This is a genomic window from Pseudonocardia cypriaca, assembly GCF_006717045.1.
Taxonomy (GTDB): Bacteria; Actinomycetota; Actinomycetes; order Mycobacteriales; family Pseudonocardiaceae; genus Pseudonocardia; species Pseudonocardia cypriaca.
The window spans coordinates 1,592,610-2,047,815 of record NZ_VFPH01000001.1 but is presented as its reverse complement, the minus strand read 5'-3'; the positions used below and the strand labels follow the sequence as shown (position 1 = coordinate 2,047,815).

Here is a 455,206-nt window from a genome sequence, read left to right as displayed (position 1 = left end):
CATCGGACGCCGGCCCGCCCGATCGCGCAGCCGGCGCGGCGATCAGCCGCGCAGCATCTCCGCCACGAGGAACGCGAGCTCCAGCGACTGCTGGGTGTTCAGGCGCGGGTCGCAGGCGGTCTCGTAGCGGCCGGAGAGGTCGGCGTCGGAGATCTCCTGGGCACCGCCGAGGCACTCGGTGACGTCCTCGCCGGTGACCTCGACGTGGATGCCGCCCGGGTGGGTGCCGAGCGCGCGGTGGACCTCGAAGAAGCCCTGCACCTCGTCGACGATCCGGTCGAAGTGGCGGGTCTTGTAGCCGGTGGTGGACTCGTGGGTGTTGCCGTGCATCGGGTCGCACTGCCAGATGACCTTGTGCCCGGACGCCTCGACCTTCTCCACGATCGCCGGCAGCACGTCCCGGACCCGCCCGTTGCCCATGCGGCTGACGAGCGTGAGGCGGCCCGGCGTGGCGTGCGGGTCGAGCCGTTCGACGTACTCGACGGCCAGCTCCGGCGTGGTGGTCGGGCCGATCTTCAGCCCGATCGGGTTGGAGAGCAGCTCTGCGAACGCGATGTGGGCGCCGTCGAGCTGGCGGGTGCGCTCCCCGATCCACAGGAAGTGCGCCGAGAGGTCGTACAGCCGCGGTTCCGGGCGGGTGACGTCCAGGCGCAGCAACGAGCGCTCGTAGTCGATGAGCAGCGCCTCGTGGCTGGCGTAGAACTCGACGCTGTGCAGGTTGTGGTCATCCACGCCGCACGCCTGCATGAAGTTGAGGGCGCGCTCGATCTCGGTGGCGATGTCCTCGAACCGCTCCCCGGCGGGAGAGGTGCGCACGAAGTCCTTGTTCCAGTCGTGCACCATCGTGAGGTCGGCCATGCCGGTGGCGGTGAGCGCCCGCACCAGGTTCATCGCCGCGCCCGCGTTGGCGTAGGCGCGCACCATGCGGGACGGGTCGGGCACCCGGGCCTCCGGGGTGGCCACGAGCGAGTTGACGATGTCACCGCGGTAGGACGGCAGGCCCAGCGCGTCGACGGGGGCGCTGCGCGGCTTGGCGTACTGACCCGCGATCCGGCCCACCTTGACCACGGGCAGCGAGGCGCCGTAGGTCAGCACGATCGCCATCTGCAGCAGCGTGCGGATGGTGGCCCGGATGTGCGGTTCGGTGTTGTCGACGAACGTCTCGGCGCAGTCGCCGCCCTGCAGGAGGAACGCCTCGCCCCTCGCAACGGCTGCGAGCCGCTCCCGCAGCCGGTCGACCTCCGGCGGCAGTGTGACCGGGGGCACACTCTCGAGCACGGTGCGGACGTGGGCGACGTGCTCGGCGTCTGGCCACTCGGGCTGCTGCGCGGCCGGGCGGGACAGCGCGTCGTCGAGACGGGCCCGCAGGTCAGGGGGCAGCGGAGGCAACTCGGGCAGCACCTCGACCGGTGCGTCGACCGTCCAGTTCACGAGGACCAAGAGTAGGACCTGCCGTGACCACCCGTTCGGCCGGATTCCATTCCGGCTCCCTGGGAACTCTCGTGCATGTCGACTCTATTGTGGATTGTCGCAGTGATCCTCGTCGTCGCAGGCGTGCTCTCGCTCCTGCGCGGGCAGATGCTCTGGGGAATCGTGCTCATCATCGTCGGGCTGCTCGTCGGCCCGGGCGGCGTGAGCATCTTCACGTAGACGATCCGGACCTGATCCAGCGTCAGCGGGCGGCCACCGCCGCCTCGATCGCCTCCCAGCGCCTGCGGTTGAGCCGCGCATCGGCAAGTGCGTCGTGCGCGTCGGCCGTGGGCGGTGGGAGCGGTGGCCGCCCCGCCTCCTCCCAGCGCTGCCGCAGCTCCCGCGTGAAGCGCGGCAGCGCTCGCGGCAGCGCCGGCATGGCGCCCCACAGCTGGCAGAGCGCCACGTGGTCGTACGCCGCGATCCAGGCCCACAGCTCCACGTCCCCCGGCGCCGCGGTGAGGAACTTCAGCAGGTCGGCGCGCAGCTGAGCGCGTGAGCACCACGCCGGATCCGCTGGTGAGGGCAGCTTCGGCAACACGTTGGCACGAACCCACGCCCCCGCCCGGCTCGGGTCGAACTCGGTGGACACCGCGTAGAACTCACGCCCGTCCTCCCCGACCACGCCGATCGACACCAGGTCGATGGTCGTCCCGTCCTCGATGAACTCGCAGTCGTAGAAGAACCGCACGTCGAGAGGTTAGTTGACGATGCTCATCACATGTGCGGCGCCGGCCCGTCCGGCGGTCTAGTCGTCCTTCTCGTCTTCCGGCTGCGCCTTGTCCGCGTCGGCCGGATCCTTGTCCGCGTCCCTCTCGTCGTCCGTCTCGGCGGCTTCCGCGTTGGCGGCGCCGGCCGCGGCGCCCGGAGCGGACGTCTTCGGCGCGGACTCGGCCGCAGGCTTCCCGCTCGTGGTGACGGTCCCGTTCACGGCCGCGCCTGTCGGACGAGGAGCCGCCGGCGCCGGTGTCCGGGTCGTCCGCGGTCGCTGGGTGGGCCGCGCCACCGGCTCCCGTACCGGCTCGGGCTGCGGCTCGACCTCGGGCTCGGGGTCCGGGGACGGCGCAGGCGCGACCGGCGCGGCCTGCGGAGCAGCCGCGGCGGACGTCGGCACCGGCTGCATCAGCCCGGTGAAGCTCTGGCGTTGGGCCGTGGGGCCCTGCAACCACGACGCCCACGTGCTGGTCGCCGTGATCACGACGACGGCGACGACGGCGAACACCGCCCACGGTGCCGCGCCCGCCCACCTGCCGGGCGGCTCGGGGGCGGGCCCGACCACGAGGCGTGGGAGCTCGGTGGTGGGACGGTCGTCCAGCACCGCGACGGCAACCGGGTTCTCCTCGACCTCGTCGAGGACCGGATCGGCCGGCTCGTCGTCGTCCACGGGGTCGGAACCGAGCAGGACGTCCTCGTGCTGCGCGCCGACGAGTGCGTCGTCGGCGCGCAGGGGGTCGTCCGGCTCCGCCACACCCGACCATCGCGCCACACCCGCACGGTATTACCCGCTCGTAGGGCGGGCTGACCTGGGGTGGTGCTAGCTCGCCCGGGTGCCCGGCACCCGGCTCGCTCCGCGACCGTCGTCGCCCTCGCCGTCGGTGGGGATCGGCGGCGTGGGGGTGGCGGCGGCGCCGGACTCCGCGGCCGCCGCCTTCTCCTTCACCGACGCCGCGTACAGGTCGACGTAGGTCTGACCGGTCAGCTCCATCAGGGCGTACATGATCTCGTCGGTCATCGAGCGCTCGATGAACCGGTCGCCCGCCATACCCGCGTACCGGGAGAAGTCCAGCGGGGGGCCGATCTTGATGCGGACCTTGCGCGGTCGCCACATCCGTGACCCGATGGGGTTGACCTTGTCGGTGCCGATCATCGCCACCGGGATCACCTTGACGTTCGCCTCGAGCGCCATCCGCGCCACGCCGGTCTTGCCCTTGTAGAGGCGACCGTCGGGCGATCGGGTGCCCTCGGGGTAGATGCCCAGCAGGTTGCCCTCGCGCAGCAGCCGGACGGCGGTGTCCATCGCCGCCTGCGCCGCCGACCCGCCGGAGCGGTCGATCGGCACCTGGCCCACGCCGGTGAAGAAGATCTTCTTGAACCAACCGACGAGGCCCGGCTGGGTGAAGTACTCGCGCTTGGCAAGGAACGTGATGCGCCGGGGCACGAGCAGCGGCAGGAAGAACGAGTCGGCGACGGCGAGGTGGTTGCTCGCCAGGATCGCCCCGCCCTGCGTGGGGACGTGCTCGACGCCTTCGATGGAGGGCCGGAAGAACAGCCGCAGCAGGGGGCCGAGGAGGACGTACTTGGACCACCAGTACAACACCTGGGCGTGCCCCCTCCAGCTCGACTGCGCCAGCCTACGGAGCGGCCGGAGCCGGCGACAACGGGCACCGGGGTATCGGCTCCGCAACTGGGGGCGAACTCTTCCCCTCCCCCGGTGCACTCGTGTCAGGATGGTGTTCCCGCTGCGCCGGCCCGCACCGAGGGAGGAGGCCGCGTGAACCGCGATCCCGACGAGCGCCCCCAGCCCGACGGCGCGGCGCCCGACGAGTTCGACGCGATCGTGGCGCTCTGGCGGAACGAGGGCGACGTGCCCCAGTGGCCCGCCGACCTGGGACCCGCCGACCTGGCGCCCGACGGCCTCCTGCCCGACGACGAGGCGCCCGACGCGACACCGAAGCCCGACGCCGCCCCCCGGGAGACCGCGCCCGCTCCGCCGGCCGCGCCGCCCCTGCCGCCGCGCTCCTACATCCCCCCGACGCTGCCCGAGGACGAGCACTTCATCCCCCCGGAGCCGCCCCCGCTGCCCCGCCTCGGCCCGCCGGCGTTGGTCGGGCTCACCCTGATCGCCATCGGACTGGTGCTGGTCGTGTCCCCCGGCTGGCTGGGTGTCTCCGAGATCTACGGCCTCCCGCTGGGCCTGGTGGGGCTCGCGGCCGGCCTGGGCTGGCTGGTGCTCCGCCTGTGGCCCGACCCGCCGGACCGCACCGACGACGGCGACGACGACGGCGCAGTGATCTGACTCCCGTTCCGACGAGCGGCGCGTTCGTCGGTACCTATCCGACGAACGCGCCGTTCGTCGGAACCATCAGCGGCGGTGCGCGACTTCCCGGGCCAGCTGTGCCGCGCCCACCACCGCGGCCGCCTCGCCCAGCTGCGCCGTGCGGATGCGGGCCAGCGGGCGGCGGCCCGCGCCGGTGACCGTGGTCGCGTAGTGCTCGCGCGCCTCGTCGAGGAAGAGCGGCGCCGACCCCGACACACCCCCGCCGATCACCACCAGCTCCGGGTCGAAGACGTCGGCCACCAGCGCGAGGCCCTCTCCGAGCCAGCGGGCGAGCTCGTCCATCGCGGCGACGGCCACCGGATCGCCATCGCGCGCGGCGGCGGCCACCCGCTGCCCGGTGACGCGGCCCGGGTCGCCCGCCACGAGCCTGCGCAGCAGCGGCGAGCCGCCGGGGTTGCGGGCGAGCAGCTCGACGGCGGTCGTGGCCAGTGCCGTGCCGCTGCAATAGCGCTCCCAGCAGCCGTTCTTCCCGCAGGGGCACGGCCGCCCGTCGGGCACGACGCGCAGGTGCCCCAGCTCGGGCGCCACCCCGAACGCACCCCGGTACAGCTCGCCGCCGATCAGGAGGGCCGAGCCGATGCCGGTGCCGAGCGCGACGAACACAACCGTGCCTGCCCCCGAAGCGGCCCCGAAGTGCCGCTCGGCCAGCGCGGCCGCGTTCGCGTCGTGCTCGACGACGACCGGCAGGCCGATCCGCTCGGCGATCCGGTCGGCGACCGGCGCGTCGCGCCAGGACAGGTGCGGCGCGAACCGGACGCCCCGCCGGTCGGGCGTGACGAACCCGGCGAGCGCGAGCCCGACCGCCGCGACCGGGTGCCGCGCCGCGAGCTCTCCGATCACGCCGGCGAGCGCGGCCTCCAGGGCGGCCTCGCTGCGCGGGGTGGGGGTGCGTGCGGTGTCGTGGACGTTGCCCTCCGCGTCGACGACCCCGGCCCGCACGCTCGTCCCGCCGACGTCGACGCCGATGGTCAGCACCGTCATGAGCATCGCCGATCGACCCGGATCCGCTGCACTCGACGCGCGGGCGGCGGGTCGGTCAGGTCCGTGGTCGCCGGAGCGGCGGCGCCCTCCTGCAGCGCCGTCCGCAACACGGCCACGAGCCCGGCGCCGTGCTCGGCCAGTCGGACGGCGAGCTCGGGGCGTTCGCCGCGCAGCGCGGCGATGACGGCGCAGACCGGGCACGAGGCGCAGGTCTCGGGCGCCTCGCTGGCCGGTTCGGCGCGGAGCCGCTCGAGCACCGGGTCGATCCGGTCGAGCGCGGCCAGCGCGAGCGTCCTGAGGTCCTCCCCGATCCCCTCGTGCCCGCCGCAATCATCCGGCGCGTTCACCGGAGCCAGACCGCGGGGTCGGGGACGAACGCGACGCACAGGTCGTCGCCCGCGACGTGGGCGCCGGTGACGGTGCAGCGCCGCAGCACCGGCGGCAGCGCGATCATCCGCCGCGTGCCACCGGTGGTGACGGCGAGGTCGTCGTCGAGCCGGACGAGGTCGACGGGGCCGGCTGCCACCCCGGGCAGGCGCAGGACGAGCTCGAACGCCGAGTCCAGCGACGTTCCGCTGCCCGCCGTGCGGTTGACCTGCAGCAGCGGGGCGGCCGGGGTGTCGGGAACGGCGGCGGGGTCGTCGGTGCCGTAGAGGCCGCGGGCGAGCTCGAGCAGCGCGGACATCCCGGTCGGTTCGGCGGCCGTGTGCTCCGCGACGCGCAGCGGTACCGGCAGCGCGGCGAGCTCGGCGACCACCGCGCTCTGCTCGGTGTACCGCTCACGGAGCCAGCGGCCCGCCGGCCCGCGCAGCGACGACGGCGCCTCGGGCATCATCCGGTTGGCGACGAGCGCGTCCACGCGCAGCCCGTGGAGCGCCAGCGCGGTGAGCGTGCGGCGGGTCTCCGCGGCCACCACCCGCTCCGGGGTGAGCACGAGCCGGATCGACGTCGTGTCGTGGTCGGCGAGCAGACTGCGCAACCCCTGCAGCTGCTCAGCGAGCGCGTCCAGTGCGCCGATCGCCCGGTCCCATGCCGGCTGCGCCTCGCGGCCGGCGGCGAGCCCGCTGATCAGGCCGCGGACGGCACGGCGGTGCGCCGGGAACAGCCGCTCCAGGTAGGTCGAGAGCGCCTCGGGCAGGCCGAGCAGCCGCAGGGTCTCCGCGGTGGGGCCGCAGTCAACCACCACGACCTCCCACAGCCCGCTCTCCGCGAGCCTGCGCACCTCACCGAGGGCGAGCAGGTCGTCGACGCCCGGCAGCACGGTGAGCTCGTCGGCCATCAGCTCGTCGACGCCCGCGCCTGCCAGCAGCGTGCCGAGGTGCCCCTGGAGCCGGGCCCACGCGCCGTCCAGCAGCGACCGCGTGTCGACGTGCGCGGCCGACAGGCCGGGATCGAGCTCGACGGGCTCTCCGCCGAGCTCGACGTCGAACGCGTCGCCGAGCGAGTGCGCGGGGTCGGTGGAGACCGCCAGCACCTTGCGGCCGGAGCGCGCGAGTAGGGCGGCGGTGGCCGCGGCGAGGGTGGTCTTGCCGACGCCTCCCTTGCCGGTGAACAGGACGACGCGCACGACGCGGAAGGGTAATCGCGCGAACAGGTCGGACCTGTCGGCGGGGCCGTCAGGAAGTGCTCTCGACCCGTCGCTTCAGCCCCTTGAGCGCGGTGTCGATGATCACCTTCTCCGCCTTGCGGCGCAGCATGCCGATCATCGGGATGTTCAGGTCCACGGCGAGCGAGTAGGTCACCGTGGTCTCCCCGGCCGTACCGGCCAGGGTGTAGGAGCCGTTCTGCGCCTTCTGGATCTGCCCCTTCACCAACGTCCAGCTCACCGAGCGGCCGTCGGGCGCCCAGTTGTAGTCGAGGGTGTAGGAGTCCTTGATCGGTCCGGCGTCCATCGTGAACCGGACCCGCTCGGCGCGCCCGTCGTCGCCGCTGCTCAGCACCTCGACGCTCTTCACCTGCTCGGCCCACTCCGGGTACGCGGGGAAGTCGGCGATCACGGCCATCACGTGCTCGGGCGGCGCGGCGATGGTGATCGAGGAGGTCGTAGCGTCGGCCATGGGGCGCACGTTACCGGGGTGGGCCCCCGTCACCAGCGGAGCACGTACGGAGTGCGGGTGGCGCGGAAATGCCCGACGTTGACGCACTCGGTGCGTCCCACGCGCACCCGCGGCGCGAGCGGCTGGTGGACGTGTCCGAAGAACGCCGCGCGCGGCCGGTCGCGGTGCACGACGTCCAGCAGCGCGGCGGACGACGCCTCGGCCCTCCGCGTGACCACGTCGAACGCGAGCTCGGGCACGGCGGGCGGCACGTGGCTGCACAGCACGTCGACCCGATCCAGGGCCTTCACGGCCGCGGTGAAGTCCGCCGCCCGCAGCAGGTGCGGCGTCCACGGACCCCCCTCGCGCGGCTCGACGCCCGGTGGCAGCGGGGCGCCGCCGACGAACCCGAACCGCAGGTCGCCGATCTCCACGACCCGGCCGTCCGCGAGCGTGAGCCCCGGGCGGGCGTAGCGCGGCCACAGCCGGGGCATGTCGACGTTGCCGGGGATCGCGTAGGTCGGAGCGGTGAGCGCACCGAACATCCGGTCGTACTGCTCCTGCACGGCGTCCTCCACCACGGCGGGCGCATCGGGGACCCGCGCCCACGCCTCCCGGACGAAACGGATCAGCTCGTCCCGTCCTCCCGAGGTGCGCAGGCGCCCGAACTCGGCGCTCACCTCGGGGCCGAGCACGCGCCCGAGGATGCCGCCCGCCGGGTCGCGGTAGTCGACGTAGTCCACGAGGTCGCCCAGCACCACGAGCGCATCGGCCCCGTCGCCGGCCCGCGAGAGCGCGTCGGAGGCGCCGTGCACGTCGGAAACCACGTGCACGCGCATGCGATCAACGCTACCTCGCTACCCGGCTATGGGCACGACGCACAGCCGGCCGTGTGATCACGGCTGCCGGGCCGCCAGCGGTGGTCGCGGGCATGATCCGGAGTATCGGTCGGCTACCGCTGTGGCCATGGGCAACCGATGCATGCGATCTTCGTGGGCAAGATCCGCTGTATCGGGCGTCCATGGTTGTCGGCGCAGCCATGGGCAACCGCCAGTTCGGATCATGGTCGCTCGGGCGGCGCGGTCCCTGCGGTTCTGGTTGGTCGCCGTCGGGTCGGCCTGGTCACAGAACCCGCCGGTGGGCGCGCCGTTCCCGGCTCGGGTCTCCCGGCGCCCGCCTTCGCTGTCAGCCTCTCGGGTGTTCCCCCGGTTCCCGTCGATCTCTTCGGCTGGTGGGGGTGGCTGGCTTGGGTCAACTACCGAATCCTGTGGTTGCGTGGACAGCCGTCCCCGGCTTGGGGGCACGGCGGTCGGGACGAGACCGCCGCGGCTGGGTGCCACGCAACCTGCTGTGGTCCCGACCCTCACACCCCAGCCCATCCGCGCACGGTCAGGCCGGACCAGTCCAGGGACGGGGCGTCTGCACTGATCACGCCCGGATGGCAGGGGTTGCTGGGTGGGAACGGGACCACAGCCGGTTGCGTGGCACCCACGCCAGGTGTTCGTCGGGACCGCCGTGCCCCCGCGTCGGGGACGGCCGCCAGCGCAACCACAGAACTCGGTAGTTGTCCCAACCCGGCCGCCCCCCGGAGGTGAGGGGCAAGGCGAACTGGATCGACCACACCAGCAGCCGGGGGCGGATAGGTGAGGCTGGGTGGCCCGAGCCGGGAACGGCGCGCCCACCGGAACGGTTCCCACGTGGACGGCACCACAACGGCACCGCGCCGCGTTCCGCGGAACGCCGCCGGCCACCGTGCACACCTTCCCGCCACGACACACACCGCCGGACATGTGCACCGACACCGCGTGATGTGCACGGCCACCCGGCGGGGTTCCGAGAGCACCGTCAGCGCCGCTGACGTCGTTCCGCCTAGTGCCCCGCCCTCGGCGGCTCGCCCGGCTCCCGGCCCGCCTCGAGCCGCTCCTTGCACGCGAACGCGATGGCCTTGGCCGCGCGCTGGCGCCTGCCGACCTCGACGGCGGCACGGCGCGGCGGCGCCGGCCGCGGCCGCCCGTCCGGGCCCTGCGGGTCGGCCCGCAGGTAGTAGTGCAGGAGGGTGCCGTCCAGCACCGGCTCGAGCCAGACCTCCATGCTGCCGACGAGCGCGCCGCGCACCGTCCACCGGATGCCCTGGACGCCGCGGTCGGTCATGACCTGCAGCTGGAGGTCCGGCCACAGCTGCGGCCACCGGGAGGGCGTGGCGAACTCGGCCGCCACGACGGCGGGCGGCACGGCGAGGAACGTCTCGTCCACCACATCCACCGACGGCACCGCGCCAGCGTAGTGAACAGGTCGTGCCGATCGCCCCTACCGCGAGGTAGGTTTCGGGAAACGGGAGCCAGTGCCGGCCAGGAGGTCACAGCGTGCGCGAGTACAGCGTTCCAGCCACGTTCCGCGTGGGTGACGAGGAGAACCTCCTCGATGCGGTGTACGCGAACGCCGACGAGCACGGTTCCGTGGTGGTGTACCGGCGCCCGGACGCGTCCGGCGAGTGGTCGGACGTCACCTGCGCGCAGTTCGCCGACGAGGTCGTGGCCGTGGCCCGTGGGCTGATCGCCGCGGGGGTGCGGCCCGGCGACCGCGTCGCGCTGCTCTCGCGCACCCGCTACGAGTGGGGCCTGATCGACTACGCGATCCTCGCCACGGGCGCGGCCACCGTGCCGATCTACGAGACGTCGTCGGCCGAGCAGATCGGCTGGATCCTGTCCGACTCCGAGGCGGTCGCCGCGATCGTCGAGTCGAGCAGGCACGCCGGGCTCGTCGAGAGCGTGCGGGCCGCCTGCCCCGGTGTGCGGCACGTCTGGCAGATCGAGCCGTCGGAGGGCACGCCGGGCGCCGTCGAGGCGCTCGTGGCGCTGGGCGCCGACACCCCGGCCGAGGAGGTGCGCGCCCGCAGCGCCGCCGTGCGCGCCGACGACCTCGCCACGCTGATCTACACCTCCGGCACCACGGGCCGCCCCAAGGGTTGCGAGCTGACCCACCGCAACCTCGTCAGCGAGGTCAAGAGCGCCGTGAGCCTGCTCCCGGAGCTACTGTCCGACCGCGGGTCGGTGCTGCTGTTCCTCCCGCTCGCGCACGTGTTCGGCAAGGTCATCCAGTGCGGCGCCCTCTACACGCGCACGGTGGTGGGGCACACGCCCGACGTGAAGCGGCTGCTGCCCGACCTCGCCTCGTTCCGGCCGACGTTCATCCTCTCCGCGCCGCGCGTGTTCGAGAAGGTCTTCAACAGCGCCCGCCAACGCGCCCACGACAGCGGCAAGGGCCGCATCTTCGACATGGCCGCCGACACCGCCGTCGCCTGGAGCCGCGCCCAGGACACCGGCGGACCGGGCCTCGCGCTGCGCCTGCGGCACGCGCTCTTCGACCGGCTGGTCTACAGCAAGCTGCGGGACGTCGTCGGTGGGAACGTGGTGGCCGCGGTGTCCGGTGCGGCGCCGCTCGGCGAGCGCCTCGGCCACTTCTTCCGCGGCGTCGGCCTCCCGGTTCTCGAGGGGTACGGCCTCACGGAGACCACGGCGGGCGTCACGCTCAACGCGCTCGGCGCCCAGCGCGTCGGCACGGTCGGGCGGCCGGTGCCCGGCCATTCCGTCCGGATCGCCGACGACGGCGAGGTGCTGGTCAAGGGCCCGATCGTCTTCCGCCGGTACTGGAAGAACGAGGCCGCCACCGCCGAGGCGCTCGAGGACGGCTGGTTCCACACCGGCGACATCGGCGAGCTCGACGACGCGGGCTTCCTGCGGATCACCGGCCGGAAGAAGGAGCTCATCGTGACGGCGGGGGGCAAGAACGTCGCCCCCGCCGTGCTGGAGGACCGGCTGCGCGCCCACCCGCTGATCAGCCAGTGCATGGTGGTCGGCGACGGACAGCCGTTCATCGGCGTGCTCGTCACGATCGACGCCGAGGCCCTCCCCGGCTGGCTCGACCGCGCGGGCAAGCCGGCGGACACCGCCATCGCCGATCTCGTCGACGACCCGGACCTGCGGGCCGAGATCGCCCAGGCGGTCGAGGACGCCAACCAGTCGGTCTCGCGGGCGGAGCAGATCCGCGAGTTCCGCATCCTGCCGGTGGACTTCACCGAGGCGGGGGGCGAGATGACCCCGACGATGAAGGTCAAGCGCGCGGTCGTGGCGAAGACGTTCGCCGCCGACATCGCGAGCATCTACAGCGGGGCGAAGGCCCCGGCCTGACGAACGACGCGGACCCCGCGGCTGCTCCGGGAAGCCGGTAGCAGCCGCGGGGTCCTGTGTCAGTGCGACGGTCCTCTGTGGACCGTTCGTCCAGGGGTCAGTAATAGTGCCTGCGGCCACCGACGGCCCGGCCGGCGCTGCCCAGCAGGAGCAGGACCACTCCGACGACGAGCAGGATGCCGCCGAGGTAGGTCAGCAGGGAGATCCCGAGCAGCCAGCCCAGGACCAAAAGGATCACGCCTAGAACGATCACCGGTTCCTCCTTGTTCCGGTCGCCCGGCCGACGATCTGGCCGGCCCACACGACCGAGGTGCCGCGGAGTACCCGGTTGCTGACCATGAATATGCGCGGTCGGGCGATCTAGTGGAGCTGGTGGGTGAGATCATCGACACGCACGGTGCGGCCGGTGCGTGCGAGGTGTTCCAGTAGCGGTACGGCCACCCGACGGGTGGTGCCGAGCGCCTGACGGGCCTCGCTGAGGGTGAACGCGGGGCCGACGTTGCGGAGCAGGGTCACCGCGCGGTCGGGCGCATCGGGCAGCAGCACCACGCCGTCGGCGATCGCCACCAGCTCGCCCGCCCGCACCAGCGCGGCCAGCTCGCGCGGGCCGAGGCCGAGCTCGGCGAGGCGGCCGGCGTCGGGGGCGCGGAAGGGTTCCACGACGAGGTCGGCGCGCAGCTTCTCCATCGCCGCGCGCACCTGCTGCGGCAGCCCGTGGGCCCGGCCGAGGTGGACGCGGCCGGCGCGCAGCTGCGGGTCCTCGGGGCCCGCGTTGGTGAGGACGGCGGTGACCAGCCCGGCTGTGGGCAGGTCCGCGGCCCGCCGGGCCGCCTCGATCGTGAGGCCGGGGTCGAGCGGCTCGGCGGCGTCGTGGGCGCGGACCGCTGCGGCGAGCGCGGAGACGGCCTCCGCCGCCCGGGCGGGTGCGACGAGCCAGCCGTCCGCCCGCAGCGCGGAGAGGGTGTCGACCTCGGCGCGGGGCACGCCCATCGCCACCAGGTCCGCGACCCGGACCAGACCCCGGCGGCGCAGCTCGCCCGCCGCGGTGCCGAACCCGGGCTCGGCGAGCTCCGCGGCCCGGCGGGCGGCCGCACCGCGGCGGCGCAGGGCGGGTGGGAGGACGTCGAGCACCTCGACGCCCGCGACGACGGCGCGGCGGCCCGGGTCGCGCAGCACCGCCCGATCCCCTATCCGCAGCGGCAGCGGGTGTTCGGGGCGCAGCCGGGCGTGGCCCTGACCGAGCGGGCGGACGTGCACCACGACGGCAGCCGAGCCGGCGTGCAGCATCACCTCACGCGGCAGCGGGCCGGGTTCCGCCCCGCGCACGCCGCGCAGCGCAACGTCGAGCTCGGCGGGCGCGAGCCAGGCGCCCGGGGTGAGCAGCGCCTCGCCACGGGCGACCGCCTCCCGCGGGACCCCGCGCAGGTTCACCGCGACGCGCGCCACCCCGCGCGCCTCCCCCACCGGCTCGCCGAGGCTCTGCAGCCCCCGTACGTGCACCCGGCGGCCGCCGAGCTCCAGCTCGTCGTCCACCCGGATCGTGCCGGCGCCCAGCGTCCCCGTGACGACGGTGCCGGCACCCCGGATGCTGAACGCCCGATCGATCCACAGCCGCACGTCGGCGTGCGGGTCGGGCTCCGGGACCGTCGCGACCAGGGCGTCCAGGGCGCTGCGCAGCGCGTCGATGCCCTCGCCGCGCGGTGCGCAGACCTCCACCACCTCGGGGACGCCGAGCGCGGAGCGGGCGATCTCGCCCAGCGCTTCCTCGCGGGCAGGCTCGGGATCCAGCAGGTCGCACCGGGTGATCACGAGCAGGCCGTGCTCCACGCCGAGCGCGTCCAGCGCGTCGAGGTGCTCGGCCGACTGCGGCATCCACCCCTCGTCGGCGGCGACCACGATCAGGGCCGCCGGAACCGGGCCGGCCCCGGCGAGCATCGTCGTCACGAACCGCTCGTGCCCGGGGACGTCCACGAAGGCGAGGTCGGTGCCCGAGGGCAGACGGGTCCAGGCGAACCCGAGGTCGATCGTGAGGCCGCGGCGCCGCTCCTCGGCCAGCCGGTCGGGCTCCATGCCGGTCAGGGCCCGCACCAGCGTCGACTTGCCGTGGTCGACGTGCCCGGCGGTCGCCACCACCCGGCTCGTCGCCATCCTGCTGGTCACGGTCCGGACCGGACCGCGCGGACGCATCCCGCGAGCGTCTCGTCGTCGGCCCGGCCCAGCGCGCGCAGGTCCAGCAGGCAGCGACCACCTTCGAGCCGCCCGAGCACGGCCGGGCTGCCGGCGCGCAGGGCCGCCGCGTAGGGCTCGGGCAGCGAGAGCGCGACGCTGGGCAGGACGACGCCGGGTGCGCCACCACCCCCGACCGTCGCGTGCGAGTCGACGACCTGCACGTCCAGCCCCGCGAGCCGGGCGGCGAGCGCATCCGCCCTGGCGCGCAGCTCGGCGACCGGCGCGTCGAGGGCGGCGCGCACCGGCGGCACCGGGCCGCGCAGCGTCGCCTCCAGCGCGGCGAGCGTCAGCTTGTCGACGCGCATCGCGCGGGCGAGCGGGAACCGGCGGACGCGCTCGACCAGGCCGGCATCACCGAGGATCAGCCCGGCCTGCGGGCCGCCGAGCAGCTTGTCCCCGGACGCCGTGACCAGCGCGGCGCCCGCGGCGAGCATGCCGGCGGCGTCCGGCTCGTCGGGCAGCAACGGGTGGGGGGCGAGCAGGCCCGACCCGATGTCGACGACCACCGGAACCCCGAGACCGGCCAGCTCCGCGGGCCCGACCGCGCTGGTGAACCCGGTGACGGTGAAGTTCGACGGGTGCACCTTCAGCACGAACGCGGTGTCCGGCCCGATCGCCCGCTCGTAGTCGGCGAGGTGGGTGCGGTTGGTGGTGCCGACCTCCCGCAGCCGCGCGCCGGTGGACTCGACCAGGTCCGGGATCCGGAACCCGTCCCCGATCTCGACGAGCTCGCCGCGGGACACGACGATCTCCCGGCCGGCGGCGAGCGTCGCGGCGACGAGCGCGAGCGCAGCAGCTCCGTTGTTGACGACGTGCGCGCCGCTCGCACCCGGGACGGCGGCGAGCAGCGCGTCGACCACCCCGGCGCCGCGCCGCCCGCGGGTGCCGGTGGCCAGGTCCAGCTCGACGTCGCAGGTCCCCGCGGCGACGGCGACGGCTTCGCGCGCGGCGGCGCCGAGCGGGGCCCGGCCGAGGTTGGTGTGCAGCAGCACGCCGGTGGCGTTGAGCACCGGTCGCAGCGTCGTGGCGGCGGGCGGCAACGCGCCCAGCACGGCGTCGACGATCTCGTCCGGCGGCAGGGCGCTGTCGCGGACCCGCTGCTGCGCGGCCGTCACGGCCTGCTTCACCAGCTGCCGGCCCAGCCGGACGGCCGCCGCGGCGACGCGGGGCTCGGCGAGCACCGCGTCGGTGCGGGGCACGCGGCGGCGCGGGTCGATGACCACGGGCCGAGCCTACGATCCAGCCATGGCGGACGCAGTGGCGCGGCAGGCGGACAGCGAACGGCTCACCCGGTTCAGCCACGGCGCGGGCTGCGGCTGCAAGATCGGCCCCGGCCGACTGGCCGAGATCCTCGCGACCGTCACCCCCGCCACCCATCCCGACCTCATCGTCGGCACGGAGACCGGCGACGACGCCGCAGTCTGGCGGCTCGACACCGACCGCGCGCTCGTCGCCACCACCGACTTCTTCACCCCGGTCGTCGACGACCCGCGCACGTGGGGCCGCATCGCCGCCACCAACGCCGTCTCCGACGTCTACGCGATGGGCGGGCGCCCGCTGTTCGCGCTGAACATCGTGGCCTGGCCGTCCGAGGTGCTGCCAGCGGAGATGCTCGGCGAGGTACTCGCGGGCGGGGCGGACGTGGGGCGCGAGTGCGGGTTCGCCGTGGTCGGCGGCCACTCGATCGACGATCCGGAGCCCAAGTACGGGCTGGCGGTCGTCGGCGAGGTGCACCCGGACCGGATCCTCACCAACGCGGGCCTGCGCCCGTGCGACGCGCTCGTGCTCACCAAGCCGCTCGGGGTCGGGATCGCGACCACGGCGGTGAAGGCCGGCACCGCGAGCGACGAGCTGCTCGACGCCGCCGTCGCCACGATGTGCACGCCGAACGCCACCGCGGCCGCCGCCGCGCTCGCCGCGGGCTCGAGCGGCTGCACCGACGTCACCGGCTTCGGGCTGCTCGGCCACCTGCGCAAGATGGCGGCGGCGTCCGGGGTGGACGCGGTCGTCGAGGTGGGCGCCGTGCCGCTCCTCCCCGGGGCGCGGGAGCAGGCGGAGGCCGGGATCGTGCCCGGCGGCACCCGGCGCAACCGCGACTGGGTCGCCGACGTGCTCGACCTCGCGCCCGGCGTCGGCGAGACCGACGTCGTGCTGCTCGCCGACGCCCAGACGTCCGGCGGGCTGCTGTTCGGCGCCGAGCCCGAGCGGGCCGCGGCGGCGGTGGCCGAGCTGCGGGAGCAGGGCCTCGACGCGGCTGTCATCGGGCGGGCGGTCGCCGGCCGGGGCCGGATCCGGCTCGATCCCTGACGGGGAGCTGGCGGAGGCGGACGGGAATCGAACCCGCCTGACCGAGATGCTCGGCCACGTCGGTTTTGAAGACCGCGGGGGCCACCAGGCACCCAGACGCCTCCCTGGCGGAGCAGCCTAGATGAGCTCGTCGTGCCGAGGAGCGTCGCCCGGTGGCCGCGCACTCGGCTGCAACGCCGGGCTCCCGGCCAGCAGGGCGCGCAGCCGGGCCACCCGGGCGGGCCAGGTCCACTCGTGCTCCATCCAGGCGCGCCCGGCGGCGCCCATCGCCCGCGCGCGGTCCGGATCGGCGAGGAGGCCGGCCACCGCGGACGCGACGGCCGCCACGTCCCGCCCGTCGACGACGTGGCCGGTGCGCCCCTCCTGGACCGTCTCCGGCGCCCCGCCCGACTCCCCCGCGACAACGGGCAGCCCGATGGCGGCCGCCTCCAGCAGCGCGATGCCGAGCCCCTCGACGTCGAGACCACCGCCGCGGGTGCGGCACGGCAGGGCGAACACGTCGCCGACCGCGTGGTGGGCCGGCAGCTCGGCCGCGTCCACGGCTCCCGCGAACACGACGTCGTCGGCCACGCCGCTCGCCCGGGCCAGCTGCCGCAGCCGGGCGGCGGCGGGACCGTCGCCGACGAGGAGCAGCCGCGCGCCGGGCACGCGCTCGCGCACCAGCGGCAGGGCCCGGATCAGCACGTCCTGCCCCTTGCGGGCCACCAGCCGGGACACGCACACCACGAGCGGCGCGTCGCCGATGCGGTAGCGCCTGCGCAGCTCCGCCCGCGCTGCCGGATCGGGCCGGAACCGGTCGGTGTCGATCCCCGCGGGCAGCACCTCGAGCGCCGCCCGCGGGCCGAACGCCGCCGCCACCCGGGACCGGGTGTAGCGGGAGATCGTGGTGAGCACGTCGGCGTCGGCACCGATGCGGCGCAGCGCCTGGCGCGCGCCCGGCAGCATCGACCAGCCCACCTCGTGGCCGTGCGTGCTCGCGACCACGCGCTGGACGCCCGCGCGCCTGCGCAGGTGCGGTCCGAGCAGCGCGAGCGGCGCGGCCGCCCCGAACCAGACGGTGGTGGCGCCGTGCTCGCGGGCCAGGGCCGCCGCACGGGCGGCCACCGCCGGTTCGGGGAGCATGAGCGACCTCCCGTGCCGGTGCACCGGCACGGGCGAGGCCGCGTCGAACCGTGCCGCGCCCGGCCACGCGGGCGCGTAGACGGCGAGCTCCCCCGGCGGCAGCCGGTCGGCGAAGGCCTGCAGGTACGTCTGGATGCCGCCGGTCCGGGGTGGGAAGTCGTTGGTCACGAGGAGCGTGCGCGCCACGGTGCGACGCTAGCCGCTCGGCAGGTGATCGGGCGGCGGCCGGTCACCCCGGCCGACCGCCGCCCGTTCCGGGGAGCGGACGAGTCCTTCGGCTACAGCCTGCGCGCGCCGGTGATCGGCCGGCTGGAGATGTCCGAGTACTTCACGACGTCACCGGTCTGCGGTGCGTTGATCATCATGTTGTTGCCGACGTAGATGCCCACGTGGCTCACCGGCTTGTAGAAGAACACGAGGTCGCCGGGCTGCAGCTGGTCGCGTGGCACCGGCGTGCCCACCCGCGCCTGCTGGCTGCTCCCGCGCGGAATCGTGATGCCCACCCGCTGGAACGCCCACGACGTGAGACCCGAGCAGTCGAACGAGCTGGGGCCCTCCGCACCGAACCGGTAGGGCTTGCCCAGCATCTTCATGGCCTCCTTGATGGCCTGGACCCCGACGCCGCTTCCGCTGATGGAGGTCGGCCCGGTCAGGGTGGGGCCGTTGCGGGCGCGCCGCTGCTGCGGGCTGAGCCGGTCGAGGAGGCGCTGGGCCTCGTCGATGCGCTTCTCGGCGTCGCGCTTGCGGTTCTGGACGTCGTCGGCGGCCTTGGCCGCCTCGTCGACGGCCGCCTGGGCACGCGCGACCGCCGCGTCGGCGTCGGCCTGCTTCTGCGCGGTGTCGCCGACCTTCGTCATCAGCTGGTCGAGCTTCTCGCGGTACTCGACGGCGAGGGTCTCGAGGGCCGACATCTGGTCGAGGAACTCCTGCGGGGAGCGGCTCCCGAGCAGCGCGTTGAGCTGGTCGAGGTTGCCGCTCTCGAACGTGGACAGCGCCACGCTGTCGACCTCGATGCGGAACCGCTCCTCGTCCTCGACGGCGGCCCGGACGGCATCCTTGGCCGGCTGGACCGCGGCCTGCAGCGTGGTGACCTCCTGCTGCCGGGCCGCGAGGGTGTCCTTGGCGGCGTGCCACTCCTCGGTGAGGGCCTCCGCCTCGCGGTTGACCTTCTCCAGCTGCTGGGCCGCTTCCTCCGCGTCGGGTGGGTCCTGCTGCGCGGCGGCGGGGGAAGCGCCGACCAACAGCGACAGGATCACGATCAGAACGATCGATCCGACGGACGAGGCCGACCGGCCGCGGCGGTGTATCCGACGCACGACCGGGAGCACGGACTTCCCAGAACCTGAAGAGGTGCGTCGACGCGGCTGCACGCGGACGGTTCTCCTCTCGCCATCCCGCGCTGACACCCGATCGGGGTAGGGGGAGCGCCGATCGGGGTATCGCGCGGTGACCTCGCGTTGCCACTCCCTGTCGAATGGCTGACGCACCGCAAGGTCTCGCGGAGATTACGGAGCAGCGAGAAGCCGGTTCAACCCGGGGGTCGCCCGGCGCGGCGCTCCGCGTGGCCTCACCCACATGCACGGAGCGGAGCGAAAGTGCGGTCTAAATGGAGATCTGCTCACCCTGCGTCACGGACGGCTCCCCCGTTGCTCGCATCCCGTGGCGTTCGGCGCGGTTCGGCGGCCACCAACCGCAACTTCGGCACCAGCCCTTGATCTGCCAGCACGGCGAGCGCCCTCCGCTCCGCTGCGTCGAGCTGCACGATCTGCGCGCCGGACGGCGCGTCCGACGGCGCTTCCGGCGTCGCCCCGGGGTCGTGATCGGCGGTGGCCGCAGGCGCCGGAGCACCCAGCAGCACTCCGATCACGCAGTCGCCACAGGCGGTGCCGCGCACCGCGCAGCCGTCACAGTCGATGATCATTTCTGCTCCCTCGACGGGCCGGACGGGCCTGTCGCCGTCCGATGCGCGTGACGTTAGGAGCGACCTCCGACAATTCCGCCGAGCCGCTAACCCCGCACGAGCCGGTTGAGCAGCACCGCCGACGGCACCGCGTGCGCCCCGCTGCTGCGGACCGACTGCACGACGGCGCGGTCGGACGTGGCAACCACGACCGGCCTGCCCTGCGGCTCGGCGGCCACGAGGTCGCGGATGACGTCGTCGGCGAGTACGCCGGGGTCGCTGAAAAGCACGCGCACGCCCCGGGAGCCGCGCGGCGGCGCCGTGATCACGCCTGCACCGTCGAACACGACGGTGATCTCCACCCCGGTGCGGGCGGCGAGGGCTCCGAGCTGCCCGACGAGCCGGGAGCGCTGGTCGGCGAGCGGGAGATCGGGGTAGCCGGTCTTGCTGACGTTGTACCCGTCGACGACGAGGTGCAGCGACGGCACGGTGAGCAGGGCGTCCAGCTCCGCGACCGTGCCGACGGCGCTGCCGCCCCGCGCGGCGCGCGCGCCCGCTACGAGATCGCCGGGGCGCGGCCCGCCGCCGCCGAGGGCCAGCTCGCGTCGCAGCCCGGTGAGCGCGCCGCCGAGGGTGTCGATGAGGAGCGCGAGGCGCACCTCGTCGGCCTTGCGCGCCTCCCGGGCCGCCTGCCGGGCAGCGGCCACCTCGGCCGCGGCGCGGTCGGCGCGCCTGCGTTCGGCCTCGGCGCGTTCCCGCTCGCGGTCGCGCTCGGCGACGGCGGCGGCGAGCTCGCGGTCGGCGGTACGGCGCAGCTCCTCCGCCTCCCGCTCGGCGGCGGCCTGCGCGTCGCGGGCCGCCCGCAGCTGGGCACCCTGTTCGGAGACGCGGCGGCGCAGCTGCTGGTACTCGTGGTCGCGCTGTTGCCCGGCCGTGCGGGCGTGGGCGCGGGCCTCGGTGAGCTCGCCGCGCAGCCGTTCCAGCTCCGTGGTGAGCTTGTCCACGCGGGAGAGCGCGGCGTCACGCTCCGCACGCAGCTCCCCCGCCTCCCCTCGGCGCGCGGCCACCGCGACGGCCTCACCCGCGTCCGGGTCGTCGTTCAGGAGCGCCGCGGCGGCGGCCATGAGCGGGTCGTCGGCCGCGGTGGTCAGCTCGCCGGGCCGCTGGTCCTCCCACCAGGCCACGACGGCCGTGCGGAACGCCGCCGACGCCTCGAGCTCGGCCGTGAGCGCGGCGCCGCCGAGCTTGGCCCGCTTGGCGGGGGTGAAGCGGGCCAGCCTGCGCAGCGGCACCGGAACGTCCGGGGCCGGCATCGAGCCGACGGCGGTGGCCGCCAGCTCGGCCAGCCGGGAGCGCAACGCCTCGGGCAACTTCGCCCAGTCGACCTGCCCGCCCGACTGCCCGGTCGACGGCGCGGTCGACGGCACCGCCCCACCCTGCTCGGGCGGGCCGGAGGCGCCGTCGGACCTGGACATCGCTCCAGGTTATCTGCGTTGGCGCCGGTTCACCCGTGACGCGGCGGTCCCAATCCGTACCGCCGGGCCGCGAAGAACTGTCGGAGCGTGGCGTTAGCGTCCGCGCCCGTGCCTCCCCGCTCCTCCCAGTTGACGTTCGACGAGCTCGGCACCCCGCTGCGCGAAGTCACGTTCGTCGTGCTCGACCTGGAGACCACGGGCGGGTCCGCGGGGAACGACTCGATCACCGAGATCGGCGCGGTGAAGGTGCGTGGTGGCGAGCGCATCGGTGAGCTCGCCACGCTCGTCGACCCGGGCACCGGCGTGCCGCCCGGCATCGTCGCGCTCACCGGCATCACCACCGCGATGATCACCGGCGCGCCGCGGCTGCCGGAGGTGCTGCCGTCCGTGCTGGAGTTCCTGCGCGGCGCGGTGCTGGTCGCCCACAACGCCCCGTTCGACTCCGGGTTCCTGCGCGCTGCGTGCGAGCGGCACGGCCAGCTCTGGCCCCGGCCGCCCGTGCTGTGCACGGCGCGGCTCGCCAGGGCCGTGCTGTCCCACGACGAGGCCCCGAGCGTCCGGCTGGGTGCACTCGCCGAGCTCTTCGGCACGGCCACGCGCCCCACCCACCGCGCGCTCGCCGACGCCCGCGCCACCGTCGAGGTCCTGCACCGCCTGCTGGAGCGCGTCGGCAACCTCGGCGTGCAGAGCCTGGAGGAGCTGCTCGCGCTCGCGAAGGAGTCGGCGCCCCACCGGCCCACCCAGCAGCAGCGGAAGAAGCGGGTGCTGGCCGAGGGGGTGCCGTCGGCGCCGGGGGTGTACCTGTTCCGGGGCCCGCGCGACGAGGTGCTGTACGTCGGCACCAGCGGCGACCTGCAGCGGCGCGTCCGCAGCTACTTCACCTCCGGCGAGCGGCGCAGGCGCGTGCGCGACATGGTGGCCATCGCCGAACGCGTCGACACCGTCGTCTGCGCCCACGCCCTGGAGGCCGCGGTGCGCGAGCTGCGGCTCATCGCGGCGCACCACCCGCGCTACAACCGCCGGTCCAAGCGCCCGCACCACACCTGGTGGGTCGTGCCCACGGCCGAGGCGTTCCCGCGGCTGTCGGTCGTCACCGGGCCCCGCGACGGCGCGCTCGGGCCGTTCGCGTCCCGGCGGGCGGCCGCCGCGGCCGTCGACACCGTGCTCGACGTCGTGCCGCTGCGCCCCTGCACCCAGCGCATCCCGGCGAAGGGCGCATCGGCCGCCCCGTGCGCGCTGCACGAGATGGGCCGCTGTGCCGCGCCGTGCGCGGGCCTGCAGACACCCGAGGAGTACGCGCCCGCCGTCCACGCGCTGGCCGACCTGGTCGAGGGCCGCGACGACGCACCCCTGCACACCGTGGCAGCCGAGATCGACGCGCTCGCCGCGAAGGAACGGTTCGAAACCGCGGCACGCAGGCGCGACCAGCTGGCGGCGCTGATCCTCGGCCTCGGGCGGTCGCAGCGGCTCGCCGCGCTCGCCTCGCTGCCGGAGGTGGTCGGCGCGCGGCCCGACGGCAGCCGGGGGTGGGAGATCGCCGTGGTGCGGTACGGGCGGCTCGCCGCCGCCGGGGTCGCCCGGCGGGGTGTCGCGCCGATGCCGGTGATCGACGCGCTGCGGCTCGGCGCCCAGATCGTCCTGCCCGGCCCCGGCCCGCTGCGCGGCGCGCCGGTCGAGGAGGTCCGCCTGCTGCACCGGTGGTTCACCACCGGGGGCACGCGCCTGGTCGCCAGCGAACCGGCGTGGACCGAACCCGCCCGCGGCGCAGGCGTGTGGCGGGCGTGGGCGGAGCGGGCCCGGCCGCTGGAGGTGGACTAGGCAGGGCCGTCCGAGGGCTGGTCGAGCTCGCTGAGGTGGGCGCCGATCGCCGAGGCGGTCACTCCGTCCTGGTAGGTGAGGTCGGCGTCGAGATCCGCGAGGCCGAGCTCCGTGAGGATGTCCAGGGCGTGCTCCCAGTGGCTGCGGGCATGCTCTCGTCGGCCCAGTGCACGGCAGGCGTGGGCGAGACCGTCGTGGGCGCAGACCTCCCCGAGGGCGTTGCCGTACGCCGTCGCGAGGTCGAGCGCCCGGCCGAAACGGGCCAGCGCCTGCTCTGCACGCCCGGCCGCGCAGGCGACCCGGCCGAGACCGTGCACGGCTTCGTACTCCCAGTACGGGTAGCCGACCTCCCGGGCGAGGTCGAGGACCTGCTGGTAGTACTCGCCGGCCTGGCGGTCGTGACCTTGCTGGTGGTAGGCACGCGCCATGCCGATCAGGCAGCCGAGCCTGCTGCGCTGGTCGCCGGCGGCCCGAGCGATGTGCAGCGCCTCGTCGAAGCAGGCGATGGCCAGGTCGAGCCGACCCTGCATCCCGTGCACGTGAGCGAGGCCGTGCAGCCCGAGCCATTCGCGGTCGCTGTCGCCGGTGGCGCGAGCGAGGGCGAGGCATCGCTCGAACTCGTCCATGGCCGGCCCACCGCGCCGCAGGTGGTACCAGCCGGCGTCGTACAGCGCGTCCATCTCGGCTCCGTGGTCCGAGGCGTGCCGAGCGATCTCGCGCGCGGCCGCGAAGTGCTCGGCGACGCGGTCGTGCGCTCCCTGCAGGTTCCGGATGTGGCCGAGGGTCGTCAACGCCCTCACCTCCCCGGCGTGATGGCCGGCGGCGCGCGCAGTGGCCACCGCGAGCTCCAAGAGCTCGACGGCTCGCTCCGGCCGGCCGCGGGACCACCAGTGGACCTGGCCGAGCAGGACCAGCGCGTCGGCTTCGCCGCGGCCGTCACCGGCGGCCCGGGCCGCGGCGAGCGCGTGCTCGTGCAGGGTCACGGCGTCGCCGCTGTGCCCCTGGTCGTTCAGGTGGCGCTGGAGGGTGGCGCCCAGGCGCAGGGCGTCGTCGGGCCGGCCGTGCTCGGCGGCGTGCTTCGCGACGGCGACCAGGTTCGGCAGCTCGCCGCTGAGCCATGCGGCAGCGCGGACCGCGTCGGCGAAGGAGGGGGTCGGTGTGCGTACCGGCGGCAGGCGCGGCCGCCGGTTCCGTTCGAGCGGGTAGGCGACGTCCATCGCCACCGCCGCCGTTCGCAGGTAGTGGTCGAGCAGCCGCGTGACCGCGGCCCGGCGGTCGGGCTCGGTGTCGTCGCGGAGCGCCGCCGCCCGCGCGTGGTCGCGCACGAGGTCGTGGAACCCGAACCGGCCCGGCGACGGCTCCTGCAGCAGGTGTGCGTCGACGAGCTGCTCGATCAGCCGGCCGGTGTCGTCCAGGTCGGTGTCGAGGAGGGCTGCGGCGGCGTACCGGTCGAGCTCCCCGCCGGGGTGCAGCGCCAGCAATCGGTACGCGCGCCGCAGCTGCGGGTCGAGGTCCCGGCAGGACGACTCCAGCGCGGCGGCCACACTGCGCGGGCCAGCCTCGATCTCGCCCAGGCGATGCCGCTGGTCGCGCAGCCGCTCCACGAGGTACTCGGCGGACCACGCGGGACGCGCGCGCAGACGGGCGGCGGCGATCCGCACCGCGAGCGGGAGCCGCCCGCACAGCTCGACGACCTCCGCCAGCGCCTCGGCGGACACCCCGGCCGTCCGGCCGTCCCCGGCGGCGTCGACGAACAGGGCGACGGCGTCGGGTTGCGGGAGCACGTCCAGCGACACGACCCGGGTCTGGTCCAGGCCGACCAGCCTGCGGCGGCTGGTCACCACCACCAGGCAACCGGCCGTCCCGGGCAGCAACGGCACCACCTGTGCCTCGCTCGCCGCGTTGTCCAGCAGGACCAGGACCTTCCGGCCGGCCATCCGGCTCCGGTACATGGCGGCGCGGTCGTCCAGCTCGTCCGGGATCTGATCACCCGGCACCCCGAGCGCCCGCAGCATCCGGTCCAGCGCGTCACCCGGCACGACCGGCGCCACGCCATCCGTGTAGCCGTGCAGGTCCAGGAACAGCTGCCCGTCCGGGAAGTGGCCCGCCATCCGGTGCGCGGCGTGCAACGCGAGCGCCGTCTTCCCGATACCGGCCATCCCGTCGATCGACGTGATCACCACCGTCGACACGTCGGGGATCCGCTCCAGGTCCGCCGACTCCGCCGTCCGTCCGGTGAACGCCGGAGGGGGCGCGGGGAGCTGCCGCGGCACCGCGCCCGGGGGCCGCGACGGGAACGCGGCGAACCGCGCGGGCGGGGTTCCCGCCTCGAGCACACCCGTGTTCCGCGCCGCACCGATCAGGGAGGCCCGTTCCGCCTCGGTCAGGCCGAGCGCGGCCGCGAGCCGCTCGAGCGAGGAGCTCCGCGGCCGGGCCGCGGCACCCGACTCCAGCCGCCGGATCGACCGGACGCTGATGCCGGATCGCTCGGCCAGCTGCTCCTGGGTCAACAGCGCACGCTCGCGCCATGCCCGCAGGCTCGCGCCGATGGCCACGATGGATCACCCCTCGGGGTGTCAGGCTACGGGCGCGGCCGGAACCACTAGTCTCGCGTTCAGTCCGAGACCCGAGGGAGCCGTCGTGATCACCGCGATCGTCCTGGTGCACACCGCCGCCGACCGCATCCCCGAGACGGCGCAGGCCATCGCCGACCTCGACGGGGTGGCCGAGGTCTACTCCTGCGCCGGCGACGTCGACCTGATCGCCGTCGTGAAGGTCGCCGAGCACGACCAGCTCGCCGACGTGATCGCGGGGCGCCTCAGCAAGATCGAGGGGGTGCGGCGCACCGACACCCACATCGCCTTCCGCTCCTACTCCCGCGCCGACACCGAGGCCGGCTTCTCCGTCGGCCTCGACTGAACCCGACTCGCACGCACCCAGACCGCGACTCGCGGGTCGTGGGGCACCCCACCTCCGCGAGTCGCGGTCTCAGTGCACGCGAGTCGCGGTCTGGATGTACGCGAGTCGCGGTCGGGGTGCACGCGAGTCGCGCTCTACGCCTTGCGCGCGGTCGAGACCTCGACCCACCGGGTCAGCAGGCGTTCGGCCGCGCCGGAGTCGATCGCAGCAGCGGCCCGTTCGAGCGCCACGGGGAAGGCGTCCGCCAGCTGCGCGGGCGGCCCGTCGAACGCCACCAGCGCGCCGGCGGCGTTGAGCAGCACCGCGTCGCGCACCGCCCCGGTGCGGCCGCCGACGAGCGCGCGGAAGACGTCGGCGTTGTCGGCGGGGCTACCGCCGCGCAGCGACTCCCGGGTGGCGGGGGCGAGGCCGAACGCGGCCGGGTCGAGGCTCTCCCGCCGCACCTGCCCGCCGGAGACCACCCAGACGGTGCTCGTGGTCGTGGTGGTGAGCTCGTCGAGGCCGTCGTCGCCGCGCACCACGAGCGCGGACGCCCCGCGCCCAGCGAGCACCTCGGCGATCACGGGGGCGAGCCGGGGATCGGCGCACCCGACGAGCGCTGCGGCCGGCTGGGCCGGGTTGGTGAGCGGCCCGAGCACGTTCATCGCCGTCGGAACGCCCAGCTCGCGCCGCGGGCCGGCCGTGTGCCGGAAGCTGGGGTGGAACACCGGGGCGAAGCAGAAGCCGATCCCGGCCTCGGCCACGCAGGCCACCACCGCTTCTGGCGCCAGGTCGATCGCGACGCCGAGCGCCTCGAGCACGTCCGCCGCCCCGCTGGACGACGACGCGGCCCGGTTGCCGTGCTTCACGACCGGCGCCCCGGCGGCCGCGACGACCACAGCGGTCATCGTGGAGATGTTGACGGTGTGGGCCTGGTCGCCGCCGGTGCCGACGACGTCGACGGCCGGGCCGGGCACGCTGATGCGCCGGGCGTGGCGCAGCATCGCCTCCGCGAGCCCGGCGATCTCGGCGGCCGTCTCGCCCTTGGCCCGCAGCGCGACGAGGAACCCGGCGAGCTGGGCCGGGGTGGCCTCGGCCGAGAGCACCCGGTCCATCACCCACGCCGTGTCGGCGGACCCCAGGTGCTCACCCCTGAGCAGCCGGCCGAGCAGCCCCGGCCAGCTGAGGCTGCTCTCAGCCACGGAGCGCGACGGACGCCGACCGCCGCAGCACGTCGGCCACCGTCTCGGCGGCGGTGAGCGGGTCGAGCGGGTGCACGAGCACCGCGTCGGCCTGGGACCAGGTGGCGAGCCAGCGGTCGTCGCGCCTGCGCACCGTGATGATGACCGGCGGGCAGTCGTCGATCTCGTCCTTCAGCTGGCGGGAGATGCCCATGCCGCCGGTGGGCTGGGCCTCTCCGTCGAGGATCAGGAGGTCGAACTCGCCTGCGTCGGCCCCCTGGAGCACCTCCGCGATGCCGCTCGCCTCGTGGAAGCGGACGCGGGGGAGGTCGGGCGCCGGGCGCCGGCCGATCGCCGTGGTGATGGCCTCCCGGACCTCCGGGCGGTGGCTGAATACCAGCACGGTCAGGGTCTCGTGCGCGACGGGGCTGCTCACACCGTGGAACTGTAGTGCGACGTGCTCGTCCGCCCCGTCCCGCCTGCCCCGGGGGTAAAGACGACAGGCTGTAGAAGATGGTTCATACTGCCCCGGTGACGACTGCGGCTCCCACCATCAGCGCGCGCATCCACTCGCTGAACCGCCCGAACCTGGTCAGCGTCGGCACCATCGTCTGGCTGTCCAGCGAGCTGATGTTCTTCGCCGGGCTGTTCGCGATCTACTTCACCGCCCGCGCGCAGAACCCGCCGGACCTGCCGTGGCCGCCCCACACGCACCTCGACGTCCCCTACGCGCTCGTGGTGACGATCGTTCTCGTCGCGTCGTCGTTCACCTGCCAGTTCGGGGTGTTCGCGGCGGAGCGCGGTGACGTGTACGGGCTGCGCCGCTGGTACCTGCTGACCTTGCTCATGGGCACGTTCTTCGTGCTCGGGCAGGCCAACGAGTACCGGACGCTGGTCGAGGAGGGCACGACGCTGTCCTCCGACGCGTACGGCACCGTCTTCTACCTGGCCACCGGCTTCCACGGCCTGCACGTCACCGGTGGGCTCGTCGCGTTCGTCTACCTGCTGATCCGCACCAAGCTCAGCAAGTTCACGCCGCAGCAGGCCACCGCCGCGATCGTCGTGTCCTACTACTGGCACTTCGTGGACGTCGTGTGGATCGGCCTGTTCACCGTCATCTACTTCATCCGCTGATACCCGACCGTTAGGGCTGGACGACGCCGACGATGACCACCACACCCCCTTCGAGGAAGCCCCGTGGGCCGCGCAGCCGGTTCCGCCGCCGCGTGGCGGGCGCGCTTGCGCTGGGGATCGGCCTGCTCACCGCGGGTGGCCTGTACGCCGCCTTCGCGCCTCAGCCGCAGGTGGCCACGGCGCAGGAAGGCGACGCCGCGCTGATCGCGCAGGGCGAGCAGCTGTACAACAACTCCTGCGTCACCTGCCACGGCTCCAACCTGCAGGGCGTGGAGGACCGCGGGCCGAGCCTCATCGGCGTCGGTGACGCGGCCGTCTACTTCCAGGTCTCGACCGGGCGCATGCCGCTGGCCCGCCAGGAGGCCCAGGCGCAGCGCAAGCCGCCGGTCGCCCAGTTCGACCCGAACAGCCCCGAGGGCCAGCACAACCTCGACGCGCTCGGCGCGTTCGTGCAGGCCAACGGCGGCGGGCCCACGCGGCCGAACGTCGAGGGCCTCGCCCTGCGCGGCGACGACCCGGCGCGGGGCGGGGAGCTGTTCCGCCTCAACTGCGCCTCCTGCCACAACTTCACCGGACGCGGTGGGGCCCTGTCCTCGGGGAAGTACGCGCCGACGCTCGACCCGGCCACCGAGATGGACATCTACACGGCGATGCTCACGGGCCCGCAGAACATGCCCAAGTTCTCCGACCGGCAGCTCGCGCCGGAGGAGAAGGAGGACATCATCGCCTACGTCACGTCGGTGACGAACGGGAACAACAACCCGGGCGGCAACCCGCTGGGCGGGATCGGGCCGGTCTCCGAGGGCCTGATCGCCTTCATCGTCGGCATCGCCGCAATGGTCGGCGTCGCAATGTGGCTGGGGGCCAAGTCATGACCACCTCGCACCAGCACCCACCTGCGCTCGGCACCGAGAACCCGCAGCCGCCGGTGCCGACGGCGTCCGAGGTCGAGGACATGTCCGTCGAGGAGCGCGCGCGGCTCGCCGGGATCCTGGACGACGTCGACGTCGTCCACAACCAGCGGAAGTGGCCGATCCCCGGCACGCGTGCCGAGAAGCGCGCCGAGCGGGCCGTCGCCCTGTGGTTCGTGATCTCCGCGGTGTCCGGCCTCGCGTTCCTCGCCGCGTTCCTGTTCTGGCCGTACGAGTACGTGGCGCCGGGCGAACCCGGCTACACGCTCTACACGCTCTACACCCCGATCGTCGGTTTCACGTTCGGGCTCGCGGTGCTCGCCCTCGGGATCGGCGTCATCGCCTACATCAAGAAGTTCTTCCCCGACGAGGTGTCGGTCCAGCAGCGTCACGACGGCGCATCCGACGACGTCGCCCGGCTCACCGTCACCGCGCAGCTGGTCAAGGCGGGTCAGGACACCAGCATCGCTCGGCGCAAGCTGATCATCCGGGCCGCCGGTGGCGCCGCGGGCGTGCTCGGCCTCGGGCTGGGCATCGCGGCCGTCGCGCCGCTGGTGCGCAACCCGTGGAAGGGCGGCGACAACGCCGCGCTGTGGGTCACCGGGTGGAAGCCGGTCAACGGCGAGACCGTCTACCTGCGCCGTGACACCGGCGACCCGCACGAGGTCTCGCTGGTCCGCCCCGAGGACCAGGCGCCCGGCTCCATGGAGACGGTGTTCCCGTTCCGCGAGGCCGACCGCGAGGACGAGGAGGCGCTGATCGCCGGGCTCCGCGGCTCGGACACCCCGGTCATGCTGATCCGCCTGCGGCCCGACCAGCAGGTCGTGCAGCGGGCCGGCCACGAGAACTTCCACTACGGCGACTACTACGCCTACTCCAAGATCTGCACCCACCTGGGCTGCCCGACCTCGCTGTACGAGTCGCAGACCAACCGGATCCTCTGCCCGTGCCACCAGACGCAGTTCCTGGCCACGGAATACGCGAGGCCGGTCTTCGGTCCGGGAACCAGGCCGCTCCCCCAGCTTCCGATTACAGTCAACGACGAGGGATACCTCGTCGCCACCGGCGACTTCGCCGAGCCCGTCGGCCCGGCCTTCTGGGAGCGGAGGTACAACCCGTGAGCGCCCTCACCACGCCGACAGGCTCGGGTGCCAACGCCAAGGTGGTCAGCGCCCTCGACGAGCTCGACCAGCGCTACCACCCGGCAGCGGGCATGCGGAAGCAGTTCAACAAGGTCTTCCCGACCCACTGGTCGTTCATGCTCGGTGAGGTCGCGCTCTACAGCTTCATCGTGCTGCTGCTGTCGGGCACCTACCTCGCGATCTTCTTCGACCCCTCCATGGAGGAGGTCACGTACGACGGCGTGTTCGAGAACCTGCGCGGCATCCACATGTCGCGGGCGTTCGAGAGCTCGCTGCAGATCTCCTTCGACGTCCGCGGCGGCCTGTTCATCCGGCAGGTGCACCACTGGGCGGCGCTGCTGTTCATGGCCGCGATGGTCGTGCACATGTTCCGCACCTTCTTCACCGGCGCCTTCCGCAAGCCGCGCGAGGCCAACTGGGTGATCGGCGTGCTGCTGCTGTTCCTCGGCTTCTTCGCCGGGTTCACCGGCTACTCGCTGCCCGACGACCTGCTGTCCGGCACCGGGCTGCGGATCGCCTCCGGCTTCACCCTCGCCGTGCCGGTGGTCGGCACCTGGACCCACTGGGCGCTGTTCGGCGGCGAGTTCCCCGGCACCGAGATCATCCCGCGCATCTACATCGCGCACGTGCTGCTCATCCCGGGCATCCTGCTCGCGCTGATCGCGGTGCACGTCGGGCTGGTCTGGTACCAGAAGCACACCCAGTTCCCCGGTCCGGGCCGCACGGAGGGCAACGTCGTCGGCGTCCGCATCCTCCCGGCGTTCGCGGCCAAGGGCGGCGCGTTCTTCGCGGTCACGGTGGGCGTGCTCGGGCTCATGGGCGGCCTCTTCCAGATCAACCCGATCTGGAACTTCGGGCCCTACAACCCGGCCCACATCTCGGCCGGTTCCCAGCCCGACTGGTACGTGCTGTTCACCGAGGGCATGCTGCGGATCTTCCCGCCGTGGGACATCTACCTCGGCGACTACAACGTCCCTCCGGCGTTCTGGGCGAGCCCGGCGTTCCTCCCGATGCTCTACGTCATCGCGGGCGCCTACCCCTGGATCGAGAAGCGGTTCACGAAGGACAACGCCCTGCACAACCTGCTGCAGCGCCCGCGGGACGTGCCGGTGCGCACGTCGCTGGGCGTCATGGGCATCTCCTTCTACACGGTGCTGGTCCTGTCGGGCAGCAACGACTTGATCGCCTACTTCTTCGACGTCTCGCTCAACGCCACCACCTGGGCGGGCCGCATCGGGGTGCTGGTGGTCCCGCCGATCGCGTACTGGGTGACCTACCGGATCTGCCTCGGGCTGCAGCGCTCCGACCGGGCGGTGCTCGAGCACGGCATCGAGACCGGCATCATCAAGCGGCTGCCGCACGGTGAGTTCATCGAGGTGCACCAGCCGCTGGGCGGTGTCGACGCACACGGCCACGCGATCCCGCTGGAGTACCAGGGCGCCCCGGTGCCCAAGCGGATGAACCAGCTCGGCATGGGTGGCTCGCCGGTCGCCGGCTCGCTGCTCACGCCGGACCCGGCCGAGGAGACCTTGGCCCTCGAGCGGGCCCGGCACGAGGAGGCCGAGGCCGAGGCCGCCGCCCGCAACGGGCACCGGCCCGGCGACGACGAGCGGGAGTCCCGCTCCGTCGAGCGCGAGGCGCTCGGCCAGCAGTAGGCAGTGACGACACGAAGGCCCCGCCGGTCCGCCCGGCGGGGCCTTCGTCGTTCCCGGGGCCGCTCGCACACCGACTTCTGCGCCGGCACACCGGTTGCAGTCGGTGTGCGAGCACCGCATTCGGTGTGTCGGTCAGCCGCCGGCGAGTATGACCGCGTGCTCGCGCGAGCGGGGTCGAACGGCCCGGGCCGCCGTGGCGGCCAGCAGCGCGAGGAAGAGCAGCAGGTAGGCGTCCGGCCAGAAGGAGATCAGGCCGGTGGCCGGGATGGGGCCGACCACCGGGCCGGGCAGCGCCGTCACCACCGCGACCGTCGCCGCGAGCACCCCCACCAGCCCCGCGGCCGCCCGCCGATCCCCCGCCACGGCGCGGGCGCCGAGCAGCACCGCGAGGGGCACGACCCACACGTAGTGGTGCGACCACGCGAACGGCGCCAGCGCGGCCGAGGCGAGCCCGCACAGCGTCAGCGCGAGCACCTCCTCCCCCGCGCGGTGGGCCCGCACCGCGAGCACGATCGTCAGGACCCCGAGCGCGGCGGCGAGTGCCAGCCAGGGCAGGCCCGCCGCGCCGAGGCGGGCGAGCAGGCCGTTCAGGGAGTGGTTGCTGGGGCCGTCGACGGCGGAGATCCGGTCGGCCGCCAGGAACGTGCCGTCGAACCAGAACGCGACCGAGTCGGCGGGCGCGAACAGGAACCCCAGCCCGGCCGCCGCCACGAACGTCCCGATGGCCGTGCCCGCCGCCCGCCACCGCCCGGTGGCCACCAGGTACACGACGAACAGCAGCGGCGTCAGCTTCACGGCCGCGGCCAGGCCGACGCCCACGCCCCGCAGCCGGCTCCCCGGTCTGCCGAGCAGGTCGCCGGCCACGAGGGCGAGCAGCACGATGTTGATCTGGCCGAGGTAGAGCGTGGTGCGGACCGGGTCGAGCGCCGTCGCGAGCACCGCGAGCAGCGCGACCACCGGCCAGCCCGCGCGGGGCACGGACCGGTGCACCACGTACCCGAGCAGCGCGATCCCCGCGCCGGTCCACAGCACCTTGAGCAGGCCGAGCGGCAGCAGCGCGAGCGGCGCGAACAGGACGGCGGCGAACGGCGGGTAGACGAACGGCAGGTCCAGCAGCACGCCACCCCGGTAGAGCGGGGCGCCTGCGAGCACGTGCTCGCCGCCTGCGCGGTAGACCTGCAGGTCGATCAGCAGCGCGTGCGCGTCGGGCCACAGCGCGAACACCAGGGCCTGCGCGGCCACCACCAGCGCGGCGACCCCCGCGAGTGCACGCACCCGCTACTCGGGCAGGTCGAACTCGCCCGCGTCCACACCCTTCACGAACGCATCCCACTCGGCGGCCGTGTACACGTGCGGCTCGCAGTCCGGGTCGTCGGCCCGGCGCAGCGCGGCACCCCCGTCGGGCAGCCGGGCGATCTCGACGGCATCGTCGCTGGTGCTGGTGCTGCTGCGCATCCAGACGACGTCCTCGGGCACGCGCGAAGTCATGGGCGGTCGAACTCCCCGTTCCGGACGGCTGTGATGAAGGTCCGCCAAGCACCGGCGGAGTGCAGGTGCGGGGGGCGCGCACGATCCTTGGTGTCGCGGACGGCCACGCCGGTGGAGGTCGGGGCGACCTCGACGCAGCTCGCGCCGTTCTCACCGCTGAAGCTGCTCGTGCGCCAGTCGAGGCGATCCAGATCCACGGAAGCCCCTTCCTCATTACAACTCACCGGCGAGCCGGCAGATCATGTCCCGGGACTCGCCAGGGGCCAGCGCAAGGGTGCGCAGCCGGTCAAACTTCAGTCTAGCCAGCGTGACATCGGGTTCTTTCCACAGGTTCGTGGCACCGAGCGCGTGTTCGACGTACGCCATGTCCGGCTCGCCGAGATGGCTGAAGCTCAGCACGAGAAAGCCGGACGCGAGTGCCGGGTGAACTCCCTGCCCGGAGGGCAACACCTGCAGGCTCACCAGTGGCCACTCACTTGCCGTCTTCAGATGCGCGAGCTGCGCTCGGTGCACCGCGCGGCCTCCGACCGGGTTTCGCAGTACGGCCGCGTCGATGATCGCCACGAGTTGGAGAGGATCGTCGTCCGACTGCAGCCGCTCCTGCCGGATCATGCGGACCGCCAGATCACGCTCCCGGTCCTCGGCGGACCGCGGCAGCGGCGAAGCCTCGTACAGCACACGGCTGTATTCGGCCACCTGCAACAGCCCTGGCACGAAGCCCGATGCATATTCCTGCACCTGGGTGGCCTCGGTCTCGAAGCCGACGTAGGAGTTGTCGCCCAGCCCGTACGCCCGGTACCACGCCGGTTTCGCCGCCTCCCGCGCCAGCTCGAGCAGCTCGGTCCACTGCACCCCACCGACGTCGAACAGGTCGAGCATGCTCTTGACCAGGTGCACGTCGGCCTTCTGCTGCCCGTTCTCGATGCGGCTGAGCCTGCTCATCGAGGTGTCCAGCAGCGGCGCGGCCGCCTCCAGCGTGAACCCGGCCTGTTCCCGCAGCTCCCGCAACCTGCGTGCCAGGATGCGCCGCCTGATCGACGCCCCGTTCCGCTTCGCCCCCATGCGCCCTCCGCGTCCGGCCGATGACCGATCGTGGCATCGGGAACGGCAGAGGTGGGATTTCCACCCCCCATGATCGTTCAAAGACGCGCCCTGTGCGACCGCCCGACTCACGCCGCGCGCACACCGGAATCACCCGCGGACGCCCGACTCGCCGCGTCAGGATGCGCGACTCGCCGGGCCGCGGGGCACCGACCTTGCGCTCGGTGTCCGGCCGGTCACCGAAGTCACCGGGTCGTGGTGATCATCCTGCCGAGCTCGGTATTGACCTCTCGTGCTCATGGGGACACGCTGGGTGCTCGAAGGGTGAGGCGATGCCGAGGAGAAGGGGCCGATCGAGTGTTCGTGGCTGAGGTCAACGGTCGCCCGGGCGACGGGTACGTCGCCGTGCGGGTGACCGGTGACGTCGACACGGGCACCCGCGCCGAGCTGACGGACGCGCTGGAGCGCGCCCTCGCGGTCGGCGCGCCGTCCGTCCTCGTCGATCTCACCGGCGTGGCGTTCTTCGCCGCGGCCGGCGTGCACTGCGTCGAGCGCGCGGTGGGTGCGCTCGAAGCCCGCGGTGGTGCGGCCCACGTCGTCTGCCCGCGTCCCGGGGCCGCGTGGCGGGTGGTGTCGCTGCTCGGGCTGCAACGGCAGTGGCTGGTGCACCAGGACCTCGAGACCGCCGTCGCGGGGTGCATGGCAGGTCAGTGACCGGTGGCGATCCCGCCGCCGTCGTGATCGACTGACCCGATGAAGGTCGATGCGATGCTGCGGGGCGCTGGGATCGCCGAGCTGGCCGCGGAGGCGCGGGAGCGGGAGGCCGCCGGGATCGACGGCCTGTGGAGCTACGAGGGCCCCCACGACCCGTTCCTGCCGCTGATGCCGGTGGCCGAGCACACCTCCCGGGTGGCGGTGGGCACGGCCATCGCCGTGGCGTTCGCGCGCAACCCGATGAGCACGGCCTACGTCGCGAACGACCTGCAGGTCCACTCGGAGGGCCGGTTCCTGCTCGGCCTGGGCAGCCAGGTCAAGCCGCACATCGAACGCCGCTTCGCGATGCCGTGGAGCCACCCGGCCCGCCGGATGCGCGAGTACGTGCAGGCGCTGCAGGCGATCTGGGCGGCGTGGAACACCGGCGAGCGGCTCGCGTTCCGCGGCGAGTTCTACTCCCACACGTTGATGACACCGTTCTTCTCCCCCGCACCCAACCCGTATGGACCGCCCCCGGTGTACCTGGCCGCCGTCGGCGACCAGATGACGCGCGTGGCGGGCGAGGTGTGCGACGGCCTGCTCCCCCACCCCTTCACCACCGAGCGCTACCTGCGGGAGCACACCCTCCCGGTGCTGGCGGAGGGGCTCGCGGCGAGCGGGCGCAGCCGGGCCGGGTTCGCGATCTCCCATTCCGGGTTCGTCGTCTCCGGGGCCACGGAGGAGCAGATGGCGGCGGCCGCCCGCGGGGTGCGCGAGCAGATCGCCTTCTACGGCAGCACACCCGCGTACCGCCCGGTCCTCGACATGCACGGGTGGGGCGAGCTGGGCGTCGAGCTCAACCGGCTATCCCGCAGCACCGACGCCGACCGCTGGCAGCGCATGGGCGAGCTGATCGACGACGAGGTGCTGGGCGCGTTCGCGGTGGTGGCGGAACCGGACCGGCTGGGCGCCGCGATCCTCGCCCGCTTCGGCGGCCTCGTCGACCGGTTCACCTTCTACGCCCCGTTCGAGCACGACGCCGCCCTCTTCGCGCCCGCCACGGAGGCGATGCAGCGGGCGTGACCAGCGGGCGGTGATCGGCCGGCGATGGCGCCTACCTGTCCTTGTCCTCTGCGCTGGGTCATCTGGGGACGGATGCCCGTGGATGTGCTCCCATCGGGTGGATCTGCTCCCGAGCGACTGCGCAGCAGCCGGCGGGACGCGGCACCTGGCGGAAACGCGGATCACCGACACTTCCGTACGTCATGGGTCGAACGTCGCAGATCGCCTCGGGCGACTAGGCCTGACGCGTTGCATCTCGGCGGCCCTTGTCCCCCTCTTCGAGTAGGAGACCGCGGACGTCCGCGGTCGTGGGGACCAGGCGGGTGATGGGACGGAAGCCCCGGACCGCTCCTCGGGGCGAAGCGGAAGGATCGAATAGCGGATCGGAGGGGCGATCCAGGATCCGGGGGACGGCGAAAATGGCCTTGGTCGAACACGTCGACGCACCTGCCTGCCCACAGGACACCGGTCCGCTACCAGGGCCGTATCGCGGAGGGCTTCCGGCCAGCGCGCGGGGAGAGCCGCAGGCCCGGGGTTTGGAGGCGTTGGGGATGGCAGGGGGCCCGCGAGAGGGGTCGGAGTACCGGGCCGACGACGATCCGCGTCCGGATCTGCGCAGGCTCGCCGCAGAGCTGGACGGGTTGCTCCGAACCGTGGGGGACGTCAGGGCTTCGCGCCTTCGGCAGCTAGCTGACGCTCGATCTGCTCGACGCGATCCCGCAGCTCCCGGATCTCCCGGCTCAGACCGTCCAGGGCCTGCAACACCGGATCCCTGACCTCGTCGTCGTGCGGCTCCGGCCGGTCACCACGCAGCACCTGGTGGAGGTAGCCGGCGGGCCACCCCAGCGCCTCCGACACCGCGGCGAGCGTCTGGGGTCGGCGGCGGCGCGGGTTGAGGTTGTGCTGCAGCTCCCGGATCGTCGTCAGCGACAACCGCGCGCGGGACGCGACGTCCATCTGCGTCATGCGGGTCTCGGCCATGCGGTTCCGGATCGCCTCTGCGACCGAGTTCCAGTCCTCGTCGCCCGCACGTTCCGCGTCGGTCACGCGCAGAGCCTAGGGCCAGAGTTGGCGTTGATCGACCCCGCTCCAGGCATCAGAAAATCGGCACCAATATTGTGTCAACTGGTGCTAGCCTGAAATCGAGGGAGGGGAACGATCATGGTCATGCTGGAACCCGTCGATCTACCCGCGCTCCCGCGCGTCACCGGGCCGCTTCCCGGGCCGCGCTCGGCGGAGCTGCTGATCAGGCAGGATCGGCGCGAGTCCAACGCTCGCGTCTACCCACGACACATCCCGATCGCGATCGACGAGGCATGGGGCAGCTTCGTCCGCGATCTCGACGGGAACGTCTTCATCGACTTCCTGACCGGAGCGGGCGTGCTCTCGCTCGGTCACAACCATCCGGAGCTCGTGCGCGTCGTGACCGAGCAGCTCGGCCGGTTCGCGCACGGGCTCGACCTGCCGACGCCGGCGAAGGACGCGTTCACCGAGGCGCAGCTGTCGATGCTGCCGCCGACGATGCGCGGTCGGACCCGCATGCACTTCTGCGGGCCGACCGGGGTCAACGCCGTCGACGCTGCGATCAAGCTGTGCAAGACCGCCACCGGGCGGTCCGATGTCGTGTCCTTCCAGGGTGGGTTCCACGGCACCACCCACCTCGGGATGGCGGTCACCGGCGTCGTCGCGAACAAGCAGCCGATCGGCAATGGTGTTCCGGGCGTGCACTTCTTCCCGTACTCCAACTGCACGGACTGCCCGATGGGGCTCACCCGCGACATCTGCGCCACGAACTGCATCGGCTTCCTCGAGCGGTCCCTCCGCGACCCCAACGCAGGGATCCCGCTCCCGGCGGCCGTGCTCCTCGAGCTGGTGCAGGGCGAGGGCGGGGTCGTCCCGGCCGACCATGATTTCGTCCACCGGCTGAGGACGTTGACCCGCAAGCTCGACATCCCACTCGTGGTCGACGAGGTGCAGACCGGGTGTGGCCGCACCGGCACCTGGTTCGCCTTCGAGCAGTACGGCATCGAGCCAGACGTGATCATCGCGTCCAAGGCGCTGAGCGGGATCGGCCAACCGATCGCGATCATCATGTACGACGAGCGGCTGGACACGTGGGCGCCGGGCGCCCACACCGGCACGTTCCGGGGCAACCAGCTGGCGTTCGCCGCCGGGGCGGAGACCGTGCGCATCGTGCGATGCGACGACGTGCTGGGCAACGTCCGGCGGCGGGCCGCGCAGATCCGCGCTCGCCTCGACGTGTTGCGCGATCATCCGTGGATACGTGACGTCCGCGGCCTCGGCCTGATGTGGGGGATCGAGCTAGCGGGTCCGCTGACCGGGCAGCCGGCCGGTGACCTGGCCGCCCGCGTGCAGGCGGAGGCGCTCGCCGAGGGCCTCATCGTGGAGCTCGGCGGGCGCGACGACTGCGTCGTGCGCATGTTGCCGCCGCTCAACGTGACGGCCGAGGTCGTCGACATGGCGTGCTCGATTCTCATCGCCGCGGTCGAGCGATGCTGCGCGGATTCGCGTGTCTGGTCGCTCGAGCAGAGTGCAGCGGCCGTCGGGGACTGGTGATGGGCGCGCAACCGCTCCTGGTGTGGAAGTTCGGCGGCATGTCCCTTTCCGATCTCACCCGACTGCGGGCGGCCGCCCAGCGCATGGTCGCCGCACGCCGGGCGGGACACCAGCTCGTGACCGTTCTGTCCGCGATGGGAAGTTCCACGGACGAGCTCAACGCGATGGCGTATTCCCTGTCGGCGCGCCCGCAGCTCCGTGAGCTCGACGCACTGCTGTCGGTGGGCGAGAACATCTCGTGCGCGCTCGCCGCGATCGCCGTGCAGGACGCGGGCGAGCGGGCGATCTCGCTGACCGGACCCCAGGCCGGGATCCTCACCGACGGCTCTCACGGCAATGCCCAGCTGTGGGACGTCCGTCCGAAGCGGGTCCTGGAAGAGCTGGACGCTGGTGCGATCGTGCTGGTCACCGGATACCAGGGACTCTCCCCGGAGGGGGACCTGACGACGCTCGGCCGGGGTGGATCCGACGCGAGCGCCGTCGCGATGGCGGCCGCCCTCGGGCTGCACGAATGCGAGATCTTCACCGACGTCCCGGCGGTGTTCTCGGCGGATCCGCGCGTCGTCCCGGACGCGCGTCGCCTGGCAGCGATCAGCCGCGACGAAATGCTCCAGCTGGCCGCCGCCGGTGCCGCGGTGCTGCAACCGCGCGCCGTCGAGCTGGCAGCCGCCCATGACATCGACATCCACGTGCGGTCGAGCTTCACGACCGAGACCGGGACGTGGATCCAGGAGGAGGCCGTGTTCGAGACATTCGAGATCACCGGCGTTGCCCACCGTGATCGGGAGGCGCTGTACACGGTGACCGGTGCGTCCCTGGCGATGATCACGCTGGCGCTTGCCCAGCGCGGTGCCGCCGTCGGCGCGATCGTCCGGGACGGTTCCGCCATCCACCTGACGGTGCCCGGAGTGGAGGAGCCCGCAGTCCTCGAGGCCGTGTCGACCGTCGGAGCGCGCATCGTTCTGCAGGACGAGCTGGGCTCGGTGAGCGTGGTCGGCTCGGGGATCGGCAGGCGGCCCGACGCCACGGCTCGTGCCCTGCTGGAACTCGAGGCCGTGGGCATCGAAACGCAGCTCGTCACGAGCACGCCGAGCCGCGTGACGTTCCACGTGGCGGGGGACGCGGTCCACCGCGCCGCCCGGCGTCTGCACACGGCGTTCGGCCTCCACCGGGCCGCCGGGGTCGAGCCCGGCCCGGATCGAGTCGCGCGATCGGTGTCATGAGGACAGGGCACCAGGCCCCGGCGGCGGACCTCGTCCTCGAGAACACGGAGTTCGGCCAGGACATCCGGTGGCGCCCCGGGGAACGTCTCGAGCAGCTGTTCGAGGAGCAGTGCGACCGGATGCGCGAGGCCGGTCTCGCCCACCACCTCGCGGTGGACGCCGAGGACGAGGTGCTGACGTACCAGCAGCTGGACGGGCGGGCCAACCGGCTGGCCAGGTACCTGCTGGACCTCGGTGTCGGCCCGGGCGGCCGCGTCGCGCTGCTCGTCGACCGCGCCGTCCAGGCCTATGTGGGAATGCTGGCGGTGTTGAAGGCCGGTGCGGCATACGTCCCGCTCGACGCCGGGTTCCCGCCGGACCGGTTGTCCTACATCGTGGCGGACGCCGGGGTGGGTGTGGTGTTGTCGGTCGAGCACCTGCGGCCCCACCTCGGTGCGGTCGGCGTGGAAGTCGTGTGCCTCGACGCGGTCGCGTCCGAGATCGAGGCGCACGACGACGGCCGTCTGCGTACCGACGAGCGCGGCGAGGCCGAGGATGCCGACGGGGACGACCTGGCGTACATCATCTACACCTCGGGATCCACGGGCCGACCCAAGGGCGTCGCGATCGAGCACGCGAGCATCTGCAACTTCGTCCGGGTCGCCGCGGATGTCTACGGCATCCGGCCGGACGACCGGATGTACCAGGGCCTGACGATCGCGTTCGACTTCTCCGTCGAGGAGATCTGGGTGCCCTGGATCGTGGGAGCGACGCTCGTGCCCAGGCCACCGGGCCCGAGCCTGCTGGGATCCGAGCTGCGGGACTTCCTCACCGCGCGGCGGGTCACCGCCATGTGCTGCGTGCCGACGCTGCTCGCCACGCTCGACGAGGACCTCCCCGACCTGCGGTTCCTGCTCGTCTCCGGGGAGGCGTGCCCGCACGACCTGATCGTGCGCTGGCACCGCGAGGGCAGGCGGTTCCTCAACGTCTACGGCCCGACCGAGGCGACGGTGACAGCGACGTGGACGGTCGCCCACCCGGACCGGGCCGTGACGATCGGGGGGCCGTTGCCCACCTACTCGATCGTGGTGCTGGACCCGGACGACCCGCGGCGGGCACTGCCGCCCGGTGACGTGGGGGAGATCGGTATCGCCGGGATCGGGTTGGCCAGGGGCTACGTGCGCCGCGACGACCTGACCGCGAAGGCGTTCGTCCCGGACTTCCTCGACATCACAGGCAACCCGTCCGGCCGGATCTACCGCACGGGCGATCTGGGACGGGTGAACGCAGACGGCGAGATCGAGTACCTGGGCCGGATCGACCTGCAGGTGAAGATCCGGGGCTACCGGATAGAGCTGACCGAGATCGAGTCCGTGATGCTGCAGGTGCCCGGCATCGCGCAGGCGGTGGTGGACACCTACGAGCCTGTGCCGGGCACGGTCGAGCTGGTGGGCTACTACAGCCTGCGCCACAACGTGAGCGAGCCGGCCCCCGAGGACATCTCCGCGCTGCTGCGGGACCGGCTTCCGCCCTACATGGTGCCGGCCTACCTGGAGCGCCTCCCCGTCATCCCGATGACGACGAGCGACAAGGCCGATCGCAAGCGGCTGCCGCCGCCGACGAGTCGCAGTGTCGCCGTGGGGCGGGCGTACCGCCCCCCGACGAGCGGCACCGAGGAGGTCCTGGCCGGGGTGCTCGCCCGGACCTTGGGGACGGATCGGGTGTCGGTCGACAGCCACTTCTTCGACGACCTGGGCGCGAACTCCCTGCTGATGGCGCGGTTCTCGGCCCGCGTCCGCAAGGAGACCGAGCTACAACCGCCGGCGATGAAGGACCTCTACCTGAACCCGACGGTCGCGAAGCTCGCGGCGGCACTGCCCGCCCAGCCCGTGCAGCCGGGTCAGGGAGATGCCGGGCCGGTGGACGATGACGTGCCGAGGACCGGAACCGTCCGCTACGTCCTGTTCGGTGTGGTCCAACTGCTGATCTTCCTGGGATCGGTCCACCTCGGGATGCTCGTCCTCGTGGCCGGGATCACCTGGGTCGCTGAGCCGGCGGCGCTCGGAGGCCGGCTGATCCGCTCCGCAGTGCTGGGGCTCGGTCTCCTCGTGCTCGCCTGCGTCGGGCCGATCCTGGTCAAGTGGTTGCTCGTCGGGCGGTGGAAGCGCCACGAGTTCCGCCTCTGGGGCCTGGCCCACCTGCGCTTCTGGTACGTCACGAGCCTGGTGCGGATCGACCCGCTGGTGCTGTTCGCAGGCTCCCCGCTCTACGTGCTGTACCTGCGGGCGCTCGGCGCCCACATCGGACGGGGGGTCGCGGTGTTCTCGCGGCGGGTGCCCACGTGCACCGATCTCCTCACCATCGGCGACGGCACGGTGATCCGCAAGGACACGTCGTTCACGTGCCATCGTGGCGAGGCCGGGCGGATCCGGACGGGGACGGTGAGCCTTGGCCGTGACGTGGTCGTCGGCGAGGCGAGCGTGCTCGACATCGAGACGGCACTGGGCGATGGTGCTCAGCTCGGGCACGCGTCCGCGCTGTACGCGCGGCAGGTGGTGCCCGCCGGCGAACGCTGGCACGGATCCCCGGCAGAGCCGACAGGTACGGACTTCCGGGCCATCGAGGCACGGCAGTGCGGCACGCTCCGCCGATTCCTCTACACGATGTGGCAGCTGGTTCTCCTGACGCTCGCCGTTTCGGTGCCGGTCGCCGTCCTGGTGCTCCTCCCCACGCTGGTGCCGCAACTGGCCGACGTGCTCGGGCACGGCCACCAGTCGATCGGCGACCCGACGCTCTACGCGGTCATCGGAGTCGTGACGATCGCGATCCTGCTCGGGGGTCTCGTGGTCGGCCTCGTCGCCGTGCTCACCGTCCCCCGGCTGCTCAACCTGTTCGTCCGGCCCGACGCGGTGCACCCGCTCTACGGTGTCCAGTTCTGGCTCTGCCAGATGATCACTCTGCTCACGAACACCGGGTTCACCAGGCTGCTGGGTGACAGCGCATACGTCACCCACTACCTCAGCGCCCTGGGCTACCACCTCGCGCCGGTCGAACAGACCGGGTCGAACTTCGGCCTCATCATGAAGCACGAGTCGCCGTACCTGAGCACCGTCGGAACCGGCTCGATGATCTCGGACGGGCTGTCGATCTCGAACATCGACTACACCAGCACGTCGTTCCGCGCGACGCGCGTCGTCATCGGGAAGCGGAGCTTCCTCGGCAACCACATCAGCTACCCGGCCGGTAGCCGGGCGGGGGACAACTGCCTGATCGCCACCAAGGCCATGGTGCCCGTCGACGGACCGACGCGGACCGGCGTCGGTCTCCTCGGCTCGCCGAGCTTCCAGATCCCGCGGTCGGTCCAGCGTGACGGCCGGTTCGACCATCTCACCCGGCCCGACGTGCTGCAGCGCCGTCTCGCGGCGAAGACCCGGCACAACACGGTGACGATCGCCTTGCACCTGTTCGTGCTCTGGCTCCTCACCGTCCCGTGGATCGCCGCCGCTCTGGCCGCCGCGGACCTGTTCTACCTGCTCGGGGCATCTGGGCTCACATGTGCGGTCCTCGTCGTGCTGGTGCTCGACACCGTCGTGCTCGTAGTGGCCGAGCGGGCGTCGACCGCGTTCCGGAGCCTCCAACCCCAGTTCTGCTCGATCTACCAGCCGTATTTCTGGAGCCATGAGCGATTCTGGAAGCTGACGACGACCAGCTTCTTCGACATGTACAACGGCACGCCCTTCAAGGGGACGATCTGGCGCCTGCTGGGTGTTCGGATCGGCCGCCGGGTGTTCGACGAGGGTTGCAGCATCCCGGAGAAGTCCCTGGTGACGGTGGGCGACGACTGCACGCTCAACGCCGGCAGCGCCCTGTGGGGCCATTCGCTCGAGGACGGGACGTTCAAGTCCGACCGCATCCGCGTCGGACGCGGGTGCACGCTCGGCGTCGCGGCGTTCGTCCACTACGGGGTGACCATGGGCGATGGCGCTGTGCTCGGCGCCGACGCGTTCCTGATGAAAGGCGAGGAGGTGGCTCCCGGAACCCGGTGGCGGGGCAATCCAGCTGCGGAAACCCGACGCCTGACCCCATCGCGCGCGTCCGCCGCTGACGGTGACGCGGCATGAGCAGCGGCCCGGCATGAACAGCCGTAGCGGCGATGGGCGGCCACCGATGCGCCTCGACGTGGTACGCGGGAGCGCCCACCGATGTGGCGTGGTGCACCTCCTCGCCGCTGCCGTCCTGTTCGCGGGCTGCACCTCGCCCAGGCCTGCGGGGCCGGACGCGTCGGCCCAGGTGCCAGCCGTCGCTGGGGCGTTCCGCTCGCAGCTCGTCGAGGAGGTGACCGGGACCGGTGCGCTCGTCCACCTCGAGGCGCTGCAGCGCATCGCTGACGCACACGACGGCAACCGGGCCACCCCCGGTCCGGGCTACGACGCGAGCGTCGACTACGTGGCGGGCGTGCTCCGCGACGCCGGGTTCGACGTCAGCACCCCGTCGTTCGTGCTCCACTCGGACGACGGTGAGCGGGCGACCGTCCGCAACGTGGTCGCCCAGACCCGCACCGGAGACCCGCAGCAGGTGGTGATGGCCGGAGCGCACCTGGACTCCGTCCCCGAGGGTCCAGGGATCAACGACAACGCCTCCGGGGTGGCCGCGCTGCTGGAGGCCGCGATCCGGATGGGCGGCTCGCCCCCGGTCCCCAACACGGTGCGCCTCGCGTTCTGGGCGGCGGAGGAGCGGAACCTCGACGGCTCCGTCGCCTACGTCGACTCGCTCCCCCGCAGCGATCACGGAGCGATCGCCCTGTACCTCAACCTGGACATGTTGGCCTCGCCGAACGCCGGCTACTTCGTGCAGGGAGGACACGGTGACGACGAGTCCGAAACCGGCCCGGAGGGCTCGGAGGTGGTCGGCCGGATGCTGGTCGAGGAACTGGCCGCCACCGGCGTCACCGCCGAGCTCGCGCGGTTCGAGAACGACGGATCGGACTACGAGGCGTTCATCGAGGAGGGGATCCCGACCGGTGGCGTCTACTCCGGTGACTCGGGCGTGAAGACGTCTCAGCAGGCCGAGCGCTGGGGTGGGCGGGCCGGCGCCGTTTTCGACCCCTGCTACCACACGGCCTGTGACCGTGCGGCAGGCATTCACCCCGGCGCGCTCGACAATTTCTCCGATGCGATCGCCGGCACGGTGGCGCGGTTCGCGGAGTCCACGGAGACGATCGCTCGTTGAACCCGCTTCGAAAGGGAGGGCCGGATGCCGAGGGACAGCGACCGCCACATCGAGCAAACCCGCCGGCGCGCCGGCCTCGAGTTGGTGCAGGGCGCCTCTGCCGCACCGCGTCAGAGCCCGCCGCGGGCCTGCTGCGACAGTCGGTCGCGGGCGTCGGCGGGGCCGGGGTGTGGCAGCACCTCCTCGCACTACAGCGGATCGCCGACGACAACGGCGGCGACCGCGCCTCCCCCGGACCGGATACGACGCGAGCGTGGACTACGCGGTCGCGGCCCTCCGAGCCGCGGGCTTCCGAGTGAGCACCCCCACCTACCCGCTGCCCGAACGACGACGCCGCCAACGCTCCTGCCGCAACGTGATCACCCAGACCCACACCGGCGACCCGAAACGGGTCATCATGATCGGTGCCCACCTGGACTCGGTCCGCAAGGGACCAGGAATCAACGACAACGCCTCCGGCGTCGGCGCCCTCCACGAAATCGCCACCCGGCTGAGCGGCGCACCCCCGATCCGCAACGCCGTCCGGTTCGCTCTCTGGGGCTCCGAGGAAGACGACCTGGAAGGCTCCACCCACTACGTCAACACACTCACCCGCGCCGACCGCGCCCACATCCTGCTCTACCTCAACCTCGACATGATCGCCTCACCGAACGCCGGCTACTTCGTGCCGGTCCTCGACATGCACGGGTGGGGCGAGCTGGGCGTCGAGCTCAACCGACTCTCCCGCAGCACCGACGCCGACCGCTGGCAGCGCATGGGCGAGCTGATCGACGACGAGGTGCTGGGGCGTTCGCGGTGGTGGCGGAACCGGACCGGCTGGGCGCCACGATCCTCGCCCGCTTCGGCGGCCTCGTCGACCGGTTCACCTTCTACGCCCCCTTCGAGCACGACGCCGCCCTGTTCGCTCCCGCTGCGGAGGCGCTGCAACGGGGGTGACGGGTTGAACGTGTTCCAGAACGGGAACAGGTTGCCAACTGACCTGCGGAAGGAACCGTCATGCTCGCTGTCGTCGCCGCTGTCCTCTTCGGACTCGCCCTCCTCTTCCAGCTCCTCGGGGTCTCCCTCGAGGTGATCGGGCCCTCGGTGCTCACGACCGCAGGCCTGCTGTGCGTCGCGCTGTACTTCGCCGGCGTCGGCTCGCGGTCGCTGAGCACCCGCCGCACCCGCCGCTGACCCCACCCGATCGCACTGGAAGGACCACCCGTGCTCGCTGTCGTCGCCTCCGTCCTGTTCGCACTCGCCCTGATCTTCGAGCTGGCCGGCATCAGCCTCTCGGTGATCACCGCCACCCTGCTCACCACCGCAGGCCTCCTGTGCCTGGCGCTCTACTTCGCGGGCATCGGCGCCCGCGAGGTGACCTACCGCCGCCGCAGCCACCGCTGACCGTCAAACCGCTTGACCCTGCCGCCACCCTGACCGGGTGGGGGCGGGGTTCAGGCGGTTGTGGGCGGCGTCCGCCGTATCGAACGTCGGCGACGGCGTGGCGCTCGCGGCGGGCCCGCTGCTGCTGGCGTCCCTGACGTCGGATCCCGCGCTCGTCGCGGGCGCGATGTTCGTGCAGCAGCTGCCGTGGCTGCTGTTCGCGCTCCCGGCGGGCGTCTACGTCGACCGGCTCGACCGGCGCCGGCTCGTCGTCGTGGTGAACCTGGTCCGGGCCGCGGTCATCGGCGGGCTCGCGACCGCGGTCGCGACCGGAGTTGCGTCGGTCGCCGTCGTGTACGCCGCGCTCTTCGTGGTCGGCGCGATGGAGACGCTCGCCGACAACGCGGGCACCGCGCTGCTGCCGGCCGTCGTGCCCGCCGACGACCTGCCGCGGGCGAACGCGCGGCTCATGGGGGTGCAGCTGGTCGGCAACCAGCTCCTCGCGCCGCCACTCGGCGCCGCGCTGTTCGTGGCCGCGGCCGCGCTGCCGTTCGGGGTGAACGCCGCCACGTTCCTGGTGGCAGCGGTGCTCGTGGCCACGCTGCGGGGCCGGTTCCGGCCGGAGCCGGCTGAGCCGCACGGCCCGGTGCGCCGTGACATCGCCACCGGGATGCGCACCCTGCTGGGACACCCGGTGCTGCGGATGCTCGCCGTGTGCCTGTGCCTGATGAACGTCACGCTCGTCGGGGCGTTCGCGATCCTCGTGCTCTACGCGCGGGAGCGGTTGGGCCTCACCGAGGTCGGGTTCGGGCTGCTGCTCGCGGCGAGTGCCGTCGGCGGGATCGCCGGCACGGCGGTGGCGGCGCGGTTGCAGGCCCGGTTCGGCACCGCGTTGCTGCTGCGCGTGGGTCTCGTGGTCGAGACCTGCACGCATCTGTCCCTCGCGCTCGCCCGGGCGCCGTGGGTCGCGCTGGCCACCATGGTCGTCTTCGGTGCGCACGCGAGCCTGTGGGGCATCCTCTCCCTGTCCTGGCGCCAGCGCGTGGTTCCCGACGAGCTGCGCGGGCGCGTCAACAGCGGCTACTTCCTGTTCTCCGTGGGCGGCGCCGCCCTCGGCGCCCTCGGCGGCGGGTTCGTGGCCCGCGGGCTGGGCATCACCGCACCGTTCTGGATCGCGTTCGGCGGCATGGTAGTGCTCACCGCGGTGGCGTGGCGACGCTTCACCCCTGCGCTGCTCGACGTCACCCCCGCCAGGTGAACTGCGGCTCGTAGCCGAGCACCCGACGCGCCTTGTCGATCGACAGCATCGTCTCGTGCTCGCCGAGCTCCTTCGTGACCTGCACGCCCGGGTAGACCTCGGCGGCGAGGTCGGCGCTGCGGCGCGACATCACGGTGTCGGCGTTGGCGATCACGAACACGTCCACCCCGGTGGCGTCGTGCTCCAGCGCGCGACGGACGGCCTGGGCGCCGTCCCGGCCGTCGATGTAGGCCCAGAGGTTCCACCGGCGCGCCTGCGGGTCGGCGTCGAAGCCGGGGAACCGCGCGTAGTCCTCGGGTTCCATCACGTTCGAGAACCGCAAGCCGATCATCTTCATGTCGGGCACCCACCGGCAGAAGTGCCCCGCCATCTCCTCCTCGAGGCTCTTCACCAGCGAGTACGTGCTCTCGGGCCGCACCGGGTACTGCTCGTCCACCGGGATGTAGGGCGGCGGCACGTCGAACGGCAGCCCGAGCACCGTCTCGCTGGACGCCCACACGACGTTGCGGATGCCGGCGGTGCGGGCGGCGGCGAACACGTTGTACGTCGCGGTGATGTTGTTCGAGAACGTCGCGGCGTTCGTGGTGAGGCCCGGCGCGGGGATCGCGGCGAGGTGCACGACCGCGTCGACGCCGTCGTGGCGGTCGTCGACGGCGGTGAGGGCCTCGAGGACCTGGCCGTGGTCGGTCAGGTCGACGCGCACCGACACCGCCGCCGCGGAGTTCGGGTCCGGCACCCGGTCGAGCGCCACGACCCGGTAGTCGTGCTCCTGGAGGTGGCGCACCACGTGGCGCCCGAGCTTTCCGCTGCTGCCGGTGACGGCGACGGTGGTCATGGCGCCTCTCTATCACACATCCTCAGTGCATCTGGAGCAGATTTACTCTGATACAGAGGTATATGGTGGACGTCATGGTCCCGTCATCCACGGCGCCCACCGCCGAGGCCGTCTCCGAGACGCTGATGCCCGCCGTCGGCACCCTTCGCCGGCTGCTGCGCAGGGTGGCCGGGCCGTTCGTCACGAGCGCGCCGGTCGAGGTGTCCACGTCGCAGCGCGAAGTGCTCGTCATGGTCGGCAAGCGCACGGGGAGATCCGTCGCCGAGATCGCCGACGAGCTGGGGCTCGCCCCCAACACCGTCTCGACGATCGTCACGCAGCTCGTCGGCGCCGGGCTGCTGGTGCGCGAGACCGACCCGCAGGACCGCAGGGTGGGGCGCCTCGCCCTCACCCCGGCCGCGCAGGAGGCGCTCGACTCCGCCCGGGCCCGACGGCGCGACGTGCTGCACGAGGCGCTCCACCGGCTCGGCCCGCGCCAGCTCGCCGACCTCGCCGCCGGCATCGACGCCCTGGAAGCGCTGGCCGAGGAGCTGCGGGCCCTGGAGCGTGCGAGATGAGCGCACTGGCGGTCGAGTGCACCGGGCTGGTGCACCGGTTCGGCGACACCGTGGCCGTCGACCGCCTCGACCTGACCATCCCGGCAGGCGAGGTGTTCGGCCTCCTCGGGCCGAACGGCGCCGGCAAGACCACCACGATCCGCGTGCTGAACACGCTGCTGCCGGTGCAGGAGGGCAGCGTTCGGGTGTTCGGGTTCGACGTCCGGCGTCAGGCGTTCGACGTCCGCCGGCACCTGGGCTACGTGCCGCAGCAGCTCTCGATCGAGGCCGCCCTCACCGGGCGGCAGAACGTCACGTGGTTCGCGCGGCTCTTCGACGTCCCGCGCGCCGAGCGGGCGGCCCGGGTGGACGAGGCCCTGGACGCCATGGACCTCCTCTCCGTGGCCGACCGCCGCGCCGGTACGTACTCGGGCGGCATGATCCGCCGCCTCGAACTGGCCCAGGCACTCGTCAACCGGCCTGCGCTGCTCGTGCTCGACGAGCCGACGGTCGGCCTCGACCCGATCGCACGGGCGAGCGTGTGGGAGCGGGTGCGCCAGATGCGCGTCGACCACGGCATGACCGTGCTCCTCACCACGCACTACATGGAGGAGGCCGACGAGCTGTGCGACACCGTCGCGCTCATGCACCACGGGCGGGTGCAGACCGTCGGCTCGCCGGCCGAGCTCCGCGCGGGGATCGGACCGGACGCCACGCTCGAGGACGTCTTCCGTCGCTACGCAGGCGCCGGCCTCGCCGACGATCACGGAGCCGCGAGGGTGAGGGATGTCCGTCGTAGCCGCACGACCGCCCGCAAGCTGGGCTGAGCCCGTCCGCCTGCTCGCCGTGCGCACCGGGGCGCTCGGCATCGTGGAGCTGCAGAAGCTGCGCAGCGACAACACCGAGCTGGTCACGCGCATGGTGCAGCCCGTGCTGTGGCTGCTGATCTTCGGACAGATCTTCAGCGGGATCCGGGCGATCCCCACCGGCGGCCTGTCCTACCTGGAGTTCCTGACACCGGGGATCCTCGCGCAGTCGGCGCTGTTCGTCGCGATCTTCTTCGGGATCCAGATCATCTGGGAGCGCGACGCCGGCATCCTCACCAAGGTCATGGTCACCCCCACTCCGCGGGCCGCGATCGTGATGGCCAAAGCGTTCGCGGCGGGGCTGCGGGGGCTCGCCCCGGTGGTCGTGCTCGTGCCCGTGGCGGCACTGCTCGGCGTCGGCATCACCCTCAACCCGCTGAAGCTGGTCGCCGCCGCCATCGCCCTCATGCTCAGCGCCGGCTTCTTCTCGTGCCTGTCCATGGCGATCGCCGGTGTCGCCCAGACCCGCGACCGCCTGATGGGCATCGGGCAGCTCATGACGATGCCGCTCTTCTTCGCGTCCAACGCGCTGTACCCGATCGACATCATGCCCACGTGGCTGCAGGTGATCAGCCAGGTCAACCCGCTGACCTACCTGGTGAACGCCCTGCGCGGGCTGCTCGTCGACGCCCCTGCCAACCTGTGGGCCGACTTCGCCGTGCTAGTCGGCGCCGCGGTGATCGGGATCGTGGGGGCGGCGGCACTGCTGGGCAAGCTGGTGCGCTAGCCGGCTTCGCCCCGCTGCTCGATCAGGTCGGCGATCCGCTCGAGGCCTGCCGCGGTCACGTCGAACTTGCCGCGCATCTCGATGAACCCGTTGTCGACCTTGCGGAACTCCTCGTCCATGCGGCGGAACCCGTCGTCGACCTTGCGCTCCAACGCCTCGAAGCGGCGGTCCACCGCGTCGAACCGTTCCCGCGTCTGCTCGCCGAGCGCGTTGATCGCCGAGCGGTTCGCGTCGACCTTCACCCCCAGGTCGGCGATGTCCCGGTCGCGGGCGGCGGCGAGGTGGCGGGCAGCGGCGGCGTCCTGGCGGGCGACCTGCGCCTCGGCCGCGACCTGGCCCATCCGGGCCTCCAGCGCGGCGACGCGGGACTCGAGATCGTCGGGAGCGGCCATGCCCCGGAGAGTACCGGCGCCCCCGCCGCCCCGGGCCGCTTCCGGAGGATCCCGCGCGACCCGACCCGGCGGGTCGGCGGAATCCGCGGTGCGACACGCGTTATGCTCGCCACATGCGTATCGCCCTCTCCTTCGCAGCGGCAGTACCGCCGCGCGTCGGCTGAGCCAGGCCACCGGCGCGCCCCGCTCCCCCACCCCTCCCCGAGGCCTGGCTCGGCACCCACCATCCGTGGAACCCGGAGCCGAACAATGACTGTTCTCGACCACTCCCGCCGCAACCCCTGGGCACCCCGCCTCCAGCGCCGTCACGAGATCGTGACCACCGGCGGCATGCAGGGCGTCCTCGACATCGGCACAGCCCTGTGCGCATGCGGATTCCCGGTGCGCGAGTTCGCCGTCGAGGTGCTCGACGGCGTCCCGTACAGCTCGGTCACCTGCACCGTCTCGCTCACCGCCGACGAGTGCGCCACATTCGCCGACCGCCTCGGCGCCGTGCCCACGGTCGTCTCCGTCGAGCCCTGCTGACCCGTCCTTGCTGGTGGAGGGCGCAAGGCTGCTCGCCGCCTGAGTTCAGGAAAGCCACGTTCAAGGCCTTGTAGGCCCTGAATGTGGCTTTCCTGAACCACTCCGCTCCCGATCAGCCCGTGGTCGCCCCGTGCGCCGCGTCCAGCATCTCGGCCAGCTCCGCGACCTTCACCCGCTCGGCGCCGCGCAGGCCGCCGCGGCGGACCTCCTCCGCGTCGAGCCGCAGCCAGGCCGTCCAGTCGACGGGGCGCAGCCCGTACGCCCTGAGCGTCGCTCGGAAGTCGGCCGAATCGGGGTGCGCGGGGTCGGGGAGGCCGGGCAGATCTTCCAGCAGCGCGGCCACGGTCTCCACGGCGTCGGACTTGTTGGTGCCGATCACGCCGGTCGGGCCGCGCTTGATCCAGCCGGTGACGTACGCGCCGGGCACCGGCTCGCCGTCGCGCACCACGCGGCCACCCACGTTGGGGACGGTGCCGGTGGCCGCGTCGAACGGCAGTCCGGGGATCGGCTCGGCGTCGTACCCGATCGCCCGCACCACCAGCCCGACGTCGAGCGTCTCCTGCTCACCGGTGCCGACGACGCGGCCGTCGACGATCGCGTTGCGCTCGACGACCACGCCCGTGACGCGACCGTCCGCCCCGACGATCCGCACCGGGGAGCGCAGGAACCGCAGGTGGATCCGCCTCGGTTTGCCGGTGGGCTCGCCGGCGGCCCACTCCCCCATCATCTCGAGCATCTGCCGGTGCCGCCGGTCCTCCGGCTCCTCGACCCCGGCGGCCAGCAGGCCGTCGTCGTGCACGAGCACGTCGGCGTTCGCGAGCTCGCCGATCTGGCGCAGTTCGGCGGGCGTGAACCGGATGTGCTGCGGCCCGCGCCGGATCAGCACGTGGATGTCTCGGACCGCGCTGGCACGCAGGACGTCGAGCACCGCGTCCGGGACGTCGGTCTCGGCCATCTCGTCGGCCGTCTTGGCCAGCACGCGGGCGACGTCGAGGGCCACGTTGCCGGCGCCGACGACGGCGGCCCCCGGGTGGTCGAGCAGGGGCTTCACCGTCGTGTGGTCGGGGTGGCCGCAGTACCAGCTGACGAACGCACCCGAGCCCATCGACCCGGCCAGGTCCTCACCGGGGACGCCGAGGGCGCGGTCGACGGAGCTGCCGGTGGCGTGGACGACGGCGTGGAAGTGCTGCCGCACGACGTCGAGAGGCACGCCGCCGTCGCCGACGCGTACACCACCCAGGAACTCGACGTCGGCCGGGTCGAACGGCTTCTGCAACACGCGGATGACCGACTTCATCTTCACGTGGTCGGGCGCCACGCCGTACCGGACGAGGCCGTACGGCGCCGGCAGCCGGTCGAGCACGTCGACGCCGACCGGCTCGCCGGAGGCCAGCAGCGCGGCGGCGGCGTACAGCCCGGACGGGCCCGCTCCGATCACCGCGACCCGGGCCTGTCGCTGCTGCATGTGGTCATCTCCTGTGGTGGTGGAGGTGTCAGTCGGGTGGAGGAGAACCGAGCGGCGCGAACCGCGGCGGGCGCCGCTCGACGAAGGAGGCCACCCCCTCTCGCAGCTCGGCCGATCCGACGAAGCGGTCGACGTGCCCGTAGGAGGCCTGCAGGGCCTCGTCGAACGTGGAGTCCTGCGCATCGAGGACCTGGCTCGCGATCACCGCCATCGCGCGCGGGCTGCAATGCAGCGCGAGGTCGCGCGCGTAGGCCTGTGCTGCTTCGAGCACCTCGTCGCGCGGGACGACGTGGCTGACGACGCCCAGCTCCCGCGCTTCGGCCGCGTCGAACGTGCGGCCCGAGAGCAGCAGGTCGAGCGCGCGCTCCTGCCCGACGAGGCGGGTCAGCGTCCAGGCGATGCCGTACTCGGCGACGAGCCCGCGGCGCGCGAACGACGTGGAGAACCGCGCCGTGTCGGCGGCGAAGCGGACGTGGCAGAACAGCGCCTGCACGAGCCCGACGCCCGCGCAGGCACCGTTGATGGCCGCGATCAGCGGCTTCGGGAAGCGGCGCGGGACGTCGACCGGGTGGTGCGGCAACCGGGCGTCCTCCTGCCCGAGCCCGCCGAGGCGCGAGATGTCGGCGCCGGGGCAGAACGTGCTGCCCGCGCCGGTGACGACCACCGCGCGCACCGCCTCGTCCGCCGCCGCCTCGGTGAGCCGGGCGTAGTAGGCCTCGTACATGTCGTCGGCCCAGCCGTTGCGCCGCTCGGGGCGGTTGAAGGTGAGGGTGAGGACGCCGTCGCTGTCGCGGGCGGCGAGCACGGCGTTCCCGGCGCCGTCGGTGCCCGCTTCCTCGGTCACACCCCGAGACTAGTCACCGGAGCAGGCCGCGGGGACCGTCGGACGTCGCGGATCAGTTGCCGGCGAGCGCGGTGCGCGCGGCGAACGTGCGACGGAAGTCGGCCGGCGACACCCCCACCACCTTGCGGAAGTGGTGGCGCAACAGCGCCCCACTGCCGAAACCGCTGCGCTGGGCCACCTCGTCGATGCTCATGTCGGTGTCCTCCAGGAGCCGCTGGGCCCGCAGCACCCGCTGGAGGGTGATCCACTTGTGCGGGGTGGTGCCGGTCTCCGCCACGAACCGGCGGGCGAAGCTGCGGTCCGACATCCGCGCGCGGATCGCGAGGTCGGACACCGTGTGCTCGACGTCGAGGTGCTCCACCACCCAGTCCAGCACCGGGGCCAGGCCGTCGGACCGGCAGACGGGGATCGGCTGCTCGATGTACTGGCGCTGCCCGCCTTCCCGCTGCGGCGGCACGACCATCCGCCGGGCGATCACGTTGACCGCGGCGCTGCCCACCTCGCGCCGCACCAGGTGCAGGCACGCGTCGATGCCCGCGGCCGTGCCCGCGCTCGTGATCAGGTTGCCGTCGTCGACGTACAGCACGTCCGGGTCGACCTTGGCGCGCGGGTAGCGCTCGCGCAGCTCGTCGGCGTGGTCCCAGTGGGTGGTGCACGGCCGGTCGTCGAGCAACCCGGCCGCGCCGAGCACGAACGACCCCGAGCACACGCTCATCATCGTGCTGCCCGCCGCCGCGGCCTCGCGCACCGCGTCGAGCACCTCGTCGGAGAACTCCCGGGACCGGGTGGCCGAGACCACCACGAGATCGGCATCCCGCAGCCCGTCGAGGCCCCGCGACGGCACGACTTGGGCACCGACGACGGTGGGTACCGCCCGGCCGGCCTCCTCACCGCACACCCGGAACTCGAAGGGCGGCACGCCGTCGTCGCTGCGATCGATGCCGAACACCTCGCAGACCGTGCCGAACTCGAAGACCGGCAGCGGCGGGATCACGAGCACAGCGACGGTGGAGAGCATGACCCCAAGCGTAGTGGCAGCATCTTTGCTGCGGTAGTCAGTTCTGCCACTAGTGGCAGGAAGTGGCTGCGCGGAAAATTACTGCCATGACAACAACGATCGTCGTCCTCCTCCTCGTGGCCACCGTCATCGCGCTGTCGATCGTGCGTCCGGGCCGGCCCGCTGAGTTCCCCGGCGCCTCCCAGGACCGCGACCAGGAACGCCTGCGTGCCGAGTTATCCGCCATCGCCGATCACTCGGCGTGGAACCCGGTGAGCCCGGCCGCCTCGGCCTCCACCTCCCGCGCCACCTCGGGCGTCAGAGGCTGGAACGGCTCGCACCGCACCTCGCCGTCGCTGTAGCGCCAGGTGCCGGCGACCTGCCCGTCGACCAGGAAAGTGGGCACCGACTGCGGGATGTTCCGCGCGAACACCCGTGGCCGGTACTCCTCCGGCAGGATCTGCGCGCGCCGGGCGTGCACGAGCAGGTTCGCGTCCCACTGCCCGAGGAACCGCACGGGGGCAGGCGTGTCGGCAGCCGGCAGCGGCGCATCCGGCACGTCCACCAGCTCGCCGCCCGTCTCGCTGCGGTACCGGCACAGCTGGATCCGGGGCTCCATCCGGGCCAGCACCGCTCGCGTCGCGGTGATGGTCCACCCGCAGAACGAGGCGATGTCGGCGGGCGAAGCGGGCCCGAAACCGCGCAGGTAGCGAGCGACGAGCAGCTCCGCCCCGGCCGCCTCGGTGGGCGCGGGCTCGGGCACCGCCACCGTGTGCTCGGCCAGGCCGTACACGTGGGCCCGGGGGGTGCCCCACGTGCCGGCCGGGGGAACGCGCACCAGGTCGACCCACAGCTGGACACCCGGCCAGACCAGCCGCGGATACCCGGCCGCCGCCAGGCGCTTCTGGATCTCGGCCTGCTTCAGCGGCCCGTCGGCGAGGTACCCGCGAACGGCGGCGGCGACGGCCGCCATGTCGGCGTCGCTCTTGTGCGCCCGGCGCCACCACTCCCGACGCGCCTGCCGCACCGCCTCGGTGATCGGCCAGTAGTCGGTGGCGGCGACCATGTGGATGGTGCAGCGCATCGCCCAGGCCTGCACGATGCGGCCGGCGAGCAGCGCGTCGGTGAGCCCCTGGCGGCGGAACCCCGCGAGCCGCGACCACAGCCCGATGTAGCCCGACGGCGCGTACTGCGTCTGCAGGCCCGCCACCTGCTCGACGGCCCGCTCGGGCGTCAGTGCGGCGCGCTCCAGGAGCAGCTGGCGGGCCAGGACGGCCCGGTTGAGCTCCCGGGTGGAGAGCACGCGTTCGACCATGCCGGCAGTCTGCCGGTCGGCTCCGACGATCCGATCATCGGCGCTGCTCGAGCAACCGGTCGACCAGCTCGCCCACGTGGCCGGGCGGGCCGTCCGCCTCAGCGGTGAGGGCGAGGTTCGCGGCCATCCGGTCCGGGTGCACGCCGAGCCCTTCCAGGGACGCCCGCAGCCGCGCGGCCGCGCCACCCGTGGCGCGCAGCAGCTCGGCGAGCGTCTGCCACTCCGCGTGCCAGGCCCCGGCTGCCCGCTGGTGCTCATGGTCGGCCGCGGCGAGCAGCACTGCGGCCAGACCGGGCGCACGACGCGCGGCCGCGCGGGCCGTGATCGCCGCGATGGGGTTGCGCTTGTGCGGCATGGACGACGAGTCGCCCGGCGCCGCCTCCGACACCTCGCCGAGCTCCGTGCCGGAGAGCAGCACCACGTCGGTTGCCGGCTTGGCGCAGGCGCCGGCGGCCACGGCCAGTGCTCCGGCGAGCTCCCCGATCCGGGTCCGCTCCGTGTGCCACGGCGCCGCGTCGGCGAGCCGCAGGGCGCGGGCGAGCGACGCGGCCACCGCCGGCCCGTGCGGGTGCAGCGCGGCGAGGGTGCCTGCCGCCCCTCCGAACTGCACCGGCAGCGCGCCGAACAACTCCCCCAGCCGCGCCCGGGCCCGGTCCAGCCCCGCGCACCACCCGGCCGCGACCAGGCCGAACGTCGTCGGCAACGCCTGCTGCCCTAGCGTGCGCGCGATCATCGGCGTGTCCCGGTGGCGCCGCGCGAGGTCGGCCGCCGCGTCTGCTGCACCCCGCAGGTCGTCGAGCACGACCTCCCCCGCCCAGCCGACGAGCAGCACGGCGGCCGTGTCCATCACGTCCTGGCTCGTGGCTCCCGGGTGCACCGAGCGCCCGGCCTCCCCCGCCGCCGAGCGCAGCATCCGCACCAGCGGGATCACCGGGTTGCCACCCTCGACCGCGGCCCGGCCCAGCGTGGCCGGGTCGATCCGCAAGGAGGCCGCGGCCGCCTCGATCCGGTCCGCGTCCGCGACGGGGACGACCCCGTGCTCCGCCGCGGCCCGCGACAGTGCCACCTCGACCGCGACCAGCGCAGCCACCCACGACGCGTCGTCGAGCCGGGCGGCCACCCGGTCGGCCCCGAACAGCGGGTCGAACAGCGCGCTCGTCATGACGCGGAACCGTACGACCCGGCGCTCCCGCACGTGCGCCCTGGTCCCGGCGAGCGCCCGCCCCGGGACCCGTCGGTCAGAACGTGGCGATCGGGTTGACCGGACTGCCGGACGTGCCGGCGAAGCGGACCGGCGCAACGGCGAGGTGGAAGTCCCACTGGCCGAGCTCGACGGCCGTCGCCGCGCACGCCTCCAGGTCGCAGTTGTCGAGCATCCACAGACCCATCGCGACGAGGCTCACGGCGTGAACGGGCATCAACACGTCGTCGTACCCCGACGGCTGGACGTCCTGGGGGGTGTCGGCGCCGATCAGCGCGGCCTCCCGTTCGTGCAGCCACGGCAGGCAGGACGCGTGCCAGCCGGCCTGTGTGAAGCCGTGCGCCACACCGGCCTCGTGCCGGACGCGGCCGTAGCCGGTCCGCAGCAGCACCGCATCGCCGGGCCGCACCCGCACGCCCTGGCGACGCTCGGCCTCCTCGAGGTCGTCGGGGAACACACCCTGCCCCGGTTCCAACCACGGCACATCGCGGACCCGCGCAACGTCCAGCAGGACACCGCGCGTGACGATGCCGTTCGCCGCCGCCGTGACGGCCGCCCACCCCGAACCCGTTGCGGGGTCGACCAGCGAGTGCGAGCGCCCGTTGTACATCGTGCCGTCCCAGAAGATGTGGCACGGCGAGTCGACGTGGGTGATGGTGTTGCCGTGGAACATGATGCCGAGCCGCTCGGACGAGTAACCCCAGCGCCGATCGTTGTGGAACCGCACCGGCATGTTCTCCGCGCCCGGCATCTCGGCGGCGCACGGGCACGCCGTCGTCGACCGCTCCATCTCCCCCGGCACGGCGATCTCCCACGCGCACGACACGCTCCAGCCGTGGCGCACGGCTCGCGCCGCAGCCAGCCGGACGTCGTCGCTGATGTGGTTCAGCGTGCCGAGCTCGTCGTCGTCGCCCCACCGACCCCAGTTCGACAGCGTGTCGAAGTACCCGAGCACGTCGTCCTGCGTGGGCATCGGTCGCCCTGCCGTCATCCCAGCACCGACCCCTCCGGTCACGCGGTTCGAGGCACGCTATAGCAGCGCTCACACACCGATTCCTGGGCTCACACACCGACTGCAGTCGGTGTGTGAGCCCAGTAGTCGGTGTGCGAGCTGACGGCAGACCCCGCGCTACAGCCGCGTCGGGGCGAACAGCGTGCGGTCGAGCGGGACGTCGGCGGGCAGCGGGCCGCCCGTCACGACCGCCGCCGCGAACGCCGCGAGCGCAGGGGCCGTCTCGATCCCCGACCCGCCCTGGCCAGCGCAGAACCAGAACCCCGGGTGGTCGGGCCACGCCCCGACCACCGGCAGCCGGTCGGGCACGAACGACCGCAGCCCGGCCCACGCCGTGCGCACCGAACGCAGTCCGAGTCCGGTGGCCTCCTCGACCCGCTCCAGGGCGGCGGCGACGTCCAGCTCGTCGGGGCGCACGTCGTGCGGCTTCACCGGGGTCTCGTCCGCGGGGCTGACCAGCAGCCCGTCGCCCTCCTGCTTGAAGTAGAAGCTCTCGCGCGGGCCGATGACCATCGGCAGCCTCGTTCCGTCCGGCCTACGCAGCCGCGACGGATCGGGCACGCGGGCCAGCGCGATCGTGCGCCGGTACGGGGTGAGCCCGATCCGCGGGACGCCCGCCCGCACCGCGACCTCGTCCGCCCACGCGCCGGCGGCGTCCACCACCTCGGCCGTGTCGATCACGTTCCCGTCCGGACCGGCCTGCACCTGCCAGCCGGAGCCGCTCCTCCGCACGCCGGTGACCGGAGCACCGGTCCGCACCTTCCCACCGCGGCGCAACAACCCTCGGATGTAGGCCTGGTGCAGCGCCTCGGCGTCGATGTCGGCCGCACCCTCCACCACCATGGCCGCCCGCACCACGCCCGGCCGCAGCACCGGGCACAAGCGGTACGCCTCGGCCGGGTCGACCGCGACCGGCGCCCCCGGCTCACCGGCCTGCTCGGCGAGGTCCGCGGCCAGCTCCGCCTCGCCCTCGGCGTCGGACGCGACGTGCAGCACCGCGCGGGGCGAGAGCAGCGGCGGCGCGTCCAGCTCGGCCTCGAGCTGCGCGAACCTGGCACCGCTGGCCGCGATCAGCGCTCGCAGCGGCGCGGCGCCGTGGCCGGGGACGTAGGTGGCGGCGGAGCGGGCCGTCGAGTGCCGGGCGAGCGCCGTCTCGGTCTCCACCAGGAGCACCGAGCGGCTCGCAGCGAGCTCGTAGGCGATCGAGGCACCGGCGATGCCGCCTCCGACGACGACGGTGTCGATGCTGGTCATCCACCCGACGCTACCGCCGGAAAACCCGTGGCGCGCCCCGTCGCGCACGCCTACCGTCCTTCTCATGCGCCTGTAGTGATGGCCGCCCCAAGCGCGGCACTCCCGGCCCGGGCCTCTGCCCCGGCCGCTCCCGTCCCAGCCACCCGGCCGGCCCTGGACCAGATCCGGCGCCGTCTCGGCTCTGCTGCGCCGGCCCCGTCATCCTGCAGGAGGCACCCCTTGCGTGATCCGTTGCTCCCGTCCCTGCTCGCCGCCGTCGACGACCCGCAGAACGGCGAGCCGAACCCCGCCGACGCCCCTACGGCGGCGGCCAACCGGGCGGCCCGCCGCGGCCGCGCGGGCAAGAACGGCCCGAGTGGAGCGGTCCACGCCGACTCCTCGGGACGCGCCCGCGCCGCGCAGGGCCGCCGGATCAACCCGGTGCGGCGCACTGGTTGATCCACACCGGTACCGCCGGTCCCGCGTCAACCATCGCCCGCGGACCGGCGGTGCCGAGCGGACGACCGAGCAGCACGAGCGCTGCACTGGTGAGGCACGCTCGACGTCCTGCTGCTCGGTCGTCCGCAGGATCCATTCGAGCCGACGCCGCTTGCGCATCGCCGACGGCGTCTAGCACTTCTCCGCCGCGTCACCCTCCATGATCGCCCGTTGCAGCGCCACGCCGATCTCCGGCGACGCCGCGTTCGTCAGCGCCTGCGCGATCTCCCGCAGCTGCGCCACCTGCTCGCGGGTGAGCACGTCGAAGACCAGCCGCCGCGCCTCCCGGACGTGGCCGGGCGCCGCAGCCACCAGCGCCGCCATGCCCTCCTCGGTGAGCACCAGCTCGGTGCAGCGCGACTCGCCGGTGATCACCCGCCGGCGCACCAGGCCCTGCTTCTCCAGCCGGCTCGCGGCGTGCGACAGCCGCGACAGCGTGCCGCCGGCCAGTTGGGCCAACTGGGACATCTGCAGAGCCCGGTTCGGTGGCGAGGACAGCTGCGACAGCATCGAGTACTCGAAGAAGTTCAGCCCCGAATCGCGCTTGAGCTGCGCGTCGACCGCCGGCGGAACGCTCATCAGCATGGCCACCAGCGACATCCAGGCGAGCCGCTCCTCATGGTCGAGCCACGGGGTGGGACTGGTCACAACCGATTATCCTACCCGGCGACTTGAACATTCAAGCTGAGGCTGAGAACCTGGCTTGAACGTTCAATGTCCAGCCGTCAGGAGATCACCACCGATGTCCGTCCTGCGTATCGACGCCAGCATCCAGGGTCCGCACTCGGCCAGCAGCGAGCTCGCCGACCTCGCCGAGGCCGAATGGTCCACCACCCGCCCCGGCACCACCTTCGTCCGCCGCCACCTGGGCGCCGACCCGCTGCCCGCCGACGCCTGGGCCGCCGCCATCCACGGCGGGTTCACCTCCGAGGAGCAGCGCACACCGTCCCAGCGGGACGCCATCGCCCTGACCCGCACGCTGGCCGACGAGCTGCGCGACGCCGAGGCCGCGATCTTCGCCCTGCCGCTCTACAACTGGGGCGTCTCCCAGCACGTCAAGACCTGGATCGACCTGACCATCGCCGGCGGGGAGCACGGCGAGCGGCTGCTCGACGGCAAGCCCGCGATCGTGCTCACCACCCGCGGCGGCGGCTACGGGCCCGGCACCCCCCGCGAGGGCTGGGACCACAACACCGCATTCCTGCGCCGCATCGTCGCCGACGTGTGGGGCGCCGAGCTCACACTGATCGAGCGCGAGCTCACCCTGGCCGGCGTCAACCCCGCCATGGACCCGTTCCTGGAGACCGCCGAGCTGATGAAAAAGTCCGCGCACGAGGCAGCCTCGCACGCAGGCCGTACCGCGGCCTCTTCCTAGAACGCGTGGGCGACGTCTCGCCCCGACCCGGCACCTGAGGTCCTACTGCTCGAGAGCCGGCCGATCGATGCGAACTCGTGGATGACCGAGATCGCCACTTCGACCCGATCGACGAACTCCACGAGTTCGACGGCAACCCCGAGCGCAACGAGGTTTCGACCGACGTGACGACAATCGGTGGTCACGGCCGTGGGCCTGAACAACATCTGGGTCGAGCACCTGCGGTCCATGGCGCGGCCGGCCGGCCGCGCGAATCGGTCAGCGCTGCCGATCGCCGGTGACGACGCGGCCGCGAAAGAGGCGGTCACCGAGCTCCTCGACAGCCTCGGCTTCGACGCCGTGGACGCCGGCCCCCTCGCGGAGAACTGGCGCACCCAGCGGGACACCCCCAACTACGTGGCTCCCTACGGTGCGTACCAGGCATCCGGGCCACTCCCTGGTACGCCGGCGAACGCCCGGGTCGTGCACGAGGCGCTCGCCGCGGCGAAGCCCACCGCGCCCTGAAGTCCTCCTCCGACTCCCAGCTGCGTGTGGCTGCGCGAAGGACGTCACTCGATGTGGGGGTCGAGGAACTCACGGGCGCCGCGCAGCTCGGTGCGTAAGCGCTGCTGGGTGATCCTGCACTCGAGCCGTACGTCCATCGGACCGGGCAAGTTGGCATCCGCTCGCCGGCCGGAGGGCAACGCGGCGGCGTCGAGACCGTCCCGGCGAGCGATCAGCACCCCCAGTTCGTAGCGGCTCACCGCGTCGGTTCCGGCGAGGTGGTGGATGCCGGCGTGGTCGGATGAAGCGAGTTCCAGAAGTGCTGCGGCCAGGTCGGCGACGTGGACGGGGCAGCGTATGTCGTCGGTGAACAGGAAACCCGTGGTCTGCCCGGCGGCCAGGGCGTGTACGCGCCGCTCGTGGACGGAGCCACCGCCGCCGATGATCAAGGAGGTGCGGGCGATCACCGCGTTCGGGCTGATGGCCGCGATCGCGGTCTCGGCGGCGGCCTTGGCAGCGCCGTAGGGCGTGGTCGGGTCAGGCCTCGACGACTCGCCGTAGCGGATCGCAGCACCGGAGAACACGGCATCACTGGAGACGTGAACGAGTCGCGCGGCCACCGAGGCCGCAGCGACCGCCACGTGCACCGCACCGTCAGCGGTGCTCGCCCAATCGGCCTGCCGGTACGCGGCGTTGATCACCCAGCTCGGCCTGATCGCAGCCACCAGGTCGGCAACCTGCACGCGGTCCCGGATGTCCACCGCGTACTCCGCAGCGCCGCCCACGCCGACCGGTCGCGTCAGGTACGTCGCGGCGACCTGGCACCCCGCCGCCGTCGCCTGCCGGGCGACCTCCTGGCCGAGGAGACCGCTGCCGCCGACGACGAGAACTGTCATTGCCGATCACGCTACAGCCGGCCGCCTCTCGATGATCGTCCGTCGCGACGCGCGCGCACCCCGCTGCACCCGACTCCAACTGCCCCTGTCCAGTGTTCGTCCAAGATCTGTGCAAGGATTGTGCATCCGCAGCCGTCGGTCTCGCGGTAGTGCAGTTCGAAGGACCGACACAGATACGGAAGGACGCATGATGCGCCGTCTGACCCTGGCCCTCGGCGGAGTACTCGCCGCCGCTGCCACGACCTTGGGGGTCTCCGCCCCCGCCACCGCACAGGAGACCGCCGCCGTGTACGTCGTGCACGGCATCCCGGACACGCCCGTCGACGTCTACGTCGACGGGGCGCGGCTCCTCGACGACTTCCAGCCGGGCTCCCCCGCGGGCCCGGTGGACGTGCCGAGCGGCCCCCACGACGTCGCCCTCTTCCCGGCCGACGCCGCCGACGGCTCGGGCCAGCCCCTGCTGTCGGCAACCCAGGAAGTGCCAGGGGGCGGCAACGTCACGCTGGTCGCCCACCTGACCGAGGCCGGACAGCCCACGGTCACGCCGTTCGTCAACGACGTCTCGCAGGTTCCCGCGGGACAGGCACGGCTCGTCGTCCGCCACACCGCGGCCGCGCCCGCCGTCGACGTGCTGGCCGGCGGTAGCCCGGTCATCAGCGGCCTGGCCAACCCCGGCGAGAAGGCCCTCCAGGTCCCGGCCGGCACGGTCTCCGCGGCGGTCGCGGCGGCCGGCACCACCGAGCCGGTCATCGGCCCGGCCGACCTCGAACTGAAGGAAGGCACCGCGACCTTCGTCCACGCCATCGGTTCCCTCGACGCCAAGAACCTGAGCCTGGTGGCGGTCACGGTCGACGGCCTGCACAACCCCACCGGCTGAGTCGTGAGTGCCCGTGCGGTGCCGATCGCGCCGATCACCCGACTCGGGCTGTCGCTCGCCGTGGCGGTGCCGCGGCCGGCCGGAGCGCGTAACAGCGCTCCGGCCGCCGTGGCGGCGCCACCCGCGCCAGGAACGACGCCGTCGTGACCGCCGAGCCCGTCCGCGGGCGACAGGATGGGGGCACTGCAGTGCAGTGCGAAGAGATGACGACCGACCTTCGGCTGGTAGCCGAGCCGCGTGCGGTCGTGCCGCTGCCGCGCGTCGGTGAACCCGACAGCTCGTCGGGCGACGAGCTGGCCCGCCGGTTCCGCCTCGGCGAGGGCGGCGCGCTCGAGGAGGCCTACGACCGCCACGCGCGGCTGGTGTACGCAATGGCACTGCGGTCGCTCGGTGCTCACCACGACGCCGAGGACGTCACGCAGCAGGTGTTCGTCCGGGCGTGGCGGGGGCGCGCGGGGCTCGACCCCCGCCGCGGTTCCCTCGGGGGTTGGCTGGTGGGGATCACGCGCCGCCAGATCGCCGACCGGTTCGCCGCCCGTGCCCGCGACCGCGATCTGGCCGATCGCGCCGGACGCGTCGCCGAGCCGCGGGTCGTGGGTGACCCGCCCGCCGACGTCGTCGATTCGGTGGTGGTCGCGCACGAGATCGAACGGCTGCCCAGCCAGCAGCGGGCCGTGGTGCGGTTGGCGTTCTTCGCCGATCTGACCCACCAGCAGATCTCCGAGGCGACGGGGCTGCCCCTCGGCACGGTGAAGAGTCATCTCCGGCGAGGGCTGGAGCGGCTGCGGCGACGGTGGGAGCTCGACGGTGTGGCGTCCTACCGCTGAGCGGTCGGCAGCCGGACCGCCCGGTGGAGCGCGAACAGACCCACCAGCGCGCCACGTCGACCACGCCGAACGTCCGTCACCTTCACCTGCCCCACCTCTGTCCGAGGTCTGTCCAGCCGATGCGACACAACTGGCGGTTACGTCAAATGTTCGTACAAGGTTTGTATAGTCTCCCCATGGTGGCCGGGGATGATCGAGCGCTCCTGCGCATCGGCGAGCTCGCGCGTCGGCTCGGGGTGAGCCAGGACGTCCTGCGCGCGTGGGAGCGTCGGTACGGCCTGCTCGAGCCGGTCCGCTCGTCAGGCGGGTTCCGCTTGTACACCGCAGCCGACGAGCAGCGGGTTCGCCGGATGCAGTCCCACCTCGCTCGCGGGCTGGCCGCCGCCGAGGCCGCCCGCGCCGCCCTGGCCGAGGACGATGGAACGGTCGGGGCGCCGGAGCCGCTGTGGGTCGAGCGCCCGGGGGGAACCGCGCCGGACCGGGCCCAGGCATCGGCTCCGGCGACCGACCGGGGGCTCGCGCCTCTGGCCGCGGATCTGCGTCGCGCACTCGACGCCTTCGACGAACCGGCCGCCGAGGCCGTGTTGGACCGCCTGTTCGCCGACTTCAGCGTGGAGACAGCTCTGCGGGAACTGCTCCTGCCGTACCTGCACGAGCTCGGTGCGCGGTGGGCGATGAACGAGATCGGCGTGGCCACGGAGCACTTCGCGAGCAACGTGCTCAGGGCGCGACTGGCGGGCCTCGCCCGCGGCTGGGGCCAGGGACGGGGGCCGTGTGCCGTGCTCGCCTGCCCGCCCGGCGAGCAGCACGACCTACCGCTCATGGCCTTCGGCATCGTCCTGCACCGGAACGGGTGGCGGATCGTCTACCTCGGCGCCGACACCCCCCTCGCGGATCTCGGCCGGACGGTCGAGGAGAAGCGACCCGAGATCGTGGTCCTCGCCGCCGTCGACGCCGACCGGTTCCAGCACTCGGTTCCGGACCTCGCTGCCCTCACGCGACACGCCTCGCTCCGGCTGGCCGGGGCAGGCGCCACCACGGCCGTGGCCGACGCCGTCGGCGCGACGGTGCTGGCCGAGGACCCGGTCACCGAGGCCCAACGGCTCACACCGCCCGTCTGAGCGGACCCCGCTGCCAGGAGGCGCGGTTTTGGCCCTCGAGCCGATGGGTAGCCGACTACGGAGCGCGACCATCAAGATCCGCACGTACGACGCAGTCGAAACGGAGGTTCGAGATGAGCGACCCGCAGCAGCAGGCGGGCCTGTCGGGGGAGGAACTGGAGGCTCAGGCCGCAACGGCGGTTCCCGACAAGGAGGTCGTCTCGATCCTCGACCTCAACGCGGACATCGACCTGGCGATCGACGCCGCCGCGCCGATCGACCTCGCGGTCGCCGCGAACGCGAACGTCGCCGCCCCGATCGACGCCGCCGTGGGCGCCAACGTGCTGTCCACCGGGTCGACCGCCCAGGCCCTCAGCGACCAGGGCGCCCTGATCACGCAGGGCATCGACGCCGACGCCACGGCGCACGCCGCCCAGGACAGCGCGATCGACCAGGGCAACGACGTGGTCGACGACGGTGCCGCGTCGGCCGGCACCGCCCCGGCGGGAACGGACACCGGGACGGACGGCAGCACCTCGCCGACAACGGACGGCACGGACGGCACGGACGGCACAGCCGGTGCGGTCGGCAGCACCGTCGGCAGCACCACGGATGCGGCGAGCGGGGCACTCGACGGTGACCTGCTGAACGTCGATGTCAACGTCGACGCCGACGCCGACGTGGCGGCACCGATCAACGGTGCCGTGGCCGCCAACGCCAACGTTGCCGCCCCGATCGACGCCGCGGTGGCGGCGAACATCGGGTCGGACAGCAGCGAGGCGGTCGCGGTCTCGCAGCAGGACGCGATCATCAACCAGTCCATCGAGGGTTCGGCCGAGGCGACCTCGGACCAGCAGTCCGGCATCGAGCAGTAGGTGCGGTGGCACGCATGACCGTGCTGCCCTCCACCCCGCCCGGGCCCGGCGACGTCCGGTCGCCCGGTCCCGAGATCCTCCGCCTCGCCGAGGGCGTGCAGCTCCTCGGCGAAGCGGTGGGATCCGGCTACCGCGAGCCACCCGCGCTGGTCCGCCGCGGCGACGGCCAGGTCATCCAGCTCACGCCGCTGCTCCACCTCGTCCTGTCCCACATCGACGGGACGCGGACCGTCGACGAGGTGGCGGCCCGGGTCAGCGAGGGCTACGGACGGACCGTCACCGCGGACAACGTCCGCACCCTGCTCGACGGGCGGCTGCGTCCGGCCGGCCTGCTGGTCCGGCCGGACGGGTCCCAGCCGGAGGTGCGCAAGTCCGATCCCCTGCTGGGCCTGCGGTTCCGGTACGCCGTCACCGATCCGGAGCGCACCCGGCGCCTGACCGACCCGTTCGCCCGCTTGTTCCACCCGCTCGTGGTCGCGGTGGTGCTCGCAGCGTTCCTCGGCATCTGCTGGTGGGTGCTGGTGGAGGAGGGCCTCGCCCACGCCACGTACCAGGCCTTCGAGAAGCCGGGCCTGCTGCTCCTCGTCTTCGCGGTCACCGTGCTCTCCGCCGGTTTCCACGAGTTCGGCCACGCGGCAGCGGCGCGCCGCGGCGGCGCGACGCCCGGGGCGATGGGCGCGGGCGTCTACCTCGTCTGGCCTGCGTTCTACACCGACGTGACCGACTCCTACCGGCTCGGCAAGGGCGGCCGCATCCGGACCGACCTGGGCGGTCTGTACTTCAACGCGATCGTCGCCGTCGCCGTCACCGGCGTCTGGTGGACGACCGGCTACCACGCGCTGCTGCTGGTCGTGGCCACGCAGATCCTGCAGATGGTCCGGCAGCTCCTCCCGCTGGTGCGGTTCGACGGCTACCACGTCCTGGCCGACCTCACCGGCGTGCCGGACCTGTTCCAGCGGATCGGACCGACGCTGCGCGGCCTGCTCCCCTGGCGGTGGCGCCACCCCGAGAGCAGGGTGCTGAAGCCGTGGGCGCGCACCGTCGTGGCGGCCTGGGTGCTGCTGGTCGTGCCCGTACTCGCGTTCTCCCTCTTCATCATCGTCATCACCCTCCCCCGGCTCCTCGGCACCGCATGGGCGAGCCTCGGGAAGCAGACGGCCCTGATCGACCGCGCCCGGTTGGACGGCGACGTGCTCGAGGTCGCGGCGAGGGTGCTGGCCGTGGTCGCACTCGCGTTCCCGGTCCTCGCGCTCGGCGTGGTGCTGGCCCGCCTGGTGCACCGCGTTCTCACGGCGACCTGGCGCCGGACCAGGGGGAAGCCGCTCCGGCGTGGGCTTGCGGGACTCGTCGCCGTCGCCGTCGTCGCCGGTTTGGCGTACGCCTGGTGGCCGCGCGCCGACGCATACCGGCCCGTGCAGCCCTACGAGGGCGGCACGCTGGTCCAGGCCGTGTCTGCGGCGACCTCCGGTCTGCCCCGCGCCGGCGCCCCGCCCGCCGGTCTCGTCGAGGGCCAGCACGGGCGGATGGTCAGCGCGTGGCCCGACGGCGGCGCACGGCCGACCCGCGAGGAACCCGCGCTCGCGCTGGTCCTCGTGCCGCGCGGGTACGACACGACCGCTGGCGGCTCCGGAGCGGCGGCAGGCGGCCCAGTAGCAGGCGGCCCGGTAGCAGGCGACGCGGTGGCAGGCGACGCGGTGGCAGGCGACGCGGTGGCAGGCGACGCCGTCGCCGACCCGGCAACGCCCGGCACGGGTACCGCCCCCGGCGACGGGGCGACCCCGCCCGCTCACCCGTGGGTGTTCCCGTTCGACCGGCCGCTGCAGCCCGACGAGGGGGACAACCAGGCGCTGGCCGCGAACACGACCGATGGCACGGTCGCCTACGACGTCGCGTTCGCGCTGGTGTGGGTGGAGGGCGACGTGCCGGCCCTGAACCGGAACGAGGCGTACGCGTTCGCCAGCTGCACGGGCTGCGCCGCGGTCGCCGTCGGGTTCCAGGTCGTGCTGGTCGTCGGGGAGAACCACGTCGCCGCCCCGCAGAACATCGCGGCGGCCGTCAACTACGACTGCGTCAACTGCCTCACCTACGCGCTCGCCGTCCAGCTGTTCGTCACCCTGGACGGGCCGCTCAGCGACGCCGCGATGGCCGAGCTGACCGCGCTGTGGGAGCAGATCGAGGCGTTCGGCGCGCAGATACCCGACGTCCCGCTGTCGGAGATCCAGTCCCGGCTCGACGGGTTCGAGAGGCAGATCCTGCAGGTCATCGAGAAGGACCAGGGCCCGCTCACGCCGCCAGCGCCGCAGCCGGGGCAGCCCGCTCCGGCGATCACCAGCGGCGCGGCCGAGCCCGCCGAGGACACCTCCGGCGGCGGCGCCGCGACGTCCGGCACGCCCGCCCCGTCGCCCGGCCCGGCGTCGCCGGGCGGGGCCTCCTCCGCACCGCCGACGCCGCTGGAGGACGCACCGTCGACCGGCGGTGGAACCGAGGCGGACACCGGCCGTGCGGGCACGGGCTCGGCGGAGCCGCCGCCCGCCGGGCCGACGCCCGCGCCGACGCCCGCGCCGGAGCCGACGTCCACGCCCGAGCCGGCGCCGGGGTGACCGGTGTCGCGGTGCCCCGGGTTCATCCGAGGTCGCGGTGGGCGATCACGTTCGTGATCCGCACCCGCGCGACCACGAAGCCGGCTGCCGCGAGCACGTGCGCGAACTCCTGCGGGTCCTCGGCAGGCGAGTACCGCCGCCCGATCGCCCCGCCCACGCGCAGCAGCTCGCCCGAGTCGTCCGAGAGCGTCGCCCGCCCTTCCAGCATCGTGAACCGGTACGGGTGCTCGTCATCGCTGACGCCGACGGCCACCTGACCGTCCCGCGCGATGCACCGGCCCTTCGCGCTGTCGGGCGAGACGGTGAAGAGCAGCTCGTCGCCCTCGAGGACGAAACAGACCGGGGTGACGTGCGGGCGCCCGGGCGGGCGGCAGATCGCCACGTGCCCGAGCCGGGCTCCCTCCGTCACGAACTCGCACCACTCGTCCTTCGTCATCACCGTCATCGCGGTGCCTCCTCCCCATCGGTGCTGCGGCGGCGGAGCGCCGGAGCGACAGCCATCTGGATGCAGAACAGGGCGGTTCCCGCCGCCGCGCACGTCGCCCAGAGCACGGTGGGTCCGCTGTGGTCGAGCAGCGCGGTGCCGAGCAACGGTGCGAGAACACTGCCGAGACCCCACGTCGCGGCGGCGGCACCCATGTAGCCACCGCGCAGGTCGGCGGGCGCGAGGTCGGCGAAGGTGGCTCCGAACACGACGGCCACGCCGATCTCCCCCGCCGTCCAGACGAGCATCGCCACGGCGTACCCGGCGCCCTGCAGCACGGCGCCGGGGAGCACGGCGAGAAGTCCGAAGCCGAGCCCGACGAGCAGCATCGAGACACCGAGCACAGTGCTCCGGTCGCGCCCGACGAGCAGCCGGACCGCGAACGGTTGGGCGGCGACGACGACCAGCCCGTTCCCGGCGATCAAGGCACCGTAGGTCGCCGGGCCCAGGCCTTCGGCGGCCATCACCAGCGGCAGCGTCGAGAACGCCTGGAGGAACAGCGCGGAGTGGCCGACCATGATCACCGCCATGGCGATCATCAGGTGGTCGCGCACGAGCACCGGTAGCAGCGCTCGCCTGGCCGCCGCCGGTGTGGGTCGACGGATCTCGGGCACGCGTCGCCAGACGATCAGCGCCGCGACGAGCGAGGCGAGGGCGTTCAGCCAGAACAGCGCCTGGTACCCGTTCTGCGCCAGGACACCCCCGGTCGCCGTGGAGACGGAGTAGCCGAGGTTGGCCGCCCAGAAGAGCAGTCCGAACGCGCGGATGCGCTCGTGCGGGTCGGGCAGGTCGGCGATGCTAGCCGAGCTCGCCGGGCGGAACAGCTCCGAGACCAGCCCCACCCCGAGCGCCGCCACCGAGATCGCGGCCAGTGTCTCCGCCGCGCCGAGGGCCACCAGCCCGAGCGCGGTGCCCACGAACCCGACGAGCATCGTGTCGCGCCTGCCGATCCGGTCGCTCAGCCAGCCGCCGAGCAGGTGCGATGCGAATGCGCCCGCGCCGAGGCCTGCGGCAACGGCACCGGCAGCCGCCGGCGTCATCTGCCGCTCCTGCGTCAGGTAGAGCAGGAGGAACGGCTGCACGAACCCGCCCGCCCGGCTCGCGAACTGGCAGCTCGCCAGCGCCCACACCAGGCTCGGCAGGTTCGACCGGGAGGGGATCGAGCGGGGAGGTGCACTGGTCGCCATGCAAGGGACGCTAGGGAGCCCGGTGCATCGTGAAAAGCGATAGTTCTCGATTGACTCGATCGGAGTTGCCGATTACCTTGGCCGCGCCACCAAGCTCAGCGCCCGGTGGAACCGTCGATCTGCTCGCGGAGGATGTCCGCGTGCCCGGCGTGCCGGCCGGTCTCCTCGATCATGTGCACCAGCACCCACCGCATCGACGGTGCCCGTCCCCGGCCCGGGGCTCGCGGCGCGGCGAGCGCCAGGTCGGGACAGGCCTCGACGACCTGGTTCGCGCGTTCGATGGCGGCCCGATAACCGGCGAGCACGCCGTCGACCGTCTCCTCAGGGGACGGCCGCATGGTGCGGGCCCAGTCGTCGGTCGGCTCGCCGAGGAAGTAGAAGCGCTCGACGTGCGTCAGGTGCTTGACCAGCCCCAGGAGGTTGGTGCCCGAGGGCACCCCGGCCGTCCGAACCTGCGGTTCCGGCACTCCTGCTGCCTTGTTCGCGATCGCGGTCCGCAGGTGGTCGAGGAATCCCAGCAGGGTGGCCTTCTCGTCCGCCGCGGTGCGCGGGGGCCCGGTGTCCTTGCGCGGCATCAGTCGCTCCGGGTCGCGGCGGTCCGCTGGACGACCAGGACGTTGTCGGTGACGGTCGCGGTCTCGCCTGCGGGTCCACTGGCTCGGCGTCGCGGCATGTCGGCGCGCCGGACGACCCACTGCTCGGCGTCGAGATCGAGGCCGGCGGCGATCTCCCCCGGTGTCGGGAAGTGCCTGTCGGGATCCTGGTTCCACGACCACGGCGCGGCGGAGCCGTGGTCCACCACCAGGAGCAGACCGCCGGGGCGCAGGGCCCGCGCCGCTGTGCGCAGTACCCGGCTGCGGGGGAACGGGAACGGGGTGTGGAGGTACTGCGCGGAGACGAGGTCGAACTCTCCGGCCGGGAAGCTGCGGGCGAGGTCGTGCTGCTCGGCCGTGACGCGGCTCCCGACGCCGAGCTCCCGGGCGAGCTCGCGCACCCGTTCCACGGCGGTGCCGGAGATGTCCACGGCGGTGACCTGCCAGCCGTGCCGGGCGAGCCACATGGTGTCGCCGCCGGCACCGCAGCCCAGATCGAGCGCTGCTCCTGGGGACAGCGGCTCGGCGGTCTCGACGAGCAGCGGGTTGGCGCGCCCGTCCCAGGCGCGCCGGGTGCCGTAGTGGCTCTCCCAGAACAGAGCGGCCTCGTCGTCGGTGGTCATCGGGCTTCTCCTTCCGCCAGGAACGCCAGCAGCTCGGCGGTGACGAACGCGGGGTTCTCCTCGGGTAGCCAGTGGCCTGCTCCGGGCACCTCGACGGCCCGGGTGATGCTGGCCATGCGCGGTTCGACGGTGGACCGGGTGAACGGGAGCAGGCCCTCGGCCGTCATGAGCAACGTCGGCACGGTGATCGGCGCGGCGGCCACGTTGTCGCGCTCGTCCTGCTCCAGCGTCCGGTACAGCTCGAACCCGCCGGTCAGGACCTGCGGACGGCGGTAGGTGCGGGCGTACTCGTCGATCTGCTGCGCGGTGAACGGGGACGTCGTGCCGGTTCCGCCGAAGCTCCTCCCGCCCCGGGCGACGTGGGCGAAGAACAACGCGAGGTACTCGCGCACGTCGTCGGCCACGATCGTCTCGGGGAACGCGTCCTGGTCGTGGAAGGCGAGGTGCCAGCTCAGCGTCCGGTACGTGGCGGCGCTGAGGGCGGGGCCCGGCAGGGGGTAGTCCAGGTGGGCGTACCTCATGACCTCGTGCGGGTACTGCGCGGCGTACTGGAACCCGACACCTGCGCCGAGGTCGTGCCCGACGAGGTTCACGGCCCGCAGGCCGAGCTCGTCGGCGAGCAGCCCGTGCACGAACCGGGCGAGGGTGGCCTTGTCGTAGCCGGGCGGCGCTCCCTCGCTGTCCCCGAGCCCCGGCAGGTCCAGCGCGTACACGGTGTACCGCTCGGCGAGCGCCGGCATGATCCCGCGCCACGCGTACCAGGACTGCGGCCATCCGTGCAGCAGGACGAGCGGCTCGCCGGTGCCTCCGGTGACGTAGTGCATCGTGACGCCGTCGACGTCGGCGGTCTCGTGCCGGAACAGGCGGTTGAACTCGCCGTCGTCGCGGGTTTCCGAGTCCGGCGCCGGGGCACCGCTGTCGGCGACCGGGGGGCTCGGCGCTCGCCCCTCCCCCGTCGTGCACGCCGTCGTCAGCGCGAGAGCGGCGAAGGCCGTCACCGCGCCGCGCGACCAACGGGATCGAACTGTCGTGACCATCGGGTGCCACCTCCGCGGCCAGGATCACGACCATCGTTCCGTTCTTGCAAGGAATGTTGCGGATCCGCATGATGAGCCCATGAGCGACACCGAAGGAGACGTCCTCGCGGGCGTCGGACCGCGCCTGCGCGCCCTGCGCCGGGCGCGGGGCACCACGTTGGCCGACCTGGCGGCCGAGACCGGGCTCACCGCGAGCACGCTGTCGCGCCTCGAGAACGGGAGGCTCCGCCCCACGCTGGAACAGCTGCTGCCGCTGGCCCGGGCGCACGGAGTCCCGCTCGACGAGCTGGTCGCGGCGCCGCCCACCGGCGACCCGCGGATCCACCTGCGTCCCGTACGACGGTTCGGCTTGACGATCGTGCCGCTGACGAGGCGAGCCGGCGGCGTCCAGGCCTACAAGGTGATCCATCCGCCCGCCGGCCGGGCGTCCACGACGGACCTGCAGACCCACGAGGGGTACGAGTGGTTCTACGTCCTCGACGGCCACGTCCGGTTCGTGCTCGGCGAGCAGGATCTCCGGCTCGGCCCCGGCGAGGCCGCGGAGTTCGACACCCGCGTGCCGCACTGGATCGGCAGCGCCGACAGCCGGCCTGCGGAGCTGCTCACGCTGTTCGGTCCCCAGGGAGAGCGGGCCCACCTGTCGCCGATCGAACGCTGAAGCCCCTGCCGGCTTGCGCGTCCGGCCACGGGTGAGCGCACAACCTTGCCGAATCGGCAAAGCATCGTGCTTTCAGCGCATGGGAAACCTACGGTGGTCCCATGACCCACGCAGCACACGACAGTCAAGCCGAGATCCTGGACCTCGACGCGGAGGTGCTCGCCGAGCACATCGCATCCATCGTCGCGTGGCTGCCCGTCGAGGCGAGTCCTCGGCAGATCGTGGATCTCGGCTGCGGGACCGGCGCCGGCACCCTCGCCCTGCTCAGGCACTTCCCCGAGGCGCACGTGACCGCCATCGACTCCTCGGTCGACCACCTGCAGCGGCTGCGCGAGAAGGCCCGTGAGGACGGGGTGGCCGACCGCGTGCACACCGTCCAGGCGGATCTCGACGAGGCGTGGCCGGACCTCGGCGAACCCGACCTGGTGTGGGCGTCGGCCTCCGTGCACCACATGGCCGACCCCGACCGGACGCTGCGCCGGGTCCACGACGCGCTCGCCCCCGGCGGGCTGTTCGCGGTCGTCGAGCTCGCCGACTTCCCGCGCTTCCTGCCCGACGACGCCCCGGAGGACCGGCCCGGCCTGGAGGAACGCTTCCGCGCCGCCACCCACCGGCAGCTCGCCGAGCACCTACCCCACCGCGGTGCCGACTGGGGCCCGAGGCTGACCGCCGCCGGTTTCACCATCGAGGGCGAACGGACGATCACCGTCCACGTCGAGCACTCCCGCTCCGATGCGGTCGGGCGCTACGCGCTCGCCGGCCTGCGGCGCATGCGCGCCGCCACCGCAGATGCGCTCCCGGTCGACGACCTCACGGCGCTGGACCGGCTGCTCGACGCCGACGGCCCCCACAGCATCCTGCGCCGGGACGATCTCGCGGTGCGCACCGAACGCTCCGTGTGGGCCGCGCGCCGCGGCTGATCGGCTCAACGCCCGCCCCGATCGCACGCCCGGTGGGCCGGCCGCACGGTGCCGCGGCCGGCCACCACCGCGACGACGACCTGGCAGGCAGCGGTGACGCACACCAGGACGATCGGTGCCTGCCAGCCCGAACCGACGGTGTGCAGCTGCCCGAAGACCACCGGTCCCACTGCGGCCAGCAGGTAGCCGATCGACTGCGCCATCGCCGACAACGCGCCGGCCGCGGTCGCGTCGTGGGCGCGCAGGCCGAGGAAGGCCAACGCGAGCACCAGGCAGGCTCCGCCGCCGAGGCCGAGGACGACGCTCCACAGCAGCGCCCATCCCGGCGCGACCAGCAGTCCGAGGTAGCCGGCGAGCAGGACCGCGGAGCTCGTCGCCGCCAGCGCGCGCTGGTCCCGTGCCCACCGCAGCGCGGCGGGCACCACGAGGCTGGTCAGCACCGCGACGGCCTGGAACAGGAACAGCAGCCAGCCCGCCGCGACCGCACTCGTCCCGCTGTCCTGCAGCACCTGCGGCAGCCACGTGACGACGACGTAGAAGCCGAGCGACTGCAGTCCCATGAACGCCGTGACCGCCCACGCCAACCCCGATCCCCACGGCAACCGGTGATTGCGGACGGCCGCCGGGGCGCGCCGCGGGCCCCGCACCTGTGGGAACCACAGCACGACGGCCACCAGCGCGAGCACGATCCAGCAACCCAACGCGGTGCGCCAACCACCGGGGGCGAGCCGGCTGATCGGCACCGCCACCCCGGATGCCACGGCGGCGACGCCTCCCATCACGGTGGCGTACGCGCTGGTCAGCATCCCCACCCTGGCCGGGAAGTCCCGTTTGATGAGGCTCGGCAGCAACACGTTGCCCACAGCGATCCCGGCGCCGATCAGCACGGTTCCCGCGAACAGGCCGCTCCCGGCCGGTACCCACCGGACCGCGATCCCGAGCGCCAACACCACGAGCGCCACCCCGAGGAGCCGCTCGGGTCCGCACCGCGCGGCAAGTCCCGGAACCATCGGGGACAGGACCGCGAACGCGAGCAACGGCAAGGCGTTCAGCAGGCCGGCCACGGCCGGAGCCAGCGCAAGATCGGCCTGCACGCGATCCAGCAACGGCCCGACGCCGGTCAGGCTCGCCCGCAGGTTCGCTGCCACCACCAGCAGTCCCCAGACCAGCAGTACCCGGCGGGAACGCCGCGTCGACCGCTCGGCAGCCGGCGACGAGCTCGTGTTCTCCACGCTCGCCACCATCGAGCTGCCCCGTGATGGCAACCAGGCCGTGCTCAGGCTGGCCCCCGCCCGGCCACGCTCGGCACTACGCGGTGGGCGGGCAGCGCCATACGCTCGCGGCGTGGGCAAGCCGCTGGGGGACTTCATCCGCGCCAAGCGCGACAGCATCCAGCCGGAGTCGCTGGGACTGCCCGACCGCGGCCGCCGCCGGTCACCGGGTCTCCGCCGCCTGGATCTCGCCGCCCGGGCCGGCATCAGCGTCGAGTACCTGACCCGGATCGAGCAGGGCCGGGACCGCAACCCGTCCAGAGCGGTCGTCAACGCGCTCGCCGACGCGCTCAGCCTGGCCCCCTCGGAGCGCAGTCACCTGCGCTACCTCGCGAAGATCACCGGTGACCAGTGCTCGGCCCAGATCCGGCCGGCACCCCCTCCCCGCCAGGTCCGGCCGGCCGTCCTGGGGACGCTCCGCCTCCTCGAACCGGGCATCGCCATCGTGACCAACCGCCTCGGCGACGTCCTCGCCCGCACCAGCGCCTACGAGTCGATCACCAGCGGGTCCGGACTGCTCGATGCCGACCCCCCGAACCTCACCCGCTTCGTCTTCACCGACCCCCGCGCCCGGACGTTCTTCGCCGACTGGGACGACATCGCCGACGAGCACGTCTTCGACCTGTGGCTCGCCCCGTCCGTCGAGAACTCCGAGTGGCTCACCGCCGAGCTCGGCCCCGTCGCCGGCCCCGAATTCACCCGCCGCCTCAACCGCCACGTGGTGCCGCGGCGCGGGCCGCTCCGGCTCAACCACCCGGCCGGCCACGAGCTCCGGCTGCTCCGCGAGACGTTCGAGCTGCCCGCGGACGCCCAACAACTCGTCGTCCTCCACCCCGCGGACGAACGGACGGCCCGAGCCGTCGACGAGCTCAACCGCCCGGCGCACGGCCGGCTCCGCTCCATCTCATGAGCCCGTGGAAGCCGGGACGGGCCCGCGGAACACCCTGGCTCAGCCGATGGCAGCGCCGAACCACCGGGGAATGTGGTCGAGCAGGTCCTGCTGATCGTCACCGGCCCACGCCACGTGGCCGTCCGGGCGCAGCAGCACGGCCGGCACGTCCAGTTCCTCGCTGACGTCGACGACGTGGTCGACCCGGTCCGCCCACCCCTCGACCGACAGCAGCCCGGTCCGGTCGAGCAGCAGCCCGCGCCCGCCGTGCATCAGCTCGTAGAGGCGGCCCTGCTCGAGGTTCAGGTCCCGCATCCGCCTGCCGAGCAGGTCGTGCCCATCGCCGAGGTCGTACCGGACCCCGATCGCGATGATCTTCTCGATCAGGTACCGGTTCACCTCCTCGAAGTCCATGAGCTCCGCCACCAACCGGCGGACGGACCGGGGCCCCGGCTCGGGGGACAGCAGCACCATCTGCGCACGGGTGTTGTCCAGCACGTCGCGGGCCACCGGGTGCCGTTCGGTGTGATAGCTGTCCAGCAGGCCCTCGGGCGCCCAACCGCGCACCTCGGCCGCCAGTTTCCAGCCGAGGTTGAACGCTTCGTGGATGCCGAGGTTGAGGCCCTGGCCGCCCCACGGCGGATGGACGTGTGCCGCGTCGCCGGCCAGCAGCACCCGGCCGACCCGGTAGCGCTCGGCCAGCCTCGTGGCGTCGCTGAACCGTGACAGCCAGCGCGGTGAGTGCACGCCGAAGTCGGTTCCGGCGAACATCCGCAGCTGTCGCTTGAAATCATCGAGGGTCGGTGGGACGGACCGGTCCTCAGCAACCCCGTCAGCCGGTACGACCGCGCGGTACACCCCTTCCCCGAAGGGCCCGATGCCGAACCGCATGTCGGTCTTGCGGACCTCGGCCACCACGGAGGCCACTTCCTCCGGTGGCACGCCCACCTCCATCTCGCCCAGCAGCATCTCGAGGCCGGCGGGTTCGCCGGGGAAGCCGACGCCGAGCAGCTTGCGCACAGTGCTGCGGCCTCCGTCGCAGCCGACGAGGTAACGCGACCGCAGCTGCGTGCCGTCGGCGAGCTCGGCGGTCACCCCGTGGTCGTCCTGGCTCAGCGCGACGAGTGCGCAGCCGCGCCGGACCTCCGCCCCGACGCCGACGGCGTGCTCGGCCAACAGGCGCTCGACGACGGGCTGCGGAATGCCGAGGACGTACCCGTGTGTGGTGTCCAACCTCTCGGGCGAGATTTTGGCGATGCCGGCGAAGAAACCGCCGAGCGGGTACGGCATGCCGAGTGCGAGGAATCGCTCCAGCAGGCCGCGCTGGTCCATCACCTCGATGCTGCGCGCGTGCATTCCGAGCGCACGGACCACCGTGGTCGGCTCCGTCTCCTTCTCCAGCACGAGCACGTGCACGCCGTGCAGCCGCAACTCGGCGGCCAGCACCAAGCCGGTGGGTCCGGCTCCGGCGATGATCACGTCAAACATGAACCGTCCATTCATTGGCGTCGCATTTCGGCCAGCACGAAATTGGTTGTTCTCGCTGCATTTGGTTTCGCCGGGCCATCCTGCGGCACCACCCGGGTCTTGCCGCAAGACCCCCGGTGCGCTATACGTTGAAAGAGGCAGGAGCCGACACTCGCGCCCGACGGTGGAGTCGACCGCCCTCCACGTGTCCGGTGCGCCGCCAGCACCCCGCTCGGGTGATCTCCACGGTCACCCGTTGCGATACCGTCACGAGGCCGCTACTGCTCGCGTACCTCTTCCGGAGGAACCTCCCGTGACCGACCAACCCGTGCCAGACATCCGCCCCGACGTTCCGCACGGGGCCCGGATCTGGAACTACTGGCTGGGCGGCAAGGACAACTACGCCGCCGACCGGGAGATCGCAGACGCCGTGAGCGCCGTGTTCCCGGAGATCGTGGACATGGCGTTCAAGTCCCGGCAGTTCCTGACGCGCGCGGTGCGCTTCCTCGCAGGTGAGGCGGGCATCCGCCAGTTCCTCGACATCGGCACGGGCCTGCCCACCATGCAGAACACGCACGAGGTGGCCCAGTCGGTCACGCCCGAAGCCAAGATCGTCTACGTGGACAACGACCCGCTCGTGCTCGCACACGCGCGCGCCCTGCTGGTCAACACCACTCCGGAGGGCGTCACCGAGTACATCAACGCCGACTACCACCAGCCGGAGCGCATCGTCGAGCAGGCGCGGGAGATCCTCGACTTCTCCCAGCCCATCGCCGTGCTGTTCATGGGGGTGTTCGGCTACGTCCCCGACTACGACGAGGCGCGCTCGATCATCTCCCGGGTGGTCGACGCGGTCCCGTCCGGGAGCTACCTGGCGCTGTGGGACGGCACCAGCACCAGCGAGGCCGTCGTCAGGGGCGCGCAGGCGCAGGGCGAGCTGGGGTCGCCGTACGCGCTGCGCACCGTCGACGAGATCCGCGGCTGGTTCGCCGGCACGGAGCTGGTCGAACCCGGCGTCGTGCCCGTCACCCTGTGGCGCCCGGCCGACGTCGAGGTCGGCCAGGCCGAGCACATCGACGCGTACTGCGGCGTCGGCCGCAAGCCCTGAGGAGAACCGCCCGCGTGACCGTCGTGTGGTGGGCGGCCCCGGTGGCGCCCGCGGACGCCCCGGGGCTGGTCGCCCTGCTCGACGGCCACGAGCGCGACCGGCTGCACCGCTTCCGCCGCCCCGCCGACCAGGCCCGCTACCTCGCGGCGCACGCCCTCGTGCGGCTGGTGCTCGCCGACGACGCCGGCCGGCCGGCGGACGCGCTGGTGTTCGACCGCACCTGCCGCTGCGGCGCGCAGCACGGGAAGCCGGTGCTGCCGGGCGGGCCCGGGTTCTCCCTCACTCACGCCGGCGATCTCGTCGGCGTCGCCGTGCACCCCGGCGGGGACGTCGGGCTCGACGTCGAGCAGGTCCGCGAGCTGTCCGACCTCCCGGGGATGGCCGCCCACGTCTGCTCGCCGCGGGAGTCCGCCGCCGACGCCGGCGCCTTCTTCACGCTATGGACGCGCAAGGAGGCGTTGCTCAAGGCGGTCGGCACCGGGCTCGCCACGCCGATGTCGGCGATCACGCTCGGCCCGGCGGGCGTGCTCGACTGGACCGGGGAGGACGCCCCGCGGGAACCGCTTTGGCTCGCCGACCTGCGCCCCGGGCCCGGGTACCACGCCGCCGTCGCGGGCACGGGCGCGCGGCCGGCGGTCGCCGAGCAGCGCGGCGACGACCTCCTCGCCGCTCAGGCGCGGTAGAGCTTCTCCGCGTACGACGGCCCGTAGTACGCCTCGAGCTCCTCGAGCGGGGCGTCCTTGCGGGTCAGGGCCTTCGCGATGCGCGCCGTCGAGGGGATCGCCTCGTGGTCCCACGTCTCGGGCTGCCACAGCTTCGACCGCATGAACGCCTTCGCGCAGTGGTAGAAGATCTCGTCGATCGCCACCTCGAGGGCGAGGATCGGCCGGTGCCCCTTCACCACCATCTCCTCGAAGTACGGGGCGTCGCGCAGGAGCCGGGCCCGGCCGTTGACCCGGAGGGTGTCACCGCGGCCCGGCACGAGGAAGATCAGCCCGACGTGCGGGTTCGCCAGGACGTTGCGGTAGCCGTCGACCCGCCGGTTGCCGGGTCGCTCCGCGATGGCGAGGGTCTGGTCGTCGATCACGTGGGCGAGCCGGCCCGCCGGGTCGCCCTTCGGCGAGACGTCGAGATTGCCCTCGGCGTCGCTCGTGCCGATCAGGCAGAGCGGGGAGTGCTCCAGCCACAGCCGGTCGATCGCGTCGAGCGAAGGGCGGACCTTCTCCGCCGCGGCCTTCATCGGGGGGCCGACGAGGGCTTCCAGCTCGGCGACGGTGCTGATCTCGGTGCTGACGATCTCTGGGCTGATCTCTGCGGTGGCCACGTCTACCGCACGCTACGGCCAGGACTGTCGGTCCGTCCAGGGACAATGGCGACGTGGCCGCGCGTTGGGTCCTCCACCTGGACATGGACGCGTTCTTCGCCGCCTCCGAGCAGCTCACCCGTCCCACGCTGCGCGACCGGCCGGTCCTGGTGGGTGGGCTGGGGCCGCGGGCCGTCGTGGCGGGCGCCAGCTACCAGGCGCGGGTGTTCGGGGCGCGGTCGGCCATGCCCATGGGACAGGCGCGCCGGCTCTGCCCGCACGCCGTGGTGCTGCCCGCGCGGTTCACGCTGTACAAGGAGCTGAGCTCGCGGGTGATGGGCGTCCTCGCCGACGCCTCCCCCGTCCTGGAGCCGGTCTCGATCGACGAGGCGTTCCTCGAGCCGCCTGCACTGGCCGGCGCCTCCGCGGCGGAGATGGAGAGGTTCTGCGCCCGGTTGCGGGCCGACGTCCGTGCCGCCACCGGCCTTCCGGCCTCGGTCGGCGCGGGGTCGGGCAAGCAGCTCGCGAAGATCGCCTCGGAGCTGGCGAAGCCCGACGGGCTGCGGGTCGTCGCGCCCGATGAGGAGCGGGAGGTGCTCGCGCCGCTGCCGGTGCGCTCGCTGTGGGGGGTGGGACCGGTGGCCGAGGCCGGGCTGCACAAGCTCGGCGTACGCACCATCGGCGAGCTCGCCGCGATGGACCTGCGCGAGATCCACGGCCTGCTCGGCACGGCGATCGGCACCGAGCTGCACCGGCTCGCCCGCGGCGTCGACGAGCGGCCGGTGGCGCCGCGTGGTGCTGCCAAGCAGGTCAGCGCCGAGACCACCTTCGACACCGATCTCACCGCGATGGCCGCCGTACACGAGGCCGTGGCCCGGATGGCCGAGGCCGCCCACCGCAGGCTCGTCGAGTCCGGCCGGGCGGCGCGCACCGTCACGGTGAAGGTGCGCAGCGCCGACTTCACCACGGCCAGCCGGTCGGAGACGACCGGCATCGCGAGCACCGATCTCGGCGCCCTCACCGCCGTCGCGCAGCGGCTCGCCCGCTCGGCGGTGCCCGAGGGCGGGGTGCGGCTGATCGGCGTGTCGCTCGCCGGTCTCACCGACGACCCGCCGCCCGCCCTGTTCGAGCCGCTCGCCCCGGTGTCCGATGCGCCCGTGCCGGCACCCGTCGAGGCGGGCGAGCCCATGCAGCCGGACGAGGAGCCCGCCGTCGAGCGCCCCTGGCGCCCGGGCGACGACGTCGCACACCCCGAGCACGGCCACGGATGGGTGCAGGGTGCCGGCCACGGCCGCGTCACGGTCAGGTTCGAGACGCGCACCACCGGCCCCGGCAAGGCACGCACGTTGAAGGCCGACGACCCGGACCTCACCCGGGCCGACCCGCTGGCCAGCCTGGCCTGACCGGGTACAAGCCAGGAACGAGCTTCAGATTATTCGAGATCCGTCTGATACGAGATTCGTACGATTTGGGTACGCTGTCGGCATGCCTCATGACGCGCAGAAGGCACAGAGCTACCGCCGCACGGTCAACCGGATCAACAAGGTCATCACCGGACTCCAGCGCATCGGTGTGGCGTTCGGGCCGATGGAGCTCCTCACCGTCACCGGGCGCCGCAGCGGACGCGCCCGCACCTTCCCGATCGCGGTGCTCCCGCTGACGGGCGGCCGCTACATCGTCCAGGCGTTCCCGAACGCCGCGTGGGTGGCCAATGTGCGGGCCGCGGACACGGTCACGTTGACCCGCGGCCGCCGAAGCTCGGTGGTGCGGCTGGTGGAGGTGCCTGTGGAGGAGCGTCGCCCACTGCTCCGCGAGGTCGTGGAGACCCAGCCGGACCACGTGGCCGAGCGCTACGTCACCAACGGACTGGCTGCCGCCCCCACCGCCGACGCGGTGGTCGCGGCCGCCGACCGCATCGCGGTGTTCCGCGTCGAGCCGGCCTGACGGACCCGAGCCGCGCCGCCGCGTTCCGAAGCACGACGCGGCGGCGCCGAGGCAGCCGCGCGACCTCAGCCCTCCGTCGCGAGCTCGTCGGTGGCGCGCCGGCCCGCGGCGGCGGTGCGCTCCAGGAAGTCGGCGATGACCCTCAGCTCGTCGGTGCTGTACTCCTCGAGGATCTCGCCCATCGCCGTCGTCATCCCGGACAGGAGCCCGAACAGCTCGGCGTTGCGGTCGCGCAACGCCCGCACGAGCACCGCGCGCCGGTTGGCGGGATCCCGCTCCCGGACCACCCATCCCCCGCGTTCGAGGCGGTCGAGCACACCGGTGACGGTGGCGGGGTGGAGCGCGGCGCGGCGCGCCAGGACGCTCGGGGTCAACGGTCCCTCGTTGTGGACGAGGTTCAGACACTCGAGGTCGGCGTCCTTCAGCTCCAGACGCCCGCCCACCCTGCGGTTGAGCAACGCCAGCTGCAGCGCCGTCTCGTTGAGCGACTGGCGCACCGATGCCTGCAGCGGTCCGCGCCGCAGCGGGGCACCATCCACCTCGGAAGATCCTGTTCTCATACGGTTCGACTCTCTGCGGGACCTGCAGCGGAGGTTAGTCGGCGCCCGGAACGGCCGGGACCTCGCCACCCCGCGGGAGCAGGCTCCGCGGGCGGTCAGCCCGCGCCGGCCACGCGCCGCGATCCGGTTCCATCCCCCGGTCCGACCGGGCGCATCACGAGCACGACGAGCACGAAGACGATCGAGGGGACGAGGAGCGCGATCACGATCACGAGTGCACCGGCCGGCACGGCCGGCGCGGACGCGGTCTCCCCCCACCGGCCGATCGCGATCGAGCTCGCGAGTGCAGCCAGGAGCGCGGTCTCGACCGTGGAGATCCCCTCGGCGGCCCGGACGTGGAAGCCGCTGGCCATGAGGGAGATGACGGCGATCCCGATCGCGGCGAGCGGGATCGTCCACTCGAAGGCGCCCACGATCGAGGGGAGCACCAGTGCGACGGCCCCCACCACCTCGGCCACGCCGATGAGGATCGTGAGGCCACGGGGGAAGTCCTCGAAGCCGACCCAGCGGTCGATGCCGCGGCCGGCCACCTTGGGCACTCCGGCGGCGAGGAAGAACAGTGCGAGGAGCCCCTGCGCCGCCCACAGCGCGATGTCGAGCACGATGACCTCCGGGTGTCGTTCCGAGCTCGCTCCATATGATACGAGATTCATACTATACGAGTTCAGAGCAGAATGGAGGGGTCGGTCGCTCGGCTCCGGCACCGTCCGCGTCGTCCGGCAGCGGCCACGGGCGTGGCTCAGGCCGGCGGGCGCCAGGGACGGGGCGGGAGCACCGGGAGGCCGCTCGGCGCGCACTGGCCACCCCGCTCGCCCGCGAGCCGGAAGATCAACCAGCCGATCAGGGCCGCGAGCAGGGAGCCCGTGAGGATCCCGATCTTCGCGTCGGTCACGAGCTCCTCGTCGTCGAGCGCCAGCTCCGTCACGAAGAGCGCCACGGTGAACCCGATCCCGGCCAGCCCGGCGCCACCGATCAGCTGCCCCCAGCGCAGGGTGTCGGGCACGCGGCCGAGGCCGGTGCGCAGCGCCACCCACGTGCCCGCCGTGACGCCGACGAGCTTCCCGACCGTGAGCCCGACGATGATGCCCCAGGTCAGGGGCGAGGTGAACGCCGCGGCGAGCGTCTCGCCGGTGATCACTACACCGGCGTTGGCCAGCACGAAGAGCGGCACGATCACGTAGCTGCTCCACGGCTGGATGCGCAGCTGCAGCCGCTCGTTGGGTGAGACCACCTCGGTGACGGCCGCCTGCGCCGCCAGCGCCCGCTCGGGACTGGGGTCGAGCATGAAGCTGCTGCCCAGCACCTGCGCCCGCATCACGTCGCGCAGTCGCGGGGCGTAGGCGTTGACGAGCAGGCCCATCGCGACCCCGACCACGCTCGGGTGGACCCCGGAGTTCAGCACGGCGAGCCACATCACCACGCCGATGAGCACGTAGATCGGGGTGCGCCAGAACGGCGCGAAGCGCAGCCCGAGCAGCGCCAGGAACAGCACGACCGACAGCACGAGCGCCGTGACCTGCACGTCGTCGGTGTAGAAGATGGCGATCGCGGCGACGGCCCCGATGTCGTCGACGATCGCGAGCGCGAGCAGGAACACGCGCAGCTGGTCGGGGCACCGCGGACCGACGAGCGCCAGCACGCCGATCACCACGGCCGTGTCGGTGGAGATCGCGATGCCCCACGCCCCCGCCGCCGGGCCACCCCCGTTGAACAGCAGGAACAGCAGCGCGGGCACGGTGAGCCCGCCGATGGCGGCGATCGTCGGGGCGGCCAGTGCCCGGATGCCGCGCAGCTCCCCGAGCACCATCTCCCGGGAGATCTCCAGCCCGACGCTGAAGAAGAACAGCACCATGAGCCCGTCGTTGACCCAGTGCCGCAGGTCGAGCGCCAGCTCCATGTCGCCGAAGGTCAGCGCGACGTGGGTGTGCCAGAACTCCTCGTAACCCGACCCGAGGTTCGCCCAGGCCAGCGCCAGCACCGCAGCCGTGAGGAGCAGCACGGCCGACCCGGACTCGGTGCGCAGGAAGTCGCGCGCGGCCCGGCTCAGGTCACCGCGCTCGGCTAAGGTTGTCACCGTCACCGGCGTGATCCTGCCATCGGCGACACCCAGCCCGATCAGTACGTCAGGGAGGCCACGATTCCTCTCCAACCCCGGATCGGCAGCTACGACCACCTCCAGGGCGTACTCGGCGCGGAGCTCTCGCTCGTCGAGTACGGCGACTTCGAGTGCCCGTACTGCCGGCGCGCATACCCGATCATCGAAGAGGTCCGCCAGCGGCTCGGCGACCGGCTCGTCTTCGTCTTCCGGCACTTCCCGCTCGCCGAGCTGCACCCGTACGCGCTGTCGGCGGCCGTCGCCGCGGAGGGTGCGGCGCTCAAGGGCCAGTTCTGGCCGATGCACGCCAAGCTCTACTCGGGCGACGAGCCCGCGCTGCGGCAGGAGGACCTGCGCCGCTACGCGGAGGAGATCGGCATCCCGCCGGAGAAGGTCACGTGGCCGGCCACCCGGTTCGTCGAGGACCGCGTCGAGGCCGACTTCAACTCGGGTGTCCGCAGCGGCGTACGGGGTACCCCCACCCTGTTCGTCAACGGCGAGATCTACCGCGGCTCGGTCACGGTCGAGCACCTCGTGGAGGCACTGGAGACCACAGCACCGGCGTCGGTGGGCCTCGCGCTCTGACCCGCCGGGAACAGACCACCCGGCGCGCCGCGTTCGCATGATCGCCGGCGGGAGAACGGGGGTCCACAATGCGGGGCGTGAAGCGATCGGGCCGGCTGGGTGTGGCCCCGCTGCTCCTCGCGGTGCTCGCGTTGCTCGCACTGGCCCGCTCGACCGTGATCATGGTCTACCTCGGTGTCACCTACTTCCGCGAGGTCGACCCGATCTCGGTGCCGCTGAGCTACTACGCCTTCGTCGAGGGCGGTGAGCAGCTGTTCTTCTCGGCGGCGGTGGCGCTCGCCGTCGGGACGCTCGCCGTGCTGGTCGGGATGGCCCGCTCGGGCGTGCGGATGGCCGGCCGGCCCACCGTCCTGCTCGCGGTGTGGGCGGTCTGCCTGGTGCTCGCCGCGGTCTTCCCCGCCGACGGCACGCCGGGGGTCATGACGTTCGGCGGCTGGGTGCACCAGTTCGCGGGTGCCGGCATCCTCGCCGTGCTGTCGTTCGCCGGGCTCGCGGCCGCGGCCCGGCTCGCCGAGAAGCAGGAGTGGGCGCCCGTCGTCTCCACGGTCCGCACGCTCTCGATCGCAGCCGCGGTGCTCGCCGCGGCGTACCTGGCCAGCCGGCTGGACGACGTGGTGCCCGGCATCTTCGGCCCGGTCGACGTCGGCGGCGTCCTCCAGCGGATGGTGCTCGCGTTCCACGTCGCCGTGGTGGCGGCGCTGGCGGTGCAGCTCGTCCGCGTGTCGTGGCCCGCGGTGTGGCGTCGCGCCACCGCCACCCCGCCGCCCGGGGCGCCCACGGTCGCCCCGCGCCCCTGACTCGCACCGAGACCGCGACTCGCGTGCATCCAGACCCCGACTCGCGGGAAGGGCACGCCTTCAGCTGGTCTTGTCGGTCACCCCGGCGGCGTCGAAGGTGGCGACGTCCTGCAACGCCTGGGCCGCGCTCTGGAGCACCGGGAGGGCGAGCAGGGCGCCGGTGCCCTCCCCGAGCCGCATGCCGAGGTCGAGCAGCGGGTCGAGGTGCAGGTGGGCGAGGGCGCGGGTGTGACCCGGCTCGGCGGAGCGGTGACCTGCCACCCAGTAGGCGCGCGCGTCCGGGGCGAACGCGGCCGCGGCGAGGGCGGCGGCGCCTGCGTTCACCCCGTCGAGCAGCACCGGCACGCGCAGGGCGGCGCCGGCGAGCGCGAACCCGGCCAGCGCAGCGTGCTCCAGGCCGCCGACGGCGGCCAGCACGCCGAGCGGGTCGGCCGGGTCGGGGCGGTGGCGGGCCAGGGCGGCGGCCACCACGGCCGTCTTGTGGGCGAGGGTCGCGTCGTCGACACCGGTGCCGCGGCCGGTCACCTCCCCCGGTTCGGCGCCGGTGAAGGCGCTGATCAGGGCCGCGGCCGCGGTGGTGTTGGCGATGCCCATGTCACCGGTGACGAGGCAGCGGTTGCCGGCCGTGACGAGGTCGCGGGCCGTCTCGATCCCCACCTCGACCGCGGCGCGGGCCTGCTCGCGGGTCAGGGCGGGACCGGTGGCCAGGTCGGCGGTGCCGTCGGCGATCCGCCGCGGGAGAAGACCGGGCGCCGGGTCCAGGGGCGCGGCCACTCCGACGTCGACCACGCAGACCTCGACGCCGAGCCGCCGCGCGAAGGCGTTCACCACCGCTCCCCCGGCCAGGAAGTTCGCGACCATCTGGGCCGTGACCTCCTGCGGCCACGGCGTCACGCCCTGGGCGTGCACCCCGTGGTCGGCGGCGAACACGGCCACCGCGGCCGGCTCGGGCACCGGCGGCGGGCAGGTTCCGGCGATCCCGGCGAGCGTGACGGCGAGGTCCTCCACCTTGCCGAGCGCCCCGCGCGGCTTCGTCATCCGGTCGAGGCGCTCGGCGGCAGCGGTGCGCGCCGCGGCGTCCGCCGGCCCGATCGCGGCGACGGTCTCGGCGAGCAGGTCCATCGGTTCCTCCCCGGGCAGGCCTCGGCGTCCGTAGGTGTCGTGGTGCACGGCCCAGCGCAGCGGGCGGCGGCGCGCCCAGCCCGCCGTGGCGAGCTCCGGCTCGTCCGGGAAGGCGTCGACGTGCCCGACGCACAGGTAGGCCACCAGGTCCAGGTGCGGCGGCAGGCCCAGCAGCGCGGCGAGGGCCCGCTCGTCGCCGAAGCTGACCCAGCCGACGCCGAGGCCCTCGGCGCGGGCGGCGAGCCAGAGGTTCTGCACTGCCCCGACCACCGAGTACTGCGCGGTGCGCGGCTGGGTGTGCCGGCCGAGGACGTGCCGGCCACCGCGGGTGGGGTCGCAGGTGACGGCGATGTTCAGCGGCGCGTCGAGGATCGCCTCGACCTTGACGTCGCGGAACGCCGCCGCCCGAGCCGCCGGGAGCGACGCGGCGTAGGCCTCCCGGGCCGCGGCGACGTGGGCGTGCACCCGCTCGCGGACGGCGCGGTCGCGCAGCACGAGGAAGTCCCACGGCTGGGAGAACCCCACCGACGGGGCCGCGTGCGCGGCCTCCAGCACCCGGGCGAGCACGGCGTCGTCGACAGGATCGCGCCGGAACCCGGAGCGCACGTCCCTGCGGGAGTGCACGGTTTCGTAGAAGGCGTTCCGACGAACGGCGCGTTGGTCGGAACCTGTCCGACGCCAACGCATGTCTGAGGTCTGCGCGTGCAGCGAAGCCAGCGCGGAGTCCTCAGTGGAACCACAGCGCCGTTCGTCGGAATCGGCACCCGTCACAGGGAGCCGCCTCGGCCCGTCCGCTTCGGGGGCACGATCAGCGTGGCCAGGTACGGGCCGCACTCCTGCGGGTCCAGGGCGGCCGCGGGGCGGATGTCCTCCTCGGGGAGGCCGAGGCCGGCGCCGTACACGGCCTCGTCGATCCGGCCCGTCTCGCGCAGGGCGGCGAGGGTCTCGGGCAGCATCCGGCCGAACTTGTACGCGGCCACCGCGTCGCCGCGCTCCAGCGCCTCCCGGAACCGCTCCGGCCCGGCCGTCATCGGGAACAGGGCGAGGGGCTCGCGGCCCTCCACCAGCGGGGTACCGGACCGCGCTGCGAGGTCCTGCATCGCCGTGATCCCGGGGACGAGCTGCACCTCGAGGTCGCCCAGCACGCCGCGGACGGACGCGGCGAGGTAGCTGAACGTCGAGTAGACGCACGGGTCGCCGATGGTCGCGAACACCGCGGTGCCGCCGGGGTGCGCGGCGAACCAGGCGGCGACCTGCGCGGCGGCGGCGTCCCATGCGCGCTCCCGGCGCTCGCCGTGCTCGCGGTCGTGCAGCGCGAAGACCACGCGCTCCACGCGCCACGCCTCGGCGTAGTAGAGGACGGTCTGCTCGGCGCGGCCCGTCTCCCCCGTGTCGGCGACGGGGACGAACACGACGTCGGCCTTGGCCAGGAGGTTGGCCGCCTTGACCGTGACGAGCTCGGGGTCGCCCGGGCCAACACCCACTCCGACCAGCGTGCTCATCGCTCGGCCTCGCTGCGCTCGGCCGGCGCTTCGCGCAGGCGCTGTGACACTGGTTCGCTCGCAAGCTCGCTCACTGCTCGCCCTCCAGATCACCTTCGAGGTCGAGGTAGGTCTGGCGGAGCCGGTCGAGCACCGCGTCGTCCGGCTTGGCCCACATGCCCCGGTCGGCCGCTTCGAGGAGGCGCTCGGTGATGCCGCGCAGCGCCCACGGGTTCGACTTCTCCATGAACGCCCGGTTGGTCTCGTCGAAGACGTAGCTCTCGGCGAGCTGCCCGTACATCCAGTCGTCGACCACGCCTGCGGTGGCGTCGTAGCCGAACAGGTAGTCGACGGTGGCGGCCAGCTCGAACGCGCCCTTGTAGCCGTGGCGCTGCATGGCCGCGATCCACTTCGGATTGACCACGCGGGCGCGGAACACCCGCTTGGTCTCCTCCGCGAGGGTGCGCGTCTTCACCGCCTGCGGCACCGCGGAGTCGCCGACGTACGCGGCGGGCGAGCGCCCGGTCAGCGCGCGCACCATCGCGACCATGCCGCCGTGGTACTGGAAGTAGTCGTCGGAGTCGACGATGTCGTGCTCGCGGGTGTCCTGGTTCTTCGCGGCAACGGCGATCCGCCGGAAGGACTGCTCCATGTCGGCCCGCGCCTCCCGCCCGTCGAGGCCGCGGCCGTAGGCGTAGCCGCCCCAGACCGCGTAGACCTCGGCGAGGTCTGCGTCGCTGCGCCAGTTGCGGGCGTCGATCAGCGGCAGCAGCCCGGCCCCGTACGCGCCCGGCTTGGAACCGAAGATCCGGGACGTGGCGCGGCGGCGGTCACCGTGCTGGGCGGTGTCCTCCTCGACGTGGGCCCGCAGGTAGTTCTGGTCGGCCGGTTCGTCCAGCTCGGCGACGGCGCGGATCGCGTCGTCGAGCAGGCCGATGACATGCGGGAACGCGTCGCGGAAGAAGCCCGAGATGCGGACGGTGACGTCGATGCGCGGGCGCCCCAGCTCCTCGAGCGGCACGACCTCGAAGCCGGTGACGCGGCGCGAGGCGTCGTCCCAGACCGGGCGGCAGCCGATGAGCGCGAGGATCTCCGCGAGGTCGTCACCCTGGGTGCGCATGGCGCTCGTGCCCCAGACGGTGAGGCCCACCGACTGCGGGTACGTGCCGGTGTCGGCGACGTGGCGCGCGACCAGCGAGTCGGCCAGCGCCGAACCGATCTCCCACGCCGACCGGGAGGGGATCGCCTTCGGGTCGACCGAGTAGAAGTTCCGCCCGGTCGGCAGCACGTTGACCAGCCCGCGGGTCGGCGAGCCGGACGGCCCGGCCGGGACGTACCCGCCGTCGAGGGCGTGGAGGACGGCCGTGACCTCGTCGGTGGTGCGATCCAGCCGGGGGACGACCTCGGCGCACCCGAACTCCAGCACCGCCACGACCGAGGGGATCTCCTCCCCCAGCAGCTCGGAGCACACGGCGGCCGGCTCGGCCCATCCGCGCTCCTGGAGGCGGAAGACGAGGGCCCGGGCGACACCCTCGAGCACGTCGACGAGATCGGCGTTGGTGACGGCAGGCCCCGGGGCGACGGCGAGCAGCTGCCCAATCCGACGAGCGGCGCGTTCGTCGGAACCTATCCGACGAACGCGCCGTTCGTCGGAATGGTCGAGTGCGTCGGGGCGCTCGCCGGGGGCTGCGAGGAGGGACTGCTCGTCCAGGCCCGCCCACGTCGCCAGGGCCGCGCGGAGGCCGGGGAGGGCCTGCTTCCCGCCCCACACCTGGCTGGCCCGCAGGATCGACAGCACCAGGTTGACCTGCGCCTCGTCGCGCGGCGGGCCGCCGAGGACGTGCAGGCCGTCGCGGATCTGGACGTCCTTGACCTCGCAGAGGTAGCCGTCGATGTGGAGGATGAAGTCGTCGAACGACTCCTCTCCTGGCGCGGCGTCGACGTGCAGGTCGTGGTGCAGCTGGGCCGCCGTCACGACCTCCCAGATCTGCGTGCGCAGGGCGGGGAGCTTCGCCGGGTCCATGGCCTGCACGGTGGCGTACTCGTCGAGGAGCTGTTCGAGCTTGGCCATCTCGCCGTAGGTGTCGGCTCGGGCCATGGGTGGGACGAGGTGGTCCACCACCACGGCGTGGCCGCGGCGCTTGGCCTGGGTGCCCTCGCCCGGGTCGTTGACGATGAACGGGTACACCAGCGGCAGCTCGCCGAGCACGGCGTCCGGGGCATCCTCGGCGGCCAGGCCGAGGCCCTTGCCGGGCAGCCATTCCAGGGTGCCGTGCTTGCCGAGGTGGATCACGGCGTCGGCGCCGAACTCGTGGTCGAGCCAGCGGTACGCGGCCAGGTAGTGGTGCGACGGCGGCAGGTCCGGGTCGTGGTAGATCGCCACCGGGTTCTCGCCGAACCCGCGCGGCGGCTGGATCATCAGCACGACGTTGCCGAACCGCAGCGAGGCCAGCACGATCTCGTCCCGGTCGACGTAGAGCGAGCCGGGCGGCTCGCCCCAGTGCTCCCGCATGCCGTCGGTGAGCGCGGCCGGGAGGGCGTCGAACCAGCGCCGGTAGTCGGAGAGCCGGACGCGCGCCGGTGCGGCGGCCAGCTGGTCCTCGGTGAGCCACTCGACGTCGTGCCCGCCTGCCGCGATCAGCGAATGGATCAGCTCGTCGGAGTCTTCCGGGAAGTCACCGACCGCGTAGCCGGCCTCCCGCAGGGCGCGCAGCAGCACGACGGCGGACGCGGGCGTGTCCAGCCCGACCGCGTTGCCCACGCGCGAGTGCTTGGTCGGGTACGACGAGAGCACCACCGCGAGCTTCCGGGAGGCGACCGGGGTGGCGTGCAGCCGGGCGTGCCGCACCGCGAGGCCGGCCAGCCGGGCGGCGCGCTCGGGGTCGGCGCGGTAGACCGGGATGTCGTCGCCGGGCTCGGTCTCCTTGAACGAGAACGGCACCGTGATCAGGCGACCGTCGAACTCCGGGATCGCGACCTGCATCGCGGCGTCCATCGGCGAGAGCGCGGCGTCCGACTCCGCCCACGTCGCGCGCGACGTCGTGAGGCACAGGCCCTGCAGGACCGGGACGTCGAGGGTGGCGAGCGCGCCCGCGTTCCACGAGTCCTCCTCGCCGCCTGCGCTCGCGTCGGCCGCGACGGTGCCGCCCGCCGCGAGCACCGTGGCGACCAGCGCGTCCGCCCGTCCGAGCAGCTCCATCAGCTCCGGCTGCGCCCCGCGCAGCGACCCGCAGAACACCGGCAGCGCGTTCGCGCCCCTGGCCTCGATCGCGTCGCACAGGACGTCGACGAACGCGGTGTTCCCGGACAGGGCGTGCGCCCGGTAGAAGACGACGCCGACGGTCGGGCGCGCCGGGTCCTGCTCCCGGGAGCCGTGCACGCCGAACTCCGGCGTCGCGGCCGGGGGCTCGAAGCCCTCGCCGGTGAGCAGCACGGTGTCGGAGAGGAAGCGGTGCAGCTCGCGCAGGTTGGCGGTGCCGCCTGCCGCGAGGTAGGCGAGCGCCTCGGAAGCGACGCCTGCCGGCACGGTCGAGGCGGCCATCAGCTCTGCGTCCGGCGCGGCCTCGCCACCCAGCAGCACGACCGGCAGCCCGGAGGCGACCAGCGCGTCGACCCCTTCCGGCCAGGCCCGGCGCCCGCCCAGCAGCCGCAGCACGACGACGGCGACGCCGTCGAGCAGCGCGGGCAGCCCCTCGGGTTCGACGCGCGCCGGGTTCGCGGTGCGGTAGAGCGCACCGGAGCCGCGAGCGGCCAGCAGTTCGGTGTCGGCGGTGGAGAGCAGCAGCACGGGCTGCGTCATCGGCGTTCCTCCCGAGGGTCCGCGCCCTCTGCTCGGCGGAGTCGTGACGGCAGCGAGTGTCTGGCTCGCGGGGTGTCCCCCGGTGACAGTGGCGGGACCGCGCCGGATTCGCACCGGCTTCCTGCACTGCACGTCACCGGGAACTGGACCACACCGCGGGTGCGCGGGTCAACGCGTCGTGAGGATGGTGACCCGGCCGGGAGCGCCCGCCCACCGAGGGGGAGGCTCCCCGGGTGGGGTTGTCCCCACCTCCTGCTGACCGGGGCACCGCAGTGACGCAGCGGCACCGGCGGGCCACGCTCGCCTGGTGATCGACGAGGAGCGCGGTGCGGCGGTGCGGGTGGCGACCTGGAGTGCGCGGCGCCCGTGGTGGGCGATCGTCTGCTGGGTCGCGTTCGTGGTGCTGTGCGTCGGCGCGGGCGCGGCCACCGGGACCAACCGCGGCACGCTCGCCGACTTCCGGGTCGGGGAGGCGGGCCGCGCCGAGGCCATCGCGGCCGACGCGGGTCTGACGCCGCCACCGGTGGAGCAGGTGCTGATCACCGCACCGACCGGTCCGCTCGACCCGGTGGCCGCCGAGGCCGCCACGCGGGAGGTCACGGCGCGGATGCGGGCGTTGCCCCAGGTCGCGGGCGTCGGCGAGCCGGTGAGCGCCGCCGACGGGAGCGCGGTGCGCGTGCCGGTCACGCTCGCCGGCGACCCCGACACCGCCCGCAGGGCCGTGCGCGCGCTGCTGCCCGAGACGGCGGCCGTGCAAGCCGCGCACCCCGGCCTCGTCGTCGTCCAGACGGGCGGTTCCTCGATCTCGGCTGGGGTCGACGACAAGCTGGGCGCCGACCTGGGCCGGGTCGAGCTGATCAGCCTGCCCCTGACGTTCGCGATCCTGTTCCTGGCGTTCGGGTCCGCGGTGGCCGCGGGGCTGCCGGTCCTGCTGGCCCTGTCGGCGTTCGCCGGCGCGGTCGGCCTGTACGGGGTGGCGTCGTGGGTGTTCCCGGACGCCGGCGGTGCCGCGATCAGCGTGGTGTTCCTGCTCGGGATGGCGGTCGGCGTCGACTACGCGCTGTTCCTCGTCAAGCGCGTCCGCGAGGAACGGGCCCGCGGGCTCGCACACCGCGCCGCCGTGGAGGCCGCAGCGGAAACGTCCGGCCGGGTCGTCCTGACGTCCGGGGTCGCCGTCATCCTGTCGCTTGCCGGCCTGCACCTGGTCGGCGACGTGATCTTCTCCTCGATCGCCACCGGCGCGATGCTCGTCGTCGCCGTCGCGGTGGCCGGCTCGCTCACCGTGCTGCCCGCGCTGCTCGTCGTGCTGGGACGCTTCACGGGCGGCCGCCGGCACGCGCGGAACGGGGCGAGCGGGCGGTGGCAGCGGGTGCTGCAGCCCGCGCTCCGCCGCCCGGTCGCGACGCTGGTGGCCGGCCTCGCGGTCACGGCCGCGCTCGCGCTGCCGGCCGCGGCGATGCGGCTGGCCACCGAGGGCAAGGAGACGTTCCCGGTGAGCGTGCCCGCCGTCGCCGCATACGACCGGCTCACCGCGGCCTTCCCCGACGCCGGCGCGGCGCACCTCGTGGCCGTCCGCGCCGCGCCGGAGCGGGCCGCAGACGTGGCCGTCGCCCTCGACGGGCTCGCGGCGCGCACCCCGGGGAACGAGCTCCGCACCAGCGCCGACGGCACGACGAGCGTGTTCCGGGTGCCGGTGCCGCACCCGGAGAACTCCCCCGAGGCGCACGCCTCGCTGCAGCAGCTGCGCGCGCAGGTCCTGCCCGCCGCCCTGCCCGGCCCTGGCGTCGAGCACGCGGTGAGCGGGGAGATCGCGCGCGGCGTCGACTACGCCGCGCACCAGGACGCCCGGATCCCGGCCGTGATCGTGTTCGTGACACTGGCAACGCTGCTCGTGATGCTGGTCGCGTTCCGGTCGCTGCCGCTGGCGGCGCTCGGCGTCGCCTTCAACCTCGCCTCCGTGGCCGTCGCCTGGGGTGTGCTCGTCCTGGTGTTCCAGGGGACGTGGGCCGAGGACCTGCTCGGGTTCGAGTCCATGGGCTTCGTCGGGTCGCGGATGCCGCTGATGGTCTTCGCGATCCTGGTGGGCCTGTCCACCGACTACCAGATCTTCCTGGTCAGCCGCATCCGCGAGGCCGTGCGCAGCGGGGTGCCGACCCGGCAGGCCGTGCTCGACGGGATCGCCGGCTCCGCCGCCGTCGTCACCAGCGCGGCGGTGATCATGCTCTCGGTGTTCGCGAGCTTCCTGTTCATCGACCGGATCGAGATGAAGCAGGTGGCGGTCGGGCTGTCGGTGGCCGTGCTGTTCGACGCCGTGGTGCTGCGGATCCTCATCCTGCCGTCGGTGCTGACGCTGCTCGGCGAGCGCAGCTGGTGGCCGTGCTGTTCGACGCCGTGGTGCTGCGGATCCTCATCCTGCCGTCGGTGCTGACGCTGCTCGGCGAGCGCAGCTGGTGGCCGCGCCACCCGGCCCGCGCCGCCGCCGGCGCCTCTTAGGTCATGGCCGGGCGGCAGCCACCGCTAGGCGGTCACTCCCGGTCCACCTGTTCGGTGAGCACGCGAGCCGCGGCCGCGATCTCGCGGGCGCGGTCGCGCTCGGCGACCCCCTGCTCGCCCTTGACGTTCGCGGCGAGCAGCTCGGCCGCCGTGGCCGCCGCGCCGGCTGCGAGATGGACGGCCGCGGCGGCGTCGCTGCGCAGGTTCGGGTTGCCGTTGAGCACCAGGTCGGCGGCGAGACCGGCCACCTCGCCCGCGACGTCGGCGATCACGACGGGCACGGCGATGGTGTCCTGCCGCGCCCGCGCGACGGCGTCGGCGCGATCCGGGTCGTCGCGCGGGCGGCGGGTGGCCTCCAGGAAGCCCCCGTACGCGGCCGCGTCCTGGTCGGCGAGCGGGGCGGCGGTGGCGCGCAGCTCGTCGGCGCGCGCGGCGACCGCACCGTCGCCGAACCGAGCGGCCATCGCGGTGAGACCGGCCGCCATCGCCGTGACGAGCGCGGCGACGCCGCCTCCACCGGGCGCCGGCGTGCGCGCGGCGACGGAGTCGAGCAGCTCGCGGACGGTGAGGTCGAGGAGGGAGCGCTCCGGTTCCGGCACGCCACCACTCTCGCACGTGCCGCAGCTTGACCTGGAGCGCGCTCCAGCATCGAGGGTGCCCGCATGACGGCTGCGCTCCCCCGCCGTGGACGGATCGTCCTCGGTGCGATGAACTTCGGCACCACGGTCGCGGACGACACGGCGTTCGCCCTGCTCGACGCCTACGTCGACGCCGGCGGCGCCTGGATCGACACCGCGAACTGCTACGCGTTCTGGAACGACCCGAGCGGTGTCGGCGGGCAGAGCGAGGAGCTGATCGGCCGCTGGCTCGCCGCCCGCCCCGGCGTGCGGGACCGGGTGCGGATCGCCACCAAGGTGCGGCAGCAGCCGCTGGTGCCGCACCGCTGGCCGGAGTCGGCGGAGGGGCTCTCCGCCGCCGCGATCGCGGACGCGGTCCCGGCGAGCCTGCGCCGGCTCGGCGTCGACCACGTCGACCTGCTGTGGGCGCACGCCGAGGACCGGACGGTGCCGCTGGAGGAGACCGTCGCCGCGTTCGGCGAGGTCGTCGCGCAGGGTGTCGCGCGCCGGCTCGGGGCGTCCAACCACGCGGCCTGGCGCGTCGAGCGGGCCCGCGGGATCGCCCGCGACCAGGGCGTCGAGGGGTGGAGCGCCCTACAGCTGCGCCGCTCCTACGTGGAGCCACGGCCCGGGGCCCCGCTCCCGGATGCGGGGCACCGCCTGATGAGCCCCGACGACCTCGACTACGCCGCGGCCGAGGACCTCGAGGTGTGGGCCTACACGCCGCTGCTGAACGGAGGGTACGTGCGTGCCGACCGGCCGTTCCCGCAGGCGTACGACACCCCGGCACCGCGCGGCGACTGGCGGCGCTGGACGCCGTCGCGGACGAGCTCGGCGCCACGCGCAACCAGTGGTGCTGGCCTGGCTCCTGGGCGGCCTGCCGGCGATCTCCCCCATCGTCGGGGTGAGCGGCGCCGACCAGCTGGCGGAGGCGATGGCCGCCGAGGAGATCGTCCTGACCGGCGCGCATCGGGAGCGGCTCGATGCGGCAACCTGATGCCATGGCCCTCTCCCCCGACGTCCCCACGGTCGACCCGGCCGAGGCCGCCCGGCGCACCGGGCTGTCCCTCGACACGCTGCGCTACTACGAGCGGGAGGGGCTGATCGGACCGATCGAGCGCGCCACGAGCGGGCACCGCCGCTACACCGCGGACGACCTCACCTGGATCGGCATCGTCACCTGCCTGCGCGACGCCGAGCTCGGCATCGCCGACCTGCGCCGGTTCACCGAGCTGCTGCGCAGCGAGGGCACCGGCGACCGGGTGGGCTTCCTGCGCAGGCGCCGGGAGGAGCTCGTCGACCGCGCCCGGCGGCTGCAGGCCGCGATCGCCGTGCTCGACGACAAGATCAGCTACTACTCGCGGTGACGCCCTCGGCGAGGCCGGCGACCGGCCCGACGACGACCACGGCGGGCGGGTTGATCCCCTGCTCGCGAACCTCGTCGGCGACGGTGGCGAGCGTCGCGCGCAGCGTCCGCTGGATCCGCATGGTGCCGTCCTGCACCACTGCCACGGGCGTGTCCGCGGGGCGGCCGCCCGCCATCAGCGCCTCGGCGAACGCCCCGATCCGCTCCACGGCCATCAGCAGCACCACCGTGCCCCGCAGCCGCGCGAGCGCGGGCCAGTCGACGAGGCTGCGCGGGTCGTCCGGCGCGACGTGCCCGGACACCACGACGATCTCGTGCGCCACCCCGCGGTGGCTCACCGGCACGTCCGCGACGGCGGGCGCGGCGAACGCGCTCGTCACACCGGGTACGACCGTGACCGGCACCCCGGCCTCGGCGCAGGCGAGGGCCTCCTCGAAGCCGCGGCCGAACACGTACGGGTCCCCGCCCTTGAGCCGCACCACGAACTTGCCGGCACGGGCGTGCTCGACGAGCAGCTCGTTGATCCGGGCCTGGTTCATCGCACGGCCGTAGGGGATCTTGGAGGCGTCGATCACCTCGACGTGCGGGCCGAGCGTGTCGAGCAGGTCGCGCGGGCCGAGCCGGTCGGTGACCACGACGTCGGCGCGCGAGAGCAGCCGCCTGCCGCGCACCGTGATGAGTTCCGGATCGCCCGGCCCGCCCCCGACGAGCGCGACGCCCGGCCGCACCGGCTCCGCGGCATCGTCCACGACCCCGGCGTGCAGAGCCTCGACCAGCGCCGTGCGCACCGCAGCCGACCGGCGGGGGTTGCCCCCGGCGAGGACGCCGACCGTCAGCCCGTCGTGCCGCCCGACGGCCGGCGTGACCGCGCTGCCCCGCGGCGCGTCGTCGGCGCGGACGCAGAACACCCGCCGCTCCAGCGCCTCCGCACCCACCTGCGCGTTCACGTTCGGATCGTCGGTGCACGCGATGGCGTACCAGGCGCCGTCCAGGTCACCGGCCCGGAAGCCGCGCGCCGTCCAGCGCAGCTCCCCCGCGGTGGCCATGGCCTCGACCGCCGGGGTGACCTGCGGCGCCACGACCTCGACGTCGGCCCCCGCGGTGAGCAGCCCGCCCAGGCGGCGCTGGGCGACGCCGCCGCCACCGACCACGACGACGCGGCGGCCGGCCAGGTCGAGCCCGACGAGATACGGATCCACGTGCGACATCATCGCGCGACGACGTGTCCGTGGCCGTGCCCGTGGCCGTGCCCATGACCGTGTGAGGGATCGTCCGGGTGGTGGTGCGGGGTCTGCGCGGCGCCGAGCTTGTCCTCGAACCCGGGCAGCAGGACGCGGTAGGCGCAGGTGTCGCAGTTCATCCGGATGTCGCCGTGCAGCGCCTCGCGGTAGCGCTCCGTCACCAGCTGCGCGAGCTCGGGGCAGTCGCCGATGTGCCGCGCCACCCGCACGTCGACGTCCGGGTGGCTCGCGGCGAACGCGCGGGCCTGGTCGCCCACCCGGCGCGGCAGCACCCCGTCGAACAGGAAGTAGGGCGCCACCACCACGCGCCGCGCGCCCAGTGCCCGGCAGCGGGCCAGCCCGGCCGGCACGTCGGGGGCGGCCAACGAGACGAACGCCGGCTCGACGAAGTCGTACCCGCGCCCCTCCTGCAACAGCCGCGCGACCTTGCAGATCTCCGCGTTGGCGTCGGGGTCGGTGGACCCCCGGCCGACGAGCAGCACGGCCGTGTCGCCTGCCGGGGCCACCTCGCCGATCCGGGCTTCGAGGACCTGCTGCAGCAGCGGGTGCGGCCCGAGCGGGCGGCCGAAGACGTAACCGGTGGCCGGGTCGCGCACGACCTCGCGCTGCAGCGCCGCCGGGATGTCCCCCTTCGCGTGCCCGGCCGCGACCAGCACCATCGGCACGGCCGCCATCCTTTGGTGCCCGCGCTCCGACAGCTCGGTCCACGCCTGGTGGACGGTGGGCGCCGACAGCTCGATGAAACCGCCCGCCACGTCCACGTCCAGCATCCCGCGCATGCGGCCGGTGAAGGCGACGAACTCCTCCACACCGGTCGCATCGACCGTGCCGTGGCCGACGAGCAGCAGCGGCGGTGCCATCACTCCACCTCCGCGTAGAGCAGCGCGTTCACGGCAGCGGCCGCGACGGCGGCCCCACCCCGCTCGCTGCGGTTGCTGACGGCCGGCAACCCTGAAGCGCGCAGCGCCGCCTTCGCCGCCACGGCACCGACGAACCCGACCGGCAGGCCGACCACGAGCGGTGTGCGCACCATGCCGTCGGTGGCGCAGCGCACCAGCTCGTGCAGCGCGGTCGGCGCGTTCCCGATCGCCCACACCGCGCCCTCCGGGTGCTGCGCGGCGGCGGCCCTGATCCCGGCCGCGGAGCGGGTCAGCCCGGGCTCCGGCTCCCCGGCGAGGTCCAGCGCCACCACCGCAGGACGCGCGGTGATCCCGGCGGCCAGCATCCGCACGTCCGTGACCAGCGGCGCCCCCGCGAGCAGGGCCTCCCGGCCCGCGCGCAGCGCCTCCTCGTCAGCGACCAGGTCACCGACCCACGTGGTGTCGGCGCTCGTGTGCACCACCCGCTCGACGACCGCGCGCGTGAGCGGCGGCAGATCGGAGGTGTCGAGCCTGCTGCGCAGGATCGCGTACGACTCCTGCTCGATCGGATGCACGGCAGTGCGCGCGTTCACGGTGCTCCTCCCCGGGTGTCCACGCCCGGACGGGGTCGGTGGTGGGTGCGCCGCGCGAGGTCTGGCTGCCGCGAGTTCGCGGATCACAGTGGCGGGACCGCCCCGGGGTCGCACCGGGTTCCCGCGCAGCCGGCCGAGCCTAACCCGCCGCGCGCCGCCACTCCCCCACCGCGTGCCCGAGGTCGCACCCTTCCCGCGAGTCGCGGTCTGGGTGTACGCGAGTCGCTACCGGTCCCGGGACCAGGCGGCGAGCTGCCCGGCGATCTTCTCCAGGTCGTCGAGCGCACCGGACGCTACCGCCATCACCAGGTCGAAGACGGCGTCCTGGCTCGCGATCGGGGCGTGGCCGTTGGTGTCGAGGAACACGTAGGTCGCGAGCCACGCGAGGCGCTTGTTGCCGTCCACCAACGGGCGGTTGCCGGCGAGCGAGTGCAGCAGCGCCGCGCCTTCACGTGCAGCGACGGGTAGACGTCGGCGCCGAAGGCACTCGCCTGGGGTCGCGCCGCCGCTGAGGCGAGGAGCCCGTGGTCCCGGATCGCGACCTCGCCGCCGATCGCGTACTGCGCGATGGCCAGGAGGTCGTCGGCGTCGAGGTACTCGGTCACGCCTCACCGAGCCGACGCAGCGCCTCCGCGTACCGGCGTGCGCCGGCGCTCGCGGAGGCGGCCACGCGTGCGCGGTGCCCGTCCTGCTCGATGTACTGCCTGATCGCGGCCCGGGCGACGACCTGCATCGACCGGCCCTCGCGCTCCGCCTGCGCCCGCAGGGCCTCGGTCTCCTCGTCGGTGAGCCGCAGGGACATCGCCATGCAACGACGGTACCGCGGTGATCAGCTCCAGCGATAACCCCGCGGCGTGACCATCCGCCCCGCCACCATCCGCGTGGCCGACGACCCGACGACCACGGTCGTGAGCATGTCGACCTCGGCCGGGTCGAACTCCGCGAGTGGGGCCGTCCACACCCGTTGCCCCGGCCGCCCCGCCTGCCGGACGGCGCCGACGGGCGTGGTGGGCGGGCGGTGGGCGCGGAAGGCGTCGAGGGCGGCGCCGAGCTGCCAGTGCCGGTCGCGGCTGCGGGGGTTGTAGAAGCAGGTGACGAGGTCGGCCTCGGCAGCGGCGGCGATCCGCCGTTCGATCACCGGCCACGGGGTGTGCAGGTCCGAGAGCGAGATCAGCACGTGGTCGTGCCCGAGCGGGGCACCGAGCAACGCGGCGGCGGCGAGCGCGGCCGTGACGCCGGGGACACCGACGACCTCGATGTCGGCCCCGGCCTGCTGCAGCGCGGGGCTCGCCATCGCGTAGACGCCCGCATCGCCGGACCCGATCAGCGCGACCGCCCGGCCCTTCGCGGCGAGCGCGACGGCGTCGGCTGCCCGCTGCTCCTCGTCGCCGAGGCCGCTCGCCCGGATCTCGGTGCCCGGGCGGAGCAGGCGGCGGACCTGGTCGACGTACTGGTCGAGGCCGACCACCACGGAGGCGCGGCGCAGCTCGGTCTCGGCGCGCGGCACCCGCAGGTCGGCCGCGCCCGGCCCCAGCCCGACGATCGCGAGCCGCCCGCGGGGCCGGATCCGCGCCGCCGCAACCGTCACGTTCTCGCCCTTCAGCTTCTCGACGACCAGCTCGACCGGCGCCCCGCCGCCCAGCTCGGCGGCCGCGTGCAGGGCGGCGGCCTCGGCGACGCTCGCCGTACCGACCTCGGCGCGCACCACCTCACTCGGGTTCGGCACGGCGACCCGGGCGAGCACCTCCGCGGGGTACGTCCGCAGCTCGGCGGGCGCGATCGCGGCGAGGATCCCGGCCTCGTCCGCCTTGAGGTCGACGCTCGCGTACGCGCGCACGGCGCGCAGGTCGAACCCGTGCTCGGTCTCGATGCGCCGAATTGCTGCGACGACGGCGGCCGCAGGCACTCCCCGCGCGGAGCCGATCCCGACGACGAGCGTGGGCGGCACGACCCGGACGACTCGGTCGTCGGTCTCATGCACACGGTCGCTCACGACGACCCGGACGTCAGCGAAGTGGCTTTGCTGACGTCCCGGGAGCGGGGGCAGCGGGAAACCGAGCGGGTTCTCGACCACCGCCGTGCCGTCCAGCAGAGCGCGGCCGGCCGCCGCCGCGTCGCCGTCGACCACCGCGTCGAGCGCGGTGGCCAGGTCGTGAACGCCGGTGGTGGCGGTAGCGTCGGAGGCCGTCGTGATCACGGGCTGGGCGCCCAGTAACGCGCCGACCCGTTCGGCGAGCGCGTTCGCACCGCCCTCGTGCCCGCCGGCCAGTGCGACGGCGAAGCGACGGGCCTCGTCGACGCAGACCACACCGGGGTCGGTGCGCTTGTCCGCCAGCAACGGCGCGACCAACCGCACCGTGGCGCCGGTGGCGAGGAAGAACACGGCCGCGTCCAGCCGGGGCCACAGCTCGGGCAGCTCGTCGAGCGCGTGCACCCGGGCGTCGAGGGCGGGCGCGAGCTCGGCCGCGGCCCGCCGCCCGGCGTCCGTCACAGCGAACAGGGCGATCATCGGCTCGTCCCCCAGAGGATCGTGATCGGGTTGGTGGCGGCGAGCCGGACGGAGCCGTCCGGCAGGTCTGCGAAGCGGGACGCGGCGAGCTGCACCCCGTCCACCGCCAGGCCGGCGGCCTGCAGCGCCGCGCGGGTCGGCGCGATCCGGTCGAGCGCGGCGAGCGCTACGACCACGCGCTCGGGCCCGGCGGCCGCCGCGGCGGCGACCACGTCCGGGCCTCCGCCGCCGACGAACACCGCGTCCGGCCGCGGCAGCCCGGCGAACGCGGCCGGGGCCTCGCCGGCCACGACGCGCACGTCGACGCCGTGGGTGGCCGCGTTCGCGGCGATGCGCGCCGCGTCGTCGGCCCGCCGTTCGACGGCCAGCGCCGCCGCGCCGAGCCGGGCGCACTCGACGGCGACCGAACCGGAACCGGCGCCGACGTCCCACACGAGGGCGCCGGGACGCGGGCCGAGCCGGGCCAGCACGAACGCCCGCACCTCGGCCTTCGTGACCATCCCGGCGCGGTGGTCGAACGCCTCGTCGGGAAGGGCCCACCCGCCCGCGGGCGGGACGGGCTCGCCGCCCGCGTACCAACCCCTGGCCGGAACAGCGTCCGGGTCCCGCAGGCACAGGACGACAGTGAGCGGGTGCCAGTCGCGGGCAGCGGCCTCGCGGGCGGGGAGCGTGACGAGCCGCTCCCCCGGCCCACCGAGGTCCTCGGCGACCACCAGTGTGCGCGGCCACCCGTCCAGGGCGGCGCCGATCTCCGCGGGCCCGGCGCCCGGCGCGGTGAACACGGCGACGGCAGGCCGCGCCCGGCAGACGTTGACCGCCGGCCGCAGGTCCCGCCCGTGCGCGCTGACGACGGTGACGTCGTCCCAGGACCGCCCGATCCGCGCGAACAGCAGCTGCACGCTGGAGCGCGCGGGGTGCACGACGGGCTCGTGCCCGTGCGAGCGCAGGAGCCGCACGATGCCGAAGAACCCCGGGTCCCCGCTGGCGAGCACGACACCACGCCGCCCGGCCAGCCGCTCCAGGCCGGCCTCCACCGAGCCCAGCACGACCCGCTCGGCGGTGGCCGGCACGGGGACGGCCTCGAGGTGCCGCGCAGCCCCCACCACGACCTCGGCCCGGGCGAGCGCATCGAGCGCGACCGCGGACAGAGGCTCCCCGTCGACCCCGATCACAGCAACCGTTTCCGACGAACGGCGCGTTCGTCGGATAGGTTCCGACGAACGCGCCGTTGGTCGGTCGAGAGCCGGGCTCACGAGGATCGGCGGGCCCGGAGCTCGCGGCGCGCCGCCCGGTCGGGCTTGCGGAACGTGTGGAAGTGGCCCGGGTGGTAGAGGTGACTCCTCGTTCCCGCGGCCGCGAGCGCGGGGCCCACCAGGAACAGGGTGTGGCGCCACAGCTTGTTCTGCTTGCAGACGTGCTCGACCTCGTCGAGCCGGCAGCGCAGCGTCAGCTCGTCGGGCCAGCTGGTGCGGTGCGCGACGACCACCGGGGTGTCGTCGGGGTAGCCGCCCGCGCGCAGCTCGGTGACCATCTGCCCCGAACGCGCGGCGGACAGGAAGATCGCCATCGTGGTGCCGTGGCGGGCGAACTCCCGCAGCTTCTCCTTCGGCGGCATCGGGGTCTTGCCGCCCTCCAGCCGGGTGAGCACCACCGACTGCGCGACCTCGGGGATGGTCAGCTCCCGGCCGGCGACGGCGGCGGCCGCCCCGAACGCCGAGACGCCGGGCACGATCTCCACCTCGAGCCCGAGCTCCTCGGCCGCGTCGTACTGCTCCTGCACCGCGCCCCACAGCGACGGGTCCCCGGAGTGGACGCGCGCGACCTTCAACCCCTCGGCGGCGGCGCGGCGGTAGAGCGCGAGGACGTCCTCGTGCGCGATCTGCGAGGAGTCGACCAGCTCGGCGTCGGGCCGCGCGTGCTCGGTGACGCACTCGGGCATCACCAGGCTGGCCGCCCAGATCACGACGTCCGCCTCGGCGATCCGCCGGGCTCCCCGCAGCGTGATGAGGTCGGCCGCACCCGGCCCGGCCCCCACGAACGACACCTTCCCGCGCTCCACGCCGGTCAGTCTGTGCCGCGGTGCGCCGCGGAGTCCATGCGGACGAGCGGACTGCGACGTTGCGCACTCATCCCGGCCGCAGCGCCCGCACCGCCGATGCCACGGCGGCATCGGCGTAGCCGTCCAGCGGCTCGTCGCCCATCAGCACCACGGAGTCCTGCACGCCCCCGAACGCGATGATCGCCCGGACCCGGTCGGCGGGCAGGTCGCTGCCGACCAGCAGCCGGTCCACCTCGAGTCGGCGGTAGAGCACCTGGGCGAGCGTGCCCAGCCGGGCGAGGACCGTCGGATCGTGCAGCACGCTCTGGAACAGCTTCCGGTGGCGGTGGCACAGCTCCAGGTAGCGGCGGAGGATGGCCTCGGGATCGCCCGGCCCCACCTCCCGGACGTGGGCGAAGAAGCCGTCCAGATCGTCGACCAGCGGCTGGGCCAGCTCGGCGAGCAGCTCGTCCTTCGACGGGAAGTGGTAGTAGAGCGCCGCCTTCGTGATGCCGAGCCGTTCCGCGATCTGGCGCAGGCTCGTCTGCTCGAACCCGTTCTCGACGAACAGCTCGAGGGCGACGGCGCGGATGTCCTCCCGCGTGTCGGCGTTGCGGCGTGGCACGTCGCGAAGCCTACCGGTTATCTACTTGCCGCCCGGTCAGTTCGCTGCTTACCGTGCGGCAAGTAGGCAATCTGGGAAGGAACTCATGACCCGCACGATCCTGATCTCCGGCGCGAGCATCGCCGGGCCGGCGCTCGCGTTCTGGCTGCACCACCACGGCTTCCGCCCCGTCATCGTGGAGCGCGCCCCGGCGGCCCGGGACGGCGGCTACCCGGTCGACGTCCGCGCAGGGGCGCTCGACGTCGTCGACCGCATGGGCCTGCTGCCCGCGGTCCGCGACGCGCACGTCGACAGCCGGGGCGGAACGTTCGTCGGCGCCCGCGGGCGGGTGATCGCGCGGGTCACCCCCGACGAGGTCACCGGCAGCCCGGCGGGCCGTGACGTCGAGCTCCCCCGCGGCGACCTCGCGCGCCTGCTCCACGAGCACACCCGTGACGACGTCGAGTACCTGTTCGGAGACACGATCACCGCCCTCGAGCAGGACGCCGGCGGTGTGCACGTGACGTTCCGCAACGCGCCGCCGCGCACCTTCGACCTCGTGGTCGGGGCGGACGGGCTGCACTCCACCGTCCGAGGGCTCACCTTCGGGCCAGAAGACCGCTTCCGCCACGACCTCGGCTTCGCCTTCGCGGGGTTCTCCCTCGACGAGGCCACGAACGTGGGCCGGAACCTCGACCGGGAGTTCGTCGCGCACAACACCCCGGGGCGGATGGCGGGCGTCAACGCCGTGCGCGGGCGGCACCGGCTCATCGGGATGCTCGCCTTCGCCACCCCGCCCGGGTTCGCCGTCGATCCGGGGGACGTCCCGGCACAGCGGGACGTCGTGGCGACGGCGTTCGACGGAGGCGGGTGGGAGGTCCCGCGGCTGGTCGAGGCCATGCGGTCCGCCGAGGACTTCTTCTTCGACACCGTCAGCCAGATCCGGATACCGGGGTGGAGCCGCGGCCGGGTGGCGCTGGTGGGCGACGCGGCCTACGCGCCCGCCCTGCTGTCCGGACAGGGCACCAGCCTCGCGCTCATCGGTGCGTACGTGCTCGCAGGGGAGCTCGCCGCGGCGGGCGGCGACGCGACCGTCGCCTTCACCGCGTACGAGCGGGCGCTGCGCCCGTTCGTCGAGCGCAACCAGGAGCTCGCGAAGTCGGGCGGCGCCGGCCTGATCCCGCAGACGCGCACAGCCCTCTGGATGCGCAACGCCGTGCTCGCCGCGCTCCCGTACCTCGGGCCGGTGAAACGGCTGCTGACGGGCGGGGTCGACGAGGCGGCCCGCTCGTTCCCGCTGCCCGACTACGAGCGCTCCATTGCAGCAAAGCCACTTCCACGCGATGACGTTGGATGAAAGTGGCTTTGCTGCAATCCCCCGACGGGTCAGGCGGCCGTGCTGCGGCCGGCGTCCAGCGCCCCGGCCGAGGTCTCCAGCGCCGTGTCCAGCACCTGGAGGCGGCGGCGCGGGTTCATCAGGTTGCCGCCCATCGCCCGCAGGTCGGCCGGGCCCGGGGTCAGCACGGTGACCCGGGTGCCCAGCTCGCGCACCGCCCGCACCTCGGCGTCGAGCCAGCGGGTGAGCAGGCGGCGCACCCGGCGCTCGACCACCGCGACTGGGTCGGTGGGGCGGTCGTAGTGGTAGCTGGCCATCGGGGCGAGCACGTACACCTCGTCCAGCACCGGCGCACCCGGCCGGGCGAGCAGCGCGAGGGACGTGGCCGAGGCGACGCCGCCGTCGACGTAGCGGCGGCCGCCGATCACCTGGGGCGCGAACCAGCCCGGGATCGCGCACGACGCGAGTACGGCGTCGGCGACGGACGCGGCCGGAGCCCCCTCGCGCCCGAACACCGCGCGACGCCCGGAGTCGTAGTCGACCGCCACCACCCACAACGGGTTGCCGGGCACCCAGCCGTCGGCCCGCGAGCCGCCACGGGACTGCAGGACGTCGACCATCCGCACCAGCGAGGTCATCCGCCGCCGGCCCAGCGGCAGCAGGCCGGACGCGGCGACGACGGGATTCATCCGGCACGGGGAGACGGCTGCCACGGCGAGCAGCCGGGGCGAGCCGAGGAACGGCAGCGGCACCGGCGGCCGCCCGTCGCCGGACTCGCGCTCGATCGCGCGCAGGTCGGGCAGCTCGTCGGGCCTGCGGTCGGGGACGGCGGCCGGGTCGGCGCCCCGCTGGTGGGCGAGCAGCTCCGGCACGTCCATCCCGCACCGCACCGCCGCGCCGAGCACCGCGCCCGCGCTGGTGCCGAGCACGAGATCGAGGTCGCCCAGTGGCCGGTCGAGGCGCTCGGCGAGGAGCGGGAGCACGCCCGCCGTCCAGGCCGAACCGAGAAGGCCACCTGCGCCGAGCACGAGCCCGATCCGGGGGGCGTGGCGCCTGCGGGAGCGGGGGTGGGGCGTGATGAGCGCCACGGCGACCTCCCCATCGAGCGTCGGTTACTGAACGGTAGCAAGCGGGCCCGGCGGTCGCATCCACTGATCAGGGATCAGTGGACGACCACTCGCCACGCGCTGTGATGAGGCGCGCGGGTCAGCCGGAGATACCTCGCACGAACCGCGCCACCGCCGCCGGATCCCCCGCGGGATGCGTGTGCAGGAACGACGCGTGGACGCCGCCGGTGACGAACCCCTCCGGCTCGGCCCCCCGCCAGCCCCATGCGGCGGGCCTGCCCGCACGTGGGGTCACCGCCCAGTGGTGGAACTCGTGCCCCGTCACCCGCGCGCCCGCGGGATGCAGCGCCGAGTCGGCGAGCGCTACCGCGTCCCGGTAACCGAGGGTGAGCCGCTCGGAGCGGGTCGCGGCGGCCGGGAGCACGCCGGCCATGGGGGTCCCGTCGAGCGTCTCGCACAGGTACAGCAGTCCTCCGCACTCCGCGTGCACCGGCGCGCCGGAGACCGCCAGCTCCCGCACCGCGGCGAGCAGTGGCTCGTTGCCCGCGAGCCCGGCGACGTGCTCCTCGGGGAAGCCGCCGGGCAGCACGATCGCGCCCGCGCCGGGCGGGAGGGCGGCGTCGCGCAGCGGGTCGACGGTGACCGGCTCCGCCCCCGCGGCGGCGAGCAGCTCGACGTGCTCGGCGTAGCCGAAGGTGAAGGCGGGCCCGCCGAGCACAGCCACGACGCTCCGGGACGTCCCGGCACCGCGAGTGCCACGTCCGTGCACGGCATCCGCGGGTGACCACGCCGGGCCGGCCGGCAGCGGCGCGGCCATCGCGGTCACGGCGTCCAGGTCGACGTGGGCGGCCACCAGCTCGGCCATCGCGTCGACGGCTGCGGTGGCCGCTCCCCCGTGCTCGGCCGCCGTCACGAGTCCGAGATGGCGGGACGGGACGGCCAGCGCGTCCTGGCGCGGCAGGGCCCCGAGCACCGGCAGCCCGGCCTCGTCGGCGGCAGCGCGCAGCACCTCCTCGTGCCGGGCGCTGCCCACCCGGTTGAGCACGACGCCTGCGATCCGCGCCCTGTCGATGGGCGCTCCGCCTCCGCCGCGCGGGGCCGGGTCGAAGGAGCGGAAGCCGTGCAGCAGCGCGGCCAGGCTGCGCGACTGGCCCCGGCAGTCGACCACCAGCAGAACCGGGGCCCTGAGGAGGCCGGCAACCTCAGCCGTGGAGCCCGCCCCGTCGGGGATGCGCCCGTCGAACAGGCCCATCACGCCCTCGACCACGGCGATCTCGGCACCCGCCGAGCCGTGCCGCGCCAGCGGGGCGATCCGGTCGGCGCCGACGAGCACCGGGTCGAGGTTGCGCCCGGGCCGGCCGGCGGCAAGCGTGTGGTAGCCGGGGTCGATGTAGTCCGGCCCCACCTTGAACGGCGCCACCGTGGTGCCCCGCCGCCGCAGCGCGGCCATCAGCCCGGTGGCGACGGTGGTCTTGCCGCTGCCCGAGGCGGGCGCGGCGACCACCAGCGCTCGGGTCATGCGTGCCCGAGCACCGGGTGCGGCACGTACGGCGCCTCCAGCGCGGCGATCTCCTCGTCGGAGAGCTGCACGTCGACCGCGGCGACCGCGTCGTCGATGTGCCCCGGCTTGGTGGCCCCGACGATCGGCGCGGTGACCGCCTCCTTGTGCAGCATCCAGGCGAGCGCCACCCGCGCGAGCGGCAGCTCACGGGCCTTCGCGACGTCGGCGACCGCCCGCACGACGGCGTCGTCGGCCTCGGTGTACATGTTGTCGGCGATCGGGTCGCTGCCGGAGCGGGTGGTGGTGCGCTCCTCGGGCAGCCGGGCGAGCCGGCCGCGGGCGAGCGGGCTCCACGGGATCACGCCGACGCCCTGGTCGAGGCAGAGCGGGTGCATCTCCCGCTCCTCCTCGCGGTAGATCAGGTTGTAGTGGTCCTGCATCGAGACGAACCGGGTCCAGCCGCCCAGGTCGGCGGTGGCCTGCGCCTTGGCGAACTGCCACGCGTACATGCTGGAGGCGCCGATGTAGCGGGCCTTCCCGGCGCGCACGACGTCGTGCAGCGCCTCCATCGTCTCCTCGATCGGGGTCTCGGGGTCGAACCGGTGGATCTGGTAGAGGTCGACGTGGTCGGTGCCCAGCCGGCGCAGCGAGTTGTCGATGCCGGCCATGATGTGCTTGCGCGACAGGCCGCGGTCGCCGGGCCGGTCGCTCATCGGGAAGAAGACCTTGGTGGCGAGGACGTAGTCCTCGCGGCGCGGGAAGAACTCGCGCAGCAGCGTGCCGGTGACCTCCTCGCCCACCCCGAGCGAGTAGCTGTCGGCGGTGTCGAAGAACGTGATGCCCGCCTCGACCGCGCTGCGCACGAGCGGCCGCGATGCGTCGACGTCCAGCACCCACTCCCGCCAGTCGGGCGTGCCGTAGCTCATCATGCCGAGGCAGATCCGTGAGACCTGCAGGCCGGTCGAGCCGAGTCGCGTGTACTCCATGCGATCTGTCTACTCCTGCCGGCCCCACGCCCTCCACCGGCTGTGAGCACCGCCGTCCAGCGACTAGCGTCGATCGGCATGGACGTCACGAACGCGCCAGAGCACCGACGCTACGAGGCCCGGATCGACGGTGAGCTCGCCGGCGTCGCCGAGTACCGGGCCTCCGACCGCATCGTGACGTTCGTCCACACCGAGGTCATGTCCGCCTTCGAGGGCAAGGGCGTCGGCAGCGCGCTGGTGCGCGGGGCGCTGGACGACGTGCGCGCCCAGGGCAAGAAGGTGCGCGCGGTGTGCCCGTTCGTGAAGGGGTACGTGGAGAAGCACTCCGACGAGTACGGCGACCTCGTGGCCTGATCACCACCCGCCTGATCACCACTCGATGCCGCGCTGCCCCTTCTGGCCCGCGTCCATCGGGTGCTTGACCTTGGTGGTCTCCATCACGAGGTCGGCGGCCTCGATGAGCTCGGGGGCGGCGTCCCGGCCGGTGATCACGACGTGCTGGCGGCCCTGGCGGGCGGCGAGCACCTCGACGACCTCGTGCACGTCCACCCATCCCCACTTGATCGGGTAGGTGAACTCGTCGAGCACGTACAGACCGTGCGCCTGCGCCTCCAGGCGGCGGCGGATCTCCGCCCACCCCTCGGCCGCCGCGGCGGCGTGGTCATCGTCGGAGCCCTTCTTGCGCGTCCAGGACCAGCCCTCGCCCATCTTGTGCCACTCGACCGGGCCACCCTCCCCGGTCTCCTCGTGCACGCGCCCGAGCGCGCGGAACGCGGCCTCCTCGCCGACCTTCCACTTCGCCGACTTCACGAACTGGAACACCCCGATCGACCAGCCCTGGTTCCAGCCGCGCAGCGCCAGCCCGAACGCGGCGGTCGACTTGCCCTTCATCTCCCCGGTGTGCACGACGACCAGCGGCCGGTTGCGGCGCTGGCGGGTGGTGAGCCCGTCGTCCGGAACCGTGCTGACCTGCCCCTGCGGCATGTTCCCCTCCTACGCGGCGCGCGCGGCGCGGACGACGCCCGCGACCTGGTCGGCCGACAGCTCCGCGAGACCGAGGGCGGGTCCGCCCGCGGCGGCCGCCACGCGGGCGGCCAGGCCGAGCCGGACGGGGCCGTTCTCGCAGTCGACCACGATGGTGGCCACCCCGTCGGCGGCGAGCAGTCCCGCGGCGCGGCAGGCGTCCTGCACCGGGTCGCCGCCGGGGCGGGCGGCCACGGTGGCGCGGCCGTCGGTGAGCAGCACGAGCATGGCCCGGCGCCGCGGGTCCCGCAGGCGCTCGACGCGCAGGACCGCCCGCGCCCGCAGCAGCCCGTCGGCCAGCGGCGTGCGGCCACCGGTTCGCAGCTGCGCGAGCCGGGCCTGCGCGGCCGGCACGCTGGTAGTCGGCGGCAGCACCAGCTCAGCGCTCCCGGCGCGGAACGAGACCAGCCCGACCTTGTCCCGGCGCTGGTAGGCGTCACGCAGCAGAGAGAGCACCGCCCCGCTCACGGCGGCCATCCGCTGCCTGGCGGCCATCGAGCCGGACGCGTCGACGGCGAAGAGCACGAGGTTGCCCTCCCGGCCCTCCCGCTCGGCGCTGCGCAGGTCGCCCGCGTGCAGCCGCAGGCCGGGGCCCGTGCGGCCGCGGCCCTGCTGGTGCGGGGCGGCCGCGGCGATCGTGGCGGGCAGGTGCAGGTCGGCGGCGCGCCGCGGCGCGGCCCCGGACGAGCGGACCACCCGCCCGGTGTCGGTGCGCGCCCGCGACCGGCGCCCGGGCGCCCCCTCCCCGATGCCGGGCACCTGCAGCAGCCGCGCCCGGAACGGGGCGGAGGCAGGCGGCGCGGCCTGGGCCCGGCCGTCTCCCGCCGGCCGGGGGGTCGCGTCGGTCTCGGAGCCGGCGGCAGGCGTCTCCTCCCCGGGTTCCGGGGCGCCGCCGCCGGGTCCGCTGTCGGGTCCGCTGTCGTCCGGGCCGTCCGGGGGTTCCTGCTCGGCGGCCTCGCGCAGCGCGTCGTCCAGGGCCTGCTCGTCCATCCCCGGCTCGTCGAACGGGTCCCGGCGGCGCCGGTGCGGCAGCGCGAGCCGCGCGGCGACCCGCACGTCCTCCTCAGCGACGGCGTCTGCCCCCCGCCAGGCCGCGTGGGCGACGGCGGCGCGTGCGATCACGAGGTCGGCGCGCATCCCGTCGACGTCGAACGCCGCGCAGACTGCCGCGATGCGGCGCAGCTCGGCGTCCGGGAGCACCACGGCTCCGACCCGGTCCCTGGCCTCGGCGATCCGGCCGGCGGTGCCGCGCTCCTCGTCCTGCCAGGTCGCGACGAACGCGGCGGGGTCGGCCTCGAACGCGAGCCTGCGCCGCACGACCTCCACGCGCGTCTCGACGTCCCGCGCCGCCCGCACCTCGACGGTGAGCCCGAACCGGTCGAGCAGCTGCGGGCGCAGCTCACCCTCCTCCGGGTTCATGGTGCCGACCAGCAGGAACCGCGCCGCGTGCGAGACCGAGACCCCGTCGCGCTCGACGTGGGCGCGCCCCATGGCGGCGGCGTCGAGCAGCAGGTCCACCAGGTGGTCGTGCAGCAGGTTGACCTCGTCGACGTACAGCACGCCGCGGTGCGCGTCGGCGAGCAGGCCGGGCTGGTAGGCCCGCACGCCCTCGGAGAGGGCGCGCTCCAGGTCGAGCGAACCGACGAGGCGGTCCTCGGTGGCACCCACCGGCAGCTCGACGAGCCGGGCGGGGCGGATCTCGGCGGCGACACCGGCCGGGTGCGGCCCGTCCGGGCAGGCCGGGTCGGGAGCGCCGGGCGCGCAGCCGAACCGGCAGCCGGGCACCACGTCGAGCGCCGGCAGCAGCGCCGCGAGCGCGCGTACGGCCGTCGACTTGGCGGTGCCCTTCTCCCCCCGCACGAGCACGCCGCCGACGCCCGGGTGCACGGCGTTGAGCAGCAGCGCGAGCCGGAGGTCGTCGTGGCCGACGACGGCGGAGAAGGGGAACTGCGGACCGCTCACGCCCGGGAGCCTGCCAGACCGGTGGTCACCACCGGGAGGTCCGCGGGCACACCGTGATTGATGACATGTTCAAGTGCGCGGACGTCGAGGTGCTTCTCGACGAGGTCCGCGAGCACGTCGAGCTGGGCCGTCCGGTGCTCGGCGAACGAGGTGTCCGGGGCGGGGACGAAACCGGTCCGTCCGGCGTGGTCGGCGATGCGGCGCAGCAGGGCGCGGCGGAACGCGTCGTTCTCCAGCAGGCCGTGCCAGTGCGTGCCGAGCACGGGGCCCGCGTCCGAGCCCTCGCCGTCCAGCAGGTGCGGGTCGCCGCTGCGGAGCACCCGGCCGTGGTGGATCTCGTAGCCGCGGACCGGCTCGCCCCACGCCGTCGACTCGGGGTTGCCCAGGTGCTTGTCGGCGTCGAACTCCACCTCGAGATCCAGCAGCCCCAGCCCATCGGCGTCCCCGCCCTCGACGTGGTGCGGATCGAGGATCCGCCTGCCGAGCATCTGGTAGCCGCCGCAGATGCCGAGCACCGGCCGCCCGGCGGCCGCGTGGGCGAGCACGGCGTCGGCGAGCCCGGTCCGGAACAGCCACGCCAGGTCGGAGACCGTGGACTTGGACCCGGGCAGCACCACGAGGTCGGCGTCGGCCAGCCGGGACGGCTCCGTCACGTACCGGACGGCGACCCCCGGCTCGGCGGCGAGCGCCTCGGCGTCGGTGGCGTTGGAGATGCGCGGCAGCCGCACCACGGCCACCCGCAGCCACTGCGACCCGAGCGGCGGCGCGGGCCTGCCGAGCACACCGTCGGCCACGGCCGACAGGGAGTCCTCCGCGTCCAGCCACAGCCGCTCCTCCCATGGCAGCACACCGAGCGTGGGCCGGCCGGTGAGCGCGGCGAGCTGGTCGAGGCCGGGGGCGAGCAGGGTCGGGTCGCCGCGGAACTTGTTCACGACGAACCCGGCGATGCGCGCCTGGTCGGCGGGGTCCAGCACGGCGAGCGTGCCGAAGAGGTGGGCGAGCACTCCCCCGCGGTCGATGTCGCCGACGATCACGACCGGCAGGTCGGCGGCCTGCGCGAGGCCCATGTTCGCGATGTCGTTCGCCCGCAGGTTGATCTCCGCGGGCGACCCGGCGCCCTCGCAGACCACCACGTCGTAGCGGGCGCGCAGGTCGGCGAGGCTCGCGGTGACGACGTCGAGCAGCGCGGCCTTGCGGTGCTGGTAGGACCGCGCGCTCACCGTGCCGTCCACCCGGCCCCGCACGACCACCTGCGAGCTGCGGTCGCTACCCGGCTTGAGCAGCACCGGGTTGAAGGCGACGCTCGGCGCGAGCCCGCACGCGAGCGCCTGCACCGCCTGAGCACGACCGATCTCGCCGCCGTCGAGCGTGACGACGGAGTTGTTCGACATGTTCTGCGCCTTGAACGGCGCCACCGCGACACCCCGGCGCGCGAGCAGCCGGCAGATCCCGGTGACCAGGGCGCTCTTGCCGGCGTCCGAGGTCGTTCCCGCCACCAGCAGAGCGCCATGCATCACGTCAGTATTGTCGGAGCGTGAGGTTCCTCCTGCGGCCCGGGTGGATCGCGCTCGTCGTTGCGGTCATCGGGTTCGCGGTCGCCGCGTTCACGCTGCTCGCGCCGTGGCAGTTCGGCCGCGAGGCGCAGCGCGACGCCCAGCAGCAGGCGATCGACGCCGCGTCCACCACCGCGCCCGTCCCGCTCGCGGAGCTGGTGCCGCCAGGGGGGTCGGTGACGTCCGCCGTCGAGTGGCGGCAGGTCACGGTCACCGGCACCTACGTTCCCGACGGCGAGGGCCTCGTGCGGCTGCGGGTGGTGGACGGCCAGCCGGCCGTCGAGGTGCTCACCCCGTTCCGCACCGACGACGGGCGCCTGATCACGGTGAATCGGGGGTCGGCGGCCGCCGCGTCCGGCGCCACCGTGCCCGACTACGCGGCACCGCCGGCCGGCCCCGTCACGCTCACCGGCCGGCTGCGGCTCGACGAGACCGACCCGCAGGGCCGCGCCGCGATCGAGACCGACGGGCACCGCCAGATCTACGCGTCCGACTCCCGCGCGCTCGCCGCCGCGACCGGGCTGCCACTCGAACCCGGCTTCCTGCAGCTCACGGCGGACCAGCCGGGCGTGCTGCGCCCGCTGGAGGTGGCCCCGACCGCGGGCGGCGACGCTCCGTTCACGAACTTCTCCTACGCCCTGCAGTGGATCACGTTCGGGGTGATCGCGCTGGTCGCCCTCGGCCTCTTCGTGCGGCTGGAGCTGCTGCAGCGGCGCGGCCCGGACCGGCGTTCGGAACGGGCAGCACTGCGCCGCGCCCTCGCGGGGGACGACGAGCCCGGCCCGCGCTGAGTCCCGGCGGTGGGCGGAGCTGCTATTCCGACGAGCGGCGCGTTCGTCGGATAGGTTCCGACGAACGCGCCGTTGGTCGGAACGAGGCGGCGACTGCGACCGACAAGGCCACCGCGGCGATGCCTACCAGGCGGGACAGGCGAGCCGCACGTGCGAGATCGGCAGGCGTGGGGGGCGGGCCTTCGCCCAGGCGGGGCCGCTCCTCCACACCGTGCGGGTAGACCGTGCGCCCGCCGAGCGTGACGCCGAGTGCGCCGGCGGTGGCCGCCTCGACCGGGCCGGCGTTCGGGCTCGGGTGCGCCGAACCGTCACGGTGCCACGCGGCGACGGCGCGGCGAGGTGATCCGCCCACCGCGGACGCGAGCCCGGCGAAGAGCAGCGCCGACACCCGGGCCGGCACCAGGTTTGCCACGTCGTCCAACCGCGCGGACGCCCAGCCGAAGCGCCGGTACCGCGGCGACCGGTAGCCGACCATGGCGTCGAGCGTGTTGACGGCCCGGTACGCGAGCAGGCCGGGCACCCCGGCGACGGCGCCCCACAGCAGGGGCGCGACGACGGCGTCCGAGGTGTTCTCGGCCATCGACTCGGTGCCGGCCCGCGCCATCCCCGCCGCATCGAGCGACGCCGGGTCGCGGCCGCACAGCGACGGCAGGCGGAGGCGCGCGGCGGCGAGGTCCCCGGCGACGAGCTCACGGGCCAGCCCGGCCCCGTGCCCGGCGAGTGACGAACCGCCGAGCACCGCCCAGGTCGCGAGGCCGGTGAGCGCCACGCCCGCGAGTGGACGACGGGCCGCCACCCGCTCGGCGAGGACCCCCAGGCCGGCCGCCCCACCGACGAGCGCGGCGGCGTACCGCGCGCCCGCGGAGCGGCCGTCGGCGTAGCAGCGCACCTCGAGCGCGGCCGCGACCCGCCCGAACCCGGCGACCGGATGCCCGCGGCGCGGATCGCCGAACAGCGCGTCGGCCAACGCGCCCACGAGCAGCCCAGCCGGGCGTACCCACCTGGGCGACGCCGCAGGGCGGGAACGCACCGCGTCAGTCCCCTGCGACGGCCTGCCCGAGCTGCAGCCCGTGCAGCCGCTTCGCCTCACTGGCGATCTGGTGCAGCGAGCAGGGCCAGCGTTCACCCGAGCCGCTGGAGGTCCGGCAGGACGCGCAGCGCCCCAACCGGTCGGGCTGGTGCGCGGCGAGCAGCCGGCGCCAGACCTCGGGCATGCCGGCCATGACGTCGGCGATGCCGCCTGCCGGCTCAGAATGCGTCACAACCCCTCCAACACCCGCAGCAGAGCCGAGCAATCCCGGCTCGGGCCGCCGGTCGGCGAACGGCGGATCTCGCACGATCGGCCGCGCGTGACCTGTGTCATAGCAATGCTCACGACCGATCGTCGGACCGCGAGGCCCGCTGGGCGAGGGCGCTCCACTAGAGGGTGTACTCCCCGGCAGGCGCGGCGGCCCCGTCGGTGTGCAGCTCGCTCTCGCGCCCCCGCAGCTCCACGCGGCGGATCTTGCCCGAGATGGTCTTGGGCAGCGCGCCGAACTCCAGCCGCCGGATCCGCTTGTACGGCGCCAGGTTGTCGCGCGCGAACTCGAGGATCGACCGGGCGGTCTCCTCGGTCGGCTCGTGGCCGGCGGCCAGCACGACGTACGCCTTCGGCACGGCGAGGCGCACCGGGTCCGGCGACGGCACGACGGCCGCCTCCGCCACGGCCGGGTGCTCGATGAGCACGCTCTCCAGCTCGAACGGGCTGATCCGGTAGTCGGAGGCCTTGAACACGTCGTCGGAGCGCCCGACGTAGGTGATGTAGCCGTCCGAGTCGCGCGAGCCGACGTCCCCGGTGTGGTAGTAGCCGCCCGCCATCGCGTCGGCGTTGCGCTCGGGGTCGCCCTGGTAGCCGACCATCAGCCCGAGCGGGCGGTCGGACAGGTCGATGCAGATCTCGCCCTCGTCGGCCGGCTGGTCGGTGGCCGGGTCGATGAGCACGATCCGGTAGCCGGGGATCGGCCGGCCCATCGAGCCGGGCTTGACCGCCTGTCCCGGCGGGTTGCCGATCTGGAGCGTGGTCTCGGTCTGCCCGAAGCCGTCGCGGATCCGGATGCCCCACGCCTTCTCGACCTGCTCGATCACCTCCGGGTTGAGGGGCTCACCCGCCCCGACGACCTTGGTGGGCGGGTTCGCCAGGCTCGACAGGTCGGCCTGGATGAGCATCCGCCACACGGTGGGCGGCGCGCAGAAGCTGGTGACGTTGCAGCGGTCCAGCACGCCCATGACGGACTCGGCGTCGAACCTCGAGTAGTTCATGACGAGCACGCACGCCTCGGCGATCCACGGCGCGAAGACGTTGCTCCACGCGTGCTTCGCCCAGCCCGGCGAGGAGATGTTGAGGTGGACGTCCCCGGGCTGCAGGCCGACCCAGTACATCGTGGACAGGTGCCCGACCGGGTAGGACGCGTGGGTGTGCTCCACGAGCTTCGGCTTGGCCGTGGTGCCGGAGGTGAAGTACAGCAGGAGGGTGTCGCTGCCGCGGGTGACGCCGTCGGGCGTGAAGTCCTCGGACGCCGACGCGGTGTCGGCGTAGTCGAGCCAGCCCTCGGGTGCACCACGCACGGCGATGCGCGTGTAGTCGCCCTCGACGTCGCCGAACTTGCCGGCGTCGCTACCCCCGACCACGACGTGCTTCGCGCCGCCCCGGTCGAGCCGGTCGCGCAGGTCGGCCGCGGTGAGCAGCGTGGTGGCCGGGATGACGATCGCGCCGAGCTTCATCGCGGCGAGCAGGGTCTCCCACAGCTCCACCTGGTTGCCGAGCATGAGGATGACCCGGTCGCCGCGGGCGACGCCGTGCCCGCGCAGCCAGTTGGCCACCTGGTTCGAGCGTGCGGAGAGCTCGGAAAAGGTCCAGTACGCCTCGCTGCCGTCCTGCTCGACGATCCAGAGTGCGCGGGCGGCGCCGCGTTCGGGGTGGGCGGCGACGGCGTCGAAGTGGTCGAGCGCCCAGTTGAACTCGTCGATCTCGGGCCAGCGGAAGTCGCGGTAGGCCGTGTCGTAGTCCTCGCGGTGCGCCACGAGGAACTCGCGGGCGGCGTAGAAGTTCTGTACGGACGCGTTCATGACCTCACCTCGAAGTAGCCGCGCTGCCGACCTGACCCTAATGACTCCGGCGACGCGTGGTTCACCCCCGAACGGAGGGGTCGGGCGCCGGTCCCCCGGAAGCGTCCGGCGCGGCGACGGCCGGGGCCACGCCCGCGCCCCTACGGTGGCGCCGTGATCCCGACCGGCCGACGCGCCTCTCGCCCGACCGTCGGGAAGATCGTCGCAGTGAAGATCGTCACAGCAGGTCTGCTCGCCGGGTTCCTGCTCGCCGGCTGCGCCCCGTCCGCCGCGCCGGGCACGAGCGCTCCCCCGGAGCCCCGCCCCCTGCCGCCGACCAGCACGGCACCCCCGGACGCTCCGGCGTCGGCACGGGCGGAGCTGCCGTGGCCCGCGGCGACAGCGGCGGACGCGGCGGCCCTGCAGGCGGAGGTGGACCGCGGCGCCCAGCCGTGGCTGCTGGACCCGTCCGAGGTGGCGATCGCCTACGCGGCGGCCGCGCACGACTGGCCGGACGCCGAGGCCTACCCGGGCCCGGACGGCACCAGCGTCGACGTGCGCAACGCCGACGGTGAACGCCGCACCCTCACCCTCGCCCAACCTGCCCGGACGGGGAGCGAAGGCATCTGGGTCGTGACGGCGGAACACCCCTGACACCGCTGCCGCAACGATCACTCACGCTCCGTACCGTTACCGGCACCCACTCGCTTGTTCGGGTGAAGTCTCCTCACGAGTGCAGCGTTCCTGGGGCATGCTGCGATGCAGAGGGTGACGCCGCCGCACGAGCGGGCGGCCCCAGTGCCCAGGGGGGCGACGATGACCAACGATCTCGTCCAGCAAGACATGTTCACCGTGCTGCACGGCCAGCCCGCACCGGTCGTCACGCGGTGGAGCTACAGCGCGTACGACCCGTTCGCGGTGTCCCTCGCGGTCCGCACGAGACAGGACCGGTGGGTCGAGTGGCTGATCGGGCGGGAGCTCGTGATCGCCGCGCTCGACGAGCCGACGGGTGAGGGCGACGTCCGGATGCGCCCGCTCAACGTGCAGGGCTACGACATCGTCGAGATCGAGATCCGTTCGCACGACGGGCGCGCGGTGCTCGAGGTCGACCAGGACCTGCTGCGGTCGTTCGTCGAAGCCACGCTCGCGATGGTGCCCGTCGGCACCGAGGCGGAGCGGATGGACCTCGACGGCGAGATCGCCCGCATCACCCGCAGCTGCGGTGCGTAGGGGACGTCACCTCCACGCATCCGGTCCGGCGTCCTGGCGGCCGTCCGCACCGGCCGCCGCTCCCCCGGACTCCGGATCGGTGTCGATCCCCTCGGCCACCGGTTCGGCGCCGGGCTCCGCGGCCCTCGCCCCGCCGGGGAGGCCGGGGTCGAACACGTCACCGTCGGCCCGCACGTCCCGCGCGGCCTGGGTCGCGGCCTCGTCGGACTCGGGGTCGGCGCCCAGCGCGGCGTCGAGCTCCGGGTCGTCGAGCTCGGGTGAACCGGCCACGGACGGCTCCACCTCGACGGGCGCGCCCGGCTCGTCGGTGACGTGCACGGCGGCCTCCTCGGCCGAGGCGGCGCCGCCGTCGATGCCGACGTCCACCCCGTCCATGGCGTCCGGCGTCTCCAGCGCGGCACCTTCGTCGGCGAGCGCGATGCGGCCGGACCGGTCGGCGTCCACCGGCTCGTCGCCGCGCTCGCGGCTCAGCCGTTCGTCGAGCGAGGCGCCCTCCCTCATGCCGCGCGCGGTGACCTCGTCCGAATCGGCGAGGTAGGGCCGGTCGGGTGGCGAGTAGCCGGCGTCGAGGCCGTCCCGGTCGCCCGCGGGGGCCGCGAGGTGCTCCTCGCTCTCCAGCTGAACGGACGCACCCAGATCCGGGGCCTCCGGCTGCTCCTCGTAGTCGCGCTGCGCCATGACGACGCGCACCTCCTCCTCGTCAGGCTGCTTACCGATCTCGCTTACCCGGCGCCCCCGGCGGCCACACCCGGCCGGTCAGTCACGCACCCGGTGGGTCTCGATCCGCACCCCGCCGCGTGGCCGTCCCCCGACGTCACGGGCGAGTCGCAGGCACGTCTCCACCCAGAGGTTCAGCTGGATCTCCTTCGCCAGCCGCAACCGGGTGTAGAGCAGGTCGGAGAGCCGGTCACCGGAACGGGCCCACGACTCGATCTCGAACAGCAGCTCGCCGTCCTCGGTGCGGCACCGGAACTCGATCTGCCCGGCTTCGAGGTGCCCCCGCAGGGTCGCCAGCCGCAACGACGTGGGACCCGTGGCGATCACCCGGACCGGCCCGTCCCACGGGCCCGGCATCCGGATCAGGAACTCGTCACCGACGGCAGCGCCGCCTTCGGCCCCGCGGACCTTCTCGAACACCGCGACCTCGGCGGGCGCGCCGCAGTTCGGGTCACCGGAGAACCGCCCGATCACCTGCTCCGCCGGGAGCGATGCGTCCGCGATCCGCACCGAGTAGCGACGGTGCAGCAGCGGGCCGACGCCGTCCTCGATGCGTTGCAGGTCGTCGTCGACCACGTCCTCCGGGACGGTCCACGGCCGCTCGGACGCGTCCGCGACCGTCTCGGTGCGGTGCATCGGGGTGGTGCGCCACATGTAGCGCCAGCTCACCCTGGCGAGGCCGAGCGGCCAGCGCAGCACGATCGCGGTCCGGTGAGGGAGACCGCCGGGGGCGCGGCGCGAACGGGGGCGTAGTGGCACGGGCGCTCGGGTACCCGCCGCACATGATCCCGAACGCGGCCCTGCTGAGCCGCGCCGCGCTCGCCTGTCGCGCCGCGTCGCTCGCCTCCATCGGACTCTGCATCGGGCTCTGGCTGCACGCCAAGACGGTGGACCAGGACGAGCGGGGCAACGCCGAGCGCCGTGCCCTCTTCGTCGGGCTGTGGCCCCCGATGTTCTGGCTGATCGGGGACACCGCCGACGACGTCTCCCACCGCGTCACCGACCGGTGAGGCCACCGCTCGCCGACGCCGTCGCCGCTCTGCGCGACCTCCCGGTCAACTACGCCGAGGCGGAGGCCCCGCCCGTGGTCACGACCGGCTGGCACGTCGACCGCTGCGTGCTGGAGCTCGGCCGGGAGGAGCCGGGCGAGCCGGAGCCGGGCGGCCTCCTCGAGACCGCGGGGGCGCTGGTGAACCACTACGAGTTCAGCGACCCCTCGATCCTGCGCGCGGCCTTCCACTACCCGGGCGACCTGGTCGGTCGCGACATGCTGCTGGAGGGCCGGTTCCTCGTGCTGCGCTTCCTGCTGGGAGTGCGCATCACCGCCCAGCACGACGAGGTGCGCGCCGGACCGCACGGTCCGGAACGCGTGATCGGCTGGTCGTACCAGACCCTGCGCGGCCACCTCGAGCAGGGACGGTTGACCTACGAGCTGGCCAAGGAGCTGGAGACCGGGCGGGTCGAGTTCCGGATCCTCGCCTACTCGCGGCGCGCGCCCATCCGCAACCCGATGCTCCGGCTGGGGTTCCGGCTGTTCGGGCGGCACACGCAGGTGAGGTTCTACCGGCAGGCGCTGGCCCGGCTACGGACGCTGCTGCAGGCACCACCCTCGCCGCCGCAGCCCGGTCCGGACGGTCTCGTCCGGGCACCCAGCGGCGTGGAGGCGGGCCGGTTCGAGGCGTTCACCCTTCGGTTCGCCCACCCCGGCGCCTGAGCTCACGCCGGCGGGTAGCGGTCCTGCTTGAGCAGCCGTGCGAGGTGGGCGGCGTTGGCGGCGAGGGTCTTCATCGTCGACGCCACCGCCTCGGGCTTCTCGTCGAGGTCCTTGTAGTCGCCGGTGGTCATCGCCTCGCCGTTCCAGTACACGCCGCCCTGAGCGGGGATCGTGAAGCCCACGTCGTTGAGGCCCTGGAACAGACCCGCGGTGATCGCGTGGGCGCCGTCCTCGTTGCCGACGACGACCGCGAGCGCGACCTTGCCGAACGTCTCCAGCCTGCCCTCGTCGTCGGTGGCGGACAGCTCCGCGTCGAGCCGTTCGATCACCCGCTGCGCGACGCTGCTGCGCTGCCCCACCCACGTCGGCGTGGCGATGACGAGGATGTCCGACTCGAGCATCTGCTGCCGGATCCCGGGCCACGCGTCGCCGGCGCCCATGTCGGCCTCGACCCCCGGCTTCACGTCGAGGTCGACCACCCGGATGCTCCGACCCTCCACACCGTGCTCGCGCAGGGCGTTGAGGACCTGGTCCGACATGAGCTCGGTGCTCGACTCGCCCGGGGACGGGGTCAGGGTGCAGTTCAGCGCGAGCGCCGTGAGCGGTGCGGAGTTGGTCATGGACTGGCGGTACCCGGCGACGGTACGGGCAACCACCGGGCATGATCCCGTCGTGCCGACCGACACGCGCGACCCCCGCCTCGGCCGGGTGCGCGCGGCCGTGCTCGGCTCGCTGGTCGTCGCGGTCGCGTCGACGGTGACGTGGCCCGGCATCGGGGTGGTGCGCTTCGAGGCCCGCCCGCTGTGGCAGGTGCTGGGCGGCATCGCGATCCTCGCGGTCGCGGGCACGCAGGCCGCCGCGCTCTACGCCGCGGCGACCCCGGGTCTCGCGGAGCGGACGCGCAGGCGCTACGTCGTCGCCTTCCTGGTGGCCGCGCTCGGGTCGGTACCCCTCGCCGCGCCGGTCGCCACCGAGGGCGCCGAGGGCTGGGACACCTGGGCGTGGCTCGGCGCCGCTGTGGTGGGGTCCGTCCCGTTGCTGATGCGCACCAATCTCGCGGCGGTCGTGGCCGTGCTGGCCACCGCGCTCTCCGCGCTGGTCGGGGTCGTCACCGGCGGCTCCCCCACCACCTTCGCGCTGATCACCGCGGGGATGGGGGTGAGCCTGCTCGCCATCCACGGGCTGCCGGTCGTGCTGTGGCACCTGGTCCTCGAGGCCCGGGACGGGCGCGAGGCGCGGGCCCGGCTCGCCATCACCGAGGAACGGTTGAGGTTCGCCCGCGACGTGCACGACCTGCTCGGCCACCACCTCTCGGTGATCGCCGTGAAGGCCGAGCTCGCCCAGCGGCTCGCCACCGTCGACCCCGAGCGCGCCGGCCGGGAGGCGGGCGAGGTGCGCGAGCTCGCGGCCGCAGCGCTCGCCGAGATGCGCGAGGTCGTGCACGGGTACCGGGCGGTCGACCTCGCCGCTCAGCTGGACGCGGTCGCGCGGGTGCTCGGTTCGTCAGGGGTGCGGTGCACGGTCACCGGCGACCCGGGGCCACTCCCGGACGCGGTCGCCACCGGGCTCGCCGCGACCGTCCGCGAGGCCGGCACCAACGTGCTGCGCCACAGCCGCGCGACGTGGTGCAGGATCGATCTCGTGCGGGGTGCGGACGAGGTGCGGCTCACCGTCGCGAACGACGGCGCGGGCGAGGCACGCCCGGACGCGTACAGCTCGGGGCTGCAGGGGCTGTCCGACCGGCTCGGCGGCTCGGGCGGGCGGCTGCACACCTCCGTCGCGGACGGGGTGTTCACCCTCGACGCCGTGGTGCCGGTGCCGACGTCGTGATCCGCGTCCTGCTCGCCGACGACGAGGAGCTGATCCGCACCGCGGTCGCCGCTCTGCTCGGCCTGGAGCCCGACCTCGAGGTCGTCGCCCAGGCGGGCGACGGACGCGCGGCCGTCGAAGCGGCCGTGGCCCACCGCCCGGACGTCGCGGTCGTCGACCTCGAGATGCCGGGGCTCGACGGCATCGAGGTCGCCGCGGAGCTGGCGACCGCACTGCCGTCCTGCAACGTCGTGATCCTCACCGGGCACGGCCGCCCGCCGCACCTGCAGCGCGCGCTCGCCGCCGGGGCCAAGGGGTTCCTGCCCAAGGGCTCCCCCGGTGGCGCCCTCGCCGACGTGATCCGGAGGGTGCACGGCGGCGCCCGCTACGTCGACCCCGCCCTCGCCGCCGACGCCCTCACGGCCCAGCCGTGCCCGCTCACCCCGCGCGAGCTGGAGGTCCTGCGCGAGGCGGGCGCCGACACCGCCGTCGCGGTCGTCGCCAGGCGCGTGCACTTGTCGCAGGGCACGGTCCGCAACCACCTCGCGGCGATCACCGCGAAGCTCGCCGTCCCCACCCGCGCCGAGGCCTACCGCATGGCCCGGGAACAGGGCTGGCTCTGACGGGTCGCGCTACCGGGTCGCGCGGAAGCGGAAGGCCCGGGGCACGGTGTCGACCTCGATGCCGGCGAGGCCCGCGGCGCTGAGGCGGTCGGGAAGGCCGTCCGGGTCGACGACCGTCATGGTGTCGCCGATGTGGATCAGCCGGAACCGCAGGTTGAGGCGGCTGTCGAGGCCCGCGAACACGCCACCGGGCCGCAGCACGCGGGCCGCCTCGGCGAACAGCTGGTCCTGCTGCTCCGGCGAGGGGACGTGGTGCAGCATCGTGAAGCAGACGACGGTGTCGAAGGACTCGTCGGGGAACGGTAGGGCCGCGCCGTCACCGGTGTGCACGTCGACGCGGTCCCCCAGGCCGGCGCGCACGCCGGCGGCGAGGTCCGGGTCGACCTCCACCGCGGTGAGGCGCCCGCCCTTCTCGGCGAGCCAGCGGGTGGTGACGCCGTAGCCCGGCCCGATCTCGAGCACGTCGCCGTCCAGCGGCACCGTGCGGCACACCCAGGGCAGTACCTCTCCGTGCATCCGGGTGGCCCAGGCGTCGGAGCGGCAGATCCGGCGGTGCAGCAGGTTCATCGGCACCCTCCCGAGGCTAGGACCGGGGCGCGCTGTCCGGCACCGGCTAGCCTGCCGTTCCGTGTCGCGTTCCGGCCATCCCACCGGCCTCCTCGCCCCACCGCTGGGCGCCGCGCTCGTGGGGAGGTTCGCGCTCGCCCGCGGCCACCGGTTCGCCGAGCACGTCCACCCGACCCACCAGCTCGCATGGGCCGAGCGGGGGGTGCTGTCGATCTCGGCCGGCGACACGACGTGGGCGCTCCCACCCACCCGCGCGCTGTGGATCCCGGCCGGGGTGCGGCACACCACCGCCGCGGCCACCGCCACCGCGATGCACAGCCTCTACCTGCGCCCCGCCCGGGCCCCGGAAGGCTTCGACCGGCCGACCGTGCTCGCGGTGGCCCCCCTGCTCGCCGCCCTGATCGGTCATCTCGGCCGGGCCGAGCTGGGTGACGCCGAGCGCGCCCGGGCCGAGGCCGTGCTGTTCGACCAGCTCGTGCCGGCGCCCGTCGCGTCGGTCGAGCTGGCCATGCCGGCCGACGAGCGCGCCCGTCGCGTGGCCGACGCCCTGCTCGCCGACCCGGCCGACGACCGCGGCGTCGAGGCCATGGCCCGGTACGCCGGTACCAGCCCGCGGACGCTGCACCGCCTCTTCCGCGACGCCACCGGCTGCGGCCTCGGCGAGTGGCGCACGCGGGCCCGCGTCCGGGGCGCACTGGAACTGCTGGCCACTGGCGTCCCCGTGAGCGTCGTGGCCGCGAGGGTCGGCTACCGCACGCCCAGCGCGTTCGTCGCGGCGTTCCGGAACGTGCTGGGCACCACGCCGGGGCAGGTCTTCGGCTCGCCGGTGCGCGACCTGCCCCCCGCCTCCGACGGGATCATCGGCGCGCCGGGCTGACGGGCACCCGCACCGACCGCCGGTCCGCGGACAGCAGTCCCCTCCGCTCCGCGTCCTCGATCATCGCCACCCACCGCTTCGACCAGCCGGGGGCGGTGGGGCTCATCACGGCGAGCGACCGGAGAACGGCCACGTCCAGCAGCGCGGTGCCGTCGTCGGTGAGCTCTCCCGTTCCCGTCGTGGTGAGGGCCTTCCTGAGCCGCTCGGTGTCGAGCTCGGTGTCCAGGCGCAGGTCGGCGAGGTCGTCGGGGTCCTGCACGACGGCGCCCGCGGTCGACATTCGCACGATCATCCGATCGATACTGCCTCAAGCCGCCCCCCGCATGTCGAGCGCGTCCGGTGGGCACTCCAGGCCCATGACGGACCGATCGCACGGCATCGCCCCGGCCGAGCTGCCCGACGACGACCTGCGCCGCGAGCTGGCCCACCTGCACGAGACCCGCCACGACACCGTGCTCGGTGGGAGCGAGTCGGCCCTGCACGCGCACACCGAGCGGATGCTGGCCCTTGAGGAGGAGTTCCTGAGGCGGTTCCCCGAGGACGGCGCGCCCGACCCCCGGCGCACCCGCGCCGGCAGCCGGGAGAACGCGGGCCAGCCGGTGCCGGGGCGCGACCTCGGCTGACTGTGAGGATGGTGAAGCTGGCTCAGTGACAGTGGGCTGGTGATGACAGCAGCAGGTGTGGCTCTTCGCCTGACTGGCGTGATGCCCTTGATCCGACTTGTCCGCCTGTTGCTGTCGGCACCGGCCCGGCCGGAGTAGCTGGCTTGATCAGGAGCATGACCGCCAGTAGCCGCTGGCGTGTCCCGTCACAGTCCTGCCGACTCCGATCCGGACCGGACCTCACGTCCCTCCAGGTCAGGAGAACGCGTTGTCCATGCTCGCAGAACTGGTCGAGCTCGTCATCGGGGTCGACACCCACACCGACACCCACACCGCGGCCGTGGTCGCGACCGATACCCGCGCCGTGCTGGCCACCGCCACGGTGAGCGCCGACGAAGACGGATACGCCGAACTCGTCGCGCTGGCCGAGGCCCACGGCGGGCTGCGCGGCTGGGCGATCGAGGGCACCGGCGGCTACGGCGCCGGCCTGGCCCGACACCTCGACCAGCTCGGTGAGCTGGTCGTCGAACTTGACCGGCCGGTCCGCCCCGCCCGCCGAGCCGGGGCAAAGTCTGACCCGATCGACGCCGAACGCGCCGCCCGCGACGCGCTCGCCCGCACACGACTGGCACAGCCCAAGACCGGACCCGAACGGGCCGGCCTGCAGATCCTGCTCACCGCACGCCGGGCCGCGGTCGCCGCGGCCAGCACCGCCCAACGCCAGCTGCGCGCACTGGTGATCACCGCCCCGGAACCGGTCCGGGCCCGGTTCCGCGGCCAGACCACCCGCGACATGCTCACCACCGCCGCGCGGCTGCGACCGGCCACGGCCAGCGCCGACGTGCACACCTTCACCGCCCTGTCCACACTGCGGGCACTCGCCCGCCGGGTCCGCGCCCTGGAAACCGAGGCCAACGAGCACGAACGGGCGATCCGAGCAATCGTGCGCGCGTGGCGACCGGATCTACTCACGCTGTCCGGGGTCGGCCCGATCAACGCCGCGACCGTGCTGACCGCCTGGTCGCATTCCCGGCGGTGCCGCAACGATGCCGCGTTCGCGATGCTCGCCGGCGCCGCCCCGATCCCAGCCTCCTCGGGTAAAACGGTGCGCTATCGGCTCAACCGCTCCGGCAACCGCCAACTCAACCGGGCCCTGCACAACATCGCGCTGTCCCGGCTGCGCTACGACCCCGACACCCGCGCCTACGCCGACCGTCGCCGAGCCCAGGGCAAGACCGACCGCGACATCAAGCGGTGCCTCAAGCGCTACATCGCCCGCCAGCTCTACCGGCAGCTCGAATCAGGCGCCGCAACGGCTTGACGAACCATAGGAGCGTCGACCGGGGGACGGCCCGGATCAGCCTTTCCCCACCGGCCTCCTGCCGCGGGTGGCAACCGCCACCGCGACGGCCGTGGTGACCGGGACGGATGCGACCAGGCCGATGCTCCCCACCAGGGTGCGCACCACCTCGGTCGCGATGACCTGCGTGGTCAGGACGTCGCCGAGCCCACGCTGGTTGGCCGAGAACACCAGTAGCAGCGGGAGCGTGGTTCCGGCGTAGGCGAGCACGAGCGTGTTCACCGCCGACGCCACGTGGTCGCGCCCGATCCGCATGGCGGCGCGGAACAGCGCGGTGCTGCGCAGGCCGGGGTCGGCCTGCCGCAGCTCCCAGACCGCCGAGGTCTGGGTCACGGTGACGTCGTCGAGCGCCCCGAGTGCGCCGATCATCAGGCCGGCCAGTACGAGCCCCCGGCCGTCGACGCCCGTCCCGAGCGCGGCGGCGAGGTTGGCGGTGTCCTCGTCGGCGCCGGTGAGCTGGGCGAGCTCGGCGAACGCGGTGCCGAGCAGCCCGATCAGCACCAGGCTCGCCAGCGTGCCCAGCACGGCGGTCGAGGTCCGTGCCGAGATGCCGTGGGTGAGGTAGAGCGCTCCGAACATGATCGCGCAACAGCCGACGACGGCGACCGCGAGCGGGTCGCGACCGGCCAGGATCGCGGGCAGCACGAAGGCGATCAGCGTCGTCGCGGTGAGCGCGAGCGCCGCGAGCGCCGCGAGGCCACGTCTGCCGCCGAGCCCGAAGACGGCAGCCGCGAAGAGCAGGGCCAGTACCAGCAGCGGGGTGTTGCGCTGGAAGTCGACCACCGCGTAGGCCGCCGGTTCGGTCAGCTCGTCCTCCGGTACGGAGAGGACGACGTCGTCCCCGGCCCCGAACGGCGCCTCGCCCCGGACGATCGACACCTCGGTCACGACGCTCTGCCCGGCCAGCGGTCCTTCGGCGATCGCGACGGTGAGCGCGAGGCAACTCTGCGCGTTCGGATCGTCGCTGCAGGCCGTCTCCGTGGCGGTGGTGACGTGGCCGTCGACGCGCACCGCGGTGACGTCGTCGGCGGGCGCCGATTCGCCGAACGGGTACAGCAGCACGAGACCCACCGCCGTCGCCAGCGCGCACGGCACCAGCAGCGCCGCGATCAGCATCCGCACCCGGCGGTCGGTGGGCGGCGCGGGCGGGTGCCCGTGACCGTGGCCGTGCCCCGTCCGGACGTCGTCGTCGTCGAGTCGGCGGTGCCGGGCGGAGCGCCGCGCGTGGCGATCGGTGGAGCTCACGCGCCGATCCTCACCGGTGCCCGGTGCCGCCCGCGCCGCGGGTCGCCGCTACGCCTACTCGCCCCCGGTCAGGACGCCAACGCCGGCGCCCCTGGGGACCACCGCAGTGCGAGCCAGTTGCGGAAGCGCCCGGGCCGGTTGGTGATGACCCCGTCCACCCCGGCGACACCCGCGGCGCCCCACTCGTCCGGCTCGTCGAGCGTCCACGGGTACACGCTGTAGCCCGCCTCACGCAGCCGGACCGCGAGGCCGGGCATCTCGATGGGCAGCTGGCCGGTCGGGTTGCAGCCGGCCGCCCCGAGCTCCTCCAGGCGGCCGGTCAGCTCGTCGAAGTGCACCGAGCCGTACACGAGCAGCGCTCGCGGCAGGTCGGGGGCGACGTCCCGGGCCGCGGCGACCGTCTGCGTCTCGAAGCCCTGCAGGATCGTGCGGCCGGACAGCCCGTGGCGCCGGATCGCGTCGACCGGCCCGGCCAGCTGGGCAGCGGTCCACGGCCCCTTGAGCTCGACGAGCCACCCGATGTCCGGGTGCGCCGCTCCCCACTCGGCGACCTCGGCGAGCGTCGGCACCCGGGCACCGGCGAACGCGGGCGAGAACCAGCTGCCTGCGTCGGCGGCCGCGAGCGCTTCCGAGCTGGTCAGTGCCACGTCGGCGTCGATGCCGGTGGTGCGCAGCGCCGACCCGTCGTGGATGATCACGGGCACGCCGTCGGCCGTGATCCGCACGTCGATCTCGATGAGATCGCTCCCGGCGGCGACCGCGGCGTCGAACGCCGCGATCGTGTTCTCCGGTGCGGACGACGAGTCGCCGCGGTGCGCGATGGTGCGGATGTGATCCGGATGTGGGCGTAGGGCCTCGGGGAGCCGGTCGCTCGGGACCGCCCTAGATGTAGCGCGCAACGTTCTGCTCGTACGAGGTCTTGATCTCCGCAGCGGCGGCGGAGAACGCGGTGGCCGGGTTCTCGTTCTGCAGGACGATCTTCTGGATGGCGGTGGTGAGGTACTGGTCGCCGGACGGGACGAACGTGCGCGCCCAGTCCTGCACCCGCGTGGTGGCGAGCTGGTCGACGGCGGTGCGGGCCTGCGGTGTGCTGGCGAACACGGCCGCCATCTCCGGGCTCTCCACGGCCGACGTGCGCACCGGCATGTAGCCGGTGCCCGCCGAGAAGTGCGCCGTCTGCGCGGGCTCGGTGAGGAACTTCAGGAACATGCCGGCCGCGAGCTGCTGCTCCGGCGTCCTGGACGACGCGATGGCCACCCCGGTGCCGCCGGTCGGGCAGGCGGGCCCGGCCGGGCCCTTGGGCAGGAAGCCGGTCCCGACCTGGAACTTCGCCTGCTGCAGGATGCCGCGCAGCGAGCCGGTGGAGGCCATCGTGCATGCGGTGACACCCGCCGAGAAGTCGGCGACGTACCCGTCGTCGCCGCCCTGGGTCGGGGCCGCGATCTTCTTGTCGTGGACCAGGGCGCGGACGTACTCCCCCGCGTCCAGGGTCTCCGGCTTGTCGAGCGTGAGCGTCCACTCCTGCGAGTACGCCCCGCCCCGGCCCCACATGAAGTTGTAGAACCACCAGGCGCCCCACGAGGTGGCGGTTCCGAGGCCGAGCGGCGGCCGGCCGACGACCTGCGCGAGCGCGGGCGCCCACTGCTCGAACTCGTCCCAGGTCTCCGGGGCCCGGTCGGGCAGGCCGGCGCGCTGCCAGACGTCGCGGTTGTAGTAGAAGAGCGGCGTGGACCGGGCGTACGGCAGCGCCCAGTGCTTGCCGTCGAACGCGTAGTCGTCGTACAGGGTGCGGTTGAAGTCGGCCGTGTCGATCTGCAGGTGCTGCGCCAGCCCCTCGAGCGGGATGATCTGGCCGTTGATCATGTAGCGGAACCACCAGACGTCGCTGGCGCCCACGAGGTCCGGCGCGTTGTCGGTGCCGGCGGCCGCCTGGAACCGCTGCGCGACCTCGTCGTAGTTCTTGCCCGCCGTGACCAGGTTGACGGTGATCCCCGGGTTCTGGGCCTGGAACCGGCGGATGTACTCCTGCTCGAGCTCGATCGAGGTGCCCGGGTGGTTGCTCCACCAGGTGATCCGGTCCGCAGGCCGCACCCCCGACCAGTCGATGTCGGCCTGGGCCGCGCCGCCCCCTTCGGAGAGGCTCGGTCCCCCGCACGCCGCCAGGGCTGCGGTGCCGCCCAGCAGGGCGCCGAGGCGCAGCAGCCCGCGCCGGGAGAGTTCGGGTGTGGTCATGTACAGCCTCTCTGCGAGGGGGTTCAGCCGGTGACGGCGCCGGTGACCAGCCCGGCGACGATCCGGCGCTGGAGGAGGAAGAAGACGGCGAGGACCGGCACGGTCACCAGGACGGTGCCGGCCATGATCACGCCCCAGTCGGGGACGCCGTCGAAGTTCATCAGCAGGGTCAGCCCGACCGGGAGCGTCATCATCTCCGGCCGGTCGATCACCAGGAGCGGCCAGAGGTAGTCGTTCCACTCGGTGACGATCGAGACGAGCCCGACGGCGGCGATCGTGGGCCCGGAGAGCGGCACGACGAACCGCCACAGCCGCTGCAGGTGGCCTGCGCCGTCCAGCTCGGCCGCCTCGAGGATGGAGCGGGGCAGGGTGAGGAAGTGCTGCCGGAACAGGAACGTGCCGAACGCGCTCGCGAGCCCCGGGACGATCATCCCCTGGTAGGTGTTGAGCCAGCCGAGCTCGGCCACGAGCGCGTAGTTCGGGATGAGCACGATCTGCTGCGGCACGAGCAGCGCGCACACCACGACGTAGAAGAAGAACCTGCGGAACGGGATGTCCACGAACACCAGCGCGTAGGCGGTCATGAGCCCGAGCAGCATCTTCAGCCCGGCGCCGAGCACCGTGGTGACCGCGCTGTTCACGAAGAACATGCCGAAGGGGACGGTCTGCGTCGCCGTCACGTAGTTGGTGGGGGCGAGCGACTCCGGGAGCCACTGGATCGGCAGCCGGTAGAGCTCGTCCATGTCCTTGAAGCTGGCCAGCGCCATCCAGACCAGCGGCAGCACCATGACCGCGACGGCGAGCGCCATCGTGAGGTAGCCGCCGACGGCCGGCCGTGCGGCCCGCGGGCGGGCGTCCACGATCATGTGTAGTGGACCTTCCGCTCCACGAACCTGAGCTGCACCACCGTGACGGCGAAGAGCACGAGGAACAGGATCGTGGCGATCGCCGACGAATAGCCGGCGCGCCCGCCCGCGAATCCCTCGAGGTATATCGAGTACATCATCGTGGTGGTTCCCTCGAGCGGGCCGCCGTTCGTCATGGCCCGAATGATGTCGAAGGACTGCAATGAGGTCAGCAATGTGGTGATGCCGAGGAAGAACGTGGTGGGACCGAGCAATGGGAGCACCACGGAAACGAACGACCGCAGCGGCGAGGCGCCGTCCAGGGAGGCCGCTTCGAGCAGATCCCGGGGCACCGCCTGCAATCCGGCGAGATAGATGAGCGCCACGTACCCGACGTTCTTCCAGAGGTACACGATGATGACCATCACCAGGGCCCAGTGGGGGGCGGTGTACCAGTCGGGCGAGCCGATCCCGACGGTGTGCAGCAGGGCCGACAGCACCCCGAAGTTGGGGTCGAACACGAACAGCCACAGCAGCCCGACCGCGACGCCGGACAGGACGTACGGGGCCACGACGATGGTGCGGGCCACGCCCCGGAAGTGCAGTTTCCGGTTCAGCAGCACCGCGAGCAGCAGGCCGAGCACCATGCCGCCGCCCACCGTGGCGAGCGTGAAGATCGCCGTGACGGCGAGCATGCGCGGGGTGCCCGGGTCGGCGAAGAAGTCGGCGTAGTTGGCGAGGCCGACCGGGAAGGCGGTGGGCGAGCCGAGGTTCCACTGCAGCGTCGACAGGTAGAACGACTGCAGCAGCGGCCGGTAGGTGAACACGACGAGCAATGCGATGTTCGGTCCGGCGAGCACGGCGAAAATCAGCCAGTTCCGCAGCCGGTTGCGGTATCGGGGCCGGGGCCGGGAACGCGGCGCCCGGTGCGCCCCGGTCTGCCGGACCGGGGCATCCGGCAGGGAGGTTGCGGTGGCCATGTGGGGAGAGGTCCTCCGTTGTCGGTGCGCGCTCACCCTAAGCCGACGGGAAGGCCGGATCGAGGACGGGACCCCGGAAGTGTCATATGCTCCGAATGTTGTCAGATTCCGTTCACACGTTGTTTCCCCGATCCCTGGGCGGGTTCATCCGCCCGCCATCGGAAGGACAGCGGGAGACCTGGCTCACGCACATCAGATGTCTGGGCTTGACAGCGATGATCGCCATCACGGAGGTTGTCGCCATGGGTGGCTACGCGCGCCGGAGCGTGTCCTCGCCGGGTCCGGGGGATCTGCGAGGGCCCCAGCTCGCGCGCGGAGCCATCGGCCGGCGGGCGTTCCTGGCGGCCGCCGGGCTGGGGGTGGCCGGGCTGGCGGGCTGCGGTCGCAGCGGCGGCGCGACCGCGCCCATCACCACCGCCACCTACGTCCCCAAGTCCTACGACGACCTCTACCCCGGCATCCAGACCTTCATGGACACCCTCGCCACAACGAGCGGCGGGCGCCTGACCTGCGACATGTACGACGCCGGCACCCTGCTCGGGGCCGAGCAGCTGCTCCCGGGTCTCCTGCTCGGGGTGGCCGACGTGATGTTCCAGACCAGCTCGTACGTGTCGTCGAGCTTCCCGATCCTCGGAGCGATGGAGCTGCCGTTCGGGGCGGAGGACTACGCGAGGCAGCGCCGGGCGATCAACCCGGACGGGCCGCTGTTCACGCTGGTCAACGAGCAGCTCGCCGCACAGGGCGTGCGGCTGCTCGGCGGGATGCCGTGCACGTTCGAGTACATCTGGACGATCGGCAGGCCGGTCCTGCGGCCCGAGGACGTGCGCGGCCTGCGGATCCGCGTGGCCGGCGAGATCGAGGGCGAGACCGTCAAGGCGCTGGGCGGTGCGCCGGTGTTCATGGGCTCGTCGGAGGTGTTCGAGGCGCTGGAACGCGGCACCATCGACGGGCTGATGAGCTACCTCGGCACGGTCGTGTCGCGGGACCTGCAGGAGATCGTCCGCTACGGCACGCGCGCCCACTTCGGCGCCTACACCGTCGACGCGTACTGCCGCAGCGACTGGTACGCGGCCCAGCCGCCCGAGCTGCGGGCTGCACTCGACGAAGCGGGCCGCGCGCTCTACCGGGACGGCACCGAGGTGATGGTCGGCGTGCACGAGGGCGACTACCTGGCGCAGGTCCTCGAGGGCGGCGTCGAGCTCGTGGAACCGGACGGCGCGGAGCTGGCGGCGTTCCGGGCGGCCGTCGAGCCGGTGTACGGGCGGTGGGAGCACCTGATCGGCGACCCGGGAGTGGCCGACCGGGCGGTCGCGCTGATCAACGAGGCGTAGGAGGAGTCGTGACCCGAGTACGCCGTGGCGTGCTGGCCTGCACGTGGGCGATGGCCGTCGTGGCGATGGTCGTCGTCGGGCTGATGATGCTCACGATCACCTACGACGTGCTGGCGCGCTACCTGTTCGCCGCCCCCACCGACTGGGCCTACCCGCTCAACTCCACGGGCGTGCTGGTCGCCACCATGCTCGCGGTGCCGCACCTGTACGCCACGGGCCACCACATCTCGATGGACCTCCTGCACCGCGCCCTGCCCGACCGGGCGCGCAGGGCCGCCGACGTCGTCACCACCGTCGCGACCGCGTTCCTCGGGCTGGTCATCGCGGTCGCCGGCTTCCGCTCGATGGCCGTGGCGTACGCCGGCGGGCTCATCGGGGCGGGCACCTTCAACATCCCGCTCTGGGTGCCGGACGCCGTGCTGACCCTGTCCGGGGCCTTCCTCGTGCTGGTCGCCGTGCTGTTCCCGGCAGCGCCACCGGTGCCGGCGCCCGACGAGGAGCCCGCCGAGCCGCAGGGGGTCGCGTGATGGACGGGTTGATCGTCACCTCCGCGGTCGTCCTGCTGCTGGTGCTGATCGCGCTGCGCACGCCGATCTTCGTGGCGCTCGGCGTCGCGGGCGTGGCCGGGCTGCTCGGCCTCGGCGGGTTCACCGCCGTCGAGCTCGTGCCGCTCGCGCTGGTGTCGCAGCTGCAGGAGTACGCGCTGGTGGCCGCGCCGCTCTACATCCTGCTCGGCGAGGCGCTCGCCGTGAGCGGGCTGGGACGGGACCTGTTCGCCGCCGCGCACCGCTGGTTCAACCGGGTGCCGGGCGGCCTGGGCGCCTCGGCGGTGGGCGCGTCCACGGTGTTCGGGGCGATGTCCGGGGTGAGCATCTCCTCGGTCGCCGTGATCGGCCGGATGGCCGTGCCGGAGATGCTCGACCGCGGGTACAAGCCCGCGTTCGCCAGTGGTGCCGTGGCCGCGTCCGGCGCGCTCGCGATGCTGATCCCGCCGAGCCTGATGTTCATCCTCTACTCGTCCATCACGGGCGAGAGCGTGGCCGACCTGTTCGCAGGCGGTCTCCTGCCGGGCCTGCTGCTCGCCGCCATGATGATCGTCTACGTCGTGGTGCGCGCGAAGCTGGCCCCGGAGAACGCCCCCGTCGACCCCGACCGGTTCACCTGGCGCGAGCGGCTCGTCGCGATCGGGCGCATCTCGCCCGCCCTGCTGCTGATCCTGCTGGTGCTCGGCTCGATCTACACCGGGATCGCGACGCCCACCGAAGCCGCCGCGGTGGGCGCGCTCGCCGCGTTCGCCGTCACCGGGGCGATCTACCACAAGCTCGGCCGGACCAACCTCAAGCGGATCTTCGTCTCGACGGCCCAGGTGACGGCCGCCGTCCTCGCGATCGTCGGCGCCGCCTTCGTGTTCACCCAGATGCTCGTGCTCGCCCGCGTGCCGGACGCGTTCACCGAGTTCATCGTGGGCCTCGACGTCCCGCCGACCGTGATCATGGTCGGGATCATGCTCGTGCTGGTCCTGCTCGGGTGCCTGGTCGACGCGGCGTCGCTGCTGCTCGTCGTCACGCCGATCCTGGTGCCCGCCATCGAGGAGCTGGGCTACGACCCGCTGTGGTTCGGCGTGCTGCTCGTGGTGAACCTGGAGATCGCCGTGATCACGCCCCCGGTGGGGCTGAACCTCTACACGATGAAGTCCGTGGTGCCGGAGCTCGACCTCGCCGACATCTTCCGCGGCATCGCCCCGTACGTCGCGATCGAAGGTCTCCTGCTCGTGACCATGATCGCCTTCCCGCAGCTGGCGACGTGGCTGCCCGGCCTGCTGTCCTGAGCCGCTCGGCGAGGCCAACCTTTCCGACGAACGGGGCCTTCGTCGGAACCTATCCGACGAACGCGCCGTTCGTCGGAATGGTCAGCGGCGCTCCACGATCCCCCGCACGAACGCAGCCTGGCCGGCGTGCTGGGCGCAGTCGTCGATCACGCTCACCAGCCGGACGCCGAGCGTGACGGGCGGGTCCCACGCCTCGTCCACCACCCGGTCCAGATCGTCGTCGGTGAGGCCACCGACGTACTCGAGCGTGCGCGCAGCTACGGCGTCGTAGTAGCCGGTGAGCAGCTCCGGCGAGTCCACCCGCACCTGCGCGACGTCGTCCGAGGAGTGCCCGTAGCCGATCGCCCCTACCGGAAAGGGCAGGCCGAACCGGTCCGCCCAGCCCTGGGTGGTCCAGACCTGCTCGCTGCCGGCCACCCCGGCCACGTGGTCGTCCTGCACGCGGGACAGGTGCCAGATCAGCCACCCGATCGAGTTGGCCTCGGCGTCGATGCGGTGGGCGAGCTGCTCCGCGGAGAGCCCGTCTGCGGCGCCGTGCACCTCCTCCCCGATCCGGGAGAACGCGTCGGTCAGCAAGGCGGCAACATCCACGCCCACGACCCTACGACCACGAGATGCGCACGCGGCGATGGATCACCGGTGTGACCATCGGTCACACTTTCCGGGCCCTGGTGGAACGCGTTACTGTCGGCCGCGCATCGGGACGGCGGCGACGAGGAGGAGCGGTGGACGAGCAGCCGCCCGGGCCGTCGGACGTCGACTTCTCGCGCGCCTCCATCGCCCGCGTGTACGACTACCTGCTCGGTGGCAGGGAGTACCTCGAGGTCGACCGGCGGGCCGCCGACGCGATGCGGAACGTCGTCCCCGAGGTCGCGGAGATCGCGAAGGACAACCGCTGCTTCCTGCGGCGCGGGGTCCGCTACCTGGTGCGCGATGCGGGCATCCGGCAGCTCGTCGACATCGGTTCCGGGCTGCCGAGCGACGGCAACGTCAACGAGGTGGCCCACGCCGTGGACGCGGGCGTGCGGATCGTCTACGTCGACAACGACCCCGTCGTGCTGGCGCATGCTCGGGCGATCCTCGCCAGGGACGAGCACTCCGACGTGGTCTCCGCCGACCTGCGCCGGCCCGGACCACTGTTCGAGAAGGTCGCCGACCTGGGGCTGCTCGACCTCGACGCGCCGTTCGCGGTGCTGCTCTCCGGTGTGGTGCACCACCTGTCCGACGACGACGATCCCGCCGGCCTCGTGGCCGCCGTCCGCGAACGGCTCTCCCCCGGCAGCCACCTGCTCCTGTCGCACTTCCTCGACGACGACGAGTCGCGCGCCGACGCGCTCGAGCGCGCGTTCCTGCACGGTGGCCTCGGTTCGGGCCGCTTCCGCACGTGGACGGAGATCCGCGCCTACTTCGACGGGCTGGAACTCGTCGAGCCGGGCCTGGTGTACGCGAACGAGTGGCGGCCCGACGAGCACACGCAGGTCGAGAGCCCGGTGCGCACGCTCTACGCGGCCGGGATCGGCCGCAAGCCGTGACCTCGCGGTGGCAGGACCGTCCCGCTCGGCCCTGACACCGATCATGTGACGGTTCAGGCGGTCAGATCGTCGAACTCGCCGTCCTTGGCGCCCTGGATGAAGGCCGCGATCTCGGCCCGCGTGTACACGAGCGCGGGGCCGTGGGGGTCACGGGAGTTGCGCACCGCGACGGCGCCGCTGTCCAGGGCGGCCACCTCGATGCAGTCACCGCTCGGGTTGCTGGCGCTGCTCTTCCGCCACGCGACGGCCCCCAGCTGCTCCGCCGCGATGCCGGTGTCCTCGATCTGCTGCATATGCGCCTTCCCGATGGTCGTCACGGATGTACGCGCCGAATGTACTTGCAGACGCGCTTGCATCCGCAAGGCGGACTGGGGACACTCCTATCCATGAGCAGTGGCGATCTACCTGGTCGGTTCGCCGCCGATACGATCACCGTCACCTGCTCCGTCGACTCCCGCGCCCACGAGGTGCCCGACGCCGAGCTCGCGGCAGCGGCCCGGCGCAGCGACGGCCACTACCAGGCGCTGTGCGGTCACATGGTCGCCGCGGCCCCCATGGTGGAGCCGGACGGCCAGCCGTGCCTCCTCTGCACGGCGATCATCGAGCGCAGGGACGCCACCCGCCGCGCCGCGCGCCAGCGCATCCTCGGCTGACAGCCCCCACCTCCCCCTGTTCCTCCGGGCAGCGAACAGCACCCGCCCGGGCAGGGCGGGTGCTGCCGCCGGCCGGAGCGAACCCCGGCCAGACGCGCCCGCGGCCGGGGGGATCACCGCGGACGCCTGGTTGACTCCGTGCCCGACGCCGGTTCGTTACGCCCCGAGCTGCAGGTTCCCGCTCACCGATCAGCGGTTGGTGCGACCGGGTGGCGCCGACGAGAGTGGGAAGCGCATCCCGCTCGAAGGAGGTTCGGTGACCACTACCGGGGAGCGCCCGTCCACCACCGTCACGCACCCGCTGGAGCCGCTCTCGGCCGCGGAGATCAGCGCGGCGGCCGCCGTGCTGCGCGACGCCGGCCACCTCGGCACCAGCCGCCGGTTCGTGTCGCTCGTGCTGCGGGAACCGGCGAAGGGCGCCGTTCTCGCGTTCGAGTCCGACGGCGCGGCAGTGCCGCGGGAAGCCGCCGCGATCGTGCTCGACCGGGCCGACGGGCGCACGTTCGAGGCCACCGTCTCGCTGTCCGACTCCACCGTCACCCGTTGGGAGCACGTGCCCGGCGTGCAGCCGCAGGTGCTCCTCGAGGAGTTCTTCGCCTGCGAGGAGACCGTCAGGTCCGATCCGGGGGTGCAGGACGCGCTGCGGGCGCGCGGGATCACCGAGTTCGACGGCGTGATGGTCGATCCCTGGTCGGCCGGCCACTACGGGGACGAGGAGGCGGGCCGGCTGGTCCGCGCCCTCCTCTGGGTCAAGATCGGAGGCCCGGACGACAACGGGTACGCCCACCCCGTCGAGAACCTCGTCGTCTACGTCGACACGCTCGCCGGCCGCGTCGTGAAGCTCGAGGACCACGGCGTCGTGCCGGTCCCGCAGCAGCCCGGCAACTACACCGCTGCCGACGTGACGCCCCGCACCGACCTGAAGCCGATCTCGATCACCCAGCCGGAGGGCACGTCCTTCGACGTGGACGGGCACGAGGTGCGCTGGCAGAGGTGGCGGTTCCGGATCGGGTTCACCCCGCGCGAGGGGCTCGTCCTGCACACCCTGCGCTACCGCGACGGCGACCGCGAGCGGCCGGTCCTGCACCGCGCCTCGCTGTCGGAGATGGTGGTGCCGTACGGCGACCCGGCGCCCACCCACCGCCGGAAGAACGCGTTCGACGCGGGCGAGTACAACATCGGCACCCTCGCCAACCCGCTCGAGCTCGGCTGCGACTGCCTCGGCGAGATCCGCTACTTCGACGCCGTCCTCGCCGACGGCGACGGCAACCCGTTCACCGTTCCCAACGCCGTGTGCCTGCACGAGGAGGACCACGGCCTGCTGTGGAAGCACACCGACTTCCGCACCGGGAAGGCCGAGGTGCGCCGCGGCAGGCGGCTCGTCGTGTCGTTCATCGCCACCGTCGGCAACTACGAGTACGGCTTCTTCTGGTACCTCTACCAGGACGGGTCGATCGAGTTCGACGTCAAGCTCACCGGGATCATGTCCACCGGCGCGGTGCCACCGGGCACCACGCCCACGCACGGTCAGCTGCTCAACACCGACGGGCTCTACGCCCCGATCCACCAGCACGTGTTCAACGTGCGGCTCGACCTCGACGTCGACGGCACCGCCAACTCGGTCTACGAGATCGACACCGTCACCGACCCCGCCGGCCCGGACAACCCGCTCGGCAACGGCTTCCGCACCGTCGCCACCCGCCTCGACACCGAGCTCGGCGCGCGACGTCGGGCGAGCCTGGACCGGGCCCGGTACTGGGAGGTGCGCAGCAGCGAGGCCCGCAACGCGGTGGGCGAGCCCACGGCGTACGCCCTCAAGCCGCACGGCACCGTGGTGCCGTTCGTGCGGCCGGAGGCCAGCGTGCTGCACCGCGCCGGCTTCATGACCCACCACCTCTGGGTCACCCCGTACGCCGAGGACGAGCGGCACGCCGCGGGCGACTACCCCAACCAGCATTCGGGCGGCGACGGCCTCCCCCGCTGGACCGCGGCCGACCGCGACGTGACGGACGGCGACGTCGTGGTCTGGTACACGTTCGGCTCCCACCACGTCGCCCGGCTGGAGGACTGGCCGGTGATGCCGGTGCAGCACGTCGGGTTCCTGCTCCAACCCGCCGGCTTCTTCGACCGCAGCCCCGCGCTGGACGTCCCGCCGCCGCGGCACCACTAGCCCGGCCCGTGCTCACCCCGCCCCGTCGTAGCCGCGGCGCGCCTCGTCCATGGCCGGGACGTGCTCGTCGGCCCACCGCGACACCGTGTCCACCACGTCGAGCAGGCTCCGGCCGAGCGGGGTGAGGGCGTAGTCCACCCGCACCGGCACGCCCGGGATGACCGTTCGCGTGACCAGCCCGTCGCGCTCCAGCCCGCGCAGCGTCTGGGTGAGCACCTTCTGCCGGGCGCCGGGCACGGCGCGGGCCAGGTCGCCGTGGCGCCGGGGCCCGTCGCCCAGCGCCCTCAGGACGAGCGGCACCCACTTGTCGCCGAGCCTGCCGAGCACCTCCTGGGCCGGGCAGGCCGCCACGGCCGCGCGGTGCTCGACCCGGCGCGCCTCCTGCCGCTCGGCGGCCGTTCGCGTGGTCACGAAGGCTCCTCCCGGTGCCATGGGATCTTCGAAGTGCCTACTCCCGTCAGTTCTACCGCCCGCCATAGCGTCGCGACCATGAGAGCCACGATCGCCGTCATCGGCACCGGCAGCGTCGGCACCACGCTCGCCACCGCGCTGGCCCGCGCCGGGCACGCCGTCACGGCCGGGTCGCGCGACCCGCACCGCCGTGCCGCGGACTGGAGCGCCCCCGTACCACTCACCGGCATGGCCGATGCGGTGGCGCACGCCGACGTCGTCGTCAACGCCACGCCGGGCAGCGAGTCGATCGACCTGCTGCGGCCGCTCGCCCCACAGCTGGCCGGCGCCGTGCTCGTCGACGTCGCCAACGCCGTGGAACAGGGACCCGACGGTTTCGCCACCGCGCTGCGCTACCCCGCGTCGAGCCTGGCCGAGGAGCTCCAGCTGGCGCTGCCGGACACCCGGGTGGTGAAGACCCTCAACACGATCGGCCCGGCATCGGCGATGGCCGCACCCGGGGCGCTCGCGACGCCGCCCTCGGCGTTCCTCTCGGGTGACGACGCAGCGGCCAGGCGGCTCGTCGCGGCGTTGCTCGCCGACCTGGGCTGGCGCCCCGAGTGGGTCATCGACCTGGGCGGTCTCGCCACGGCCCGGGTGACGGAGGCCTTCGTGCTGCTCGTCCGGCCGCTGGTGCAGGCGCTCGGTCCGGTTCCCTTCGGGCTCGCCGTGGCGCACTGACCCACCAAGGTCCGACCGGCTCCGCGGGGCAGTAAGGGTCCGTTCGTCGGTATCCCGGCAGCCGGAGCAGGTCTAGCGTCCGCCGGCACAGACGGCGGGGGGCCGCGCCGGTGGGGAGCACGCCATGGCCATGATCTCGCGCATCCGCCCTCGGCGAGCCGCGGCCGCCCTGGCCGCCGCCGCGCTCCTGGGCGTGGCGGCGTGCGCGGAACGGGCCGCTGCGCCGCCTCCCGCCGCCCCGCAGGTGCCCGCCTACGCCGAGGCACTGCAGCCGGAACTGGAGCAGCTCGCAAAGGACATGCTGGTCACGGGTGCGGTCGTCCAGGTGCGCTCGCCAGAGCTCGGCGACTGGACGACCACGATCGGCACCCGGACGTTCCGCGGAACCGAGCCGGTGCAGGTCGGCGATCACGTCCGCATCGGCAGCGTCACCAAGACCTGGACCGGCACGGTGGTGCTCCAGCTGGTCGACGAGGGCGTGCTCCGGTTGAACGACCCCGTCGCGACCTACCGACCCGACGTGCCGAACGGCCGGAACATCACGATCGAACAGCTGCTCACGATGCGCAGCGGGCTCGGCAACTACACGACGTCACCCGAGCTGAGCCGCACCATGGACACCGAACCCGCGAAGGTCTACGCGCCGGAGGAGGTGATCTCGATCGGGCTCGCGATGCCCCCGGAGTTCCCGCCGGGCGACGGCTTCTTCTACTCCAACACCAACACCGCGCTCCTGGGCCGGATCGTCGAGCAGCTCACCGGCAATCCGCTCGGGACCGAGATCCAGCGGCGCATCCTCGACCGGCTGGGCATGGCCGGCTCGTCCTTCCCGGCCACGTCCGCCGTGCTGCCCGACCCGCACCCGCAGGGCTACGCCTACGGCACCAACGTCGAGACGGTCGAGTCGAACGTGCTGTCCCCCGAGAAGCAGGCGGCGGCCCGCGGGGGCACGCTGGCCCCCCTCGACGTCACCAACTCCAACCCGTCATGGGCGTGGGCCGCAGGCGCGGGCATCTCGACGGCCGACGACCTCACCCGCTACGTCGAGACGCTGGTCGGCGGCGGACTGCTCAGCCCGGCCATGCAGGAGGCCCGGTTGGACAGCGTCCGACCGCTCGATCCCGCCGCTCCCGACGCCCCGGGCTATGGCCTCGCGCTGGCCAGGTTCGGGCCGTTCTACGGGCACACCGGCGAACTGCCCGGGTTCAACACGTTCGCCGGGCACGACCCGGAACGCAGGACCACGGTCGTGGTCTGGACATCGCTGGCGCCGTCGCCCGACGGCCGCGACCCCGCGGCCGAGATGGCCAGGACGATCATCGGCGAGATGTACGGCACCGGGAGGTGACCCCGGCCCTCGAGTAGCGGCACGATCAGGCGCGCGCCGGTCGAGGTCCTCGCAGCACCCGGGGGCCCTGCGAGGATCGCAGCTTGCGAGCGTCAGAGAGCCGGACTCGGAGGCACTGATGAGCAGCGACCCCCACGGGGAGCCCACCACCGCGACGGGGAGCCGGCTGCTCCCGCTGTACGCGGCGGGCTTCGTCACCGCGTTCGGCGCCCACAGCATCGCCGCCAGCCTCGGCGGCTACACCGAGGCCGAGCACGCCTCGCTGCTCACCCTCGGCATCCTGCTCGCGGTCTACGACGGCGCGGAGATCGTCCTCAAACCGCTCTTCGGCGCGCTCGCCGACCGGATCGGGCCGCGTCCGGTCCTGCTCGGCGGGCTGCTGGCGTTCGCCGCGGCGTCCGCCGCGTTCGTGCTCGCGGGCAACCCGGCGCTGGTCGGCGTGGCCCGGTTCGGTCAGGGCGCGGCCGCGGCGGCGTTCTCCCCTGCCGCGGGCGCGATGGTCGCCCGCCTCACGCCGCAGAAGGGGCACGGCCGGGCGTACGGCGGCTACGGGGCCTGGAAGGGAGTCGGCTACACGCTCGGCCCCGTCCTCGGCGGCGTCCTGATCACACTGGGCGGCTACTCGCTGCTGTTCAGCACGCTCGCGGCGCTCGCGGTTGCCGTCGCCGCGTGGGCCGTGCTGGCGGTCCCCGCGGTACCGCCGCTCCCCCGCGCCCGGCAGACCGTGCTCGACCTCGTCCGCCGGCTCAGCACCAGCGGGTTCGTGCGGCCGACGCTCGCGCTCGCCGGTGCGACGGCCGCGCTGGCGGTGGGTGTCGGCTTCCTGCCCGTCGCGGGTGCGAGGGACGGGCTGGGGCCGCTGGTCACCGGCGCCGCCGTGTCCGTGCTCGCCGCCACCGCCGCGCTGGTGCAGCCCCGCGCCGGACGGGCCCGCGACAACGGCCGGATCGCCGACGGGCCCGGGATGGCCACCGGCCTCGCCCTCGCCGCGGCGGGCATGGCCGGTGGTGCGTTCCTCCCGGGTGCCGCCGGGCTCCTCGTGGCCGCCGTCCTCGTCGGGGTCGGCACCGGGCTGGCGACCCCGATCGCGTTCGCGCACCTCGCCGCCACCACCCCGGCCGAGCGCCTCGGGCAGACGATGGGCGCAGCGGAGGTCGGCCGGGAGGTCGGCGACGCGGGCGGCCCGCTGCTGGTCGGGGCCATCGCGGCCGCGGCGGGCGCCCTGGGTGCCGGCCTGGTCGGGCTCGCCGTGGCGCTCGCCGCCCTCGCGGTGGCGGTCGCGCGAGCGGCGTCCACCCGGTGACTCACGCGCGGGCCACGAGCCGCCATCCCCGCGCCCGGCTGCGTTCCCGCCAGTAGTGGGCGTACCGGCCGTCACGAGCGAGCAGCTCGTCGTGGACGCCCTCCTCCACCGCACGTCCCCCGTGGAGGACGACGATGTGGTCGGCCTCGCGCAAGGTGTTCAGGCGGTGCGCGACAACCAGGACGGTGCGGTCGCGGGACAGGGCCGACACCGCCTGCTGCAGGGCGTGCTCGTTCTCGGCGTCGAGGGCGGCGGTCGGCTCGTCGAGCAGCACGATCGGCGTGTCCTTCAGCAGTGCACGCGCGATCGAGATGCGCTGCCGCTCCCCACCGGACAGGCGGCTGCCGCCCTCCCCCACCGGCGCGTCCCAGCCGCCCGGCAGGCGTTCGGCGATGTCGTCGACCCGCGCGGCACGGGCGGCCGCCCGTACCTCCTCGTCGGTGGCGTCGGGCCTGCCGACCCGCACGTTGTCGAGGACGGTCCCGTCGAAGAGGTAGACGTCCTGGAAGACCACCGAGATGAGCGATGTCAGGTCCTCGGTGCGCAGCTCGCGAACGTCCACGCCACCCACCCGCACCGCGCCGGCATCGGGATCGAAGAACCGCGCGATCAGTTTGATCACGGTGGTCTTGCCCGCACCGGACGGGCCGACCAGTGCGGTCATCCCGCCCCGCGGCACCCGCATGGACAACCCGTCCAGCACCGGGGTGCCGTCGTAGCCGAGGCGCACGCCGTCGAGCTCGACGTCGACCCCGCACGTCGCCCGCGACTCCTCCGGCTCGGGCAGCGTCTCGGTGGCGAGCAGGGCGTTGATCTCGGACAACGCGTTCTCGGCCACGCGGAGAGCACCGCCGAGCTCGGCGATCAGCATGACCGGTTCGACGAACCGGGCCGCCAGCACCAGCAGCGCGATCAGCTCGGCCGCGCCGAGGGATCCGTCGAGCGCCAGGTAGGTGCCCATGGCGAGCAGCACGACGAACGCCGCCTGCGCGACGAAGCCGAGCCCGACGACGCCGGGGATGCCCGCGCGCAGCATCCGGCGGCCGGCCCCGTGCTGCGCGGCGAGCGCGGCGTCGAGCGCGCTGTGCCCCTCCACGGTGCGGCCGAACGCCCGCAGCACCGGCTGGGCGCGGGCGAACTCCACGATCCGCCCGGCGGCATCGGCGTGGATGCGGTCGGCGTCGCGATCGGCGGCCTGCATGCGACGTCCGGCGATCCGGTACACGAGCCCCACTGCGACCGCGGCGACGGCCATCGCAACGGCGAGCCGCCAGTCGAACAGGAACATGGCCAGCACGACGACCAGCGGCGTGACCGTGGCGTCGACCAGCTGCCTCAGCAGGTGCGCCGGCACCCCCATGATGGCGATCACCCGCTCGGTCGCCAGGCGCCCGAGCCCGCCGAGGCGATCGGCGGTGAACCAGGCCAGTGGCAGCTGCGCGACCTTGTCCCCGATGCGGTGGTGCAGGTCCCGGCTGAGGTTCGCGCCGGTCCCGAAGCCGGCGAGCGTCGCCGTGAAGTTGACCGCCGCGAAGCCGATCCACAGCACCGCGAGCGCGATCACCCACGGCCACGCCCGGTCCGGTGCGCCGCCGAGCAGCTCCCGCAGTGCCGGCACCAGCAGGACGAACGCCGCCCCCTGCAGCACCGCCGCGGCGGTCAACAGGCCCAGCATCCGGCGCAGCGCGCGGTCGTGCTCCGGGCCGAGCGCGGTGAACAGCCTGCGGATCATCGTCGTCCCCCCGTCAACGCGCCCGCCTCTTGCTGCAGCCGCCACATCCGCGCGTACCGGCCGTCGGCCGCGATCAGCTCCTCGTGGGTGCCCTGCTCGACGATCCGGCCCTCGTCGAGCACCACGATCCGGTCCGCGCCGACCACCGACGCCAGCCGGTGCGCGACGACGAGCACGGTCCGCCCGGCCGCTAGCTCGGACAGCGCGTCCTGGATCAGCGCCTCCGACTCGGGATCGGCGTGCGCGGTCGCCTCGTCGAGCACGACGACCGGGGTGTCCGCGAGGATCGCCCGGGCGATCGAGATGCGCTGCGCCTCCCCGCCGGAGAAGCGCACGTCCCGGCCGACCATCGCGTCGTAGCCGCGCGGCAACGCGGTGATCCGCTCGTCGACGGCCGCGGCCCGCGCCGCCCGGCGCACCGTCTCCTCGTCCGCGTCGGGCCGGGCGAGGCGGATGTTGTCGCGCACGCTGGCGTCCAGCAGCTGGACGTCCTGCAGGACGAACGACACCAGCCGGTACAGCTGCTCCGGCGCGATGTCGCGCAGGTCGACCCCGCCGATCGTGACGGCGCCGGCGGTCGGGTCGAAGAACCGCGGGAGCAGCTTGGCGAGGGTCGTCTTGCCCGAACCCGACGGCCCGACCAGCGCGGTCACGGTGCCGGGCTCGAGCACCAGGTCGACCTCACGCAGCACCGGCCGGTCCGCGTCGTAGGCGAACCCGACGCCGCGCAGCTCCACCCGCGCGCCCTCCGGCCGCCGCGGTCGCGCCGGCACCGCCAGCTCCGGCGCCGCGAGCAGCGTGCCCACCCGCTTCGCCGCCGCGCTCGACTTCTCCACGTCGTGGCTGTAATAGTGCAGCGCCTGCATCGGCCCGGCCAGCCCAATCCCGAGGATCGCGAACGGCAGGAGCTCGATCGCCTCGAGGTGCCCGGCCGAGACCAGCGCCGTGCCACCGACCAGCACCGTGAGCAGGACGGTGACCGGGCTGAACGCCACCTCCACCGCGGCGCTGGTCCGGTAGACCTTCGAGATCCAGGCGAGGAAGAACTCCGCGAAGTCGTCGGCGGCCTTCGCGTACTGCCGGTGCGCGCGCCCCGCCTGCCCGAACATCTTCACCACGGCGATGCCCTCGACGAACTCGACGACCCGCCTGCTGATGCGCTGCTGCGCGTCGTCGAAGGCCGCGGACTGACCCTCCATGGCCACCGCCGCCCGCACGAACAGAGCGGCTCCGACCGCGATCGGGACCAGCAGGACCAGCGCCATCCGCCAGTCCACCCAGAACAGGTAGGCCAGCGTCACCAGCGGCGTGATCACGCTGGCGGTGAGGTTCAGCAGCGCGTGCGCCACGAGGTGGTGCATCGTGTCCACGTCGTGCTGCACCGCCTTGCTGATCCCACCCGCACCTCGGTCGGTGAACCAGCCGAGCGGCACCCGCCCGAGCCGATCGACGAGGCGCCGCCGCACCGACAGCTGGAAGTCCAGGTCGGCGTGGTGGGCGAGCGCTCCCGCCAGGGCCGTCAGCACCACCCACCCGATCAACGCGCCCGCCGCGACCGCGGCGACCGCCCAGGCGCGGGCGGCGTCGACGGGGCCGGCGACCAGCAGCACCCCGGCCAGCTCGGCGACCGCGACGAAGGGAACCACGGCGACCACCGCGGCGGCGGCCTGCAGGCCGACTGCCGTGGCCAGCCGCGCCCGGACCGGACGCACCAGGTCCCCCAGGCCCAAGGCATCTGCCTGCTCCGTCATCGATCCCCCACCGTAGTTTCGCTACTCGACGTATCGCTACCAAAGGTAGCGTAAATCGCCGCGTCCGGTGTCCGCCGCACACCGGGATGGACGAACGTGAAGACGGCCAGACCCGCCAGCAGCACCGTGCCGAGGAGGTAGGGGACGGCGGGGGCGATCTCGTACAGGCCGGTGCCCAGCAGCGGGCCGAGCACGAACGTGATCGCGTTGCTGGTGCCGACCAGCCCGGCCACCGCACCCTGCTCCTCCCGCGTGGCGAGCAGCGTCGGCGCAGCCATGATCCCGGGCAGCCCGAACCCGAGGCCTGCGCCGAGCACGGCCATCGCGACGCCCAGCAGCAGCCCGTCGGCGGTGACGGTGACCAGGACCATGCCGGCGGTCATCACGACGGCACCCACCCGCATGAGGCGCAGCGGTGTCCAGCCCAGCCGCGGCACGGCGACGGCCTGGACGAGGATGAGCGCGCTCGCCCCGGCCAGGATGACGAAGCCGGTCGCCTGCCCGGTCTGCTGCGTGGCGAGCTGCAGCCGGTCCTGCACGAGGAAGCCGATCGTCATCAGCACGATGCCGAAGGCGAGGTACATGCCGAACCCGGTGGCCAGGAAGGGCCACATGCGGGCGTCGAGCGGACTGACCTGCACCGTCACCGGGCGGACCCGGTTGGCCTGCGGCCTCGGCAGGCCGAGCGCCACCAGCACGGCGATCCCGGCGATGATCGCCGGCGCCACGTACAGCGGGGTCAGCAGGCCGGTGGCGCTCAGCACCCCACCCAGCGCGGGCCCGACGGCCATGCCGAGGCCCATCGCCGCACCGATCATGGACATGCCCCGCACCCGCTCGGCCGTCCCGGAGGTCATGTCGGCGACGTAGGACTGGGCGGTGACCGGCGTCGCCGCCCAGGCCAGGCCGAACACGACGCCACGGCTGATCAGGATCGCCGTGAACAGCAGGGGCCCGGTGAGCACGCCCGCCAGCCCGGCCTGGGCGACGACGGCGAACGCCAGCAGCCCGGCCATCGCGCCGGCGAGCGAGACCAGCAGGACCGGCCGGTGGCCCCACGACGTGCTGCGGCGGCTCCAGAACGAGCTGGCCAGCACGACGCCGGACGCGCCGACCGTCCACACGATCCCGAGCGCCAGCTCGCTGAACCCGAGCTCGCGGGCCAGCGGCGGGAGGATCGGGTTCACCATCTGCTGCCCGGTCATCAGGCCGAACACCGCCAGGCAGACGAGCAGGATCGGTCTGTTGCGCATCGCCGCGCTCACTGCGCCAGCGCGCGCCGCACGGCGCCACCCAGCTCGGCGATCTGCCGCTGCGACACCTCGGCGGACACGATCGCCTGCGACCCGTGGAAGGTGCCGGCCCACTGGTGCAGCTCGACCGACACGCCCGCCTGGAGCAGGCGCAGCGCAAAGAGGATGTCCTCGTCGCGGTTGGGGCAGAACTCGGCGGTGGCGATGTAGGCGGGCGGCAGGCCGGACAGGTCCTCGGCCCTGGCCGGGGCGGCGTACGGCGAGGCGGGCGCGTCCCCCAGGTAGTGCCCCCACGCCGCGGCGAGCCGCTCGCGGTCCCACCAGGGGGTGTCGGTGAAGTTGCGCGCCGACCAGGTCTCCATCCGGTCGTCGAGGCCGGGCTGGTTGAGCAGCTGGAAGCGGATGGGCGGCCCCTGCTGGTCGCGCGCCCGCAACGCCACCCCCGCCGCGAGGCCCCCACCCGCGCTGTGGCCGCCGACCGCGATCCGGTTCGGGTCGATCCCGAGCTCGGCCGCGTGCTCGGCGGTCCAGGTCAGCACGGCGTAGGCGTCGTCGAAGGCGGCCGGGAACGGGTGCTCGGGAGCGAGGCGGTAGCCCACCGAGATCACCACGGCGCCGGAGCCGTCGGCGAGCCGGGTCGCCCACGGGTGCTCGGTGTCCAGGTCACCCACGACCCAGCCGCCACCGTGCAGCCAGATGATCGCGCCCTGCGCCCGGTGCGGGCGGTAGATCCGCACCGGGACCCCCGGCTCGCCCGGCACCGTGCGGTCCTCGACGTCCATGCCCCGGGTGTCCGGTACCGGCGCGGCGGCGGCGATCTCGGCGAACATCCTGCGCGCGCCCACCGGGTCGGTCGGGTCGAGCCGCGGGAGCAGCGGGATGAATGCTTCGACCTCGGGATCCATGCCGTCCATCGTCACGGTCGCCGGCTCGGCGATCATCCGCCGACCGCCGCACGTTCGGACCCGATCGCGCACCGATCGGCGCCTATGCTCGGCCCCGTGGAAGCACTGGTCGCGCGGCTGTCGAGCCTGGACCCGCACGCCGAAGGCGCCCTCCGCATCGTGATGGTCTACGACACGCTGATGCGCAGGCGGGTCGATCTGCCCGCGCTCGCCAGGGCCTCGGCCGGCCTGGCCGAGTGCGTGGCCGGGATCCGGCTGCACGGCACGGGGCGGACGATCCGCATCTCGCCCGGCGGTGGGCACGCGCCCGAGCCGGCGCGACCGGCGTCCACCACGAGCCCGATCACCCTCGACGAGGAGGAGATCGGCACGGTGTGGCTGGAGCGCCCCGGCCCGCCCGGTCCGCTCGACGACGTGGTGCTGGACCGGCTCGCCATCGCCGCCGCTGCTGTCGTCGAGCGGTACGGCCCGGCCCGCACCACCATGGCCGACCCGGCCCTCGTCGAGCTGGTGATCAGCTCGGACAGCGACGAGGCCGCGAGGAGCCGGGCGCTGCGGCTGCTGGGTTTCACCGCGGACCTGCCGGTCCACGTCGTCGCCGTGCGGTCGGAGCTACCGCTCGACCGGATCGGCGCGCTGATCTGCCCGGCCCGCCCGGTGAAGGCCGCACCGCTCGCCGACGTGGGCGTCGTCCTGGCCACCACCGTCGACCGGACCCGGTTCCCCACGGGCGTCCGAGCCGGGATCGGCGGCGCCGACAGCCCGGACCGTTCCTGGCGCGAGGCCCGCACCGCATTGCGCTTCACGACGTCCCGCCAGCCCGTCGTCCACCACGGCGAGCTGGGGGCGCTGGCGCTGCTCGCCCGGATCCCGGAGGACGACGTGCGGGACAACCCGGACGTGGCCGCGATCGCCCGGCTCGCCCCGGACGACCTGGCCACCCTGGACGCCTACTGCGCCACCGGCTCCCACCGCCGCGCCGCCGAGCTGCTCCACCTGCACCACAGCAGCGTCACGCGCCGGCTCGAGCAGCTCGGGAAGGCGATGGGCGTCGAGCTCACCGAGCCGACCGGGCTGACCAGGGCCAGGGTCGCCCTCATCACCTGGCGGCTGCTCACCTGCGCGCGAGGAGATGGAACACCCGGCTGAGCCGCCGGTACGGGTCGCGGCGGCTCGCCTCGAGCTCCACCTCCGCGATCCGGGCCAGCTCAGCGTCGTCGGCGTCGAGGGTCATCCAGTCGCTGAACAGCCAGACGCCGTACCACGCCAGCGGCGTGACGCCGTGGTCGGCGAGCAGCCGGGAGAGGCCGTCGACGGTGTCGGCGCGCGTTTCCAGCCCGAGCACACCGCGCTCGCCGTGGGCCTCGAAGGCCGCCAGCGCGTCCTGCCACCGGTGCTCGAGAGCGGGTCGAACGGCGAGCGTGTCCGCGTTGAGCGCGAGGATCGACACCAGACCGTCCCGGGCCGCGCAGGCGCTCAGCGCCTCGACCATCGGCGCCGGATCGTCCAGGTACATCAGCACGCCGTGGCACAGCACCGCGTCGAACCTCCGGCCGCCGGTGACCGAATGCGCGTCCTCACCGCGGCCGTGCACCAGCCGGACCCGGTCCCGGACGTCCTGCGGCTCCGCGGCCAGGCGCTCCTCGGCCGCCGAGAGCATCGCCTCCGACGAGTCGAGGAGGACCACCTCGTAGCCGAGGCGAGCCAGCGGGAACGACTGGTGCCCGGCCCCTCCGCCCACGTCGAGCACGGCCGCCGGTGGCGGGGGCAGGTGCGCCACCAGGTGCTGGTGCAGCACGTACGTCCGGACCCGTCCCTTCACGGTCGCGTACGCGCCCTTGACGAACGGATCCGCGAGGGTTGCCCATGCATCGTCGGTCACGGCGGCATCCCGGGAGTTCAGGAAAGCCACATTCAGGGCTTTGCAGGCCAGGAAGGTGGCTTTCCGGGCCCCGGCAGCGGACGGGAGGCTGCCAGCGCACGGAGCAGCGTCGCGCTGTCCTCGTCGGCGGGGAGGAAGGTCTCGAGGGCGAGGTCGGACGCGCCGACGTCCAGCGGGGCGCCGAGCGTGGCGATCACGGTGCGCAGCCCGACCACGCCGAGCCGGGTCTTGAGCTCGAAGCCGGCCATCACGCCGTCACCGGTCCACCGTGGCGGCTCACCGGGGGCGGCGGCGAGGTGCCCCTCGGCCTCGAGCACGAGGTCGAGGAGCACGTCGTCGGCGTCCTCGCCTGCCTTCCGGCGCAACCGGTCGATCAGGGAGCGGCTGCACGCGGGGGTGGCGGTGGAGATCCGCGGCAGGCCCTCGGGATGCGTGGACAGCCGCAGCATGTTGACCGGCGGCGTCAGCAGCCCGGAGTCGACGCCGTCCCACAGCACGTCGGCGGCGGCGTTGGCGGCCACGAGGTCCCAGCGGGCGTCGACCACGATCGCCGGGTTCGGGTCGTGGGCCGCGAGCAGCTCGTCGAGCGCCTGCCGCAGGGGGCGCATCGCCCGGTCCCGGGGGCCGACCGCGCCCTGCGGGGGCGCGTAGCCGCCCGCGAGCAGCAGGCGGTCGCGCTCACCCAGGGGCAGGGCCAGTGCGTCGGCGAGGTGCACGAGCAGCTGCCGGCTGGGACGCGCCCGTCCGTTCTCCACGAAGCTGAGGTGCTTGGTGGAGACGCCGGTCGCGGTGGCGAGCTCGAGCTGGCTCATGCCGCGGCGCTGCCGCCAGAACCGCAGCACCTCGCCCGCGCCGCCTCCCATGGCTGCCAGCGTAGGGCTGCTGCACCCACGAGGTAATGGGCAGGAGCACCTGCGACGGGCGACAGTCTCGGCATGCGCAGCTACCGGCTCGACTCGGGCGCCGGCCTCGGCGGCCTCCGGCTCGACGTCTCCGAACTCCCCGTTCCCGGGCCCGGCGAGGTCCTCGTCGAGGTGCGGGCGGCGTCGCTCAGCTACCGCGAGGCGATGATCCTGGAAGGCCGGTACGTGCTCCCGGTGCGGGACGGTGGGATCCCGCTCGCCGAGGGCGTCGGCGTCGTCTCCGCGACCGGACCGGACGTCGCCGGGCCCCCGGTCGGGGCGCGGGTCGTCGTCGCGGCGTTCCCGCGCTGGCAGGACGGGCCGTTCTCCCTCGACGTCATCGACCAGATCGGTGGCTCGCTCGACGGGATGCTCGCCGAGCACGTCGTGCTGCCCGCCGCCGCGCTCGTCGAGATCCCGGACGACGACCTCACCGACGCGGAGGCGGCAACGTTGCCGGTCGCCGGCCTCACCGCGTGGAACGCGCTCACCGGCGGACGCGGGATACGGCCGGGGGACACCGTGCTGACCCTCGGGACGGGCGGGGTGTCGCTGTTCGCGGTCCAGCTGGCCACCGCCATGGGTGCGCGGGTGATCGCCACGACCGGGAACGAGGCGCGGGTGGGCCTGCTGCGCGAGCTCGGGGCGGACGTGGTGCTGAACTACCGGGACACGCCGGACTGGCCGGGCGCGGTCCGGGCGGCCACCGGCGGGCGCGGGGCCGACCTCGTCGTCGAGGTGGCCGGAAACCTGGAGTCCTCGCTCGCCGCGGTCGCGCTCGGCGGGGAGATCGCCGTGGTCGGGTTCGTCGGTGGACGCCCGCCCGCGTCCCTCGACCCGTATGCGGTCTTCACTGCGGGCGCGACACTCCGGCCGGTCGCCGTCGGCAGCCGCGCGCAGCTCGCCGCGCTCGTGGCGGCCGTGAGCACCCACCGGATCCGGCCGGTCCTCGGCCGGGTCTTCCCCTTCGACGACGCACCCGCGGCCTTCCGCCACTACCTCGGCGGCACCGCCATCGGGAAGGTCGTCATCACCCTGGAACCGACGCACGACAACGGAGGGAAGTAGCCATGGCAGCACGCATCGGGAACGCGACCTGGAACGGCGACCTGAGCGAGGGCAGCGGCCGCCTGGTCGTCGGCCCGAACAGGTGGGAGGCCGACTACAGCTTCCGCTCCCGCTTCACCGACGACGCCGCCGCGAGCACGAACCCCGAGGAGCTCCTCGCCGCCGCACACGCCGGCTGCTTCTCGATGGCGCTGACGTACGTCCTCACGCAGGCCGGCAGCGTTCCCCGCAGCATCGCCACGAGCGCCCGGGTGCGCCTGCGCCCCGTCGACGGGGTGCCGACCATCGACCTCGTCGAGCTCGACACGACGGTCGACGTGGACGGCGTGGACGAAGCCGCCCTCCAGAAGCACGCCGAGGCGGCCGAGGCGAGCTGCGCGGTCTCCCGAGCGCTGGCCGGGGTGGCGGAGATCCGGGTGACGGCGCACCCGGCGCGCTGACGCCAGCGAATCCTGCGCAGCAGGACGTCTCGATGAGGCCGCTTTCGCTGCAGCGTCGGTATCGACGGCATCGACCCGGTCCGGGCGCTCATCGGATCGGCCCGATCTGCCCGCGATACGACCCGTTCGACCGATAGCCAGGATTGCGGCTCTGGCGTGGCTCGGCCGTTCACGAACGCGCGGCAGCCAATCGTTTCAGGTACCCGGTTTCCGTATCCGGGCAGTCAGCAGCGGACCCTGCCACGAGTCGGTTTTTCCTTCACCCTTTGGCGAGCTTCTCCTCGGCCCTGGCCACCCCCGCGATCACCTGGCGTTCGGCGTGATCCAGGTAGCGAGTCAGCTCCACCTTGGCGGCGGCAGCCCGGCCACCTGCGATCAGCTCCGCGATCGATTTGTTCCAGGCGAGGTACGGCTCGTGCATGGCTCGTGCATCGTCCGCGAGCAGGAACGCCAGCCTCAGTTCCGCGAACAGCCGGGTGAACAGGCGGTCCAGCCGAACGCTACGGCATGGTTCAACCAGTGCTTTGTGCAGGTCGAGGTTGGCCGTGCCCACGTCCCGCCAGTCGCCCGCGGCCGCCGCGGTGTCCGCCGCCGCAACGATTTCGAGCAGCTTGGCCGCAGCGGCGGGATCCCGGGTCAGCGGGTCAACGCCTATGGGCTCCAGGACGTGGCGTGTCCGGAAGATGTCCGAGACATCGGCCACGGTCACGATGCGCACGAATACGCCCCGGAAGGGCTCGCGGACGACGAAGCCTTCGTGAATGAGGACGCGGAAGGCCTCTCGAACGGTATTGCGGGAAATCCCGAGCGCCGTGGCGAGTTGATCCTCCCGGAGCTGACGTCCGGGTTCCAGCAGGCCATCTGCGATACGCTTCGTCAGTATCGACGCCGCTTGGTCCGCCATACTCGGGTAGTGCGCCACGGACAGATCACCTAGATCATTCGGCTTACCGTCCAGATCCGCCATCCCGCTCTCCGTGCCCATAGGAATTTGTGATCCGCCTGTCCAGCCCATGCCGCCGCGGCGCGGACCAGCACCACCACGATCACGAACGGTAGAGCACCGACTACTACCCCATCCAGGGGTGGAGCCAGATCCCGATGTCGACACGCCCAACCCCTGTCACGGGTGGGGCCAAGATCGATGACACTGCGGCGGCACGACCACGACGCGTTCACGATCAGGCGGCGCGGGAGCTTCTCCGGGCGGCCACCCCTATCGACTTGCGGCTGCAGTCGGCACCGAACCGCTGGTCGAGCCGGTGGGCGCGGCAGGGATCGAACCTGCGACCGCTCGGGTGTAAACCGAGTGCTCTCCCGCTGAGCTACGCGCCCGGTCCCCGGCTGCCGGAAGCGGCCGGGCGATCTCGGGTCAGGCCACCGAGGCCAGTGCCTTCTTCCACCCGTCCTGGTCGCGAGGTTCGCCAGGGGCGTTCACCTCGGCGAACCGCACGATGCCGTCCCGGTCCACCAGGAACGTCCCGCGCACGGCCATGCCGCGGTCCGCGTTGAACACGCCGTAGGTCTTCGCCACCTCGCCGTGCGGCCAGAAGTCCGACAGCAGGGGGAACTGGTAGCTCTCCTGGTTCGCCCACGCCTTGAGGGCGAACACGTGGTCGACGGACACGCCGAGCACCTGGACATCGTCGTTCTGGAAGCTGCCGATGTCGTCGCGGACCGCGCACAGCTCGCCGGTGCAGGTTCCCGAGAACGCGAACGGGTAGAAGACCACGAGCACGTTGCGGCTGCCGCGGAACGACGAGAGCGTGACTTCCTGGTTGTTCTGGTCCTTGAGGGTGAAGTCGGGTGCCTCGGTGCCGACCTCGGGGGCCATGGGCGGGTCTCCTCGCTGCGAGCGGTGCGTTCCGCGGGGAGCCTAGTCGGCCGAGGTCGCCTGCGGTGCGGATGGGAGGCATGGATGGGGACAGCCGAGTGGTTCATCACACGGTCCGAGCGCGGCAACCCGGCGTACCGGCAGCCGGACTGGTGCGACGGCAACGACGTCCGGCCGCTCGTGCACGGCAGCGCCTACTTCGGCCGCCTCGTGGCCGAGGTGCGGGCGCTGCGCCCCGGTGACCACCTGTTCTTCACCGACTGGCGCGGCGATGCCGGCGAGCTGCTCTGCCCGGACGGGCCGACGGTCGGCGAGCTGTTCTGCGACGCCGCGCGCCGCGGGGTGCTCGTGAAGGGCCTGGTGTGGCGCTCGCACGCCGACCGGCTGTCCTACAGCGGAACGGAGAACCGGCTCCTCGGTGAGGAGGTGCGCGCGGCCGGTGGCGAGGTCCTGCTCGACGAACGGGTGCGCTGGGCTGGTTCCCACCACCAGAAGCTGGTCGTGCTGCGCCACCCGGACTCGCCCGGCCGGGACGTGGCGTTCGCGGGCGGCATCGACCTGTGCCTCTCCCGCCGCGACGACCGGACCCACCGCGGCGACCCACAGGCCGCGCCACTGGCCGCCGCGTACGGCGAGCGCCCGCCGTGGCACGACGTGCAGCTCGAGGTGCGCGGCCCGGCCGTCGGCCTGCTCGACGCCGTGTTCCGGGAGCGTTGGGAGGACCCGCACTCCGTCGACATCCACAACCCGCTCGCGTGGCTGCGCGACCGGCTCACGGCCACCGACATGCGTGCCGACCCGCTGCCCGACCAGCCGCCCGATCCCCCGCCCGCCGGGCGTGCGACGGTCCAGGTGCTGCGCACCTACCCCGCGCTCCGGCCCGGCTACCCGTTCGCCCCGCACGGGGAGCGATCCGTGGCACGGGGCTACGGGAAGGTCCTGCGCCGCGCGCAGCGGCTCGTCTACCTCGAGGACCAGTACATGTGGTCGCCGCACATCGCACGGCTGCTCGCCGAGGCGCTGCGGCGCAACCCCCGGCTGCACCTCATGGTGGTCGTGCCCCGCCACCCCGACGTCGACGGCCGGCTCGCGCTGCCACCCAACAAGGTGGGCCGGGTGCAGGCCATGGAGGTGTGCGTGCGGGCCGCCCCGGACCGGGTGCACGTGTACGACCTGGAGAACCACGAGGGCACCCCGATCTACGTCCACGCGAAGGTCGCCGTCGTCGACGACACCTGGGCCTGCGCCGGCAGCGCCAACCTCAACCGGCGTTCCTGGAGCCACGACAGCGAGCTGTCCGTCGCCGTGCTCGACGACGAACGTGACAAGCGCGAGCCGCCCGACCCGGGCGGGCTGGGCGACGGCGCCCGCCGCTTCGCCCGTGACCTGCGGCTCATCCTGCTGCGCGAGCACCTCGACCGCAGGCCCGGCGAGCACGCCGACCTGCTCGACCCGGACGACGCCGTTCGCGCCGTGGACGCGGCGGCCGATGCGCTCGACGCGTGGCACGACGGTGGCCGGGTCGGACCGCGCCCTCCCGGGCGGTTGCGTCACCACCGGCCGGAACGGATGCGCAAGCGCACCCGGCTGTGGGCCGTTCCGGCGTACCGGCTCGTCTACGACCCGGACGGGCGCCCATGGCGGGATCGCCTGCGAGGCCGCTGGTGAACGCGGTCAGCTCAGCCTCGTCCGTTCGCTCAGCGCCGGGACTTGGCCGCCTTCGGCGACACCAGCCGGGAGCCGACCCAGCCCTCGCTGACGGTGATGTTGGAGGTCTGCGACAGCCCGGCCGTGGGCGCGGCCTCGGCTATGTCGCTCGGCTCGACGTGCCCGGGGCGCCCCGTCTTCGGGGTGAGCACCCAGATCACGCCGTTCTCGGCGAGCGGACCGATGGCGTTGATCAACGCGTCGACGAGGTCCCCGTCGCCGTCGCGCCACCACAGCAGGACCAGGTCGATGACATCGTCGGCGTCCTCGTCGAGCAGATCGTCCCCTGCTCTCTCCTCGACGGCATCGCGCACCGCCTCGTCGACGTCGCTGTCCCAGCCGAGTTCCTGGACAACCATGCCCGGCTCGACGCCGAGCTTGCCCGCGATGTCGGACGTACGTCCGGCATCATCCGCGGCGACCACGCGTGTACCCCTTTGCCTCGTGCACTGCTCGTTGCCGGTGCCTCGTCCCCCGACCCCGGCCTCGTTGGTTGCGGAATCCGAACACGACGACTGTCCGGCGCGCAACCACTCGTTACGAGATCGAGCGCCGAGGGGCACGATAGGGGACGACAACAACACGGACCGACTCAGATAGAGCAAGGCAGGGAGATCCCTTGACCGGCCAGAACACCGACGGCAGTGCCCGGACCTCCGGGACGGGGCCGCGGCGCGTGCACGTCATCCGCGACGGGCTCGCCGCCCACCTGCCGGACATCGACCCGGAGGAGACGGCCGAATGGCTCGACTCCTTCGACGCGGTACTCGACGCAGCCGGGCAGCAGCGCGCCCGCTACGTGATGCTCCGGCTGCTGCAGCGGGCCCGGGAGCGTCACGTCGGCGTCCCGTCGCTGACCAGCACCGACTACGTCAACACCATCCCGACCGACCGGGAGCCGTGGTTCCCCGGCGACGAGGAGACCGAGCGGGCCTACCGCCGGTGGATCCGCTGGAACGCGGCCATGACGGTGCACCGCGCGCAGCGGCCCGGCATCAGCGTCGGCGGGCACATCTCGTCGTACGCGTCGTCGGCCACGCTCTACGAGGTCGGGTTCAACCACTTCTTCCGGGGCAAGGATCACCCGGGTGGGGGTGACCAGGTCTACATCCAGGGCCACGCCTCCCCCGGCATCTACGCCCGCGCGTACCTCGAGGGGCGCCTGTCCGAGGACCGGCTCGACGGTTTCCGCCAGGAGCTCTCGCACGGCGGGCCGGGCCATGGCCTGCCGTCGTACCCGCACCCGCGGCTGATGCCCGACTTCTGGGAGTTCCCCACCGTCTCCATGGGGCTCGGCCCGATGAACGCGATCATGCAGGCGCGGTTCAACCGCTACTTGCACCACCGCGGCATCAAGGACACCTCGCAGCAGCACGTGTGGGCGTTCCTCGGCGACGGCGAGATGGACGAGCCGGAGTCGCGCGGCCTGATCCACGTGCCTGCCACCGAGGGGCTGGACAACCTCACGTTCGTCATCAACTGCAACCTGCAGCGGCTCGACGGCCCGGTCCGCGGCAACGGCAAGATCATCCAGGAGCTGGAGGCGTTCTTCCGCGGAGCCGGGTGGAACGTCATCAAGGTGATCTGGGGCCGCGAGTGGGACGCCCTGCTGCACGCCGACCGCGACGGCGCGCTGGTCAACCTGATGAACCAGACGCCCGACGGTGACTACCAGACCTACAAGGCCAACGACGGCGGGTACGTGCGCGACCACTTCTTCGGGCGCGACCCGCGCACGAAGGCGCTCGTCGAGCCGATGTCCGACGCCGAGATCTGGAACCTCAAGCGCGGCGGGCACGACTACCGCAAGGTCTACGCCGCCTACGCCGCTGCGCTGGAGCACCACGGCCAGCCGACGGTGATCCTCGCCAAGACCATCAAGGGCTACGGCGTGGGCCCGAGCTTCGCCGGGCGCAACGCCACCCACCAGATGAAGAAGCTGTCGCTCAAGGACCTCAAGCAGTTCCGCGACGAGCAGCGGATCCCGATCTCGGACGGGGCGCTCGAGGCGGACCCCTACCTGCCGCCGTACTACCACCCGGGCGACGACGACCCGGCGATCCAGTACCTGCGGGAGCGCAGGCGCTCGCTCGGCGGGCCGGTGCCGTCCCGGCGCGCGTCGGCCAAGCCGCTCGTCCTGCCCGGCGACAAGGTCTACGAGACGATCCGCAAGGGCTCGGGCAAGCAGGAGGTCGCCACCACGATGGCCTTCGTCCGGCTGCTGCGCGAGCTGGTGAAGGACAAGGAGATCGGCGGCCGGTTCGTGCCGATCATCCCGGACGAGGCGCGCACGTTCGGGATGGACTCGATGTTCCCGACCCAGAAGATCTACAACCCGAACGGGCAGCAGTACACGTCCGTGGACGCGTCGCTCATGCTCGCCTACCGCGAGAGCGAACAGGGCCAGCTGCTGCACGAGGGGATCAACGAGGCCGGCTCGGTCGGTTCGTTCACGGCGGCGGGCACCTCGTACGCCACGCACGGCGAGCCGATGATCCCGGTCTACGTCTTCTACTCGATGTTCGGGTTCCAGCGCACCGGCGACTCGATCTGGGCCGCGGCCGACCAGATGGCCCGTGGGTTCCTCGTCGGCGCCACCGCGGGCCGCACCACGCTCACCGGCGAGGGCCTGCAGCACAACGACGGGCACTCGCTGCTGCTGGCGGCCACCAACCCGGCCGTCGTGTCCTACGACCCGGCGTTCTCCTTCGAGGTGGCGCACATCGTCAAGGACGGGCTGCGGCGCATGGTCGGGGAGGACGCGGAGAACGTCATCTACTACCTGACGGTCTACAACGAGCCCTACGTCCAGCCGGCCGAGCCCGAGGACCTCGACGTCGACGGGCTGCTCCGGGGCCTCTACCGCTATGCGGTCAGCCCGCGCGAGGAGGGGCCGCAGGTGCGCCTGCTCGCGTCCGGGGTCTCGCTGCCGTGGGCCTTGCAGGCCCGCGACATGCTGGCCGAGCAGTGGGGCGTGGGCGCCGAGGTCTGGTCCGTGACGTCGTGGGGCGAGCTGCGCCGCGACGGGGTCGAGTGCGAGCAGCACAACCTGGTGCACCCGGAGGCCGAGCCGCGCGTCCCGTACATCAGCCGGGCGCTCGCCGGGGACACCCCGGTGATCGCCACGTCGGACTGGATGCGCGCGCTGCCCGACCTGGTGCGCCAGTGGGTGCCCGCGCCGTTCACCAGCCTCGGCACCGACGGGTTCGGTCTCTCCGACACCCGGCCGGCCGTGCGCAGGCACTTCAACGTCGACGCCGAGTCGATCACGGTGGCGGCGCTGGAGTCGCTCGCAGCACGGGGCGAGTTCGATCGCGGAGCGGTGGCCGAGGCGGCCGCGAAGTACCGGATCGACGACCCCCAGGCGGCCGGACCGCAGACGAGCGACAGCGGCGTGGCCTGATCGATAGCACATCACCAGCAGCGAGAGCCGTGTTCCCCACCTTTCGAGGGCGGGAATGCGGCTCTCGCTCGTGAAAGAGCCGGAAAATCACTGGTCATTGACTCTCGGCAGCGAGGCCCGAACACGATACGCTCCGGCGCGACGCCGCCAGCGAGTGATCGCGAACGGCGTCCCGACCGGGGCGCGCAGCGTTGAGCGCCAGGCGGCGCGAGGCCGGGGGCAGTGCCCCGGCACAGGTACGAGGAGAGCAGGAATGGCAGAGGGCACCGTCAAGTGGTTCAACAGCGAGAAGGGCTACGGCTTCCTCGCTCCTGACGGTGGTGGCGCGGACGTGTTCGTGCACTACTCGGCGATCCAGACAAACGGATACAAGAGCCTCGACGAGGGTCAGCGCGTGTCGTTCGACATCGAGCAGGGTCAGAAGGGTCCGCAGGCCACCAAGGTCACTCCGCTCGGCTGACCGCCGATCTCCACAGCTTCCGGCGCAAGGTCGCCGGATCGTCCTTTCACCTCCGCGGGCGTGCAACACCCCGGAGGCGCGTTCGGGGCCGCCGTCGGAGCGGCCCCCTGATCACTCGCCACAGTACGGCCCCGGTGGTCGAGCGGGGACGGCGCCCGGCGTCGGCTCGTTCCGGGTCCACCACCGCCGACGCCGCGTCGTGCGATGCTGCCCCGCGTGACCGACGACGGGGCGCGGGCATCCTCCGGGCTGTCCCCGGCCACCTTGCGCAAGCTGGAGCTGGCCGCGGGTGACCTGGCTGCCGCCTGTCTCGCGGCAATGGCGCGGCGCCAGCCGTGGTTCGCGCGCCTGTCGGCGGACCTGCGTGCGGGCGTCCAGCTCGTCACGCAGACCGGCGTGGCCAACTTCGTGGCGTGGATCGGCAAGCGCTGGGCCGAAGGGTCTTCCGGGGTGCCGCAGCTCACGGCCGAGGCGTTCCGGATCGCACCCCGTGATCTCGCGCGCCGGCTGACGCTGTCGCAGACCGTCGACCTCGTCCGCATCGCGACCGAGGTCTTCGAGGAGCAACTGCCGCCGCTCGCGGCCGACGAGGCCGAGCGGCGCACGCTCGTCGAGGGTGTGCTGCGGTTCGGCCGGGAGATCGCGTTCGCCGCCGCCACCGTGTACGCCGGTGAGGCGGAGAGCCGCGGCGCGTGGGACGCGCGGGTCGAGGCGCTCGTGGTCGACGCGGTGGTCCGCGGGCCGGGGGCGGAGTCCGGCAACACCGCGCGGAGCTGGGTCGACGGCCTGGTCTCGCGCGCGTCCGCGCTCGGCTGGGACCCCACCGAGCCGCTGCGCGTGGTGGTGGGCAGCCCGGCCCCGGAGGCGCACGAGGAGCTGCTGTCCGAGCTGCGCCGCGAGGCCGACAGCTCCGGCCAGTCCGTGCTGGTCGGCGTGCAGGGCAACCGCCTGGTCGTGCTGCTGTCGGAGCCACCGGGCCTGGACACCGGCGGTGACATCGGCACGGTCGTCGAGGCGTTCGGCGCCGGTCCCGTCGTCGTGGGACCGCGTGCGGCCGACCTGCCCGGCGCGCACGCGAGCGCCCGCGACGCCCTCGCGGGCCTGCGGGCGGCCCCGGCCCGGCCGGATGCGCCGCGCCCGGTCGCCGCCGACGACCTGCTGCCCGAGCGCGCGCTCGCCGGTGACCCCGTCGCCCACCGCAGGCTCGTCGCCACGGCCGTCGAACCCCTGTCGGCGGCGGGAGGCGAGCTGCTGACCACCCTGGAAGCCTTCCTGGAGAGCGGGAGCGCCCTCGAAGCGTGTGCCCGCGCGCTCTTCGTCCATCCCAATACCGTGAGGTACCGGCTACGGCGCGTGACCGAGCTCACGGGTCTCCGCCCCGCCGACCCGCGCGACGCACTGGTGCTGCGCTTCGGTGTTCTCGCCGCCCGGCTCGGCCCACTGGACGGCTCCTGACCTGGGTCGATCCCACAATCGGATGGGCACCGCGGCCACCCGTACTCGGATCATCCGGGGGCGTCGTTGGAGGAAACCTCCAAAGGCCGTCCACCGAGTTCGTGGGGCCGAGGCCTTCCCGCGCCCACCCCGCTCCGGGTTTCCTACGTAACGTGATTGCCCTGCTCGCACCCGGCCAGGGATCTCAGACCCCGGGCATGCTCGCCCCGTGGCTCGACGACCCCTCGGCCGAGGACACGATCGCCCGATGGTCCGACGCCACCGGTCTCGACCTACGCCGGCTCGGCACCACCGCCGGCGCGGACGAGATCAAGGACACCGCCGTCACGCAGCCGCTCGTGGTCGCCTGCGCGCTGCTGGCCGCGGCTCGCCTCGCCGGCCGCACCGCACTGCCCGCTGCCGCACCCACCGCAGGCCACTCCGTCGGTGAGCTCGCCGCCGCCGCGGTGGCCGACGTGCTCTCCCCCGATGCTGCCGTGTCGCTCGCCGCGGTCCGCGGCCGCGAGATGGCCGCCGCCTGCGCACTCGCGCCAACCGGCATGAGCGCCGTGCTCGGTGGGAAACCCGATGAGGTGCTGGCGAAGCTCGCCGAGCTGGGCCTCGACCCGGCCAATCGCAACGGAGCAGGTCAGGTCGTCGCGGCCGGACCGCAGGCCGCGCTCGCCGAGCTGGCGGCCGCGCCACCCGAGCGCGCCCGCGTGATCCCGCTGCCGGTGGCCGGTGCATTCCACACCCGCTTCATGGAGTCCGCCGAGGACGCGATGCGGGCCCACGCCGAGAAGGTCACCCCGGCCGACCCGGTGCGCCCGGTGCTGTCCAACGCCGACGGCGAGGTCGTCACCGAGGGCGCGGAGGCGCTGCGCAGGCTCGTCGCGCAGGTCACCCGCCCGGTGCGCTGGGACGCCTGCATGGCCCGCCTGCGCGAGCTGGGCGTCACCGCGGTGATCGAGCTCCCGCCCGCCGGCACGCTGGTCGGGCTCGTCAAGCGCGACCTCAAGGGCACGGCGACGCTGGCCCTCAAGACCCCCGACGACCTCGACAAGGCCGTCGACCTCATCACCGAGCACGCGGGAGCCGACACGTGACCCGATCGACCCAGCCCAGGAACGTCCGGCTCCGCACCGCCCCACCTGTCGCGGGCGCGCGGCTCCTCGGTATGGGCAGCACGCAGCCCGAGAACGTCGTCACCAACGACGACCTCGCCCAGCGGATGGACACCAACGACCAGTGGATCCGCGAGCGGGTCGGCATCGAGAGCCGGCGCATCGCGGAGGAGGGCACGCTGCTGGTCGACATGGCGGCCGAGGCGGGCTCCCGGGCGGTGAAGGACTCCGGCCTCGCGCCCAGCGAGATCGACACCGTGATCGTGGCGACCTGCACGATGCCGAACGGCATCCCCAACGCCGCGGCGCAGACCGCCGAGCGGATCGGCATCCCCGCCCCAGGTGCGTTCGACCTCAACGCCGCCTGCGCCGGCTTCGCCTACGCGATCGGCACGGGTGCCGACCTGGTCCGCGCCGGATCGTCGCGGCACGTGCTGGTGATCGGCGCCGAGAAGCTGTCGGACTGGATGGACTGGACCGACCGCTCCACCGCGATCATCTTCGCCGACGGGGCCGGTGCCGTCGTGCTGGGTCCGGCCACCGACGACGATTCGGTCGGCGTCGGGCCCCTCACCTGGGGCAGCGCAGGTGACATGGCCCAGACGATCCACATCATCCCCGAGAAGAACGCCCTGTTCCAGGAGGGCCAGGCCGTCTTCCGCTGGGCCACCACCAAGATCGCGCCCGTGGCGCTGAAGGCGATCGAGCTGGCCGGGCTCACCCCCGCCGACATCGACGTCTTCGTGCCGCACCAGGCCAACCTGCGCATCGTCGACGCCGTCGCGAAGCGGCTGCGCAAGGAAGGCGCGCGCGAGGACATGGTCGTCGCCGACGACATCGTCCACTCCGGGAACACGTCGTCCGCGTCGATCCCGCTCGCCATGGACCACATGCGCGCCGACGGGCGGCTGCGCTCGGGTGACGTCACACTGCTCGCCGGGTTCGGCGCGGGCCTGTCCTTCGCCGCCCAGGTCGTCATCTGTCCATAGGATCCCCCCGCTAGCTAGATCAACCCCCTGCACGCCCCACAGAAGGAGAGAACACCGTGGCCGACAACACCGAGATCCTCAGCGGGCTCGCGGAGATCGTCGAGGAGGTCGCCGGCATCGACACCGCCGAGGTTTCGGCCGAGAAGTCCTTCGTCGACGACCTGGACATCGACTCGCTGTCGATGGTCGAGATCGCCGTGCAGGCCGAGGACAAGTTCGGCGTGAAGATCCCCGACGACCAGCTGGCCGAGCTGAAGACGGTCGGCGACGCCGTCGACTACATCGCGAAGAACCAGTGACCCGCCGCGGCGGGACCGGGAGGCACCATGAGTTCTGAGGTCGACGTGGTCATCACCGGGCTCGGCGCGACGACCCCGCTCGGTGGGGACGTCGCATCGACCTGGGAGGGCATGCTCAGCGGGCGCTCAGGCGTCCGGCGGATCAACGGCGACTACGACTGGATCGATCGCTACGACCTGCCGGTGAAGATCGGGGCGCCGCTCGCCGTCGAGCCCACCGAGGTACTCCCCCGGGTCCAGTCCCGGCGGCTGGACCGGGTGGAACAGCTCGCGATCGTGGCTTCCAAGGAGGCCTGGGCGGACGCCGGGGCCCCCGAGGTGGAGCCCGAGCGGCTCGGCGTGGTGGTCGGGACCGGCATCGGTGGCGTCACCACCCTGCTCGCGCAGGACGACCTGCTCGAGACCCAGGGTCTGCGCAAGATCTCCCCGCTGACCGTGCCGATGCTGATGCCCAACGGGCCCGCCGCGTGGGTGAGCCTCGAGTTCGGTGCGCGCGGTGGCGTGCACGCGCCGGTGTCCGCGTGCGCCACCGGTGCAGAGGCCCTCGCCTGGGCACTCATGCTGATGCGCAACGGCGAGCTGGACGTCGTCATCGCCGGCGGCGCGGAGGCCTGCATCACGCAGCTCACCGTGGCCGGCTTCGTGCAGTCGCGCACGCTCTCCCAGCGCAACGACGAGCCGGAACGCGCCTCCCGGCCGTTCGACACGGGCCGCGACGGGTTCGTGCTCGGCGAGGGCGCCGGGATCATGGTGCTGGAGCGGGCGGAGTTCGCCGCAGCGCGCGGCGCCAACGTGTACGGCAGGCTGGCCGGCGCCGGCCTCACCGCCGACTCCTACCACATCACGGGTCCGGAGCCGGAGGGGATCGGCCAGTCGCGGGCGATCGCGAAGTCCGTGCGCGACGCGGGGCTGGAGCCAGCCGACATCGGCCACGTCAACTGCCACGCCACCTCGACGGTCGCGGGCGACGTGGGTGAGACCAGGGCCGTCCGCAAGGCGCTCGGGGACCACCCGATCCTCACGGCGCCGAAGGGGTCCTTCGGGCACCTCGTCGGGGCGGCGGGCGCGGTCGAGAGCATCATCACGGTCCTCTCGATCAAGGAGGGGATCGTCCCGGCCACGCTCAACCTCGAGAACCTCGACCCCGGCGTCGAGCTCGACGTGGTGGCGGGCGAGCCGCGCAAGGTCGACCTGCAGGCCGCGGTCTGCGACTCGTTCGGCTTCGGCGGGCACAACGCCGCGGTCACCTTTACGAAGGCGTAGTCAACACGCTTCTCGCGCGGAGCTGCCGCCCCCGGTCGTGCCGATCAGGGGCGGCGTTCCGCGCATGGGCAGCGTGGATCGCCAGCAGATGCGCCCGACCCGCAGGTCCGGCGGCGCCTTCTCCACCGCTTGCACGCTGATGAACCGCACGCGCACCAGCAGGCCCTCGTCGGATCCGGCGGCGGGGTCCGGGTCGATGCGCTCCACCCGGATCGAGCCGTCCTGCGTGGTGGAGTAGGCCTCCTGCCACTCCGCCGCGCTCAGCGCCGCGGCCCGCGCGGGCACCACCGTGGCGCGCCACTGCTCGTAGTCGCGCCCGTTGATCGCGTCGTAGTGGAGCTGCAGCTGCGTGCGCACCACCTCACCGGCCGGGTGCTCCGCCGCATCCGGGGACAGCTCCACCTCGCTCGACCCCACCCCCTCGGCGGGCACCTGGGGCGGCCCCGAGCGGTCCCGGGTCGCGAGCGCTGCGGCACCGCCCACGACCACCACCACGGCGAAGGCGATCGCGACCACCGCCGTCGTCGAGCGCGTCACCGGCCCACGCCGCGTGCATCCACCACAGCCCTCCTCCAGGTTGCCCGGTGATCAGTGTGCCGGGCCGCCTGGAACCGGCCGAACACCGGTACCGATCTCCACCGGGATCGGCGCGACGAACCGGGCCGGCGCGGTGCGCGTCGGCCCGGTCAGGCTCCTGACACGGTGGCCCTAGTGCACGCCCTCCATGTGGCGCGAGATCCACGGGCCGAGCGCGAACACGACCAGCCCCACCACGATCACCACGAGACCGTTGACGCCGAAGTAGGCGAACTCGGATTCGACCGAGTAGAACTGGGCGAGCACCCCGGACATCGACGTCCCCAGCCCGACGGAGAAGAAGTACAGCGCCATCATCTGGGCGCGGAACGACTCCGGCGCGAGCTTCGTGGTGACCGACAGCCCGATCGGCGACAGCATCAGCTCCGACACCGCGAACAGCCCGAGGATCACCAGCACGGCGATCGCGGGCGTGCTGCGCCCGGTGCCACCCGCGAAGACCAGGAAGGCCAGGAACGCGACCCCCATCCCGATCACGCCGTAGGAGAACTTGCGCGGCGTGGACGGCGCGGCGCGGCCCAGCCGCGTCCACATCGCCGCGAACACCGGGGACAGGATGATGATCCAGATCGGTTCCAGTGAGCCGATCCACGACGAGGGCGCGGTCCAGCCGCCGATGCTCCAGTTCATCCGCTCGTCGGAGTACACCGCCAGCACCGTGAAGATCTGCTGGAACAGCGACCAGAACGCGGCGTTGGCGATGAAGAGCGGGATGTAGGCGCGCACCTTGGTGCGCTCGCTCGGCGTCACCTTCGGGCTCGAGAGCATCGTGGCGAAGTACGCGATCGACGCGAGGAGCAGCACCACGCTGGTGACGCGGGGCAGCGCGGCGAGCGGCACCACGCCGCTGAACGCCACGACCGCGAGCACCACGACGATCGCGAGGCCGATCCCGATCGCCTTCGGCCGCGCCGTGGCCGGCAGCGGGTTGGGCGGCTGCTTGCCGGCCGTGCCGAGGTTGCGGCGGAACGCCGCGTACTGGACGAGGCCGAGCGCCATGCCGATGGCCGCTGCGCCGAACCCGAAGTGGAAGCCGACCGAGTCCTGCAGCAGCCCGGTGACGAGCGGCCCGATGAACGCCCCGAGGTTGATTCCCAGGTAGAAGAGCGTGAAGCCGCCGTCGGCGCGCGGGTCACCCTTCGCGTAGAGGGTGCCCAGCAGCGACGACGCGTTGGCCTTCAGCGCCCCGCTGCCCAGCGCGACCAGCACGAGCCCGACCGCGACGCCGGATAGCCCTGGCAGCACCGCGAGCGCGATGTGGCCCAGCATCACGACCACGCCGCCGTAGAAGACCATCCGTTCCATGCCGAGCACGCGGTCGGCGAGCCAGCCACCCAGCACGGTGCTGAGGTAGACCGTGCCGCCGTAGGCGCCGACGATGCCGGTCGCGGTGGCCTGCGGCAGGCCGAGACCGCCCTGTTCCAGGCTGTAGTACAGGTAGTAGCCCAGGATCAGGATCATCCCGTAGAACGAGAAGCGCTCCCAGAGCTCCACGCCGAACAGGTTGCTGAGCCCGACCGGATGGCCGAAGACGGTCCGGTCGGGTACGCCGGCCGGCTGGACGGTTTCCGTCACCGCTGCCCTCTTTCCGCTGGAGGAACGGCGAGGGATCGCCCCGCCGCAATCGGAGCGATGCTAGCGCCCGAACGGACGAGCGCATGGCGCGAATGGCGGAGCGCGCAGAATGTCCCGGGAGTCAGCCCACCCGGTGCAGCAGCGTGCCCGCCGCTCCGTCGCCCGCCAGCCGGAACGGCTCGAGCGCGTCGTCCCAGGCCGAGCCGAGCAGCTCGTGCACGCGCCCCGCGAGCCGGCTCGCCGGCACTTCCTCGAGCAGGCTGCGCAGCCGGTCCTCGCCCACCACGATGTCGCCGTTGGCGCTGGTCCGCCCGCTCCACAGCCCGAGCGTGGGTACGTGGCAGAACCGCTCCCCGTCGACCCCCGGGCTGGGTTCCTCGGTCACCTCGAACCGCAACATCGGCCACGCCCGCAACGCGCCGGCCAGGGCCCCGCCGCTGCCCGCAGGCCCGGTCCAGCTGCACTCGGCCCGCAGCTGCCCCGGAGCGGCAGGCTGTGGAGACCAGTGCAGCGAGACCTTGGTGCCGAGCACGCCGGAGATCGCCCACTCGACGTGCGGGCAGACCGCAGTTGGCGACGAGTGGACGAAGACCACGCCGCGTGCGTTCACTGCAGACCTCCAACGTCGACGAGGAACGTCTTCCCCTACGCCCTCGCACGCGGCCGGTCCGCTGATCTCGGTTGTGTGATCAGTCTGCCCGGTCGCCCCCGACACGTCCAAATACGCCCCCCAACCCGGGCGTGTCGTGCTCTCCGATCACCAGTCCGGCAGGCCGGCGCCGTCGAGGTAGCTGTTGTCCTCCACGACCGCCCGTCGCGACACCCGCAGCGGGGCCTCCTCGGCGTCGCGCCGGAAACGGTTGCCGCTGATCCGCACGTCGGAGGGGGCGCCCGGCTCGTCCTCGCGGAGCGTGTAGCGGCCGCCGCCGAGCACGTTGCCGCGGATCACGATCGGGCCCTCGCCCCGTTCCGCCGTCCGGTCGGGGTCGAGCAGCACGGCACTGCCGCGCCCGGGCCCGATCCCCACGTCGACCTTGTTGTCCTCCACGAGCACGTCCCGGCCGCTGCCCCGGACCACGAGGGCGGAGGCCTCCCGGCCGGGCGGCGTGGCGAAGTCGTGCACGGTGCTGTTGCGCAGCCGCGAGGCCTCGCCGAGCCGTGCACCGTCACCGGTCACCCCGGTGATCTCCACGCGCTCCCCGCTCCAGCGGTCACCGCCGATTGCCGCCTCCGGGTAGTCGCCGGTCAGCGTGACGTCCTCGATCCGGACCGAGCCCCGTGCGGTGGTCACGATGCCGAAGGGTTGCGTGCCGTCGCCGACGACGCGGCTGCGGCGCACGACGACCTCCGGCGCATCCACGACGATGCCGCCGCGGATCTCCCAGCCGTCGAGCACCGCACCTGCGGACGTGATCGTGCGGGCCGCGCTCGGGCACAGGCGCAGGCCGACCGGCACGCCGACGCTGCCCCGCGCAGGCGCCTCGTACGGGCCGGCCGCGGCGCACTCGAGCGAGGCGACGGCAGGCGCGAGCGCCACGGTCGGTGGGTCGAGCACGGGGAACGTCGTACCGTCGGTGGCGACGACGACCCCGGCGACCGCGAGCACGCACGTGGCGAGCCCGAGACCGGCGCGGGCGATCGCACGCCCCGTCGCCCGGCTCACGGCCGCCTCTTCATGGCGCAAAGGGTACGACCGGATGGTCGCACTGTCGCCGGCCGGGCTCTACGAAGAGTGAATCGTTATCACGATGTGTAGTGCCGGATGCCGTCCTGATCCCCGGCCGTGACCAGCCCCCGCTCGACCAGCACCTCGAGGTGCGCGGCCGTCTCGATGGTGGCGAGCATCCGGTTGAACAGGTCCAGGTCGGAGAAGGCGGTGTCGCGCCGGGTCCACAGCAGCACGCCGGCCACCTCGTGGGCCGTCGAGTGGCCGTCCTGCACGGCGGCGAGGGTGGTGTCGAGCCGCTTCGCGTGGTGGGCGACCAGCTCGTCCACCCGCTGGTGCACCCGCATCCCGGTGGGCCCGTGCGCGGGCAGCAGCACCGCGTCCGGTCGTGAGCGCACGAGCTCGAGCGAGGTGAGGAAGTCGGCCAGGGGGCTCTTACCGGGCACCGGCTCCAGCCCGAGCGACGGGGTGATCCGCGGCAGCACGTGGTCGCCGGAGAACAGCAGCTCCGCCGCCGGGTCGGCGAACACCACGTGCCCCCTGGTGTGGCCGGGCGTCGAGATCGCCTCCAGCACCCGCTGCTCCGGGTGGCCCTCCCCCACCAGGATCTGCGCGCCGTCGTCGATCCAGTCGTCGGGGAACTCGTACTCGCCGAGGCCGTCCGGTGGCTCGTACCGCTCCAGCTGCTCGACGATCTCGCGCGCACCCGCCCGCAGCAGCTGGTCCAGCTGGCCGCGCCGGTCCCGCCTCGGCCGGGCGAGCTCCTCGATCCCGGGCCGCTCGCCGCGCCCGAGCGCCACACGCATGCCGAACTCCCGCCGCAGCGCCACCGCCTGCGTGTAGTGGTCGCGGTGGATGTGCGTGACGAGGAACCGGCGCACGTCCGGGAGCCCCGCGCCGATCCCGGCGAGCGCCGAGGCGAGGGCCTCCCGCGACTGCGCGAGCGCCCACCCCGCGTCCACCAGCGTCAGGCCCTCGCCATCTGCCAGCGCGTAGACGTTGACCGCACGCAGGCCGTCGTTCGGCAGCGGAAGCGGGATGCGGTACACGCCTGGCGCGCAGCGGTACACCCCGGGCGCCGTCCAGTCACCCGCCGGGTCATCGTCGATGATCACGCGGCCCTCCTCCCGATTCGCCTCGACACGCTACGTCCCGCCGCCGCACAGGCACGTGGGTGTGGTGAGCTGCACAGGCCGGCCCCGACGCCCGGAGGTGCACCGTGCTCGACCACATCGCCGTCCAGGTCTCCGACGTCGAGGCCGCAGCGGCCTTCTACCTGCGCGTGTTCGCCCCGCTCGGGATCCGGGAGGCGATGCGCTTCCCCCGCGACGGCGCCTTCGTCGTCGGCTTGTGCGGGCCGGACGGCGCCCCGCGCTTCTGGCTGGGGCCGTCCACCGGCGGGCCCTCCCGCGAGCTGCACGTCGCGTTCGCGGCCCCCAGCCGGGACGCCGTCGACGAGGTGCACCGCATCGCCGTCGCGACCGGCGCGGAGGTGCTGCACGCCCCGCGCGTCTGGCCCGAGTACCACCCCGGCTACTACGGGGTCTTCCTGCGCGACCCGGACGGCAACAACGTCGAGGCGGTGCGCCAGGAGCGCGTCGAGACCTGACGACTACCGGTCGCGGAAGCTCAGCACGAGCACGGTCGTCAGCAGGGCGAGGTGTACGACCATGCCCGCGGTCTGCGTCGCTGCGTCCACCGGCGGGAAGTGGCCGAGGTGCAGCGCGTGGTAGGCCGTGTGCGGAACCGCAGCCGCCAGACCCGCGATCACGGCGAGGCGCACGGTGGCGCGGTCCGCCCGGAGCGCGGCTCCCAGCAGCACCACCGCCAAGGCGAGGTTCAGCGCGCCGACGTCGCGCACCAGATGCTCGTTGTACGGCGGCAGCAGCCCCACCCAGGCATGCGCAGGCAGCGGGAAGCCCTCGTAGAACACGAGCGGCGCCGCCAGCGCCCACGTGCCGACGACCAACTGCACGGTCGCGAGCACCCAGAGGATGCCAACGGCCGCCCCCCGCATCGGCACGTGCGCCCGGGCGGGCGGCACCGGAAGCCGCGCCACCAGGATCCGTTCGTCCATCGCTCCACCCTCCCGCGGCGCTGTCACGAGGAACGACTCCGCAGCCCGGCCGAACGTGACACCGGTAGGGGGTGGCGCCCGTCACATCCAGCTCCGGCGACTAGAGCAGGTCCTCGATCGACGCGACCGTGACGAGCCGCTCGGCGCTGCTCGCCAGCTCCGGATCGAGGGTGACGAACGCGTCCGCCTGCAACTGGGTGAGCGCGAGGTACTCGGCGTCGTACGTCGACGCCCACCCCAACCGGTCCGCCAGCTCCCACGCCCGGCGGCGGAGCACGGCGTCGCCGAGGAGCCGGATCGGCATCCGGCCGACACGGGCCAGGCGTTCCCGGCCGACGTCGCCCGGGATCTCGCCCCGGTGGACCGCCTCGTGCAGCGCCGACAGCGTCTGTGAGCGGAGAAGTGTCGGGGCGAGGAGCTGGTGCCCGTTCCGCACCTCGAGGTCCGTGCTCGCGAGGTGGAGCAAGACACCGGCGTCGACGACGAACCTGGTCATCGCTACATCCTGGGGTGGCGCCCGAACGGCGCGGAGGGGGCCGACTCCACGTCGGCCCCCTCCGTCAGGTGCGGGTCGGCTCAGCTGCAGCCGCTGGTGGAGCCGCAGCCCTCACACAGGTAGCAGGAGCCGGCCGGGCGCATCTTCGTGCCGCAGGTCATGCACAGCGGCGCGTCGGCCGCCTTGCCCAGCCGCAGCTCCAGGAGCTCGGTGGAGCTGCCCACCTCGACGGGCGCCGGAGCCGCGGACCCCGTCGGCTCCGCCTCCTTCTCCGCCGGTGCCGCGCCGACCGAGGACCGCAGGCCCTCCATGTCGACCTCGCCGAAGCCTGCGCCGTAGTCGGTGGCCGCGACCTGGGCCGACCGCTCCTCGGCGGAGAAGATGCCCAGCTCCGCGCGCTTCTCGTACGGCAGGTGGTCGAGCGCGAGCCTGCGGAACAGGTAGTCGAGCACGCTCGTGGCGATCCGGACGTCCGGGTCGTCGGTCATGCCTGCCGGCTCGAACCGCAGGTTGGAGAACTTCGAGACGTAGAACTCCAGCGGGATGCCGTACTGCAGGCCCACCGAGATCGACATCGAGAACGCGTCCATCACACCGGCGAGGGTGGAGCCCTGCTTGCCCAGCTTGACGAAGATCTCGCCGAGCCCGTTGTCGGGGTACGACCCGGCGGTGAGGTAGCCCTCCGCCCCGCCGACCGTGAACGACACCGTCTGGCTCGGGCGCTTCTTCGGCAGCCTGCGGCGCACCGGGCGCGACTCGACCACCACCGGCGCGGCGGCCTCCGCCGTCTCGGTCTTGCGGGCCTCCTTGCCCGCCGACAGCGGCTGGCCGACCTTGCAGTTGTCGCGGTAGATCGCGAGGGCCTTCAGGCCGAGCTTCCAGCCCTCCATGTAGATCTTCTCGACGTCCTCGACGGTGGCCTCCTCGGGCATGTTGACCGTCTTGGAGATCGCGCCGGAGAGGAACGGCTGCACCGCCGCCATCATGCGGACGTGGCCCATCGGGGCGATGGAACGCTCCCCCATGGCGCAGTCGAACACCTCGTAGTGCTCCTGCCGCAGGCCGGGGGCGTCGATGACGTGGCCGTGCTCGCCCACGTACTCGACGATCGCCTCGATCTGCTCGTCCTGGTAGCCCAGCTTGGCCAGCGCCCGCGGCACCGTCTGGTTGACGATCTGCATGGACCCGCCGCCGACGAGCTTCTTGAACTTGACCAGCGCCAGGTCCGGCTCGATGCCCGTGGTGTCGCAGTCCATCATCAGGCCGATGGTGCCCGTGGGCGCGAGCACCGACGCCTGGGCGTTGCGCCAGCCGTTGCGGGCACCGACCGCGAGGGACTCCTGCCAGACCTTGGTGGCGAGCTTGTGCACCGGCGCGCTCGCGGCGAACGTGCGGACGTCGTCGTTGGCGGCGGCGTGCTTGCGCATGACCCGCTGGTGGGCCTCGGCGTTGCGCGCGTAGCCCTCGTACGGGCCGACGACGCCGGCCAGCTCGGCCGACCGCTTGTACGCCGCGCCCGTCATGAGCGAGGTGATCGACGCGGCGAGCGCTTGGCCGCCCTCGGAGTCGTAGGCGTGGCCCGTGGCCATGAGCAGCGCGCCGAGGTTGGCGTAGCCGATGCCCAGCTGGCGGAACTTGCGGGTGGTGTCGGCGATCGGCTCGGTGGGGAAGTCGGCGAAGCAGATGGAGATGTCCATCGCGGTGATGATCAGCTCGACGGCCTTCTGGAAGCGGGCGGCGTCGAACTGCCCGTCGTCGCCGAGGAACTTCAGCAGGTTCAGCGAGGCGAGGTTGCAGCTGGAGTTGTCCAGGTGCATGTACTCCGAGCACGGGTTGGACGCCGAGATGCGACCCGACTCGGGGCAGGTGTGCCAGTCGTTGATCGTGCTGTCGTACTGGATGCCGGGGTCGGCGCACTCCCATGCGGCCTGCGCGATGGTGCGGAACAGCTTCTTGGCCGGGACCCGGTCGATGACCTCACCCGTCATCCGCGCACGCAGCCCGAACTCCGAGTCGCTCTCGACCGCGCGCATGAACTCCTCGGTGACGCGCACCGAGTTGTTGGCGTTCTGGTACTGCACCGACGTGATGTCGGAGCCGCCGAGGTCCATGTCGAAGCCCGCGTCGCGCAGGACGCGGATCTTCGCCTCCTCCTTGGCCTTGGTGGCGACGAACTCCTCGATGTCGGGGTGGTCGACGTCGAGCACGACCATCTTCGCCGCCCGCCGGGTGGCGCCACCCGACTTGATCGTGCCCGCGCTGGCGTCGGCACCGCGCATGAACGACACCGGTCCGGACGCCGTGCCGCCGGAGGAGAGCAGCTCCTTGGAGGAGCGGATGCGGGAGAGGTTGAGACCGGCGCCGGAGCCGCCCTTGAAGATCAGGCCCTCCTCGCGGTACCAGTTGAGGATCGACTCCATCGTGTCGTCGACCGCGAGGATGAAGCACGCGCTGACCTGCTGCGGGCTCGACGTGCCGACGTTGAACCACACCGGGGAGTTGAAGCTGAACACCTGGTGCAGCAGCATCCAGGTGAGCTCCTGGGCGAAGACGTCGGCGTCCTCGTCGGTGGCGAAGTAGCCGTGCTCCAGCCCCGCGCGGTGGTAGACGCCGACGACGCGGTCGATCAGCTGCCGCAGGCTCGACTCGCGCTGCGGCGAGCCGGCGGCGCCGCGGAAGTACTTGCTGGTGACGATGTTGGTGGCGTTGATCGACCAGAAGTCGGGGAACTCGACCCCGCGCTGCTCGAAGTTGACCGTGCCGTCGCGCCAGTTCGTCATGACGACGTCCCGGCGCTCCCAGGTGACCTCGTCGTAGGGGTGGACGCCGGGGGTGGTGTAGAGCCGCTCGACGGTGAGCCCTGCCTGCTTGCCCGTTTTCGCGGTGCTCCTCTTGCCGCGTCCGGATGCGGCGCCGACGGTCTCGGTCATGCTCTCCCTCTCCTCGCGCGCGGATCAGCGGGCTGGGGTCCGCGGATGCGCGCTTCCTGCGGTGCGGCGGATTTTGTGGCGGCGGATGTGTGGCGGCGGAATCTGTGGCGGCGGTGCATTTCGACGTCGTCCGGCGTCGGTCGGGCATGCCGGATCACCGGCCGGCGAATGCCGGTCCGGCCGAGATGGGCTGGCGGTCAGTCGGGCGGGTCGGCGCCCGGTGGTCTGCGCAAGTCGGAGATCTCCTTCTCGAAGTCGTCGATCGAGGAGAACGACTTGTAGACGCTCGCGAAGCGCAGGTACGCCACCTCGTCGAGCTCGCGGAGCGGGCCGAGGATGGCCAGGCCGACCTCGTGGCTGGGGATCTCGGCGGTGCCACCCGCGCGGACCGCCTCTTCCACCCGGTGGGCGAGCTTCTGGAGCGCGTCCTCGTCGACGGGTCGCCCCTGGCAGGCCCTGCGGACCCCGCTGACGACCTTCTCCCGGCTGAACTGCTCGGTGACGCCGCTGCGCTTGACGACGGCGAGCACGGGCTCCTCGACCGTCGTGAAGCGTCGGCCGCACGCCGCGCAGGACCTCCTGCGGCGAGTGGCCTGACCGTCGTCGACCTCCCGGGAGTCGATCACCCGGCAGTCCGAGTGGCGGCAGAACGGGCAGCGCATCGGCTTCCTCCCCCTTCTGCAGAACCCCACCTGTTGTCGAACGACACGAGTGTAACCACAACATGTAGGGGCATGGGAAGCAGGACACCCCTATCGGTACGGTCGTGTCGACCGAACGGGACGAACCCCATGACATCGCCACGTCACCGCCGCACAGCGTCAGCCGGACGTCACCCTGAGCACCTGCCCGGGGCGCAGCGGCACCGATCCGAGCGAGTTCTCGGTGACGATGCGCTCGGCGAGCGAGGCGACCTCGGGCCCCGACGCCCCCGGCGCGATCCGCTGCGCGACCTCCCACGCGGTGTGCTCGCCACGAACCGTGACGACGACGGTGCCCTGCGGCGCACTCACCGAGCGCTCCGCTGCCCGGACCGCTGCGGCGGAGTCGGCCAGCACGCCGAGCCCGACCACGACCGCCGCGGCCGCCGCCGTGACGACCAGCCCGGCGAGCACGCGACGCACCCGGCCGAGCAGCACGGCCCCGCGCGGCACCGGGAGCGGCCGCCGCGCGAGCGTGCGCACACCCGGCACGGGCGGCGGCACGGGCAGCCGGCGCGCACCGGACGGCGCCTGTGGCCGCTCGGCCTCGGCCGGCCGCACGGCGACGGCGCTCACCGCCGGACGCACCGGACGCGGCCCGCTCGCACGCCTGCGCCGCCGCTCCCCCGTCCGCCGGTCGAGCACCGGCTGCCCGACAACTCCCTGGTCCTGCACACCGCGCCCGTACATGCCCCGCTCGTACATATCGCCGCCTCCGCTTCTTCCGCTGTGGCGCAAGCTGAACAAGTGTTCGAACGAACGTCTGTGCGAAGTGTCTACCACCGCGGTCCGACAGAATCGAGAAACGCGGGCGTGTCGTTCGAACATGTGTTTGGCGACAAGCCCGATCGGGGCTACGGTCGTACGCGACGACGGTGGCGGCCGCACCCATGCGGCACCCACCCCACACCAGCGGGCGGCCGGCGCGCCGCCCACGAGGAGGAGGCGCAGCAGATGGCACGGGACGACCCGGGCAGCGCGGCCGGCACCGAGGCCGGGCAGACCGCGCAGGTGAGCACGTTCCCCGACCCGCCCACCGAGCCCGCGGGCCTCACGCCCCGGCAGCGCAAGGTCCTCGAGGTGATCAGGGACTGGGTGGAGCGGTTCGGCTACCCGCCGAGCGTGCGGGAGATCGGCGACGCCGTCGGCCTGACGTCCACGTCGTCGGTGCACCACCAGCTGCGCGCCCTCGAGCGGAAGGGCTACCTGCGGCGCGACCCCAACCGCACCCGCGCGGTCGACGTGCGGGGCCCGGAGGACATCACCGAAACCCCCGCCGCCACCCCGGAGGACCCGACGGCGCGCGACCTGCACCCCGCTCCCGCGATGGTCCCCCTGCTGGGCAACATCGCCGCCGGTGGGCCGATCCTCGCCGAGCAGGCCGTCGAGAGCATCTTCCCCCTCCCCCGCGAGATCGTCGGCGAGGGCACCCTGTTCCTGCTCAACGTCCGCGGCGACTCGATGATCGAGGCCGCCATCACCGACGGCGACTGGGTCGTCGTCCGCCAGCAGCCGGTGGCCGAGCAGGGCGAGATCGTCGCCGCCATGATCGACGGCGAGGCCACGGTCAAGACGTTCAAGCGGCGCGACGGCCACGTCTGGCTGATGCCGGCCAACCCCGCCTACGACCCGATCCCCGGCGACGACGCCACGGTCCTCGGCCGGGTGGTGGCGGTGCTGCGGCGGCTCTGAAGCTCCGACTTCACAAACCCAGCCCGGACTTCGCACAGGGCCGGCCCTGTGCGAAGTCCGGGCTGGGTTTGTGAAGTTGCTCTGCGAAGCTCGTCAGCCTCGGCCACGCAGTGCGACCGCGGCCGTCAACAGCAGTAGTACGCCAACCACCGCGGCGCCGCCCAGTGCGGCCGGCAGCCATGGCGGTGGCCCGGGGTCCGGGACGACCTCGGGGGCCGGCGGGAGCGGGGCGACGGGAGCCGCTTCGCCAGCGAGCGCTGCCGCGCCGGGAACGGCGCGGATCTCACCGGGCACGCCGCCGCGGGTCTCCGAGCCGGACAGCAGGGTGCCGTCGGGTTCGAACGCGATGGCCTCGCCCTGCGGCTCGCCGGGCAGCGGCACCCGGACGGGGGTCTGGTTGAACGCGGCCACGAGGTCGCCCCCGCTGACGGGGAAGAGCCACGCGTCGGTGTAGGTCCGCACCGCGGCCACCGTGCCGTCGGCGCTCAGCGCCGCACCCGTCACCAACCGCGTTCCGATGCCACCCACCGGGCCGCCGAGCGTGTCGGACGCGGGCAGCGCCAGCTCCCCGACGCGCAGCAGCGGGGTGGGCCCCTCGCCCCGAGGTGGGTCGGCCGTGCGGTAGAGACCGGCAGGCCGCCCGACCTCCTTGGTGATCACGAACGGGCGCCCCTGGCCGTCCACCAGTAGGGCCTCGGCGTCGTGCGGCCCGTCGGGGTAGGTCAGCCGGTGCAGGTCGGCCGCCCCGCGCTCGGGCAGGACGACGACCGCGACGGTTTCCCGACGGCGGTCGTTGTCGCCGAGGTCGGCGGCCCACAGGGCGCCGTCGGGACCGACCGCGAGATCCTCCACGTCGTACGGGTCGTCGTCCGCGGTGCGCGTGCCGATCACCCGGCAGTTCGACCGGTCGATGCGGTGGACCTGCACGCGGCGGCCGCCGTCGCTGAGCGCCCACAGCCCGCCGTCGTGCACGACCATCCCGGACAGCTCGCCGAGGCGCGGGTCGTCCACGGCGCACAGAGACTCCGGCGCGGAGACGCCGGTGAGAGCGAGTGCGACGAGCAGACCGATCAGCTGCCGCGCTCCTCGGGCGCGCCGACCAGCGCGTACGGCAGCACGGTCGTGGCGAGCTCGGCCCCGACGCGTGCGCGCATCCGGGTGCCGTCTGCCGTGTGCTCCTCGCTCAGCACCTCACCCTCGGCGTGCACGCGGGCGACGAGCGAGCCCTGCACGTACGGCAGGAGCAGGTCGACCTCGACCTCGGGCGTCGGCAGCAGGTCGGCGATCCGCTCGCGCAGCAGCGCGATGCCGTCGCCGGTGCGGGCGGAGACGAACACGGCGTCCGGCAGCAGGTGCCGGAGCCGGGCCAGCTGCAGGTCACCCGCGGCGTCGGTCTTGTTCACCACGAGCAGCTCGCGCCCCATCGAGCCGTGCTGCTCGCCGATCTCGACGAGCACCTGCCGGACCGCCTTGATCTGGTCCTCCGGCAGCGGGTCGGACGCGTCGACGACGTGCACGAGCAGGTCGGCGTCGCCGGTCTCCTCGAGGGTGGAGCGGAACGCCTCGACGAGCTGGTGCGGCAGGTGCCGGACGAACCCGACGGTGTCGGTGAGCGTGTAGGTGCGGCCGTCGCTGGTGGTCGTGCGGCGCGTGGTGGGGTCGAGGGTGGCGAAGAGCGCGTTCTCGACCAGCACCCCGGCGTCGGTGAGCGCGTTGAGCAGGCTCGACTTGCCGGCGTTGGTGTACCCGACGATCGCGACGGACGGCACGTCGTGGCGCCTGCGCACCGCGCGCTGGGTCTCGCGCACCTGCTTCATGCCCGAGATCTCGCGCCGCAGCTTGGCCATCCGGTTGCGGATGCGCCGCCGGTCGAGCTCGATCTTGGTCTCACCGGGGCCGCGGCCACCGATGCCGACGCCGCCCGCGGCCCGGCCACCGACCTGCCGCGACAGCGCCTCACCCCAGCCGCGCAGGCGCGGGAGCAGGTAGGACAGCTGGGCGAGCTCGACCTGCGCCTTGCCGTCCTTCGAGCGGGCGTGCTGGGCGAAGATGTCGAGGATCAGCGCGGTGCGGTCGATGACCTTGACCTTGAGCTTCTCCTCCAGCTGGCGCAGCTGGCCGGGCGATAGCTCGCCGTCGCAGATCACGGTGTCGGCGCCGGCGTCCTGCACGGCGTCGCGCAGCTCGTCGACCTTGCCGGAGCCGATGTAGGTGGCCGGGTCGGGCCGCGACCGGCGCTGGACGAGGCCGTCGAGCACCTGGGAGCCTGCGGTCTCGGCGAGGCGGGCCAGCTCCTCGAGGGAGGCGCGCGCCTGCTCGGCGGTGCCCTCGGTCCAGACCCCGACGAGCACGACGCGCTCGAGGCGCAGCTGGCGGTACTCGACCTCGGTGACGTCGGCGAGTTCGGTGGAGAGGCCCGCGACCCGGCGCAGTGAGCTGCGCTCCTCGAGCTCGTAATCGCCTCGGGTGGGTCGCAGCAGCTCGTCGGCGGGAGTGGACAGGGCGGGTTCAGTCATCGTGGTAGCCATGCTCCCACGTCAACGCCGCGGACGTCGTCTCTGATTCCGCGCGTCGCGCCGCGCCGCGGTGAGCGGCCTCACCTGGGGCGATCAGGGATCGCCGGGTAGATCGAGAGGTAGACGGCCACGGCCTCGCCGTCGGGCGGCTCGGGCAGCGCCGAGTAGCGGCCGAGCAGCGCCGCCAGCTCGGCGCGCAGCGCGGCGGCATCGGCCGGGGCCAGCCGGACCGCGAGCCTGCTCTGTTCCAGCGCGGCCACCCCGACCTCGGTGACCTCGTCGAGGTAGGCCTGGAGCATCGCCTCGGCGAGGGTCGGATCTCGTCCCGCGTCGTCGAGCGACCACGACAGCCGCGTGCCGCGGTACGGGATCTCGGTCGAGCCGCGCGGGCCGGGGCGGGCCGGGAGCGCCTCGAGGAAGCCGTGCCGCACGAGCCGGCGGACGTGGTGCAGCGTCGTGGCCGGGTCCCGGTGCAGGTGCGCGGCGATCTGCGCGTTGGTCAGCGGCTCGTGCAGCGTCAGCCGGATGATCCGCAGCCGGATGGCGGACGCGAGCGTGGCGGCCTCGGCCTCGGTGGCAGGCCGCCGGTTCCCGGACATCGGCCCACCCTACCGATTGACGCTTTCCAATCGGTTGTCCACGATCGAGGGGTGAGCCTGTGGCGGCACCGCGACTTCCTGCTCCTCTGGTCCGGTGAGACGGTCAGCCAGGTCGGCACGATGGTCAGCCACCTCGCGTTGCCGTTGCTCGCGGCCACCGCGCTCGGCGCGACCCCCTGGGAGATGGGGCTGCTGGTCGCCGCGGAGCGCGGCGCGTTCCTGCTGGTGGGGCTCCCCGCCGGGGTGCTGCTCGACCGGGTGCGGCGGCGTCCCGTGATGATCACCGCCGACGTGGTGCGGTTCGCGCTGTTCGTGAGCATCCCGCCGGCGTGGGCCCTCGGCGTGCTGACGTTCACCCAGCTCCTCGTCGTCGCGCTGCTCGGCGGCGTTGCCACCGTGTTCTTCGACGTCGGCTACCAGTCCGTGCTGCCGGCCGTGGTCGGGCGCGCCGGGCTGGTCGAGGGCAACGCGAAGCTGGAGTCGACGCGCTCAGCCGCGCAGGCCGTTGGCCCCGCGCTGGGCGGCGGGCTCGTCCAGCTGGTCGGCGCGGCGTCCGCGGTGCTGCTCGACGCGGTCAGCTACCTGGTCTCCGCTGCCTTCCTCGCGCGGATGCGCACCCGGGAGCCGGTGCCCGAGCGCGAGCCGGGCCGCTCCCTGCGCTCCGACATGGCCGAAGGGCTGCGCTACGTGCTCGGCCACCCGCTGCTGCGCCCGATCGCGCTCTGCACCGGCACGGCCAACCTGTTCATGGGTGTGCTCTCCGCGGTGTCGGTGCTGTTCCTGGCCCGGGAGCTCGGGCAGGCGCCTGCCGTGGTCGGCCTCGTGCTGGCCGCCGGCAGCGCGGCCGGGGTGCTCGGCGCCCTCTCGGCCGGCCGGTGGATCCGGCTGCTCGGGCAGGGCCGCACGATCGTCACCGTGCCGCTGGTGACCGGCCCGCTCGCCCTCGCGCTGCCGTTGGCGACGCAGGGCGCAGGCCTCGCCTGGTTCGCGGTGGGCATGGCCGCGGTCGCGTACGGCGGGGTGGTCTACAACGTCGCGCAGGTGAGCTTCCGGCAGTCCGTCACCCCCGACCGCCTGCTCAGCCGCATGAACGCGAGCATCCGGTTCCTCGTGTGGGGCACGATCCCGTTCGGCGGTCTGCTCGGCGGCGCGCTCGGCGAGCTGGTGGGGCTGCGCGCGACGTTGCTGGTCACGGCCGTGGGCCTGGTGCTCTGCCCGGTGTGGGTGCTCGCCTCGCCGCTACGCCGCCTGCGCGACCTGCCGGCGGCCGCTCAGGCCTGAGCCCACCAGGACCGCGTCAGCTCGCCGTGGGCCACGAGCACGGCGGGCCCGTGCAGGACGGTGGTGCCCGCGTCCGCGGTGACCCGCAGCAGCCCGCCCGGCACCTGCACGGTGACCGTGCCGGTGTCCCGGCCTGCGTGGCGCAGCGCGGCGACGACGGCGGCCACCGTGCCCGTGCCGCACGAGCGGGTCTCCCCCACGCCGCGCTCGTGCACCCGCATGGTCACCTTGTCACCTTCCAGCGGGCTGACGAACTCGACGTTCACGCCGTGCGGGAACAGGGCAGGGTCGTGGCCGGGCGGGATGGTGAGGTCCAGCCCCTCGAGCGCCACGTCCGTGACGCACGCCAGGTGCGGGTTGCCGACGTCGACCGCAACGCCCGCGAACGCCTGCCCGTCGACGCTGGCCGTGCTCTCCTCGCCGACGGCGGCCGGACCCATGTCGACGGAGATCTCGTCGCCCGCGACGCGCACGGTGCGCACCCCGCCGCGCGTGCCCAGCCGCAGCTCGGTGCCGGGCAGCCGGCCGGCGTGCTCGAGGTAGCGCGCGTAGACGCGCACGCCGTTGCCGCACATCTCGGCGATGCTGCCGTCGGCGTTGCGGTAGTCCATGAACCACTCGACGCCCGGCTCCGGCGCGGGGCCGTCGCCGAGCGCGTCCCAGCGCACGACCCGCAGTACGCCGTCGGCCCCGAGGCCGCGGCGGCGGTCGCACAGCGCGGCGACCCGGGCAGGCGTCAGGTCGAGCTCGCCGTCGGGGTCGGGGAGCAGCACGAAGTCGTTCTCCGTGCCGTGTCCCTTGCTGAAACGCACCACGTCACGAGCCTACGTGCCGCAGCGCGGCTGCCGTCGCGTCGGGACCGGAGCCGTCCAGCCAGTGGATGCGCCGGTCGCGGCGGAACCAGGAGCGCTGGCGGCGGACGAACCGGCGCGTCGCCGCCACCGTGTCGGCGGCCGCGGCGGCGAGGTCCCCTCCACCGTCCAGCGCGGCCACGACCTGCTGGTAGCCCAGAGCCCGCGACGCGGTGCGCCCCTCGCGGAGCCCGCGTGCGAGCAGTTCGCGGGTCTCCTCGACGAGCCCGGCCGCGAACATGCGGGCCACCCGGCGGGCCACCCGCAGGTCGAGCTCGGCGGTCGGGCGGTCGATCCCGAGCAGCACGGCGTCGTAGCGGGGCGCTCCCGAGGTGGGCAGCCGGGCCGGGAACGGCTTCCCGGTCAGCGCGACCACCTCGAGGGCCCGCACGATCCGGCGGCCGTTCGAGGGCAGCACCACCTCGGCGGCGGCCGGGTCGACGGCGGCGAGGCGGGTGTGCAGCGCGGCCGGCCCGTGTTCGGCCAGCTCGGCCTCCAGCTCGGCGCGCAGTGCGGGGTCGGTGCCCGGGAACTCCAGGTCGTCGACGACCGCCTGCACGTACAGGCCGGAGCCACCCACCAGCACCGGCGTACGGCCCGCCGCGAGGAGCCGCTCGACGACGTCGCGCGCCTCCCGCTGGTAGGCCGCCACCGCCGCGGTGTCGGTGACGTCGAGGACGTCGAGAAGGTGGTGCGGCACGCCCCGCCGCTCCCGGAGCGTGAGCTTGGCCGTGCCGACGTCCATCCCGCGGTACAGCTGCATCGCGTCGGCGTTCACCACCTCGCCGTCCAGCTCCTCAGCCAGCGCCACGCCGAGGTCGGACTTGCCGGTGGCGGTCGGGCCGACGACGGCGACCAGCCGGTTCATGCGGTGGGGGTCCAGACCCCCACCGACGCGCCCGGCACGAGCAGCGGCGGCTCCGGGAGCACGGCGGCCTTCGTGAGCACGGAGCGCAGCGTAAGCGGCACGGCTCGTCGACTCCGACGGACCATCCACTGCGGAGCGCCCGTCCGGACTGTTCCGGTCGGCCCGCAGAGCTGTTTGAATCGCGAAAGGCCGCCGGATCAGCTGAACCGGCCATGGCCTGTGTGCACGGCCCCGTCTCCGGACGGGGCGCCCGTCGCTCGCGGCGGGCCGGAGCGAGGAGGACGACCGTGTCGGAGCACCAGGGGAGCGGAACGCCGGAGCCGGTTGAGGACCGGACATCGGATCAGGAGCAGGTCGTGCGGACGTGGGCACACGGCGCGGGAGCCGGTGCCGAACCCGGCGCCGACGTGGAGGCCGCGGCCACCGCCCCCGCCTTCGATGCCGACAGCCCGGTTCACCCGACCGGTGCTCCGACGCCCGACCCGGCGGACAGCGCGCCGGTCACGCAGCCGCCAGGGGTGGGCGACGCACCCGGCGAGCCCGCGGCGCCCGACGCCGCGGGGGCCGCGCCCGTCCCCGCGCCACCCCCGGCACCGGCTCCGCCGAGCGACGCGGCAGACGCCGCCCCGCCGGTGCCTCCGGTCCCGGCACCCCCGGCCCCGCCCGCGCCGCCGGTCCCCGAGGCGACCACCGCCCACGCGGACCCGGTCCCGCCACCGCCGGTCCACCCCGGCGCCCCGGCCGCCGAGCCGGCGCCGGCCGCGCCTACCGCCGACCTGACGCAGGCCCCGGCCGCTGACCCGGCCCCCCTCGGCGACCGGCCGGTCCCGGCACCGGGTCCGGCCGCGGTTCCGGCGCCCCCGCAGGACGCGCGTCCGCCCGTGCCCGGCCCGCCGCCCGCGCGCCCGGCGCCGCCCCGCCCGGCACCGCCCCCTCGCCCGGCTCCCCCGGCCCGGCCCGCTCCGCAGGCCGCGCCACGTCCCGAACCCGCCCCGGCTCCCGTCGTCGATCCGCTGGCCCACTCCAGCGTCGCCGTGGCGAGCGCCGACCCCGGCCGGTGGGGGCGCGTGGACGCCGAGGGCACCATCTACGTCCGCACCGCCGACGGTGAACGGGTCGTCGGCTCGTGGCAGGCCGGTGCACCGGAGGAGGGGCTCGCCCACTTCGCCCGCCGCTTCGACGACATGCTCACCGAGGTCGAGCTGCTCGCCACGCGGCTCGCGGCCGGTGGTGGCGACCCGAAGCACACGCTGAGCAGCGCGAAGAGCATCCGGGACGGGCTCGACGACGCCACCGTCGTCGGCGATCTCGTCGGGCTGCGCGCGCGGCTCGACGAGCTGGTCGCCGAGGCGGACGCCGCCGTGGGCGCCGCCCGCTCGGCTCGCGACGCCCAGCGCAGCGCGGCCGTGGCACGCAAGGAGGCCCTCGCCGCCGAGGCCGAGGTGCTCGCCGCCGAGGCAACGCAGTGGAAGCAGGCAGGCGACCGGTTCAAGTCGATCCTCGACGAGTGGCGCACCATCCGCGGCATCGACCGAAAGACCGACGAGCTGCTGTGGAAGCGGTTCTCGAAGGCCCGCGAGTCGTTCAACCGCCGCCGCGGCTCCCACTTCGCCGACCTCGACCGCCAGCGCGCAGCGGCGAAGGCGCGCAAGGAGGAGCTGGCCCTCGAGGCCGAGAAGCTCGCCGACTCCGACGACTGGGGTCCCACCGCCGCCCGGTTCCGCGACCTGATGGCCGAGTGGAAGGCGGCGGGGCGCGCGCAGAAGGAGGCCGACGACGCGCTGTGGCAGCGCTTCCGCACGGCGCAGGACGCCTTCTTCGCCCGCCGCTCGGACACGTTCGCCGAGCGCGACGCCGAGTTCGCGGCCAACGCCGAGGCCAAGAAGGCGCTGCTCGTCGAGGCCGAGCGGATCGACACCTCCGACCCGGCGGCGGCGCGCGCGGCACTGCGCACCATCCAGGAACGCTGGGAGGAGATCGGCAAGGTCCCGCGCGACGAGATCCGGCCCCTCGAGGCCCGGCTGCGCGCCGTCGAGGAGAAGGTCCGCGACGCGGCCGACCGGCAGTGGCAACGCACCGACCCGGAGGCCGAGGCGCGGGTGGCGCAGTTCCGCGAGCGGGTGGCCCAGTTCGAGGCCCAGGCCGAGAAGGCACGGGCAGCGGGCGACACCCGCCGGGCCGAGCAGGCCGAGAGCCAGGCCGGGCAGTGGCGCGAGTGGCTGGCCACGGCGGAGCAGGCGGTCCAGCACCGCTGACTGGGCGCGGGCACGGGTGTCGTCGCACCTTCTCGGCGTGCCGCTTGTCGGTTGTCGCAGGACTCGCCAGACTCGGGTGCGTGAGTGAACGCCCGATGGACCTGCGACTCGACGACTCCGGATTGGCGGCCGAGCTCCCCCGACCCGACCACCCGCAGGACCAGATCCACGATGTGCCCTTTCGCCCCGTCCAGTTCAGCGACGACGACCTGCCGACCGCCCTGGAACGGGCGGCCACGTGGCTTCGGCGCACCCAGGAGTGGCTGGGCGAGCCGGTCGACGTGATCGCCATCCACCTCGACTACGACGATCAGGACGGGTCGCCGTACTACGAGGTCAAGCTGCTGTGCAACGACGAGGATCTGGCGGGCGCGCCGGTGGCGCTGCGGGCCGCCCGCCGGTCAGACGGCTGATCGGAGAGCACGCTTCTCGGGAGACGCTCGGCGGGTGACGATCACGAGCCCGCCGAGCAGCAGGATCGCGCCTGCTGTGACCGGAGCCGAGAGCCGCTCGCCCAGGACCAGCACGGCGAGTCCCGTTGCGACCAATGGCTCGACCAGGGAGAGGGTCCCCGCGGTCGCGGCGCTGACCCGGCGCAGCCCCGTCACGAAGAACCAGTAGGCCGCCGCCGCGGTGACCGGCCCGAGCCAGAGCACCAGCGCCAGCGTGCCCGGCGCGGTGAGCGCGGGCAGGGCGGCCAGCGTCCACGGCGCGAGGACCGTCCCGCCGACCAGTAGCGTCACGGCGACCGCTGCCGGCATCGAGGCCCCGTGCCCGATGAGGTGCTTGGCGGCGACGGTGTAGACGCCGAAGCAGCCGCCGGCGACGACCCCGAGCGCGGCCCCGGCCACGTCGACCTGCACACCGCCCGCCGGGACGACGAGCACCACGCACCCGAGGATCGCGCAGACCGTGCCCGCGGCCCAGCGCCGCGACAGGCGGGTACCGAACGCGATCCGTTCCGCCACGCCGGTCGCGACGGGCACGATGCCGAAGGTCACCGCGGTGGCCACGGCCGCGCCCGTGCTCGCCACCGACATCAGGAACGCGGTCTGGAAGGTGGCCGTCGCGGCCGACGCCGCGAGCAGCGCGGGCCACCGGCGGGCGGTAAGGGCGCGAACCGACGCCGGGTCGGTGGCCAGCACGGCGGCGGCGAGCACCAGCCCGCCGAGGAGGATCCGGGCGCCGCCGAGGGCGGCCGGTCCCACGGCGGAACCCGCCAGCACCTGCGCAGGCCCGACGGTCCCCCAGAGGACCGCGGCCGACAGGACGAGCAGGACGCCGGGTCGCTGATCTCGTTGCTCCACAGCTTCGAGGGTGCGCGCATCGGCGGGCGAACGGCCGGTCGGTCGAACGCCCTTCGCCCAAGCCGAGCCGGGCGGCCGTTCGTTCGAGTGGATCGCTCTCCGGCGGAGGTCAGCCGGACGATGTTCGGCGATCGCGGGCCGTGGGGTCCGGAAGTTCGGACTGCTCCCGCGGCTGCACGTAGTCGAAAACGACGGTGGTGCGGACGTCGACGAACTCCTTGCGCCGTGCCAGCCGGTCGAGGACGAAGTCCCTGAGGTACTGCGTGCTGGGCACGGCGACGTGCACGAGGACGTCCTCGTTGCCCGTCACGACGAACACCCCGAGCGTCTCGGGGAGGGCGGCCATGCTGTCGCGGACGTTCTCGATGGCCTCCCGGGACTGCGGGCGGATCCGGATCGAGATCAGCGCCTGGACATCGCGTCCCAGCGCCGCCGGGTCGACGGCAGCGTGGAAACCCGTGATCACGCCACGGGCCCGCAGCGCCCGCGTGCGCTCCAGGGCGGTGGACGGCGCCACCCCCACAGCATCGGCCAGCTCCCGGTTCGTCTGACGCCCGTCGCGCTGCAAACGCCGCAGGATCGCCTGGTCCAGCGCGTCCACGACACCTCCGTCTCACAAGCCGAACGTCGTTCGCCCGGGACTCGGCCGGCCGCACGGGCGACCGCCGATCGTTCGGCGATGATCCCACCAGCCGGAACGCGCTGCCGTCCCAGAACGCGCCGCCGTCCCGACGCCGCGTCGCTCAGCGGCGCGTCGCGATGCGTACCCAGGTGCCCGAGAGCACCAGCACGGCGAGCACCGCCAGCACCAGGCCGATACCCGCTCCGGTGCCACCCGCGGGCACCCCGACCTGCCGGGACCAGATCGCCCACACCCCGGTCACCACGGAGATCCCGCAGCCGACGGCCGCGAGCCAGGCGAGCCCGAACCAGCGCATGGCGAGGGCGAGCGCGGAGCAGACGAGGCCGAACGCGAGCGAGGTTCCGGCGAAGAGCGGTGGGAGCAGCCCGAGCGGCGCGAGGCCCGCGAGCACCTCCCAGCCCTGCACGGAGCCGGTCCAGGGCAGCATCAGCGAGCCGACGAGCGCGAGCATCGCCACCGAGACCACGAGCGCCGACGGGCCGGGGTCGATGCGGTGCTCGGCGCGCCGCTGCGCGCGGCGCAGCTCGGCGTCGAGGGCGGCCAGCTCGTCCGGCACCTTGCGTTCGTCTCCTTCGCCGGTCACGCGTTCGCCCCGCAGGCGGGCGCGGCCGCCGCGGGCTGAACGGGGGGCGCGCCGAAGCCCGGCAGACCGAGACCGGTTGCGCTGCCGCCGGGCCGGGTGCCGGACTCGTGCACGTCGCCCGCGCGCGTGCGCCGGTGGGACAGGACGGGGCCGTCGGCAACGAGGTGGTGCGGCGCGCCGTAGCCGATCGCGACCTCGACCACGTCGCCCGGGCGGATCGGGAGGTCGCCGGGCGCGAAGTGCACGAGCCGCCCGTCGCGGGCCCGGCCGCTCATCCGGCGGGTGGCGCCGTCCTTGCGCCCCTCCCCCGTGGAGACGAGCACCTCGACGACCCGACCCTCCAGGGCTCGGTTCTGCTGCCAGGAGATCTCCTCCTGCAGCGCGACGAGCCTCTCGTACCGCTCCTGGACGACGGCCTTGGGCAGCTGGTCGGGCAGCGTCGCCGCCGGGGTGCCGGGCCGCGGCGAGTACTGGAACGTGAAGGCCTGCGCGAACCGGGCCTTCTCGACCACGTCGAGGGTGGCCTGGAAGTCCTCGTCGGTCTCGCCCGGGAAGCCGACGATGATGTCGGTGGAGATCGCCGCATCGGGCAGGGACGCGCGCACCTCGTCGAGGATCGCCAGGTACCGGGACGAGCGGTAGGAGCGGCGCATCCGGCGCAGGACGTCGTCCGAGCCGGACTGCAGCGGCATGTGCAGCTGCGGGCAGACGTTCGGCGTCTCGGCCATCGCCGCGATCACGTCGGAGGTGAAGTCCCGCGGGTGCGGCGAGGTGAACCGCACGCGTTCGAGCCCCTCGACGTCGCCGCAGGCCCGCAGCAGCTTCGCGAACGCGCCGCGGTCGCCGAACTCGACGCCGTAGGAGTTGACGTTCTGCCCGAGCAGCGTGACCTCGAGGACGCCGTCGGCGGCGAGCGCCTGCACCTCGGCGAGCACATCGCCGGGGCGGCGGTCCTTCTCCTTGCCCCGCAGGGACGGGACGATGCAGAACGTGCAGGTGTTGTTGCAGCCCACCGAGATCGACACCCAGCCCGCGTAGGCCGACTCGCGGCGTGCGGGCAGCGTGGACGGGAAGACCTCGAGGGACTCGGCGATCTCCACCTGGGCGGCCTGGTTGTGCCGGGCCCGCTCCAGCAGCACGGGGAGCGCGTGCACGTTGTGGGTGCCGAACACGACGTCCACCCACGGGGCGCGCCGCACGATCTCGGCGCGGTCCTTCTGCGCGAGGCAGCCGCCGACGGCGATCTGCATGCCGGGCCGGCCGGCCTTGACCGGGCGCAGGTGGCCGAGGTTGCCGTAGAGCCGGTTGTCGGCGTTCTCCCGCACCGCGCACGTGTTGAACACGACGATGTCGGCATCGTCGGAACCGGAACGCTCGTAGCCGGCGGCCTCCAGCAGCCCGGCCATCCGCTCGGAGTCGTGCACGTTCATCTGACACCCATAGGTGCGGATGGTGTAGCTGCGGGTCACGACACGAGGGTAGGCCGTGAGCGGCCGGTCGACCGCACCGGCCGGGGCACGGCAGGATGCCGGCATGGTGGAGCGCCGCACGGTCTTGCGAGGCCTGCTGTCCGGCGCCGCAGCGCTCGGCCTGCTCGCACTTCCCGGCTGTTCCTCGCGGTTCGCGGGCGTGCGGCTCACCCTCGCGACCGGCGGGACGCAGGGCGTCTACTACAACCTGGGGAACTCGCTCGCCGACGCGTGGCAGGCGCAGCTCGGCATGGACGCCCGCCCGGTGGTGCTGTCCACGGCGGGGTCGGTCGACAACCTGGAGAGGCTCGCCTCCCGCACGGCCGACGTCGTGTTCAGCCAGGTCGACACGGCGGCCGACCAGCTCGCTCGCACCGCCACCGGGGATCCGGGCTCGCCGCGCGCCCTCGCCCGCATCTACGACGACGTCGTGCACGTGGTGGTGCCCGCGTCGTCCTCGGCCGGGCGCCTCGCCGACCTGCGCGGCGCCCGGGTGTCGGTCGGTGCGCCGGACTCCGGGGTGCGGGTGATCGCCGAACGCCTGCTGGCGGTGGCCGGGCTCTCCCCCGCCACCGACTTCCAGGCGTTCCAGCTGGGGATCAACGACTCGGTCGAGGCCATGACGGGCGGGCGGATCGACGCGTTCTTCTGGGTCGGCGGCCTGCCCACGCGGGGCGTCACCGCGCTCGCGCAGACGGTCCCGATCCGGCTGCTGAACCTGGAGGACCTGATCACCCCGGTGCGCGGCGCCTTCCCCGTGTACGCGGCGGGCACGGTGCCCGCACAGAGCTACGGCATCCCCGACCCGATCACGACCCTGCTCGTCCGCAACTTCCTGGTGGTCCGTGCGGAGATGCCGGACGACGTGGCCAACGCACTGGTCGGTGGCCTGTTCGCCGCCCAGGAGCAGCTGGCGGCGGTGAGCCCCGCTGCGCTGACGATCGACCTGCGGGCCGCGATCGGCACGCAGCCGGTGCCGCTGCACCCCGGCGCCGAGCGGTTCTTCCGGGCCGAGAAGGACCCCTAGACCGCGCCCTTGAGCGCGGCCAGCTCGGCCGCCGTCCGGCTGATCATGCCCCGGAACAGGTCCTCGCCGTGGTCGTTCATCGGGGCCAGGTGGCCGACCAGCTCCAGCATGACGAGCCCGTGCATCTGGGCGCGCAGCTCGTAGAACACGGCCAGCGCCCCGACCGGGAGCGGCACCTTCGCCGTGTCGACCTCCGCGAGCCGCTCCGCGCCGGGCTGCAGGGGCAGACCGGCGAGCTGCTCGGCGCTCCACCCGTCGAACACCACGTCGAGGAACGGCTCGGCCAAGCTCACCGACGCGGTGATCACCTCTTCGCGCGACGGCGGCTCGTACCCGGGCACCGGGGTGCCGTAGAGCAGCAGGAACGCCGGACGGTTCGCCAGAGCCCACTGCCGGTAGGCGTTGGAGGCCGCCCACAGCCGCTCGGCCTGCGGACGGCCGCGGCTGGCGTCCGCGGCGCCCGCGACCGCGGCGGCCAGCGCCCGGTGGCCGTCGATCACGAGCGCGGTGAGCAACTCGTCCCGGCTGTCGAAGTAGTGGTAGAGCGACTGCACCGTCATCCCGACCGCCCGGGCGACGCCCCGCAGCGACAGGCCGCCCGGCCCGCCCTCGGCCAGCTGCTCGAGTGCGGCGGCCTTGATCTCCTGCACGGTCTCGGCCCGCCGCCGCTCCCGAACCGAACCTTCGACTGACATCGACAGCCCTCCTTGACACTGTTAGCCAGAACTCTGATACTTGGCGCCGCTCGCAGAGACTAACAGTGTCAGACAGGAGCGGTGATGCGCACAGTCCTCGCAGATGCCCGGCGCGGGCATCCCGGCCTCTTCGGGGTGACCGTCGCGATGGCCGCTCTCACGCTCGTGACGGCGGTTCTCGCCGTGGTCGACCAGCGCGAGCTGCTCGGCGCCCCGCTCTGGTTCAAGCCGCTCAAGTTCTCCCTCTCGATCACGCTCTACGGGGGCGCGCTGGCCTGGATGCTCTCCCGGCTGCCGGGGCGGACCATGTGGCGCGCCGGATGGGTCATCGTCGCCGGCGTCGCCATCGAGATGGTGATCATCGTCGGGCAGGCGGCCCGCGGGGTCCGCAGCCACTTCAACGACGACAGCGGCTTCGACGCCATCCTCTTCGCGATCATGGGCGCCACGATCACCGTGGTGTGGCTCGCGACGCTGGCGATCGCGCTGCGGTTCCTGCGCGAGCGCTCCGACGACCGCGTGACGTCGACGGCCGTGCGGATCGGACTGCTCGTCGGGCTGGCCGGCATGGCCGTCGGCTTCCTCCTCTCCGCGAACGGCGGCCACGCCGTGGGCGTACCGGACGGCGGGCCCGGCCTCGCCTTCGTCGGCTGGAGCACCACCGGTGGCGACCTGCGCATCGCCCACTTCGTCGGCATGCACGCCCTGCAGGTGCTCCCGCTGCTCGCGGCCGGGCTCGCCGCGGTGGGCCGGGAGCGCCTCGACGAGACCGCCCGCGTCCGCATCGTGCAGGTCGCCGGTGCCGCCTACGCCGGGTTCGTCGTGCTGGTCACCTGGCAGGCGCTGCGCGGCCAGCCGCTGCTCGCGCCCGACGCCGTCACGCTCGCCGCCCTCGGCGCCCTGCTGCTCGGCACCGGCGTGGCGCTCGCCGCCGCCCTGCGCCGCCCACCCGTTCCCACCACCGTCTGAGGTACCCGTGGATCCGCAGCTGCTGTTCGACCTCACGTTCCCGCTCGCGGCGCCGTTCTGGGCGCTGATGATCCTCGCTCCCGGCTGGTCGGTGACGCGCCGGATCATCGGCTCGCCGCTGATCGTCGTGCCGCCGATGCTCGTCTACGCGGCGCTCGTGATTCCGCAGTTCGCCACCGTGTTCGCGGCGGTCGCCTCTCCGGAGCTCCCCGGTGTGGCGGCGCTGCTGGGGACACCGCTTGGCGCCGCGGCGGGTTGGGCGCACTTCATCGCGTTCGACCTGTTCGTCGGCCGCTTCATCCACCTCGACAGCCGGGAGCGCGGCATCCACCCGCTGGTCACCGCCCCGGTGCTGGTGCTGACGATCCTGCTCGCGCCGCTCGGGCTGCTCGCGCACCTGCTGCTGCGCGCGGTGCTCCCCCGCCGCCGGTCGCAGCAGGCGGACCTCGCCGCTACCCCGTCGCGGTGAGGCCACCTGGCTGCAGCTCCGGCGCCACGCCGCCGGCCTCGTCCGGCGGCGGTGGGAACCGCGCCACCACCCGTAGCCCGCCACCCGACGGCAGCTCGAGCACCAGCTCGCCGCCGGCCACCTCGAGGGTGCGCGCGGCGATCGCGAGCCCGAGCCCGGAGCCCTCGGTGTTGCTCTGGCCCGGGCTGCGCCAGAACCGGCCGGTGGCGCGCTCGAGCTCCTCGGGGGCCATGCCCGGCCCCGTGTCGCGCACGGCGACCTCCACGCGCCCGTCGACGGAGGCGGTGCGCACCGAGATCGCGCTGCCCGCAGGTGCGAACTTGACCGCGTTGTCCAGCACCGCGTCGAGCACGGTCTCGATCGCGCCCTCGGGCGCCAGCACGCGCAGACCGGTCACACCGCCGCGCACCAGCTGCAGGTCCATGTGCTCGGCGAGCGGGCGCCACGCGTCGAGGCGGTCCTCCACGCCCGTGTCGACGTCGGCGACGGCCAGTGGCGCGGTGCGCTCGGCCCTCGCGAGGGCCAGCAGCCCGTCGAGCAGCGTGGACAGCCGCTCGGCCTCCTCGAGTGCTGCGGCGTGGTCCTCCGCGGCCACGGCGTCGACGTGGCCGTCGAGGTTGGACAGGCGCAGCCGCAGCGCCGTGAGCGGGTTGCGCAGCTGGTGGCTCGCGTCGGCGACGAACGCGCGCTGCGCGGCGTAGGCCTGCGCCACGGTCTCGGCCATGCGGTCGAAGGAGACCGAGAGCCGCCGCAGCTCCGCAGGGCCGGACCCGTCGGCGACCGGCGCCGGTTCGGCCCCGGCCAGCACGGCGGCGGCCACGCGGCCGGTGCCCTCGTCGAGGCGCCGGACCGGGCGCAGGATCCACCGGACGATCGGCAGCGCGACGACCACCCCCATCGCCAGCGCAGCCAGCCCGGCCGCGACGACCAGCGACCACACCCGCAGCTCCTCGGCGCGCAGAGCGTCGGTCGGCGAGATGGTGACGGCGACGCCGCGGACCTCGGTGTCCACCAGCACCGGCTCCGCGAGCACCAGCGGACGCTCGTCCCACGGCAGGAGCAGCGGGTAGACCTCGGAACGCCGGTTGGCGAGCGCGAGCTGCACCCGCTCCTGGGCGTCCGCGTCGAGCACCGGCGGGGGCTGCCGGGAGGTCGCCACGAGCCGTCCGTCCTCGTCCAGCACGAGGACTGCCACCCCGTAGACCGCGTCGTAGCGTTCGAGCTCGGTGGCCAGGCCCGTGGTGTCGGCCTGCGTGATGGGCCGCTCGGCCACCGAGGCGTAGAAGATCGTGTCGGTGAGGCGGTCGGTGAACATCGTGAGCTGCCGGGCCTGGGCGTAGGACAGGGCGAGCGGCACGCCGAGCCCAGCGGCGAGCAGCCCCACGAGGAACAGCACGATCACCAGCAGGCGGGCGGCCACGACTCGGCTACTCCGCGGCCGGGACGGCGGGGTTACCGAGGCGGTACCCGACGCCGCGGACCGTCTGCACGTACTCCGGGCTGCCGAGCTTCGTGCGCAGCGTGGCGACGTGCACGTCGAGCGTGCGGTTGGCGCCGGCCCAGGATCGGCCCCACACCTCCGCGACGATGCGACTGCGGGTGCACACCGCACCCCCAGCGGTCGCGAGCAGCGCGAGCACCTGGAACTCCTTGCGGGTCAGGTTGACCGGCCGACCCGCGACGGTCACCTCGTGCTTGTGCAGGTCGATCCGCACCGGACCGATCTCGACCACGTCCTCCGGCCCGGTCGGGGTGGCGAGCCTGCGGCGCCGGTACACCGCGTGCACGCGGGCCACGAGCTCGCCGATGTCGTAGGGCTTCACGAGGTAGTCGTCGGCGCCGGAGTGCAGGCCGAGGATCCGGTCGTCCACCTCGCCGCGCGCCGACACGACGATCACCGGCACGTCGCTGCGCTCCCGGATCGCCCGGCACACGTCGACCCCGTCGATGTCGGGCAGGCCGAGGTCGAGCAGCACGACGTCGACACCTCCCAGGTGGTCGGGGGCTTCTCGTCCCGTCGCCAGCCGGGTGGTGGTCATCCCGTGGCGGTGCAGAGCGGGACGCAACGCCGCGGCAACCCGGTCGTCGTCCTCCACCAGCAGGATGTGCACTACTCCCACCCTCCCCCCGCCCCAAGAGCGTTATAGGAGCGCAACCCTATGGCTTGCTCAAGGTGCTGGACTGGACACATCGCCGCGCCCTAGCGTCCCGCCATGCCCGGAGGCCCTGCATGACCGACACTCCCATGATCCGGATGGCGTCCGTCGACAAGCACTTCGGCGAGCTGCACGTCCTGCGTGACATCAACCTGGAGGTCGCCGCCGGCCAGGTCGTCGTGGTTCTCGGCCCGTCAGGGTCGGGCAAGTCCACCCTGTGCCGCACGATCAACCGGCTCGAACCGATCGACAGCGGCGTCATCGAGGTCGACGGGCAGGCGCTGCCCGCGGAGGGCAAGGCCCTCGCCGCGCTGCGCGCCGACGTCGGCATGGTGTTCCAGAGCTTCAACCTCTTCGCCCACAAGACGATCCTCGAGAACGTCACGCTCGCCCCGCTGAAGGTGCGCAGGGCCGACAAGGCGGCCGCCGAGAAGGACGGCATGGCGCTGCTGGAGCGGGTCGGCATCGCCAACCAGCGCGACAAGTACCCGGCCCAGCTGTCCGGCGGCCAGCAGCAGCGCGCGGCGATCGCGCGCGCGCTCGCGATGAGGCCGAAGGTCATGCTGTTCGACGAGCCGACCTCCGCGCTGGACCCCGAGATGGTCCAGGAGGTCCTCGACGTGATGACCACGCTGGCCAAGGAAGGGATGACCATGCTCGTGGTCACCCACGAGATGGGCTTCGCGCGGCGGGCCGCCAACCGGGTGGTCTTCATGTCCGACGGCGAGATCGTCGAGTACGCCGCACCCGACACGTTCTTCTCGAACCCGACATCCGAGCGCGCCAAGGACTTCCTCGGCAAGATCCTCACGCACTGATCCCCGAACGACTGGAGACGAGTCCTCATGAAGTTGCGCACCCTCGCGGTGGGCCTCGTGGTCGGCGCCCTCGCGCTCACCGCATGCGGCAGGGAGGGCAGCCCCACCGCCCCCACCGCGCCCGAAGGCCAGGAAGCCCCCGCCGCCCTCAGCTACCCGGTGGCCACCGGCGTCCAGGTCGCGGGCTCGCCGGTGTTCGAGGCGATGACCCAGCGGGGTCGCGTCGTCATCGGCGTCAAGGAGGACCAGCCCGGGCTCGGTTTCAAGGACGCCACCACCGGCGAGTACTCGGGCTTCGACATCGAGATGGCCCGGATGGTCGCCGCGGGCCTCGGCTTCGCGCCCGACAAGATCGACTACAAGCCGATCCCCTCGGCCGCCCGTGAGGACTCGATCTCCCGTGGCGACGTCGACTACTACGTCGGCACCTACACGATCAACGACAAGCGCAAGCAGCTGATCTCGTTCGCCGGCCCCTACTTCCAGGCCGGGCAGAGCATCCTGGTGCGCGCCGACGAGACCGCGATCACCGGTCCGCAGACCCTGAAGGGCAAGAAGGTCTGCTCCGCGTCCGGGTCCACCCCGATCCAGCGCGTGCGCGACCAGGGGCTCACCGAGCCGGAGAACATCGTCGAGTTCCAGACCTACACCCAGTGCGTCGACCAGCTGCTCACCAACCAGGTCGACGCGGTCACCACCGACGACGCGATCCTCGCGGGCTACGCCTCCCAGCAGCCCGACGAGCTGAAGCTGGTCGGCGAGCCCTTCTCGGAGGAGCCGTACGGCATCGGCCTCAACAAGGACGACTCCGCGCTCCGCAACAAGATCAACGATCTGCTGCAGGCCGCCGAGTCCGACGGCACCTGGCAGAAGATCTACGACAACACGCTCGGCCTGTCGGGCAGCCCGGCCAGCCCGCCGCAGATCCAGCGGTACTGAGATCCAGCAGTACTGAGATCCAGCGGTACCGAGAGCCGGTAGGTGGGGCCCATGCAGTCGCGTGGGCCCCGCCTGCGGCCGCGTCCCGTCCCTGAGGAGTGACCGCCCTGAACGTGCTGCTGGAGAACCTGGACCTCTACGGGTCGGCGTTCCTCGAAACAATCAGGTTGTTCGTGATCGCCGCGATCGGGTCGCTGGTGCTCGGCACGCTACTGGCCGCGATGCGGGTCAGCCCGGTGCCGGTGCTGCGCTGGTTCGGCGCGGCCTACGTCAACATCTTCCGCAACACGCCGGCCACGCTGGTGCTGTTCTTCTTCGCCTTCGCCTACCCGCGGCTGGAGATCCTGGACCTCTCCTTCTTCTCGCGGGCGGCCACGGCGCTGATCCTCTACACCGCCGCGTTCGTGTGCGAGGTGGTGCGTTCGGGGATCAACACGGTCCCCGTCGGGCAGGCCGAGGCCTCCCGCGCCCTCGGGTTCACGTTCAGCCTGACCCTGTCGCAGATCATCCTGCCCCAGGCGATCCGCTCGGTCGTCCCGCCGCTGTCCAGCGTGGAGATCGCACTGCTCAAGAACACGACGATCGCCTCCGGCTTCTCGGTGTTCCAGGCAGGCGGCATCTACCAGACCCTCAACGAGCAGGGCTACAGCACGTTCATCGGCCTGCTCTGGGTCGCACTGGGCTTCCTCATCCTCGTGACCCCGCTGGTGCTGTTGCAGCGCCGCCTCGAGAAGCGCTGGAGCGTGGCCCGATGACCGCCGTCCTGTTCGACGTCCCCGGGCCCCGCGCCCGCGCCCGCTATCGGCTGGCCGCGGTGGCGGGCGGGCTCATCGTGGTCGCGGTCCTCGCGTTCGTCCTGATCCGCTTCGCCCAGAGCGGCCTTTTCACCGCCGAGCAGTGGGACTGGATCACCTACGAGCGGATCCAGCTCACCCTGCTTTATGGCCTCCTCGCCACCCTGCGGGCCTTCGCGGTCGGCGCCGTGCTCGCCCTGACCTTCGGCGCGCTGTTCGCCACGGCGCGGCTCTCCGACCACGCGTGGATCCGCAACCCGGCCGTCGCGATCGTGGAGTTCTTCCGGGCCGTCCCACTGCTGATCCTGATGTTCCTGCTGTACTTCGGAATGGGGATCAGCGCGTTCTGGGCCGTGGTCCTCGGGCTCATGCTCTACAACGGGTCGGTCCTCGCCGAGATCTTCCGGGCAGGCATCCTCTCCGTCCCGCGGGGGCAGAGCGAGGCCGCATACGGCCTCGGCATGCGCAAGACCCAGGTGATGACGGCGGTGCTGCTGCCACAGGCCCTCACCGCGATGCTGCCGACGGTCATCAGCCAGTTGGTGGTGCTGCTCAAGGACACCGCGCTCGGCTTCATCATCCAGTACGAGGAGCTGCTCTTCGTGGGCCGCCAGCTGGGCAGCCAGCTCCAGCTCGACGCCCCGATCATCCCCGTGGCGATCGTCATCGCGATCATCTACATCGCGATGTGCATGCTGCTCTCGCTCCTCGCCACCCGGGCGGAGCGGTGGAGCCGCAGCCGCGGCCGTACCTCGGCCCAGGTCGCCCACGCCGACGTCACCGACGTCGAGGCGGGGGCCGGTCAGGCCAAGGTCTGACCCGCGCTCAGCTCCGGTCGAGACCCTCCACGACCACCGGCTCGATACCCTCCTCCGCCGGCAGCTCGAAGCCGAGCACCTGGGCGTAGAACGACAGCTCCGCGTCCATCGCACGGCGGATGTTCTCGGCCCGCCGGAACCCGTGCTGCTCGCCCTCGAAGAGCAGGTACGCCACCGGCGTGCCGCGGGCGCGCAGCGCGTCGACGATCATCTCGCTCTGGTTCGGCGGAACGACCTCGTCCTCAGCGCCCTGCAGCACGATCAGCGGGCGGGTGAAGCGCTCCACGTGGTGGATCGGCGAGCGCTCCACGTAGACGTCGCGGGCCTGCGGGTACGGCCCGACGAGCCGGTCGAGGTAGCGGCTCTCGAACTTGTGGGTGTCGGCGGCGAGGGCCTCCAGGTCGGCCACGCCGAAGTGGTCGGCGCCCGCGGCGAACGGGGTGTCGTGCCTCGCGAGGGCCGCGAGCGTGGTGAACCCGCCCGCCGACCCCCCTCGGATGCACAGCCGGTCGCCGTCGACCCGGCCCTGCTCGGCGAGCCGGCGTGCCGCCGCCAGGCAGTCGGCGACGTCGACCACGCCCCACTCCCCCAGCAGCTCCTGCCGGTAGGCGCGGCCGTACCCGGTGGAACCGCCGTAGTTCACGTCGACGACGGCGAAACCGCGGCTCGTCCAGTACTGCACGCCGACGCTCAGCACCGGCACCGCCGCCGATGTGGGACCGCCGTGGATCTGCACCAGCAGCGGCGGCAGCTCCCCTTCGGGCCCGCGGAACTCGGCCGAGGCGGGTGGGTAGAACTGCGCGTACGCCCGGCGCCGCGCACCCCTCCCGTCGACCGAGTCGAACGCGATGTGCTCCGGCTCCGAGATCTGGGCCGGCTCGAGGCCGAGGTCGCGCGGCGGGCGCAGCGCCTCGATCCTCCCGGTGGTGACGACGATCCGGTTGATCCCGAGCTCGGCGCCGGGGCTGCCCGCCACCACGACCACCGCGTCCGGGCCGGCCGCGCGCACGGCCGCGATCGCCGAGAACGGCACCTCCAGGTCGACGAGGGTGCCGTCGGTCTGCCGGACGGCGAGCCCGTCACGCCCCTGCTGCCACCGCGCGAACACGATCCGCCCGTCGTCGAGCCGCACGTAGCGCGCCGACCCGAAAGCCCAGGCGGGTTCGCCGATCTCCGCGTCGAGGCGCACGACCGGCGCGAGGTCGGCGCCCGGTGTCCAGCGGTAGAGGTTCCACCAGTCGGAGCGGTCGGACAGGAAGAGCAGCGACCCGTCCGGCTCCCAGCGTGGCTCCAGGACCGACTCCCCGGGCCCGCCCGCCACCACCGTCTCCTCGCCGGACTCCAGGTCGCGCGCGATGAGCTCCGTGTCGTCCCACGGCATCGAGGGGTGGTTCCACTGCAACCAGGCCAGCATGGTGCCGTCAGGGCTCAGCCGGGGGGCGGCCACGAAGTCGGGGCCGCTGACCAGCACCTCCGGCTCGGACAGCGTGTCCGCCGAGAGCCGGACGACCTCGTTGCGCACATCGGCCGCCGACGGCCCGTCGTGGCGCTCCCGCACGCAGACGATCGTGGCGCCGTCCGGGGCGACGTCGCCGTCGGCGTAGCGGTCCCCGCGCGGGGATGCGGGCTCAGGGGTGATCGGCTCCGGCGCGCCGCCGGGGGCCAGCCGGTACAGGCGCTGGTCGGCCCAGTCGGTGAACCACACGACGCCGTCGCGCACCCACCACGCCGCGCCGCCGTACTCGTGCACCGCCGTGCGCGCGTTCCGCCCGTCCGGCAGCAGGTCGGTGGTGGCGCCGTCGGGCGTGCGGCGCACCAACTGCGTGCGGCCGCCCTCGGCGGGCCGCCCCTCGGCCCACACCACGTCCGCACCGTCGACCCGCACCTCGCCCAGCCGCACCGCGGCGGCCGTGACCAGCTCGGACGTGATCGGGGTGGGCCACGACCCGTAGGGCCGCTCGGAGATCGTCACACGAACACGCTAGTGGTTTCCGCCGGAGGTATCGGTGCGTGTATCGGCGGATCCAGCTTTCCGCTGGGTGCGCCGGCGGGCCGGCCTCGTACCGGGCGTACTCGGCCGGTTCGCCGGTGCGGCCAGCGGGAAGCTGGGCCGTCGAGATACGTGCCGTACCTCCGGCGGGGACCACTGGTCGGGGCGTAGGTTGGGCGGAGCCGGACGTCGAGCGATGAGGAGCCGCCGTGACCGAGCCGTCGAACGAGCGGACGCCGGAGCCGATCGAGGCCGAGATCGTGGCGGATCCGGCGCCGCCGGCCCCACCCGCGCCCGACTACGACGAGCACGGCGTGCCGAGCCTCGACCACCTGCGGGACAAGATCGAGGGCCGGTACGCCACCGCGCTGGGGATGACCGAGCTGGCGGAGGGCACCGCCGCCGGGCGGACCGTGGAGGAGCAGGAGGCCGAGCGGGCCGCGAAGGCGAAGGCGAAGCTGGAGGAGCTGCGTCGGTCGCTCGGCTGAACGGAGGCCGCCGCTCAACCGGAGGAGGCGGGCGGTTCTCCCTCGTGACCGTTCCGCCGCCTGAGCAGGTCCAGCATCACGTTCTGCCCACGTTCGAGGTTGGTGAACCCCTGCCACATCTGGCTCTCCAGGGCATCGAAGCGCTGTTCCAGGTGGTCGAATCGCCCTTCCACGTGGTCGAACCGCCCGTCGTGGCCAGCCAGTCGCCTGCCGTGCTCGATCTGCGTCTCCCGCAATGCCTCGAGCAGCCGCTGCTGCGCGTCGAGCTTGGCTCCGAACGCGGACACGTCCCGATCTGCCCCACCTGCCAGGACCCGCGCAGCCGCGGCGTCCTGCCGGACGCTCCTCAGCTGAGTCTCCAGTGCGCTGACTCGCGCCTCGAGCTCCTCCATCGATCCCACGCGAGGAGCGTAGCGAGCACGGACGAGTCGCCGGGCGCCTTCGTGCCGAGTCATCCACAACCAGCAGGTAGCGCGCGCCGGCTGGCTCCGGCCCGCCGGCCGATCAGCGGCGACGCGCGCGCAACGCCGTCCACAGCAGGCCGACGGCCTCGCGCAGCGCCCGTGGCCGCACCACCGGCAGCACCCCGACAGCCCCGGCCAGGCCGGTCCACCAGCGCAGCGACCCGTCCCCGCGGACGGTACCGAGGGCGGGCTTCCGGCAGGCGAGCACGGTGACGGGCAGGGTGGGGTGCTGCGCCGGGAGCCGGGGGTCGCGGCAGGAACGCACCGTCACGGGCACGCGGAGCAGATCGGGGAGCTCACGTGCGATCTGGGAGCAGCTGGGGCAGCTGACGTCGGCGACGACGACCACGGCGGTGATCACAGACCGAGGATCGCAACCGCGAGCGCGCCGACGCACGTCAGGGCGAGCAGCGGCCGGACGACGCGCTCGGCACCTGCCCACACCGCCGTCCACGACCCGTCATCGCTCCAGGCGTTGGACAGCAGCGGCATCACGAGCCTGCCGAGCGCGAACCCCGCGGCCAGGGCGAACGCGGCCGGGAGCGGGACGACCAGCACCACCGCCGCGAGCACGAGGTGCGGCAGCGCCGAGGGCGAGTAGGTGCGCATCCCCGTACCCATCTCGAACCCGAACTGCAGCGCACCCCACCGGCGCAGGTGCTGAACGTCCTCCGGGACGAGGCGCGCGTTCTGCGGGACCGGGAACCGCACCAACCCGACCTCGCGGAGCAGCACCGGCACGGTGACCAGCGCGAACAGCGCGTACCGGGCGGGGGCGGGCAGCAGCGCCTGTGGCAGCGCGCCCACCGCGCCCGCCACGAACGCCACCAGCACCGCACCCAGCAGCAGGCCGGCACCGAAGAACCGGACCACGGGCTCGTCGCGCCAGACCGACGCGCTCAGCAGGAACGCCGAGTTGTGGCTTCAAGTGCTCCCCGAGTTGGCGAAGCCTGCGGCGGCGCCCGCGACGAGCAGGAGCGTCACCCCACCCGGCGGCCGACCGGCCATGGCCACCGCCACCAGCGCGACCGCGACCAGGGCAAGGGCCGGGGCGACCGGATGCAGGAGCCTGCGGATCCTCACCGGCTCACCCGCCCAGGACCGGAGCGCCGCCGCTCTCGGGCAGCTGACATGCCGCGATGGTGATGCCGGTGTAGGTGGCGCCGCTGGCGAACACGACGTCGGTGATCGCGTCGGAGCACCGGTAGCCCTTCCACCGCCACGCGTTCTTGCCCTCGCACTCCATGCTGAGCCGGGTGCTCTCCATCTCCTCGCCGTCGATCTCGTAGAAGCCCTCGCGGTGGTACCCGCTCGCGCAGGGGTGGCCGCCGCGGCGCCACCCGCCGTAGCAGACGGCCGGCCCGTCGAACGGCCAGTTGTTGGACTCCTCCGTGTAGGACGCGGGTTCGCAGCTGGTGTGCTCGGCCCGGTTCGCCGACCCGGGCAGCGCCGCCGCCGTCCGCCGCTCGAGGTACCAGTCGAGCGGAACGAGCGCCGCCGCTGCCGCCCCGATCACGAGGCCACGCAGGACCGCCCGGCGCGACGGCCGGATCGACCGCAGCCGCGCCACCACCGCGCTCGGGAGCGCGTCCGGAGGCGGCGCGGAGGTCCGCGGGATGTCGTCGAGGCGGGTCATGCCGGGCTCCCGATCCGGAAAAGTGCGGGAAGCTCGGTGTCCGCGTCGACGAAGGCGCGGTTCACGACCGTGCCCGCGGCGTCGAGCTGCAGCACGGTGGGCGCGTAGCCCTCGAAGAGCTCGGCCCGCGCAGCGGGATCGCCGAGCACCTCCGCCCCGGGGTGGGAGGTGAACGCGTCGGGCCGGTCGACGAGCGCGACGACCCGCACCCCGGCGTCCCCGACCTCGGCGAGGGCGTCCCACACGAGGTGGCACAGCGCGCAGTCGGCGTCCAGCAGGGCGACGAGGCCCGCCCGCTGGCCGGTGCCCGGGCGAACCAGCGGCGGGACCGGCCGGCCGACGACGGCCGCGTACCCCGAGAGGCCGATCGTCCGGGCGGCCTCCAGCGCGCGCACCCTCGCGTACACGGCGACGAGTGCCACGAGCGCGAACGACGCGACGAGCAGCGCCAGCAGCGCGACAGCCATCTGTACCGACATGTCTCAGCCCACCCACCTGGCGTCGAGTTCGCCGAGGGCGGCGAGCACCTGGTCACCGGTCAGCTGGAGCGGCGGACGCCCCGACTCCGGGCCGTGCAGGACGAGGTCCATGGCCGCGCTCCGCCCCGCGAGCACGTAGCGCCACTCGTGGACGGTGCCGGCGACGAGCCCCGACGCGGGGCCGTCGAGCAGGCGGTCCGCGCGCCACAGCTCGCCGCCCGGCAGCCGCAGCCCCGCCCAGTCCGGCAGCGTCGGCAGCGCGTCGACGGCCCGCCGGGCCACGAGGGTCGCGCGGTCGCCGCGGCCGATCAGCGACACGCCCGCCTGCCGCAGCAGCAGGTCGGACGCCGGGACGAGGGTGGCGCCCGCCGGGTCGTCGGTGAACCGGAACGTCTCCAGCAGCGCGGCGAGGCCGTCGGCGGCCGGTGCGGGCCCGCCGAACCAGGTGGTCGCCTCGTGGTGCGGGCCGACGAGCACCAGTGCGGCGTCGGAGCGGTCGGCGGCCTCGAACAGCACGGCGTCCGCGCCGCGCAGCGCCACCCGCCGCTCCCGGGCTCCGGGCAGCACGTGCGTCGGGATCACCCGGTGCTCACCGCGGGGCGCCAGGAAGAACTGGCGGGCGGTCCGGGGACCGGCGAACCGGGTGCTGGCGTACCAGCGCAACGGGCCGAACACCTCGGGGACGGCGAGGTCGACCCGGGCACCCGACGGCGCGATCCGCGTGGTCCGCGGCGTGGTCCGGGGCGATGCCCCCGCCTCCGCCCGGGCCGCCGCCCCACCTGCCGTCGCCGCCGTCATCGATGTCCCTCCCGCCGTCCGCGCCGTGCGGCGCCGTTCGGGACAACGAGCACGGATCGGTGACGTGACGCGATCACGGCGACACGCAGCGTTGCCATCCGGGTGATGTTCGGCGGCTCAGCGTGGCCGGTACCGGGCCATCTGAGTGAAAGAGCCCCCGGTCTCCGCGGAGACCGGGGGCTCTTCGACGTTCTCGGGGCCCGGTCAGGCCCCCGAACGCTTGAAGATCTTCTTGCCCAGCCAGACCACCGGGTCGTACTTGCGGTCCACCACGCGCTCCTTGAGCGGGATGAGCGCGTTGTCGGTGATCTTGATGTGCTCGGGGCAGACCTCGGTGCAGCACTTCGTGATGTTGCAGTAGCCGAGGCCGTGCTCCTCCTGCGCCGCCTCGACGCGGTCGGCGGCGTCGAGGGGGTGCATGTCGAGCTCCGCCACGCGCATCAGGTAGCGCGGACCGGCGAAGTTCTCCTTGTTCTCCTCGTGGTCACGCACCACGTGGCAGGTGTTCTGGCACAGGTAGCACTCGATGCACTTGCGGAACTCCTGGCTCCGCTCGACGTCGACCTGCTGCATCCGGTACTCGCCGGGGGCGAGCTCCGGCGGCGGCGCGAAGGACGGGATCTCGCGGGCCTTCGTGTAGTTGAACGACACGTCGGTGACGAGGTCCCGGATCACCGGGAACGTCCGCAGCGGCGTGACCGTGATGACCTCGTCCTCGGCGAACGTCGACATCCGGGTCATGCACATCAGCCGCGGCCGGCCGTTGATCTCCGCGCTGCACGAGCCGCACTTGCCGGCCTTGCAGTTCCAGCGGACGGCGAGGTCCTGGGCCTGCGTCTGCTGCAGCCGGTGGATGATGTCGAGGACGACCTCGCCCTCGTTCACCTCCACCGGGTAGTCGACGAGCTCGCCCTTCTCGTCGTCACCGCGCCAGACGCGGAAGTGTGCGTCGTAGGTCATGCCTTCTCCCCTGCCCCGGCGCGGTGCCCGCCCAGCTCCTCGCCCGTGTAGTACTTCTTCAGCTCGTCGAGCTCGAACAGGTCGAGCAGGTCGGGTCTCATCGGCACCTGCTCCTGGCGAACCAGGTGAACGTCGTCCTCACCGTTCGCGGACAGCACGAGCAGCAGGTGGCGCCAGTCGGAGTCCATGACAGGGAAGTCGTCGCGGGTGTGCCCGCCGCGGCTCTCCTGCCGTTCCAGCGCTGCCTTCGCCACGCACAGCGACACCAGCAGCATGTTGCGCAGGTCCAGGGCGAGGTGCCAGCCCGGGTTGAACACCCGGCCGCCCTCCACGGTGACGGTCTTCGCCTTCGTCGCGATGTCCTGGAGCGCCTTGAGCGCGAGCTCCACCTCGTCGGCCTTGCGGATGATGCCGACGAGGTCGTTCATCGTCTTCTGCAGCTCCAGCTGCACGACGAACGGGTTCTCACCGCCCTCGGTGGCGCTGGAGAACGGCAGCAGCGCGCGGTCCTGGGCCTGCGCCACGTCGTCGATGCGCACAGCCGGACGCACGCCGCCGAGGGAATCGACGTACTCCGACGCACCCAGCCCGGACCGCCGCCCGAAGACGATCAGGTCGGACAGCGAGTTGCCGCCGAGCCGGTTTGAGCCGTGCATGCCGCCCGCGACCTCGCCCGCCGCGAACAGCCCCGGCACCTTCGACATGGCGGTGTCCGGGTCGACCTCCACGCCACCCATCACGTAGTGGCAGGTGGGGCCGACCTCCATCGGCTCCTTGGTGATGTCGACGTCGGCCAGCTCCTTGAACTGGTGGTACATCGACGGCAGCCGCTTCTGGATCTCCTCGGGCGACAGCCTCGACGCGATGTCGAGGAACACGCCGCCGTGCGGGCTCCCCCGGCCGGCCTTGACCTCGGAGTTGATCGCGCGGGCGACCTCGTCACGCGGCAGCAGCTCGGGCGGGCGCCGGTTGTTGTCGGCGTCGGTGTACCAGCGGTCGCCCTCCTCCTCGGTCTCGGCGTACTGCTCGCGGAACACGTCCGGGACGTACTTGAACATGAACCGCTCGCCCTCGGAGTTGCGCAGCACGCCGCCGTCGCCGCGCACCGACTCCGTGACCAGGATCCCCTTCACCGACGGCGGCCAGACCATGCCCGTCGGGTGGAACTGCAGGAACTCCATGTTGATCAGCGTGGCGCCCGCGCGGAGGGCGAGCGCGTGGCCGTCGCCGGTGTACTCCCAGGAGTTCGAGGTCACCTGGTAGCTCTTGCCGACGCCACCGGTGGCGAGCACGATCGCGGGCGCGTCGAACCGGACGAACTTCCCGGTGGCCCGGTAGTAGCCGAAGCAGCCGGCGATCCGGCCGCCATGGTTCTCATCGTCACCAGTCTTGAAGATCTCGGTGATCGTGCATTCGTGGAAGACGCGGATGTTGGCCTCGTAGTCGCCGGTCTCGGCGTAGTCCTCCTGCTGCAGCGACACCACCTTCTGCTGCAGCGTGCGGATCATCTCGAGGCCGGTGCGGTCACCGACGTGCGCCAGCCGCGGGTAGCTGTGCCCGCCGAAGTTGCGCTGGCTGATCTTGCCGTCCTTGGTGCGGTCGAAGAGCGCGCCGTAGGTCTCCAGCTCCCAGACGCGGTCCGGGGCCTCCTTGGCGTGCAGCTCCGCCATCCGCCAGTTGTTGAGGAACTTCCCCCCGCGCATCGTGTCGCGGAAGTGCACCTGCCAGTTGTCGTTGGGGTTGACGTTCCCCATCGCGGCGGCGCACCCGCCCTCGGCCATCACGGTGTGCGCCTTGCCGAAGAGCGACTTGGAGATGATGGCGGTGCGCTTGCCCTGCGCCCTCGCCTCGATGGCGGCCCGCAGCCCGGCACCCCCTGCGCCGATGACGACGACGTCGAATTCGTAGCGTTCGATCTCTTCAGTCATCTGCCACCACCCTCAGTTGATGATCCGCAGGTCCGGGATCCAGCCCGCGGCCACGGCCATGATGTAGAAGTCCGTCAGCGCCAGCGTCGCGAGCGTGGTCCAGGCCAGCTGCATGTGCTTGGCGTTGAGCTTCGAGACGAACACCCACATGCGGTAGCGCGCGGGGTGCTTGGAGAAGTGGTTGAGCCTGCCACCGATGATGCTGCGGCAGGAGTGGCACGAGATCGTGTACGCCCACAGGAGCACGACGTTGACCAGCAGGATCACGTTGCCCAGACCGAACCCGAACGAACCGTCGCTGCGGACGAACGCGTAGAACGCGTCGTAGGTGTTGATCAGGGAGATGATCCCCGCGATGTAGAAGAAGTAGCGGTGCAGGTTCTGCCCGAGCAGCGGGAACCGGGTCTCGCCCGAGTAGCCCTTGTGGGGCTCGGCCACCGCGCACGCGGGCGGCGACAGCCAGAACGACCGGTAGTAGGCCTTCCGGTAGTAGTAGCAGGTGAGCCGGAACAGCAGCAGGAACGGCAACGAGGCCGCCGCGTAGGGCAGCCACCAGACGTCGGGGAGGAACTGCCCGAAGTGCGAGGCGTGCGGGTCGCACCCGTACGACACGCACGGCGAGTAGAACGGGGTGAGGTAGTTGTACTCGGGGACGAAGTAGTCGTCCTGGACGAACGCTCGCACGGTGGCGTACACGACCCACGCCGTCAGCCCGACGAAGTTGGCCAGCGGTGGCAACCACCACCGGTCCGTTCGCAGCGTCCGTGCCGTGATCTGCGCCCGGCCGGCGGACGCGTCTGTGGTGGATGACACGTCAGTTTCCTTGTTCTGGTAGCGGTACGACGCCGTCCGCTCCACGCCGCGGCGTCGGGACGTCTGGATCTCGCCGGAGCCTACGACCGACCCACCGCGGGCGGTGTGTCGGGCTGTCACTCTGCGTTCCCATCGTGACGCGATTCACGCAGGAACGGGCCAATTACCGCTGAAGGACATTAGAGTGCCCGCGTGGGCCGTGGGGCTGGCGAGCGCGGCGCGGGTGGCTCTCCGGCCGTCGCGCGGCGCGTGCTCGCGCCGGTCGGCGCCCGGCCACCCGGTGTGCTCGTGGTGCTGGCCGCGTTGCTGGTCACCGGGACGATCATCGCTTCGGTCGTCGGCACGCTCTCGCTCCTGCGGGGTCCTGGCACGCCCGGCCAACCGCCCGCCGCAGCGGCGGCACCCCCGGAGATCGCCACTCCGCCCGTCGTCCCGACCACCGGTCCCACCGAGACCAGTCCGACGCCTGCGCCCACCGCGGCAGCGCCCGCACCTCCCGCCGACCCGCGGGGCGTGTTCCAGGACCAGGCGCTGCTCGCCCTCGCCGAGCCGTTCCTGACCGGACCGGCGTCGTGCGAGCGGCGCGAGCCGGGTCCGGACAGCACCGAGAGCGTCGCCTGCGATCTCGGCGGCGACCGCACCGCCGTCTTCACCCGGGTGGCCACGCCCGAGGCGATGCGCCAGGCGCGCCGCGCGATCGTCGCGGGCAGGAACGCCAGAGCCGGCACCGTGGTGTCGGTGCGCTGGCGCTACGTCCCGGGCCGTCCCGAGACCCGCGACGGGATCCCGCCCGGTCAGACCGACCGCGGCGAGGGCGTGCGGGTGCGCTACGTCGACCGCGAGGGCGTGCCCAGGCTGTACTTCGACCAGGACTCGTCGGGCTGCACCGGCGTGATCGCGCTGACCCGGCCCACCGGGAACTCCCGCACCGACCTGGAGGTGCTCCGGGCGTACTGGACCGACCCCACCGGCTGAGGCAGGTCGAAGCCTCCCGTTCCGGTGCGCCCGAGCGGGCCATGGCCCGCGGTGGTCAGCGCCGGTGGGTGCTCGCGGTCAGGTAGTCCCGGTTCAGCTGGGAGATCACGTCCAGGGGGATCTCCTTGGGGCAGGCCACCGCGCACTCGCCGGTGTTGGTGCACCCCCCGAAGCCCTCGGCGTCGTGGGTCTTCACCATGCGGATCACCCGGTCCGAGCGCTCCGGCTGACCCTGCGGCAGCTCCCCGAGATGCGTGATCTTCGCGCCGAGGAAGAGCGACGCGCTGCCGTTCGGGCACGCGGCCACACAGGCGCCGCAGCCGATGCAGGCGGCCGCGGTGAACGCGCGTTCGGCGTTCGGCTTCGGCACGGGCGTTGCGTGCGCCTCGGGCGCCGCGCCCGTGGGAGCGGAGATGTAGCCGCCGGATGCGATGATCCGGTCGAACGAGCTCCGATCCACGACCAGGTCCTTGACCACCGGGAACGCCGACGCCCGGAACGGCTCCACCGTGATCGTCTCGCCGTCGCGGAAGTGCCGCAGGTGCAGCTGGCAGGTGGTGGTGGCCTTCTGCGGGCCGTGCGGCTCACCGTTGATCACCATGCTGCACGCGCCGCAGATGCCCTCGCGGCAGTCGTGGTCGAACGCCACCGGCTCCTCGCCGTCGAGGATCAGCTTCTCGTTGAGGACGTCCATGAGTTCGAGGAACGACATGTCCTCGTCGGCGTCGTCGACGCGGTACGCGACGAGGCGCCCGGAGTCCTCGGGCCCGTCCTGGCGCCAGATGCGCAGGTTCAACTTCACTTGTAGCTCCGCTGGCTCGGGGTGACGTACTCGAAGTGCAGGTCCTCCTTGTGCAGGACCGGGGCGCTGCCCTGACCGGTGAACTCCCAGGCCGCGACGTAGGAGAACTCGTCGTCCTTGCGGGCGGCCTCGTGGTCCTCGGTCTGGCTCTCGGCGCGGAAGTGGCCGCCGCAGCTCTCCTCGCGGTGCAGTGCGTCGAGGCACATCAGCTCGGCCAGCTCGAGGAAGTCGGCGACCCGCCCCGCCTTCTCCAGGGACTGGTTCAGCGTGGCGGCCGAGCCGGGCACCTTGACGCTCTGCCAGAACTCGCGGCGCAGCTCCGGGATGCGGTCGAGCGCCTTGTGCAGGCCCTCCGCGGTCCGCTCCATGCCGCAGTGGTCCCACATCAGGTGGCCCAGCTCGCGGTGGAAGGAGTCGACGGTGCGGTCGCCGTCGATCGAGAGCAGCTTCTCGACGCGAGCTGCCACGGCGGCCTCTGCCTCCCGCACCTCGGGGGCGTCGGCGGTGACCGGCTCGACGCCGCGGGCGAGGTAGTCGCCGATGGTGTTCGGGAGCACGAAGTAGCCGTCGGCGAGGCCCTGCATGAGCGCGGACGCGCCGAGCCGGTTGGCACCGTGGTCGGAGAAGTTCGCCTCGCCGATCACGAAGAGGCCCGGGACCGTGCTCTGCAGGTCGTAGTCGACCCACAGCCCGCCCATCGTGTAGTGCACGGCGGGGAAGATGCGCATCGGGACCTCGTACGGGTCCTCGCCGGTGATGCGCTGGTACATCTGGAAGAGGTTCCCGTACTTCGCCGCGACGGCCGGGCGGCCGAGCCGCGCGATCGCGTCCGCGAAGTCCAGGTACACGCCCAGGCCCGTCGGCCCGACCCCGCGGCCTGCGTCGCAGACGTTCTTCGCGGCGCGGCTGGCGATGTCGCGCGGCACCAGGTTGCCGAACGCGGGGTACTGGCGCTCCAGGAAGTAGTCGCGCTCCGCCTCGGGGATGTCGCCGGGAGCGCGGGTGTCGCCCGCCTTCTGCGGCACCCAGACGCGGCCGTCGTTGCGCAGCGACTCGCTCATCAGCGTGAGCTTCGACTGGTGGTCGCCGCTCACCGGGATGCAGGTCGGGTGGATCTGCGTGTAGCACGGGTTGGCGAAGTAGGCGCCCTTCCGGTGCGCACGCCAGCTCGCCGTGACGTTGCAGCCCTTGGCGTTGGTGGAGAGGTAGAAGACGTTGCCGTAGCCGCCCGAGGCGAGCACGACGGCGTCGGCGAGGTGGCTGCGGGTCTCCCCCGTTACCAGGTCCCGCGCGACGATGCCGCGCGCCCGCCCGTCGACCACGATCAGCTCGAGCATCTCGTGCCGCGGGTACATGGTGACGCCGCCGGCGTCGATCTGGCGCTCCAGGGCCTGGTAGGCGCCCAGCAGCAGCTGCTGGCCGGTCTGGCCGCGCGCGTAGAACGTCCTGGAGACCTGCGCGCCGCCGAACGAGCGCGTGTCGAGCAGGCCGCCGTACTCGCGCGCGAACGGCACACCCTGCGCCACGCACTGGTCGATGATCTGCACGCTGATCTCGGCGAGCCGGTGGACGTTCGACTCGCGCGAGCGGAAGTCGCCGCCCTTCACCGTGTCGTAGAACAGCCGGTGGATGCTGTCGCCGTCGCCGCGGTAGTTCTTCGCGGCGTTGATGCCGCCCTGCGCTGCGATCGAGTGCGCGCGCCGCGGGCTGTCCTGGTAGCAGAACGAGCTGACCTGGTAGCCCAGCTCGGCGAGCGTGGCCGCGGCCGACCCGCCCGCGAGGCCGGTACCCACCACGATGATCTTCATCTTGCGCTTGTTGGCCGGGTTGACCAGCTTGACGCCGAAGCGGCGCCGCTCCCAGCGCGTCTCGATCGGGCCGTCGGGCGCCGCGGTGTCCGCAAGCGGCGAGCCGACGACGAAGTCGGTGTAGGGAACCCCAGATCTCGAGCTCATGGTCACGCCACCAATCCGGTCAGCACGGCGAACGGGACGGAGAGGAAACCGGCCACCAGCACGACCGCGACCCCGAGCGCGACGCCCTTGAGCGTGTTCTGGGTGGCGGCGCTTGACCGGCCGAAGGACTGCAGCGCGCTCCACATCCCGTGCCGGATGTGGAAGCCGACGGCCACCACGGCGAGCGTGTAGACGAGCGTGACGTACCAGCGCTCCGGGGCGAAGTCGGCCACGACGTTCGCATGGACCTCGCCGTGCACGCCGTGCGGGTTGAGCGTGCCGGTCGTGAGGTCGAGCAGGTGGTAGACGACGAACAGCGCGATGATCACGCCGCCCCAGCGCATGGTGCGGGCCGCGTAGCTGCCCTGCACGGGCTTGCGGTGGGCGTAGCGCACCGGGCGGGCCCGGCGCGCCCGCCGGGCCAGGATCGTGGCGGAGACGATGTGGGCGACGACCGAGACCGCCAGCACCACGCGCACCAGCCAGAGCACCGTCTCGTACGGCAGTGCAGGCTCGCCGACCTCGCGCAGCCAGGCCGCGTACTCGTCGATGGCCTCGGCGCCGAAGAAGATCTTCAGGTTGCCCACCATGTGGGCCACGAGGTAGAGCAGCATGACCGCGCCCGTGGCCGCCATGACGTACTTGAGCTGGATGGACGTCCGGCGCGGCGGGCGGCCCGCGCGGACGGCGGGGCGCTGTTCCACGGTCACCATGTGCCAAGCCTCGGTAGCGCAGCCTACGGTCGTCCAATGCATCGAACGGCCATGAGCCATAGCAGTACGCTATGGACGTGACGTTCACGCAGCTCGCGTACTTCCTCGCGGTGGCCGACGTGCGCAGCTTCACGCGAGCGGCGGAATCGGTCGGCGTGGCGCAGCCCACGCTGTCGCGGCAGCTCAAGGCCCTCGAGACCGAGCTGGGTGCCGAGCTGGTGGACCGCGGCGCCCGCGACGGGCCGGTGCTGACCCCGGCCGGCGAGGCGCTCCTGCCGCTCGCCCGGCGGATGCTCGCCGACGCAGACAGCGCCCGCACCGCGGTCGCGGAGATCGTCGGGCTACGCAGCGGTCGGGTCCGCGTGGGCGCCACCCCTTCGCTTTGCATCGGGGTGCTCGCGGACGTGCTGCGGGTCTTCCACGAGCAGCACCCGGAGATCCACCTCGAACTGGCCGAGGACGGCTCGCAGCCCCTGGTGCGCTCCCTCGCCCGCGGCGAGCTGGACCTCGCGCTCGTGATCGTGCCCTCCACGGGCGTCGACCCCGCCCTCCACACCACACCGGTGCTGCGCGAGCGGCTGTCGGTGGCCTCGCCCACCTCGGAGCGGTCGCCGACGTCGCGCGCCTCGATGAGCATCCGCGAGCTCGGCCGCCGGTCGCTCGTGGTGCCCCGCCGCGGCTACGACGTGCGCGAGACCACGCTGCAGGCCTTCGCCGACGCCGGGGTGGAGCCCCGGTTCGCCGTGGAGGGCGGTGAGATGGACGCGGTGCTGCGGATGGTCGAGGCCGGCACCGGGGTGGCCGTGGTGCCCGACCTCGTTTTCGCCGGACGCCCCCGGCTGCGCCGCACCGTGCTCACGCCCCCGCTCTTCCGCACGGTGGCGCTCGCCCGGCGCGCCGACCTCACCCCCACCCACGCCATGCGCGCGTTCCGCGCCACGCTGCTGTCGTTCCTCGCCGTGCTGTCGGCGGGCGACGGGTTCGCGGGAGACGTGCAGGTGCTGCGCCCCGCCGGCGAGTAGTCGTCCCGCCGCGAGCTCTACCTCAGTCGTCGGGGATCTCGGCGCCGCCCAGCTCGTCGACCTCCGCGCCGCGCTCGGCGAGCGCCTCCTTCACCACGCGGTAGGCGATGCCTGCGCCGTAGCCCTTGCGGGCGAGCATGCCGACCAGGCGTCGCCCGGCCGCCGTGCGCTGCTCCGCCGTGGCGACGGCGAGCGAGCGCAGCTTGCGGTCGACCAGCTCGCGGGCCCGGCGCTCCTCGGACTCGGTGTCGACCTCGGCGAGCGCCTCCCCCGCGTCCTCGTCGCTGACGCCCTTGCGGCGCAGCTCGAAGGCGATCGCGCGGCGGGCGAGGCCACGGTGGGCGTGCCGGGAGCGCACCCACTGCCCGGCGAACGCGGCGTCGTCGATGAGGCCGACCTCGTCGAAGCGCTCCAGCACCGTGTGCGCAGCCTCGTCCGGCACGCCCTTGCGCCGCAGCGCCTGGGCCAGCTCCTGGCGGGTACGGGCGCGGTCGGTGAGCAGGCGCAGGCAGATCTCCCGCGCGGCGATGACCGGGTCGACGTCGGGATCGACCTCCCCCCGATGCCGACCGCGCCGGCCACCGCGCCGCCCGTCCGGCTCCCCGGCCTCCGGGGCCGGCAGCTCCGATCCGGGCTCATCCGCTGCACGGCCGGCGCCGCGCCGCTCCGGGGTGCCGGCCGGGGCCGACCGACGCCGCCGACGGCCCGGCTCGCGGTCGTCCTCCCCGCCGCCGCGCGTCGGACCGGTGCCGCGGGACGGGGGACGTTCGGTGCCGCTGCCGGTCCGCCGGCCCGCCCGGCTGCGGTTCAAGGCGGCTGGACCGAGCTCGGCAACCGGCACGTCGCGGGCCGCCCCGATCGACGCGGTGTCGAACAACGCCACGGGGCCGGCGTCCTCGGCGCCTGCCTGGTCGTCGCCCGGCCCCGGTGCCGCCGGCCCCGCGCCGAAGTCGGCGACCGGGGGAACCGACCCGGGAACTGCCGTGCCGATCTTCCCGAGGTCGACCGAACCGTCGGCCCCTGAACCCGAGGCTGCCTCCGAGAACGAGCCGAACCGGGCGACCGGCGCGCTCGTGGCGCCCTCTCCCCCGCCGTCGATCCCGTCGAGCCGGGCGACCCGCCCGTCGGTCATGCTCAGAAGTCGACGGGAGCGGGCAGCGGCTCGGCCTCGGCGTCGACCTGGGCACCGACCCCGAGCTTCTCCTTGATCCGCTTCTCGATCTCGTTGGCGACGTCGGGGTTCTCGCGCAGGAACTTGCGGGCGTTCTCCTTGCCCTGCCCGAGCTGGTCGCCCTCGTAGGTGTACCAGGCGCCGGACTTGCGGATGATCGCCTGCTCGACACCCACGTCGATCAGGGAGCCCTCACGGCTGATGCCGACGCCGTAGAGGATGTCGAACTCGGCCTGCTTGAACGGCGGCGCGACCTTGTTCTTGACGACCTTGACGCGGGTGCGGTTGCCGACCATGTCGGAGCCGTCCTTGAGCGTCTCGATGCGCCGGACGTCGAGCCGGACCGACGCGTAGAACTTGAGGGCCCGGCCACCGGTGGTGGTCTCGGGGGACCCGAACATCACGCCGATCTTCTCGCGCAGCTGGTTGATGAAGATCGCGGTGGTGCCCGAGTTGCTCAGCGCGCCCGTGATCTTGCGCAGCGCCTGGCTCATCAGCCGGGCCTGCAGACCCACGTGGCTGTCGCCCATCTCGCCCTCGATCTCCGCCCGCGGCACGAGCGCCGCGACCGAGTCGATGACGATGATGTCGAGGGCGCCGGAGCGGATGAGCATGTCGGCGATCTCGAGGGCCTGCTCACCGGTGTCGGGCTGCGAGACCAGGAGGGCATCGGTGTCGACGCCGAGCGCCTTGGCGTACTCGGGGTCGAGCGCGTGCTCCGCGTCGATGAACGCGGCGATGCCGCCTGCGGCCTGCGCGCTCGCCACGGAGTGCAGCGCGACGGTGGTCTTACCGCTGGACTCCGGGCCGTAGATCTCGACCACGCGACCGCGCGGCAGACCGCCCACGCCGAGCGCGACGTCGAGCGCGATCGACCCGGTGGGGATCACCCCGATCGGCGGGCGGGTGTCGTCGCCGAGGCGCATCACCGACCCCTTGCCGTGGTTCTTCTCGATCTGCGCGAGGGCGAGCTGAAGCGCCTTCTCGCGGTCGGGTGTGCTCATCGCCGGGTCTCCACCTCAGTGCTCGGACGGGGTCTGTCGGGTCGTCGTCGACGTTAGGGGGCGCCACCGACGATCTGCGGGTGCGGTCGCGATCTGTGGACAGCCGCACCGCGACGTGAATGGAATCGTAGCGAACACGTGTTCGATCGACTACGGGACACGCCGAGTGGTTAGGATGCCGCGCTCGCCGGTGGTCGGACTGTCGGTGGCCCGCTCTAGCGTCAGCGCGGTGAACCGCACCGACCGCCTCTACGCGCTGGTCGAGGAGCTGCGGGCGGTTGCTCCCCGCCGCCTCTCCGCTCGCGAGCTGGCCGCCCGCTTCGAGGTCAGCACGCGCACCGTCGAGCGGGACATCTCGGCCCTCCAGCAGGCCGGGGTGCCGATCTACGCCGACGTGGGCCGCACGGGTGGCTACACCCTCGACAAGAGCCGCACCCTGCCGCCGCTCAACTTCACCCCCACCGAGGCGGTCGCGGTCGCCATCACCCTCAGCCGCAGCGAGGGGTCGCCGTACAGCCGTTCCGCACGCAGCGCGCTCCGGAAGATCCTCGCGGCGATGTCGGCCGTCGACGGCGCCGCGGCCCAGGAGCTGGCCGATCGCATCCGGTTCCTGTCGCCGACGGAGCCCGACGAGCGCGCATCGGTGCCCGCGGTGCTGGAGGAGGCCGTGGCCACGCGACGCGTCGTCCGGATCGGGTACGTCGACCGGTCCGGTGCCGTCACCGAACGCGTCGTGGAGCCGGTCTCGTTCACCGCGGGGAGCTTCTGCTGGTACTTCCTCGGCTGGTGCCGCCTGCGGGGAGAGGGCCGGGTGTTCCGCACCGACCGGATCCGCCACGCCGTCCTGCTCGACGAGCCGTCGCCGCACCGCAGCTTCGAGGAGCTGAAGTGCGACTTACCGGACGACCTCGTCGTCCGCGCGCTGAACCTGGTCTGAAACACCGACAGGGGGTTGTCGCCGGGCCGGTCGATGGTGGTGCCATGACCGACAACACCATCACCCCCGCACCCAACGCCCCCGCACCCAACACCGTCGCCTGGTTCCAGATCGGGACGGACGAGCCCGCTGCCGCCCAGGAGTTCTACGGCGGCCTGTTCGGCTGGAACGTCGTCCCGGACCCGAGCTCGGGCCCGGGTTACGACCTGGTGAGCTACGCAGGCGGCGGGCAGCCTGCCGGCGGCATCGCACACACCGACGGCGGCGCGGCGAACCACGCCGTCTTCTTCGTGCTCGTCGAGGACGTGGCGGCCGTGTGCGCCGACGCCGAGCGGCTCGGCGGCAAGGTCCTCGAACCGCCCGTCACCACGCCGAACGGGCTGGCGTTCGCCCACCTGCTCGACCGGTCCGGCAACCGGTTCGGCGTCTTCACCCCGCCATCGGCCTGACGGGTCGTCAGCGGCGGGCGGGCGGTACGTCGTAGGCGTCGCAGACGGCCTTCCACACCGCTCGCGGCTCGATGCCCGCCTCGAGCGCCTGCTCGACGGTGCGGCCGCCCAGCTCGGAGAACACGTGGTCCCGGGCAACCGCAGCGGCGCGGGCCACGCCGAACTCGGTCTCCATCAGCTCCCGGAAGTAGGTCAATCGCACCCGACCACGGTAATGGCAGGCTTCAGGGGTGCCGGACCTGCTGCCCGCCGTCTGGGGCCTCCTCGGGGGAGACCCCGAGGAGCTCCCCCGGATCCGGGTCGGCGGCCCGCCGGCGGTGCTGCGCTCGACGTTCCCCGTCACCGCCGTGGGTGCCGCCGCGGTGGGCGCGAGCCTGCTGGCGGCCACGCGCGGCGTGCCGGTGGCCGTCGACACCGCGGCGCTCGCGGTGGCCCTGCGCAGCGAGCGCCACGTCCGGCTCGACGGCCGGGCGGTCGGCATCCCGTTCGATCCGCTGTCCGCCTTCCACCGCACGTCGGACGGCTGGCTGCGGCTGCACGCCAACTACCCGTGGCACCGGGCGGCAGCCCTGCGCGTGCTCGGCTGCGCAGAGGCCGACGTCCCGGCCGCGATCGCCGAGCGCGGCGCGCTCGAGCTGGAGGCCGCGCTGCACGACGCGGGCGGCGTCGGCGCCGCGGTCCGCACCGAGGAGGCGTGGCGCACGGCCGCGGGTCCGCCGCCCCCGCTCGTCGAGCGGCGGGTGCTGGGCGATGCCGCGCCGCGCCCGCCCGGCCGGCCGCGGGTGCTCGACCTGACCAGGGTGATCGCCGGGCCGATCGCCACCCGCACGCTGGCCGTTCACGGCGCCGACGTGCTGCGTCTCGACCCGCCCGACCGGCCCGAGCTCCCGCTGCAGGCCTACGACACCCTGCCCGGCAAGCGCAGCGCCCAGCTCGACCTCGCGACGCACGGGCCGGTGCTCGAGGAGCTACTGGCGGGCGCCGATGTCGTGGTCACCGGCTACCGCCCCGGCGCGCTCGACCGGTTCGGCCTCGCCCCGGCCGACCTGGCCGAGCGGTTCCCGGGCCTGGTGGTCGTCACGCTGTCGGCGTGGGGTCACGAGGGGCCGTGGGCGCACCGGCGCGGCTTCGACAGCATCGTCCAGGCGGCGTGCGGGATCGCCGACGCCGAGGGCACCGACGGCGTCCCCGGCGCCCTGCCGGCCCAGGTGCTCGACCACGCCACCGGGTACCTGGCGGCGGCAGGCGCGCTCCTCGCTCTCGACGCGCAGCGCCGGGACGGCGAGACCCACCACGTCCGGCTCGCACTGGCCGGCACCGCGGCGTGGCTGCAGTCCCTCCCCCGCACGCAGCCGGGCGACGTGCCCGAGATCGACCCGGCACCGCACCTCGTCGACGTCGACGCGCCGGCGGGCCGGCTCACGCTGGCCGCCCCGCCCGGCACCGTCGACGGGCGGTCCCTCACCTGGCCCGCGCCGGCTCCCGCGTACGGAGCCGCGCGGCCCGGCTGGGAAGCCCGGTAGCGTCGTGTCCGTGATGTCCGTTCTCGCCCAGGACCCCACCGGCCTCTCGTCACCGGTCGGGCAGCTCGTGGTCCTCTTCGGGCTGCTGGCGTCGCTGGTCCTGCTGCTGCGCTGGTGGTGGTACAACCGGCGCCGATGACGTGGCCGGCTCCCGCCGCACCGAGCGGACCGGCTGACCGACCGAACGGCTGACGCACCGGAGTTCGAGCGCGTTCGGGAGCATCATCGGAGGATGCGATTCGTGCTTCCCGCCCTCGGTGTCGTCCTGGTCCTGATCGGCGCCGTGTGGACCCTGCAGGGCAGCAACCTGCTCGGCGGCAGCTCCATGTCCGGTTCCCCGCTGTGGCTGGTGATCGGGCTGGTGGCTCTGGTGGTCGGGATCTGGCTGGTGGTGCGGGCGGTTCGGGCCGGGCGCACCTGAGGGGCCCGGCCGCAGCGCGGTGATGCCGACGGCCCCGGGCAGTCGGGGGCATTCACGGACCGTGCTCCGCGGCGAACGCCTCGACCTCCGCCCGCGTCCAGATGCGGTCGGCGACGACGAACCGGTGCGCCAGGACGACCAACTCGCCGGGCGGCAGCACGATCTCCTCGTGGAAGGCGGGCGACGGGTTGACCCCGGGGAACGGGTCGTTGCGCACGAACCAGGTGATCCGGCCCCGGCTCGTCGTGCCCGCGAAGACGAGGACCGTCGCGCCGCCGTCGACCTCGTCGTGCTGTCCGGTGTAGGCGAGCCACGGCGATTTCGTGGTGCCCATCGTCTCCGGGCCGCCTGCGCCGTCGGCGGCGATGATCTCGCCGCCGGTGAGGTCGCGGGGGCCGCGCCAGAACCAGCCGGTGTAGCCGGCGTTGTGCCGGCCGGCGGTGGTGGGGCTGCCCAGGTGGAGGGGCTCGTCCCGGATGGTGGTGACCTCGGAACCGACGTCGAGCATCCACGTGCCGCGCGCCGGGTCGACGCCGTGGAACCGCAGGCTGCGCCGCTCGGACGCCCACTCCTCCCCGGTGGAGGCCACCCAGGTGAGCTCCTCGGAGAGCGTCAGCTCCGCGCCGGTCAGTTCGATGATGTCGAACGCGTCGTGCCGCATCGAGCCGACGTTGTCCTTCGGCGTGTAGCCCTGGCCGTGGACGTAGGTGTTGCCGCCCCAGAAGTTCTGCCCCGACACGTGCGACCAGGTCATCTGCAGGCCCTTGTGCCAGCGGTGGTCGTTCGGCCGGTACGCCGACACGAGCCCACCGGTCAGCGTGCGGATCGGGTGCAGGTACGGCTTCGGCGCCTCGAAGGCGGGGATGTCCTCGCCGTAGACGTAGCGGCCGATCTCCACGTCGCCCGCGGCCACGCCGACCGCCGTGCCGTGCTCGTGGGTGACGGTGAGGCGGGTCATCGGGAGACCTCCTGGTAGCGACCGCCGCCGTCGAGGTGGTCGTAGAACGGGTTGCCGGGCGCGAGGTCGGCGCGCAGCACGGGGCGGCCGGTGATCGCGGACTCGTACAGGCCGGTGATCAGCTCCAGGCTGCGCCTCCCGTCGGCCCCGCTGGCCGGGGGCCGCTCGCCCCGGTCCATCGCGTCCAGGAACGCCGCCAGCTGGGCGGTGTGCGAGCTCGGGACGTCGGCGGTGGGGAGCCAGCCCGCGGGTTCGACGCCCTCCCGGGGGGTCCACGTCCAGTTCGAGTTGTCGTACCCGTACAGGTGCGAGACCTCGACGGTGGCGTCGGTGAAGTCGAAGCGCAGGTAGCTCTCCTGCCGCGGCGAGAGCACGCTGTTGACCACCGACACCAGCGCGCCCGAATCGAACGCCACCGCCGCGATCGAGACGTCCTCGGTGGCGACGTCCCGGTCGAGCGTGCCCATCAGCGCGCGGATCTCGCGCCAGTCGCCGAGCAGCGACAGCATGAGGTCCATCTGGTGGATGCCGTGGCCCATCGCGGGCCCGCCGCCCTCGGTCTCCCACTTCCCCCGCCACGGCACCGCGTAGTAGGCGTGATCGCGGTACCAAAGGGTGTGGCAGACGCCCACGAGCGGCCGCCCGAGCGTGCCGTCGGCGATCTGGCGGCGCAGGGTCTGCGCCGCAGAGCCGAACCGGTGCTGGAACACGTACCCGACGTACGGGCCGCCCTCACGCTCGTGTTCGGCGAGGTCGTCGTACTCGGCCAGCGAGAGCACCGGTGGCTTCTCGCACCACACCCACGCGCCCGCATCGAGGCTCGCGCGCACGCCATGGTGGTGAGCGGCCGGTGGGGTGCAGACGACCACGAGGTCCGGGCGCGCCACCTCGAGCGTGGCCGCGAGGTCGGTGGAGCTGTGCTCGACCTCCCACTCGGCCGCGAACGCGGCGGCACGGTCGCCGTCGGCGTCGACGACCGCGACGACCTCGGCCCGGTCGGCGTGCGCGCGCAGCGCCGGCAGGTGCCGGCCCGCGGCGATCCCGCCCGCCCCGACGATCGCGACGCGGTGTCTCGTGCCCATGTCTCTCCCTCGACGACTGCGGCTCGCAGCCTCGCCGCCCCGGGACGGCCCTGTCAAGAAAGCGCTTCCCGCTCTCAGGTGGCCGGGCGCGCCCTCAGCCCTGCCGAGCCGGCGGCCACCAGGTACGGGAGGGCGATCACGGCGGCCACGACGCCGAGCGCCGCATAGGACGCCCCGGCGACGACGAGCCCGGCCGCGATCCCCCCGACGGCGCCGCTCACGTTCATCGCGACGTCGGCGAGACCCTGCGCCCCGGTGCGCACCCGGGTGGGTACCGACTCGGTGAGCAGCGCCGACCCGGCGACGAGACAGCCCGACCAGCCGAGTCCGAGCAGCACGAGCCCGACCGCCAGCAGCCCGGTGTCGGTCGGGCCGGCCAGCGCGCACAACACGCCGGACGCGACCAGCAACGCCCCGGCGAGCGCGAGCACGATGGGGCGCCCGGCGCGGTCGGCGAGCCAGCCGAACAGCGGGCTCAGCGCGTACATGCCCGCGACGTGCAGGCTGATCACCAGCCCGACGAGCGTGAGCGTCGCGCCGCCGTGGTCCATGTGCACCGGCGTCATCGACATCAGCGCGACCATCAGCAGGTGGCCCACGACGATCCCGCCGAGCCCGAGCAGCGCGGCAGGCGAGGCCCGCAGCGCGGCCCGCACGTCGACGGCACCCGGCGGCGGACCGGGGTCGGGTGGCGCGGCGCTGCGGGCGAGCACCAGCGGGTCCGGTCGCAGGCCGGCCGAGGTGCCGAGGGCGGCGAGCGTGAACGCGCAGGTGCACAGCAGGAAGGGGCCCGCGGCCGGCTCCAGCCCGATGCCTGCCGCGCCGGCCTGGACCGGACCCGCGAGGTTGGGGCCCGCGACCGCTCCCACCGTGGTCGCCCAGACGACCATGGCGAGGGCGCGGGCCCTGCGTTCGGGAGCAGCGAGGTCCGTGGCGGCGAACCGGGCGGCCAGACCGGCGGCCGAAGCCGACCCGACGAGCACGAGCGCGACGATCAGCGCGGCCGCGCTGCCCACCGACACGGCGACCACCGCGCCCGCCCCACCGAGGGCCGCCACCCCGTACCCGAGGGTCAGCGCGGGCCGCCGCCCCGCCCGCGTGGCCACCCGGGACACCACGTACGACGCCACGGCGGCCCCGACCACGGTGCCGGTCTGCGCCAGCCCGCCCACCGCCTCCGACCCGGACAGCCGGCTGGCCACGAGCGCGCTGACGGCGATCGCACCGGCCACCCCGACGCCGCCGAGCACCTGGGCGGCGGCGAGCACGAGCAGGATGCGGCGCTGGACGGCGCTGTCGACGGGCACGTCCGCCGATCCTGCTGCCGCGCAACGCGCAGCGCCAGGGTGACCTACACCGCCTTGTGGAAGCCCCCGTCCACGAGGACGTCGGCTCCCGTCGTGCTCGCCGAGCGCGGTGACGCGAGAAGCGCGATCATGTCGGCGACCTCCTGGGGCTCGAGCAGCCGTCCCGTCTTCAGCGCCATCGCCTCCGGCGCCACCCGCTCCAGCACCGCGTCGCGCTCGGTGCCGAACGCGGCCGCGAGGACGTCGGCGGCGCCGCCCTCGTCGGTCCACCACGGCGTGCGGACCGGTCCCGGGGAGACCGTGTTGACCCGCACGCCCTGGGGCGCGAACTCCTCCGACAGGGCCTTCGTCAGGTTGGTGAGCGCCGCCTTCGCCGCGGCGTAGTCGGCGTTCATCGCGCCGGGCTGGCGCGCGACGGCGGACGACACGTTGACGATCGAGCCGCCACCGCGCTCCACCATCACCGGGATCGCGGCCCGGATCGCCCGGACGGCGGAGAACAGGTTGAACTCGAACATGTCCCGCCAGTCGGCGTCGGTGAGCGGGAGGAAGGAGAAGCGGGGCAGGGACACGCCGGGCGGCGGCCCGCCCGCGTTGTTGACGAGGACGTCGAGGCCGCCGAAGACCTCCACGGCGTGCGCGACAACGGCGGCCGGGGCGTCGGAATCGGTGAGGTCGGCGGGTACGTGCACGAGGCCCGGCCCGGCGAGCGCGTCCAGCTCCGCGCTGCTCTTGCGGGACGCCACGACCACGTGGGCGCCCTCGGCGCGCAGGGTGCGCACCGTCGCGAGGCCGATGCCCTTGCTGCCGCCGGTGACGACGGCGATCTTGCCGGTGAGATTCAGTTCCACACCGACGAGCCTGGTACCCCCGGGCGGCCGGATCTGGCGGGGATCGGACCCCGCATGCCGGCGTCCGATTCCCGCTGGTCCGAGCCGGTCGGAGACTGCACCAGGTGGTCGTCCGAGGGGTGGTCGGCGTACACCAGTGCGAGACCCCCGCCGCGCGACACCCGCGTCATGGCGGCCGCCGCCCCGATCAGGAGGATCACGCCGACGTCCTCACCGAGCTCCTCGACGTGGTAGCCGAGCACGAAACCGGTCCCCTCGTTCCCCGCGGCCATGAACAGGCCCTGCACGACCTCGAGGCCCAGCCCGGCGGCGAGCATCAGCACGATCCCCCCGATCAGCAGCATCCGGGCGCGGGCGTTGACCCGGACGGCGAGCGTCACAAGGGCTGCGGCGACGCCCAGGCCGGCGAGCGTCCCCGGGATCAGCCAGTAGAACGGGAAGTCGCCGGTCTCGGTGACCACGAGGCGGCCCAGCTCCTCGGAACGCTCGTGCAGCTGGCTCTGGTCGTCCAGCGAGAGGAAGGCGAGCACGGCGGCGGTGACGAGCCAGTACGCGGCCTCGGGCGCCCCGGCGTTCCGCGCCGCCAGGAACGTCGCGAAGTGGGCGAGCGCCGCGGTGGCGAGCAACGCCACGCTCCACCAGGTGGGCAGGTTGTGCTCGACGAGCAGGTCGGCGAAGAGGCGCACGTCGCGCAGCAGGGGGTGCGCGGGGTCGGCGATCACGAACCCGAGGCTGAGCACGGTCAGCGCCACGCTCAGCCCGCCGAGCCACCACCAGAGGGCCGTGAGGCGCACCGGCGCGGTGCCACCGCCCGGGGCCGCCCTGCGGTGCCGGACCGTGAGCGCGTGCCCGGCGCGGGACACCACCAGTGCGCGCACCGCCGCGGCCAGCATCAGCGCACCACCGACGTTCTCGCCCAACTCCCCGAGGTGCGCGACGATCACGGGTGCGAGCGCGGGCCCGGTGCGCCCACCGAGCAGTGCGGCGGCGAGCTCCCCACCGACCGCCGACACCATGAGCAACACCCCGCCGCCTGCGAGCAGGCGGCTCGACGGGACGCCGAGCCGCGCCGCCAGCACGAGCAGCACCGCGGCGAGCACCGGTACGACGAGAGCGGCCATCGCGAACCAGTTCCGGGTGAGCGCATCCTCCCCGAGCACGAGGCGGCCGATCCCGCCGAGCCTGCGGTGCACGCCGCTGAGCTCGGCCAGCGAGAACGCCGCGACGATCCCCGCACCCGTGAACCAGGCACCCGCGCCGAACACCCCGCCCGCCATGGCGGCCGCACCGGTCACCGCACACGCGAGCGCGACCGCGAGCAGGAGTGCGGTGTTCCACCACCCCGGCAGGGTGTTCTCCCCGAGCACGTCGAGCCAGCGCGCGAACTCGTCGCGCGCGTCCCGATCGGGAGCGGCGATCGCGACGGCGAGACTCACCGCGGTGAGGACCGTCGAAATCATCAGAACCAGCCGGATCGGCCGGAACGGCAATGGCCGGGGACCGGAATGGATCATTGGCCGACTCCTCGCCTCGAGCACGCGGCTGAACGAAAGAGCAAGGCGAGGTTGCCACACGACATCGGGATGCCGCGGCAGGCGGGACGTCAGGAAATGCGCGTGTCGTTCATGAGATGAATACGATCGCGTGGAAGGCCGCCTCAGACCCAGTTGTCCGGGAACTTGTCCCGGACGGCGCCGAGCTCGATCCCGTGCTCGAGCAGGGCCTTCGCCGCGCACAACGCGGTGGTGTAACCGCCGGTCGACCCGGCGACATAATCGATCACCTCGTCGGCCGTGCCGCTGAAACCGGACTCGGTGACCGTGACGACCGTTCCCTCCTCCCGCGGTGTGAACCGGAACTCGACGGCCAGGCCTTCGCCGCCCCCCATTGCCAGCACGAACCGCTCGGGCTCCGCGAACTCCTTCACCAGCACGGTGTCGCCCACGCCGTACACCTCCCACTCCCACCGCACGGTGGCGCCCGGCGCGAGCGGCCCGCTGCTCCTGGTGAACCAGAAGCGGGTGGTGATCGCCGGGTCGGCGAAAGCGGCGAACACCTCCGCGGGTGGCCGGCGGATCAATGTCGAAACCTCGACGTTCGGCATCTTGCTCAGCTCCTCCCCGCCTCGGCGGGTACCGGGGGAAGCGTGGCCCCGGTCTCCAGCAGCGTCTTGAGGTCGGACACCAGGTACGGCCAGCCGCTGCCGACCATCGCGCGCATCGTGCTCCCGGCGGGGAAGTCGTCGTGGACGACGGTTAGCTTGACGGTCTCCCCGAACGGCTCGACCTCGAACGTCACGCGCGACCGGCTCTCCGCGGCGAGCGCGGCGCGCACGTCGTCGTCGATCCCGTTGGCGCTCGCCCACTCGGCCGTGGGCGTGTGCCAGGTGTAGGCGAGCCTGCGGGGTGGATCGGCCTCCAGCACCACCTGCTCGGGGTCGACGATGCGGCTCCCCTTCTCCTCCCAGACCATCGTCGATCCGGGCCGCCAGTCGGTCTCGAACGCCACCCCCCAGTACCGGCGGGTGAACGCGGGGTCCGTGAGCGCCTTCCAGAGCTGCTCCGGCGTGGTCTTGATGAACGTCGTGTAGACGAAGGCGGGTTCGCCGGTCATGGGTGACTCCAATGCCTGCTTGAGGTCGGCGAGCGCCTCCACGCGCCGCCGGTCGTACTGGTGGATCCAGCGGTCGGCGATCGCGTTGATCGGCACCGCGTTGAGGTAGTGCAACTTCTCCCGGCCGTGGCGGACGGTGGTGACGAGGTTGGCCCGCTCCAGCACCGCGAGGTGCTTGCTGACCGACTGCCGGGCCATGTCGAGGCCCGCGCACAGCTCGTTCAGCCGCTGCCCGTTGCGGGCGTTGAGGCTGTCGAGGAGCAGCCGACGGCTGGGGTCGGCCAGCGCCCTGAAGATCTCGTCCATCCTCGTCCCGTCGTTCATGCAGCCTCCCGGCTGCCTTTACGATAGGCAGCCGAGAGGCTGCCTGTCAATGCCGCGCAGACTGGCGGGGTGACCGTGATCGCCGTCCCCTTCCACCTCGACGAGCACCTGCCCGACCTGCAGCTCCCGCTCGCCCCTGGCCGCACGCTCGCGCCGGACCTCCCGCCCGGGACTCCGTGGGAGCGGATGGCGGTGCTCTACGAGGAGGTCGCCGACGCGGTGGCGGCGGAGGTGCGGGCCGGCCGCGTCCCGGTCGTGGTGTCCGGCGACTGCACCACGTCGCTGGGCGTCGTCGCCGGCCTGCAACGCGCAGGCCGCGACCCGCACGTCGTCTGGTTCGACGGGCACGCGGACGTGCAGACCCCCGAGACCACCTCGTCGGGCTACCTGGGCGGCTTCCCGGTGCGCCAGCTCGTGGGCGGTTCGGACCGCACCGCACCCGACCGGCTCGGCCTGCGCCCGGTTCCGGAGGAGCACGTGGTGCTGGTCGACGTGCGCGACCAGGACCCGCCGGAGGTGGAGTACCTGGCCCGTTCGGCGATCCGGCAGGTGGCGGTCGAGGAGGTCGGCGGCGTCCTGCCGCCCGGGCCCTGGTACCTGCACGTCGACGTCGACGTCACCAACCCCGACGACCTGCCGGGACTTCTGATCCCGGCGCCGGGCGGGCCGTCGCTCGCCGCGGTGACCGAGGCGGTCCGCGCCGTCGTCGCGGCAGGTGGGGTGGCGGCGGTCGGGATCGCGTGCACCTACCGCACGGGCGGCGGGGCGCACCGGCAGCTCGCCGGGTTGGCGGCGGAGCTCTCAGCCGCCCAGTAACCGGGCCGCGGCGAGCCGGGCCTGCGCCACGCCGTCGGCCTGCCCACCCGCCGTCACGGCGACGTTCGCGCCCTCGTAGAGCAGGTGCAGCTGCGCACCGAGGTCGTCGGCACCGTCCACCAGCTCCGTGAACAGGGCGCGCATCGCCGCCTTCTCCGCGCGGATGACCGACTCGCCCGGGTGGCCGGTGCCCCCGATCTCGGCGTTGGCGTTGACGAAGGCGCAGCCGCGGTCCTGCTCGGCGAGCCACTCGTCGAGGGCGTCGAAGACGGCGAGCACCCGGCCGCGGCCCGGCGGCATCCGATCCACGTACTCGCGGACGAACGACTGCCACCGCTGCGCCCGCCGCCGCAGGTACAGCGCGACCAGCGCGTCCTTGCTCCCGAACCGGTCGTAGAGCGTCTTCTTCGTGGTGCCCGCGACCTCGGCGATCAGGTCGACGCCGACGGCGCGGATCCCGCGCCGGTAGAACAGCTCGGCCGCGGCGTCGAGGAGCCGCTCCCCGGCGGGCGTGAGCGGTGTGACGTCGAACGGGGTGCTCATACAATGCGAGTATACCAACCGGTATGGTTACCTCGCGCCCATGGATCGACGTTCGGACGCCGCGGCGAGCGCGGCACTCGTCGTGATGTGGAGCTCGGGCTTCGTCGGCGCCGAGCTCGGCACCCGGTACGCCCCGGCCGACACGCTCCTGGCCTGGCGGTACGTCGTGGCAGCCGTGGTGCTGGCCGGGCTCGCCGCCGCGCTGGGCACCCGGCTGCGCCTGCGGGCGCTGCTGCGCCAGAGCACGCTCGGACTCCTCTGCCAGTGCCTGTACCTGGGCGGCGTCGTCACGGGAGTCGGGCTCGGCGTGCCCGCAGGCACCACGGCCCTGATCGCGTCCGTCCAGCCCCTGCTCGTCGCCACCGCGGCCGGACCCGTCCTCGGCGAGCGCGTCGGGCCGCGCGGGCGCGTCGGGCTCGGGCTGGGCCTGGTCGGGGTCGGCCTCGTCGTCGCAGGCGACCTCGGCCCCGGCCACGCCCCGTGGTGGGCTTTCCTGCTCCCGGTGGGCGGGATGGTGGCGCTCACCGCGGGCACGCTCCTCGAACGGCGGTGGCGCCCGGCCGAGTCGCCCTTGCAGTCGCTCACGGTCCAGACGGTCTTCGCGGCCGTCGTCTTCGTCGCGGCCGCAGCGGCGGGCGGACACCTCCGGCCACCCGCCGCCCCGGGGTTCTGGTGGGCCGTCGCGTGGGTGGTGGTGCTGTCGTCCTTCGGCGGCTACGGCGCCTACCTGGTGGTGCTGCGCCGCAGCGGCGCGGTCCGCGTGAGCACGCTGCTCTACCTCACGCCACCCACGACCATGGCGTGGGCGTTCCTCATGTTCGGGGAGACGCCCGGCCCGCTCGCGGTGCCCGGGGTCGCGATCTGCGCCGCGGGCGTGGTCCTCGCGCTCCGCGACGGCCGGCGCCGCCGGACCGGAGATCCGACGAAGGGCGCGTTCGTCGGATAGGTTCCGACGAACGCGCCGTTCGTCGGACGGGGGGCGTTGCTCGAGCCGGAACTGTCGGTCCCGGGGCGCATCATGGATCCCGTGAGCGCGCTCGACGGTTTCTCCCCCGCCACCGCGGACTGGTTCCGCGGGGCCTTCGTCGCGCCCACCGCGGCCCAGGAGGGTGCGTGGGCGGCGGCGCAGGCGGGCCGGCACGCGCTCGTCGTCGCGCCCACCGGCTCCGGCAAGACCCTCGCCGCGTTCCTGTGGGCGCTCGACCGGCTCGCGGCCGGGCCACCCGCCGAGGCCGCCCACCGCTGCCGGGTGCTGTACGTGTCCCCGCTCAAGGCGCTGGCCGTCGACGTCCAGCGCAACCTGCGCTCGCCGCTCGCCGGCATCCGCCAGGCGGCCACGCGGCTGGGTCTCCCCGTCCCGGACATCACCGTGGGCATGCGCACCGGCGACACCCCCGCCGACGAGCGCCGCCAGTTCGCCCGCACCCCGCCCGACGTGCTCGTCACCACCCCGGAGTCGCTGTTCCTGCTGCTCACCTCGGCGGCGCGGGAGTCGCTGCGCGGGGTGGAGACCGTGATCGTCGACGAGGTGCACGCCGTCGCCGCCACCAAGCGCGGCGCCCACCTCGCCCTGTCCCTCGAACGGCTCGACGAGCTGCTCCCCCGGCCCGCCCAGCGGATCGGGCTGTCGGCCACCGTGCGCCCCGTCGACGAGGTCTCCACGTTCCTCGCGGGCGCGCGCCCGGTCGAGGTGATCCAGCCGCCGATCCCGAAGACGATCGAGGTCGCCGTCCAGGTACCGGTGCCCGACCTCGCCGCGCTCGACGAGCAGCCCGCCGTGGGCAGCTCCGACGAGGAGGTCGTCGGGTCCGCGGCGGGCACGGCGCAGCGGCCCTCGATCTGGCCTGCCGTGGAGCGGCGGCTGCTCGACCTGGTGCGCGAGCACCGGTCCACGATCGTCTTCTCCAACTCGCGGCGGCTGGCCGAGCGGCTCACGGCCCGGCTCAACGAGCTGGCGGCCGAGGAGGTCGAGGAAGCCGTCGACCTCGACACCTTCCCGGCGGAGGCCATCGGCCAGTCCGGCATCGGCGGCGGGGCGCTGCCCACCGTGGCGAAGGCGCACCACGGGTCGATGTCGCGCGAGCAGCGCACGCTCGTCGAGGAGGAGCTCAAGAGCGGGCGGCTGCCCTGCGTGGTGGCCACCTCGAGCCTGGAGCTGGGCATCGACATGGGCGCGGTCGACCTCGTCGTGCAGGTGGAGGCGCCGCCGAGCGTGGCGTCCGGGCTGCAACGGGTGGGGCGCGCAGGCCACCAGGTCGGGGCGATCTCCCGAGGCGTGGTGTTCCCCAAGTACCGGGGCGACCTCGTGTCCTGCGCGGTCGTCGCCGAGCGGATGACGAGCGGCGCCATCGAGTCGATGCGCTACCCGCGCAACCCCCTCGACGTGCTCGCGCAGCACGTGGTCGCGATGACGGCGCTGGAGCCGTGGCAGCTCCAGGACCTCGCGCAGGTGGTGCGCCGCGCGGCGCCGTTCGCGGCGCTGCCGGAGTCGGCGCTGCACGCCGTGCTCGACATGCTCGCCGGGCGCTACCCGTCCGAGGAGTTCGGCGAGCTGCGCGCCCGCATCACCTGGGACCGGGTCACCGACACCCTGCAGGGCCGCCCGGGCGCGCAGCGTCTCGCCGTCACCTCCGGTGGCACCATCCCCGACCGCGGCCTGTTCACGGTCATGACGCCCGGCGGGGCCGACGGGCGCGGCTCGCGGGTGGGCGAGCTCGACGAGGAGATGGTCTACGAGTCGCGGGTCGGCGACACGTTCCTGCTCGGCACGTCCAGCTGGACCGTCCAGGACATCACCCACGACCGCGTGATCGTCACCCCGGCGCCGGGCCAGCCCGCGCGGATGCCGTTCTGGAAGGGCGAGCAGATCGGGCGGCCGCTGGAGCTCGGGCGGGCGGTCGGGGCGTTCGTCCGGGAGATGGCGGGCCTGTCGGAGGAGGCCGCGCGGGAGCGCGCCGCCGCGGCCGGGCTCGACGAGTGGGCGATCGACAACCTCCTCGCCTACCTGCGCGAACAGCGCGAGGCCACCCGCCACGTGCCGAGCGACCGCACCATCCTGGTCGAGCGGTTCCGCGACGAGCTGGGCGACTGGCGGCTGGTCGTGCACTCGCCGTTCGGGTCCAAGGTCAACGGGCCGTGGGCGCTCGCGATCGCGGCCCGCATGCGCGAGCGGCGCGGGGTGGAGGTGCACGCCTCGGCCGCCGACGACGGCATCGTGCTGCGCCTGCCCGACGCCGTCGACGACTCCGGCGCCGAGGTCGTGCCCACCGCGGAGGACGTGCTGCTCGACCCGGCCGAGGTGGAGCAGGTCGTCGTCGCCGAGCTGGGCGGATCGTCGCTGTACGCGGCCCGGTTCCGGGAGTGCGCAGCTCGTGCGCTGCTGCTCCCCCGCCGCGACCCGCGCCGCCGCACACCCCTGTGGCAGCAACGGCAGCGTGCGTCGCAGCTGCTCACGGTGGCCGGGCGCTACGAGCAGTTCCCGATCACGCTCGAGGCGATGCGCGAGTGCGTGCAGGACGTGTACGACCTGCCCGGCCTGCGCGAGCTGATGGGTGAGGTGCAGGCGCGCAAGGTGCAGGTCGTCGAGATGACCACGCCGTCGCCGTCGCCGTTCGCGCGCAGCCTGCTCTTCGGCTACGTCGGGATGTTCCTCTACGAGTCCGACGCGCCGCTCGCCGAGCGCCGGGCCGCTGCCCTCTCGCTCGACTCCACCCTGCTCGCCGAGCTGCTCGGCTCGGAGGCCATCCGCGAGCTGCTGGAGCCGGAGGTCGTCAGCGAGGTGGAGGCGCAGCTGCAACGGCTGGCGCCCGACCGGCACGCCCGCGACGCCGAGGGCGCGGCCGACCTGCTGCGGTTCATCGGCGACCTCTCCATCGCAGAGGGCGCAGCGCGGGGCGTCCGCGAGGAGTGGCTGCAGGAGCTGGAGGCCGCCCGGCGGGCCATCCGGGTGCGCATCGCGGGCGAGGAGCGCTTCATCGCGATCGAGGACGCCGGACGCGTGCGCGACGCGCTCGGCGCCGCGCTCCCCGTCGGCGTGCCGGAGACCTTCACCGAGCCGGTCGCCGACCCGCTCGGCGACCTGGTGCTGCGCTACGCCCGCACCCGCGGGCCGTTCGCGGCGGCCGAGTGCGCTGCCCGCTTCGGGCTCGGGGTCGCTGTGGTGGCCGGCGTGCTCGACCGCCTGGTCGGCGCCGGACGGCTCGTGCGCGGCGAGCTGCGCCCGCTGGCCCTGCAACCCGCTGCCGCGCACGCCGTCGACCCCGTCGAGTACTGCGACGCCGAGGTGCTGCGCCGGCTGCGGCGGGCGTCGCTCGCGCGGCTGCGGGCCGAGGTCGAGCCGGTGGAGCAGCGGGCGCTCGGACGGTTCCTGCCCGCGTGGCAGGGCGTGCAGATCGCGCCCGGTGGCGAGCGGCGGGGCCGGATGCGCCGGGCACCCGGCGCGGAGGACGTGCTCGGCGTCGTCGAGCAGCTGGCCGGGGCGCCGCTGCCGGCCAGCGCGCTGGAGTCGCTGATCCTGCCGGCGCGGCTGCCCGGTTACACGCCCGCGCTGCTCGACGAGCTCACCGCGGCGGGCGAGGTCACCTGGACCGGCTGTGGCCCGCTCGGCGGCTCCGACGGCTGGCTCGCGGTCGCTCCGGCCGACGTCGCCGACCTGCTGCTGCCGGAGCCGGAGGCCGACACCGTCACCACCCCGCTGCACCGGGCCGTACTCGCCGCGCTGGGCCTGCCAGACCTCGACTCCCCACCCGTCGGTGGCGGGGCCCTGTTCTTCCGCGAGCTCGCCGACCGGGCGGCGCGCACCCTGATCGACACCGGGGAGCAGGCCCCACCCGACGACGCGGTGGTCGGCGCGGTATGGGACCTGGTCTGGGCCGGCCTGCTCACCAACGACACGCTCGCGCCGCTACGCGGGCGGCTGGGGAGCGCCGGGCGGTCCGCACCTGCCCACCGCACGCGGCGCAGCCCCGGCCGCGGCCGGTACGCGCAGCTGCGCGCCGGACGCCCCGCGATGCCCACCCGCACCGGTCCGCCGTCGGTCGGCGGGCGCTGGTCCCTGGCCGTCGCCCGCGAACCCGACCCCACCCGCCGGGCCCACGCCCGGGCCGAGGCGTTCCTGGAGCGCCACGGGGTGCTCACCCGCGGCGCGCTCGGCACCGAGCGCGTGAGCGGCGGGTTCGCCGGGGTCTACCGGGTGCTGAGGGCGATGGAGGACTCCGGCCGCGCCCGGCGCGGGTACGTCGTCGAGGGCCTCGGAGCGGCCCAGTTCGCGGTGCCCGGCGCGATCGACCGGCTGCGCGCGCTCTCCCGCCCCGACGGCACGTCCGGCAGCCACCTGGCCGGCGTGGTGCTCGCCGCAGCCGACCCGGCCCAGCCCTACGGCGCGGCCCTCTCCTGGCCGGCCACGGTCGGCGAGAGCAAGCACCGCCCCGGCCGCAAGGCGGGCGCCCTCGTCGTGCTCGTCGAGGGCGCGCCGGTGCTGTACGTGGAGCGGGGCGGCCGGTCGCTGCTGTCGTTCGGTGCGGAACGCGACGAGCTCGTCGCGGCCGCCCACGCCCTCGCCGGTGCCGTGCACGAGGGGTGGCTCGGGAGCCTGGCCGTCGAGCGTGCCGACGGGGTCGGCTCCCTCGGCTCCGACCTGGCCGAGGTGCTCACCGAGGCCGGGTTCCGCGTCACGCCGAAGGGGCTGCGGCTGCGGGCCTGACCCTCGGCCGGACGTCCGGCGAGGTGTGTGCATGATCCCGCCGCGGAACATCACCCGATCGGGGTGGCCGCGGAGGAGGCACGGGTGCGGCAGCACGGGGACGCGGGTGACGAGACCGAGCGGCAGCGGCGGCGGCGCGAACGGCGGCAACGGCGGCGCGAGGAGCGGCAGGACAGGCTCGAGGCGGCGGGCGACACCTGTGAGGTCCTCGACTCGGTGCGGTCCTGCGGCTCCGGTTGCGCACGGCTCGGGCGCGGGCGCGGTGGTGGTGGTGGTGACGGCTGCAGCTGCGACGGACCGTGCGACTTCTCGCTGCTGCGCGTCCCGCCCCTGCTCCTCGTGGCGGCGGCCGTGGTGCCGGCCCATGGCGCGAGCGGGTTGGTGCGCTCGGCGCTGCTGGGCTACCAGCGGTGGCTGAGCCGCTTCACGCCCACCTGCCCCTCCACGCCGAGCTGCAGCGCGTACGCCCTCACCGCCGTCGCGCGTCACGGTGCGCGGCGCGGACTGCGGCTGGCCGCTGCCCGGGTGCGGGCCTGCGGCTGAGCGCCACGTCCTTCACGGGGTGAACTCGCACCACAGTGGTAGGTGGTCGGAGATCCGCCAGGACAGCTGCACCTCGGTGTCGGCCGGGATGAGGTCGTTCGTGAAGTCGAAGGTGCCGGCGTTGACGAACGGCATCGACAGCTTCGCCCGTCCCTCGGGGAACCAGGCGATCTGATCGTAGAAGTGGTGGTTGTCGGGTGCCGCGTCAGGATCGTCGAAGATGGTGCGCGGTATGTGGTTCAGCGCGGCGGGCGGCCGCAGGCCGGTCGACGTGAACGCCTGGAAGAGCGGGTCGTCGCGCCGGTCGATGTTGAAGTCACCCAGCGCGATGAGGTTCTCCCCCCACGGGTCCTTGCCGGCCGACCAGCGGGCCAGCCACCGCGCGACGGCGGTCAGCTCCGGAATCCGGTCGGCAGGCGCGTTGCCGTACAGGACGTGCAGCGTGACCAGGGTGAAGCGGGTGTCGCCGCGGGCGAAGCCGACCGCGTACGGGGTGCGGGCGAACTGCTCGGTCAAGGTGCCGGCCGGGATGTCGGCGTCCTTCGCCGCCACGACGAGCTCGCAGGCCAGTCCGGAGGCCCGCAGGCGGGTGGTGTCGTACACGAATGCGAGGCGCTCGTTGTTCCCGGCTCTGCCGTCGGTGACGTCGGTGACCAGGAACGCCCACTGCTCACCGAGGTCGGCCATCATCGCCTGGAAGGCCCCGGCGCTGCGCCGCACCTCCTGGATCGCGACCACGTCGAAGCGACGGACGATCTCGGCGATGCACGCGACGTTGCTGCGGTCGCGGATCGGCGAGTCCCCGAGCGCCGATCGCCACTTGGCGTCGAAGCGGTCGAACGCGCGCACGTTCCAGGTGGCGACGAGGAGGTTCGTCGCCGTCTTCGCCTGCAGCTGCCGGTCCAGCACGCGCGACAGCGCTTCGAGCTGGTCGGCAACATCGGGCGGCGGTGGTCCGGGGGGTGCGGTGGGCACGGCGCCACCTCCTCGGCGTGGGTCGACGAGCCGACCGACACCAGGAGCGGCAGCCCCGCCCGGGAAATACCGGGGTCACGGGACCGGGGTGCGCGATCGTCGGGAGCGCGGTCACGGAATCCCGACGCACGGCGGGTGCCCGGAGCCCGCTCGGTGAGGACGATCAGTGGTATCCGACCGTCAACAACCGTGGAGACTCCCCATGAGCTACTCGTTCGACCCCGAGCTCGCCGCAGCGGTGGCGATGATGCCGGTCTTCGAGATCTCCGATGTCCCGACCGCCCGTGCGGAGATGGGCGAGACCTTCGCCGCCGCGTTCGGCGAGCCCGACCGCTCCGGCGTGCAGGTCCGCGACGAGCTCGTGCCGGGCCCGGACGGTGCTCCCGACGTGCGGCTGCGGATCTACACCCCGGACCGGCCAGTGGCACCCGCTGCGATCTACGACGTCCACGGCGGCGGCTTCATGCTCGGCACGATCGACATGTTCGACGGGCACAACCTGCGACTCGCCCGCGGGCTCGGCGTCACGGTCGTGACCGTGGACTACCGGCTCGCGCCCGAGCACCCCTACCCGGCGGGGCTGGAGGACTGCTACGCCGGGCTCGTGTGGGTGGCGAAGAACGCCGACGCGCTCGGCATCGACCCGGACGGCATCGCGATCCACGGTGAGAGCGCAGGCGGCGGCCTGTGCGCGGGACTCGCGCTGCTCGCCCGCGACCGCGGCGGCCCGTCCATCGCGTTCCAGTACCTCGGCGTGCCCGAGCTGGACGACCGCCTCGACACGCCGAGCATGCGCGCGTTCACCGACACGCCGATCTGGAACCGGCCGAACGCCGTGGTCAGCTGGGACTCCTACCTCGGCGCCGGCAAGCGCGGCACCCCCGACGTCCCGATCTACGCGGCACCCGCCCGTGCGACCGACCTCACCGGGCTGCCGCCCGCCTACGTCTCCGTGATGGAGTTCGACCCGCTGCGCGACGAGGGCATCGCCTACGCCCAGGCCCTCATGCACGCGGGCGTCTCGGTGGAGCTGCACGCCTTCCCGGGGACGTTCCACGGCTCGTCGCTGGTGGAGCAGGCGGAGGTGAGCCGGCGCGAGGCCGACGAGGCACTGACCGTGCTGCGCCGCGCCCTCGGGCTCTAGTGCCCCACTAGCGCCCCGACAGCCGCCGGGCGAGCAGGGCGAACCGGGCGCGGAACCGGTCCTGCGGCTCGTCGAGGCGCCAGCCCAGCTCGTTCTCGACGTGGGCGAGCCGGTCGGCCACGGAGCTGTGGTGCAGGTGCAGCAGCGCCGCGGCCTTGCGGAGCGATCCGGTGCGGCACAACGCCTCGAGCGCGGCCAGGTCGGTGGCCGGCAACGCGCTCAGCGCGACGACGTCGGGCTGGACGCGGAGCCGTTCGGGTGGCAGCTCGCCCAGCAGGGCGATTGACCCGAGCTCGTGGTGATCGATGATCGGGTCGTCCTGGGTCGCGAAGCGCAGGGCGAGCTTCGCCTGTTTCCACGACGTGCGGGCCTCCAGGCCACGCACCGGCGACCCGACGCCGACCAGAACGGCCGGGGCGGCGCGGCGCTCGCGAGCCTGCTCCTCCAGCGCCGCCCGCAAGTCCGACACCACGGAGGCCGCCGACTCGCGCGGCTGCAGCAGCATGGCGGCCCGGTCTCCGATGACGGCCACGCGCGCGGCCCGCAGGCGCCGGCCACGGGTGACGAGCGCGACCGCGGCCGCGCCCGGGTCGCCGTCGGCGGAGACCGCCAGCGCGCGCACCGGGACGTCGCCGTCCAGGCCGAGCAGCCGCAACGCCCTGGCCCGGTCCTCGGGCGCCTCCCGCTCGGCGAGCACCAGCTCGACGAGGCCGGGATCGGCCAGGTCCGGGGCGGGCGTGCGGCGGTGCCGGTGCGCGAGCAGGCGGGCGCTGATCGCGAGCCGCTCGAGCACGAGGTCGTCCAGCGGGCCCGGGCCGCCCTCGCGGGCCAGCCACACGCGGCCGGCGCCGGGCCCGATCTCGACGCTGCCGGTGGCCGCGACCTCCCCAGCGGGCGAACCGTCGGGCCGGAACCGGAGCGGCTCCCCGTCCGGCCGGTCCAGGCCGGCCGGGCACTCGGCGAGCGCAGCTGTGGCGCGCACCAGCTCCGCCGGTGTGGCCCCGCGCTCGACGAGGGCGTCGAAGTAGGCGATCACGCGCACGGCCGCCTCGGCGCCCGCGTCCACGGCCGAGAGCCGCAGGAGCAGACCCTTCACGAACGCCAGCGTACGGCCGGGATCAGCTCCGGAGCACCAACCACTGCTGCACCAACGTCCAGGCGCCGTTCGTGACCCAGTAGATCAGGATCGCCACCGGGAACGGGAACAACGCCCCACCGACGAGGACGCCGAGCGGGAAGACCCACGGCGTCCACCGCATGATTCCCGCGAGTGGGCCGTCCGCGGGCTGCTGGCGCAGCGAGAGCCGGGCCGTGAGGTGCGTGGCCACTGCGGCGAGCAGGATCAGCGGCACGGTGACGGCCGCGACCTGCCAGTGGTCGACGAGCCCGTCGAGCGGCATGTTCAGGTACGCCGACAGCGGCACCTCGAACAGCCGGGCGGCGAGGAACGAGCGCACCTCGTCGGCCCCGAACGCGTAGTTGGTGTGCGTCGCGCTCGTGAAGCCGGTCAGCACGTGCAGCAGGCCGAGGAACACCGGCAGCTGCAGCAGCGCGGGCAGGAGCATGCTCGCTGCGCTGACGCCGTGCGCCCGCTGGAGCGCGTCGGTCTCCTGCAGGAGCCGGGCCGGGTCGTCGGCGTGCCGGGTGCGGAGCGCGGCGAGCTGCGGCGTGAGCTCGCGCAGCGCCCGGGCGGATCGCACCTGGGCCAGGAACGGCCGGATCAGCAGAGCCCTGAGCGTCAGCACGAGGAACACGACGGACAGGGCCCACGCGGCCCCGCTCGCCGGGCCGAGCAGGAGTCCGAACAGCTGGTGCCAGCACCACATGACACCGGAGACGGCGAGATAGAGGGGATCGAGCAACATGGCAACACTCCACGGGAGCCGGGTCGGGGGACGCGTCGACCGGCGGCGTGGGTCTGCCTACACCGCCGGAAGGAGCTCCGACGGCGCACGGGAGCGGGTGTGCCCGGGGGCGTCCGGGTCACGGTGGCGGGGCACGGGTCTGCGGGCGAGTGCCCGGTGGTGGTCGCGGGCGGCGACGACCGGCCCGGTGCCGGTGAGCACGGGCAGGACGGCGGCCACCTCGCGGGCCACGGCCCAAGCGACGACGAGGGTGCCGATGGCGCCGACGAGAACGGCCGGCTCGGCGGCGGTGCCCGCCAGCACCGCGTAGAGGGCGCCGGCGAGTGCGAGGAGTCGCAACACCGGAGCCATACCCCTACGGTACCGGTAACCAGTGGCAACCGGATCACGGTCGCGGCAGGCTCCACTGCGTGCTCACCGTCGCGCCCGGCCCGCTGCGCCCATGGTTCACGCCCGAACGACCGGGCCCGCTGGTCTTCGAACACGTCGCCCGCACCGGGCACGGCCGGGTCCGGGTGGACCGCTGGCCCGACCCACGAGTCGTGCTCGCCGAGCTGCCGGGCAACCTCGCGCTGCGCGGCGACCCGGAGCACCTGCCGGCGGCGGCCCTCGCGGAGCTGACCGGCTTCGTCGACGCCCCGCCCGAGTGGCTGCCCGCCCTGCGGGCGTCCGACCCCGCCACCGCGCCCTGGGACCGGCTGATCGCCGTGCTGCCCGCCACCGCGCCGGTGCCGCCGCCGTCCGCGGACGTGCGGCTGCTCACCAGCGACGACGCTCCCGCATTCGCCGGGCTCAGCACCGAGAGCGCCTGGATCGCCGAGACCTGGGGAGACGTGCCGGGCCTGCTCGCGGCGGGCGTGGCCCGCGGCGTAGTCGTGGACGGGCGGGTCGCCGCGCTCGCGGTCCCCTTCTACCTCGGCGGCCGCTACGAGGACATCGGCGTGGTCACCGAACCCGACCACCGCAGGCGGGGCCTGTCCACGGCCTGCGCCGGCGCGCTCATCGCCGACATCCGGGCCCGCGGCCACGTGCCGACCTGGTCGACGTCACCGGACAACACCGGCAGCCGCGGGGTAGCGGCGCGCCTGGGGTTCGTCCACGAGCGCGACGACGTCCTGTACGCGCTCCGCACGCCAGTTCCCACGTCCTAGGAGGTCAGCAGGCCCCGCTGGTAGCCGGCCGCCACGGCGGACGCGCGGTCGCGGACCTCGAGCTTGGCGTAGATGTGGAGCAGGTGGGTCTTGACCGTCGCCTCGCTGATGAAGAGGCGCTGCGCGGTCTCGCGGTTCGTGCAGCCCGCCGCGACGAGCCGCAGCACCTCCAGCTCGCGCGCGGACAGCGCGTCCTGGGCGGGGCCGCGGACCTGGCCCATGAGCCGGCCGGCCACGGCGGGCGACAGCACCGCCTCGCCGCGGTGGGCCGCTCGCACGGCACGCACCAGCTCCTCGCGCGGGGTGTCCTTGAGCAGGTAACCGGTGGCACCCGCCTCGATCGCCGGGAGCACGTCCCGATCGGTGTCGAAGGTCGTGAGCACGAGCACCCGCACCTCGGGCGCCAGGCGACGCAGCGCGCCGATCGCGTCGACGCCGCCCATGACCGGCATCCGCAGGTCCATCAGGACGACGTCGACCGGGGTGGCCTGCGCCCGGGCGAGCGCCTCGGCGCCGTGTCCGGCCTCGCCGACGACGCGCATGTCCGGCTCGCCGTCGAGGACGCCGCGCAAGCCGTCGCGGACGACGGGGTGGTCGTCGACGATCAACACCCGGATCGGGTCCATCAGCTGACCTCCGCCGGGATCGCCGGCACGCTCGCGCTCAGCGCCGTGCCCTCGCCCGGCGCGCTCTCCACGCTGAAGGCGCCCGCCACGCGGCGCACCCGCTGCTCCATCGCGACCAGCCCGAACCCGGCTCCGCCGCGCGCACCGGACGCGAACCCGCGCCCGTCGTCGCGGACGTCGAGCACCACCACGTCGTCCATGTAGGACAGCGTGAGCCCGACGCGAGTGGCATCGGCGTGCTTTCCCACGTTGGCGAGCGCCTCCTGCGCCACCCGGAACAACGTGACCTCCAGCTCCGGCAGCAGCGCGCGGGGATCGCCCGTCGTGTCGATGATCAGCTCGACGCCGCTGGTCTCCGCCCACCTCTTCGCCATGTCGGCGATCGCGTCGGGCAGCTGCGCCTCCACGAGCTGGCGCGGCCCGAGCGCGTCGACCGAACGGCGGGCCTCGGTGAGGCTCTCGCGGGCGAGCGCGCGGGCGGTGTCGATGTGCCGGCGCCGCACCACGGGATCACCGTCCGCCACGCCGGCCGCCTCGAGCTGGGTCACGATGCCGGTGAGCCCCTGTGCGATGGTGTCGTGGATCTCCCGGGCCAGCCGGGCGCGCTCGTCGAGCACGCCGGCCTCCCGAGCCTGGGCGAGCAGCTGGGCGTGCAGGTTCGCGTTCTCGTCGAGGGCCTCCGACAGCCGCCGGTTCGCGGCACCCAGCTCGTCGATCATCCGGCGCCTGCGGTCGCTCTGCTCCGACATGAACACGCCGAAGTACGTGCCGCCGCCGCCGAGGAGGGCGTTGGCGACGGTGAGCACGACCATGGCGATCCCGAGGCCCGGGGTGAGCTCGACGAACCGGCCCCCGACCTGGGCGTAGGACACGATCACCGCGCCGAGCACGACCGCGGCGAAGCGCCAGTGGCCGCGCAGGAAGGCGAACGCGTGCATGTAGACGGCGACCGCCTCGAACGCGAACAGCGGCGAGGCGTAGGTCAGCACTGCCATCAGCACGATCAGCCCGGCCATGTACACCGCACCGACGACCGGGCGCTCGGCGCGCACCGGCCGGACCGTGGTCAGCAGCGCCGTCCACAACGCCGCCACCGGGGTCAGCACACCGATCAGCACCCACGGCCAGACCGGGCCGCCCGCGAGGAACGGCGGGCTGAGCGCGAGACCGACGACCAGCCCGGCGTACGGGCCGTACCGGCCGATCACGGTGTCGAGCCGGTCCTCGACCGCGTCGAGCCTGCGCTCCCGCTCCCCCGTCACCACCGGACCAACCTAGGTGCGCCGTGCATGCGTCGATCTTGCGCCGCTGGCGGGACGACCGGATCGACCGTCACACCGGAGACGGGTCCACCGATCGGTTGATCCCGCTCCCCGACCCTCCGGGCGCGCTACCGTCGGCGGCGTGCCCGAGGGCGACACCGTCCACCTCACGGCGAAGCGGCTGCGCGCCGCCCTCGCCGGGAACGAGCTGGTGCGCGGCGAGCTGCGTCATCCCCGGCTCGTCGGGCACGACCTCGCCGGCCGCACGGTGCTCGACGTGGCCTCCGTGGGCAAGCACCTGCTCACCCGGTTCGACGACGGCCGGAGCCTGCACAGCCACCTGCGCCTCGACGGCTCCTGGCACCTCTACCGGCCCGGCATGCCGTGGCAGCGGCCCGCCCACCAGGCGCGCGCCGTGCTGGAGACGGCCGAGCGCACGGCCGTCGGGTTCCTGCTGCACGACCTGGAGCTCCTGCCGACCACCGAGGAGGACCGGCTCGTCGGGCACCTCGGCCCCGACCTGCTCGACCCGGCGTGGAACGACGACCACGCCGCCGAGGCGCTGCGCCGGTTCACCGCCCGCGGGGAGTCGGAGCTGGGCCTCGTGCTGCTCGAGCAGCGCGTGATGGCCGGCGTGGGCAACCTCTACAAGACCGAGGTGTGCTTCCTGCTCGGCCTCTCCCCGTGGACGCTCGTGCGCGACGTCCCCGACCCGGCCGCCGCGATCACGCTCTCCCGCGACCTGCTGCTGCGCAACGCCGACCGTCCGCAACAGTCCACGACCGGCGAGCTGGCCCGCGGCCGGCAGCACTGGGTGTACGAGCGGGGCGGGCAGCGCTGCCGCCGCTGCGGCACCCGCATCCGCACCGGGAAGCAGGGCGAGGGCGTCTACGCCCGCGCCACCTGGTGGTGCCCCACCTGCCAACCCGGCCCGACTCGCCCGCACTGAGACCGCGACTCGCGGATACGTTCCGCGAGTCGCGGTCTGGTGCTCAGGCGGTGCCGGGCTGCTGCTGCTTGTTGAGCTGGGTGGGGGCGGCGGCCGTGTCGCCCGCGGTGACCTCGCCCGCCACCGGCGTGCCGTGCAGCGAGGCGCGGATCTGCTCGAGGCGGCTCGCGCCTGCCATGTCGACCGTGGACTGCTGGACCTCCAGCATCCGGGCCTGCACGGAGTTGGACGCGAGGTCGGCCTGGCCGAGGGCGTTGGCGTAGCGACGCTCGATCTTGTCGCGGACCTCCTCCAGCGACGGGGTGTTCCCCGGCGCCGCGAGCTCGGTCATCTGCCGCAGCGAGGCGGCGGCCTGCTCCTGCATCTTGGCCTGCTCCAGCTGGCTGAGCAGCTTGGTGCGCTCGGCGATCTTCTGCTGCAGCAGCATCGAGTTGCGCTCGACGGCCTGCTTCGCCTGCGCGGCGGCCTGGATGGCCTGGTCGTGCAGGGTCTTGAGGTCCTCGACGGACTGCTCCGAGGTGACCAGCTGGCTGGCGAACGCCTGCGCGGCCTGCTCGCGCTGCTGGGCGGTGGTCTCGTCGCCCGCGGCCCGGGCCTGGTCGGCGAGCACGAGCGCCTGCCGGGCGGAGGCCTGCAGCTTCTCGATCTCGCCGAGCTGCCGGTTGAGCTTCATCTCCAGCTGACGCTGGTTGCCGATCACGGCGGCGGCCTGCTGGGACAGCGCCTGGTGCTGCCGCTGCGCCTCCTCGATGGCCTGCTGGATCTGGATCTTCGGGTCGGCGTACTCGTCGACCTTGGACGAGAACAGCGCCATCAGGTACTTCCAGGCCTTCGTGAAACCGTTGGCCATCTGCTCCGCCCTCCGAGTGCGACGCGCTCGCCGCTGCCTGTCGTCCGTCCGTTCCGGCCACCCGGCCTGCCCGGCCGGATGCGCTGCGCCCCATCGTGGCACCGGATCCGTCCGGCTTCCACTGATCGGCGACGATATCGGGGATGATCCGGAGGTCACCGTCGGGGCGACCCGGACCTCAGGCTACCGGGCCGGACGGGATGACGGAGCCGCTCGACACCGACATGCGCACACACATCGGCGCCCGCCGCGAGGGCGGGCGCCGATGTGGAACGGCGGTGGGTGTCAGGCGGCGCGAACCGACGCCAGCGCCACGGGCTGCGGCGCGACCGGCTGCGGGGTTGCGGGACGCGGCGCCACCGGGGCGACGGGACCGACCGGCGTGGTGGGGATGAGCGGTCCCTCGTCGGTGGCGGTGGCGAGGCGCAGGTCCATGTGGCGCAGCCCGATCGGGCGGCGCAGGCGGGCGGCCTCGGCCGCGACCGTCTCGGCGGCGATGGCCTCCGCGGCCTCGGCGAGCAGGTCGCTGAGAGCGATGTCGAGGGCTTCGCAGATGGCGGCGAGCAGCTCGCTGGAGGGTTCCTTGCGGCCACGCTCGACCTCGGACAGATACCCGAGGCTCACCCGCGCGCGCCGTGACACGTCCCGCAACGTGCGCCTGTGTGCCATGCGCACGCGTCGCAGGCTGCCGCCGATCGCCTCTCGCATCAGCACTGCCATGCGACCCTCCTCGTCGTCCGCCGGGGCGCGACCTGCCGCACCCGGTGAGATCACCGTACCGACTCCCGCCGCTCCACGTCGCCGTGCTCACGGGCGTGGCGCGTCCGCCCACGGCGAACACGGCGCCGCGGCGGGCCGCTCAACCCGCGGCGGCCGCCGCTGCGCGGAGCCGCAACGCCCGCAGCACGTAGTCGAACCCGGTGCCGACGGTGAGGGCGATCGCGATGCCGAGCACCGCCCATCGGAGCACCCAGACGACGGTCGCGGCGCCGAGCAGCTCGGGCAGCGGGAGCAGGAACAGGCCGATCGCGATGGCCTGGCACAGCGTCTTCGCCTTGCCGCCGCGGCTGGCCGGGATGATGCCGTGGCGCAGCACCCAGAACCGCAGGGCGGTGATGCCCAGCTCGCGACCCATGATCACGATGGTGACCCACCACGGCACCTGCGCCAGCACGGACAGGCCGACGAGCGCGGAGCCGGTGAGCGCCTTGTCGGCGATCGGGTCGGCGATGGTGCCGAACGCGGTGACGAGGCCGCGGCTGCGCGCCAGCTCGCCGTCGAACCGGTCGGTGATGGCGGCGAGCACGAAGACGCCGGTGGCGGCGAGGCGCCAGCCGATGTCGAGACCGTCCTCGGTGAAGAGCACGACGAGGAAGACCGGTACCAGCAGCAGCCGGACACCGGTGAGGACGTTCGCGATGTTCAGCAGCGGCGGTGGACTCGCCGGTGCAGAGCTCACCCCGACTCCCGGGCGGCGCCCGCCGTGGCGAGCTCGCTGCGGGGAAGGCGTTCACGCGGGGAGACGAGCAGGTCGGCGCCCTCCGTGGCGACGACGACCGCGCGTACCAGGTCGCCCACCTCGAGGCCGGAGCCGCGTTCCAGGACGCACTCCCCGTCGACCTCGGGCGCCTGGTGGTCGGCACGGCCGGTGCACTCGAAGTCCTCGTCCTCCTCGGCCTCGACGAGCACGGTGACCTCGGTGCCGACGCGGTCCTCTGCGCGCTGGGTCATCAGCTCCTCGACGAGCGAGGTGATGTGCTCGACCCGGCGGGCGACCTCCTCCGGCGGGAGCTTGCCGTCGTAGCCGGCGGCCTCGGTGCCGTCCTCGTCGGAGTAGCCGAACACGCCGACGGCGTCGAGCCGCGCCCCGGTGAGGAACGCCTCCAGCTCCGCGAGGTCGTCGTCGGTCTCGCCGGGGAAGCCGACGATCACGTTGCTGCGGATGCCGGCCTCCGGTGCGAGCGCGCGGATCCGCTCGCACAGCCCGAGGAAGTCCTCCCGCGAGCCGAACCGGCGCATCCGGCGCAGCACGGAGGGGCTCGCGTGCTGGAAGGACAGGTCGAAGTAGGGGGCGACGCCCGGGGTGGTGGCGATGACCTCCAGGAGGTCGGGGCGCAGCTCGGCGGGCTGCAGGTACGACACGCGCACCCGGTCGATGCCGGGGACGTGCGTGAGCCGCGGGAGCAGCCGCGCGAGCGCGGTGGTGCCGCCGGGCAGGTCCTTGCCGTAGGACGTGGAGTTCTCGCTGACCAGCACCAGCTCGCGCACGCCGTGCATGCCCAGCCACGCCGCCTCGGCGACCACGTCGTCCGGCGGGCGCGAGACGAAGGCCCCGCGGAACGACGGGATCGCGCAGAACGCGCAGCGGCGGTCGCAGCCGGAGGCGAGCTTGAGCGGGGCGACCGGGGCGTCCGAGAGCCGGGTGCGCGCGAGGTTCGGCACCCACGCGTGGCCGGGGACGGCGACGTCGCTCGCTGCGGCGGGCCGCGCGGCCGGGGAGATCGGTAGCAGCGTGCGCCGGTCGACCGGGACGTGCGGGGCCGGGGCGTGGCCGCCGAGTACGTCGCCGAGCCGCTCGGCCAGCTCCGGGTAGGCGTCGAACCCGAGCACCGCGTCGGCCTCGGGCAGGCTCTCGGCCAGCTCGGCGCCGTACCGCTCGGCGAGGCAGCCGACGGCCACGACCTTCGCGCCGCGGGGCGCCGCCGCGTCGGAGGCCGCGAGCAGCGTGTCGATCGAGTCCTTCTTGGCCTGCTCGACGAACCCGCAGGTGTTCACGACGATGACGTCGGCGGTGCCGGAGTCGGCGTCCACCAGCTCCCACCCGCTGCCGGTGAGCCGGCCGGCGAGCTCTTCCGAGTCGACCTCGTTGCGGGCACAGCCGAGAGTGAGCAGGGCGGCACGCCGCGGAGCGTCGGGTTCTGGCACGGGCACCAGGGTATCCGGCGGCCTTCTCTAATCTGACGGGTCGTGGCGACACCACTCGTGCGGCGGGCACGCACCGCCGACGTCCGGACCATCAAGCAGCTCGTGGACTCCTACGCCGGACGGGTGCTGCTCGCCAAGGAGATGATCACGCTCTACGAGGCCGTGCCGGAGTTCCTCGTCGCCGAGCTCGACGGCGAGATCGTCGGCTGCGGCGCGTTGCACGTGCTGTGGGAGGACCTCGGCGAGGTCCGCACCGTCGCCGTGGACCCGCGGGTGAAGGGCCGCGGCGTCGGACACGCGATCGTCAGCGCGCTCATCGACGGTGCCCGGGACCTGGGCCTGCGGCGCCTGTTCGTGCTGACGTTCGAGAAGCAGTTCTTCTCCCGCCACGGCTTCGAGGAGATCGACGGCACGCCGGTGGAGCCGGACGTGTTCGCGGCGATGCTGCGCTCCTACGACGCCGGTGTTGCGGAGTTCCTCGACCTCGCCCACGTCAAGCCGAACACGCTCGGCAACGTCCGGATGCTGCTCCACCTGTAGGTAACCTCGGGGTGTGACCGCCTCCGTCGTCGAGGGCGCGTTCCGCACCTGCGGGCGCGCGACGGCGGCGTGGCTGCGCCCGTACGTCAGCGCGTACACCGGCTACCGGCAGGATGCGGGGCCACCGTCGGTGCACCAGGGCGTTGCGTCGGCCCACCTCACGTTCGTGCTCTGCCTCGACGGCCGCGTCGACATCCTCAGCAACGCCGATCCGGCAAAGCCGGCCGGGAGCTTCACCGCGGCCGTCGGCGGGCTGCACGGCTCTCCGGCCCGGATCGCCCAGGGCGACCCGCAGACGGGTCTGCAGCTGCGGCTCACCTGGCGCGGCGCCCGTGCGCTGCTCGGCGTGCCTGCTGGCGAGCTGGCCGGCGACACCGTCGACCTCCACGACCTGCTCTCCGGCCGTGCCACGACGCTGCTGGACCGGCTGGCCTCCACCGAGGACTGGCGGGCCCGGTTCGACCTGCTCGACACCGAGCTCGCGAAGCTGCTGCGGCGCGGCCGCGGCGAGGTCGGCGTGCTGCCCGAGGTCGGGTACGCGTGGGACCGGCTGGCCGAGACCGGCGGCAACCTCCGCATCGAGGACCTGGCGCGCGAGGTCGGGTGGAGCAGGCGGTACCTCGCCGACCGGTTCCGCGCCGAGACCGGGCTCGCCCCCAAGGCCGCCGCACGCGTGATCCGTTTCGAGGGCGCGTGCGACCGGCTGCTCGCCCCGGACCGGCCCGCGCTCGCGCGGGTGGCGGCCGAGGCGGGCTACGTCGACCAGGCCCACCTGTCCCGCGACTTCCGCGACCTCGCCGGCATCCCCGCTACCGCATGGCTCGCGGAGCGGACCGGCCGCTGAGGCGCTCGCGGGGCGACCGGATCACCTCGCGGTCAGTCCTCGTCCTCGTCGTCCGGTGCCGGGCCGCCGCCACCGCGGATCAGCCACAGCGCGCCCTCCAGCTCGTCCGGCTTGATCAGCACCTCGCGCGCCTTCGACCCCTCCGACGGCCCGACGATCCCGCGGGTCTCCAGCAGGTCCATCAGCCGCCCGGCCTTCGCGAACCCGACGCGCAGCTTGCGCTGCAGCATCGACGTCGACCCGAACTGGGAGGTGACGATCAGCTCGGCGGCCTGCAGCAGCACGTCGAGGTCGTCGCCGATGTCCGGGTCGATCTCCTTGGCCTCGCCCGCCTTCTGGGCGGTGACGCCGTCGGTGTAGGTGGGCTCGGCCTGCTCCTTGGTGAACGAGACGACCGAGGAGATCTCGTCGTCGCCGACGAACGCGCCCTGCATGCGGACCGGCTTGCCCGCGCCCATCGGCAGGTACAGCCCGTCGCCCATGCCGATGAGCTTCTCCGCGCCGGGCTGGTCGAGGATGACCCGGGAGTCGGTGAGCGACGAGGTGGCGAACGCCAGCCGCGACGGCACGTTCGTCTTGATCAGCCCGGTGACGACGTCGACGGACGGGCGCTGGGTGGCCAGCACGAGGTGGATCCCGGCGGCGCGGGCCTTCTGGGTGATCCGCACGACCGCGTCCTCGACGTCACGGGGCGCGGTCATCATCAGGTCGGCCAGCTCGTCGACGATGCAGAGGATGTACGGGTAGGGCCGGTACTCCCGCTCGCTGCCCAGCGGGGCGGTGATCTCGCCGGAGCGCACCTTGCGGTTGAAGTCGTCGACGTGGCGCACCCGGTTGGCCTGCATGTCCTGGTAGCGCTGCTCCATCTCCTCCACCAGCCAGGCCAGCGCAGCGGCGGCCTTCTTCGGCTGGGTGATGATGGGCGTGATCAGGTGCGGGATGCCCTCGTACGGGGTGAGCTCGACCATCTTGGGGTCGATGAGGATCATCCGGACCTCGTCCGGTGTGGCGCGCGACAAAAGCGACACCAGCATCGAGTTCACGAAGCTCGACTTGCCGGAGCCCGTGGAGCCCGCGACCAGCAGGTGCGGCATCTTCGCGAGGTTCGCGACGAGGAAGTGGCCCTCGATGTCCTTGCCCAGCCCGATGCCGAGCGGGTGCTGCTCGGAGCGGGCGGCGGAGGAGCGCAGCACGTCGCCGAGGCGCACCATCTCGCGGTCGGTGTTGGGCACCTCGATGCCCACGGCGGACTTGCCGGGGATCGGTGCGAGCAGCCGCACGTTGTCGGTGGCGACGGCGTAGGAGATGTTGCGCTGCAGCTGGGTGATCTTCTCGACCTTCACGGCCGGGCCCAGCTCGATCTCGTACCGGGTGACGGTCGGGCCCCGTGTGAACCCGGTGACCTGCGCGTCGACGTTGAACTGCTCCAGCACGCCCGCGATCGCCTCGATCATCGCGTCGTTGGCGCGGCTGCGCGTCTTCGGCGCCGGTCCGCTCGGCAGCAGGTCGCTCGGCGGCAGCTTGTAGGGAGCCGCGCCCTCGCTCGGCTGCACGGTCAGCCGCAGCTGCTCCCCCACGGCGCCCGCGGGCTCGGGCTCGGCGGGCGGCGTGGCCGGCACGGCAGCGGGCTTGCGCTTCGGCGGAGCCGGCGCCGGCGCCTCCTCGGCAGGCGGGTCGAGCGCGTCCGGGGTGTCGGCGGTGTCCTCGCGGTAGACGTCGGCCACCCGGGAGGCCTGCCGCCGCCGCGACGGGCGCCGCAGCGCCACCGACGGCGGGTCGGCGACGACCTCTCCCGGCTCCTCCGCGGGCGCCGGTTCGGGCACGGCCTGCCCGGTGAGCCGCCGGAACCGGTTCGGAACCTCGCGCACGGGCGTGCCGGTCAGCACCAGGAACGCGTATCCCGACAGCAGCACGAGGACCGGCACCGCCACCCACGAGGTCAGCCCGGTGGCGAGCGGCGTCGCAGCGACGTAGCCGATCGCTCCCCCGCCCTGCGCCCACTGGCCGGGCTCGTCCGGCCGGCCCGCCACGATGTGCACGAGCCCGAGGACGCCGAGCGCGAGCAGGAACGAGCCGACCGCCACCCGGGGCCGGGACTCCGGGTGCGGCTGCGTGGCCATCAGCAGCACCCCGACGCCCACGACCAGCACGGGGAGCACCGCCGAGCCGCGCCCGACGACCGCGGCCACCGCGCCGGACAGCCAGTTGCCCACCGGGCCGCCCGCACCCCACCAGATGCCCGCCGCCGCGATCACGCCGAGCACGAGCAGCGCCACGCCCAGCCCGTCGCGGCGGTGGGCCGGGTCGAGCTCGCGGGTGCGTCCGACGGCGCGGCCGAGCGACCTGCCGAGCCGGGCGATCCCCCGGCCGACGCCGTCGATGCCGCGGTCGATCAGGTCGGGCTGCTTGCGCGCAGGCGTGCGTCGGGTGGATCCGGAGCGGCCGCGCGATGTGTTGCGGGACGCCGGCGTGCGGCGCCCTCGTGCCGAGCCCGCCGCCGATCGAGCTGACGACGCTGCCGCGGTGCTCCTGCCGCCGCCGGCGGTCGTCCGTCCTGCCATGCGCCCCACGGTATCGGGGAGTGACCCCCGGTCCGGTGACCGACACCCGCGCCAGGCGTGGTCTCGGTCGCGCCCGGACGATCAGCCGGGCCGGGTCAGCGGTAGCGCGTGAGCACCACCCACGTCGTCGTCCGGACGGTCTCGCGCCACTTCTGGATGCCGTCGAGCACGGCGTCCAGCTCACCCGCGCTGGGGGCGGTCACCAGCACCATCAGGTCGTACTCCCCGGTCACCGACTCGATCTCGGTCACGCCGGGCATCGCGGAGAGCCTGCGGACGTAGCCGGCCACGTCGGCCGTGCGCACGACGACGCCGACCCGGGCGCGGTGCGCGGCCGACGTGCCCGGGAGCACCACGTCGGCCCGGTACCCGCGGATCACCCCCGCCCGCTCGAGGCGCTGCACCCTGGCCAGCACGGCGGTGCGCGACAGCCCGACCGCGCGGCCGAGCTCGGCCATCGACGCCCGGCCGTCGGCCGCCAGGTGCGCGAGCACGCGGCGGTCGAGGTCGTCGAGCTGACGATCCGTCGGCGGCACGGCGCACATCGTGGCATTCCGTCGCCGGAACCGACGTTCGACCCGCTGCGCACCGACGATCATCGAACCGACACTCCAGGTATGACCGTCCCCGTCGAGCGCGTCCACGAGACGCTGCGCCGCCACCTGCTCGTCGACGGCTTCGACCTCGTGCTGGACACCCGGGCGAGCCGCGGGTCCTGGCTGGTCGACGCCCGCGACGGGACCCGCTACCTGGACCTGTTCAGCTTCTTCGCGTCGGCGCCGCTGGGCATGAACCACCCGGCGCTCACGGACGACCCGGCGTTCCTCGCCGAGCTCACCCAGGTGGCGGTCAACAAGCCGTCGAACTCCGACATCTACACCACGCACATGGCCGCGTTCGTCGAGACGTTCGAGCGGGTGCTCGGCGACCCGGCGCTGCCGCACCTGTTCCTCGTCGAGGGCGGCGCGATGGCGGTCGAGAACGCGCTCAAGACCGCGTTCGACTGGAAGCGGCGGCACAACGCGCTGCACGGGCGGCCCGAGCACCTCGGCACGAAGGTGCTGCACCTGCGCAAGGCGTTCCACGGTCGCAGCGGCTACACGCTCTCGCTCACCAACACCGACCCGCGCAAGACCGCGCTCTTCCCGACGTTCGACTGGCCGCGCATCGACGTCCCGGCGATCCGCTTCCCCATGGACGTGATCGAGGTCGAGGCGGCCGAGGCCCGCGCGCTCGCGCAGGCCAGGGAGGCGTTCGCGGCGCACCCGCACGACATCGCGTGCTTCATCGCCGAGCCGATCCAGGGCGAGGGCGGCGACAACCACATGCGGGCGGAGTTCCTGCAGGCCGTGCAGGCGCTGTGCCGCGAGCACGACGCCCTGTTCGTGCTCGACGAGGTGCAGACCGGCGGCGGTATGACCGGCACCGCGTGGGCCTACCAGCAGCTGGGCTTGGCACCGGACGTCGTCGCGTTCGGCAAGAAGCTCCAGGTCTGCGGCATCATGGCCGGCGGCCGGGTGGACGAGGTGCCCGACAACGTGTTCCGGGTGCCCTCGCGCATCAACTCCACGTGGGGCGGCGGCCTCACCGACATGGTCCGGTCGCGCCGGTACCTGGAGGTCATCGAGGCCGAAGGCCTGGTCGAGCGGGCCGCGGTGCTCGGCAAACGGCTGCTCGACGGGCTCGCCACGATCCCGGAGGTCGACAACGTGCGCGGCCGGGGCCTGTTCGTCGCCGTCGACCTGCCGACGCCCGCCGCCCGCGACGCTGCCCTGCAGCGGCTGCACCGGGACGAGAAGGTGCTGATCCTCGGCGGCGGGGAGCGCTCCGTCCGGTTCCGCCCGGCCCTGACGATCGGTGAGGACGAGCTCGACCTCGCGGTCGGCGCGCTGGCGCGGGCGGTGCGGGCATGACCTTTGCCGAGGTGCGCGAACAGGGCCAGGATTCGGCGATGGGTACGACACGCGAGGTCGGCGCGTACGTCGGTGGGAAGTGGCGCGACGACGGCCCGGGTGGCCGCCTCACCTCGATCGACCCCGCTCGCGACGAACCGGTCGCCCAGGCGCTGCTCGCCGACGCGGCCCTGTTCGTCGAGGCCTGCCGCACCGCCCGCGACGCGCAGCGGGCATGGGCCGCCGTCCCGGCGCCCGTGCGCGGCCGGGTCGTCGAGCAGATCGGCAGGCTCGTCGAGGCGAACAAGGAGGCACTCGCCGCGCTCGTCACCCGCGAGATCGGCAAGCCGATCGCGGAGGCGCGCGGTGAGGTGCAGGAGGTCATCGACACCTGCTCCTTCTTCGCGGGCGAGGGCAGGCGGCTCTACGGGCAGACCGTGCCCAGCGAGATGTCCGACAAGCAGCTGTTCACGTTCCGGGTGCCGGTCGGGGTGGCCGCGATCGTCACGGCCGGGAACTTCCCGGTTGCCGTGCCGTCCTGGTACCTGGTGCCGGCCCTGCTGTGCGGCAACGCCGTGGTGTGGAAGCCGGCGGAGTACACGCCCGCGATCGCGGAGGCGTTCACCGAGCTGTTCGTCCGCGGCGGGCTGCCAGCCGGGGTGCTCAACACCGTGCTCGCCGACGGCGCCACCACCTTCGACGGCCTCTCGGCCGCGCTCGACGCCGGGCTCGTCGACAAGATCGGCTTCACCGGTTCCTCGGCGGTCGGGGTGCGGATCGGTGAGCTGGCCGGGCGGAACCTGCAGAACCCGTGCCTCGAGCTGGGCGGCAAGAACCCCCTGGTGGTCATGCCCGACGCCGACCTCGACCTCGCCGTCGAGGGCGCCCTGTTCTCCGGGTTCGGCACGGCCGGGCAGCGCTGCACATCGCTGGGCACGGCGATCGTGCACGCGTCGGTGCACGACGAGTTCCTCCGCCGCTTCGACGCGGCCGTCCGGTCGGCCGAGATCGGCGACCCGACCCGCACCGACGTCCTCTACGGGCCGATGCTCTCGGCCCGGTTCCTGGCGGGCTTCGAGCGGCACCTCGACCTGGTCCGGCCGCACCACGCGCTGCACGGCTCCACCGGCACCGGCCGGATCACGCCCGCCAACCCGCGCGGCGGGTTCACCGGCGAGCCCGGGATCTACGCGCACCCGACGATCGTCGACGGCGTGGTCGCCGACGACGACCTGTACCGCACCGAGACCTTCGGCCCGATCGTCGGCGTCGCGACGTTCGAGACCTTCGACGAGGCCGTCGCGCTCGCCAACGGGCACGGCTACGGCCTCTCGGCGTCGATCTACACGTCCACGCCGGTGCACGCGTTCCGGTTCCGGGAACGGGTGAGCGCGGGCATGGTGAGCGTGAACAACTCGACGTCGGGGGCCGAGGCGCACCTCCCGTTCGGGGGCAACGGGCGCTCCGGGAACGGGAGCCGGCAGTCCGGGATCTGGGTCCTCGACCAGTTCACGCGGTGGCAGTCGATGAACTGGGACTACGCGGGGAAGCTGCAGAAGGCCCAGATGGACACGGCCGTGCTCCCCGCCGACGCGGAGTTCCGCCTGCCCGAGGCCTGAGGGCGCGGAACGTCAGGATCCCGGTGCGAGCCGCGCTTCCACCTCACCGTTCCGGATACGGGTCTCGAAGCGGGGAACCGCCGCCGTCGCAGGGCCGTGCACGACGGCGCCGTCGTCGAGCCGGAACTGGCTGCCGTGCCACGGGCAGACCACGCAGGTGTCGCCGTCGGTGCCGACCACCTCACCTTCGGAGAGCGGTGCGGCCAGGTGAGGGCATCGGTCGGCGAGCACGGTCACGTCCAAGCCGCGGCGCAGGACGAACACGGGGACATCGCCCGCGTCGCAACGCACCGGGCTGCGCTCGGGGAGGTCCGCGACCCGCCCCAGCGTCTGCCAGTCCCGTGGTCCCAGGTCGCGGACCCGGTCGGCGTGGTTGGCGCCGAGGGCCTGGTGGTAGGCCAGGTGCCCACCGAGGGTCGCCCCGATGCTGCTGATCGCAGCACCGGCGAGCGACAGCAGCCGGCCGCTGCGGCCGCGGGCCCGCCGGGTCAGCGCCGCCGCGTAGCAACTGACCGCGACGACGTTCGTCGCGGCGTGCACGAGGCCGACCCGTTGCTGGTCGGGGTTCGAGGTGGACCAGTCGGCCCACCCTGCGGCCACCGTCGGCGGAGTCAGCGCCAGCCCGGTGGCGATCAGGGCGGTCGAGGAGCGACGGTTCCCGCCGACCAGGTCGATCAATGACGCCGACATGAACGAGCCGAGTGTGATCTGGACGATCACCGGGTGCACCGGGTGGCCGAGCCACACGCCGTGCAGCGCGTCCTTGATGCGCCGGTCGGACAGCACTCGCTGCACGGTGTCCCGGACGATCGCCGCGGGCTTGTCGAGCGCCTCGGCCCGCTCGAGACGCTCGATCTGGTTGAAGGGCCGCATGTCCGCCGGGATGTCCCGAGCGGCTGCCGGCAAACGCGTTCTGCGCGGCCATCGCGTGAGCGGTCAGATGTCCCAGGTGACCGGCAGGCTCTTCACCCCGTGGATGTCCGCGGTCTCCGGGCGCAGGCCGACCTCGTCGGCCGGCACGGCCAGCCGAAGCGTGGGGAAACGGTTGACCAGCGCGGGGAACGCGACGCGCATCTCGACGCGGGCCAGCTGCTGACCGAGGCACTGGTGGATTCCGTGGCCGAAGGCCAGGTGCCCGCCGGCCCGCCTGCCGAGGTCGAGCACGTGGGGATCGGGGAAGCGCTCGGCGTCCCGGTTGGCGGTGCTGTACGACAGGATCAGCGCCGTACCGGCCTCGATGGTCTGGCCGCCGAGCTCGACGTCCTCCAAGGCCGTCCTCATGAACGTCTTGGCGACGCTCAGATACCGCAGCAGCTCCTCCACGGCCTGGTCGGCGAGCGCGGGGTCGGCACGCAGCCCGGCCAGCTGATCCGGGTTGCGCAGCAGCGCGAAGGTGCCGAGGGCCAGCATGTTCGCGGTGGTGTCGAGCCCGGCCGCCAGCAGGATCAGGCTCATCCCCTGCAGCTCCTCATCCGTCAGGTCGCTGTCGGTGAGGTCGCTGAGCACGTCGTCGGTGGGGTTCGCGCGCTTGGCGGCCACCAGCTCCGCGAGGTACTGCTGGGTCGCGGTGTAGGCCGCGAACAAGTCCTCGTCGCTCGTCTCGCCGTTCATGAACGACACGACCTGCTCCTGGAAGGCACCGCGGTCCTCGTAGGGCACCCCGAGCAGCTCGCAGATCATGATCGCGGGGATGGGCGTTGCGAACGCGGTCACCAGGTCCGTCGGGGGCCCGGCCTCCTCCATGGCGTCCAGGTGGTCGGCGGTGATCTGCTCGACGCGCTCGGTGAGCTGCCGCATCCGGCGCACGGTGAACTTGCCAACCAGCGGCTTCCGGTAGCGCCCGTGCTGCGGCTCGTCCATGAGGAGGAACTCGCCGGGCGCCGCCGGCGGGACCTCCACGCCGCTGTAGTCGATGAGCGGGTGGTGGAGCATCAGCTCCTTGCGCGAGCTGAACCGCGTGTCGGCCAGCACCGCCCGGACCAGGTCGTATCCCGTGACCAGCCAGCCCTGATGCCCGTCCGGGAAGGAGTAGCGGCTGATGGGGCCGTGGCGGTGGGCGTCGAGCAGCTCGGCCGGCGGGTCGAAGGGGCAGCCGGGCCGACGCGCCGTCGGCAGCGTCGTGACGGTGTGGAGGGGTTCGACGGGAGAGGCCGGATTCATGTGAGCCACACTGGCACCAAAGTGATGCCGCGTCAAGAGGGCGTGGCATCAGGGGCGTGCTCGAATGGCACCACAATGCTGCCGGGTCGCCGCCACGTTGTACTCGCGCCCCATCGAGGCCCAACCTCCACCGGACCTTCGGTGGGTACCGCGCGTCATCCGGGGCGCCGCCACCAGGCCTTCGGTGGCGCCACGCTCGCTCAGGCCCAACCTCCACCAGGCCTTCGGTGGCGCCGCGCATCATGCGGGGCCGCCCCTCACGCCTCAAGGGCGCTGCGCGTCGCTGCCGCGATCGCTGGCGCGACCCTTGACCCGCGAGCCTCTGCGACCCCTCCGGGCCCGCTTCGCGGGCAGGCCACAGGCCTGCCCCTTCGGCGCGCGGCGCCACCGAAGGCCGGCCTCACCACCATGATCAAGGCTTCGGTGCAAAACCGGCGAAAACAAGCCGGGAACGCGCCGAACCGCCGATCATGAGGCGGGAGCGAGGTCGCGGGTCAGGCTGATCGGCGCGAGGAGCACACCATGGTCGCCGGGGAGGCCGTCGTGTACTGCTCGGGCTAATCCGCAAGGTTCACACACCCCTTCTCCGCCCACGCTGCCCGTCGACCGGCAGCGTGGACCGACAAGAGGTGCGCGAGCCCAACCAGATGCACGACGACAAGAAGATGCCCGACACCGGCCGCCTGGCGGCGCCGCGCACCGAGAGGGCAGGCCCTTGGGCCTGCCCGCAAAGCTTGCCCTCAAGGGGCCGCAGAGGCTCGCAGGTCAAGGGGCGCGAAGCGCTCGCGGAGCGACGCGCAGCGCCCTTGAGCTGTGAGGGGCGGCCCCGCACAATGCGCGACGCCGCCAGGAGGCCCCGCGATGACCGCCAATTACCAACCTGATGGCCGAGTGCAGCTAGCTGCGGTCGGGCTCGTCGTCGTCCGAACCCGCGCGACGGATGTCGTCGGCGACGAGCTCCTTGAATGGGTGCAGGCGTTCGTAGAGCTCCTCCGGCGGCACCGCCTCCTGCGGCTCGCGGGTGCCGATGATCCAGGGAGCCGCCTCGACCGCGGTGTCCCATGCCGACTCGTCGGCCGGCTGGGCCTCTCGGGGGCGCTCGGACTCGCTCGCCGGCTCCGGTGCGGGGGCGATCGCGTCGAGGTAGACGTTGCGGAAACCGCGACGCTCCTCCTCGTGGAACTGGATGTGGGCGCGCTTCCCCCGGAACCGCATCGCCTCGCGACCGATGCGCTCGCGGAACGTCGTGTACTCGTTGTCCTCGTCGTCGCGCAGGACGAACCGGGTCGTCCCGGACCGACCCGACAGCTCCTCGACCTCGCGAACGCGCACCTCGCGATCCACGCCGCCGGGATACCCACTCGCCCATCCGACGAACGGCCCATTCGTCGGCACTCCAGAGATGATCCCGCCGCTCCTGACACCCGCCGCCGACGCCGCCTTTTGCGCCGAGCGTGGTGCCGGATGGACGCAGACACACGCACGAGGCAGGAGGAGGATTCGCGGCCCACGTGGACGGCGTCGCACACCGACCGCCGTCCCGCGGACCACAGCAGAGGATCGACCATCCGGGCGAGGAGGACAGACATGGCACTGCAGATCGGCGACACAGCACCAGACTTCGAGGCTGAGACCACGAATGGCAGGCTGCGCTTCCACGACTGGGTCGGTCAGTCGTGGGCTGTGTTGTTCTCGCACCCGCGCGACTTCACCCCGGTCTGCACGACCGAGCTGGGCTACATGGCCAAGATCAAGCCGGAATTCGACCGGCGCGATGTGAAGATCATCGGGCTCTCGGTCGACCCTGTGGACAACCACGCGAAGTGGGCCAGCGATATCGCCGAGACCCAGGGCCACGCGCCCAACTACCCGGTGATCGGCGATTCCGACTTCTCGGTCTCGAAGCTGTACGGGATGCTGCCTCCCGAGACCTCCGGAGACCCGACCCAGCGCACCCCGGCTCAGAACCAGACCGTTCGCAACGTTTTCGTCGTCGGCCCGGACAAGAAGATCAAGCTCATCCTGGTGTACCCGATGACCACCGGCCGCAACTTCGACGAGGTGCTCCGGGTCATCGACTCGCTGCAGCTGACCGCCAAGCACCGAGTCGCGACACCGGTGAACTGGCAACAGGGCCAGGACGTCATCATCGCGGGATCCGTCTCCGATGACGAAGCCAGGAAGATCTGGCCGCAGGGCTGGGACGCCCCGCGTCCCTACATACGCCTCGTGCCCCAGCCGTAACCGGGAACGGGGCAGGCCGGTTCGCAAGGCCGGGATGACTCATTGGAGGCCCTCGTCACCGACCTCGCGGACTCGCCGCCCTTCCTGGATGGGTTTCGTACATGCGGACGGCTACGACGAGCGCGGAGGCGGCGGTGATGGCGGCGGCGACCCAGACCGCGGTGCGCAGGCCCCACAGATCAGCGACGATCCCGCCCATGAGTGCACCCACGGCGTAGCCGGCGTCGCGCCAGACCCGGTAGACCCCCACGGCGCGGCCCCGCCACGCGGGGTGGGCGACATCGCCGATCACGGCCAGTAGGACCGGGTAGACCATGGCCGTGCCGGCGCCCAGCAGCGCAGCAGCTGCCGCCCACGCCGCGAATGTGTCGGCGACCGCGATGACGGCGAGTGCGGTCGACTGGGTGAGCATGCCTGCGGTGATGAGGTGCCTGCGCCCCCATCGGTCGGACAGTCCGCCGGTGACCAGCTGCCCGATCCCCCAGACGGCCGGGTAGAGGGCGAACAGGACACCGATCCGGTCCACCGGCAGGCCTGCGGTGGCGAACAGCAGTGGGAACAGCCCCCAGGACAGTCCGAAGTTGAGGTTGTTGACCAGCCCGGCCTGGCTCGCGGAGGAAAGCGCCGGCTCCCGGAAACTGACGTGGCTGACGATCTGCCGGTTGCTAAGGTCGGCATGCAGGTGGTCGTAGCGCCCGACATGTCCGGCGGCTTCCAGCCGGGCGTGGTCCCGGGTCTCCCGCACCAGCAGACCGGAGAGGCCCAGCCCGAGTACGGCGTAGGACAGGCCGAGCAGGAACGGGGCCGGCCGCAGCCCGTAGCGCGCCGCGAGGTAGCCGGCGACCAGCGAGGTCACGGCGACCGCGCCATACCCGGCCGCCTCGTTCAGCCCCATGGCCAGGCCGCGCTGCTTCGGCCCGACCAGGTCGATCTTCATGATCACGGTGGTGGACCAGGTCAGGCCCTGGTTGAGGCCGAGCAGCACGTTCGCCGCCACCACCCAGCCCCAGGTGGGCGCCCAAATCAGCATCAGCGGCACCGGCACCGCGATCAGCCATCCGACGATCAGCACCGGCTTGCGTCCCACCCGGTCCGACCAGGTGCCGGCGAAGTAGTTCGCGGTGGCCTTGGTCAGGCCGAAGGCGATCACGTAGGTGAACAGATAGGTGTAGCCGGTCAGGCCGAACTCCCGCTCGGCCAGCAGCGGCAGCACCGTCTGTTCCTGCCCGACCATCCCGCCGACCAGGGCGTTGACCGCGACGAGCAGGCCGAACTGGGCAAGGTTCGCGCGCAGCCCCAGTGCGATGGGCGCACCGTTCTCGGCGGGCCCGGGGCTCCTCACTCCACCTGCAGCTTTTCGCGAGTGGCCATAGCCCAGTCGTCGGGGCCGCCCGCCAACACCGCGAGGTCGTGGTGCCCGGCCCGCTCGAGGAGGCTGGCCGCACCCATCGCCCGCGGCCCGCGCGCGCACATCACGACCGTCGGCTCGTCCGGGAGGTGGGTCGCCACCGCTGCGAGCGAGCCGAGCTCGACGTGCACGGCGCCGGGCAGGTGCCCCGCGGCGAACTCGGCGCGCTGCCGGACGTCGAGCACCCGGCGCCCACCATCGATCTCCGCAGGGCCGACCAGGCGGGTGCCGGCCGTCGGACAGCCGGTCCCGGCCCACGCGTCGAAACCGCCTTCCAGCTCACCGACGAGCCGGTCGACGCCGATGTTCAACGCCTGCCACACCAGCTCGGCGACGTCCTGATCGGGATCGCGCACCACCACGATCGGAGCGTCGGGCGGGACCAGCCAGCCCAACCAGGTCGCGAACTGCGCCCGCAGGGGGATCGACAGCGACCCCGGGATGTGCGCGCAGGCGAAGTCGGGCACGGGTCGGGCATCCACCACGACCGCCCCGTCCCGGCCCATGCCCCGCACAGCCGATGCCGGCAGCTGCGGGAGCCGCGCGGCGACCGCGGGGTCGAGCACCGCCGGTCCTCTCCGGTTCGCCTCGGCCAGGCGCAGGAAATAGGGCGGGTAGCTGCCCAGCGAGGCGAGCAGCCGCTCCACGAACCGATCCTCGTCCTCGATGCCCAGCAGCGCGTTCGTGCGCAGCTCCCGGCCGATCGTCGACGTCCGGTCCACGCCAGGTGGCGCGGAGCAGAACGAGCCCGCCCCATGGGTCGGCCACACCGCCGTGTCGGCGGGCAGCGCGGACAGCCTGCGCAATGACGCGAACTGGGCGCGGGCCAGCTCCTCGGCGCGCTCGGGGCCGAGGAGATCAGTACGCGCCGCGGAGCCCACGATGAGCGACCCGCCGGTGAACACCCCGGCTGGTTGCTCCCCGTCGCGCAACAGGTACGACAGATGCTCGTCGGTGTGCCCGGGCGTGGCCAGCGCCATCAAGCTCAACCCGCCGAGGTCGACCTCGTCACCCTCGCCCACGCCGCGGTGTTCGAACCAGCGTCGACCGGCAGCCGAGGCCAGGATCGTCGCGCCGTCGTCGTGCGCCAGCTGCACCGCCCCGGACAGGAAGTCCCCGTGCAGATGGGTGTCCGCGACGAACCGGATCCGCAGGCCGGCCTTCCCCACGGCTCGCCGCACCGCCCGCAGATCCCGCGGCGGGTCGACCACCAGCGCCGAGCCGTCTCCGAGGTCGACCAGGTAGCAGGAGTTGCCGAGGCCTTCGTCCACGACTGCTGTCAGCTCGACGTCCCGGGCATCGCTCATGCCGTGCCTCCCGCGTGCGCGTGGGCTGGCGTTCTCACAGTCGAACTGATTCACTATTCCATGAAGTACTGGAGGATGTCGATGGGTGATGTGGTGCTCAAGGCGGAGCTGTTCGAGCAGCTGGCGCGGGTGGGCAAGGCGCTCGGCAGCGGCAAGCGGCTGGAGCTGCTCGACCTGCTCAGCCAGGGCCCGCGCAGCGTCGCCGACCTGGCTGCCACCGCCGGCCTCGGGTTGACCACCGCATCGATGCACCTCAAGGCGCTTCGGGAAGCCGGGCTCGTGGCCACCACCCGGGAGCGCACCACGATCCGCTACCGGCTCGCCGGGAACGACGTCGCCGTCCTGTTCGCGCAGCTGCGGACGGTAGCTGCGACGCATCTGGCCGAGGTCGTCGCGGCACGCGCCCGCTACCTGGGCACCCAGGACGGCGACGACACCGAGCAGATCGGCCGCGAGGAGCTGCTGCGCCGGGTCGAGGCCGGCGAGGCGATCGTGCTCGACGTGCGTCCCGTCCCGGAGTTCGCCACGGGGCACATCCCGGGAGCGATCTCCATCCCCCTCGAGGAGCTACCCGACCGGCTCTCCGAGCTTCCGGCAGACGTCGAGGTCGTGGCGTACTGCCGCGGGGCCTACTGCGTGCTCGCCCACGACGCGGTCCGGCTGCTCACCGCCCACGGACGGCGCTCCGTCCGCCTGGCGGAGGGCATGCTCGAATGGCGCCTGGCTGACCAGCCCGTGACTGCCGCGTCCTGATCCACGCCCGAACAGCGACGTGTCTCAGCCGCCGAGGAACCGTGCGAGCGAGGCGGCCACCACGCTCCGCCGCCCGGTGAGCCGCTCCTCCCCGTCCGCGAGCGTCATGAGCCGCAGTCCGGCGTTGACCAGCAGCCACCGCAGCGGCTCCGGCTCCCACCGCCGCGAGCGGTGCCCGACCCACGGCAGCGCGGCGATCGGGTCGTCGCGGCCGAGGATCAGCGCGGCGAGGGTGCGGCCGGCGAGGTTCGACGTGGCGACGCCGTCACCCACGTACCCACCGCCCCAGCCGAGGCCGTCCGGCCCGAACCCGACGCCGGCGTGCCAGTCGCGCGGGATGCCGAGCGGGCCGCCCCAGGCATGGGTGAAGTCGTCGGGCCGCAGCGCCGGGAACAGCTCGGTGAGGGCGGCGCGCAGGCCGCCGAACACCCGCTCGTCACGGTCGAAGGACGGGTGGATCCGGGACCGGAAGTGGTACGGCGCGCCGCGCCCCCCGAAGACGAGCCGGTCGTCCGCGGTGCGCTGGCCGTAGACCACGAGGTGGCGGTGGTCGCTGAAGGTCTGCCCGCCGGCGAGGCCCGCCGAGGACCAGAACGACTCCGGCAGCGGCCGGGTGGCGACGATCAGCGAGTACACCGGCACCACGGAGCGCGGGGCGAGCGCCGCGCTCCACGCCTCGGTGGCCCGGACGACGGCGCGAGCGCGCACCACTCCCCGATCGGTCACGACCTCCCGGGGCCGGATCGCGAGCGCGGTGGTGCCCTCCGCGATCCGCCCGCCGCGCCGCTCGACGGCCCGCGCGAGCCCGCGGGCGAGCCGCGCCGGCTGCACGCGGGCGCAGTCGGGCGTGTACGTCGCTCCGAGCACCCCCGCGGCCCCCACCAGGGCCGACGCCTCCCGCGGGCCGAGCATCTCGACCCGGTCGGGCCCGTCGGACGCCTCCGCGCGAGCCCGGGCGAGCTGCGCGGGCGTGCGGGCGAGCACGACGGTGCCGCCCTTCACCCAGTCGCAGGCGATGCCCTCCTCCTCGACCGCCGTGCCGACCTCGTCCACCGCGGCGCGCATCGCCGACCGCATCGCATCCGCGGCGGCGGGGCCGTGCCGGCGGGCCAGTGCGGCCCGCCCGGCCGGGAAGAGCGCCGAGCACCAGCCGCCGTTGCGCCCGCTTGCGCCGAACCCGGCGATCTCCCGCTCGACGACGAGCACGCGCAGCGCCGGGTCGCCGCGCAACAGCGCGTACGCCGTCCAGAGACCGGTGTAGCCGGCGCCGACGATGCAGACGTCCGCCTCGGCGTCACCCTCCAGCGCCGGCCGTGGGGCGAGCAGGTCGCCGTCCCCCACGACCTGCTGGTGCCACAGGCTCAGAGTTTCGACCACGCCTCGGTGAGCACCCCCCGCAGGATCTGCTCGATCCGGTCGAACTCGGCGGGTCCGGCGACGAGCGGCGGCGAGAGCTGGACGACGGGGTCGCCGCGGTCGTCGGCGCGGCAGTACAGCCCGGCGTCGAACAGCGCCTTGGACAGGAAGCCGCGCAGCAGCCGCTCGGCCTCCTCTGCGCTGAACGTCTCCTTGGTGGCCTTGTCCTTGACCAGCTCGATGCCGAAGAAGAAGCCCTCGCCGCGGACGTCGCCGACGATGGGCAGGTCGAGCAGCTTCTCCAGGGTCGCCCGGAACACCGGCGACTGCTCGCGCACGTGCTCGTTGAGCCCCTCGCGCTCGAAGATGTCGAGGTTGGCCATCGCGACGGCCGCGGAGACCGGGTGGCCGCCGAACGTGTACCCGTGCAGGAACGACGCCGTGCCGGAGCGGAACGGCTCGAACAGCCGCTCGCTCGCGATCATCGCGCCGATCGGCGAGTAGCCGGACGTCATGCCCTTGGCGCAGGTGATGATGTCCGGGACGTATCCGAAGGTGTCGCAGGCGAACATGTTCCCGATCCGGCCGAACGCGCAGATCACCTCGTCGGAGACGAGCAGCACGTCGTGCTCGTCGCAGATCTGGCGCAGCCGCTCGAAGTACCCGGGTGGGGGCGGGAAGCAGCCACCGGCGTTCTGCACCGGCTCGACGAACACGGCCGCGACGCTGTCGGCGCCCTCGGCGAGGATCGCCTCCTCCACCTGGTCGGCCGCCCACCGGCCGAACGCCTTCAGGTCGCCGCCCAGGTACTCCGGCGCGCGGTAGGCGTTGGTGTTGGGCACCTTGAACGACCCGGGCACGAGCGGCTCGTACGGGATCCGCAGATCCGGCACCCCGGTGATCGAGAGCGCCCCCTGGGGCGTGCCGTGGTAGGCGATCGCCCGGCTGATCACCTTGTGCTTGGTGGGCTTGCCGGTGAGCTTGAAGTACTGCTTGGCGAGCTTCCACGCGCTCTCCACGGCCTCACCGCCGCCGGTGGTGAAGAAGACGCGGTTCAGATCGCCGGGTGCGTAGTGCGCGAGGCGCTCCGCGAGGTCGATCGCCGCCGGGTGCGCGTAGGACCAGATCGGGAAGTAGGCCAGGTCGGCGGCCTGGCGGGCCGCGGTCTCGGCCAGCTCGCGGCGGCCGTGCCCGGCCTGCACGACGAAGAGCCCGGCGAGGCCGTCGAGGTACTCGCGCCCGTCGGCGTCCCACACGCGGCAGCCCTCGCCGCGCACCATGATCGGCACGCGTCCGCCGTCCTCGTAGGTGGAGTGGCGGGTGAAGTGCATCCACAGGTGGTCCCGCGCGGCGTCGGCGTGGTCGGTGCCCCGCGGGGTGTGCGATGCGGTGGGGACGGTGGCGGTCTCGGGCGCTGTGCTCATCTCGTACCCCAGTTGTAGTGCTGCTTGCGCAGCTTCATGTAGACGAACGTCTCGGTGCTGCGTACGCCGGGCAGTGCCCGGATCCGCCGCCCGACGAGCTCCAGCAGGTGCTCGTCGTCCTCGCACACCGCTTCGACCAGCACGTCGAAGCTGCCGGCGGTGATCACGACGTAGTCGACCTCCGGCATCTCGGCCAGTGCATCGGCCAGGTCGACGACGTCGCCGTCGGACTTGATCCCGACCATGGCCTGCCGCCGGAAGCCCAGCTGCAGCGGGTCGGTGACGGCGACGATCTGGATGACACCCGCCTCCTGCAGCCGCGCCACCCGCTGCCGCACGGCGGCCTCGGACAGCCCGACCGCACGGGCGATTGTGGCGTAGGGCCGCCTGCCGTCCTCCTGGAGCTGCTCCACGATCGCCTTGCCGACGTCGTCGAGCAGTCCGTGAACCGGCTCCGAGGCGAGGGACACGCAGCACAGAGTAGGCGAGCGCAACGAGATCCGTCGACTGAACCGGGTTTGCAACACGGAATTCATCGCAGCCAGCGGTTACAGGGCTCGAAATCCGTAGAACGGACGGCTAGAGTGCCCCAGGTCACCCGGTCGAGCGAGGAGCGAGCGATGGACAAGCTGCACCTGCGGAACTTCGTCGACGGGGAGTGGCACGACTCCGCCGACGGGCGCAGCAGCGATGTCGTCGACCCGGTGACCGGAGAGGTGTATGCGAGCGCCCCGCTGTCCGGCGAGGCCGACGTGGACGCGGCCTACGGTGCCGCGGCACGGGCGTTCGAGACGTGGCGTGACACCACGCCCGCTGAGCGGCAGCGCCTCCTCCTGAAGCTCGCCGACGCGATCGAGGGGCGCGCCGGGGAGTTCGTGACGACCGAGAGCCGCAACACGGGCAAACCTCTCGGTCTCACGGCGGAGGAGGAGCTGCCGCCCTGTGTGGACCAGCTCCGCTTCTTCGCGGGCGCCGCGCGCGTGCTGGAGGGCCGCGCCGCCGGGGAGTACATGGCCGGGCACACGTCGTTCGTGCGGCGCGAGCCGATCGGCGTCGTCGGGCAGGTGACGCCCTGGAACTACCCGCTGATGATGGCCGTCTGGAAGATCGCCCCCGCGCTGGCGGCCGGCAACACGGTGGTGCTCAAGCCCTCGGACACCACGCCGGCCTCCACGCTGCTGCTCGCCGAGGTGGCCGCCGAGTTCCTGCCGCCCGGCGTGCTCAACGTGATCTGCGGCGACCGCGACACCGGCCGCGCGCTGGTGTCCCACCCCGTGCCGCAGCTGGTGGCGATCACGGGCTCGGTGCGGGCCGGGATGGAGGTGGCCGAGGCCGCGAGCCACGACGTCAAGCGGGTGCACCTCGAGCTGGGCGGCAAGGCGCCGGTGATCGTGTACGACGACGCCGACATCGAGGCGGCCGCGCAGACCATCGCCGAGGCCGGCTACTTCAACGCAGGCCAGGACTGCACCGCCGCCACCCGCGTGCTGGTCGCGGCGTCCGTGCACGACGACCTCGTGGCCGCGCTCACCGAGCAGGCCCGGACGACGCGCACCGGCAGGCCCGACGACGAGGACGTGCTCTTCGGCCCGCTCAACAACCGCACCCAGCTCGACCGCGTCACCGGGCTGCTCGGCAGGCTTCCCGACCACGCGACCGTGACCACCGGCGGCACCCGTCCAGGCGGCGACCTCTCCGGCGGTTTCTTCCTGGAGCCCGCCGTCGTCGCCGACCTGCGCCAGGACGACGAGGTGATCCAGAACGAGATCTTCGGCCCGGTGATCACGGTGCAGCGCTACGCCGACGAGGAGGAGGCGATCCGCCTCGCCAACGGCGTGCGCTACGGCCTCGCCTCGAGCGTGTGGACGCGCGACTTCGGCCGGGCCATGCGCACCAGCCGCCGCCTCGACTTCGGCTGCGTCTGGATCAACACCCACATCCCGCTGGTCGCGGAGATGCCGCACGGCGGCTTCAAGCACTCCGGCTACGGCAAGGACCTGTCGGTCTACGGATTCGAGGACTACACGCGCGTCAAGCACGTCATGGCGAACATCGACTCCTGAGCGCAGCTTGCGGAGCGAACCAACGGCACTGACCCGGCGGAGGCCGACATGACCGAGGTGATCAGTCGACCCGGCGGCACCGCGCCCGGCGACAAGGGACTCAAGGGCGGCGCGCTCGGGCTGCTGTCGAGCGTGGTGATCGGCCTGGCGTCCACGGCGCCCGCCTACAGCCTCGCGGCCAGCCTCGGCGCGCTCGTGCTGCTGGCCGGGGAGAAGGCGCCGGCGATCCTGCTGCTCGCGTTCGTGCCGATGTACCTGATCGCGGTGGCCTACCGGGAGCTCAACCGGGCCGAGCCCGACTGCGGCACCACCTTCACGTGGGCGGGTCGTGCGTTCGGGCCGTGGATGGGTTGGCTGGGTGGCTGGGGGATCATCGCAGCCGACGTGATCGTCATGGCGAACCTGGCGCAGGTGGCAGGCCAGTACTCGTTCCTGCTGGTGGGGGCGGACGCGCTGGCGGAGAGCACGCTGTGGACCACGGTGGCCGGCGTCGTCTGGATCCTGGTCATGACCTACATCTGCTACCGGGGCATCGAGATCTCGGCGCGGCTGCAGTTCGCCCTGCTGGGGATCGAGCTCGTGGTGCTGGCGATCTTCGCCGTCACCGCGCTCGTGCGCGTCTACGCCGGCGACGCCCCCGAGGGCTCGATGATGCCGAGCCTCGGCTGGCTGTGGCCCGGCGGGCTCGAGATCCCCGACCTGGTCGACGCCGTGCTCATCGCCGTGTTCCTGTACTGGGGCTGGGACACCGCCGTCGCCGTCAACGAGGAGAGCGACGAGCCGGGGAGCACGCCCGGTAAGGCCGCGGTGCTCTCCACGCTGCTGCTGCTCGTCACCTACGTCCTGGTCGCGGTGGCCGCCGTGGCGTTCGCGGGCACGGGCACCGAGGGCATCGGGCTCGGCAACGAGGAGAACTCCGACGACGTGTTCGCCGCGATGGGCTCAGCGGTGTTCGGCGAGGAGGGCTTCGGGCGCGCCTTCGTGGTGCTGCTGATCATCTCGGTACTGACGTCGTCGGCGGCGTCCACGCAGACCACGATCCTGCCGACGGCACGCGCGGCGCTGTCGATGGGCGCCTACCGGGCGATCCCGCGGAAGTTCGCCGACATCCACCCGCGCTACCTCACCCCGACCTGGGCCACGTGGGGCATGGGCATCGCGTCGGTCGTGTTCTACGTGGGCCTCACGCTGGTCAGTGAGAACGTGCTGGCCGACTCGATCTCCGCCACCGGCCTGCTGATCGCCTTCTACTACGGCCTCACCGGCTTCGCCTGCGTGTGGTTCTACCGCAGGGAGCTGCGCGGGCGCAGCCTGTGGACCAAGGGTGTGCTGCCGGGGCTGGGCGGGTTGATGCTGCTGGTCGCGTTCGTGCTGTCGAGCATCGACTACGCGTCCGCCGATGCCGGGTCCACCACCGTGTTCGGCATCGGCGGGGTCTTCGTGATCGGGATCGGGGCCATCGTGGTGGGTGCGGTGCTGATGCTGGTGTACAGCCGGATCGCGCCGGCGTTCTTCCGGGGCGAGACGCTGCGGCCGGGCACGTCGGACCTGCTGCTGCACGACGAGCGCGGCGGCCCGCACTTCGGGCTGCCCGACTCCGAGGAGAGCACGGTGATCGCCCCGGACCGGTCGAACCTGCCGCCCGGGCAGGAGCCGGACGAGCCGAAGCGCCCCTGAGTCGTGCCTCGGATCGACCACACGTGCCCGTGATCGGTCCGAGGCACTCACCACCGCGTGGTCAAGGGCGCCGGAACCGGTCGTGCGGCACCACCGCGACGGGCACCAGCTCCACGCGCAGCTCGGGTACGACGAGCCCGGCGACCTGGATGAGGATGCTCGCCGGCGCGGTGCCAGCTGTGAAGTACCGCGAGCGGACCCGCTGGATGGCAGGTAGGTCGGCGCGGTCGAGGAAGTAGATCGTCATCGACACGATGTCATCGAGCACGCCGCCGACCTCGGTGAGCACCGTCCGGACGTTGCGGATGCACTGCTCCATCTGCGCCTCGACGTCGTCGATCCCCACGACCTGGTCGTGCTCGTCCCAGGCGACCTGACCCGTGACGTGCACGACCTCGCCTGCGCCTTGGATCACGCCCTGGGAGAACGCCCGGCCGTTCGGTTGCCAGATCCCGGGCGGGTTGAAGCCGTCAGCCATGGGATCACGATCACAGCGCGGCGGGCCGACCGCAACGCATTACGGCGGGTCGGCGAGCACCCAGGAGTACTCTCGCTGCTCCGTCGTGCGTCGGCACGGAGCAAGTGGATCACAACGGGGCGAGGTGGCCGTGTCGTCTCCCGATTTCCGGCTGATATTCGAGTCCGCACCGGGATGTTTCCTCGTACTGGATCCCGACTTCACGATCGTGGCCGTGAGCGACGCCTATGCCCAGTCCACGATGACCGAGCGGGATTTGATCGTCGGCCAGAACGTCTTCACGATTTTTCCGGACAATCCCGACGACTCAGGCGCCGAGGGCGTGCAGAACCTGCGGGCGTCGCTGGAGCGCGTGCGCCGGGACCGCACCACCGACGTGATGCCCGTGCAGAAGTACGACATCCGCGACTCCGACGGCGACTTCGAGGAGCGGTTCTGGAGCCCCACCAACGTGCCGGTAGTGGGCTCGGACGGGGTGTTGCGGTTCATCATCCACCGCGTCGAGGACGTCACCGACCACCTGCGCCTGCAGCGTTCCGACGAGGCGCAGCAGCGGGAGGTGGTCGCACAGTCGTCGGCGGCGGCGCGGGCGAGCCGCGAGCTCAAGGTGGCCAACGCGGAACTGGCCGAGCTCAATCGGCGACTGACCGAGCTCGACACGCTGAAGAACCGGTTCTTCGCGAACGTGAGCCACGAGCTGCGCACCCCGCTCACGCTGATTCTCGCGCCGGTGGAGAAGCTGCTGGCGGAGGTCCCTGCCGACGATTCGCGCAACTGGCTGCTCGACGTGGTGGATCGCAACGCGCGATTGCTGCTCCAACAGGTCAATGATCTGCTCGACGCGTCGCGGCTCGAGTCCGGCCAGGTCGATGTCGAATACGCCGAGCTGGACCTCACCGAGCAGGTCCGGCAGGCCGCCGGGTTCTTCGAGTCCCGTGCGGTCGACCTGGGAATCGAGCTCCGGGTGCAGACCGACTCGCAGATGCGGGCCGAGACCGATGCCGAGCACCTGAACCGGATTCTGCTGAACGTCCTGTCCAACGCGTTCAAGGTGACGCCGGAGGGTGGCGTCGTGCGCTGTTCCGTCCAGCGCGAACCGGGCGCCGAACGGGCAGTGATCGAGGTCGCGGACAGCGGTCCGGGGATCCCGGCCGACCAGCGCGAGGTGATCTTCGAACGCTTCCGGCAGCTCGACGGCGGACCCACCCGCGAGGTGCCCGGCACCGGCCTCGGGCTGTCGATCGTGCGCGATCTCGTCGACCTGCTGCACGGCGAGGTCGGCGTCGATGCGGCACCGGAGGGCGGGGCGCTGTTCCGGATCGCCTTGCCCGTGGCCGCACCCGCCGGCGCCCCGGTCGGCCAGGAGCCCGCCGTCGAACGGGCGGTGGAGCGGGAGCGCCAGGCGACAACCGATCGGCCCGACCAGGTCGCAACGCGGTCCGACGACCCGACCCGTCCGCTGGTCCTCGTGATCGAAGACAACCGCGACCTGAACGAGCTGGTCTGCCGCACGTTGGCGGAGCAGTACCGCGTGCACGCCGCCTTCGACGGGGAGACCGGCCTTGCGGAGGCCCGCGAGCTGGAACCGCGGCTGGTCGTGTGCGACGTGATGATGCCCAAGCTCAGCGGCGAGGACCTGATCCGGACGCTGCGCGCCGAGGGTGCCGGCTCGGTTCCGGTGCTGGTGATGAGCGCGCGGGCCGAGGAGGGCGCCCGCGTGGCCATGCTGCAGGCAGGCGCCAACGACTACCTCGCCAAGCCGTTCTCGCTCACGGAGCTCCGGGTGCGCACCGACAACCTGATCAACTCGTCCCTGCTCGCCGAGCGGCTGCACGTCGCCCAGCTCTCGGCCGACCGCGAACGCATCGCCACCGACCTGCACGAGCGCGTGATCGGCACGCTGTTCGACCTCAGCCTCCAGCTCGGCGGCGTGCGTGACCTGGCCGCCGGGAGGGTGCAGGAGCGGATCGACGCGACGATGTCCCGTGTGGACTCCGTGATCCGCGAGATCCGGGCGACGATCTTCGAGGCCTGAGCCCCGCTCGGGTCAGATCGCGATCACCGTGGGCACGATCATCGGGCGACGGCGGTAGGTCTCCCCCACCCACTTGCCCACCACGCGCCGCACCGCCTGCGCGATGCGGTGGGTGTCGGTGATGCCTTCCGACTCGGTGCGGGACAGCTCGTCCTCCACCAGCGGCAGCACGGCGTCCAGGGCCTTCGGGTCGTCGGAGAACCCGCGCCCGGACAGCTTGGGCGCGGACACCGCCCGGCCGGTGTTCGCGTCGACCGCGACCGAGATCGAGATGAAGCCGCCCTCGCCGAGCACCAGCCGGTCGGCGAGGGTGCTCTCACCGATGTCGCCGACCTCGAGGCCGTCGACGTACACCCGGCCCACCTCGACCCGCCCGGTGATCGACGCCCGGCCGTCCACCAGGTCGACCACGACGCCGTCCTCGGCGAGCACCACCGCGTCCTCCGGCACCCCGGTCTGGACGGCCAGGCGCCCGTTGGAACGCAGGTGCCGCCACTCGCCGTGCACCGGCATGACGTTGCTCGGCCGCACCGCGTTGTAGAGGAACAGCAGCTCGCCTGCCGGGGAGTGCCCCGACACGTGCACCTTGGCGGTGCCCTGGTGCACAACGGTGGCCCCGAGCCTGGTGAGGCCGTTGATCACGCCGAACACGGCCGTCTCGTTGCCCGGGATCAGCGAGCTGGCCAAGATGATCGTGTCCTCGGACCGGATCCGCACCGAGCGGTGCTCGCCGCGGGCCATCCGCGCGAGCGCCGACAGCGGCTCCCCCTGCGATCCGGTGGAGACGATCACGAGCTCCGCGTCGGGGAGCTCCATCGCCTCGTCCAGGTCGACGAGCAGCCCGTCCGGGACGTGCAGCAGGCCCAGCTCGGCCGCGAGGCCCATGTTGCGCTCCATCGAGCGGCCGACCAGGCAGACCCGGCGCCCGTGCACCACGGCGGCGTCGAGCACCTGCTGCACGCGGTGCACGTGGCTCGCGAAGCAGGCGACGATGATCCGGGCGTCGGCGCGGTGGAACACCCCGTCGAGCACCGGGCCGATCTCGCGCTCGGAGATCACGAACCCCGGGACGTCCGCGTTGGTGGAGTCGACCAGGAACAGGTCCACCCCCTCGTCACCGAGCCGGGAGAAGCCGGCCAGGTCGGTGAGGCGGCCGTCGAGCGGCAGCTGGTCGAGCTTGATGTCGCCGGTGTGCAGCACCAGCCCGGCCGGGGTGCGGATCGCGACGGCGAGCGCGTCCGGGATCGAGTGGTTCACCGCGAAGTACTCGCAGTCGAACGCACCGTGGTGCAGCCGCTCCCCCTCCTTCACCTCGAGCAGGTGCGGGGTGAGGCGGTGCTCCTTGCACTTGGCCGCCACCAGGGCGAGCGTGAACCGCGACCCGACGACCGTCAGGTCCGGCCGCTGGCGCAGCAGGAACGGCACGGCGCCGATGTGGTCCTCGTGCCCGTGCGTGAGCACGAGCGCGTCGATGTCGTCGAGCCGGTCCTCGATGGCGCGGAAGTCCGGCAGGATCAGGTCCACCCCCGGCGAGTCCTCGGACGGGAACAGCACGCCGCAGTCCACGACGAGCAGCCGACCGCCGTACTCGAACACGGTCATGTTCCGGCCGATCTCACCGATGCCGCCGAGCGCCACCACGCGCAGACCGCCCTCCGGGAGCGACGGCGGAGGGTTGGACGGCAGCTCCGCCCGGTTGACCTCCTCGGGTGGGGCCTCGACCGGACGGGAGCGGTCGCGCCGGGGCGGCCGGGAGCGACGGTCGGACCGGGTGCGGTCGGACCGTGCGGGTGGACGGCTCAAACTCGTTTCCTCGCAGTACGGCTAGGCGCGGGCGAACCCGCGCGGGTTCAATGCTGTCGCTCAGCTCCGCGGGCTGCGCTCAGTGGTAGGCCACCTCGGCGCCCAGGTCGGCGTCGGCTCGGGCGCCGAGCGCGCCCTGGCCCTGTTGCTCGGGGCGCTGGTTGCCGGTGGCGAGCGCGATCCCGGCGGCGTGCAGGTCGCCCTCGATCGCGGCCACCTGCTCCTCCGTGGCGGGCGGCAGCGGCAACCGGGGGTCGCCGACGTCGATCCCGCGCAGCCGCATCGCGCTCTTCGCGAAGAGCACCCCACCGACCCGGCCCATCGCGCGGATCACCGGGATCGTGGCGTAGTGCAGGTTGCGGGCGCGGTCGACGTCACCGGCCTCGTAGGCGTCGAGCATCTCCCGCAGCCGGTTGGCCACCACGTGCCCGATCACGCTGACGAACCCGACCGCGCCGACCGACAGCCACGGCAGGTTCACCGGGTCGTCGCCCGAGTAGTAGGCGAGCGTGGTGGTGGCGAGCACCTCGGTGCCGACGCGCAGGTCGTTGCGGGCGTCCTTGACCGCCACGATCCGCGGGTGCTCGGACAGCCGCTGCAGCGTCTCCACCTCGATGGGGATCACGCTGCGCGGCGGGATGTCGTAGAGCATCACCGGCAGGTTCGTGGCGTCGGCGATCGCCGTGAAGTGCTGCACGAGACCGGACTGCGGCGGCCGCGAGTAGTACGGCGTGACCAGCAGCAGCCCGTGGGCACCCGCCTTCTCCGCCTCCCGCGAGAGGTGGATGCTGTGAGCGGTGTCGTAGGTGCCTGCGCCCGCCACCACGGTGGCCCGGTCGCCGACGGCGCTCACCACCGCCCGGATCAGCTCCGACTTCTCCTCGTCGCTGGTGGTGGGCCCCTCGCCGGTGGTGCCGTTGACGACCAGCCCGTCGTTGCCGAGCTCGACGAGGTGGGTGGCCAGCTCCTCGCTTCTGGCGAGATCCAGCCGGCCGTCCGCGTCGAAGGGCGTGACCATCGCAGTCAGCACGCGGCCGAACGGGCGGCCCGGCATGGCGGTGGGGCTCATGGGTTGACGGTACCCCTCGCGCGTCGGCAGCTCTCGCCCCGCGCCGCACCCGGGGTGTCGAACCGCACGCGTCACACCCCGCGCGGCGAGCCCCTCAGGGCCTCGACATCGGCCGGGTCTCCCTGCAGCTCGACGCGGACGGCGTCGCGGCCGAACGCGAACAGGACGAGCTCACCCGGCTCGCCGACCACGGTGACGGCGCCGGGCCCGGTCTTCACCACGTGCCGCTCCCCCGACGGGCGCGCCAGCACCACCCCCACCGGGCTGCGGCGCAGCAGCAGGCCCAACCGCCGCGCTCCCGCCCAGAGCGCCGTGTCGCGTTCCTCGTCGGGCCCGCGGGGTTCCCACCCGGGCTCGCCGCGCCGGACGTCCTCGTGGTGGACGAAGAACTCGTTGGCGTTCGCGGCCGCGTCGATGCGCTCGAGCCGCGCCGGGGACCACGACTGCGGGCCGCCGCGGAACAGCGCCACGGCCTCCGTCCACTCCATCTCGCGGTAGCCGTCCATCGCCCGCTCGGTGACGGACGCCAGCGCGGGGATGAGGATCCCCGCCGCCGCGTGGAGCTGCCGCTCCCGGACGAGGAGGTGGGCCAGCAGGTCCCGCGTGGTCCAGCCCGCGCAGAGCGTGGGGCGGTCGGGGCCCGCGCGGAGCAACTCGTCGCTGAGCTCGGCACGCTCCCGGCTCGCAAGGCTCATGATCTGAACTGTACTCACGAGTTAGCGATGCTCGTGAGGTATCATTCCATGCCCGATTTGGCTTGGACAGGCATGGAATCGCCCTCCTACGCTTCACGCCCACAGCAGCCGACCCGCCGTGGCCGATGGATCGAAGGAGATCGTGGTGGCCCCAACCAGGTACGCCCGCCGGACCGCGCTCGTCGGCGCAGGTGCCGCGCTCGTCCTCTCCCTCGCCGCCTGCGGCGGCAACCTGGGAGGCGGCGGCAATGGCGGCGACCCGTCCGCCGACGCGTTCCCCAGCGGCCCCATCAGCGTCAGCGTGGGCCAGGCTCCCGGCGGCAGCACGGACCTGATCGCGCGAGCGCTGGCCAACGTCGTCACCGAGGACCTCGGCGTACCGGTGCCGGTGGTGAACACGCCCGGCGCGAACGGGGCATTGGCCGCCAAGGAGCTCGCCGCCAAGACGCCCGACGGCCAGAACCTCATGGTCATCAACGCCTCGCTCGTGGCGATCACGCCGCTCGCCGTGCCCGACGACGAGGCCGTCGACATCGAGAACTACGAGGTCGTCACCGGCATCTCGCAGGACGACTTCATCCTCGTGGCCAACCCGGCGACCGGCTTCCGCACCGTGCAGGACATCGTGAACGCCGGCCGGCCCATCAGCTACGGCACCACCGGCGTGGGCACCGGGAGCCAGCTCTCCCAGGCCCTGCTGTTCTCGCAGGCGGGCATCCAGGGCAACGCGGTGCCGTTCGACGGTGCATCCGACGCCATGACCGCCCTGCTCGGCGGCCAGATCGACGTGGCGGGCGTGCAGCTCGGCGACGCCAAGACCCACCTCGGCTCGGTCACGCCGATCGTCGTGTTCTCGAAGGAGCGCAGCCAGTACTTCCCCGACGTCCCCACCGCGGTCGAGGCGGGGTTCGACTCCACGGTGTCGCAGTACCGGGCGGTCGTCGCCCCCAAGGGCACCCCGGCCCCGGTGCTCGACCGGCTGCGGACGGCCTTCACCGCGGCGTTCCAGGCCCAGGAGTACAAGGACTTCAATGCCCAGCGGCTGCTAGCTCCGTACGAGGTGGACGGCGCGCAGGTGGTGTCGGAGTGGACCGCGGCCCGCGACCGGTACCAGGCGTTGATCGACCAGTACGGCATCCCGTTCGGCGACAAGGGCTGACCGGGAACGGCTCTACCGGCGCGTCCCGCCCCAGGGGATCAGCAACGCCGCCAACCAGCCGATGATCGCGAAGCCACCGACGATCACGAGCGCGGAGAAGTACTGGCCGCCACCCGGTACGGCGCCGGCCACCAGCGAGCCGGCGATCGCCACACCGAGCGACGAACCCAGGTTCGAGACGCTGCGCGACACGCCGGAGATGTCGCCCTGGACGCTCTCCGGCCACACCGACTGCACGAGGTTGACCGACGCGGTGAGCATGATCCCGACGCCGATGCCCATGAGGAACAGGCCCGGGACGTAGCTCCAGACGCTGGGAGCCGTCCCGCCGAGCAGGAGCAACAGGCCCAGGCCGAGGGTCGTGACGAAGAAGCCGAACCGGATCAGCCGGCGCTGGCTGTGCCGGCGGGCCATGCGCGGAGCAGCCCCCGACGACAGCAGGAGGCCGATCGTCGCGGGCACCAGCACCAGCCCGGTCTCGATCGCCGAGAAGCCGCGGACCTGCTGGAGGAATACCGAGATCACGAAGAAGGAGCCCTGCAGGACCAGCCACTGGAGGTTCTGGGTCACCAGGCCCAGGTTCGACGTGAGGTTCGTGAACAGCCTGACCGACACGAGCGGGGCGCGGCCGTTCCGCTCCCGCGCCCACGCGAAGTAGACGAACGCGGCCAGGATCACCACTCCGATACCCACGTAGAGCCACACGGGTGAGATCCCGCCCTGGGGGATGACCACGGTGTCGCCGATCGCGTAGTCCTGCGTGGCCGCACCCCATCCGTAGACCCCGCTCTGCAGCACCCCGAACACCACGAAGAACAGACCCAGCGCCGAGAGGACGGCGCCACCCCAGTCGAATGCGGGCCGCTGCTGGGGCAACGGCGGATCGGCGATGACGCGACCCAGCCAGGTGATCGTCACGACGATCAGCACCTGCAGGAGGAACGACGCGCGCCAGCTGATGTAGCTGGTGATGAGCCCGCCGATGAGCGGCCCCGCCGCGGCGCCGATCCCGGCGGCCCCGCTCACGACGCCGAAGTACCGGGCACGGGTGGTGGTGTCGTCGAACAGCGTGGTGATGAGGATGTAGATCGGCGGGATCAGCAACGCCGAACCCACCCCCTGCAGCAGGGAGTAGCCGACCACGAGCAGGGGCAGCCCCGGCGCGAGCGCCGCGAGCAACGCGCCCGCTCCGTAGATGATGAGCCCGACCTGGAAGCAGAACTTGCGGCCCCAGATGTCGGTCAGCTTGCTGCCCGGGATCATCAGGGCCGCCATCGTCAGTGTGAACAGGGTGATGGTGGTCTGGATCCCGGTCACCGAGGTGCCGAGGTCCGTGGCGATCGACGTGATCGCGACGTTCATGTTGGAGGCGGCGTAGCTGGCCACGAACTGCGCCAGCGCCAGCGGCAGTACCGCTGCCCTCGCCGCCGCCAGGGCTGCACCTTCGCTGCCTGTGGTGCTGGGCATGGCCTGATGGTGGAGCGGGCGCCGCCCGGCGTCCTCACCCGCCGCGAATGATTGGTGCTGGGCGCGGGCGGGCCTACCCCTCCGTGACGAACGGGCTCGACGCGATCTCGGAGCCGTCCTCCAGCTTGCCGATCTCGAAGTCGTTGAACACGTTGGGCACCTCGCGCTGCAGCTGGCGCAGGCACTCGATGGCGAGCGCGCGGATCTCGACGTCGGCGTGCTCCGTGGCCCGCATCGCGATGAAGTGGCGCCACGCCCGGTAGTTGCCGGTGACGACGATGCGGGTCTCGGTGGCGTTGGGCAGGATCGCCCGCGCCGCCTGCCGCGCCTGCTTGCGCCGCAGCGTGGCGTCGGGGACGTCGGCGAACCTCTTCTGCAGGCCCTCCAGCAGCGCCTCGTACGCCTCGACGGACGCGGCGGCCGCCTGCGTGAAGAGCTCGTGCAGCTCGGGGTCGTCGGCGATGACGTCGGGCTCCACCATCGCGGCGTCGCGCTCGGGCACGTACCGCTGGGAGAGCTGGCTGTAGGAGAAGTGGCGGTGGCGGATGAGCTCGTGGGTGAGCGAGCGGGACACCCCCGTGAGGTAGAAGCTCACCGTGCCGTGCTCGAGCACCGACAGGTGCCCGACCTCCAGGATGTGGCGCAGGTAGCCGGCGTTGGTGGCCGTGGCCGGGTTCGGCTTCGACCACGACTGGTAGCAGGCCCGGCCCGCGAACTCGGCGAGCGCCTGGCCGCCGTCGGCGTCGGTGGTCCACGGCACGCCGGCCGGCGCGATGAACTCCGTCTTTGCGACGAGCTGGACGCCCAGCGGCGGGGTCTGCGGCATGGCGGAAGCGTAGCCACGGGCACCGACGGAACCGGGCCTGACGCCATCTGACGTCACAGCCCCCTTGACTGACGTCACTGATGACGCCATATTGATGTCATGGACTTGAGTCAGTACGTGCAGCAGCTGCGCGAGGACCTCGCGTCCGCGGCCGCCGCAGGCGACGAGCAGACGCAGCGCACCGGCGCGCTGCTCGGCGCCGCCATCGAGCCCGCGGCCCGGCTCGCGCTCATGAACGCGCTCTCCGACCTGGCCGCGGAGGTCACCGCCGCGCTCGGCGACCGCGTGGTCGAGGTGCGGCTCGACGGCCGCGACGTCCGCGTCGCGGTGAGCCGTGACGAGGCAGCCGAGTCCGGCCCGGAGCCGGAGCCGCCGTTCCCCGGGTTCGGTGACTTCCGGGGGGCCGACGCCGGCGACATCAGCCGCATCACGCTGCGGCTCGTCGAGCAGATCAAGAACCAGGCCGAGCAGGCCGCGGCGGCGCAGGGCGTGTCGCTCAACTCGTGGGTCGCGCAGGCGGTGCAGGGCGCGCTGGCCGGCCAGCGCAAGCCGGGCCGCCACGGCGACTGGACGCGCGACCGCGGCGGCAAGCGCCTGCGCGGCTGGGTGGAGGGATGACAGACGTGAGCGAGTCCGACATCAACTTCGAGAAGGACTTCCCGGAGGAGGGCCCCGCTCTCGTCCGCCAGCAGAGCTGGTCGGTCGACGGCCCGGCCGAGCTGGAGATCGCCGCCGACATCGGCCGGATCCGCGTCCACCTCGAGGACCTCCCCGAGGGCGGCGGGGAGCTGCGGGTCGAGGTGCGCCACGACCCGTCGGCGAACACCGCGGTGACCCAGGGGATCTCCAGCCTGATCAACTGGCTGGGCAACGCCACCGGAGGGGGCTTCGGCAACGCGGAGCAGCTCGCCGCCGACGCCGTGTCGGCAGCCGAGATCAGCTGGTCGGAGAGCGGGCGGCGGCTCGTGGTGCGCTCTTCCCAGGACCTCCCGCTGCGGTCGGTTCCGCTCGCGATCACCGTCTGGGCGCCCACCCGCTCCCGGCTTGCGGCGCGGATCGGCGCCGGTGACGTGCGGGTCAGCGGCCGCGCCGGGTGGGCGGGCGTGCGCACCGGCTCCGGCAACGCCACGCTCGACGGCGTCGACGGCGACGCCGACGTCACCACCGGCTCCGGCGCCATCGACCTCGGCCCCGTCACCGGACGGGCGCGGCTGCGCACCGGTTCCGGCGCGGTCCGGGCCGCCTCCACCGGCGGCCCCACCGAGATCAAGACCGGCAGCGGCGACATCGTCCTCGGCGAGGTCAACAGCGACGTGCGGCTGCGGACGGGATCCGGTGACGTCACCGTGTCCGACGCGCGCAGCGGGGATCTGGAGATCACCACCGGCTCCGGCGGCGTCCGCATCGGCGTGCACCCGGGCGTGGGCGCCGAGCTCGACCTGGTGTCCGGCTCCGGGAAGGCCCGCAGCGAGCTGGACGTGTCCGGGGAGGCACCGCAGAAGCCGACGGCCCTGCAGGTGCGCGGGCGCACCGGCAGCGGCGACGTCCTCGTCGCGCGCGCCGCGGTTCCCGCCTGAGCCACGTGCTTCCGCGGGCGGCACCATCGTCGATGGGGAGCGACGAGGGTGCCGTCCGCGCTGCCGGCGGGGAACAGGATCAGCCGCGGGGGTCGGGCAGCCGCCTGCTGAGCAGCACGACGCCCCACCGCCGCCAGCTAGACGCCCGCGGACACCGATACGGCCGGCAAGCTGGCAACGCTGCGGCTCTGAGCCCGAACCTCGCGCAGCAGCGGGGCGGCGAGGTCGCCCCGCTCCCCCACCTCGACCCCGTCGAGCCCGAGCCAGTCGGCCATGGCCTGCAGCTCCGCGGCCAGCTCCGCGACGACGCGCGGGACGTCGACCCCCTCCTCGGCGAACGCTCCCGGCACCCGCAGCACCCCCGCCACCCGGTCGGCCTTGAGGTCGACCCGGGCCACCAGCTCGCCGTCGAGCAGGAACGGGAACACGTAGTAGCCGTACCGACGCTTCGGCTCCGGCACGTAGATCTCGATGCGGTAGTGGAACCCGAAGACGCGCTCCGTGCGGGCCCGCTCCCAGACCAGCGGGTCGAACGGGCAGAGCAAGGCGCGGCCGGTGATGCGCCGCGGCACGCGGGCGCCCGGAACCCGGTACGCCGGCCGCTCCCAGCCGCGCACCTGCACCTGCTCCAGCCGGCCCGCGTCGACCAGCTCCGCCACCGCCACCTGGCTGCGCTTGGGGGCGAGGCGGTAGTAGTCGCGCAGCTCGGGCTCGGTGGCCACGCCCAGCGCCACCGCGGAGCCCAGCACCAGCGTGCGGGACGCCTCCTCGGCGCTCGGCGCCGGCGCGGCCAGCACCTCGGGCGGGAGCACGCGCTCGGGCAGGTCGTAGAGCCGCTCGAAGTGGCGGCGCGTGCCGGTGGTGAGCGAGCCGATGCCGAAGAGGTACTCGCAGACGCGCTTGACGTCGGAACGCTCCCACCACGACGCCCCGGGCGGCCGCGGCCGGGTGGGCGCCTCGAGCGCCTTCTCGATGGCCCCCGCGCTGATCGGGCCCAGCTCCTTGACGGCGGCGAGGATGTCGTCGACCAAGCCGGGGTGGCGGTCGACCAGTGGCTGGTAGGTGCGCCACCACCGATCGCGGAACGCCCCTGACCACAGCAGCGGCCACTCCTCCACGGGCACCAGGCTGGCCTCGTGGGCCCACGCCTCGACGAGCAGCCGGGGCTTGCGCGCCGAGTGGGACCAGGCGGCGTCGTCGACGAGAGCGCGGTCGTAGGGCCCCAGCCGGCTGAACACCGGCATGTAGTGGGCGCGGACGGCGACGTTGACCGAGTCGAGCTGCAGCAGCCGGACCCGGCCGAGCACCCGCAGGAGGTGGCGGCGCGTGGGCGGGCCGGACGGCCGCGGGTGGGCGAACCCCTGGGCGGCCAGCGCCGCCCGGCGCGCGGCGGCGGGACCTATCGTCTCGACGGTGGACGTCACGAGGTGGATGTTGCCAGCTCACCCCGACGTTTTCGGGGGCGCTCCGACACGATGACCACGACCACCGCGAGCAGCACGACGCCACCGCCTGCCAGCTGGCCCGCGGAGAAGCTCTCGCCGGCCACCAGCACGCCGAGGAGCACCGCGATCACCGGGTTGACGTACGCGTAGGTCGCCACCGTCGACACCGGGAGCGCCGCCAGCGCGTACGCGTAGGCGCTGAAGGCCATCAGCGACACCACCACGGCCATGTAGCCCCACGCCCACCAGGCCGCCGGCTCGACGGCGGCGAGGTCGGGCCGGTCGCCCGCGAGTGCGCTGCCGGCCATCAGGATCGCCCCGCCCACCAGCATCTGCCCCGCTGCCAGCGCGAACGGATTGGCCGGGACGGGCATCCGGGTGGTGGCGAACGTGCCCGACGCCCACCCGACCGCGGCCAGCAGCACCAGCCACGGCCCCCACCACGCGGTGCCGAACACACCTCCCGAACCGGCCGACGGCGCGGCGAGCAGCAGCAGGGTGAGGCCGGCCACGCCGAGCCCCACCCCGCCGATGGTGGTGCGCCGCGGCCGGTCCCCCGTGAGCATCCGCAGCACGACGATCCACATCGGCACCGACGCGATCAGCAGCGCGGCCAGCCCCGAGGCCACGTACTGCTGGGCGATGGTGACGAGCCCGTTGCCCCAGGCCGGCAGCAGCAGCCCGGCGAGCGCGGTGGTGCCGAGCTGCGGCCAGGTCATCCGGAACGCACCCGGCCCGGAGAACACCAGCACCAGGATCCCGAGCAGCGAGCCGCCGACGAGGAAACGCACGCCGCTCGCGAAGAGCGGCGGCAGGTCGGTGATTATGAAGCGGTTGGCGAGGTACGTGGAGCCCCACAGCACGTAGACCACGCCCAACGCGGCCCACGCGAGGGCCGGCCGGCGAGCAGCGGCATTCACCCCTGCAACGTTGCCATAGCGAATGATGGCCGGCTGCCGAGTTGCCGGACGCGTGGGCTTGGATGGGGTCATGGCCACCGCCGCCGTCCGCCCCGCGACGCCCGAGGACGTCCCCGAGATCGTGCGGATCCAGGCCGACACCTGGACCACCGCCTACGCAGGCCTCGTGCCCGCCGCCGCGCTGGAAGGGCTGCGCTCGCCCGCGGCGCGGGCGGCGTGGGCAGCGGCGGTGGAGGCGGGCGATGGCCACCACGTGCTCGTGGCCACCGAGGGCGAGTGGACCGTGGGCTTCTGCGCCGCGGCCCCAGCCGTTGCGCCGGACGGCGCCGTCGCCCCGTCCGCTCCGACGCTCGGCCCCGAGGCGTGGGCGGAGATCAGCGCCCTGCTCGTGGAGCCGCGCTGGGGCAGGCGCGGCCACGGCGGCCGCCTGCTGGCCGCTGCGGCCACCCACCTCCGCGCGGACGGCGCCCGCTACGGCCTCGCCTGGGTGCCGGAGGCCGACACCGCGAGCCGCAACTTCTACAAGTCGGCGGGGTGGACGCCCGACGGCACGGTCCGCGTGCTGGACACGGGCGAAGGCGAGCTCCGCGAGGTCCGGGTGACCGGCGCCCTGGACCTGGAGCTGACTCCGCACACCCACTAGTCCTGGAGGCCGAGGAGGGGCTCCAGGCCGACCGTGAGGCCGGGGCGCTCGCGCACCGCCCGCACCGCCATCAGCACCCCGGGCATGAACGACGACCGGTCGAACGAGTCGTGGCGGATCGTCAGCGTCTCCCCCGTGGTTCCGAGCACGACCTCCTGGTGCGCCACGAGGCCGGGCAGGCGCACCGAGTGCACGCGCACGCCCTCGACCTGCGCGCCCCGGGCGCCGGGGAGCTCTGAGGTGGTGGCGTCGGGCACCTCGCCCGTACCGGCCTCGGCCCGCGCGGCCGCGATCAGCCCCGCGGTGTGCACCGCCGTGCCCGACGGCGCGTCGACCTTGCCCGCGTGGTGCAGCTCGATCACCTCGACGGACTCGAAGAACCGCGCCGCCGTCCTCGCGAACTGCATCATGAGGACGGCTCCCACCCCGAAGTTCGGCGCGATGAGCACGTGCCCAGGCCGGGCGTCGAGCCGCGCGCGCACGTCGGCGAGGCGGGCCTCGTCGAACCCGCTGGTGCCGACGACCACCGCGATGTCGTGGTCGAGGCAGAACTGGAGGTTGTCCAGGACGGCGCCGGGCTGGGTGAAGTCGACGGCCACCTGCGCGCCGGCATCCGTCAGCGCGGAGAGCGGGTCGCCGTCGTCGACGCCCGCGACCAGCGTCACCCCGTCCGCCGCCTCGACGGCCGCGCAGACCTGCGTGCCCATCCGCCCTCGCGCGCCCAGCACGCCGACCCGAATCTCCTCGCTCACAGCGAGGAAGGCTAGTGCCCCGCCCCGGAAGGTTGGCGCGTAGATCGGTGGATCCAGGCGTTCGCTGGCAAGGCGCCGCGCGACCCTCGTACCGGGCGTACTCGGGTCGTGCGGCAACGCGGCCAGCGGGCGCCTGGGCCGCCGAGGTACGTGATGAACCTTTCGGGGCGGGGCACTGGTCAGGTGAGGAGGAGCGCCCCGACCCACACCGCCGCTGCGAGCAGTCCCGTGGCCATCTCGATCACGATGCTCCAGCCCACGGCCGCCAGCGCGCGCCGGGTGGAGGGCCACGCGGCCTCGTGCCCACCGAGGCGGGCCAGCTCGGCGAGGTAGATGCCGAGCACGAACCCGATGAAGAGCCCCACGACCGGGATCACGAAGAACCCGACCACGCCGAGCACCGCGCCGGCCGCGATGGTGCGGCCGGGTACCCCCGAGTCGCGCAGGCGCCGCCCCGGCACCAGGTACTTCACCACCGACCCGACGAGCACGATCGCGACGACGATCCCGAGCACGGTCCACGCCACGAAGTCGGCGCGCCCGACCGCCCAAACCCCCACGCCGGCCACGACCAGCACCAGCCCCGGGAGGATCGGCAGCGCGATCCCGACGATGCCGACGACCACGAGCACCGCGGCGAGCACGGTGGCGACATCCACTCCCCGATGATGTCACGTGCGCGCACGGACGGACTCAGCCGTGCAGGGTGGGCCGGTAGATCAGCTCCTGGGTGTGGCCGTCGAGCGTCCGGCTCTCGACCAGCTCGAGGTCGAAGTCGGCCCCGCCCCGGAAGATCGGATCCAGGCCGGTCCGGCCGGTGATCACGGGAAAGAGCGTCACCTGGACGCGGTCGACCAGACCCGCTGCCATCAGCGCCCGGTTCATCGACAAGCTGCCGTGCGAGCGCAACGGCACATCCGACTCCTCCTTGAGCCGGGCGACGACGTCGACCGCATCGCCGCTCAGGACGGTCGCATCAGGCCAGTCGAGCGGTTCTCGCAGCGTGGTCGACACCACCGTCGCCGGCAGGTTCCTCATCCGCGTGACCCACGGGTCGCGGACCTCGGATTCCTCGGTGCTCGCGGCCAGCATCTGCGCGAACGCCCGGTACGTGGTGGCCCCGAAGACCATCCGCTGCTCCTCGCCGTACAGGGCGAGGCGGTGCTCGAGCAGCTCCGGGCCTTGCTTGCCCCAGTAGCCGCCCCAGTCGCCGCCGGCGGCACCGAAGCCGTCGAGGCTGGAGAAGACGTCGAAGGTGTAGGTAGCGGTCATGGCGCTCTCCTCGAGTGCGGTGGATCGGGGTGTGGGGACGGGTCAGGCGCGCAGCCGGCGGGCGACCGCGGGGATCACGATCGCCGCGGCCACCAGGTGGGTCACCATCAGCAGGACCTTGGTGCCGGTGGCGGCGTCGGCGAGCACGTCCGGCACCAGGGAGAGCACGGTCAACGCGATCGTGGTGCGGATCCAGGTGGTGCGCGGGTGCCGGGCGAACCGGCGCAGTCCCACGGCGATGAGCAGGCCGATGACCGAGAAGATGACGGTCAGGGTCGCGAACCCGGACGCCGGGATCGACGCACCCGCGACGTCGAGGCTGATCCCCACCGCCGAACCGGCGGCGGCGACGGCCGCGGTGGCGACCGCGGCGACGACGGTGGCGACGGCCCCGTCCCGCAGGAGCGATCCGACCGAGGGAACGGCGGAAGCGGTGGCGGTGGGGTTGGTGACGATGGCGGACATGGTGACCTCCGGTGCTTGGTGCGACCGGCTGCGTGCCGGTCTCTCACCCTGGCTACGAACGGGCTCGACACCGTTCGACATGTCCCCCGGACAACTTTCGAAGATTTTTCCGGAGTGGGTGCCGGCTCGCCGTCGGCGCTGTTGACGCGCGTGGCCGCCACCGCGATCGTGATCCCGGCCATCGCCCGCCGCCTGATCCTCCGGAGGGGTTCGCGTTGAGGAACTACCTGCTCGCCGTCCAGCTCGACGAGAGCGCGCCGCCGGAGCCGGAAGAGGAGGTGCTGGCGCAGATGGCCCGGACGGGCCGGGTCAACGACGAGCTGCAGGCCGCCGGTGCGTGGGTGTTCGCCGGCGGCCTGCAGCACTCGGACGCCAGCACGGTCGTCCGTCCTTCGGGCGGCACGATCACGATGACCGACGGCCCGTTCGCCGAGACGAAGGAGCAGCTCGGCGGGTTCTGGGTGATCCAGGTCGACGACCTCGACCAGGCGCTGGCCTGGGCCGAGAAGTGCGCGCTGGCCTGTGGACAGCCGGTCGAGGTGCGCCCGTTCGACGACGGGTCGCGCCGACGCTGATGGACCTGCGCTGATGGATCTGAACGGCGTCTACCGGGCGGAGTACGGCCGGTGCGTGGCCACGCTGACGCGCATCCTCGGTGACATCGGGCTCGCCGAGGACGCCGTCCAGGACGCGTTCGCGGTGGCCGTCCGGAAGTGGGACGGGGCGCTGCCGCCCAACCCCGGTGCGTGGATCGTCACCACCGCCCGCAACCGGGCGATCGACCGCCTGCGCCGCGAGTCGACGCGGGAGGCCCGCCACGCGGAGGCGCTGCTGCTGCACCGGCCCGACGAGCCGGAGGAGGTGGGACCGGTGCGCGACGACCAGCTCCGCATGATCTTCACCTGCTGCCACCCGGCGCTGTCGCCGCTCGCGCAGACCGCGCTCACCCTGCGCCTGCTCGGGGGTCTGGAGGTGGCGGAGATCGCGCGGGCCTACCTGGTGCCGGAGGCGACCGTCTCCCAGCGGATCGTCCGCGCGAAGAAGAAGATCCGCGACGCCGGCATCCCCTACCGGGTGCCAGACGCCGCCGAGCTCCCCGATCGGCTGTCAACGGTGCTCACCGTGCTCTACCTGGTCTTCAACGAGGGCTACACGTCGACGTCCGGGCAGCTGCTGCGGACGGACCTGTGCCTGGAGGCAGTCCGCCTGGCCAGGGCGCTCGCCGGGCTGATGCCCGACGAGCCGGAGGTGCTCGGACTGCTGGCGCTGCTCCTGCTCGTCGAGGCCCGCCGGCCGGCCAGGGTGGGACCTGCGGGTGAGCTGGTGGTGCTCGCGGAGCAGGACCGGTCGCTGTGGGACCGGGAGCTGATCGCGGAGGGCCACGAGCTGGTGCGGCGGTGCCTGCGCCGTGGCCGGCCAGGGCCCTACCAGTTGCAGGCCGCGATCAACGCCGTGCACACGGACGGATCGGCCACCGACTGGGCGCAGGTGCTGGCGCTCTACGACCAGCTCCTGCAGCACGCCCCGACCCCGATCGTGGCGCTCAACCGCGCCGTCGCCGTCGCCGAGGTGCACGGACCGGCACCCGCGCTGGCCATCGTCGACGAGCTGGACCTGCCGGGCTACCACCTGCTGCCCGCCACCCGCGCCGACCTGCTCAGCCGCCTCGGCCGCACCTCGGATGCGGTCGCGGCCTACGACGAGGCGATCGTCCTGGCCACGAACGACACGGAGCGGACCTTCCTCGAGACGCGCCGGGCGCGGCTGATGCCGGGAGGCGCTTCGGCGCGCTGATCCTTCGGTACGTTCCGCGGAACGCACTCTTGCGTTGGCGCGCCGTTCCCGGCCGGGAACGGATGGTGCCGGCCGAGCGCCTCGGCAGGAACGGCTCGCATGCGGACCGGGTTCGTGATGCAGGACGCGCTACTGCCGGTTCAGCAGTTCACGGGCCAGCGCGAGCGCCGCAGCAGCCCGTTGCTCCGCTGTTCCGCCGAGCTGCGCGCCGCGCGATTCGGCCATCACCAGGGTGCTCAGGGCGAGCCGGCCGCGGATGCGGCCGTCGATGTCGTCGCCCGGGCCGAGTGATCGCGCCAGGGCGTCGAGGTGGTGGAGCAGCTCGGCCGCCGCCGGGAGGCCGGCGAGCGCGTGCTCGTTCACCCGGGCGCACACGAGCAACGCGCCGTGCTCGCCCCCGATGAGCGCGGCGAACCGGTCCAGGGCGTCGCGTCGCCGGTGCCAGGGGGCCGGCGCCGGCTGCAGGGACTCCGTGAGCTCGGCGAGCTCGGGCAGAACCCGGTTGTACGAGCTCGTCAGCACGTCTTCCTTGCTGCGGAAGTGGTGGTAGAGCGCCGGGCGGGTGATGGCGAGCCGCTCCGCGACCTCGGCCAGCGTGGTTCGCTCGTACCCCTGCGTCGTGAACATCTCCAGAGCGGTGGCGCGGATGCGCTCGCGGGTGTCGGTGCGCCGGCCGTCCGCGCGTTCGCTCATGCCGGGCAGCATCCCATCCGACTAACTGACTTACACGTAAGTAAGGTACCTTCGGCGGCATGGAGCCCGATCAAGACGTCGTCCACGAGGGGTTGTCCGGCCGCCGGGTACTCGTGACGGGCGGCAGCCGGGGACTGGGAGCGGCGATCGTCCGGCGCTTCGCAGCCGCCGGCGCCACCGTCCTGGCCTCCGCCCGCACGGCACCGGAGCCGGGTGAACTGCCCGCGACGTTCTTCGCGGCCGATCTCGCCACCGCCGAAGGGGCCGCGGACCTGGCCCGCCGGGTGCTCGACGCCGCGGGCGGCGTCGACGTCCTGGTCGACAACGCCGGCAGCGCCTCTCCGCCGGCGGACACCCTGCTCCGCAGCGACGAGACCTGGGAGACCGACCTGGCGCTCAACCTGCTTGGCGCGGTCCGGCTCGATCGGCACCTCGTGCCCGGGATGGTCGAACGCGGGCACGGCGTTGTCGTCCACGTCTCGTCGATCGCGAGCCGGTTGCCGCAGCCGGGTCAGGTCACCTACGCGGCGGCGAAAGCCGCGCTCAACACCTACAGCCGTGCCCTGGCCGCCGAACTCGGCCCGAGCGGCGTGCGGGTGGTGAACGTGCTACCCGGCTTCATCCCCACGCCGGGGGCGATCGCCCACCACCGCGAGATCGCCGAAAGCCGCGGCGTCAGCCTCGAGCAGGCTCAGCGGGACCTGGCCACCAGCCTCAACGTCCCGATGGCCCGGCCCGGCTCACCCGAGGATGCGGCCGAACTCATCGTGTTCCTCGCCTCGGACCGCGCCCGCTGGCTGACCGGCGCGCAGTACCGGGTGGACGGCGGCATCCTGCCCGTTGTGTGAACACTGCGACGGCCGGGCGAGCCGACGACCGACCAACCACTCCGGCGGCGAGACCGGCTACGCCAGCGCCCGGAGGGAGTAGGGGAGGTCGCGCTCGTCGTCGTAGGGGCCGACCACCGCGGCCGTGAGAGGCTCCGTCAGGAGTTCGGCGGCGAGCGCCTTCACCTGGTCGACGGTGACCGCGGCGATGCGGTCGAGGCTCTCGGCGATCGTGCGCTGGCGGCCGTGGTCGAGCTCGGAGCGCCCGATCCGGTTCATCCGCGACGGGGTGTCCTCCAGCCCCAGCACGAGGCCGCCGCGCAGGTTGCCCTGGGCGCGGGTGAGCTCCGCGGGGGTGAGGCCGTCGGCGGCCACCTCGGCGAGGACGGCGCGCACGACCGTGACGACCTCGTCGAGCCGCTCGGGCGCGCACCCGGCGTACACCGAGAAGCTGCCGGCGTCGGCGTAGGCGGACAGCGCCGAGTAGACCGAGTACGCCAGGCCGCGCTGCTCCCGGACCTGCTGGAAGAGCCGCGAGCTCGGCCCACCGCCCAGTGCGGTGTTGAGCACGCTGAGAGCGGTGCGCCGCGGGTCGTGCCGCGGGAGGCCGGGCACGCCGAGCATCAGGTGCGCCTGCTCGGTGTCGTCGGGGCGCACGACGAGCCGGGGCCCGGCCGCCAGCTGCGCTGGCGCCGGGTGGCGCGGGGCAACCGGAACGGCGCCGCCCGCCCGCGCGGCCGCGGCGGCCAGCGCGCTCGACACCAGCTCGACGACCTCGCCGTGCGTCAGGTTGCCGGCCGCGGCCACCACCATCCGCGGGGTGGTGTACTCGCCGCGCCAGAAGTCGTGGAGGGTCTCCCGGCTCATCCGCCGGATCGACTCCTCGGAACCGATCACCGGCCGCCCGAGCGGGTGGTCGCCGAACAGCGCCTCGTCGAACAACTCGCCGAGCAGGTCCTCGGGGTCGTCGTCGCGCATCGCGATCTCCTCGAGCACGACCCCGCGCTCGATCTCGACGTCCGGCGGCGCCAGCGTGGCGTCGGTGACCACGTCGGCGAGCACATCGACCGCGAGCGGCAGGTCCGTGTCGAGCACGTGCGCGTAGTAGCAGGTGTGCTCCTTGGCGGTGAACGCGTTGAGGTCACCGCCGACGGCGTCGAACTGCTCGGCGATCTCCACCGCGGTGCGCCGCCGGGTGCCCTTGAACAGCAGGTGCTCGAGGTAGTGCGCGGCGCCTGCCTGCAGCGGCGACTCGTCACGGGAGCCGATGGCGATCCAGATCCCGAGCGACACCGACCGCACGCCCGGCACCGTCTCGGTGACGACGCGCAACCCGCCGGGCAGCTCGGTGCGCAGGACGCCGCCGGGGGCGGAGGCAGCAGCCCCCGCCCCCGGCATCAACACGCCTGTCAACTGGGTGAGACCGCCTCGGCCTCGTCGTTGTTGTTCTCGGCCGCCGCTTCCGCGGGCGCCTCGGCGGGCGTGGTGCCGTTGCCGTTGCCGTTGCCCGACTCATCGGCCACCGGGACCAGGCTGATCTTGCCCCGGTTGTCGATGTCGGTGACCTCGACGCGGATCTTGTCGCCGACCTTGACGACGTCCTCCACCTTGCCGACCCGCTTGCCCTGCCCCAGCTTCGAGATGTGGACGAGACCGTCCTTGCCGGGCACGAGCGAGACGAAGGCGCCGAAGGCCGCGGTCTTGACGACCGTGCCGAGGAACCGCTCGCCGATCTTGGGCAGCTGCGGGTTGGCGATCGCGTTGATCAGTCCGATCGCCGCCTCGGCCGACGGGCCGTCGGCCGCACCGACGTAGATCGTGCCGTCGTCCTCGATGGAGATGTCGGCACCGGTCTGCTCGGTGATCGAGTTGATCATCTTGCCCTTCGGGCCGATGACCTCGCCGATCTTGTCGACCGGCACCTTGATCGCCGTGACGCGCGGCGCGAACTGGCTCATCTCGTCGGGCCGGTCGATCGCCTCGCCGATGACCTCGAGGATCGTCAGGCGGGCGTCCTTGGCCTGCGAGAGCGCGGCGCCGAGCACCTCGGACGGGATGCCGTCGAGCTTGGTGTCCAGCTGCAGGGCCGTGACGAACTCGGACGTGCCGGCGACCTTGAAGTCCATGTCGCCGAAGGCGTCCTCGGCACCGAGGATGTCGGTGAGCGCCACGTAGCGGGTCTGCCCGTCGACCTCGTCGGACACCAGGCCCATCGCGATGCCCGCCACCGGAGCCTTGAGCGGCACACCGGCGTTGAGCAGCGACATCGTGGACGCGCAGACCGAGCCCATCGACGTGGAGCCGTTGGAGCCCAGCGCCTCCGACACCTGCCGGATCGCGTACGGGAACTCCTCGCGCGTGGGCAGCACCGGCAGCAGCGCCCGCTCGGCGAGCGCGCCGTGGCCGATCTCGCGGCGCTTCGGCGAGCCCACGCGGCCGGTCTCACCGGTGGAGTACGGCGGGAAGTTGTAGTGGTGCAGGTACCGCTTGTGGGTCTCCGGACCCAGCGAGTCGATCTGCTGCTCCATGCGCAGCATGTTCAGCGTGGTGACACCCATGATCTGGGTCTCGCCGCGCTCGAACAGCGCCGAGCCGTGGGCCCGCGGGACCACCTCGACCTCGGCCGACAGCGGCCGGATGTCGGTGATGCCGCGCCCGTCGATGCGGACCTGGTCGCGCAGGATGCGCTGGCGCACCAGCTTCTTGTTGAGCGACCGGAACGCGGCGCCCAGCTCCTTCTCGCGGCCCTCGAACTTCTCGCCGAGCGAGGAGAGCACCGAGAGCTTGATCTCGTCGAGCTTGGCCTCCCGCTCCTGCTTGCCGCCGATCGTGAGCGCGGCGGCCAGGTCGTCGCTCGCGGCCGCCTCGACGGCCTCGAACACGTCCGGCTGGTACGCGGGGAAGGTCGGGAAGTTGCCCGTGGGCTTGGCCGCGACGTCGGCCAGCTGCTGCTGGGCAGCGCACAGGGAGCGGATGAACGGCTTCGCCGCCTCCAGCCCGGCCGCGACGACGTCCTCGGTGGGGGCCTGGGCACCGCCGGCGACGAGCTCGATCGTGGAGGTGGTGGCCTCGGCCTCCACCATCATGATCGCGACGTCGTCCCCGACGACCCGGCCCGCGACGACCATGTCGAACACGGCGCGGTCGAGGTCCTCGTGCTGCGGGAACGCGATCCACTGGCCGTCGATCAGCGCGACGCGCACGCCACCGATCGGCCCGCTGAACGGCAGGCCCGCGAGCTGGGTGGACGCCGACGCGGCGTTGATGGCCAGTGCGTCGTAGGGGTCCTGCGGGTCGAGGGACATGACCGTGACGACGATCTGGATCTCGTTGCGCAGGCCGTCGACGAACGACGGGCGCAGCGGCCGGTCGATCAGGCGGCAGGTGAGGATCGCGTCGGTGCCCGGGCGACCTTCACGGCGGAAGAACGAGCCGGGGATGCGCCCGACGGCGTACATGCGCTCCTCGACGTCCACCGTGAGCGGGAAGAAGTCGAAGTGCTCCTTGGGCTGCTTGGACGCCGTGGTGGCGGACAGCAGCATCGTCTCGTCGTCGAGGTAGGCGACGACGGACCCGGCGGCCTGGCGCGCGAGGCGCCCGGTCTCGAACCGGATCGTGCGGGTGCCGAAGCTCCCGTTGTCGATGACGGCACTGGTCTCGTGCACGTCCTCAAGAGGGTCGGTCATGAGGTCCTTCTTGTCGGGACCCCACGCCGCACCGGCTGATCCTCGGCCTGGCCGGTCTTCGATCGAAGCGCCCGGGACCGGTGTCCCGGGAGCCACTACCGAGGACCGGCGGATCGTCTGCGGCGAGGCGTGGTGTCAAGAACTGCTGTTGAGTTGGGGGTGATGCGGTACCGGCCCGGACCGAGGAGCAGGTCCGGGCCGGCGGTGGGTCAGCGGCGGAGGCCGAGACGCTCGATCAGCGATCGGTAGCGCGCGACGTCGACCGAGGCGAGGTACTTCAGCAGGCGGCGGCGACGGCCGACCAGCAGCAGCAGGCCGCGGCGGGAGTGGTGGTCGTGCTTGTGCTGCTTGAGGTGCTCGGTGAGGTCGCTGATCCGCTTCGTGAGCAGGGCGACCTGCGCCTCGGGCGAACCGGTGTCGCCCTCGTGGACCCCGTAGGTGTCCAGGATTTCCTTCTTCTGTGCGGCGTCGAGTGCCACGATGTCCTCTTCCGTTCGAGATGTGCCGTGATGCCCGCATCCCCATGGGGGAGCGGAAGACGGTACGCGGCCGCCACGGACTGCAGCCGGACCCGGTACGCCACGTTACCAGCAACGATGCATGCGACGTGTCACGCCCCTGGGCGACTCGCCGCCTGGCGCAGTACCTCGGCGAGTTCCGGGAACGTCGGGCCGAGCGCGGCCGCCGCCGCGGCCAGGCGAGCCGGCTCGGACACGCCGCGCAGCACGGCGGCCGCGGTGCCGTCGGAGACGGGCCGTTGCACCCGGTGGCCGATCGTGCGCGGCCCGTTCCGGCGCGGCCCGCCCGGCCGCTGCCCGTTCCAGTGCCAGCGGGCCTCGGCGATCTCGGCGAGCAGCGCGTCGACGGTGTGCCGGTCGGCCGGGGTGCGCAGCCCCTGGCAACGCTGGTCGAGCATCAGCATCCGCGCGAGCACCGCGGGGTCGCCGATCTTGACCCGCCGCGCGCTCACCAGCTGGCTGAGCATCGCCGGGCTCATCCCCAGCGTGCGCGCCAGCCGGGCCTGGGAGATGCCGAGCGCGCCCGTCAGGCGGCGGACCCGCTCACCGAGCGGCGCCCCGTACAGCTCCCGCTGCCGATCCTGGTTCTCGATGAGCCAGGAGCTCGTCGCGTCCCCGCCCGCATCCGTCATGCCGAGGATGCTCGCAAACCCCACGCCGGTCCCGTGGGCGAACGGCGAAACTCGGCCGACGCCCCGCTCAGCCCGACAGGAGCTCGCGGGTGCGGGCGACGTCCTTGTGCATCTGCTCGATCAGCGCTGCGACGTCGGCGAACCGCTCCTGCCCGCGCAGCCGGTGCACGAAGTCGAGCGCCACCTCGAAGCCGTAGAAGTCCTCGTCGACGTCCAGCACATACGCCTCGACGGTGCGCACCTTCCCCGAGAACGTCGGGTTGGTGCCCACCGAGATCGCGGCCGGGAGCGACCGGTCCTTGATCTCGAACAGGCCCGCGTACACACCGTCGGCGGGCAGCGCGGTGAACGGTGCGGTGGCCAGGTTCGCCGTGGGGAAGCCCAGGTCCCGGCCCCGACGGTCGCCGTGCACGACCACGCCCTCAACCCGGTGCGGCCTGCCGAGCGCGGCCGCGGCCGCCTCGACGTCGCCGGCGTCGATGCAGGCGCGGATGTAGGTGGAGGAGAACGTGATGCCGTCGTCCGTGATCAGTTCCAGGCCCTCGACGCCGAAGCCGAACCGCTGGCCGAGGCGGGTGAGCAGCGCGACGTCCCCCGCCGCCCGGTGCCCGAACGTGAAGTTGCGGCCCACGACGACGTCGGCGGCGTGCAGCCGCTCCACCAGCACCTCGTGGACGAACTCGGCGGCCTCGGTGCGGGCCAGCTCCGGGGTGAACGGGAGCACGCAGAACGCGTCGACGCCGAGCGCGGCCACCAGCTCCGACCGCCGCGGCAGGGTGGTGAGCCGGGCCGGGTGGCTGCCGGGGCGCACGACCTCGGCCGGGTGCGGGTCGAACGTGACGACCACCGCGGGTAGCCCGCGCTCCCGCGCCCGCTCCACCGCCCGGCCGATGAGCTGCTGGTGCCCGCGGTGCACCCCGTCGAACACGCCGACGGTGACGACGCTGCGCCCCCAGCCGGTCGGCACGGCCTCCAGCCCCCGCCAGCGCTGCACGGGCCTGAGCCTACGGAACCCGCACCGATCACCGACGAACGGCCCGTCCGTCGGTCAGGCACCCGCCTTCGTCCGGTCCCAGGTCGCCGCGGTGATCCCCCGTTCACGCAGCACCGCCTTGCGGACCTTGCCGTTCTCCGTCAGCGGCAGCTCCGCCACCACGTCGACGAACCGGGGGATCGCGAACCTCGCGAGCCTCGGCTCGCACCACTCGGTCAGCTCGGCCGGGTCGACCTCCTCGCCGGGGGTAGGCACGACGGCGGCCATCACCTCGTCCTCCGACAGCTCCGACGGCACCGCGTACACGGCGACCGCGGAGACGGCCGGGTGGGTCGCGACGACCTGCTCGACCTCGAGCGAGGAGATGTTCTCGCCGCGGCGGCGGATCGAGTCGGTGAGCCGGTCGAGGAAGCGCAACCAGCCCCCGGGCTCGCGCACGACCCGGTCGCCGGTGTGGAACCACCGGTCCCGGTACGCGGCGGCGGTGGCGGCCGGGTTCTCGAAGTAGCCGGTTGCGTACGCGTACGGATGCCGCGACCGGCACACGAGCTCACCCGGCTCGCCGTCGGGGACGTCGAGCCCTTCGGCGTCGACGACCCGGACCTCGTGGTCGGGCAGCACCACACCCATGTACCCGGGACGCTGCGCCGCCGGGTGCGCCCCGAGCACCATGTTCGTCTCGGTGGAGCCGTAGCCGTCCACCAGCAGCACGCCGAACCGCTCCCGGAACGCCGCGTGCGCGGCGGCGGGCGTGGCGGGTGAGAGCGCGATCCGCACGCGGTGCGCCGCGTCGGCTCCTCCGGGGGGCCTGCTCAGCAGGATCTGCACCATCGCGCCGAGCAGGTAGGTGACGGTCGCCCCGGCGGCGCGCACCTCGTCCCAGAACCGCGACGCGGAGAACCGCCCGCCCAGCACGTACGTCGCCCCGGCGCAGACCGCCTGGAAGAACGCGTTGAGCGCGTTCGTGTGGAACAGCGGGAGGCACGTGTACAGCACGTCGTCGTCGGTGATCTCCAGGCACTCGCCCACGCTCACGCCCCACCAGAAGAACTGCGCCTGCGGGCAGCACACGCCCTTGGGCAGCCCGGTGGTGCCGGAGGTGTAGAGGATCGCGAGAGTCTCGCCCGGGGTCACCGGGCGGGCCGGGAGCACCGGTCCGGGTGCGGGGAACGTCTCCCCCACGACCCAGCGCTCCACCGGCACACCGACCTCGTCCAGCACGCCGAGGAGGTCCGGCTCGACGACCACCACTCGGGCGCCCGAGTCGGTGAGGGCGTGCCGCAGCCCCGCCCCACGGAGCGCGTTGTTGAGCGGGACCGCGATCGCGCCGAGCCACGCGCAGCCGAGCAGGATCTCGAGCAGTTCGAGCCGGTTGCCGCACAGGAGCGCGATCCGGTCGCCCGGCTCGATGCCGCGCCCCTTCAGCGCCCCGGCCATGCGGGCGGCCCGGTCGACCGTGTCGCGGTAGGACCAGGTCGTCGCGCCGCGTACGACGAGCGGCTTGTCGCCGTACCGCTGCGCCTGCCGCTGCAGCAGCCGCGGCACGGTCCGGTCCGCCGCCGCGAGGTCGCGCAGCGGGCTGCGGTGCGCCGGCAACAGCGACCCGCTTCCCGGGATCACGCCGCTCCTTCCGGGACCACCGCGAGATCGTGACTCCTGCCGGGCCCCGGTGGTACGTCAGCGGTCCGCTGAGCGGCCCACCCGCCGCGACAGCTCCCCCGCGGTCCGCTGCACCGCCGTCGCGAACGCCGGGACGTCGAGCCGGCTGATCGGCGCGACCACCGTCAACGCGGCGATCACCTCACTCCCCATCCGCACGGGCGCGGCGACGGCGCCGTATCCGCCGACGAGCTCCTGCCGGTCGACCGCGTACCCCTGCTCGCGGACCTGCGCGAGTTCGGTCGCGAGCCGTGCCGGGTCGGTGATCGTCCGCCGGGTGCGCGGCGCGAGCCCGGCCTCGACCGTGCGCGCGAGGAGCTCCGGCGGGCCGAACGCGAGCACGACCTTCCCGGACGCGCCGCAGTGCAGCGGCACCCGCCCGTCGACGAGGGTGACCACCTGACCGCGCCCGCGGCTGCCCACGTACACCTGGCCGAAGAGGATCTCCTCGTGCCCCGGCAGGGCGAGCACGGCCGTCTCGTGGGTGAGGTGGGTCAGCTCCTCCAGGAACGGGGCCGCCGCGACGCGCAGCGAGCGGTGCGCGGGTACCCGCGCCCCCAGCTCGGCGAGCCACGCGCCGAGCCGGTACCGCCCGCCCGCGCGGTCCAGCAGCTCGCACGCCACCAGCTCCTGCGCGATCCGGCGTGCCGTGGTGCGGGGCAGCCCGCTGCGGCGGGCCAGCTCGTTGATCCCCAGCTCACGGGTGTGGGAGTCGAAGCAGTCGAGGATGTCCCGCGCCTTCTGCAGGACGGCCTTGCCCGGGGTGTCGGGCATGCGCACCTCCCCGGCCGGCGTGCGGGCAGGGTATCCGCGGCAGCCCCACCCAGCGATCGGTCAGGTGGCGGCCGGCGCCAGCACCACCAGCGGGCGAGCCTGTGGACCCCGGTCCGTCACCAGGGCAACTGCCCGGCCGTCGGGCGCGAAGACGCCGTACGTCCCGGGCTCCCCCGTCGCCGGGAGCGGGCGGCCGTGGGAGATGTCGGCGGCCTCGTCGGCGTCGAGGTCGCGGCGGGGGAAGGCCAGTGCGACGGCCGCGTCCAGCGGGACGACGGCGGAGGCGTCTTCCTCCAGGGTCTCGAGGGCGCCGGCCTGGTCGAGGGTGAACGGGCCGACGCGGGTGCGGCGCAGCGCCGTGAGGTGCCCGCCCACCCCGAGATCTGCGCCGAGGTCGCGGGCGAGCGCGCGGACGTAGGTGCCGGAGGAGCACTCCACCGCGACGTCGAGGTCGGCACCGCGGCGGGCGAGCAGGGTGAACTCCGAGACGGTGACGGGCCGGGCGGCCAGCACGACCTCCTCCCCCGCCCGCACCCGGGCGTACGCGCGCTGCCCGTTCACCTTGATCGCGGAGACGGAGCTGGGCACCTGCTCGATCGCGCCGGTCAGCGCGGCCATCCCGGCCGCGACCGCGGCGTCGGTGACGCCGCTCGCGTCGGCGGTGGCGAGCACGTCGCCCTCGGCGTCGTCGGTGTGGGTGGTGACGCCGAGCCGGATCGTGGCGGTGTACGCCTTCGTGTCGAGGGAGAGGTGACCGAGCAGCTTGGTGCCGCGGCCGACCCCGCACACGAGCACGCCCGTGGCCATCGGGTCGAGCGTGCCGGCGTGGCCGACCTTGCGGGTGCGCAGGATCCGGCGCAGGCGGGCGACGACGTCGTGCGAGGTCAGCCCCGCGGGCTTGTCGACGATCACGAGGCCGGGGGCAGGGGCGTCCACCGGCTGATTCTCGCAATCCCCGCGACCGCCGTCCGACCCACCGGATACCGTCACCGCGACGTGCGAGTAAGGGGGGCCTCACAGGTGGAGCCGGTCACGGCTGGCCCAGGGCTGGTGACGGTTGGTGCAGTGTTGCGTCGCGGGGCCGGCGCCCGGCCCCGCGAGCTGGGTCTCGCGGCGTTCCTGGTGTCGCTGCACCAGCTCGCGGAGGCCGCGGTGCCGGTCACGGTCGGCTGGGTGATCGACCTCGCGGTCGTGAGCCGCGACTCCGGCGCGCTGCTGCGGTGGCTCGCGGTGGTTGTCGCCGTGTTCGCCGTGCTCGCCTCCAGCGCGTACTTCGGGTACTTCCTCGGCGCCCGCACGGTGCGGATGGCGGCCCACCGCATGCGGATGGACGTGGCCGCGCGCGTACTGCACCCGGCGGGCGGCGCCCCCGGTCGCTCCGGCGAGCTCGTGAGCACGGCCGGGTCCGACGCCGACCGCGCAGGCCAGGTGTGCTGGGTCGTCGCCGCCGGGATCGCGGCGCTGGCCGCGCTGGCGGGCGGCGCCGTCGTGCTGCTCGACGCCTCCGTGGAGCTCGGGCTGGTGGTGCTCGGCGGGGTGCCGCTGGTCCTGCTGTCGTCCCGCCTCCTGGCCCGTCCGCTGGTCGGGCGCGCCGAGGCCGAGCAGGAGTCGCTCGCCGCGGCCACCGCGGTGGCCACCGACGTGATCACCGGCCTGCGGGTGATCAAGGGGATCGGCGCGGAGGCGGCGGCGGGCGAGTCCTACCGCGCCGCGAGCCGTGCCGCGCTGCGCGCCCGCCTCGCCGCGGCCAACCTGAACGGCGGCTACGTCGGGGCCACCAACGTGATCACCGGCCTGTTCCTCGTGGTCGTCGCCTGGGTCGGCGGCCGGCTCGCGCTCGACGGCGCGATCAGCATCGGCGAGCTCGTCGCGGGCGTCGGGCTGGCGCAGTTCCTGATCGGCCCCCTCGAACGGCTCACCGAGCTGGGCGCGTTGCTCGCGGGCGCCCGCGGCTCGGCCCGCCGCCTGGCAGGCGTGCTGGCCACGCCGCCCGCCGTCACGGAGGGCACGGGCACGCTCCCCACGCGGCCGGAGGGCGCGCTGCGGGTGCAGCTGCCGGGCGGGCTCGCGCTCGACGTCGCGGCGGGCGAGCACGTCGGCGTGGTCACGCTGCGCGCCGACGATGCGTCCGCGCTGCTCGACGCCCTCGCGCGCGACGCCGACGCGCCGGTCCAGCTGGACGGCACCGACCTGCGGGACGTCGGGCTCGACGAGGCCCGCCGGACCGTGCTCGTCGCCCGGCACGAGGCCACGCTGTTCGAGGGAACGGTGGCCGACAACACCGGCCGTGACCCCGCGCCGCTCGCGGCCGCGGCCGCCGACGAGGTGGTGGAGACGCTGCCGGAGGGGCTCGACAGCGACGTCGGCGAGCGCGGGCGCACGCTGTCGGGCGGGCAGCGCCAGCGCATCGGGCTGGCCAGGGCGCTCGCCGAGCACGCACCCGTGCTCGTGCTGCACGACCCCACCACCGCGGTCGACGCCGCCACCGAGCACCGCATCGCCACGGGCGTCTCCACGCTGCGAGCCGGGCGCACCACCGTGGTCGTGGCGTCCAGCCCGGCACTGCTGGCGCGCTGCCACCGCGTGCTGCTGGTGGACCGCGGCGCCGTCGTCGCGTCCGGTTCGCACGCCGAGCTCGTGGCCGACGCGCGCTACCGGCAGGCGGTGCTCGCGTGAACGTCGCTCCCACGAGGATGCTGCCCGTCGCGACGCTCGCCCGCACCAGGGGCGCGCTCGGCGAGCTCGTCCGCCCGCACCGGCTGCTGCTCGCCGCCACCGTGGGCACGCTGGTCGCGGCGTCGGTCGCGATGCTCGTGGTGCCGCCGCTCCTCGGCCGGATCGTCGACGCCGTCATCGCCCGCGGCGCCGCGGGCCTGGTCGACGGCCTCGCGCTCGGCATCCTCGCCGCCCTCGTGGCGCGCGCGGCGTTCTCGGCGCTCGGCTCGGTCCTGGTGGCACACCTGGGTGAGCAGGTGCTCGCCGCGCTGCGCGAGCGCGTGGTGCGCCGCGCCCTCGACGTGCCGCTGGCCGACGTCGAGCGCGCCGGCACCGGCGACCTGCTGCAACGGGTCGGCGGCGACATCTCCGTCATCTCCGAGGGCGTCCGCCGGGCGATCCCCACCGTCGTGATCTCGCTGCTCGACGTGGGGCTCACGCTCGTCGGGCTCACCGTGCTCGACTGGCGCCTCGCGCTCGCCGGGCTCACGCCGCTGCCGATCTGGGTGGCGATCTCCCGCTGGTACGTGCGCAGGTCCGGCCCGCTCTACGCGGCGGAGCGGCGCGCCGAGAGCGAGCGCACCCAGTCGCTGCTGGCGGGGGTCGGCGGCGCGGCCACCGTCCGCGCCTTCCGGCGGCGCGCGGCCCAGCTCGGCCGCATCGACGGGCACTCCCGAGCGGCGGTCGACGCGTCGCTGCGCGCGTCCGACGCCGAGCGCAAGTTCGGCCTCGTGATGAACGGCGCGGAGCTGCTCGGCGTGCTGGCCATCCTCGTCACCGGCTTCTGGCTGGTGCGGGCCGACACCGTCACGGTCGGTGCCGCCACGGCCGCCGCGCTGTACTTCCTTCGGCTGTTCGACCCGATCGGGATCATGCTCTACCTGCTCGACGAGGCGCAGTCGGCGGGCGCCGCGCTGGCCCGGCTGGTCGGGGTGGCCGACATGCCGGCGCCGGCCACCCCGGCCCGGCCGCGCACCCCACGCCACTCCGGCGTGCGGCTCACCGGGATCCGGCACGCCTACGACAGCGGCCCCGAGGTGCTGCACGGCGTGGACCTCGAGGTGGCACCCGGGGAGCGGGTGGCCGTCGTCGGCGCGAGCGGTGCCGGCAAGACCACGCTCGGCGCCGTCCTCGCCGGGGTGCACACCCCCACCGCGGGCAGCGTCGAGATCGGTGACGTGCCGCTCGGCGAGATCGCGGACCTGCGCCGCCACGTCGCGCTCGTCACGCAGGAGGTGCACGTCTTCGCCGGCACGGTTGCCGACAACCTGCGGATGGCGCGTCCCGGCGCCACCGACGAGGAGCTCGCGGCCGCACTGGCGACCGTCGAGGCGCCGATGCAGCTCACCGACGTCGTGGGCGATGGCGGTGACGAGCTGTCGGCCACCCGCGCCCAGCAGCTCGCCCTTGCCCGGCTGGTGCTCGCAGAACCCGCCGTCGCCGTGCTCGACGAGGCCACCGCCGAGGCCGGCAGCGCCGGTGCCCGCACGCTCGAACGCGCCGCAGCTGCCGCGCTCGCCGGGCGCACCGCCGTGGTCATCGCCCACCGCCTCACGCAGGCGGCGACGGCCGACCGCGTGGTGGTGCTGGACAAGGGCCGGATCGTCGAGTCCGGGCCGCACGACGAGCTGGTGGCCGCGGGCGGCAGCTACGCCGCGCTCTGGGCCGCCTGGGCCGCCCCTCGCACCCCCTGAACGGGGTCACGGGCTTCCCAGCAGGGCCCGTGCCACGAGCGCCGCGCGCCAGTCCAGGGCGGCGCGCTCCTTCTCCGCCTCCGACGGCCGACCGCGCAGCGTCCACAAGTGTTCGGCCTGGCGCCAGCACTCGCTGCGGGACAGCAGCAGCGCGAGGCCGCTGGCGTCGTCGTCGGAGCGGGTGTCGGTGGCAGCGGCCTCGTTGGCCAGCCGGGCGATCTGCGTGGTGATCGCCTGCACCACCGCCTGCTCGACGGAACCGGGGCTCCGGCCGAGCAACGTGCATGCGCTCACGACGGCCGGTGGGAGGTCGAAGCAGACGAGCGCGTGTGCGCCGGCGAGCGCGGTTCTGGCCGGGTCGCCCGTGCCGCCCTCCCAGCGGCTCAGCAGGACCTGCCAGACCCGCGGCGCCCCGCTCCCCCTCGCATGCCCGCGGACGGCTCGCAGGTAGCGCCGCGCCAGCTCGGCAACCAGTGCCGTCCGGAACTCGGCGTCCAGCTGCCCCGCCGCATCGTCCGGTGCCGCGACGGCGGTCAGCAGCCTGCCCACCGGGCCGGCGCCGTGGCCGCGCACGCCCGCGTCGGCGCCTTGCTGCAGCCCCGCCACGGCATCGACGACGCCGCCAGGGCGGTCCGGATCTCCCGTGTCGACCGCCCCCGACTCGCTCGCCACCAACACCCGTTCCTCCTCGTCGAGGCCTCGTCACGGATGGCCTCCTGTCCTCCGGCGTGCATGCCGGCGACCGGGGAGAGCCACCGCGCGCACGCGTAGATACCCGGGCGCGGGATATAGGGCGTCCTTTCCGCTCGCCGTAAGGCGTTCACCTGACGACACGGCCCGACGCTCCCCCGAGGCTGGTGCGGCACGCCGCCCCACCTGCGAGGAGCTCGCGATGACCATGCCGTCCTCCGCCGCCGCCACCACCGACAACGACGAGCTGCTGCGCTCGGCGGCGTCGGGGGACGAGCGGGCCTGGACCGAGATCGTCGGGCGCTACCGCGGTCTCGTGAGCGCCGTCGTCCGCTCCTACCGGCTGCAGGACGCCGACGCGCACGACGCCGAGCAGCGCACCTGGCTGCGGCTGGTGGAACACCGGAACGCGGTGCGCGAGCCGGAGCGGCTGGGCGGCTGGCTGGCCACCACCGCGTCCCGCGAGTGCCTGCGGATCATGCGGGAGAGCCGCGCCGTCGTGACCGACGAGCTCGACGCGATGCCCGATGCGGACCGCACGGTGGAGGAGCAGGTGGTGGACGCCGACACGGTGTCGCGGCTCTGGACGATCGTCGCGGCGCTCCCGCCACGCGGTCGCGCCATCATGATGGAGCTCTTCGCCGAGGAACCGCGCCCCTACGCGGAGGTCGCGCAGTCCACCGGGATCCCGATCGGCAGCCTCGGACCCAGTCGCGCCCGGTTGATCAACCGCGTCCGCCGCTCCTTCGACACCGGCGCGGTGGTGGGGGTCTGAGCAGTTCCGGCGGCGCGTTCCGCGGAACGCGATCCAGCTCCTGCGGGACAGGAACTGTCGGACCCGGATGCCACCCTGAGAGTCGAACATCAGTTCGACCCCAGGAGGGTTTCCGTGTCGGTCATCCCGCTCCCCACCCCACTGCACACCATGGCACTCCCCGACCTGGAATCAGAACTACTCGGGCTGGCCGGACACCTCGCCGCCGCACAATGCCGCTTCCTGCAACTGCTGGCCGAGTTCGACCACCGCAACGGCTGGACCGGCGACGGCATCCGCTCCTGCGCCCACTGGCTGTCCTGGCGAGCCGGCATGAGCCTGCGCACCGCCGTCGAACACCTGCGCGTGGCCCACGCCCTGCGGAACCTGCCGCAAATCACCGAGGCCTTCGCCGCCGGCCGGGTGTCCTACTCGAAGGTCCGGGCGATCACCCGGATCACCGGCTCCGACACCGCGACCCTGACCCGGATCGCCGCCGCGGCCTCGGATCTGCACCACACCTCCGTCACCGACCCGGCCACCGCCGAACAAGTACTGCTCAACATCGCCCTGCACGGCACCGCCAGCCACGTGGAGAGGGTCGTGCGGGCGGTGCGACGCCGCCACACCCCACCCGAAGACCTCGCCGCCCGCCGATCCCTGACCTGGCACTGGGACGAGGACGGCTCACTGATCCTGCGCGCCCGGTTGACCCCGGATGCCGGGGCGGCGCTCATCGCCACGATCGACGCCCTGGTCCCGACCCGCACCCCGAGCAGCCAGCCGGTCCCGGCCCCAGCGGAGGACCTCGATCAGCGCGCCCGAGAGCACGAACCCGGCCCAGCCGTCGATCGGGTCGCCGCCCGCCGCGCCGACGCCCTCCTCGCCCTGGTCAGCAGCTCCTCGAAGCAGGAGTCCGAGCCGGTGGTGACGCGCGGACCGGCGCAGGTGATCGTGCACCTCGACGCCAGCACCGGCGCAGCACGCCTGCAGGGCGGCCCGGAGGTGCCCGCCTCCACCGCGGAACGCCTCGCCTGCGATGCCCGCGTGCAGGTCCTGCTGAACGACCGCACGGGCAACCGGATGTATCTGGGCCGCTCCCGGCGCCTGGCCACCCCAGCCCAGATCGCCGCGCTCACCGTTCGGGACGGCGAGGGATGCCAGTTCCCCGGCTGCACCCACACCCGCCACCTGCACGCCCACCACATCCAGCACTGGCTGCACGGCGGCCGCACCGATGTCGACAACCTGCTCCTGGTGTGCTCCTTCCACCACACCCTGATCCACGACCACAGCTATCGGATCCGGCGGTTGACCGGGCGGTGGGAGTTCCTACGCCCAAACGGCACCGCCATACCCACGCAGACCACACCGCTGACCGGCAACACCGAAGACCTGATCGAAATGAACACCCGAGCCCGACTACGCATCAACCGCACCACGCTCACCCCGAACTGGTACGGCGAGCGCCTCGACCTCGAACCGATCCTCGACGCGCTGCTGCCGCACTGGATCAAGACCGCAGCCTGAAGGCAGAGCGTTCCGCGGAACGCACCCGACAGGACTCGAAGACCAAACTGCGAAGGGGGAACGCGACCACAGGACAGTCGCGCAGGCACCCGGCAGAGACGGTCTCGTCGGAAACGGCGTGCCCCCAAGCCGGGAACGGCCACCAGAGCAACCACAGTATTCGGTAGTTGTCCCAACCCGGCCAGCCGCCCAACCCGCGGACCAGATGCGAACCGGTGGCGACACCACCGATACACCGAGCACGTCCCGACGCCGTAAGGCCCGAGCCGGGAACGGCGCGCCCACCGCAACCTCTGGCCCAAAAGGAGCGCTTCGAGTGCAGCGCCGCCCCCGCAGCACCGGCAGGAGCGATCCTGATGCCGGCCTCTAGGACCGCTGCCCGCGGCCCAGCTGTGGCCGCGCACGCATCAGCACGGCGCTCGCCTGCACGCGGCTGTGTACGTCGAGCTTCGCGTAGATGCGGCTGATGTGGACCCCGACGGTCTTCTCGCTGATGAACAGCCGCTGCGCGATCTCCCGGTTGGTGTGCCCGCAGGCGAGCTCCGTGAGCACCTCCAGCTCGCGGGCGGTGAGGGCGGCGAGCTCGTCGTCGGGGACGTCCGGCCGGGCCGGTTCGGCCGCGGGCTCCGGTTCGTCGATGCGCACCCGCGCCCGGTCCGCCAGGTCGGCGATCTCGGCGAGGAACGGGGTGGCGCCGAGCTCGCGGGCGATCTGCCCGGCGCGGCGCAGCGACTCGGCCGCTGCCGTCGAGCTGGCGCGCGTGGCGAGCAGGGCCTCCGCCCGGCGGAGGTGGGCGTAGGCCGCCGGGTAGGGCTGCCGGCGCTCCCGCCACGTCTCGGCGACGCGTTCCCAGGCCTGCGGGTCGGACCGTCCCGCGGCGCGCCCGTCCTCGGCGGCGGCCATGTCCAGGAACCCCAGCACGACGTCGCGGACCGCGGGAACGGACGCCGCCGCGACGCGGGCCAGCGCGGCGGCGTGCCGGCGCAGCCGGGCGTCGGTGCCGTCGTCGGGCCGCCGCAGTCCGAGCCGGGTGAGCTCGGCGCGGGCGCGCGCACCGTGCCAGAGCAGCGGGGCCACGAGCCAGACGTCGTCCGAACCCCGCTCGACGACGTCGAGCCCGGCCGCGACGTGGTCGAGCGCGTGGTCGGGGCGTTCCTCCCACATCGCGAGGCCGGCCCACAGCGTGAGCAGCGGGAGCCGGTAGCGCGGGCCGAGCGTGGCAACCGAGAGGGCGCCCACCGCCTCCAGGTCGTCCTCGGCCGGGCCGAACCGGCCGCGCCCGATGTGCAGGCGGGCGCGCGCCAGCCGCAGCTCGAGGGCCTCCGCGCCGGCCGGGGCGAGCTCCCATGCCTCGGCGATCGTGTCGTCCGCCTCGTCCCAGCGCCCGATGCGGAACAGGCCGTTGGCGGCCACGGCGAGCAGGCCCGCCCCGGCGCTCCGCGCGAGCCCAAGCTCGCGGGCGCGCGCGGCGCCCGCCCGGGCGATGGCGATCCCCCGGTCCAGGTCGTTCAGGGGGCCGGACAGCAGCTCGGCGAGGCTGCGGTGGGCGCGCGCGATCTCCAGCGGCTCACCCGCCCGCTCGGCCACCGCGATCGACTCGCGCAGCGCCGCCTCGCCGGCCACCGGATCCTGCAGGTAGGCGAGCCCGAAGCCGAGCGTCGCGAGCGCCCGCGCCTCCTGCACGGCTAGGCCGATCCGGCGGGCGAGCGCCAGTGCCCGCCCGGCGGTCTCGTGGGCCGCCGCGTAGTCGCCCGCGGTCCACAGCGCCGACGCGTGACCGCCGAGCACGTCGGCCCGCTCGCGCTCGGCCCCGTCGGCCGGGAGCGCCGTCGTGGCGCGGCCGAACGCCTCGGCGGCCTCCGCTCCCCGCCCGGCGGCCACCAGGTACTGACCCGTGCACGCGTGCAGCAGCGCGGCCTCGATGTGCGGGGCGCCCGGGTCGTCCGGCGGGTCGAGCAGGTCGAGCCGTTCGGCCAGCAGCGCGACGGCCTGGTCGGCGTCGCCGGCCAGGTGGGCGGCCTCGGCCGCGCGCTCAAGGCACGTGACGCGCGGGACGGGCGGCGCGGCCACCTCCCCGGCGAGCTGCGCGGCGCGCAGCCAGTGCCGGTGCGCCTCCGCGTAGCCGCGCACCCGGTCGGCCGCCTCGGCCGCCGCCACCGCTGCGACCGCGGCCCGCAGCCGGTCCCCCGCGCCGTACCAGTGGTGTGCCAGGCGGGCGGCGCGCCCGGGCAACTCGCGGGCCCACTCGGACTCCAGCGCCGTGGCGTAGCGGCGGTGCAGGTCCATCCGCTCCCCCGGCAGGAGCTCGCCTGCGACCACGTCGGTCATCAGCCCGTGCCGCAGCCGGTAGCCGTCGGCCGCGGCGTCCACGACGACCACCCCCGCGTCCACGCTCTCCCGGAGCGCGTCGAGCAGCCACGGCTCGCCGTCGAGCACGGCTTCGAGCAGCCGGTGCGGCAGCGGTCCGTCGGCGAGCGCCACCGCCCGCACCGTCCGCAGCGCGGGCGCGGAGAGTCGATCGAGGCGGGAGAGCACGAGCTCGCGCAGGGTGGTCGGCAGGCCGGTGGGGTCGCCGTCCACCGCGGCCCGCAGCGTCTCCTCCGCGATGAACGCGTTGCCGGCCGACCGCATCCACACGAGCTCGACGAGGTCGGGACGTCCCGGTTCCGCGGCCGCCACCAGCTCCGCCACGGCGTCGCGGCGCAGCGGCGGCACCTCGATCGTGCGCACCTGGCGGTGCCGCGCGAGCTCCCGGATCACGGTGCGGGCGGGGTGGGTGGACGACTCGACGCCCGGTTCGGTGCGGCAGGTCCCGACGAGCAGCAGCCGCTCGTCGGCGAGGTTGGCAACGAGGTATGCGATCAGGTCGAGGGTGGACCGGTCCGCCCATTGCACGTCCTCGACGACGACCACCAGGACCGACTCCAGCGCGAGCCTCAGCACCACGCGGTGCAGGAGCTCGAGGGTCTGCACCCGGGCGAGCGGTGCGGGGAGCGCAGGCCCCAGCGCGAGCAGCTCGTCCAGCTGGTCGGACCACGGCTCGAGCAGCCGCCGCACGTGGTCGCCCCGCGGCGAGCGCAGCGCGGCGCGCAGCGCGGAGGCCACCGGCCAGAAGGGCGGGCTCTCCGCGATGTCGGTGGCCGCGCCGAGCAGCACGGTGGCCCCGGTGCCCTCGGCCCTCCCGACGAGCTCCTGCACGAGGCGCGTCTTGCCGACGCCCGCGTCGCCGCTGAGGAAGATCGTGGCCATCCGGCCCTGTCGCACCGACTCCAGCGCGGCCAGGAGCTCGCCGAGGTCCTCGCCCCTGCCGACCAAGGGGCGCACGGGCCATCGCTCGGTCACGTCCCCCGACGCTACTGCCCCCGTCGATCCCCCTACCAGCGCCACCCCGTCACGCGCGAGGAGCCGGCGGCGAACATGATCGAAGGACGTATCAGGCGCGCCTCCAGGTGCTCCTCGACCCGAACGAAAGGAGCAACCGAATGGGAGAGATCGCGCGCGAGCCGGCGACGACGGGGAGCACGCAGCGCCTGGCCGAGCTGGCGGGGGACTCGCCGCCGACGTCGATCCCCGAGGTCGTCAAGCGGCTCGCGGAGATCCGGGACTACGCGGCGAGCACGTCGCTGCTCGGGGAGAACGACGGCATCGCCGCCTTCTCGAAGCTCTACCACATCATCACCAGCCGCGTGGGCGACATGGTCGAGAGCGGGGAGTTCAGCTCGTCGCCGTTCCTCGTGCAGCTCGACATCGAGTTCGCCGAGCGGTACTTCCAGGCCCTGCGCCGCTACGCCGCCGACATCCACACGGCGCCCGGGGTGTGGCGGGTGCTGTTCGACAACCGCAGCGACCCGAAGGTGCCGCCCGTCAACTTCGCGGTGCTCGGCGTCAACGCCCACATCAACTTCGACCTCGCGCACGCGCTCGTCGCGACCTGGCGCCACATCGGCCCGGACGGCGACGTGGCGGAGCGGGAGCAGTTCCACGACTACCGCCTCGTCAACGAGGTGTTCGAGACCGAGATGGACGGGCTGCGCGAGGAGCTCGACTCCCTCTTCTCCCTCGGCCCGGACGGGGCGCCGTGGGACGTCGGGGCGAACTGGCTGGCCGACCTCGTCGTGACGTTCACCCGTGACCTCGCGTGGGACGAGGCGAAGCGGGTGTGGAAGGCCGGAGCGTCTCCCGAGGTCTGCAAGGCGTCCGAACGCAGGCTCGACGCGATGGCGACGTTCCTGAGCGAAGGTGTGCTGCGCTTGCCGCTCCCTTTCTGATAACCGGTCGACCGCAGGGGTGGGTGCCCCCACCATGGCCCCGTGGGACACATCGAGGCGATGGCCGTCGAGCACGTGCTGCCCGACGGCCGCACGCTCTTCTCCGACGTCTCCTTCCGCGTGGGGGACGGGGCGAAGGTCGCGCTCGTCGGGCCCAACGGCGCCGGTAAGACCACCCTGCTGCGGATGGTCGCGGGTGAGCTGACTCCCGTGTCCGGGAGCATCGCGCGCAGCGGCGGCCTCGGCGTGATGCGCCAGTTCATCGGCTCGATCAGCGACGGGAGCAGCCTCGCCGACCTGGCGTTGTCGCTGGCCCCACCTGCCGTCCGCGCGGCCGGGGAACGCCTGCGCGCCGCCGAGCGCGCCCTCGACGAGGGGGAACGTTCGCAGCTGCGCTACGCCGACGCGCTCGCGGCGTGGGGCGAGGCCGGCGGGTACGGCGCCGAGGTGGAGTTCGACACGGCCGCCGTCGCGGCGCTCGGCCTGCCGTGGGACCGGGTGCGCGACCGCCCCGTCGCCACGCTCTCGGGTGGGGAGCAGAAGCGCTTCGCGCTGGAGCTGCTGCTGCGCGGCCCGGACGAGGTGCTGCTGCTCGACGAGCCGGACAACTTCCTCGACGTGCCCGGTAAGCGCTGGCTGGAGGAGCGCCTCGCGGAGTCGCCCAAGAGCGTGCTGTACGTCAGCCACGACCGCGAGCTGCTGGCCCGCACCGCGGAGCGGGTGGTCACGGTGGAGGCGGGTTCGGCCCGAACGCACTTCCGGGGAGCCACCGCCGCGGCGAAGCAAGGCGGGGGCTCGCCGGGGACGGCATGGGTGCACCCGGGCGGGTTCGCGTCGTGGCACGCGGCCCGCGTCGCCCGCCACGACCGGCTCGACGAGCTGCGCCGCCGCTGGGACGAGGAGCGGGCCAAGCTGGAGCGGCTCGTCGCGTACTACAAGGCCAAGGCCGCCTACAACGACGGTATGTCGTCCCGCCTGCAGGCCGCGCGCACCCGGCTCGCCAAGTTCCTCGAAGCCGGTCCGCCGCCGGAGAAGCCGCGCGACCAGAACGTGCGGATGCGGCTGCGCGGTTCCCGTACCGGCAAGCGGGCCGTGGTGTGCGAGCAGCTGGAGCTGGACGGGCTGACCTACCCGTTCGACCTCGAGGTCTGGTTCGGCGACCGGGTGGCGGTGCTGGGCGGCAACGGCACCGGCAAGTCGCACTTCCTGCGTCTGCTGGCCAGGGGCGGCACGGATCCGGAGCCGGGTTCGGTACCGGCGAGCGGCCTCGCACTGGCGCCGGTGGCGCACGGGGGTGTGGCCCGGCTGGGCGCCCGGGTGCGTCCGGGTCACTTCTCGCAGACCCACGACCGTCCCGAGCTGGCCGGGCGGGCGCCGCTCGACGTCCTCGTCGGCGGCGACGCGGACCGGCCGGGGATGACGCGAGGTGACGCGATGAAGGCGCTCGCCCGCTACGAGCTGGCCGACCAGGCGGAACAACGGTTCGACACGCTGTCCGGCGGCCAGCAGGCCCGCGTGCTCGTGCTGCTGCTGGAGCTGTCCGGGGCCACCCTGCTGCTGCTCGACGAGCCGACAGACAACCTCGACCTCGCCTCGGCCGAGGCGCTCGAACAGGCGCTCGTCGCCTTCGAGGGCACGGTGCTCGCGGTCACCCACGACCGCTGGTTCACCCGGAGCTTCGACCGGTTCCTGCTGTTCGCGGGCGACGGCGAGGTCCGCGAGACGCCCGAGCCGGTGTGGGAGCCGCAGGACCGCACCGCTCTCCACGCGTGAACACCTTCGGGTGATCGTCGATCACCCCTATGCTCCCGTTGATCGACACGGAGCGACCTGACGGGGTGACGAAGAGTGGCGGCCTTCTGGGAGCCCGTGTTGTCCGTGCTGCAGGAGTTCGGGCTGCCCGGGCTCCTCGCGACGCTCGGCCTGTTCGTCGCGGCCCTGCTCGGCAGGCTCTACGTCGGTCGACGCCGGCTGGTGTGGGAGGAAGAGCTCAACACGAAGATCGGGCTGGAGCCGTTCGGACCGCACAACTCGCCCGACCTGCGCTTGTTCAACTCCATCACGGTCCTGGTCGTCAAGTTCCGCAACGCGGGCTGGAGCGCGATCAACGCGTCCGACTACCGCACCCGGCCGCAGGTCACGTTGGTGGGGCGCTCCATCGTCGACTTCCGCGCCTCGGCGGTCACGCCCATCTCCCTCGAGGACGAGATCCAGCTGAGGATCGAGAAGGGAGGGCGGGTCGACGACAACGCGGAGCGCACCGGGTGGGTCGTCGGCCCGGCCGCGAACGACCCGAACGAGCACGACCAGGCGCGCGTCATCCGGGACGGGCTCACCCAGCACGACCTGCGGCAGACCCTTCCGAACGCGCTCCAGGCGGCCGCGTCGCCCGCCGAGCGGGAGCGGCGGCGCCGGCTCGTCCTCCCGCCGCTCGCGATCCCGCGCGGGGGGCAGTTCCGGCTCATCATCTGCTGCCGGGACGACGACCCGGGCAACCGGCAGCGGGAGTACATCGTCCGTGGGGCGGTGGACAACCTGCTGCCGTTCGACCGGCGGGTCGTCGAACGCGGTCGCAGGCGGAAGGTGTTCTCCCTGACCCGCGTCCTGGTGGCGGCGATCGTCGCGCTGGCGGTCGCCCTGGTGGTCGTGATCACGGTGCCCCGCACGCCGCCGCAGTTCTGCGGTTCCGGCGCGATCGTCGTGACCGGTTCGAGCGCGTTCGTCCCGGTCGTCGCGAGGGCCGCGCGGCCCTACGTCACCGCGTGCCCCCAGGCGAAGGTCACCGACGTCGTGTCCTCCAGCCACGAGGGGATTCGCGCGCTGCTGCGGCCCGACGCGAAGCGGGACTCCACGCTCGTCCTGTCCGACGGCATCGGCGACGATCCGACCGGCCAGCTGCAGCGTCAGGCGATCGCCGTGCTGATCTACGCGGTCGTCGTCAACGACGATGCCGGCGTCGACGCGCTGACCGTCGAACAGATCCGCGGGATCATGTCGGGCCGGCTGACGTCGTGGGCCCAGCTGGGCGGTGCGGAGTGCCGATCCGGATCGTCGGTCGCGGCCCCGACTCGGGCAGCAGGGCCGCCTTCGAGCGGTACGTGCTGCAGGAGGCCGAGCCACGCGAGTCCTCCGACAACTGCACGGAGCGCGACCGGGTGCCGGCCGACCCGGTCATCCGCTGCGAGCGGTCCTCCACCGATGAGGTGCTACGGCAGGTCGCTGCGGTACCCGGCGCGATCGGGTACGCCGACGCCGAGGCGGCGGGTGCCCATCCCGGCCTGAAGCTCGCCTCGCTCGACGGCGCCGCCGCATCCCGGGGCAGCGCGCGCAACGGCTACCCCTTCTGGACCGTCGAGTACGCCTACACCTACGGCAGGCCGGTGCCGGGCGGGCCGCTCCAGAGCTTCCTCGAGCACCTGTCCGGCGACGCAACGGCGCGACTCGTCGGCGAGGCGGGCTACGAGCCGTGCGTGCTGTTCGACCGCAGCCTCGACCCGCTGTGCGTCAGCGATCGCTGACCGCGTCAGACCAGCTCGGTGAAGAACGTGATGATCGACTCCGCCCCCTCGCGCAGGAGCGAACCGATGTCCTGCACGGTGTCGGCTGCACTGTCCGGGTCGATGAAGACCCAGAACACGAGGAGCGCGATCACGAGGAGTCCAACGATTCTCTTCACGTACACCCGATTCGTGGCCCGCAGGGATGACGGTTTGCGTTGCATTGTCTACCGCAAGTGACACGATCAGGCATAGCGACACTCAGGAACGAACGGCACCTGTCACGGCCCAGTGACCTCCGCGCGCCCGCAGACCCACGGCGACGAGGCGGATCACCATGAACATGGCCAGCCCGGACCAGATGCCGGCGAGACCCCAGCCGAACGCCAGCGACGCCCAGATCGGCGGGAGGAACCCGATCACGGCCGCGGCGAGCGTGGACGTGCGCAGGAACGCCGCGTCGCCCGCGCCGAGCAGCACGCCGTCGATCGCGAACACGACCCCGGCGATCGGCTGCATGGCCGTGAAGAACCACCACGGCACCGGCACGGCCGCCAGCACCGCCGGGTCCGGGGTGAACAGCGGCGGCAGCACGCCGGCGAGCGCCGCGAACAGCACCCCGAAGCCGATCCCGAGCACGATCCCGTAGCGGGTCACCTGGCCGGCGATCGCCCTGGCCCGCTCCGCACCGCGGTCGGGTGAGCCGAGCGCGGCGCCGACCAGCGACTGCGCGGCGATCGCCACCGCGTCGAGCACGAGCGCCTGGAAGAACCACAGCTGCAGCACGATCTGGTGGGCGGCGACGGTGGCCGCCCCGAACCGCGTGGCGACGGCCGCCGCGGACAGGAAGCACGCCTGGAAGGCGAGGCTGCGGGCGAGCAGGTCACGGGCGAGTGCCAGCTGCGCGCGCAGCACCGCGGGCGCCGGGCGCATCGACACCCCGCCCGCTCGGGCCGCCCGCACGAGCGCCACCAGGAACAGCGTGGCACCCACGGTCTGGCCGGCGACGTTGGCGATGGCGGAACCGACCAGCCCGAGCCCTGCCCCGTGCACCAGCGCCGGGCAGAGCACCAGCGACAGCCCGTTGCCCGCGAGCACGTAACGCAGCGGGCGGGCGGTGTCCTGCACGCCGCGCATCCAGCCGTTCCCGGCGAGGGTGACCAGCACCATGGGAGCGCCCCACAGGGCGACGCGGAGCCACGCGGTGGCCTCGTCGGCGATCACGCCCCCGTCGCCGAGGGCCTCGGTGACCGGCCGCGCGACGAGCTGACCGACCCCGAGCAGCAGCAGCCCGATGCCGACCGCCAGCCACGTGGCCTGCACGCCCTCCCCCACGGCGTCCCCGTGCCGGCCGGCGCCGTGCAGCCGGGCCGCCCGGGAGGTCGTGCCGTACGACAGGAAGATCAGCTGGCCGGTGACCTGGGCGAACACGACCCCGGCCACGGCGAGCCCGGCCAGCGACACCGCCCCCAGCCGCCCGACCACCGCGGTGTCGACCAGCAGGTACAGCGGTTCGGCTGCGAGCACCGGGAGCGCGGGAGCGGCGAGCCGCAGCACCTCCCGCGCGGGGACCTGATCCGGTGCGCCGGTCATCCCTCGTGACGGGGGCGGCGGCACACGTAGACGAACGCGGGCGGCAGGTTGCGCCAGACCGTGGCGCTCACCAGCACCTCGTCGAAGGTGGCGCGCAGGCGCCGCCGGAACCGGCGCGCGGCCCCGAGCGTCATGCCGTGCAGGTAGGCGAACGTGGTGAAGGCGCCGTGGTCGCCGATCACCCGGCTGATCTCACCGAGCAGCTCGGTCTGGGTGGCGTCGTCGAAGAGCGCCCACGGCAGGCCGCAGATCACCGCGTCCACCCGCCCGATCCCCCGCTCGGCGAGCAGCTTGCCGAGGTCGGCCGCGTTGCCCTGCACGACGTCCAGGCCGGGGTGGGTGCGGCGCAGGAACTCGACCATGGCGGGGTCGAGCTCGACGGCGAGGTGCCGGGCGCCGTCGGGGAGCCGCTCGGAGATCACCGCACTCACCGCACCGGTGCCCGGCCCCAGCTCGACGACCACCGGTTCCCCGGTGCGGGGCACCACCGACGCGAGCACCGCACCGAGCCGCGGGGAGCTCGGCGCGATCGCGCCCATCGTCGCCGGGCGGCGCAGCGCCGCGGCGAGGAAGGCGCGACGGGCGGAACGCGCGTCCGCGTCAGGGGTGGTGTCGGACGTCATGCAGGCTTCCTCCGTTTGGTTCGCTTCGCTCACCGTAGTGGGGCATGGCTGCGCGGATCGCGGCCAGGACGTCCTGCTCGGTGCCCTCGCGCGTGAAACCGGCCGCCATCGCGTGGCCACCTCCACCGAGCGCGGTGGCGACCGCGGCCACGTCCACCGCGCCTGCCGAGCGGAGCGACACCCGCCACCGCCGCTCGTCGACCTGCATGATGGAGGCCACCACCTCGGCCTCCACGGCCGTCCGGAGCACCTCGACGACGCTGTCGATCTCCTCAGGACGGTACCGGCGCACGTCGGCGAGGGGGATCGTGGTGTGAAGCAGCCCCGACGGCTCGAGCACGGCCCGGGCGAGCGCGCCGCCGAGCCCCTCGAACCAGGTGAAGGGATGGCTGTCCATCAGCGTCCTCGTCAGGACCGCCGGATCGGCGCCCGCCTCCACCAGCTCCGCGGCGAGCCGGTACGCCGCGGGTCCGGCCGTGCGGAAGCCGCGGGTGTCGGTGACGAGCCCGGCGTAGAGGCAGCGGGCCACGTCGGCGTCGACCGGCGCTCCCATCTCGACGAGCACCCGGTGAGCGAGCACCACGGTCGCCTCGGCGCCGGGGTCGAGCACCTGGATGTCGCCGAAGCCGGGGTTGGTGGCGTGGTGGTCGAGCATCACCGTGCAGGCGGCCGTGTCGAGCAGCCGGGCGAGTCGGCCGAGCCGGCGCGGCTCGGCCGCGTCGCAGCTGACGAGCACCGCGGGCGCCGTGGTCACCTCGGCGGGCGGAACCAGCAGCCCGAGCGCGTCGAGCGGTGCGAGGGACTCGGGCACCCGCTCCGGCGACGCGAACGCCACCTGCACGCGAGCGCCCCGCCGGTGCAGCGCGATCCCGAGCGCCAGCGCGCTTCCCAGCGCGTCGGCGTCGGGGTCGATGTGGGCCAGGAGCGTGACCTCGTGGGCGCCGCCGAGGACGGCCGCAGCCTCCGCCACGGCGCGGTCCCCGGTGGCGCCGTTCACTCCTCGTCCGCCCCGTCGTGCTCCCTCGGCACCCGGTACGGGTCCGGGTCGCCCGCCGGGCGGGCCGACGCCGCCAGCCGGGCGACCTCGGCGTCCGACTCGCGGGTGCGGGCGAGCAGCTCCTCCATGCGGCGGGCCTCGTCCGGCACCTGGTCGGGCACGAACACGAGCGACGGGGTGTGCCGGATCCCGGTGCCGGCCCCGACCATCGAGCGCAGCACACCGGTGGCGCTGGCGAGGGCCGCGGCGGCGCCTGCGGCGTCCGGGTCGGCGTCGACGCGCTCCCCCAGCACCGTGTAGTACACGGTGGCCTCGCGCAGGTCGCCGGTGACCCGGGTGTCGGTGATGGTCACCATCTTCAGCCGAGGGTCCTTCACCTCGTGCTCGAGAGCGGCCGCCACGATCTGCGTGATCCGCTTCGAAAGCCGCCGCGCGCGGGCGTGGTCCACCACAACTACAGCCCTCCCAGGATCTGTCTAGTCCTCCGGGCCCAGCAGCCGGTGCCGGGCCGAGAGGAGCTCGAGCTCGGGACGCGCGGCGACCAGCCGCTCGCACCGGTCGAGTACCTCGGTGACGTGTCCGGAATCGGCCGCGACGCACGCGATGCCGAGCAGCGCGCGCCGGTGCAGTTCGAGGTGTCCCGCCTCGGAGACGGCCACCTCGAACTTCCGGCGCAGCTCGGCCAGCACGGGCCGGACCACGGATCTCTTCTGTTTGAGCGAGTGGACGTCCCCGAGGAGGACGTCCAGCTCCAAAGCTCCGACGAACATGGCTCTCCGAAAGAACGGCGGGGGCCGGACGTGTCCGGCCCCCGCCTGTTCGTCAGCTCCTCGGCTTCTCGCGCATCTCGAAGGTCTCGACGACGTCGCCGACCTTGATATCGCTGTAGTTGCCGAGCGTGAAACCGCACTCGAAGCCCTCGCGGACCTCGACCACGTCGTCCTTGAACCGCCGCAGCGAGCTGATCGGCAGGTTCTCGGCGATCACGACGTTGTCGCGCAGCAGGCGCCCGCGGGCGTTGCGGCGGATCTCGCCGGACATCACCAGCGAACCGGCGATCGTGCCGAACCGGGAGGACTTGAAGACCTCGCGGACCTCGGCGCGGCCCAGCTCGACCTCCTCGTACTCCGGCTTGAGCATGCCCTTGAGCGCCTGCTCGATCTCCTCGATGGCCTGGTAGATCACCGTGTAGTAGCGGATCTCCACGCCCTCGCGGTTGGCGAGCTCGGTGGCCTTGCCCTCGGCCCGGACGTTGAAGCCCAGGACGATCGCGTCGGAGGCGGTGGCCAGGTTGACGTCGCCCTCCGTGATGCCACCGACGCCGCGGTGGATCACCCGGAGCTCGACCTCCTCGCCCACGTCGATCTTCAGGAGCGCGTCCTCGAGGGCCTCGACGGTACCCGAGTTGTCACCCTTGATGATCAAGTTGAGCTGGCTGGTCTCCTTGAGCGCAGCGTCGAGGTCCTCGAGGCTGACGCGCTTGCGCCGGCTCGCCAGCTCGGCGTTGCGCTCGCGAGCGCGGCGCCGGTCGGCGATCTGGCGGGCCACCCGGTCCTCGTCGACGACGAGGAACGTGTCGCCCGCGCCTGCCACCGAGGTGAACCCGATGACCTGCACCGGCCGCGACGGCAGCGCCTCGGTGACGTCAGCGCCGTACTCGTCGAGCATCCGCCGGACGCGCCCGGAGGCGTCGCCCGCGACGATCGAGTCGCCGACGCGCAGCGTGCCGCGCTGCACCAGGACCGTGGCCACGGGGCCGCGGCCGCGGTCGAGGTGGGCCTCGATCGCGACGCCCTGCGCCTCCATGTTGGGGTTGGCGCGCAGGTCGAGCGCGGCGTCCGCGGTGAGCAGGATCGCCTCGAGCAGCTGCTCGATGTTCGTGCCCTGCCGCGCGGAGATGTCGACGAACATCGTGTCGCCGCCGTACTCCTCCGCGACCAGCCCGTACTCGGTGAGCTGCTGGCGGATCTTCGCCGGGTTCGCACCCTCGAGGTCGATCTTGTTCACCGCGACGACGATCGGCACGTCGGCGGCCTGGGCGTGGTTGATCGCCTCGACCGTCTGCGGCATCACGCCGTCGTCGGCGGCGACCACGATCACCGCGATGTCCGTGGACTTCGCACCGCGGGCACGCATGGCGGTGAACGCCTCGTGGCCCGGGGTGTCGATGAAGGTGATCAGCCGCTCGTTGCCGTCGAGCTCGGTGGCGACCTGGTAGGCGCCGATGTGCTGGGTGATGCCGCCGGCCTCGCCCTCGCGGACGTTGGTCTTGCGGATCGTGTCCAGCAGTCGGGTCTTACCGTGGTCGACGTGACCCATGATGGTCACGACCGGCGGCCGGAACTCCAGGTCGTCCTCCCCGCCGGCGTTCTCGCCGTAGGAGATGTCGAAGGAGTCGAGGAGCTCGCGGTCCTCCTCCTCCGGGCTGACAACCTGGACGTCGTAGTTCATCTCGCCGCCGAGGAGCTCCAGCACCTCGTCGGACACCGACTGGGTGGCCGTCACCATCTCACCGAGGTGGAACAGCACCTGCACCAGCGAGGCCGGGTTGGCGTTGATCTTCTCGGCGAAGTCGGTGAGCGACGCGCCGCGAGGCAGCCGGATCGTCTGGCCCTCGCCCTTCGGCAGGCGGACACCGCCGACCGAAGGCGCCTGCATCGAGTCGAACTCCTGGCGCTTCTGCCGCTTCGACTTGCGACCCTTGCGGGCCGGTCCGCCGGGACGGCCGAACGCACCCGCGGCACCGCCGCGACCGCGACCGCCACCACCGGGACGGCCACCGCCACCGGGGCCGCCGCGGAAGCCGCCGCCACCAGCAGGAGCGCCGCCACCGCCACCGGGGCCACCGCCACCGGGACGGAAACCGCCGCCGCCACCACCGGGACGACCGCCGCCGCCCGGACGTCCGCCCGGACCACCGCCGGGACGGCCACCGGGGCCACCACGACCGCCACCGGGGCCTCCGCCGGGACGACCGCCCGCCGGACGCGCCGGCATCATGCCGGGGTTGGGCCGAGGCGGCATGTTGCCCGGCGACGGCGGACGCGGGCCACCGCGACCGGGCTCACCGGGACGCGGCGCCTGCGGGCGCGGGCCGCCGGGACGAGGACCGCCCTGGCCCTGCCCCTGGCCGCCGCCCTGGTTGGGGGCCTGCCCACCACCGGGGGGGCCGGGACGCGGCGCCTGCGGGCGCGGCGGGGCACCCGAGCCGACGCCGAACGGGTTGTTGCCGACCCGCGGGGTGCGCGGGCCGGGGCGCGGACCGGACGGACGCGGCGGGACGACGCCGGGGGCGTCGGCCGCGGCGGCCGGGCGCTGCTGAGCGGGCGCGGGGCCGGGACGCGGCCCGGGCCGGGCTCCGGAGCCGGGACGCTGCTGTGCGGGTGCCGCGGGCGATCCGGCAGCCGCCGCAGGACGCTGCACCTCCGGCTGCTCGGCCGCGGGACGCTGCTCCGCTGGGGCCGGTGCTGCCGGAGCCTGCGCTGCGGGAGCCTGGGGCTCGCTGCGCGGCACCTCGGGCCGAGGCGCAGGCGCGGGCGGGCCGGGACGGGGTCCCGGGCGCGGCCCGGTGGGCCGCTCGGCGCCCGGTGCGGGCGCGGACGGGGCCTGGGCCGCCGGACGCTCCGGCTGACGGGGCGGGCCGGGAACCGGACCGCCGGACCGGGGCGGGACGTTGCCGGGGGTGGGCGCGCCACCACCCGGACGCGGACGGCCACCGCCGCCGCGGCGACGGCCGTCGCCGGAGTCGCCGCCACCGGCGAGCGACTCACGAAGCTTGCGGGCCACGGGGGCCTCGACGGTGGAGGACGGGGACTTCACGTACTCCCCCAGGTCCTGCAACTTGCTCAGGACCTGCTTACTGCTGACTCCGAGCTCCTTCGCGAGCTCGTGTACGCGGGCCTTGCCTGCCACTGCACTCCTTGTTTCCGGAGGCCGGGCGGCTTGTCCCGCTCGACCTCGAACCTAGTGTCGAAGCACGTTCATGGTGCGATCTTCACGACTGGCTCATGACGGGTCGACCTTGCTTCCTGGTGTGTCGGACCCGGGTGTCTCCCGGGCCCCGTTCACGCACACGGCGCTGATGTGGGTCCGCACCGGCGCGGTGTCCAGCGGCCCCGGGACGCGGAGCGCCCGCGGGAACGCCGAGCGCCGCTCGGCACGGTCCAGGCACTCCGGGGCGAGATGCAGCCATGCACCGCGCCCGGGGAGCCTGCGCCGCGGGTCCGGGGTGAGTACCCCGTGCACCGCGACGATCCTCAACAGACCGTCGGCCACATCCCGGCGCCGGCAACCGACGCATGTCCGGACGGGTCCCGCGACGGATCGCTGATCCGATGCGGGCGCCGGTCGTGCAGGGGCCGGACCCGGTTGGTGGGCCGGTGTGGAGTGTAGCGCAGCACCTGCGCGCGCTCCCCCCTCGCTACGTGCTCGACGGCTCAGCCGACCGACTCCGTCTCGGGCGCGTCGATGGCCCCGCGGGGGTCGGCGTCGCTGCGGATGTCGATGCGCCAACCCGTCAGCCGGGCCGCCAACCGGGCGTTCTGCCCTTCCTTGCCGATGGCGAGCGACAGCTGGAAGTCCGGTACGACGACCCTGGCGGTCTTCGTGCGGGCGTCCAGCACCGTGACCGAAACCACCTTCGACGGCGAGAGCGCGTTCCCGACGAACGTCGCCGGGTCCTCGGACCAGTCGATGATGTCGATCTTCTCTCCGGCCAGCTCGCTCATCACGCCGCGAACCCGCGCACCGACCGGGCCGATGCACGCGCCCTTCGGGTTGACGCCGGACACGGTGGAGCGGACGGCGATCTTGGACCGGTGGCCGGCCTCCCGCGCCACCGCGACGATCTCCACGGAGCCGTCGACGATCTCCGGGACCTCGAGCGCGAACAGCTTGCGCACGAGGTTGGGATGCGTGCGGCTCAACGTGATCTGCGTCCCGCGCATTCCCCGGCTGACGCCGACCACGTAGCAGCGGATCCGCTCGCCGTGCTCGTAGCGCTCCCCGGGCACCTGCTCGGCCTGCGGCAGCACGCCCTCGGTGCCACCGGAGAGCTGGACGACCACCACGCCGCGGGCGTTGGCGCGCGCGTCGCGCTGGATGACGCCCGCGACGACCTCGCCCTCCTTCGCGGCGAACTCGCCGTAGGTGCGCTCGTGCTCGGCGTCACGCAGCCGCTGCACGATCACCTGACGCGCGGTGGTGGCGGCGATCCGCCCGAACCCCTCGGGGGTGTCGTCCCACTCCGTGTCGACGGCGCCGTCGGGGCCCAGCTCCTGCGCGAGCACCCGCACCGCGCCCGTCTTGCGGTCGATGTCGATCCGCGCGTGCGCCTGGTGGCCGTCGGTGTGCTTGTACGCCGTGAGCAGCGCGGTCTCGATGGCCTCGATGACCGTCTCGAACGGGATGTCCTTCTCGCGCTCGATGGTGCGCAGCGCCGCGATGTCGACGTTCACGCCGTACCCTCCTCTTGCAGCAGCGCCACCTCGTGCTCCGGCGCGGGCCGGAACTCCACCTGTACGCCCGCGTGGGCCACGTCCGCGTAGCGCACCTCGCGCCGCCGCCCGTCGACGAGCACCGTGACGGACTCCTCGCCCGCCGCGCCGACGCGACCGGTGAAGGTCGTGCCGTCGTGCAGCCGGACCGCCACCTGGCGCAGGTGGGCCCGCCGCCAGTGCCGCGGCCCGGTGAGCGGGCGGTCGACCCCTGGCGAGGTGACCTCCAGGGTGTAGGAGCCGCCGATGAGGTGCTCCCGGCGGTCCAGCTCGGCGGAGATCGCTCGCGAGACGGTCGCGATGTCGTCGAGGCCCACGCCTTCGTCGGAGTCGACCACCACCTTGACGGTGTGGCGGCGGCCGGCGGCCCGGACGTCGAGCTGGTCGAGCTCGAACCCGGCGTCCGCGACGATGGGCGCCAGCACACCGTGCAGCTCACCGGGCTGAGGGCCGGCATCCTGCGCGGGGCGGGGGGAGGGCATCGCGTCTACTCCTACGAACGGGGTGGGTCTGTCAGGGTATCGCGCCCCCGAACGGCCCCATGCGTCCCGTTACCCCCCGTGCACCCCCAGCACCCGGCCGAGGCCACGGGACCGGGTGGCAGGATGTGCGCCCGGCGAGCGCGGTGGGGAGGATCCCGCGCCACGAGCCGAGGAGAAGGCGTGGCAGGAGCGGTGTTGAGCAGGCGGCGGGTGCTCGCCGGCCTGCTGCTCCTCCCGCCTGCGGTGGCCGGGTGCGCGCTGGGCCGCGCGGCCGGACCGGCCGAGCCCGACCCCCTGATCGCGCTCGCCGACGCCGCCCGGGCCGACGCCGCGCTGGCCGCCGCGGCCGTGGCGGCCGACCCGAACCTGGCCGCTGCGCTGCAGCCGCTGGTCGAGGCGCGCACCCAGCACGCCGCCGCGCTCGACGCCGAGATAGCCCGGTTGAACCCGCAGCGGCCCACCCCCGCGCCCGCTCCCCCACCCTCGAGCCGTCCGGGCCGCCCCGAGGTGCAGCGGGCGGTGCTGGCCTCCGGGCGGGCGGCGGCCGACGTCGCGCTCGGGCTGCCGCCCGAGCGGGTCGGGCTCGTCGCGTCCGTGGCCGTGTGCTGCAACACGTACGCGGAGGTGCTCACGTGACGTCGGGGAACCCGAGGATCGACGAGACCGCAACCGCCGCGCTCCAGAACGCGCTCGCGGCCGAGCACGCGGCCATCTGGTGCTACGCGCTCGCCGTCGCCTTCCTCTCCGGTGCCGACGCGACGCGCGCCAGGGAGGACGAGAACGCGCACCGCGAGCTGCGCAACCAGGTCGAGGAGACCCTCACCCAGCTCGGAGCCCCCGCTGTCTCCGCGCAGCCCGCGTACGCCACGCCGCGGCCGGTGACCGACGCCGCGTCCGCCGCCCAGCTCGCGGTGGTCGCCGAGACCGACGCGCTCGCCGCGTGGCGCTCGGTGCTCGAACGCTCCCGCGACCGGGCCCTGCGCCAGGCCGCCCTCGACACCCTGAGCGCCGGCACGCTGCGCTGCGCCCGGTGGCGGGCGGCCATCGGGCAGACACCCACCATCCCGGTCTTCCCCGGGCAGCCCTGACCGGTCTCACGCATCGGACACGCGGAACACCGGACGGCCGATCTCGGTGCGCCACGCGGCCGGGTCGGGATCGTCGCGGGGCCCGACGAGGTAGGTCTCCTCTACCGGGCCGTCGACCGCCAGCGCGTGGTCGACCACCCACGCGCCCAGCCGGCCGTAGGTGACCTCGATGTCGTCGTGCGGTCCGCGGTGGACGGTGACGGCGAGCTCGACCGCGGGCAGGACGACCGGGGCGACGCGGCCGCGGGTCGGCGGGTCGGCGACCGGCCGGTGCACGAGCACGTCGCCCTCGCCCTCCGTGAACAGCGCGTCGTCGTAGCGCCCTCCCGGTGGGCCGAGCGGCTCGCTCCCCGCGACGGCCGCGTCCAGCTCGGACATCGCGTCGGCGTACCACTCCAGCACGTCGTCGAGCCGGACGGTCTCCGTGATCGCGGCGACGGTGCGGGGGCGGACGGCGCGCAGCCGCACGTCGAGCTGCTCGGTGTCCGGCGCGAGCAGCCGACGCAAGGAGACGGCTGCCGCGCGCCTGCGCTCCAGCTCGGCCTCCACCCGCCGCAGGTGCCCGGCGAGCAGCTCGGCGCGAACCCCGGGATCGTCCGCCCCGAGGATCCGCCGCACGTCGGCGAGCGGCACGTCCAGCTCGCGGAGCCGGTGGATCACCTGTGCCACCGGGATCTGCTCACCGGTGTAGTAGCGGTAGCCGCTGGCCGGATCGACCGACGCCGGTTCGAGCAGGCCACCCTCGTGGTAGCGGCGCAGCGTCCGAACGGACAGGCGCGTCAGGCGCGCGAACTCGCCGATGCTCAGACCGCGTCCCATTGACCCTCTCCTCGGGGGAGACCTCACGGTGGACATCGTGAACGAACTCCCGGAACCGATCCCCACCTACCTCGCCGCCCACCGCGCCCACGACGCCGACGCCGCCCTCCGCTGCCTCACCGAGGACGCCGTGGTCGTGGACGACGGGCACACCCACCGCGGACCCGACCAGATCCGCGTCTGGCTGGGGCGAGCAGCGAGCGAGTACACGTACACCACTGAGCTCGTCGGCTCCCGGCGGCTCGACGACGGCCGCTACGAGGCCGTCCACCACCTCGAGGGTGACTTCCCCGGCGGTGTGGTCGACCTCCGCTTCCGGTTCACCCTCCGGGACGGGCGGATCGCGCAGCTCGTCATCGAGCCGTGAGGGCGTCGAGGGCGCGGGCGACGTCGTCCTCGGTGTTGTAGAGGTGGAACGCGAGCCGGGCACCGCCGGCCCTGGCCGCGCTCACGACGCCTGCGGCGGCCAGCCGCTCGCCTGCGCCCTCCCGGCGCACGGACACGATCGCCGAGCCGGCCGGCTCCATCCCCGACCCGGCGCGGAAGGTGTCGGCGAGACCCACGCAGTGGGCGTGCACCGCTGCCCGGTCGAGACCGGCCAGCCAGGGCAGTGCCGCGGCCGCACCGACGTGGCAGTACCAGGCGGGCGAGGTGTCGAGCGCACGCGCGTCCGGCGCCAGGGTCATCGGCAGGCCGTAGACGTCCGCCCAGCGGTCCGCGCTCGCGTACCACCCGGCGGCGGCCGGGACGGCGGCCAGCTCGGGGCGGATCGCCATCCAGGCCACCCCCCGCGGGCTGAGCAGCCACTTGTAGCCCGCCGCCACCACCGCGTCGGCCCAGGACAGGTCGGCGTCGAGCCAGCCGAGCGACTGCGTGGCGTCGAGCACGACGCGGGTGCCGGAGGCGCGCGCCGCGCGCAGGGCGTCCAGGTCGACGAGCCGGCCGTCCGCGGACTGGACCGTGCTCACCGCGACGAGGTCGAAGTCCCCCGCCCGCTGACCCACCTGCCCGAGGTCGACCTCGGTGACCTCGACACCGCGCCCCGCCTGCGCCGCGAACGGCCACGTCACGCTCGTGAACTCGCCGCCCGCCACGAGCACCCGCGCGTGGTCGGGCACGGCGGCCGCCACCAACCCGACGAGCGCGGACACCGCCGATCCGATCGCCACCCGGTCGACGCCGACCCCGACCAGATCGGCGAACCCCGCCCTGGCCCGCGCCACCGGCTCGTCGAACGCACCGGCCCGGCCTGCGCCCGCCCGCCACCCCGCGATCGCGCCGGCCACGGCCTCGCCGGCGGCGACCGACGGGATGCCGATGCTCGCGGTGTTGAGGTATCCGTCCGGAACGTCGAACTCCTCGCCGAATGCAACACGCACACGGGGGACACTACGGCCGTGGACAGCCAGCTGATCGAGATCCGGACCGGCGGCCGCGAGGCCGTCGTCGACCTCACCGACGAGATCGCCGCGTTCCTGCGCTCCGCCGGTGCCCGCGACGGCCTGCTCAACGTCTGGGTCCCGCACGCGACCGCAGGACTCGCCGTGATCGAGACCGGCGCCGGGAGCGACACCGACCTGCTCGCCGCCCTGCGCGACCTGCTCCCCGCCGACGACCGCTGGACGCACCGGCACGGCAGTGCGGGCCACGGGCGCGACCACGTGCTGCCCGCGCTGATCGCGCCGTCGATGTCCGTGCCGGTGCTGGACGGGAGCACGGCGCTGGGCACGTGGCAGTCGGTCTGCCTGGTCGACACGAACGGCGACAACCCCGTCCGCTCCGTCCGCCTGTCCTACCTCCCCGGCTGAGCGACTCGCGCACGCTCAGAGCGCGACTCGCGGAGCTCGGAGGGTGGCGAGGCGGTCGGCCACCTCGGCGGCGGTGCGGAGCCGGTCCGGGCCATCGGCGGTGCAGTCGCGCACCAGCGCCGCCTCGTCCGGTGCGAGGGCGGGGTGCACCTGCGGGTTGGTCGAGTGCAGCTCGCGGATCGCGCCGAGCGGGTGCCCGGGCAGCTCCCCGTAGAGCCCCGTGCCGGACAGCGCGCGGTGGATCGTGGCTCCGAGCGCCCACACCTCGGTGCGCCGCGACGGGCTCGCCCCGCTCAGCAGGTCGGGGTCGCGGAACTCCAGCACACCGCCGCGGCCCGCGCCCGGCACGACCGCCCCGGGCATGAGCACGCGCGACAGCCCCGGCTCGGCCAGGCGCCCGCCGAGCGTGCCGTCCGCCTCCTCGGCGAGCAGGACGTTGCCGGGGTGGATCCCCCCGTGGACGATCCCGGCCTCGTGCAGCTCGTGCACTCCCCGGGCGGCGTCTTCGAGGGCCGTGAGGATCTCCGCCCTGGACGGCGGGAAGGCCGGCTCGGCGAGCGAGCCGAGCGGGAGGTACTCCATCGCGTACGCGAAGTTCTCCCCGAGCACGGCGTCGAACACCCGCACGAGGCGCGGCGACCGCACGGCCGCCGCCGCCCGCAGCTCCCGCACCGCCCGGTCGAACGCCGGCTCGGTGACGAGCTCGGTGAACACCTTCACGACGACGCCGTCGCCGAGGTGGGCAGGCGGCCGCGTGAGGTAGCAGCGCGCGTGCGGCCCCTCACCCAGCAGGCTAAGGACCTCGTACTCGACGATCGACGCGGGAGCCAGCGTCGTGCTGGGGTCCAATCCGGGCGTCCTCCTCGGCCTAGCGAGTGCCGGACGGCGCCTCGAACTGGAAGCTGCGACCCCCGATCCGCACCCGGGTGCCCGGAACCAGGCGGTGGGTCTCCCCGGCGGGCAGCTGCGTCCAGCCCTGCTCCCCCGGCGGCGAGACGAACGTGCCGTTGCGGGAGCCGACGTCGACGAGCAGAGCCTCCCACCCGTTCACGACGATCTGCGCGTGGACGCGCGACACCGCCCCCGAGGAGTCCTCGAGGGCGAGCGAGCGCACGGTGCCGGCCGCGACCCGGGGGTCGGCCTCCGGCATCCGGCCCATCAGGTACTCGGCGTCGACGGTGTAGGTGGCACCGTCGTCGAACACGATCAGACCGACGGGCGGTCGCGGGGCGGGCTCCTCCGGCCGGTCGACCGCCAACGCGCCGGTGGGCGGCTGGTCCTCGTGTTCCTGCCCGTCGGGCGCGGCGCCGAGGATCCGTTCGGACCGCAGCGCCGTGGTGCGCGGTGCCTCGCCCTCCGGGGCCGGCTCCGGGTCTGCGAGCGGATGGGCCTGCGGGGCCTCCTGGGCCGGGACGCCCAGGCGTGGGGTGCCGTCGCCGGACCCGTCGAGGGACTCGCCGTCCCCCTTCGGGCCGGCCGGCTTGGCGGCGATGGGAGGGATCGACCCGATCCGGGTCTCGTCCACCGATCCCGAGCCGAAGGCGGCCGGGTCGGCCCCGAGGCCGGCGGGCGCGAAGTCGTCGGAGCCGCGCTCGTCGACGGTCTCGCCGCGTTCGGGTGCGGGCGCCTCTCGCTCGCCGCTCGCGGCCGAGCTCTCGGCGGGCGGCGCGTCCTCGTCGGGCAGTCGGTGCCGGCGGCGGCGCCGGTCGGACGGCCCGATCGCGTTCATGCCGGTCTCCGTGCCGCCGCCTTCAGGGGCGGCGAACCAGCCCTCGATCCGATCCGGCCGCCCCCCGTCCCGCTCGCGGGCGTCGCTCCACGGGCTGCGCTCCCCCTCCCGCGCGGGTGCCTCCGGCGCGCCGAGCAGGTCGTAGGCCGCGCCGTTGTCGTACGGAGCGCCCTTCTCGTACGGAGCACCCTTGTCGTACGGAGCGGGGGCGTCGTACGGACCGCCGTTCTCGTAGGGGGCGCCGTTCTCGTAGGGGGCGCCGTTGAGGACGCCGCCACCGTTGCGTGTGCCGTTGCGTCCGTTGTCGGACGTCTTCTCGGCCTCGGGCTCGCGGAGCTCTTCGGGGCGCTCGGCACCGACGGACTCGTCCTCGCGCGGCGCTGCGGCCGGGCCGTGGTCGGTGTCGGGGACGCGGCCGAGGTCGCTCACCGAGCCGCGCCGCGGCACCCAGCCGCGGTGGGCGACGCCGTTCGAGCCGGACGGCACCGGGCGCAGGTGGGCGCGGCCCGGGGACCGGTCTGCTCCGGCGCCACCCGGGTCGCCGGGGTGGAAGCTCTCGAGGGGGCCGAGGCTGCGCGACGGCAGGCCGTTGCCCGTGCTGTCGCCGGGGTAGAGCCCTTCACCGGAGGCGGTGGGCGCGGCTTCCTGGGCCCACTGGCGCTCCGCACCACCCACCTCGAGCCACCGCGACTCGGCCTGGCGGCTGCGGGCCGCCTCGTCGCCGACGTCGACGGAACCCTGGTCGCCGCCCGGCACGAGGACGGCACCTGCGCCGGGCACGACCCCGGCGCGCAGGTCGTGCACCCCGTCGACGAGGCCGGGCGGGATCGGGCCGCCTTCAAGGGCCAGCACGACCGGGGCGTCGGGACGCGGGAGCAGCCGGTCGGTCCATGCCACGGACTGGGCGCCGGAGAGCGCCACCTGCCGGTCGGGCACGACCAGACCGACCGGGCCGTACAGGAACACCGCCCACTGCTCGCCCCGCTGGCCGCCGCCGGCGCGCGCCTCCCCGCCGGTGACGGCGACGGTGCCGAACCGCAGGCCGTCGCCGGGTGCGTCTGGACCGCCGAGCCACATCGCGAGCTTGCGTGCCAATGCCCGGCCGGGCTCGTGCCCGGCCGCGGAGGCGCACACGTCGATGAGCTTGCGCAGCACGTTGCGATCGGCGCACTCGGCCACGCAGACCACTCCTGGCCAGCGGCCCACCACACCGGCACCGGGCACGACTGCGGCGCGCAGCGCGTCGAAGTCCACTGGGTCTACCTCCCCCGCGGGGGCCATATGGGGACCGGCGCTACGGCCAGCCCGCCACCGGCCAGGTGACGGTCACGGTCGTGCATTACTGCTGATGGATGACGGGAACGGTACGGGGCACGTGAACCAAGGTCGCCGCCGCACCACCATCGTTGCAGGTGGTGATGGAGCGAGCCCGGTGCGTAACCGAGCTCACCCCACCGTTGCACGCGCTCAGTCGACCACGAACGGGTGACACCCGACCAGACCGGTCGCCGCTCAGCGGGTGCAGGTCAGCGCGCGCTCGTGAGCTGGGCGAGGTGGGCGACCGCGGACTCGACCGCGATCTCCTGCCGTTCACCGCTGCGGCGGTCCTTCACCTCGACCACGCCGTTCGCGAGGCCCCGTCCGACCACGACGATCGTCGGTACGCCGATCAGCTCGGCGTCGGCGAACTTGACGCCCGGTGTCGCCTTGCGGTCGTCGAGGAGAACACGGACGCCCGCCGCCTCGAGGTCGGCCGCGAGCCGCTCGGCGCCCGCGACGATCTCGTCGGTCTTCCCGGCGATCACGACGTGGACGTCCGCGGGAGCCACGTGCCGCGGCCAGATCAGCCCGGACCCGTCGTGGCTCTGCTCGGCGATCACGGCTACCAGCCGGGACACGCCGATCCCGTACGAGCCCATCGTGATGCGCACCGGCTTGCCGTCGGCGCCGAGCGCGTCGAGCTGGAGGGCGTCGGCGTACTTGCGGCCGAGCTGGAAGACGTGCCCGATCTCGATGCCCCGTGCCGCGGACAGCGGGCCGGAGCCGTCGGGCGCCGGGTCGCCCTCGCGCACCTCGGCGGCCTCGATCGTGCCGTCCGGGGTGAAGTCGCGGCCGCAGACGAGGTCGACGACGTGGTGGTCGGGCTTGTCGGCGCCGGTGACCCACGCCGTGCCGGGCACGATCCGCGGGTCCACGAGGTAGCGCACCCCGTTGGCGGCGAGCGCCGCCGGCCCGATGTAGCCCTTCACGAGGAACGGGTGCGAGGCGAAGTCCGCCTCGTCGAGCAGCGCGACCTCGGCGGGGTCGAGCGCCGCCTCGAGGCGCTTCACGTCCACCTCGCGGTCGCCCGGCACGCCGATCCCGAGCAGCGTCCACTCGTCCGATCCCGGCCGCCGGGTCTTGACCAGGACGTTCTTCAGGGTGTCGGCGGCGGTGAAGGTCCGCCCGAGGCCTGCCTTCTCGTTCAGGAAGTCGACGAGCGACTCGATCGTCGGGGTGTCCGGCGTGTGGTGGGCCTGCGCGGGCGGCAGGCCCTCGATCGGCCGGGCGGGCGGCGCGGCCGTGGTGACCGCCTCGACGTTCGCCGCGTACCCGCCGGGGCTGCGCACGTAGGTGTCCTCACCGGTGGGCGCCACCGCGAGGAACTCCTCGGACGCCGATCCGCCCATCGCCCCGGATGTCGCCTTGACGACCACGTACTCGAGGCCGAGCCGGTCGAAGATCCGGACGTAGGCGTCGCGGTGCAGCTGGTAGGACTCGGACAGACCCTCGTCGGTGAGGTCGAAGGAGTAGGAGTCCTTCATGAGGAACTCGCGCCCGCGCAGGATGCCGGCGCGCGGCCGCGCCTCGTCCCGGTACTTGGTCTGGACCTGGTACAGCATGACCGGGTAGTCCTTGTAGGACGAGTACTCGCCCTTCACCACGAGCGTGAACAGCTCCTCGTGGGTGGGGCCGAGCAGGTAGTCCCCGCCCCGGCGGTCCTTGAGCCGGAAGATGTTGGGCCCGTACTCGGTCCAGCGCCCGGTGGCCTCGTAGGGCTCCTTCGGCAGCAGCGCGGGGAACTGGATCTCCTGGGCGCCGATGGCGTCCATCTCCTCGCGCACGATCTGCTCGATGTTGCGCAGCACCCGGAGGCCCAGCGGCAGCCAGGTGTAGATCCCCGGTGCGACGCGACGGACGTAGCCGGCGCGGACGAGCAGCTTGTGGCTCGGTACCTCCGCGTCGGCCGGGTCCTCGCGCAGGGTCCGCAGGAACAACGACGACATCCTGGTCAGCACCCGGGAAAGGGTAGCGACGCCCCGCAGGGGCACCCGCGCCGGTGGCCGCTGGGCGGCCGGTCAGCGATCCAGCAGGTGGGCGTTCGGCGTGCGGGCGGCGGCCGCGAGCTCCGGCAGCTCCACCACCTCCACGCCGGCGGCCCGCAGCAGCTCCGCGCCCCGCCCGTCGACGAAGAGGCCCGGCTCGCGCCAGGCGAACACCACGCGGTCCACCCCGGCGGCCAGGATCAGGTCGGTGCACGTCCGCGGCCGGGAGGCGCGGGCGCTGCACGGTTCGAGCGAGCTGTAGACCGTGGTGCCGGGGCCTGCCCGCCAGCCGGGCCCGAGGTCCGCGAGCGCGCCCTCCTCCGCGTGGTCGTGGGGGTCGCGGCGGCGGGACCAGCCCTCGGCGAGCACCGTGCCGGCCGCGTCGACGACCAGCGCACCCACCGAGAACGCCGTCTCCGACGGGGGGCACCGCCCTGCGAGCTCCACGGCCCGCGTCAGTAGCTCCCGGTCGTCGCGCACCGGCTGGTCAGGCATCGGCGGGGTCCAGGAGGTAGTGCAGGAGGACGAGGTCGCCGATGGGGCGCGCCTCGGCCAGGCGCATCCGGTGCGCGGTGTCGTGCGGGAAGCGACCCGGGCCGACGAACCGCGGCGCCCGCGCGTCCCCCACGAAGAACGGTGCGACGACCAGCTGCAGCTCGTCGGCGACGCCCGCGGTGAGGAAGAGCGTGTGCATCGCGGTGCCGCCCTCCACCATCAGGCGGGCGACGCCGCGGCCTGCGAGGTCGGCGAGCAGCCGGTGCAGGTCGAGCGGGTCGCCCGCGTCGACGACGTCGGCGACCGCGCCCACCGCCTTCCTGGCCGCGTCCAGCGCGGGCGTGGCGGCGTAGACGATCTTGGGCCCGTCCCCGGTCGTGAAGAAGCGCGCCGCGGGGTCGAGGTCTCCCGAGCCGGTGACCGTGACCTTGACCGGGTCCGGGTCACGGCCCGCTGCCACGCGCGCAGCCCGCCGCTCGGCCGACCGGACGAGGAGCCGCGGGTCGTCCAGGCGCAGCGTGCTGGCCCCGACCAGGATCGCGTCGACGCCGGCCCGCACCGCGTCGACCCGGTCGAGGTCGGCGGCGTCGGAGAGCAGCAGGGGCTCCGGCCCGCTGTCGTCGATGTGGCCGTCCACCGACATCGCGGCCGACAGCAGCACGTGGGGACGGTCCGGCACGGCCCGATCCTTCCCCATCCCCGCGCCGCGGGTTCCGTCGGACACCCTCGCTAGCGTCCGCGGCATGGCACTTTCCATCGGCATGGTCACCGTCGACTGCGCAGATCCGGCGGCGCTGTCCGGGTTCTGGTCAGCGGCGCTCGACACCACCGTCCTGCAGAACTACGACGACGCGTTCATCATGCTGGCCCCTCCGCCGAAGGGCGGCCCGCTGCTGGCCTTCCAGCTGGTGCCGGAGCCGCGGTCGGGCAAGAACCGCCTCCACCTCGACCTGGGCGCGCCGGTCGGCGGGCGGCAGGCCGAGGTGGAGCGGCTCGTCCGGCTCGGGGCCACGGTGCTCGGCGAACGCGGCGACCCGGCGACCTTCGCCTGGACCACGCTCGCCGACCCGGAGGGCAACGAGTTCTGCATCGGCGAGCACGAAGGATCAACGATCCAGTAGCTCCGTGACGAGCGCGCCCACCGCGCCGGCCTCGATGAGGAAGCCGTCGTGCCCGTACGGGGAGTCGATGACCCGTAGCGGGCCCGCGCCCGGGATGCCCGCCACGAGCTCGGCCTGCTGTTCGAGCGGGTAGAGCCGGTCGGAGCTGATGCCCGCCACGAGTGTCCGGGCCGTCACGCGGGCGAGCCCGGCCGCGGTGCCGCCGCGCCCGCGGCCCACGTCGTGGGCGTTCATCAGCTCGGTCAGCCGCACGTAGGACATGGCGTCGAAGCGGCGCACCAGCTTGCCGGCGTGGTGGTCGAGGTAGGACTCCACCGCGTACCGGCCGCCGCGCCACGGGTCCTCGCCGTACTGGGCGTCTCGGCCGAAGCGTTCCCCGAGCTCGAACGCGCTGCGGTAGCTCAGGTGGGCGATGCGCCGCGCCACGCCGAGGCCGCGGTGGGGGCCCTGCCCTGGCGGGGCGTCGTGGTAGTCACCGCCGCACCAGCCCGGGTCGTCGCGGATGGCGGCCAGCTGCGGGGCCGCCCAGCCGATCTGGTCGGCCGTGGTGGCGGCGGGGCAGGCCAGCAGGCACAGCCGGGTCACCCGGTCGGGCTCGGTCGCCGCCCATTCCAGGGCTCGCATCCCGCCCATGGAGCCGCCGATCACGAGCGCCCACGCGTCCACACCGAGCGCGTCGGCGAGCACCCGCTCGGCGGCCACCGCGTCGCGCGCCGTGACCAGGGGGAAGCGGCTGCCCCACGGCCTGCCGTCCGGGCCGGGCGAGGCCGGGCCCGTGCTGCCCTGGCAGCCGCCCACGATGTTCGGCGCCACCACGAACCAGCGCGCCGGGTCGAGCGCCCGGCCCGGCCCGATCAGGGCGTCCCACCAGCCCGGCGTGGGGTGGCCGGGCACGGCCGGGCCGCTCACGTGGCTGTCGCCGGTGAGGGCGTGCAGCACGAGCACGGCGTTGGACGCGTCCGCGTTCAGCACGCCCCACGTCTCGTAGGCGATCCGGACGTCCGGCAGCGCGCCCCCGGCCTCCAGCTCCAGCGGCGCCGGCAGCACGACCCACTGGCGACGGCCCGGGTCGTCCCCCTCCCGCCATGCGCCGGTGGCGGGAGGGAGCGGGGTCCCGAGCGTCGTCACGCGCCCTTGGCGGCGCGGAACCCGGCCTCGAGGTCGGCCTTCAGGTCCTCGATGCCCTCCAGGCCGACCGAGAGCCGCACCAGCCCGGGCGTCACCCCGGTGGCCAGCTGCTCCTCGCCCGACAGCTGGCTGTGCGTCGTGCTCGCGGGGTGGATCACGAGGCTGCGGACGTCACCGATGTTGGCCAGGTGGCTGTGCAGCTCCAGCGCGTCGACGAACTTCCGGCCGGCCTCGATCCCGCCTGCGATCTCGAACGCGACGACGGCGCCCGCGCCGCGCGGCAGGTACTTCTGCCCGGCCTCGTACCAGCGGCTGGACGGCAGGCCGGCGTAGTGGACCTGCTCGACCTCGTCGCGCTGCTCCAGCCACTCGGCGAGCGCCTGCGCGTTCTGCACGTGCCGCTCGATGCGCAGCGACAGCGTCTCGATCCCCTGGATCAGCAGGAAGCTGTTCTGCGGCGAGATGGCCGGGCCGAGGTCGCGCAGCAGCTGCACCCGCAGCTTGATGATGTAGGACTGCGGGCCGAGCGCCTCCCAGTAGTTGAGGCCGTGGTAGCTCGGGTCCGGGGTGGTGAGCCCCGGGAAGCGGTCGGCGTGCTCGCCCCATGCGAAGTTGCCGGAGTCGACCACGACGCCGCCGATCGCGGTGCCGTGCCCGCCCAGGAACTTCGTGGCCGAGTGCACCACGATGTCCGCGCCGTGCTCGATGGGCCGCAGCAGGTACGGCGTGGGCACCGTGTTGTCCACGATGAGCGGCAGGCCGGCGGCGTGCGCGGCGTCGGCGACCGCGCGCACGTCCAGCACGTTGCCGCGCGGGTTGCCGAGCGTCTCGGCGTAGAAGGCCTTGGTGTTCGGGCGGACCGCTGCGCGCCACTCGTCGAGGTCGTCGGGGTCCTCTACGAACGAGACCTCGATGCCCAGCTTGGGGAACGTGTAGTGGAACAGGTTGTACGTGCCGCCGTAGAGGGAGGCGCTGGAGACGATGTGGTCGCCCGCCTCGGCGATGTTGAGCAGCGCGAGGGTCTGCGCGGCCTGGCCGGACGCGAACGCGACGGCGGCGAGCCCGCCCTCGAGCGCGGCGACGCGCTGCTCCAGCACGTCCTGGGTGGGGTTCATGATCCGCGTGTAGATGTTGCCCAGCTCGGTGAGCCCGAACAGCGCGGCGGCGTGCTCGGTGTCGCGGAACGTGTAGGACGTCGTCTGGTAGATCGGGGTGGCGCGGGCGCCGGTGGTGGGGTCGGCGGTGGCGCCGGCGTGGACCTGCTTGGTCTCGAACGACCAGTTCTCGGACATGGATGTCTCCCGGAGGCGAGGAAGGAGTGGGCGAGGGCGGCGATCAGCGGCCGGCTCGACACACCGCGCTCGCGGTCCGCATGTAGTCGACATGCCGGCGCGTCACGAGACGGATCACGCCGGGGACGGTAATCGGCCGTTCACCTCTGGCACAACATCGAGCACGTCTACCCTTCGCCCCGTGCTCGTCCTGCTTCCCCCGTCGGAGACCAAGCGCGACGGCGGCGACGGCCCACCGCTGCGGCTCGACGCGCTCTCCCATCCCGCCCTGGACGGGGTGCGCAAGGCGCTCGTCGACGAGCTCGTCGACCTCGCAGCAGACGTTCCGGCGTGCCGCGCCGCGCTCGGTCTGTCCCCCGCGCAGGACGCCGAGATCGCCCGCAACGCCGCGCTGTGGACCTCGCCCACCCTGCCGGCCCTGCACCGCTACACCGGCGTGCTCTACGACGCGCTCGACGCCGGCTCGTTGCGCGGTGCCGCGGTCGGGCGGGCGCGTGCTCGCCTCGCCGTCGGGTCGGCGCTGTTCGGGCTGCTCCGCGCCGACGACCAGGTGCCCGCCTACCGCCTCTCCGCGGGCTCGGCGCTCCCCGGCGGGGGCACCCTCGCGGCGCGCTGGAAGCCGGTGCTCGAGCCGGAGCTGGCCGCCGTCGCCGCCGCGGACCTGGTGGTGGACCTGCGCTCGGGCTCCTACGCCGCGCTCGGCCGCGTGCCCGGCGCGGTCACGGTGAACGTACTGGCGGAGCGGCCCGACGGCAGCCGCAGCGTGGTGAGCCACTTCAACAAGGCGCACAAGGGCAGGCTCGCCCGGGTGCTCGCGAGCACCCGCGGGGAGCCGACGGATGCGGCGGGCGTCGCGGCGATCGCCCGCAGGGCGGGGATGCGGGTGGAGCGCAGGGGGAACGCGCTGGAGATCGTGATCGCCGCGTAAATCGGTTGTGTGGGACGACCGGGGTCCGGGAGGCTTCCGCAGCAGGTCGCCGGAGCCGGCGTGATCAGGAGGAGGTGCGACATGTCCATCCCTGTCCGGGACGTGGCATGCCCTCGTCCGATCCCCGCCCCGCGCTGACGACGATCCGCGGGGCGCACACTCCCTCTGGAGCCCCGCGTTGCACGACTACGAGTCGTACTCCGAGATCTACGAACCCAAGGCCTCCCGCAAGCCGCGCCGTCGCCGCTTCGACGACGAGGCCCCCGCGCCCCGGCGCCGCGAGCCCGACCTGTCCACCCTGGACGAACGGCTGGGCGTCGACCTCGACGGCCCACCCGAGGGCGACCGCTGGTCCACGTGGGACGGCGCCGAGCACGGGCCGCACCCGCGTCCGGCCTGGGTCGTCACCGAGCACGCCGCGGTCGACGCCGAGCTCGGCGTGATCAAGACCGGCAAGGAGGCCGACGTCCACCTCGTCGAGCGCTACGTGCCGGGCACCGACCGGCGGGCCCTGATGGCCGCCAAGCGCTACCGCACCTCCGAGCACCGCATGTTCCACCGCGACGCCGGCTACCTCGAGGGCAGGCGCGTGCGCCGGTCCCGCGAGACACGGGCGATGGCCAACCGCACGGCGTTCGGCCGCGACATCCTGGCCGGGCAGTGGGCGGCCGCGGAGTTCGCGGCGCTGTCCCGGCTGTGGGCGGACGGCGTCGCGGTGCCCTACCCCGTGCAGTGCAGCGGCACCGAGCTGCTGCTGGAGTTCCTCGGCAGCGACGACGGCACCGCCGCCCCGCGGCTCGCCCAGCTGCGGCCGGAGCGGGACGAGCTGTGTGATCTCTGGCACCAGCTGGTCGACGCCCTGCTCGGGCTGGCCCGCCACGGCCTCGCCCACGGCGACCTGTCCGCCTACAACCTCCTGGTGCACGACGGACGGCTGGTGCTGATCGACCTTCCGCAGGTCGTGGACGTCATCGGCAACCCGCAGGGCCCCGAGTTCCTGGCCCGCGACGTGCGGCGGATCGGCGAGTGGTTCACCGCCCGCGGCCTGCCGGACGGGGTCGGCACGCCCGAGGGCCTGCTCGAGGAGCTGCGGGCGGAGGTGGGAATGCCGAAGAACGGCGGAACGTCACAGGGGTAGCTCGCCACTTGCGCGGTTCGCGGCCGGGCGCTCGGTTACCCTGATCACGAGCGCCCGGCCGTGGAACGGCCATGAAGCGGGCGCCAGCCCGCAGTACCCATCAGGGCGCGCACCGATGCGCCCGGGCTCGTCCCGAGATCCCAGCCGCCGTCCCGGCGCTGTTTCTCCGAGCGACGTGCCACGTCCCGGAGGTCCTTCTTGTCATCCCCGTCCACTCGCCGTGCCCACAACTCGGCGAGCCCGCGGTCGCGTCGCTCAGACGGCGGCCGCACCCGCTCCCCCCACGGCCGCTCCCGCACCCCGCAGAGCCGTTCCCCGCTCGCTCCCGTCGCACCGGTCGAGGAGCTGTGGACCGTCCCGGAGACGGGCATGCCGTCGTTCGCGGAGCTCGGCCTGCCCGAGCCGGTCGCGCGCGCGCTCGCCGCGAACGGCTTCACCGAGCCGTTCCCGATCCAGGCCGCGACGCTCCCCGACACCCTCGCGGGCCGCGACCTGCTCGGCCGGGGCCAGACCGGCTCCGGCAAGACCCTCGCGTTCGGCCTCGCGCTGCTCGCCCGGCTCGCCGGCGGCCGCGCCCGGTCCCGGCAGCCGCGCGGGCTCGTCCTCGTCCCCACCCGTGAGCTCGCCCAGCAGGTCGACGACGCGCTCGCCCCGTTCGCGCGGGCGCTGCGCCTGTCCACCGCCGTCGTGGTGGGCGGGCTGTCGTTCAACCGGCAGGCCGCCGAGCTGCAGCGGGGCGTCGACCTCGTCGTCGCCACCCCCGGCCGCCTCACCGACCACACCGACCAGCGCACGTGCGACCTCTCCCAGGTCGAGGTCACGGTGCTCGACGAGGCCGACCGCATGTCGGACATGGGCTTCCTGCCCCAGGTCCGGCGGATCCTGAACCTCACGCCGTCCGGTGGTCAGCGGTTGCTGTTCTCCGCCACGCTCGACGGCGAGGTGGGCGCGCTGGTCCGCCAGTACCTCACCGACCCCGTCACGCGCTCCGTCGCATCGGCCACGGCGCAGGTGGCCACCATGGACCACCACGTCCTGCTGGTCGACCCGGGCGCCAAGGCGCGGGTCATCACCGAGATCGCCGCGCGCGACGGTCGCACCATCCTGTTCGCCCGCACCAAGCACGGCGTCGACCGCCTCGTGAAGCTGCTGCGGCGCGAGGGCGTGATGGCGGGCGCGCTGCACGGCGGCAAGGCGCAGAACGCCCGCAACCGGGCGATCGCGGAGTTCAAGGACGGCCGCACGCCGGTGCTCGTCGCCACGGACGTGGCCGCACGCGGCATCCACATCGACGACGTCAGCCTCGTCGTGCACGTCGACCCGCCGGCCGACCCGAAGGACTACCTGCACCGCGCCGGGCGTACCGCGCGGGCCGGTGACTCGGGCACCGTCGTCACGCTCGTCACCCCCGACGAGCGGCGCGACGTCGAGCGGATGATGCGGCTGGCCGGGGTGCGTGCCCCGCAGACCGAGGTGCGGGCGGGCGACGGTGAGCTGGCCCGGATCACGGGCGCGCGTCCGCCGTCGGGGGTGGCGATCGTCGCCCCGCCGAAGCCCGCGCAGGCACCGCGCCGCCCGCGTACCGGCAACGGCAACGGGCTCGCCTCCCGCCGCGGTCGGCGCAGGCGCGACACCGCCGCCTGACCGTCATCGGGCCGGAACGGGAGGGTTCTCAGCCGGGCCACAGGGATTCCCTGCCACCGTCACGGAGAACCTTCCCGAACCGGACACCGAGGTACTCGTGCACGCTCCCCGTCCCAGAGGCCGTCTCGTCGCCGTGCTGGCGGCGCTCACCGCGGCGTTGGTCGCCTGCTCCGCCGGGCCCATCGCGTCGCCGACCCTGCCCTCCCCGAACGAGACGCTGCCGCCCATCGAGCTCGACGGCGACTGGACGTGGACGAAGCAGGAGACGGCGCTCGAGCTGGGCGTCACGCACACGCAGAAGAGCCTCGACGACAGCGAGCCCGCCGAGGCCCGGCAGCGCGGGATCGACATCCTCTCGGCGGACAGCGCGATCTGGCAGAACCACCACCTCATGGGCTTCGGCACCGACAACCCCGAGCCCGAGCCCGGTGCGTACGACTGGAGCACGCTCGACCGGCGCATGAAGCTCACCGAGGAGACCGGGCAGCGGAGCATGCTCACGCTGTGCTGCGCGCCGGACTGGATGAAGGGCGGCGAGGCGGGCGAGACCGACTGGGACGCTCTCGAGGACGAGCCGACGCCGGAGCACTTCGGCGACTTCGCGCGGCTGGCCGCGGAGGCGGTGAAGCGCTACCCGCAGGTCGAACGCGTGATGGTGTGGAACGAGCTCAAGGGCTTCTGGGACAGCGATCAGGACCGCTGGGACTACGAGGGCTACACCGAGCTCTACAACCAGGTCTACCGTGCGGTGAAGGACGTCCGGCCGGACGTGCTGGTCGGCGGCCCGTACGTCGTGCTCATCAGCCTCGACGAGGGCGCAGAGGACACTTCGACCACCGTCGCCGGTCCGTGGGGGGCGGCCGACCAGCGCACGCTCGACGTGGTCGACTACTGGCTGCAGAACAACGTGGGCGCCGACTTCCTCGCGGTGGACACCGCGTCGAACAAGCGGAACCAGGAGGGCCTGAACCCGCTCGACGGCGGCCGGAAGTTCGCCGACATGGCGCGCTGGCTGCAGCAGCGGAGCGACCTGCCGATCTGGTGGGCCGAGTACTACCCCGAGGTCCCCGCGGGTGAGGACGACGCGCCCGGGAGCCCCGCCAACGCCGCCGTGAACCTCGCCGCGATCGCCGCCATGGCCGAGTCGGGAACCGCCGGTGCTCTGCTGTGGGGCCCGCAGGCCGACGAGGACCTCGGCTCCCCCGCCCTGTGGTCCGACTCCACCGAGGAGGACGGCGGACGGCCGCTCCCGCTCACCCAGGCCTGGCAGTTCCTGGTACCGCGGATGGCCGCGGGCGGCGTCGAGATCGGGCGGTCGCCGTCGCGCCCGAACCTGCTGGCCTTCCGCGCGGACGACGGCGTGGTGGTGGTCAACCTGAGCGCCGAGCAGACGGAGGTCGCCGGCAACCAGCTCGCCCCGTGGCAGATCGCGGTGGGCGGGCGCAGGTCCTGAGGCCTCCCGGACTCAGCGGCGGCGGGCGGCGCGGCGGAGCTGCAGGATGCGCAGCCCGCCCGGGATCGCGACGAGCAGCAGGCCCGCGATGGCGGCGAGCAGCAGCGCGACGCCGATGGGCAGGGTGCCCGACAGGTTCAGGAAGTTGATCTGCACGGGCGTGCTGTTCTGCAGGATGAAGACCAGCAGGACCAGCAGCACCAGCGCGGACAGGATCAGCCCCATCCACAGCATGCCGGTGCGCGAGCGCTGGACCGGCTCATCGGCCGGCCAGCCCGCCCGCGCCTTCGGCTCGCTCGGCGTCGGGACGGTGGGGCCGTCGGCGACGACCGGGCGCAGCGAGGGCTGCGTCTCCGGGTCGGCGTGCGGATCGGCCGGGCCGACGCTGCCGTAGGAGGGCGAGCGCACGTCCATCGCCCGCGTGGGGTCGTCGTTCATGCGGTCACCTCGCTCGCTCGACACTCTTCGTGACCACCCGTGAGTATCCCGCAACGGCGTCCTTCACGCGACGTCCTGCGATCTTGGACTCAGTCCCGGCGCATGGGGACGTGCGCCACCCCGTCCCAGTCGTAGGACTCGCCCACCTGACGGAAGCCGAACGGGCGGTAGAAGCCCGTCAGGTGCTCCTGGGCGTCCAGCACGCAGGGGCGGTCGCCGACCTCGGCCAGCGCCGCCTCCATCAGCTGACGGCCCAGCCCCCGCCCGCGTACCGAGCGGGCGGTGCACAGCCGGCCGATCCGGAACTCACCGCTCGGCTCGCACAGCAGCCGCAGGTATCCGAGCACGGGCTCCGGCTTGCCGTCGCCGCCCAGCCAGAAGTGCCGCGTCCCGTCCTCGAGATCACGCCCGTCGAGCTCCGCGTACGGGCAGGCCTGCTCCACGACGAAGACGTCGACCCGCAGCCGCATCAGCTCGTAGAGCGTGCTCGGTGGCAGGTCCGCCGCCCACGCGCGGTGCAGGGTGGCCGTCTCCGTCTCACTGCTCATCCCGACTGCCTACCAGATCGGGTGAGCGCCCGCCGCCAGCGGGCGTGCGAGGCTCGGCGGGTGCTCAGATACGTGATCGTCGCCGTGGCAGCCACACTGGTCGGCATGCCCGCGACGGCCGCCGAGCGACCCCCGCTCCCCCTGCGCCCCGACGGGTACGGCGTGGCCCAGCCCACCCCGCCCGACCTCGTGGACCGCAGGCTCCCCACCCGCGACATCCTCCCGCCGCCCGCGGACGGGAGGTTCGTCTCCACGGTCGGGCCGGTCCCCGACGACGTCCTCGCCCGCTCCACGTGGAAGCCGGAGTGCCCGGTCCGAGCGGCGGACCTGCGGTACGTCACCGTCACCTTCCGCGGCTTCGACGGCGGCGCGCACACCGGTGAGCTCATCGTCGCCGCGACGGTCGCGGACGACGTCGCGACCGTGTTCGGCGACCTCTACGCGGCCGACTTCCCCATCGAGGAGATGCGGGTCGTCGAGCCTGCCGAACTGACCGCCCCGCCCACCGGCGACGACAACAACACCACCGCGTTCGTCTGCCGGCCCGCCGTCGGCCTCACGCGCTGGTCGGCGCACGCCCTCGGCCTCGCCGTGGACGTCAACCCGTTCCAGAACCCCTACAGCAAGGGTGACCTCGTGCTGCCCGAGCTCGCCTCGGCGTACCTGGATCGCGACCGCGACCTGCCGGGCATGATCTCCGGCGGCGGGCCGGTGGTCGCCGCGTTCGCGCGCATCGGCTGGAAGTGGGGCGGGCACTGGACCTCCCCGGTGGACCGGCACCACTTCTCCCGAACCGGCACGTAGGTTGGGAGCGTGCGCCACCACGACCTCGTCGTCATCGGAACCGGATCGGGCAACTCGATCGTCGACGATCGGTTCGCGCACCTCGACGTCGCGCTCGTCGAGCACGGCGTCTTCGGCGGCACCTGCCTGAACGTCGGCTGCATCCCCACGAAGATGTACGTCTACGCCGCCGAGGTGGCGCAGGTCGTCCGGCACGCGAGCCGTTTCGGCGTGGACGCCACGGTGGACAAGGTCCGCTGGACCGACATCCGCGACCGCATCTTCGGCCGCATCGACCCCATCTCCGTCGGTGGGCGCGAGTACCGGGTGGACCGCAGCCCGAACGTCACCGTCTACGAGGGCCACGCGCGCTTCACCGGCCACAAGGAGCTGGCCGTCGCCCGCACCGACGGGTCCGGCACCGACGCGTTCACCGCGGAGAAGATCGTGCTGGCCGCCGGGAGCCGTCCGGTGATCCCGGACGTCGTCACGGCGGCGGGCGTGCCGTACGAGACGTCCGACACCGTCATGCGGATCGACGCGCTCCCCGAGCACGTCGTGATCCTCGGCAGCGGCTACATCGGGGTCGAGTTCGCGCACGTGTTCTCCGCACTCGGGGCGAAGGTGTCGATCGTCGGGCGCAGCACCGTGCTGCGCCACCAGGACGAGACCGTCTGCGAGCGCTTCACCGAGATCGCCCAGGCCCGGTGGGACGTCCACCTCGGCAACGAGGTCATGGGCGTCCGCGGGCGCCACGGCGACATCGCCCTCGACCTGGCCGACGGCACGTCCGTGCGCGGCGACCTGCTGCTCGTCGCCACCGGACGGCGCCCCAACAGCGACCGGCTCGACCTCGACCGCACCGGCGTCACCACCCACCCCGACGGCCGGATCGTCGTCGACGCGGAGCAGCGCACCGCCGTCGACGGGATCTTCGCCCTCGGCGACGTCAGCTCCGACCACCAGCTCAAGCACGTGGCCAACCACGAGGCGAAGGTGGTGGCGCACAACCTGCTGCACCCCGGTGCGCCGCGGAGCAGCGACCACCGGTTCGTGCCCGCCGCCGTCTTCACCGACCCCCAGATCGCGGCGGTCGGGCTGACCGAGGCGGAGTGCCGCGACCGGAACCTCGACTACACCGCGGCGGTGCAGGAGTACGGCGATGTCGCCTACGGGTGGGCGATGGAGGACACCACGGGGTTCTGCAAGGTGCTCGCAGAGCGCGGGACCGGGCGGCTCCTGGGAGCGCACGTGATGGGCGCGCAGGCGTCCACCGTGATCCAGCCCCTCATCCAGGCGATGTCGTTCGGCCTCGGCGCCCGCGAGATGGCCACCGGCCAGTACTGGATCCACCCGGCGCTGCCGGAGGTGGTGGAAAACGCACTGCTCGGTCTGGATCTCTAGCGGGTACCCCGATCGACGTACGCCTGGTACACAGTCCAGGTAAGGTAACCCTTTCTTCGACGTCGCGAGGTGCATGCCCATGACCGTGGCCGATACCCCCACTCGTTCCACCGGATCGGCTCGGCCGATCCTGGAAGGCAGGCGCGGGCTCGCGCCGCAGATCAGCGTCTACGTCTTCGTGATCCTCCCCCTCGCCGCGCTCGTCGCCGCGATCCCCTTCGCCTGGGGATGGGGACTCACCTGGATCGACATCGCGATCGCCCTGGTCTTCTACGTCACGAGCGGGCTCGGCATCACGGTCGGCTACCACCGCTACTTCACCCACGGCTCGTTCAAGGCGAAGCGGCCGCTGCGCATCGCGCTCGCGCTGGCCGGCAGCCTCGCCATGCAGGGCCCGGTCATCACCTGGGTGGCCGACCACCGCCGCCACCACGCCTTCTCCGACAAGGAGGGCGACCCGCACTCGCCGTGGCTGTTCGGCACGGGCCCGGCCGCCCTCGCCAAGGGCTTCTGGCACTCCCACATGGGGTGGCTGTTCGACCGCGACCAGACCAACCGCGAGCGCTTCACCCCCGACCTGCTCGCCGACCGCGACATCCTCCGGGTCGACCGGCTGTTCGTCACCTGGTCGGTGGCCACCCTGCTCGTCCCGGCGGCCCTCGGCGGGCTGCTCAGCTGGTCCTGGTGGGGCGCGCTCACCGCGTTCTTCTGGGCCGGGCTCGTGCGCGTCGGGCTGCTCCACCACGTCACGTGGTCGATCAACTCGATCTGCCACATGATCGGCGACCAGCCGTTTGCCGCCCGCGACCACTCCCGCAACGTCTGGCCGCTCGCCGTCCTCAGCTTCGGCGAATCCTGGCACAACCTGCACCACGCCGACCCCACCTGCGCCCGCCACGGCGTCCAGCGCGGACAGGTCGACATCTCGGCGCGGGTCATCTGGGCGTTCGAGAAGCTGGGCTGGGCCCACTCCGTGCGCTGGCCCACCCAGCGGCGGCTGGAGAAGCTGGCCCGCGCCGCCTGAGCCGCCCAGCGCCAGCTTCTCACGGCCTCCTGGCGGCGCCGCGCATTGTGCGGGGCCGCCCCTCCCAGCTCAAGGGCGCTGCGCGTCGCTCCGCGATCGCTACCGCGACCCTTGACCTGCGAGCCTCTGCGGCCCCTTCCGGCCCGCTTCGCGGGCAGGCCCCGTGCCTGCCCCTTCGGCGCGCGGCGCCGCCAGGAGGCCGGTCTCGGGCGTCTCCTTGCTCTCGCACACTCCCGGCCGTTTTGCCCGTTTCCACGGGGGCGAAGCCTCGATCGTGGGGTGAGATCAGCCTTCGGTGGCGCCGCGCGCCAAGAGGGCAGGCCCACCGCCTGCCCGCGAAGCGGGCCTGAAGGGGTCGCAGAGGCTCACGGGTCATCCCTGAAGGAGCGGGGCCGGTCAACCCGCGGTTGCGGCTGCTGATCTTTCTTCTCGGTTCTCCGGCCTGTTCTTGGGCGCGGCGGGCTGAGGCGTCGGGGTCAAGGATCGGCCCGGAGGGTCGACCGCGTAGCGGCCGCAGGTCCTTGATGCCGACGCCGGGCGGCGCACGCTGTTCAAGGGTGGAGAAAAGGGGGTGGTCTCGCGGCTCCCGGGGGTCGGGTGATCGAGGGTCGGGTGCGTGCTCCAGTGCCGGTGCCCCGGCGGTGGACAGGCCCGGTTGAGGGCTGTCGGTCATCCCTTCGCCCGTTGGGCATGGAGTGCTGCGACGGGTTCGCGGTGAGCGGGGTCAATCAAGGGGGCGACCACGCCGTGGTTCCCGGCGCCGTGATCGTGCGCTGTGATCTTGCGCGCTGTGATCTTGCGCTGGGACGGGGGTCATGACCCGTGCGACCGGCGCCCACCTCGGTTGGCGGCCGGCTCATGCCGCCGATCTGCCGGGCGGGGTGTGTGGCTGGGGCGGGATGTGTGGCGGGGTGTGGGGTTGGGGCGGGGTGTGGGGTTGGGGCGGGGTGAGCCGGCGGATGTGCCCGTCGCGTAGGCCGTAGTAGACCAGCTCGACCAGCTCGCGGGCGGCGGCAACGACGCCGATGTTGCGGCCGCGGCGGGCGGCGACCCGCTCCCGGACCGCACCGGTGCGGGTGTGTTCGCCGACCCGCTGCACCGCCTCCACCGCAGCCCAACGCACCAACCGGGAACCCTGTTTGGTGATCCGGCCGCGATGCACGGTGGTGTCGGACTCATGGTGTTTCGGGGTCAACCCGGCCCAGCTGGCCAGCTGCGCGGGTCCGGGGAAGCGGGTGACGTCACCGATCTCAGCGACGAACACCGCGGCCAAGGTGGGCCCGACCCCGGGGATCTGCTGGATCGCCCGGTAGCCGGGATGTTCGCGCAGCCGGTTGGTGACCAACTTGGCGAACAACTCGACCTCGAAGTCCACGTTAATGATCAGTCGTAGCGCGGAGTCGACCCGAGCGCGTGATTCGACCGACAGCCGGGCCGCGGCCAACAAGTGCTGCCCGCCCGGGCTGAACAGATCACTCATCGGCACCTGCACCCCGGCCTCGGCCAGCACGGCGTGGACCTGGGATTTCAAGCTCGAGCGCAACGCCACCAGCTTGGCCCGATGCCGCACCCAACCACGCAGCTCCCGGGTGGCCGGTGGCGCGATCCACGCCTCGGGCAGCCGACCCATCCGCAACAGATCAGCCAGATCCCCCGCGTCCCGCTCGTCGTTCTTCACCCGCCGATAGCAGAACATCTTCACCCCCAGCGGATGCGCCAAATGCACGTGCGCGCCCAACTCGGCCAGGGTGTCCGCAGCCCAGTACCAGCCATAGGCCGCTTCCAGCACCACCTCCGGGGCCTCCCCGGCGCGGGCCATCACCTGCCGCAGATACTCCGGATCGTTGGAGATCCGCACCGTCTCCAACGTCTCACCCATCTCGGTCTTGCGAACCAGCACCGACCGCCGCCGGTGCAGGTCAATTCCCACGACCTGCTTGCCCTCGTACGATTCGCTCACAGGGGCCTCCTCAAATCGTTGGTGTGAGCACCCCGAGCATGAGCCGGGAGCCACGAGGAGCGGAGGCCCCGCTCCTTCATCCCATCAAGGGGCGCGAAGCGATCGCGCAGCGACGCGCAGCGCCCTTGAGGCGTGAGGAGCGGCCCCGCACGATGCGCGGCGCCACCGAAGGCCCGGTGGAGAGGTGCCTAGACGGGCGTGACACCGAAAAGGCCCGGTGGGAGACGGCCCGGATAGGACGTGGCGCCGATGAAGACCCGGTGGGAGAGCCTGCCAGCCGTCAGCTGGCCGACCGCTCGTCCTTCAGCGGGGTCCCCGCCCGCGCCGGGTCGAACGGGGCCTCGGGCGGGGTCTCACCGCGTACCTCGGCCACGAGCCGCGTGACGTCGGCCATGATCGCGTTGGTCGCGCCGTCCAGGGCGGTGCGGGTGCGGGGGCCGCCCAGCCAGGCCGAGAGGTCGACCGGCGGGCCGGCGACCACGGTGACCCGCCGCCTGGGGAAGAGTCGCGGGCGGCCGGTACCGGGGGGCAGGACGTCCTGGGTGCCCCAGTTCGCGACGGGGATCACCGGGGCGCCGGTGAGCAGCGCGATCCGCCCGATGCCGTTCTTGGCCTTCATGGGCCAGCCGTCGGGGTCGGCGGTGTAGGTGCCCTCCGGGTAGAACGCGACGACCTCGCCGCGCTCGATCGCCGCGATCGCGTCGCCGAAGGCGTCCTTGGCGCGGACCGTGGCGCGGTAGACCGGGATGTGCTGCCCGCCTCCGAGGACCGAGCGCACCACCGGCGTGCTCCACAGCTCGGACTTGGCGAGGAACCGGGGCATCCGCCCGTGGCAGATCGTGAACGCCACGTTGTAGATGGGGTCGGCGAACGACACGTGGTTGATCGCGAGCAGCGCTCCGCCGGAGCGCGGGATGTGCTCGCCCCCGCGCCAGCTCACCTTGGTGCCGAACATCGCGAACGGCCAGATCAGCGCGATCGCGAGGCCGTACCAGAAGCCGGAGCCCCGCCATCTCCGGGTGAACGTCAGCCGCAGCTTCTGCCACTCCGACAGGGGGCGGTCCTGCGTCACGGTGTTCTCCTCCAGCTCGGGTCCGAGCCCCGATCATCGCACTCACCCCCGTGTGACCCGGGTCCCACGGAGTCCGAGGGTCGGCCGGGGCCCGACCACCGCCACGCCCTCACCCGAAGCTGCCAGCGCAGAACGCCCTCGGCGTCGAGCCGCGCGGGCTCGCCGGCGCCGGGGTCGGCGAGGGTGGCGGCCGATCCGATCATCGGCTCCACCCCGATCGAACGGTATGGCGCGCCGTCCGGCCAGCCGCGCAGGTTGCGCCACAGCAGCAGCGAGCAGGACGGGGCGCGCCAGGTGAGGGCGAGCGCGTCCGGGCCGTCGACCACGGTCGCCACGGCGCAGCCGGGCAGCACCGCAGCGACGGCGGTGCCGTCGTCGGGGCCGAGGCGGTCGAGCCCGGAGGGCCACCGCACCACGGCGCCCTGGTCGAGCAGGTGTGCCGTGCGGGCACCCGGCGCGTCCAGCCGTGCCGCCGGCGAGACGTCGAGCAGGGCGTGCACCGCGTGCACGACGGGCTCGCGCGGCGGGCCGGTGATCGTGTAGTCCACGGTGATCTCCCCGTCGCCGCCGATCCGCCGGTCGAGCCGGAACCCGTCGGCGACGACGCCCGCGTCGGACCAGGGGCGGGACCAGACGGCACCGTGGTCGGGCTCGCCGCGGACGGTGGGCAGGCACTCCTCCACCCCGCCCGCGTCGACGAAAGCGGCGCCGGGGGCGACTGCCGCCCGCGCGGCCGCGACCGCCGGATCGGGGTGGTGCCACAGCCACTCCCGCTCCGGGGTGCGCAACGACGTCCAGCGGCCGCCGTGGGCGAGGTCGACCTCGACGACGAGCGGTCGCGGGCGCCACTCAGGCATCCGGGACCCGGTCGAGGATCACCACGTCGCAGTCCGGGGCGAGCCGGAACGGCACCACGACCTCCCCTCCGACGAGCTCACCGCTGCCCAGCACCCGGAACCGGCGGCCGTCGCCGTGCTGGAGCGCCGGACCCGCCGTGCCCGGATGCCCGACTCGCGGGCCAGGCGCCAGGGGCACGCGGAGCGGGGCCGCGCCGGGGCGGGCCCAGGCCAGCAGCACGATGCGGTCCTCCGTCGCGTACTGCACGGCGCAGGCGGGGTCGGCCGGGGCGCCGTGCCAGGTCACCTCGCCCGCGTGCACGACCGGCCGGATCTCCCGGTACAGCGCCACCAGCTCACGGGCCCGGGCCCGGACGTCCGGGGACCAGGCGAGCAGGTCGGCGCCGATCCCGAGCACCCCCGCCATCGCGACGACGAACCGGAACTCCGGGCTCGCCGGGGCCGTGTCCAGCTGATCCGGCTCGTCGGTCACCCACGAGCTCATGACGTGCGGCGGGTAGGCGGACAGGAACCCGTGCTGGATCGCGAGCCGGTCGCGCGGGCCGGTCTCGTCGCTCGGCCACACGACGTCGGACACGGCGAGCACGGCGTTGTCGACCCGCCCGCCGCCGCCCGCGCACGCCTCGACCGTGACCTGCGGGAACTCCTCGCGCAGCATCCGCATCAGCCGGTGGTAGGCCTGCGTGTGCCGGATCGACCCGCCGAGCGGGATCGCGCGGTTCATGTCCCACTTGAGGTAGCCGATCGGGTACTCGGTCAGCAGCCTGCGCAGCATCGCGGCGGCCCACGCCTCCACCTCCGGCCTGCCGAGGTCGAGCACGTACTGGTTGCGCAGCGTCAGGAGCGGCTGGTGCACCCAGTCCGGGTGGGCGCGGTAGAGGTCGCTGTCCGGGTTCACGGCCTCCGGCTCGACCCACAGCCCGAACCGCATCCCGCGCTCGAGCACGCCCTCGACCAGCGGTTCGAGGCCGTCGGGGAACTTCGCACCGTCGACGAACCAGTCCCCGAGCCCGGCGCGGTCGCTCGTGCGCCCGCGGAACCACCCGTCGTCCACGACGAACACCTCGACGCCCAGGTCCGCGGCGGCGTCGGCGAGCGCGAGCTGGTGGTCGACCCGCACGTCGAACCGCGTGGCGTACCAGGAGTTGTAGACGATCGGCCGGTGCTCGGGGCCGCGGGCGAGCTCGCGCTGGTAGGCGTGCCAACCCCGCGCGACGCCGGCCGGCCCCTCCTCGCTCCGGACGCCGAGCAGGTGCGGGGTCTCGAACTCCTCCCCCGGCCCGAGCGTGAGCAGCCCCTCGTCGTCGATCCCGCCGCTCACGCGCACGACCTCGCGGAACGGCACCGCATCGACCGTGAGCCGCCACGACCCGCTCCACGCGAGCGCGATCCCGTAGGCGTCGTCGGAGTCGCGGGAGCGCAGGGTCACCACCGGCGCGTAGGTGTGCGAGGTGATCCCCTGCCGGCTGCCGAGCGACAGTTCCCCCGCCGGCAGGTCCACCTCGTTCGGCGTGAACTCGCGCGACCACGCCCCGGCCAGCGTGCCCACCCGGGCGCCGGGCCCGACCGGCACGTTCCAGCCCGCCCCGAACGCCCGCGTCAGCGTGAGCTCGCGGGATGCGCGCAGCACCGCCCACCGCTCGACGACGTCGTGCCGGCGGGAGGTGCGCCAGTGCAGCTCCACCTCCAGCCCGAGGTCGTCGTCCCGCAGCAGCGCCTGCAGCCGCTCCTCGGTGCCCGCGACCGAGCCGGGCACGAGCCGCAGCGACCCGCCGCCCGGCACCAGTAGCTCGCTGCCCTGCGAGTGCCGGGTGCCGCCCGCGGCGAACTCCAGCGGGGCGATGTCGGCGGGCGTCTCGAACGTGCCACGCGGCGGGACGACCCGCACCGGGCCGCCCCACCGGACGAGCTCCAGCCCGCCATGCGTCTCGCGCACGACGTACGCCGACCGGGCGGTCCGCAGTTCCCACTCGCTCACTTGCCGGAGCCCACCAGCAGCCCGGACACGAAGTGCCGCTGGAACACGAAGAACACGATCGCCGTCGGCACCGCCGCCACCAGCGAGCCCGCCGCGATCACGTTCCACGAGCTCGAGTAGCCGCCCTGCAGGTTGAGCAGGGCCGCGGTGATCGGGAACTTGGTGTCGGTCTGGAGCACGGTCATCGCCCAGATCAGGTCGTTGTAGATCCAGGTCGTGGCCAGTGCCGCGAGAGCGGCCAGCGCGGGCCGGCAGAGCGGCAGCACGATGCTCCAGAACGTCCGGCCCGGGCCGGACCCGTCGAGCAGCGCTGCCTCGAACACCTCCGCCGGCAGCGCGCGCATGAACCCGTGCAGCACGAACGTGTAGAACCCGAGCCCGAACCCGACCTGCACGACGACCAGCGCGAACAGGGTGTCGTAGATCCCCAGGCCCTGGGCGATCCGGGACACCGGGATGAGCAGGATCTGCGGCGGGAGCAGGTTGCCGGCCAGCATCACGAGCAGGATCGTGCGGCGCGCCGGGATGCGGTGGCGCGACAGCGCGTACGCGGCGATGGCGGCCAGCGCGAGCGACGCCACCACCGTGCACACGGTCACCACCGCGCTGTTGGCGAGCGCGGTGGCCACCTGGCCGCCGGCGAGCGCCGTGGCGAAGCCGTCGAGCGTCAGGGCCGCGGGCAGGGCGCCGAGGCCGCGGGTGGCGATGTCGTCGAAGGTCCGCAGCGCCACGAACAGGACGAACACGATCGGCGCGAGCCACAGCAGCGTGAACGGGATCATCACGGCGTGGAACCAGGGTGAGCGGGTGGTCCGCATCAGACGTCCTCCGCCCGGGCCTGGCGCACCAGGTAGGTGATGATGAACGCGATCGCCAGCACGAAGATCACCACGGCGATCGCGGAGCCGTAGCCGAGGTTCACCAGCGTGAACCCCTGCTGGAACATGTACGTCGAGAGCAGCTGCGTGGTGTTGTAGGGCCCGCCGCGGGTCATCGCCCACACGATGTCGAACGTGCGCAGCGAGTCGATCACCGTGACGGCGAAGACCACCGTGTTGACGCCGCGCAGCTGCGGCATGACGACCTTCCAGAACCGCTGCCACGCGTTGGCGCCGTCCACGGCGGCGGCCTCCTCCAGGGTCGGGTCGCAGCCCTTCAGCCCGGCGAGGTAGAGCACCATGATGTAGCCGACCTGCCGCCACACGGCCGCGATGAGCACGGCGTAGAGCGCGGTGTCGGGGTTGGCGAGCCACTGCTGCTGCAGCTCGCCGAGCCCGATCGCGCCCAGGCCGGCGTCGATCGGCCCGCCGGGCTGGTACATGACGCGCCACAAGAGGCCGGTCACGGCCAGCGAGATGACCATCGGCAGGTAGATCGCGCTGCGGTAGATACCCACGCCCGGCCCGGGCCGGTTGAGCGCCACGGCGAGCGCGAGCCCGCCCGCGACCGACAGCCCGCCGAACCCGATCGCCCAGATCACGTTGTTGCGCAGGGCGGTGACGAAGATCGGGTCGGCGAACAGCCGCTCGTAGTTCTCGAACCCGACGGGTCGCGCCGCCCCGACGCCGTTCCACGACGTGAACGACAACGAGAAGCTGTTCATCGCGGGCCAGAAGACCCAGAACAGCTCGACGGCGAGCGGCAGCAGCAGGAACGCCCACACCAGCGGCGGCACGCGCCGCCGCCGCCGTCGCTGCCGCGGCGGAGCGTCCGTCCGTACGGGGGCGTCCTGCACGGCGGTCATGACGAGAAGACCTGCTGGGCGGCCGCCTGCCAGTCGCGCAGGTGCGCCGGGATGTCCGTCGGGTCCGCGATGAACCGTGTGAGCGCGGCGTCCGCCGTGGTCTGCAGCGCATCGCTGGAGTCGCGGTTGAAGAACTGCGTGATCTCCTGGGTGGAGTTGAGCAGCTGGATGCCCTTCTGCACCAGCGGGCTGAAGCCGGACGTGTCGACGTCGGGCGAGGTTGGCAGGTTGGACGAGCCGGCCTTCGTGATGTAGTCCTGCTGCGCCTGGGGCGAGGCGAGGTAGGACAGCAGCGCCTTCGCACCCTCCGGGTTGTCGCTGCGCGCCGACGCGAAGAACCCGTCGGTGGGCGCCTCCTCGGCGGTCGGAACGGCGGGGTTGATCGGCGGCACCGAGAAGAAGTCCAGGTCGTCGCGCTGGTCCTCCGGGAAGTACTGCGTGACGAACGCACCGACCAGGTACATCGCCGCCTCGTTGTTGACCATCGGCGTCACCGCCTGCTGCGAGTCCCACGAGGTCTGGTTGGGGTGGAAGTACGGGATCAGCCGCGCGTACTCCTGCAGCACCGCCACCACCTCCGGGTCGGTGAACGACCGCTGCCCGGCCAGCAGCGCGCGGTGGTAGTCGGCGCCGTTGATCCGCAGGTTCAGGTAGTCGAACCAGCCCGACGCCATCCACGCCGTGCTGCCGATCCCGTTGGTGAGCGGGTGGATTCCGCGGGCCTTCAGCTGGTCGCAGAGCGCGATGAACCCGTCCCACGTCGTCGGCGGCTCCACGCCCCATGACGCGAAGGCCGACTTCTTGTAGAAGACCGACCACCAGTAGTAGCTGGTCGGAACGAAGATCGCCTTCCCGTCCGCCGACGTCGAGAGCGATTTCAGCGCCTCCGAGAAGCGGGCGCACGCGCCGTCACCGGTCCACAGGTCGGACACGTCCATCAGCAGGCCCTCGGCCGCGTAGGAGTTCGCGACCGACCCGGCGTACCAGGTGAGCACGTCCGGCGGGGTCGCCGACGACAGGTAGGTCGACAGCTGCGCCCGGAACTGCTCGGTGGCCACCGCGTTGAGCGTGACCGGGGCGCCTGCGCCCCGGTACGCGGCCACGATCTCCTCGAGCGCGGCCTTCGGTGCGGTGTCCTGGATCGAGGACTGCAGGGTGATCGTGGCCGACGCCTGCCCGCCGCCCGCCTCGCCGCCGCCCGTGCCGACGCAGGACGCGAGCAGGGGGATGCTGCCCAGGCTCGCGGCCCCGAGCATGAAGCGACGACGGGACAGCTCCATTGCTGTCATGACCTACCTCCGTGTTCCGGTGAAGATGGAGTTGCACTCCTGCTGCAGTTCGACGTCCGCCCACATGGGGTGCTGCGGCGCCGCGTTGGAGCAGACGACCGTGCCCCATGCCCCGCGATCGCGGGCGTAGCGCACGGCGTCGCGGCAGATCTGGGCCCCGACCGGGCCCTCCTCGAAGGTGCCGTGCAGCGGCGTGTAGCCGACCCAGCCCTCGCCGAGGACGAGCGGCACGCCGTGCGCGGCGGCCCAGTCGGCGGCGACGTCGAGCCAGAGGCGCAGCTTCTCGTCCATCGCGACGCGGTGCTCGCCGTAGTGGTCGTAGAGCCACCGGTCGAAGGCAGCCGCGTCGGTCCAGTCGTGGACGTAGACCTCGCACGCCTTGATGATCATCGCGTCGAGCCGCCAGCGGTGCTCGGCGGGCACCGTCCACTCCGCCACCGGCGGGGCGCCGGGGCGCAGCAGCTGCGCGTTCGCGGCCTCCTGCGCGAAGTCCTCGACCGGGCCGCGCAGGCCGAACTCGTCGATCAGCGCGCCCAGCACGCCGTAGACGTAGGGGTGCACGACGAGCACGTCGATGTTCTCGGGGATGCCGCGCATGCTCGCGTGCGGCACCCCGCCGTAGTTGACGGTGCACGGCCGGTCCGGGTGGCGCGCCTTGAACGCGTCGACCGCCTTCTCCAGCGACGGCCGCAGCTCGACGACCGCCTGCGCGCGCTCCATCCCCTCGGTGAGGTGCCCGATCTGCACCTCGTTGTGGATCTCGGTGAACGCGACGCGGTCGTCCAGGCCCTCGGCGACGAGCAGGTCGATCAGGTCGGCGTGCGCGGCCGCGAGGCGCTCGGGCCGCTCGGCAGGCGGCACCGCGCGCAGCGCGTCCCACCAGGCCGGATCGGCGGCGAACGCGGAGCTCTGCTGGTACTCCCAGGACGAGATGATCACGTAGCAGTCGTGCCGGCGCGCGGCCCGGAACAGCTCGAGCAGGTGCTCGCGGGCGTCGATCGTGGTCGGGGCCTTCACGTCGTACCAACGCAAGCCCTGTCCGTACTCCCCGCCGAGGCGCTCCAGCCGCAGTGCGGACGTGTCCAGGCCGGACCCGAACAGCAGGAAGGGCATCGCGCAGATCCGCACGGTGTTGTAGCCGCGCTCGACGGCCTGGGCGAAGGCCGCGTCGAGGTCCTCGAACGGCTCCCCCGGCCCGGTTCGGACGTACCAGGAGAAGTCCCAGAGTGTGATCGTCAGGCGCTCGGGCGTCATCGTGCCTCCTCGAGAACGGGGTGCAGGGCGCTGAGCAGCTCCAGCGCGTCGATGTGGTGCGGGTCGTCGGTCAGCAGCGCGTCGAGGCGCTCGCGGGCTCGCTCGGGGGCGCCGTCGAGCACGTCCAGCTGCGCCCGCAGGAAGGCGACCCGGCGGCGCTTCGCGACCGCCGGATCCTCGGCGAAGAGCAGCATGGACGGCAGCGACGTCGCGAAGTAGTCGACGGTCGCAGGGGCGGCTTCCAGCGCGTCGACCCACGCGCGCAGCGACTCCGTGCGATCGCGCGCCTCGGCGCCGCGGCCCAGCCTGCGCAGGGCGAGCACCGAGGAGTAGGTGGCCTCGGAGTGCGGGTCGGCGGACATCGCGAGGAAGTCTCCGTCCCGGACGGCGAGCTCCCAGGCAGCACGCGCCGCGTCCTCGTCACCCGCCGCGGCGAGCGCGTCGCCGCGCAGCAGCTGCAGGGTCGCCGTGCTGGCGAGGGGGTGGCGGGCCTCGCCGAGGGACGCGGGCGGGTCGAGCGCCGCGTCGATCGCCGCCATAGCGCTTCCGCCGGGGCGCGCCGCCACCAGCCGGCACAGCCGGTCCCAGGCCCGCAGCACCTCGCCCTCGCCGCCCTCCCACGGCTGGAACGCGCGGCCGAGCAGCAACGCCCGCGCCTCTTCGAGCCGGCCCGCCGTGAGCAGCAGGTGGGCCAGGGCGACGGTGGCGTCGTCGCGGGTCTCGACGAGCCCGCGCACGTCCAGCAGCCGGTCGAGCCGCTGCTGCGGCGGCACGCCGCGACGGGCGTCGAGCTGGTCGCTCTCGAAGACGAGCCGGGCGTCGGCTCCGGCGACGGCGAGCGCGCGGTCGTAAGCCGCACGGGCCTCGCCTGCGTCGCCGAGGTGGTTCCAGGCGGCGAGGCCGAGGTTGCGCCACACGACGGGGTCGGACGGGCCGAGCTCGGCGCTCGCCCGCCAGGCCGCGATGGCGTCGTCGGCCCGGCCCACCGCGTAGCGCCAGTGCCCGAGGAGGGCCAGTGCCCGCGCGTCGCTCGGGTCCGCGTGCTCCAGCACCGCGACGTCGTCGAGGCGGGACGGGAAACACCAGGTCGCGTCCGCGGTGCGGGCCGCCCCGCCGCCGAGGGCGACGCGGTGGTACTCGATCAGCGGGCCGGCCGCGGTCTGCCCGAGCGGGCGGTGGGCCTCGCGCTCCTCGGCGACGTCGAGCACGCGCAGCGCCGCCTCGGTCTCGCCGACGCCGGCGTACTCGAGTGCGACGTCCAGGCAGGTCTGGGCGTCCGTGGTGAGCGGAAGGCCGGCGAGGTCGCGGGTCCACCAGTCGAGCGGGTCGAGCGCGAGGGTGTCCCGGACCAGCGCGTCCGCCTCCTCGGGCCGGCCGGTGCGGCGCAGCAGCAGCGCCGTGAGCGCGCGCGCCTGGAGGTGCTCGGGTTCGACGCGCCGCACGTCGGCGAGGCGGTCGAGCGCGGCGGCATCCCGGCCTGCTGCGGCGTCGATCCGGGCCATCCGGTAGCCGGCGGGAGCGCGCCACGCCCGCACCCACGACGCGGCCGCGTACCGGGCGTACGCCTCCGCCGACCGGCCCTGCCGCTCCAGCACGAGCCCGAGCAGGTAGAGCGCGGTGGTGTCGGCGGGGTTCGCGTTGAGCCCCGTCAGCCGGTCGACCGCAGCGGTCAGCATGGCCTCGGCCTCGGCGTACTCGGCCCGCCGGTACGCCCGCCCGGCCAGCCCGACGCAGGCGGCCACGTGCCCGGGATCCCGGCGCAGGGCCTCTCGCCAGTACGGCTCGGGCGAGCGCGTGGCGTGCCGGTACTGCTCCAGGTGGGCGCCGATCAGGGCCAGCTCCTCGACGGACGCCACGTCGGCCGGCGCCGGGGGCTCGGTCGCGGGGACGACCTCGGGCGCGTCCGGGACGTGCGAGTCCCACGCGACCAGCTCGTCGTCCCCGTGCAGCACCCGCAGGTGGAGGCGCTCCGGCACGCTCGACGCGATTCGGCTCAGGTGGGGCGCACCCGGCGCGACGTCGGCGACGGTCTCGGCCAGCACGGTGCCCGCCGCGTCCTCCAGGCGGATCCGGCAGCCGCGCCGCTCCGCGGTCACCGCGAGCCCGACCCGCACGCCGTCCGGTTCGACGTCGACGCGCACCGCCGCGTCGACCGTCGCCGCGTGCACCGGACCGATCTCCTGGATCGGGTACCAGACCTGCGAGAACACCTTCGTCTCGCCGGGCGCGATGAACGAGAAGTCGGGCTGGTTGTCGGTGAACACCCCGGCCATCAGCTCGACGTAGGCGGCGCCGTCGTCGCTGAGGTTGCGGTCCCACGCGTGCCCGAACGCGGCGTTGCCCCACGTCCACTGCTTCTTGCCGACGGCCGTGCACGGGTCGGCGACGTGCACGAACCCGGCGCGCGCTGCGTGGTCGTAGCCGCCGAAGAAGCCTTCCCGGCTGCCCGCGCACATGTACGAGGTCGGGACGGGGATGTTGCGGTACCAGTCGAGGCGGTCCCCGCCGGTCGCGCGCCGGGCCGGGTAGTCGATCCCGTAGTACGGGCGGTCGGCGGCCGGGAACGCGGTGACCGCCCGCTTGGCGTGGTCGGCCACCACGCGCACGTCGCGCGGGAAGAAGGACTGGTACTGGTCGTGCACCCGGGCGGCGACGTTCGCCCACCACAGGAACGTCTGCGTGACCTCGCTCCGGTTGTACAGCCGCACCCGCAGCTCGATCGTCGCCCGGTCCGGCCGCAGCCGGACCCCGTGCATCCCCTTCATGCGGGCGAACGGGTCGTGGTCGGAGCACCAGACCGTCACCGCCCCGTCGGGCTCCCGCTCGATCTCGACGTCGGTGGGCAGGAAGGTGGCCGGCCGGTGGTGCTGGGGCCAGTTGAGCTCCACACCGCCTGCGATCCACGGCCCGGCCAGCCCCACCAGGGCCGGTTTGATCACGTCGTTGCGGTAGAAGAAGTCGTACCCCGCGCTGCGGTCGTACCCGACGTGGATGCGCCCTCCCAGCTCCGGCAGCACCACGACCCGCAGCCAGCGGTTCTCCAGGTGGACCGCGTCCCACTCGTGCGGGGCGCTGTCCGGGCTGATGCGGTCGTGGAACGGCAGCGGGTACACGCGTCCCGACGAGCCCTGGTAGACGCGGCGGTCGAGGTAGGCGGGGTAGCGGTCGGGCGCCTCGGGCAGGTAGCTGTCGATCGTCACCCGCTCCCGCCACGCGGCCACCCCCGCGTCCGCCAACGCGGCGGGCCGGTCGGGGAGCTGCAGCCGGGACTCACCATCGAGCACGCCGCGACGCTACGAGCGCCCGCTCCCGAGCGGCATGGGCGAATCGACCGAGATACCTGGACGATTCGACGATCGGCATAGGCTGGACCCGTGTTCCTGCCCGACGGGTTCCCCGGCCAGCGGCTGCGCGTGCTCCCCCGGCCGCTCGTCACTTCCGCGCTGCGCAGACCACCCACGTCCGGGCTGCTCGTCACCGACGCCGGCTACTTCCCGCGGGCGGCGAACCACGGCCGACGTCGGCCGGAAGGCGCACCCGAGGCGATCGTGATCGTCTGCGTCGACGGGTACGGTCGCTGCGAGAGCCCCGGCCGCACCACCGTCGTCGGACCGGGGCACGCCCTCGTGCTGCCGCAGGGGAGACCGCACGTGTACCTCGCCGACCCGGAGCGCCCATGGACGATCTGGTGGCTGCACGCGGCCGGAACCCAGGTGCCGGAGCTGCTGTCGGTCATCACTCCGGACGGGTGCGAGGTCCTCGTGGAGCTGCACGACGCCTACCGGGCCGTCGCGACGATCGACGACGCCATCGCCTGCTTCGAGCGCGACGAGACGACCCCGAGCCTCATCTCGGCCGCCGGGGCCGGCTGGTCGCTGCTCGCCCAGCTGGCCGCCGACGTGGTGGCAGGCGGCCGCCAGCGCACGGAACCGGTGCGCCAGGCCCAGGACTACCTGCGCCGCAACTTCGCCAAGCCGCTCAGCGTGGCCGAGCTCGCCCGCACGGCCGGCCTGTCGCCGTCGCACTTCTCGGCGCTCTTCCGCGCCGCCACCGGCGGCGGGGTGGTGGAGTACACCAAGCGGCTGCGCATGGCGCGCGCCCGCGAGCTGCTGATCACGTCGTCCCGGGACATCAGCGACATCGCCGAAGCCGTCGGGTACGCCGACGCCTTCTACTTCTCGAGGCAGTTCCGCACGGTGCACGGGTGCAGCCCGAGCGAGTACCGCGACGAGCACCGGCAGGGCGGTGGCTGACTCCGAAACTCTGGGCGGATCGCAGCACTTCCGGCGATCACGGCAGGGTGAGGATCTCCACCCCGTCGCCCGTGACCAGCACCGTGTGCTCGAACTGCGCGGTGCGGGCGCGGTCCTTCGTGACGACCGTCCAGCCGTCGTCCCAGATGTCGTAGTCGATCGTGCCGAGCGTGATCATCGGCTCGATCGTGAACGTCATGCCCGGCTCGAGCACCGTGTCGACGCTGGGCTCGTCGTAGTGCAGCACGACCAGCCCGCTGTGGAACGACCGGCCGATGCCGTGGCCGGTGAAGTCGCGCACCACGCCGTAGCCGAACCGCTTGGCGTAGGACTCGATCACCCGGCCGATGACGTTGAGCTCCCGCCCGGGGCGCACCGCCTTGATCGCCCGCGCGGTGGCCTCGCGGGTGCGCTCGACGAGGAGGCGGTCCTCCTCGCTCACGTTGCCGGCGAGGAAGGTGCCGTTCGTGTCGCCGTGGACGCCGCCGATGTAGGCGGTGACGTCGATGTTGACGATGTCGCCGTCCTGGATGACCGTGGAGTCCGGGATGCCGTGGCAGATCACCTCGTTGAGGCTGGTGCAGCACGACTTGGGGAAGCCCTTGTAGCCCAGGGTGGACGGGTAGGCGTCGTGGGCCACGAGGAACTCGTGCACCACGCGGTCGACCTCGTCGGTGGTGACGCCGGGCGCCACCGCCTTGCCACCGGTCTCGAGCGCCTGCGCGGCGATCTTCCCGGCCACCCGCATGCGCTCGATGACCTCGGGCGTCTGCACCCACGGGTCGGTGCTGCGCTCGGGGCGCTTCTTGCCGACGTACTCCGGGCGCTCGATGTGCGCGGGCACCGGCCGGGTCGGCGACACGGTGCCGGGGGTGAGCAGGGTGCGGGCGGGCATGCCGCCAGTCTATGCAGGCCCGGTTTCCGCGGTTCGCGGCTGACGGGTGCGATGGGTCAGTGCAGGGCGCGCTGGCGGGCCCGGATCGACACGAGGACCGAGAGCGCCCGCCACCCCAGCAGCAGCACGGCGAGCGACACCGCCGTGACCACCGCGAAGCTCAGCGGGAGCCGCTCGGTGAAACCGGCCCGCAGGAGCAGCCCGATCACCACCGTGCCCACCCAGACGGTGAGCGCGGCGCGGACACCGACGGGATGGGCGCGGACCACCGGCGTGGCCCACACCGCCAGTACCCCGAGGAGGAACGGCGCGGCCGTGCCGAGGAGGCCGAGCAGGTCGTCGGGCTCCCCGTGGCTCATCCGGCCGATGGCGGCGAACACCACGACGGCGACGAGGTCGGCGACGATCGCGAGCGCGGGTATCCGCCGGGGCGACATGCCGTCCAGCGTAAGCGCCTGGGCAACCCCCTGCGCCATGTTCAGCCGATCGCGCCGAGGAAACGCTGCGCGACCTGCACCGCGGGAACCGACGACGCGCCGTCGACGACCAGCACGGCGAAGGCGACATCACCCCGGTAGCCCATGAACCAGCCGTGGGCCCGGCCGTCGGCCGTGAACTCCGCGGTGCCGGTCTTGCCGTAGACCTCCCCCAGGCCCGCGAGGGCGGTGGCGGAGCCTTCCGTGACGACCGCCCGCATCATCGCGCGCAGCTGCTCCAACGAGGCCGGGGCCGGCGTGGTGGCGGGCACCAGGACCTGGGTGGGGCGGTCGCGGATGAGCTGGGGCACGACCGGCCCGCCGCGCGCAACCACCGCGGCGGCGAGTGCGACCCCCAGCGGGCTCGCGAGCACCTGCCCCTGCCCGAACCCGTTCTCCGCGCGCAGCACCTCCTCGGTGGACGCCGGCACGGAGCCGGTGATCGTGACGATGCCGGGCACGGCGTAGTCGGCCCCGATCCCGTACTGCAGCGCGGCCGTCGGGAGGGCGGCGGGTTCGAGCTGCACCGCGAGCTGCGCGAACGTGGTGTTGCAGGAGCGGGCGAAGGCGGTGCGCAGCGGCACCGTCCCGAGGTCGAACCGGCCCGCGTTGGGCACCACCCGGCCCCCGATCACGGTGGTGCCCGGGCACGGCACCTGCGTGTCGACGGTGACGGCGTCCTCGGCCATGGCGGCTGTGGCCGTGACCACCTTGAACGTGGATCCCGGCGGGTAGCGGCCGGTGAGCGCGAGCGCGCCCTCGGCGTCGGCGGCGGGGTTCTGCGCCACGGCGAGGACGTCGCCGGTGGACACCGACACGGCGACGAGCATCGCCTGCTGCACCACCGGCTCCACGGCGTCCTCCGCCGCGGACTGGATCGCGCGGTCCATCCCGACGGCCACCGTGCTGCCCGACCGGGGCGCCTGCTCGGCGAGCGTGCGGACGCTGCCGCCGCTGCCGTCGATGACCGACACCGACCACCCGGGCACGCCCGAGAGCTGTTCGGCGGCCTCGTCGCGGACGCCGGTGAGCACCTGCCGGCCGAAGTCGGCGTTCGGCGCGAGGAGGCGCTCGGACGTCGTGAACCGCACCCCGGGCAGGTCGTGGATCGCGGTCTTGACCTGCGCGTAGTCGGTCTCGCGCAGTACCGCGACCGTGTACGCCTTCCCGTCGGGCGTGCGGGCGGCGCCGTCGGTGATGGAGGCCTGCGTGATCCGCGGGTCGAACGGGGAGAGCGCGGCGGCGAGGGCACCGGTCACCGCGGGCAGGTCGCCCGTGGCGAGCCGGTCGAGCAGGACGGCGACCACCGGGGTTGCCGCGAGCAGCGGCGCCCCGCCGCGGTCGACCACCGGCGCGGGCGAGGGTGCCTCCGTGCGCATCGCGAGCCGCTGCCCCGTCGCCAGCTCCGGGTGCACGACCGTGGGGGCCCAGTGGACCCGCCAGCCCTCCTCCGTGTCGGGCGCCGGGCGCAGCTCCAGCTCCCCGAGGTACTGCCAGGTGCGCTGCGGCCCGAGGTGCCAGGTGACGTCGACCGCCGCCGTGGCCCCGTCGGCCGCGGTGCGCACCTGGCCGAGGCCGGCCACCAGGCTCTCCGGGTCGAGCGCCCGGCGCGCGGCGGTGAGCAGGTCCCCGGCGCGGACGGGGTCGTCGGTGAGGGCGGCGGCGCGCGCGTGGTCGCCGGCCGACCACGCGGCGAGGAAGGCGGCGGCCGTGTCCTCCGGGCCGGTGTCGCGGAAGAGCCCGCAGCCCGCGGTGGTCAGCAGGACCCCCAGCACGACGGCCAGGGCGGTGGTCGCACGGGGCACGCGGGCGGTCGGCACGAGCCGAGTATGCCGATCGACGTCGACGGGCTCCGCGGGACACGGCGGTCGGTCCGCTCGGCGCTGCACGCTCGCTGCCGGGTCGGCAGACGCGCTCAGGCCGTGCGGGCCTCGAAAACCGTGCAGCGGCGGGTGAGGGTGCGGCGGACGTCCGGGAAGCGGGCGCGCAGGGCGTTCTCGATGCGCTGCAGGCGCTCCTCGGGGAGCACGAGGCCGCGGGACGTGCGGGACGGCTGCTCCCCACCGTGCCAGCTCAGCACGAGCCTCCCGCCCGGACGCAGCACGCGGTGCAGCTCGGCCACGCCCGCGTCCAGGTCGGGCCAGATCGCGACGTTGTTCACGGCGACGACCACGTCGACGGCGGCGTCGGGCAGGCCGGTCGCACCGGCGTCACCGGGCAGTACGTCCAGCCGCCCGGCCGCGATCGCGACCGCGTGCGCGCGGATCGCGAGCGTCCGCATCTCGCGCGACGGGTCCACGCCGGTGACGTGCCGGGCCGTGCGGGTGAGCAGGCCCAGCAGGACGCCTGGCCCGGGGCCGACCTCGAGGACGTCCTTGCCGGCGAGCGGCCCCAGCAGCGTCATGAGCTCGCGCTGCTGGGACCGGTTGAGCAGTCGCATCAGCCGTCCACCGAAGGTGCCGAGGCGCCCGGCCGGAAGCGCGGCGAAGGAGTTCGGCGCGGTGCCGGTGGTCCAAGCTGGTGGTGTCGGTTCAGCCATGCATCCCACCGTGCCCCGACATCACCGGTGATGCGACCTCTCAGACCCGGGCCGGAGTGCGCCGTCCGGCGATGGCGTGGTCCACGCTGTACCGGCCGGCGCCGACGGCGGCGAGCACCAGCGCCGCCGCAGCGATCACACCGACGAGCTCCCAGCCGCCGTTCGAGACCATGATCCCGTTGGCGGCGTGGACGATCAGCGCGGCACCCAGCATGTTCAGCACGACGAGGACACCCACGACGGCCGTCGCCGCGCCGACCAGGAGCAGCACGCCACCGACGAGCTCGACGAGCGCGGAGAACACCGCGGACACCGGCGCGAGCGGCACGCCCATGCCCTCGAAGGCCTGCGCCGTGCCCCCGATCCCCCAGGTGAACACCTTCTGCGAACCGTGCGCGATCAACACGACGCCGAGCAGCAGCCGGGCGACGAGCAGTGCGGCGTCGCGGACGGACGAGGGCAGCGTACGGATCACGGAACGTCTCCTCAAAGTAGGTGAGCGTTGAACTGTTGCGCGTTCACCTTATGCAGGCTCCCGTGACGCCGCCGTGTGATCCCGCCCGCTACCCCTCCGCCGCCCCCCGCCGCTCGATCAGGACGCCCAGCCCGTCGAGCACGCGCTGGAGGCCGAACTCGAAGTGGTCGAACATCGAGTTGAAGGCGCCGGCCTCGCCGACCTTCGTGAGCATCGGCAGCTCGCCCGCCACGACGGCGGGCCCGACGTACTCGGACTGGATCTCCCACCACTCCTCGTCGCTGATGCCTGTTCGGTCGGCCGCCTGCATCGCCTCGATGGTGGTCTTCGCGAGCCCGGCGACGAACGAGCTGAGCACGACGACGGCGCCGAGCATCTCCTCCTCGGTGAGCCCGATGCCGTCGACCGCGCGAAGGGCGATGTCGGTGGAGCGCATGGAGTTGGGCCCGAGCATCGGGCGCCCCTGGGCGATCTGCAGCATCCAGGGATGGCGCAGGTAGAGCGCCCATTCCTGGCGCCCGCAGGCCTCCAGCCGCTCCCTCCAGCCGCCCTCGACGGTCTCCGCGGAGGCGAGGTCCTCGCTGTAGACCTCGTCGACCATGAGGTTCACGAGCTCCGACTTGCCCGGGACGTACCGGTACAGCGACATGGCGCCGACCCCGAGTGCGCCCGCGATGCGCCGCATCGACAGCGCGACCAGACCCTCGGCGTCGGCCAGGTCGATCGCCGCTCGCACGATCGTCGCCACCGAGAGGCCCGGCTTCGGGCCGCGCGTAGGCTCCGGCGCGCTGCCCCACATCAGCTGGAGGCTGCGCCGGACGGCCGCGCCGCCGTCGGTCCGAGCAGCCGTCTCGTCTCGTGGCATTGCCGGCAATCCTAAAATTGGGTACGTCGTACGAATCGAGCGGTACGGCGTAAACAGTAGGCCACGATCACGGCGCGCCCGCCGCGGCCCGCACGTGCTCGGCCAGCGCCGTGACCGACGGCGTCGGGTCCTTCGCACCCCAGGCCAGCAGGTGGTTGCGGCGCGACCACGGATCCTCCAGTGCACACACGTCCAGCCGCGGGTCGCCCTCGACGGCACGGCGCGGCGCGATCGCCAGCCCGACGCCCGCGGCCGCCAGTGCGACGAGGACGTTGATGTCGGCGACCGTGGTGCGGAAGCGGGCCGCGGGGGCGCGCGGGCCGATGTTCGCGTCGATCCAGCGCCGCAACGACGAGTCCGCGTCGAGCCCGACCAGGGGGTGCTCGGCCGCCTCGCGATAGGCCAGCGAGGTGCGCCCGGCGAGGATCCCGCCCGCCTGGCCGATCACGACGAGGGAGTCGTCGCCGAGCGGTTCGGTCCGGACGTCGCTGCCCCCCACCTCGTGGTCGATCACCACCCCGAGGTCGGCGGCGCCCTCGGCGAGCAGCCGCAGCGTGTTCGGTGTGCGGCTCTCCCGGACGTCGACGTCGGCGTCGGGGTGCTCGCGCAGGAAGGTGACCAGCGCCTGCGGCACGACCCGGTACATCGCGGAGCCGCCTGCCAGCAGGGTGAGCGGGGCCGCAGGGCGGCGGCTGTAGCTGCCGACCGCGCCCTCCAGGCGGGCGGCATGGGTGAGGACGTCCCGCGCGTGACGGGCGAGCGTGGTGCCGGCGGGAGTGGGCCGCACGCCGCGGCGCCCCCGGACCAGCAGCGCCACGCCTGCGTGGTGTTCGAGGGTCCGGACCCGCGCGCTCGCCGAAGGCAGGCTGAGGTGCATCCGTCGGGCGCCCGCCGTGATCGAGCCCTCTGCCACGATGTGCAGGAAGAGTCGCAGGTCGTCCAGGTCGTAACGCACGGCGTCAGCCTAAGGCTGTGTCTAAGGCTACATACGGCGATCGCGCATTGTGGTCTCCCCGTGCACGGGTGATCCTCGGCGAGTGTCCGCGATCGTGCTCGTGCTGCTGGCCGGGGTCGGCGCAGGCGCCCTGAACGCGGTCGGCGGAGGCGGCACGTTCGTGGCGCTGCCTGCCCTCGTCGCCGCCGGACTGCCTCCGGTCACGGCGAACGCGGCGGCGACCGTCGCCCTCGTACCCGGCTCCCTGAGCAGCGCGTGGGTGTACCGCCCGGACGTCCGGCCCGTCGGCTCGACGTCCACGCGCGCGCTGACGGCGGCCAGCATGGGCGGGGGCGCGGTCGGGGCGGTCCTGCTGCTCGCACTGCCCGCGGCGTCGTTCGAGGTCGCCGTGCCGTGGCTCCTCGCCTTCGCCACCGTCGTGCTGGCGTTCGGCCGCAGCGCGCTCCGCGCCGTGAGCGGCGCCCTCGGCCGCCCCCTCGGTCTGAGCCCGCGCGCCGTCCTCGTCTGGCAGTTCTTCCTGTCGGTCTACGGCGGGTACTTCGGCGGAGCGGTCGGCATCCTCATGCTCGCCGTGTGGAGCATCGGGGTCGGCGTCGACCCGGCGGCGGGCAACCCCACGCGCGTCACCCAGGTCGCGGCCGTCTACGTCGCCGCGACCGTGCTGTTCCTGTTCGCGTCCGACGTGGCGCAGGCCCCGCTCCTGCCCGCCGTCATGCTCGTCGGCGCCGTGATCGGCGGTGTGGCGGGCGCGCAGGTCGCACGGCGGCTGCCGGCCCGGGTGCTGCGCGGCGTCGTGCTGGGCACAGCCGTCACGATGACCGTCGTCTACTTCCTGCTCGGGTGACCCGTCAGAAGAGAACGGTGGCGAAGCTGCCGATCTGCGTGAACCCGATACGCGTGTACGCGGCCCTGGCCACGTGGTTGAACCCGTTGACGTAGAGGCTCGACACGCGCCCCATGGCGGCGAGGCGGGCGGCGACCGCGGCCGTGCCCGCCGTGCCCAGCCCGTGGCCGCGGCGGTCCGGGTGCACCCACACGCCCTGGATCTGCCCGACCTTCCCGGACAGCGCCCCGATCTCGGCCTTGAACACGACCTCGCCGTTCTCGAACCGGGCGAACGCCCGGCCTGCGGACACCAGCTCCGCCACCCGGGCCCGGTAGCCCGTGCCGCCGTCGCCGAGCCGCGGGTCGATGCCGACCTCCTCGGTGAACATCGCGACGGCGGCCGGCAGGTAGTTGTCCAGCTCGGCGGGGTGCACCGGACGCACGTACGGGTCGGGTTCGACGGCGGGCGCGCCCGCGAGCACCATCAGGGGCTGGTCGGCCCGCACCTCACGAGCGGGCGCCCAGTGCGAGGCGAGGTCGTCCCACAGCGGGAGCACCAGCTCGGCCCGGCCCACGAGGGACGAGCACGTGCGGCCGTGGCGGCGCGCGCGGTCGGCGAAGCTGCGCAGCGCCGAGCGGTCGCCGCGCAGTGGCACGAGGTTGGCACCCGAGAAGCAGAGCCCGTCGAACCGGGGCCCGACGGCCCACAGCTCACCCCCGAGCCGCCACGGATCGAGCCCCGCCACCTCGACGCGGGCGGAGACCATGCATGCGGCCACCGGATCGTCGTCCAGGACGGCGCGCACCCCTGCGCGGTCCCGGTCGTCGAGGAGCCGCGCCCCGGCGAGTCGAAGCACCCCCCAACGATGCCAGACCGCCGTGCCATTGCCCACGATGGGATCACCCACCGGGGTGCGACGTTCGGAGCAACGACGGCAAAGTCCACATACGCCGATGACTAGCCGACCGTCACCTGGGGCTCGCCCTCGCCCTCGAGCGTCTCGGCGAGCTTCATCGCCTCCTCGATCAGCGTCTCGACGATGGCGTGCTCCGGCACGGTCTTGATCACCTCGCCCTTGACGAAGATCTGACCCTTGCCGTTGCCGGACGCCACCCCGAGGTCGGCCTCGCGGGCCTCGCCGGGGCCGTTCACCACGCAGCCCATGACGGCGACGCGCAGCGGCACCTCCATGCCGGTGAGGCCGGCCGTGACCTCGTCGGCGAGCTTGTAGACGTCCACCTGCGCCCGCCCGCAGGACGGGCAGGAGACGATCTCCAGCTTGCGCGGCCGCAGGTTGAGCGACTGCAGGATCTGCGTGCCGACCTTGATCTCCTCGACCGGCGGCGCGGACAGCGAGACCCGGATCGTGTCGCCGATGCCCTGGCGCAGCAGCGCCCCGAACGCGACGGCCGACTTGATCGTGCCCTGGAACGCAGGCCCCGCCTCGGTGACACCGAGGTGCAGCGGGTAGTCGCAGGACTCCGCGAGCAGCTCGTAGGCCCGGACCATGACCACGGGGTCGTTGTGCTTCACCGAGATCTTGATGTCGTGGAAGTCGTGCTCGGCGAACAGGCTCGCCTCCCACAGCGCCGACTCGACCAGCGCCTCCGGCGTCGCCTTGCCGTACTTCGCCATGAGCCGCTTGTCGAGCGAGCCCGCGTTGACGCCGATGCGGATCGGGGTGCCGTGGTCGCGGGCGGCAGCCGCGATCTCCTTGACCTTGTCGTCGAACTTCTTGATGTTGCCCGGGTTCACGCGCACGGCTGCGCAGCCGGCCTCGATCGCGGCGAACACGTACTTCGGCTGGAAGTGGATGTCGGCGATCACCGGGATCTGCGACTTCCTCGCGATCGCCGGCAGCGCGTCGGCGTCGTCCTGGCTGGGGCAGGCGACCCGGACGATGTCGCAGCCGGACGCGGTGAGCTCGGCGATCTGCTGGAGGGTGGCGTTGACGTCGGCGGTGAGGGTGGTGGTCATCGACTGCACCGAGATCGGGAAGTCCGATCCGACGCCGACCGACCCGACCTGCAGCTGCCTGGTCTTGCGGCGGGGGGCAAGGGTCGGGGCGGGCGGTGCGGGCATGCCCAGGGAGACGCTCACGACCTCAGTATCCCCGCACGCCCGGCCGGTGCGCCGCCCACGGTGGCGGGGACCACGTGCCCCGCCGCCGAGCGGTCACAGGCCCTGGTAGCCGTCCAGGTTCGCGGCGCGGGCGAGGGCGGTGCGGCGCCACACCTCGTACGAGGCGTAGGTGGGCTGGCAGGGGATCGCGCCGACCTCCATGGCGGAATCCCGGTGCCCGACGTGCGGACCGACCATCGCGTCGTCCGCGACGTAGCCGACGTCGGTGTGCTGCCAACGCACCCCGTGGACGCACCACACGGGCGCGGCGCGGGACCGCAACGACGGCGCCGAACCTGCCGGTGCGTCGGGGTCGAGCATTTCCTCCGGGACCTCCGACATGGACGGAGTCTTTCAGTCCATTTTGACCTTCGATACCTGCAAGTGATCGCATCGGATGCGGCAGATGTCGTAACCGGCGGCGATACACTCGTACCTGGGCCACCCCACGCACCGTGTCGGTGCCGCACCACCTGGATCTTTCACCTGCCACCTCCCACCTGCCACCATCGGTCATCGGCCGGTCGCACAGAGCAGGGAGGTTCGGGCGTGCGCAGCGGTTCCCTCGTCCGGAGAAGGCAGCTCGCCCGCACACTGCGCGAGCTGCGGCTGCACGCGGGCCTGACCATCGAGGCGGCCGCACCACGGCTGGACGTCTCGGCGAGCAAGCTGTCCCGCATCGAGAACGCCCATCAGGGCGTCGACGTGCACATCGTCCGCAGCATGCTCGACCTCTTCGACATCGGCGGCGACCGGTGGGAGAAGATCCTCGAGCTCACGCGGGAGGCCAGCGCCAAGGGGTGGTGGCGGGCGTACGGGCTGGACGACCGGGGCTACGTCCCGCTGGAAGCCGAGGCGAGCACTGTCCGCGAGTTCGCTTCCAGCTTCGTACCCGGGCTGCTGCAGACCGCGGACTACGCCCGGGTGCTGTTCGAGACCTCACTGCGCCCACGGTCGCCGCAAATCCTCGAGCGGGACGTGAAGGTCAGGATGATCCGGCAGGAGCGACTCAAGTCGGCCGAATATCCCCTCGAACTGCTCACGGTGATCGAGGAGTCGGTGCTCCACCGGGTACTGGGAGGCCACGCCGCGATGCGGGCGCAGCTCGATCATCTCCTCGACGCGGCAAAACTCGACACCGTCAGCCTGCAGATCCTGCCTACCGATGTCGGCGGCCACCCCGGGCTCGACGGAGCATTCACCGTGCTCAGCTTCGAGGGACTGGGCGAGCCGGACATGGGCTATGCGGAACACCCGATGGGCTCCATCCATATCGAGAAGGCCGAGGATGTGATGCGAGCTAGGGTGGTCTTCGACCACCTGAGCTCCGTGGCGCTGAGCCCCGTCGAGAGCACGGCGCTGATCGAGCAGGTGATCGCGCAGATGTAGCCGCGACCGCAAGAGGTGCCCATGCCTGCTCTGGATCCCCCCGGCATGGCATGGCGGAAGAGCAGCTTCAGTGGCGGCAACAGTGGTGGGGCCGGCTGCGTCGAGGTGGCCCTCCTCCCCGGCGGCGAGGTCGCCGTTCGGGACACGAAGGACCGCACCCTGGCCCCGCACCGCCACTCCGCCCCCGCATGGCGAGAGTTCCTGGCCGCCGTCCGCGCCGGCGAGTTCGAAGGGTGAGAGGTACCCCATGCTCGCTCTGGATCCCGCGGGGGTGACCTGGCGGAAGAGCAGCTTCAGCGGCGGCAACAGCGGCGGCGATGGCTGCGTCGAGGTGGCCCTCCTCCCCGGCGGCGAGGTCGCCCTCCGGGACACGAAGGATCGAGCCCTCCCCCCTCACCGCCACCCCGCCCCCGCATGGCGAGAGTTCCTGGCCGCCCTCCGCGCCGGCGAGTTCGAGGCCTGAGGGGAGGGGGGTGCTCTCGGGCTACTCCGCCGCCGAGGTCCTCGGCGGCGTCCTGCGGACCGCGGGATGCCGCGGCCGAGGTCACCGTGCCCCACCGCGGCCAGCGCAGGCCGGCCGGTCTGATCGTGCACCGGGCGCACCTGTACCCCGGCGAGATCAAGGACGTGAACGGTCTGAGGGTGACCAGCCCGGTTCGCACTACCTACGACCTGGCCCGCTGCAGCGAACTGGTCGAGGGTCGTGGCGGTCGACCGGCTGGCCAACGTGCACCGCTTCTCCCCCGACCTCCTGTTGCACTTCAGCGCTCGCTACCACGGTGCGCGCGGCAACAGTCTGGTGCCTGTCGTGCTCGCGCACGCCGACCGGCGCTCGTGCTCACCGATGGAGACGCGACTGCGGATGCTGGTCGTGCAGGCCGGGCTGCCGCGACCAGAGGTGCAGTGGGCGGTGCAGGACGCGCAGAGCCGGACTGCGATCTGGCTGGACCTCGCCTGGCCCGATCTGATGATCGGCATCGAGTACGAGGGTCAGGGGCACGCCGAGCCGGACCAGGTGCTGCGGGACGTCGGTCGCTACACCGCATTGGTGGACAAGGGGTGGCGGATCTACCGCTACACCAAGTTCGAGATCCTGCGCCGCCGAGACCTGATCGTCGCGCAGCTCATCCGGGCGCGCGAACGCTCACTTCCGGACCTCGGTTAGCGCCTACGCATACTGCCCCGTCGCCGGCACCACGATCTCCCGGCTGCCCTCGAACGCGCCGGCGACCGCGGCCGTGGCCGCTCCCCGCATCAGGGCGGCATCCGAGCCGACGGTGAACATCCCGTACCCGCGGGCGTGCCACCGGCGGACGGTCTCGACGCTGTCGCAGTGGATCCCGGCGACGATGCCGCGCTCCCGGCAGCGGTCGACGATGGTCTCGATCAGCTTCACGTGTTCGGGGTCGGTCGGCGAGAGGGTGGGGGTCATCCCGTGGCCGAGCGCGAGGTCCGACGGGCCGACGTACACCGCGTCGACGCCGGGCACCGCGAGGATGGCGTCGAGGTTCTCCACGCCGCCGGGCGTCTCGATCATGACCGCGACGACGGTGCGGCGGTTGGCCGTCTCCGGGCTGTAGCCCGGCACGTCGAACGCGGCGCGGATCGGGCCCCAGCTGCGCGCGCCGACCGGCGGGTACTTCGCGGCCCGGACGGCCGCCCTGGCGTCCTCCTCGGTGTCCACCATCGGCACGATCACACCCTGCGCGCCCGCGTCGAGGGCCTTCATGATGTGGTCGGGCTGGTTCCACGGCACCCGTACGAACGCGGGCGTCGCCGTGATCGACAGGGCCTGCAGCATCGGCACCATCTGGTCGTAGCCGACCAGGCCGTGCTGGGTGTCGATGCACACCCAGTCGAAACCGCACCGGCCCATCAGCTCCGCCGAGAAGGGGCTCGGGATCGAGCACCAGCCCCCGATCGTCGCATCCGTGCCGTCCCACAGCTCACGCAGCGACCTGCCCATGCCTCTCCCCTACAGTCCGTTGACCACGTTGACCGGCTTCTCACCGGCGAGCACCCGGCGGACGTTCGCCCCCGTCTGCTCCATCAGGTTCGCCCTGGCCTGCTCCGACCCGCCCGCGATGTGCGGGTTGACGAAGACGTTCTCCATGCGGAGCAGCGGCGAGTCGGCGGCGAGCGGCTCCACCTCGAACACGTCGAGCGCGGCGCCACCGATGTGGCCGGACTCGAGCGCCTCGACCAGCGCGGCCTCGTCGACGATCGGCCCGCGGCTGGCGTTGCAGAGGATCGCGCCCGGACGCATCCGGCGCAGCTCCGGCGCACCGATCAGCGCCTTCGACCCGGCGTCGAGCGGCAGGTGGAGCGTGACGACGTCCGAGCGTTCGAGCAGCTCGTCGAACGAGACGGGCTCGCAGCCGGGCAGGTCCCGGGCGACCACGTCGTAGTAGAGGATCTGCGACCCGAACCCCGCGACGCGCGCCGCGACCTGCCGGCCGATGTTGCCCATCCCGACGATGCCGACGGTCAGCGCGCGCATGTCGCGGGCGCGCAGTGCGGCCGACGGCCGCCAGCCTCCCGCGCGCATCTCGCGGTCGAGCCGCGCCCCGTGGCGGACGGCGTTGAGGATCCCCATGAGGGTCCAGTCGGCCACGGCGTCGGCGTTGAAGCCCGCCGCGTTGGCCACCGGGATGCCGAGCTCGGCGGCGGCGAGGTGGTCGATCACGTCGAAACCCACGGCCGGCTGCTGCACCAGGCGGCACCGGGTCATCGCGGCGAGCGCGTCGCGGTCGAGGCGGTGCCGGTGGGTCATGTCCGCGATCACGACGTCGGCGCCCGCGACGACCTCGCGGACGGCCTCCGGGGCAGGCGGATCGGGTGCCACCAGCACCTTGACGTCGTCGGTGCCGGCCAGCTCGCGGACCTGCTGTTCGGTGAGCGGACTGAGACAGGCGATCGTCTCGGTCATGCGAAGGTCAGCTCCCGCCGCGACTCGATCTTGTTCTCGTCCAGGTCCGTGCCGAGTCCGGGCTGCGTCGGCGGTGTCACCTTCCCGTCCACCGGGTGGACGGGCGTGGCGAGGAACCACTGGTGGAGGGTGTTCCACTTCAGCAGGTACTCGATCATCGGCGTGAGCGTGGGCGGCTGGGCGAAGCTGAAGTGGGTGTTCGCCGGCACGGAGTGGCCGTGCGGGATCAGCTGCACGTCGTAGGTGCTCGCCAGCGCCGCGATCTTGAGCATCTCGCTGATGCCGCCCGCCCAGTAGGTGTCGGGCTGGTAGATGTGCATGGCACCGGCGGCCATCAGCTGGTGCAGGCCCCATCGCGTGTACTCGTGCTCGGCGCCGGACACCTGGATCCCGCCGGGCATCCGCCGCGTGATCTCGGCGTAGGAGTGCGGCTTGTCCGGCAGCACCGGCTCCTCGATCCACCGCGGCGCGTACTCCGCGAGCCGCTCCCCCATCCGCAGCGCGTACGGCACGTCCCAGGACATCCACGCGTCGACCATGATGTCGACGTCCGGCCCCACGGCCTCGCGCAGCGCCGCGACCAGCGCGACGTTGGCCTCGATCCCGGCCCCGCCGTCCACCGGGCCGTGGCGGGGGAACCACTTCGTGGCGGTGAAGCCGGCACCGACGATCTCCGCGGCCCGCTCCCGCACCGCGTCCAGGTCGAGCGAGTAGCCGAGCGCGGACGCGTAGGCGGGGATCTCCTCCCGCGTCGGCCCGCCGAGCAGGACGTGGACCGGCACGCCGAGGTGGCGGCCCTTGAGGTCCCACAGCGCGCAGTCGAGCGCACTGATCGCCATCATCTCGACGCCCTTGCGGCCGTGGACGGCCGACCGGTACAGGACGTCCCACAGGTACTCGGTGGCCAGCGGGTCCCGGCCCACGAGCAGCGCCGCCATCCCGGTGCCGATGAGGTAGGCCTGCTGGCGGGTGATCGGCCCGGCGGTGCCGGTGACGCCGTCGTCGGTCTCGACGTGCACGAACACCGAGGTGACGCGGTGGCCGTCGCCCTCGGCGCCCGGGAGGAACTCGGGGCCCTCCGCGCGGAACTGCGGGTAGATGTCGACCGGGCGGATCAGGCGTTCCTCCCAGAACGCGCCCGGGTGGTCGATCGTGCCGGTGTACTCCACGCAGCGGACCGCCGTGATCCTCACGGCGTGAACGCGGCCTTCATCTTCGCGCGACGCTCGGCGAGCAGGTCCGGGTCGAACTCCTCCGAGCGGACCCAGCGGATGTACTCCTGCTCCGCGGCGATCACCCGGTCGGACGCGGCCGGCAGCTCGGCGGCGATCTCGGCGGGGATGAGCAGGACGCCGTGCTTGTCGGCGTGCAGCAGGTCGCCGGGTGAGACGGTCAGCCCGCCGACGGTGACCGGCCCGCCGACGTCCTCGACCCGCGCGTACCCGTGCGAGACGGTGACGGCGGGGGCGAAGAAGTGGAAGCCGATGGCGCGCGCCTCGTCGAGGTCGCGGACCGACCCGTCGGTGACCGTGCCGAGGCACCCGAGCGCCGTGAACGTGGTGGCCATGACCTCGCCCCACAGCGCGCCGTGGGCGGGCTGGTCGTCGACGTCCTGCACGACCACGATCCGCGGCCCCGCCACCTGCTGGACGTGCTTGGTGAGGGGTTCGGGATCCGCCGCGCCGCGACCGCGGGCCCGCATCGTGGTGGTGGCGGCGTACCCGACCATCACCCCGAGATCCGGGAACAGGCAGCGCACCTCGTGGCCCATGTAGCCCTCGTCGCGCGGGCGCACGTCGAAGAGCTCGATCGCGTTGGCGAGGGTCGGTGAGTCGTAGCGCTTCAGCGCTTCGAGGACGGACGGTTCGAGCTCGCTCGTCATGAGCCTCCTCCATAGGCAGCGTCGCCGGCCGACGCTAACATCTGGCCAGACCAGATTGGAAGACCATGAACCTGGTGGCCGAGCTCGTCCCGTTCCTGCTGTCCCGCGGCTACGCGCCCAACGAGCGCGCGCCGTCCGAGCGGGAGCTCGCCGAGCGCTTCCGGGCGAGCCGCACGCAGGTGCGCGAGGCCCTGTCGGTACTGGAGACCCTGCGCCTGATCGAGCGTAGGCCCAAGTCCGGCGTCTACATGACGGTCGAATCGGCGAGCATCGAGGCGCTGCGGTTGTTCACCGAGATCGGCGTCCCGCTGCCCGGCGACGAGGGCGGCCAGGCCGCCGAGGTCCGCCGCATCCAGGAGCTGGAGGCCATCCGCCTCGCCTGCCGCCGCCACCGCGACGAGGACATCGACGCGCTCCGCCGCTGCCTCGCCGACTGGGAGGACGCGTTCGACGACCCGGCCCGCATCGCCGAGCTGGACCGCGTCTTCCACTCGGGGATCGTGCGCGCCACGCAGAACACGGTGCTGCTGCGCCTGGTCAACGTCTTCTACCTGATGACGGAGCGGCGCCGCGCCGTCTACTTCGGCAACCTCGCGCGCCAGCAGCAGTCACTGCGCGAGCACATGGAGATCCTCGACGCCCTCGTCGCCCGCGACGAGGAGCGCGCCGTGCGGCTGCTGGAGGCGCACATGTCCGGTGCCGACAGCTACTGGCAGGACCTCGTCGCCCGGGTGTGATCGGCGGATGGGCGCGTTTCCCGACGGGTGGTGACGGAGAACGCGCCGATCCGATGATCATGCGGTCGGTTTGCCGAAATGGCCGCGGCGACGCTGCCGGGGCGCGATCCTGCCCATCATGGTCGCGAACCGGGGGCTCCTCGCTCTGCTCGCCCGCCAGGACGGGCTGATCACCGCTGTTCAGGCGGCGGAGTGCGGTCTGGCGGAGCGCGCGCTGCAGCGGCGGGTCCGGGACGAGGGGTGGCGGCGGGTGGCGCCGAGGGTCTTCCTCGCCGCTGGGCACCGGTTCACCGACCGCGCCCGGGTCCACGCTGCCGGGTTGTGGGCCGGGGAGCGCGGCGCGGTCTCGGGACCGGCCTCCGCCTGGTGGCACGGGATGCCGACCGTGGTCCCCGCCCGGGTCGAGGTGACCGTGCCGCGCCGGTTCGGACTGCGCGGCTACCCCGGCGTCCGGGTCCGCCGACGCGATCTTCCTGCCGCGGACAAGGTCCTCACCAGCGGTATCTGGTGCACCGCGGCCCCACTCGCCGCGCTCGAGACCGCGATCGCGCTGCCCGACGGCTCGGCGTTCCTCGACCGCGGCCTGCAGAAGCACGTGCGATTCGAGGATCTGTACCAGGCGTACTGCCGGAACATCGGCGCCCGCGGAGGCACTCGTGTCGCCGCACTCCTGATCGGGGCGGCCGATCGCGCAGATTCCGCCGCCGAACGGCTCCTGATCTCGCTTCTCAGGGAGTCCGGGCTGACCGGCTGGGAACGAGGCCTGCCGTTCGAGCACCGGAGGATCGACATCGCGTTCCCCGAAGCGAAGCTCGCCATCGAGGTCGACGGCTGGGCCTGGCACACGGATGTCGACCGGTTCCGGGCGGACCGCCGGAAGGGGAACGCACTCGTCCGGGCGGGGTGGCAGCTGCTGCGCTTCACCTGGCACGACCTCACCAACCGGCCGGCCTACGTCATCGCCGAGATCCGTGCCGCCCTGCTCTCCGCCGCGACGGCATGATCGTCGCGTCGGCGCGTTTCCCGACGCCACCCGTCGGGAAACGCGCCCATCCCGCGATCACCAGCCCTTGAGGATCTCCCGCAGCAGGTGGAGCGCCGTCTCCGGCTCGTCCCAGAACACCATGTGCCCGGCCCCTGGCACCTCGACCAGCCGGGCCGCCGGGTTCGCGGCCGCCGCCTCCGCCGCACCGGCCGCCGTGACGACGGGGCTCTCCCCGCCGTACAGCAGTACGGTCGGGGCGGGGACGTTCGGCCAGGTGGTGAAGAAGTCCTCGCTCTCGAAACCGGCGTGGGTGGCGGCGATCGCCTCGGCGTCGCAGCTGGAGAGCCAGCGCGCCCGCAGCTCCTGCTCCCGCCGGGGCCAGCGCGGCCAGGAGCGGGCCACCTCGTCGGCGTCGGTGCCGCGCCGCGCCTGCTCCAGCTGGCCGAGGAACGCGTCGAGGGTGGTGGGGTACGGGCCGCGGCTCGGCCCGCTCATCGGCGGGTCGACGAGCACCGTGCCCCGCAGCGGCACGCCACGGGCCGCGACGACCGCCGCGATGCGGGCGCCCATCGAGTGCCCCAGCAGCAGCGGGCGGTCCAGGCCGTCGAGCACGGCGATGGTGTCGTCGGCGTAGTCGTCGAGGGTGTAGGACTTGCCGGAGTCGGAGAGGCCACGGCCGCGGACGTCCAGCACGATCGGCCGGACGAGGTCGGGAAGCTCCCGCGCCACGAAGTCCATGGTGATCGCCGGGCTGGTGATCCCGGGCAGCACGACGAGCGGGACGCCGTCCCCGCCGTAGTCGAGGACGTGCAGCCGCAGGTCGCCGGAGCGGACCCAGCGCGACCGCGCGGGCACGTCGGCGAGGTCGGCCAGCGCGGACTGCAGCACGGCCCTCATCGCACCACCTTCAGGTAACCCATGGCGTCGTCCAGCTCGATCACGTCGCCGTACTTGGCCTGGATGTCGAACAGGTTCGCCTCGTGCGGCCCCTGCGCGCGGTCGCCCACGCACTGCCGCGGGACGAGCACCGTGAACCCGCTCTGCACGGCGTCCACGGCGCTGGCGCGGACGCAGCCGCTCGTGGTCGCGCCGCAGACCAGCACCGTATCCACCCGCAGGCCCACGAGCAGCGCGGCGAGCCCAGTGCCGAAGAAAGCGGAGGCGCCCTTCTTCGTGATCAGGTGGTCCCCCGGCTCGACCGGCAACCGGTCGTCGATCGCCACCGCGCGGGTGCCCTCGCGCAGCGCGCGCATGCCGGGCGCCTTGGTGAGCCACGTGATCGCGTCACCGTCGGCCTCGGCGGGGGTGTAGGCGATCGTCGTGAACACCACGGGCACGCCGCCCGACCGCCCGGCCTCGATCAGCTCGGCCGTCGCGGCCACCACGGACGACAGGTCGGCGCCCGTCGGCTCGGACGGGTCCGTGAACCCGTTGGTCAGGTCGACCACGACGATCGCGGGCCGCTCCCCACGGCGCACCGATGCCCCGAAGCCCGCCCTCTCGTAGACCGCGTCGATCATGCGCAGGTCCCCTCGCGACGGCGGGCCGCGCAGGTGTCCACGGCCTCGACGATCGTCTGGTAGCCCGTGCACCGGCACAGGTTGGACGCCACCACCTCGCGGATCTCCTCCTTCGTCGCGTCGGGCCGCTCGGCGAGGAAGCCCTCGGCGAGCATCAGGAAGCCGGGCGTGCAGAAACCGCACTGCAGCCCGTGGTGCGCTGAGAACTCCTGCTGCAGGTCCGACAGGCTGCCGTCGGGCGCGGAGAGCGACTCGACCGTGCGGATGTCGGCGTCCTCCACCTGCGCGGCGAACACCAGGCACGCCCGCACCGGCGCCCCGTCGACGAGCACGGTGCACGCGCCGCAGATCCCGTGCTCGCAGCCCACGTGGGTGCCGGTGAGGCCCAGGTCGTGGCGGAGCACGTCGACGAGCGTGCGGCGCGGCTCGATCGCGAGGTCGCGCCGCTCGCCGTTGACGGTCAGCTCGACCAGCTGGATCTCAGCCATGGGTTCCCTCCAGTGCCCGGTGGACGGCCTCGCGCGAGATCGGGGTGTCGTCCAGCTCGACGCCCGTCCCCCGCAGCGCGTCGTTGACGGCATTGAGCACGGCGGCGGGTGCGCCGATCGTGCCGCCCTCCCCCGCGCCCTTGGCGCCGTTCGCGGTGAACGCGCACGGCGTCTCGAGGTGGTGGATCACGATGTCGGGGATCTCGGCGGCGGTCGGCACCTTGTACTCCATCAGGCTCGGGGCGAGCGGCTGCCCCGCGTCGTCGTAGGTGACCTGCTCGAACAGCGCGCCCGCGATGCCCTGCGCGATCCCGCCGCGGCACTGCCCCTCGACGATCTGCGGGTGGATCGCCACCCCGCAGTCCTCCACGCAGACGTACCGCAGGATCTCGACGCCGCCGGTGCCCGGGTCGAGCTCCACGACGACGCCGTGGGTGGCGTTGGAGAACGTCCCGTCGCCCGGCACGTCGAAGCTCGCGGTGGCCGACAACCCCGGTCCGACGCCCTTGGGGAGCAGGTGCGCCCGCAGGTAGGCCACGTCGGCGAGCTCGGCGAACGACAGGCGCCGCGCCGGGTCGTCCCGCAGCCGCACCCCGCCCGCGCCGTCCAGCTCGCATCCGTCGACGTCGGCGTCGAGGAGGTGCGCCGCGATCTCCCGCAGCTGGTCGCCGAGCTTCTCCGATGCCGCCGCGACCGCGCTCCCGCCGATCGTGATCGAGCGGCTGGCGAAGGAACCCCAGCCGTAGGTGATCCGGTCGGTGTCGCCCTGCACGATCTTGACCTGGGCGATGTCGAGCCCGAGCCGGTCGGCCACGATCTGGGCCATCGTCGTCTCGTGGCTCTGGCCGTGGCTCATCGTGCCGGTGGTGGCGGACACGGTGCCGGAGACGTCCATCCGGATCTCCGAGATGTCGAAGCCGGGCACCACCCGCATCTTGCGCTGGGCGAACGCACCGGAGCCGTAGCCGGTGCGCTCGGAGAAACAGGAGTAGCCGATCCCGATCACGCGACCCGAGTCGCGCACGTCGTACCAGCCCTCGTCGCGCAGCACCTGCTCGCACAGATCCAGTGACTCGCGGTACGAGCCCGGGTCGTAGGTGATCCGGTTGACGCCGGTGTACGGGAACACGGTGATCACGTTGCGGCGGCGGATCTCGACGGGATCGATGCCCAGCTCGCGCGCGGCCCGTTCCATCAACCGCTCCATGACCATCACGTACTGCGGGCGGCTCACACCCCGGTACGGGCCGGTGGGCGCCTTGTTCGTGGTGATCGCCCGGCCACGCACGCGGTACGCGGGCACCTTGTAGACCGACGGCATCTCCGCCGACGCCATCAGCGGCTCGATGCCGGCCGTGAACGGGTAGCAGGAGTAGGCGCCCATGTCGCAGACGACGTCGGCGTCGAGGCCGAGGATGTGGCCGTCGGCGTCGAACGCGGCGCGCACGTCGTAGCGCTGCTCGCGGGCGAGGAACGCGGCGGTGAGGGCGTCGCGGCGGTCCTCGATCCACTTCACCGGGCGACGCAGCCGCAGCGCGGCGGCCGCTGCGGCGATCTCCTCGCGCCCGACCACGCACTTCTGCCCGAAGCCGCCGCCCATGTCCGGCACGGTGACGCGCACCTGCTTCTCGGCCAGCCCGGCGCAGCTCGCGAGCACGGTGCGCACCTGGTGCGGGATCTGGGTGTTGGTCTGCACGTGGAGCTGCTCGTCGCGGTCGTCCCATGACGCGACGACGCCGCGGGTTTCGAGGGGGAGCGCGTTCTGCCGGCCGGTCTTCGTCCGGACCCGGACGACGCAGGGCGCCTCGGCGAACACCTCGTCGATGCCCTCGGTGGCGAAGAGGGAGACGTCGACGAGCGTGTTGCGCGGCGCCTCGGCGTGCACGAGCGGGGCGCCGTCGGCGAGTGCTGCGGTGTCGGTGACGACCGGGTCGAGGTCCTCGTACTCGACGACCGCGGCCTCGACGCCGTCCTCGGCGGCGTACGGGTCGCGGGCGACCACGATCGCGACCGGCTCCCCGACGAAGCGGACCTTGTCGCGGGCGAGCACCGGCATCGAGGTGGGCACGAACTCGTGCGGCGGGCGGTCGAGCAGGGCGGTGACGTCACCGAGGCCGAGGTCGGCGGCCGAGAACGCCGCCACGACCCCGGGCACCGCGCGGACCTCGTCGAGGTCGACCGCGACGATCCGGCCGTGGGCCACGGTGCTGCGCACGAACTGGGCGTGCAGCATCCCGGGCAGGGCGACGTCGTCGACGAACCGGCCGCGCCCGGCCAGCAGCCGCGGGTCCTCCCGCCGCGGGACCGACGCACCCACCCAGGCGCCGTCCCTGCGGAAGTGGGGCTCGTTCATCGGGTACCCGCCTCCTCGCAGGCTCGGGCGACGAGCGTCCGGGTGAGCGCGCGGCGGTAGTGCGCGCTCACCCCGGGCTCGTCGCGGACGTCGATCGCCTCCGCCGCGGCCGCCCCGGCCTCGGCGGGCGCCCCTCCCCTGCCGAGCACCGCCTCCGCGGCGGGCACCCGCAGCGGCACCGGGGCGACGCCGCCGAGCACGACGCGCGGCGCGTCGAGGTCGACCGCCGCCGCCACGATCGCGAAGTCGCCCCGTCGCTCGGCGAACTCCGTCAGGGCCGCCCGCGGCGCGGGCCGGGGGAACACCACCTCGACGATCAGCTCGTCGGGTTCGAGCGCCGTGGTGAACACGCCCTGGAAGAACTCGCCCGCCGGGATCTCCCGCCGCCCCGCCGGGCCCTCGACCACGATCAGCGCATCTAGCAGCGCGGCGAGCAGGCACCACTCGGCGGTCGCGTCGGCGTGCGCGAGGCTCCCGCCGACCGTGCCGCGGGTGCGGATGGGCAGGTGCCCGACCCAGCGCATCGCGTCGGAGAGCACCCGGAACCCGGGGCCGAGGTCGGCGGTCTCGACGGCGTGGTGGGTGACCAGGGCGCCGATCCGCAACGCTCCGCCGTCCTCTGGCCCGTCCCGGGAGATCGCGTCGAGCCCGGGGATGCGGGCGATGTCGATCAGGTGCTCGGGCCGGGCCAGGCGGAAGTTCATCATCGCGACGAGGCTCTGCCCGCCCGCGATGACCTTCGCGTCCTCCCCCAGCTCGGCGAGCAGCCCCACCGCGCCCGAGACGCTCCGGGCGCGGTGGTAGGTGAACGGTGCGGGCTTCACGCCGGTGTGATGACCAGCGACTCGTCGCCGCCCTCTGTGACGTGGTCGAGCTCGCGGCCGCGCGTCTCGGGGGCCGCGACGGCCATCCAGAGCACAGCGGCCACCACGAGGACTCCGAGCACCGTGAACGTCAGCGGGAGGCCGAGAACCGGCCACAGCACGCTGCCGAACAACAGGGGCGCGAAACCGGTGACGGCCCGGCTGGACGAGGAGGCCCAGCCGAACCCGCTCGCCCGCAGCGGCGTCGGGTAGAGCTCGGAGACGTAGGCGTACATCACCGGGATCACCGTCAACGACAGGAACCCGAACACGGCGATCATCGTGATGGCCGCCGACGGCACGTCCAGCACCAGCGCGAACACCACCAGCGCCAGCGCCGCCGCCGGGCCGGACACCGCGATCACCCACTTGCGGCCGACGACCTCCACCAGCAGCACCGCCGTGATCACGCCGAGGATGCCGACCGCGTTCATGATCGTGGTGCCGGCGAAGGCGGCCACGTCGCCCATGCCCTGGGCGCGCAGGATCGAGGGCATCCAGGACAGCGCCGCGTAGTACACGAGCATCACGGAGATGAACAGCGCCCAGGCGACCGAGGTGATCCGCGGGTTGAACGCCCAGACCAGGCGCAGCTGCTCGAGCGCGGCGCCGACCCCGCGACGCCGCTGCACGGCCGCCGCGACGGCGGGGATCTCGTACGGCTCGTGGGCGGCGCCCGTCCGCATGACGAGGTCGTCGATCACGGCGCGCGCCTCGGCCTCACGGCCCGTGCGTGCGAGGTAGAGCGGCGACTCGGGGATGCCGCGGCGCACCCAGAACAGCAGCAACGCGGGCAGCACCATCAGCGCGAGCATCCAGCGCCAGTTGCCCTGCACCGGCACGAGGAACGTGGCCGAGAGCCCGGCGAGCGTGGTGCCGACCGGCCACCACCCGTCCATCGCCGCGAGCACGCGGCCACGTTGCTTCTTCGGGGAGAACTCGCTGACCAGCGCGTAGTCGACGGGGATGCAGCCGCCGAGCCCGATGCCGGCGAGGAACCTCAGGATCAGGAAGACCTCCCAGCTCGGCGACAGCGCCCCGAGCACGGAGAACAGCGCGAAGATCAGCAGCGTGATGCTGAACGCGCGCTTGCGGCCCACCCGGTCGGCGACCGTGCCCCAGGCCACGGCGCCGACGGCCATGCCGACGAGGTTCGCCGTGGCGACCAGCCCGCGCTGCCCGGTGGACAGGCCGAACTCGGTGCCGAGCAGCGGGGTGAGGAAGCCGTTGAGGGCGACGTCCCAGGCGTCGAACATGTAGCCCAGCCCGCCGATGATGAAGATCTTGCCTTGCACTCCCCACTTCCAGGGGAGGTCTTGCACGACCTGGTCGCCGGTACGCATGTGGTGGGCTCCGTTCTCGGGGGATCAGCGCACGAACGGGTAGGAGAAGGACTCGAGGTCCGGGTTGTTCAGGGGAGTGCCGCTCCAGAGCCAGTCGTACGAGACGTCGGACTCGCCCTGGAAGTCACGCAGCCTGCGGTCGCGCTCCTGCTGCTCGGGGCCGTCGGGCAGGTGGTAGAAGCGCATGTTCGAAAGGGACGCATCCTGGACCATGCCGGCGTGCGTGGCACGGCGGGACACGTACCGGACGAGCGCCTCCGCGATCCCGTCGCGGGTGACCGCGCCCAGCTCCTCGGCCAGCACGGCCGCGTCCTCCATCGCCTGCGACGCGCCCTGCGCCTGGTAGGGCAGCATCGCGTGGCAGGCGTCGCCGAGGAGCGCCACGTGGCCGTCCACCCACACCGGGTCGCGGTGGCGGCGGAACATCGCCCACTTCGACGCATCACCCTCGGCCTTGGACAGCATCGCCGCCACCCGGTCGTCCCACCCGGAGAACGCGTCGACCATCTCGTCCGCGGTGGCCGGCCCGCTCCACGTCTGCTCGATGTCGAGCGTGTTCGGGACGATCGCGACGACGTTGAGGTACTCGCCGCCGCGGATGAAGTAGTGCACGAGGTGCAGGTCCGGGCCGTACCAGATCGTGGAGTGGAACCGGTCGAGCAGGAAGCGGGTGGCGGGGTCGGCCGCGATCTTGTCGCCGGGGATGAGGGCGCGGTAGGCCATCTCCCCGGAGAAGGCGAGCGTGTCCGGCAGGCCCATCGCGTCGCGGACGGACGAGCGGATGCCGTCGGCGCCGACGAGCACGTCGCCGGGGAAGCGACGCCCGTCGGTGGTGAGGGCGACCGGGCGCGTCGGGTCGGCGAGGTCGATGTCGACGACCTGCGCGCCCGTGTGCACCTCGACGACCGGCCCGGCCCCGTCGGGGTCGAGGCAGGCGTCGAGCAGGACCTTGTGCAGGTCGGCGCGGTGGTAGTGCCAGTAGGGCGCGCCCCACTCCCGCTTGACCCGGTCGCCGAGCGGAAGCGTGGCGATGATGCTGCCGTCCTCCCAGCGGCGGCGCACCTGGTCCTGCGGCTCGGTGTGGATCGCCTCGAGCTGCCGGCGCAGCCCCAGCCCGAGCAGGATCCGGCTCGCGTTCGGCGCCGTCTGGATCCCGGCACCCACCTCGCCGAGCTCCGGTGCCTGCTCCAGCACGGTTGCCCGATGGCCGCGCCTGCGCAGCGCGAGCGCCGTGGTGAGACCGCCGAGGCCACCACCGGCGATGGTGACGGCGAAGGACTGGCTGGCCGGCACTGGTGCGCTCCCTTGGTTGATCCACAGTGGACGAATCACGTCGGCTCGCCCGGGCTGTGCTCCGGGCCACGTGCCGAGATAATCCGAACACTGACGATCCCGGAGCGCAAGGGGTTCGGCGAGCTGTAACGCGTCAGAAACCCCCGAGCAGCTCAGTCGTCGACCAGGCCCTCCCAGTGCTCGGTGAGCGCCGTGAGGCGGCGCAGCAGCGCCACCTGCTCCGCGCGGTCGTAGCCCTGCATCAGCAGTTTGTCCAGGTCACGGGCCCGGCGGTCGGTCTCGCGAAGGGTGGCCTCGCCCTCGGGCGTGAGGCGCAGGAGGCGCTTGCGGCCGTCGTCTGCGGGGCGCTCGCGGACGATCAGGCCGCGATCCTCCAGCCGGCGCACGATGCTCGCCATCGTCGACCGGTCGAGCGCGACGGACGACCCGAGCGACCCCTGCTCGACGCCGGGGTACGCGTTGACGGCGGTCAGCACCGCGAACTGCGGCCCGGTCAGCACCGGGTCGACGAGCCTGACCCAGGCGGCGGTGTAGGCCTGGTGCATCCGCCGCGCCACGTAGCCCGGCGCCGCGAGCAGCTCCTCCGGCGGGGGCAGCCCCTTCGAGGGGTCGATCCCCGCACGTCCCGCCACTCCCCCGGTACTCACGGATCCAGCTAAGCACGCCGTCGGTCACGCGGTCGCAACACGCCAGGCCTTGACCTGATGGGCACTCCGCGGGATCGTCAGTGTTCGGACTATCTCCGGAGGGACCTGTGGACCAGAACCTGTTCAACGAGATCTGCCTGCAGCAGCTGACGCTGTCCGGGGTGCACGACGGCGAGACCGTCGCCGTCCTGACCCGGGGCGACGAGCGCGGCGAGTACGCGAACGCGTTCATGTGGGCGGCGCAGAAGCTCGGTGCGGCGACGTTCCACCTGCGGCTCCCGCCGCCCGCGTCGGCGTCGGGCGCGTGGGCGGTCGGCGACTCCGGCCTGGCCGCCAACCCGCTCGCGGTCGAGGCGCTCAAGCGCGCCGACATGCTCGTCGACTGCACGTTCCTGCTGTTCAGCAAGGAGCAGTTCGAGATCCAGGGCGCCGGAACGCGCATCCTCACCGCCGTCGAGCCTGCCCCGCTGCTCGCCCGGCTGATGCCCACGACGGAGCTGCGGGAGCGCGTCGAGGTCGGCGCCGAGCTGCTCGCCAAGGCCCAGACCATGCGCATCACCAGCCCGCACGGCACCGACGTCACCTACCGGCTCGGCGTCTACCCGACGATGAGCGAGTACGGCTACACCGACCAGCCCGGCCGCTGGGACCACTGGCCCGCCGCGTTCGTGTTCACCGGCGGCGCCGACGACGGCGTCGACGGCAAGATCGTGCTCGCCCCCGGCGACGTGCTGCTGCCGTTCAACACCTACGTGCAGACCCCGGTGGAGATCACCATCGAGCAGGGCTTCATCCGCGACATCCGCGGCGGGCTCGATGCCGACCTGCTCAGCTCGTACATCAAGAGCTTCGACGACCCGCGCGGCTACGGGATGAGCCACGTCGGCTGGGGCCTCGACGAGCGCGCCCACTGGCACGGCCTCACCCAGTTCGGCGGCGGCATGGGCATGGAGCTGCGCAGCTTCTACGGCAACGTGATGTTCTCGATCGGCCCGAACAACGAGCTCGGCGGCCCCAACGACACCCCCTGCCACTTCGACATCCCCATGCGCGGCAACTCCCTCTACCTCGACGACGAGCTCATCGTCGACGCCGGCGAGCTGACCGTGCCCGTGATGCGTCCGGTGGGTAGGCGTTGAGCATGGTGACGCACCACATCGGGATGATCGTCCCGAGCTCGAACCTCACGATGGAGACCGAGCTCCCCCGGATGCTCGCCGCCCGCGAGCGGGAGCTGCCGGAGGACCGGTTCGTCTTCCACTCGGCGCGGGCGCGGATGCAGCACGTCACACCGGAGCAGCTGCGGGCCATGAACGCCCAGGCGGAGCGGGCGGCCACCGAGCTGGCCGACGCCCGGCCCGACGTGGTCGCCACCGCCTGCCTCGTCGCGATCATGGCGCAGGGCCCCGGCTACCACTGCACCGCGGAGGACACGATCACCGCCGCCCTGCGCGCCGAGGGCTCGGATGCGCCCGTCGTGTCCAGCGCCGGGGCGCTCCTGTCCGGCATCGCGGCGCTCGGGGCCCGCAAGGTCGCGATCATCACGCCGTACCTGAAGCCGCTCACCGAGCTGGTCGTCACCTACCTCGAGGACGCGGGCGTCGAGGTGGTGGACGCCCTGTCGCTCGAGGTGCCCGACAACCTCGCCGTCGCCCGTCTCGACCCGGCCGACCTGCGCGAACACCGGCGCAAGCTCGACCTGACCGGCGCCGACGCGCTCGTCCTGTCCGCCTGCGTGCAGATGCCCTCGCTGGAGTCGATCGCGGTGGTCGAGGAGGAGGCCGGGCTGCCCGTGCTCTCCGCGGCCACCGCGACAGCGCACCAGATCCTCACGACGCTGGGCCTCGTCCCGTGGGTGCCGAACGCGGGACGCCTCCTCTCGGCCTGAGCGTCAGAACGGCAGCTGGATCGGGTTGACCACGTCGGCGACCAGCAGGATCGCGCTCCACCCGATGAACAGCAGAGCCACGACGTAGGCGACCGGCAGCAGCTTCGCCGCGTCCACCGGGCCGGGGTCGGGCTTGCCGCGCACCCGCGCGATCCGCTTGCGGATCGCCTCCCACAGCGCCGGGAAGATCTGTCCCCCGTCGAGCGGCGGAAGCGGCAGCAGGTTGAACAGGAACAGCGAGATGTTCACCAGGGCCAGCAGGTTGAGCAGGAACAGCACCCGCTGCGTCGCCGTGAAGTCCTCGGCCGCGAGGAACTCGCCCCCGATGCGGGACACACCCACGATGCCGACCGGCCCGTCCTGGTCGCGCTCTTCACCGAGGAAGGCCGACCCGAACAGGTTCGGCAGCCGCTCGGGCAGGTTGATGATCGCCTGACCGGTGCGGACGATGACGTCACCCACCGCGACGACAACCGTCACCGGCCCCTGCCGCGCGATGGTCGGCACCGGTGTGACCCCGAGGAAGCTCACGTCCACGACGCGGTTCGGGTCGTTCAGGTCCTGGGCCTGCGTGCGGATCAGGGTGGGCGTGAGGTCGAACCGCTGGTCGCCGCGCTCCACCGTGATGGTCACCGTGCCGGAGGCGGCGCGAATGGCCTCCTGCAGGGAACGCCAGTCGTTCTCGGTGACCGGTGCCCCGTTGAAGGCGACGATCTTGTCGCCCGGCAGGAGGCCCGCCGCCGCGGCCGGGCTCGGCGGCGCGTCCGCCGGGCACTGCTCGGTCTGCGGCGCCGTGGCCGGCAGGACGCACTGGCTGACGGTCGAGATCGTGGTGCTGCTCGTCGGGACCCCGACACCCATGATCGCGATCGCGAACAGGATGACGGCGAGGATCAGGTTCTGGAACGGCCCCGCCGCCATCACGATGATCCGCTTCCACGGCGCGCGGGTGTAGAACTGCCGGTTCGCGTCCTCGGGCAGCACGTCCATGGCCGACTGCTGCCGGGCGTCGTCGATGAGGCCCTGGAACGGGCCGGTGCGGCGGCTGCGGCCCAGCGTCTCGCCCTTGGCGGGCGGGAGCATGCCGATCATGCGGACGTAGCCGCCGAGCGGGATCATCTTGACCCCGAACTCGGTCTCGCCGACCTTTCGCGACCAGAGGGTCTTGCCGAACCCGACGAAGAACTCCGGCACCTTGATGCCGAACTTCCGGGCCGCGAGGTAGTGGCCCAGCTCGTGCCAGGCCACCGAGAACATGATCCCGGCGAAGAGCAGCAGGATCCCGAGCACGAACATCATGAGAGGAACGCCTTCCTCGAGCCGGCGAGCTCACGCGCACGCGCCCTCGCCCACTCCTCCGCAGCCAGCACGTCCGCCACGGTAGCGGGGTCCGCGGTCCAGCCGTCGGCGGCGCCGAGCACCTCCTCCAGGAGGTCGCAGATGCCGACGAACGGCAGCGAGCCCGCGACGAACGCCGCCACGGCCTCCTCGTTCGCGGCGTTGAGCACGGCGGGGACGCATCCACCCGCCGTACCTGCTGCCCTGGCCAGGCGCACGCCGGGTAACGCGTCGTCGTCCAGCGGCTCGAACGTCCATGCCTGCGCGGTCTCCCACCGGCACGGGCGGGCGACGCCCGGCAACCGGTCCGGCCAGGCGAGGGCGAGCGCGATTGGCAGCTTCATGTCCGGGGGGCTCGCCTGCGCGAGCGTGGACCCGTCGACGAACGTCACCATCGAGTGCACGATCGACTGCGGGTGCACCACCACGTCGATCCGCTCGTACGGCACCCCGAACAGCAGGTGCGCCTCGATCAGCTCGAGGCCCTTGTTCACCAGGGTGGCCGAGTTGATCGTGATGACCGGCCCCATGTCCCACGTCGGGTGGGCGAGGGCGTCGGTCACGGTGACGCCTTCCAGCTCCTCGCGCCGCCGCCCCCGGAACGGGCCACCGGACGCGGTGAGCACGAGCCGATCCACCTCCTCGGCCCGGCCGCCGCGCAGGCACTGGGCGAGAGCGGAGTGCTCGGAGTCGACCGGCACGATCTGCCCCGGCGCGGCCGAGCCGGTGACCAGCGCTCCCCCGGCCACCAGCGACTCCTTGTTGGCGAGCGCGAGCGTGACTCCCGAGGCGAGGGCGGCCAGCGTCGGACCCAGCCCGACCGAGCCGGTGATCCCGTTGAGCACGGTGTCGGCGCCCGCGGTGGCGGTGAGCTCGGTGGCCGCCTCCGGCCCGGCCAGCACGTCGACGCCGGGCAGCCGGTCGCGCAGCTCGGCGGCGGCGCCGGCGCTCGCCACGGCGAGCCGGGGCACGCGGTGGTCCCGGACCTGCCGCACGAGCAGGTCGATGTCCCGGCCGCCGGCGGCGAGGCCCGCGACCGTGAACCGGTCCGGGTGCGCCGCGACGACGTCGAGCGCCTGTGTGCCGACCGAGCCGGTGGAACCCAGCACGACGACGGAGCGAGTGGTCATCACCGCCCATCATCCCCGCAGCCGTGTTGTGCGACGATGAGGCCCACATCCCGGATCAGGAGGACAGGTGGCACGCAACTCCCGAGAGCTGGCGCAGCGGCCCGCGGTGGACCCGCAGGACGAGCCGTCGGTGGAGTGGGGCTGGCACGGCGGGTTCCCCCGGGGCATGATCATCGCCGGCTGGGTCAGCGTCTTCGTCCTGCTGGTCATGAACCTCGGCAACCACCAGGGGCGCATCGAGAACGTGTGGCTCACCGGGCTCGCGATCGTCATGGCGATCGGGCTCGTGATGCACTCGGTCCGCAAGCGCACCGCCTGGCGGCGCTGAGTCGGATGGCGGGCTCCGCCATCGAGCTGGAGGTCGGCGACCGCGTCGTCCGGATCTCCAACCCCGACCGGGTGTACTTCCCGGCCCGCGGGGAGACCAAGCTCGACCTGGCGCAGTACTACCTAGCGGTGTCCGACGGCATCGTGCGCGCGCTGCGCGACCGGCCGTGCATGCTGCACCGCTTCCCCACCGGCGTCACCGGCGAGAAGGTGCACCAGAAGCGGCTGCCCAAGGGGGCACCGGACTGGGTGCAGACCGTGCGCATCCACTTCCCGCGCTGGAACCGCACCGCCGACGAGCTGTGCGTGCAGCACCCGGCCGACGTCGTGTGGGCGGTGCAGATGTCCACCGTCGAGTTCCACCCGTGGAACTCACGTCGGTTCGACACCGAGAAGCCCGACGAGTGGCGGATCGACCTCGACCCGATGCCCGAGGCGACCTACGCCGACGTCCGCCGCGTGGCGCACGTCGCCCACGAGGTGCTCGACGAGCTGGGCGCCACCGGCTGGCCGAAGACGTCTGGCGGCAAGGGCATGCACGTGTACGTGCGGATCCCGCCCGACCACGGGTTCGCCGACGTCCGCCGGGCCGCGCACGCGTTCGCCAGGGAGGTCGCCCGCCGGTGCGACCTGGTCGACCTGACGTGGTGGCGGAAGGACCGCGACCCCAAGTCGATCTTCGTCGACTACAACCAGAACACCCGCGACCACACCATCCGCTGCGCGTACTCGGTGCGCGGGGTGCCCGAGGCGGTGGTGTCCACCCCGATCCGCTGGGACGAGGTCGACGACGCCGACCCGCGCGACTTCACCATCGGAACCGTCCCGGCCCGCTTCGCGGAGCTCGGCGACCTGCACGCCGGCATCGACGACGCCGTCTTCCTCATCGACGAGCTCCTCGAGTGGGCCGACCGCGACGCCCGCGAGGGCGACGCCCCGCCCGACGACGAGGAAACCCAGGACCTCGACGACTGAGTTCCGCGAGTCGCGCTCTGGATGTACGCGAGTCGCGCTGCGGGTGCCTCCTGTGACACGCGCGGCTCAGGCAGCGGCGCGCAGCCGGGCGTACTCCGCGACCATCGCGGGGAGCTGCCAGTGCGCGTTCAGCCCGCTGGGGTTGGGCAGTACCCACACGCCCGTCTCGCCCAGCCGCTCCTCCTGCGGCCCGACGGACGCGCGGGGCCTGCCGAACCCCGTGCGGTAGGCCGTCACCCCAACGACTGCGAGCCAGCGCGGACGCCACTCGGCCACGAGCGCCTGCAACCGCTCCCCACCCGCGACCAGCTCCGCCGGGGTCAGCTCGTCGGCCCGGGCGGTGGCCCGCGGCGCCATGTTCGTGATCCCCAGCCCGAGCGACCGCAGCTCCCCCTGCTCGGCCGGGAGCAGCAGCCGGGGCGTGAAGCCTGCGCCGTGCAGGGCGGGCCAGAACCGGTTGCTCGGTCGCGCGAAGTGGTGCCCGGTGGCGGCCGACACGAGCCCGGGGTTGATGCCGCAGAAGAGCACGCGCAGCGGCGGGTCGCCCGGGCCGGGCAGCACGTCCTCGATGGTGCGCGAGCGCGCCGCGTCCAGCTCGGCGCGGGTGAAACGGGGCACGACGCCGATGATCGCAGGCACCCGGACCCGCCAACCGCCCCGCACTCCGTGCTGGCACGTGGGACTCGCCGGCGGCTTGCGGGGCGATACTGGCCCGGTGGACGAGCTGGCGTGCCGGGATCTCGTGGAGCGGGTCACCGACTACCTCGAAGGCGTCCTGGGGCCGGAGGAGACCGAGCGGGTGAACCGCCACCTCGCGGGCTGCGACGGCTGCACGGCCTACGTCGAGCAGGTGCGGGCGTCCGTCCGGGCGAGCGGTGCCCTGCCGGCGGAGGTGCCGAGCGCGCAGGCCGAGGCGCGGCTGCTCGACATCTTCCGGACGTGGACGGCCGAGCGGCAGGGCCGGTGACGGACGTCGACCTGGACGCCCTGCGCCGCGGCGACGAGGCCGCTTTCCTGCGGCTGGTCCGCTCCCAGCACTCGGCCCTCGTCCGGCTCGCGCTCGTGTACGCACCCAGCCGGGAGGTGGCGGAGGAGTGCGTGCAGGAGACCTGGATCGCGGTCCTGCGAGGGATCGACGGCTTCGAGGGCCGTTCCTCGCTGCGCACGTGGATCTGCCGGATCCTGGTCAACATCGCGCGCCGCCGGGCCGCCGCCGAGCGCCGCGAGCTGCCCTTCTCCAGCTTCTCCGACCCGGGAGAGCCGGGGCCTGCTGTCGACCCGGAGCGGTTCTTCCGGTCGGGCCCGAACGCCGGCCACTGGGCCGCCCCGCCGCGGGCGTGGTCGGTTCCGGAGGAGCAGGCGCTCTCCCGCGAGCTGCGGGTCGTCGTCGCCGGTGCGATCGCGGTGCTGCCGCCCAACCAGCGCGCGGTCATCACGCTGCGCGACGTCGAGGGTTGGGCGTCGGACGAGGTGAGCGCCGTTCTCGAGATCGAGCCGGGCAACCAGCGGGTGCTGCTGCACCGTGCCCGTAGCCGGGTGCGCGCGGCTCTGGAGCGCTACCTCGCGTCGGCTCCGGCCAGAAATCTGTAACGGATCTCCTCCCGGCCGCCACTGGTAGGCGCAGTCCGCCGAGAGGAGAACACCATGTCCACCACGGAGGGCCTGCGCACCTACGGCGCAGTCGTCCGAACACCCGGCATGCGCGCCTGGACGCTCGTCGTCCTCTGCCAGCGCCTGCCGATCGCGCTGTCCCCGCTGGCGCTGGTCTACCTGGGCCACCTCGCCGCTTCGTCCTACGCCGCAGGAGCGCTGCTGGCGGCGGTGTTCGCCGCGGCCGAGGCGGTCGTGGCGGGACCGATGGGCCGGCGGTTCGACCGGCGCCCGGCCCGCTCGGAGCTGCGGCTCGTCCTCGGCGTGCAGGCGGCGCTGCTGGCGGCCCTCGCCGGGGCGGCGCTGGTGCAGGCACCGGTCTGGGTGCTGCTCCTGCTGTCGGCGGCCGCGGGTGGGGTGGCGTCCGGAGCGCACGGTGGCCTGCGGGCCCTGCTGGTCCGGACGGTCGCCCCGGCCACGCACCACGCCGCGCTGAGCCTCGAGTCCACCCTGACGACCCTGCTGTGGGCGGTGGGCCCGGCCGTCGTCGGGCTCGTGACGCTCGTGGCGGGCGCCGCGTGGACGGTCGTCCTCGTCGCCGCGATCGCCACGGCCGGCGCGCTCGCCGCGGGCACGCTGGCCGATCCCGGCCCGGCGCCCGACGGCCCGGACACGACGACGGCGCGGGTGTGGCGGCGGACGTGGCCCGCGCTGCTCCAGGAGGGAGCCGTGATGGTGTGCGTCGGCGCCGCGTACACCGGGCTGCCGGGCCTGCTGGAGTCGGTGGGCACCGACGGCGCCGTCGCGGGCCCGGTGCTCGCCGTCTTCGCGCTCGCCGGGCTCGCAGGCGGCCTCGCGTACGGCAGCCGCACCTGGCCGGGCGCCTACCGCACCCAGAGCACCGTGCTGGTGCTCGCCGTGACCGCGGTGCTCGGGCTCGCGGTGGTCGCACCGACGGCCGGCCTCGTCGGCGCGCTGGTCGTCCTGTCCGGGCTCGCCGGCACCCCGGCGCTGACCGCCCGTGCCGCCGGCGTGCAGCAGCTCCTGCCCGAGCACGCGTGGGCCGCGGGCTTCTCGGGGCTGTACGCGGCGGGCGGGGTCGGCTTCGGGGTCGCCGGGATCATCGTCGCAGGCCTCCTCGACGCGACGGGCGTCCGCTTCGCCATGCTGGCCTGTGTCGCGCTCGCGGCGGTGGCGACGGTGGCCGGCGCGGCCGCCGAGGCGCGGATCAGGCCAGCGCGATGAGGCCGACCGCGGCCCCGGCCAGCCCGAGACCGGCCGCCTGCCTGCGGGTGAGCCGCTCCCGCAGCACGGTGATCCCCAGCAGCACGGGCACCACCGGGTACAGCGCCGCCAGCACGACGGCGACCGCGAGCAGCTGCTCGCGGGTGGCGAGCGTGTAGCAGGTGATGGCAAGGGTCCCGACCGCCCCGCTGCCGAGCGCTGCGAGCGCCAGCCGCCGCGGCATCCGCAGCGGGGCCCGGGCGGCCACCGGCAGGATCGTGGCGACGGAGGCGATGCGGCTCGCGACCAGCGGCCAGAGCCCTGCGGCCGGGTCGACCGGCGCGAGCGCGACGAACTGGAGCGCGAACCCGAGCCCCGAGACGAGCCCGTCGACGCTCCCCCGCGCGCTTGGCCGTCCGCGGGCCACGCGGGTGACCAGCCAGAGCGCCGGGGCGGCGACGACGATCCCCAGCCAGCACAGCGCCGAGGGCCGTTCGCCCAGCAGCAACACGCCGACGAGCACCGGCACGACGACGCCCGCGACGTCGCTCAACGGGACGACGACCGCGAGCTTCCCGACCCCCATCCCGCGGAACAGGAACACGACCCCGATCCCGGTGCCGACCCCCGACAGGGCACCCCACCCGAGCGCCGCCGCCGTGACCGACGGGTTCGGGACGAGCAGGGCCGCGCCGACGATCAGTGCCGTCCCGCCCAGCTGGGCGACGAGCGCGACCGCGGCGCTGTGCACGCGGCGGGCGAGCAGCGCGCTGACGAAGTCGGTGATCCCGAAGCACAGCGCCGCGGCGAGGGCGAGTGCCTCACCCATCCGCCGCGTCCCGCTCGGCCTGCCCCACCGGGCAGATCGCACCCGCCTCGGTGCAGCAGGGCCGGTCGCACAGCCGGCAGACCAGCTCCGAGCTGCCGACCTCTCCGTAGAGCGCCCGCAGCAACCGCTCCAGCACGCTCGTGAGCGCCTCCTGGTCGGCAGGCGAGAGCGCGGCGACCAGGGTGGTGAGCCGCTGACCGCGCGCGTCCAGCAGGTCCGCCGACGCCGCCCGGCCCGCGGCCGTCGGGTGCACCGCCACCCACTTCCCCAGCGTCGGCCGCCGCTCGACGAGCCCACGCGCGGCGAGCGCGTCGACCATCCGCGCCGCGGCCGACTGCGTCAGCCCGACCCGCCTGCCCAGCTCGGTGACGCTGATCCCGGGGTCGGCGCACAGTACGACCAGCGCGGCCGCCCCGCTTCCGCTCACCCCGGCCGCCGCGGTGGCTCCACCCAGCGCGAGGTCGGTGACGGCCAGCGCGGTCGCCCCGAGCAGGTTCGCCGTCCTCCTCGTGTCATGCATGAGTCATGCATACCCTTTACGTCTACGGGTTATGCGGCAGACTTGCGTCCGTGAAGCTCCCGGTCATGCCGCCAGTCGCGCCGATGCTCGCCAAGCCGATCGGCGACATCCCCGCTGGTCAGAGCTACGAACCCAAGTGGGACGGGTTCCGTTCGATCATCTTCCGCGACGGCGACGAGGTGGAGATCGGCAGCCGCAACGAGCGGCCGATGACCCGCTACTTCCCCGAGGTCGTCGAAGCCATCCTGGCGAACTTCCCCGATCGGGCGGTCGTCGACGGGGAGATCGTGGTGGCCGACACCGCCCGCAACACCCTCGACTTCGACGCGCTGCAGCAGCGCATCCACCCCGCCGCGAGCCGCGTGAACCTCCTGGCCGAGCAGACGCCGGCGAGCTTCATCGCCTTCGACCTGCTGGCGCTGGGCGACGAGGACCTCACCGAGCGACCCTTCGCCGAACGGCGCGCCCTGCTGGAGGAGGCGTTCGCCGACGCGGCGCCACCGATCCACCTCACGCCGGTCACCCGCGACCTCGACACCGCTCGCGAGTGGTTCCAGCAGTTCGAGGGCGCAGGGCTCGACGGGCTCATCGCGAAGAAGCTCGACCTGCCCTACCAGCCGGACAAGCGCGTGATGAGCAAGATCAAGCACGAGCGCACGGCCGACTGCGTGGTGGCCGGCTACCGGGTGCACAAGTCCGGCCCGGACGCGCTCGGCTCGCTGCTGCTCGGCCTCTACGACGACCGCGGAGTGCTCAACTCGATCGGCGTGGTCGGGGCGTTCCCGATGGCCACCCGCCGGCAGCTGCTCACCGAGCTGCAGCCGCTCGTCACCACGTTCGACGAGCACCCGTGGAACTGGGCAGCCTACGAGCAGGGCGAGCGCACCCCGCGCAAGAACGAGACCAGCCGCTGGAACGCGGGCAAGGACCTGTCGTTCGTGCCGCTGCGGCCCGAGCGCGTGGTCGAGGTCCGCTACGACTACATGGAGGGCGACCGGTTCCGCCACACCGCCCAGTTCGTGCGCTGGCGCACGGACCGCGCCCCGGAGTCGTGCACGTACGAGCAGCTGGAGCGGCCGATCAAGTTCGACCTCGCCGACGTCCTGGACGTCAAGTAGCCGCCTCCCGTCCACCGACCTGCGCCAGCAGCCCCGCGGCGAGGCGCTGCGCCAGCGCCGGGTCGACCGGCTCCCCGCTCACCGCGATCCGATACCACAGCAGGCCGAACGCCTGCTCGGCCAGCAGCTCCGCGTCGGCGTCGCGGTGCACCTCGCCGCGGTTGCGGGCTGCGTCCAGGATGGCGACCAGCTCGGCACGCCGCGCACCCGCGAACTCGGCCAGTGCGGCCGCTGTCGCCGGATCGCGCTGGGCCTCAGCCGCGACCGACCGCAGCAGGCCGACCACCGGCTCCCGGCCCGCGACGTCGAACGTGGCCGCGAGGAAGAGCCGCAGGTCGTCGCGGAGCGAGCCGGAGTCGGGCCGCGGAGCGAGCCGCTGGGCGCTGTCCGCCATCGCCTCCGCCAGCACCGCACCCTTCGACGGCCACCACCGGTAGATCGTCTGCCGCCCGACACCCGCGCCTGCGGCGATCCGGTCGATCGTCAGCTGGTCGAGGGTGGCGCCCTCCTCGACCGCGCGGGCGACCGAACGCAGGATCGCCAGCCGGGCGGCCTCGTTGCGACGCCGACCCGTGTGGGCCCGAGCTGCGGGCTTCTCGCGTGCCACGACGCACACCCTAGATGACGAGACCGGCAGTCTTGGCAAATTTTGCCGAGACGGCAAGTCTCGGCTGATGGCGCTCCGCTGGTCCGACGAGGTCGACGACATCGTGGGGGGCGACCAGGTCGTCGTCCTCGCGCACCGCACCCCGGCCGCGGGTGTCGTGCTGACCCCGCTCACCAACTTCCGCTGCCGGGACCGCACCGCTGCGACGGTGACCGTCAACAGCTCGATCGGCGCACCCCGCAAGCTCCAGCGCATCCGCGCCGATCCCCGGGTCGCACTCGCGTTCCACACCCGCGCCCACAGCGCGACGGACCGCCCCGAGTTCGTCCTCCTGCAGGGCCCGGCGTCCGTGTCCGACCCCATCGAGGACTACCCCTCCCACCTCGGCGAGGCGTGGGACCGCGCCGACGGCGCCCGGCCCACCGGTGCGCTCTGGCGGCACTGGCTGCGCGTCTACCACACCCGCTCGGAGATCACCGTGGCCACGAGCAGGGCGACGGTCTGGCCCGACCTCACCTGCCGCGGCGAACCGTGCGTCCTCGGCGCGGCGTCCCCGCCGCCCGCACCTGCCCAGTCCCCACCGGCGCGCGGCACCGGGCCGCGGATCGACCACCGGAAGGCGGCCGCTGCGATCAAGAGCCTCCCCGACCCGGTCCTCGGTTGGGTGGACGGCGACGGGCTCCCGTGCGTCGTCACGGTGAGCCTGGCCGGCGTGACGGGCGGCGGTCTGCTGCTCGACGCCCCCGCGGGCCTGCTCCCCGCCGGCGGGCGCCGCGCCGGCCTCACCGCCCACGCCTTCACCCGGCACGTCATCGGCCAGCACCAGCACGTGTTCACGGGGTGGCTGGACGTCGGCCCGAGCGGGAAGGCCGTCTACGCCCCGCACACGCGGACGGGGCACCGCCTGCCGCCCTCGACCACCGCGTACCGGCTCGCCGTCGGCTTCGCCACGCGGCGCGGGGTGCGCCGCTAGCCGACCCGCTCAGGCCTCCGACGCCGCCAGCTGCCCGCAGGCGGCCGCGATCTCCCGCCCCCGCGTGTCCCGCACGGTGCACGCGATGCCTGCCGCCTGCACGCGGGCGACGAACTCGTCCTGCACCCGGCGCGGCGAGGCGTCCCACTTGCTGCCGGGCGTGGGGTTGAGCGGGATCAGGTTGACGTGCACGCGCGACTGGCCGATGTGCTGGCGCAGCAGCTTCCCGAGCAGGTCGGCGCGCCACGCGTGGTCGTTGACGTCGCGGATCAGCGCGTACTCGATCGACACCCGCCGCCCCGTGGCCTGCGCGTAGCGCCGGGCGGCGTCGAGCACCTCGGCGACCTTCCAGCGGTTGTTGACCGGCACGAGCGTGTCGCGGAGCTCGTCGTCGGGCGTGTGCAGCGACACGGCGAGGGTGACCGGAAGCCCCTCGGCGACCAGCTTGTCGATCGCCGGGACCAGCCCCACCGTGGAGACGGTGACGCCGCGGGCGGAGATCCCGAGCCCGTCCGGCGACGGCGCCGTGATCCGCCGGACGGCCGCGACCACTCGCTTGTAGTTGGCGAGCGGCTCACCCATCCCCATGAACACGACGTTGGACAGTCGCGTCGGGGTGCCCAGCGCGCCGTCGCGGGCCGCGGCGGCGGCCTGCCGCACCTGCTCGACGATCTCCCCGGTGGAGAGGTTGCGCTGCAGACCACCCTGGCCCGTGGCGCAGAACGGGCACGCCATCCCGCAGCCGGCCTGGCTCGACACGCACACGGTCGCGCGGTCCGGGTAGCCCATCAGCACAGACTCGGCGCGCGTGCCGTCGTGGCCCTTCCAGAGCGTCTTGCGGGTGGTGCCGTCGTCGCAGGCCTGCTCGAGAACGGGCGTGACCAGCGGCGGCAGCAGCTCGCGCAGGGTGTCGCGGGCGGCCGCCGGCAGGTCGGTCATCGCGTCGACGTCGGCGGTGAGCCGACCGAAGTAGTGGCGGGCGACCTGGTCGGCGCGGAAGCCGGGGAGGCCGAGCTCACCGACCACGGCCCGGCGGTCGGCCGGGTCGAGGTCGGCGAGGTGCCGCGGCGGCAGGGCGCGTCGAGGCGCGTCGAAAACGAGGGGAAGGGCAGTCATGTCCCCTCGATTGTGCCAGCGACTACGAGAACTCCTTCAGCATGTCGCCCCAACCGCCCTGGATCATGCTGGTGAAGCGCCATTCGCCGGCCGACTTCACCATCACGTCGGCGTAGCGCAGGTGCCGGACCTGGTCGCCGACGGTCACCGTCGAGTCCGTGACGACCACGGCGAGGTCCCGGTTCAGGAACGTCGGCCGCCGCTGGTTCTCCATCGTGAGGTCGCCGAGGTCGCCCTGCGTCGCGGCGGTCATCGCCCGCACGAACGCCTCCCGGTCCCACACCTGCGTGACGCCGTTCCCGGCCGAGTCGTTCGTGACGACGGTGATCGGGAAGTGCGCCATGTCGGCCATCGCCTCGACGTCCTTGGCGACGGCACGCGCGTCGTAGTCGGCGAACCAGGCCAGCAGATCTTCGGTGTCCTGCTCGGCCGGGCCGAAGCCGGCGTCTGTGATGGGCGACTGGGACACGTGACCTCCGAAGCTCGGGATAACTCAAATTTGAATACTACCCTGCCGACGCAAGGCGTACCCGAGCACGGCGATCCCGAGCGCCGGCCCCCACACGACGAACGGGAAGACGATCAGGAGCCACAGGTCGCCCGAGGCGGCGGCCATGATGGTCATCGCCGGAGCGGCCACCGTGAACAAGGCGGCCACCAGTCCCCCGGGCACGACCGCCGCAGCGAGGGGAACGGGCCGGCCACGCACCACCGGCATCCAGCGCGGCCAGACCTCGCCCCACCGTGCCACCAGCCCCGTCGTCAGGACCCCACCGGCCAGCGCTGCGGCCCCGAGGAGCAGGCCGTGCAGCCGCATCTCCGGCGTCGCCGCCAGCTCCGCGGGGTCCATCCCCAACGGCCACGGGGTCAGCCACGTCATCCGCAGCAGGCCGTACGGCAGCGCGCAGAGCGCGGCGACGACCACCGCCACCCTCCCCCAGCGCGCCGCGGCCTCCGGGCGGGCCCACGCGGGCCGCGTGGCGCCGTCCCGGCCTCCCAGGACGATCCGCGCGCCGACGACGCCCCACACCATGGCTCCGACCAGGAAGAACAGCATGATCGCGGGAGGACCCATGCGCTGCAGCGACGTCCTGATGACCTCGGTGTAGCGGCTCAGCACCTCGGCGTCGGCGAGGCCCGAGACCCAGGCCGCCGCCCCCACCAGCACGAACACGCCGACCGCCACCGGGCCACCCCGCCAGCGCCACGCGCCCGCGAGCACCGTCGCGAACAGCACGATCGGCCCGAACATCGCCATCAGGTAGCCGGTGAGCGTCAGCGGCCGGATGCCCGGTACGGCGAGCCCGAAGACCAGCACCCACGCCACCGCCGTTGCCGGTACGAGGCCCGGAGCGCGGAGCGCCACCAGCATCCCCACGACCCCCGCCACGACGAGCGCGGGCGGCACCACCTGCGGCGGCACCACATCGAGCAGGGACCCGGCCGGGTTCTCCGGATCGGGTGGGAACGGGTACTGCGCCGGCTGCAACCACCACCACAGCCCGAGTACCGCGGTGAGAGCCGACCACGCGGTGGCGACGAGCGGCAGCTTCGACGGGCGCGTGCGCGCGGCGACGATGTCCATGCCCGGAACGATCCGCCGATCAAGGGCCCCGATCCTCCCGGCGCAGGGGGAACCTCCTCCCCCGGGAGAGGGACTAACGCCGCGCCCGGTACCGCACCTCAGCCAGCAGCCCCGTGCGGTGCGCGCTCGTCAGCCAGAACAGCCCACCGGCGACGAGCCCGACCACGCCCTGCGGGTACAGCGCACCGGCCGAGCGGAGCGCCAACAGGGCCCCCAGCGCCCCGAGCACCATCAGCGTGCCTCCCAGCGCGAGCAGCGAGCGCTCGTCCAGCTGCGAGGACAGCATGAGGGCCGCCACGCCGACCAGGGCCGCGGCCACCGGCACGGCGAGCTCACCCCAGGACAGCTGTCCGAGTGCGGTGCTGGCAACGGCGATCAGCGCCGCGGTGACGCCGAGCAGCCGGAGGAACCGGCCCCGGCCGCCACGCCGCAACGGCTCGCCGGACCCGTGCCGGGTCCGCAGGGCCATGACGAGCAGGCCGGTGACGCCGAGCCCAGCGGCCAGCACGACCGTGCCGACGCCGGGATCGAGCGCAGCCGCGCCGACCGTCCACCACGCCGCGCCGACGATCGGCTCGAGGTAGGGAACCCGAGTGGCACGCATGGCACCCACGGTAGCGAGGACGCGCCACGCGGTTCCGCACGCCCCGGGACCTATGGCCCCGCGAACGCCTCCTTGCGCCGCACGTGCAGCCGGTAACCGACGGGCACGGCGAGGCCGGTGGTCGCCGCGATCGCCCGCTCCGCCACGGGCCGGGAGAACTCGATCCGCAGCACCGCTTCCAGTGTGTCCCGGTCGGGGAACCGCCAGGTCGTCAGGATGCGGCGCATGGAGAAGCCGTGGCGCTCGAAGAACTGCTCGACCCGGTCCGGGCGGTAGCGCGGCAGGTCGGCGCGCATCCAGTCCCCGTACGGCGCGACGGTGGCGTCGATGTCGACGATCGCGAGCACGCCCCCCGGCCGCAGCACCCGCTGGGCCTCGGCCAGCCCCGGCTCGCAGCCGGGCCCGAAGAAGTACGCGGTACGCGCGTGCACGAGGTCGACGCCGGCATCCGGGATGGGCAGCGCGGCCGCCCCCGCCCGGTGCACGGTGGCCCGCCCGCCCATGCGCTCGCGCGCGCGTTCCACCAGGCCGGCATGGGGTTCCACCCCCGTGACCGAGGCGGCCTCGGCGGCGAAGACCGGCAGGTGGAACCCGTCGCCGCACCCGACGTCCAGCACGTCCCGGCCGGCCCACGGCGCGGCCTCCCGCAGCGCGGCCCAGATCGCGCCGTCGGCGTCCTGAGCGCGGTTCTCCCGCTCGTAGACGTCGGGCCAGTTCCAGATGTTGGGGCTCGGGATCGCCTCGTCGGGAACCCCGGCGAGGCGGCGCAACCCGCGGATCACGGGGCGACGATGCTGAGCAACGCCCAGGCGACGAACGCGGTGGGCAGCAGCGAGTCCATCCGGTCGAGGAGCCCGCCGTGGCCGGGAAGCAGATTGCTGATGTCCTTGATGCCGAGGTCGCGCTTGACCATCGACTCGATCAGATCGCCCATCGTGGCGCACGTGACGAGCAACGCGCCGGTGAGAGCGCCCGCCCACCAGACCCCGCCCAGCATCAGGTGCACGCACAACGCGCCCGCCACCATGCCCGCGAGCTGCGATCCGGCGAAGCCCTCCCACGACTTCTTCGGGCTGATCGTCGGGGCCATCGGGTGGCGGCCGAGCAGCACGCCCGTCGCGTACCCGCCGACGTCCGAGGCCACGCCGCAGATCATGAACGTGAGCACGCGGGCGAGCCCGTCGTCCGCCACGACCATCAGCACCGCGAACGAGCAGAACAGCGGCACGTACGCGGCCGTGAACAGACCCGCGGCGACGTCACGCAGGTAGTTCTCCGACCCCGCACGCATCCGCCAGAGCAGCACCGCGAGCGCCGTGGCCACGAAGGCGACGGCGAGCCCACGCAGCCCGAAGGGCCACGACAGCCACACCATCGCCTGGCCGCCCGCGAGCAGCACCGCCAGCGGCACCGCGATCCCGGCGCCACGACGCAGCGCACCGGCCAGCTCCCACGTGGCCACCGCCGTGGCCAGCGCCAGCACCCCGATGAAGAAATGCCGCTCGACCAGCAGCGACACCAGGATGACGACGCCCATGCCGACGCCGACGGTGATGGCCGCGACGAGATCGCGCCCGGCCCGGGACGGCCGGCGGGCCGGAGGCACCATCGCCGCAGCGTGTGAGGAGGAGGAGGCGGTCACCGTCAGACTTCGAGCAGCTCGGTTTCCTTGTGCTTGACCAGCTCGTCGACCTGGTGGACGTAGCGGTCGGTGGCGCCCTGCAGCTCCTTCTCGGCGCGCCCGACCTCGTCCTCGCCCGCCTCACCGTCGCGGGCGATGCGGTGCAGCTCCTCCATCGCCTTGCGGCGGATGTTGCGGATCGTGACGCGGGCGTCCTCGCCCTTGCCGCGGGCCATCTTCACCATCTCGCGGCGCCGCTCCTCGGACAGCTGCGGGATCACCACCCGGATGATCTGCCCGTCGTTGCCCGGGTTGAGGCCCAGGTCGGAGTTGCGGATCGCCGTCTCGATGGCCTTGAGCTGGCTCGCGTCGTAGGGCTTGATCACCGCCATGCGCGCCTCGGGCACGTTGATCGAGGCGAGCTGGTTGATCGGCGTCATCGAGCCGTAGTAGTCGACGAGCACCCGCGAGAACATGTTCGCGTTGGCGCGGCCGGTGCGCACGGAGGCTAGGTCGTCCTTCGCGACGGCGACGGCCTTCTCCATCTTCTCCTCGGCGTCGAAGAGCGTCTCGTCGATCACGGCGTGTCCCTGCCTTCCGCAAACTCCGGGGTGCTGACCAGAGTGCCGATCCTCTCACCCCGCACCGCTCGTGCGATGTTCCCCTCGACGAGCAGGTTGAACACGATGATCGGCATCTTGTTGTCCATGCAGAGGCTGAAGGCCGTGGCGTCGGCAACCTTCAGGCCCTGTTCGAGCACCTCGCGGTGGGTGATCTCGTCGTACAGCTTGGCGCCGGGGTCGAGCTTCGGATCAGCCGTGAAGACGCCGTCGACGCCCTTCGCCATGAGGACGACCTCGGCCCCGATCTCCAGCGCGCGCTGCGCACCCGCGGTGTCGGTGGAGAAGTAGGGCATGCCCACACCCGCCCCGAAGATCACGACGCGGCCCTTCTCGAGGTGCCGGATCGCGCGGCGCGGGATGTACGCCTCCGCCACCTGGCCCATCGTGATGGCGGTCTGCACGCGGGTGTCGACGTGGTGCTCGCGCTCCAGGAAGTCCTGCAGGGCGAGGCAGTTCATGACGGTGCCGAGCATGCCGATGTAGTCGGCGCGAGCGCGGTCCATGCCGCGCTGCTGCAGCTCCTCACCGCGGAAGAAGTTGCCGCCGCCGATCACCACCGCCACCTGCGCACCGGTGGCGACGACCTCGGCGATCTGACGGGCGACGGTCTCGACAACCCCGGGATCGACCCCGACGGCCCCGCCACCGAACATCTCGCCGCCCAGCTTCAGCAGCACGCGGCGATATCCGGCGCTCGGGCCGTCGGGGTCGATCCGTGAGGTCATCTCGTCGCCTTCGTCCGTGGGCCGGCTCAGGCCTGGCCGACCTCGAAGCGAGCGAACTCGCGGACGGTGACACCTGCCTCGTCGAGCAGCGCCTTCACCGTCTTCTTCGGCTCGTGGACCGACGGCTGCTCCAGCAGCACGACGTCCTTGTAGAAGCCGTTGATCCGGCCCTCGACGATGCGCGGCAGCACCTGCTCGGGCTTGCCCTCCTCGCGAGCGGTGGCCTCCGCGATGCGGCGCTCGTTCTCCAGCACCTCGCCCGGGACCTCGTCGCGGGTGGTGTACTGCGGCCGAGCCGCTGCGATGTGCATGGCCACGCTCTTGGCGGCGTCGTCGCCCCCACCCTCGTACGCGACCAGCGCGCCGATGGCCGGCGGCAGGTCCGACGCACGGCGGTGCAGGTACAGCGCAACCGGGCCATCGACGTGGATGTAGCGCTTGAGCTCGAGCTTCTCGCCGATGCGGGCCGAGAGCGCCTGCAGGGCGTCGTCGACGGTGCCGCCCTCGAGCGGCGCCTTCTTCAGCGCGTCGACGTCGGCCGGCTTCTGGTCGACCGCGGCGCGGAGGATCTTGCCGGCGAGCGCCTGGAAGTCATCGCTCTTGGCGACGAAGTCGGTCTCGCAGTTCAGCTCGACCATCGTGCCGCCCTCGGCCGCGACGAGCCCGTTGGCCGTCTCCCGGCCCGCGCGCTTGCCCACGTCCTTGGCGCCCTTGATGCGGAGCAGCTCGACCGCCTTGTCGAAGTCGCCCTCGGCCTCCTCGAGCGCCTTCTTGCAGTCCATCATCCCGGAACCGGTGAGGTCCCGGAGCTTCTTGACGTCGGCGGCGGTGTAGTTCGCCATGGTGCCTGTTTCGTCCGTTTCTCTTCGAAGCGTGTGGGGTCGTCAGCCCGCGGTCTGCTGGGTGCCGTTGCTGGTGGTGGCCGGCGCGGCCTCGACAGCCGGGTTGGGCGCGTCGGCGCCCTGGCTCGCGGCGGTGAGGCTGGCGCCGTCGGAACCGGCACCCTCGGCGAGCAGGTTCTGCTCCCACTCGGCCAGCGGCTCGTCGGTGGCGACACCGGCCTCCGGCTTGTCCTCGCCGTCGGCACCGCGCGCCCGCTGCGAGCGCTGCATCAGGCCGTCGGCCGCGGCGCGGGCGATCACCTTGGTGAGCAGCGCGGCCGAACGGATCGCGTCGTCGTTGCCCGGGATCGGGAAGTCGACCTCGTCGGGGTCGCAGTTGGTGTCCAGGATGGAGACGACCGGGATGCCCAGCTTGCGGGCCTCACCGACGGCGATGTGCTCCTTCTTGGTGTCGACCACCCACACCGCGCTCGGGACCCTGGACATGTCGCGGATGCCGCCGAGGGTCTTCTCGAGCTTGTCCTTCTCGCGGGTGAGCATGAGGATCTCCTTCTTGGTGCGACCCTCGAAGCCACCCGTCTGCTCCATCGACTCCAGCTCCTTGAGGCGCTGCAGCCGCTTGTGCACGGTCTGGAAGTTCGTGAGCATGCCGCCCAGCCAGCGCTGGTTCACGTACGGCATGTTGACCCGGCCCGCCTCCTCGGCGATGGCCTCCTGCGCCTGCTTCTTCGTGCCGACGAACATGATGGTGCCGCCGTGGGCGACCGTCTCGCGGACGAACTCGTAGGCCCGGTCGATGTACGACAGGGTCTGCTGCAGGTCGATGATGTAGATGCCGTTGCGCTCGGTGAGGATGTAGCGCTTCATCTTCGGGTTCCAGCGGCGGGTCTGGTGCCCGAAGTGCACACCGGAATCCAGCAACTGCTTCATGGTGACGACGGCCATGGCCGGTGTTCACCCTCTCGATCGGGGCGCGGCCGACGGGCGGCCACGCACGCGGTTTCGCGGAGCGCCGGTCGGCGGCACCGCCCTGGCGTGGCACCGGTGGCCGGACCCGGGCCAGGCCCGGGACCGCCCGTCCACCGCTCCCGTCTGCACGGGTGCGCGCACGCGCGAAGTCACCTCGACGCCGTCGAGATGCAGGTCGAGTGTACGCCGGGGCCCGGATCGGCCCGACGCCGCGTCCCGGAGTTGTCCACCTCGGGCCCGCGCCATCCACAGGCCGGGCAATCGGCCCCCACGCCGTCCGCATCCCCGCCAGTCTGAGCCGGTGGACGCAACGAGGTGGGCGGGGTTCGTGCCGACGGCGGGTTCCGCCGGGACGTGGGGGCGCCGCGCACTCGTGGGCGCCCTCGGCGTGGCGATGCTACTCGCCGAACCGCTCGCGCCTCCGAACCCGGCCCGGGGTCCCGACGAGGCCCGGGCCGGTCGGCCGGCGGGCATCGCGGCGCCGGGCCATCAGACCTCCGGAGCGGCGGCGCCGATGCCGCCGTCCGACGGTGGGCCGGCACCTCCCGACGGGGCCGGGATCCCTGCGCCCGGGGCCGGATACGCGTGGCCGCTCCTGCCGGTTCCCGCGGTCGCCACCCGGTTCCGCGCGCCGCCGCACCCGTTCGGACCGGGCCACCGGGGCGTCGACCTCATCGGCTCGGCCGGCCGGCCGGTAATCGCGGCCCGCGCCGGCACCGTCGTCTTCGCCGGGCCGATCGGCACCCGGAGCGTCGTGTCGGTCGACCACGACGACGGCCTGCGCACCACCTACGAGCCGCTGCGGCCCGTCGTGCGGCCGGGCGCGGTGGTGCGGGCCGGCGACGTGCTCGGGCTGCTCGAACCCGGCCATCCGGGCTGCGCGGCGACGCCGTGCCTGCACTGGGGCGTGCGCCGCGGGCCACGGGAGTACCTGGACCCGCTGATGCTCCTGCGCCCGCCCGAGGTGCGGCTGCTGCCGGTGCCGGACCCGTGGCCGGACGGGGCGGTCACGGCGAGCGGATCCGGGCCCTCAGCCCGCGGCGAGCTCCTCCAGCCTGCCGCGCAGCCGCCCGACGAGCCGGGTGTGCAGCTGGCACACCCGCGACTCGGTGACGCCCAGGAGCCTCCCGATCTCGGCGAGCGTGCGGTTCTCCAGGTAGTAGAGGCGCACGACGTCGCGGTCCCGCTCCTCGAGCTGCGCCACCGCGAACGCGAGCTGCCGGAGGGTCTCGGTGGCCTGTACCACGGCCATCGGGTCGGGGGCTGCGTCGTCGGCGAAGAGCTCCGACACCCCGCCGCTGCTCTCGTCGAGGGCCTCGACGCTGACGAGCTGCACCTGCCGGCCGAAGGCTCGCACCTCCTGCACCGGAAGGCCCAGCTCCTCGGCGAGCTCGGCGTCCGTGGCGGCACGCTGCAACCGGCTCTCCAGCCGCTCCTGCGCCCGCTCCAGCTCGCGCACGCGTCCGCGCACGGAGCGGGGCACCCAGTCCTGGGCGCGCAGCTCGTCGAGGATCGCGCCGCGGATGCGCGCAGCGGCGTAGCTCTCGAACCGCGGGCTGCGCTCGGGATCGAAGCGCTCCACCGCGTCGATGAGCCCGAACACCCCGCACTGCACCAGGTCGGCCACCTCGACGTACGACGGCAGGGCGCGCCCGAGGCGGTGCGCGACGGCCCTCAGCAGCGGCGTGTAGTGCACGACGAGCCGGTCACGCAGTGCGCGCGTGCGCTCGGCCAGATACGCCGCCCACAGCTCCTCCACGTGGGACGCGGAGATCGCGACGGGCAACACGGCCGCGTGCACGACCGGGCCGGACGGGGTTCTGAGCTGCGCAGACGGGGCCGATACGACGTCATGCCCGCGGATGCGCCTGCTCATGAACCACCTTCAGCCGCTCGACGGTCACCTGTGTGTAGAGCTGAGTGGTTGCTAGCTTAGCGTGACCGAGCAGTTCCTGTACGTAACGGAGGTCCGCGCCGCCCTGCAACATGTGAGTGGCTGCGGCGTGGCGGAGGCCGTGCGGCCCGACATCGGGCGCGCCGGGCACGGCCGCGAGGGCCTCGTGGACGACGCGGCGTGCCACCCGCGGGTCGAGCCGGCCACCCCGGGCGCCGAGCAGGAGCGCGGGAGGCGAGCCGGGGCGGGCCAGGGCCGGCCGCCCCGCCGCGAGCCAGCGCCGCAGTGCGTCCGACGCGGGGACCCCGTAGACGACCGTGCGTTCGCGGTCGCCCTTGCCGATCACGCGGAGGGCGCGCCGGGACGGGTCGACGTCGTCGAGGTCGAGCCCGCACAGCTCGGCCACCCGCACCCCGGTGGCGTAGAGCAGCTCCAGCACGAGCAGGTCGCGCAGCGCGAGCGGGTGCTCCTCCTCCGCCCCGCTACCGGCGGCGTCGAGCACGGCACCGGTCTGCTCGACGGTGGGCACCGCGGGCAGGGTCCGCCGGGGCCTCGGTGAGACGAGCCGCGCCCCGGGGTCGACCGGGATGCGCCCGGTGCGCTGGGCCCACGCGGTGAAGCTGCGGGCGGCGGCCGCGCGTCGGGCGAGCGTGGCGCGCCCGAGCCCTGCCTCGTGCCCCGCCGCCAGCCACCGGCGCAACCTCGCCAGGTCGAGTCCGTCGAGCGCGTCCAGGCCGTCGAGCAGCCCCACCAGATCACCGCGGTAGGCCCGAACCGTGTGCTCCGAGCGCCCCCGCTCCAAGGCGAGGTGCTGCAGGAACGCCTCCAGCGCTGCCGCCGGACCAGGCGCGAGCTCGGCCATCCGCCGACCGTGCGCCCCGCGGCCGGCCCGGTCAAGCTCCCCGCGGTGTGTCGGCGAAGCGCCCGACGCGACTTCACACACCCAGTGCCCCCGGCCCTCACCCCGCCTCCACCACCCGGCGCCGCCAGCGGCCTTCGCAGTGCTCCACGAGCCCGCGCCGTTCGAGGGCCACCAGCGCGACCCGCACGGCGCCGATCGGGACGCCGGACTCCAGCGCGAGCCAGCGGGTGTCGCGGGCACCACGGGCCGGCAGCGCGTCGTGGACGAGCGCGGCAGGCGCGTCGAGGCCGTCGGTGAGCCGGCCTCTCACCGGATCGGGTCGGCCTGCGAGGTGCTCGCCGATCGGCGCCACCGCCTCCAGCACCTCGTCGCTGCGGGTGACGAGCAGCGCACCGTCGCGGACGAGCCGATGACAGCCCACCGACATGGCCGAGGTGACCGGCCCGGGCACCGCCATCACCGGGCGGCCCAGCGACAGCGCGTCCGACGCGGTGCGCTGCGCCCCGCTGCGCAGCCCGGCCTCGACGACGACCGTGCCCGCCGCCAGCCCGGCGATCAGCCGGTTGCGCACCAGGAAGCGGTGGCGCCCCGGCACTCCTCCCGGCGGGTACTCGCTGACGACGAGCCCGCTCCCCGCGATCCGCTCCAGCAGCAGCTCGTGGGACGCCGGGTAGGCGCGGTCGACGCCGCACGCGAGCACCGCAACCGTGGCGCCCTCGACCCCGAGGGCCCCGCGGTGGGCGGCGCCGTCGATGCCGATGGCCGCGCCCGAGACGACCGTGCATCCGCGGTCGGCGAGGCCGGAGCCGAGCTCGGCGGCGACGTGGGCGCCGTAGCTCGTGGCCGCGCGAGCCCCGACCACGGCGACGGCGTGCTCGCAGAGCTCGTCGAGCCGGCCCGGACCGCGGACCCACAGCGCGAGCGGCGGGGCGAGCTGCTCCGAACCGGCCCCGTCGAACGCGGCGAACCCCTCGGCAGGCCACTCGGGCTGCTCGGGCACGACCAAACGGGCACCGGCGGCGGCCGCGGCGTCGAGATCGGCGGCCGGCCGATGCACCTCGCGCCGGACGCTCGTCTCGCGGGCCACCGGCTCGTCGACCCGCCCCTCGGCCACCCGCGCCGCCGCCTCGACCGGCCCGACCTGCGCCACCAGCTCGGCCAGCGCGGGAGCCGGCGGTTCGGCCACCCGCGACAGGTACGCCCGTGCGAGCAGGACCTGCTCGTTCATGCCGCCCTCCGGTCGCGGAAGAAGAGCGCCGTCTCGACCAGGTCCTCGTCGGGCCGGTCGCGGCCGGCCAGGTCGGCGAGGGTCCAGGCGATGCGCAGCGCACGATCGGCGCCGCGTGCCGTGAGCTGCCCGGCCCGCAGGCCGGCGTCGAGCGGGCGGACCACGCCGCGCGGCAGCGCGAACCGCGTGCGGAGCACCGGCCCGGGCACCTCGGCGTTGGTGCGGAAGCCCAGCGCGCCCCACCGCTCGGCGGCCGCGGCGCGCGCGGCCAGCACCCGCGCCCGTACGGTGGCGGTGCCCTCCGCGTGTCCGGTGGCCGCGAGTGCGGTGACCGGGAACATGCGGGCCCGCAGGTCGACGCGGTCGAGCAGCGGCCCGGACAGCCGTCCGAGGTAGCGGCGACGCACGAGCGACGGGCAGACGCAGTCGCGATCGTGGGCCGGCGCGCACGGGCACGGGTTGGCCGCGAGCACGAGCTGGAACCGGGCCGGGTACTGCACCGTGCCGTCGGCGCGGGCCAGCCGGACCTCACCCTCTTCGAGGGGGGTGCGGAGCGAGTCGAGCAGGCTCGCGCCCCACTCGGGGGCCTCGTCGAGGAAGAGGACACCGCGGTGGGCCAGCGACACCGCCCCCGGCCGGGCGATCCCGGAGCCGCCGCCGAGCAGCGCGGCCATCGAGCTGGAGTGGTGTGGCGCGACGAACGGCGGCACCGTGCTCAGCGCGCCGCCTGCCGGCAGCCGCCCGGCAACCGACCGGATGGCGGCGAGCGCGAGCGCCTCCTGCGGCGCGAGCCGGGGAAGCAGGCCGACGAAGCGCTGCGCGAGCATCGTCTTGCCCGTGCCCGGCGGCCCGACCAGCAGGACGTGGTGGCCACCCGCTGCAGCGATCTCGATGGCGTGCCGCGCGTCGTCCTGCCCCACGACGTCGGCGAGATCGGGCGGATCCGGCACCACGTCGTCGGCCTGCGGCTCCGGGCTGCGCAACGCGCACGCGCCCTGGAGGAAGGACAGGACGTCGGCGAGGCAGGCAGCGCCGTGCACCTCGATGCCCTCCACCAGGGCCGCCTCGGCGAGCCCCGCCTCCGGAACCACGGCGCGCCGCATTCCCGCATCGCGGGCAGCGATCAGGCACGGCAGCATGCCCCGCACCGCCCGGAGCCTGCCGTCGAGCGCCAGCTCGCCCAGCAGCACGGTGCCTTCGAGCTCGGCCTGGGGAAGGACCTCGCCCGCTCCGAGCACCGCGCAGGCCAGCGCCAGGTCGAAGCCGCTGCCCGTCTTGCGCAGCGTGGCGGGCGAGAGCGCGAGCACGATCTTCTCGCTCGGCCAGATGAACCCCGAGTTGACGACCGCCGCACGCACCCGGTCCTTCGACTCGTGCAGGGAGGCATCGGGCAGCCCGAGCAGGTGGAACTTGGGAAGCCCCTTGCCGACGTCGGCCTCGATCTCCACCACATGGCCGTCGACGCCGACGAGAGCCACGGCGTAGGCGCGCACGATCGGCATCAGAACGCCGCCTCGTAGTGCTGGACGGTGGCCCGCGCCCCCGGCTCCGCAACGACCGCGAGCACGTCGAAGCGGACCGGCACCCATCGCACCTGGTGGGCCTTGAGCCACGCGTTGGTGACCAGGCGGATGCGGGCCACCTTGCGCGCGTCGACGGCCTCGGCCGGCCCGCCGTACCTCGCGCTCGATCGGGTCTTAACCTCGCAGACCACGAGCCGGGCCGAGTCGGTGGCCACCAGGTCGAGCTCGCCGTGGCGGCACCGCCAGTTGCGCGACAGGATCACCAGACCCTGCTGCTCGAGATAGCGAGCGGCGAGCTCCTCACCGCGGCGCCCGAGCACGTCCTTCGCTGCCATGCCGACAACGATCGGCGAGGCGGGGGCACCCGGACAGGCCTATCGGGGATCTGTGGACAGCCGGGGGGCGAGGTGGACAACCGGCACCGACGGTGCGGAGATGTCGGCGGTAGGTGGTAGGGCTGCTCCCAGCCAATGCTGGGTGATGATCACGAACTAGGTGCCGAACTGGTTGCCCTCCGGCAAGCGCAGGTCGGGCTTCTCGAGCTCCTCGACGTTGACGTCCTTGAACGTCAGCACGCGCACGTTCTTGACGAACCGCGCCGGCCGGTACATGTCCCACACCCACGCGTCGGACATCCGGACCTCGAAGTAGATCTCGCCTTCGGCGTTGCGCGCGGCCACGTCGACCGAGTTGGCCAGGTAGAAGCGTCGCTCCGTCTCCACCACGTAGGAGAACTGGGCCACGATGTCCCGGTACTCCTTGTAGAGCGTGAGCTCCATCTCGGTCTCGTACTTCTCGAGATCCTCGGCGCTCACGGTGCTACCCCTCCTCTGGAACCCTCGGACGACCCGACGGCCAGCGCCCCATTGTGGACCAGACCCTCCCCGAGGTCCTCCCCCAGCCCCGTCTCGATCGTGTCGTCCATGAAGTCTTCGTCGAACGAGTCCTCGTCCAGCACGACCGGAGGCGGCCGCACGCCGTCGCGCGCCGCGCGCACGTTGACGAACGAGTAGCGGTGCACGGGGCTCGGGCCGTGCGTGAGCATCGCCTCGTCGTGCACGGGGGTGCAGTAGCCCTTGTGCTCGGCGAAGCCGTACTGGGGGAACTCGGCGTCGAGCGCGACCATGATCCGGTCCCTGGTGACCTTGGCCAGCACCGACGCCGCCGCCACGCACGCCGCGACCTGGTCGCCCTTGGGCACGGCGAGTGCGGGGGTGCCGAACCCGCGCACGGCGAACCCGTCGGTGAGGACGTAGCCGGGCACCGTGGCGAGACCGGCGACGGCCCGGCGCATGCCTTCGACGTTCGCCACGTGCACGCCGCGGCGATCCACCTCCGCCGGCGGGATCACCACGACCGAGAGGTCCTCCGCCCGGCGCCTGATCAGCCGGTAGTACTCCTCGCGAGCGGTGGGCGAGAGGAGCTTGGAGTCGGTGAGCCCGTCGAGGCGCTTCGCGTCGCCGGGGCGCAGCACGCACGCGGCGACGACGAGCGGGCCGGCGCAGGCGCCCCGCCCCGCCTCGTCGACACCCGCAACCGGCCCGAGGCCGTGCCGGTGCAGGGTGCTCTGCAGCGTCCAGCTGCCCGCCGAGCGCCGGACGACGGCGCGGGCCGGACGCAGCTCGGGCGGCAGCACGGCGCGCACCGGGCGGCGACGCGCCCGCCTCTTGGGTACAGGTCGTGCAGCCATCGAGGAAGCAGTCTGCGCCACGGCGTGAGCGGCCGTGCGCTCAGGGTCGCTGCGCCGGGAGGAAGTCGGGGAACAGCAGCTCACGGGTGTGGCGACGGCGGCGGAGCAGGGCGAGCGGCAGCGTGCCGAGCAACCCGAGCGCCAGCGGTGCCCCTGCGGCCGCGTCCTGCGCCGCCATCCCGACGGCCGTGGTCTGCGGGTTCTGGGCGGCGACCCACCCGAGCCGGTCGAACGGCAGCACGATCATCCGGGCCTGCCCGATCACGTTCTCGACGGGCACGGCTCCGTGGTCGGGCATCCGGGAGTCGGCGGAGTTGTTGCGGCTGTCGCCCATCATCCACAGCTGCCCTTCGGGCACCTGGACGGGACCGAAGGACGCCTGCTTGGGCGGCCCGGCCTCGGGCAGGTAGAAGATGTACGGCTCGTCGAGGGACTGGCCGTCGACCATCACCTGGCCGCGCGAGTCGCAGCACTGCACGGTCTGGCCGCCGACGGCGATGATCCGCTTGACGAAGTCCTTCTCGTCGGGAGGGGCGAGCCCGATCAGGGAGCCGAACAGCTGCAGCCCGCGGACCACCGGGTTGCTCGGCTCGGCGATCTCGATCTCGCTGCTCCAGCTGTCCGGACCCCGGAACACCACGACGTCGCCGGGCGCGGGATCGCCGAAGCGGTAGGTGATCTTGTCGACGAGCACGCGGTCGTTGTTGCAGCCGGTGCAGCCGTGGAGAGTGGTCTCCATCGACCCGGAAGGGATGACGTAGACCTTCCCGAGGAAGGTCTGGATCAGGAACGTGAGGGCGAGCGCCACCACGATCAGGATCGGCAGCTCTTTCCAGAAGGTCGGGCGCCTGCGCCTGCCGGGCTTGAGCTTGCGCCCGCTCGCCTCGATCTGCTCCTTGTACTCCGACGCTGGCCTGCTGGCGGGCGAGGCGCCCGCCCGGCGGCGGTGCCGCGGTGCGTCACCCTGCGCCGGCTGGGTGGGCGCAGCGAGATCCCCGAGGAGGTCACCGTGCACGACGGTGGGCTCGTCGTCGGCCGGATCGGGCCGGGACGGCGGCACCGGGCGCACCGGCGGGATCTGACCGCCGGGTGACCTCTGGTGGCGCCCGCCACCGCGCACGGCACCGTTGGCCGGGCCGCCTCGCGAGCCGATCGGTCGCGACGGCGGCAGGTCGGGGCGCTGTCCCGGCGGCACCGGTCGCTGGTTCCGCGGCACGAACGGCTCCCCCGATGGCGAGTACCGCGGCGGTGCGGCCCGCCGGTCATCGGGGAGCTCAGGGAGCTCGGGGAGGGCCACGCCCACGAGGCTACGGCAACCGCGCCCGAGCGGTCAGGACGCGGACGTGGTCTCGCGCTTCTCCTTGATCTTCGCGGCCTTGCCGCGCAGCTCACGGAGGTAGTAGAGCTTGGCGCGGCGGACGTCACCGCGGGTGAAGACCTCGATCTTGTCGATGTTCGGGGAGTGCACCGGGAAGGTGCGCTCGACGCCGACACCGAACGAGACCTTGCGGACGGTGAAGGTCTCGCGGGCCCCGGAACCCTGGCGCCGGATGACGACGCCCTGGAAGACCTGGATCCGGGACCGGTTGCCCTCGATGACCTTCACGTGCACCTTGAGCGTGTCGCCCGGCCGGAAGGCGGGGATGTCGGAGCGCAGCAGCTGTGCGTCCAGTGCGTCCAGGGTGTTCATCGCGAAGATCCGTCCTCGGTGCGTGATAGCGGTAGTGCGGGGGGCGCCCCTGTTCACGTTCGGCGCCGGGCAGGCCCGTCGGGCAACCAGTCCATAGTGCCAGATGCGAGATCGGCCGGTGAAATCACCCGTCCTGCAGTGACGCGAGGAACGCCCGGTCCGCGTCGTCGAGCGCGTCCTCGGGGAGGGCTGCGAGCAGGTCGGGCCGTCGCTCGGCAGTGCGTTCGAGGGCGCGGTCCCGCCGCCAGCGAGCGATCTTGGCGTGGTTGCCGCTGCGCAGCACGTCCGGCACGGCGAGCCCGCGCCAGACCTCCGGCCGCGTGAACGCCGGGCCTTCCAGGAGGCCGTCGGAGAACGAGTCCTGCTCCGCCGACGCCGGGTTGCCGAGCACGCCCGGCAGCAGCCGGACCACCGCCTCCACCATCACCAGCACCGCGACCTCGCCACCGACCAGGACGTAGTCGCCGATGCTCACCTCGTCGACGGTGAGGTCGCGGCGCCGGGCGTCGTCGACGACGCGCTGGTCGATGCCCTCGTAGCGGCCGCACGTGAACAGCAGCCGCTCGTCGCCGCTCCACGCCTGCGCCGTGGCCTGCGTGAACGGCCGGCCCGCCGGGGTGGGGACGACGATCCGCGCCGGGCGCTCGTCGAGCGCCAGCACCGCGTCGAGCGCCTCCCCCCACACCTGCGGGCGCATCACCATGCCCGGGCCGCCCCCGTACGGGGCGTCGTCGACGGCCTGGTGGACGTCGCGGGTCCAGGTGCGCAGGTCGTGCACGGCGAGGTCGACGAGCCCGGCCGAGATCGCCCGGCCGAGCAGCGCCTCGCGCAGCGGAGCCAGGTAGCCGGGGAAGATCGTGATGACGTCGATCCGCACGGACGGATGCTCCCAGGCGCCACCTGCCGGGCTTTCAGCCGGCCTTGCGCCCGCGCACCAGCTCCTCGACGATCACCCGCGCCGGTTCGAGCCGCACCCCTCGAGCGGCCAGGACGTGGTGGGCGGCCCCACCCTCGGTGTGGATCAGCCCGAGCAGGACGTGCTCGGTGCCGATGTGGTCGTGCCCGAGGTGGATCGCCTCGCGCAGCGAGAGCTCGAGCGCCTTCTTGGCGGGCCCCTCGAAGGGGATGTGGCCGAAGAGGCGGCCGGACTTCCCGCCGAGGGCGGCCCTGGTGCGGTCGAGCGCGCCCGGCCCGAACGCCTCCTCCACCTGGCGGCGCACCTCGTCGAGGTCGATCCCGATCGTGGACAGGGCCTCGGCGTCGAGGGCCGGCTGCGCACCGGCGTGCAGCCGGTCGATCTCCCGGAGCACGTCGGCCTTCTCGACGCCGAACCGCTCCAGGACGGTGAGCGCGAGGTTGTCCGGCACGGCGTAGAGCGCGGCGAGCAGGTGCTCGGTGCGGATCTCGTCCGCCTTCCGCGTCCGTGCCTCCTCCTGAGCTCCGACGACGACCTGACGGGCCTCGCCGGTGAACCTTTCGAACATCTCGTCCCCTCAGAATCCGTACCGGCGGTACTTCTTGTGCACGGCCTGCCTGCTCACGCGCAGGGCGTCCGCGATCTGCTGCCAGGACCAGCCCTGGGCCCGCGCGTTCGAGACCTGCAGCTCCTCCAGCGACTCCAGCAGTCCCCGCAGGGACGCCACCGCCGCCAACCCGACGGCCGGGTCCCTGCTGGACGCCGCCGCCGCGACCTTCGTGGCATCGCTCATGCTGTCAACCTAGGTTGACGGACCCGCCGTTGTCAACCTGGGTTGACGTAGCCCGCGGCCGAGATGGTTGTTGCCAGCGGGGGTCGATCGGGAGTGCACTGGACGGCCCACCGTCCTCACCAGCGCGGAGGAACGCCGTGCCGGCTCCGAGCGCGACCCGTCGCCGGGCTCCCACCGGTGCAGGACGCGCGCGCCTGGTGATCCGGTTCCTCGGCGAGGCGACCGCCACCGTCGACGGGCGACCGGTGTCCGAGCTCGCCGCGCCGCGCATGCAGCGGCTGCTCGCGCGGGTGGCGCTCGCGCGGGACGCCGGCGTGCCGCGCGACCGGCTCGCGTGCGAGCTGTGGCCCGGCTCGAGCGCGCCCCAGGCCCGCACCAACCTGCGGAAGCTGCTCCACGACCTCCGGCACGCGCTCCCGGATCCCGGGGGCCTCGTCGACGCCGACGCGCGCGCCGTGCGGTGGCGCGCGGGCCGCTCGGTGTGGCTCGACGTGCTCGCGTTCACCGACGCCACCGGCAACGGGGACCAGGAGGCAGCGGTCCGCTGCTACGGCGGGGACCTGCTCCCGGCCTGCGACGACGACTGGACCGTCGCCGAGCGGGAGCGGCTGCGCCGTCTCGCCGTCGACGCTCTCGCGCGGCTCGCCGGTCGCGCCGCGGCCCGCCGCGACGACCCCGTCGTCGTGGAGCACGCCCGCCGGCTGCTGATGATCGATCCGCTGCACGAACCGGGCTGCCGGTTGCTGATGGAGGCACTGGTCCGCCGCGGCGAGCGCAGTGAGGCGTTGCGCGTCCACGATCGCCTCGCCGCCGGGTTGGCCCGCGACCTCGGGGTCACGCCGGAGCCCGCGACGACCGCGATCGCCCACGGGATCCGCCGGGCGACCCCGGCGTCGCGCGGCGGCCCCGAGCTGGTCGGGCGGGCAGCCGAGTGGCGGGCGGCCCGCGACGTGTGGCGGGAAGCCGTCGGTGGCCGGGCCCGGCTCCTCCTCGTGACCGGGGAGACGGGCATCGGCAAGTCCCGGCTCCTCGAGGAGTTGGCCCGGCGCGTGCTCGCGGACGGCCACGCGGTGGCGTACAGCCGCGCCTACGAGGCCGCCGGCCGCCCACCGTGGGGCCCGGTGGTCGACTGGCTGCGGTCCGATCCGGTGCAGGCCGGCCTCGACACGCTCGGGATCACCTGGCTGGTCGAGCTCGCCCGGCTGCTACCCGAGCTGCGCCTGGTGCACCCGCAGCTGCCGGAGGGCCCGCCCGCCACCGATGTCGGCCGGCGCCACCACCTCCTCGACACCGTCCGCCGTGCGCTCCTCGCGACCGGACGACCGCTGCTGCTCGTCGTCGACGACCTCCAGTGGTGCGACGCCGACACGGTCGAGCTCTGCGGCTACCTCGTCCAGAGCTCGCCGTCGGCACCACTGCTGGTGGCGGCGACGGCCCGCGGGGACGCCGCGGGCGAGGACGCGGTCACGCGGCTGCGCCGGCAACTCGGCCGGACCGGTGCCGTGTCGACGATCGCCCTCGGACCGCTCGATCCGGCATCGACCGCCGAGATGGCGTCCGCGGTCGCCAGGCGTCCGCTCGGACCGGACGCCGCAGCCCGGCTGTGGGCGGAGACCGAGGGCAACCCGCTGTTCGTGGTCGAGGCCGTGCGGGCGGGCTTCGGCACCGACCGGACCGGACCCATCGCGCTCACGCCCACCGTCCACGCCGTGATCACGGCCCGGCTGGAGCGCCTGTCCCCCGAGTCGCGCCGGCTCGCCGAGGTGGCCGCCACGATCGGCCGGGAGTTCACGCCTGCTGTCCTCGCCACCGCGGCCGGCCGGACCGAGGACGACCTCACCGACGACCTCGACGAGCTCTGGCAGCACCACGTCGTCCGCGATCGCGGCGCGGCGTACGACTTCAGCCACGACCGGCTGCGCGACGTGACGCTGCAGATGATCAGCCCCGCCCGCCGCCGCAGGCTGCACCGCTGCGTCGCCGAGGCCATCGAGGCGCACCACGCGGCCGATCTCGGCCCCGTCAGCGCCGGCCTCGCGGCCCACTACGCGAGCGCCGGGCTCGGGTCGCGCGCCGTCGAGGCGTACGAGCGGGCCGCCCGGCACGCCCACCGCGTGTTCGCCCTCGACGACTGCGTGGCCCTGCTGGAACGCGCGCTGTGCCTGCTCGACGACTCGGCGCGCGGTGAGCCGCGCGACGAGGTGGAGCTGCGGCTGCGCTCGGCGCTCGGGGTGCCGCTGGTAGCCCGGCGCGGCTACGGCGCGCCGGAGGTCCTGCGGTGCTACGAGCGTGCGCTCACCCTGCACCGCAAGCTCGGCCGCCGTCCCGGCCCCGCGGTGCTGCGCGGCCTCGCGCTGCACGCGGTGGCCACCCTCCACCTCGACCGGGCCGCGGAACTGGGCCGGGAGCTGCTGGTCTCGGACCGGACCGACCCCACCACCCGCACCGAGGGCGAGTACGTGCTCGGGGTCACCGCGTTCTGGCGGGGCGAGTTCGCCACTGCCGAGCACCACCTCCGCGCCGCCATCGGCTCCTACCGCATCGAGGACGCTCCGCTGCACGTCGCGCGCTACGCCCAGGACCCGCTGGGCGTGTGCCTGTCCCGGCTCGCCCTCACGGAGCTCTTCCGCGGCCGGCCGGACGACGCCTGCACCACCATGCAGGACGCGCTGCGGGTGGCCACGGAGCTCGACGATCCCATGACCACCGGCTACGTCCGCGCCTTCGACGCGATCCTCGCCGCGCTCGAGCCCCGGCGGCGGGACCTCCGCGCCACCGTCGACGCGCTCGATGCCGCAACGCACGAGACGCACCTGGGCTACTTCACGATCGTCGCCCGGTTCCTCCGGGGGTGGCACGAGGTGCTCGACGGCGACCTGCGGGGCGTCGAGGCGATTCGCGAGGCCACCGACCAGCTCCGGGAGGACCAGCCGCTGCACCTGAGCCTCGGGCTCTGCCTGCTGGCCCGCGCCCACCTCAGAGCAGGCGAGGCGCATGCCGGGCGAGCGGTCGTCTCCGAGGCCACGGGGCGCAGCGAGGACACCGGACAGCGCTACCTGGTTCCCGAGCTCCTCCGCGTCGAAGCGGAGCTGTGCGGGCTCGCAGGCGACCGGGCAGGCGCCGCCCGGACCGCCCACCGGGCCGTCGAGGCCGCCGTCGCGCTCGACGCGCCGTGGCTGCACGAGCGCGCCGCCGCCACGGCCGGCCGCCTGGCCCGCTGATCGGGAACGCTGGAGGAACGCTCCCTCGGGCATGGTCTCCGCCTCCACACGAGCACCGGGAGGGACCATGACCACGATCGCCGAGCTTCGCGAGCAGGTACGCGGGCCGGTCGTCGCGCCGGGTGACGACGGCTACGACGAGCACCGACGCGTCCACAACGGCGTCCACGACCGGCGGCCCGCGCTCATCGTCCGAGCCACTTCGACGGCCGACGCCGTCGCGGCCGTCAACCACGCCCGGGAGGCCGGCCTCGACCTCGCGGTACGGGGCGGCGGGCACAGCGCACCGGGGTTCGGCACCTGCGACGGCGGCCTCGTGCTCGACCTGTCGCTGATCAACAACGTGTTCGTGGACCGCGTCAAGAAGACCGCCCGCACCGGTGGCGGCGCCACCTGGGGCGACTTCAACCACGCCACCCACGCCTACGGCCTCGCGACGACCGGCGGCATCATCTCGACGACCGGCGTGAGCGGCCTGACGCTGGGCGGCGGGGTCGGCTACCTCGCGCGCGGCTGCGGCCTGTCCTGCGACAACCTGGTCGGCGCCGAGGTGGTCACCGCCGACGGCCGCATCGTCGTCGCGAGCGAACACGAGAACGAGGACCTGCTCTGGGCCCTGCGGGGCGGCGGCGGGAACTTCGGTGTGGTCACGTCGCTCGAGCTCGCCCTGCACGACGTGGGGACCATCTACGGCGGACCCATGCTGTTCGAGGTCGAGGACGCGCCAGCGGTCATGCGGGCGTACGACGACTACATCCAGGAGGCACCGGAACAGCTCGGGGCGTTCTTCGGGTGGCAGATGGCCCCGCCGCTCCCGTTCATCCCGGAGGACCGCCACGGCGACATGTTCTGCGTGATGGTCACCTGCTGGAGCGGCCGGCCGGAGCAGGGCGAACAGGCGATCAAGCCGTTCCGGGACGTCGCGGAGGTCAAGGCCGAGCACGTCGGCCCGATGCCCTACCCCGCGCTGAACTCGGCGTTCGACGGGCTGTTCTACAAGGGGATGCGGCAGTACTGGAAGGCCGACTTCGTCCGCGACCTGCCCGACGAGGCCATCACGGCACACGCCGAGCACGGGCCGCCGACGCCGAGCCTCACGTCGACGATGCACCTCTACTCCATCAACGGCGCCCCGGCGCGCGTCGGCCCGGAGGAGACGGCGTTCGGCCACCGCGACGCGCGGTACGTGATGGTCATCGGCGCGTTCTACGACACCCCGGCCGAGGACGAGGGCGCCATCCGGTGGGCGCGGGACTACTACGACGCCGTCCACCCCTTCGCGGGGACCGAAGGCGGGTACGTCAACATGCTGTCGGAGGACGAGGGCCGCGTGCCGCAGAACTACGGGCGGAACTACGAGCGGCTGCAGCAGGTCAAGGCCACCTACGACCCGGACAACCTCTTCCACCTCAACCAGAACATCACCCCGGCGCGGTGACGAGCGTCGGACTCGCCCTTCGGGGGGTGAGTCCGACGTTCTGGCACGGCGAGTACCGCGCGCGAGCGCAGCGCATCAGTCGAGGAGGCCCTCTGGCGGGGTGAGGACCAGGCGGCCGGCGGCCAGGTCGACGGTCGGCACGATCGCCAGCACGAACGGCACGAGCGCGTCGTCCTGGTCCGGACGCGCCAGGACGAGCAACTCCCCACCGGGACCGTGCACGACCTCGCGGACCGACCCGACGACGGTGCCGTCCTCCAGCTCGGCGCGAAGGCCTTCCAACTGGTGGACGTGGAACTCCTCGTCGTCGTCCGGCGGCGCGATGGCGTCGGCCGGGACGAGGAGCCGCGTGCCGCGCAACGCCTCGGCGGAGTCGCGGTCGCCGGCCTCGGCGAACCGGACGAGCAGCCGCCCGGAGTGCGGACGGGCCGACTCGACGGTCAGCGTGCCGGCAGGCGCGCCCGGTCGCTGCGCGATGAGCGAGGTCCCGGGCGCGAACCGCTCGTCGGGCGAGTCGGTGTGCAGGTCGACGACGAGCTCGCCGCGCAGGCCATGGGCCCGCACGGCGACCCCGACGAGATACTCGGTGCCACTGCTCGGGCGCTCGGCGCCCCCGGTGCTACCGGTCGGTGTCGACGACATCCACTCGAACGCCCCGGCCACCGACACCGCCGACGACGGTGCGCAGGGCGGTGGCGGTACGGCCGCCGCGGCCGATCACCTTGCCGAGGTCGTCGGGGTGGACCCGGACCTCGAGGGTGCGGCCGCGGCGGGTGGTGACGAGCTCCACCTGCACCTCGTCCGGGTGGTCGACGATCCCCCGGACCAGGTGCTCGAGAGCGTCCGCCAGCACGCTCACGATTCTGCGGGAGCCTCGGAGGAGGCCTCGGCCTCGCCCTTCGCGCGGCGCTCGCTCTTCTTCTTCGGCGTGGTGGCCTCGGTGGTGGGCTCCTCGCCCGCGGCGGCGAGCGCGGCCTGGAAGCGGGCCTGCTTGTCGACCTTCTCCGGCTGCGCCTTGAGGGTGCCCTCGGCGCCCGGCAGGCCCTTGAACTTCTGCCAGTCGCCGGTGACCTCGAGCAGGTGCTGCACCGGCTCGGTCGGCTGCGCGCCGACGCCCAGCCAGTACTGCGCCCGCTCCGAGTCGATCTCGATCAGGCTCGGGTCGTTCTTCGGGTGGTACTTGCCGATGGTCTCGATCGCCCGGCCGCTGCGGCGGGTGCGGGCGTCGGCGACGACGACGCGGTAGTACGGCTGGCGGATCTTGCCCAGCCTCATCAGCTTGATCTTGACGGCCACGCTGGTCGGTGCTCCTCGCGGATCGTGTGCTTCGGGTGAGTCCGCGCGGCTCGCGTGGGGTTACGGGCTGCGCATTACTCGGCGTCTGTGTCCGCGGCACGGTAGAGGGCCAGCCGCAGGACCGATCGGCCATTCTGCCAGATGCGCGCGCATGCCGGGGCGTCAGGTCATGGGGATGACACCGAGCAGCCCCAGCACGAGCACAATCCCCGGCAGCAGGTTGTTTACTTGGTGGGCGACGATGCTCGCCAGCAGCCGGCCGGTGTACAGGCGCGCGATCGCGATCGGGATCGCCACGACGAGCAGCAGCGGCGTGCGGGTGAACTCGAAGTGCGCGATCGCGAAGAGCAGCGTGCTGACCGCGAACGCCACCCAGCGCCCGGCGAGCTTCTCGATCCCGCCCCAGAGCAGGCCCCGGTAGAGGATCTCCTCGCAGGCCGGCGCGATGAACACGACGATGACCAGCACCAATATCGCCAGCGCCGGCCCGGCGCGGATCCCGCCGAACACGTCTCCCACCGCGGAGGTGGCGTCCTCGCCGACGATCGCGACGTAGACGATCGACGCCGGGATCGTGAGCGCGAGCCCGCCGAAGCCGAACGCGAGCCCGAGGCCCACGTCCCGCGACGACCAGACGAGACCCAGGTCGATCCGCGGCCCGTTGCCCCGCACCCGCGTGATCAGCAGGGCGATGCTCGCCGCGAGCATGGTCGGCACCGCGAGGGCGATGACGAGCGTGCCGACCGTCGGAGGCGCATCGCCGATCGCGAAGATGCTGATGAGCCCGGCGACCAGCAGGAACACCGCTTCCGCGAGCAGGTACGCCCCCAGCCCCCACCGGTGGGTGCGGGTGGGCGCCGGCGCGGCCCACGAGGACCGCCGGGCCGGCTGCCGGCCGATCGACGGTGCCGGGTACGGCGCGGTCGGCGGGTACGGCCCCGGGGGGTACGGCTGCCCCGGCGCGGGAGGGGGGCCGGCGGCGTACCCGGGCGGTGGCCCGGGGTAGGCCCATCCCGGGGGCGGCGCGGGTGGCGTCGTGGCCACCCCCACCGGCGATGTCGGACCCTGCTCGAACCGGGCGGTCGCGAAAGGCGGAGGGGGCGGGACGCCGGGCGCTGCGGAGGAGTCCCACCCCGCGGGTTCGGACGGCGGCGCCGCGCCCGATGGGCCGTGGGGCTGCTCGGATGTGCCTCGGCCGCCGCTGTCCTGGCCGGTCACGGGGTCGGGGGCAACCAGTGCTCCGCCGGCGGGGGCGTTGCCGCCCGTGCCGCCGTCGGCCTGGTCCTGCCCGGCGGGACCCGCGGCGGCCTCCGCGTGCCCGGAGTCGGATCCGGACTCCTCCGAGCCTGGCCGACCGTCGCTGTGCACCGCTCCCACGCCCTCGACGCTACCGGCCGAGCGCCTGGGGCGCCGACCGCCGGGCTGCCCCCGGTGGAGACAGCGGCCGGATCGTCACCCGGTCGAGGCCGTTCCACCCTTCTGCGCGAGCCGCATCTCGACGCTGCGGACACGACGCCGACGCACGGTTCGCACGGGTCGCCCGGCCGAAACCGTGCGCGCCCGGGTGTCGCTCACACTGGGCGACCACCACGTGCCATCCTGCGGGACGTGACCGTCTACGACCGGATCGGGCAGGGGTACCGCACGACCAGGAGGCCGGATCCGCGGATCGCCGCTCAGGTGACCTCGGCCTTGTCGGGGATGGCGAGCGTCGCGAACATCGGCGCCGGAGCGGGTTCCTACGAGCCCGCGGCGACGGTCGTGGCGGTCGAACCCAGCACGATCATGATCGAACAGCGCCCGCCTGGCGCGGCTCCCTGCCTGCAGGGTGTCGCCGAGGCGCTGCCGCTGCGCGACGGGAGCGTCGACGCCGCTCTGGCGGTGCTGACCATCCACCACTGGTCGGACGTCGAGGCCGGGGTCGCCGAGCTGCGCCGGGTGGCCCGCCGTCGGATCGCGATCCTCACCTGGGACCAGAACGTGCTCCGGGAGTTCTGGCTGGTGCGCGACTACCTCCCGGCCGCGGCCGCGGTCAGTGCTGGTCACGCGGTGCCCGTCCCGCGCCTCGTCGAGATGCTGCCTGCCGCGCGGGTCGAACCGGTACCGGTGCCGCACGACTGCACGGACGGCTTCGGCGCCGCCTACTGGCGGCGTCCCGAGGCCTACCTCGACCACCGGGTGCGCGCGGGCATCTCGATGCTGGCCCAGGCCGATCCGCGCGCGCTCACCGACGGTTTGTCGGCGCTCGCTGCGGACCTGGAGTCGGGCCGCTGGCACCAGCACCACCGCGGCCTGTCGAACATCGACCGGCTCGATGCCGGCTACCGGCTAGTCGTGAGCGACCTTCCGTAGCACTCCTGGAACCGCCCCGCCGCCGCGCGATCAGGCTCCCGCGCGTACCGGCCGGCCCCGCAGCATGATCAAGGCGGGCTCGTGCAGCACCGAGAGGTCCTGCCTCGGATCGCGCCGGTACACCACGAGGTCGGCGCGGGCGCCCGGCTCCAGGCCCGGACGGCCGAGCCAGTCCCGCGCGGCCCAGCTCGCGGCCCCGAGTGCGTCGGTGGCGGAGAGGCCCGCGCGGTGCAGGGCGATCACCTCGTCGGCGAGGCGGCCGTGGTCGATACCGCCGCCCGCGTCGGTGCCCGCGTACACGGGCACGCCCGCCTCGACGGCGCGGCGCACGGTCTCGTACGCGCCCGCGTGCAGCCGGCGCATGTGGTCGGCGTACGCGGGGTACCTGCTCGCCTGGTCGGCGATCCCCGGGAAGTTCTCGACGTTGATGAGCGTGGGCACCAGGGCGGTGCCGCGCTCGGCCATCTCGGCGATGAGGTCGTCGGTGAGGCCGGTGCCGTGCTCGATGCAGTCGATGCCCGCCCGTACGAGGCCGGGGATCGCGGCGGCGCCGAACACGTGGGCGGTGACCCGCGCCCCGGCCCCGTGGGCCGCGTCGATGGCCGCGGCCAGCACGTCGTCGGACCAGAGCGGGGCGAGGTCGCCGACGCCGCGGTCGATCCAGTCGCCCACGAGCTTCACCCAGCCGTCGCCGGCAGCCGCCTGCTCGGCCACCACGTCGGGCAGCAGCGCGGGGTCGTCCAGCTCCAGGGACATGTTGGGGATGTACCGCTTGGGGCGGGCCAGGTGCCGGCCGGCGCGGATGATCTCCGGCAGGTCGTCCCGCGCCTGCAGCGGTGTGGTGTCGATGGGCGAGCCGCAGTCGCGGATCAGCAGGGTGCCTGCGTCGCGGTCGACGCGCGCCTGGGCGTCGGCCTCCTCCAGATCCACGCCGCCGTTCGGTCCGAGCCCGATGTGGCAGTGGGCGTCGACGAGGCCCGGCACGATGAACCCGCCGTCGACGAGGGTCTCCGCGCCCGCGAGCGGCTCGACCAACCGGCCCGCGGAGTCGACGTGCAGCTCGACGGTGTCCTCGCCGGGCAGCAGCACCCCACGCAGCCGGTACAACGCTCAGCCCCCTCCCTCGCTGCGCTCGGTCAGCGCTTCGCGCAGACGCTGAGCCGATGGTTCGCTCGCAAGCTCGCTCACTTCTCCTTGGGGAACTTGAACTTGCTCGGGTCGAAGCCGGGCGGCAGCTGGTCGAGGCCCGGCGGGAGCTCGCGCAGCGACGGCGGCAGCCCGGACAGGTCCGGCATCCCGCCCCCGCCGAAGGGCAGCCCGCCGCGGGCGGGTGTGGGACCGCGGCCCTTGGCCTTGCCCTTCTTGCCCTTGCGGCCCTTGTTCTGCTTCTTGGTGGCGCTGCGGCTGCCGAAGCCGAACTGCCCGGCCATCTGCTTCATGACCTTGCGGGCCTCGAAGAACCGGTTGACGACGTCGTTGACCTCGCTGACCGTAACCCCGGAGCCGTTGGCGATGCGCAGCCGCCGCGAGCCGTTGATGATCTTCGGGTCGGCCCGCTCGGCCGGCGTCATGCCACGGATGATCGCCTGCAGCCGGTCGAGCTGCTTGTCGTCGACCTGCGCGAGGGCGTCCTTCATCTGCCCTGCGCCGGGCAGCATGCCGAGGATGTTGCCGATCGGGCCCATCTTGCGGACCGCGAGCATCTGCTCGAGGAAGTCCTCGAGGGTGAGCTCGCCGGTGGACATCTTGGCGGCCGCCTGGGCGGTGCGCTCCTGGTCGAACGCCTGCTCGGCCTGCTCGATCAGCGTGAGCAGGTCGCCCATCCCGAGGATGCGGCTGGCCATCCGGTCGGGGTGGAAGACGTCGAAGTCGGCGAGCTTCTCGCCGTTGGACGCGAAGAGGATCGGTTCGCCCGTGACCTCGCGGACCGACAGGGCCGCACCACCGCGGGCGTCGCCGTCGAGCTTGGTGAGCACGACGCCGCTGAAGCCGACACCGTCGCGGAACGCCTCGGCCGTGGCCACCGCGTCCTGACCGATCATGGCGTCGACGACGAACAGGGTCTCGTCGGGAGACACGGCGTCGCGGATGTCCGCGGCCTGCTTCATCAGCTCCTCGTCGACGCCGAGGCGGCCTGCGGTGTCGACGATGACGATGTCGTAGTGCTTCTCGCGGGCGTGCGCGATGCCGCGCCGCGCGACGTCGACGGGGTCGCCGACCCCGTTGCCCGGTTCCGGCGCGAACGTGGTGGCACCGGCCCGCTCACCGACGATCTGCAGCTGGTTGACGGCGTTGGGTCGCTGGAGGTCACAGGCCACGAGCAGCGGCGTGTGCCCCTGGTTCTTCAACCAGTGCGCGAGCTTGCCGGCGAGCGTGGTCTTACCCGAACCCTGGAGGCCGGCGAGCATGATCACGCTCGGCGGCTCCTTGGCCAGCCGGAGGCGCCGCGTCTCGCCGCCGAGGATCGAGACCAGCTCGTCGTTGACGATCTTGACGACCTGCTGGGCCGGGTTCAGCGCACCGGAGACCTCCGCACCCTTCGCCCGCTCCTTGACCCGCGAGATGAAGCCGCGGACCACCGGCAGCGCGACGTCGGCCTCGAGCAGCGCGATGCGGATCTCGCGCGCCGTGGTGTCGATGTCGGCGTCGGAGAGGCGCCCCTTGCCGCGGAGATTGGCGAGGGCGCCGCTGAGGCGCTCGGAGAGGGTGTCGAACACCTCTCCAACCCTACTGGCGTGCCGCGAGCACCTGCAGGGCCGCCAGCGCCTCGCCGGACGGCGAGCCCGGCTCGGCGAAGTAGGTGATCAGCAACTGGCCCGGGGCGCTCGCCACGGCGAAGGTCTCCCAGCGCACGGTCACCTCGCCGACAGCGGGCGACACCAGGCGCTTGGAGCCGGCCGCCTTCCCGCGCACGTCGTGGCGCGCCCACAGCGTGCGGAACTCCGCGCTCTTCACCGAGAGCTCGCCGACCAGCGTGACCAGCCGGGGATCTTCGGGTGCGTCCGCGGCCGACGCCCGCAGCGCGGCGACCGTCTCCGCCGCCACGTCCGACCAGTCCGGGTACAGGTTGCGCGCGGAGGGATCGAGGAACACGTGCCGCACGATGTTGCCGTCGCCGGGGACCTCACCGCAGAGCAGCTCGGCCAGCCGGTTTTGGGCCAGCACGTCCATGCACCGGCCCATGACGAACGCCGGCACGCCGGGCATCGCGTCGAGCAGCCGGACGATCTCCGGCGCCGCCCGCTCCGGTTCGCGGCGGGAGCGGCGCGGCGGCCGCGGCGCGGGGGTGGCGAGCGAGGCGAGGTAGGCGGTGGACTCCTCGTCGAGCTCGAGCACGCGGGCGAGCGCCTCCACCACCTGCGCCGACGGGTGCCGGTCGCGGCCGCGCTCCAGGCGCAGGTAGTACTCGGCGCTGATGCCGGCGAGCATCGCGACCTCCTCGCGCCGCAGTCCGGGCACGCGCCGCCGCCCGACCGGGAGCCCGTGGTCCTCGGGCCGCGTCAGCTCGCGGCGGGCCCGGAGGAACTCGCCCAAGAGGTTCGCCATGCTCTCCACGGTAAGCCGCCCCGCGGAACGAGGGGTGGCCCCGTCACTACCCCCTTTCGCACGGTCTCCCCTCCCCCCGCTCGCCGCTCTCAAGCTCGGTGCCATGACCGAGAACAGCTACAACCTGACCGGACGCGTCGCCGTCGTCACCGGGGCCAGCAGCGGGATCGGCGCCGCCACCGCCCGGGCCCTCGCAGCGGGCGGGGCGCGCGTCGCGCTGCTCGCCCGGCGCGTCGACCGCATCGAGGCCCTCGCGAAGGAGATCGACGGCATCGCCGTGCCCGCCGACGTCACCGGTGCGGCGAGCCTCGCCCGCGCGGCGGCCACGGTCCGCGCCGAGCTCGGCCGGCCTGACCTCGTCGTCGCCAACGCCGGTGTCATGAACGGCGCCCCGTTCGCGACCGCCGAGCCCGCCGAGTGGTCGGCGATGGTGGACACGAACGTCACGGGCCTGCTGAACACCGGCAAGGCGTTCGTCGACGACCTCGTCGCTGCCGCCGCCGACGGCAGGGCCGCCGACCTCGTGCACGTCGGCTCGATCGCGAGCCACGAGGTCTTCCCCGGCTATGCCGTCTACAGCGCCACGAAGGCGGGCGTCGCCGCGCTGACGCGCGGGCTGCGGCTCGAGCTCGGGCCGCGCGGGGTGCGCGTGCGCGCCGTCGAGCCGGGGATCACCGAGAGCGAGCTCGGCGAGACGATGCTCGACGCCGAGGGCCGCGCGACCCTCGAGGACATCCGGCAGCAGGTCGGACCGATCCCGGCGAGCGACGTCGCGGAGGTGATCGCGTGGTCGGCCGCAGCGCCGGCCCGGCTCAACGTTGCGCAGCTGATCGTGCTGCCGACGGCACAGGGCTAGCCGCCTCGGGCGCGGGGCCGGTGTCGAGGCGCAGGCCCCCGCGCGCGGCCGCCCGATTGAGCACGGTGACGCTGCGCCACCCGGGCGGAGGGTTGCCGACCAGCTCGGCCGCGGTGTGCTCGGCCTGCGGGCGTGGGCGCAGAACGAGGCCTCCGACACGACCCGGCCGCGCTCGTACTGAGCGCGCCGGGCCTCGGCCGCGTCGGCCCGCAGCCACAACAGGTGCGCCTCTCGCCCCGTGGCGGCGGCGAGGCGGGCAGCGCGGCGCGGGTGCTCGGCTGCGTCGCGGGCAGGTGGACGACGACCGTGGGGGTGGCCGAGAGGCCGCCGCGACCACGGCCGTGCGGTGCATCAGGTGCACGACCGGCCGCTGCACGGCGTACGGCACGCCGCGTGCGATCAGTCGCAGCGCCGCGCGGTACACCTGGGAGTCGAGCACGTGAGCCCCTCGGCAGCCGGCAGGCTCGCCAGCGGGGGGACTGTCGCGCTCCTTGCGGGCCAGCTCCTCGCAGCTGCAGCCCGCCGTAGCCCGATCTCATCATTTCGGTGGAGCGGTGGACGACCTCAGGGCGACGCCGTCCGCTGGCTCGGCGCGCAGCCTGGTGCACATGCCACCCGTGGACACGCAGCCCGAGGCCAGCACGTCACGCGCCTGGTGGCGCAGCCCTTCGGCGTGGGGCGTGCTGCTCGCGGTCGGTGTCTTGCACGCGCGCCGGGCACCGGGCCGCCCCGCATCGTCTCGGCGCGGCACGCTGCCGCCCGGACAGCGACTGGTGGACGGCTTTCCCCGCTTCGGCACGCACGGGTCCAACCCACCGCCTGTGGTCCCGCCGACCCCCACCATCGACGTCACCGGTGCCATCCAGACCCCGCTCACCGTCGCGCTGACCGACCTCGACGATCTCCCGCCGGTCGACCAAGTCTCCGACTTCCACTGCGTCGCGGGCTGGTCGGCCACCGGGCTGCGCTGGGAGGGCGTCTCCTTCGCCACCTTCTACGGCTCCCTGATCGAGCCCCGGCTGGCGCCCGGAACGACCGTCACGCATCTCGTCTTCCGCGGGTTGGACGGCTTCGCGTCGGTCGTCCAGCTCGAAGACGCGCTGGCCGCGGACGTGCTGATCGCCACCCGACTCGACGGGCAGCCGCTCAGCGGTGCACATGGTGCGCCGGTCCGGCTGGTGAGCCCCGCACAGTACGGGTACATCAACACGAAGCATCTGTGTGCGATCGAAGTTCATTCGAGCGAGCCGCGTCTCGAGCACCCGCTCAGCCGGTTCCAGCTGATCGCGTCGCACCCGCGTGCCCGGGTGTGGATGGAGGAACGGCACCCGACGTACCCGATCGCCGTCATCGGGCCGATCTATCGCGCCGTCGGCCGTGTCGGGCTGTGGCTGATCGCCCGCCGCGCGCGCTGAGCGTCGATCACGTGGTCAGCGGCCGCGCCGTCCCGCGTCAACGTGGCACAGCTGATCGTGCTGCCGACCACCGAACAGGAATGACCGGTGCGGGCCCGGTGTCCAGCCGCAGTCCCCCGCGTGCGGCCTCCCGGTCGAGCACGGTGACGCTCCGCCAGCCGGGCGGCGGGTCGCCGAGCAGCTCCGCCGCGGTGCGCTCGGCCCGCCGCGCATGGGCGCAGAACGACGCCTCCTGTACCACGCGGCCGCGCGCGTACTGCCCGCGGCGCGCCTCGGCGGCATCGGCCTTCAGCCACAGCAGGTGCGCATCGCGCCGGGTGAGCGCGGCGAGGCGGGCCACAGCGGCGCGGATGCCGGGCTGCGTGGCCGGCAGGTGGACGACGACGGTCGGGGTGGCCGACAAGGCGGCCCCGACCACCGCCGTGCGGTGCAACAGGTGCACCACCGGCCGCTGCCACGCGTAGGGCACACCGCTGATGAGCCGGCGCAGCACGGCCCGCTGCGCCTCCGAGTCGAGTACGGTGAGCCCCTCGGCGGCCGGCAGGCTCGACAGCAGCGTGGACTTGCCCGCCCCCGGCATTCCGGCCACGAGCAGCAACGTTCGCCCCGGCAGCGCGAGCCGCACCGGCCGTGTCGCGGTGGTCACGCATTGTCCAACGTACGGTTCGGGCGATTCGTTCCGTTCAACCGCCGGGGACGCGGTGATCACGATCATGTCTGCTCCCTGTCACGAGGAGCGTGGCGCCCAGCGCTCCCCAGTCGCGACTCGCGTACCCGGAGCGCGACGTCCGTGCACCGGAAGCCCCGACTCGCACGCACTCAGAGCGCGACTCGCGTACATCCAGGGCGCGACTCGCGGGAGGTCAGCCTGCCGCCGTGAGCACTGCGTTCTCGATCCGCTGCCGCTCCGCGCGCCCGAGCGCGCCCTCACCGCTCGTTCCGGCCAGGCCGAACGCGTCGACGACCGAGGCGCCCAGCGTCGAGACCTTGGCCCAGCGCACGTCGGCACCGCACTCCTCGAGCGCGGTGACCACCCGGTGCAGCAGCCCGATCCGGTCGGTGCCGCGCAGCTCCAGGACGACCGCGCCGGTGGCCTCGTCGTCGAACCAGAGGACCCGGGGGGGCGCCGGCGGCTCCGCGGCGGCGCCGCGCGGGGCGTAGTCGCGCTCCTTGCGGGCCAGTGCCTCGGGCAGCTGCAGGCCGCCGTCGAGCACGCGGCTGAGGTCCGAGCGCAGCAGCGCCGGGTCGGGCAGGCCGCCGAACCGCGGCGAGGCGGTGAACGTGAACACCGCGACACCGCCGAGCGTGGCCAGCTCCGCCGCGTGCACCTCCAGCGAGTGGAGGGCGAGCACGCCGGCCGCGGCGGCGAGGGACCCGGTGCGGTGCGGCACGGCGACGACGACGCCCGCGGGGTCGCCCTCGTCCAGGCGAACCTGGGGCCGCCCGTCGGCCTCTACCGCCGCGGCCAGCTCGGTGGCGGCCGCGGTGGGCGGCGTCTGGCCGGGCAGGGCCATTCCTGCGAGCACGGCCCGGCAGCGGTTGGCGAGGTCGTGGATGAGCGTCCGCTTCCACGGGCTCCACACGCCGGGGCCGGTGGCCAGGGCGTCGGCCTCGGCGAGCGCTTCGAGGAGCTCCAGCAGCAGCCCGTCCCCGTCGAGGGTGTCGACGACGCGGGTGACGGTGGCCGGGTCCTCCAGGTCGCGACGGGTGGCGGTGTGCGGCAGCAGGAGGTGGTGGCGCACCATCCGGCCGAGCACGGCGACGTCCGGATCCGGGAAGCCGAGCCGCTGCCCGATCTGCACGGCGAGCGACTCGCCCACCTCGGAGTGGTCACCGCCGCGGCCCTTGCCGATGTCGTGCAGCAGCGCGCCGACCAGCAGCAGGTCCGGGCGTGCCACGCGCGTGGTGAGCCGGGCGGCCTGCGCGGACGCCTCGACGAGGTGCCGGTCGACCGTCCAGACGTGCGCCCGGTCGCGCGGCGGCAGGTCGCGCACCGCGCCCCACTCCGGGAACAGCCGCCCCCAGAGCCCGGTGCGGTCCAGCGACTCCACCACGTCGACCATCGGACGGCCGGTGCCCAGCAGCGACAGCAGCTCGCCGCGCGCCGGCCGCGGCCACGGCGTCCGCAGCTCGGGGGCGGTGTCGGCGAGCCGGTGCAGGGTGCCTGCCGCGATCGGCATGCCTGTGCGGGCGGCCGTGGCGGCCACCCGGAGAACGAGGGCGGGGTCGCGTGCCGCGGAGGCGTCGCGGGCCAGCGCCACCTCGCCGATGTGCTCGACGACCCCGGCGTCCAGCGGGCGGCGCACCGGCGGGCGGCGCAGCGCGGCGAGCCCACGGCGCGGGAGCGCGTTGCGGGCCGAGCGCAACCCCACCTCGGCCGCGAACGCCACCGACCGCGCCGCGCCCGACAGCGCGCGGGCCAGCTCGAACCGGTCGGAGATCTCCAGCGCGGCCGCGACCTCGTCGGCCTCCTGGGCGTGCAGGACGTCCCGCGCCCGGCCGGCGAGCCGGTGCAACTCGGTGCGGACGTCGAGCAGGAGCGTGCGCGCGGCCTGCACGTCGGCCGCGGGCCGGTCGACGAGCTGGGCCGCGGCGAGCGCGTCGATCAGCTGGACGTCACGCAGGCCACCGTGGCCGTTCTTGAGGTCGGGCTCCACGCGGTGCGCCACGTCGCCGACCTTGCGCCAGCGCTCGTGGGCGGTGTCGGCGAGCTCGTCGAAGCGGCCGCGGATGCCGGCCCGCCATGACTGCCGCACCGCGGCGCGGACCTTCTCGGAGAGCGCCGGGTCGCCTGCGATGTGCCGGGCCTCGAGCAGGCCGAGCGCGGCACGCATGTCGGTGGCGGCCACCTGCACGGCCTGACCGGGTGTGCGGACGGAGTGGTCGAGCCCGATCCCGGCGTCCCACAGCGGGTACCACAGTTCCCCGGCCAGCCGCTCGACGTCCGTGCGGCCGTCGTGCAGCAGGACCAGGTCGAGGTCGGACCACGGCGCCAGCTCCCGGCGGCCCAGCGCCCCGACCGCGACGAGCGCGGCGCGGTCCGTGAGCCCGATCGCGGCGGCCCGTGAAGAGAGCCAGAAGTCGTGCAGGTCGACCAGCGCCGTGCGCAGCGCCTCCGGTCCGAGGCGGCGCTTGCCCGTGCCCTGTTCCAGCAGCACGGCCTTCGCCCGGGCCAGGTCCTCCGCGTCCCCCGACGCCACGGCCACGGCACCCACCAGCTGTTTCCCCTCCTACCGCCGAAAGGCGGCATGGTGGCCCCGCTCCGCAGAGCCGGGCCACCATGCCGTGCAGAACAGGACGGTCAGACGGCGTCGGAGCCGCGCTCCCCTGTACGGACGCGGACCACCGTCTCCACCGGGGTGATCCAGACCTTGCCGTCGCCGATCTTGCCGGTGCGGGCCGACTCGACGATGGCGTCCACCACCTTGTCGGCGTTGGTGTCGTCCGCGACGACCTCGACCCGGACCTTGGGCACGAAGTCGACGGAGTACTCCGCACCGCGGTAGACCTCGGTGTGGCCCTTCTGCCGGCCGTAGCCCTGCACCTCGCTGACGGTCATGCCCAGGACGCCGATCTGCTCCAGCGCATTCTTGACGTCCTCGAGGACGAACGGCTTCACGATCGCCGTTACGAGCTTCATGCGTCAGCTCTCCTTGCCTGCGGTGGCGGGAACCTGCTCCGCCGGGGCGGGGGCGCTCGGCGCGGGCCGCGACGAGCCGATGCCGGCGAGGCTACGGTGGCTGGAGAAGTCGTAGCCGGTCTCCGCGTGCTCGGTCTCGTCGATGCCGGTGGCCTCGGCCTCCGCGGTGACCCGGCCACCGCCGGTCACTGCCTTGACGAGGTAGCCGAGCACCAGCGAGAGCACGAACGAGTAGACCAGCACCGCGATCGCGCCCACGGCCTGCCGCCACAGCTGGTCGACGCCGCCGCCGTAGAAGAGGCCGTCGACGCCCGCCGGGGCGCTCGCGGTGCCGAAGAAGCCGACGAGCAGCGTGCCGACGAGACCGCCGACCAGGTGGACGCCGACCACGTCGAGCGAGTCGTCGTAGCCGAACCGGAACTTCAGGCCGACCGCGAGGGCGCACAGGACACCGGCGATCACGCCCACCAGGATCGCGCCGATCGGCGAGACCGCCGAGCAGGACGGCGTGATCGCGACGAGGCCGGCCACCACGCCGGACGCCGCACCGAGGCTCGTGGGCTTGCCGTCGCGGATCCGCTCGACGAGCAGCCAGGCGAGCATGGCGGCCGAGGTGGCGACGAGCGTGTTGACGAAGGTGATGCCGGCGATCCCGTTCGAGGCGACCGCGGAACCGGAGTTGAACCCGAACCACCCGAACCACAGCAGGCCGGCGCCCAGCATGACCAGCGTCAGGTTGTGCGGCCGCATCGGCTCCTTCGGCCAGCCGCGGCGCCTGCCGAGAACGATGACGAGCGCGAGGGCCGCCGCACCGGCGTTGATGTGCACCGCCGTGCCACCCGCGAAGTCGATGGCCTTGAGCTGGTTGGCGATCCAGCCACCCGTCTCGGCGGTGACCCCGTCGAAGGAGAACACCCAGTGCGCGACCGGGAAGTAGACGACCGTCGCCCACAGGCCGGCGAACAGCAGCCAGGCGCCGAACTTCATGCGGTCGGCCACCGCACCGGAGATCAGCGCGACGGTGATGATCGCGAACATCGCCTGGAAGGCGACGAAGACGGTGGCCGGGATGGTGCCGACGAGCGGGATCTCGGCGGGCGGGCCACCCTCGGTGGCCAGGTAGGTGCCGCCGAACGTGCCCTGCAGGCCCGCGAACTCGCCCGGGTTCCCGAGCAGGCCGCCGCCGACGTCGTTGCCGAACGCCACCGAGTAGCCGTAGAGCACCCAGAGGACGCCGACGACGCCCATGGCCGAGAAGCTCATCATGATCATGTTGAGGACGCTCTTGCTGCGGACCATGCCGCCGTAGAAGAACGCCAGGCCCGGTGTCATCAGAAGCACCAGCGCTGAGCTGGCGAGCATCCAAGCGGTATCGCCGGTATCCACGGAACTCCCTCCCGTCTCGGCCGCCGATGCCAGCGGCAAGCTGGGAGGAACTATCTGTTCGGCGTGTTTCGGACGCCCTCCACCGTTGTTTCCGGCCCGTGAACGAGCAGGGCGCGGATGTTACAACCGGATGACGGCGGCATCCGGGGTCATCGAAGCAGCGCGTCGACGAAGGCGGCCGGGTCGAACGGGGCCAGGTCGTCCGGGCCCTCACCGAGGCCGACGAGCTTGACCGGCACCCCCAGCTCGCGCTGCACCCGGAACACGATGCCGCCCTTCGCGGTGCCGTCCAACTTGGTCAGTGCGATACCGGTGACCTTGACGACGTCGGCGAACACCCGCGCCTGCGTGAGCCCGTTCTGCCCCGTGGTGGCGTCGAGGACCAGCAGCACCTCGTCCACCTCGGCCTGCCGCTCCACCACCCGCTTGACCTTGCCCAGCTCGTCCATCAGGCCGGTCTTCGTGTGCAGCCGGCCCGCGGTGTCCAGCAGGACGGCGTCGGCACCCTCCTCGGCGCCCTGCTTGACCGCGTCGAAGGCGACGCTGGCGGGGTCGGCACCCTCCGGCCCGCGAACGACCGTGGCCCCGGCCCGCTCGCCCCAGGTGGCGAGCTGCTCGGCGGCGGCGGCGCGGAACGTGTCGGCGGCACCGAGCACCACGTGGCGCCCGCCCGCGACCAGCACGCGGGCCAGCTTCCCGGTGGTGGTGGTCTTGCCGGTGCCGTTGACCCCGACGACCAGCACGACGCCCGGGCGTCCGCTGTGCGGCAGTGCGCGAACGGAACGGTCCAGATCCGTGTGCAGCGCGTTCGTGAGCACCTCGCGCAGCAGCTGCCGCGCCTGTTCCGAGGTGCGCACGGCCCGGGCGGCGAGCTCGGTGCGCAAGGTGTCGACCAGCTCGAGGGTCATCTCCGGGCCGAGATCGGCCTGCAGGAGCATCGCCTCGACGTCCTCCCACGACTCCTCGTCCAGCTCACCGGCGCCGAGCAGGCCGAGCAGGCCCTGGCCGAAGCCGCTGCGGGAGCGGGCGAGCCGGCCGCGCAGGCGCTCCAGCCGCCCCTCTGCGGGGGCGATGTCGGTGGGCGCGGCCGGGGGCGCCGCGGGGGGCGCGGATCCGTTCGTAGACGGCGCGGGGGCGGTCGGGACCTCGACCGACTCCACCGTCGCCGGCGGGACGGTGGGGTCCGGCGCCGGAGCGGCGGGCGGCACGAACGGGGTGCCGTCGGTGGTGGGCGCGGGGGCGAACGGGGGCTCCGCGCCGGGCGGGGCGGGCGGCGCCTCCGGTTCGGCTGGTTCGGTCCCCGTGTCGGCGGTCTCCGTGCTGCTGGAGAAGGCGATCCCGCTTCCGGCCTGGTAGGTGCCACGTCTGGGCGGCGCGGTACCGGTCCCGCGCTCGACCTGGTCCCGCTCGCGCAGGCTGATCTGGCGCCTGCGGCGCAGCACGAGGCCGAGCGCGACGGCGATGATCAGGATCGCCACCACGATGGCAACGACGATCCAGAGGGTCTGCGTGGTCACGCATCCACCCTGTCACGCCCGGCGAGGCGCGCAGCGCCGAGCACCCCATCGGCTTCCGACGAACGGCGCGTTCGTCGGATAGGTTCCGACGAACGCGCCGTTCGTGGAACGAGCGATGCGTCAGCTGGCGGCGCGGAGGCGCTGGCTGATCACCGTGGTGATCCCGTCGCCGCGCATCGAGACGCCGTAGAGCGCGTCCGCGACCTCCATCGTCGGCTTCTGGTGGGTGATCACGATGAGCTGGCTGGTCTCGCGCAGCTCCTCCATGAGGGAGATGAGCCGGCGGAGGTTGACGTCGTCGAGGGCGGCCTCGATCTCGTCGAGGATGTAGAACGGCGACGGGCGGGCGCGGAAGATCGCCACCAGCAGCGCCATCGCGGTGAGCGAGCGCTCGCCGCCGGAGAGCAGCGACAGCCGCTTCACCTTCTTGCCCGGCGGCCGCGCCTCGACCTCGACGCCGGTGGTGAGCATGTCGTCGGGGTCGGTGAGCACGAGCCGGCCCTCGCCGCCGGGGAACAGCGTGCGGAAGACGATCTCGAACTCGCGCGCCACGTCGGCGTAGGCCGTCGCGAACACCTCGAGGATCTTGTCGTCCACCTCGCGGACGACCGTCAGCAGGTCGCGCCGGGTGTTCTTGAGGTCCTCCAGCTGGGTGGACAGGAACCGGTAGCGCTCCTCCAACGCGGCGAACTCCTCCAGCGCCAGCGGGTTGACCTTGCCCAGGAGCGTGAGGTCCTTCTCGGCGCGCTGGGCCCGCCGCTCCTGGGAGCCGCGGTCGTACGGCATGGACGGGGGCTCGACGACGTCCTCGCCCCGTTCCTTCGCCGCCTCGTACTCGGCCAGCTCGGCGGGCGACGGCGGCACCGGGACGTCCGGGCCGTACTCGGCGACGAGGTCGTCGACGCCGAGGCCGTGCTCGCCGAGCACCTTCTCCGTGAGCTGCTCGAGGCGCAGCCGGTTCTGGGCGCGCAGCACCTCGTCGCGGTGCACGGCGTCGGTGAGCTTGTCCATCAGCGCGGACAGCCGGCCGGTGGTGGCGCGGGCCTCGCCGAGGGCGCGCTCGCGGGCGTCGCGGGCCGCAGCGGCGGCGTCGCGTTCCAGCGCGGCCGCGGCGAGCGACTCGGCGATCCGGGCGCTCGCGACCTGCCCCGCCTCGACGACGGCCCGCGCGATCCGCGCGCCGCGCTCGCGCGCCTCGCGGGCGGCAGCGGCCCGCGCCCTCGCCTGGCGTTCCGAGGCCGCCTGGCGGCGCAACGACTCCGCGCGCCCCGCGATCGCACGCGCCCGCTCCTCGGCGGTGCGCAGGGTGAGCCGGGCCTCGACCTCCTCGGCCCGCGCCGCCGCGACCGACTCGGCGGCGGCGTCGCGGATCTCGGTGTCGGGCTCGTCCTCCAGCGGCTCGTCCTCGGCCCGTGCGAGCTGCTGCTCGGCGGCCTCGAGGGCGAGCAGGGCGTCGGAGCGGCGGGTCTCGACCGCGTCGCGGCGCTCGCGCAGGCGCTGCGCCTCGGCGGTCGCCGAGCGGACGGCCTGCTCCAGCCGGCCGAGCTGCGCCGATGCGGCGGCCTTGCGCGCCTCCGCCGCGTTCTGCACCTGCTTGGCGGACTCGACGTCCGCGAGACGCGCGGCCTCCTCGGCGCGGGCACCCTCCAGGGCGGGGCGCAGGCGGGCGAGCTCCTCCTCGACGGCCTCGCGGCGCTCCAGGGCCTCGTTCACCGCGGCCTGCACGTCCAGCGCGCTTGACGCGGTGCCCGATCCACCGGAGGCGCGGGCCGCGCCGAGGACGTCACCGTCGCGGGTGACGGCGGTGAGCTCCGGGTGCTCGGCGACCACGGCCTGGGCGGCGGCGAGGTCGTCGACGACCAGGACCCTGTCGAGCAGGAGCGCGACGGCCGAGGCAATCGAGGGTTCGGCGGTGACGAAGTCGAGCGCCCACCGCCCCTGCCCGACGTCAGCATGGCCACCTTCATGACGCCTGGTGCCATGAAGGTGGCCATGCTGACGTTCGGGAGCCACCACCAGGCTGGCGCGGCCTGCGTCGCGGGACCTCAGGAGTTGGAGGGCGCTCACTGCCGCGTCGGGCGACTCCACCGCCAGCGCGTCGGCCAGCTCGCCCAGCGCCGCGGCGACCGCGGCTCGGGCGTCCGGCTCGACCGTGAGCAGGCCGGAGAGCGGGCCCAGCACGCCGTCGGTGCCCACGAGCTCGCCGGAGCCGTCGCGGCGGGCGAGGCTCACGGAAAGGGCGTCGACGCGCGCCCGCCAGTGGGCCCGCTGCTGCTCCAGCTCGCGCTCGCGGGCCACCAGCTCGGCCACCCGGGCGCGGGCGGTCCGATGTCCCTCGGCGGCTGCGGCGCTGCGCTCCTCCAGACCGGTGTCACCCTCGTCGAGGGCGCCCAGCTCGTCGCGGGCCTGCTCCAGCTCCGCCTCGGCGACGGCGGTGCGCTCCTGCGCCTCGGCGAGCGCCTCGGACAGCCGGTCGATCTCGTCGGCGGTGGCGGCGGCGCCGCTGCGCAGGGCCTCGGCGCGGCCGGCGAGGGTGGCGATGCCGGCCTTGCGGTCGGCGAGGGCCCGGACGGCGGCCATGTGGGCGCGCTCGGCTGCAGCGAGGGTCTTCTCGTGCTCGGTGCGCTCCTCGAGGACGTCCGACAGCATTCGCCGGGCCTCGGCGACGGCCGCCACCAGCTCGGCCTCCTGCTCGGCGATGGCGTCGGCCTCGGCGTCGAGCTCGTCGGGGTCGCGGCCGGGGGCGCGTTCCTGCGGGTCGGCGAGGTGGCGGCTGCGTTCCTGCGCAAGCCGGACGGTGCCGGCGAGCCGTTCGGCGAGCGCCGAGAGCCGGTACCAGGTGTCCTGGGCGGCGGCCAGCCGCGGCGCGTCCTGCGCGAGGGCGGCCTCGAGCCGTTCCTGCTCGACGCGCGCGACCGACAGCTGCTCCTCGACCTCGGCGCGCCGGGCGCGGGCGCTCGCCTCGTCGGCCTCCTCGCGGGCGAGCTGCGTGCGCACGGTGACGATGTCGTCCGCGGCCAGCCGCAGGCGGGCGTCGCGCAGCTCGGACTGCACCGACTGGGCCCGGCGGGCGATCTCGGCCTGCCGGCCGAGCGGCTTGAGCTGACGGCGCAGCTCTGCCGTGAGGTCGGTGAGCCGGGTGAGGTTGGCCTGCATCGCGTCGAGCTTGCGGAGGGCCTTCTCCTTGCGTTTGCGGTGCTTGAGGACGCCCGCGGCCTCCTCGATGTAGGCGCGGCGGTCCTCCGGCTTGCTCTGCAGCACGGAGTCGAGCTGGCCCTGCCCGACGATGACGTGCATCTCCCGGCCGATGCCGGAGTCGGACAGCAGCTCCTGGATGTCGAGCAGCCGGCACGTGTTGCCGTTGATCTCGTACTCCCCGGCGCCGTCGCGGAACATCCGCCGGGTGATCGAGACCTCGGAGTACTCGATCGGCAGGGCGCCGTCGGAGTTGTCGATCGTGAGCGTGACCTCGGCGCGGCCCAGCGGGGCCCGCCCCGAGGTGCCCGCGAAGATGACGTCCTCCATCTTCCCGCCGCGCAGCGCCTTGGCGCCCTGCTCCCCCAGCACCCAGCTGATCGCGTCGACGACGTTCGACTTGCCCGACCCGTTCGGGCCGACGACGCAGGTGATGCCCGGCTCCAGCCGCAGTGTCGTGGCCGAGGCGAAGGACTTGAAGCCCTTCAGCGTCAGGCTCTTGAGGTGCACGGGCGGAGTTCTCCAAAGGCAGGGACAGTCGATCGAGGCTACCGCTACCGCTCCTCGAACCCCCGCAGGCCGCCGCGCGCCTCGCTCCATTGTTCGACGACGTGATCGACACTGCCCGGAGTCGAACCACTACGCAACGCAGCCAGGAGTAACTCACACGGGTGATGTTCACCTTCGGCGACGACGACGACACGTCCGTCCGGGAGGTTGCGGGCGCTGCCCACCAGGCCGAGCTCGAGGGCGCGAGATCGAGTCCACCAGCGGAAACCGACGCCCTGCACGTGGCCGTGCACCCATGCCGTGAGCCGCACCGCCTCATCGCTGCGGGTGATCACGAGCTGCTAGCTTACCCGTTCGTGCCCCCCAACCGGTCTAACGCCGGTGCGCAGATGCTCGCACTCGCAACCGGCGTCGTGCTGGTCGCCGGGGTCGCGGTCGCGACCTTCCCGAACGAGGTCGTGCCCACCGAACTGCGCACGGATGCGATCGCCGCGTCCACGGGCTCCGCCTTCGGCACCGACGTGGTGCCGAAGGCCGCGCAGGTGGACGACCGGCCCCCGCCCACGGAGATCTCGACCGTGCACGCCTACGCGTCGGTGCCCGGCGCGACGGCGGGCGGCCCGAAACCGGAACCATCGCCAACCCCGTCGACGGCGCCACCTCCACCGCGGGAGCCCGTCGCGGTGTCCGGCTCCATGGGCGAGGTCATCGCCCTGACGAACGAGCGCAGGCGCGAGGCGGGCTGCGGCGCTCTCGCACCGGACGCCCGCCTGACCCGCGCCGCGCAGGCACACGCGTCGGACATGAACGAGAACGGCTACTTCGAGCACGTGAGCCGGGACGGGCGCCGCTTCGAGCAGCGGGTCCGCGCGGCCGGCTACCCGCGGCCGGGGGCGGAGAACATCGCCAAGGGCCAGACGAGCCCCAGCCAGGTGGTGCGGGAGTGGATGGCGTCGCCGTCGCACCGCTCGGCGATGCTGACGTGCGCCTTCACCACGATCGGTGTGGCCAGGTCGGGCAACTACTGGGTGCAGGAGTTCGGCAGGTAGCTCGGGGAGCTGCGGCGTTCCAACGTTGCGATGACCACCAGCGCCACCCCCGTGACGGCGGTCAGTACAGCCGACGACCAGGCCAGCGCCTGCGCGTGCGCCGTCGCGGCGGGTGCGTCCGGCCGGAGCACCGCGAAGAAGACCGCGCCGATTGCCGTCACACCCAGGCTGTTGCCCACCTGGGTGGTGGTGAGGAGCACTCCCGACGCCACGCCGACGGCATCATCCGGCGCGGCGGCGAGCACGAGCGCGACGAGGGGGTTCGTCGCCAGGCCCTGACCGGCCCCCGCCACCAGCATCAGCGCCGCGACGAGCACCGGCTGCACCGCCACCGGTGCGAGGGCGGCGACGGCGGCGATGCCGCCCAGCGCCGCGGCCACGATGCAGCTCCCGGTGATGGGAACGGCGCGCCCGAACCTGCGGTACGACCGGGGCGCGGTGGCGGACGCGACGGCGAACCCGAGGCCAAGGGGCGCGAACACGAGCCCCGTCTGCAACGGTGATGCGCCGAGGCCGTCCTGCAGGTGGTGGGTGAGGACGAAGACGAGCGGGGCGCTCGCGCCCGCGGCGTAGAGCAACAGGATCGCGACGATCCCCGTGGCGAAGCGGCGTTCGGAGAACAACCCCGGTGGCACGATCGGAGCGCGGCGCAGCCGCTCGAGCCGCCGTTCGTACCAGAGGAACCCGGCGATCAGGGCGGGCGAGCACGCGAGCACGGCGACGGTCCACCACGGCCAGCCGGTCTCGGGTCCCCGGCTGATCGGCACGAGGAACGCGAGCAGGGTGACGGCCCCGAGGACGGCGCCGAGCAGGTCCAGGCGATGGCGCTCGGCCGCCCGGGACTCGGGCACGGCCAGCGCGGCCGCCCCGACGACGAGGGCGCCGAGCGGGAGGTTCACCAGGAACACCGACCGCCAGCCGAGCCCGGCGACGTCGGCGCCGACGAGCAGTCCGCCGAGCGCCGGCCCGCAGACGACCCCGAGGCCGATCGTGGCGCCGTACCAGCCGACGGCGCGGTCCCGCGCGGGCTGCGGGAAGGTGGCGCGGATGATCGACAGGACCTGGGGAAGCATCGCCGCAGCGGCGAGCCCTTGGGCCAGCCTGGCCCCGATGAGGGCGCCGGTCGCCGGGGCCACCCCGGCCGCCGCGGAGGCGGCGGCGTAGGCGGACATGCCGACGAGGAAGAGCCTGCGCCGCCCGCACCGGTCGCCGAGCCGCCCGCCGACGACGAGGCCGACGGCGTAGGCCGTGCCGTACCCGGCCACCATCCACTGGGTCTGGGCGGCGGTCGCGCCGAGGTCGGACCGGATCGCAGGCAGGGCGACGGTCACGACGAACGGGTCGAGCACCCCCATGAACGACCCGAGCAGCAGCGCCGGCAGCGCCAGCCGGTTCCGGACCGTCGTCCCGGCGCCGCCCTGTTCCACACCACCTCGTACCCCACCCGGGCCTCGCCCACCTCCCGGGTCGGGATCGGGTCCGTGCCGGCGCCCCCGACGTGCCGGCACGGACCCGTGGCTCAGCGGGGCGCGGTGCCCGGTGGGGTCTCCGGCGGCGGCGGGGTCGACGGAGCAGGCGGCACGGACTCGACCGCCGGTCCCGGGGTGGGCACGGGCGTCGGCACGGCGGTCGCGGACCCGGCACCCGGTGCGGACGTCGTGGGAACCGCGACCACCAGCGGCCCAGCCGGGACGTGCTGGCATCGACCGGTGCGGGAGTTGTACTCCCAGGTCCCCCGGGGATAGGCCGCCGTGCTGTCGGGGTCGGCGTCATCGTCGGCTTCGCTGCACTCGTAGCCGCCCGATGTGTCGATCGGCATGCCGTCCTGGTCGAACAGGTACACCCCGCTGAGCGGGTTGCCCGCTGCATCCACGGGGCGGATGTCGCGGATCTGCCGCTCCGAGTCCTGCCACAGCCCCATCTGGTAGGCCGACGGGTAGCTCTCCGGGGCCGGGGACGGGGACGAGAGGAGGATCCCGGCGGGGAGCAGGACTGCGGCCAGGGTGTTCAGCGGCACCACCGCCCACAGCCAGCGCCGGTCGCGCTTGCTGCGGTAACCCACCCACACCGAGACCGGGACGGCGACGAGTGCGACGAGCAGCATGGCGGGCAGGTCGCCCCCGAGGAAGACCCCGACCACGAGGGCGGCGGCGGCGACCGCGCGGATGACCCACCACGCGGGCTGCAGGCTCGCCACGAAACCGGCGACGGTGCCCGGGGTGGCGGCCGCCGTCGGCAGCCCGTCGGCGAACCGCCGCACCTCCGGGAGCGCCGCCACGCTCGGCACGGCAGGCCCCTCCCGGCCGACGAGGAGCAGCCCCAGCACGCCCGCCAGGAACGCGAGCAGCAGGATGACGGGCTCACGGGCGACGAACCCGAGCACGACGAGGACGGTGGCCGCGACGAGCGCCGTCACCGCGAGCCGGGCGAGCGCGTGGCCCGGACTCCCTGCCTCCGGCGCTGCGGGCGCATAGCCCGCGGCGGCGCGCAGCTCGGCGGCGTACTCGCTCGGGAGCCCCAGGCGCGCGGTCAGCGCCGCCAGGTCCGCTGAGCCGCCGAGCTCGGCGGTGAGGTCCGCGAGGTGCGCACGGACTTCGTCGAGGATCTCCCCGACCTCCGGCGCCGGGAGATCCGCCAGCGCGGCCCGGACACCGGCCAGGTACTCCTCCGCAGCGGGGTTCGCCACGTGCACCTGCGTCGTCCCGTCGTCGGTCATGCTGCCCCCACCAGCCCTTCCATCGTCGCGGCGAACGCCCGCCAGGTCTTCGCCATCTCGCGGAGGCGGTCGCGCCCCGGCGCGTTCAGGCTGTAGTACTTGCGGTGCGGCCCTTCCTCGCTCGGTACGACGTACGAGGTGAGCAGCCCGGCGTTGTAGAGCCGTCGCAGCGTGCCGTACACCGAGGCGTCGCCCACCTCCTGCAAGCCCGCCGCGCGCAGGCCGCGCACCACGTCGTACCCGTAGCCGTCGCCGCGATCGAGCACCGCGAGCACGGCGAGGTCGAGCACACCCTTGAGCAGCTGGCTCGTGTCCACGCCTGCCCTCCTTCTGCGCGATGCCCCCTCCTGCGGGTTGCCCCTCCTGCGGGTTGCCCCTCCTGCGGGTTGCACAGTACTACGCATAGCGCAGTAGCAGGCACCCGGCCGCCACCACGCGCCCCGACTACGCTTCGCCGCATGTCCGTGGTCGACAACGCGATCTACATCGACGGCAAGCGGGCCGCGGCACCCAGCTCACTGAATCGGACGTTCGAGGAGCTGCGACAGTGCCCCGACCAGGGCCGCAGCTTCTGCTGGATCGGTCTGCTGCGCCCGACCGCCGAGGAGATCCAGGCGGTCGCGGAGGAGTTCTCGCTGCACGGTCTCGCCGTGGAGGACACGATCACGGCGCACCAGCGGCCCAAGATCGAGCGCTACGGCGACGTGCTGTTCGTGGTACTGCGCCCGGCACGCTACGTCGACCCCGTCGAGGTCGTGGAGATCGGCGAGATCCACCTGTTCCTCGGGCCCGACTTCGTCATCACTGTCCGGCACGCGGAGAAGCCCGACCTCGCGCAGGTGCGGCAGCGGCTGGAGCGCGAGCCCGACCTCCTGGACAACGGCCCGTACGCGGTGCTCTACGCGGTGCTCGACCGGATCGTCGACGACTACGCCCCCGTGCTCGACGGCCTGCAGGACGACATCGACGAGATCGAGGTGCAGGTCTTCGGCGGTGACCCCGGCGTGTCCAAGCGGATCTACCAGCTCTCCCGAGAGGTCATCGAGTTCCAGCGCGCCGTCGAGCCGCTGTCGGACATGTTCGACGCCCTGCGGGAGCGGCTGAAGGAACAGGCGGGCGAGTCCGACCTCGAACTGCGCCGCGCGCTGCGCGACGTCGCCGACCACTCCACCCGCGTGCTGGAACGCATCGAGGCGTTCCGGCAGCTGCTCGCCAACATCCTGCAGGTCAACGCGGCGCTCGTCGGCCAGCGGCAGAACGAGGAGATGGCCCGCATGACGCAGGCGGGCTACGAGCAGAACGAGCAGGTCAAGCGCATCTCGTCGTGGGCGGCCATCCTGTTCGCGCCCACGCTGGTGGCCTCGATCTACGGCATGAACTTCACGCACATGCCCGAGCTCGACTGGACGCTGGGCTACCCGTTCGCCGTCGTGCTGATGTTCCTGCTCGCCCTGGGCCTCTACATCGTCTTCAAACGCCGCGGCTGGCTGTAGGAGCCGCCTCGATCACGTGCTTGGCGGCGGTGGCCCGGGTTGCAGCGGTGAGATCCAGGTCTGCGCCGGCGAGCAGCGCCCGCCACTCGTCCTCGGTGCGCTCCCTCCCGCCCGCGGACACGAGCATCATGAGGTCGAGGAACTTCGCGGCCGGATCCTCGTTCGGCGGGCCCACGACCGCCTCCACGAGGAGCACCCGGGCCTCCGGGGCCATCGCCCTCCGGACGTTCCGCAGGATGCGCAGCGCGTGCTCGTCCGCCCAGTCGTGCAGGACGCGGGCGAGGAGGTACGCGTCGGCCCCCGACGGCACCTCGGCGAAGAAGTCGCCGGGCACCACGCTCACCCGGTCGGCCACCGCCGCGGCGTGGAGCACCGGGTCCGCGCCCGCGACGACGTGCGGCCGGTCGAACAGGATCCCGCGCACCGACGGGTGCGCCGCGAGCACGTCCGCGAGCACCGCGCCGGTCCCACCGCCGATGTCGGCGACCACCCCGTACCGGCCGAAGTCGTGCGCGGCCAGGACGGCCGCACCGTCCGCGTGGGACGACGTGCGCATCGTCGCGTCGAAGAGCTCGCCGTGCCCCGGGTGCCTGCGGCGGTACTCCCAGACGTCGCAGCCGAGGGCGTGCACGGCGGCGTTCCCGCCGGTCCGCACGCTGTGCGCCAGCTCGGCCCACGCCCGCCACTCGTAGTCGGCGCCGAACATGCGCGCGGCGGGGTCCAGCGAGAGCGGGTGGTCGCGGCACAGGTAGCGGCCCATCGGGCTCAGGTCGAACCGCCGCTGTGCGCACTCGGTGAAGACGCCGATCGACGCCAGCGCCCGGAGCAGCCGGTACAACGCCGGGGCGTGGGTGCCCGTCGCCACGGCCAGCTCGTCGACGTCGCGCGGCCCGTCCCGGAGCAGGTCGGCGATCCCGAGCTCGGCCGCCACGGTCACCGCCCGCGAACGCTGGTAGCCGCGGACGACGGCGAGCAGCTCCTGGAATTCCTGCGGCGGCGCGTCCATGTTCCCTCCCGACCCGGTCGCGGGAGGTGCTCGCTCCGGGGAGGGCTGAGCGTCACCCGTAATGGGCGCCGCCTGAAGCCCATCGGACGCGAGTGCCGTTCGTAGGAGCCCGCCAGTTGACGGGGTTGGCGCGATCCTCGACCGCGCTCCGCCTTGATCGCTCGGAGCTGCACGACCCCTGGCCCCGCTCGCCCTCGCGGCTTCACCCACTGGGACTCCGGTTGGCGTGCGCCCTGCGAGATGCTCGCCTTGCCTCCCGGACCTGCGACGAGCACGTCCCGGGGGATGCACGGCGACAATCCAGTGGTCACCCATGGAACCGGGGTCGGGACCACCGGATAGTTGCGTGGGCACCCGAGGGTGACGGTCTCGTCGTGAACGGGCGTGCCCCCAAGTCGGGGACGGCCGCCCGCGCAACCACGGAATTCGGTAGTCACCCAACGCAGCCATCTCCGGATGTGCGCGGGCGATGCGACCGAGGAGGACTAGGCACAAGGCCGGGAGCGATCCGCGACGGCATCCGGTGCAGGGGTGTCGGGAACGGCGCGCCAAGCCGAGGCTCTGATGATCGCGCCCCATGATCGTCGCGACATGCGACTCATCGCCCCCACCAGGACGATCCGCCTCACCTCGGACCGATCACGCGGCCTTGATCGCCGCGAGATCACGCTTTGTGCCCTCGACAGGGCGATCCGCGCCATCCCGGACCGATCACGAGCGTGCTGATCCATCCGAGACCCGATCCCGTCTCAGGGGTGCGGGTTGCGGGGGCGCGGTTGGCAGCGGGGGCAGCTGTAGGAGCTGCGGTTCATGAACGGGTCGCGCCGGATCGGGGTGCCGCAGCGCGGGCACGGGCGGTCGGCCTGGCCGTACACCGCGAGCGAGCGGTCGAAGTAGCCGGATGCCCCGTTCACGTTGACGTAGAGGGCGTCGAACGAGGTCCCTCCGGCGGTCAGCGCCTCCCCCATGACGGCCGTGGCCGCACCGAGCACGGCCCGTCCCTGCCCGCGGGTGAGCCCCTCGGTGGGGCGGGTGCCGTGCAGTCGGGCGCGCCAGAGGGCCTCGTCCGCGTAGATGTTGCCGATGCCGGAGACCACGGTCTGGTCGAGCAGTGCGCGCTTGAGGCCGGTGCGGCGGCGGCGGATGGCGGCGACCGCCTCGTCCATGTCGAACGCGGGGTCCATCGGGTCGCGGGCGATGTGGGCGACGGGAGCGGGGACCAGTCCCCCGCCTGCCGCCGGCACCAGGGGGTGCACCGACAGCCCACCGAACGTCCGCTGGTCGACGAACCGCAGCTCCGGGCCGGAGTCGGCGAACCGCAGCCGGACGCGCAGGTGCGTCTCGTCAGGGCGGTCCGCGTCGGCGACGAGCATCTGCCCGCTCATGCCGAGGTGCGCGAGCACCGCGTCCTCGCCGTCGTCGGCGTGGTCGAGCTCGAGCCACAGGTACTTCCCGCGGCGGCGGGCGCCGGTGATCGTGCGGCCGAGGAGGCGGGCGGCGAAGTCGGCGGCGCCCTCGGCGTGCCGGCGTACGGCGCGCGGGTGCGCAACGCTGACCTCTGCGACCTTGCGGTCGATGACGTGCTCGGCGAGGCCGCGACGAACGACCTCCACCTCGGGCAGCTCGGGCACCTGCGGAGGCTAGTTCCGGCCCGACTCGCCGCCGGCGGCGGCCTCTGCCGTGAGGGTGCGCCAGGCGAGCTCGGCGGCCTTCTGCTCGGCCTCCTTCTTCGTGCGCCCGACCCCGGAGCCGAGCTCGCGGCCCGCGACCACGGCCGTGGCCGTGAACTCCTTGAGGTGGTCCGGCCCGTCCTCGGCGATGCGGTACTCGGGCACGCCGAGTTCCGCGGACGCGGTGAGCTCCTGCAGGCTGGTCTTCCAGTCCAGACCGGCGCCGAGCAGCGGGGCACCCTGCAGCAGCGCGTCGAACAGCCGGTGGACCAGCTCGCGGGCGGTGTCGAGACCGTGCTCGAGGTAGACCGCGCCGATCAGCGCCTCGGTGGCGTCGGCGAGGATGCTCGCCTTCTCCCGGCCACCGGTCATCTCCTCGCCCCGGCCCAGGTAGAGGTGCGCGCCGAGCCCGTTGTCCCCGAGGGTGGCGGCCACGCCCGCGAGGGCGTGCATGTTCACGACGCTCGCCCGCAGCTTGGCGAGCTGCCCCTCGGGCAGCTCGGGGTGGTCGCGGTACAGCCGCTCGGTGACGATGATCGAGAGCACCGAGTCGCCGAGGAACTCCAGCCGCTCGTTGGTGGGCAGTCCGCCGTTCTCGTACGCGTACGAGCGGTGGGTGAGCGCCAGGGTGAGGAGCTCCTCGGAGACCTTCACACCCAACGACGCGAGAAGGGGCCCGCGGTCATCCGCGAGCCCCTGTGGGGCGCGTTCCGCCATCCGCCCGTCGTCAGGCCGGGGTGACGACCGGGCGGCCGTCGTAGGTGCCGCAGGTGGGGCAGGCGACGTGCGGCGGCTTGGTGGCCCGGCAGGCCCGGTTGGAGCAGGCGACGAGGGTGGGAACAGCGGCCTTCCACTGCGCCCGGCGCGAGCGCGTGTTCGACCGCGACATCCGGCGCTTCGGAACAGCCACGTGAGATCTCCTAGCAGTGTGTGCGGGGTCAGTCGGCGGACAGGTGCTCCTTGAGAGCGGCCCACCGAGGATCCAGTGTCTCATGCCCGTGGTCGGGCGCGAGGTCGGCCCACTTCTCCCCGCAGTCGGGGCACAGGCCGCGGCAGTCGTCGCGGCAGAGCGGGGCCAGCGGCAGGGCGAGCACCACGGCGTCGCGCACGATCTGCTCGACGTCGACCAGCTCGTTCACCACCCGCGGCAGCTCGTCGGCGTCGGTGGTCTCGTCGGTGAGGCTGTCCGGGTAGGCGAACAGCTCCGACAGCTCCACGTCGAGCTCGTCCGAGAGCGCGTCGAGGCAGCGGGCGCACTCCCCGGACAGCGGCGCGCGCACCGTGCCGGAGACGTACACGCCCTCCGTGACCGACTCCAGCCGCACCTCGAGCTCGATCGGTGCGCTCTCCGGGACGGCGATGGTCTCCAGCCCGAGGCGGGCCGGTCCGACGGGCGCCGGGATGCGCCTGCTGTAGGCGCGCATGGTGCCCGGGCGCCGCCCCAGCTCCCGTGTGGTGAAGACCCACGGGCTGGCCGGATCGGGGTGGCCGGGGTGGGGGTGGTGCGTGGTCACGAGTTCCAGGGTAGGCCTGTCGCGCAGCCGGGCGGCGGACCGCTACCTTCCGGGGCGTGCCCTTGATCCAGACCTGCACCGTCGAGGACCCGCTGCACGGCGTGGTGATCGTCCACACGGACATCGACCGGGGGTGGATCGAGGTGGCGGGCGACGGCTTCCCGGCGGTGCACCTGCGCCGGTCCGACACGGCCGAGGTCTCCCAGTACGTGCCGATCGGCACCCGCGACCCCGAGCACCTCACCCTCACCGTCGAGGGGGCGCGTGCCGCGCTCTCCCCCGGCCGGGGCCGGTTCACGCGCGGCTCGTTCCGGGTGGACGCGCACGTGGACGGCGTCCACTACGCCTTCCGGCCGTCGGACGAGGACGGCAGCCGCCTATCCCGGGACGGCCAGCGGCTCGGTGACCTCATGCTGGAACCGGAAACGGTGGAGCTGATGGCCGTCTGGACGCCGGGCGCGGAGGTGCGCCGGCAGGACGCAGCCGTCGGCTACGCACTGGCGACCGCCTTCGGGACGGGGGCCGAGAGCACCCTGACGATGCTGGTCAACACGTTCAGCTGGGCGTCGTACCACAACTGATCGCGGCTCCCCTCAGAGCTCGCCGAACGGGGCCGCGTAGCGGAAGGTGCCGCGCAGCTGCGGCCGGTACGCGGTGAGCGTGCGGGCCTGGAAGTGCGGCGCCCAGTCGGGCACCTCGGGGTCGATACCCAGCTCGGCAGCGGGGCGGAACCCGAACCGCGGGTAGTAGTCGGGGTGCCCGAGCAGCACCACGACGCCCTCGTCGAGCGCGTCTGCCGCGCCGAGCACCGCGTGCATCAGGGCGCTGCCGACCCCGCGGCGCTTGTGGGCCTCCCGCACGCCGAGCGGACCGAGGCCGAGCGCGGGCAGCTCGTCAGGACCGAGCGTGGCCCGCGTGACGCACACGTGCCCCACCACGGCACCGTCGACCTCGGCGACGAGCGACAGCGGCGGCAGCCACGCCTCGCTCGCCCGCAGGGCGTCGACGAGCCCCGGCTCGACGGGGGTGGCGTCCGGGTACATCGGGGCGAACGCCTCGGCGTGGACGTCGGCGATGGCGGGCACATCACCCGGCAGCTCACGGCGGATCAGCACCGGGACAAGATCCAGGTCGGGCGAGGGGCACGCAAGCGGATTGCTACCCGATGTCGCGCAGCTGCGGCCACAGCTGCGACCAGGGGATGCGCCGCTCGCGGACCAGCCAGACCGGCTCGCCCTGCTCGTCGTTGTCCAGGCCGACCCCGTTGTCGATGCGTGCGGCGAGCTCGACCCGGCCGAACCACTGGCGCAGCCGCGCCTCGTCCACGCCGACGACGATCAGGGTCGCGGCGTCCTCGGGCGGCGGACCCCAGGCCCAGTACGCGTTGTGGCCGCTGTGGGCGGGCGCGAGCGCGGGCAGGAACCGGTCGACGGCGCCCGCCTCGCCGTAGTTCCCGGTGAGCACCGCGACGCGCTCGCCTGCGGGCACCCGCTCGTGCACGGCGGCGACGGTCGCGGCGAACTCGGGCCAGCCGACGGTCTCCCCCGCGTCCGAGCTGACGTCCGGCACCGGGGTGCGGGCCAGGTCGCCGACCGGGACGAGCGGCAGCATGAGGAACGCCGACATCGCGAGGCTCAGCGCGAGGGCGGCCACCAGCAGGCCGGACCGAACCCGGCGGGCGCCGCGGGCCGCCCAGGCGACCACGGCCGGCGCGCCCGCCGCGAGCAGCAGGGGGAAGAAGCCCGCCAGGTAGTAGGGCTTGCCGCCCGTCACCAGGAACAGCACGGCCACCAGCACGTAGGCCACGGCGAACGACCGCCACGTGCGCAGCGCCGGGTCGCGGGCCAGGCGCCACCAGCCCAGCACCCACACCGGCACGAGCAGGGGACTCACGAGGACCAGCTGGAACGGCACGAACAGGTACCACGGCTCGCTGCTGGCGGAGCTGCCGCCCGCGATCGCGCCGGCCAGCGTGAACACCGGGAACCCGTTCGCGGCCTGCCAGGCCAGGTTCGGCGCCCAGATCGCGAGCGCCCCTGCGGTGCCGAGCCACGGCCACACGCTCGCCAGCGCCGCCCGCGGCCCGACCGCCAGCACGCCGACGAGAACCCCCGCGAGCAGCACCAGCGGCAGTGACTTGTTCTGCAGGGCGAGACCGGCCACTGCGCCGGTGGCGAGCCAGATCGGACCGCCGTCGCGCAGCGAGCGCGCCAGCAGCCACGTCAGGGCGGTCCAGGCGAGCAGGTCGAACGTGGTGGTCGACAGCAGGTGCCCGACGGCCAGCAGCACCGCCGAGACGCCCATGCTCGCCGCGGCCAGCAGCTGCGCCCCTCGCCCGCCGCCCAGCTCACGGGCGATCAGGCCGGTGAGCAGCACCACGAGGGCCGAGGCGAGCACCGAGGGCAGGCGCAACCCGGTGAGCGAACCGGGCAGCAACGCGTCCATCGCGCGGGCCAGCAGCGGAGTGAGCGGCGGCTGGTCGACGTAGCCGAAGGCCGCCTCCCGCCCGGCACGCAGGAAGTACAGCTCGTCGCGGTGGTACCCGTAGCGGCCGGACGTGGCGAGCAGCAGGGCGGCCACCGCACCCGCGAGCGCGGCGAGCCCGCCCCACGCCACCCGGACCCGCGGCGGATCGATCACGCCGTGACGCTAGCGCGATCCCGCCACGGGGGACATCAGCCACCGCCGCCGGGGCCACCTCCGCCGCCGTCGCCACCGGCTGCGGCCGGCGGGGGCGGGAGCAGGAGCTCCTGGCCCTCCCGGAGACCGGAGAGCACCTGCGTGTACTCGTCGCCGACCGCACCGGCCTCGAACGGCGTCGGGACCGGCTGGTTGTCGTCGCCGCGGACGTCGACGATGGTGGTCGACCCTTCGCGCCGGACCGTGGCCGACGGCACGCGTAGCGCGTTGTCCACCGACTCGACGATGACGTTGGCCAGTGCGGTCTGGCCGTCGCGCAGCCGGGTGTCGCTGCCCTCGCGCAGCACGATCGTGGCGTTGTACTGCACGATCCCGGACGACGGGGTGCCCGCGGGCGCGATCGCCAGCACGGTGGCAGGCGCGCGGAGGTCGGGAAGTGCGTCGACCGTGACCTCCACCGGCTGGTTGACGGCGATGCGCGCGGCGTCCGACTCCTCGAACGGCACGACCAGCTGGAACGAGTCGACGTTGTTCAGCACCATGAAGGCGCCTGCGGTCGACCCGCCGCTGCTTCCGGAGCTGCTGCTGGAGGCCAGCTCGCTGGTCTCGGGGAGCGTCGCCGTGCTGCCGGGCGCGACCGGCGTGGTGCCGGTCGCCTCGCCCACGAACTCGCCGACCCGCCCGTTGATCGCGGACACGACGCCCGCGACCGGGGCGTACAGCACCGTGTTGTCGACGTCCTGCTGCGCGACCCGGGCGGCCGCCTGCGCGTTGCGCAGCTGCGCCCGCCGGACCTCGATGTCGGCCGGCCGGTCGTTGCGCGCCGCGCCGCTGTCGTTCTCCGCCGAGATGACGGTCTGCTGCTCCCGCTCGATCGTCACCTGCCCGGCCGCCCGGTCGACGTCCTCGCGGTGCTTCGCCTCGTCCAGCGCGGCCTCCGACTGGAGGACCGTGCGCTTCGCGTTGTCGACGGCGGTGCGGTCGGCGTCGAGCCGTTCACAGGCGCCGGCAGGGGTCGTGCTCTGCGAGATGCCCTCCACGCGGAACGAGGCACCCTCCACGCGGGAACCGCTGTCCTCGTCGTCCGAGTCACCCTCTGCGGCGGGGGGGTTGGTCGACGAGCTCGGCGGCCTCGTCGTCGTGGGCGGCGGGCTGTCGTCCCCGTCCTCGCACGCGTCCTCGTCCCGGCGCAGCGTGTCCTGGGCGCGGTCGAGCACCTTCTTGTCGAATTCGAGCTGGTCCCGCGCCCGGTTGGTGGCCGAGCGGTTCAGGTCGTTGGTCTCGTCGACCTGCTTCTTGACCGCATCGAGGATCTCCCGCGCCTGGTCGAGCGTGCGCCCGGTGGCGTTCACGCGGTTGCCGCCCGTGGCCCGGTCCAGCTCGGCCTGCGCCTCCGCGACGCTCGCCTGCTGCTGCTGGAGGGTCTGGCGGAGCGCGAAGTCGTCGATGCGGGCGAGCTCCTGCCCGGGCACGACCCGGTCGCCGACGCCGACGAGCACCTGCGTGATCTGCCCGCGCCTGGGGAAGCCGAGCGTCTGCTCGGAGATCGCGACGAGGTTCCCCGACGCCGACACGGTCGTCTGCACCGGCCCCCGGTCCACGCGCAGCGTGGGCGGTGGCGGCGTCTCCGCGGTGCAGCCCGCGAGGGCCAGCACCGCGGCCGCACCGATGGCGCATGCCGCCCAGGCGCGCCGACCGGTCGTTCGGGACATGGGAGCTCCTGCCTTGGTCACTTCTGGTCCGACTCTCGCGCGGGTCATTGGTATCGGAGGGCCTCGATCGGGCGCAGGCGCGACGCGCGGTGGGCGGGATAACCACCCGCGATCAGGCCGATGAGCAAGCTGAACGTGAACGACAGGACGATCGAGCCCGGGTCGACCGACGGCGCCGGGAAGTCGGGGAACACCTGCGGGAGGACCGCGGCCCCGGTGAGCGAGAGACCCACACCGAGCGCGATCCCGATCAGCCCACCCAGCCCGGACAGGAACACCGACTCGAGCAGGAACTGCCCGAGGATCACGCGGGGCCGGGCGCCGATCGCCTTGCGGATGCCGATCTCCCTGGTCCGCTCCGTGACCGTCACCAGCATGATGTTCGCGACGCCGATGCTGCCGACGATCAGCGAGATCCCGGCGACGGCGGCGGTGAACAGCGTCAGGAACGACAGGAACTGCGTGGCCTCCTGGATCTGCTGCTGCAGCGCCTGCACGTCGAAGTCGCGCTTGGCGGGGTCGCGGATGTTGTGGCGGTCGGACAGGACCTCGGTGATCTGCTCCGCGGCCGCCGTCACCGCCTCGGCCGACCGCGCCCGGACGATGATGGTGTCCAGCTCGTCCTCGCCACCGGTGAGGTAGCTGCGGGCCGCGCCGATCGGCATGATCGCGACGTCGTCCTGCTGGCCCGTCGCCTCGACGGTGCCGATCACCCGGAACACCGCTCGGCCGATCCGGATCTCCTGGTTCAGCGCGGCCGTCGCGTTGCCCCCGAACAGCTGCGTGACCGTCTCCGGGCCGAGCACCACCACCTTGGCGTTGGTGCGGACCTCCTGCTCGGTGAAGGCGCGCCCCGCCGTCAGCTCCCGGTCGGTGATCCTGAGGTAGTCGGCCGTGGTGCCCGTGACGGAGGTGCGGTACTGCTGGCCGTCGCGCTGCAACAGGGCGGCGCCGCCCACGATCGGGGTCACCGAGGCCACGTCGGGCGCGTTCCTCGGGTTGGCGATCGCCTCCATGTCGTTCTCGGTGAGATCGCGGGCCTGGCCACCACCGGGCACCCCGCCCTCGGTCGGCTGCACGGTGATCTGGGTGTTGAGCGATCCGAACTGCTCGTTGAACCCCGCCTGGATCCCGTTGCCGAGCGCCGTGAGCAGGATGACCGCCGAGACACCGATGATGATGCCGAGAGTGGTGAGTGCCGAGCGCAGCTTGTTGGCCCGCAGGCCGCGCAGCGCGATGCGCACGACCTCCCAGATCACGACGCGACCAGTTGCTTCTGCCGTACGTCCCGGACGATGCTGCCGTCGCGCAGCTCGATCACGCGCTTGGCGAACTCCGCGACCTCCGGCTCGTGCGTGATCAGCACGACGGTGCGGCCCGTGTCGTTCAGCTCCTCCAGCAGCCGCATGATCTCGACCGTCGAGGTGGTGTCCAGGTTCCCGGTCGGCTCGTCGGCGAGGATGATCGCCGGGTTGGTGACGAGCGCCCGCGCCACCGCGACGCGCTGCTGCTGCCCACCGGAGAGCTCGTTGGGCAGGTGGTCGGCCCGCTGCCCGAGCCCCACCCGCTCCAGCGCGGCCCGTGCGCGTGCCCTGCGGTTGGACCGCTCCCCCGCGTAGATGAGCGGCAGCTCCACGTTGCGCAGCGCGGAGGTCCGCGGGATCAGGTTGAACGACTGGAACACGAAGCCGATGCGGGTGTTCCGGATGGCCGCCAGCTTGTTGTCGCGCAGCTTGCTGACGTCGATGCCGTCGAGGGTGTAGCGGCCGTCGGTCGGCACGTCGAGGCAGCCGAGGATGTTCATCATCGTGCTCTTGCCGGACCCGGACGGCCCCATGATGGCGACGAAGTCGCCCTCCTCCACCAGGAGGTCGACCGGGCCGAGGGCCCGGACCTTCACGTCGCCGTTGCCGTAGATCTTGGTGACGCCCTCGAGCTCGATCATGATTCCCCCCTGCAGGCAGTCGTCCCCGAAGACCACCTCGTCCCTCAACGATGGACCAGGATCCGGGGTACGCCGTACTCATAATTTGCCACGAGTGACCCCGACCACGTCAGGCGGGTCTCAGGAACGCGGCGGCGGACCGGTGTAGACGGCGCGCGGCCGCAGGATCCGATCGCGTGCGTACTCCTCCATCCCGTGCGCCAACCAGCCCGCGGTGCGGGCCACCGCGGCTATCGCCGCACCTGCCCCCGGCACCATGTCCGCTGCGCGCGCGAGGCACGCCACCGCGAGGTCGGCGTTGGGCGCTGGCAGCTTGCGGCGTCCGGCCTCGGCGATGACGGCCTCGGCGGCCGCCAGCCGCTCGTCCCCCGGCACCGCTTCCCGCAGCAGCTCCATCAGGCGCACACCGCGACGGTCGGCACCCGGGTAGACGCGGTGTCCGAGACCGGGGATGCGCTCGCCGCGGCGCAGGCGGTCGGCGATCACGCGCGCCGCCCGGGACGGCTCCCGCACCTCGTCGAGCATCCGCTCCGCGGAGAGCGAGGCGCCACCGTGCAGCGGGCCGGAGAGCACCCCGAGCCCGGCGAGCACCACGGCG

At 73.4% G+C, this 455,206-nt stretch carries 453 protein-coding genes, 2 tRNA genes, 2 pseudogenes and 1 riboswitch (1 of these 458 running past the window's edge); of the genes and pseudogenes, 166 read left to right on the top strand and 291 right to left on the bottom strand.

Annotated features, from left to right (window positions below; genetic code table 11):
• Positions 1–42: 42 nt before the first annotated feature.
• Complete coding sequence (locus tag FB388_RS09710) at positions 43–1,431, bottom strand: class II 3-deoxy-7-phosphoheptulonate synthase (protein WP_142099581.1); 1,389 nt, start codon at positions 1,429–1,431, stop codon at positions 43–45.
• A gap of 75 nt (positions 1,432–1,506) precedes the next feature.
• Between FB388_RS09710 and FB388_RS40305 the strand changes: the two genes are divergently transcribed.
• The gene (locus FB388_RS40305) at positions 1,507–1,650 is read left to right on the top strand and encodes a GPGG-motif small membrane protein (RefSeq protein ID WP_281290392.1); all 144 of its coding nucleotides are present in this window, start codon (positions 1,507–1,509) and stop codon (positions 1,648–1,650) included.
• A 22-nt stretch (positions 1,651–1,672) separates the two neighbouring features.
• Here FB388_RS40305 and FB388_RS09705 read toward each other — a convergent pair whose 3' ends face one another.
• The 3 genes from FB388_RS09705 to FB388_RS09695 are packed head-to-tail and all read right to left on the bottom strand — an operon-like array spanning position 1,673 to position 3,787.
• Entirely contained in the window at positions 1,673–2,161 is a 489-nt protein-coding gene (locus tag FB388_RS09705; RefSeq protein WP_142099579.1) for a polyadenylate-specific 3'-exoribonuclease AS, read from the bottom strand.
• A 57-nt stretch (positions 2,162–2,218) separates the two neighbouring features.
• A complete protein-coding gene (locus tag FB388_RS09700; RefSeq protein WP_142099577.1) occupies positions 2,219–2,956 on the bottom strand; it encodes a hypothetical protein in 738 nt (245 codons plus the stop codon).
• A gap of 48 nt (positions 2,957–3,004) precedes the next feature.
• Positions 3,005–3,787, bottom strand: a complete 783-nt coding sequence (locus tag FB388_RS09695) for a lysophospholipid acyltransferase family protein (protein WP_142099575.1) — start codon at positions 3,785–3,787, stop codon at positions 3,005–3,007.
• Between the two features lie 174 nt (positions 3,788–3,961).
• Here FB388_RS09695 and FB388_RS09690 point away from each other — a divergent pair, with 174 nt between their 5' ends.
• Positions 3,962–4,486 carry a hypothetical protein gene (locus FB388_RS09690; protein WP_142099573.1) on the top strand — a complete coding sequence of 175 codons (525 nt, stop codon included), beginning with the start codon at positions 3,962–3,964 and terminating at the stop codon, positions 4,484–4,486.
• Between the two features lie 66 nt (positions 4,487–4,552).
• Here FB388_RS09690 and FB388_RS09685 read toward each other — a convergent pair whose 3' ends face one another.
• The 6 genes from FB388_RS09685 to FB388_RS09660 all read right to left on the bottom strand — a co-directional run bounded on the left by FB388_RS09685 (position 4,553) and on the right by FB388_RS09660 (position 9,816).
• Positions 4,553–5,509, bottom strand: coding sequence for an ROK family glucokinase (locus tag FB388_RS09685; RefSeq protein WP_142099571.1), 957 nt, complete (start codon positions 5,507–5,509; stop codon positions 4,553–4,555).
• A complete protein-coding gene (locus FB388_RS09680) occupies positions 5,506–5,856 on the bottom strand; it encodes a hypothetical protein (RefSeq protein WP_142099569.1) in 351 nt (116 codons plus the stop codon). The genes FB388_RS09685 and FB388_RS09680 overlap by 4 nt, the downstream gene beginning before the upstream one ends.
• Positions 5,853–7,076: an ArsA family ATPase gene (locus tag FB388_RS09675; RefSeq protein ID WP_142099567.1), complete on the bottom strand. Its 1,224-nt coding sequence runs from the start codon at positions 7,074–7,076 to the stop codon at positions 5,853–5,855. Before FB388_RS09675 ends, FB388_RS09680 begins: the two co-directional genes overlap by 4 nt.
• 49 nt (positions 7,077–7,125) lie before the next feature.
• Complete coding sequence (locus FB388_RS09670) at positions 7,126–7,566, bottom strand: SRPBCC family protein (protein WP_142099565.1); 441 nt, start codon at positions 7,564–7,566, stop codon at positions 7,126–7,128.
• A gap of 29 nt (positions 7,567–7,595) precedes the next feature.
• Complete coding sequence (locus FB388_RS09665) at positions 7,596–8,384, bottom strand: metallophosphoesterase family protein (RefSeq protein WP_142099562.1); 789 nt, start codon at positions 8,382–8,384, stop codon at positions 7,596–7,598.
• Between the two features lie 1,030 nt (positions 8,385–9,414).
• Entirely contained in the window at positions 9,415–9,816 is a 402-nt protein-coding gene (locus tag FB388_RS09660; protein WP_142099560.1) for a polyketide cyclase / dehydrase and lipid transport, read from the bottom strand.
• 92 nt (positions 9,817–9,908) lie between these two features.
• Between FB388_RS09660 and FB388_RS09655 the strand changes: the two genes are divergently transcribed.
• On the top strand, positions 9,909–11,732 hold the full coding sequence (locus FB388_RS09655) for an AMP-dependent synthetase/ligase (protein ID WP_142099558.1): 1,824 nt from the start codon (positions 9,909–9,911) through the stop codon (positions 11,730–11,732).
• 97 nt (positions 11,733–11,829) lie between these two features.
• Here FB388_RS09655 and FB388_RS39320 read toward each other — a convergent pair whose 3' ends face one another.
• The 3 genes from FB388_RS39320 to selA all read right to left on the bottom strand — a co-directional run bounded on the left by FB388_RS39320 (position 11,830) and on the right by selA (position 15,184).
• Complete coding sequence (locus tag FB388_RS39320) at positions 11,830–11,985, bottom strand: DUF6131 family protein (RefSeq protein WP_246121786.1); 156 nt, start codon at positions 11,983–11,985, stop codon at positions 11,830–11,832.
• 107 nt (positions 11,986–12,092) lie between these two features.
• Positions 12,093–13,880 carry a selenocysteine-specific translation elongation factor gene (gene selB / locus FB388_RS09650; protein ID WP_142102828.1) on the bottom strand — a complete coding sequence of 596 codons (1,788 nt, stop codon included), beginning with the start codon at positions 13,878–13,880 and terminating at the stop codon, positions 12,093–12,095.
• Positions 13,881–13,888: 8 nt separating this feature from the next.
• Positions 13,889–15,184, bottom strand: coding sequence for an L-seryl-tRNA(Sec) selenium transferase (gene selA / locus FB388_RS09645; RefSeq protein WP_246121785.1), 1,296 nt, complete (start codon positions 15,182–15,184; stop codon positions 13,889–13,891).
• A gap of 22 nt (positions 15,185–15,206) precedes the next feature.
• On the opposite strand from selA, the gene selD reads away from it, so the two are divergent.
• Complete coding sequence (gene selD / locus FB388_RS09640) at positions 15,207–16,268, top strand: selenide, water dikinase SelD (RefSeq protein ID WP_142099556.1); 1,062 nt, start codon at positions 15,207–15,209, stop codon at positions 16,266–16,268.
• 8 nt (positions 16,269–16,276) lie between these two features.
• Here selD and FB388_RS09635 read toward each other — a convergent pair.
• The 5 genes from FB388_RS09635 to FB388_RS09615 all read right to left on the bottom strand — a co-directional run bounded on the left by FB388_RS09635 (position 16,277) and on the right by FB388_RS09615 (position 20,765).
• Positions 16,277–16,372: transfer RNA gene (locus FB388_RS09635), tRNA-Sec, on the bottom strand.
• 13 nt (positions 16,373–16,385) lie between these two features.
• Positions 16,386–17,576, bottom strand: a complete 1,191-nt coding sequence (locus FB388_RS09630) for a glycosyltransferase family 4 protein (protein ID WP_142099554.1) — start codon at positions 17,574–17,576, stop codon at positions 16,386–16,388.
• Positions 17,577–17,668: 92 nt separating this feature from the next.
• Positions 17,669–18,646, bottom strand: a complete 978-nt coding sequence (locus FB388_RS09625) for an NlpC/P60 family protein (RefSeq protein ID WP_142099552.1) — start codon at positions 18,644–18,646, stop codon at positions 17,669–17,671.
• Positions 18,647–19,008: 362 nt separating this feature from the next.
• Entirely contained in the window at positions 19,009–19,311 is a 303-nt protein-coding gene (locus tag FB388_RS09620; RefSeq protein ID WP_142099550.1) for a hypothetical protein, read from the bottom strand.
• Positions 19,312–19,397: 86 nt separating this feature from the next.
• The gene (locus FB388_RS09615) at positions 19,398–20,765 is read right to left on the bottom strand and encodes an NYN domain-containing protein (protein WP_142099548.1); all 1,368 of its coding nucleotides are present in this window, start codon (positions 20,763–20,765) and stop codon (positions 19,398–19,400) included.
• Between the two features lie 108 nt (positions 20,766–20,873).
• Here FB388_RS09615 and FB388_RS09610 point away from each other — a divergent pair, with 108 nt between their 5' ends.
• On the top strand, positions 20,874–22,583 hold the full coding sequence (locus tag FB388_RS09610; RefSeq protein WP_142099546.1) for a DEDD exonuclease domain-containing protein: 1,710 nt from the start codon (positions 20,874–20,876) through the stop codon (positions 22,581–22,583).
• Here the strand turns inward: FB388_RS09610 and FB388_RS09605 are convergent.
• Positions 22,580–25,138: an ATP-binding protein gene (locus FB388_RS09605; RefSeq protein ID WP_142099543.1), complete on the bottom strand. Its 2,559-nt coding sequence runs from the start codon at positions 25,136–25,138 to the stop codon at positions 22,580–22,582. The two genes, FB388_RS09610 and FB388_RS09605, sit on opposite strands and share 4 nt — an antisense overlap.
• An 85-nt stretch (positions 25,139–25,223) precedes the next feature.
• Here FB388_RS09605 and FB388_RS09600 point away from each other — a divergent pair, with 85 nt between their 5' ends.
• The gene (locus tag FB388_RS09600; RefSeq protein WP_142099541.1) at positions 25,224–25,502 is read left to right on the top strand and encodes an Lrp/AsnC family transcriptional regulator; all 279 of its coding nucleotides are present in this window, start codon (positions 25,224–25,226) and stop codon (positions 25,500–25,502) included.
• Positions 25,503–25,636: 134 nt separating this feature from the next.
• On the opposite strand, the gene trpD is transcribed toward FB388_RS09600, so the two are convergent.
• On the bottom strand, positions 25,637–26,683 hold the full coding sequence (gene trpD, locus FB388_RS09595) for an anthranilate phosphoribosyltransferase (protein ID WP_142099539.1): 1,047 nt from the start codon (positions 26,681–26,683) through the stop codon (positions 25,637–25,639).
• A complete protein-coding gene (locus FB388_RS09590; RefSeq protein ID WP_142099537.1) occupies positions 26,676–27,098 on the bottom strand; it encodes a hypothetical protein in 423 nt (140 codons plus the stop codon). Before FB388_RS09590 ends, trpD begins: the two co-directional genes overlap by 8 nt.
• Positions 27,099–27,175: 77 nt before the next feature.
• Between FB388_RS09590 and ctaE the strand changes: the two genes are divergently transcribed.
• Genes ctaE through qcrB form a run of 4 tightly spaced genes read left to right on the top strand, consistent with a single transcriptional unit; the run spans position 27,176 to position 31,504 of the window.
• Positions 27,176–27,796: an aa3-type cytochrome oxidase subunit III gene (ctaE, locus tag FB388_RS09585; protein ID WP_142099535.1), complete on the top strand. Its 621-nt coding sequence runs from the start codon at positions 27,176–27,178 to the stop codon at positions 27,794–27,796.
• A gap of 32 nt (positions 27,797–27,828) precedes the next feature.
• A complete protein-coding gene (qcrC, locus tag FB388_RS09580; protein WP_142099533.1) occupies positions 27,829–28,671 on the top strand; it encodes a cytochrome bc1 complex diheme cytochrome c subunit in 843 nt (280 codons plus the stop codon).
• Positions 28,668–29,828, top strand: a complete 1,161-nt coding sequence (gene qcrA, locus FB388_RS09575; protein ID WP_142099531.1) for a cytochrome bc1 complex Rieske iron-sulfur subunit — start codon at positions 28,668–28,670, stop codon at positions 29,826–29,828. The genes qcrC and qcrA overlap by 4 nt, the downstream gene beginning before the upstream one ends.
• Positions 29,825–31,504, top strand: coding sequence for a cytochrome bc1 complex cytochrome b subunit (gene qcrB, locus FB388_RS09570; protein ID WP_142099529.1), 1,680 nt, complete (start codon positions 29,825–29,827; stop codon positions 31,502–31,504). The genes qcrA and qcrB overlap by 4 nt, the downstream gene beginning before the upstream one ends.
• 132 nt (positions 31,505–31,636) lie before the next feature.
• On the opposite strand, the gene FB388_RS09565 is transcribed toward qcrB, so the two are convergent.
• The 4 genes from FB388_RS09565 to FB388_RS09550 are packed head-to-tail and all read right to left on the bottom strand — an operon-like array spanning position 31,637 to position 34,000.
• Positions 31,637–32,779, bottom strand: a complete 1,143-nt coding sequence (locus FB388_RS09565) for a glycosyltransferase 87 family protein (protein ID WP_142099526.1) — start codon at positions 32,777–32,779, stop codon at positions 31,637–31,639.
• A 3-nt stretch (positions 32,780–32,782) separates the two neighbouring features.
• Complete coding sequence (locus FB388_RS09560; protein ID WP_142099524.1) at positions 32,783–32,992, bottom strand: DUF397 domain-containing protein; 210 nt, start codon at positions 32,990–32,992, stop codon at positions 32,783–32,785.
• Entirely contained in the window at positions 32,989–33,189 is a 201-nt protein-coding gene (locus FB388_RS09555; protein ID WP_142099522.1) for a DUF397 domain-containing protein, read from the bottom strand. Before FB388_RS09555 ends, FB388_RS09560 begins: the two co-directional genes overlap by 4 nt.
• A gap of 16 nt (positions 33,190–33,205) precedes the next feature.
• Positions 33,206–34,000, bottom strand: a complete 795-nt coding sequence (locus tag FB388_RS09550) for a helix-turn-helix domain-containing protein (protein ID WP_170225547.1) — start codon at positions 33,998–34,000, stop codon at positions 33,206–33,208.
• 396 nt (positions 34,001–34,396) lie between these two features.
• Here FB388_RS09550 and FB388_RS39315 point away from each other — a divergent pair, with 396 nt between their 5' ends.
• Positions 34,397–34,747, top strand: a complete 351-nt coding sequence (locus FB388_RS39315; RefSeq protein ID WP_170225546.1) for an STAS domain-containing protein — start codon at positions 34,397–34,399, stop codon at positions 34,745–34,747.
• 39 nt (positions 34,748–34,786) lie between these two features.
• Positions 34,787–35,809: a TIGR03617 family F420-dependent LLM class oxidoreductase gene (locus FB388_RS09540; protein ID WP_142099516.1), complete on the top strand. Its 1,023-nt coding sequence runs from the start codon at positions 34,787–34,789 to the stop codon at positions 35,807–35,809.
• Positions 35,810–36,451: 642 nt separating this feature from the next.
• Here the strand turns inward: FB388_RS09540 and FB388_RS09535 are convergent.
• Entirely contained in the window at positions 36,452–36,835 is a 384-nt protein-coding gene (locus FB388_RS09535; protein WP_142099514.1) for a helix-turn-helix domain-containing protein, read from the bottom strand.
• Positions 36,836–36,955: 120 nt separating this feature from the next.
• Here FB388_RS09535 and FB388_RS09530 point away from each other — a divergent pair, with 120 nt between their 5' ends.
• The 9 genes and pseudogenes from FB388_RS09530 to FB388_RS09500 all read left to right on the top strand — a co-directional run bounded on the left by FB388_RS09530 (position 36,956) and on the right by FB388_RS09500 (position 47,416).
• Positions 36,956–38,365 carry a diaminobutyrate--2-oxoglutarate transaminase family protein gene (locus FB388_RS09530; RefSeq protein ID WP_142099512.1) on the top strand — a complete coding sequence of 470 codons (1,410 nt, stop codon included), beginning with the start codon at positions 36,956–36,958 and terminating at the stop codon, positions 38,363–38,365.
• Positions 38,365–39,588 (top strand): aspartate kinase, encoded by a 1,224-nt coding sequence (locus FB388_RS09525; RefSeq protein WP_170225545.1) that lies wholly within the window; start codon positions 38,365–38,367, stop codon positions 39,586–39,588. Before FB388_RS09530 ends, FB388_RS09525 begins: the two co-directional genes overlap by 1 nt.
• Positions 39,585–43,688, top strand: coding sequence for a Pls/PosA family non-ribosomal peptide synthetase (locus FB388_RS09520; protein ID WP_142099508.1), 4,104 nt, complete (start codon positions 39,585–39,587; stop codon positions 43,686–43,688). Before FB388_RS09525 ends, FB388_RS09520 begins: the two co-directional genes overlap by 4 nt.
• An 88-nt stretch (positions 43,689–43,776) precedes the next feature.
• Positions 43,777–44,796, top strand: a complete 1,020-nt coding sequence (locus FB388_RS09515) for a M20/M25/M40 family metallo-hydrolase (RefSeq protein WP_142099506.1) — start codon at positions 43,777–43,779, stop codon at positions 44,794–44,796.
• Positions 44,738–45,463, top strand: a pseudogene (locus FB388_RS41045) (M28 family peptidase); the annotation flags it as partial. The gene FB388_RS09515 and the pseudogene FB388_RS41045, both read left to right, overlap by 59 nt.
• A 128-nt stretch (positions 45,464–45,591) precedes the next feature.
• Positions 45,592–45,732 carry a hypothetical protein gene (locus FB388_RS40295; protein WP_246122130.1) on the top strand — a complete coding sequence of 47 codons (141 nt, stop codon included), beginning with the start codon at positions 45,592–45,594 and terminating at the stop codon, positions 45,730–45,732.
• Between the two features lie 60 nt (positions 45,733–45,792).
• The gene (locus tag FB388_RS39310; protein ID WP_170225544.1) at positions 45,793–45,969 is read left to right on the top strand and encodes a hypothetical protein; all 177 of its coding nucleotides are present in this window, start codon (positions 45,793–45,795) and stop codon (positions 45,967–45,969) included.
• Positions 45,970–45,999: 30 nt separating this feature from the next.
• Positions 46,000–46,179, top strand: a complete 180-nt coding sequence (locus FB388_RS09505; protein ID WP_142099502.1) for a hypothetical protein — start codon at positions 46,000–46,002, stop codon at positions 46,177–46,179.
• Between the two features lie 37 nt (positions 46,180–46,216).
• On the top strand, positions 46,217–47,416 hold the full coding sequence (locus FB388_RS09500) for an MFS transporter (RefSeq protein ID WP_142099500.1): 1,200 nt from the start codon (positions 46,217–46,219) through the stop codon (positions 47,414–47,416).
• On the opposite strand, the gene FB388_RS09495 is transcribed toward FB388_RS09500, so the two are convergent.
• The gene (locus FB388_RS09495; protein WP_142099498.1) at positions 47,400–48,251 is read right to left on the bottom strand and encodes an NAD-dependent epimerase/dehydratase family protein; all 852 of its coding nucleotides are present in this window, start codon (positions 48,249–48,251) and stop codon (positions 47,400–47,402) included. The two genes, FB388_RS09500 and FB388_RS09495, sit on opposite strands and share 17 nt — an antisense overlap.
• 74 nt (positions 48,252–48,325) lie before the next feature.
• Here FB388_RS09495 and FB388_RS09490 point away from each other — a divergent pair, with 74 nt between their 5' ends.
• The 3 genes from FB388_RS09490 to FB388_RS09480 are packed head-to-tail and all read left to right on the top strand — an operon-like array spanning position 48,326 to position 50,380.
• On the top strand, positions 48,326–48,808 hold the full coding sequence (locus FB388_RS09490) for a MarR family winged helix-turn-helix transcriptional regulator (RefSeq protein WP_170225543.1): 483 nt from the start codon (positions 48,326–48,328) through the stop codon (positions 48,806–48,808).
• A complete protein-coding gene (locus FB388_RS09485; protein ID WP_142099493.1) occupies positions 48,805–49,614 on the top strand; it encodes an ABC transporter ATP-binding protein in 810 nt (269 codons plus the stop codon). Before FB388_RS09490 ends, FB388_RS09485 begins: the two co-directional genes overlap by 4 nt.
• Positions 49,574–50,380, top strand: a complete 807-nt coding sequence (locus FB388_RS09480) for an ABC transporter permease (protein ID WP_142099491.1) — start codon at positions 49,574–49,576, stop codon at positions 50,378–50,380. Before FB388_RS09485 ends, FB388_RS09480 begins: the two co-directional genes overlap by 41 nt.
• On the opposite strand, the gene FB388_RS09475 is transcribed toward FB388_RS09480, so the two are convergent.
• Positions 50,377–50,772 carry a hypothetical protein gene (locus tag FB388_RS09475; RefSeq protein WP_142099489.1) on the bottom strand — a complete coding sequence of 132 codons (396 nt, stop codon included), beginning with the start codon at positions 50,770–50,772 and terminating at the stop codon, positions 50,377–50,379. The two genes, FB388_RS09480 and FB388_RS09475, sit on opposite strands and share 4 nt — an antisense overlap.
• 249 nt (positions 50,773–51,021) lie before the next feature.
• Here FB388_RS09475 and FB388_RS09470 point away from each other — a divergent pair, with 249 nt between their 5' ends.
• Entirely contained in the window at positions 51,022–51,297 is a 276-nt protein-coding gene (locus FB388_RS09470; RefSeq protein WP_142099487.1) for a hypothetical protein, read from the top strand.
• A gap of 112 nt (positions 51,298–51,409) precedes the next feature.
• Here the strand turns inward: FB388_RS09470 and FB388_RS09465 are convergent, their stop codons facing one another.
• From FB388_RS09465 to FB388_RS09435, 7 genes are all read right to left on the bottom strand, one after another.
• The gene (locus tag FB388_RS09465) at positions 51,410–52,762 is read right to left on the bottom strand and encodes an FAD-dependent oxidoreductase (protein WP_142099484.1); all 1,353 of its coding nucleotides are present in this window, start codon (positions 52,760–52,762) and stop codon (positions 51,410–51,412) included.
• A 28-nt stretch (positions 52,763–52,790) separates the two neighbouring features.
• Positions 52,791–53,606, bottom strand: coding sequence for an enoyl-CoA hydratase-related protein (locus FB388_RS09460; RefSeq protein WP_246121783.1), 816 nt, complete (start codon positions 53,604–53,606; stop codon positions 52,791–52,793).
• A 52-nt stretch (positions 53,607–53,658) separates the two neighbouring features.
• A complete protein-coding gene (locus tag FB388_RS09455; RefSeq protein ID WP_142099482.1) occupies positions 53,659–54,624 on the bottom strand; it encodes a GlxA family transcriptional regulator in 966 nt (321 codons plus the stop codon).
• Between the two features lie 232 nt (positions 54,625–54,856).
• Entirely contained in the window at positions 54,857–55,918 is a 1,062-nt protein-coding gene (locus FB388_RS09450) for a winged helix DNA-binding domain-containing protein (RefSeq protein ID WP_246121782.1), read from the bottom strand.
• A 34-nt stretch (positions 55,919–55,952) separates the two neighbouring features.
• Positions 55,953–57,080, bottom strand: coding sequence for a 3-carboxy-cis,cis-muconate cycloisomerase (gene pcaB, locus FB388_RS09445; protein WP_142099480.1), 1,128 nt, complete (start codon positions 57,078–57,080; stop codon positions 55,953–55,955).
• A 76-nt stretch (positions 57,081–57,156) separates the two neighbouring features.
• Complete coding sequence (locus tag FB388_RS09440) at positions 57,157–58,110, bottom strand: cyclase family protein (protein WP_246121781.1); 954 nt, start codon at positions 58,108–58,110, stop codon at positions 57,157–57,159.
• Between the two features lie 138 nt (positions 58,111–58,248).
• Positions 58,249–59,385 carry an NAD(P)/FAD-dependent oxidoreductase gene (locus tag FB388_RS09435; protein WP_170225542.1) on the bottom strand — a complete coding sequence of 379 codons (1,137 nt, stop codon included), beginning with the start codon at positions 59,383–59,385 and terminating at the stop codon, positions 58,249–58,251.
• A 219-nt stretch (positions 59,386–59,604) separates the two neighbouring features.
• On the opposite strand from FB388_RS09435, the gene FB388_RS09430 reads away from it, so the two are divergent.
• The gene (locus FB388_RS09430) at positions 59,605–59,823 is read left to right on the top strand and encodes a hypothetical protein (RefSeq protein ID WP_142099474.1); all 219 of its coding nucleotides are present in this window, start codon (positions 59,605–59,607) and stop codon (positions 59,821–59,823) included.
• Between the two features lie 171 nt (positions 59,824–59,994).
• Here FB388_RS09430 and FB388_RS09425 read toward each other — a convergent pair whose 3' ends face one another.
• A complete protein-coding gene (locus FB388_RS09425; protein ID WP_142099472.1) occupies positions 59,995–60,510 on the bottom strand; it encodes a MarR family winged helix-turn-helix transcriptional regulator in 516 nt (171 codons plus the stop codon).
• A gap of 94 nt (positions 60,511–60,604) precedes the next feature.
• Here FB388_RS09425 and FB388_RS09420 point away from each other — a divergent pair, with 94 nt between their 5' ends.
• Positions 60,605–61,237, top strand: a complete 633-nt coding sequence (locus FB388_RS09420) for an FMN-dependent NADH-azoreductase (RefSeq protein ID WP_142099470.1) — start codon at positions 60,605–60,607, stop codon at positions 61,235–61,237.
• 177 nt (positions 61,238–61,414) lie between these two features.
• On the top strand, positions 61,415–61,741 hold the full coding sequence (locus FB388_RS09415) for an NAD(P)-binding domain-containing protein (RefSeq protein WP_211361838.1): 327 nt from the start codon (positions 61,415–61,417) through the stop codon (positions 61,739–61,741).
• A gap of 44 nt (positions 61,742–61,785) precedes the next feature.
• On the opposite strand, the gene FB388_RS09410 is transcribed toward FB388_RS09415, so the two are convergent.
• Positions 61,786–62,616: a sugar nucleotide-binding protein gene (locus FB388_RS09410; protein ID WP_142099468.1), complete on the bottom strand. Its 831-nt coding sequence runs from the start codon at positions 62,614–62,616 to the stop codon at positions 61,786–61,788.
• Between the two features lie 190 nt (positions 62,617–62,806).
• Between FB388_RS09410 and FB388_RS09405 the strand changes: the two genes are divergently transcribed.
• The 5 genes from FB388_RS09405 (at position 62,807) to FB388_RS09385 (ending at position 68,895) form a co-directional block, all read left to right on the top strand.
• Positions 62,807–63,493: a DUF4397 domain-containing protein gene (locus tag FB388_RS09405; RefSeq protein WP_142102821.1), complete on the top strand. Its 687-nt coding sequence runs from the start codon at positions 62,807–62,809 to the stop codon at positions 63,491–63,493.
• A 203-nt stretch (positions 63,494–63,696) separates the two neighbouring features.
• On the top strand, positions 63,697–64,320 hold the full coding sequence (locus FB388_RS09400; RefSeq protein ID WP_142099466.1) for an RNA polymerase sigma factor: 624 nt from the start codon (positions 63,697–63,699) through the stop codon (positions 64,318–64,320).
• 176 nt (positions 64,321–64,496) lie between these two features.
• Entirely contained in the window at positions 64,497–65,441 is a 945-nt protein-coding gene (locus FB388_RS09395) for a MerR family transcriptional regulator (RefSeq protein ID WP_170225541.1), read from the top strand.
• A 113-nt stretch (positions 65,442–65,554) separates the two neighbouring features.
• On the top strand, positions 65,555–66,295 hold the full coding sequence (locus FB388_RS09390; protein WP_142099462.1) for a peptidoglycan-binding protein: 741 nt from the start codon (positions 65,555–65,557) through the stop codon (positions 66,293–66,295).
• 14 nt (positions 66,296–66,309) lie between these two features.
• Positions 66,310–68,895, top strand: a complete 2,586-nt coding sequence (locus tag FB388_RS09385) for a hypothetical protein (RefSeq protein WP_211361837.1) — start codon at positions 66,310–66,312, stop codon at positions 68,893–68,895.
• A 22-nt stretch (positions 68,896–68,917) separates the two neighbouring features.
• On the opposite strand, the gene FB388_RS09380 is transcribed toward FB388_RS09385, so the two are convergent.
• The 5 genes from FB388_RS09380 to FB388_RS09360 all read right to left on the bottom strand — a co-directional run bounded on the left by FB388_RS09380 (position 68,918) and on the right by FB388_RS09360 (position 72,819).
• On the bottom strand, positions 68,918–69,340 hold the full coding sequence (locus tag FB388_RS09380; protein ID WP_142099460.1) for a PPOX class F420-dependent oxidoreductase: 423 nt from the start codon (positions 69,338–69,340) through the stop codon (positions 68,918–68,920).
• Positions 69,337–70,566 carry an MFS transporter gene (locus FB388_RS09375; protein ID WP_142099458.1) on the bottom strand — a complete coding sequence of 410 codons (1,230 nt, stop codon included), beginning with the start codon at positions 70,564–70,566 and terminating at the stop codon, positions 69,337–69,339. The genes FB388_RS09380 and FB388_RS09375 overlap by 4 nt, the downstream gene beginning before the upstream one ends.
• 95 nt (positions 70,567–70,661) lie before the next feature.
• Positions 70,662–71,141 (bottom strand): DinB family protein, encoded by a 480-nt coding sequence (locus tag FB388_RS09370; RefSeq protein ID WP_142099456.1) that lies wholly within the window; start codon positions 71,139–71,141, stop codon positions 70,662–70,664.
• Positions 71,141–71,782, bottom strand: coding sequence for a class I SAM-dependent methyltransferase (locus FB388_RS09365; RefSeq protein ID WP_142099454.1), 642 nt, complete (start codon positions 71,780–71,782; stop codon positions 71,141–71,143). The genes FB388_RS09370 and FB388_RS09365 overlap by 1 nt, the downstream gene beginning before the upstream one ends.
• Complete coding sequence (locus FB388_RS09360; RefSeq protein WP_142099452.1) at positions 71,779–72,819, bottom strand: alpha/beta fold hydrolase; 1,041 nt, start codon at positions 72,817–72,819, stop codon at positions 71,779–71,781. The genes FB388_RS09365 and FB388_RS09360 overlap by 4 nt, the downstream gene beginning before the upstream one ends.
• 79 nt (positions 72,820–72,898) lie before the next feature.
• Between FB388_RS09360 and FB388_RS09355 the strand changes: the two genes are divergently transcribed.
• Complete coding sequence (locus FB388_RS09355; protein WP_142099450.1) at positions 72,899–73,477, top strand: helix-turn-helix domain-containing protein; 579 nt, start codon at positions 72,899–72,901, stop codon at positions 73,475–73,477.
• Positions 73,478–73,578: 101 nt separating this feature from the next.
• On the top strand, positions 73,579–74,397 hold the full coding sequence (locus FB388_RS09350) for a class I SAM-dependent methyltransferase (protein ID WP_142099448.1): 819 nt from the start codon (positions 73,579–73,581) through the stop codon (positions 74,395–74,397).
• Positions 74,398–74,402: 5 nt separating this feature from the next.
• Here FB388_RS09350 and FB388_RS09345 read toward each other — a convergent pair whose 3' ends face one another.
• Positions 74,403–75,629 (bottom strand): MFS transporter, encoded by a 1,227-nt coding sequence (locus FB388_RS09345; RefSeq protein WP_246121780.1) that lies wholly within the window; start codon positions 75,627–75,629, stop codon positions 74,403–74,405.
• A gap of 112 nt (positions 75,630–75,741) precedes the next feature.
• Here FB388_RS09345 and FB388_RS09340 point away from each other — a divergent pair, with 112 nt between their 5' ends.
• Entirely contained in the window at positions 75,742–76,578 is an 837-nt protein-coding gene (locus FB388_RS09340) for a helix-turn-helix domain-containing protein (RefSeq protein ID WP_142099444.1), read from the top strand.
• 39 nt (positions 76,579–76,617) lie between these two features.
• Here the strand turns inward: FB388_RS09340 and rox are convergent, their stop codons facing one another.
• A complete protein-coding gene (gene rox / locus FB388_RS09335; protein WP_142102817.1) occupies positions 76,618–78,045 on the bottom strand; it encodes a rifampin monooxygenase in 1,428 nt (475 codons plus the stop codon).
• 292 nt (positions 78,046–78,337) lie between these two features.
• Here rox and FB388_RS09330 point away from each other — a divergent pair, with 292 nt between their 5' ends.
• Both FB388_RS09330 and FB388_RS09325 read left to right on the top strand, forming a co-directional pair.
• Entirely contained in the window at positions 78,338–79,132 is a 795-nt protein-coding gene (locus tag FB388_RS09330) for an SAM-dependent methyltransferase (protein ID WP_142099442.1), read from the top strand.
• A 14-nt stretch (positions 79,133–79,146) separates the two neighbouring features.
• Entirely contained in the window at positions 79,147–79,815 is a 669-nt protein-coding gene (locus FB388_RS09325) for a 4'-phosphopantetheinyl transferase family protein (RefSeq protein ID WP_246121779.1), read from the top strand.
• On the opposite strand, the gene FB388_RS09320 is transcribed toward FB388_RS09325, so the two are convergent.
• Positions 79,803–80,372 carry a pyridoxamine 5'-phosphate oxidase family protein gene (locus FB388_RS09320; RefSeq protein ID WP_142102812.1) on the bottom strand — a complete coding sequence of 190 codons (570 nt, stop codon included), beginning with the start codon at positions 80,370–80,372 and terminating at the stop codon, positions 79,803–79,805. The genes FB388_RS09325 and FB388_RS09320 overlap by 13 nt on opposite strands.
• A gap of 137 nt (positions 80,373–80,509) precedes the next feature.
• On the opposite strand from FB388_RS09320, the gene FB388_RS09315 reads away from it, so the two are divergent.
• Both FB388_RS09315 and FB388_RS09310 read left to right on the top strand, forming a co-directional pair.
• The gene (locus FB388_RS09315) at positions 80,510–81,838 is read left to right on the top strand and encodes a DNA polymerase IV (RefSeq protein ID WP_281290388.1); all 1,329 of its coding nucleotides are present in this window, start codon (positions 80,510–80,512) and stop codon (positions 81,836–81,838) included.
• Between the two features lie 82 nt (positions 81,839–81,920).
• Positions 81,921–82,379: a nitroreductase family deazaflavin-dependent oxidoreductase gene (locus FB388_RS09310; RefSeq protein WP_142099440.1), complete on the top strand. Its 459-nt coding sequence runs from the start codon at positions 81,921–81,923 to the stop codon at positions 82,377–82,379.
• Positions 82,380–82,444: 65 nt separating this feature from the next.
• Here FB388_RS09310 and FB388_RS09305 read toward each other — a convergent pair whose 3' ends face one another.
• The 3 genes from FB388_RS09305 to nhaA all read right to left on the bottom strand — a co-directional run bounded on the left by FB388_RS09305 (position 82,445) and on the right by nhaA (position 85,019).
• Positions 82,445–82,918, bottom strand: coding sequence for a MarR family transcriptional regulator (locus FB388_RS09305; RefSeq protein ID WP_342787883.1), 474 nt, complete (start codon positions 82,916–82,918; stop codon positions 82,445–82,447).
• 116 nt (positions 82,919–83,034) lie between these two features.
• Positions 83,035–83,541 carry a DoxX family protein gene (locus FB388_RS09300; protein ID WP_170225540.1) on the bottom strand — a complete coding sequence of 169 codons (507 nt, stop codon included), beginning with the start codon at positions 83,539–83,541 and terminating at the stop codon, positions 83,035–83,037.
• Positions 83,542–83,678: 137 nt separating this feature from the next.
• Positions 83,679–85,019 (bottom strand): Na+/H+ antiporter NhaA, encoded by a 1,341-nt coding sequence (gene nhaA, locus FB388_RS09295; RefSeq protein WP_142099434.1) that lies wholly within the window; start codon positions 85,017–85,019, stop codon positions 83,679–83,681.
• A 15-nt stretch (positions 85,020–85,034) separates the two neighbouring features.
• Between nhaA and FB388_RS09290 the strand changes: the two genes are divergently transcribed.
• Together FB388_RS09290 and FB388_RS09285 are read left to right on the top strand one after the other, a co-directional pair.
• Positions 85,035–85,619, top strand: a complete 585-nt coding sequence (locus tag FB388_RS09290) for a thioredoxin domain-containing protein (protein WP_142099432.1) — start codon at positions 85,035–85,037, stop codon at positions 85,617–85,619.
• A 77-nt stretch (positions 85,620–85,696) separates the two neighbouring features.
• Positions 85,697–86,416, top strand: a complete 720-nt coding sequence (locus FB388_RS09285; protein WP_170225539.1) for a DUF998 domain-containing protein — start codon at positions 85,697–85,699, stop codon at positions 86,414–86,416.
• A 60-nt stretch (positions 86,417–86,476) separates the two neighbouring features.
• Here the strand turns inward: FB388_RS09285 and cobT are convergent, their stop codons facing one another.
• The 3 genes from cobT to cobN all read right to left on the bottom strand — a co-directional run bounded on the left by cobT (position 86,477) and on the right by cobN (position 92,818).
• On the bottom strand, positions 86,477–88,225 hold the full coding sequence (gene cobT, locus FB388_RS09280) for a nicotinate-nucleotide--dimethylbenzimidazole phosphoribosyltransferase (RefSeq protein WP_211361836.1): 1,749 nt from the start codon (positions 88,223–88,225) through the stop codon (positions 86,477–86,479).
• Between the two features lie 80 nt (positions 88,226–88,305).
• Positions 88,306–89,040 (bottom strand): precorrin-2 C(20)-methyltransferase, encoded by a 735-nt coding sequence (cobI, locus tag FB388_RS39855; protein WP_211361835.1) that lies wholly within the window; start codon positions 89,038–89,040, stop codon positions 88,306–88,308.
• 70 nt (positions 89,041–89,110) lie between these two features.
• Positions 89,111–92,818 carry a cobaltochelatase subunit CobN gene (gene cobN, locus FB388_RS09275; protein ID WP_142099425.1) on the bottom strand — a complete coding sequence of 1,236 codons (3,708 nt, stop codon included), beginning with the start codon at positions 92,816–92,818 and terminating at the stop codon, positions 89,111–89,113.
• 34 nt (positions 92,819–92,852) lie between these two features.
• Positions 92,853–92,991: riboswitch (cobalamin riboswitch) on the bottom strand.
• Between the two features lie 134 nt (positions 92,992–93,125).
• On the opposite strand from cobN, the gene FB388_RS09270 reads away from it, so the two are divergent.
• Positions 93,126–95,246 carry an MMPL family transporter gene (locus FB388_RS09270; protein WP_211361834.1) on the top strand — a complete coding sequence of 707 codons (2,121 nt, stop codon included), beginning with the start codon at positions 93,126–93,128 and terminating at the stop codon, positions 95,244–95,246.
• A 97-nt stretch (positions 95,247–95,343) separates the two neighbouring features.
• On the opposite strand, the gene FB388_RS09265 is transcribed toward FB388_RS09270, so the two are convergent.
• Complete coding sequence (locus FB388_RS09265) at positions 95,344–95,910, bottom strand: cyclodeaminase/cyclohydrolase family protein (RefSeq protein WP_142099423.1); 567 nt, start codon at positions 95,908–95,910, stop codon at positions 95,344–95,346.
• 63 nt (positions 95,911–95,973) lie between these two features.
• Here FB388_RS09265 and FB388_RS09260 point away from each other — a divergent pair, with 63 nt between their 5' ends.
• The gene (locus tag FB388_RS09260) at positions 95,974–97,032 is read left to right on the top strand and encodes an aldo/keto reductase (protein WP_211361833.1); all 1,059 of its coding nucleotides are present in this window, start codon (positions 95,974–95,976) and stop codon (positions 97,030–97,032) included.
• Positions 96,930–97,295 (top strand): MerR family transcriptional regulator, encoded by a 366-nt coding sequence (locus FB388_RS09255; RefSeq protein WP_142099421.1) that lies wholly within the window; start codon positions 96,930–96,932, stop codon positions 97,293–97,295. Before FB388_RS09260 ends, FB388_RS09255 begins: the two co-directional genes overlap by 103 nt.
• On the opposite strand, the gene cobA is transcribed toward FB388_RS09255, so the two are convergent.
• From cobA to FB388_RS09210, 9 genes are all read right to left on the bottom strand, one after another.
• Positions 97,276–98,493, bottom strand: a complete 1,218-nt coding sequence (gene cobA / locus FB388_RS09250) for a uroporphyrinogen-III C-methyltransferase (protein WP_425468536.1) — start codon at positions 98,491–98,493, stop codon at positions 97,276–97,278. The two genes, FB388_RS09255 and cobA, sit on opposite strands and share 20 nt — an antisense overlap.
• An 8-nt stretch (positions 98,494–98,501) precedes the next feature.
• Positions 98,502–99,395: a sirohydrochlorin chelatase gene (locus FB388_RS09245; RefSeq protein WP_142099416.1), complete on the bottom strand. Its 894-nt coding sequence runs from the start codon at positions 99,393–99,395 to the stop codon at positions 98,502–98,504.
• A complete protein-coding gene (locus tag FB388_RS09240) occupies positions 99,395–99,988 on the bottom strand; it encodes a precorrin-8X methylmutase (RefSeq protein WP_142099414.1) in 594 nt (197 codons plus the stop codon). Before FB388_RS09240 ends, FB388_RS09245 begins: the two co-directional genes overlap by 1 nt.
• A 225-nt stretch (positions 99,989–100,213) precedes the next feature.
• Positions 100,214–100,393, bottom strand: a complete 180-nt coding sequence (locus tag FB388_RS40290; RefSeq protein WP_246121776.1) for a hypothetical protein — start codon at positions 100,391–100,393, stop codon at positions 100,214–100,216.
• A gap of 196 nt (positions 100,394–100,589) precedes the next feature.
• Positions 100,590–100,796 (bottom strand): ribbon-helix-helix protein, CopG family, encoded by a 207-nt coding sequence (locus FB388_RS09230; protein ID WP_211361832.1) that lies wholly within the window; start codon positions 100,794–100,796, stop codon positions 100,590–100,592.
• A 21-nt stretch (positions 100,797–100,817) separates the two neighbouring features.
• The gene (gene cobJ / locus FB388_RS09225; protein ID WP_142099412.1) at positions 100,818–102,497 is read right to left on the bottom strand and encodes a precorrin-3B C(17)-methyltransferase; all 1,680 of its coding nucleotides are present in this window, start codon (positions 102,495–102,497) and stop codon (positions 100,818–100,820) included.
• Positions 102,494–103,669: a precorrin-6y C5,15-methyltransferase (decarboxylating) subunit CbiE gene (cbiE, locus tag FB388_RS09220; RefSeq protein ID WP_246121774.1), complete on the bottom strand. Its 1,176-nt coding sequence runs from the start codon at positions 103,667–103,669 to the stop codon at positions 102,494–102,496. The genes cobJ and cbiE overlap by 4 nt, the downstream gene beginning before the upstream one ends.
• A 77-nt stretch (positions 103,670–103,746) precedes the next feature.
• On the bottom strand, positions 103,747–104,556 hold the full coding sequence (gene cobM / locus FB388_RS09215; protein ID WP_246121772.1) for a precorrin-4 C(11)-methyltransferase: 810 nt from the start codon (positions 104,554–104,556) through the stop codon (positions 103,747–103,749).
• 67 nt (positions 104,557–104,623) lie between these two features.
• On the bottom strand, positions 104,624–105,160 hold the full coding sequence (locus tag FB388_RS09210) for a TetR/AcrR family transcriptional regulator (RefSeq protein WP_142099408.1): 537 nt from the start codon (positions 105,158–105,160) through the stop codon (positions 104,624–104,626).
• A gap of 85 nt (positions 105,161–105,245) precedes the next feature.
• On the opposite strand from FB388_RS09210, the gene FB388_RS09205 reads away from it, so the two are divergent.
• Positions 105,246–106,496, top strand: a complete 1,251-nt coding sequence (locus FB388_RS09205) for an FAD-dependent monooxygenase (RefSeq protein WP_142099405.1) — start codon at positions 105,246–105,248, stop codon at positions 106,494–106,496.
• 29 nt (positions 106,497–106,525) lie between these two features.
• Here FB388_RS09205 and FB388_RS09200 read toward each other — a convergent pair whose 3' ends face one another.
• The 3 genes from FB388_RS09200 to FB388_RS09190 form a co-directional block, all read right to left on the bottom strand.
• Positions 106,526–107,563, bottom strand: a complete 1,038-nt coding sequence (locus tag FB388_RS09200; RefSeq protein WP_142099403.1) for a patatin-like phospholipase family protein — start codon at positions 107,561–107,563, stop codon at positions 106,526–106,528.
• A 118-nt stretch (positions 107,564–107,681) separates the two neighbouring features.
• Positions 107,682–109,061 carry a cobyrinic acid a,c-diamide synthase CobB gene (locus FB388_RS09195; protein WP_142099401.1) on the bottom strand — a complete coding sequence of 460 codons (1,380 nt, stop codon included), beginning with the start codon at positions 109,059–109,061 and terminating at the stop codon, positions 107,682–107,684.
• Entirely contained in the window at positions 109,058–110,029 is a 972-nt protein-coding gene (locus FB388_RS09190; protein WP_142099398.1) for an aldo/keto reductase, read from the bottom strand. Before FB388_RS09190 ends, FB388_RS09195 begins: the two co-directional genes overlap by 4 nt.
• 78 nt (positions 110,030–110,107) lie before the next feature.
• Between FB388_RS09190 and FB388_RS09185 the strand changes: the two genes are divergently transcribed.
• The gene (locus FB388_RS09185) at positions 110,108–110,383 is read left to right on the top strand and encodes a GNAT family N-acetyltransferase (RefSeq protein ID WP_211361831.1); all 276 of its coding nucleotides are present in this window, start codon (positions 110,108–110,110) and stop codon (positions 110,381–110,383) included.
• 15 nt (positions 110,384–110,398) lie between these two features.
• Here the strand turns inward: FB388_RS09185 and cobO are convergent, their stop codons facing one another.
• From cobO to FB388_RS09170, 3 genes are read right to left on the bottom strand one after another with little or no spacing between them, the layout of a single operon-like run.
• Positions 110,399–111,013, bottom strand: coding sequence for a cob(I)yrinic acid a,c-diamide adenosyltransferase (gene cobO / locus FB388_RS09180; protein WP_142099396.1), 615 nt, complete (start codon positions 111,011–111,013; stop codon positions 110,399–110,401).
• Positions 111,014–111,022: 9 nt separating this feature from the next.
• Positions 111,023–113,014 carry a putative cobaltochelatase gene (locus FB388_RS09175; protein ID WP_142099394.1) on the bottom strand — a complete coding sequence of 664 codons (1,992 nt, stop codon included), beginning with the start codon at positions 113,012–113,014 and terminating at the stop codon, positions 111,023–111,025.
• A complete protein-coding gene (locus FB388_RS09170; RefSeq protein WP_142102800.1) occupies positions 113,011–114,528 on the bottom strand; it encodes a cobyric acid synthase in 1,518 nt (505 codons plus the stop codon). The genes FB388_RS09175 and FB388_RS09170 overlap by 4 nt, the downstream gene beginning before the upstream one ends.
• Positions 114,529–114,548: 20 nt before the next feature.
• Here FB388_RS09170 and FB388_RS09165 point away from each other — a divergent pair, with 20 nt between their 5' ends.
• On the top strand, positions 114,549–115,358 hold the full coding sequence (locus FB388_RS09165; protein WP_142099392.1) for an SURF1 family cytochrome oxidase biogenesis protein: 810 nt from the start codon (positions 114,549–114,551) through the stop codon (positions 115,356–115,358).
• Positions 115,359–115,380: 22 nt separating this feature from the next.
• Here FB388_RS09165 and FB388_RS09160 read toward each other — a convergent pair whose 3' ends face one another.
• The 3 genes from FB388_RS09160 to FB388_RS09150 form a co-directional block, all read right to left on the bottom strand.
• Positions 115,381–116,388: a cobalamin biosynthesis protein gene (locus FB388_RS09160; protein WP_142099390.1), complete on the bottom strand. Its 1,008-nt coding sequence runs from the start codon at positions 116,386–116,388 to the stop codon at positions 115,381–115,383.
• Between the two features lie 4 nt (positions 116,389–116,392).
• A complete protein-coding gene (locus FB388_RS09155) occupies positions 116,393–116,620 on the bottom strand; it encodes a hypothetical protein (RefSeq protein ID WP_142099389.1) in 228 nt (75 codons plus the stop codon).
• Positions 116,621–116,777: 157 nt separating this feature from the next.
• Positions 116,778–118,463: an AMP-binding protein gene (locus tag FB388_RS09150; protein ID WP_142099387.1), complete on the bottom strand. Its 1,686-nt coding sequence runs from the start codon at positions 118,461–118,463 to the stop codon at positions 116,778–116,780.
• 153 nt (positions 118,464–118,616) lie between these two features.
• On the opposite strand from FB388_RS09150, the gene FB388_RS09145 reads away from it, so the two are divergent.
• Together FB388_RS09145 and FB388_RS09140 are read left to right on the top strand one after the other, a co-directional pair.
• Positions 118,617–119,096, top strand: coding sequence for an acyl transferase (locus FB388_RS09145; RefSeq protein ID WP_142099385.1), 480 nt, complete (start codon positions 118,617–118,619; stop codon positions 119,094–119,096).
• 162 nt (positions 119,097–119,258) lie between these two features.
• Entirely contained in the window at positions 119,259–119,672 is a 414-nt protein-coding gene (locus FB388_RS09140) for an SsgA family sporulation/cell division regulator (RefSeq protein WP_142099383.1), read from the top strand.
• Positions 119,673–119,678: 6 nt separating this feature from the next.
• Here the strand turns inward: FB388_RS09140 and FB388_RS09135 are convergent, their stop codons facing one another.
• Entirely contained in the window at positions 119,679–120,362 is a 684-nt protein-coding gene (locus FB388_RS09135; protein WP_211361830.1) for a DUF5709 domain-containing protein, read from the bottom strand.
• A 66-nt stretch (positions 120,363–120,428) separates the two neighbouring features.
• Complete coding sequence (locus FB388_RS09130; RefSeq protein WP_246121770.1) at positions 120,429–121,088, bottom strand: DUF1990 family protein; 660 nt, start codon at positions 121,086–121,088, stop codon at positions 120,429–120,431.
• Between the two features lie 83 nt (positions 121,089–121,171).
• Here FB388_RS09130 and FB388_RS09125 point away from each other — a divergent pair, with 83 nt between their 5' ends.
• Positions 121,172–121,399 carry a hypothetical protein gene (locus FB388_RS09125; RefSeq protein ID WP_142099381.1) on the top strand — a complete coding sequence of 76 codons (228 nt, stop codon included), beginning with the start codon at positions 121,172–121,174 and terminating at the stop codon, positions 121,397–121,399.
• On the top strand, positions 121,396–122,103 hold the full coding sequence (locus FB388_RS09120; protein WP_170225538.1) for a DUF1990 family protein: 708 nt from the start codon (positions 121,396–121,398) through the stop codon (positions 122,101–122,103). Before FB388_RS09125 ends, FB388_RS09120 begins: the two co-directional genes overlap by 4 nt.
• A 2-nt stretch (positions 122,104–122,105) precedes the next feature.
• Here FB388_RS09120 and FB388_RS09115 read toward each other — a convergent pair whose 3' ends face one another.
• On the bottom strand, positions 122,106–122,723 hold the full coding sequence (locus FB388_RS09115; RefSeq protein WP_142099377.1) for a flavodoxin family protein: 618 nt from the start codon (positions 122,721–122,723) through the stop codon (positions 122,106–122,108).
• A 52-nt stretch (positions 122,724–122,775) separates the two neighbouring features.
• Here FB388_RS09115 and FB388_RS09110 point away from each other — a divergent pair, with 52 nt between their 5' ends.
• Positions 122,776–123,933 carry a sensor histidine kinase gene (locus FB388_RS09110; RefSeq protein WP_211361829.1) on the top strand — a complete coding sequence of 386 codons (1,158 nt, stop codon included), beginning with the start codon at positions 122,776–122,778 and terminating at the stop codon, positions 123,931–123,933.
• Positions 123,930–124,535: a response regulator transcription factor gene (locus FB388_RS09105; protein ID WP_142099373.1), complete on the top strand. Its 606-nt coding sequence runs from the start codon at positions 123,930–123,932 to the stop codon at positions 124,533–124,535. Before FB388_RS09110 ends, FB388_RS09105 begins: the two co-directional genes overlap by 4 nt.
• Before the next feature lie 9 nt (positions 124,536–124,544).
• Here FB388_RS09105 and FB388_RS09100 read toward each other — a convergent pair whose 3' ends face one another.
• A complete protein-coding gene (locus FB388_RS09100; protein ID WP_170225674.1) occupies positions 124,545–125,102 on the bottom strand; it encodes a class I SAM-dependent methyltransferase in 558 nt (185 codons plus the stop codon).
• 61 nt (positions 125,103–125,163) lie between these two features.
• On the opposite strand from FB388_RS09100, the gene FB388_RS09095 reads away from it, so the two are divergent.
• Positions 125,164–125,979: a helix-turn-helix transcriptional regulator gene (locus FB388_RS09095; protein ID WP_142099369.1), complete on the top strand. Its 816-nt coding sequence runs from the start codon at positions 125,164–125,166 to the stop codon at positions 125,977–125,979.
• Here the strand turns inward: FB388_RS09095 and FB388_RS09090 are convergent.
• Positions 125,960–126,271, bottom strand: a complete 312-nt coding sequence (locus FB388_RS09090; RefSeq protein WP_142099367.1) for a hypothetical protein — start codon at positions 126,269–126,271, stop codon at positions 125,960–125,962. The two genes, FB388_RS09095 and FB388_RS09090, sit on opposite strands and share 20 nt — an antisense overlap.
• A 64-nt stretch (positions 126,272–126,335) precedes the next feature.
• Here FB388_RS09090 and FB388_RS09085 point away from each other — a divergent pair, with 64 nt between their 5' ends.
• On the top strand, positions 126,336–126,602 hold the full coding sequence (locus FB388_RS09085; RefSeq protein ID WP_142099365.1) for a DUF6158 family protein: 267 nt from the start codon (positions 126,336–126,338) through the stop codon (positions 126,600–126,602).
• 253 nt (positions 126,603–126,855) lie between these two features.
• The gene (locus tag FB388_RS09080; protein WP_211361989.1) at positions 126,856–127,902 is read left to right on the top strand and encodes an IS110 family RNA-guided transposase; all 1,047 of its coding nucleotides are present in this window, start codon (positions 126,856–126,858) and stop codon (positions 127,900–127,902) included.
• A 36-nt stretch (positions 127,903–127,938) separates the two neighbouring features.
• On the opposite strand, the gene FB388_RS09075 is transcribed toward FB388_RS09080, so the two are convergent.
• From FB388_RS09075 to FB388_RS09055, 5 genes are all read right to left on the bottom strand, one after another.
• A complete protein-coding gene (locus FB388_RS09075; RefSeq protein ID WP_246121768.1) occupies positions 127,939–129,186 on the bottom strand; it encodes a YibE/F family protein in 1,248 nt (415 codons plus the stop codon).
• Between the two features lie 68 nt (positions 129,187–129,254).
• Positions 129,255–130,085: a glycerophosphodiester phosphodiesterase gene (locus FB388_RS09070; RefSeq protein ID WP_170225537.1), complete on the bottom strand. Its 831-nt coding sequence runs from the start codon at positions 130,083–130,085 to the stop codon at positions 129,255–129,257.
• Positions 130,069–131,418 (bottom strand): ABC transporter substrate-binding protein, encoded by a 1,350-nt coding sequence (locus FB388_RS09065; protein ID WP_142099361.1) that lies wholly within the window; start codon positions 131,416–131,418, stop codon positions 130,069–130,071. The genes FB388_RS09070 and FB388_RS09065 overlap by 17 nt, the downstream gene beginning before the upstream one ends.
• A 23-nt stretch (positions 131,419–131,441) precedes the next feature.
• The gene (locus FB388_RS09060; RefSeq protein ID WP_142099359.1) at positions 131,442–132,284 is read right to left on the bottom strand and encodes a carbohydrate ABC transporter permease; all 843 of its coding nucleotides are present in this window, start codon (positions 132,282–132,284) and stop codon (positions 131,442–131,444) included.
• The gene (locus FB388_RS09055) at positions 132,281–133,243 is read right to left on the bottom strand and encodes a carbohydrate ABC transporter permease (RefSeq protein WP_142099357.1); all 963 of its coding nucleotides are present in this window, start codon (positions 133,241–133,243) and stop codon (positions 132,281–132,283) included. Before FB388_RS09055 ends, FB388_RS09060 begins: the two co-directional genes overlap by 4 nt.
• A 242-nt stretch (positions 133,244–133,485) precedes the next feature.
• Between FB388_RS09055 and FB388_RS09050 the strand changes: the two genes are divergently transcribed.
• Genes FB388_RS09050 through FB388_RS09040 form a run of 3 tightly spaced genes read left to right on the top strand, consistent with a single transcriptional unit; the run spans position 133,486 to position 136,402 of the window.
• On the top strand, positions 133,486–134,574 hold the full coding sequence (locus tag FB388_RS09050) for a TRAP transporter substrate-binding protein (protein WP_170225536.1): 1,089 nt from the start codon (positions 133,486–133,488) through the stop codon (positions 134,572–134,574).
• A gap of 8 nt (positions 134,575–134,582) precedes the next feature.
• On the top strand, positions 134,583–135,101 hold the full coding sequence (locus tag FB388_RS09045) for a TRAP transporter small permease (protein ID WP_142099353.1): 519 nt from the start codon (positions 134,583–134,585) through the stop codon (positions 135,099–135,101).
• A complete protein-coding gene (locus FB388_RS09040; protein ID WP_211361828.1) occupies positions 135,101–136,402 on the top strand; it encodes a TRAP transporter large permease in 1,302 nt (433 codons plus the stop codon). The genes FB388_RS09045 and FB388_RS09040 overlap by 1 nt, the downstream gene beginning before the upstream one ends.
• Positions 136,403–136,483: 81 nt before the next feature.
• Here the strand turns inward: FB388_RS09040 and FB388_RS09035 are convergent, their stop codons facing one another.
• The gene (locus FB388_RS09035; RefSeq protein WP_142099349.1) at positions 136,484–136,993 is read right to left on the bottom strand and encodes a mycothiol transferase; all 510 of its coding nucleotides are present in this window, start codon (positions 136,991–136,993) and stop codon (positions 136,484–136,486) included.
• Between the two features lie 134 nt (positions 136,994–137,127).
• Here FB388_RS09035 and FB388_RS09030 point away from each other — a divergent pair, with 134 nt between their 5' ends.
• Entirely contained in the window at positions 137,128–137,934 is an 807-nt protein-coding gene (locus FB388_RS09030; RefSeq protein WP_246121765.1) for an SAM-dependent methyltransferase, read from the top strand.
• Positions 137,935–137,987: 53 nt separating this feature from the next.
• On the opposite strand, the gene FB388_RS09025 is transcribed toward FB388_RS09030, so the two are convergent.
• Entirely contained in the window at positions 137,988–138,227 is a 240-nt protein-coding gene (locus tag FB388_RS09025) for a DUF397 domain-containing protein (RefSeq protein ID WP_170225535.1), read from the bottom strand.
• 93 nt (positions 138,228–138,320) lie between these two features.
• On the opposite strand from FB388_RS09025, the gene FB388_RS09020 reads away from it, so the two are divergent.
• Both FB388_RS09020 and FB388_RS09015 read left to right on the top strand, forming a co-directional pair.
• Positions 138,321–138,587, top strand: coding sequence for a hypothetical protein (locus FB388_RS09020; RefSeq protein ID WP_142099345.1), 267 nt, complete (start codon positions 138,321–138,323; stop codon positions 138,585–138,587).
• A gap of 256 nt (positions 138,588–138,843) precedes the next feature.
• Positions 138,844–140,757 carry a primary-amine oxidase gene (locus tag FB388_RS09015; RefSeq protein WP_142099343.1) on the top strand — a complete coding sequence of 638 codons (1,914 nt, stop codon included), beginning with the start codon at positions 138,844–138,846 and terminating at the stop codon, positions 140,755–140,757.
• Positions 140,758–140,769: 12 nt separating this feature from the next.
• On the opposite strand, the gene FB388_RS09010 is transcribed toward FB388_RS09015, so the two are convergent.
• Positions 140,770–141,168 (bottom strand): winged helix-turn-helix transcriptional regulator, encoded by a 399-nt coding sequence (locus FB388_RS09010; protein WP_142099342.1) that lies wholly within the window; start codon positions 141,166–141,168, stop codon positions 140,770–140,772.
• A gap of 78 nt (positions 141,169–141,246) precedes the next feature.
• Here FB388_RS09010 and FB388_RS09005 point away from each other — a divergent pair, with 78 nt between their 5' ends.
• The 3 genes from FB388_RS09005 (at position 141,247) to FB388_RS08995 (ending at position 144,539) form a co-directional block, all read left to right on the top strand.
• The gene (locus tag FB388_RS09005) at positions 141,247–141,888 is read left to right on the top strand and encodes an NADPH-dependent F420 reductase (RefSeq protein WP_142099340.1); all 642 of its coding nucleotides are present in this window, start codon (positions 141,247–141,249) and stop codon (positions 141,886–141,888) included.
• Between the two features lie 124 nt (positions 141,889–142,012).
• Positions 142,013–143,236, top strand: coding sequence for a serine hydrolase domain-containing protein (locus tag FB388_RS09000; RefSeq protein ID WP_211361827.1), 1,224 nt, complete (start codon positions 142,013–142,015; stop codon positions 143,234–143,236).
• Positions 143,237–143,354: 118 nt separating this feature from the next.
• Entirely contained in the window at positions 143,355–144,539 is a 1,185-nt protein-coding gene (locus FB388_RS08995; RefSeq protein ID WP_142099338.1) for an MFS transporter, read from the top strand.
• A gap of 1 nt (position 144,540) precedes the next feature.
• On the opposite strand, the gene FB388_RS08990 is transcribed toward FB388_RS08995, so the two are convergent.
• Genes FB388_RS08990 through FB388_RS08975 form a run of 4 tightly spaced genes read right to left on the bottom strand, consistent with a single transcriptional unit; the run spans position 144,541 to position 150,180 of the window.
• The gene (locus FB388_RS08990; protein WP_142099336.1) at positions 144,541–146,271 is read right to left on the bottom strand and encodes an ABC transporter ATP-binding protein; all 1,731 of its coding nucleotides are present in this window, start codon (positions 146,269–146,271) and stop codon (positions 144,541–144,543) included.
• Positions 146,268–148,022, bottom strand: a complete 1,755-nt coding sequence (locus FB388_RS08985; RefSeq protein ID WP_142099334.1) for an ABC transporter ATP-binding protein — start codon at positions 148,020–148,022, stop codon at positions 146,268–146,270. The genes FB388_RS08990 and FB388_RS08985 overlap by 4 nt, the downstream gene beginning before the upstream one ends.
• Positions 148,019–149,275, bottom strand: a complete 1,257-nt coding sequence (locus FB388_RS08980; protein WP_142099332.1) for an MFS transporter — start codon at positions 149,273–149,275, stop codon at positions 148,019–148,021. Before FB388_RS08980 ends, FB388_RS08985 begins: the two co-directional genes overlap by 4 nt.
• An 8-nt stretch (positions 149,276–149,283) precedes the next feature.
• The gene (locus FB388_RS08975; RefSeq protein WP_142099330.1) at positions 149,284–150,180 is read right to left on the bottom strand and encodes an alpha/beta hydrolase; all 897 of its coding nucleotides are present in this window, start codon (positions 150,178–150,180) and stop codon (positions 149,284–149,286) included.
• A 96-nt stretch (positions 150,181–150,276) separates the two neighbouring features.
• Here FB388_RS08975 and FB388_RS08970 point away from each other — a divergent pair, with 96 nt between their 5' ends.
• Positions 150,277–151,329 (top strand): PucR family transcriptional regulator, encoded by a 1,053-nt coding sequence (locus FB388_RS08970; protein WP_142099328.1) that lies wholly within the window; start codon positions 150,277–150,279, stop codon positions 151,327–151,329.
• Here the strand turns inward: FB388_RS08970 and FB388_RS08965 are convergent.
• Both FB388_RS08965 and FB388_RS08960 read right to left on the bottom strand, forming a co-directional pair.
• On the bottom strand, positions 151,295–152,062 hold the full coding sequence (locus FB388_RS08965; RefSeq protein ID WP_142099318.1) for a methyltransferase: 768 nt from the start codon (positions 152,060–152,062) through the stop codon (positions 151,295–151,297). The two genes, FB388_RS08970 and FB388_RS08965, sit on opposite strands and share 35 nt — an antisense overlap.
• A gap of 32 nt (positions 152,063–152,094) precedes the next feature.
• Complete coding sequence (locus FB388_RS08960; protein ID WP_142099316.1) at positions 152,095–152,925, bottom strand: helix-turn-helix domain-containing protein; 831 nt, start codon at positions 152,923–152,925, stop codon at positions 152,095–152,097.
• Between the two features lie 72 nt (positions 152,926–152,997).
• Here FB388_RS08960 and FB388_RS08955 point away from each other — a divergent pair, with 72 nt between their 5' ends.
• Both FB388_RS08955 and FB388_RS08950 read left to right on the top strand, forming a co-directional pair.
• On the top strand, positions 152,998–154,032 hold the full coding sequence (locus tag FB388_RS08955; protein WP_142099314.1) for a zinc-dependent alcohol dehydrogenase family protein: 1,035 nt from the start codon (positions 152,998–153,000) through the stop codon (positions 154,030–154,032).
• Positions 154,033–154,034: 2 nt separating this feature from the next.
• Complete coding sequence (locus FB388_RS08950; RefSeq protein WP_142099312.1) at positions 154,035–154,472, top strand: OsmC family peroxiredoxin; 438 nt, start codon at positions 154,035–154,037, stop codon at positions 154,470–154,472.
• A 259-nt stretch (positions 154,473–154,731) separates the two neighbouring features.
• Here the strand turns inward: FB388_RS08950 and FB388_RS08945 are convergent, their stop codons facing one another.
• From FB388_RS08945 to FB388_RS08935, 3 genes are all read right to left on the bottom strand, one after another.
• The gene (locus FB388_RS08945) at positions 154,732–155,439 is read right to left on the bottom strand and encodes a GntR family transcriptional regulator (RefSeq protein ID WP_170225534.1); all 708 of its coding nucleotides are present in this window, start codon (positions 155,437–155,439) and stop codon (positions 154,732–154,734) included.
• A gap of 296 nt (positions 155,440–155,735) precedes the next feature.
• Positions 155,736–155,807: transfer RNA gene (locus tag FB388_RS08940), tRNA-Val, on the bottom strand.
• Between the two features lie 37 nt (positions 155,808–155,844).
• Entirely contained in the window at positions 155,845–156,306 is a 462-nt protein-coding gene (locus FB388_RS08935; RefSeq protein ID WP_142099308.1) for a peroxiredoxin, read from the bottom strand.
• An 84-nt stretch (positions 156,307–156,390) separates the two neighbouring features.
• On the opposite strand from FB388_RS08935, the gene FB388_RS08930 reads away from it, so the two are divergent.
• Positions 156,391–157,974 carry a phospholipase D family protein gene (locus tag FB388_RS08930; RefSeq protein WP_142099306.1) on the top strand — a complete coding sequence of 528 codons (1,584 nt, stop codon included), beginning with the start codon at positions 156,391–156,393 and terminating at the stop codon, positions 157,972–157,974.
• A 29-nt stretch (positions 157,975–158,003) separates the two neighbouring features.
• On the opposite strand, the gene FB388_RS08925 is transcribed toward FB388_RS08930, so the two are convergent.
• On the bottom strand, positions 158,004–158,438 hold the full coding sequence (locus FB388_RS08925; RefSeq protein ID WP_142099304.1) for a DUF3052 domain-containing protein: 435 nt from the start codon (positions 158,436–158,438) through the stop codon (positions 158,004–158,006).
• Positions 158,439–158,632: 194 nt separating this feature from the next.
• Between FB388_RS08925 and aceE the strand changes: the two genes are divergently transcribed.
• The 7 genes from aceE (at position 158,633) to FB388_RS08890 (ending at position 166,985) form a co-directional block, all read left to right on the top strand.
• Complete coding sequence (gene aceE / locus FB388_RS08920) at positions 158,633–161,416, top strand: pyruvate dehydrogenase (acetyl-transferring), homodimeric type (protein WP_142099302.1); 2,784 nt, start codon at positions 158,633–158,635, stop codon at positions 161,414–161,416.
• Positions 161,417–161,669: 253 nt separating this feature from the next.
• Positions 161,670–161,876: a cold-shock protein gene (locus FB388_RS08915; protein ID WP_075941971.1), complete on the top strand. Its 207-nt coding sequence runs from the start codon at positions 161,670–161,672 to the stop codon at positions 161,874–161,876.
• 216 nt (positions 161,877–162,092) lie between these two features.
• Complete coding sequence (locus tag FB388_RS08910; protein WP_246121762.1) at positions 162,093–163,331, top strand: PucR family transcriptional regulator; 1,239 nt, start codon at positions 162,093–162,095, stop codon at positions 163,329–163,331.
• A 152-nt stretch (positions 163,332–163,483) separates the two neighbouring features.
• On the top strand, positions 163,484–164,416 hold the full coding sequence (locus FB388_RS08905; RefSeq protein ID WP_142099298.1) for an ACP S-malonyltransferase: 933 nt from the start codon (positions 163,484–163,486) through the stop codon (positions 164,414–164,416).
• Positions 164,413–165,423 carry a beta-ketoacyl-ACP synthase III gene (locus FB388_RS08900; protein WP_281290386.1) on the top strand — a complete coding sequence of 337 codons (1,011 nt, stop codon included), beginning with the start codon at positions 164,413–164,415 and terminating at the stop codon, positions 165,421–165,423. The genes FB388_RS08905 and FB388_RS08900 overlap by 4 nt, the downstream gene beginning before the upstream one ends.
• A 56-nt stretch (positions 165,424–165,479) precedes the next feature.
• On the top strand, positions 165,480–165,722 hold the full coding sequence (locus FB388_RS08895; protein ID WP_142099296.1) for an acyl carrier protein: 243 nt from the start codon (positions 165,480–165,482) through the stop codon (positions 165,720–165,722).
• A 27-nt stretch (positions 165,723–165,749) separates the two neighbouring features.
• A complete protein-coding gene (locus tag FB388_RS08890) occupies positions 165,750–166,985 on the top strand; it encodes a beta-ketoacyl-[acyl-carrier-protein] synthase family protein (RefSeq protein WP_142099294.1) in 1,236 nt (411 codons plus the stop codon).
• Here the strand turns inward: FB388_RS08890 and FB388_RS08885 are convergent, their stop codons facing one another.
• From FB388_RS08885 to FB388_RS08865, 5 genes are all read right to left on the bottom strand, one after another.
• Positions 166,986–167,522, bottom strand: coding sequence for a hypothetical protein (locus FB388_RS08885; protein ID WP_142099292.1), 537 nt, complete (start codon positions 167,520–167,522; stop codon positions 166,986–166,988).
• A 171-nt stretch (positions 167,523–167,693) separates the two neighbouring features.
• Positions 167,694–169,157 carry a peptide MFS transporter gene (locus FB388_RS08880; RefSeq protein WP_142099290.1) on the bottom strand — a complete coding sequence of 488 codons (1,464 nt, stop codon included), beginning with the start codon at positions 169,155–169,157 and terminating at the stop codon, positions 167,694–167,696.
• Positions 169,158–169,278: 121 nt separating this feature from the next.
• On the bottom strand, positions 169,279–169,767 hold the full coding sequence (locus FB388_RS08875; protein WP_170225533.1) for a DUF3145 domain-containing protein: 489 nt from the start codon (positions 169,765–169,767) through the stop codon (positions 169,279–169,281).
• Between the two features lie 147 nt (positions 169,768–169,914).
• Entirely contained in the window at positions 169,915–170,820 is a 906-nt protein-coding gene (locus tag FB388_RS08870; RefSeq protein WP_142099288.1) for a right-handed parallel beta-helix repeat-containing protein, read from the bottom strand.
• Positions 170,821–170,900: 80 nt separating this feature from the next.
• Positions 170,901–171,938, bottom strand: coding sequence for an MBL fold metallo-hydrolase (locus tag FB388_RS08865; RefSeq protein ID WP_142099286.1), 1,038 nt, complete (start codon positions 171,936–171,938; stop codon positions 170,901–170,903).
• A gap of 104 nt (positions 171,939–172,042) precedes the next feature.
• Here FB388_RS08865 and FB388_RS08860 point away from each other — a divergent pair, with 104 nt between their 5' ends.
• A complete protein-coding gene (locus tag FB388_RS08860) occupies positions 172,043–172,432 on the top strand; it encodes a VOC family protein (protein WP_142099284.1) in 390 nt (129 codons plus the stop codon).
• Between the two features lie 3 nt (positions 172,433–172,435).
• Here the strand turns inward: FB388_RS08860 and FB388_RS08855 are convergent, their stop codons facing one another.
• From FB388_RS08855 to FB388_RS08835, 5 genes are all read right to left on the bottom strand, one after another.
• Positions 172,436–172,900: a hypothetical protein gene (locus tag FB388_RS08855; protein ID WP_142099282.1), complete on the bottom strand. Its 465-nt coding sequence runs from the start codon at positions 172,898–172,900 to the stop codon at positions 172,436–172,438.
• 100 nt (positions 172,901–173,000) lie between these two features.
• Positions 173,001–173,396, bottom strand: a complete 396-nt coding sequence (locus FB388_RS08850) for a type II toxin-antitoxin system VapC family toxin (protein WP_142099280.1) — start codon at positions 173,394–173,396, stop codon at positions 173,001–173,003.
• An 80-nt stretch (positions 173,397–173,476) separates the two neighbouring features.
• Positions 173,477–176,326 carry a vitamin B12-dependent ribonucleotide reductase gene (locus FB388_RS08845; RefSeq protein WP_142099278.1) on the bottom strand — a complete coding sequence of 950 codons (2,850 nt, stop codon included), beginning with the start codon at positions 176,324–176,326 and terminating at the stop codon, positions 173,477–173,479.
• A gap of 197 nt (positions 176,327–176,523) precedes the next feature.
• Positions 176,524–176,988: a transcriptional regulator NrdR gene (nrdR, locus tag FB388_RS08840; protein ID WP_142099276.1), complete on the bottom strand. Its 465-nt coding sequence runs from the start codon at positions 176,986–176,988 to the stop codon at positions 176,524–176,526.
• A gap of 159 nt (positions 176,989–177,147) precedes the next feature.
• On the bottom strand, positions 177,148–177,732 hold the full coding sequence (locus FB388_RS08835) for a hypothetical protein (RefSeq protein WP_142099274.1): 585 nt from the start codon (positions 177,730–177,732) through the stop codon (positions 177,148–177,150).
• Positions 177,733–177,981: 249 nt separating this feature from the next.
• Here FB388_RS08835 and lexA point away from each other — a divergent pair, with 249 nt between their 5' ends.
• Complete coding sequence (gene lexA, locus FB388_RS08830; protein ID WP_142099272.1) at positions 177,982–178,719, top strand: transcriptional repressor LexA; 738 nt, start codon at positions 177,982–177,984, stop codon at positions 178,717–178,719.
• Positions 178,720–178,812: 93 nt separating this feature from the next.
• Here the strand turns inward: lexA and FB388_RS08825 are convergent, their stop codons facing one another.
• The 3 genes from FB388_RS08825 to FB388_RS08815 form a co-directional block, all read right to left on the bottom strand.
• Complete coding sequence (locus FB388_RS08825; protein WP_142099270.1) at positions 178,813–179,730, bottom strand: hypothetical protein; 918 nt, start codon at positions 179,728–179,730, stop codon at positions 178,813–178,815.
• A gap of 59 nt (positions 179,731–179,789) precedes the next feature.
• On the bottom strand, positions 179,790–181,235 hold the full coding sequence (hflX, locus tag FB388_RS08820; protein WP_142099268.1) for a GTPase HflX: 1,446 nt from the start codon (positions 181,233–181,235) through the stop codon (positions 179,790–179,792).
• A gap of 80 nt (positions 181,236–181,315) precedes the next feature.
• Positions 181,316–181,834, bottom strand: a complete 519-nt coding sequence (locus FB388_RS08815; protein ID WP_142099266.1) for an ArsR/SmtB family transcription factor — start codon at positions 181,832–181,834, stop codon at positions 181,316–181,318.
• Positions 181,835–181,885: 51 nt separating this feature from the next.
• Here FB388_RS08815 and FB388_RS08810 point away from each other — a divergent pair, with 51 nt between their 5' ends.
• On the top strand, positions 181,886–183,115 hold the full coding sequence (locus FB388_RS08810; RefSeq protein ID WP_142099265.1) for an MFS transporter: 1,230 nt from the start codon (positions 181,886–181,888) through the stop codon (positions 183,113–183,115).
• Here the strand turns inward: FB388_RS08810 and dapF are convergent.
• Both dapF and miaA read right to left on the bottom strand, forming a co-directional pair.
• A complete protein-coding gene (dapF, locus tag FB388_RS08805) occupies positions 183,106–183,930 on the bottom strand; it encodes a diaminopimelate epimerase (protein WP_425468535.1) in 825 nt (274 codons plus the stop codon). The genes FB388_RS08810 and dapF overlap by 10 nt on opposite strands.
• A gap of 1 nt (position 183,931) precedes the next feature.
• Complete coding sequence (gene miaA / locus FB388_RS08800) at positions 183,932–184,834, bottom strand: tRNA (adenosine(37)-N6)-dimethylallyltransferase MiaA (RefSeq protein WP_142099263.1); 903 nt, start codon at positions 184,832–184,834, stop codon at positions 183,932–183,934.
• A gap of 881 nt (positions 184,835–185,715) precedes the next feature.
• Here miaA and FB388_RS08795 point away from each other — a divergent pair.
• A complete protein-coding gene (locus FB388_RS08795; RefSeq protein WP_211362023.1) occupies positions 185,716–187,089 on the top strand; it encodes a DUF349 domain-containing protein in 1,374 nt (457 codons plus the stop codon).
• A 95-nt stretch (positions 187,090–187,184) separates the two neighbouring features.
• On the top strand, positions 187,185–187,502 hold the full coding sequence (locus tag FB388_RS08790) for a hypothetical protein (RefSeq protein WP_425468557.1): 318 nt from the start codon (positions 187,185–187,187) through the stop codon (positions 187,500–187,502).
• Here FB388_RS08790 and FB388_RS08785 read toward each other — a convergent pair.
• From FB388_RS08785 to miaB, 4 genes are all read right to left on the bottom strand, one after another.
• Positions 187,491–188,396 (bottom strand): DMT family transporter, encoded by a 906-nt coding sequence (locus tag FB388_RS08785; protein ID WP_142099257.1) that lies wholly within the window; start codon positions 188,394–188,396, stop codon positions 187,491–187,493. The genes FB388_RS08790 and FB388_RS08785 overlap by 12 nt on opposite strands.
• 109 nt (positions 188,397–188,505) lie before the next feature.
• The gene (locus FB388_RS08780) at positions 188,506–188,997 is read right to left on the bottom strand and encodes an Lrp/AsnC family transcriptional regulator (RefSeq protein WP_142099255.1); all 492 of its coding nucleotides are present in this window, start codon (positions 188,995–188,997) and stop codon (positions 188,506–188,508) included.
• 142 nt (positions 188,998–189,139) lie between these two features.
• A complete protein-coding gene (locus FB388_RS08775) occupies positions 189,140–189,622 on the bottom strand; it encodes an Rv2732c family membrane protein (protein WP_142099253.1) in 483 nt (160 codons plus the stop codon).
• Positions 189,619–191,091, bottom strand: a complete 1,473-nt coding sequence (gene miaB / locus FB388_RS08770; protein WP_211361826.1) for a tRNA (N6-isopentenyl adenosine(37)-C2)-methylthiotransferase MiaB — start codon at positions 191,089–191,091, stop codon at positions 189,619–189,621. Before miaB ends, FB388_RS08775 begins: the two co-directional genes overlap by 4 nt.
• A gap of 64 nt (positions 191,092–191,155) precedes the next feature.
• On the opposite strand from miaB, the gene FB388_RS08765 reads away from it, so the two are divergent.
• The gene (locus FB388_RS08765; protein WP_142099250.1) at positions 191,156–192,118 is read left to right on the top strand and encodes a TAXI family TRAP transporter solute-binding subunit; all 963 of its coding nucleotides are present in this window, start codon (positions 191,156–191,158) and stop codon (positions 192,116–192,118) included.
• On the opposite strand, the gene FB388_RS08760 is transcribed toward FB388_RS08765, so the two are convergent.
• Positions 192,115–192,813, bottom strand: coding sequence for a TetR/AcrR family transcriptional regulator (locus tag FB388_RS08760; protein ID WP_142099247.1), 699 nt, complete (start codon positions 192,811–192,813; stop codon positions 192,115–192,117). The genes FB388_RS08765 and FB388_RS08760 overlap by 4 nt on opposite strands.
• 84 nt (positions 192,814–192,897) lie before the next feature.
• On the opposite strand from FB388_RS08760, the gene FB388_RS08755 reads away from it, so the two are divergent.
• Both FB388_RS08755 and FB388_RS08750 read left to right on the top strand, forming a co-directional pair.
• Positions 192,898–193,782: a hypothetical protein gene (locus FB388_RS08755; protein WP_142099245.1), complete on the top strand. Its 885-nt coding sequence runs from the start codon at positions 192,898–192,900 to the stop codon at positions 193,780–193,782.
• 7 nt (positions 193,783–193,789) lie between these two features.
• Positions 193,790–194,251, top strand: coding sequence for an ABA4-like family protein (locus tag FB388_RS08750; RefSeq protein WP_211361825.1), 462 nt, complete (start codon positions 193,790–193,792; stop codon positions 194,249–194,251).
• On the opposite strand, the gene FB388_RS08745 is transcribed toward FB388_RS08750, so the two are convergent.
• Positions 194,235–195,671, bottom strand: coding sequence for a sensor histidine kinase (locus tag FB388_RS08745; RefSeq protein WP_142099243.1), 1,437 nt, complete (start codon positions 195,669–195,671; stop codon positions 194,235–194,237). The genes FB388_RS08750 and FB388_RS08745 overlap by 17 nt on opposite strands.
• A 7-nt stretch (positions 195,672–195,678) precedes the next feature.
• Positions 195,679–196,362: a response regulator transcription factor gene (locus FB388_RS08740; protein WP_142099241.1), complete on the bottom strand. Its 684-nt coding sequence runs from the start codon at positions 196,360–196,362 to the stop codon at positions 195,679–195,681.
• 134 nt (positions 196,363–196,496) lie between these two features.
• On the opposite strand from FB388_RS08740, the gene FB388_RS08735 reads away from it, so the two are divergent.
• The 4 genes from FB388_RS08735 (at position 196,497) to FB388_RS08720 (ending at position 199,776) form a co-directional block, all read left to right on the top strand.
• Positions 196,497–197,225, top strand: a complete 729-nt coding sequence (locus tag FB388_RS08735) for an amino acid ABC transporter ATP-binding protein (RefSeq protein WP_142102781.1) — start codon at positions 196,497–196,499, stop codon at positions 197,223–197,225.
• A 27-nt stretch (positions 197,226–197,252) separates the two neighbouring features.
• Entirely contained in the window at positions 197,253–198,164 is a 912-nt protein-coding gene (locus FB388_RS08730; protein ID WP_142099239.1) for a glutamate ABC transporter substrate-binding protein, read from the top strand.
• 107 nt (positions 198,165–198,271) lie between these two features.
• On the top strand, positions 198,272–198,919 hold the full coding sequence (locus tag FB388_RS08725) for an amino acid ABC transporter permease (protein ID WP_142102779.1): 648 nt from the start codon (positions 198,272–198,274) through the stop codon (positions 198,917–198,919).
• Positions 198,916–199,776 carry an amino acid ABC transporter permease gene (locus FB388_RS08720; RefSeq protein WP_142099237.1) on the top strand — a complete coding sequence of 287 codons (861 nt, stop codon included), beginning with the start codon at positions 198,916–198,918 and terminating at the stop codon, positions 199,774–199,776. The genes FB388_RS08725 and FB388_RS08720 overlap by 4 nt, the downstream gene beginning before the upstream one ends.
• A gap of 7 nt (positions 199,777–199,783) precedes the next feature.
• Here the strand turns inward: FB388_RS08720 and FB388_RS08715 are convergent, their stop codons facing one another.
• Positions 199,784–201,748 carry a S9 family peptidase gene (locus tag FB388_RS08715; protein ID WP_142099235.1) on the bottom strand — a complete coding sequence of 655 codons (1,965 nt, stop codon included), beginning with the start codon at positions 201,746–201,748 and terminating at the stop codon, positions 199,784–199,786.
• Between the two features lie 227 nt (positions 201,749–201,975).
• Here FB388_RS08715 and FB388_RS08710 point away from each other — a divergent pair, with 227 nt between their 5' ends.
• Complete coding sequence (locus FB388_RS08710) at positions 201,976–202,254, top strand: hypothetical protein (protein WP_142099233.1); 279 nt, start codon at positions 201,976–201,978, stop codon at positions 202,252–202,254.
• 14 nt (positions 202,255–202,268) lie between these two features.
• Here FB388_RS08710 and FB388_RS08705 read toward each other — a convergent pair whose 3' ends face one another.
• The 10 genes from FB388_RS08705 to FB388_RS08665 form a co-directional block, all read right to left on the bottom strand.
• Positions 202,269–202,655: a hypothetical protein gene (locus FB388_RS08705; RefSeq protein ID WP_142099231.1), complete on the bottom strand. Its 387-nt coding sequence runs from the start codon at positions 202,653–202,655 to the stop codon at positions 202,269–202,271.
• Between the two features lie 103 nt (positions 202,656–202,758).
• A complete protein-coding gene (locus FB388_RS08700) occupies positions 202,759–203,079 on the bottom strand; it encodes a hypothetical protein (protein ID WP_142099229.1) in 321 nt (106 codons plus the stop codon).
• Positions 203,076–203,591 carry a hypothetical protein gene (locus FB388_RS08695; RefSeq protein WP_142099227.1) on the bottom strand — a complete coding sequence of 172 codons (516 nt, stop codon included), beginning with the start codon at positions 203,589–203,591 and terminating at the stop codon, positions 203,076–203,078. The genes FB388_RS08700 and FB388_RS08695 overlap by 4 nt, the downstream gene beginning before the upstream one ends.
• Before the next feature lie 51 nt (positions 203,592–203,642).
• Complete coding sequence (locus tag FB388_RS39305; RefSeq protein WP_170225532.1) at positions 203,643–203,801, bottom strand: hypothetical protein; 159 nt, start codon at positions 203,799–203,801, stop codon at positions 203,643–203,645.
• 4 nt (positions 203,802–203,805) lie between these two features.
• On the bottom strand, positions 203,806–204,354 hold the full coding sequence (locus tag FB388_RS08690) for a hypothetical protein (protein WP_142099225.1): 549 nt from the start codon (positions 204,352–204,354) through the stop codon (positions 203,806–203,808).
• Positions 204,351–204,833, bottom strand: a complete 483-nt coding sequence (locus FB388_RS08685) for a hypothetical protein (protein ID WP_142099223.1) — start codon at positions 204,831–204,833, stop codon at positions 204,351–204,353. Before FB388_RS08685 ends, FB388_RS08690 begins: the two co-directional genes overlap by 4 nt.
• Before the next feature lie 3 nt (positions 204,834–204,836).
• A complete protein-coding gene (locus tag FB388_RS08680) occupies positions 204,837–205,631 on the bottom strand; it encodes a hypothetical protein (protein ID WP_142099221.1) in 795 nt (264 codons plus the stop codon).
• 204 nt (positions 205,632–205,835) lie between these two features.
• Positions 205,836–206,591, bottom strand: coding sequence for a succinate dehydrogenase/fumarate reductase iron-sulfur subunit (locus tag FB388_RS08675; protein ID WP_142099219.1), 756 nt, complete (start codon positions 206,589–206,591; stop codon positions 205,836–205,838).
• A complete protein-coding gene (locus FB388_RS08670; protein WP_142099217.1) occupies positions 206,588–208,519 on the bottom strand; it encodes a fumarate reductase/succinate dehydrogenase flavoprotein subunit in 1,932 nt (643 codons plus the stop codon). Before FB388_RS08670 ends, FB388_RS08675 begins: the two co-directional genes overlap by 4 nt.
• 12 nt (positions 208,520–208,531) lie before the next feature.
• Positions 208,532–209,332 (bottom strand): hypothetical protein, encoded by an 801-nt coding sequence (locus tag FB388_RS08665; protein ID WP_142099215.1) that lies wholly within the window; start codon positions 209,330–209,332, stop codon positions 208,532–208,534.
• Between the two features lie 192 nt (positions 209,333–209,524).
• Between FB388_RS08665 and FB388_RS08660 the strand changes: the two genes are divergently transcribed.
• Entirely contained in the window at positions 209,525–210,307 is a 783-nt protein-coding gene (locus tag FB388_RS08660; protein ID WP_142099213.1) for a hypothetical protein, read from the top strand.
• 55 nt (positions 210,308–210,362) lie between these two features.
• On the opposite strand, the gene FB388_RS08655 is transcribed toward FB388_RS08660, so the two are convergent.
• The 3 genes from FB388_RS08655 to FB388_RS08645 are packed head-to-tail and all read right to left on the bottom strand — an operon-like array spanning position 210,363 to position 213,777.
• On the bottom strand, positions 210,363–211,109 hold the full coding sequence (locus FB388_RS08655; RefSeq protein WP_142099211.1) for a succinate dehydrogenase/fumarate reductase iron-sulfur subunit: 747 nt from the start codon (positions 211,107–211,109) through the stop codon (positions 210,363–210,365).
• Positions 211,106–213,064 (bottom strand): fumarate reductase/succinate dehydrogenase flavoprotein subunit, encoded by a 1,959-nt coding sequence (locus FB388_RS08650; RefSeq protein WP_142099209.1) that lies wholly within the window; start codon positions 213,062–213,064, stop codon positions 211,106–211,108. The genes FB388_RS08655 and FB388_RS08650 overlap by 4 nt, the downstream gene beginning before the upstream one ends.
• A 2-nt stretch (positions 213,065–213,066) precedes the next feature.
• Positions 213,067–213,777, bottom strand: a complete 711-nt coding sequence (locus tag FB388_RS08645; protein WP_142099207.1) for a succinate dehydrogenase cytochrome b subunit — start codon at positions 213,775–213,777, stop codon at positions 213,067–213,069.
• A 77-nt stretch (positions 213,778–213,854) separates the two neighbouring features.
• Between FB388_RS08645 and FB388_RS08640 the strand changes: the two genes are divergently transcribed.
• Entirely contained in the window at positions 213,855–214,799 is a 945-nt protein-coding gene (locus tag FB388_RS08640) for a LysR family transcriptional regulator (RefSeq protein ID WP_142099205.1), read from the top strand.
• Between the two features lie 22 nt (positions 214,800–214,821).
• Here FB388_RS08640 and FB388_RS41040 read toward each other — a convergent pair whose 3' ends face one another.
• Both FB388_RS41040 and recA read right to left on the bottom strand, forming a co-directional pair.
• On the bottom strand, positions 214,822–215,931 hold the full coding sequence (locus FB388_RS41040; RefSeq protein WP_142099203.1) for a regulatory protein RecX: 1,110 nt from the start codon (positions 215,929–215,931) through the stop codon (positions 214,822–214,824).
• Positions 215,932–215,933: 2 nt separating this feature from the next.
• Positions 215,934–216,974, bottom strand: coding sequence for a recombinase RecA (recA, locus tag FB388_RS08630; RefSeq protein WP_142099201.1), 1,041 nt, complete (start codon positions 216,972–216,974; stop codon positions 215,934–215,936).
• A 229-nt stretch (positions 216,975–217,203) separates the two neighbouring features.
• On the opposite strand from recA, the gene FB388_RS08625 reads away from it, so the two are divergent.
• Both FB388_RS08625 and FB388_RS08620 read left to right on the top strand, forming a co-directional pair.
• On the top strand, positions 217,204–217,911 hold the full coding sequence (locus FB388_RS08625; RefSeq protein WP_246121760.1) for a helix-turn-helix transcriptional regulator: 708 nt from the start codon (positions 217,204–217,206) through the stop codon (positions 217,909–217,911).
• A 44-nt stretch (positions 217,912–217,955) separates the two neighbouring features.
• Positions 217,956–218,360: a VOC family protein gene (locus FB388_RS08620; RefSeq protein WP_142099196.1), complete on the top strand. Its 405-nt coding sequence runs from the start codon at positions 217,956–217,958 to the stop codon at positions 218,358–218,360.
• A 7-nt stretch (positions 218,361–218,367) separates the two neighbouring features.
• Here the strand turns inward: FB388_RS08620 and FB388_RS08615 are convergent, their stop codons facing one another.
• The gene (locus FB388_RS08615; protein WP_142099194.1) at positions 218,368–218,562 is read right to left on the bottom strand and encodes a DUF3046 domain-containing protein; all 195 of its coding nucleotides are present in this window, start codon (positions 218,560–218,562) and stop codon (positions 218,368–218,370) included.
• 28 nt (positions 218,563–218,590) lie between these two features.
• Between FB388_RS08615 and FB388_RS08610 the strand changes: the two genes are divergently transcribed.
• The 3 genes from FB388_RS08610 (at position 218,591) to FB388_RS08605 (ending at position 220,304) form a co-directional block, all read left to right on the top strand.
• Positions 218,591–219,883, top strand: coding sequence for a CoA transferase (locus FB388_RS08610; protein ID WP_142099191.1), 1,293 nt, complete (start codon positions 218,591–218,593; stop codon positions 219,881–219,883).
• 10 nt (positions 219,884–219,893) lie between these two features.
• Positions 219,894–220,022, top strand: a complete 129-nt coding sequence (locus FB388_RS40835; RefSeq protein WP_281290424.1) for a hypothetical protein — start codon at positions 219,894–219,896, stop codon at positions 220,020–220,022.
• Positions 220,023–220,115: 93 nt separating this feature from the next.
• Positions 220,116–220,304, top strand: a complete 189-nt coding sequence (locus tag FB388_RS08605) for a hypothetical protein (RefSeq protein ID WP_142099190.1) — start codon at positions 220,116–220,118, stop codon at positions 220,302–220,304.
• 52 nt (positions 220,305–220,356) lie between these two features.
• Here FB388_RS08605 and FB388_RS08600 read toward each other — a convergent pair whose 3' ends face one another.
• The 7 genes from FB388_RS08600 to FB388_RS08570 form a co-directional block, all read right to left on the bottom strand.
• Positions 220,357–221,262, bottom strand: a complete 906-nt coding sequence (locus FB388_RS08600; RefSeq protein WP_142099187.1) for a DUF6807 domain-containing protein — start codon at positions 221,260–221,262, stop codon at positions 220,357–220,359.
• Positions 221,259–222,344 carry a Gfo/Idh/MocA family protein gene (locus tag FB388_RS08595; protein WP_142099185.1) on the bottom strand — a complete coding sequence of 362 codons (1,086 nt, stop codon included), beginning with the start codon at positions 222,342–222,344 and terminating at the stop codon, positions 221,259–221,261. Before FB388_RS08595 ends, FB388_RS08600 begins: the two co-directional genes overlap by 4 nt.
• A 74-nt stretch (positions 222,345–222,418) precedes the next feature.
• Positions 222,419–223,651: an MFS transporter gene (locus tag FB388_RS08590; protein WP_142099183.1), complete on the bottom strand. Its 1,233-nt coding sequence runs from the start codon at positions 223,649–223,651 to the stop codon at positions 222,419–222,421.
• Between the two features lie 44 nt (positions 223,652–223,695).
• Positions 223,696–224,502, bottom strand: coding sequence for an SDR family NAD(P)-dependent oxidoreductase (locus FB388_RS08585; RefSeq protein WP_142099181.1), 807 nt, complete (start codon positions 224,500–224,502; stop codon positions 223,696–223,698).
• On the bottom strand, positions 224,493–225,962 hold the full coding sequence (locus FB388_RS08580; RefSeq protein WP_142099179.1) for a hypothetical protein: 1,470 nt from the start codon (positions 225,960–225,962) through the stop codon (positions 224,493–224,495). Before FB388_RS08580 ends, FB388_RS08585 begins: the two co-directional genes overlap by 10 nt.
• Positions 225,963–226,159: 197 nt before the next feature.
• Positions 226,160–226,606: an SRPBCC family protein gene (locus FB388_RS08575; RefSeq protein WP_142099177.1), complete on the bottom strand. Its 447-nt coding sequence runs from the start codon at positions 226,604–226,606 to the stop codon at positions 226,160–226,162.
• Positions 226,607–226,611: 5 nt separating this feature from the next.
• Complete coding sequence (locus FB388_RS08570) at positions 226,612–227,421, bottom strand: ArsR/SmtB family transcription factor (RefSeq protein ID WP_142102777.1); 810 nt, start codon at positions 227,419–227,421, stop codon at positions 226,612–226,614.
• Between the two features lie 87 nt (positions 227,422–227,508).
• Here FB388_RS08570 and FB388_RS08565 point away from each other — a divergent pair, with 87 nt between their 5' ends.
• Positions 227,509–228,255, top strand: a complete 747-nt coding sequence (locus tag FB388_RS08565) for an arginase family protein (RefSeq protein ID WP_142099175.1) — start codon at positions 227,509–227,511, stop codon at positions 228,253–228,255.
• Here FB388_RS08565 and FB388_RS08560 read toward each other — a convergent pair.
• Entirely contained in the window at positions 228,241–228,798 is a 558-nt protein-coding gene (locus FB388_RS08560) for a TetR/AcrR family transcriptional regulator (RefSeq protein ID WP_142099173.1), read from the bottom strand. The two genes, FB388_RS08565 and FB388_RS08560, sit on opposite strands and share 15 nt — an antisense overlap.
• A gap of 40 nt (positions 228,799–228,838) precedes the next feature.
• Between FB388_RS08560 and FB388_RS08555 the strand changes: the two genes are divergently transcribed.
• The 3 genes from FB388_RS08555 to yidD all read left to right on the top strand — a co-directional run bounded on the left by FB388_RS08555 (position 228,839) and on the right by yidD (position 235,042).
• A complete protein-coding gene (locus tag FB388_RS08555; protein ID WP_142099171.1) occupies positions 228,839–229,744 on the top strand; it encodes a DMT family transporter in 906 nt (301 codons plus the stop codon).
• 72 nt (positions 229,745–229,816) lie between these two features.
• Positions 229,817–234,499, top strand: coding sequence for an ATP-dependent helicase (locus tag FB388_RS08550; RefSeq protein WP_142099169.1), 4,683 nt, complete (start codon positions 229,817–229,819; stop codon positions 234,497–234,499).
• Between the two features lie 84 nt (positions 234,500–234,583).
• Positions 234,584–235,042: a membrane protein insertion efficiency factor YidD gene (yidD, locus tag FB388_RS39850; protein WP_211361824.1), complete on the top strand. Its 459-nt coding sequence runs from the start codon at positions 234,584–234,586 to the stop codon at positions 235,040–235,042.
• A 12-nt stretch (positions 235,043–235,054) separates the two neighbouring features.
• On the opposite strand, the gene FB388_RS08540 is transcribed toward yidD, so the two are convergent.
• Entirely contained in the window at positions 235,055–236,017 is a 963-nt protein-coding gene (locus tag FB388_RS08540) for an endonuclease/exonuclease/phosphatase family protein (protein ID WP_142099167.1), read from the bottom strand.
• Positions 236,018–236,219: 202 nt separating this feature from the next.
• Here FB388_RS08540 and FB388_RS08535 point away from each other — a divergent pair, with 202 nt between their 5' ends.
• Positions 236,220–237,161, top strand: coding sequence for an alpha/beta hydrolase (locus FB388_RS08535; RefSeq protein ID WP_142099165.1), 942 nt, complete (start codon positions 236,220–236,222; stop codon positions 237,159–237,161).
• A 7-nt stretch (positions 237,162–237,168) separates the two neighbouring features.
• On the opposite strand, the gene FB388_RS08530 is transcribed toward FB388_RS08535, so the two are convergent.
• From FB388_RS08530 to FB388_RS39300, 3 genes are read right to left on the bottom strand one after another with little or no spacing between them, the layout of a single operon-like run.
• Entirely contained in the window at positions 237,169–238,257 is a 1,089-nt protein-coding gene (locus tag FB388_RS08530) for a PucR family transcriptional regulator (protein ID WP_142099163.1), read from the bottom strand.
• 22 nt (positions 238,258–238,279) lie between these two features.
• Positions 238,280–239,026, bottom strand: a complete 747-nt coding sequence (yidC, locus tag FB388_RS08525; RefSeq protein ID WP_246121757.1) for a membrane protein insertase YidC — start codon at positions 239,024–239,026, stop codon at positions 238,280–238,282.
• A 57-nt stretch (positions 239,027–239,083) separates the two neighbouring features.
• Complete coding sequence (locus tag FB388_RS39300) at positions 239,084–239,377, bottom strand: DUF6412 domain-containing protein (protein WP_170225531.1); 294 nt, start codon at positions 239,375–239,377, stop codon at positions 239,084–239,086.
• Between the two features lie 59 nt (positions 239,378–239,436).
• Between FB388_RS39300 and FB388_RS08520 the strand changes: the two genes are divergently transcribed.
• Positions 239,437–240,177, top strand: a complete 741-nt coding sequence (locus tag FB388_RS08520) for a GNAT family N-acetyltransferase (RefSeq protein ID WP_142099161.1) — start codon at positions 239,437–239,439, stop codon at positions 240,175–240,177.
• On the opposite strand, the gene FB388_RS08515 is transcribed toward FB388_RS08520, so the two are convergent.
• Both FB388_RS08515 and FB388_RS08510 read right to left on the bottom strand, forming a co-directional pair.
• Positions 240,174–240,803 (bottom strand): response regulator, encoded by a 630-nt coding sequence (locus FB388_RS08515; protein WP_142099159.1) that lies wholly within the window; start codon positions 240,801–240,803, stop codon positions 240,174–240,176. The two genes, FB388_RS08520 and FB388_RS08515, sit on opposite strands and share 4 nt — an antisense overlap.
• Complete coding sequence (locus tag FB388_RS08510) at positions 240,803–242,068, bottom strand: sensor histidine kinase (RefSeq protein ID WP_142099157.1); 1,266 nt, start codon at positions 242,066–242,068, stop codon at positions 240,803–240,805. The genes FB388_RS08515 and FB388_RS08510 overlap by 1 nt, the downstream gene beginning before the upstream one ends.
• A gap of 139 nt (positions 242,069–242,207) precedes the next feature.
• Here FB388_RS08510 and FB388_RS08505 point away from each other — a divergent pair, with 139 nt between their 5' ends.
• Complete coding sequence (locus tag FB388_RS08505) at positions 242,208–243,014, top strand: DNA-formamidopyrimidine glycosylase family protein (RefSeq protein WP_142099155.1); 807 nt, start codon at positions 242,208–242,210, stop codon at positions 243,012–243,014.
• Between the two features lie 43 nt (positions 243,015–243,057).
• On the opposite strand, the gene FB388_RS08500 is transcribed toward FB388_RS08505, so the two are convergent.
• The 4 genes from FB388_RS08500 to rimO all read right to left on the bottom strand — a co-directional run bounded on the left by FB388_RS08500 (position 243,058) and on the right by rimO (position 246,789).
• Complete coding sequence (locus FB388_RS08500) at positions 243,058–243,864, bottom strand: PspA/IM30 family protein (RefSeq protein ID WP_142099153.1); 807 nt, start codon at positions 243,862–243,864, stop codon at positions 243,058–243,060.
• Between the two features lie 285 nt (positions 243,865–244,149).
• Positions 244,150–244,584: a helix-turn-helix domain-containing protein gene (locus FB388_RS08495; protein ID WP_142099151.1), complete on the bottom strand. Its 435-nt coding sequence runs from the start codon at positions 244,582–244,584 to the stop codon at positions 244,150–244,152.
• A gap of 139 nt (positions 244,585–244,723) precedes the next feature.
• Positions 244,724–245,323, bottom strand: coding sequence for a CDP-diacylglycerol--glycerol-3-phosphate 3-phosphatidyltransferase (gene pgsA / locus FB388_RS08490; RefSeq protein WP_142099149.1), 600 nt, complete (start codon positions 245,321–245,323; stop codon positions 244,724–244,726).
• Entirely contained in the window at positions 245,320–246,789 is a 1,470-nt protein-coding gene (gene rimO, locus FB388_RS08485; RefSeq protein WP_425468534.1) for a 30S ribosomal protein S12 methylthiotransferase RimO, read from the bottom strand. Before rimO ends, pgsA begins: the two co-directional genes overlap by 4 nt.
• A 42-nt stretch (positions 246,790–246,831) precedes the next feature.
• Here rimO and FB388_RS08480 point away from each other — a divergent pair, with 42 nt between their 5' ends.
• Together FB388_RS08480 and FB388_RS08475 are read left to right on the top strand one after the other, a co-directional pair.
• A complete protein-coding gene (locus FB388_RS08480; RefSeq protein ID WP_246121754.1) occupies positions 246,832–247,329 on the top strand; it encodes an amino-acid N-acetyltransferase in 498 nt (165 codons plus the stop codon).
• A 13-nt stretch (positions 247,330–247,342) separates the two neighbouring features.
• Positions 247,343–248,173: a helix-turn-helix domain-containing protein gene (locus FB388_RS08475; RefSeq protein WP_142099144.1), complete on the top strand. Its 831-nt coding sequence runs from the start codon at positions 247,343–247,345 to the stop codon at positions 248,171–248,173.
• A gap of 32 nt (positions 248,174–248,205) precedes the next feature.
• Here FB388_RS08475 and FB388_RS08470 read toward each other — a convergent pair whose 3' ends face one another.
• Positions 248,206–250,734 (bottom strand): DNA translocase FtsK, encoded by a 2,529-nt coding sequence (locus FB388_RS08470; protein WP_142099142.1) that lies wholly within the window; start codon positions 250,732–250,734, stop codon positions 248,206–248,208.
• A 95-nt stretch (positions 250,735–250,829) separates the two neighbouring features.
• Positions 250,830–251,270, bottom strand: coding sequence for an Lrp/AsnC family transcriptional regulator (locus FB388_RS08465; protein ID WP_170225530.1), 441 nt, complete (start codon positions 251,268–251,270; stop codon positions 250,830–250,832).
• Positions 251,271–251,351: 81 nt separating this feature from the next.
• On the opposite strand from FB388_RS08465, the gene lat reads away from it, so the two are divergent.
• Together lat and FB388_RS08455 are read left to right on the top strand one after the other, a co-directional pair.
• Complete coding sequence (gene lat, locus FB388_RS08460; RefSeq protein ID WP_142099137.1) at positions 251,352–252,647, top strand: L-lysine 6-transaminase; 1,296 nt, start codon at positions 251,352–251,354, stop codon at positions 252,645–252,647.
• A 38-nt stretch (positions 252,648–252,685) separates the two neighbouring features.
• On the top strand, positions 252,686–254,245 hold the full coding sequence (locus FB388_RS08455; RefSeq protein ID WP_142099135.1) for an aldehyde dehydrogenase family protein: 1,560 nt from the start codon (positions 252,686–252,688) through the stop codon (positions 254,243–254,245).
• Between the two features lie 12 nt (positions 254,246–254,257).
• Here FB388_RS08455 and FB388_RS08450 read toward each other — a convergent pair whose 3' ends face one another.
• From FB388_RS08450 to FB388_RS08440, 3 genes are all read right to left on the bottom strand, one after another.
• The gene (locus FB388_RS08450; protein WP_142099133.1) at positions 254,258–255,118 is read right to left on the bottom strand and encodes a Rieske (2Fe-2S) protein; all 861 of its coding nucleotides are present in this window, start codon (positions 255,116–255,118) and stop codon (positions 254,258–254,260) included.
• A 63-nt stretch (positions 255,119–255,181) separates the two neighbouring features.
• On the bottom strand, positions 255,182–256,405 hold the full coding sequence (locus FB388_RS08445; RefSeq protein WP_142099131.1) for a cytochrome P450: 1,224 nt from the start codon (positions 256,403–256,405) through the stop codon (positions 255,182–255,184).
• An 897-nt stretch (positions 256,406–257,302) separates the two neighbouring features.
• Positions 257,303–257,737 carry a hypothetical protein gene (locus FB388_RS08440; protein ID WP_142099129.1) on the bottom strand — a complete coding sequence of 145 codons (435 nt, stop codon included), beginning with the start codon at positions 257,735–257,737 and terminating at the stop codon, positions 257,303–257,305.
• Positions 257,738–257,992: 255 nt separating this feature from the next.
• Here FB388_RS08440 and FB388_RS08435 point away from each other — a divergent pair, with 255 nt between their 5' ends.
• A complete protein-coding gene (locus tag FB388_RS08435; protein WP_142099127.1) occupies positions 257,993–258,649 on the top strand; it encodes a peroxiredoxin in 657 nt (218 codons plus the stop codon).
• A 55-nt stretch (positions 258,650–258,704) separates the two neighbouring features.
• Here FB388_RS08435 and FB388_RS08430 read toward each other — a convergent pair whose 3' ends face one another.
• Positions 258,705–259,991 carry an MFS transporter gene (locus FB388_RS08430; RefSeq protein WP_246121751.1) on the bottom strand — a complete coding sequence of 429 codons (1,287 nt, stop codon included), beginning with the start codon at positions 259,989–259,991 and terminating at the stop codon, positions 258,705–258,707.
• Positions 259,988–261,364 carry an MBL fold metallo-hydrolase gene (locus FB388_RS08425; protein ID WP_142099125.1) on the bottom strand — a complete coding sequence of 459 codons (1,377 nt, stop codon included), beginning with the start codon at positions 261,362–261,364 and terminating at the stop codon, positions 259,988–259,990. Before FB388_RS08425 ends, FB388_RS08430 begins: the two co-directional genes overlap by 4 nt.
• Positions 261,365–261,445: 81 nt before the next feature.
• Between FB388_RS08425 and FB388_RS08420 the strand changes: the two genes are divergently transcribed.
• A complete protein-coding gene (locus tag FB388_RS08420) occupies positions 261,446–262,117 on the top strand; it encodes an ArsR/SmtB family transcription factor (RefSeq protein WP_142099123.1) in 672 nt (223 codons plus the stop codon).
• A gap of 24 nt (positions 262,118–262,141) precedes the next feature.
• On the opposite strand, the gene FB388_RS08415 is transcribed toward FB388_RS08420, so the two are convergent.
• The 3 genes from FB388_RS08415 to FB388_RS08405 are packed head-to-tail and all read right to left on the bottom strand — an operon-like array spanning position 262,142 to position 265,367.
• Positions 262,142–263,494 (bottom strand): NAD(P)/FAD-dependent oxidoreductase, encoded by a 1,353-nt coding sequence (locus tag FB388_RS08415; protein ID WP_211361823.1) that lies wholly within the window; start codon positions 263,492–263,494, stop codon positions 262,142–262,144.
• Positions 263,479–264,897: an aspartate aminotransferase family protein gene (locus tag FB388_RS08410; protein ID WP_142099121.1), complete on the bottom strand. Its 1,419-nt coding sequence runs from the start codon at positions 264,895–264,897 to the stop codon at positions 263,479–263,481. The genes FB388_RS08415 and FB388_RS08410 overlap by 16 nt, the downstream gene beginning before the upstream one ends.
• Positions 264,894–265,367, bottom strand: coding sequence for an Lrp/AsnC family transcriptional regulator (locus FB388_RS08405; RefSeq protein WP_246121749.1), 474 nt, complete (start codon positions 265,365–265,367; stop codon positions 264,894–264,896). The genes FB388_RS08410 and FB388_RS08405 overlap by 4 nt, the downstream gene beginning before the upstream one ends.
• Positions 265,368–265,517: 150 nt before the next feature.
• Between FB388_RS08405 and FB388_RS08400 the strand changes: the two genes are divergently transcribed.
• Both FB388_RS08400 and FB388_RS08395 read left to right on the top strand, forming a co-directional pair.
• Positions 265,518–266,960, top strand: coding sequence for a gamma-aminobutyraldehyde dehydrogenase (locus FB388_RS08400; RefSeq protein ID WP_142099118.1), 1,443 nt, complete (start codon positions 265,518–265,520; stop codon positions 266,958–266,960).
• A 48-nt stretch (positions 266,961–267,008) separates the two neighbouring features.
• A complete protein-coding gene (locus FB388_RS08395; RefSeq protein ID WP_142099116.1) occupies positions 267,009–268,637 on the top strand; it encodes an APC family permease in 1,629 nt (542 codons plus the stop codon).
• Between the two features lie 61 nt (positions 268,638–268,698).
• Here FB388_RS08395 and FB388_RS08390 read toward each other — a convergent pair whose 3' ends face one another.
• On the bottom strand, positions 268,699–269,115 hold the full coding sequence (locus tag FB388_RS08390) for a RidA family protein (protein ID WP_142099114.1): 417 nt from the start codon (positions 269,113–269,115) through the stop codon (positions 268,699–268,701).
• 130 nt (positions 269,116–269,245) lie between these two features.
• On the opposite strand from FB388_RS08390, the gene FB388_RS08385 reads away from it, so the two are divergent.
• The gene (locus FB388_RS08385) at positions 269,246–271,150 is read left to right on the top strand and encodes an ATP-binding protein (RefSeq protein ID WP_170225528.1); all 1,905 of its coding nucleotides are present in this window, start codon (positions 269,246–269,248) and stop codon (positions 271,148–271,150) included.
• Between the two features lie 12 nt (positions 271,151–271,162).
• Here FB388_RS08385 and FB388_RS08380 read toward each other — a convergent pair whose 3' ends face one another.
• The 3 genes from FB388_RS08380 to FB388_RS08370 all read right to left on the bottom strand — a co-directional run bounded on the left by FB388_RS08380 (position 271,163) and on the right by FB388_RS08370 (position 274,717).
• A complete protein-coding gene (locus FB388_RS08380; protein WP_142102762.1) occupies positions 271,163–272,836 on the bottom strand; it encodes a ribonuclease J in 1,674 nt (557 codons plus the stop codon).
• Positions 272,837–273,032: 196 nt separating this feature from the next.
• Positions 273,033–274,022: a 4-hydroxy-tetrahydrodipicolinate synthase gene (dapA, locus tag FB388_RS08375; protein ID WP_142099110.1), complete on the bottom strand. Its 990-nt coding sequence runs from the start codon at positions 274,020–274,022 to the stop codon at positions 273,033–273,035.
• Positions 274,023–274,093: 71 nt separating this feature from the next.
• Positions 274,094–274,717 carry a TIGR03085 family metal-binding protein gene (locus FB388_RS08370; protein ID WP_142099108.1) on the bottom strand — a complete coding sequence of 208 codons (624 nt, stop codon included), beginning with the start codon at positions 274,715–274,717 and terminating at the stop codon, positions 274,094–274,096.
• A gap of 145 nt (positions 274,718–274,862) precedes the next feature.
• On the opposite strand from FB388_RS08370, the gene FB388_RS08365 reads away from it, so the two are divergent.
• Positions 274,863–275,876: a Bug family tripartite tricarboxylate transporter substrate binding protein gene (locus FB388_RS08365; protein ID WP_142099106.1), complete on the top strand. Its 1,014-nt coding sequence runs from the start codon at positions 274,863–274,865 to the stop codon at positions 275,874–275,876.
• Between the two features lie 12 nt (positions 275,877–275,888).
• Here the strand turns inward: FB388_RS08365 and FB388_RS08360 are convergent, their stop codons facing one another.
• Both FB388_RS08360 and thyX read right to left on the bottom strand, forming a co-directional pair.
• Positions 275,889–277,343: an MFS transporter gene (locus FB388_RS08360; RefSeq protein WP_142099104.1), complete on the bottom strand. Its 1,455-nt coding sequence runs from the start codon at positions 277,341–277,343 to the stop codon at positions 275,889–275,891.
• A 73-nt stretch (positions 277,344–277,416) separates the two neighbouring features.
• Complete coding sequence (gene thyX, locus FB388_RS08355; protein ID WP_142099102.1) at positions 277,417–278,169, bottom strand: FAD-dependent thymidylate synthase; 753 nt, start codon at positions 278,167–278,169, stop codon at positions 277,417–277,419.
• Positions 278,170–278,268: 99 nt separating this feature from the next.
• On the opposite strand from thyX, the gene FB388_RS08350 reads away from it, so the two are divergent.
• Together FB388_RS08350 and FB388_RS08345 are read left to right on the top strand one after the other, a co-directional pair.
• A complete protein-coding gene (locus FB388_RS08350) occupies positions 278,269–278,787 on the top strand; it encodes a toxin-antitoxin system HicB family antitoxin (RefSeq protein ID WP_142099101.1) in 519 nt (172 codons plus the stop codon).
• 5 nt (positions 278,788–278,792) lie between these two features.
• Positions 278,793–279,746, top strand: coding sequence for a DUF4097 family beta strand repeat-containing protein (locus FB388_RS08345; protein WP_142099100.1), 954 nt, complete (start codon positions 278,793–278,795; stop codon positions 279,744–279,746).
• Positions 279,747–279,883: 137 nt separating this feature from the next.
• On the opposite strand, the gene FB388_RS08340 is transcribed toward FB388_RS08345, so the two are convergent.
• Together FB388_RS08340 and FB388_RS08335 are read right to left on the bottom strand one after the other, a co-directional pair.
• On the bottom strand, positions 279,884–281,170 hold the full coding sequence (locus FB388_RS08340) for a winged helix-turn-helix domain-containing protein (RefSeq protein ID WP_142099099.1): 1,287 nt from the start codon (positions 281,168–281,170) through the stop codon (positions 279,884–279,886).
• Positions 281,167–282,111, bottom strand: coding sequence for an EamA family transporter (locus tag FB388_RS08335; RefSeq protein WP_246121746.1), 945 nt, complete (start codon positions 282,109–282,111; stop codon positions 281,167–281,169). Before FB388_RS08335 ends, FB388_RS08340 begins: the two co-directional genes overlap by 4 nt.
• 70 nt (positions 282,112–282,181) lie before the next feature.
• Here FB388_RS08335 and FB388_RS08330 point away from each other — a divergent pair, with 70 nt between their 5' ends.
• Entirely contained in the window at positions 282,182–282,754 is a 573-nt protein-coding gene (locus tag FB388_RS08330; protein WP_142099097.1) for a GNAT family N-acetyltransferase, read from the top strand.
• Here FB388_RS08330 and dapB read toward each other — a convergent pair.
• The 4 genes from dapB to FB388_RS08310 form a co-directional block, all read right to left on the bottom strand.
• On the bottom strand, positions 282,751–283,506 hold the full coding sequence (dapB, locus tag FB388_RS08325; protein WP_142099096.1) for a 4-hydroxy-tetrahydrodipicolinate reductase: 756 nt from the start codon (positions 283,504–283,506) through the stop codon (positions 282,751–282,753). The genes FB388_RS08330 and dapB overlap by 4 nt on opposite strands.
• A gap of 179 nt (positions 283,507–283,685) precedes the next feature.
• Positions 283,686–284,165 (bottom strand): DUF456 domain-containing protein, encoded by a 480-nt coding sequence (locus FB388_RS08320; RefSeq protein WP_211361821.1) that lies wholly within the window; start codon positions 284,163–284,165, stop codon positions 283,686–283,688.
• A 34-nt stretch (positions 284,166–284,199) separates the two neighbouring features.
• On the bottom strand, positions 284,200–284,778 hold the full coding sequence (locus FB388_RS08315) for a dihydrofolate reductase family protein (protein ID WP_142099095.1): 579 nt from the start codon (positions 284,776–284,778) through the stop codon (positions 284,200–284,202).
• Positions 284,779–284,820: 42 nt separating this feature from the next.
• Positions 284,821–285,243, bottom strand: a complete 423-nt coding sequence (locus FB388_RS08310) for a DUF6069 family protein (protein WP_142099094.1) — start codon at positions 285,241–285,243, stop codon at positions 284,821–284,823.
• Between the two features lie 215 nt (positions 285,244–285,458).
• Between FB388_RS08310 and FB388_RS08305 the strand changes: the two genes are divergently transcribed.
• Positions 285,459–285,818: a YciI family protein gene (locus FB388_RS08305; RefSeq protein WP_142099093.1), complete on the top strand. Its 360-nt coding sequence runs from the start codon at positions 285,459–285,461 to the stop codon at positions 285,816–285,818.
• 13 nt (positions 285,819–285,831) lie between these two features.
• The gene (locus tag FB388_RS08300; protein ID WP_142099092.1) at positions 285,832–287,037 is read left to right on the top strand and encodes an RNA polymerase sigma factor; all 1,206 of its coding nucleotides are present in this window, start codon (positions 285,832–285,834) and stop codon (positions 287,035–287,037) included.
• Positions 287,038–287,166: 129 nt separating this feature from the next.
• On the opposite strand, the gene FB388_RS08295 is transcribed toward FB388_RS08300, so the two are convergent.
• Entirely contained in the window at positions 287,167–287,730 is a 564-nt protein-coding gene (locus tag FB388_RS08295) for a TetR/AcrR family transcriptional regulator (protein WP_142099091.1), read from the bottom strand.
• Positions 287,731–287,789: 59 nt separating this feature from the next.
• On the opposite strand from FB388_RS08295, the gene FB388_RS08290 reads away from it, so the two are divergent.
• On the top strand, positions 287,790–288,578 hold the full coding sequence (locus tag FB388_RS08290) for an SDR family oxidoreductase (protein ID WP_142099090.1): 789 nt from the start codon (positions 287,790–287,792) through the stop codon (positions 288,576–288,578).
• A gap of 57 nt (positions 288,579–288,635) precedes the next feature.
• Here FB388_RS08290 and FB388_RS08285 read toward each other — a convergent pair whose 3' ends face one another.
• The 8 genes from FB388_RS08285 to truB all read right to left on the bottom strand — a co-directional run bounded on the left by FB388_RS08285 (position 288,636) and on the right by truB (position 297,756).
• Positions 288,636–289,955 (bottom strand): M16 family metallopeptidase, encoded by a 1,320-nt coding sequence (locus FB388_RS08285; RefSeq protein WP_142099089.1) that lies wholly within the window; start codon positions 289,953–289,955, stop codon positions 288,636–288,638.
• 11 nt (positions 289,956–289,966) lie between these two features.
• The gene (locus FB388_RS08280) at positions 289,967–292,243 is read right to left on the bottom strand and encodes a polyribonucleotide nucleotidyltransferase (RefSeq protein WP_142099088.1); all 2,277 of its coding nucleotides are present in this window, start codon (positions 292,241–292,243) and stop codon (positions 289,967–289,969) included.
• A gap of 209 nt (positions 292,244–292,452) precedes the next feature.
• Positions 292,453–292,722: a 30S ribosomal protein S15 gene (gene rpsO / locus FB388_RS08275; RefSeq protein ID WP_142099087.1), complete on the bottom strand. Its 270-nt coding sequence runs from the start codon at positions 292,720–292,722 to the stop codon at positions 292,453–292,455.
• Between the two features lie 131 nt (positions 292,723–292,853).
• Entirely contained in the window at positions 292,854–293,393 is a 540-nt protein-coding gene (locus tag FB388_RS08270) for a helix-turn-helix domain-containing protein (protein ID WP_142099086.1), read from the bottom strand.
• Between the two features lie 67 nt (positions 293,394–293,460).
• A complete protein-coding gene (locus FB388_RS08265) occupies positions 293,461–294,387 on the bottom strand; it encodes a bifunctional riboflavin kinase/FAD synthetase (protein ID WP_142099085.1) in 927 nt (308 codons plus the stop codon).
• Between the two features lie 54 nt (positions 294,388–294,441).
• A complete protein-coding gene (locus FB388_RS08260; protein ID WP_246121744.1) occupies positions 294,442–296,007 on the bottom strand; it encodes an ATP-dependent acyl-CoA ligase in 1,566 nt (521 codons plus the stop codon).
• A gap of 57 nt (positions 296,008–296,064) precedes the next feature.
• On the bottom strand, positions 296,065–296,820 hold the full coding sequence (locus tag FB388_RS08255; protein WP_142099084.1) for an IclR family transcriptional regulator: 756 nt from the start codon (positions 296,818–296,820) through the stop codon (positions 296,065–296,067).
• Between the two features lie 60 nt (positions 296,821–296,880).
• Positions 296,881–297,756: a tRNA pseudouridine(55) synthase TruB gene (gene truB, locus FB388_RS08250; RefSeq protein ID WP_142099083.1), complete on the bottom strand. Its 876-nt coding sequence runs from the start codon at positions 297,754–297,756 to the stop codon at positions 296,881–296,883.
• 129 nt (positions 297,757–297,885) lie between these two features.
• Here truB and FB388_RS08245 point away from each other — a divergent pair, with 129 nt between their 5' ends.
• Positions 297,886–299,496, top strand: a complete 1,611-nt coding sequence (locus FB388_RS08245; RefSeq protein ID WP_246121742.1) for an ABC transporter ATP-binding protein — start codon at positions 297,886–297,888, stop codon at positions 299,494–299,496.
• Entirely contained in the window at positions 299,493–301,229 is a 1,737-nt protein-coding gene (locus FB388_RS08240) for an ABC transporter ATP-binding protein (protein WP_246121740.1), read from the top strand. The genes FB388_RS08245 and FB388_RS08240 overlap by 4 nt, the downstream gene beginning before the upstream one ends.
• A 6-nt stretch (positions 301,230–301,235) precedes the next feature.
• On the opposite strand, the gene FB388_RS08235 is transcribed toward FB388_RS08240, so the two are convergent.
• Positions 301,236–301,907, bottom strand: a complete 672-nt coding sequence (locus FB388_RS08235) for a DUF5995 family protein (RefSeq protein WP_142099082.1) — start codon at positions 301,905–301,907, stop codon at positions 301,236–301,238.
• A 214-nt stretch (positions 301,908–302,121) separates the two neighbouring features.
• Here FB388_RS08235 and FB388_RS08230 point away from each other — a divergent pair, with 214 nt between their 5' ends.
• Positions 302,122–302,694 carry an RNA polymerase sigma factor gene (locus FB388_RS08230; RefSeq protein WP_142099081.1) on the top strand — a complete coding sequence of 191 codons (573 nt, stop codon included), beginning with the start codon at positions 302,122–302,124 and terminating at the stop codon, positions 302,692–302,694.
• A gap of 114 nt (positions 302,695–302,808) precedes the next feature.
• On the top strand, positions 302,809–304,203 hold the full coding sequence (locus FB388_RS08225; protein WP_142099080.1) for an HNH endonuclease signature motif containing protein: 1,395 nt from the start codon (positions 302,809–302,811) through the stop codon (positions 304,201–304,203).
• A 366-nt stretch (positions 304,204–304,569) separates the two neighbouring features.
• Here FB388_RS08225 and FB388_RS08220 read toward each other — a convergent pair whose 3' ends face one another.
• Positions 304,570–307,545, bottom strand: a complete 2,976-nt coding sequence (locus tag FB388_RS08220) for a helix-turn-helix transcriptional regulator (protein WP_170225526.1) — start codon at positions 307,543–307,545, stop codon at positions 304,570–304,572.
• A gap of 140 nt (positions 307,546–307,685) precedes the next feature.
• Here FB388_RS08220 and FB388_RS08215 point away from each other — a divergent pair, with 140 nt between their 5' ends.
• From FB388_RS08215 to FB388_RS08200, 4 genes are all read left to right on the top strand, one after another.
• A complete protein-coding gene (locus FB388_RS08215) occupies positions 307,686–308,471 on the top strand; it encodes a DUF5995 family protein (protein ID WP_142099078.1) in 786 nt (261 codons plus the stop codon).
• A gap of 42 nt (positions 308,472–308,513) precedes the next feature.
• Positions 308,514–310,244 carry an ABC-F family ATP-binding cassette domain-containing protein gene (locus FB388_RS08210; RefSeq protein ID WP_142099077.1) on the top strand — a complete coding sequence of 577 codons (1,731 nt, stop codon included), beginning with the start codon at positions 308,514–308,516 and terminating at the stop codon, positions 310,242–310,244.
• A 75-nt stretch (positions 310,245–310,319) separates the two neighbouring features.
• Positions 310,320–311,753: a substrate-binding domain-containing protein gene (locus tag FB388_RS08205; protein WP_142099076.1), complete on the top strand. Its 1,434-nt coding sequence runs from the start codon at positions 310,320–310,322 to the stop codon at positions 311,751–311,753.
• Positions 311,675–311,989, top strand: coding sequence for a type 2 periplasmic-binding domain-containing protein (locus FB388_RS08200; RefSeq protein WP_142099075.1), 315 nt, complete (start codon positions 311,675–311,677; stop codon positions 311,987–311,989). Before FB388_RS08205 ends, FB388_RS08200 begins: the two co-directional genes overlap by 79 nt.
• A gap of 5 nt (positions 311,990–311,994) precedes the next feature.
• Here FB388_RS08200 and FB388_RS39295 read toward each other — a convergent pair whose 3' ends face one another.
• From FB388_RS39295 to rimP, 10 genes are all read right to left on the bottom strand, one after another.
• A complete protein-coding gene (locus FB388_RS39295) occupies positions 311,995–312,147 on the bottom strand; it encodes a hypothetical protein (protein WP_170225406.1) in 153 nt (50 codons plus the stop codon).
• An 82-nt stretch (positions 312,148–312,229) separates the two neighbouring features.
• Entirely contained in the window at positions 312,230–313,561 is a 1,332-nt protein-coding gene (locus FB388_RS08195; RefSeq protein ID WP_142099074.1) for an MATE family efflux transporter, read from the bottom strand.
• Complete coding sequence (locus tag FB388_RS08190; RefSeq protein ID WP_211361819.1) at positions 313,558–314,184, bottom strand: class I SAM-dependent methyltransferase; 627 nt, start codon at positions 314,182–314,184, stop codon at positions 313,558–313,560. Before FB388_RS08190 ends, FB388_RS08195 begins: the two co-directional genes overlap by 4 nt.
• Positions 314,162–315,181 carry a DHH family phosphoesterase gene (locus tag FB388_RS08185; RefSeq protein ID WP_246121738.1) on the bottom strand — a complete coding sequence of 340 codons (1,020 nt, stop codon included), beginning with the start codon at positions 315,179–315,181 and terminating at the stop codon, positions 314,162–314,164. The genes FB388_RS08190 and FB388_RS08185 overlap by 23 nt, the downstream gene beginning before the upstream one ends.
• Positions 315,178–315,633, bottom strand: coding sequence for a 30S ribosome-binding factor RbfA (gene rbfA / locus FB388_RS08180; RefSeq protein WP_142099073.1), 456 nt, complete (start codon positions 315,631–315,633; stop codon positions 315,178–315,180). Before rbfA ends, FB388_RS08185 begins: the two co-directional genes overlap by 4 nt.
• Positions 315,634–315,657: 24 nt before the next feature.
• Entirely contained in the window at positions 315,658–315,951 is a 294-nt protein-coding gene (locus FB388_RS08175; protein ID WP_142099072.1) for a DUF503 domain-containing protein, read from the bottom strand.
• Between the two features lie 52 nt (positions 315,952–316,003).
• Complete coding sequence (infB, locus tag FB388_RS08170; RefSeq protein WP_142099071.1) at positions 316,004–319,093, bottom strand: translation initiation factor IF-2; 3,090 nt, start codon at positions 319,091–319,093, stop codon at positions 316,004–316,006.
• A gap of 93 nt (positions 319,094–319,186) precedes the next feature.
• Complete coding sequence (locus FB388_RS41175) at positions 319,187–319,426, bottom strand: YlxR family protein (RefSeq protein WP_246121735.1); 240 nt, start codon at positions 319,424–319,426, stop codon at positions 319,187–319,189.
• A 191-nt stretch (positions 319,427–319,617) separates the two neighbouring features.
• Positions 319,618–320,637, bottom strand: a complete 1,020-nt coding sequence (gene nusA, locus FB388_RS08160; protein WP_142099070.1) for a transcription termination factor NusA — start codon at positions 320,635–320,637, stop codon at positions 319,618–319,620.
• Positions 320,634–321,158, bottom strand: a complete 525-nt coding sequence (gene rimP, locus FB388_RS08155) for a ribosome maturation factor RimP (RefSeq protein ID WP_142099069.1) — start codon at positions 321,156–321,158, stop codon at positions 320,634–320,636. Before rimP ends, nusA begins: the two co-directional genes overlap by 4 nt.
• 180 nt (positions 321,159–321,338) lie before the next feature.
• Between rimP and FB388_RS40275 the strand changes: the two genes are divergently transcribed.
• Positions 321,339–321,794, top strand: coding sequence for a hypothetical protein (locus FB388_RS40275; protein WP_170225525.1), 456 nt, complete (start codon positions 321,339–321,341; stop codon positions 321,792–321,794).
• A complete protein-coding gene (locus tag FB388_RS40270) occupies positions 321,791–322,246 on the top strand; it encodes a ferritin-like domain-containing protein (RefSeq protein ID WP_170225524.1) in 456 nt (151 codons plus the stop codon). Before FB388_RS40275 ends, FB388_RS40270 begins: the two co-directional genes overlap by 4 nt.
• Before the next feature lie 6 nt (positions 322,247–322,252).
• Here FB388_RS40270 and FB388_RS08145 read toward each other — a convergent pair whose 3' ends face one another.
• Positions 322,253–323,065, bottom strand: coding sequence for a MerR family transcriptional regulator (locus FB388_RS08145; protein ID WP_142099065.1), 813 nt, complete (start codon positions 323,063–323,065; stop codon positions 322,253–322,255).
• A 37-nt stretch (positions 323,066–323,102) separates the two neighbouring features.
• On the opposite strand from FB388_RS08145, the gene FB388_RS08140 reads away from it, so the two are divergent.
• Positions 323,103–323,432: a nuclear transport factor 2 family protein gene (locus FB388_RS08140; RefSeq protein WP_246121733.1), complete on the top strand. Its 330-nt coding sequence runs from the start codon at positions 323,103–323,105 to the stop codon at positions 323,430–323,432.
• Here FB388_RS08140 and FB388_RS08135 read toward each other — a convergent pair.
• Positions 323,419–324,444 (bottom strand): aminotransferase class V-fold PLP-dependent enzyme, encoded by a 1,026-nt coding sequence (locus FB388_RS08135; protein WP_142099061.1) that lies wholly within the window; start codon positions 324,442–324,444, stop codon positions 323,419–323,421. The two genes, FB388_RS08140 and FB388_RS08135, sit on opposite strands and share 14 nt — an antisense overlap.
• Before the next feature lie 18 nt (positions 324,445–324,462).
• On the opposite strand from FB388_RS08135, the gene FB388_RS08130 reads away from it, so the two are divergent.
• Complete coding sequence (locus FB388_RS08130; protein ID WP_142099059.1) at positions 324,463–324,873, top strand: secondary thiamine-phosphate synthase enzyme YjbQ; 411 nt, start codon at positions 324,463–324,465, stop codon at positions 324,871–324,873.
• Between the two features lie 15 nt (positions 324,874–324,888).
• On the opposite strand, the gene FB388_RS08125 is transcribed toward FB388_RS08130, so the two are convergent.
• From FB388_RS08125 to FB388_RS08105, 5 genes are all read right to left on the bottom strand, one after another.
• Positions 324,889–325,722, bottom strand: coding sequence for a protein kinase domain-containing protein (locus tag FB388_RS08125; RefSeq protein ID WP_142099056.1), 834 nt, complete (start codon positions 325,720–325,722; stop codon positions 324,889–324,891).
• Between the two features lie 19 nt (positions 325,723–325,741).
• The gene (locus FB388_RS08120) at positions 325,742–327,856 is read right to left on the bottom strand and encodes an FHA domain-containing protein (RefSeq protein ID WP_142099053.1); all 2,115 of its coding nucleotides are present in this window, start codon (positions 327,854–327,856) and stop codon (positions 325,742–325,744) included.
• Between the two features lie 272 nt (positions 327,857–328,128).
• On the bottom strand, positions 328,129–329,880 hold the full coding sequence (locus FB388_RS08115; RefSeq protein ID WP_142099050.1) for a proline--tRNA ligase: 1,752 nt from the start codon (positions 329,878–329,880) through the stop codon (positions 328,129–328,131).
• A 60-nt stretch (positions 329,881–329,940) separates the two neighbouring features.
• Positions 329,941–330,402, bottom strand: coding sequence for a cytidine/deoxycytidylate deaminase family protein (locus FB388_RS08110; protein WP_142099047.1), 462 nt, complete (start codon positions 330,400–330,402; stop codon positions 329,941–329,943).
• Complete coding sequence (locus FB388_RS08105) at positions 330,395–331,081, bottom strand: RibD family protein (protein ID WP_142099044.1); 687 nt, start codon at positions 331,079–331,081, stop codon at positions 330,395–330,397. Before FB388_RS08105 ends, FB388_RS08110 begins: the two co-directional genes overlap by 8 nt.
• A 64-nt stretch (positions 331,082–331,145) precedes the next feature.
• On the opposite strand from FB388_RS08105, the gene FB388_RS08100 reads away from it, so the two are divergent.
• Positions 331,146–331,523 (top strand): VOC family protein, encoded by a 378-nt coding sequence (locus FB388_RS08100; protein WP_142099042.1) that lies wholly within the window; start codon positions 331,146–331,148, stop codon positions 331,521–331,523.
• On the opposite strand, the gene metX is transcribed toward FB388_RS08100, so the two are convergent.
• Positions 331,509–332,651, bottom strand: coding sequence for a homoserine O-acetyltransferase MetX (gene metX / locus FB388_RS08095; protein WP_142099039.1), 1,143 nt, complete (start codon positions 332,649–332,651; stop codon positions 331,509–331,511). The genes FB388_RS08100 and metX overlap by 15 nt on opposite strands.
• Positions 332,648–333,943 carry a bifunctional o-acetylhomoserine/o-acetylserine sulfhydrylase gene (locus tag FB388_RS08090; RefSeq protein WP_142099036.1) on the bottom strand — a complete coding sequence of 432 codons (1,296 nt, stop codon included), beginning with the start codon at positions 333,941–333,943 and terminating at the stop codon, positions 332,648–332,650. Before FB388_RS08090 ends, metX begins: the two co-directional genes overlap by 4 nt.
• Positions 333,944–334,124: 181 nt before the next feature.
• Here FB388_RS08090 and yaaA point away from each other — a divergent pair, with 181 nt between their 5' ends.
• The 4 genes from yaaA to FB388_RS08070 all read left to right on the top strand — a co-directional run bounded on the left by yaaA (position 334,125) and on the right by FB388_RS08070 (position 339,106).
• Positions 334,125–334,871, top strand: a complete 747-nt coding sequence (yaaA, locus tag FB388_RS08085; RefSeq protein ID WP_142099033.1) for a peroxide stress protein YaaA — start codon at positions 334,125–334,127, stop codon at positions 334,869–334,871.
• A 178-nt stretch (positions 334,872–335,049) separates the two neighbouring features.
• Entirely contained in the window at positions 335,050–336,009 is a 960-nt protein-coding gene (locus FB388_RS08080) for a serine protein kinase RIO (protein ID WP_211361818.1), read from the top strand.
• Between the two features lie 369 nt (positions 336,010–336,378).
• Positions 336,379–337,653 (top strand): DEAD/DEAH box helicase, encoded by a 1,275-nt coding sequence (locus tag FB388_RS08075; RefSeq protein WP_142099031.1) that lies wholly within the window; start codon positions 336,379–336,381, stop codon positions 337,651–337,653.
• A gap of 97 nt (positions 337,654–337,750) precedes the next feature.
• Entirely contained in the window at positions 337,751–339,106 is a 1,356-nt protein-coding gene (locus tag FB388_RS08070; protein ID WP_142099028.1) for a glycoside hydrolase family protein, read from the top strand.
• 12 nt (positions 339,107–339,118) lie between these two features.
• Here the strand turns inward: FB388_RS08070 and FB388_RS40265 are convergent, their stop codons facing one another.
• Complete coding sequence (locus FB388_RS40265) at positions 339,119–339,544, bottom strand: lipopolysaccharide assembly protein LapA domain-containing protein (RefSeq protein ID WP_246121731.1); 426 nt, start codon at positions 339,542–339,544, stop codon at positions 339,119–339,121.
• Between the two features lie 89 nt (positions 339,545–339,633).
• Positions 339,634–340,092: a GNAT family N-acetyltransferase gene (locus tag FB388_RS08060; protein ID WP_142099025.1), complete on the bottom strand. Its 459-nt coding sequence runs from the start codon at positions 340,090–340,092 to the stop codon at positions 339,634–339,636.
• A 105-nt stretch (positions 340,093–340,197) separates the two neighbouring features.
• Here FB388_RS08060 and FB388_RS08055 point away from each other — a divergent pair, with 105 nt between their 5' ends.
• From FB388_RS08055 to FB388_RS08045, 3 genes are all read left to right on the top strand, one after another.
• Positions 340,198–340,896, top strand: coding sequence for a M15 family metallopeptidase (locus FB388_RS08055; protein ID WP_142102739.1), 699 nt, complete (start codon positions 340,198–340,200; stop codon positions 340,894–340,896).
• Between the two features lie 9 nt (positions 340,897–340,905).
• Complete coding sequence (locus FB388_RS08050; protein ID WP_142099022.1) at positions 340,906–342,279, top strand: mycothione reductase; 1,374 nt, start codon at positions 340,906–340,908, stop codon at positions 342,277–342,279.
• A 79-nt stretch (positions 342,280–342,358) separates the two neighbouring features.
• A complete protein-coding gene (locus FB388_RS08045; RefSeq protein WP_142099019.1) occupies positions 342,359–343,303 on the top strand; it encodes an acyl-CoA desaturase in 945 nt (314 codons plus the stop codon).
• 856 nt (positions 343,304–344,159) lie between these two features.
• Here FB388_RS08045 and FB388_RS08040 read toward each other — a convergent pair.
• The 9 genes from FB388_RS08040 to FB388_RS08000 form a co-directional block, all read right to left on the bottom strand.
• Positions 344,160–345,233: an IS110 family RNA-guided transposase gene (locus FB388_RS08040; RefSeq protein WP_281290408.1), complete on the bottom strand. Its 1,074-nt coding sequence runs from the start codon at positions 345,231–345,233 to the stop codon at positions 344,160–344,162.
• Positions 345,234–345,543: 310 nt separating this feature from the next.
• Positions 345,544–346,335: a lysophospholipid acyltransferase family protein gene (locus FB388_RS08035; RefSeq protein WP_142099017.1), complete on the bottom strand. Its 792-nt coding sequence runs from the start codon at positions 346,333–346,335 to the stop codon at positions 345,544–345,546.
• The gene (locus tag FB388_RS08030; RefSeq protein ID WP_211361816.1) at positions 346,332–347,192 is read right to left on the bottom strand and encodes a hypothetical protein; all 861 of its coding nucleotides are present in this window, start codon (positions 347,190–347,192) and stop codon (positions 346,332–346,334) included. The genes FB388_RS08035 and FB388_RS08030 overlap by 4 nt, the downstream gene beginning before the upstream one ends.
• Positions 347,185–349,170: an alpha-galactosidase gene (locus FB388_RS08025; RefSeq protein WP_170225523.1), complete on the bottom strand. Its 1,986-nt coding sequence runs from the start codon at positions 349,168–349,170 to the stop codon at positions 347,185–347,187. Before FB388_RS08025 ends, FB388_RS08030 begins: the two co-directional genes overlap by 8 nt.
• The gene (locus tag FB388_RS08020; RefSeq protein WP_142099011.1) at positions 349,167–349,988 is read right to left on the bottom strand and encodes a carbohydrate ABC transporter permease; all 822 of its coding nucleotides are present in this window, start codon (positions 349,986–349,988) and stop codon (positions 349,167–349,169) included. The genes FB388_RS08025 and FB388_RS08020 overlap by 4 nt, the downstream gene beginning before the upstream one ends.
• On the bottom strand, positions 349,988–350,914 hold the full coding sequence (locus FB388_RS08015) for a carbohydrate ABC transporter permease (protein WP_142099008.1): 927 nt from the start codon (positions 350,912–350,914) through the stop codon (positions 349,988–349,990). Before FB388_RS08015 ends, FB388_RS08020 begins: the two co-directional genes overlap by 1 nt.
• Complete coding sequence (locus FB388_RS08010) at positions 350,911–352,203, bottom strand: ABC transporter substrate-binding protein (protein ID WP_142099005.1); 1,293 nt, start codon at positions 352,201–352,203, stop codon at positions 350,911–350,913. Before FB388_RS08010 ends, FB388_RS08015 begins: the two co-directional genes overlap by 4 nt.
• Positions 352,204–352,206: 3 nt before the next feature.
• The gene (locus tag FB388_RS08005) at positions 352,207–353,457 is read right to left on the bottom strand and encodes a cellulase-like family protein (RefSeq protein ID WP_142099004.1); all 1,251 of its coding nucleotides are present in this window, start codon (positions 353,455–353,457) and stop codon (positions 352,207–352,209) included.
• Entirely contained in the window at positions 353,454–356,741 is a 3,288-nt protein-coding gene (locus FB388_RS08000; protein WP_142099001.1) for a DUF5107 domain-containing protein, read from the bottom strand. Before FB388_RS08000 ends, FB388_RS08005 begins: the two co-directional genes overlap by 4 nt.
• A 90-nt stretch (positions 356,742–356,831) precedes the next feature.
• On the opposite strand from FB388_RS08000, the gene FB388_RS07995 reads away from it, so the two are divergent.
• Positions 356,832–357,710, top strand: a complete 879-nt coding sequence (locus FB388_RS07995; protein ID WP_170225522.1) for an AraC family transcriptional regulator — start codon at positions 356,832–356,834, stop codon at positions 357,708–357,710.
• Between the two features lie 37 nt (positions 357,711–357,747).
• Here FB388_RS07995 and map read toward each other — a convergent pair whose 3' ends face one another.
• From map to FB388_RS07960, 7 genes are all read right to left on the bottom strand, one after another.
• Positions 357,748–358,605 (bottom strand): type I methionyl aminopeptidase, encoded by an 858-nt coding sequence (map, locus tag FB388_RS07990; RefSeq protein ID WP_142098999.1) that lies wholly within the window; start codon positions 358,603–358,605, stop codon positions 357,748–357,750.
• A 56-nt stretch (positions 358,606–358,661) separates the two neighbouring features.
• The gene (locus FB388_RS07985) at positions 358,662–359,042 is read right to left on the bottom strand and encodes a DUF3054 domain-containing protein (RefSeq protein ID WP_142098997.1); all 381 of its coding nucleotides are present in this window, start codon (positions 359,040–359,042) and stop codon (positions 358,662–358,664) included.
• A gap of 41 nt (positions 359,043–359,083) precedes the next feature.
• Positions 359,084–360,901, bottom strand: a complete 1,818-nt coding sequence (locus FB388_RS07980) for a penicillin-binding transpeptidase domain-containing protein (RefSeq protein WP_246121729.1) — start codon at positions 360,899–360,901, stop codon at positions 359,084–359,086.
• Between the two features lie 95 nt (positions 360,902–360,996).
• A complete protein-coding gene (locus FB388_RS07975; RefSeq protein WP_142098995.1) occupies positions 360,997–361,620 on the bottom strand; it encodes a class I SAM-dependent methyltransferase in 624 nt (207 codons plus the stop codon).
• Positions 361,621–361,660: 40 nt separating this feature from the next.
• A complete protein-coding gene (locus FB388_RS07970; RefSeq protein ID WP_342787881.1) occupies positions 361,661–362,095 on the bottom strand; it encodes a DoxX family protein in 435 nt (144 codons plus the stop codon).
• An 88-nt stretch (positions 362,096–362,183) separates the two neighbouring features.
• Positions 362,184–362,960 carry a TetR/AcrR family transcriptional regulator gene (locus FB388_RS07965; protein WP_142098993.1) on the bottom strand — a complete coding sequence of 259 codons (777 nt, stop codon included), beginning with the start codon at positions 362,958–362,960 and terminating at the stop codon, positions 362,184–362,186.
• 67 nt (positions 362,961–363,027) lie between these two features.
• Positions 363,028–363,915: a LysR family transcriptional regulator gene (locus tag FB388_RS07960; protein ID WP_142098991.1), complete on the bottom strand. Its 888-nt coding sequence runs from the start codon at positions 363,913–363,915 to the stop codon at positions 363,028–363,030.
• Positions 363,916–363,997: 82 nt separating this feature from the next.
• On the opposite strand from FB388_RS07960, the gene FB388_RS07955 reads away from it, so the two are divergent.
• Positions 363,998–364,759 (top strand): sulfite exporter TauE/SafE family protein, encoded by a 762-nt coding sequence (locus FB388_RS07955; protein WP_142098989.1) that lies wholly within the window; start codon positions 363,998–364,000, stop codon positions 364,757–364,759.
• A gap of 4 nt (positions 364,760–364,763) precedes the next feature.
• On the opposite strand, the gene FB388_RS07950 is transcribed toward FB388_RS07955, so the two are convergent.
• From FB388_RS07950 to FB388_RS07940, 3 genes are all read right to left on the bottom strand, one after another.
• Positions 364,764–365,597, bottom strand: a complete 834-nt coding sequence (locus FB388_RS07950) for a GNAT family N-acetyltransferase (RefSeq protein WP_170225521.1) — start codon at positions 365,595–365,597, stop codon at positions 364,764–364,766.
• A 101-nt stretch (positions 365,598–365,698) separates the two neighbouring features.
• Positions 365,699–366,841: a flavodoxin-dependent (E)-4-hydroxy-3-methylbut-2-enyl-diphosphate synthase gene (gene ispG / locus FB388_RS07945; RefSeq protein WP_170225520.1), complete on the bottom strand. Its 1,143-nt coding sequence runs from the start codon at positions 366,839–366,841 to the stop codon at positions 365,699–365,701.
• A gap of 75 nt (positions 366,842–366,916) precedes the next feature.
• Positions 366,917–367,204: a hypothetical protein gene (locus FB388_RS07940; protein ID WP_142098987.1), complete on the bottom strand. Its 288-nt coding sequence runs from the start codon at positions 367,202–367,204 to the stop codon at positions 366,917–366,919.
• A gap of 207 nt (positions 367,205–367,411) precedes the next feature.
• Here FB388_RS07940 and FB388_RS07935 point away from each other — a divergent pair, with 207 nt between their 5' ends.
• From FB388_RS07935 to FB388_RS07920, 4 genes are all read left to right on the top strand, one after another.
• Positions 367,412–368,251 (top strand): helix-turn-helix domain-containing protein, encoded by an 840-nt coding sequence (locus FB388_RS07935; RefSeq protein WP_142098985.1) that lies wholly within the window; start codon positions 367,412–367,414, stop codon positions 368,249–368,251.
• Between the two features lie 21 nt (positions 368,252–368,272).
• The gene (locus FB388_RS07930; RefSeq protein ID WP_142098984.1) at positions 368,273–368,488 is read left to right on the top strand and encodes a DUF397 domain-containing protein; all 216 of its coding nucleotides are present in this window, start codon (positions 368,273–368,275) and stop codon (positions 368,486–368,488) included.
• A gap of 10 nt (positions 368,489–368,498) precedes the next feature.
• Positions 368,499–368,714, top strand: a complete 216-nt coding sequence (locus tag FB388_RS07925; RefSeq protein ID WP_142098982.1) for a DUF397 domain-containing protein — start codon at positions 368,499–368,501, stop codon at positions 368,712–368,714.
• Positions 368,715–368,954: 240 nt separating this feature from the next.
• Positions 368,955–369,416, top strand: coding sequence for a hypothetical protein (locus FB388_RS07920; RefSeq protein WP_142098980.1), 462 nt, complete (start codon positions 368,955–368,957; stop codon positions 369,414–369,416).
• A 3-nt stretch (positions 369,417–369,419) separates the two neighbouring features.
• Here FB388_RS07920 and FB388_RS07915 read toward each other — a convergent pair whose 3' ends face one another.
• Genes FB388_RS07915 through FB388_RS07900 form a run of 4 tightly spaced genes read right to left on the bottom strand, consistent with a single transcriptional unit; the run spans position 369,420 to position 373,062 of the window.
• Entirely contained in the window at positions 369,420–370,217 is a 798-nt protein-coding gene (locus tag FB388_RS07915) for an HpcH/HpaI aldolase family protein (protein ID WP_142098978.1), read from the bottom strand.
• A 9-nt stretch (positions 370,218–370,226) separates the two neighbouring features.
• Positions 370,227–371,180 carry a 2-hydroxyacid dehydrogenase gene (locus FB388_RS07910; RefSeq protein ID WP_142098976.1) on the bottom strand — a complete coding sequence of 318 codons (954 nt, stop codon included), beginning with the start codon at positions 371,178–371,180 and terminating at the stop codon, positions 370,227–370,229.
• On the bottom strand, positions 371,177–372,373 hold the full coding sequence (locus tag FB388_RS07905) for an enolase C-terminal domain-like protein (protein WP_142098973.1): 1,197 nt from the start codon (positions 372,371–372,373) through the stop codon (positions 371,177–371,179). The genes FB388_RS07910 and FB388_RS07905 overlap by 4 nt, the downstream gene beginning before the upstream one ends.
• Positions 372,370–373,062 carry an RraA family protein gene (locus FB388_RS07900; protein WP_142098970.1) on the bottom strand — a complete coding sequence of 231 codons (693 nt, stop codon included), beginning with the start codon at positions 373,060–373,062 and terminating at the stop codon, positions 372,370–372,372. Before FB388_RS07900 ends, FB388_RS07905 begins: the two co-directional genes overlap by 4 nt.
• 74 nt (positions 373,063–373,136) lie before the next feature.
• Between FB388_RS07900 and FB388_RS07895 the strand changes: the two genes are divergently transcribed.
• Entirely contained in the window at positions 373,137–373,799 is a 663-nt protein-coding gene (locus FB388_RS07895) for a FadR/GntR family transcriptional regulator (protein WP_170225519.1), read from the top strand.
• A 118-nt stretch (positions 373,800–373,917) separates the two neighbouring features.
• The gene (locus tag FB388_RS07890) at positions 373,918–374,802 is read left to right on the top strand and encodes a DUF559 domain-containing protein (RefSeq protein ID WP_142098965.1); all 885 of its coding nucleotides are present in this window, start codon (positions 373,918–373,920) and stop codon (positions 374,800–374,802) included.
• Positions 374,803–374,859: 57 nt separating this feature from the next.
• On the opposite strand, the gene FB388_RS07885 is transcribed toward FB388_RS07890, so the two are convergent.
• The 8 genes from FB388_RS07885 to FB388_RS07850 form a co-directional block, all read right to left on the bottom strand.
• Entirely contained in the window at positions 374,860–375,681 is an 822-nt protein-coding gene (locus FB388_RS07885; protein WP_142098962.1) for an alpha/beta fold hydrolase, read from the bottom strand.
• Positions 375,678–376,304 carry an isochorismatase family protein gene (locus tag FB388_RS07880; protein WP_142098959.1) on the bottom strand — a complete coding sequence of 209 codons (627 nt, stop codon included), beginning with the start codon at positions 376,302–376,304 and terminating at the stop codon, positions 375,678–375,680. Before FB388_RS07880 ends, FB388_RS07885 begins: the two co-directional genes overlap by 4 nt.
• Complete coding sequence (locus FB388_RS07875; RefSeq protein WP_142098956.1) at positions 376,301–376,792, bottom strand: (2Fe-2S)-binding protein; 492 nt, start codon at positions 376,790–376,792, stop codon at positions 376,301–376,303. Before FB388_RS07875 ends, FB388_RS07880 begins: the two co-directional genes overlap by 4 nt.
• Complete coding sequence (locus FB388_RS07870) at positions 376,785–379,145, bottom strand: xanthine dehydrogenase family protein molybdopterin-binding subunit (RefSeq protein WP_142098953.1); 2,361 nt, start codon at positions 379,143–379,145, stop codon at positions 376,785–376,787. Before FB388_RS07870 ends, FB388_RS07875 begins: the two co-directional genes overlap by 8 nt.
• Positions 379,142–379,969 carry an FAD binding domain-containing protein gene (locus tag FB388_RS07865; protein ID WP_142098951.1) on the bottom strand — a complete coding sequence of 276 codons (828 nt, stop codon included), beginning with the start codon at positions 379,967–379,969 and terminating at the stop codon, positions 379,142–379,144. Before FB388_RS07865 ends, FB388_RS07870 begins: the two co-directional genes overlap by 4 nt.
• Positions 379,966–381,351, bottom strand: a complete 1,386-nt coding sequence (locus tag FB388_RS07860) for an MFS transporter (protein ID WP_142098948.1) — start codon at positions 381,349–381,351, stop codon at positions 379,966–379,968. Before FB388_RS07860 ends, FB388_RS07865 begins: the two co-directional genes overlap by 4 nt.
• Before the next feature lie 24 nt (positions 381,352–381,375).
• On the bottom strand, positions 381,376–382,644 hold the full coding sequence (locus FB388_RS07855) for an FAD-dependent monooxygenase (protein WP_142098946.1): 1,269 nt from the start codon (positions 382,642–382,644) through the stop codon (positions 381,376–381,378).
• A 152-nt stretch (positions 382,645–382,796) separates the two neighbouring features.
• Complete coding sequence (locus tag FB388_RS07850) at positions 382,797–383,291, bottom strand: MarR family winged helix-turn-helix transcriptional regulator (RefSeq protein WP_246121726.1); 495 nt, start codon at positions 383,289–383,291, stop codon at positions 382,797–382,799.
• A 107-nt stretch (positions 383,292–383,398) separates the two neighbouring features.
• Here FB388_RS07850 and FB388_RS07845 point away from each other — a divergent pair, with 107 nt between their 5' ends.
• The gene (locus FB388_RS07845; protein ID WP_142098943.1) at positions 383,399–384,430 is read left to right on the top strand and encodes a 2,5-dihydroxypyridine 5,6-dioxygenase NicX family protein; all 1,032 of its coding nucleotides are present in this window, start codon (positions 383,399–383,401) and stop codon (positions 384,428–384,430) included.
• Between the two features lie 2 nt (positions 384,431–384,432).
• The gene (locus FB388_RS07840) at positions 384,433–385,179 is read left to right on the top strand and encodes a maleate cis-trans isomerase family protein (protein ID WP_142098940.1); all 747 of its coding nucleotides are present in this window, start codon (positions 384,433–384,435) and stop codon (positions 385,177–385,179) included.
• A 3-nt stretch (positions 385,180–385,182) separates the two neighbouring features.
• Here the strand turns inward: FB388_RS07840 and FB388_RS07835 are convergent, their stop codons facing one another.
• Both FB388_RS07835 and dxr read right to left on the bottom strand, forming a co-directional pair.
• A complete protein-coding gene (locus tag FB388_RS07835) occupies positions 385,183–386,478 on the bottom strand; it encodes a M50 family metallopeptidase (protein WP_142098938.1) in 1,296 nt (431 codons plus the stop codon).
• Complete coding sequence (gene dxr, locus FB388_RS07830) at positions 386,475–387,647, bottom strand: 1-deoxy-D-xylulose-5-phosphate reductoisomerase (RefSeq protein ID WP_142098935.1); 1,173 nt, start codon at positions 387,645–387,647, stop codon at positions 386,475–386,477. The genes FB388_RS07835 and dxr overlap by 4 nt, the downstream gene beginning before the upstream one ends.
• A gap of 67 nt (positions 387,648–387,714) precedes the next feature.
• Here dxr and FB388_RS07825 point away from each other — a divergent pair, with 67 nt between their 5' ends.
• Together FB388_RS07825 and ligD are read left to right on the top strand one after the other, a co-directional pair.
• The gene (locus FB388_RS07825; protein ID WP_142098932.1) at positions 387,715–387,975 is read left to right on the top strand and encodes a DUF2631 domain-containing protein; all 261 of its coding nucleotides are present in this window, start codon (positions 387,715–387,717) and stop codon (positions 387,973–387,975) included.
• 5 nt (positions 387,976–387,980) lie between these two features.
• Complete coding sequence (gene ligD, locus FB388_RS07820; RefSeq protein WP_142098929.1) at positions 387,981–388,949, top strand: non-homologous end-joining DNA ligase; 969 nt, start codon at positions 387,981–387,983, stop codon at positions 388,947–388,949.
• Between the two features lie 66 nt (positions 388,950–389,015).
• On the opposite strand, the gene mug is transcribed toward ligD, so the two are convergent.
• Complete coding sequence (gene mug / locus FB388_RS07815) at positions 389,016–389,567, bottom strand: G/U mismatch-specific DNA glycosylase (RefSeq protein WP_425468533.1); 552 nt, start codon at positions 389,565–389,567, stop codon at positions 389,016–389,018.
• A gap of 97 nt (positions 389,568–389,664) precedes the next feature.
• Here mug and FB388_RS07810 point away from each other — a divergent pair, with 97 nt between their 5' ends.
• From FB388_RS07810 to FB388_RS07800, 3 genes are read left to right on the top strand one after another with little or no spacing between them, the layout of a single operon-like run.
• Complete coding sequence (locus FB388_RS07810; protein WP_211361815.1) at positions 389,665–389,916, top strand: anti-sigma factor family protein; 252 nt, start codon at positions 389,665–389,667, stop codon at positions 389,914–389,916.
• Complete coding sequence (locus FB388_RS07805; protein ID WP_142098923.1) at positions 389,889–390,539, top strand: RNA polymerase sigma factor; 651 nt, start codon at positions 389,889–389,891, stop codon at positions 390,537–390,539. The genes FB388_RS07810 and FB388_RS07805 overlap by 28 nt, the downstream gene beginning before the upstream one ends.
• Before the next feature lie 54 nt (positions 390,540–390,593).
• The gene (locus tag FB388_RS07800) at positions 390,594–391,784 is read left to right on the top strand and encodes an MFS transporter (protein WP_142098920.1); all 1,191 of its coding nucleotides are present in this window, start codon (positions 390,594–390,596) and stop codon (positions 391,782–391,784) included.
• Here the strand turns inward: FB388_RS07800 and FB388_RS07795 are convergent.
• On the bottom strand, positions 391,768–392,592 hold the full coding sequence (locus tag FB388_RS07795) for an EamA family transporter (RefSeq protein WP_142098917.1): 825 nt from the start codon (positions 392,590–392,592) through the stop codon (positions 391,768–391,770). The genes FB388_RS07800 and FB388_RS07795 overlap by 17 nt on opposite strands.
• A complete protein-coding gene (locus tag FB388_RS07790) occupies positions 392,585–393,112 on the bottom strand; it encodes a MarR family winged helix-turn-helix transcriptional regulator (RefSeq protein WP_142098915.1) in 528 nt (175 codons plus the stop codon). Before FB388_RS07790 ends, FB388_RS07795 begins: the two co-directional genes overlap by 8 nt.
• 50 nt (positions 393,113–393,162) lie before the next feature.
• Between FB388_RS07790 and FB388_RS07785 the strand changes: the two genes are divergently transcribed.
• Entirely contained in the window at positions 393,163–394,230 is a 1,068-nt protein-coding gene (locus tag FB388_RS07785; RefSeq protein WP_142098912.1) for an ATP-dependent DNA ligase, read from the top strand.
• Here FB388_RS07785 and FB388_RS07780 read toward each other — a convergent pair.
• A complete protein-coding gene (locus FB388_RS07780) occupies positions 394,223–394,837 on the bottom strand; it encodes a TetR/AcrR family transcriptional regulator (protein ID WP_211361814.1) in 615 nt (204 codons plus the stop codon). The two genes, FB388_RS07785 and FB388_RS07780, sit on opposite strands and share 8 nt — an antisense overlap.
• Positions 394,838–394,904: 67 nt before the next feature.
• Between FB388_RS07780 and FB388_RS07775 the strand changes: the two genes are divergently transcribed.
• Positions 394,905–395,810 carry a pyridoxamine 5'-phosphate oxidase family protein gene (locus FB388_RS07775; RefSeq protein ID WP_142098907.1) on the top strand — a complete coding sequence of 302 codons (906 nt, stop codon included), beginning with the start codon at positions 394,905–394,907 and terminating at the stop codon, positions 395,808–395,810.
• A gap of 9 nt (positions 395,811–395,819) precedes the next feature.
• Here the strand turns inward: FB388_RS07775 and rlmN are convergent, their stop codons facing one another.
• From rlmN to rpsB, 10 genes are all read right to left on the bottom strand, one after another.
• Positions 395,820–396,926: a dual-specificity RNA methyltransferase RlmN gene (gene rlmN / locus FB388_RS07770; protein WP_142098904.1), complete on the bottom strand. Its 1,107-nt coding sequence runs from the start codon at positions 396,924–396,926 to the stop codon at positions 395,820–395,822.
• A 22-nt stretch (positions 396,927–396,948) separates the two neighbouring features.
• A complete protein-coding gene (locus FB388_RS07765; protein WP_246121724.1) occupies positions 396,949–397,395 on the bottom strand; it encodes a DUF4440 domain-containing protein in 447 nt (148 codons plus the stop codon).
• A 24-nt stretch (positions 397,396–397,419) separates the two neighbouring features.
• On the bottom strand, positions 397,420–398,511 hold the full coding sequence (locus FB388_RS07760) for a hypothetical protein (protein ID WP_142098901.1): 1,092 nt from the start codon (positions 398,509–398,511) through the stop codon (positions 397,420–397,422).
• A 73-nt stretch (positions 398,512–398,584) separates the two neighbouring features.
• Positions 398,585–399,115 carry a hypothetical protein gene (locus FB388_RS07755; RefSeq protein ID WP_142098897.1) on the bottom strand — a complete coding sequence of 177 codons (531 nt, stop codon included), beginning with the start codon at positions 399,113–399,115 and terminating at the stop codon, positions 398,585–398,587.
• A 50-nt stretch (positions 399,116–399,165) separates the two neighbouring features.
• Positions 399,166–399,897, bottom strand: coding sequence for a class I SAM-dependent methyltransferase (locus tag FB388_RS07750; RefSeq protein ID WP_425468532.1), 732 nt, complete (start codon positions 399,895–399,897; stop codon positions 399,166–399,168).
• The gene (locus FB388_RS07745; RefSeq protein WP_142098894.1) at positions 399,894–400,724 is read right to left on the bottom strand and encodes a phosphatidate cytidylyltransferase; all 831 of its coding nucleotides are present in this window, start codon (positions 400,722–400,724) and stop codon (positions 399,894–399,896) included. The genes FB388_RS07750 and FB388_RS07745 overlap by 4 nt, the downstream gene beginning before the upstream one ends.
• Before the next feature lie 35 nt (positions 400,725–400,759).
• Entirely contained in the window at positions 400,760–401,317 is a 558-nt protein-coding gene (frr, locus tag FB388_RS07740; protein WP_142098891.1) for a ribosome recycling factor, read from the bottom strand.
• A complete protein-coding gene (gene pyrH, locus FB388_RS07735; RefSeq protein WP_142102719.1) occupies positions 401,314–402,072 on the bottom strand; it encodes a UMP kinase in 759 nt (252 codons plus the stop codon). Before pyrH ends, frr begins: the two co-directional genes overlap by 4 nt.
• A gap of 38 nt (positions 402,073–402,110) precedes the next feature.
• On the bottom strand, positions 402,111–402,926 hold the full coding sequence (gene tsf / locus FB388_RS07730; protein WP_142098888.1) for a translation elongation factor Ts: 816 nt from the start codon (positions 402,924–402,926) through the stop codon (positions 402,111–402,113).
• A 42-nt stretch (positions 402,927–402,968) separates the two neighbouring features.
• Positions 402,969–403,871, bottom strand: coding sequence for a 30S ribosomal protein S2 (rpsB, locus tag FB388_RS07725; RefSeq protein ID WP_142098886.1), 903 nt, complete (start codon positions 403,869–403,871; stop codon positions 402,969–402,971).
• Here rpsB and FB388_RS41035 point away from each other — a divergent pair.
• A pseudogene (locus FB388_RS41035) lies at positions 403,855–404,802 on the top strand (M23 family metallopeptidase); the annotation flags it as partial. The gene rpsB and the pseudogene FB388_RS41035 overlap by 17 nt on opposite strands.
• Positions 404,803–404,925: 123 nt before the next feature.
• On the opposite strand, the gene FB388_RS07715 reads toward FB388_RS41035, so the two are convergent.
• The 12 genes from FB388_RS07715 to FB388_RS07660 all read right to left on the bottom strand — a co-directional run bounded on the left by FB388_RS07715 (position 404,926) and on the right by FB388_RS07660 (position 414,491).
• Entirely contained in the window at positions 404,926–405,771 is an 846-nt protein-coding gene (locus FB388_RS07715) for a FliA/WhiG family RNA polymerase sigma factor (RefSeq protein WP_142098883.1), read from the bottom strand.
• Positions 405,746–406,651, bottom strand: coding sequence for a tyrosine recombinase XerC (locus tag FB388_RS07710; RefSeq protein WP_142098880.1), 906 nt, complete (start codon positions 406,649–406,651; stop codon positions 405,746–405,748). Before FB388_RS07710 ends, FB388_RS07715 begins: the two co-directional genes overlap by 26 nt.
• A gap of 97 nt (positions 406,652–406,748) precedes the next feature.
• On the bottom strand, positions 406,749–407,879 hold the full coding sequence (gene dprA, locus FB388_RS07705) for a DNA-processing protein DprA (protein ID WP_142098877.1): 1,131 nt from the start codon (positions 407,877–407,879) through the stop codon (positions 406,749–406,751).
• The gene (locus FB388_RS07700) at positions 407,876–409,381 is read right to left on the bottom strand and encodes a YifB family Mg chelatase-like AAA ATPase (protein WP_142098874.1); all 1,506 of its coding nucleotides are present in this window, start codon (positions 409,379–409,381) and stop codon (positions 407,876–407,878) included. Before FB388_RS07700 ends, dprA begins: the two co-directional genes overlap by 4 nt.
• A complete protein-coding gene (locus FB388_RS07695) occupies positions 409,381–409,737 on the bottom strand; it encodes a YraN family protein (protein WP_142098871.1) in 357 nt (118 codons plus the stop codon). The genes FB388_RS07700 and FB388_RS07695 overlap by 1 nt, the downstream gene beginning before the upstream one ends.
• Before the next feature lie 156 nt (positions 409,738–409,893).
• Positions 409,894–410,217, bottom strand: coding sequence for a DUF2469 domain-containing protein (locus tag FB388_RS07690; protein ID WP_142098868.1), 324 nt, complete (start codon positions 410,215–410,217; stop codon positions 409,894–409,896).
• Entirely contained in the window at positions 410,214–411,092 is an 879-nt protein-coding gene (locus tag FB388_RS07685) for a ribonuclease HII (RefSeq protein WP_142098865.1), read from the bottom strand. The genes FB388_RS07690 and FB388_RS07685 overlap by 4 nt, the downstream gene beginning before the upstream one ends.
• Before the next feature lie 40 nt (positions 411,093–411,132).
• Positions 411,133–412,389, bottom strand: a complete 1,257-nt coding sequence (gene lepB, locus FB388_RS07680; RefSeq protein WP_246121722.1) for a signal peptidase I — start codon at positions 412,387–412,389, stop codon at positions 411,133–411,135.
• Between the two features lie 33 nt (positions 412,390–412,422).
• Positions 412,423–412,782 carry a 50S ribosomal protein L19 gene (gene rplS, locus FB388_RS07675; protein ID WP_142098862.1) on the bottom strand — a complete coding sequence of 120 codons (360 nt, stop codon included), beginning with the start codon at positions 412,780–412,782 and terminating at the stop codon, positions 412,423–412,425.
• 124 nt (positions 412,783–412,906) lie between these two features.
• On the bottom strand, positions 412,907–413,659 hold the full coding sequence (gene trmD, locus FB388_RS07670) for a tRNA (guanosine(37)-N1)-methyltransferase TrmD (protein ID WP_142098859.1): 753 nt from the start codon (positions 413,657–413,659) through the stop codon (positions 412,907–412,909).
• Positions 413,660–413,693: 34 nt separating this feature from the next.
• Positions 413,694–414,266, bottom strand: a complete 573-nt coding sequence (locus FB388_RS07665) for a Clp protease N-terminal domain-containing protein (protein WP_142098857.1) — start codon at positions 414,264–414,266, stop codon at positions 413,694–413,696.
• Positions 414,267–414,275: 9 nt separating this feature from the next.
• Positions 414,276–414,491, bottom strand: a complete 216-nt coding sequence (locus tag FB388_RS07660; protein WP_142098854.1) for a helix-turn-helix domain-containing protein — start codon at positions 414,489–414,491, stop codon at positions 414,276–414,278.
• A gap of 197 nt (positions 414,492–414,688) precedes the next feature.
• Here FB388_RS07660 and FB388_RS07655 point away from each other — a divergent pair, with 197 nt between their 5' ends.
• On the top strand, positions 414,689–417,712 hold the full coding sequence (locus FB388_RS07655) for an ATP-binding protein (RefSeq protein ID WP_142098822.1): 3,024 nt from the start codon (positions 414,689–414,691) through the stop codon (positions 417,710–417,712).
• 67 nt (positions 417,713–417,779) lie between these two features.
• Complete coding sequence (locus FB388_RS07650) at positions 417,780–419,150, top strand: FAD-binding oxidoreductase (RefSeq protein WP_142098821.1); 1,371 nt, start codon at positions 417,780–417,782, stop codon at positions 419,148–419,150.
• Between the two features lie 75 nt (positions 419,151–419,225).
• Here FB388_RS07650 and rimM read toward each other — a convergent pair whose 3' ends face one another.
• From rimM to FB388_RS40260, 4 genes are all read right to left on the bottom strand, one after another.
• The gene (rimM, locus tag FB388_RS07645; protein ID WP_142102715.1) at positions 419,226–419,792 is read right to left on the bottom strand and encodes a ribosome maturation factor RimM; all 567 of its coding nucleotides are present in this window, start codon (positions 419,790–419,792) and stop codon (positions 419,226–419,228) included.
• The gene (locus FB388_RS07640) at positions 419,770–420,009 is read right to left on the bottom strand and encodes an RNA-binding protein (RefSeq protein ID WP_142098818.1); all 240 of its coding nucleotides are present in this window, start codon (positions 420,007–420,009) and stop codon (positions 419,770–419,772) included. Before FB388_RS07640 ends, rimM begins: the two co-directional genes overlap by 23 nt.
• Positions 420,006–420,446: a 30S ribosomal protein S16 gene (rpsP, locus tag FB388_RS07635; protein ID WP_142098816.1), complete on the bottom strand. Its 441-nt coding sequence runs from the start codon at positions 420,444–420,446 to the stop codon at positions 420,006–420,008. Before rpsP ends, FB388_RS07640 begins: the two co-directional genes overlap by 4 nt.
• 162 nt (positions 420,447–420,608) lie before the next feature.
• On the bottom strand, positions 420,609–421,823 hold the full coding sequence (locus tag FB388_RS40260) for a CPBP family intramembrane glutamic endopeptidase (protein ID WP_246121720.1): 1,215 nt from the start codon (positions 421,821–421,823) through the stop codon (positions 420,609–420,611).
• 231 nt (positions 421,824–422,054) lie between these two features.
• Between FB388_RS40260 and FB388_RS07625 the strand changes: the two genes are divergently transcribed.
• On the top strand, positions 422,055–422,798 hold the full coding sequence (locus tag FB388_RS07625) for a class I SAM-dependent methyltransferase (RefSeq protein ID WP_142098814.1): 744 nt from the start codon (positions 422,055–422,057) through the stop codon (positions 422,796–422,798).
• A 30-nt stretch (positions 422,799–422,828) separates the two neighbouring features.
• Here the strand turns inward: FB388_RS07625 and FB388_RS07620 are convergent, their stop codons facing one another.
• The 3 genes from FB388_RS07620 to FB388_RS07610 form a co-directional block, all read right to left on the bottom strand.
• Positions 422,829–423,905, bottom strand: coding sequence for an amidohydrolase family protein (locus FB388_RS07620; protein WP_211361813.1), 1,077 nt, complete (start codon positions 423,903–423,905; stop codon positions 422,829–422,831).
• A 77-nt stretch (positions 423,906–423,982) separates the two neighbouring features.
• Complete coding sequence (ffh, locus tag FB388_RS07615) at positions 423,983–425,515, bottom strand: signal recognition particle protein (protein ID WP_142098813.1); 1,533 nt, start codon at positions 425,513–425,515, stop codon at positions 423,983–423,985.
• Positions 425,516–425,525: 10 nt separating this feature from the next.
• On the bottom strand, positions 425,526–426,344 hold the full coding sequence (locus tag FB388_RS07610) for a helix-turn-helix transcriptional regulator (protein WP_142098805.1): 819 nt from the start codon (positions 426,342–426,344) through the stop codon (positions 425,526–425,528).
• 103 nt (positions 426,345–426,447) lie between these two features.
• On the opposite strand from FB388_RS07610, the gene FB388_RS07605 reads away from it, so the two are divergent.
• A complete protein-coding gene (locus FB388_RS07605; RefSeq protein ID WP_142098803.1) occupies positions 426,448–427,200 on the top strand; it encodes an SDR family oxidoreductase in 753 nt (250 codons plus the stop codon).
• Between the two features lie 680 nt (positions 427,201–427,880).
• Positions 427,881–428,615, top strand: a complete 735-nt coding sequence (locus tag FB388_RS07600) for a molybdopterin-dependent oxidoreductase (RefSeq protein WP_246121718.1) — start codon at positions 427,881–427,883, stop codon at positions 428,613–428,615.
• A 37-nt stretch (positions 428,616–428,652) separates the two neighbouring features.
• On the opposite strand, the gene FB388_RS07595 is transcribed toward FB388_RS07600, so the two are convergent.
• The 7 genes from FB388_RS07595 to FB388_RS07565 form a co-directional block, all read right to left on the bottom strand.
• Positions 428,653–429,261, bottom strand: coding sequence for an AAA family ATPase (locus tag FB388_RS07595; RefSeq protein WP_170225518.1), 609 nt, complete (start codon positions 429,259–429,261; stop codon positions 428,653–428,655).
• A 217-nt stretch (positions 429,262–429,478) separates the two neighbouring features.
• The gene (locus tag FB388_RS07590) at positions 429,479–431,830 is read right to left on the bottom strand and encodes a [protein-PII] uridylyltransferase (RefSeq protein WP_211361812.1); all 2,352 of its coding nucleotides are present in this window, start codon (positions 431,828–431,830) and stop codon (positions 429,479–429,481) included.
• Between the two features lie 86 nt (positions 431,831–431,916).
• Positions 431,917–432,255, bottom strand: a complete 339-nt coding sequence (locus FB388_RS07585; RefSeq protein ID WP_142098777.1) for a P-II family nitrogen regulator — start codon at positions 432,253–432,255, stop codon at positions 431,917–431,919.
• Positions 432,256–432,258: 3 nt separating this feature from the next.
• A complete protein-coding gene (locus FB388_RS07580; RefSeq protein WP_425468531.1) occupies positions 432,259–433,587 on the bottom strand; it encodes an ammonium transporter in 1,329 nt (442 codons plus the stop codon).
• Positions 433,588–433,790: 203 nt separating this feature from the next.
• Positions 433,791–435,158, bottom strand: a complete 1,368-nt coding sequence (gene ftsY, locus FB388_RS07575; RefSeq protein WP_142098772.1) for a signal recognition particle-docking protein FtsY — start codon at positions 435,156–435,158, stop codon at positions 433,791–433,793.
• A 120-nt stretch (positions 435,159–435,278) separates the two neighbouring features.
• Positions 435,279–438,863, bottom strand: coding sequence for a chromosome segregation protein SMC (smc, locus tag FB388_RS07570; protein WP_142098769.1), 3,585 nt, complete (start codon positions 438,861–438,863; stop codon positions 435,279–435,281).
• Positions 438,864–438,907: 44 nt separating this feature from the next.
• Positions 438,908–439,198, bottom strand: a complete 291-nt coding sequence (locus FB388_RS07565; protein WP_142098766.1) for an acylphosphatase — start codon at positions 439,196–439,198, stop codon at positions 438,908–438,910.
• Positions 439,199–439,252: 54 nt separating this feature from the next.
• Between FB388_RS07565 and FB388_RS07560 the strand changes: the two genes are divergently transcribed.
• On the top strand, positions 439,253–439,912 hold the full coding sequence (locus FB388_RS07560; protein WP_142098761.1) for a CAP domain-containing protein: 660 nt from the start codon (positions 439,253–439,255) through the stop codon (positions 439,910–439,912).
• Here the strand turns inward: FB388_RS07560 and FB388_RS07555 are convergent.
• The 3 genes from FB388_RS07555 to FB388_RS07550 form a co-directional block, all read right to left on the bottom strand.
• Positions 439,885–441,339 carry an MFS transporter gene (locus FB388_RS07555; protein ID WP_170225517.1) on the bottom strand — a complete coding sequence of 485 codons (1,455 nt, stop codon included), beginning with the start codon at positions 441,337–441,339 and terminating at the stop codon, positions 439,885–439,887. The genes FB388_RS07560 and FB388_RS07555 overlap by 28 nt on opposite strands.
• 92 nt (positions 441,340–441,431) lie before the next feature.
• Complete coding sequence (locus tag FB388_RS39280; RefSeq protein ID WP_170225516.1) at positions 441,432–442,628, bottom strand: HAAS signaling domain-containing protein; 1,197 nt, start codon at positions 442,626–442,628, stop codon at positions 441,432–441,434.
• Complete coding sequence (locus tag FB388_RS07550; protein WP_142098755.1) at positions 442,625–442,945, bottom strand: PadR family transcriptional regulator; 321 nt, start codon at positions 442,943–442,945, stop codon at positions 442,625–442,627. The genes FB388_RS39280 and FB388_RS07550 overlap by 4 nt, the downstream gene beginning before the upstream one ends.
• Before the next feature lie 141 nt (positions 442,946–443,086).
• On the opposite strand from FB388_RS07550, the gene FB388_RS07545 reads away from it, so the two are divergent.
• Positions 443,087–444,121 carry a magnesium and cobalt transport protein CorA gene (locus FB388_RS07545; RefSeq protein WP_142098753.1) on the top strand — a complete coding sequence of 345 codons (1,035 nt, stop codon included), beginning with the start codon at positions 443,087–443,089 and terminating at the stop codon, positions 444,119–444,121.
• Here FB388_RS07545 and FB388_RS39275 read toward each other — a convergent pair.
• The 5 genes from FB388_RS39275 to FB388_RS07520 form a co-directional block, all read right to left on the bottom strand.
• On the bottom strand, positions 444,099–445,127 hold the full coding sequence (locus FB388_RS39275; RefSeq protein WP_170225515.1) for a methyltransferase: 1,029 nt from the start codon (positions 445,125–445,127) through the stop codon (positions 444,099–444,101). The genes FB388_RS07545 and FB388_RS39275 overlap by 23 nt on opposite strands.
• 749 nt (positions 445,128–445,876) lie before the next feature.
• Positions 445,877–446,758 (bottom strand): bifunctional DNA-formamidopyrimidine glycosylase/DNA-(apurinic or apyrimidinic site) lyase, encoded by an 882-nt coding sequence (gene mutM, locus FB388_RS07535; protein WP_142098747.1) that lies wholly within the window; start codon positions 446,756–446,758, stop codon positions 445,877–445,879.
• Between the two features lie 9 nt (positions 446,759–446,767).
• A complete protein-coding gene (gene rnc, locus FB388_RS07530) occupies positions 446,768–447,514 on the bottom strand; it encodes a ribonuclease III (RefSeq protein WP_142098744.1) in 747 nt (248 codons plus the stop codon).
• A gap of 10 nt (positions 447,515–447,524) precedes the next feature.
• Positions 447,525–447,707 carry a 50S ribosomal protein L32 gene (gene rpmF, locus FB388_RS07525; protein WP_075949936.1) on the bottom strand — a complete coding sequence of 61 codons (183 nt, stop codon included), beginning with the start codon at positions 447,705–447,707 and terminating at the stop codon, positions 447,525–447,527.
• Between the two features lie 28 nt (positions 447,708–447,735).
• Positions 447,736–448,311: a YceD family protein gene (locus FB388_RS07520; RefSeq protein ID WP_425468530.1), complete on the bottom strand. Its 576-nt coding sequence runs from the start codon at positions 448,309–448,311 to the stop codon at positions 447,736–447,738.
• 56 nt (positions 448,312–448,367) lie between these two features.
• Here FB388_RS07520 and FB388_RS07515 point away from each other — a divergent pair, with 56 nt between their 5' ends.
• Positions 448,368–448,892, top strand: coding sequence for a hypothetical protein (locus FB388_RS07515; protein WP_142098741.1), 525 nt, complete (start codon positions 448,368–448,370; stop codon positions 448,890–448,892).
• A 12-nt stretch (positions 448,893–448,904) separates the two neighbouring features.
• Here FB388_RS07515 and FB388_RS07510 read toward each other — a convergent pair whose 3' ends face one another.
• The 6 genes from FB388_RS07510 to FB388_RS07485 form a co-directional block, all read right to left on the bottom strand.
• A complete protein-coding gene (locus FB388_RS07510; RefSeq protein ID WP_142098739.1) occupies positions 448,905–449,426 on the bottom strand; it encodes a GNAT family N-acetyltransferase in 522 nt (173 codons plus the stop codon).
• A 43-nt stretch (positions 449,427–449,469) separates the two neighbouring features.
• Positions 449,470–450,951 (bottom strand): glycosyltransferase family 39 protein, encoded by a 1,482-nt coding sequence (locus FB388_RS07505; RefSeq protein WP_142098736.1) that lies wholly within the window; start codon positions 450,949–450,951, stop codon positions 449,470–449,472.
• A gap of 35 nt (positions 450,952–450,986) precedes the next feature.
• Complete coding sequence (locus tag FB388_RS07500; RefSeq protein WP_170225514.1) at positions 450,987–452,663, bottom strand: efflux RND transporter periplasmic adaptor subunit; 1,677 nt, start codon at positions 452,661–452,663, stop codon at positions 450,987–450,989.
• A 44-nt stretch (positions 452,664–452,707) separates the two neighbouring features.
• Positions 452,708–453,922 (bottom strand): ABC transporter permease, encoded by a 1,215-nt coding sequence (locus FB388_RS07495; RefSeq protein WP_142098731.1) that lies wholly within the window; start codon positions 453,920–453,922, stop codon positions 452,708–452,710.
• The gene (locus tag FB388_RS07490) at positions 453,919–454,608 is read right to left on the bottom strand and encodes an ABC transporter ATP-binding protein (protein WP_142098729.1); all 690 of its coding nucleotides are present in this window, start codon (positions 454,606–454,608) and stop codon (positions 453,919–453,921) included. The genes FB388_RS07495 and FB388_RS07490 overlap by 4 nt, the downstream gene beginning before the upstream one ends.
• Positions 454,609–454,728: 120 nt before the next feature.
• Positions 454,729–455,206, bottom strand: the end of a protein-coding gene (locus FB388_RS07485) for a citrate synthase (protein WP_142098726.1). Its footprint extends 722 nt past the window's final position; the window shows 478 of its 1,200 coding nt (coding positions 723–1,200); the start codon falls outside the window, past its right edge; the stop codon is at positions 454,729–454,731.

Bases quoted from the DNA above. Each gene is read 5' to 3' on its own strand.
- FB388_RS08470 (WP_142099142.1), bottom strand. From the start codon at position 250,734: ATGGCAGGACGGACGACCGCCGGCGGCGGCAGGAGCACCGCGGCAGCG.
- FB388_RS07660 (WP_142098854.1), bottom strand. From the start codon at position 414,491: ATGAGCGATGCCACGAAGGTCGCGGCGGCGGCGTCCAGCAGGGACCCG.
- FB388_RS39275 (WP_170225515.1), bottom strand. From the start codon at position 445,127: ATGGACGCGCCGCCGCAGGAATTCCAGGAGCTGCTCGCCGTCGTCCGC.
- FB388_RS08790 (WP_425468557.1), top strand. From the start codon at position 187,185: ATGGACCTGCGACTCGACGACTCCGGATTGGCGGCCGAGCTCCCCCGA.
- FB388_RS07900 (WP_142098970.1), bottom strand. From the start codon at position 373,062: ATGACGAGCGAGCTCGAACCGTCCGTCCTCGAAGCGCTGAAGCGCTAC.
- FB388_RS09485 (WP_142099493.1), top strand. From the start codon at position 48,805: ATGAGCGCACTGGCGGTCGAGTGCACCGGGCTGGTGCACCGGTTCGGC.
- FB388_RS08425 (WP_142099125.1), bottom strand. From the start codon at position 261,364: ATGAGCGATGCCCGGGACGTCGAGCTGACAGCAGTCGTGGACGAAGGC.
- lat (WP_142099137.1), top strand. From the start codon at position 251,352: ATGACCGTCCCCGTCGAGCGCGTCCACGAGACGCTGCGCCGCCACCTG.
- FB388_RS39280 (WP_170225516.1), bottom strand. From the start codon at position 442,628: ATGACCGACGACGGGACGACGCAGGTGCACGTGGCGAACCCCGCTGCG.
- FB388_RS08760 (WP_142099247.1), bottom strand. From the start codon at position 192,813: ATGTCAGTCGAAGGTTCGGTTCGGGAGCGGCGGCGGGCCGAGACCGTG.
- FB388_RS07875 (WP_142098956.1), bottom strand. From the start codon at position 376,792: ATGGCTGAGATCCAGCTGGTCGAGCTGACCGTCAACGGCGAGCGGCGC.
- FB388_RS08390 (WP_142099114.1), bottom strand. From the start codon at position 269,115: ATGGCTGACGGCTTCAACCCGCCCGGGATCTGGCAACCGAACGGCCGG.
- FB388_RS08535 (WP_142099165.1), top strand. From the start codon at position 236,220: ATGAGCTACTCGTTCGACCCCGAGCTCGCCGCAGCGGTGGCGATGATG.
- FB388_RS08020 (WP_142099011.1), bottom strand. From the start codon at position 349,988: ATGCGGACCACCCGCTCACCCTGGTTCCACGCCGTGATGATCCCGTTC.
- FB388_RS09320 (WP_142102812.1), bottom strand. From the start codon at position 80,372: ATGAAGGCCGCGGCGGAGAAGGTCCGCCCTTCGCTCGACGCGATCGAC.
- FB388_RS09100 (WP_170225674.1), bottom strand. From the start codon at position 125,102: ATGAACCTGCTGCACCGCCGGATCTGCCGCTCCGACGCCTGGGCCACC.
- FB388_RS07930 (WP_142098984.1), top strand. From the start codon at position 368,273: ATGCCTGCTCTGGATCCCCCCGGCATGGCATGGCGGAAGAGCAGCTTC.
- FB388_RS08175 (WP_142099072.1), bottom strand. From the start codon at position 315,951: ATGTTCGTCGGAGCTTTGGAGCTGGACGTCCTCCTCGGGGACGTCCAC.
- FB388_RS08955 (WP_142099314.1), top strand. From the start codon at position 152,998: ATGCGCAGCTACCGGCTCGACTCGGGCGCCGGCCTCGGCGGCCTCCGG.
- FB388_RS09055 (WP_142099357.1), bottom strand. From the start codon at position 133,243: ATGGCCACCGCAACCTCCCTGCCGGATGCCCCGGTCCGGCAGACCGGG.
- FB388_RS07695 (WP_142098871.1), bottom strand. From the start codon at position 409,737: ATGGCAGCGAAGGACGTGCTCGGGCGCCGCGGTGAGGAGCTCGCCGCT.
- FB388_RS08255 (WP_142099084.1), bottom strand. From the start codon at position 296,820: ATGCCCGACACCCCGGGCAAGGCCGTCCTGCAGAAGGCGCGGGACATC.
- FB388_RS08595 (WP_142099185.1), bottom strand. From the start codon at position 222,344: ATGGGCACGAGACACCGCGTCGCGATCGTCGGGGCGGGCGGGATCGCC.
- cobT (WP_211361836.1), bottom strand. From the start codon at position 88,225: ATGCGTTGGCGTCGGACAGGTTCCGACCAACGCGCCGTTCGTCGGAAC.
- FB388_RS08215 (WP_142099078.1), top strand. From the start codon at position 307,686: ATGGGAGAGATCGCGCGCGAGCCGGCGACGACGGGGAGCACGCAGCGC.
- FB388_RS09000 (WP_211361827.1), top strand. From the start codon at position 142,013: ATGGCCATGATCTCGCGCATCCGCCCTCGGCGAGCCGCGGCCGCCCTG.
- FB388_RS09375 (WP_142099458.1), bottom strand. From the start codon at position 70,566: ATGGCGACCAGTGCACCTCCCCGCTCGATCCCCTCCCGGTCGAACCTG.
- FB388_RS07880 (WP_142098959.1), bottom strand. From the start codon at position 376,304: ATGATCGACGCGGTCTACGAGAGGGCGGGCTTCGGGGCATCGGTGCGC.
- pcaB (WP_142099480.1), bottom strand. From the start codon at position 57,080: ATGACGAGCGCGCTGTTCGACCCGCTGTTCGGGGCCGACCGGGTGGCC.
- FB388_RS07885 (WP_142098962.1), bottom strand. From the start codon at position 375,681: ATGAGGGCCGTGCTGCAGTCCGCGCTGGCCGACCTCGCCGACGTGCCC.
- selB (WP_142102828.1), bottom strand. From the start codon at position 13,880: ATGGCGACGAGCCGGGTGGTGGCGACCGCCGGGCACGTCGACCACGGC.
- FB388_RS09350 (WP_142099448.1), top strand. From the start codon at position 73,579: ATGACCCACGCAGCACACGACAGTCAAGCCGAGATCCTGGACCTCGAC.
- FB388_RS08735 (WP_142102781.1), top strand. From the start codon at position 196,497: ATGATCCGGATGGCGTCCGTCGACAAGCACTTCGGCGAGCTGCACGTC.
- FB388_RS07860 (WP_142098948.1), bottom strand. From the start codon at position 381,351: ATGCGTACCGGCGACCAGGTCGTGCAAGACCTCCCCTGGAAGTGGGGA.
- FB388_RS08720 (WP_142099237.1), top strand. From the start codon at position 198,916: ATGACCGCCGTCCTGTTCGACGTCCCCGGGCCCCGCGCCCGCGCCCGC.
- FB388_RS07545 (WP_142098753.1), top strand. From the start codon at position 443,087: ATGTCCGTGGTCGACAACGCGATCTACATCGACGGCAAGCGGGCCGCG.
- FB388_RS07890 (WP_142098965.1), top strand. From the start codon at position 373,918: ATGGTCGCGAACCGGGGGCTCCTCGCTCTGCTCGCCCGCCAGGACGGG.
- FB388_RS09615 (WP_142099548.1), bottom strand. From the start codon at position 20,765: ATGTCCAGGTCCGACGGCGCCTCCGGCCCGCCCGAGCAGGGTGGGGCG.
- FB388_RS07610 (WP_142098805.1), bottom strand. From the start codon at position 426,344: ATGGCGAACCTCTTGGGCGAGTTCCTCCGGGCCCGCCGCGAGCTGACG.
- FB388_RS08445 (WP_142099131.1), bottom strand. From the start codon at position 256,405: ATGAATCCGGCCTCTCCCGTCGAACCCCTCCACACCGTCACGACGCTG.
- FB388_RS40305 (WP_281290392.1), top strand. From the start codon at position 1,507: ATGTCGACTCTATTGTGGATTGTCGCAGTGATCCTCGTCGTCGCAGGC.
- FB388_RS09390 (WP_142099462.1), top strand. From the start codon at position 65,555: ATGAGCGACCCGCAGCAGCAGGCGGGCCTGTCGGGGGAGGAACTGGAG.
- FB388_RS08100 (WP_142099042.1), top strand. From the start codon at position 331,146: ATGGCACTTTCCATCGGCATGGTCACCGTCGACTGCGCAGATCCGGCG.
- FB388_RS08055 (WP_142102739.1), top strand. From the start codon at position 340,198: ATGCCCGCGACGGCCGCCGAGCGACCCCCGCTCCCCCTGCGCCCCGAC.
- yidC (WP_246121757.1), bottom strand. From the start codon at position 239,026: ATGTTGCTCGATCCCCTCTATCTCGCCGTCTCCGGTGTCATGTGGTGC.
- FB388_RS08935 (WP_142099308.1), bottom strand. From the start codon at position 156,306: ATGGCCCCCGAGGTCGGCACCGAGGCACCCGACTTCACCCTCAAGGAC.
- FB388_RS09410 (WP_142099468.1), bottom strand. From the start codon at position 62,616: ATGACAGTTCTCGTCGTCGGCGGCAGCGGTCTCCTCGGCCAGGAGGTC.
- FB388_RS09355 (WP_142099450.1), top strand. From the start codon at position 72,899: ATGAGCGACACCGAAGGAGACGTCCTCGCGGGCGTCGGACCGCGCCTG.
- FB388_RS07665 (WP_142098857.1), bottom strand. From the start codon at position 414,266: ATGTTCGAAAGGTTCACCGGCGAGGCCCGTCAGGTCGTCGTCGGAGCT.
- FB388_RS08990 (WP_142099336.1), bottom strand. From the start codon at position 146,271: ATGATCCGCAGGCTGTTCACCGCGCTCGGCCCGGAGCACGACCGCGCG.
- FB388_RS08560 (WP_142099173.1), bottom strand. From the start codon at position 228,798: ATGAGCACCCCGTTCGACGTCACACCGCTCACGCCCGCCGGGGAGCGG.
- recA (WP_142099201.1), bottom strand. From the start codon at position 216,974: ATGAGCACACCCGACCGCGAGAAGGCGCTTCAGCTCGCCCTCGCGCAG.
- FB388_RS08295 (WP_142099091.1), bottom strand. From the start codon at position 287,730: ATGAGCGAACGCGCGGACGGCCGGCGCACCGACACCCGCGAGCGCATC.
- FB388_RS08350 (WP_142099101.1), top strand. From the start codon at position 278,269: ATGGACTTGAGTCAGTACGTGCAGCAGCTGCGCGAGGACCTCGCGTCC.
- qcrA (WP_142099531.1), top strand. From the start codon at position 28,668: ATGACCACCTCGCACCAGCACCCACCTGCGCTCGGCACCGAGAACCCG.
- FB388_RS09245 (WP_142099416.1), bottom strand. From the start codon at position 99,395: ATGGCACCGCCGCTGCTGCTCGTCGGCCACGGCACGGTCGATGCGACC.
- FB388_RS08845 (WP_142099278.1), bottom strand. From the start codon at position 176,326: ATGACCGAGACCGTCGGCGCCGCATCCGGACGCGGCAAGAGGAGCACC.
- FB388_RS09470 (WP_142099487.1), top strand. From the start codon at position 51,022: ATGACTGTTCTCGACCACTCCCGCCGCAACCCCTGGGCACCCCGCCTC.
- FB388_RS08690 (WP_142099225.1), bottom strand. From the start codon at position 204,354: ATGACCCGCCTCGACGACATCCCGCGGACCTCCGCGCCGCCTCCGGAC.
- FB388_RS09685 (WP_142099571.1), bottom strand. From the start codon at position 5,509: ATGACGGTGCTGACCATCGGCGTCGACGTCGGCGGGACGAGCGTGCGG.
- FB388_RS08315 (WP_142099095.1), bottom strand. From the start codon at position 284,778: ATGACCGCTACCTACACCTTCGACGTCTTCTCCAGCCTCGACGGCTTC.
- FB388_RS08500 (WP_142099153.1), bottom strand. From the start codon at position 243,864: ATGGCCAACGGTTTCACGAAGGCCTGGAAGTACCTGATGGCGCTGTTC.
- FB388_RS08030 (WP_211361816.1), bottom strand. From the start codon at position 347,192: ATGCCTGAGTGGCGCCCGCGACCGCTCGTCGTCGAGGTCGACCTCGCC.
- FB388_RS08850 (WP_142099280.1), bottom strand. From the start codon at position 173,396: ATGACCAGGTTCGTCGTCGACGCCGGTGTCTTGCTCCACCTCGCGAGC.
- FB388_RS08330 (WP_142099097.1), top strand. From the start codon at position 282,182: ATGGCCACCGCCGCCGTCCGCCCCGCGACGCCCGAGGACGTCCCCGAG.
- FB388_RS08270 (WP_142099086.1), bottom strand. From the start codon at position 293,393: ATGACGGATGCGGGCGGGGACGCGACGAGCTCCTGGCTCATCGAGAAC.
- FB388_RS07760 (WP_142098901.1), bottom strand. From the start codon at position 398,511: ATGGACATCGTCGCCGCGCGCACGCGCCCGTCGAAGCTGCCGCTCGTC.
- rox (WP_142102817.1), bottom strand. From the start codon at position 78,045: ATGTTTGACGTGATCATCGCCGGAGCCGGACCCACCGGCTTGGTGCTG.
- miaA (WP_142099263.1), bottom strand. From the start codon at position 184,834: ATGAACCGGCTGGTCGCCGTCGTCGGCCCGACCGCCACCGGCAAGTCC.
- FB388_RS07605 (WP_142098803.1), top strand. From the start codon at position 426,448: ATGACCGAGAACAGCTACAACCTGACCGGACGCGTCGCCGTCGTCACC.
- FB388_RS39300 (WP_170225531.1), bottom strand. From the start codon at position 239,377: ATGGCTCCGGTGTTGCGACTCCTCGCACTCGCCGGCGCCCTCTACGCG.
- FB388_RS09140 (WP_142099383.1), top strand. From the start codon at position 119,259: ATGACCAACGATCTCGTCCAGCAAGACATGTTCACCGTGCTGCACGGC.
- FB388_RS08110 (WP_142099047.1), bottom strand. From the start codon at position 330,402: ATGCCTGACCAGCCGGTGCGCGACGACCGGGAGCTACTGACGCGGGCC.
- FB388_RS09125 (WP_142099381.1), top strand. From the start codon at position 121,172: ATGATCCCGAACGCGGCCCTGCTGAGCCGCGCCGCGCTCGCCTGTCGC.
- FB388_RS09465 (WP_142099484.1), bottom strand. From the start codon at position 52,762: ATGCAGCAGCGACAGGCCCGGGTCGCGGTGATCGGAGCGGGCCCGTCC.
- map (WP_142098999.1), bottom strand. From the start codon at position 358,605: ATGCCCGCCCGCACCCTGCTCACCCCCGGCACCGTGTCGCCGACCCGG.
- FB388_RS07985 (WP_142098997.1), bottom strand. From the start codon at position 359,042: ATGTCGCCCCGGCGGATACCCGCGCTCGCGATCGTCGCCGACCTCGTC.
- FB388_RS07925 (WP_142098982.1), top strand. From the start codon at position 368,499: ATGCTCGCTCTGGATCCCGCGGGGGTGACCTGGCGGAAGAGCAGCTTC.
- FB388_RS08005 (WP_142099004.1), bottom strand. From the start codon at position 353,457: ATGACGCCCGAGCGCCTGACGATCACACTCTGGGACTTCTCCTGGTAC.
- FB388_RS08670 (WP_142099217.1), bottom strand. From the start codon at position 208,519: ATGACTGAAGAGATCGAACGCTACGAATTCGACGTCGTCGTCATCGGC.
- FB388_RS08685 (WP_142099223.1), bottom strand. From the start codon at position 204,833: ATGTCGGTACAGATGGCTGTCGCGCTGCTGGCGCTGCTCGTCGCGTCG.
- dapA (WP_142099110.1), bottom strand. From the start codon at position 274,022: ATGAGCCCCACCGCCATGCCGGGCCGCCCGTTCGGCCGCGTGCTGACT.
- ctaE (WP_142099535.1), top strand. From the start codon at position 27,176: ATGGTTCATACTGCCCCGGTGACGACTGCGGCTCCCACCATCAGCGCG.
- cobO (WP_142099396.1), bottom strand. From the start codon at position 111,013: ATGCCGCAGGGGCAGGTCAGCACGGTTCCGGACGACGGGCTCACCACC.
- FB388_RS08455 (WP_142099135.1), top strand. From the start codon at position 252,686: ATGGGTACGACACGCGAGGTCGGCGCGTACGTCGGTGGGAAGTGGCGC.
- lexA (WP_142099272.1), top strand. From the start codon at position 177,982: ATGGCACGGGACGACCCGGGCAGCGCGGCCGGCACCGAGGCCGGGCAG.
- FB388_RS09205 (WP_142099405.1), top strand. From the start codon at position 105,246: ATGACCCGCACGATCCTGATCTCCGGCGCGAGCATCGCCGGGCCGGCG.
- FB388_RS08435 (WP_142099127.1), top strand. From the start codon at position 257,993: ATGGCACTGCAGATCGGCGACACAGCACCAGACTTCGAGGCTGAGACC.
- FB388_RS08580 (WP_142099179.1), bottom strand. From the start codon at position 225,962: ATGATTTCGACGGTCCTCACCGCGGTGAGTCTCGCCGTCGCGATCGCC.
- FB388_RS39310 (WP_170225544.1), top strand. From the start codon at position 45,793: ATGCTCGCTGTCGTCGCCGCTGTCCTCTTCGGACTCGCCCTCCTCTTC.
- FB388_RS07500 (WP_170225514.1), bottom strand. From the start codon at position 452,663: ATGTCCCGAACGACCGGTCGGCGCGCCTGGGCGGCATGCGCCATCGGT.
- FB388_RS08605 (WP_142099190.1), top strand. From the start codon at position 220,116: ATGCGATTCGTGCTTCCCGCCCTCGGTGTCGTCCTGGTCCTGATCGGC.
- FB388_RS09405 (WP_142102821.1), top strand. From the start codon at position 62,807: ATGCGCCGTCTGACCCTGGCCCTCGGCGGAGTACTCGCCGCCGCTGCC.
- nrdR (WP_142099276.1), bottom strand. From the start codon at position 176,988: ATGCGCTGCCCGTTCTGCCGCCACTCGGACTGCCGGGTGATCGACTCC.
- cobJ (WP_142099412.1), bottom strand. From the start codon at position 102,497: ATGATCGCCCTGTTCGCTGTGACGGACGCCGGGCGGCGGGCCGCGGCC.
- qcrC (WP_142099533.1), top strand. From the start codon at position 27,829: ATGACCACCACACCCCCTTCGAGGAAGCCCCGTGGGCCGCGCAGCCGG.
- FB388_RS09365 (WP_142099454.1), bottom strand. From the start codon at position 71,782: ATGACCACCGACGACGAGGCCGCTCTGTTCTGGGAGAGCCACTACGGC.
- FB388_RS08190 (WP_211361819.1), bottom strand. From the start codon at position 314,184: ATGACGTCCGACACCACCCCTGACGCGGACGCGCGTTCCGCCCGTCGC.
- FB388_RS09170 (WP_142102800.1), bottom strand. From the start codon at position 114,528: ATGCATGGCGCTCTGCTGGTGGCGGGAACGACCTCGGACGCCGGCAAG.
- FB388_RS09480 (WP_142099491.1), top strand. From the start codon at position 49,574: ATGTCCGTCGTAGCCGCACGACCGCCCGCAAGCTGGGCTGAGCCCGTC.
- FB388_RS08765 (WP_142099250.1), top strand. From the start codon at position 191,156: ATGGTGGAGCGCCGCACGGTCTTGCGAGGCCTGCTGTCCGGCGCCGCA.
- FB388_RS08555 (WP_142099171.1), top strand. From the start codon at position 228,839: ATGGATCGACGTTCGGACGCCGCGGCGAGCGCGGCACTCGTCGTGATG.
- FB388_RS07710 (WP_142098880.1), bottom strand. From the start codon at position 406,651: ATGGCCGAGCTCGCGCCTGGTCCGGCGGCAGCGCTGGAGGCGTTCCTG.
- FB388_RS07835 (WP_142098938.1), bottom strand. From the start codon at position 386,478: ATGATGTTCGTGCTCGGGATCCTGCTGCTCTTCGCCGGGATCATGTTC.
- FB388_RS07840 (WP_142098940.1), top strand. From the start codon at position 384,433: ATGGTGACGCACCACATCGGGATGATCGTCCCGAGCTCGAACCTCACG.
- FB388_RS08575 (WP_142099177.1), bottom strand. From the start codon at position 226,606: ATGCCGAACGTCGAGGTTTCGACATTGATCCGCCGGCCACCCGCGGAG.
- FB388_RS08645 (WP_142099207.1), bottom strand. From the start codon at position 213,777: ATGGTGACCGTGGAACAGCGCCCCGCCGTCCGCGCGGGCCGCCCGCCG.
- FB388_RS08300 (WP_142099092.1), top strand. From the start codon at position 285,832: ATGGATCTGAACGGCGTCTACCGGGCGGAGTACGGCCGGTGCGTGGCC.
- FB388_RS09080 (WP_211361989.1), top strand. From the start codon at position 126,856: ATGCTCGCAGAACTGGTCGAGCTCGTCATCGGGGTCGACACCCACACC.
- FB388_RS07490 (WP_142098729.1), bottom strand. From the start codon at position 454,608: ATGATCGAGCTCGAGGGCGTCACCAAGATCTACGGCAACGGCGACGTG.
- FB388_RS08060 (WP_142099025.1), bottom strand. From the start codon at position 340,092: ATGAGCAGTGAGACGGAGACGGCCACCCTGCACCGCGCGTGGGCGGCG.
- FB388_RS07915 (WP_142098978.1), bottom strand. From the start codon at position 370,217: ATGGGCAGGTCGCTGCGTGAGCTGTGGGACGGCACGGATGCGACGATC.
- FB388_RS08620 (WP_142099196.1), top strand. From the start codon at position 217,956: ATGACCGACAACACCATCACCCCCGCACCCAACGCCCCCGCACCCAAC.
- FB388_RS09090 (WP_142099367.1), bottom strand. From the start codon at position 126,271: ATGATCGTGCGAATGTCGACCGCGGGCGCCGTCGTGCAGGACCCCGAC.
- FB388_RS08675 (WP_142099219.1), bottom strand. From the start codon at position 206,591: ATGACCTACGACGCACACTTCCGCGTCTGGCGCGGTGACGACGAGAAG.
- FB388_RS09435 (WP_170225542.1), bottom strand. From the start codon at position 59,385: ATGACCAGCATCGACACCGTCGTCGTCGGAGGCGGCATCGCCGGTGCC.
- FB388_RS09260 (WP_211361833.1), top strand. From the start codon at position 95,974: ATGACGGCTGCGCTCCCCCGCCGTGGACGGATCGTCCTCGGTGCGATG.
- FB388_RS09420 (WP_142099470.1), top strand. From the start codon at position 60,605: ATGTCCGTCCTGCGTATCGACGCCAGCATCCAGGGTCCGCACTCGGCC.
- FB388_RS09400 (WP_142099466.1), top strand. From the start codon at position 63,697: ATGACGACCGACCTTCGGCTGGTAGCCGAGCCGCGTGCGGTCGTGCCG.
- FB388_RS09255 (WP_142099421.1), top strand. From the start codon at position 96,930: ATGGCCCTCTCCCCCGACGTCCCCACGGTCGACCCGGCCGAGGCCGCC.
- FB388_RS08995 (WP_142099338.1), top strand. From the start codon at position 143,355: ATGAGCAGCGACCCCCACGGGGAGCCCACCACCGCGACGGGGAGCCGG.
- rlmN (WP_142098904.1), bottom strand. From the start codon at position 396,926: ATGACTGCCCTTCCCCTCGTTTTCGACGCGCCTCGACGCGCCCTGCCG.
- FB388_RS09560 (WP_142099524.1), bottom strand. From the start codon at position 32,992: ATGACTTCGCGCGTGCCCGAGGACGTCGTCTGGATGCGCAGCAGCACC.
- FB388_RS08975 (WP_142099330.1), bottom strand. From the start codon at position 150,180: ATGGATCCCGAGGTCGAAGCATTCATCCCGCTGCTCCCGCGGCTCGAC.
- FB388_RS07685 (WP_142098865.1), bottom strand. From the start codon at position 411,092: ATGGCTGCACGACCTGTACCCAAGAGGCGGGCGCGTCGCCGCCCGGTG.
- FB388_RS07580 (WP_425468531.1), bottom strand. From the start codon at position 433,587: ATGACACCGGGCCTGGCGTTCTTCTACGGCGGCATGGTCCGCAGCAAG.
- FB388_RS09065 (WP_142099361.1), bottom strand. From the start codon at position 131,418: ATGACCACACCCGAACTCTCCCGGCGCGGGCTGCTGCGCCTCGGCGCC.
- FB388_RS07790 (WP_142098915.1), bottom strand. From the start codon at position 393,112: ATGCATGACACGAGGAGGACGGCGAACCTGCTCGGGGCGACCGCGCTG.
- FB388_RS09530 (WP_142099512.1), top strand. From the start codon at position 36,956: ATGCTGGAACCCGTCGATCTACCCGCGCTCCCGCGCGTCACCGGGCCG.
- FB388_RS07650 (WP_142098821.1), top strand. From the start codon at position 417,780: ATGACCACGATCGCCGAGCTTCGCGAGCAGGTACGCGGGCCGGTCGTC.
- FB388_RS41040 (WP_142099203.1), bottom strand. From the start codon at position 215,931: ATGACCGACGGGCGGGTCGCCCGGCTCGACGGGATCGACGGCGGGGGA.
- FB388_RS09385 (WP_211361837.1), top strand. From the start codon at position 66,310: ATGACCGTGCTGCCCTCCACCCCGCCCGGGCCCGGCGACGTCCGGTCG.
- FB388_RS09360 (WP_142099452.1), bottom strand. From the start codon at position 72,819: ATGGTCACGACAGTTCGATCCCGTTGGTCGCGCGGCGCGGTGACGGCC.
- selD (WP_142099556.1), top strand. From the start codon at position 15,207: ATGGCGGACGCAGTGGCGCGGCAGGCGGACAGCGAACGGCTCACCCGG.
- FB388_RS08515 (WP_142099159.1), bottom strand. From the start codon at position 240,803: ATGGACCCGATCCGGGTGTTGATCGTCGACGACCACCCCGTCGTCCGC.
- FB388_RS08915 (WP_075941971.1), top strand. From the start codon at position 161,670: ATGGCAGAGGGCACCGTCAAGTGGTTCAACAGCGAGAAGGGCTACGGC.
- FB388_RS09455 (WP_142099482.1), bottom strand. From the start codon at position 54,624: ATGCTCTCCACCGTCGCTGTGCTCGTGATCCCGCCGCTGCCGGTCTTC.
- FB388_RS09195 (WP_142099401.1), bottom strand. From the start codon at position 109,061: ATGACCCGAGCGCTGGTGGTCGCCGCGCCCGCCTCGGGCAGCGGCAAG.
- dprA (WP_142098877.1), bottom strand. From the start codon at position 407,879: ATGAACGAGCAGGTCCTGCTCGCACGGGCGTACCTGTCGCGGGTGGCC.
- FB388_RS08230 (WP_142099081.1), top strand. From the start codon at position 302,122: ATGACCATGCCGTCCTCCGCCGCCGCCACCACCGACAACGACGAGCTG.
- rnc (WP_142098744.1), bottom strand. From the start codon at position 447,514: ATGGCGGAACGCGCCCCACAGGGGCTCGCGGATGACCGCGGGCCCCTT.
- FB388_RS08950 (WP_142099312.1), top strand. From the start codon at position 154,035: ATGGCAGCACGCATCGGGAACGCGACCTGGAACGGCGACCTGAGCGAG.
- FB388_RS07870 (WP_142098953.1), bottom strand. From the start codon at position 379,145: ATGAACGAGCCCCACTTCCGCAGGGACGGCGCCTGGGTGGGTGCGTCG.
- FB388_RS08890 (WP_142099294.1), top strand. From the start codon at position 165,750: ATGAGTTCTGAGGTCGACGTGGTCATCACCGGGCTCGGCGCGACGACC.
- FB388_RS09085 (WP_142099365.1), top strand. From the start codon at position 126,336: ATGACGGACCGATCGCACGGCATCGCCCCGGCCGAGCTGCCCGACGAC.
- FB388_RS09185 (WP_211361831.1), top strand. From the start codon at position 110,108: ATGGACGTCACGAACGCGCCAGAGCACCGACGCTACGAGGCCCGGATC.
- FB388_RS07585 (WP_142098777.1), bottom strand. From the start codon at position 432,255: ATGAAGCTCGTAACGGCGATCGTGAAGCCGTTCGTCCTCGAGGACGTC.
- FB388_RS07700 (WP_142098874.1), bottom strand. From the start codon at position 409,381: ATGCCGATCGTGCGCGCCTACGCCGTGGCTCTCGTCGGCGTCGACGGC.
- FB388_RS08450 (WP_142099133.1), bottom strand. From the start codon at position 255,118: ATGCGGCCCTTCAACCAGATCGAGCGTCTCGAGCGGGCCGAGGCGCTC.
- FB388_RS07910 (WP_142098976.1), bottom strand. From the start codon at position 371,180: ATGACCGAGACGATCGCCTGTCTCAGTCCGCTCACCGAACAGCAGGTC.
- FB388_RS09395 (WP_170225541.1), top strand. From the start codon at position 64,497: ATGGTGGCCGGGGATGATCGAGCGCTCCTGCGCATCGGCGAGCTCGCG.
- FB388_RS08495 (WP_142099151.1), bottom strand. From the start codon at position 244,584: ATGGCAGTGCTGATGCGAGAGGCGATCGGCGGCAGCCTGCGACGCGTG.
- FB388_RS09040 (WP_211361828.1), top strand. From the start codon at position 135,101: ATGGACGGGTTGATCGTCACCTCCGCGGTCGTCCTGCTGCTGGTGCTG.
- FB388_RS08075 (WP_142099031.1), top strand. From the start codon at position 336,379: ATGCCGTCGTTCGCGGAGCTCGGCCTGCCCGAGCCGGTCGCGCGCGCG.
- rpsB (WP_142098886.1), bottom strand. From the start codon at position 403,871: ATGGCCGTCGTCACCATGAAGCAGTTGCTGGATTCCGGTGTGCACTTC.
- FB388_RS09440 (WP_246121781.1), bottom strand. From the start codon at position 58,110: ATGACGGCAGGGCGACCGATGCCCACGCAGGACGACGTGCTCGGGTAC.
- FB388_RS08855 (WP_142099282.1), bottom strand. From the start codon at position 172,900: ATGGACGAACGGATCCTGGTGGCGCGGCTTCCGGTGCCGCCCGCCCGG.
- FB388_RS09380 (WP_142099460.1), bottom strand. From the start codon at position 69,340: ATGACGGTGATGACGAAGGACGAGTGGTGCGAGTTCGTGACGGAGGGA.
- FB388_RS40265 (WP_246121731.1), bottom strand. From the start codon at position 339,544: ATGAACGACGACCCCACGCGGGCGATGGACGTGCGCTCGCCCTCCTAC.
- FB388_RS08090 (WP_142099036.1), bottom strand. From the start codon at position 333,943: ATGTCCGAGAACTGGTCGTTCGAGACCAAGCAGGTCCACGCCGGCGCC.
- FB388_RS08835 (WP_142099274.1), bottom strand. From the start codon at position 177,732: ATGTACGAGCGGGGCATGTACGGGCGCGGTGTGCAGGACCAGGGAGTT.
- FB388_RS09620 (WP_142099550.1), bottom strand. From the start codon at position 19,311: ATGATCATCGACTGTGACGGCTGCGCGGTGCGCGGCACCGCCTGTGGC.
- FB388_RS07795 (WP_142098917.1), bottom strand. From the start codon at position 392,592: ATGGGTGAGGCACTCGCCCTCGCCGCGGCGCTGTGCTTCGGGATCACC.
- cobI (WP_211361835.1), bottom strand. From the start codon at position 89,040: ATGAGCACGCTGGTCGGAGTGGGTGTTGGCCCGGGCGACCCCGAGCTC.
- FB388_RS08410 (WP_142099121.1), bottom strand. From the start codon at position 264,897: ATGAGCACAGCGCCCGAGACCGCCACCGTCCCCACCGCATCGCACACC.
- FB388_RS09490 (WP_170225543.1), top strand. From the start codon at position 48,326: ATGGTCCCGTCATCCACGGCGCCCACCGCCGAGGCCGTCTCCGAGACG.
- FB388_RS08045 (WP_142099019.1), top strand. From the start codon at position 342,359: ATGACCGTGGCCGATACCCCCACTCGTTCCACCGGATCGGCTCGGCCG.
- FB388_RS07800 (WP_142098920.1), top strand. From the start codon at position 390,594: ATGTCCACCACGGAGGGCCTGCGCACCTACGGCGCAGTCGTCCGAACA.
- FB388_RS09005 (WP_142099340.1), top strand. From the start codon at position 141,247: ATGAGAGCCACGATCGCCGTCATCGGCACCGGCAGCGTCGGCACCACG.
- tsf (WP_142098888.1), bottom strand. From the start codon at position 402,926: ATGGCGAACTACACCGCCGCCGACGTCAAGAAGCTCCGGGACCTCACC.
- FB388_RS08570 (WP_142102777.1), bottom strand. From the start codon at position 227,421: ATGGACGAGATCTTCAGGGCGCTGGCCGACCCCAGCCGTCGGCTGCTC.
- FB388_RS07560 (WP_142098761.1), top strand. From the start codon at position 439,253: ATGCTCGCACTCGCAACCGGCGTCGTGCTGGTCGCCGGGGTCGCGGTC.
- cobN (WP_142099425.1), bottom strand. From the start codon at position 92,818: ATGACGCAGCCCGTGCTGCTGCTCTCCACCGCCGACACCGAACTGCTG.
- FB388_RS09025 (WP_170225535.1), bottom strand. From the start codon at position 138,227: ATGCAGCAGATCGAGGACACCGGCATCGCGGCGGAGCAGCTGGGGGCC.
- FB388_RS08285 (WP_142099089.1), bottom strand. From the start codon at position 289,955: ATGCCGGGGGCGGGGGCTGCTGCCTCCGCCCCCGGCGGCGTCCTGCGC.
- FB388_RS09370 (WP_142099456.1), bottom strand. From the start codon at position 71,141: ATGCCGCGCAAGGACACCGGGCCCCCGCGCACCGCGGCGGACGAGAAG.
- FB388_RS08730 (WP_142099239.1), top strand. From the start codon at position 197,253: ATGAAGTTGCGCACCCTCGCGGTGGGCCTCGTGGTCGGCGCCCTCGCG.
- FB388_RS08550 (WP_142099169.1), top strand. From the start codon at position 229,817: ATGGATCCCGTGAGCGCGCTCGACGGTTTCTCCCCCGCCACCGCGGAC.
- FB388_RS08680 (WP_142099221.1), bottom strand. From the start codon at position 205,631: ATGACGGCGGCGACGGCAGGTGGGGCGGCGGCCCGGGCGGAGGCGGGG.
- FB388_RS09525 (WP_170225545.1), top strand. From the start codon at position 38,365: ATGGGCGCGCAACCGCTCCTGGTGTGGAAGTTCGGCGGCATGTCCCTT.
- FB388_RS08360 (WP_142099104.1), bottom strand. From the start codon at position 277,343: ATGCCCAGCACCACAGGCAGCGAAGGTGCAGCCCTGGCGGCGGCGAGG.
- rimM (WP_142102715.1), bottom strand. From the start codon at position 419,792: ATGTCGTCGACACCGACCGGTAGCACCGGGGGCGCCGAGCGCCCGAGC.
- FB388_RS09450 (WP_246121782.1), bottom strand. From the start codon at position 55,918: ATGGTCGAACGCGTGCTCTCCACCCGGGAGCTCAACCGGGCCGTCCTG.
- rimP (WP_142099069.1), bottom strand. From the start codon at position 321,158: ATGCCCTCCCCCCGCCCCGCGCAGGATGCCGGCCCTCAGCCCGGTGAG.
- FB388_RS08280 (WP_142099088.1), bottom strand. From the start codon at position 292,243: ATGACCGACCCTCTTGAGGACGTGCACGAGACCAGTGCCGTCATCGAC.
- FB388_RS09670 (WP_142099565.1), bottom strand. From the start codon at position 7,566: ATGGCCGACGCTACGACCTCCTCGATCACCATCGCCGCGCCGCCCGAG.
- FB388_RS07975 (WP_142098995.1), bottom strand. From the start codon at position 361,620: ATGGCTGAACCGACACCACCAGCTTGGACCACCGGCACCGCGCCGAAC.
- FB388_RS09150 (WP_142099387.1), bottom strand. From the start codon at position 118,463: ATGAACGCGTCCGTACAGAACTTCTACGCCGCCCGCGAGTTCCTCGTG.
- FB388_RS07965 (WP_142098993.1), bottom strand. From the start codon at position 362,960: ATGCCACGAGACGAGACGGCTGCTCGGACCGACGGCGGCGCGGCCGTC.
- FB388_RS09060 (WP_142099359.1), bottom strand. From the start codon at position 132,284: ATGATCGTGGACGCCCGCCCGCGGGCCGCACGGCCGGCCGTCGGCGGC.
- FB388_RS09230 (WP_211361832.1), bottom strand. From the start codon at position 100,796: ATGGCGATGTCCCTGCGGCTCACCGACGAGGAGACCGAGGCCCTGCGG.
- FB388_RS08290 (WP_142099090.1), top strand. From the start codon at position 287,790: ATGGAGCCCGATCAAGACGTCGTCCACGAGGGGTTGTCCGGCCGCCGG.
- FB388_RS08395 (WP_142099116.1), top strand. From the start codon at position 267,009: ATGACCGAGGTGATCAGTCGACCCGGCGGCACCGCGCCCGGCGACAAG.
- FB388_RS08310 (WP_142099094.1), bottom strand. From the start codon at position 285,243: ATGTCCGCCATCGTCACCAACCCCACCGCCACCGCTTCCGCCGTTCCC.
- FB388_RS07940 (WP_142098987.1), bottom strand. From the start codon at position 367,204: ATGTCGGAGGTCCCGGAGGAAATGCTCGACCCCGACGCACCGGCAGGT.
- FB388_RS09495 (WP_142099498.1), bottom strand. From the start codon at position 48,251: ATGACCACCGTCGCCGTCACCGGCAGCAGCGGAAAGCTCGGGCGCCAC.
- FB388_RS09020 (WP_142099345.1), top strand. From the start codon at position 138,321: ATGAGCAGTGGCGATCTACCTGGTCGGTTCGCCGCCGATACGATCACC.
- FB388_RS09310 (WP_142099440.1), top strand. From the start codon at position 81,921: ATGCCTCATGACGCGCAGAAGGCACAGAGCTACCGCCGCACGGTCAAC.
- FB388_RS08370 (WP_142099108.1), bottom strand. From the start codon at position 274,717: ATGAGCCTTGCGAGCCGGGAGCGTGCCGAGCTCAGCGACGAGTTGCTC.
- FB388_RS07715 (WP_142098883.1), bottom strand. From the start codon at position 405,771: ATGAGCAGGCGCATCCGCGGGCATGACGTCGTATCGGCCCCGTCTGCG.
- FB388_RS08815 (WP_142099266.1), bottom strand. From the start codon at position 181,834: ATGTCCGGGAACCGGCGGCCTGCCACCGAGGCCGAGGCCGCCACGCTC.
- FB388_RS08650 (WP_142099209.1), bottom strand. From the start codon at position 213,064: ATGAGCTCGAGATCTGGGGTTCCCTACACCGACTTCGTCGTCGGCTCG.
- FB388_RS08400 (WP_142099118.1), top strand. From the start codon at position 265,518: ATGGACAAGCTGCACCTGCGGAACTTCGTCGACGGGGAGTGGCACGAC.
- FB388_RS08015 (WP_142099008.1), bottom strand. From the start codon at position 350,914: ATGACCGCCGTGCAGGACGCCCCCGTACGGACGGACGCTCCGCCGCGG.
- FB388_RS07775 (WP_142098907.1), top strand. From the start codon at position 394,905: ATGGCGCTCCGCTGGTCCGACGAGGTCGACGACATCGTGGGGGGCGAC.
- FB388_RS09665 (WP_142099562.1), bottom strand. From the start codon at position 8,384: ATGCGCGTGCACGTGGTTTCCGACGTGCACGGCGCCTCCGACGCGCTC.
- FB388_RS09475 (WP_142099489.1), bottom strand. From the start codon at position 50,772: ATGGCCGCTCCCGACGATCTCGAGTCCCGCGTCGCCGCGCTGGAGGCC.
- FB388_RS08985 (WP_142099334.1), bottom strand. From the start codon at position 148,022: ATGACGGAGCAGGCAGATGCCTTGGGCCTGGGGGACCTGGTGCGTCCG.
- FB388_RS09190 (WP_142099398.1), bottom strand. From the start codon at position 110,029: ATGGAGTACACGCGACTCGGCTCGACCGGCCTGCAGGTCTCACGGATC.
- FB388_RS08930 (WP_142099306.1), top strand. From the start codon at position 156,391: ATGGGGACAGCCGAGTGGTTCATCACACGGTCCGAGCGCGGCAACCCG.
- FB388_RS08755 (WP_142099245.1), top strand. From the start codon at position 192,898: ATGCGCACAGTCCTCGCAGATGCCCGGCGCGGGCATCCCGGCCTCTTC.
- FB388_RS09050 (WP_170225536.1), top strand. From the start codon at position 133,486: ATGGGTGGCTACGCGCGCCGGAGCGTGTCCTCGCCGGGTCCGGGGGAT.
- FB388_RS09520 (WP_142099508.1), top strand. From the start codon at position 39,585: ATGAGGACAGGGCACCAGGCCCCGGCGGCGGACCTCGTCCTCGAGAAC.
- FB388_RS07745 (WP_142098894.1), bottom strand. From the start codon at position 400,724: ATGGTGCCTCCGGCCCGCCGGCCGTCCCGGGCCGGGCGCGATCTCGTC.
- FB388_RS09115 (WP_142099377.1), bottom strand. From the start codon at position 122,723: ATGACCAACTCCGCACCGCTCACGGCGCTCGCGCTGAACTGCACCCTG.
- FB388_RS08600 (WP_142099187.1), bottom strand. From the start codon at position 221,262: ATGACCCGCCTCACCGTCACCCACGAGCACGGCACGGCGGTCGGCGTG.
- FB388_RS08420 (WP_142099123.1), top strand. From the start codon at position 261,446: ATGGGTGATGTGGTGCTCAAGGCGGAGCTGTTCGAGCAGCTGGCGCGG.
- FB388_RS08145 (WP_142099065.1), bottom strand. From the start codon at position 323,065: ATGGGACGCGGTCTGAGCATCGGCGAGTTCGCGCGCCTGACGCGCCTG.
- ligD (WP_142098929.1), top strand. From the start codon at position 387,981: ATGGCGGGCTCCGCCATCGAGCTGGAGGTCGGCGACCGCGTCGTCCGG.
- rplS (WP_142098862.1), bottom strand. From the start codon at position 412,782: ATGAACACCCTGGACGCACTGGACGCACAGCTGCTGCGCTCCGACATC.
- FB388_RS08980 (WP_142099332.1), bottom strand. From the start codon at position 149,275: ATGCGCAACAGACCGATCCTGCTCGTCTGCCTGGCGGTGTTCGGCCTG.
- hflX (WP_142099268.1), bottom strand. From the start codon at position 181,235: ATGACTGAACCCGCCCTGTCCACTCCCGCCGACGAGCTGCTGCGACCC.
- FB388_RS08960 (WP_142099316.1), bottom strand. From the start codon at position 152,925: ATGGGAGGCGGCGCGGGCGAGGTGCTGCGGTTCTGGCGGCAGCGCCGC.
- FB388_RS08945 (WP_170225534.1), bottom strand. From the start codon at position 155,439: ATGGCGGATCTGGACGGTAAGCCGAATGATCTAGGTGATCTGTCCGTG.
- dxr (WP_142098935.1), bottom strand. From the start codon at position 387,647: ATGACCACTCGCTCCGTCGTCGTGCTGGGTTCCACCGGCTCGGTCGGC.
- FB388_RS09540 (WP_142099516.1), top strand. From the start codon at position 34,787: ATGAAGGTCGATGCGATGCTGCGGGGCGCTGGGATCGCCGAGCTGGCC.
- FB388_RS07755 (WP_142098897.1), bottom strand. From the start codon at position 399,115: ATGCGTGCCACTCGGGTTCCCTACCTCGAGCCGATCGTCGGCGCGGCG.
- FB388_RS08010 (WP_142099005.1), bottom strand. From the start codon at position 352,203: ATGACAGCAATGGAGCTGTCCCGTCGTCGCTTCATGCTCGGGGCCGCG.
- FB388_RS08195 (WP_142099074.1), bottom strand. From the start codon at position 313,561: ATGACCGGCGCACCGGATCAGGTCCCCGCGCGGGAGGTGCTGCGGCTC.
- thyX (WP_142099102.1), bottom strand. From the start codon at position 278,169: ATGCCGCAGACCCCGCCGCTGGGCGTCCAGCTCGTCGCAAAGACGGAG.